The organism is Globicatella sanguinis (assembly GCF_002847845.2).
Taxonomy (GTDB): Bacteria; Bacillota; Bacilli; order Lactobacillales; family Aerococcaceae; genus Globicatella; species Globicatella sanguinis.
The window spans coordinates 1845486-2306858 of sequence record NZ_CP126962.1 but is presented as its reverse complement, the minus strand read 5'-3'; the positions used below and the strand labels follow the sequence as shown (position 1 = coordinate 2306858).

At 35.2% G+C, this 461373-nt stretch carries 377 protein-coding genes, 14 pseudogenes and 1 other annotated feature (2 of these 392 running past the window's edge); of the genes and pseudogenes, 84 read left to right on the top strand and 307 right to left on the bottom strand.

Annotated elements, in window-relative coordinates; translation table 11 throughout:
- Positions 1-411, bottom strand: the 5' portion of a protein-coding gene (locus tag CYJ72_RS10205) for an adaptor protein MecA (protein ID WP_066124482.1). The gene continues 318 nt to the left of window position 1, outside the view; only the first 411 of its 729 coding nucleotides appear in the window; its start codon is at positions 409-411; the stop codon falls past the left edge of the window.
- 401 nt (positions 412-812) lie between these two features.
- Positions 813-1211, bottom strand: a complete 399-nt coding sequence (gene spxA, locus CYJ72_RS10200) for a transcriptional regulator SpxA (RefSeq protein WP_066124485.1) — start codon at positions 1209-1211, stop codon at positions 813-815.
- Positions 1212-1721: 510 nt separating this feature from the next.
- Between spxA and trpS the strand changes: the two genes are divergently transcribed.
- Both trpS and CYJ72_RS10190 read left to right on the top strand, forming a co-directional pair.
- A complete protein-coding gene (trpS, locus tag CYJ72_RS10195; protein ID WP_284629757.1) occupies positions 1722-2708 on the top strand; it encodes a tryptophan--tRNA ligase in 987 nt (328 codons plus the stop codon).
- 800 nt (positions 2709-3508) lie between these two features.
- Positions 3509-4822 carry a general stress protein gene (locus CYJ72_RS10190; RefSeq protein ID WP_180764756.1) on the top strand — a complete coding sequence of 438 codons (1314 nt, stop codon included), beginning with the start codon at positions 3509-3511 and terminating at the stop codon, positions 4820-4822.
- A 457-nt stretch (positions 4823-5279) separates the two neighbouring features.
- On the opposite strand, the gene CYJ72_RS10185 is transcribed toward CYJ72_RS10190, so the two are convergent.
- The 8 genes from CYJ72_RS10185 to CYJ72_RS10150 all read right to left on the bottom strand — a co-directional run bounded on the left by CYJ72_RS10185 (position 5280) and on the right by CYJ72_RS10150 (position 14604).
- Complete coding sequence (locus CYJ72_RS10185) at positions 5280-7124, bottom strand: heavy metal translocating P-type ATPase (protein ID WP_071409119.1); 1845 nt, start codon at positions 7122-7124, stop codon at positions 5280-5282.
- A gap of 962 nt (positions 7125-8086) precedes the next feature.
- Positions 8087-8869 carry an ABC transporter permease gene (locus tag CYJ72_RS10180; RefSeq protein WP_066124492.1) on the bottom strand — a complete coding sequence of 261 codons (783 nt, stop codon included), beginning with the start codon at positions 8867-8869 and terminating at the stop codon, positions 8087-8089.
- Complete coding sequence (locus CYJ72_RS10175; RefSeq protein ID WP_284629756.1) at positions 8862-9527, bottom strand: ABC transporter ATP-binding protein; 666 nt, start codon at positions 9525-9527, stop codon at positions 8862-8864. The genes CYJ72_RS10180 and CYJ72_RS10175 overlap by 8 nt, the downstream gene beginning before the upstream one ends.
- 372 nt (positions 9528-9899) lie before the next feature.
- Positions 9900-10193: a hypothetical protein gene (locus tag CYJ72_RS10170; RefSeq protein ID WP_066124498.1), complete on the bottom strand. Its 294-nt coding sequence runs from the start codon at positions 10191-10193 to the stop codon at positions 9900-9902.
- Between the two features lie 12 nt (positions 10194-10205).
- On the bottom strand, positions 10206-10433 hold the full coding sequence (locus tag CYJ72_RS10165) for a heavy-metal-associated domain-containing protein (protein WP_066124500.1): 228 nt from the start codon (positions 10431-10433) through the stop codon (positions 10206-10208).
- Between the two features lie 20 nt (positions 10434-10453).
- Positions 10454-12307 (bottom strand): heavy metal translocating P-type ATPase, encoded by a 1854-nt coding sequence (locus CYJ72_RS10160; RefSeq protein WP_284629755.1) that lies wholly within the window; start codon positions 12305-12307, stop codon positions 10454-10456.
- Positions 12308-12705: 398 nt separating this feature from the next.
- Positions 12706-13983, bottom strand: a complete 1278-nt coding sequence (locus tag CYJ72_RS10155; protein WP_066124504.1) for an NAD(P)H-dependent oxidoreductase — start codon at positions 13981-13983, stop codon at positions 12706-12708.
- Positions 13984-14001: 18 nt separating this feature from the next.
- Positions 14002-14604 carry an NADPH-dependent FMN reductase gene (locus CYJ72_RS10150; protein WP_101813074.1) on the bottom strand — a complete coding sequence of 201 codons (603 nt, stop codon included), beginning with the start codon at positions 14602-14604 and terminating at the stop codon, positions 14002-14004.
- Positions 14605-14945: 341 nt separating this feature from the next.
- Here CYJ72_RS10150 and CYJ72_RS10145 point away from each other — a divergent pair, with 341 nt between their 5' ends.
- Together CYJ72_RS10145 and CYJ72_RS10140 are read left to right on the top strand one after the other, a co-directional pair.
- Positions 14946-15218 carry a hypothetical protein gene (locus CYJ72_RS10145; protein WP_101813075.1) on the top strand — a complete coding sequence of 91 codons (273 nt, stop codon included), beginning with the start codon at positions 14946-14948 and terminating at the stop codon, positions 15216-15218.
- A 30-nt stretch (positions 15219-15248) separates the two neighbouring features.
- Complete coding sequence (locus CYJ72_RS10140) at positions 15249-15836, top strand: transposase (protein WP_284629754.1); 588 nt, start codon at positions 15249-15251, stop codon at positions 15834-15836.
- Positions 15837-16152: 316 nt separating this feature from the next.
- Here CYJ72_RS10140 and CYJ72_RS10135 read toward each other — a convergent pair whose 3' ends face one another.
- Complete coding sequence (locus tag CYJ72_RS10135; RefSeq protein WP_101975427.1) at positions 16153-17115, bottom strand: IS30 family transposase; 963 nt, start codon at positions 17113-17115, stop codon at positions 16153-16155.
- A gap of 102 nt (positions 17116-17217) precedes the next feature.
- Between CYJ72_RS10135 and CYJ72_RS10130 the strand changes: the two are divergent.
- Positions 17218-17721, top strand: a pseudogene (locus CYJ72_RS10130) (transposase); the annotation flags it as partial.
- Positions 17722-17899: 178 nt separating this feature from the next.
- On the opposite strand, the gene CYJ72_RS10125 reads toward CYJ72_RS10130, so the two are convergent.
- The 8 genes from CYJ72_RS10125 to CYJ72_RS10090 form a co-directional block, all read right to left on the bottom strand.
- Positions 17900-18559, bottom strand: coding sequence for a Crp/Fnr family transcriptional regulator (locus CYJ72_RS10125; protein WP_284629753.1), 660 nt, complete (start codon positions 18557-18559; stop codon positions 17900-17902).
- Between the two features lie 162 nt (positions 18560-18721).
- The gene (locus CYJ72_RS10120; protein WP_284629752.1) at positions 18722-19657 is read right to left on the bottom strand and encodes an FAD:protein FMN transferase; all 936 of its coding nucleotides are present in this window, start codon (positions 19655-19657) and stop codon (positions 18722-18724) included.
- Positions 19658-20021: 364 nt separating this feature from the next.
- On the bottom strand, positions 20022-21089 hold the full coding sequence (locus CYJ72_RS10115; RefSeq protein WP_284629751.1) for a DUF2871 family protein: 1068 nt from the start codon (positions 21087-21089) through the stop codon (positions 20022-20024).
- Positions 21086-21661, bottom strand: a complete 576-nt coding sequence (locus CYJ72_RS10110; RefSeq protein WP_284629750.1) for a TetR/AcrR family transcriptional regulator — start codon at positions 21659-21661, stop codon at positions 21086-21088. Before CYJ72_RS10110 ends, CYJ72_RS10115 begins: the two co-directional genes overlap by 4 nt.
- A gap of 1337 nt (positions 21662-22998) precedes the next feature.
- Entirely contained in the window at positions 22999-25101 is a 2103-nt protein-coding gene (pnp, locus tag CYJ72_RS10105; protein WP_284629749.1) for a polyribonucleotide nucleotidyltransferase, read from the bottom strand.
- Positions 25102-25275: 174 nt separating this feature from the next.
- Complete coding sequence (rpsO, locus tag CYJ72_RS10100) at positions 25276-25545, bottom strand: 30S ribosomal protein S15 (protein WP_066126785.1); 270 nt, start codon at positions 25543-25545, stop codon at positions 25276-25278.
- A 398-nt stretch (positions 25546-25943) separates the two neighbouring features.
- Positions 25944-27968, bottom strand: coding sequence for an acyltransferase family protein (locus CYJ72_RS10095; RefSeq protein ID WP_284629748.1), 2025 nt, complete (start codon positions 27966-27968; stop codon positions 25944-25946).
- Between the two features lie 268 nt (positions 27969-28236).
- Positions 28237-28731 (bottom strand): methyl-accepting chemotaxis domain-containing protein, encoded by a 495-nt coding sequence (locus CYJ72_RS10090; protein ID WP_101813969.1) that lies wholly within the window; start codon positions 28729-28731, stop codon positions 28237-28239.
- A gap of 223 nt (positions 28732-28954) precedes the next feature.
- Here CYJ72_RS10090 and CYJ72_RS10085 point away from each other — a divergent pair, with 223 nt between their 5' ends.
- Positions 28955-29200 (top strand): GlsB/YeaQ/YmgE family stress response membrane protein, encoded by a 246-nt coding sequence (locus CYJ72_RS10085; protein WP_284629747.1) that lies wholly within the window; start codon positions 28955-28957, stop codon positions 29198-29200.
- Between the two features lie 477 nt (positions 29201-29677).
- Here the strand turns inward: CYJ72_RS10085 and tnpC (CYJ72_RS10080) are convergent, their stop codons facing one another.
- The 5 genes from tnpC (CYJ72_RS10080) to uvrB all read right to left on the bottom strand — a co-directional run bounded on the left by tnpC (CYJ72_RS10080) (position 29678) and on the right by uvrB (position 35756).
- Positions 29678-31036 (bottom strand): IS66 family transposase, encoded by a 1359-nt coding sequence (tnpC, locus tag CYJ72_RS10080; RefSeq protein ID WP_431606495.1) that lies wholly within the window; start codon positions 31034-31036, stop codon positions 29678-29680.
- Entirely contained in the window at positions 30987-31202 is a 216-nt protein-coding gene (locus CYJ72_RS10075) for a transposase (protein WP_284629745.1), read from the bottom strand. The genes tnpC (CYJ72_RS10080) and CYJ72_RS10075 overlap by 50 nt, the downstream gene beginning before the upstream one ends.
- Before the next feature lie 55 nt (positions 31203-31257).
- Entirely contained in the window at positions 31258-31602 is a 345-nt protein-coding gene (gene tnpB / locus CYJ72_RS10070; protein WP_234982891.1) for an IS66 family insertion sequence element accessory protein TnpB, read from the bottom strand.
- Between the two features lie 261 nt (positions 31603-31863).
- Positions 31864-33249, bottom strand: a complete 1386-nt coding sequence (locus tag CYJ72_RS10065; protein ID WP_284629744.1) for a LysM peptidoglycan-binding domain-containing protein — start codon at positions 33247-33249, stop codon at positions 31864-31866.
- Between the two features lie 506 nt (positions 33250-33755).
- Positions 33756-35756, bottom strand: coding sequence for an excinuclease ABC subunit UvrB (uvrB, locus tag CYJ72_RS10060; protein WP_284629743.1), 2001 nt, complete (start codon positions 35754-35756; stop codon positions 33756-33758).
- Between the two features lie 274 nt (positions 35757-36030).
- Between uvrB and rpsT the strand changes: the two genes are divergently transcribed.
- Positions 36031-36282: a 30S ribosomal protein S20 gene (gene rpsT / locus CYJ72_RS10055; RefSeq protein ID WP_066124617.1), complete on the top strand. Its 252-nt coding sequence runs from the start codon at positions 36031-36033 to the stop codon at positions 36280-36282.
- Between the two features lie 241 nt (positions 36283-36523).
- On the opposite strand, the gene tnpC (CYJ72_RS10050) is transcribed toward rpsT, so the two are convergent.
- The 12 genes from tnpC (CYJ72_RS10050) to CYJ72_RS09995 all read right to left on the bottom strand — a co-directional run bounded on the left by tnpC (CYJ72_RS10050) (position 36524) and on the right by CYJ72_RS09995 (position 53827).
- Complete coding sequence (gene tnpC / locus CYJ72_RS10050) at positions 36524-38065, bottom strand: IS66 family transposase (protein WP_284628775.1); 1542 nt, start codon at positions 38063-38065, stop codon at positions 36524-36526.
- Between the two features lie 67 nt (positions 38066-38132).
- Positions 38133-38483: an IS66 family insertion sequence element accessory protein TnpB gene (gene tnpB, locus CYJ72_RS10045; protein ID WP_084801928.1), complete on the bottom strand. Its 351-nt coding sequence runs from the start codon at positions 38481-38483 to the stop codon at positions 38133-38135.
- Positions 38484-38718: 235 nt separating this feature from the next.
- Positions 38719-39438 (bottom strand): IS21-like element helper ATPase IstB, encoded by a 720-nt coding sequence (gene istB, locus CYJ72_RS10040; RefSeq protein ID WP_101814115.1) that lies wholly within the window; start codon positions 39436-39438, stop codon positions 38719-38721.
- Positions 39431-40936 (bottom strand): IS21 family transposase, encoded by a 1506-nt coding sequence (gene istA / locus CYJ72_RS10035; RefSeq protein ID WP_284629742.1) that lies wholly within the window; start codon positions 40934-40936, stop codon positions 39431-39433. Before istA (CYJ72_RS10035) ends, istB (CYJ72_RS10040) begins: the two co-directional genes overlap by 8 nt.
- A 225-nt stretch (positions 40937-41161) precedes the next feature.
- The gene (locus CYJ72_RS10030) at positions 41162-44164 is read right to left on the bottom strand and encodes a glycoside hydrolase family 2 TIM barrel-domain containing protein (protein ID WP_284629741.1); all 3003 of its coding nucleotides are present in this window, start codon (positions 44162-44164) and stop codon (positions 41162-41164) included.
- Complete coding sequence (locus CYJ72_RS10025; protein ID WP_284629740.1) at positions 44151-46742, bottom strand: sensor histidine kinase; 2592 nt, start codon at positions 46740-46742, stop codon at positions 44151-44153. Before CYJ72_RS10025 ends, CYJ72_RS10030 begins: the two co-directional genes overlap by 14 nt.
- On the bottom strand, positions 46729-47520 hold the full coding sequence (locus CYJ72_RS10020; RefSeq protein WP_284629739.1) for a response regulator transcription factor: 792 nt from the start codon (positions 47518-47520) through the stop codon (positions 46729-46731). Before CYJ72_RS10020 ends, CYJ72_RS10025 begins: the two co-directional genes overlap by 14 nt.
- A 623-nt stretch (positions 47521-48143) precedes the next feature.
- Positions 48144-49598, bottom strand: coding sequence for a sialidase family protein (locus CYJ72_RS10015; RefSeq protein WP_284629738.1), 1455 nt, complete (start codon positions 49596-49598; stop codon positions 48144-48146).
- Positions 49595-50227 carry a YesL family protein gene (locus tag CYJ72_RS10010; RefSeq protein ID WP_284629737.1) on the bottom strand — a complete coding sequence of 211 codons (633 nt, stop codon included), beginning with the start codon at positions 50225-50227 and terminating at the stop codon, positions 49595-49597. The genes CYJ72_RS10015 and CYJ72_RS10010 overlap by 4 nt, the downstream gene beginning before the upstream one ends.
- 63 nt (positions 50228-50290) lie before the next feature.
- Positions 50291-51973 carry a type 2 periplasmic-binding domain-containing protein gene (locus tag CYJ72_RS10005; protein ID WP_284629736.1) on the bottom strand — a complete coding sequence of 561 codons (1683 nt, stop codon included), beginning with the start codon at positions 51971-51973 and terminating at the stop codon, positions 50291-50293.
- A gap of 18 nt (positions 51974-51991) precedes the next feature.
- Entirely contained in the window at positions 51992-52867 is an 876-nt protein-coding gene (locus CYJ72_RS10000) for a carbohydrate ABC transporter permease (RefSeq protein WP_066124601.1), read from the bottom strand.
- Positions 52868-52882: 15 nt separating this feature from the next.
- Positions 52883-53827 (bottom strand): ABC transporter permease, encoded by a 945-nt coding sequence (locus CYJ72_RS09995; RefSeq protein WP_284629735.1) that lies wholly within the window; start codon positions 53825-53827, stop codon positions 52883-52885.
- A gap of 298 nt (positions 53828-54125) precedes the next feature.
- On the opposite strand from CYJ72_RS09995, the gene CYJ72_RS09990 reads away from it, so the two are divergent.
- From CYJ72_RS09990 to CYJ72_RS09975, 4 genes are read left to right on the top strand one after another with little or no spacing between them, the layout of a single operon-like run.
- Complete coding sequence (locus tag CYJ72_RS09990) at positions 54126-54542, top strand: ROK family protein (protein ID WP_284629734.1); 417 nt, start codon at positions 54126-54128, stop codon at positions 54540-54542.
- 23 nt (positions 54543-54565) lie between these two features.
- Complete coding sequence (locus tag CYJ72_RS09985) at positions 54566-55018, top strand: ROK family protein (RefSeq protein ID WP_284629733.1); 453 nt, start codon at positions 54566-54568, stop codon at positions 55016-55018.
- 17 nt (positions 55019-55035) lie between these two features.
- Positions 55036-55719, top strand: a complete 684-nt coding sequence (locus CYJ72_RS09980; protein ID WP_066124595.1) for an N-acetylmannosamine-6-phosphate 2-epimerase — start codon at positions 55036-55038, stop codon at positions 55717-55719.
- 12 nt (positions 55720-55731) lie between these two features.
- On the top strand, positions 55732-56643 hold the full coding sequence (locus CYJ72_RS09975) for a dihydrodipicolinate synthase family protein (protein WP_101813131.1): 912 nt from the start codon (positions 55732-55734) through the stop codon (positions 56641-56643).
- Between the two features lie 401 nt (positions 56644-57044).
- Here the strand turns inward: CYJ72_RS09975 and CYJ72_RS09970 are convergent, their stop codons facing one another.
- From CYJ72_RS09970 to CYJ72_RS09940, 7 genes are all read right to left on the bottom strand, one after another.
- Positions 57045-57677 (bottom strand): CHAP domain-containing protein, encoded by a 633-nt coding sequence (locus tag CYJ72_RS09970; protein WP_284629732.1) that lies wholly within the window; start codon positions 57675-57677, stop codon positions 57045-57047.
- Positions 57652-57888 carry a phage holin gene (locus tag CYJ72_RS09965; protein ID WP_066124588.1) on the bottom strand — a complete coding sequence of 79 codons (237 nt, stop codon included), beginning with the start codon at positions 57886-57888 and terminating at the stop codon, positions 57652-57654. Before CYJ72_RS09965 ends, CYJ72_RS09970 begins: the two co-directional genes overlap by 26 nt.
- Positions 57878-58120, bottom strand: a complete 243-nt coding sequence (locus tag CYJ72_RS09960; RefSeq protein WP_066124586.1) for a hypothetical protein — start codon at positions 58118-58120, stop codon at positions 57878-57880. Before CYJ72_RS09960 ends, CYJ72_RS09965 begins: the two co-directional genes overlap by 11 nt.
- Positions 58121-58184: 64 nt before the next feature.
- A complete protein-coding gene (locus CYJ72_RS09955; protein ID WP_066124583.1) occupies positions 58185-58436 on the bottom strand; it encodes a DUF2922 domain-containing protein in 252 nt (83 codons plus the stop codon).
- Positions 58437-58449: 13 nt separating this feature from the next.
- Positions 58450-58650 carry a DUF1659 domain-containing protein gene (locus tag CYJ72_RS09950; protein WP_066124581.1) on the bottom strand — a complete coding sequence of 67 codons (201 nt, stop codon included), beginning with the start codon at positions 58648-58650 and terminating at the stop codon, positions 58450-58452.
- Positions 58651-59116: 466 nt separating this feature from the next.
- Positions 59117-59596: a sigma-70 family RNA polymerase sigma factor gene (locus CYJ72_RS09945; protein WP_284629731.1), complete on the bottom strand. Its 480-nt coding sequence runs from the start codon at positions 59594-59596 to the stop codon at positions 59117-59119.
- Positions 59597-59609: 13 nt separating this feature from the next.
- Positions 59610-59834 carry a helix-turn-helix domain-containing protein gene (locus CYJ72_RS09940; protein ID WP_066124577.1) on the bottom strand — a complete coding sequence of 75 codons (225 nt, stop codon included), beginning with the start codon at positions 59832-59834 and terminating at the stop codon, positions 59610-59612.
- A gap of 878 nt (positions 59835-60712) precedes the next feature.
- On the opposite strand from CYJ72_RS09940, the gene ald reads away from it, so the two are divergent.
- Complete coding sequence (ald, locus tag CYJ72_RS09935; RefSeq protein ID WP_284629730.1) at positions 60713-61819, top strand: alanine dehydrogenase; 1107 nt, start codon at positions 60713-60715, stop codon at positions 61817-61819.
- Between the two features lie 457 nt (positions 61820-62276).
- Here ald and CYJ72_RS09930 read toward each other — a convergent pair whose 3' ends face one another.
- The 10 genes from CYJ72_RS09930 to lacD all read right to left on the bottom strand — a co-directional run bounded on the left by CYJ72_RS09930 (position 62277) and on the right by lacD (position 69532).
- Positions 62277-62723, bottom strand: a complete 447-nt coding sequence (locus CYJ72_RS09930) for a type II toxin-antitoxin system HicB family antitoxin (RefSeq protein ID WP_284629729.1) — start codon at positions 62721-62723, stop codon at positions 62277-62279.
- A 15-nt stretch (positions 62724-62738) separates the two neighbouring features.
- Positions 62739-62939, bottom strand: a complete 201-nt coding sequence (locus tag CYJ72_RS09925; RefSeq protein WP_066124893.1) for a type II toxin-antitoxin system HicA family toxin — start codon at positions 62937-62939, stop codon at positions 62739-62741.
- 156 nt (positions 62940-63095) lie between these two features.
- Complete coding sequence (locus CYJ72_RS09920; RefSeq protein WP_284629728.1) at positions 63096-64118, bottom strand: PTS system mannose/fructose/sorbose family transporter subunit IID; 1023 nt, start codon at positions 64116-64118, stop codon at positions 63096-63098.
- The gene (locus tag CYJ72_RS09915; RefSeq protein WP_284629727.1) at positions 64108-64920 is read right to left on the bottom strand and encodes a PTS mannose/fructose/sorbose/N-acetylgalactosamine transporter subunit IIC; all 813 of its coding nucleotides are present in this window, start codon (positions 64918-64920) and stop codon (positions 64108-64110) included. Before CYJ72_RS09915 ends, CYJ72_RS09920 begins: the two co-directional genes overlap by 11 nt.
- 14 nt (positions 64921-64934) lie before the next feature.
- On the bottom strand, positions 64935-65411 hold the full coding sequence (agaV, locus tag CYJ72_RS09910) for a PTS N-acetylgalactosamine transporter subunit IIB (protein ID WP_284629726.1): 477 nt from the start codon (positions 65409-65411) through the stop codon (positions 64935-64937).
- A 35-nt stretch (positions 65412-65446) separates the two neighbouring features.
- Positions 65447-65731, bottom strand: coding sequence for a preprotein translocase subunit YajC (locus CYJ72_RS09905; RefSeq protein WP_284629725.1), 285 nt, complete (start codon positions 65729-65731; stop codon positions 65447-65449).
- Positions 65731-66165, bottom strand: a complete 435-nt coding sequence (locus tag CYJ72_RS09900; RefSeq protein ID WP_284629724.1) for a PTS sugar transporter subunit IIA — start codon at positions 66163-66165, stop codon at positions 65731-65733. Before CYJ72_RS09900 ends, CYJ72_RS09905 begins: the two co-directional genes overlap by 1 nt.
- On the bottom strand, positions 66162-67337 hold the full coding sequence (nagA, locus tag CYJ72_RS09895; protein ID WP_284629723.1) for an N-acetylglucosamine-6-phosphate deacetylase: 1176 nt from the start codon (positions 67335-67337) through the stop codon (positions 66162-66164). Before nagA ends, CYJ72_RS09900 begins: the two co-directional genes overlap by 4 nt.
- 17 nt (positions 67338-67354) lie before the next feature.
- Entirely contained in the window at positions 67355-68521 is a 1167-nt protein-coding gene (locus CYJ72_RS09890; RefSeq protein WP_066124898.1) for an AgaS family sugar isomerase, read from the bottom strand.
- Between the two features lie 15 nt (positions 68522-68536).
- Positions 68537-69532, bottom strand: a complete 996-nt coding sequence (gene lacD / locus CYJ72_RS09885) for a tagatose-bisphosphate aldolase (protein WP_284629722.1) — start codon at positions 69530-69532, stop codon at positions 68537-68539.
- 162 nt (positions 69533-69694) lie between these two features.
- Here lacD and CYJ72_RS09880 point away from each other — a divergent pair, with 162 nt between their 5' ends.
- On the top strand, positions 69695-70465 hold the full coding sequence (locus CYJ72_RS09880) for a DeoR/GlpR family DNA-binding transcription regulator (protein ID WP_284629721.1): 771 nt from the start codon (positions 69695-69697) through the stop codon (positions 70463-70465).
- Between the two features lie 22 nt (positions 70466-70487).
- Entirely contained in the window at positions 70488-71429 is a 942-nt protein-coding gene (locus CYJ72_RS09875) for a hexose kinase (RefSeq protein ID WP_284629719.1), read from the top strand.
- A gap of 499 nt (positions 71430-71928) precedes the next feature.
- Here CYJ72_RS09875 and CYJ72_RS09870 read toward each other — a convergent pair whose 3' ends face one another.
- The 15 genes from CYJ72_RS09870 to CYJ72_RS09800 all read right to left on the bottom strand — a co-directional run bounded on the left by CYJ72_RS09870 (position 71929) and on the right by CYJ72_RS09800 (position 94082).
- Positions 71929-74922 carry a glycoside hydrolase family 2 TIM barrel-domain containing protein gene (locus CYJ72_RS09870; RefSeq protein WP_284629718.1) on the bottom strand — a complete coding sequence of 998 codons (2994 nt, stop codon included), beginning with the start codon at positions 74920-74922 and terminating at the stop codon, positions 71929-71931.
- 47 nt (positions 74923-74969) lie between these two features.
- Positions 74970-75860, bottom strand: a complete 891-nt coding sequence (locus tag CYJ72_RS09865) for an ROK family protein (RefSeq protein ID WP_284629716.1) — start codon at positions 75858-75860, stop codon at positions 74970-74972.
- A gap of 421 nt (positions 75861-76281) precedes the next feature.
- Positions 76282-77106 (bottom strand): carbohydrate ABC transporter permease, encoded by an 825-nt coding sequence (locus CYJ72_RS09860; RefSeq protein ID WP_284629715.1) that lies wholly within the window; start codon positions 77104-77106, stop codon positions 76282-76284.
- Between the two features lie 14 nt (positions 77107-77120).
- Entirely contained in the window at positions 77121-78029 is a 909-nt protein-coding gene (locus CYJ72_RS09855; RefSeq protein ID WP_284629714.1) for a carbohydrate ABC transporter permease, read from the bottom strand.
- Between the two features lie 65 nt (positions 78030-78094).
- A complete protein-coding gene (locus tag CYJ72_RS09850; RefSeq protein WP_284629712.1) occupies positions 78095-79225 on the bottom strand; it encodes an ABC transporter substrate-binding protein in 1131 nt (376 codons plus the stop codon).
- 480 nt (positions 79226-79705) lie between these two features.
- Positions 79706-80668, bottom strand: a complete 963-nt coding sequence (locus CYJ72_RS09845) for an IS30 family transposase (protein ID WP_101975427.1) — start codon at positions 80666-80668, stop codon at positions 79706-79708.
- A 95-nt stretch (positions 80669-80763) separates the two neighbouring features.
- Complete coding sequence (locus CYJ72_RS09840) at positions 80764-82674, bottom strand: alpha-galactosidase (protein ID WP_284629710.1); 1911 nt, start codon at positions 82672-82674, stop codon at positions 80764-80766.
- A 33-nt stretch (positions 82675-82707) separates the two neighbouring features.
- Positions 82708-83355: an L-fuculose-phosphate aldolase gene (locus CYJ72_RS09835; protein ID WP_284629708.1), complete on the bottom strand. Its 648-nt coding sequence runs from the start codon at positions 83353-83355 to the stop codon at positions 82708-82710.
- 15 nt (positions 83356-83370) lie between these two features.
- Complete coding sequence (locus CYJ72_RS09830) at positions 83371-84834, bottom strand: rhamnulokinase (protein ID WP_284629707.1); 1464 nt, start codon at positions 84832-84834, stop codon at positions 83371-83373.
- A gap of 725 nt (positions 84835-85559) precedes the next feature.
- On the bottom strand, positions 85560-86522 hold the full coding sequence (locus CYJ72_RS09825) for an IS30 family transposase (protein ID WP_284629705.1): 963 nt from the start codon (positions 86520-86522) through the stop codon (positions 85560-85562).
- A 620-nt stretch (positions 86523-87142) separates the two neighbouring features.
- Positions 87143-87901 carry a DeoR/GlpR family DNA-binding transcription regulator gene (locus tag CYJ72_RS09820; RefSeq protein ID WP_284629703.1) on the bottom strand — a complete coding sequence of 253 codons (759 nt, stop codon included), beginning with the start codon at positions 87899-87901 and terminating at the stop codon, positions 87143-87145.
- Between the two features lie 21 nt (positions 87902-87922).
- Positions 87923-89356 (bottom strand): alpha-L-fucosidase, encoded by a 1434-nt coding sequence (locus tag CYJ72_RS09815; protein ID WP_284629701.1) that lies wholly within the window; start codon positions 89354-89356, stop codon positions 87923-87925.
- A 1-nt stretch (position 89357) separates the two neighbouring features.
- The gene (locus CYJ72_RS09810; RefSeq protein WP_284629699.1) at positions 89358-91742 is read right to left on the bottom strand and encodes a glycoside hydrolase family 95 protein; all 2385 of its coding nucleotides are present in this window, start codon (positions 91740-91742) and stop codon (positions 89358-89360) included.
- A 13-nt stretch (positions 91743-91755) separates the two neighbouring features.
- Positions 91756-92187, bottom strand: a complete 432-nt coding sequence (fucU, locus tag CYJ72_RS09805; RefSeq protein ID WP_284629697.1) for an L-fucose mutarotase — start codon at positions 92185-92187, stop codon at positions 91756-91758.
- Between the two features lie 89 nt (positions 92188-92276).
- Positions 92277-94082: an L-fucose isomerase gene (locus CYJ72_RS09800; protein WP_284629696.1), complete on the bottom strand. Its 1806-nt coding sequence runs from the start codon at positions 94080-94082 to the stop codon at positions 92277-92279.
- Positions 94083-94219: 137 nt separating this feature from the next.
- On the opposite strand from CYJ72_RS09800, the gene CYJ72_RS09795 reads away from it, so the two are divergent.
- On the top strand, positions 94220-95128 hold the full coding sequence (locus tag CYJ72_RS09795) for an AraC family transcriptional regulator (protein WP_284629694.1): 909 nt from the start codon (positions 94220-94222) through the stop codon (positions 95126-95128).
- Positions 95129-95739: 611 nt separating this feature from the next.
- Here CYJ72_RS09795 and CYJ72_RS09790 read toward each other — a convergent pair.
- The 9 genes from CYJ72_RS09790 to CYJ72_RS09750 form a co-directional block, all read right to left on the bottom strand.
- Positions 95740-96978 carry an IS256 family transposase gene (locus CYJ72_RS09790; protein ID WP_066127251.1) on the bottom strand — a complete coding sequence of 413 codons (1239 nt, stop codon included), beginning with the start codon at positions 96976-96978 and terminating at the stop codon, positions 95740-95742.
- Between the two features lie 247 nt (positions 96979-97225).
- Positions 97226-98116, bottom strand: a complete 891-nt coding sequence (locus tag CYJ72_RS09785) for an ROK family protein (RefSeq protein ID WP_101813142.1) — start codon at positions 98114-98116, stop codon at positions 97226-97228.
- Between the two features lie 17 nt (positions 98117-98133).
- Positions 98134-98316, bottom strand: coding sequence for a DUF6903 family protein (locus CYJ72_RS09780; RefSeq protein ID WP_071407748.1), 183 nt, complete (start codon positions 98314-98316; stop codon positions 98134-98136).
- On the bottom strand, positions 98313-100550 hold the full coding sequence (gene gnpA, locus CYJ72_RS09775) for a 1,3-beta-galactosyl-N-acetylhexosamine phosphorylase (RefSeq protein WP_284629690.1): 2238 nt from the start codon (positions 100548-100550) through the stop codon (positions 98313-98315). Before gnpA ends, CYJ72_RS09780 begins: the two co-directional genes overlap by 4 nt.
- Before the next feature lie 16 nt (positions 100551-100566).
- The gene (locus tag CYJ72_RS09770; RefSeq protein WP_284629688.1) at positions 100567-101427 is read right to left on the bottom strand and encodes a carbohydrate ABC transporter permease; all 861 of its coding nucleotides are present in this window, start codon (positions 101425-101427) and stop codon (positions 100567-100569) included.
- Between the two features lie 15 nt (positions 101428-101442).
- Positions 101443-102333, bottom strand: a complete 891-nt coding sequence (locus CYJ72_RS09765; RefSeq protein WP_066124913.1) for a carbohydrate ABC transporter permease — start codon at positions 102331-102333, stop codon at positions 101443-101445.
- Positions 102334-102407: 74 nt separating this feature from the next.
- Positions 102408-103721 (bottom strand): carbohydrate ABC transporter substrate-binding protein, encoded by a 1314-nt coding sequence (locus CYJ72_RS09760; protein WP_284629685.1) that lies wholly within the window; start codon positions 103719-103721, stop codon positions 102408-102410.
- Between the two features lie 238 nt (positions 103722-103959).
- Complete coding sequence (locus CYJ72_RS09755; protein ID WP_284629683.1) at positions 103960-109533, bottom strand: endo-alpha-N-acetylgalactosaminidase family protein; 5574 nt, start codon at positions 109531-109533, stop codon at positions 103960-103962.
- Complete coding sequence (locus tag CYJ72_RS09750; protein WP_066124919.1) at positions 109515-109784, bottom strand: YSIRK-type signal peptide-containing protein; 270 nt, start codon at positions 109782-109784, stop codon at positions 109515-109517. Before CYJ72_RS09750 ends, CYJ72_RS09755 begins: the two co-directional genes overlap by 19 nt.
- A gap of 374 nt (positions 109785-110158) precedes the next feature.
- Here CYJ72_RS09750 and CYJ72_RS09745 point away from each other — a divergent pair, with 374 nt between their 5' ends.
- A complete protein-coding gene (locus tag CYJ72_RS09745) occupies positions 110159-111010 on the top strand; it encodes an AraC family transcriptional regulator (protein ID WP_284629680.1) in 852 nt (283 codons plus the stop codon).
- Between the two features lie 273 nt (positions 111011-111283).
- On the opposite strand, the gene galU is transcribed toward CYJ72_RS09745, so the two are convergent.
- Positions 111284-112156 carry a UTP--glucose-1-phosphate uridylyltransferase GalU gene (gene galU / locus CYJ72_RS09740; RefSeq protein ID WP_284629678.1) on the bottom strand — a complete coding sequence of 291 codons (873 nt, stop codon included), beginning with the start codon at positions 112154-112156 and terminating at the stop codon, positions 111284-111286.
- A gap of 187 nt (positions 112157-112343) precedes the next feature.
- On the opposite strand from galU, the gene CYJ72_RS09735 reads away from it, so the two are divergent.
- Positions 112344-113813 (top strand): nucleotide sugar dehydrogenase, encoded by a 1470-nt coding sequence (locus CYJ72_RS09735; protein ID WP_284629676.1) that lies wholly within the window; start codon positions 112344-112346, stop codon positions 113811-113813.
- Positions 113814-114353: 540 nt separating this feature from the next.
- Here CYJ72_RS09735 and CYJ72_RS09730 read toward each other — a convergent pair.
- The 14 genes and pseudogenes from CYJ72_RS09730 to CYJ72_RS09660 all read right to left on the bottom strand — a co-directional run bounded on the left by CYJ72_RS09730 (position 114354) and on the right by CYJ72_RS09660 (position 133292).
- Positions 114354-115415 (bottom strand): MupG family TIM beta-alpha barrel fold protein, encoded by a 1062-nt coding sequence (locus CYJ72_RS09730; RefSeq protein WP_284629674.1) that lies wholly within the window; start codon positions 115413-115415, stop codon positions 114354-114356.
- The gene (locus tag CYJ72_RS09725) at positions 115408-116844 is read right to left on the bottom strand and encodes a PTS transporter subunit EIIC (RefSeq protein ID WP_284629672.1); all 1437 of its coding nucleotides are present in this window, start codon (positions 116842-116844) and stop codon (positions 115408-115410) included. Before CYJ72_RS09725 ends, CYJ72_RS09730 begins: the two co-directional genes overlap by 8 nt.
- Positions 116834-117745, bottom strand: a complete 912-nt coding sequence (gene murQ / locus CYJ72_RS09720; RefSeq protein ID WP_431606510.1) for an N-acetylmuramic acid 6-phosphate etherase — start codon at positions 117743-117745, stop codon at positions 116834-116836. Before murQ ends, CYJ72_RS09725 begins: the two co-directional genes overlap by 11 nt.
- 4 nt (positions 117746-117749) lie before the next feature.
- Complete coding sequence (locus CYJ72_RS09715) at positions 117750-118610, bottom strand: MurR/RpiR family transcriptional regulator (RefSeq protein WP_284629667.1); 861 nt, start codon at positions 118608-118610, stop codon at positions 117750-117752.
- Between the two features lie 630 nt (positions 118611-119240).
- On the bottom strand, positions 119241-120620 hold the full coding sequence (locus CYJ72_RS09710) for an alpha-L-fucosidase (RefSeq protein WP_101813153.1): 1380 nt from the start codon (positions 120618-120620) through the stop codon (positions 119241-119243).
- Positions 120621-120650: 30 nt separating this feature from the next.
- Positions 120651-122882: a glycoside hydrolase family 3 N-terminal domain-containing protein gene (locus CYJ72_RS09705; RefSeq protein WP_284629663.1), complete on the bottom strand. Its 2232-nt coding sequence runs from the start codon at positions 122880-122882 to the stop codon at positions 120651-120653.
- A 9-nt stretch (positions 122883-122891) separates the two neighbouring features.
- Positions 122892-125936, bottom strand: coding sequence for an alpha-mannosidase (locus CYJ72_RS09700; protein WP_284629661.1), 3045 nt, complete (start codon positions 125934-125936; stop codon positions 122892-122894).
- A gap of 75 nt (positions 125937-126011) precedes the next feature.
- Positions 126012-127493, bottom strand: coding sequence for an extracellular solute-binding protein (locus CYJ72_RS09695; protein ID WP_284629659.1), 1482 nt, complete (start codon positions 127491-127493; stop codon positions 126012-126014).
- Between the two features lie 58 nt (positions 127494-127551).
- Positions 127552-128529, bottom strand: a complete 978-nt coding sequence (locus CYJ72_RS09690) for an IS30 family transposase (protein WP_284629657.1) — start codon at positions 128527-128529, stop codon at positions 127552-127554.
- A 288-nt stretch (positions 128530-128817) separates the two neighbouring features.
- Positions 128818-128943, bottom strand: coding sequence for a hypothetical protein (locus CYJ72_RS09685; protein ID WP_284629655.1), 126 nt, complete (start codon positions 128941-128943; stop codon positions 128818-128820).
- 13 nt (positions 128944-128956) lie between these two features.
- The gene (locus CYJ72_RS09680; protein WP_284629653.1) at positions 128957-130303 is read right to left on the bottom strand and encodes an alpha-L-fucosidase; all 1347 of its coding nucleotides are present in this window, start codon (positions 130301-130303) and stop codon (positions 128957-128959) included.
- A 110-nt stretch (positions 130304-130413) separates the two neighbouring features.
- Positions 130414-131418, bottom strand: a complete 1005-nt coding sequence (locus tag CYJ72_RS09675) for a family 20 glycosylhydrolase (RefSeq protein WP_284629651.1) — start codon at positions 131416-131418, stop codon at positions 130414-130416.
- Between the two features lie 3 nt (positions 131419-131421).
- A pseudogene (locus tag CYJ72_RS11610) lies at positions 131422-132320 on the bottom strand (carbohydrate ABC transporter permease).
- 30 nt (positions 132321-132350) lie between these two features.
- Positions 132351-133292, bottom strand: a complete 942-nt coding sequence (locus tag CYJ72_RS09660) for an ABC transporter permease (protein ID WP_066124229.1) — start codon at positions 133290-133292, stop codon at positions 132351-132353.
- Between the two features lie 151 nt (positions 133293-133443).
- On the opposite strand from CYJ72_RS09660, the gene CYJ72_RS09655 reads away from it, so the two are divergent.
- From CYJ72_RS09655 to CYJ72_RS09645, 3 genes are read left to right on the top strand one after another with little or no spacing between them, the layout of a single operon-like run.
- Positions 133444-133929, top strand: coding sequence for a hypothetical protein (locus CYJ72_RS09655; protein ID WP_284629643.1), 486 nt, complete (start codon positions 133444-133446; stop codon positions 133927-133929).
- Positions 133930-133932: 3 nt separating this feature from the next.
- Entirely contained in the window at positions 133933-134550 is a 618-nt protein-coding gene (locus CYJ72_RS09650) for a DUF624 domain-containing protein (RefSeq protein ID WP_284629641.1), read from the top strand.
- Complete coding sequence (locus CYJ72_RS09645) at positions 134550-136748, top strand: AraC family transcriptional regulator (protein WP_284629639.1); 2199 nt, start codon at positions 134550-134552, stop codon at positions 136746-136748. Before CYJ72_RS09650 ends, CYJ72_RS09645 begins: the two co-directional genes overlap by 1 nt.
- Positions 136749-136797: 49 nt before the next feature.
- On the opposite strand, the gene CYJ72_RS09640 is transcribed toward CYJ72_RS09645, so the two are convergent.
- Positions 136798-137934: a M20/M25/M40 family metallo-hydrolase gene (locus CYJ72_RS09640; protein ID WP_284629636.1), complete on the bottom strand. Its 1137-nt coding sequence runs from the start codon at positions 137932-137934 to the stop codon at positions 136798-136800.
- Positions 137921-138901 (bottom strand): glycosylasparaginase, encoded by a 981-nt coding sequence (locus CYJ72_RS09635; protein WP_284629634.1) that lies wholly within the window; start codon positions 138899-138901, stop codon positions 137921-137923. Before CYJ72_RS09635 ends, CYJ72_RS09640 begins: the two co-directional genes overlap by 14 nt.
- A gap of 198 nt (positions 138902-139099) precedes the next feature.
- Between CYJ72_RS09635 and CYJ72_RS09630 the strand changes: the two genes are divergently transcribed.
- From CYJ72_RS09630 to CYJ72_RS09615, 4 genes are all read left to right on the top strand, one after another.
- Complete coding sequence (locus CYJ72_RS09630; protein ID WP_284629632.1) at positions 139100-139984, top strand: ROK family protein; 885 nt, start codon at positions 139100-139102, stop codon at positions 139982-139984.
- A 2-nt stretch (positions 139985-139986) separates the two neighbouring features.
- On the top strand, positions 139987-140724 hold the full coding sequence (locus CYJ72_RS09625; RefSeq protein WP_284629630.1) for a copper homeostasis protein CutC: 738 nt from the start codon (positions 139987-139989) through the stop codon (positions 140722-140724).
- Between the two features lie 961 nt (positions 140725-141685).
- The gene (locus CYJ72_RS09620; protein WP_284629629.1) at positions 141686-143044 is read left to right on the top strand and encodes an AAA-type ATPase lid domain-containing protein; all 1359 of its coding nucleotides are present in this window, start codon (positions 141686-141688) and stop codon (positions 143042-143044) included.
- Positions 142992-143762, top strand: a complete 771-nt coding sequence (locus CYJ72_RS09615) for a hypothetical protein (RefSeq protein ID WP_284629628.1) — start codon at positions 142992-142994, stop codon at positions 143760-143762. The genes CYJ72_RS09620 and CYJ72_RS09615 overlap by 53 nt, the downstream gene beginning before the upstream one ends.
- 450 nt (positions 143763-144212) lie before the next feature.
- On the opposite strand, the gene CYJ72_RS09610 is transcribed toward CYJ72_RS09615, so the two are convergent.
- From CYJ72_RS09610 to CYJ72_RS11695, 14 genes and pseudogenes are all read right to left on the bottom strand, one after another.
- Entirely contained in the window at positions 144213-144716 is a 504-nt protein-coding gene (locus CYJ72_RS09610) for a hypothetical protein (protein ID WP_284629626.1), read from the bottom strand.
- Positions 144717-144775: 59 nt separating this feature from the next.
- On the bottom strand, positions 144776-145498 hold the full coding sequence (gene qatD, locus CYJ72_RS09605) for a Qat anti-phage system TatD family nuclease QatD (RefSeq protein WP_284629624.1): 723 nt from the start codon (positions 145496-145498) through the stop codon (positions 144776-144778).
- Positions 145485-146774 (bottom strand): Qat anti-phage system QueC-like protein QatC, encoded by a 1290-nt coding sequence (gene qatC / locus CYJ72_RS09600; RefSeq protein WP_284629622.1) that lies wholly within the window; start codon positions 146772-146774, stop codon positions 145485-145487. The genes qatD and qatC overlap by 14 nt, the downstream gene beginning before the upstream one ends.
- 26 nt (positions 146775-146800) lie before the next feature.
- On the bottom strand, positions 146801-147610 hold the full coding sequence (qatB, locus tag CYJ72_RS09595) for a Qat anti-phage system associated protein QatB (protein WP_284629620.1): 810 nt from the start codon (positions 147608-147610) through the stop codon (positions 146801-146803).
- 2 nt (positions 147611-147612) lie between these two features.
- Entirely contained in the window at positions 147613-148320 is a 708-nt protein-coding gene (locus tag CYJ72_RS09590; protein ID WP_284629618.1) for a hypothetical protein, read from the bottom strand.
- Positions 148321-148473: 153 nt separating this feature from the next.
- Positions 148474-149430, bottom strand: coding sequence for a KAP family P-loop NTPase fold protein (locus tag CYJ72_RS09585; protein ID WP_284629616.1), 957 nt, complete (start codon positions 149428-149430; stop codon positions 148474-148476).
- Between the two features lie 679 nt (positions 149431-150109).
- Positions 150110-151225 carry a phospholipase D-like domain-containing protein gene (locus CYJ72_RS09580; RefSeq protein ID WP_284629614.1) on the bottom strand — a complete coding sequence of 372 codons (1116 nt, stop codon included), beginning with the start codon at positions 151223-151225 and terminating at the stop codon, positions 150110-150112.
- Positions 151226-151274: 49 nt separating this feature from the next.
- Positions 151275-152405, bottom strand: coding sequence for a DUF3800 domain-containing protein (locus tag CYJ72_RS09575; RefSeq protein WP_284629612.1), 1131 nt, complete (start codon positions 152403-152405; stop codon positions 151275-151277).
- A gap of 345 nt (positions 152406-152750) precedes the next feature.
- Entirely contained in the window at positions 152751-153479 is a 729-nt protein-coding gene (istB, locus tag CYJ72_RS09570) for an IS21-like element helper ATPase IstB (RefSeq protein ID WP_284629610.1), read from the bottom strand.
- On the bottom strand, positions 153476-154114 hold the full coding sequence (locus CYJ72_RS09565; RefSeq protein WP_284629608.1) for a hypothetical protein: 639 nt from the start codon (positions 154112-154114) through the stop codon (positions 153476-153478). Before CYJ72_RS09565 ends, istB (CYJ72_RS09570) begins: the two co-directional genes overlap by 4 nt.
- 30 nt (positions 154115-154144) lie before the next feature.
- Positions 154145-154864 carry an IS21-like element helper ATPase IstB gene (gene istB, locus CYJ72_RS09560; RefSeq protein ID WP_284629606.1) on the bottom strand — a complete coding sequence of 240 codons (720 nt, stop codon included), beginning with the start codon at positions 154862-154864 and terminating at the stop codon, positions 154145-154147.
- Positions 154857-156095: an IS21 family transposase gene (istA, locus tag CYJ72_RS09555; RefSeq protein ID WP_284629415.1), complete on the bottom strand. Its 1239-nt coding sequence runs from the start codon at positions 156093-156095 to the stop codon at positions 154857-154859. Before istA (CYJ72_RS09555) ends, istB (CYJ72_RS09560) begins: the two co-directional genes overlap by 8 nt.
- A gap of 3 nt (positions 156096-156098) precedes the next feature.
- Positions 156099-156353 carry a hypothetical protein gene (locus tag CYJ72_RS09550; protein WP_284629413.1) on the bottom strand — a complete coding sequence of 85 codons (255 nt, stop codon included), beginning with the start codon at positions 156351-156353 and terminating at the stop codon, positions 156099-156101.
- Between the two features lie 163 nt (positions 156354-156516).
- Positions 156517-156671, bottom strand: a pseudogene (locus tag CYJ72_RS11695) (IS21 family transposase); the annotation flags it as partial.
- A gap of 195 nt (positions 156672-156866) precedes the next feature.
- On the opposite strand from CYJ72_RS11695, the gene istA (CYJ72_RS09545) reads away from it, so the two are divergent.
- Together istA (CYJ72_RS09545) and CYJ72_RS09540 are read left to right on the top strand one after the other, a co-directional pair.
- On the top strand, positions 156867-158420 hold the full coding sequence (gene istA / locus CYJ72_RS09545) for an IS21 family transposase (protein WP_284629604.1): 1554 nt from the start codon (positions 156867-156869) through the stop codon (positions 158418-158420).
- On the top strand, positions 158413-159153 hold the full coding sequence (locus tag CYJ72_RS09540) for an ATP-binding protein (RefSeq protein ID WP_284628647.1): 741 nt from the start codon (positions 158413-158415) through the stop codon (positions 159151-159153). The genes istA (CYJ72_RS09545) and CYJ72_RS09540 overlap by 8 nt, the downstream gene beginning before the upstream one ends.
- A gap of 33 nt (positions 159154-159186) precedes the next feature.
- Here CYJ72_RS09540 and CYJ72_RS09535 read toward each other — a convergent pair whose 3' ends face one another.
- The 9 genes from CYJ72_RS09535 to CYJ72_RS09495 all read right to left on the bottom strand — a co-directional run bounded on the left by CYJ72_RS09535 (position 159187) and on the right by CYJ72_RS09495 (position 167415).
- Positions 159187-159624 (bottom strand): hypothetical protein, encoded by a 438-nt coding sequence (locus tag CYJ72_RS09535; protein WP_284629603.1) that lies wholly within the window; start codon positions 159622-159624, stop codon positions 159187-159189.
- Positions 159625-159674: 50 nt separating this feature from the next.
- Positions 159675-160397 (bottom strand): IS21-like element helper ATPase IstB, encoded by a 723-nt coding sequence (gene istB, locus CYJ72_RS09530; RefSeq protein ID WP_066125666.1) that lies wholly within the window; start codon positions 160395-160397, stop codon positions 159675-159677.
- Positions 160397-161167, bottom strand: coding sequence for a Mu transposase domain-containing protein (locus CYJ72_RS09525; RefSeq protein ID WP_284629601.1), 771 nt, complete (start codon positions 161165-161167; stop codon positions 160397-160399). The genes istB (CYJ72_RS09530) and CYJ72_RS09525 overlap by 1 nt, the downstream gene beginning before the upstream one ends.
- A gap of 208 nt (positions 161168-161375) precedes the next feature.
- A complete protein-coding gene (gene istB / locus CYJ72_RS09520; RefSeq protein ID WP_284629599.1) occupies positions 161376-162122 on the bottom strand; it encodes an IS21-like element helper ATPase IstB in 747 nt (248 codons plus the stop codon).
- Entirely contained in the window at positions 162122-163657 is a 1536-nt protein-coding gene (istA, locus tag CYJ72_RS09515) for an IS21 family transposase (RefSeq protein ID WP_284629597.1), read from the bottom strand. The genes istB (CYJ72_RS09520) and istA (CYJ72_RS09515) overlap by 1 nt, the downstream gene beginning before the upstream one ends.
- Before the next feature lie 184 nt (positions 163658-163841).
- Positions 163842-164531: an IS21 family transposase gene (istA, locus tag CYJ72_RS09510; protein WP_284629595.1), complete on the bottom strand. Its 690-nt coding sequence runs from the start codon at positions 164529-164531 to the stop codon at positions 163842-163844.
- Between the two features lie 319 nt (positions 164532-164850).
- Entirely contained in the window at positions 164851-165573 is a 723-nt protein-coding gene (gene istB, locus CYJ72_RS09505; RefSeq protein ID WP_066125666.1) for an IS21-like element helper ATPase IstB, read from the bottom strand.
- Complete coding sequence (gene istA, locus CYJ72_RS09500; protein WP_047186307.1) at positions 165573-167090, bottom strand: IS21 family transposase; 1518 nt, start codon at positions 167088-167090, stop codon at positions 165573-165575. Before istA (CYJ72_RS09500) ends, istB (CYJ72_RS09505) begins: the two co-directional genes overlap by 1 nt.
- Before the next feature lie 94 nt (positions 167091-167184).
- Positions 167185-167415 (bottom strand): hypothetical protein, encoded by a 231-nt coding sequence (locus tag CYJ72_RS09495; RefSeq protein WP_284629589.1) that lies wholly within the window; start codon positions 167413-167415, stop codon positions 167185-167187.
- 280 nt (positions 167416-167695) lie between these two features.
- Between CYJ72_RS09495 and CYJ72_RS09490 the strand changes: the two genes are divergently transcribed.
- Entirely contained in the window at positions 167696-169054 is a 1359-nt protein-coding gene (locus CYJ72_RS09490) for an ISL3 family transposase (RefSeq protein ID WP_284629587.1), read from the top strand.
- A gap of 106 nt (positions 169055-169160) precedes the next feature.
- Here CYJ72_RS09490 and CYJ72_RS09485 read toward each other — a convergent pair whose 3' ends face one another.
- From CYJ72_RS09485 to CYJ72_RS09320, 35 genes and pseudogenes are all read right to left on the bottom strand, one after another.
- On the bottom strand, positions 169161-170630 hold the full coding sequence (locus CYJ72_RS09485; RefSeq protein WP_284629585.1) for an oligosaccharide flippase family protein: 1470 nt from the start codon (positions 170628-170630) through the stop codon (positions 169161-169163).
- Positions 170627-171862, bottom strand: coding sequence for an O-antigen ligase family protein (locus CYJ72_RS09480; RefSeq protein ID WP_284629583.1), 1236 nt, complete (start codon positions 171860-171862; stop codon positions 170627-170629). The genes CYJ72_RS09485 and CYJ72_RS09480 overlap by 4 nt, the downstream gene beginning before the upstream one ends.
- The gene (locus tag CYJ72_RS09475; protein WP_284629581.1) at positions 171859-173109 is read right to left on the bottom strand and encodes a glycosyltransferase; all 1251 of its coding nucleotides are present in this window, start codon (positions 173107-173109) and stop codon (positions 171859-171861) included. Before CYJ72_RS09475 ends, CYJ72_RS09480 begins: the two co-directional genes overlap by 4 nt.
- The gene (gene wecB / locus CYJ72_RS09470; protein WP_284629580.1) at positions 173102-174232 is read right to left on the bottom strand and encodes a non-hydrolyzing UDP-N-acetylglucosamine 2-epimerase; all 1131 of its coding nucleotides are present in this window, start codon (positions 174230-174232) and stop codon (positions 173102-173104) included. The genes CYJ72_RS09475 and wecB overlap by 8 nt, the downstream gene beginning before the upstream one ends.
- Entirely contained in the window at positions 174229-175404 is a 1176-nt protein-coding gene (locus tag CYJ72_RS09465; RefSeq protein ID WP_284629578.1) for a glycosyltransferase family protein, read from the bottom strand. Before CYJ72_RS09465 ends, wecB begins: the two co-directional genes overlap by 4 nt.
- Before the next feature lie 117 nt (positions 175405-175521).
- Entirely contained in the window at positions 175522-176631 is a 1110-nt protein-coding gene (locus CYJ72_RS09460; RefSeq protein ID WP_284629576.1) for a capsular polysaccharide biosynthesis protein CapF, read from the bottom strand.
- 1 nt (position 176632) lies between these two features.
- Positions 176633-177673, bottom strand: coding sequence for a polysaccharide biosynthesis protein (locus tag CYJ72_RS09455; RefSeq protein WP_284629574.1), 1041 nt, complete (start codon positions 177671-177673; stop codon positions 176633-176635).
- 17 nt (positions 177674-177690) lie between these two features.
- Positions 177691-178893, bottom strand: coding sequence for a glycosyltransferase family 4 protein (locus CYJ72_RS09450; RefSeq protein WP_284629572.1), 1203 nt, complete (start codon positions 178891-178893; stop codon positions 177691-177693).
- Positions 178894-178898: 5 nt separating this feature from the next.
- Positions 178899-179867 (bottom strand): ATP-grasp domain-containing protein, encoded by a 969-nt coding sequence (locus CYJ72_RS09445; protein WP_348651924.1) that lies wholly within the window; start codon positions 179865-179867, stop codon positions 178899-178901.
- A 72-nt stretch (positions 179868-179939) separates the two neighbouring features.
- Positions 179940-180185: pseudogene (locus CYJ72_RS11605) on the bottom strand (GNAT family N-acetyltransferase); the annotation flags it as partial.
- Positions 180186-180335: 150 nt separating this feature from the next.
- Positions 180336-180941 (bottom strand): sugar transferase, encoded by a 606-nt coding sequence (locus CYJ72_RS09440; protein ID WP_284629570.1) that lies wholly within the window; start codon positions 180939-180941, stop codon positions 180336-180338.
- Positions 180941-182059: a DegT/DnrJ/EryC1/StrS family aminotransferase gene (locus CYJ72_RS09435; RefSeq protein ID WP_284630900.1), complete on the bottom strand. Its 1119-nt coding sequence runs from the start codon at positions 182057-182059 to the stop codon at positions 180941-180943. The genes CYJ72_RS09440 and CYJ72_RS09435 overlap by 1 nt, the downstream gene beginning before the upstream one ends.
- Positions 182059-183837: a polysaccharide biosynthesis protein gene (locus tag CYJ72_RS09430; RefSeq protein WP_284630899.1), complete on the bottom strand. Its 1779-nt coding sequence runs from the start codon at positions 183835-183837 to the stop codon at positions 182059-182061. The genes CYJ72_RS09435 and CYJ72_RS09430 overlap by 1 nt, the downstream gene beginning before the upstream one ends.
- A 107-nt stretch (positions 183838-183944) precedes the next feature.
- Positions 183945-184781, bottom strand: coding sequence for an LCP family protein (locus CYJ72_RS09425; RefSeq protein ID WP_284629568.1), 837 nt, complete (start codon positions 184779-184781; stop codon positions 183945-183947).
- A gap of 23 nt (positions 184782-184804) precedes the next feature.
- Complete coding sequence (locus CYJ72_RS09420) at positions 184805-185569, bottom strand: tyrosine-protein phosphatase (protein ID WP_284629566.1); 765 nt, start codon at positions 185567-185569, stop codon at positions 184805-184807.
- Positions 185570-185571: 2 nt separating this feature from the next.
- Positions 185572-186306, bottom strand: a complete 735-nt coding sequence (locus CYJ72_RS09415; RefSeq protein ID WP_284629564.1) for a CpsD/CapB family tyrosine-protein kinase — start codon at positions 186304-186306, stop codon at positions 185572-185574.
- Positions 186307-186313: 7 nt separating this feature from the next.
- Complete coding sequence (locus CYJ72_RS09410) at positions 186314-187042, bottom strand: YveK family protein (RefSeq protein WP_284629562.1); 729 nt, start codon at positions 187040-187042, stop codon at positions 186314-186316.
- 298 nt (positions 187043-187340) lie between these two features.
- Positions 187341-188507 carry an IS256 family transposase gene (locus CYJ72_RS09405; protein ID WP_284629560.1) on the bottom strand — a complete coding sequence of 389 codons (1167 nt, stop codon included), beginning with the start codon at positions 188505-188507 and terminating at the stop codon, positions 187341-187343.
- 203 nt (positions 188508-188710) lie between these two features.
- Positions 188711-189595 (bottom strand): ABC transporter ATP-binding protein, encoded by an 885-nt coding sequence (locus CYJ72_RS09400; RefSeq protein WP_284629558.1) that lies wholly within the window; start codon positions 189593-189595, stop codon positions 188711-188713.
- Positions 189592-190644, bottom strand: coding sequence for an ABC transporter ATP-binding protein (locus CYJ72_RS09395; RefSeq protein WP_284629557.1), 1053 nt, complete (start codon positions 190642-190644; stop codon positions 189592-189594). The genes CYJ72_RS09400 and CYJ72_RS09395 overlap by 4 nt, the downstream gene beginning before the upstream one ends.
- Before the next feature lie 9 nt (positions 190645-190653).
- Positions 190654-191721, bottom strand: a complete 1068-nt coding sequence (locus tag CYJ72_RS09390; RefSeq protein WP_284629555.1) for an ABC transporter permease — start codon at positions 191719-191721, stop codon at positions 190654-190656.
- Complete coding sequence (gene opp3b, locus CYJ72_RS09385; protein ID WP_066126299.1) at positions 191721-192659, bottom strand: oligopeptide ABC transporter permease; 939 nt, start codon at positions 192657-192659, stop codon at positions 191721-191723. The genes CYJ72_RS09390 and opp3b overlap by 1 nt, the downstream gene beginning before the upstream one ends.
- 551 nt (positions 192660-193210) lie before the next feature.
- On the bottom strand, positions 193211-194863 hold the full coding sequence (locus CYJ72_RS09380) for a peptide ABC transporter substrate-binding protein (RefSeq protein WP_066126302.1): 1653 nt from the start codon (positions 194861-194863) through the stop codon (positions 193211-193213).
- A 77-nt stretch (positions 194864-194940) separates the two neighbouring features.
- Positions 194941-195203 (bottom strand) — a binding site (T-box leader).
- Between the two features lie 82 nt (positions 195204-195285).
- Entirely contained in the window at positions 195286-196137 is an 852-nt protein-coding gene (locus tag CYJ72_RS09375; protein ID WP_284629551.1) for an LCP family glycopolymer transferase, read from the bottom strand.
- A 453-nt stretch (positions 196138-196590) separates the two neighbouring features.
- Positions 196591-197373, bottom strand: coding sequence for a DUF4422 domain-containing protein (locus CYJ72_RS09370; protein WP_284629550.1), 783 nt, complete (start codon positions 197371-197373; stop codon positions 196591-196593).
- Between the two features lie 207 nt (positions 197374-197580).
- Positions 197581-198636 carry an acyltransferase gene (locus tag CYJ72_RS09365; protein WP_284629548.1) on the bottom strand — a complete coding sequence of 352 codons (1056 nt, stop codon included), beginning with the start codon at positions 198634-198636 and terminating at the stop codon, positions 197581-197583.
- A 129-nt stretch (positions 198637-198765) separates the two neighbouring features.
- Positions 198766-201072, bottom strand: a complete 2307-nt coding sequence (locus CYJ72_RS09360; RefSeq protein ID WP_284629546.1) for a C39 family peptidase — start codon at positions 201070-201072, stop codon at positions 198766-198768.
- 79 nt (positions 201073-201151) lie between these two features.
- Complete coding sequence (locus CYJ72_RS09355) at positions 201152-202138, bottom strand: glycosyltransferase family 2 protein (RefSeq protein WP_284629544.1); 987 nt, start codon at positions 202136-202138, stop codon at positions 201152-201154.
- 1 nt (position 202139) lies between these two features.
- Positions 202140-203183 carry a glycosyltransferase family 4 protein gene (locus CYJ72_RS09350; RefSeq protein ID WP_284629542.1) on the bottom strand — a complete coding sequence of 348 codons (1044 nt, stop codon included), beginning with the start codon at positions 203181-203183 and terminating at the stop codon, positions 202140-202142.
- A 9-nt stretch (positions 203184-203192) separates the two neighbouring features.
- Entirely contained in the window at positions 203193-204191 is a 999-nt protein-coding gene (locus tag CYJ72_RS09345) for a glycosyltransferase family 2 protein (protein ID WP_284629540.1), read from the bottom strand.
- A gap of 21 nt (positions 204192-204212) precedes the next feature.
- A complete protein-coding gene (locus tag CYJ72_RS09340; RefSeq protein ID WP_284629538.1) occupies positions 204213-205643 on the bottom strand; it encodes an oligosaccharide flippase family protein in 1431 nt (476 codons plus the stop codon).
- A gap of 4 nt (positions 205644-205647) precedes the next feature.
- Positions 205648-206769 carry a UDP-galactopyranose mutase gene (gene glf, locus CYJ72_RS09335; protein ID WP_284630897.1) on the bottom strand — a complete coding sequence of 374 codons (1122 nt, stop codon included), beginning with the start codon at positions 206767-206769 and terminating at the stop codon, positions 205648-205650.
- Between the two features lie 23 nt (positions 206770-206792).
- Complete coding sequence (locus CYJ72_RS09330) at positions 206793-207434, bottom strand: sugar transferase (protein WP_284630896.1); 642 nt, start codon at positions 207432-207434, stop codon at positions 206793-206795.
- A 562-nt stretch (positions 207435-207996) separates the two neighbouring features.
- The gene (locus CYJ72_RS09325) at positions 207997-208812 is read right to left on the bottom strand and encodes an LCP family protein (protein ID WP_284629536.1); all 816 of its coding nucleotides are present in this window, start codon (positions 208810-208812) and stop codon (positions 207997-207999) included.
- An 80-nt stretch (positions 208813-208892) separates the two neighbouring features.
- Positions 208893-210203: a hypothetical protein gene (locus tag CYJ72_RS09320; protein ID WP_284629534.1), complete on the bottom strand. Its 1311-nt coding sequence runs from the start codon at positions 210201-210203 to the stop codon at positions 208893-208895.
- 174 nt (positions 210204-210377) lie between these two features.
- Between CYJ72_RS09320 and CYJ72_RS09315 the strand changes: the two genes are divergently transcribed.
- From CYJ72_RS09315 to tnpC (CYJ72_RS09290), 6 genes are all read left to right on the top strand, one after another.
- The gene (locus CYJ72_RS09315; RefSeq protein WP_284629532.1) at positions 210378-211616 is read left to right on the top strand and encodes an IS256 family transposase; all 1239 of its coding nucleotides are present in this window, start codon (positions 210378-210380) and stop codon (positions 211614-211616) included.
- Positions 211617-211978: 362 nt separating this feature from the next.
- Positions 211979-212524: a helix-turn-helix domain-containing protein gene (locus CYJ72_RS09310; RefSeq protein WP_284629530.1), complete on the top strand. Its 546-nt coding sequence runs from the start codon at positions 211979-211981 to the stop codon at positions 212522-212524.
- On the top strand, positions 212521-213414 hold the full coding sequence (locus tag CYJ72_RS09305; protein ID WP_284629529.1) for an IS3 family transposase: 894 nt from the start codon (positions 212521-212523) through the stop codon (positions 213412-213414). Before CYJ72_RS09310 ends, CYJ72_RS09305 begins: the two co-directional genes overlap by 4 nt.
- 165 nt (positions 213415-213579) lie before the next feature.
- The gene (locus CYJ72_RS09300) at positions 213580-214362 is read left to right on the top strand and encodes an acyltransferase (RefSeq protein WP_284629527.1); all 783 of its coding nucleotides are present in this window, start codon (positions 213580-213582) and stop codon (positions 214360-214362) included.
- 104 nt (positions 214363-214466) lie between these two features.
- Complete coding sequence (gene tnpB, locus CYJ72_RS09295) at positions 214467-214817, top strand: IS66 family insertion sequence element accessory protein TnpB (protein WP_084801928.1); 351 nt, start codon at positions 214467-214469, stop codon at positions 214815-214817.
- A 68-nt stretch (positions 214818-214885) separates the two neighbouring features.
- Entirely contained in the window at positions 214886-216427 is a 1542-nt protein-coding gene (gene tnpC, locus CYJ72_RS09290; protein WP_284629525.1) for an IS66 family transposase, read from the top strand.
- A 274-nt stretch (positions 216428-216701) separates the two neighbouring features.
- On the opposite strand, the gene pulA is transcribed toward tnpC (CYJ72_RS09290), so the two are convergent.
- Entirely contained in the window at positions 216702-218645 is a 1944-nt protein-coding gene (gene pulA / locus CYJ72_RS09285; RefSeq protein WP_284629523.1) for a type I pullulanase, read from the bottom strand.
- An 851-nt stretch (positions 218646-219496) separates the two neighbouring features.
- On the opposite strand from pulA, the gene CYJ72_RS09280 reads away from it, so the two are divergent.
- A complete protein-coding gene (locus tag CYJ72_RS09280; protein WP_101813557.1) occupies positions 219497-219799 on the top strand; it encodes a hypothetical protein in 303 nt (100 codons plus the stop codon).
- Positions 219800-219907: 108 nt separating this feature from the next.
- Here CYJ72_RS09280 and CYJ72_RS09275 read toward each other — a convergent pair whose 3' ends face one another.
- Positions 219908-221050 carry an RNA-guided endonuclease TnpB family protein gene (locus CYJ72_RS09275; protein ID WP_284629520.1) on the bottom strand — a complete coding sequence of 381 codons (1143 nt, stop codon included), beginning with the start codon at positions 221048-221050 and terminating at the stop codon, positions 219908-219910.
- An 81-nt stretch (positions 221051-221131) separates the two neighbouring features.
- Here CYJ72_RS09275 and tnpA (CYJ72_RS09270) point away from each other — a divergent pair, with 81 nt between their 5' ends.
- Positions 221132-221572, top strand: a complete 441-nt coding sequence (gene tnpA, locus CYJ72_RS09270) for an IS200/IS605 family transposase (RefSeq protein ID WP_431606509.1) — start codon at positions 221132-221134, stop codon at positions 221570-221572.
- 415 nt (positions 221573-221987) lie between these two features.
- On the opposite strand, the gene CYJ72_RS09265 is transcribed toward tnpA (CYJ72_RS09270), so the two are convergent.
- The 8 genes from CYJ72_RS09265 to polA all read right to left on the bottom strand — a co-directional run bounded on the left by CYJ72_RS09265 (position 221988) and on the right by polA (position 230538).
- Positions 221988-222185 carry a hypothetical protein gene (locus tag CYJ72_RS09265; RefSeq protein ID WP_066125998.1) on the bottom strand — a complete coding sequence of 66 codons (198 nt, stop codon included), beginning with the start codon at positions 222183-222185 and terminating at the stop codon, positions 221988-221990.
- A gap of 4 nt (positions 222186-222189) precedes the next feature.
- Positions 222190-223122: a primosomal protein DnaI gene (dnaI, locus tag CYJ72_RS09260; RefSeq protein ID WP_284629516.1), complete on the bottom strand. Its 933-nt coding sequence runs from the start codon at positions 223120-223122 to the stop codon at positions 222190-222192.
- Complete coding sequence (locus CYJ72_RS09255; protein WP_284629514.1) at positions 223122-224579, bottom strand: DnaD domain protein; 1458 nt, start codon at positions 224577-224579, stop codon at positions 223122-223124. The genes dnaI and CYJ72_RS09255 overlap by 1 nt, the downstream gene beginning before the upstream one ends.
- On the bottom strand, positions 224572-225051 hold the full coding sequence (gene nrdR / locus CYJ72_RS09250; RefSeq protein ID WP_284629511.1) for a transcriptional regulator NrdR: 480 nt from the start codon (positions 225049-225051) through the stop codon (positions 224572-224574). The genes CYJ72_RS09255 and nrdR overlap by 8 nt, the downstream gene beginning before the upstream one ends.
- 253 nt (positions 225052-225304) lie before the next feature.
- Positions 225305-225676 (bottom strand): TM2 domain-containing protein, encoded by a 372-nt coding sequence (locus tag CYJ72_RS09245; RefSeq protein WP_284629509.1) that lies wholly within the window; start codon positions 225674-225676, stop codon positions 225305-225307.
- Between the two features lie 392 nt (positions 225677-226068).
- A complete protein-coding gene (coaE, locus tag CYJ72_RS09240) occupies positions 226069-226647 on the bottom strand; it encodes a dephospho-CoA kinase (protein WP_101813564.1) in 579 nt (192 codons plus the stop codon).
- A gap of 41 nt (positions 226648-226688) precedes the next feature.
- Entirely contained in the window at positions 226689-227543 is an 855-nt protein-coding gene (mutM, locus tag CYJ72_RS09235; protein ID WP_101813565.1) for a DNA-formamidopyrimidine glycosylase, read from the bottom strand.
- Between the two features lie 337 nt (positions 227544-227880).
- The gene (gene polA, locus CYJ72_RS09230; RefSeq protein WP_101813566.1) at positions 227881-230538 is read right to left on the bottom strand and encodes a DNA polymerase I; all 2658 of its coding nucleotides are present in this window, start codon (positions 230536-230538) and stop codon (positions 227881-227883) included.
- 520 nt (positions 230539-231058) lie between these two features.
- Here polA and pflB point away from each other — a divergent pair.
- On the top strand, positions 231059-233329 hold the full coding sequence (gene pflB, locus CYJ72_RS09225) for a formate C-acetyltransferase (RefSeq protein WP_066125983.1): 2271 nt from the start codon (positions 231059-231061) through the stop codon (positions 233327-233329).
- 282 nt (positions 233330-233611) lie between these two features.
- On the opposite strand, the gene CYJ72_RS09220 is transcribed toward pflB, so the two are convergent.
- Positions 233612-234970, bottom strand: a complete 1359-nt coding sequence (locus CYJ72_RS09220) for an ISL3 family transposase (RefSeq protein WP_284628746.1) — start codon at positions 234968-234970, stop codon at positions 233612-233614.
- Positions 234971-235758: 788 nt separating this feature from the next.
- On the opposite strand from CYJ72_RS09220, the gene CYJ72_RS09215 reads away from it, so the two are divergent.
- The 5 genes from CYJ72_RS09215 to CYJ72_RS09195 all read left to right on the top strand — a co-directional run bounded on the left by CYJ72_RS09215 (position 235759) and on the right by CYJ72_RS09195 (position 239962).
- Positions 235759-236511, top strand: a complete 753-nt coding sequence (locus tag CYJ72_RS09215) for a hypothetical protein (RefSeq protein WP_284629504.1) — start codon at positions 235759-235761, stop codon at positions 236509-236511.
- 419 nt (positions 236512-236930) lie between these two features.
- The gene (locus CYJ72_RS09210) at positions 236931-237386 is read left to right on the top strand and encodes a MaoC/PaaZ C-terminal domain-containing protein (RefSeq protein WP_066126884.1); all 456 of its coding nucleotides are present in this window, start codon (positions 236931-236933) and stop codon (positions 237384-237386) included.
- Between the two features lie 476 nt (positions 237387-237862).
- Complete coding sequence (locus tag CYJ72_RS09205; protein WP_066126886.1) at positions 237863-238336, top strand: DUF2975 domain-containing protein; 474 nt, start codon at positions 237863-237865, stop codon at positions 238334-238336.
- 13 nt (positions 238337-238349) lie between these two features.
- Positions 238350-238565, top strand: coding sequence for a helix-turn-helix domain-containing protein (locus CYJ72_RS09200; RefSeq protein WP_066126888.1), 216 nt, complete (start codon positions 238350-238352; stop codon positions 238563-238565).
- The gene (locus CYJ72_RS09195; protein ID WP_066126890.1) at positions 238565-239962 is read left to right on the top strand and encodes a DUF4153 domain-containing protein; all 1398 of its coding nucleotides are present in this window, start codon (positions 238565-238567) and stop codon (positions 239960-239962) included. The genes CYJ72_RS09200 and CYJ72_RS09195 overlap by 1 nt, the downstream gene beginning before the upstream one ends.
- A 249-nt stretch (positions 239963-240211) precedes the next feature.
- Here the strand turns inward: CYJ72_RS09195 and CYJ72_RS09190 are convergent, their stop codons facing one another.
- On the bottom strand, positions 240212-241354 hold the full coding sequence (locus tag CYJ72_RS09190; RefSeq protein ID WP_284629498.1) for an RNA-guided endonuclease TnpB family protein: 1143 nt from the start codon (positions 241352-241354) through the stop codon (positions 240212-240214).
- Positions 241355-241437: 83 nt separating this feature from the next.
- On the opposite strand from CYJ72_RS09190, the gene tnpA (CYJ72_RS09185) reads away from it, so the two are divergent.
- Positions 241438-241887, top strand: a complete 450-nt coding sequence (gene tnpA / locus CYJ72_RS09185; RefSeq protein ID WP_431606508.1) for an IS200/IS605 family transposase — start codon at positions 241438-241440, stop codon at positions 241885-241887.
- Between the two features lie 155 nt (positions 241888-242042).
- Here tnpA (CYJ72_RS09185) and CYJ72_RS09180 read toward each other — a convergent pair whose 3' ends face one another.
- The gene (locus CYJ72_RS09180) at positions 242043-242777 is read right to left on the bottom strand and encodes a pseudouridine synthase (RefSeq protein WP_284629494.1); all 735 of its coding nucleotides are present in this window, start codon (positions 242775-242777) and stop codon (positions 242043-242045) included.
- 304 nt (positions 242778-243081) lie between these two features.
- On the bottom strand, positions 243082-243909 hold the full coding sequence (locus CYJ72_RS09175) for a metallophosphoesterase (protein ID WP_284629492.1): 828 nt from the start codon (positions 243907-243909) through the stop codon (positions 243082-243084).
- Between the two features lie 255 nt (positions 243910-244164).
- On the opposite strand from CYJ72_RS09175, the gene CYJ72_RS09170 reads away from it, so the two are divergent.
- Together CYJ72_RS09170 and CYJ72_RS09165 are read left to right on the top strand one after the other, a co-directional pair.
- Positions 244165-245718 (top strand): Ppx/GppA family phosphatase, encoded by a 1554-nt coding sequence (locus CYJ72_RS09170; RefSeq protein ID WP_066126767.1) that lies wholly within the window; start codon positions 244165-244167, stop codon positions 245716-245718.
- A gap of 309 nt (positions 245719-246027) precedes the next feature.
- The gene (locus CYJ72_RS09165; RefSeq protein WP_284629490.1) at positions 246028-248238 is read left to right on the top strand and encodes an RNA degradosome polyphosphate kinase; all 2211 of its coding nucleotides are present in this window, start codon (positions 246028-246030) and stop codon (positions 248236-248238) included.
- Between the two features lie 210 nt (positions 248239-248448).
- Here CYJ72_RS09165 and CYJ72_RS09160 read toward each other — a convergent pair whose 3' ends face one another.
- From CYJ72_RS09160 to CYJ72_RS09150, 3 genes are all read right to left on the bottom strand, one after another.
- Positions 248449-249699, bottom strand: a complete 1251-nt coding sequence (locus tag CYJ72_RS09160; RefSeq protein ID WP_284629488.1) for a hypothetical protein — start codon at positions 249697-249699, stop codon at positions 248449-248451.
- Between the two features lie 299 nt (positions 249700-249998).
- Positions 249999-250307, bottom strand: coding sequence for a DUF4298 domain-containing protein (locus tag CYJ72_RS09155; RefSeq protein ID WP_284629487.1), 309 nt, complete (start codon positions 250305-250307; stop codon positions 249999-250001).
- A gap of 141 nt (positions 250308-250448) precedes the next feature.
- Positions 250449-251105: a TraX family protein gene (locus CYJ72_RS09150; RefSeq protein ID WP_284629485.1), complete on the bottom strand. Its 657-nt coding sequence runs from the start codon at positions 251103-251105 to the stop codon at positions 250449-250451.
- Between the two features lie 305 nt (positions 251106-251410).
- Here CYJ72_RS09150 and codB point away from each other — a divergent pair, with 305 nt between their 5' ends.
- Entirely contained in the window at positions 251411-252688 is a 1278-nt protein-coding gene (gene codB, locus CYJ72_RS09145) for a cytosine permease (protein WP_284629483.1), read from the top strand.
- Between the two features lie 6 nt (positions 252689-252694).
- Positions 252695-253930, top strand: a complete 1236-nt coding sequence (gene codA / locus CYJ72_RS09140) for a cytosine deaminase (protein ID WP_284629481.1) — start codon at positions 252695-252697, stop codon at positions 253928-253930.
- 331 nt (positions 253931-254261) lie between these two features.
- Here the strand turns inward: codA and CYJ72_RS11600 are convergent.
- From CYJ72_RS11600 to CYJ72_RS09120, 5 genes and pseudogenes are all read right to left on the bottom strand, one after another.
- Positions 254262-254351 (bottom strand): annotated as a pseudogene (locus CYJ72_RS11600) (MurR/RpiR family transcriptional regulator); the annotation flags it as partial.
- A gap of 76 nt (positions 254352-254427) precedes the next feature.
- Complete coding sequence (glpO, locus tag CYJ72_RS09135; protein ID WP_284629479.1) at positions 254428-256248, bottom strand: type 1 glycerol-3-phosphate oxidase; 1821 nt, start codon at positions 256246-256248, stop codon at positions 254428-254430.
- 121 nt (positions 256249-256369) lie between these two features.
- Positions 256370-257890 (bottom strand): glycerol kinase GlpK, encoded by a 1521-nt coding sequence (glpK, locus tag CYJ72_RS09130; protein ID WP_284629478.1) that lies wholly within the window; start codon positions 257888-257890, stop codon positions 256370-256372.
- 363 nt (positions 257891-258253) lie between these two features.
- Positions 258254-259141 (bottom strand): SDR family oxidoreductase, encoded by an 888-nt coding sequence (locus CYJ72_RS09125; protein WP_284629476.1) that lies wholly within the window; start codon positions 259139-259141, stop codon positions 258254-258256.
- Positions 259142-259764: 623 nt separating this feature from the next.
- Positions 259765-260589 (bottom strand): AraC family transcriptional regulator, encoded by an 825-nt coding sequence (locus tag CYJ72_RS09120; RefSeq protein ID WP_284629474.1) that lies wholly within the window; start codon positions 260587-260589, stop codon positions 259765-259767.
- 147 nt (positions 260590-260736) lie between these two features.
- Between CYJ72_RS09120 and CYJ72_RS09115 the strand changes: the two genes are divergently transcribed.
- From CYJ72_RS09115 to CYJ72_RS09105, 3 genes are all read left to right on the top strand, one after another.
- Complete coding sequence (locus tag CYJ72_RS09115) at positions 260737-262491, top strand: ABC transporter ATP-binding protein (RefSeq protein ID WP_284629473.1); 1755 nt, start codon at positions 260737-260739, stop codon at positions 262489-262491.
- Between the two features lie 13 nt (positions 262492-262504).
- Positions 262505-264346, top strand: coding sequence for an ABC transporter ATP-binding protein (locus tag CYJ72_RS09110; RefSeq protein ID WP_284629470.1), 1842 nt, complete (start codon positions 262505-262507; stop codon positions 264344-264346).
- Positions 264347-264982: 636 nt separating this feature from the next.
- The gene (locus CYJ72_RS09105; RefSeq protein ID WP_284629468.1) at positions 264983-265810 is read left to right on the top strand and encodes a glycosyltransferase family 8 protein; all 828 of its coding nucleotides are present in this window, start codon (positions 264983-264985) and stop codon (positions 265808-265810) included.
- Positions 265811-266207: 397 nt separating this feature from the next.
- Here CYJ72_RS09105 and CYJ72_RS09100 read toward each other — a convergent pair whose 3' ends face one another.
- A complete protein-coding gene (locus tag CYJ72_RS09100) occupies positions 266208-266534 on the bottom strand; it encodes a thioredoxin family protein (RefSeq protein WP_101813234.1) in 327 nt (108 codons plus the stop codon).
- A 291-nt stretch (positions 266535-266825) separates the two neighbouring features.
- Between CYJ72_RS09100 and CYJ72_RS09095 the strand changes: the two are divergent.
- Positions 266826-268198: pseudogene (locus tag CYJ72_RS09095) on the top strand (NAD-dependent succinate-semialdehyde dehydrogenase).
- A gap of 224 nt (positions 268199-268422) precedes the next feature.
- Here the strand turns inward: CYJ72_RS09095 and CYJ72_RS11690 are convergent.
- From CYJ72_RS11690 to CYJ72_RS09050, 9 genes and pseudogenes are all read right to left on the bottom strand, one after another.
- A pseudogene (locus CYJ72_RS11690) lies at positions 268423-269583 on the bottom strand (LysM peptidoglycan-binding domain-containing protein); the annotation flags it as partial.
- A 1279-nt stretch (positions 269584-270862) separates the two neighbouring features.
- Positions 270863-272638: a pyruvate oxidase gene (gene spxB, locus CYJ72_RS09085; RefSeq protein ID WP_284629464.1), complete on the bottom strand. Its 1776-nt coding sequence runs from the start codon at positions 272636-272638 to the stop codon at positions 270863-270865.
- Positions 272639-273343: 705 nt separating this feature from the next.
- The gene (locus CYJ72_RS09080; RefSeq protein ID WP_284629462.1) at positions 273344-273523 is read right to left on the bottom strand and encodes an ATP-binding protein; all 180 of its coding nucleotides are present in this window, start codon (positions 273521-273523) and stop codon (positions 273344-273346) included.
- Between the two features lie 319 nt (positions 273524-273842).
- Positions 273843-274749: pseudogene (locus tag CYJ72_RS09075) on the bottom strand (ROK family protein).
- 13 nt (positions 274750-274762) lie between these two features.
- Positions 274763-276184, bottom strand: coding sequence for a hypothetical protein (locus CYJ72_RS09070; protein ID WP_284629460.1), 1422 nt, complete (start codon positions 276182-276184; stop codon positions 274763-274765).
- Between the two features lie 17 nt (positions 276185-276201).
- The gene (locus CYJ72_RS09065) at positions 276202-277167 is read right to left on the bottom strand and encodes an ABC transporter permease (RefSeq protein ID WP_431606494.1); all 966 of its coding nucleotides are present in this window, start codon (positions 277165-277167) and stop codon (positions 276202-276204) included.
- Positions 277160-278668, bottom strand: a complete 1509-nt coding sequence (locus CYJ72_RS09060) for a sugar ABC transporter ATP-binding protein (protein WP_284629458.1) — start codon at positions 278666-278668, stop codon at positions 277160-277162. Before CYJ72_RS09060 ends, CYJ72_RS09065 begins: the two co-directional genes overlap by 8 nt.
- Before the next feature lie 31 nt (positions 278669-278699).
- A complete protein-coding gene (locus CYJ72_RS09055; protein WP_284629456.1) occupies positions 278700-279650 on the bottom strand; it encodes a substrate-binding domain-containing protein in 951 nt (316 codons plus the stop codon).
- Between the two features lie 32 nt (positions 279651-279682).
- Positions 279683-280849, bottom strand: a complete 1167-nt coding sequence (locus tag CYJ72_RS09050) for an ROK family protein (protein ID WP_284629454.1) — start codon at positions 280847-280849, stop codon at positions 279683-279685.
- Positions 280850-282516: 1667 nt separating this feature from the next.
- Here CYJ72_RS09050 and CYJ72_RS09045 point away from each other — a divergent pair.
- The 6 genes and pseudogenes from CYJ72_RS09045 to CYJ72_RS09020 all read left to right on the top strand — a co-directional run bounded on the left by CYJ72_RS09045 (position 282517) and on the right by CYJ72_RS09020 (position 288495).
- Complete coding sequence (locus CYJ72_RS09045; RefSeq protein WP_348651923.1) at positions 282517-282924, top strand: ATP-binding protein; 408 nt, start codon at positions 282517-282519, stop codon at positions 282922-282924.
- A gap of 199 nt (positions 282925-283123) precedes the next feature.
- Positions 283124-284590 (top strand): IS21 family transposase, encoded by a 1467-nt coding sequence (gene istA / locus CYJ72_RS09040; protein ID WP_066127179.1) that lies wholly within the window; start codon positions 283124-283126, stop codon positions 284588-284590.
- Positions 284591-284776: 186 nt separating this feature from the next.
- A pseudogene (gene istA, locus CYJ72_RS09035) lies at positions 284777-286317 on the top strand (IS21 family transposase).
- Positions 286310-287080 carry an IS21-like element helper ATPase IstB gene (gene istB, locus CYJ72_RS09030; protein WP_284629450.1) on the top strand — a complete coding sequence of 257 codons (771 nt, stop codon included), beginning with the start codon at positions 286310-286312 and terminating at the stop codon, positions 287078-287080. Before istA (CYJ72_RS09035) ends, istB (CYJ72_RS09030) begins: the two are co-directional and overlap by 8 nt.
- A 50-nt stretch (positions 287081-287130) precedes the next feature.
- A pseudogene (gene istB, locus CYJ72_RS09025) lies at positions 287131-287802 on the top strand (IS21-like element helper ATPase IstB); the annotation flags it as partial.
- Between the two features lie 270 nt (positions 287803-288072).
- Positions 288073-288495, top strand: a complete 423-nt coding sequence (locus tag CYJ72_RS09020; RefSeq protein ID WP_066126928.1) for a cupin domain-containing protein — start codon at positions 288073-288075, stop codon at positions 288493-288495.
- Positions 288496-288882: 387 nt separating this feature from the next.
- Here CYJ72_RS09020 and CYJ72_RS09015 read toward each other — a convergent pair whose 3' ends face one another.
- The 3 genes from CYJ72_RS09015 to CYJ72_RS09005 all read right to left on the bottom strand — a co-directional run bounded on the left by CYJ72_RS09015 (position 288883) and on the right by CYJ72_RS09005 (position 290830).
- The gene (locus CYJ72_RS09015; protein ID WP_284629446.1) at positions 288883-289356 is read right to left on the bottom strand and encodes a hypothetical protein; all 474 of its coding nucleotides are present in this window, start codon (positions 289354-289356) and stop codon (positions 288883-288885) included.
- Between the two features lie 142 nt (positions 289357-289498).
- Positions 289499-290251 (bottom strand): CBS domain-containing protein, encoded by a 753-nt coding sequence (locus CYJ72_RS09010; RefSeq protein ID WP_284629444.1) that lies wholly within the window; start codon positions 290249-290251, stop codon positions 289499-289501.
- 228 nt (positions 290252-290479) lie between these two features.
- Positions 290480-290830, bottom strand: coding sequence for a general stress protein (locus tag CYJ72_RS09005; RefSeq protein ID WP_284629442.1), 351 nt, complete (start codon positions 290828-290830; stop codon positions 290480-290482).
- 950 nt (positions 290831-291780) lie between these two features.
- Here CYJ72_RS09005 and CYJ72_RS09000 point away from each other — a divergent pair.
- A complete protein-coding gene (locus CYJ72_RS09000) occupies positions 291781-293019 on the top strand; it encodes an IS256 family transposase (RefSeq protein WP_066127251.1) in 1239 nt (412 codons plus the stop codon).
- Between the two features lie 344 nt (positions 293020-293363).
- Positions 293364-294599 (top strand): hypothetical protein, encoded by a 1236-nt coding sequence (locus CYJ72_RS08995; RefSeq protein WP_284629440.1) that lies wholly within the window; start codon positions 293364-293366, stop codon positions 294597-294599.
- A 734-nt stretch (positions 294600-295333) separates the two neighbouring features.
- Here the strand turns inward: CYJ72_RS08995 and CYJ72_RS08990 are convergent.
- From CYJ72_RS08990 to licT, 6 genes and pseudogenes are all read right to left on the bottom strand, one after another.
- Positions 295334-296770 (bottom strand): 6-phospho-beta-glucosidase, encoded by a 1437-nt coding sequence (locus CYJ72_RS08990; protein WP_284629438.1) that lies wholly within the window; start codon positions 296768-296770, stop codon positions 295334-295336.
- Positions 296757-297383, bottom strand: a pseudogene (locus CYJ72_RS08985) (histidine phosphatase family protein). Before CYJ72_RS08985 ends, CYJ72_RS08990 begins: the two are co-directional and overlap by 14 nt.
- Positions 297384-297401: 18 nt before the next feature.
- A complete protein-coding gene (locus CYJ72_RS08980; protein WP_284629436.1) occupies positions 297402-298238 on the bottom strand; it encodes a Cof-type HAD-IIB family hydrolase in 837 nt (278 codons plus the stop codon).
- Between the two features lies 1 nt (position 298239).
- Positions 298240-299658, bottom strand: a complete 1419-nt coding sequence (locus CYJ72_RS08975; RefSeq protein ID WP_284629434.1) for a glycoside hydrolase family 1 protein — start codon at positions 299656-299658, stop codon at positions 298240-298242.
- A 122-nt stretch (positions 299659-299780) separates the two neighbouring features.
- Complete coding sequence (locus tag CYJ72_RS08970; RefSeq protein ID WP_284629432.1) at positions 299781-301688, bottom strand: beta-glucoside-specific PTS transporter subunit IIABC; 1908 nt, start codon at positions 301686-301688, stop codon at positions 299781-299783.
- 184 nt (positions 301689-301872) lie between these two features.
- A complete protein-coding gene (gene licT / locus CYJ72_RS08965) occupies positions 301873-302736 on the bottom strand; it encodes a BglG family transcription antiterminator LicT (protein ID WP_284629430.1) in 864 nt (287 codons plus the stop codon).
- 626 nt (positions 302737-303362) lie between these two features.
- On the opposite strand from licT, the gene CYJ72_RS08960 reads away from it, so the two are divergent.
- From CYJ72_RS08960 to CYJ72_RS08950, 3 genes are all read left to right on the top strand, one after another.
- A complete protein-coding gene (locus tag CYJ72_RS08960; protein WP_284629428.1) occupies positions 303363-303977 on the top strand; it encodes a GntR family transcriptional regulator in 615 nt (204 codons plus the stop codon).
- Positions 303978-304096: 119 nt separating this feature from the next.
- Positions 304097-305389 (top strand): quaternary amine ABC transporter ATP-binding protein, encoded by a 1293-nt coding sequence (locus CYJ72_RS08955; RefSeq protein WP_284629426.1) that lies wholly within the window; start codon positions 304097-304099, stop codon positions 305387-305389.
- Positions 305389-307137, top strand: a complete 1749-nt coding sequence (locus CYJ72_RS08950) for an ABC transporter permease/substrate binding protein (RefSeq protein ID WP_284629425.1) — start codon at positions 305389-305391, stop codon at positions 307135-307137. Before CYJ72_RS08955 ends, CYJ72_RS08950 begins: the two co-directional genes overlap by 1 nt.
- A gap of 224 nt (positions 307138-307361) precedes the next feature.
- Here the strand turns inward: CYJ72_RS08950 and ltrA (CYJ72_RS08945) are convergent, their stop codons facing one another.
- The 13 genes from ltrA (CYJ72_RS08945) to CYJ72_RS08885 all read right to left on the bottom strand — a co-directional run bounded on the left by ltrA (CYJ72_RS08945) (position 307362) and on the right by CYJ72_RS08885 (position 323224).
- Positions 307362-308645: a group II intron reverse transcriptase/maturase gene (ltrA, locus tag CYJ72_RS08945; protein ID WP_284629402.1), complete on the bottom strand. Its 1284-nt coding sequence runs from the start codon at positions 308643-308645 to the stop codon at positions 307362-307364.
- A 570-nt stretch (positions 308646-309215) separates the two neighbouring features.
- Positions 309216-309416: a cold-shock protein gene (locus CYJ72_RS08940; RefSeq protein ID WP_078756648.1), complete on the bottom strand. Its 201-nt coding sequence runs from the start codon at positions 309414-309416 to the stop codon at positions 309216-309218.
- 446 nt (positions 309417-309862) lie between these two features.
- Positions 309863-310474 (bottom strand): DUF5052 family protein, encoded by a 612-nt coding sequence (locus CYJ72_RS08935; RefSeq protein WP_284629422.1) that lies wholly within the window; start codon positions 310472-310474, stop codon positions 309863-309865.
- A gap of 153 nt (positions 310475-310627) precedes the next feature.
- Positions 310628-311533, bottom strand: coding sequence for an Rgg family transcriptional regulator (locus tag CYJ72_RS08930; protein WP_284629420.1), 906 nt, complete (start codon positions 311531-311533; stop codon positions 310628-310630).
- A 69-nt stretch (positions 311534-311602) separates the two neighbouring features.
- Positions 311603-312280, bottom strand: a complete 678-nt coding sequence (locus tag CYJ72_RS08925; protein WP_284629418.1) for a hypothetical protein — start codon at positions 312278-312280, stop codon at positions 311603-311605.
- 98 nt (positions 312281-312378) lie between these two features.
- Positions 312379-313098, bottom strand: coding sequence for an IS21-like element helper ATPase IstB (istB, locus tag CYJ72_RS08920; RefSeq protein ID WP_284629417.1), 720 nt, complete (start codon positions 313096-313098; stop codon positions 312379-312381).
- The gene (gene istA, locus CYJ72_RS08915) at positions 313091-314329 is read right to left on the bottom strand and encodes an IS21 family transposase (RefSeq protein WP_284629415.1); all 1239 of its coding nucleotides are present in this window, start codon (positions 314327-314329) and stop codon (positions 313091-313093) included. The genes istB (CYJ72_RS08920) and istA (CYJ72_RS08915) overlap by 8 nt, the downstream gene beginning before the upstream one ends.
- A gap of 3 nt (positions 314330-314332) precedes the next feature.
- Positions 314333-314587 (bottom strand): hypothetical protein, encoded by a 255-nt coding sequence (locus CYJ72_RS08910; RefSeq protein ID WP_284629413.1) that lies wholly within the window; start codon positions 314585-314587, stop codon positions 314333-314335.
- Between the two features lie 148 nt (positions 314588-314735).
- A complete protein-coding gene (locus tag CYJ72_RS08905) occupies positions 314736-314903 on the bottom strand; it encodes a hypothetical protein (RefSeq protein ID WP_284629411.1) in 168 nt (55 codons plus the stop codon).
- A gap of 271 nt (positions 314904-315174) precedes the next feature.
- On the bottom strand, positions 315175-316059 hold the full coding sequence (locus tag CYJ72_RS08900) for a class C sortase (protein WP_257876925.1): 885 nt from the start codon (positions 316057-316059) through the stop codon (positions 315175-315177).
- Between the two features lie 4 nt (positions 316060-316063).
- The gene (locus CYJ72_RS08895) at positions 316064-317254 is read right to left on the bottom strand and encodes an LPXTG cell wall anchor domain-containing protein (protein WP_101813195.1); all 1191 of its coding nucleotides are present in this window, start codon (positions 317252-317254) and stop codon (positions 316064-316066) included.
- Between the two features lie 120 nt (positions 317255-317374).
- On the bottom strand, positions 317375-318844 hold the full coding sequence (locus CYJ72_RS08890; protein ID WP_284629408.1) for a SpaH/EbpB family LPXTG-anchored major pilin: 1470 nt from the start codon (positions 318842-318844) through the stop codon (positions 317375-317377).
- Between the two features lie 60 nt (positions 318845-318904).
- Positions 318905-323224: a SpaA isopeptide-forming pilin-related protein gene (locus CYJ72_RS08885; protein ID WP_284629406.1), complete on the bottom strand. Its 4320-nt coding sequence runs from the start codon at positions 323222-323224 to the stop codon at positions 318905-318907.
- A 119-nt stretch (positions 323225-323343) separates the two neighbouring features.
- Between CYJ72_RS08885 and CYJ72_RS08880 the strand changes: the two genes are divergently transcribed.
- Positions 323344-324306 carry an IS30 family transposase gene (locus CYJ72_RS08880; protein WP_284629404.1) on the top strand — a complete coding sequence of 321 codons (963 nt, stop codon included), beginning with the start codon at positions 323344-323346 and terminating at the stop codon, positions 324304-324306.
- A gap of 855 nt (positions 324307-325161) precedes the next feature.
- Here CYJ72_RS08880 and ltrA (CYJ72_RS08875) read toward each other — a convergent pair.
- The 3 genes from ltrA (CYJ72_RS08875) to CYJ72_RS08865 form a co-directional block, all read right to left on the bottom strand.
- Positions 325162-326445: a group II intron reverse transcriptase/maturase gene (gene ltrA / locus CYJ72_RS08875; RefSeq protein WP_284629402.1), complete on the bottom strand. Its 1284-nt coding sequence runs from the start codon at positions 326443-326445 to the stop codon at positions 325162-325164.
- An 829-nt stretch (positions 326446-327274) separates the two neighbouring features.
- Positions 327275-328090 (bottom strand): Cof-type HAD-IIB family hydrolase, encoded by an 816-nt coding sequence (locus tag CYJ72_RS08870; RefSeq protein WP_101813590.1) that lies wholly within the window; start codon positions 328088-328090, stop codon positions 327275-327277.
- Between the two features lie 357 nt (positions 328091-328447).
- Complete coding sequence (locus CYJ72_RS08865) at positions 328448-329596, bottom strand: glycerate kinase family protein (RefSeq protein ID WP_101813591.1); 1149 nt, start codon at positions 329594-329596, stop codon at positions 328448-328450.
- A gap of 162 nt (positions 329597-329758) precedes the next feature.
- Here CYJ72_RS08865 and CYJ72_RS11685 point away from each other — a divergent pair, with 162 nt between their 5' ends.
- Positions 329759-330115, top strand: coding sequence for a DUF6978 family protein (locus CYJ72_RS11685; protein WP_101813592.1), 357 nt, complete (start codon positions 329759-329761; stop codon positions 330113-330115).
- A gap of 205 nt (positions 330116-330320) precedes the next feature.
- Complete coding sequence (locus CYJ72_RS08855; protein WP_101813593.1) at positions 330321-331028, top strand: DUF1828 domain-containing protein; 708 nt, start codon at positions 330321-330323, stop codon at positions 331026-331028.
- Between the two features lie 564 nt (positions 331029-331592).
- On the opposite strand, the gene CYJ72_RS08850 is transcribed toward CYJ72_RS08855, so the two are convergent.
- From CYJ72_RS08850 to CYJ72_RS08820, 7 genes are all read right to left on the bottom strand, one after another.
- Complete coding sequence (locus CYJ72_RS08850) at positions 331593-332054, bottom strand: GNAT family N-acetyltransferase (protein WP_101813594.1); 462 nt, start codon at positions 332052-332054, stop codon at positions 331593-331595.
- A 290-nt stretch (positions 332055-332344) separates the two neighbouring features.
- Positions 332345-333709, bottom strand: coding sequence for an amidohydrolase (locus tag CYJ72_RS08845; RefSeq protein WP_101813595.1), 1365 nt, complete (start codon positions 333707-333709; stop codon positions 332345-332347).
- A gap of 160 nt (positions 333710-333869) precedes the next feature.
- On the bottom strand, positions 333870-334916 hold the full coding sequence (locus CYJ72_RS08840) for an ABC transporter substrate-binding protein (RefSeq protein ID WP_101813596.1): 1047 nt from the start codon (positions 334914-334916) through the stop codon (positions 333870-333872).
- A 23-nt stretch (positions 334917-334939) separates the two neighbouring features.
- Positions 334940-335992 (bottom strand): ABC transporter ATP-binding protein, encoded by a 1053-nt coding sequence (locus CYJ72_RS08835; RefSeq protein WP_101813597.1) that lies wholly within the window; start codon positions 335990-335992, stop codon positions 334940-334942.
- A gap of 20 nt (positions 335993-336012) precedes the next feature.
- Positions 336013-336792, bottom strand: coding sequence for an ABC transporter permease (locus CYJ72_RS08830; protein WP_101813598.1), 780 nt, complete (start codon positions 336790-336792; stop codon positions 336013-336015).
- Positions 336789-337598, bottom strand: coding sequence for an ABC transporter permease (locus CYJ72_RS08825; RefSeq protein WP_431606507.1), 810 nt, complete (start codon positions 337596-337598; stop codon positions 336789-336791). Before CYJ72_RS08825 ends, CYJ72_RS08830 begins: the two co-directional genes overlap by 4 nt.
- 1009 nt (positions 337599-338607) lie before the next feature.
- Positions 338608-338916: a DUF4298 domain-containing protein gene (locus CYJ72_RS08820; RefSeq protein WP_180764813.1), complete on the bottom strand. Its 309-nt coding sequence runs from the start codon at positions 338914-338916 to the stop codon at positions 338608-338610.
- Between the two features lie 820 nt (positions 338917-339736).
- Here CYJ72_RS08820 and rhuM point away from each other — a divergent pair.
- Positions 339737-340353: pseudogene (rhuM, locus tag CYJ72_RS08815) on the top strand (RhuM family protein); the annotation flags it as partial.
- 159 nt (positions 340354-340512) lie between these two features.
- Here rhuM and rpsI read toward each other — a convergent pair.
- Positions 340513-340905, bottom strand: a complete 393-nt coding sequence (gene rpsI / locus CYJ72_RS08810) for a 30S ribosomal protein S9 (protein ID WP_066125433.1) — start codon at positions 340903-340905, stop codon at positions 340513-340515.
- A 13-nt stretch (positions 340906-340918) separates the two neighbouring features.
- A complete protein-coding gene (gene rplM, locus CYJ72_RS08805) occupies positions 340919-341362 on the bottom strand; it encodes a 50S ribosomal protein L13 (RefSeq protein ID WP_066125431.1) in 444 nt (147 codons plus the stop codon).
- A gap of 267 nt (positions 341363-341629) precedes the next feature.
- Between rplM and CYJ72_RS08800 the strand changes: the two genes are divergently transcribed.
- Positions 341630-342166 (top strand): hypothetical protein, encoded by a 537-nt coding sequence (locus tag CYJ72_RS08800; RefSeq protein ID WP_245631277.1) that lies wholly within the window; start codon positions 341630-341632, stop codon positions 342164-342166.
- An 11-nt stretch (positions 342167-342177) separates the two neighbouring features.
- Positions 342178-343440 (top strand): BaiN/RdsA family NAD(P)/FAD-dependent oxidoreductase, encoded by a 1263-nt coding sequence (locus tag CYJ72_RS08795; protein WP_066125430.1) that lies wholly within the window; start codon positions 342178-342180, stop codon positions 343438-343440.
- A gap of 524 nt (positions 343441-343964) precedes the next feature.
- Here the strand turns inward: CYJ72_RS08795 and CYJ72_RS08790 are convergent.
- Positions 343965-345380, bottom strand: a complete 1416-nt coding sequence (locus CYJ72_RS08790) for a LysM peptidoglycan-binding domain-containing protein (protein WP_066125429.1) — start codon at positions 345378-345380, stop codon at positions 343965-343967.
- Between the two features lie 479 nt (positions 345381-345859).
- Between CYJ72_RS08790 and CYJ72_RS08785 the strand changes: the two genes are divergently transcribed.
- Both CYJ72_RS08785 and CYJ72_RS08780 read left to right on the top strand, forming a co-directional pair.
- Complete coding sequence (locus CYJ72_RS08785; RefSeq protein WP_066125427.1) at positions 345860-346579, top strand: YebC/PmpR family DNA-binding transcriptional regulator; 720 nt, start codon at positions 345860-345862, stop codon at positions 346577-346579.
- Positions 346580-346802: 223 nt separating this feature from the next.
- Positions 346803-347273 (top strand): glutathione peroxidase, encoded by a 471-nt coding sequence (locus tag CYJ72_RS08780; RefSeq protein WP_066125426.1) that lies wholly within the window; start codon positions 346803-346805, stop codon positions 347271-347273.
- Between the two features lie 186 nt (positions 347274-347459).
- On the opposite strand, the gene CYJ72_RS08775 is transcribed toward CYJ72_RS08780, so the two are convergent.
- The 6 genes from CYJ72_RS08775 to CYJ72_RS08750 form a co-directional block, all read right to left on the bottom strand.
- The gene (locus tag CYJ72_RS08775; protein ID WP_066125424.1) at positions 347460-349244 is read right to left on the bottom strand and encodes an ABC transporter ATP-binding protein; all 1785 of its coding nucleotides are present in this window, start codon (positions 349242-349244) and stop codon (positions 347460-347462) included.
- Positions 349237-351003, bottom strand: coding sequence for an ABC transporter ATP-binding protein (locus CYJ72_RS08770; RefSeq protein ID WP_101813600.1), 1767 nt, complete (start codon positions 351001-351003; stop codon positions 349237-349239). The genes CYJ72_RS08775 and CYJ72_RS08770 overlap by 8 nt, the downstream gene beginning before the upstream one ends.
- On the bottom strand, positions 350997-351461 hold the full coding sequence (locus CYJ72_RS08765) for a MarR family winged helix-turn-helix transcriptional regulator (protein ID WP_101813601.1): 465 nt from the start codon (positions 351459-351461) through the stop codon (positions 350997-350999). The genes CYJ72_RS08770 and CYJ72_RS08765 overlap by 7 nt, the downstream gene beginning before the upstream one ends.
- 333 nt (positions 351462-351794) lie before the next feature.
- Positions 351795-353339 carry an ABC-F family ATP-binding cassette domain-containing protein gene (locus CYJ72_RS08760; RefSeq protein WP_101813602.1) on the bottom strand — a complete coding sequence of 515 codons (1545 nt, stop codon included), beginning with the start codon at positions 353337-353339 and terminating at the stop codon, positions 351795-351797.
- Positions 353340-353870: 531 nt separating this feature from the next.
- Positions 353871-354749: a homoserine kinase gene (gene thrB / locus CYJ72_RS08755; protein ID WP_101813603.1), complete on the bottom strand. Its 879-nt coding sequence runs from the start codon at positions 354747-354749 to the stop codon at positions 353871-353873.
- Positions 354750-355943 carry a homoserine dehydrogenase gene (locus tag CYJ72_RS08750; RefSeq protein WP_284629378.1) on the bottom strand — a complete coding sequence of 398 codons (1194 nt, stop codon included), beginning with the start codon at positions 355941-355943 and terminating at the stop codon, positions 354750-354752.
- 140 nt (positions 355944-356083) lie between these two features.
- Between CYJ72_RS08750 and CYJ72_RS08745 the strand changes: the two genes are divergently transcribed.
- Entirely contained in the window at positions 356084-357448 is a 1365-nt protein-coding gene (locus CYJ72_RS08745) for an aspartate kinase (protein ID WP_101813605.1), read from the top strand.
- 116 nt (positions 357449-357564) lie between these two features.
- Here the strand turns inward: CYJ72_RS08745 and CYJ72_RS08740 are convergent, their stop codons facing one another.
- From CYJ72_RS08740 to tnpC (CYJ72_RS08730), 3 genes are all read right to left on the bottom strand, one after another.
- A complete protein-coding gene (locus CYJ72_RS08740; RefSeq protein ID WP_257876954.1) occupies positions 357565-358740 on the bottom strand; it encodes an RNA-guided endonuclease TnpB family protein in 1176 nt (391 codons plus the stop codon).
- On the bottom strand, positions 358733-360274 hold the full coding sequence (istA, locus tag CYJ72_RS08735) for an IS21 family transposase (RefSeq protein WP_284629374.1): 1542 nt from the start codon (positions 360272-360274) through the stop codon (positions 358733-358735). Before istA (CYJ72_RS08735) ends, CYJ72_RS08740 begins: the two co-directional genes overlap by 8 nt.
- A gap of 99 nt (positions 360275-360373) precedes the next feature.
- On the bottom strand, positions 360374-361339 hold the full coding sequence (tnpC, locus tag CYJ72_RS08730) for an IS66 family transposase (protein WP_284630893.1): 966 nt from the start codon (positions 361337-361339) through the stop codon (positions 360374-360376).
- Between the two features lie 121 nt (positions 361340-361460).
- Here tnpC (CYJ72_RS08730) and istA (CYJ72_RS08725) point away from each other — a divergent pair, with 121 nt between their 5' ends.
- Both istA (CYJ72_RS08725) and istB (CYJ72_RS08720) read left to right on the top strand, forming a co-directional pair.
- Entirely contained in the window at positions 361461-362741 is a 1281-nt protein-coding gene (gene istA / locus CYJ72_RS08725) for an IS21 family transposase (protein WP_180764805.1), read from the top strand.
- Positions 362725-363483, top strand: coding sequence for an IS21-like element helper ATPase IstB (gene istB / locus CYJ72_RS08720; RefSeq protein ID WP_284629371.1), 759 nt, complete (start codon positions 362725-362727; stop codon positions 363481-363483). The genes istA (CYJ72_RS08725) and istB (CYJ72_RS08720) overlap by 17 nt, the downstream gene beginning before the upstream one ends.
- Here the strand turns inward: istB (CYJ72_RS08720) and CYJ72_RS08715 are convergent.
- From CYJ72_RS08715 to CYJ72_RS08600, 24 genes and pseudogenes are all read right to left on the bottom strand, one after another.
- The gene (locus CYJ72_RS08715; RefSeq protein WP_284629369.1) at positions 363397-363891 is read right to left on the bottom strand and encodes an IS66 family transposase zinc-finger binding domain-containing protein; all 495 of its coding nucleotides are present in this window, start codon (positions 363889-363891) and stop codon (positions 363397-363399) included. The two genes, istB (CYJ72_RS08720) and CYJ72_RS08715, sit on opposite strands and share 87 nt — an antisense overlap.
- Positions 363842-364057, bottom strand: a complete 216-nt coding sequence (locus CYJ72_RS08710; protein WP_101814047.1) for an IS66 family transposase — start codon at positions 364055-364057, stop codon at positions 363842-363844. The genes CYJ72_RS08715 and CYJ72_RS08710 overlap by 50 nt, the downstream gene beginning before the upstream one ends.
- Positions 364058-364112: 55 nt before the next feature.
- Positions 364113-364457 carry an IS66 family insertion sequence element accessory protein TnpB gene (tnpB, locus tag CYJ72_RS08705; protein WP_284630892.1) on the bottom strand — a complete coding sequence of 115 codons (345 nt, stop codon included), beginning with the start codon at positions 364455-364457 and terminating at the stop codon, positions 364113-364115.
- Positions 364458-364697: 240 nt separating this feature from the next.
- The gene (locus tag CYJ72_RS08700) at positions 364698-365735 is read right to left on the bottom strand and encodes a phosphate/phosphite/phosphonate ABC transporter substrate-binding protein (RefSeq protein WP_071408616.1); all 1038 of its coding nucleotides are present in this window, start codon (positions 365733-365735) and stop codon (positions 364698-364700) included.
- Between the two features lie 353 nt (positions 365736-366088).
- Complete coding sequence (locus CYJ72_RS08695; RefSeq protein ID WP_284629367.1) at positions 366089-369394, bottom strand: SpaA isopeptide-forming pilin-related protein; 3306 nt, start codon at positions 369392-369394, stop codon at positions 366089-366091.
- A gap of 253 nt (positions 369395-369647) precedes the next feature.
- Positions 369648-370061 (bottom strand): DUF3021 family protein, encoded by a 414-nt coding sequence (locus tag CYJ72_RS08690; protein WP_101814039.1) that lies wholly within the window; start codon positions 370059-370061, stop codon positions 369648-369650.
- A gap of 12 nt (positions 370062-370073) precedes the next feature.
- Positions 370074-370529 carry a LytTR family DNA-binding domain-containing protein gene (locus CYJ72_RS08685; protein WP_101814040.1) on the bottom strand — a complete coding sequence of 152 codons (456 nt, stop codon included), beginning with the start codon at positions 370527-370529 and terminating at the stop codon, positions 370074-370076.
- A gap of 127 nt (positions 370530-370656) precedes the next feature.
- Positions 370657-371502: an ABC transporter permease gene (locus tag CYJ72_RS08680; protein WP_101814041.1), complete on the bottom strand. Its 846-nt coding sequence runs from the start codon at positions 371500-371502 to the stop codon at positions 370657-370659.
- Position 371503: 1 nt separating this feature from the next.
- Positions 371504-372367, bottom strand: coding sequence for an ABC transporter ATP-binding protein (locus tag CYJ72_RS08675; RefSeq protein ID WP_101814042.1), 864 nt, complete (start codon positions 372365-372367; stop codon positions 371504-371506).
- Between the two features lie 541 nt (positions 372368-372908).
- Positions 372909-373154: pseudogene (locus CYJ72_RS08670) on the bottom strand (DUF896 domain-containing protein); the annotation flags it as partial.
- A gap of 190 nt (positions 373155-373344) precedes the next feature.
- Positions 373345-374769, bottom strand: a complete 1425-nt coding sequence (locus tag CYJ72_RS08665) for a glycoside hydrolase family 32 protein (protein ID WP_284629361.1) — start codon at positions 374767-374769, stop codon at positions 373345-373347.
- Positions 374770-375120: 351 nt separating this feature from the next.
- A pseudogene (locus CYJ72_RS08660) lies at positions 375121-376512 on the bottom strand (sucrose-specific PTS transporter subunit IIBC); the annotation flags it as partial.
- 256 nt (positions 376513-376768) lie between these two features.
- Positions 376769-377752 carry a LacI family DNA-binding transcriptional regulator gene (locus tag CYJ72_RS08655; protein ID WP_101813229.1) on the bottom strand — a complete coding sequence of 328 codons (984 nt, stop codon included), beginning with the start codon at positions 377750-377752 and terminating at the stop codon, positions 376769-376771.
- Between the two features lie 138 nt (positions 377753-377890).
- Positions 377891-378301 carry a peptide deformylase gene (locus CYJ72_RS08650; RefSeq protein WP_284629359.1) on the bottom strand — a complete coding sequence of 137 codons (411 nt, stop codon included), beginning with the start codon at positions 378299-378301 and terminating at the stop codon, positions 377891-377893.
- A 14-nt stretch (positions 378302-378315) separates the two neighbouring features.
- A complete protein-coding gene (locus CYJ72_RS08645; protein WP_284629357.1) occupies positions 378316-379320 on the bottom strand; it encodes an RDD family protein in 1005 nt (334 codons plus the stop codon).
- Positions 379320-380369, bottom strand: coding sequence for a signal peptide peptidase SppA (gene sppA / locus CYJ72_RS08640; RefSeq protein ID WP_066126861.1), 1050 nt, complete (start codon positions 380367-380369; stop codon positions 379320-379322). The genes CYJ72_RS08645 and sppA overlap by 1 nt, the downstream gene beginning before the upstream one ends.
- A 243-nt stretch (positions 380370-380612) precedes the next feature.
- Positions 380613-382229: a chaperonin GroEL gene (gene groL / locus CYJ72_RS08635; protein WP_066126126.1), complete on the bottom strand. Its 1617-nt coding sequence runs from the start codon at positions 382227-382229 to the stop codon at positions 380613-380615.
- 13 nt (positions 382230-382242) lie between these two features.
- Positions 382243-382509 (bottom strand): co-chaperone GroES, encoded by a 267-nt coding sequence (locus tag CYJ72_RS08630; RefSeq protein WP_066126124.1) that lies wholly within the window; start codon positions 382507-382509, stop codon positions 382243-382245.
- Between the two features lie 117 nt (positions 382510-382626).
- A complete protein-coding gene (locus tag CYJ72_RS08625) occupies positions 382627-382920 on the bottom strand; it encodes a DUF5960 family protein (protein WP_066126122.1) in 294 nt (97 codons plus the stop codon).
- 790 nt (positions 382921-383710) lie between these two features.
- Positions 383711-383872: a hypothetical protein gene (locus tag CYJ72_RS08620; protein ID WP_157064790.1), complete on the bottom strand. Its 162-nt coding sequence runs from the start codon at positions 383870-383872 to the stop codon at positions 383711-383713.
- 71 nt (positions 383873-383943) lie between these two features.
- A complete protein-coding gene (locus CYJ72_RS08615) occupies positions 383944-384318 on the bottom strand; it encodes an ArsR/SmtB family transcription factor (protein ID WP_078756633.1) in 375 nt (124 codons plus the stop codon).
- Between the two features lie 112 nt (positions 384319-384430).
- A complete protein-coding gene (locus CYJ72_RS08610) occupies positions 384431-385573 on the bottom strand; it encodes a hypothetical protein (RefSeq protein ID WP_066126120.1) in 1143 nt (380 codons plus the stop codon).
- Entirely contained in the window at positions 385566-385934 is a 369-nt protein-coding gene (locus CYJ72_RS08605) for an arsenate reductase family protein (protein ID WP_066126118.1), read from the bottom strand. Before CYJ72_RS08605 ends, CYJ72_RS08610 begins: the two co-directional genes overlap by 8 nt.
- A gap of 9 nt (positions 385935-385943) precedes the next feature.
- Complete coding sequence (locus CYJ72_RS08600) at positions 385944-386645, bottom strand: hypothetical protein (RefSeq protein ID WP_066126116.1); 702 nt, start codon at positions 386643-386645, stop codon at positions 385944-385946.
- Between the two features lie 268 nt (positions 386646-386913).
- On the opposite strand from CYJ72_RS08600, the gene CYJ72_RS08595 reads away from it, so the two are divergent.
- On the top strand, positions 386914-387615 hold the full coding sequence (locus tag CYJ72_RS08595) for a glucosamine-6-phosphate deaminase (RefSeq protein ID WP_284629346.1): 702 nt from the start codon (positions 386914-386916) through the stop codon (positions 387613-387615).
- A 279-nt stretch (positions 387616-387894) separates the two neighbouring features.
- On the opposite strand, the gene CYJ72_RS08590 is transcribed toward CYJ72_RS08595, so the two are convergent.
- Positions 387895-389073, bottom strand: coding sequence for an iron-containing alcohol dehydrogenase (locus CYJ72_RS08590; protein ID WP_066126113.1), 1179 nt, complete (start codon positions 389071-389073; stop codon positions 387895-387897).
- Positions 389074-389243: 170 nt separating this feature from the next.
- Here CYJ72_RS08590 and CYJ72_RS08585 point away from each other — a divergent pair, with 170 nt between their 5' ends.
- Entirely contained in the window at positions 389244-390050 is an 807-nt protein-coding gene (locus CYJ72_RS08585; protein WP_180764771.1) for a helix-turn-helix domain-containing protein, read from the top strand.
- A gap of 122 nt (positions 390051-390172) precedes the next feature.
- Here CYJ72_RS08585 and CYJ72_RS08580 read toward each other — a convergent pair whose 3' ends face one another.
- The 15 genes from CYJ72_RS08580 to comGA all read right to left on the bottom strand — a co-directional run bounded on the left by CYJ72_RS08580 (position 390173) and on the right by comGA (position 403183).
- Positions 390173-390349, bottom strand: coding sequence for a hypothetical protein (locus CYJ72_RS08580; RefSeq protein WP_157064789.1), 177 nt, complete (start codon positions 390347-390349; stop codon positions 390173-390175).
- Positions 390350-390353: 4 nt separating this feature from the next.
- Complete coding sequence (locus CYJ72_RS08575) at positions 390354-391562, bottom strand: hypothetical protein (RefSeq protein ID WP_066126109.1); 1209 nt, start codon at positions 391560-391562, stop codon at positions 390354-390356.
- A 759-nt stretch (positions 391563-392321) separates the two neighbouring features.
- On the bottom strand, positions 392322-393314 hold the full coding sequence (locus tag CYJ72_RS08570; RefSeq protein WP_101813223.1) for a hypothetical protein: 993 nt from the start codon (positions 393312-393314) through the stop codon (positions 392322-392324).
- A gap of 19 nt (positions 393315-393333) precedes the next feature.
- Entirely contained in the window at positions 393334-394800 is a 1467-nt protein-coding gene (locus CYJ72_RS08565; protein WP_101813222.1) for a DUF1538 domain-containing protein, read from the bottom strand.
- Between the two features lie 235 nt (positions 394801-395035).
- Positions 395036-396316, bottom strand: a complete 1281-nt coding sequence (locus CYJ72_RS08560) for a serine hydrolase (protein WP_066125933.1) — start codon at positions 396314-396316, stop codon at positions 395036-395038.
- A 361-nt stretch (positions 396317-396677) separates the two neighbouring features.
- Positions 396678-397127, bottom strand: a complete 450-nt coding sequence (gene nusB, locus CYJ72_RS08555) for a transcription antitermination factor NusB (protein ID WP_234982918.1) — start codon at positions 397125-397127, stop codon at positions 396678-396680.
- Positions 397117-397548, bottom strand: coding sequence for an Asp23/Gls24 family envelope stress response protein (locus CYJ72_RS08550; protein WP_180764770.1), 432 nt, complete (start codon positions 397546-397548; stop codon positions 397117-397119). The genes nusB and CYJ72_RS08550 overlap by 11 nt, the downstream gene beginning before the upstream one ends.
- A 60-nt stretch (positions 397549-397608) precedes the next feature.
- Positions 397609-398670, bottom strand: coding sequence for an aminopeptidase P family protein (locus CYJ72_RS08545; RefSeq protein ID WP_284629336.1), 1062 nt, complete (start codon positions 398668-398670; stop codon positions 397609-397611).
- 249 nt (positions 398671-398919) lie between these two features.
- Positions 398920-399678 carry a hypothetical protein gene (locus tag CYJ72_RS08540; RefSeq protein ID WP_066125925.1) on the bottom strand — a complete coding sequence of 253 codons (759 nt, stop codon included), beginning with the start codon at positions 399676-399678 and terminating at the stop codon, positions 398920-398922.
- Positions 399668-400051, bottom strand: coding sequence for a competence type IV pilus minor pilin ComGF (locus CYJ72_RS08535; RefSeq protein ID WP_169792682.1), 384 nt, complete (start codon positions 400049-400051; stop codon positions 399668-399670). Before CYJ72_RS08535 ends, CYJ72_RS08540 begins: the two co-directional genes overlap by 11 nt.
- Positions 400052-400064: 13 nt before the next feature.
- On the bottom strand, positions 400065-400397 hold the full coding sequence (locus CYJ72_RS08530) for a type II secretion system protein (protein ID WP_066125921.1): 333 nt from the start codon (positions 400395-400397) through the stop codon (positions 400065-400067).
- The gene (gene comGD, locus CYJ72_RS08525; RefSeq protein WP_169792681.1) at positions 400378-400791 is read right to left on the bottom strand and encodes a competence type IV pilus minor pilin ComGD; all 414 of its coding nucleotides are present in this window, start codon (positions 400789-400791) and stop codon (positions 400378-400380) included. The genes CYJ72_RS08530 and comGD overlap by 20 nt, the downstream gene beginning before the upstream one ends.
- The gene (gene comGC, locus CYJ72_RS08520) at positions 400781-401125 is read right to left on the bottom strand and encodes a competence type IV pilus major pilin ComGC (protein WP_101813217.1); all 345 of its coding nucleotides are present in this window, start codon (positions 401123-401125) and stop codon (positions 400781-400783) included. Before comGC ends, comGD begins: the two co-directional genes overlap by 11 nt.
- A 17-nt stretch (positions 401126-401142) precedes the next feature.
- The gene (gene comGB / locus CYJ72_RS08515) at positions 401143-402219 is read right to left on the bottom strand and encodes a competence type IV pilus assembly protein ComGB (protein WP_101813216.1); all 1077 of its coding nucleotides are present in this window, start codon (positions 402217-402219) and stop codon (positions 401143-401145) included.
- Positions 402173-403183: a competence type IV pilus ATPase ComGA gene (gene comGA, locus CYJ72_RS08510; RefSeq protein WP_101813215.1), complete on the bottom strand. Its 1011-nt coding sequence runs from the start codon at positions 403181-403183 to the stop codon at positions 402173-402175. The genes comGB and comGA overlap by 47 nt, the downstream gene beginning before the upstream one ends.
- A 256-nt stretch (positions 403184-403439) precedes the next feature.
- Between comGA and CYJ72_RS08505 the strand changes: the two genes are divergently transcribed.
- Both CYJ72_RS08505 and rnjA read left to right on the top strand, forming a co-directional pair.
- Positions 403440-403655 (top strand): DNA-directed RNA polymerase subunit epsilon, encoded by a 216-nt coding sequence (locus CYJ72_RS08505; RefSeq protein WP_066125911.1) that lies wholly within the window; start codon positions 403440-403442, stop codon positions 403653-403655.
- Position 403656: 1 nt separating this feature from the next.
- The gene (rnjA, locus tag CYJ72_RS08500) at positions 403657-405384 is read left to right on the top strand and encodes a ribonuclease J1 (protein ID WP_101813214.1); all 1728 of its coding nucleotides are present in this window, start codon (positions 403657-403659) and stop codon (positions 405382-405384) included.
- 438 nt (positions 405385-405822) lie between these two features.
- Here rnjA and CYJ72_RS08495 read toward each other — a convergent pair whose 3' ends face one another.
- The 4 genes from CYJ72_RS08495 to CYJ72_RS08480 form a co-directional block, all read right to left on the bottom strand.
- Entirely contained in the window at positions 405823-408816 is a 2994-nt protein-coding gene (locus CYJ72_RS08495; protein WP_284629326.1) for a glycoside hydrolase family 2 TIM barrel-domain containing protein, read from the bottom strand.
- A gap of 6 nt (positions 408817-408822) precedes the next feature.
- A complete protein-coding gene (locus tag CYJ72_RS08490) occupies positions 408823-409647 on the bottom strand; it encodes a carbohydrate ABC transporter permease (RefSeq protein WP_066124292.1) in 825 nt (274 codons plus the stop codon).
- Complete coding sequence (locus CYJ72_RS08485) at positions 409637-410512, bottom strand: carbohydrate ABC transporter permease (protein WP_284629322.1); 876 nt, start codon at positions 410510-410512, stop codon at positions 409637-409639. The genes CYJ72_RS08490 and CYJ72_RS08485 overlap by 11 nt, the downstream gene beginning before the upstream one ends.
- A 74-nt stretch (positions 410513-410586) precedes the next feature.
- Complete coding sequence (locus tag CYJ72_RS08480; RefSeq protein ID WP_257876926.1) at positions 410587-411867, bottom strand: ABC transporter substrate-binding protein; 1281 nt, start codon at positions 411865-411867, stop codon at positions 410587-410589.
- A gap of 138 nt (positions 411868-412005) precedes the next feature.
- On the opposite strand from CYJ72_RS08480, the gene CYJ72_RS08475 reads away from it, so the two are divergent.
- Entirely contained in the window at positions 412006-412869 is an 864-nt protein-coding gene (locus tag CYJ72_RS08475; RefSeq protein WP_284629317.1) for an AraC family transcriptional regulator, read from the top strand.
- Between the two features lie 289 nt (positions 412870-413158).
- Here the strand turns inward: CYJ72_RS08475 and rplT are convergent, their stop codons facing one another.
- The 15 genes from rplT to CYJ72_RS08400 form a co-directional block, all read right to left on the bottom strand.
- Positions 413159-413515 (bottom strand): 50S ribosomal protein L20, encoded by a 357-nt coding sequence (rplT, locus tag CYJ72_RS08470; RefSeq protein WP_066124251.1) that lies wholly within the window; start codon positions 413513-413515, stop codon positions 413159-413161.
- 30 nt (positions 413516-413545) lie between these two features.
- Positions 413546-413743: a 50S ribosomal protein L35 gene (gene rpmI / locus CYJ72_RS08465; RefSeq protein WP_066124248.1), complete on the bottom strand. Its 198-nt coding sequence runs from the start codon at positions 413741-413743 to the stop codon at positions 413546-413548.
- A 21-nt stretch (positions 413744-413764) separates the two neighbouring features.
- Positions 413765-414298 carry a translation initiation factor IF-3 gene (gene infC / locus CYJ72_RS08460; protein ID WP_066124247.1) on the bottom strand — a complete coding sequence of 178 codons (534 nt, stop codon included), beginning with the start codon at positions 414296-414298 and terminating at the stop codon, positions 413765-413767.
- Positions 414299-414564: 266 nt separating this feature from the next.
- On the bottom strand, positions 414565-415551 hold the full coding sequence (locus CYJ72_RS08455; protein WP_284629310.1) for an IS30 family transposase: 987 nt from the start codon (positions 415549-415551) through the stop codon (positions 414565-414567).
- A gap of 30 nt (positions 415552-415581) precedes the next feature.
- Entirely contained in the window at positions 415582-415770 is a 189-nt protein-coding gene (locus CYJ72_RS08450) for a hypothetical protein (RefSeq protein WP_101813266.1), read from the bottom strand.
- Between the two features lie 444 nt (positions 415771-416214).
- Positions 416215-417891, bottom strand: coding sequence for a formate--tetrahydrofolate ligase (locus tag CYJ72_RS08445; protein WP_284629307.1), 1677 nt, complete (start codon positions 417889-417891; stop codon positions 416215-416217).
- A gap of 20 nt (positions 417892-417911) precedes the next feature.
- Complete coding sequence (gene purD, locus CYJ72_RS08440) at positions 417912-419159, bottom strand: phosphoribosylamine--glycine ligase (RefSeq protein WP_284629305.1); 1248 nt, start codon at positions 419157-419159, stop codon at positions 417912-417914.
- 10 nt (positions 419160-419169) lie between these two features.
- The gene (gene purH / locus CYJ72_RS08435) at positions 419170-420684 is read right to left on the bottom strand and encodes a bifunctional phosphoribosylaminoimidazolecarboxamide formyltransferase/IMP cyclohydrolase (protein ID WP_284630891.1); all 1515 of its coding nucleotides are present in this window, start codon (positions 420682-420684) and stop codon (positions 419170-419172) included.
- Positions 420669-421247 (bottom strand): phosphoribosylglycinamide formyltransferase, encoded by a 579-nt coding sequence (purN, locus tag CYJ72_RS08430; RefSeq protein ID WP_284629303.1) that lies wholly within the window; start codon positions 421245-421247, stop codon positions 420669-420671. The genes purH and purN overlap by 16 nt, the downstream gene beginning before the upstream one ends.
- Positions 421244-422302, bottom strand: coding sequence for a phosphoribosylformylglycinamidine cyclo-ligase (gene purM / locus CYJ72_RS08425; RefSeq protein WP_284629302.1), 1059 nt, complete (start codon positions 422300-422302; stop codon positions 421244-421246). The genes purN and purM overlap by 4 nt, the downstream gene beginning before the upstream one ends.
- Positions 422271-423515, bottom strand: coding sequence for an amidophosphoribosyltransferase (locus tag CYJ72_RS08420; RefSeq protein ID WP_284629301.1), 1245 nt, complete (start codon positions 423513-423515; stop codon positions 422271-422273). The genes purM and CYJ72_RS08420 overlap by 32 nt, the downstream gene beginning before the upstream one ends.
- A gap of 11 nt (positions 423516-423526) precedes the next feature.
- On the bottom strand, positions 423527-423997 hold the full coding sequence (gene purE / locus CYJ72_RS08415; RefSeq protein WP_101813866.1) for a 5-(carboxyamino)imidazole ribonucleotide mutase: 471 nt from the start codon (positions 423995-423997) through the stop codon (positions 423527-423529).
- A gap of 28 nt (positions 423998-424025) precedes the next feature.
- Positions 424026-427658 (bottom strand): phosphoribosylformylglycinamidine synthase, encoded by a 3633-nt coding sequence (locus tag CYJ72_RS08410; protein WP_284629299.1) that lies wholly within the window; start codon positions 427656-427658, stop codon positions 424026-424028.
- Positions 427659-427672: 14 nt separating this feature from the next.
- Entirely contained in the window at positions 427673-428350 is a 678-nt protein-coding gene (locus CYJ72_RS08405; protein WP_101813864.1) for a phosphoribosylaminoimidazolesuccinocarboxamide synthase, read from the bottom strand.
- Positions 428351-428994: 644 nt separating this feature from the next.
- Positions 428995-430152 (bottom strand): O-antigen ligase family protein, encoded by a 1158-nt coding sequence (locus CYJ72_RS08400; protein WP_101813863.1) that lies wholly within the window; start codon positions 430150-430152, stop codon positions 428995-428997.
- A 182-nt stretch (positions 430153-430334) separates the two neighbouring features.
- Between CYJ72_RS08400 and CYJ72_RS08395 the strand changes: the two genes are divergently transcribed.
- On the top strand, positions 430335-431573 hold the full coding sequence (locus tag CYJ72_RS08395; protein ID WP_066127251.1) for an IS256 family transposase: 1239 nt from the start codon (positions 430335-430337) through the stop codon (positions 431571-431573).
- A gap of 291 nt (positions 431574-431864) precedes the next feature.
- Complete coding sequence (locus tag CYJ72_RS08390; RefSeq protein WP_257876977.1) at positions 431865-433082, top strand: D-alanyl-D-alanine carboxypeptidase family protein; 1218 nt, start codon at positions 431865-431867, stop codon at positions 433080-433082.
- 336 nt (positions 433083-433418) lie between these two features.
- Here the strand turns inward: CYJ72_RS08390 and CYJ72_RS08385 are convergent, their stop codons facing one another.
- The 11 genes from CYJ72_RS08385 to CYJ72_RS08335 all read right to left on the bottom strand — a co-directional run bounded on the left by CYJ72_RS08385 (position 433419) and on the right by CYJ72_RS08335 (position 449626).
- Positions 433419-433847, bottom strand: coding sequence for a pyridoxamine 5'-phosphate oxidase family protein (locus CYJ72_RS08385; protein ID WP_101813861.1), 429 nt, complete (start codon positions 433845-433847; stop codon positions 433419-433421).
- 78 nt (positions 433848-433925) lie between these two features.
- Positions 433926-435590 (bottom strand): DUF6020 family protein, encoded by a 1665-nt coding sequence (locus tag CYJ72_RS08380; RefSeq protein ID WP_284629292.1) that lies wholly within the window; start codon positions 435588-435590, stop codon positions 433926-433928.
- Positions 435591-435874: 284 nt separating this feature from the next.
- Complete coding sequence (locus CYJ72_RS08375) at positions 435875-438076, bottom strand: helix-turn-helix domain-containing protein (RefSeq protein WP_066126936.1); 2202 nt, start codon at positions 438074-438076, stop codon at positions 435875-435877.
- Positions 438077-438416: 340 nt separating this feature from the next.
- Positions 438417-439181 (bottom strand): IS21-like element helper ATPase IstB, encoded by a 765-nt coding sequence (gene istB, locus CYJ72_RS08370; protein ID WP_284628748.1) that lies wholly within the window; start codon positions 439179-439181, stop codon positions 438417-438419.
- Entirely contained in the window at positions 439165-440463 is a 1299-nt protein-coding gene (gene istA, locus CYJ72_RS08365; protein WP_284628750.1) for an IS21 family transposase, read from the bottom strand. The genes istB (CYJ72_RS08370) and istA (CYJ72_RS08365) overlap by 17 nt, the downstream gene beginning before the upstream one ends.
- A 409-nt stretch (positions 440464-440872) precedes the next feature.
- Positions 440873-442459, bottom strand: coding sequence for an acyl CoA:acetate/3-ketoacid CoA transferase (locus tag CYJ72_RS08360; protein WP_101813348.1), 1587 nt, complete (start codon positions 442457-442459; stop codon positions 440873-440875).
- 39 nt (positions 442460-442498) lie between these two features.
- Entirely contained in the window at positions 442499-444043 is a 1545-nt protein-coding gene (gene fadD / locus CYJ72_RS08355) for a long-chain-fatty-acid--CoA ligase FadD (RefSeq protein WP_284629287.1), read from the bottom strand.
- Positions 444044-444092: 49 nt separating this feature from the next.
- Positions 444093-446141 carry a 3-hydroxyacyl-CoA dehydrogenase/enoyl-CoA hydratase family protein gene (locus tag CYJ72_RS08350; RefSeq protein ID WP_101813349.1) on the bottom strand — a complete coding sequence of 683 codons (2049 nt, stop codon included), beginning with the start codon at positions 446139-446141 and terminating at the stop codon, positions 444093-444095.
- A gap of 16 nt (positions 446142-446157) precedes the next feature.
- Positions 446158-447405 (bottom strand): thiolase family protein, encoded by a 1248-nt coding sequence (locus CYJ72_RS08345; RefSeq protein ID WP_101813350.1) that lies wholly within the window; start codon positions 447403-447405, stop codon positions 446158-446160.
- Positions 447406-447500: 95 nt separating this feature from the next.
- Complete coding sequence (locus CYJ72_RS08340; protein ID WP_284629283.1) at positions 447501-448718, bottom strand: acyl-CoA dehydrogenase family protein; 1218 nt, start codon at positions 448716-448718, stop codon at positions 447501-447503.
- Between the two features lie 44 nt (positions 448719-448762).
- Positions 448763-449626, bottom strand: a complete 864-nt coding sequence (locus CYJ72_RS08335) for a 3-hydroxyacyl-CoA dehydrogenase family protein (protein WP_066125797.1) — start codon at positions 449624-449626, stop codon at positions 448763-448765.
- A gap of 457 nt (positions 449627-450083) precedes the next feature.
- Between CYJ72_RS08335 and CYJ72_RS08330 the strand changes: the two genes are divergently transcribed.
- The 4 genes from CYJ72_RS08330 to CYJ72_RS08315 are packed head-to-tail and all read left to right on the top strand — an operon-like array spanning position 450084 to position 452983.
- A complete protein-coding gene (locus CYJ72_RS08330; protein ID WP_066125795.1) occupies positions 450084-450818 on the top strand; it encodes an amino acid ABC transporter ATP-binding protein in 735 nt (244 codons plus the stop codon).
- 11 nt (positions 450819-450829) lie between these two features.
- Positions 450830-451666 carry a transporter substrate-binding domain-containing protein gene (locus CYJ72_RS08325; RefSeq protein ID WP_066125793.1) on the top strand — a complete coding sequence of 279 codons (837 nt, stop codon included), beginning with the start codon at positions 450830-450832 and terminating at the stop codon, positions 451664-451666.
- A 1-nt stretch (position 451667) separates the two neighbouring features.
- Positions 451668-452318 (top strand): amino acid ABC transporter permease, encoded by a 651-nt coding sequence (locus tag CYJ72_RS08320; RefSeq protein WP_066125791.1) that lies wholly within the window; start codon positions 451668-451670, stop codon positions 452316-452318.
- Between the two features lie 11 nt (positions 452319-452329).
- Entirely contained in the window at positions 452330-452983 is a 654-nt protein-coding gene (locus CYJ72_RS08315) for an amino acid ABC transporter permease (RefSeq protein WP_066125790.1), read from the top strand.
- 129 nt (positions 452984-453112) lie between these two features.
- Here CYJ72_RS08315 and CYJ72_RS08310 read toward each other — a convergent pair whose 3' ends face one another.
- The 9 genes from CYJ72_RS08310 to CYJ72_RS08270 form a co-directional block, all read right to left on the bottom strand.
- Positions 453113-455077, bottom strand: a complete 1965-nt coding sequence (locus CYJ72_RS08310; protein WP_101813354.1) for a S9 family peptidase — start codon at positions 455075-455077, stop codon at positions 453113-453115.
- 103 nt (positions 455078-455180) lie between these two features.
- Complete coding sequence (locus tag CYJ72_RS08305; protein ID WP_284629273.1) at positions 455181-455564, bottom strand: ATP-binding cassette domain-containing protein; 384 nt, start codon at positions 455562-455564, stop codon at positions 455181-455183.
- The gene (locus CYJ72_RS08300) at positions 455539-456753 is read right to left on the bottom strand and encodes an ABC transporter transmembrane domain-containing protein (protein ID WP_284629271.1); all 1215 of its coding nucleotides are present in this window, start codon (positions 456751-456753) and stop codon (positions 455539-455541) included. Before CYJ72_RS08300 ends, CYJ72_RS08305 begins: the two co-directional genes overlap by 26 nt.
- Before the next feature lie 10 nt (positions 456754-456763).
- Complete coding sequence (locus CYJ72_RS08295) at positions 456764-457207, bottom strand: helix-turn-helix domain-containing protein (protein ID WP_101813356.1); 444 nt, start codon at positions 457205-457207, stop codon at positions 456764-456766.
- 277 nt (positions 457208-457484) lie between these two features.
- A complete protein-coding gene (locus CYJ72_RS08290; RefSeq protein WP_257876936.1) occupies positions 457485-457721 on the bottom strand; it encodes a GNAT family N-acetyltransferase in 237 nt (78 codons plus the stop codon).
- A gap of 15 nt (positions 457722-457736) precedes the next feature.
- Positions 457737-457883, bottom strand: a complete 147-nt coding sequence (locus CYJ72_RS08285; protein ID WP_257876934.1) for a hypothetical protein — start codon at positions 457881-457883, stop codon at positions 457737-457739.
- Positions 457884-457893: 10 nt separating this feature from the next.
- Positions 457894-458433, bottom strand: a complete 540-nt coding sequence (locus CYJ72_RS08280) for a DUF1697 domain-containing protein (protein WP_101813357.1) — start codon at positions 458431-458433, stop codon at positions 457894-457896.
- 11 nt (positions 458434-458444) lie between these two features.
- Positions 458445-459284, bottom strand: a complete 840-nt coding sequence (locus tag CYJ72_RS08275; RefSeq protein WP_348651908.1) for a GNAT family N-acetyltransferase — start codon at positions 459282-459284, stop codon at positions 458445-458447.
- A 367-nt stretch (positions 459285-459651) separates the two neighbouring features.
- Positions 459652-460299: a hypothetical protein gene (locus CYJ72_RS08270; RefSeq protein ID WP_284629265.1), complete on the bottom strand. Its 648-nt coding sequence runs from the start codon at positions 460297-460299 to the stop codon at positions 459652-459654.
- A gap of 116 nt (positions 460300-460415) precedes the next feature.
- Here CYJ72_RS08270 and istA (CYJ72_RS08265) point away from each other — a divergent pair, with 116 nt between their 5' ends.
- Positions 460416-461373: the 5' portion of an IS21 family transposase gene (gene istA / locus CYJ72_RS08265; RefSeq protein ID WP_284629263.1), read on the top strand. 515 nt of this gene lie beyond the right edge of the window; 958 of the gene's 1473 nt are visible here — the first part of the coding sequence; it begins with the start codon at positions 460416-460418; its stop codon lies off the right edge, out of view.

Sequence of the window (461373 nt, the reverse complement as noted above, 5' to 3'; positions counted from 1 at the left end):
TGAAAGTAAATCACTTAGATTTTCTGGTGATTTTGTTGCTTCATCGTCTTCATCGTCAACGTCTTCGATAGCTGGTTCTTCTTTCCTTTTATTAGTAACCGCTTCGCTTTGTTGTCTTCTTCCATGGATTCGTTTTAAAACTTCTTCATCGAAGAGACTATCAATATCCTCAAAGTCTGAACGGCTGATATATAATTCAATTCCGTCATTACTTGGAATTACTTGGAATGTGATAGCTTCTGAATCATAAAATTGACGCTCAACGTCAACCTCTTCCAAGATAGAATAAAAGAATTTTTCAACACTCTTTTGATCACTAATCAAGTCTAAAAAGTTGATGCCTCTTTCTTCTAAGTCCTCAACGTCAATATAGACCTTAATTAGATTTTCATTAATTCTTTCCATTTCCATCTACTTCACCTCCAATTAGTTTCACTCTAAATTATACAATAGATAAACACAAGTCTCAATAGACATGCATGGGAATATAATAGCAATAAAGCCCACCAATTACAAGCTTTTTTCCTCAAACTAAAGTTTGAATTATTAAAATCCATTCAATAGTATTTTATATAAATTAACCAAGCAAATTTTTTCTATATCTAAAGGACTAAAAATTAAAAAAGAGAATTTTTATCGAAACTCTACCATCTAGATACTAAAAAGTGGTAACTTTTTTATAAATTCACGTTACGCCTCTTTTGTCTTACACATTTAGCTTGGTATGGTGAGCGTCTCATTTTAACAATAATAAAAGTGAAAAGAAAGCACAAAAAAGCCGGAACAACGTTCCGGTACTAATTTCAATATTCTTATTCATTAACAAGGGCTTGCGCACGCGCTAATTCTAAAGCACGAACTTCCCTTGGTAAGAAACGACGAATTTCATCCTCATTAAAACCAATTTGAAGACGTTTTTCATCAATCATAATTGGACGACGTAATAAACCTGGCTCTTTTTGAACTAAGTCGAAGAAGTCATTCAAGGGCATTTCACTTATATCAATATTTAATTCAGCATAAGCTTTCGAACGAGTTGAAACAATGTCCTCTGTTCCTTCTTCAGTCATTCGTAAAATAGCTTTGATTTCATTTAAAGTTAATGGCTCAGTAAAAATGTTACGTTCTTGATATGGGATGTTATTCTCTTCCAACCATGCTCTTGCCTTACGACATGAAGTACAACTTGGTGTAACGTATAATGTTACCATATATGATCATCCTTTCGATCAATTCCGATAGAAACGAGTTACACGTTGGTTCGCCAATTACAAGTAAACTTTTATTATCACACACCACAAAACCTAAAAAAGATCATGAAAATAATCTTTATCGTTTACGAGTAATATTACCAACTATTAATATTATAACACCGGAAAGAATTGATTACAACGCAATTTTTGAAAATGATTAACAAGATTAAATAATTATTAAGTTTTCAGACTGCGCTTTCACAGAAAAAGTTTGTGCATATTTTCTTTTATTAGACTAAACTTGACTATTGAATTAAAGATAGTTAATATTATTATAGAACTTTGTAAACACGATTATATCAGCCTATTAATTAAAGTGTTTTCAAATAATGAGAGCTTTATAATCTGATAAACAAATTTGTGATTAATACCACTTGTATATATTATTTATTTATAAGCACCTTTGAAACTTAACAAATATTTAATAAAAAATAATATAATAAACTAGCAGTAAGAGAGGATTTTTTGATGAAACCAACAATTTTTTCAGGTGTTCAACCGACAGGAATTCCAACATTAGGTAACTATATCGGCGCAATGAAAGGCTTCGTTGACTTACAACATGACTATGACGCAACTTATTGTATTGTTAACCAACATGCTCTTACGGTGCCTCAAGATCCAGTCAAATTAAGAGAACAAACCTTACAATTAGCAGCCCTTTACTTAGCCTTAGGAATTGATCCAAATATTGCGAATATCTTCGTCCAATCGGATGTGCCTGCTCATTCACAAGCGGCATGGATGGTCATGTGTATGACCGGTTTAGGTGAATTAGAACGCATGACTCAGTTCAAAGACAAAGCTACGAAACAAGAAAGTGTTGGTGCTGGTTTATTAGTCTACCCTCCATTAATGGTAGCCGACATTATATTATATGATGCTCAATATGTGCCAGTTGGTGATGATCAAAAACAACATATTGAATTAACCCGTAACTTCGTTGATCGATTCAATGCTCGTTTTGGCGATGACATCTTAGTAAAACCTGAAGCCATCTTCCCTAAAGCAGGCAGTCGTGTCAAAAGTTTACAAGATCCATTATCAAAAATGAGTAAATCAGACAAAAACGAAAAAAGTTTCATCTTATTATTAGATGAACCAAAAGCTATTACTAAAAAAATTAAAGGCGCGGTCACTGATTCTTTAGGAACCGTTAAATATGACGAAGAAAACCAACCCGGTGTCGCAAACCTCTTAAATATCTTCTCAAGTTTAAGCGGACGCACTATTGATGATTTAGTAGAAGATTACGGAGACACTGGATACGGTCGTTTCAAAGGCGATTTAGCCGAATTAGTCGTTGATACTTTAGCACCTATTCAAGAACGTTACCGAAAATTATTAGTCAGTGATGAACTGCGTGACATCTTACATACGGGTGCTCAACGTGCGAACGAAAAAGCGTCTGCTACCTTAGCGCGTATGGAAAAAGCAATGGGAATCGGCTACTAGTGTTGTGTGGTTGACTGCCACTACATTAAATAATTGACCTCACAGAACGGTTTCTGTGAGGTTTTTTAGTTTTTTGTTCATTGATATGAGGTTAGGCATTTTAGATCATTGCTAGGAAACACTTTAAGTAAGCCGTTTACTTTCTTCTATTTAATTGATTGCGCAGTTTTCTCAAACGGTGACTAAATAAGACTAGACATTAACTTAATTAATTCAGTCAAGTATTGATCGGTAATTAAAAGCGCAGCGTTTAGTGGACTCAAACTAAGTCTTAATGACTAATTTTCATGCTACTCGACTGTTCTCGGTTGGCAGATGAACCCAAAATTATTCAAATTTCTACTTCTTTTTTACTCTCTACTCCTTGTCCTATCCCTCTTGCCCTTTCCTATTTACTTCACACTGCTTATTTAAACAAACAATTGAATTTTAGCTAAATTAACATTTTTAAAATAAATTATTTCAATAAAGCACCTTACGGATGCTCACCTTATACTTAATTTAATATTTAGCTTTTCTTTTCATGAAAACGTGATAAAATCAATCGCTAACCCTCCAAATTGTTTTCAAGATGAACTGATTTTATAAATTACGCTAAGCGTTTCATTTTACTTTTAAAAATTTAGTTGTTACGATTTAATTATCAATTAGAATCTAGATAATTGATTATGGTTAGCTTTAGTCGGCAAAAAGTTAACCTTTACTAAATTGTTATATATATGCGTTAGTCAAGCATCACTTTAGTCTTAATGTCCAAGAAAAGTAGTAATATTGCCAATACAAATAAAGGAGCGATTAAAATGACAAAATTCATTTACGGAACGTATGAGACGTATGAACAAGCTGCACAAGCAATTGACGAGTTAAAAAATCGTGGTATTAATTCTAGTGACATGGCTATCGCAACTAATAGTCAGTATGATAATTTATTAGATTTAGGTGTTGATGTCTTAGAAGTCGACCCTAATGAAGCGTCTGATAGTTGGTGGCAAAAAATCATTAATATGATTAACCCCCTCAACGAAGACGATGACAATGAAGTTAATCAGGAAGAACAATTAAAAGAATATCAAGAACTAGTGGCTGACGGTAGTATTGTCGTCTTAGTTGAGGAAGCTTTATTAAACCAAGCGAGTCCGATTAACTTGGACCCAGTTGATAATGTTGCCGAAGATGATCATGCACCAGAAGAAATAACATCGAACTCTGAATGGCTTCCATCCGAAGAAGGTGAATTACCTAAGCGAGCCTATGGTAGAAAAGTCGACACGAGTCGTACTGCAGGCATGAAAGGCATTTATCGTAAAGAAGGCACCTTAGGCGATACAACAGAAGACACTTTAAGCGATAAAACCAATGACACTTTAAGTGATAAAACCAATGACACTTTAAGTGATAAAACCAATAATGACTTATCTGATTCAGCCCATGATTTAAATAACTTTAAAGCACACGATGGTACTGATAATGCATTCAATCATTCTCAAAAAGAGACTGATGCCTTTAAACAAACCTCAACCGGTACAACTGATTTTTCAAAAGAAACCCTCATGCACGAAAAAATTAAAGCGGAGCGTGCAGAAAGGCAATCCGCTGAGTTAGTCAATAATCAATCCAATGAATTTAATCATGACAATGATTCATTGAAATTGGAAGAGTATCCTGGTGGAGAACCAACACGTGAAATGATCGAAGATGAAAGCGTCATCGATCCCATGAATTTACAAGATGATAAACGTGAATTTAAAGCTTATTCTCATGATAAAGATGCCAATCAGTCGCCGATAAACAATCCGATTGATGATGCAACCCAGTCAAATGAAACAATGTTTAAGCAACAGCATGCTAATCCAATAGATGGTCCAACTGAGACTTCCTATCGCGAAGTCGTTGATCCACCCATTGAAGATCCGATGATTGATGCCGCTGAACGACCAGCGAATGATCCTTATTTAGGACGAATAAACCAAAACATGACCGAATATCAAGCTAATCAAGTGGAGAAAGGGATCCAACAATCTGATTCTGTCCATGAACGCTATAGCGATCAATTAGAAAAAGATACTTTCCCACCTGAACCTGATGAAACAGATTATCATCGTTTCGATGGTTGATCGAAAAGCGAACCCTCTAGATGATGAACCTGAAACTTGCTATTCAAGTGACAGTGGTTTAGCATCGACTATGCCCCTTCCACTTTAACTATCGATGAGGCGTAGTACTATCTAACTTTATGATTCACTAATATGGGTGTAGAAAGAATCACATCGTTTACGATGACCTGGTTATTGAGTTAAAATAAAGTTCGATAATTTATCATATTTTATAAAACCTATTCACGTTTGTATCAAATTTCCAATCCTATTTTAGATTTTACGATAGATGACATAAAAGTTACACTCATCATATAGATGAAATCAACTCAATAGCCGCACCCATATTATGAAAACAATAGACGAGTCATACGCAGCAGCAAGAATCACTTCCGCGTATAACTCGTCTTATTTGATATGAAGTATTGACAATGAAGTATTAATTTTAGTTTGGAATTATTTATTTTGATTCAATACTTCATTTGTTTTCATCTGGTTTGTCCATTAATAATCGTAAGCCATTTAAAATAACTAGAATCGTTGAGCCTTCATGGAAAACGACCGCTAAAGGTAAAGGTAAAATACCGATGATATTTAAGATAATTAAAGTAATAATCACTCCAACAGCAAAAATAACATTTTGTAAGATTAATTTGTTTAATTTTTGACTTAGTTTAAAGCTATAAAATAACTTTGATAAATCATTTTTAACAATGACGACATCAGAAGATTCCATCGCTACTGACGAACCAGAGCCCATCGCTATCCCAATATTAGCATTGGCCAATGCTGGTGCATCATTAATCCCATCACCAATCATACCAACAACATGTTCTTTCTCTTGTTCTTCAAAGACATATTGAATCTTATCTTCCGGTAATAAGCCCGCTTTATAATGTTCGATTCCAATCTCATCAGCAACTAAAGACGCAACCTGCTCATTGTCCCCTGTTAATAAGACCACATCAATGCCTTCTTCGTTAAAATTAGCTACTGCATTTTTCGACTCTTCACGAATTTTATCCGCTAAACTAATGTAACCCACGACTTCGTTACCTTGCGCTACCATAACCGCCGTTAAACCTGCTTGTAGTGCTTCTAAATAATGATTAGGGTCAGCATAATCCATAAAGTCACTTGGTTTACCTACACGAATTGAACCTTTTTCCAGCCCTGATCCAGAAATTTCTTTTACTGGTATCGCTTGATCGACCGATTCTAACGAAATATTACTAAAATGCTTCACAATCGCTTTGGCAATTGGATGCGAAGAAGACTGTTCCATATAAACAACTTCTGCAATGACTTCTTCGGGCAATTGTGCTTCAACAACCTCAAAATTACCATACGTTAACGTACCGGTTTTATCAGAAAATAACATATCCATTGTCGATAGAGCTTCCATCGCTGCTCCACCCTTGAATAAAATACCATTTCTAGCACCATTTGAAATTGCTGCCAACGTAGCCGGTGTTGCTGTAGCGACCAAAGCACATGGACTCGCAACCGTTAAAAACACCATTCCCCGATAAAACGATTCTTGGAAAGTTAAACCTCTTCCATACATTAAAATCAAAATAAAAATCGGCACTGCAATTAAGACCGCAATGACATACTTATTTTCAATACGATCAATAAATTTAGAAATATTAGACGGACGACGTTCTGCTTCTTCAACCATATGAATAATATTGGAAAACAGTGTTTCATGCGATAATTTGGTAACTTCCATCTGAACGGAGTCACCTAAGTTAATAGTACCCGCAAACACATCATCCCCTACTACTTTACTAACCGGTACCGATTCACCTGTTAAAGCAGCCTCATTGAAATTAGATTCACGATCGATTTTGCCGTCAATCGGCACTTGAGCCCCTTTTGCCACTACAATCGTATCTCCTAATTTTAACTCATCAACCGATACTTCTTTAGTTTCTCCATTAGGTAATAACAATTGCGCCGTTTTTGGAACTTGTGACATTAACTCTTCGATTGCACGAGTTGAACGCCCATCGGCATATTCTTCCATCAAACCTGAGATAGCGAAAATTAATAATAATAATGCCCCTTCAGATTCATAATTAATTAAACAGGCCCCTAAAGCTGCTAGCACCATTAATAAGTCAACATTTAATCTCTTATCATTAATAGTATCTGTTATCGCGTGTTTAGTAGCAAAAAAACCTAAGAAAAAGATTGAAATATAGAATAAGATTTTACTTAATACGGGGTTCATCCCCATCGTAATAAAACCTAATACTAAAGCAATCACACCAAATATTAGAAAACGTCCTTGCATCGAGCTAGTTAAAAATTTAAACATCGTTCCTCAACCTTTCATTTAAACAAAAACGACCTTATCTTTACGACAACTAAATAATAAAAAATAATTTCTTATTTATATTCATTATAAATACATCCGAACAATAATTCAAGGGTTGTAAACGTTTTTATTTAGAATAATTATAATTACTGTAAAGATAACGATTAAGAAACTGGTTTAAGAAGTTAGCAAAAGAAAGAGTGGCTAGCAGTAGCCAAAATAATCATTGGGCTACCACTGCCACCCCAAAACGGTTAAGTAAACAAATATGTCAGAGCAGAATTTAAAAAGTTTTTGCCCAACCTCTTCTTTGTTAAACTTATTTTAATACCTACACTAGCTAGCTAACTTCAAAACGATTAACAAGATTTTCGTTAATTAATCACTATCCAGCTACATCAACCTGATTAGAATACCTCGGTTTCGCTAATGCAAGCCAATCATATATTTTTCGACCCAATTAGTATCTCAGGGTTGAATGATTGCATTCGCTCATATCGCTCAACCCAAACGTTTCTATTAATAAATCTACCAAGGACTAAGGACTTGAATTCGCTAATGCTACCAACAACCCCAACGCCTCTATTAATAAATCTACCAAGGACTAAGGACTTGAATTCACTAATGCTATCAACAACCCCAACGCCTCTATTAATAAAACTACCAAGGACTAAGGACTTGAATTCGCTAATGCAAGCCAATAATATATTTTTCGACCCAATTAGTGTCTCAGGGTTGAATGATTGCATTCGCTCATATCGCTCAACCCAAACGTTTCTATTAATAAATCCGCCTAGGATTGAGGATTTGAATTCGCTAATGCTATCAACAACCCCAACGCCTCTATTAATAAATCTACCAAGGACTAAGGACTTGAATTCGCTAATGCAAGCCTACTCTAGTACTTATTACACACATGATTTAAATAAACACTTCAAGCTAGTCTTTTTGTCTCACTACCATTATTGCATTTCTCTTAAGCGAGTATTTAATTGATAACGATCATTAAAGAAAGAACGATAAGATAAATACGTCGCAATGATCATCGCAAAAGAAGTACCGCCAATAATCATAAACATCACCATAATTTGATAAACAATCGCTTTTAAAGGATCGACACCCGCTAACATTAACCCCGACATCATCCCAGGTAAACTCACAATACCTGTCGTTTTAATTCCATCGACAGTTGGCTGAATCCCATTTTTAATCGTCAATTGAATCACCTTATGAGAAGCTTGATAAGGATTAGCACCTAAAGAAATTTTCTCTAAAACCGCTTGTTCTTGATCTTTATAGAATTGGAATAAATTTGAGTAAACTAACCCAACTGATTTCATCGAGTTACCGACAATCATCCCGGTAATGGGAATCATTTGTGACGGGATAAATTTCAAGTTTCCAGACAAGACTAAGATCGATAATGTTAAAACAGTCGTCGAAGCAAGTGCAACAAAGGAAACCAACAAAGGTTTATTTAATCCTTTACCACGATTAGCGGCATTGACAGAGGCATTAATCACAATCACTAAAATCATACCTGACGTTAACCAAAAATTGTCCATTTCAAAGACATAACCTAAAACATAAGCTACGGCTACTAATTGAACAATCATTCGAATAACAGCCCAGACAATTTCTTTTTCTAATTTTAATTTCTCACGATATGAAATACCAATCGCCATTAACACAAAGACAAAGGCTAAGACTAATGACAATGGTGATGCTTGTAAATTATTACTCATTAACATCACTTCCTTCCGCTAATTTCACAATTTCAATTTTACGGTCTGTCATTTCATGCTCTTCATCTAAGTGACTGACCATTAAGATGGTAGCATCCTGCTCTTGACGATACTTTTCAAGCCATGACCAAATAATTTGTCGCGTATTAAAATCCAATGCACTTGAAATTTCATCTAATAACAAGACTTTCGAAGGATACATTAAATTACGAATCAAGGCAACCCGTTGACGTTCGCCTCCAGATAAAGATTTAATATTTTTATCTAAAAAACTATGCGATAAGTCAACATTGTTTAACATTTCAATCGCACGTTGTTCATCAAATTCTTCATGACGAATTTCGTAAGGAAAAGCTAAATTATCACGTACCGTATCACCGAATAAACTCGGTGTTTGATAAAAATAAGAAACAATTTGACGCAATTCAATCGGTGAGTAGTCATTGACATCTTTTCCTAATAAATGATAACTGCCACTCACTTTCAAAGTGGGGTCATTTAATTGAGCTAAAAACTTTAAGACAGTACTCTTACCACTCCCTGATTGACCCGTAATGGAAACAAATTCTCCCTGTTGTATTTCAAATGATAACTGATTGATAATCGCTTGCCTTTCATTGGCAATTGACAAATTATCGACTTTAATAATCGTTGTCATAAAAACCTTCCTTACACCTAATATTCTTAAGTTGTACGTTATAAACTATTTTAATTATAATAGTTCTAAATAACCTTATACACTCTATTAAATACTTTTACCGACTATAAGTCAAGCGAGTTGATTATAATAGTTTAATTTTCACTATTTCTTTTAATTAAGTGAAATAACCACAGTAAAGCCCCTGCAGTTCCAATATAATTGAAACGCCAATATTATTAAATAGTCTAATTGTACTAACTCTTAAACTCAATTTGAAGTTATATGAAGAACAATTTTATAAACAATCTATAATATATCAACTTGCGTGACACTCTTTATGCCAAACTCCAACTAAATAACATTATTCTTTCACATATTGATTTTTATAATTTAACCTACTAAATCATTATGAAAATAAAATGCTTCTTTTAAAAATTCAATCACAGCCTCATAAGTTTGACATACATCTTTTGGAGTTGAAAAGTGGTTGGTAATCTCATCTAATCGTCTAAATTCATAGGAAACATCCACCGTCCCATTTTTTATTTTCTGCAAAATACTTTGGTAAAATTTTTGGATTTCTAAAACTTCTGGATGAATTTTTACATGCACTTTCGAAATTGCTTGGGTGTATAAATTCATCTGTTCTTCATTTTCTAATAGGAAAACACTTAATTTTGACATGACTATTGCTCCTTATTTTAATTTGATATCTAATACTTGGTATCCCATCGCTTCAATTTTTTCTTTAATTATCTCCACTTCAACTATTGTCTCTTCAAAATTAAATTTTAATTTGCTTGAATTAAATAACACTTTTATACTTGATTGGTCAACACCTTTAAACGAATTGATCGCTGCTTGTATTTTACTTACGCATGTCGGACAGGTTAATGTTTCTAATTTAAATATTGCTTGTTTCATTGTGAATATTCCTTTCTATATTAATTTTTTAAACGATAATTTATCAACCGCATTGCATTTAAGATAACCAATAATATAGATGCTTCATGGATAAACATCCCAACCGCCATATTCATCCATGTACTTCTAAATAACATCAAAATCAAGATAAACACGACTAACAAGGCAATTGTTATATTTTGTTTAATATTCCAAGATGTTTTTTTCGTCAATCCTAATGCGTGATTTAAATGGTTAATATCGGATTTTACTAAAACGATATCTGACGTTTCAATGGCGACCTCCGTTCCAGACCCCATCGCTATCCCTATATCAGCTAATGCCAAACTAGGTGCATCATTGACCCCGTCACCTACAAAAACCACTGTTTTACCTTTTGCTTGTAATGACTTCACATAATTAGCCTTATCTTCTGGCAACAAATGTCCGATAGCTTTAGTTAATCCCAACTCCTGTGCAACGATGTCAACCGTTCCTTGATTATCTCCAGAAGCGACTATTAGCTCCTTAACACCCAGTGTTTTCATTTTCTCTAATTCAGTTTTAATTCCTGGACGAATTTGATCACGAATACCATAAATACTTACAATTTTTCCAGAAATAGCTTGTAACACAATAGAATAACCTTTTGCTTCGAATTGTTGAACTTTTGATAAGACTACTTCAGATATTTCATCGACTTCTGATTCCATCAATTCCAAATTTCCTACTGCTACTTTATGACCATGAATTATTGAAACTATCCCTCTCCCTTTAATAACTTGCGTTTTATCTAGTTTAGGCAGTGAGTTAACCTTTAAATAGCGAACGAGTGCTTTTGCTAGAGGATGACCAGATTCTGATTCAATTGCCGCTAAATAATTTCGATGATGAGGGTTATGGTCATCAAAAACCATCGATTCAACCACTTCAGGTTGGCCAATCGTCAATGTTCCTGTTTTGTCAAATATCATAACATCTGCATTAGCAAGTTTTTGAATAATCTGCGATCCTTTTATCAAAACACCATGACGAGCTCCATTACCAATTCCAGCAACATTTGAAATTGGTACTCCAATAACTAAAGCGCCCGGACATCCTAATACTATAATCGTGATACTTAACTCAATATCTCGAGTAAACAGCCAAGTGAGAATAGCCATTACAATCACAATTGGAGTATAGACTTTTGAAAAACTGTCTAGCCATTTTTCAACAGAGGACTTAGAATCCTGTGCTTCCTCCACTAATTCTATAATTTTACCAAAAGTTGTTTCTTCTCCAACGGCTGTGGCTTTAATTTGAACGGTACCATCCTCTAAAATTGAACCTGCAAACACATGTTCCTCCACGCCTTTACTTAACGGAATAGATTCACCTGTAATTGATGCTTCATTGAGATACCCCTCCCCCATTATAATCTTGCCATCTACTGGCACTAGATCACCAGTTCTCACAAGAATCACATCTTTTTCAACCACAGTATCAATCTCTTTATTTTCAAATTTCCCGTTCTCTTGCAAAACTAATGCCGTTTTGGGTTCCATTTCAATCAATTCTTTAATGGAAGAACGGGTAAAAGCTAACGTTTTTGATTCAAGCCATCCGCCGAACAAAAACAAAAAAGTAACCATCGCTGATTCCTCAAAATTCCGAATGAAGATCGCACCAATAGCTGCGATAGAAACTAAGACATCAATGGAAACGACTTTCACTTTCAACGATTCAATCGCTTGAATTAATAATGGAAGAACCCCCAAAACCCCTGCGACTAAAAAACTAAGATCAGTGACATCTCTTATTTTGAAGAACCAAAGATTACTAAAAGCAAGAATAATGAGTAATAATTGTATCAACATAAGAATATTTTTGTGATTTAAAATCCATTTTTTCATTTTTTACCTCCTTACAAACAAAGTATATATCAATATTTGATTTAAAAAATTGACCTACATCAAGTTTTGTTCATTATTATGTTCAATCAGTAAAAAACAAATGAAAAAAATCAAATTCATTTTATTAGTTCATCCTTATTATCTCCTATGAATTGTAGACGTGAATTTATAATTGATACAAAAATCTCTCCCTAAAGTAGCGTGTCTTTCCACCTGTCTACTTTAAGGAGAGATTATATAACTTTCTTTAAGGTTTGAAAATAGTTTAAAAGTCCAAGGAATCATTGATAAAGAATTCCTTGGACTTATTAAATCACCTTTAATCTATGAGAGAGTCATCGACAACCAATTAAGTTAACTTTTGATTGATTGACTAATATCTCTATACAATGTTTCATCTATTTTTCTGAAGCACCACTGGATGCATCGACTGATTTGATAGTTGTTTTGGCTGGTTTAGCTTCTTGAGCAGAAGCACCACTCGTTGCATCTGCTTCAGGACTGACATCTGTATGACCCTTAGATGAGGCTCCACTCGTTGCATCGACTGATGTCGCCAATTCACCTGTTCCACTGACTAATTTTTGTCCCGTTACATTTAAATACCAGTCTAACCACGGTTTAAAATTAAAGACAACTTCATTAATGCCAGCATACGATCCATCAGCATGATGCATGGCTTCATAATGATGCACATTGATAATATCTTTGCTTGTTCCCGGAACGATGGTTCTAAAGTAATCTTGATTACCGGCGCGTAAATTCGCAATTAAGTATTCCACATTTTTATATGTACGCGGAGGATGAACAGTTCCTAAACGACTTCCTGATTGAGACGGTATACGCGGCGCCATCATTGTATTAGCATTTTGGGCATGATTATAGTACAAGAATTGATTATTTTCATCCGCAAATGTAACTTCAAATGGTAAAGCTCGCAAGAATCGGTCTAATTGATTAACCGTTAGTACCCCATGGTCTAAACGAACATAATCATTTCCTTCTGCTGCCCCAACTACTTCAGCGGCTTTCTCCACCCACTCAGGATCATCAGGGTCTACTTCAGTGATAGTTGTTTCGATTGGATTAGTACAAAATAAATCTTCTGGTTTTGTCGGAAGTGGTTCTTGTAAAGGTTTAATAACCTCAATATATTTGACAAAATTTTCCAAACATGTTCTTAAAAAAGAAACTGTTCCAGCACTTTTAATATTTCCCATATCATCAAATGCTTCTTTTGCTTTACCTAACAAGAACTCATTACCCGGTAAAACATATGCCTGAACACCTGGTGCATCTAAAATTTTTCGTAAATGTACTTGGGCACGTGAAGTACCTTGCTCCAAATATGAAGCCCCCATTACCATAACCGGTTTATTTTTGAATGGATGTAATTTAAAAGATAACCACTCTAAGGTACTTTTTAAAGCAGCTGGGATTGTATGGTTATGTTCAGGTGTCGCAATAATCACACCATCGCAACGAATTAATTTATTATAAATATACTGAACAGCAAAACCATCTGACTGATCAAAATCTTGATTAAACATCGGAACATCTTTTATTTCCAATAATTCTAACTCGAATAAATCTTTAAATTCTTTCTGTATAAATTGTAATAACTTACGGTTATAAGATATTTCGGCATTTGAACCTACAATTCCAATTAATTTCACTTAACATCACTCCTTTACTTATTTTTCCCAAGAAAAGTTTTTAACTTGTTCCTCCATTGACTTTTTAGCTTCAACTAATTGTGCAGTAAATTCGATAAATAGTGTAAAATCTGCAAAAATTTGTTCAAGATCTTTTACTAACTTCTCGTCTTTCAAATTCCCTTCTTCATCAAAAGCTTGAAGAGAATTCCCTAATAAAAATTCTGAACTTGGTAGCACTCGTGCTTTTACTTCAGGGGCATCTAACATTTGTCTCAATTGACTTTGAGCTCTTGAAGATCCTAATGTCCCATATGACGCTCCAGTAATCATTATAGGCTTATTTAGTAATGGATAAATACCATAAGACAACCAAGCAATCGCATTCATCAAAACAGCAGGACAAGAATGATCATACTCCGGTGTCGAAATAATGACACCATCAGCTACTTCAATTTTATCAGCTGCTTTTTGTACTGCTTCCGGCACAGTTTTATCAACAGGTTTATTAAAAACTGGAAATTCATAAATCTCAATTAATTCAATTTCTGCTTTATCGCTAAATTTTTTCTGAATAAATTCCAATAATTGTCTATTAGTAGACTTAATTGAATTCGTTCCAACAATTCCAATCAGTTTCACTTTTTATACACCTCATTTTATTAATTTTTGATTCCTCTAGCTAAAATCTAACAATACCTAAGTTTGTAATTTTTAATAAAGACATTCCAAGAAGAAAGCACATCAACTATTAAAAATCTGATGATCCAAACTTTGGGGGCGATATTATAAACTCACTAACATTTTACTTAGTATTTTGAAATATTCTCCATCTCTGAACTAATTTTATTGGCTCTATACTTTTTGGTGTGGATTTATAGAAATGACTCTGTTCATTCACACCTTTTTAAATCAATACAAAAAGTCATGGAATTCCATTATAATCTAATTAGCGACAAAACTATTAGAAAAGAGGAACTCACATGACCTATTCAGATGATATCAGAAAAGTACTCGAAATAACAGACCCTAATATCACTTTTATTGAAGGATGTTTGGATCAAGATCCCATCACATTGAACGGTGTCCTTTACAAAACAGTATCTGCCACGCTTTCTTATGACCCAGTCGCTTGCCTCTGCTGTCACCAAAAAAATATTAATAACTCTATTTTGAAGCATGGCTTTAAGCAAGTAAAAGTAAAATATGCTTATTCTCTTGCCTGTCCTAAATTAATTCTACTAAAAAAACAATGATTTATATGTAAAGCTTGTAAGAAAACCTTTATGGCACAAACGAATTTAGTAGAGCCAAATTGTCAAATTTCTAATTTACAAAAACAACTCGTAAAAGAACAATTGAGACTCGTTCAATCTACTTCACTAATTGCTAATAATACCTATGTATCAATTAGTACGGTCGTTAGAGTACTCGATTCCTTGGAAAACCAGATGAAACCTCAAACGAATACCCTGCCAACCACTTTATCATTTGACGAACTACGTACAACGAAATCATGTAAAGCAGAAATGTCCTTTATTTATGCCAATGCTTCTACTCACCAAATATTAGATTTATTAGATAGTCGTCAACAAGCCGATATCAAAAACCATTTTTTCCGTTTCCCATTGGACGCTCGACGTCAAGTTGAATGGATTACGATGGATAGGAACCTTCCCTTTATTAGCATGATCAAGACACTGTTCCCATGTGCTAAAATTGTGATTGACCGGTTCCATATCATTCAATTACTCAATAGAGCCCTTAATAACCTAAGGATTCAAGTAATGAATCAATTTAAAAAGAAACCCTCGAAATGTGATTATAATAATTTTGATTGTCAAATTAAGCTAGAATTTTTACCTAACACATAATACGTTTGCTTTTTTTCTAATTGATAATTAAAATGGTTGTTCGAAAGTTCAAGTATAAATTAGCCACTGACTTTAAGGTTTCCACAACGTCAGATTTGTGGCAAGTGTAGTGAGTCAGATTGATGCATTAAATCGTTAGAGCTTGACTTGGATGCTCCGGTATGATACTCGCGAATAGCGAGTTGGGGAAAGGGTTTGGGTAGAAGACCCAAAAAGCATCCCCAAATCATCATGCCGGGCTAGGCACCAAGTCAAGCTCTAACAATCAGGTGCCTTACGCAATGGATTCACTGTCTTAACAAACACATTGTGTGCATTAGAAAGCATCTATCCATCCAAGTTCCTTACAACAATCGATAAAAACTTCAATTGGCGTTCGATAACCTAATGATTTTCGTGGAATTTCATTGCGGAAATGAGCTGTTTGGCTGAGTATTTCCTGCGATATATCGGTAAAATCCATCCCCTTAGATAACCCATCTCTTCGAAGTAGTCCATTAGAGTGTTCATTTAAGCCGCGTTGTGACGGACAACCGGGATCAGCAAAGTAAATATTGATGTCATTGACATTTGAAATGGCTTGCCAATCAGAAAATTCTTTTCCACAATCAAACGTAATGGATTTAAATAAATTTCTCGGTAAATAAGCAAACCAGTTATCACAAGCGATTCGCACATCACTTGCTTTGCGACTGTTAATTTTTATCGGGATGATGAGTTTACTGATTCTTTCGACCAGTGTTAGGACTGCACTCTTATGGTCTTTTCCGACAATAGTGTCACCTTCTAGATGTCCAAATTCTTTCTCATATTGTGGATTTTCTTTTTGACGATCTTCGATGGTGCGTCTAAAGTGTTGTTTACCTCTTTTTTCCTGATACCCATTAGGTTTTCTCTTACCTTTCATCGGTAAAGTTGAGGGATCAAAGAGTTCCGAGTCTTTAAAACGACGATAAAGTGTTCGAGCTGTACATCCTAATGGGAGTTCATTCCGACCAATGATGACGTCAGGAGACCACCCCTGGTCCACTTTTTTCTTAATATATGTGATTTGTTTAGTGTTAAAGACCTTCTTTTTGGCACCACAGCGTGATTTATTCTCTTTATATTGATCGTAGTATTCCTGAATATTACCACTATTTTTAAGAAAATTAACGACGTTATAAATGGTTTGGATGGCCCGATTTAATTTTTTAGCGATATCCGTTACTTTTTTACCGCTATCGTAATAATTTTCTATCCAAATCAATTCTTTCATGGTAAGATGTGTATAAGCCATTTGTATGTACTCCTTCCTTAGCATGTGATTTTATGTTTAGGATACCATACAAATGGCCTATTTATTTTTCTAGCTTAATTTTACTATCCAAGTAAGTTAAAAAAATTATGGAAATTACTTCTTAAAAACCGAGAAGATCTAGATTTTGAGAATTATCAAACCCATCGCCTGTTCGATGGATTAGTGACTGAAAAAATGATGGTAGAATATCTCCTTTCGCTTGATATAGGGCTAAGAAATGCCTATGAAAAAATAAATGATTTCAAATATGCCATTATGACACATGATGTCGAATTGTTTCATTATGAACTTCAAGAAATAAAAAAATATTCCTATCGTCAAGTGATTCGTACAGCGTTTAACACGATTACACGCTATCAAGAGTATATCACCAATGCTTTAACCGTCACGTTATCAAATGGTCACTTAGAAGCAACCAATAATATTATTAAAACAATCAAACGAACTGGCCACGGTTATACTAATTTTAGACGTTTAAGATTAAGAGCACGCTATATTTTGTTAAGTAAGAACTGCACAAACCAAGACTATCGCCCTTTATATTTTAGTCAAGAAAAAGAATCAAAGACAAAGAAAACCGCTTAATTAGAATAAAACGGCCTTCAACACAATTGTGTTGAACGACCAAAAATTCCGTGACCCACACCATTTGACAAAGAGCCATTTTATTTTACCAATAAAATAAAAACATCACAAAGGAAAACCTAACTTTTTTAGTGCAAAACATCAGATTTTCGTAATCACTTAGTAAAGTATCACGCTACTAATCTGCATATTGCAGTAAGTCGTCGAAATTAATAATTTTAATCTTTCTTGGTGATAAAGATTTAATGATATTTAAAGATTCCAATTCTTTAAATTTTCGACTAATAGTTTCAGGCGTCGTCCCCAAAAAAGCGGCTAATTCTTTTCTTGATAGTTCCAAGTTGATAAGATTAGCATCAGATGATTGACCGGGGAGCTGCCCTAATAAATAGTTGACCAGTCGCATACCAACAGACTCATTCGCTACACGTGAGGTCATCTTTTCTGAAGCTTGTAGACGACGTGACATTTCTTCCAAAATTTTTAACGATACAGCAGGATAACTTAGAAGGACCTCTTTAAAATCATTAGCATAAAGTTGACATACCTTGGTATCAACCAAAGCATATGCATAGTCTTCATATTGGCTATCTTGTGAAAACAAGCTCCATTCTCCAATAAAATCACCCGGTTTCAAAATTCGAATTAGTTGTTCCTTTCCAGATTCTAAAAGATGAAACAAACGAACAGCGCCACTTTGAATAATGTATAAAGTATTAGTAGGTTCCTCAGCACGGAACAAATACTCGCCCTTTTTAAACTCAACAGCATGAATCTTTTGGTGAATCAGCGCTAACGAGTCTGATTCTAAATGATTAAAGATTGGGAGTTGCAGCATACAATGATGTTCTGTTAAACACTTAGTTGTAATGATACTAAAACCTCCTTTCGATTTTCAAGACTTAGTTGTTGTTTTATCGAATTTGGTCACTATAAACAATTAAGTTGAATAGCGTTGCTACTATCTATCCATCTTGAAAGTCGATTATAAAATTTCTAATTATAGATAAACTAGGCGATTGTGTAACCCTTTTGAACAAAAGACTTCATTTTCCTTAGTAACCACAATCACCTCTATTTCAGGATGCCGTGCTACTTCGGTCATAATTGCTTGAATATCTTTCCCAAATAATCGCGTCGTCCAAATCTCACAATCCACCGATTTTTTAGAAACAATTGTAATACTGTCAATATTAGTTGCCATCGGATACCCTGTCTTGGGATCAAAAATATGATGGTACCGCTGACCATTCAATTCAAGCACCCGTTCATAAACTCCTGATGTTACAACGGACTCTTCTGCTATTTTTAAGATCGCAATATGTTCGCCACGAACTTTCTGAGGATTTTGAATTCCAATCACCCATAATTGATCCGCTTGATGCACTGCTGGGCCAAAGGTTAAGACATTGCCCCCTAAATTGATAAAACCTGACATAACTCCTCGATCTTTTAACATCGCACAAACTTTATCGGCGATATACCCTTTCGCAATGGCTCCTAAATCGATTTTCATACCGGGTTCCATTAAATAGACCGAATAATCCCAATTATTTAACTGAAGCTTTTTAGGATTGGTCAAAGCTAATTGCTTCATAATCTCTGTATCACTCGGCAATTGTGCATCATCAAAGCCAATACGCCATAATTGAACCACTGGTCCCATCAAGATATTCAAATGACTTCTAGGAGCCAAACTATGTGATAAACCTAATTCAATTAGCTCAAATAATTCGGGATGGACCATAACAGGTCGCACACCGGCATTTAAGTTAATTTGCATTAATTCGGAACGACTATCATTGGCACTAAAACGCATATTATATTGATGTAATAATGACTCCGCTTCATCCAAAACCGGTTCAGCATCATAATGTAAAATTTTTATTTCTATGATAGTTCCCATTAAACGGATTTTTCTACTGCTGAATTTCATAGTATGCTCCTAACTTTTACATAATCAACTAAGTCTATTGTAGACTTTTATAAGCGTTTTCTCAAGTGAAGTTTAATCAATACCGTCATAAAGTCTAAAAGTAGGACTCCTAACATTTAATTGTGTTGAAAACAAATGGATATTTGCTAATCATACATAGAGTTCTATTGAAATTACTGGTGCCTGATAGATGCAGATGATCGTAAAAACCCATCAACATGACTAATATCTAGATTTTTATCCACATTAAAAGACGCATTTCTTAAAAAATTTGTAACCCTATTTCAAATAAAAAAGCCCATTACCTATTGAAAGGCATGAGCTAATCCCCAGGGGGACATAACAAGTGCAAAACCTGTATATATTATTTAACTTGGGTATTTTCTAAACGATATATTTTTACCAGTAATTTCGTCATACCGGCTGCTAAAATAATGTGGCCTAAACCAGACATTCCTTCGATTGCTTTAATATTAATTAAATCTTGTCCTTGAGCGGTAATTTGATAGATGCCAATGAAAACCATCATGACTAAAGTAAAGGTTAACCCACCAACATAGATTAAATAAGATTTTTTAAGACTTAATACATGATCCAAGGAGTAATTTCTAATTAGTAGATAAATGACTAATAATACTACAAATCCAAGTACTAATGTGTGAGTATGTAACACACTTAAGCGTGTATCACCAACAAAGTTATTCAATTTAGTAAACTCGCGATAAAAGACACCGGCAACTAATCCCATTACTAAAAATGTAAAAGACATTCCTAAAACATCTTGCGCTTTAAAACTTCCTTTAAAGTAACGATAACCTGAAACCACAATTAGTAAATAACAAATCGTCTTCGGTAACATTAAGGCACCAATTGCTGGAATACTATCACTCAATAAAACTACTGGTAAATAAAAAGCAAAACTTAATAAGATCAGTAGCCACATTTGTTTAAGGCCCTCTTTATCCCGTTGTTGATAAGACCAATAAACAAGTAAGATACCTAAAATTAAGAACGGAATATTTCGTAAAATACCAAATAAATAATTGCCTTCATCCGTTCCCCATTGATTTTGCGGTAAAGCTACCAACACAATTCGTAAGGCTGCTAATCCGTAAACAAGCCACATTTTAGTTGTGGAATCATCACCACTTTGACGACGGTAGAAATAATAATAGAGCACGTAAAACAGCGTCATCGTAATACTCGTCACAAACTGTCCCCAAGATAAAGCAGCTGTATAAGCTTCAAATCCCCCTGGACTCAAATGTGAAGTAACTCGAGGGAGTAAATGAAAACTATCCCCAACCCCTAAAATAATAGCCATTAAACCAAATAATTTAGCACCCGCTTTAGTTTCTAATAATAACCTAACACCTAAGGCTACTACTATTACTAAATAAGCGATATCAAATAAACTCTCTCCAAAATTCATTCCTTAATCCCCTTTTCAATCCATTCCATTTGTTGTTGATATATTGATAAAAACTGTTCCTGAGATAAATTATCCCGAAAAATACGCTCAATCAATCCATGAACTACTACTTTTACATATTGCATCACTTCTAAATCCAAGTCTAGCTCATTTAATTTCGCATAGAAAGATTGGTAATATGAACGTTTCTTTTCATGCCAGTCCCTCGATAAAGCATCTGTCCAATGTAAATAGCGATAATAATACAAATCGTACTTATCCTGGTCGAACACAAACTGACTCATCGCCTGACCAAAATTCTGCAATGCCTCATGAAGATCGCCCGCTTGATCTGTAAGGCACTCTAAAAATTTTAAATGAATATCCTCAGTCTCGTGATCAAGCACATAAAAATAACTATCTTCTAAATCCTCAAAATATTGATAAAAACTGCCCCGTGCCATACCCAATTGCTCAATAATTGTCTTCACCGTCACCTCATTAAAAGGCTTAGATGAAAATTCAGTCTTCAGAACTGCCAAAATTTTAGCTTGTTTGTCAGCTGACAAATTATAAAATGTTGTTTTCGGCACCACCATCACCTCACTTTCTAAGAAAATGACACCGTGTCACTCTGCTTAAATTTATTATAAGTGACACCGTGTCACATTGTCAAGAATAATCAAGACTACCGACCGAAGTGCTAAATGAAAATGGCCTAAAGGAACGAATTATTCTTGGTAAAAGTCCCTGATGAACTCACTGTAAATGTCAACCGAAAAATGGAATGAGAGTCGGTATCAAACAAGACTTTTAGACGCAGTTTGATTTCATTCAACCACTGCGCTTTGAATTAAATAGATATGCCTGAACAGAATTTAAAAAGTTTTTGCCCAGCCTCACCTGATGACATTCGGCTAAAATTTAATATAACTGCAATCTATTTTCTACCTTTCCCGAAGGCGAAAGGCATCAACAGAAATTTTTCGTGCGGAAAATTTCAACCACTTAAAACTCTCTCTTTCACTTTTTTATGAATGATTAAACGTTAGTTTATTATCATTAGTAATGACTAGGATGTATTTTCGCATGAGCGCTGCTGAACTTTTGTTCTTACAGCGCCTCAGAAAATCAAGTCTGTAGGTTCTTCGAAGAAAACCGAAAGACGGTCCCATTACTCTTCAATGATAATAAACTAACAAAAAATGAAATTCAAACATACTCCTCATTGATAATTAGCTAACATCTTATACATCCGCAATCTATTTCCTACCTTTCCCGAAGGCGAAAGGCATCAGCAGAAATTTTACGTGCGGAAAATTTCAACCACATAAAAATTCTCTTTTTTTCTTTATCATGATGGATGATTAACCGTTAGTTTATGAGTCATTATTAGTAACGCTAAACAAAATAATAAGTTAGCGGATTGTTATTAGCAATATTAAGCATAAATTCTGCATGAGTTTTCTTTTCACTTCAGTGAATTAGAAAACCTCAAGAATTTAAGTCTGTATGTTCCACGAAGTGAACAAAAAGACGGTGCCATTGCTCTTTAATAACAATCCACTAACAAAATATAAAATTCAAACATTACTCTTTAATGATAATAAACTAACAAAAAATTATTTCATTTAAAAAATCTCTTTTTCTCTTTTTATGATGGATGATTAAGCGTTAGTTTATTATCATTAGTAATGACCAGGATGTATTTTCGCATGAGCGCTGTTGAACTTCAGTTCTTACAGCGCCTCAGAAAATCAAGTCTGTAGGTTCTTCGAAGAAAACCGGAAGACGGTCCCATTACTCTTTAATGATAATAAACTAACAAAAAAACAAAAAATTATTTCATTTAACCGACCATCATCCTTACCAACAAAAAAACTGGACCATCCACACGGATAATCCAGCATTCAAATCATTGACTATTCGATTAATCTTTAGGTAATAATGCCTTACGCGATAAATTGATACGACCTTTATCGTCAATTTCAATTACTTTCACTTGGACTGTATCGCCCACTTTTAAGACATCTTCCACATTGTTCACACGACGATGCTCTAGTTCTGAAATATGAACTAAACCATCTTTGCCAGGTAACACTTCAACGAAAGCACCGAATTTTTCAATTCGACGGACAATCCCTTCGTAAGTCTCGCCCACTTCAACTTCTTTTACTAACGCATCAATCATCTCAATTGCTTTTTGAATCATTTCTGCATCTGATGACGCCACACTAATTGCACCCGATTGATCAATATCAATCTTAACACCAGTCGCATCAATAATACCGTTGATGGTTTCACCACCACGACCAATGACTACCTTAATCTTGTCAGGATCAATGGTGATTAATTCAATCTTCGGTGCATACGGACTTAATTCCTTACGTGGCTCAGCTAAAGTACTAATTAATTCATCTAGAATTTCAGCACGCGCTTTTTTCGCTTGCTCTAAAGCTTCGGTTAAAATAGCTTCCGTAATCCCTTGGATTTTAATATCCATTTGTAAAGCCGTAATACCTTTGGCAGTACCCGCCACTTTAAAGTCCATATCTCCTAAATGATCTTCTAAACCTTGGATGTCGGTTAAGACCGTATAGTCTTCACCTTCCATCACTAATCCCATCGCAATACCAGCTACTGGCGCTTTGATTGGTACCCCAGCATCCATTAATGCTAAAGTTCCCGCACAGATTGACGCTTGAGAAGAAGAACCATTCGATTCTAACACTTCTGACACAACACGAATCATATAAGGAAAATCTTCAACAGAAGGAATCACTTCTTTTAATGCACGCTCACCTAAAGCACCATGTCCAATTTCACGACGCCCTGGACTACCCGTACGTCCTGTTTCACCAACTGAGAAATTAGGAAAATTATAGTGGTGAATGAAGCGTTTCATATCTTCTGCTCCTAAACCATCAATCACTTGATGTTCACCTAAAGGTGCTAAAGTCGCAACAGATAATGCTTGCGTTTGTCCACGAGTAAATAAACCAGAACCATGAGTACGCGGTAATAACCCAACAGATGAACTTAATGGACGAATCTCGTCAATTTTACGACCATCCGGACGTACACGTTCCTTCGTAATTAAACGACGTACTTCATCTTTTTCTAAATCATGTAACGCTGTATTGACGTCTTTTAATAATTCTTCTTTGTCAGCAGCATCCCCTAATTCATCATTAAAAAATTCTTGAGCTGCTTCCATAACAGCTTCAATCGCTGCTTCACGCGCTTTTTTCTCTTCGGTTTGGATAGCCGCTACCATAATATCTTGGTAACGTTCTTTAACAGTTGCGACGATTTCTTCATTCGGTGTCGCTACGGTTAATTCAAATTTCTCTTTACCACAAGCAGCCACCACTTCATTTTGGAAAGCGACTAATTTCTTAATCGCTTCATGTCCAAATAATAATGCCTCTAACATTTCCGCTTCCGAAACTTCTTTAGCGCTCGATTCTACCATGTTAATTGCAGTAGCGGTTCCGGCTACCGTTAATTCAATATCAGACTCTTCATCTTGAGCGACGGTTGGGTTGATGATTAACTCACCATTGACACGTCCTACATTAACGCCAGCAATTGGACCATCAAATGGAATATCAGATACTGCTAAAGCTAAAGACGAACCTAACATCGCCGCCATCTCTGGTGTACAATCTTGATCAACTGATAAAACTGTATTGGTAATTTGAATTTCGTTTCGTACCCCTTCTGGAAACATTGGACGAATTGGACGGTCAATTAAACGACTCGTTAACGTCGCTGTCTCGGAAGGACGACCTTCACGCTTAATAAAGCCCCCTGGTACTTTCCCTACCGCATACATCTTTTCCACATAATTAACGGTTAAAGGGAAAAAATCGCCGCTTGTGGCTTTTTTAGACGCAACTGCTGCTGTTAAGACCACGGTATCGCCGTAACGGACTAAAACCGCACCATTTGCTTGCTTGGCTAATTCGCCGATTTCGACGGTTAACGGACGACCGCCTAAAGTGGTACTAAAAACTTGTTTTTCTGCCATAATAAACTCCTTTTATAAAATCTTATCCAAGACGTCAACATAGCTAAACAAATATCAACCTACCTATTAAAACATAGGCTCATATTTGTAAAGGTACGTTTGGTTCTTGGATATTAAATAACAAATCAATAAAACAAAAGGATGGCGTGAGCCATCCTTCAAAGTCTCGATGAATTAACGACGTAGACCTAAACGTTGGATAAGTTCACGGTAACGTTGAACATCTTTGTCACGTAAGTAAGCTAATAAGTTACGACGGTGACCAATTTTTTTCATAAGTCCACGGTAAGATGTGAAATCTTTTTTGTGTGTACGAATATGATCATTTAAAACATTGATGTCTTCAGTTAATACAGCGATTTGTACTTCTGGTGAACCAGTGTCTCCTTCATGAATAGCATATTCTTTAATGATTTCGTTTTTACGTTCTTTAGAAATTGCCATAATAGTTTCCACCTTTCTTTTAAAGTATGCCACATCCAAAGTAATGCGTTGGTGATTCGCAAAACTAAGGATGGGTAATTAATAATTGCATAGTCAAACATCGGTATTACACAGCGACAGACGACCACCTATATAATTTACATGAAATTGACCGAAGTTGCAAGGGGTAAGAGCTCTTTTCTTAATATTTTTACCAAATATTAAGCTAATGAATCAAAAAGTTCATGCCATTAGGTAAAATCAGCTGTCACTACTTACTCTAGCAAAAATTCATGCCATTAGGTAAATTCAGCTGTCACTGCTTGCTCCGGCAAAAGATGACCCCACTAGTTAAACTCAACTGTCACGGCTTACTCTGGCAAAACTTAGCGCCGCTAGTTAAAAGCCCTTGTCATAGCTTACTCTGGCACTTGACCATTATAAAAACGATATAACTCTTTTGCGGTAAAGGCAGCAAATTCATCGGCCCCTTCTGGTGTATGATGAACTCCTTCACCTTCCCAGTAAAATTCAGGATGGTCTTTCGCATAACTATACCAATCTAATTCATGCACATTGTCATATTTATCCGCAAACTTTTTAATGATTTGATTAACAGAATCACGATGCTCTACCGCTGAATCTGAATTTACAAAGAATAATTGACGGTTACCAGCTGCTGCGATAAAATCTTCCATTCCTTGATCGTCTAAACCTGCATTCGTACCTAAGTTGATCACAAGTATATCATTCACTTCTCCACTACTAATCCAATCTGTCAATACACCGACCGCTTTCCAAATTTGTAAGCTTTCAACACCTAAATGATTAGAGTTCAGAAACACATTTAACGCATTTGGAGCCGATAATAAAATCAAAGAATCACCGAAGAAACTGACGCGAATCTTCGAAGCAAATAATTTCACTTCATCTGGTACTAAAGCTGCTAACTCAGGATCAAGCGCATTGATTTCATTAATAATATCGGCATTGCCATTCGTAATTTGGGTGACTTCTTCGCCCACACCTGACGTTTGAACTAAAGCCTTTTTAGCGATGTCAAAGAAGTTTTCCGTTTCAATGTTTGAAATCAATGCGATATCTAAATCTTTTTCCAACTGATCAACTTTCGTTTTTACTTTATGAATCACACGCTCATCTTTGTCAGCAATCTCAAATAAACTCGGTTGAACTTGCTTTAATTGATACTCTAATTGGAATTGTGTTAGTGGTTTATCATTGCGTGAAATTACCCAACCTGCTCCCATTATCACAAATAATACTAAGCCAACTGGCGCTAACCATAAACTACGATTATTCAATTGGAACTCACGCCAATCTGCTTTCCAATCAAAACTAGTTGTAAAAGGCAGAATCAAACGTTGGCGCTCAATCAATTGATAAGTCAATTCACTAACCAGAGCTAAAGAAATCGCAATCGATAGATAAAGCCAATACATTCGCCCATCAAATTGACGTTGTAATTTAAACCATAAAACGATGACTGGATAATACCATAAGTAATAAGAATATGAACGGCGCCCAATCCAAGGCAAAGGCTGAATTTCAAAGACTTTACGCACTAATGGCACCCCAACGGTAATCGAAAAGATCAGCAACATACTCAAAACGGAATACAGGGGCATAAAGAAATAATAGGTTTCGGGTTGTTGGTCTTTAACAAAAAATGTCATGCCCACAAAACCGATAAAACTGATGATACCAATAATGTAATACAATACTTTTTTGGCTTTTACTCTATAAAATAGATTTAATAAGACCGGAATCATATAGGCTGTCATAATCCCCAGTACAAATGATGAAAAGCGCGTATCAATTCCATAGTAAACACGCGAAGGGTCTTGACCAGGCACATAAAGCCATAATAGTGCAAAATGACTCATACCCGCAATTAATGCCCATAATATTGCCTTAGCGGCCCCTTTTAAATTTAAAAATTTAGTAATAAGGACCCCTACTATCGCCAAAATAAACGATTGAATATACAAACTGTTATACCATAAGTGAGTAAATAAAGATGCTTCCGTCATCCGAACGAAGTAAGATTTATCAGCAGAAATTTGATACAAATTATTATAAAGAAATAAACCCGAAAATAAATCATCGCGAATCGATAATAATTGCGTACGATCAAAGATTAATAATCCAATCACGACTGACCCCATCATCCATAGCAATGGGAAAAAAATTCTTGCTAAAGTATTTTTAAAATAATGCCAAATTGATAGCCAATCGCGTTGCGCACGGTTAAACTCAATTTGCTCTACTTTATAAGTAAAGAAATACCCTCCCAGTGCTAAAAAGGTATTAACGGTTAAAAAACCACCCGGTAAATAACTAGGAAAAAGATGATAAAATACAATCGCAATAATCGATATCCCTTTAATCCCATCATAACTCAGTATTCGTTTTTTCTTACTCAATTCTCTCACCCACTCAAACTTATCAAATATATTCTTATTATATAATAACAAAAAATACTTTTAAAATGTTACCATTTATAAAAAGATTTACTTAAAACATAAAAAAAGTAGGTTTGGTTCCCTAAGGTTCTCCCAAACCCACCTATATACTAAATATTAGACACTCTTGATAATCAGAGAATGAAAAAAGGCTAAGAAAACTAATCAAAGTATCCCCAGCCCTATCCATTCAGTCAATCCTATTGATAATGAACTGACTCCTATTCAATTACTCACTCACAACTTCTTCTGAAAGCTCAATTGCCGCATCCGTTGTTTCTTTTACCCCATCTTTTAAGGTGCTAAAACTACTTAAAATTTCATCAAATGAGTTCGTTAATTCATCTTTAACTTGGGTAACACCTTTAACTAAAGTATCGACTACTTTATCATTATCATCTAAGTCAGTCAGATTATTTTTAGTGTCTGAAACGACTTTACCCACTTTTCCTGATAACTCTTTTAATGATTTAACCACATCTTTTTGCGCATGTGCCAAGTTTTCTCTCGTTTCATCAGATGCAAGTCCTGCAAGACTGGCAAAATCTTGACCTTGTTCAATTGTTTTATCTTTCAATACATTGAATTCATCTTTAGCATCTTGGTATCGTTTGCCCATTTCATTTTTATAATATTCTGTTTGTTTTGGATAAAATTTCTCTGCTAATAGATAAGCACCTACAATTGCGACACCAAAACCTAATCCTTTTTTAAATTTTCCCATATCATTCACTCCTTATAATTTAAATTAACTTAACAACTACCATTATAACATAGAAACGTATTTATAACAAAAAATTGACCTTAGCCTTATTTAAAAAGTTTTGTTATAGCCTTTAATTAATTAACCAAGTCATAATATTTGCATTTACCTATCCTTTTCGCATAAGATATAGGTATAAACTAAATTGCATTTTGTTTATATAATATTTTAGGAGGTAATGATAATGGCATTTATTATTCAATTAGTTGTCGGCGGAATCTTAGGATGGTTAGCAGGCTTAATTTTAGGAAAAGATTTACCAGGTGGCGTCATTGGTAACGTTGTTGCGGGTATTTTAGGTTCTATGATTGGTGGTAATTTATTCTCTAACTTTGGACCACAAGTTGCCGGATTTGCAATTATTCCAACCTTATTAGGAGCAATTATATTAATTCTGGTTGTTTCATTTATTTTAAAATCTACTCGCTAATTTGATGTAGACATTAAGAAGGTGAGCCAGTGATTTTTCATACTCATTGTCTTAATAAATATTAAATCCCCAGTTCTCTTTCAAAAAGTACTGGGGATTTTTTTGTTGGATGAAAAGCAATGGGACTTCGATGATAATCACTTATGGTTCACACATGGCTTTGCGGAATCATCTAATATTGAAAGTAAAGTTAACTCCTTATTTACTCAGTATATAGACGACTTAAATTAACACACATTAAAATGCCAACTTACAAATCCACTCGCAGTGAGTAAAATCAATTAAAGTGCAATTTAAATAAAAAACTTCTTTCATAAATATCCATGATAATGCAATAAAATCTCAATTTCACTTTTGCATAGGCGAAAAATCCCAAATTAAAACTGGTTAATTTGTAAGCGTCCTATATCAGAGTATCTTGATACATAAAAAATCCACTTCCAAATTTTTTAATCAAAATGGAAGTGGATTTACTTTTTATTGGATACCTAACTGACAATGACGTTGGACTAATTCACTCCATGGTAAATAAGCCTCTAAGACCTCATTTTTTTCAAAAATCGGTTCATTCGGTAAGTGGGTCAGTAAATAATTGATATATTTTTCTGAATCAAGCCCATGTCGTTTCGCTGTTTCAATTATTGTTAGAATGACAGCGTTCGTTTGAGCCCCTTCAAAACTCTTGGAGAACAACCAGTTCTTTCGACCAATCACCAAGTTCTTTATCGCTCGCTCCGCTAAGTTATTCGATAAGACTAAATGACCATCTTCCAATACGGTTTTAAAAGTATTTTCATAATTTAATGCATATTGGATGGCTTTACCGAGTTTGAACCCTGGTAATACTTCTTGGGTGCGACACCAATCGAAGAAAGCTTCCATAACAGGGCGTAACTCTGACTGTCGTTTGACAAATCGTTCTTCTGGTGTGAGGTCTGCCCATGCTTCTTCTAAGCGGAATAGCTGATTACAATAGTCTAAACCAACTGCTCCCAAACTCTCTTTCGACTGCTTGGGTGTCGCTTCGTAGAATTTTCGTCGCACATGGGCCCAACAGCCGACTAATTTCGCATTCTCGAGTTGACGATAAGCCGCATGCATATCACAATGAACATACCCCGAGTAGTCACCTAAGAGTTCTTTTATCACCTGTCCACTCCGCTTAGCATCATGATGGTAGAGTGTGATGCCTCTTTCAGCGTCTTTACCAGAAGCAACGACCCAATAATAAGTTTGATTCGTTTTACTCTCTAAGACTCGATACGGTGTTTCATCCGCATGTAGATGCGTTTGTGATAACAGCTCTTGTGTTAACCGCCGATAAAGGGGTAGAAAATATTGTTCACTCACTTTCATCTGCCAGTGAGTCAATTCTTTTCGGGTGATGGGAAGGGATAACTTAATCCAATCTGTTTCTTGTCGATAATTAGGGACTTTTAAATTGTATTTTAGATGAATGGAATGCGCAATAATCGAAGCGGAGCCTAAGCTATGGTTCAAGGGAGCCTTCGGTACCGTGGATTTAATAATGACATCTTGATCGTTCAATTGACTACAATGCTCGCATTTATAGGCATGTTGAATATGATCCACCCGTTTTATTTGTGCAGGGATAAAGACTAATTCCTGACGATAACAGTGCGAACCGATTTCTTTTAAATGATGTTGACAATCTGGGCAGTGGCAAGCTTCCCCTTCAAGAGCATAGTGTTTTTCTTCAACAGGAAATTGATCGAGTGTGAGTTGGCGTTTTCCGGACGATTTCTTTCGTGTATACTGTATCGTTTCAATCTCGCCTGGGAGAGTCCGGCATTTGTTTTGCCGGTTCATTTTCATCTTCGAAGAGAGAAAGCTGACCATCAGGAATGATGATCTTCTCAGATTTTTTCCCATAGAGCTGTTTTAATAAATAAGCATTTTGTTCACGAAGTAAAGCAATTTCATTATTGAGTGTTTCGATTAAATTGAATTGTGATTCTAATTGTTTTTCTAAACTGTTCATATGCCTTACTCCGTTCATTAGTATAGGTATAGTATAAAACAGGAAAGAGAGACTATCAATAGAAAGTTCGCTGATTGGCCACTTTAATTTTGGGTTCGATCGAGAACCCTTGAAGTAACCAGTTCACTTGTGTTTCATTTAATTTTATTATGTCATCATTATGAGAAGGCCAAGTTAAACGACCATTTTCGAAACGCTTATAGAATAGCCAAAACCCTTGACCATCCCAATAGAGAATCTTAAACCGATCTTTTTTTGTCCCACAGAATAGAAAAAGTTTTTGTGAAAAAGGATCCAATTGATACTTTTCTCTCACGAGTGATGCAAGGGAATCAATTCCTTGGCGCATATCGGTTTTTCCTGAGATTAGATAAACTTGACCTAATTGATTGATATTCATTTTCAAGATAACACACCCCTAAAATAGTTTGATTATCACTATTTTAAGGGTGTTATCCAATTATTGATAGATACTCTGTTATGGGACGCTTACGTTAATTTTCGTACCAATAGCATACTTCATCATTATTATATAGCTATCAAATCTATCTGGTATAGACATAAATATAAAATAAAATGACTTCGCTTCATCTCCTATATCAAAATGCAAAAAACAACCAAAAGTATCGACCTTTTGGTTGTTGAAAGAGAGACTTAATGATTATTTATTCTCTTTTTTCTTATTAAAGGTTATTAAAGCGACACCTAATCCTGCTAAAACTAAAGCTCCCACGATTACAATTGTAGCGTTTCTTTCACCTGTTTGTGGTAAAGATTTGCCATCCTTCGTTGTAGTGGTGATGACAGAAGTTTCTTGTGAGACTGCTAAAGTAGTTGTTTCAGTTTGAGTTGGTGTATCTTCAGAAGTAGTAGTAGTGCCTTCATTTTCACCTTTTGCTGGAATCTTAAGTGTTTGACCAACAAAAATATTATCATCAGTCAATTCATTGGCTGCTTTTAATGCTTCTACTGTTACGCCATGTTTTTCAGCAATCTTATTTAAAGTATCGCCTTCGACAACATCATAAGTTTGTTCTTGAGATGCTGTTGTTTCGCTTTCTGCAGACGTTTCAGAACTTGTTTCTTCAGTTGTTTCTGCCGTTTCATCACCTTCAGCTGTTGTTTCTGTCGTTTCATCACCTTCAGCTGTTGTTTCTGACGTTTCATCACCTTCGGCTGACGTATCTTCAGTTGTTTCTGACGTTTCGTCGCCTTCAGCTGTTGTATCTTCAGATTCTTCTGACGTTTCGTCACCTTCGGCTGTTGCGTCTTCAGTCTCTTCAGCAGTTGTTTGTTCTGCTTCGGTAGTTGTCTCTTCGTCTGCTTTCGGAGTTAATTCGTAAACACCTTCAGCATTTTCGGTAAATAAAGGTTGCTCAGCTAATGCTGGTAACTCATTCTCTAAAGCCGGATTTAAACGTTCCGTAGCATTTTCTAAAATCGCTGATTTAAAAGCTTCTGCTTGAGTGAAGACATCTACTGATTCAGTGCCAGCATCTTCCACATAGGTAAAGCCTTCAGAGTGAACATATTGTGCAGCTACATGCCCATAAGTTTCAGCACCTGGATAAGTAATCGTACCGAAAATAGCAAAATCACTCGTGTTTTTCGTATCATGGTTCACGACACGGAAAACAGGTGTCCCCGCTTCGTATAGTACTTCATCACCACTATATAAGTCCGTATTTAAACGTCCCCATTCGATATTCATATCTTTTAAGCCATCTTCCGCTTCAGTTGCGGCTGCAGCATCCTTCACTTGTTCCCAAGGTTGAGGTGCTACTTCTTCATTATCAAAGACAAACTTGCGTGTTGAACTATTTACAATCACATACTGAGCCGTAGCTTCAGTCATTTCATCTGTTACATCTTCGGTTTCATCTAAACCATCTGATACAGTTTCCGCAACGTTTTCCTCAGCCGTCGTATCACTCACTTCTTCGGTTGGAACCTCTTCGTCGATGGTCGTATCTTCTTGTGCGAAGACAGGATTAACCAATCCTAAGGTCAACGCTGAGATTAATAAATATTTACTTAATTTTTTCATTTTTAGGACCTCCATAAACTTGATCACTTATCGATAGAAATCATCATTAAATTCCTATCTTTCTAACTATGTGCCTATAATATCACAGGAAAATAGCTTATTCAATAAATTTCATTGTAAAGTCTAACTACTTAATAAAAGGTCTTTTTAAATTCACATTTTCATCAAATTTAGCTAACATTCATAACGTAAATCTTATTCCCTTAATATACTGGCTATTTGGCAAGATACTATTCATTCAAAAAGATGCTGTTTTTAACTCTAACTTTTGTCTCTCCAACGATTATCGTAAATTCAGCCAATATACCGCTCTTAGCCTATCGTCGTCGATATATGTACTCTTAACTATAATCAGAATACAATTATGAGCGCCACCACTTATCAATTCAGATACTACACAACTATCTTATGCCATCCGCATCATATTGCTATGGCTACACGCACGATTTAAAATAAATGCACTTGGATGTACAACTAAATGTCATTTTTGTTCGTTCAACGTTTTTTTATTTATTTAACTTATGCCCATAAGCGGCTTTTAATTCCATAATAATATCACGCAACTCGGCAGCTGCTTCGAAATTCATATTTTTGGCATGTTCTTTCATTTCCATTGTTAGGCGCTCCAACTCTTCTTCTCGTTGCATTTTTGAAAGATTTTTAAACTGTACCAATAAGTTTTCTTCTCGTTCTTCGCCTTGGACATCATGCGTAATACGGATTAGATCACGTACTTCTTTCTTAATCGTTTTTGGCACAATACCGTGTTCTTCATTATATGCCATTTGAATCCCACGACGACGGTTGGTTTCATCGATCGCATTTTTCATCGATTGAGTGATCACATCCGCATACATTATTACTTGACCATTCTCATTACGAGCCGCTCGACCAATCGTTTGCACTAGCGAACGTTCACTACGCAGGAATCCTTCTTTATCTGCATCTAAAATCGCCACAAGAGATACTTCCGGAACGTCTAAACCTTCACGTAGTAAGTTAATCCCTACTAAAACATCAAAGACACCTAATCGTAAATCACGAATAATTTCTGTACGTTCCAAGGTAACAATATCACTATGTAAATACTTGACTTTGATATCGAGTTCTTTTAAATAATCGGTTAAGTCTTCGGACATTTTTTTCGTTAATGTCGTAATAAACACTCGTTCATTTCTCTCAACTCTTTTATTAATTTCGCCCACTAAATCATCGATTTGACCTTTAATCGGACGGACTTCCACTAATGGGTCCAGTAAGCCAGTTGGACGAATAATTTGCTCAGCATATTCGCCATTTGTATGTTCTAATTCATAAGGACCTGGCGTGGCTGAAACATAGATGATTTGATTGACCCGTTCTTCAAATTCTTCTAAACGTAATGGGCGGTTATCTATCGCACTCGGCAGACGGAAACCGTAATCGACTAATTGTTGTTTACGCGCACGGTCTCCATTATACATCCCTCTTAATTGCGACATCGTAATGTGAGACTCATCAACTACTACTAAATAATCATCTGGGAAAAAGTCTAATAAAGTAAACGGTGCTTGACCTGGCGCACGACCGTCCATATGACGTGAATAATTCTCAATCCCACTACAATAACCCATTTCTAATAACATTTCGATATCATAGTTCGTTCGTTGTTCTAAACGTTGCGCTTCTAATAATTTATGCTCACTGCGTAATTCTTCTAAACGCTCTTCTAATTCCTGACGAATGCTTTCGACTGCCCGGGTTATCTGATCTTCATTGGCCACAAAGTGTGTTGCCGGATAGATGGGATAATGTTCTAAATCTCGACGAATTTCACCGGTTAAAACATCCACTTCACGTATACGATCAATTTCATCGCCAAAAAATTCCACTCGGATAACTTCTGATTCACGTGAAGCCATAAAAATTTCCAGTACATCGCCACGCACACGAAAGGTTCCCCGTTGAAAATCAATATCATTACGGACGAACTGCATTTCGACTAGACGATTTAACACTGCATTTCGACTGATTTCTTGACCTTGACGAATCGACAATACATGTTCACGATAGTTTTTAGGATCGACTAATCCATAAATACAAGAAACAGATGCCACCACAATCACATCACGACCTTCTAATAATGCTGAAGAGGCAGAGTGACGTAAACGGTCAATTTCATCATTGACACTCGACTCTTTCTCGATATAAGTATCGGAAGCAGGGACATAGGCCTCTGGTTGATAATAGTCATAGTAAGAAACAAAATATTCCACTGAGTTTTCAGGAAAAAATTCTAACAATTCAGAATATAATTGACCAGCTAACGTTTTATTGTGAGCCAACACTAAAGTAGGACGGTTGACCTCTTTAATCACATTCGCAATCGTAAATGTTTTTCCGGTACCAGTAGCCCCTAAGAGCACTTGGTCACGTTTGCCTTCATTCAAACCTTCTACTAATTGTTTAATAGCCGTCGGTTGATCCCCACTCGGCTGGTATTGAGATACTAATTTAAATTGATCCATTTTGGGCACCTCTAATCCTTTCAATTCACTTCTATTGTACCTTTATTCATAAGGTGTGGCAAATTGAATGATTCTAAATAAATTAGCTTCAAATTGAAAGTGAGAAGAGACTTTTTCATGTAAATTAACTTCATTTCACAAAAAAAATACAGTTAAATTAAAGATTTTTTGATTATATAGTTGCAAGGTATAATAGTTATCATGTATAATAAGGAAGTTGACTAAGTCATTTTTGGCTTACACACCAATAAGAGAAGAAAGAGGTGACCGAGACATGGCAAATACTCCATCAGCAATCAAACGTATCCGTCAAACAAAATCTGTAACTGCTCGTAACACTGCTCACGTATCAGGTATGCGTACAGCAATCAAAAGATTCCGTGCAGCTGTAGAATCTGGCGAAGGTAATTTAGAAGAATTATTCAAATTAGCGGCTAAAGAAATTGATAGCGCAGCTACTAAAGGTTTAATCCACAAAAATAAAGCAGCTCGTGATAAGTCACGTTTAGCAAAATTAGTAAAATAATGAATTTTCAACCATCCTTTTAAAGGGTGGTTTTTTTTGTAATTCTAAACTTATTATACAAAAGCATTAAGTCCATTGTGTTTATTCCGCGCTCTCAAGCCCACCTATACGCAGCATCGAATTAAATAAATACACTAAACAATTATAATCTATAAAGTAAGCGCCCAATAGCCAAGTATATAGAAACCGGCCCCTCAACACTCTACAATAGGTGTTGAAGGGCCAGTTTCAGTCTTTTTAATTATTTAATGGCCTGACAGGCTTCCTTGACCTTCGAAGACCAAGGCAAATAAGCCTCGAGTGCTTCAAAATTTTGCACCGGAAGTTCAGGAAGCTCCTCAAGTAAATATTGAAAATAAGACGGAGGATGGATACCATTAAGCTTCGCACTCTCATAGAGACTGAGGATCCCCCCAGCCGCTTGGGCTCCCTGAATGCTTTGGCTAAACAACCAGTTCTTGCGCCCAATTACCAGTGGCTTGATTTGTCTCTCCGCTCGATTATTGCTCATCTCTAGTCGACCATCTTCAAGAAATTGACGGAAGAAAGGCTCATGTTTGAGAGCATAGGAGATGGCCATTCCCAGCTTGGTTTGAGGTAAGGCATTCAAAGTCTTGACCCAATCAAAGAACTCGTCAACTTGTCTTTGAAGGCAAGTTTGGCGCCAAGTCAAGCGTTCCTCAGGCGTCAGCTCCTTCCAATTCTGTTCGAATTGGAAAAAGGAATCGCACCATTTAACCGCCTGATAAGCAGGATGATGCTTAGACACTTTAGCTGGCAGGGCTTCAAAGAATTTCCGCCTTAAATGCGCCCAACAGCCACTGACTTTAACTTTCTCCTTGCATAGGTTGACATAGGCACCATACATATCTGCATGAAGGCTGCCTTCAAAATCTGGACCCAATAGGTCAAGAATGACTTGGCGTCCTCTGCCTTCATCAAATTGATAAATAATTCCCTGTTCTGGGGTGTCCTTGCCACTCATGAGAAGCCAAAAATAATTCTTCGCTTTTTGGCTCTCTAATACCCGATAGCTGGTTTCATCTGCGTGGAGAACTTCTTGTTGACGGAGCTTGTTTAAAAGTAAGTCACAGAGGTTCTGGAAATAATATTGATAGGTGCGAATGTGCCAACCGCAAATCGTATCCCGACTTAGGGGCAGATTCATTTGTTTCCATTCCTGTTCTTGACGATAAGCGGGTAACTTCAAGCCATATTTTTGATGAATCGTTTGAGCGATCAATGATGCAGACCCCAAGCTATTGTTGAGGGGAGCTTTAGGAACGGGAGCCTTCACGATTTTGTCATTGGCCCCCTCTTTTTGAGTGCAACCCTCGCATTTATAAGAAGCTTGTTTATGAATGATTCGTTTCATATGAGCAGGAATGAAGACAAGCTCTTCACGAACAGCACTAGCCCCTATCTGTTTCATCGATTCCCCACAGTCTGGACACTGGCAGTTTGAAAGTTCGTGTAGCTTTTCTTCGGCAGGGAACTGGTCGAGAATCGCCCGCTTGATCCCTTTATTCTTCTTTGCTTTACGCTTATGAGCCTTCACTTCTTGGACGATCTCTTCTTCTAGTTCTAGGTTGTCTAGAGCTTCCTGCCAATCCTCGAACAGACTGGTTTGTCCAGGTTGAGGCGCTGTTTCTTTCTTGCGACCAAACTGTTGGTTCATCATCAAACGAAGCTGTTCTTTCAACCATTCAATTTCACGTTCTTGTGTTTCAATAATATCGATTAGTTGTTCAGGTGTCTGCGTCTCGATGGATTTGATGTCCATTCCCGGACCTCCCTTCTGTTCAAATTTCTTTGATTATAAACCATGTAAACGATTTAATCAAGTTTTTTCACATTGTGTAAGATCCTTCCAATGATTGAACGGATGGTTCGATCAGAAAGCCATCCATAAGCTGAATGAGTTGGTGACGGTCAATTTCCTTCAGTGATTCCTCCTGTCTAGGCCAATGAATTCGGCCAGATTCATAGCGTTTATACAGTAACCAGAAACCTTGGCCATCCCAATAAAGAGCTTTAAAGCGGTCAAGCCTGGACCCGCAGAAGAGAAAGAGATTCTTTTCAAAGGGATTTAATTGATAATCATTTTGAACGAGAGCAGCCAGAGAATCAACTCCCTTGCGTAAGTCTGTCCGACCAGTCATAATGTAATAGCGTTTAGCAGCATCGAGATTAATAATCAATCAACCACCTCCATAAGTTTTAACTTAATCATACAGGAGGTGGTTGGGCTGTGATACGTACCTGGTTATTCGGCGCTTACTCTATAAAGGCTATACACTTCCTTTCACACAAATATAATATGCTAAAAAACACTTGAACCGAAGTCCAAGTGCTAAATTTCATCATTTTTTGTATTTGGCAATAGGGAATTGCGTTAAACGGCAATTAATTTTGTATGCCACTTGCCATCACTATCTACTCATGAATTAATGACTCTTTATAACGGAAACTATCGCCTCTAAACATTAATAAATGGGAATGGTGAATGAGTCGATCAATAACGGCTTCCGTTAATACTGGATCTCCAAAGACGTGATTCCATTGCCCAAACTGAAGATTCGTTGTGATGATTAAGCTCTTGTTCTCGTAACACATAGAAATGACCTGAAAGAGTAATTCTGCGCCCTCTTTGTTGAGAGGGATATAACCTAATTCATCTAAAATTATCGCGTGTTGCTTGTCTAGCTGTTTCATCAACTTTGGTAGCTGTCCTTGTTGATTTGCTTCTATAAGCTTGTTAACTAAGCCTGCCACGGTAAAGAACTTCACCTGGCTGCCATATCTATGTATGGCATTTAGGGCAATGAGCGTAGATAAATAAGTTTTGCCCGTCCCAACACCTCCATAAAGAATGAGATTCTCTTGTCTCTTAATGAAATCACCCTGAATAATCGTATCGCGGTCGATTCCGTGCGGAATCTGAATATGTTCCCACTGAAAAGGCTGATGGCCTGTTTTAGGTAGTTGCGCTTGCTTCAACAGTAAGTTGACTTTGCGCTCTTCTCGATGCTCTATTTCCTTTTCAAACAACTTAACCAAGTAAGTTTCATTTGACTCGGCTGTCACCTCGTGGTAATGTTCTCGAATCCAGCTGAGTTTTAAGCGTTTGGCGTATTCTATAATTTGATTATTCACGCGCTCCACCTTCTTTCGCATAGAGGGCGTCATAATGATCAAGTCCTCTTGTGATATCAGGCATATCCGGTAAAGACATTTGTGGCGTGTATGTTGAATAATCCTCTTGATTATTAACGAGTGAATAGAATCGATGTTTAATTTGATCAACACTTGGATGTCCTTGTGCTGATACATCATTTAGCGCCTGATTCAGTAGCGTGAAATCATCATTTTTAAGTAACGTACCTAATAATCTTAAAGCTTCTTTTTGCTCATCTTCTGTACAAGCTTTTAAATATCGCGTCCATTCTTCTGGGAAATGATCATAGATACTGGTGTACTTAATCGCTCGTGGTCGTCGAGATAATAAATCAAGATAGGGTTGCCAAACCATTGATTTTCGTCTAACACCATAGAGTCTCGAATGATGAACCACAGCTTCATGTTGCTCATTTAAAATACTCACTGAATGATATGTGATCGCAACGGTTAACTTATCCCCAGCGAATCGAGGCGAACTTGAGTATTGTTTTTTATCCACAGTAATAAAACCATATTTATCAGCTTTAACTACTTCATAACGTACGCAATCAAATGATTTCTCCGGAAGGAGAAGCCATTGTGCGCAATCCTCTTGATAGAGCGTATCTATTGGCACATCCTTTTTGTAATGAGAACGATCACGATCATCCTCAGCTTTTTGCCATAACGTTTCATTAAATTGATCTAAATCTTCAATATGACATTCCGGTAATAAGAAATTATTCCTTACATACTTCACCATCGCTTCGACATGGCCTTTTTCGTTCCCCTTACCTGGATTACAAAATTCATAATGAAAGCCATAATGCCCCACAAAGCGTTCAAACACATCCGTGAGCTTTCGCTCTCCTTTGCCTAATATCTTTTTCACTGCCGGTCTAAAATTATCAAATCGAATGGTTCTCGGAACCCCACCCATATGATGAAACATACGTTGTAAACCTTCGAGTAAACACTCTGCATTTTCCGAAGGAAAAACCTGAAAATAAAACGTATTACTGAAAGGAAACGACATCACCAAATAGGGTAACTCCATCGATTCTGATTGATAAACAAAAGGAGCCGTTCCGAAATCCACTTGGGCTGTCCCCGGGATAGATTCTAAAGGTAAAGCCGCTTGATCAACCATTGTTTTTAATTCTTTTTTTCGTTTAGAAACATACTGGCGAACACTTCTCTCAGACCCTTTAAAATCATGATCGTCCACAAGCTGTTGAAATAAACGTTTCGCCGTGCGGCGATATTTCCGTTTCTTTTTAGAATCCTCATTCAACCATTCATCAAGAATTGGTTTTACTGGATCCATGACAGGTGCCTTTCGGCACTGAGGTTTCTTAACTTCAAAGTCTTCTTGATTGGCATATTTTTTTACTGTACGAGCATCGAAACCTGTCTTTCGACTAACACTTGCATAACTTTCATCTTTTTGATTCACTTCATATCTGATATAATTTACTTCAGCCACTGCTAACATCTCCTAAATATCCTCCTGTCAAACGTTATTGGTCTAACGAGGAGTTTAAAGTTATTTTTGAGTGTTGGCAAGTGGTTTTTTGTATATTTTTGGTCGAATTTGACCAACATGAATTAGCTGCCGTAAACTACATTTCAATTATGCCATATACAATCATTTTTTAAAAATCAAACATATTATTTGTTTTTCACATATCCAACCAGATACTATTTATATATTTCGTATTTATGAAAATTTAAAGTTAAGTTCAAACGTAAAACGATCCTCGTTTAAACGATATTTTTCAATTAATTCGGGACCACATGAATTACTTCCTAATCCACTTTGGGCATAATCAAGGTGTAAATAATTTTTGTCCTCAACCTTTAATAAATCTCGATGCATTATTTCTGTAAGTTGCTGTACAGAATACTGTGAATAATTAAATGATATAAGATTTTTTGAAGATACTTTAATTCTTTCTCGATTTAGACCACTAAATACCTCAACACTTTTTACTCGATGTGCACCATTTTCTTGCGGTGTAACATAAGGTTCATATAAATCTGATATTTTCCCCTTGAAAGATGCATAATAACTTAAATTATTTTTATCTTGATAATTTTCATAAGGTCCATAACCAAGATATTCATATTGATCAATTGATTTTATTACTGGGATTACCATACCAAATCTCGGTAAATATGGGAATAAAGGATTTTTTTCAATATTTACATTTAATGATAAAACAAAATCAGAAGTTATTATCCATTCAACATCTAATTTTAAAAAGTTCTGTCTTGAAACGGAGTTCATTGTTCCTGAAAAAGTAATGCTAATACCCTTTTCTTTTTTCTCTAATTTATATTCAACCATTCTTACTTGGGTATCATGATAATTAGCTGCTTGCCAATCCAATTTAATCTTCCGATCATTATCAGTTGGTGCTCTCCACACCGACCAGTAACTTTCTGAAGCTAGTAATTCATTGTTGTTAACAATAACCTCACTAATCAATCCATTCTTCTTACTAATTTTTACCATTTTATCTTCTTGTGAAAGGATAAATGACGAAATAGTTTCTTCAATTTTGATGTTTTGGTTAGTGATGACTTTCACTGGTTCAATGTCACTTTCAATTTCTGAAAGAAATACTTGATCAAATCCGACTTTTTTTCTATCCTCAACTCTTAAATAAGAGAATACAATACTCTGTACATCATCATATAAATTAACAAACTCTTTATAATTAAAATTAACGAATTGTTTGGGTTTCATTGATGGTAAAGGTATTTCATTATCTACAATTTTATTCCCTTTTTTATCGTAAATTGAGATATTCATAAAATATAGCTCACTGGCATCAACAAAAAATAGTTGATTTTCAAAAGTCACCTGTGCTTTACTTAAACTATGGTCAATAATTCTTATTGGACGATAAATTTGCTGATATTCAATTACTGCTGTATGTGGACGTCGATCTGGATATACAAGACCATCCATACAAAAATTACCAAAATGTGGATATTCATTAAAATCTCCACCATACCTATATATCGCTTCTTCTTCTGGTGATTGACGATTAATATTAACCGCATGATCTGCCCATTCCCAAACAAAAGCTCCAATAAAGGCCTTTTTATCCTTGAAATACTCATAATAATCATTCAAATCGCCTGGGCCATTCCCCATTGCATGACAATATTCGCAAAGCATAAATGGACGGTCAATCGGATTATCTTTGTTAAAATATAATTGATCCATTTCTTCTAATGATGCGTACATCCGTGAGTAAACATCTACATAAGACAAATCATTTTTTCGATTCCGATCGCGATGCCAGTATCCTTCAAAATGAAGGGGTCTATCCGAATCTATTTCCCTTGCTCTTTTTGCTGCTTTTTCAAAATTTAATCCATAACTAGATTCATTTCCACCTGACCACATGAAGATCGAACAGAAATTGATAAAGGGAATCATACTAGCTTCCATGCGACGAACAAAAATATTCGTATAGGTAGGATCATTTACAAGCATTGGGTAATTATCATACCCACCTAGACCAACAAGCTCAACAACCCCATGACATTCCATGTCTGCTTCACTCATCACAAGAAAACCCATTTTATCACACAATTCGTAGAACTCAGGAGACTTTGGATAATGAGCTGTACGGATTGCATTAAAATTGTATAATTTCATCAGAGATAAGTCATTTTTTTGATTTTCAATTGAAACTACCGGCCCTGTTTCTGGATGGGTATCATGGTGATTTACTCCTTGAAGAACTATTGGAGTACCATTCAATAATAATTCTACTCCATCAATTCTAACTTCTCTAATCCCAACCATTTGAACGATAACTTCTTTATCTGTTTTTAATACTAATTTATATAAAAAAGGCGTTTCCGGTGTCCATAATTTTGGATTTGAAAGTTCAATATTAAAGTTTTCAGAAAAGTTATCTTCTGCAATAATTTTATTCTTCTCATCCAATAATTGATAAATACCAGAACTAAAAGTTTCAGTCGTTTGAATTTCAACATCAATATTGGCTTTTTGATATTGATTGCTTAGATGCGTTTTAACTATAAAACTATTGATTCTATTCTTATCACGAGTCAATAAATAAACGTCTCTAAAAATACCGTTAAATCTAAATTTATCTTGATCCTCAAAGTAAGTACTAGTACTCCATTTTAAAACAAGGACAGAAATATCATTTTTTCCGTCATTCAACAGATTAGTAATATCAAATTCTGTATTACTATGAGAGATAGTACTATATCCAACAAATTCATCATTAACCCAAACATAAAAAGCATTATCAACACCTTCAAAATTTAGATGATAATCTTTTGTATCATCAGTAGTAACAAAGAATTCTTTCTGATATATAGTTCCTGGTAAATCATACGGTACGTAAGGGGGGTTATAAGGAATTGGATATTCAACATTTGTGTATTGTATTTGGTCATACCCTTCTAATTGCCAAACACTCGGTACGTTAGTTGTGCTAGTAATACGGTCATGATATTTTTGAAGCCAAAGAGGAATTTCTAGTGTTCTTACGTTTTCAATATACTGAAAATTCCAGGTGCCACAAAGATCAGTATAAAAACTAGATTTCCGTCTATTAAGATTATCCATAAATGAATCATGTCTACTAAAAGGGATGAAATAATTACGATCATTCAATTGATTAATCTCAGTTATTTCATGATTTTCAAAATAATTAGGGATTAACATTATATACTCCTTTGTTATTAATTTTAATAGTAACAACTGTTCCTTGGCCTTTGTTACTTTTAATATCTAAATGGTAATTGTCTTGGTAATAAAGGCTCAAACGGTCATTAACATTATAAATACCCGAACGATTATACTCTGAATTTTTTAATCCTTCTTGTAATTTTTTTAACTTTTCTTTTTCAATTCCATCTGCGTTATCTTTAATTTCAATCAATAAATACTGTGCTGATTCAATTATTATTATTTCGATGTTTATAAAATGGTTTGAGTTCTTTACGCCATGATGAATACTATTTTCAATAATTGGCTGCAATAACATTTTTAGTATAGGCAATTGAGTGTTATTAACTTTTACATTCCATTTTACTTCAAAATTATCAAATCTGACTTTCATTATTTCTATATAATGTTTTGAAAAGTTTATTTCTTCTTCCAACGTAATAATGTAATTCGAACGATTGGTAATAAATTGGAAAAATCTAGATAGCGAGACAATCATATTGACTGCTTTTTCATTTTCACCCGATTCAACTAAATAGATTAAATTTTCAAGTGTATTATATAAAAAATGAGGATTGACTTGATTTTGAATTGCAAGTAATTGAATTTCTTTTTTTTCAAATTGCGTTTCAATTACTTTTTTCTCTACTTCCAATTTTGCGTCAGACAGTTCATTTATTTCCTGTATTCTTTCCATGAACTTGTTTTTTAGAATTTCAACTTCATCAATTTGAATATTACTAATCAGTTTTAAATTGTAGTTTGGAAACTTTGCTTGTTCTTTGATAATTTTTTCAAATGGTATCATTAGTCGATTAGAAATGAGATAAGACACAACTAGTAATAATAAAATCATTATGATATATAAATATGAATTTCTCCAAAATAGATTTGATAGGTTCTTTTTAAATATTTCATCTGAATAATCCACTTCATAATGAATATTACTCTCTGTTAATTTTGAGTAATATGTTTTACTTTCGCTTTCATTTTCGTTTGTAATGTACCATTTTTCTCTACCAAAAAGTAGAGATTCCTTAATAATATTATCAACCAAAGATACTTTATTAAAAAACTGTTGGTCAACCGACAATACCATATATTCTAAATGTTCATCTCGGTATTTTGATAGTTTAAGCGGTAGCATTAGTGAAAACAACCGCTTATTATCATAATTAATGGTTCCGATTAAATATCTTGAACGCTCCTTTTCCTGTAGAAAATTATCGATTGTTATTTCAATTTTGTTCTGATCGCGTGTGGACATTAATAATTTCCCACTATTATCGATGATACTAATCATCACTCCTTCAAGTTCATCAAACTTGTTAACATCATCTTGAATTTGTAAATAATTCTCATTCCTTCTATAATTATTAGAATACTGGTTTGCTACTAAAACAGATAAAGTCTTCTTTAAACGTATAATTTCATCATTAATTAGTTTACTTCTTTCTTCTATTCTTTCTATTTCACTTTGCTTTTCAACTTCTAAAATGTAGTAACTAGCTTGATAATAAAAAGTAAGTGAAATCAATAGTGAAGGAACCAAAGTTGCAATGATTAAAAAAGCAAAAATTCTTTCTCTTAAACTATATTTATTATTGATATATAATTTGTTTAAATCTTTTCCATTGGTGATATATGCCTTTATCCATTCAACTAATGCGTCTAGTGGTTCCAGAAAACGAAATGATATTTTAAGGACTATCATATAAGTAATACTAAAAACTAAGATAATAATTAAGAAAATAAATATTTTCTGTTTTAAACTAAATAAAGCTAATAGATCTTGATGTTTATAAGATAAAAATACATTATATGGAAATACCTGGTGAGTAACAATTAACTCAGGATTTGTATTGTCATAATTCGTTCCGGTAAAAACTTCTTTGTTATCAACTTTAATATTTACTCTTTCACTGTTCAAAAGTGTTTCTTCTAAGTTTTTTGGGTTTAACGTAATGATTAACAATCCGATAAATTGATTATTTTGATCAAACATATTTGTAGCGAGAAGTAGTTTATTCTGTAGTCCTGCATAATTATCTATTTTAAAGTTAAAATTTTGTACTCCTCTAAAATTCAATTCATTAATAAATTGTTCTGGAGTCATTAAATGGGATATTTCTCTTTGATTAGGTAAATTTGAATATCTAAATTTTTCGGAAAAAGAATTCCCTCTAGCTGAAAATTGTCCAACATCAGAAAATATGATAACGTCGTCAATTATTGTATTTTTAGATTGAACTAATAACAAATTTTCAAGAATCCTTTTGCTTGCCAAATAATCCTGAATTCCAGAGTTGTTCTTTTCTGATAAAGAATTTATCGATTCATGGATGCTTGAGCTTGATGATGTGGTTTTAAGTAATGTCATGGCTCTATCCAATTTTCTCTGTATATGCGATGAATTATTTTGTAAATATGCTAATCCTACATTATGTTGCTGTTGTTTGTAATATTCATTGAAATTTTGTAGGAATGAATAAATTGTTACTCCTGAAATCAACAAACACAAAAGAACTGATAATAATGTCAAATAACTTTTTAAATTTTTATTAAATATATTCATCACTATTCCCACTTTTTTTAAATTCTAATGGACTCATTCCCGTAATTGATTTAAAGACCTTATTAAAATAAGATGGACTTGAAAACCCTACTTTTAATGCTATTATTTTTAAACTATCATTTGAATACTTAAGAAGTTCTTTGGATTTTTCAATTCTAACTTCATTCACGTAATTAGCAAAGCCAACTCCTGTCTCTTGGCTAAAAAGACTGCTAAAATACGATTCACTAATATACAGTTCAGAACAAATATGCTTTAAAGAAATTGGTTTAGTGTAATGTTCATTAACATAATTTTTAGCGAAATAAATGTATTGATTTAAATCTTTGGATTGTGTATTCTCTGTATTTTTTGTGCCAATAGTTTTATCTTCTAGATCTTTATTTTCTATTAATGGATCCGTTTTTTGTAGGTGTGAATAAATTTTAGTCATAAGTTGTATAAATTCTTTTTTTAATATTGGTTTTAGCAAATAGCCTTTTACATTATATTCTATAGCTTTCTGGGCATAGTTAAATTCATTATATGCACTCACTAGTATAGTAGTGATATTTGGAAAACGAAGATGAATTTCCTTAGCTAATTCCAATCCATCCATATCAGGCATTTTTATATCTGTAAAAATTAAATGTGGATGATATTTTTCAATCAACTTGATGGCTTCAATGCCATTTTCTGCTTCACCAACAATTTCTACTTGAAATTCCTCCCATGGAAAATGAGAAACTAGTCTTTGTCTAATATTTTTTTCGTCCTCTACTATAATACACTTATACACAATGAACACCTCTAATATTATTTATTATAAGTTAATGTATTCTGAAGAATTCAACCTTAAAATAATTATATTTGTTAAGTTTTTTTGTAATAATTTTTAGTCAAGTACATAATATAATGTAAACTCAAATAGCTATGCTTAACTTGTGTCTATATTTTATATATATTAACAATTATTTATAGTATTCATACACATTTTTCAAATTAAATCGCAATTAATCTTAGCTAAAAATTCTAATCACACTTGGTTATTTAAATATAAAAACGGACATAAACTTTCAAAAAACAATGACTGTCACTGCTATTTATAGGTTGAAAAATTGTTCAATCATTCGAACTTATTGTTTAAGCAAAATATTTCAAAGTTTAAAAATATAATTTTTACAAATCTATTTTAATTACTTAGTAATCATTAATTGACTTTAATGATCAAAAAATGAAAAGGCTTAAATATATAATATTATCATAATCCATAACTCTATTCATTTCAATTTCTAGTATATCTGTCGTCTTAATCGTTACCTAAAGTTTCAATAAAACTTCATTAACAAAAAAGTTTATTATACTCTTCATATTTGAACTTAAATCAAACTATTTTTATAATAATAAATTCGTCTTGAATTATTAATTTTTAGTCTGTTCATCCAGTAATATTTCTAATTCACTCCAATTAAATTTATTAAATAACAAACAATATTCATTATATTCTTGGCTTGAGTGTTCATAAAGCACACCAAATGTTTTATCATTTAACATCTGTATTGAATTATATGCAAATTTACCTTCTTGTATTAAAATTTTATTTAACCATTTTAGATTTCCTTCTTCTGTTACTTCTAAAATATGAACGTGCCCATTATTTCTCTCCGGACCAGTGGCATTAGTAAGTAAAACATATTCTTTTCCATCCTGAATGGTATGAATAGCAGATAATTGTACATAAACATCTACAATTTCTTTAATAGAGCTTATCTCTTCATGCCATGTTTCACCACCATCAAAACTTGTAGCCACTTGAACATTTCCGGTCAAATTTCTCATAAACAATTTTACTTGTCCATTATTTAATTGCACAGCTACCGCTTCCGTATTCTGTAATAGTCTATTATCAAAGGTTTTAGAATCGATGGTAGTTGATAACTCTGGGACATATCGATTATCATTTACTGAAAGTCCACTATTCCAAGTTTTACCATGATCATCAGAATAGATAACTCGACTAGTTTGACTACCATCTAGCGTTGTTAAAGAATTGGTTGAATACATTGGAATGATTAATCTACCTTTTTTTTCACCTGCATGTAGTGCTATTCCATTTCCTGGTCCGACACCGTAGAAAACCATCCAAGGTAATTTTATTTGTGGCGTAATATCTTCAGGGCAAGACCAAGTTTTACCATCATCATCACTATAAGAAAGCCAAACGTACATATTTTTTGCAATTCTTAAAGGATTCATAGGATCTCTAAAATATACATTACCTATTAATTCCTCCGATTTATAGAGATTACCTAAGTTATTATAAGGTGCTTGTTTTGATTCTGTTATAACACGGTAAGCTGTTACGTTCCCCTCATTATCATAAATGATTCCATTCTCTCGAATGGTCCCAAAAACTTTTGACTCTTCATTATTTTCATAAACAATTAGATAATCTTTTCCGTTAATCTCTTGATAGGCCTTTTCAAAGTTATCTTCAAAAATACCAAAGCAACCACGTTGTTCTGTAAACATATCAAATATTGAAAAGATTCTTTGTGTTTTAGGATCTTGTACCAAACACATATCAATATTAAAAGCCGAACCATAATCTGGATGTATACTGTTAGGATTTGTGGGTAAATCACATATTTTAATAATTTCACTCCAGGTTTCCCCTTCATCCTCACTTCTTTTAATCACCATATCTATGTTTCCCCAATCAAAATGATGATCATACCTCTGATCTGCACCTGCTATTACCGTGCCAGACATTGTTGTTAACAAAGCTGGAATACGATAACAGTATACATCCTCAGTTTTATTTTTTTGACCATGTTTACCACTCTCAAAAATTATTTTTGGTTTATTTTTAATCATTTATTTATCCACCTCTTATTTTGTACTTGTGTAACGACATTTATTGCATGAAATATTATTTTAGAAATCAAAAATAAAAAAAGAGAAACTTGAATAAAAGGAAAATATAATGGAAACCTAACGACTGTCCAACTTGAAATTAAAATAATAAGTATCAATAATAAAGTATGAATTGGACAAGTAATCATGAACACTAAACTATGTTTTAAAATCATTTTAAAAGAAAAATCAAAATGAATATAAACGATTAATATATATAAATTTAAAATTATAAAACAGATAAATATTCCATAAGTCAACCAAATATACGGACCTTTTATGACATTGTCAAGATTATCAAGCGTTTGAATATATAAAAATCCTAAATAAATACAACCTAATAAAAATAAACCATAAAGATTATTTTTTATAAAGTTCTGTTTATAATATTTCCAATAATTAAAAAATGAAATTGATGAATCTTTTTTTAAATGACGATTTCTTAAAATATTTGTTACTGCAATTGTTGAAGGAATGAAACCAAATATTCCAAGTCCTAAAACAAAACCCAGTATCCAATAAAGATTTAAAACTATTAAGTCATAGATATTATTTATTCCTTCTATCAATTTACTATTGATTTCCCTCATTAGTTTCACTCCTTAAAAAACTGGGGAGCGCAATAAATTACACTCCCACTAAAACTCTTTATTCTATTCCGCTAGCAAATCACTCACTAATGGGGCTTTTTCTAGTTCATCTAGAATTTCTTGTCCACCGCTTGATAACCAAGTTTCAACATATGCATCCCATTCGCTTTCTAAGTCAATCGCACCGGAAATAACATTCATTCTGAATTCATTTTCAATAGTTTGCAGATTTGCATTATAAATGGCTTCAAGATCTGACAGGCCAGTTTCATCAAATAAATCCCATTTGTATGGTCTAATAAAATATTTTTCAATATTTTCAGGTTTACCAAAGAACATATCATTTAATTCTAATGTTTTCTCAGCAGTTAACCAATAATATCGTAGGCCTGGATATGAGCGATGGTTATATGCCCAGAATCCCATTTCTTTTTCTTCTAATGGATACTCATCTCTAACAACAAGTGTAGATTTACCTTCTTCCCCTACATAATCTGAATGCTCCCCTGGAATACCATAGGTTGTCCAAACTCCTTCAGGGTTAAATGTCATGAAGTCGTAAATTTGTAAGTATCGAGCCAATTGCTCATCAGTTACATTTTTACTAATTTGCATTGTATCTTGTAATGCTGTAACAGGAGTAAATGCCTGTTGACCAGATTGTCCCTCATCACCTGTTTCAGGTAAAAGTGCTAAAAGTTTTGCGTTTGGATCAGCATCAAGAATATTTTGTGGAGCTCTTCCTTTTGTCCAAGCTTCTTGCGCTAAATAAGTTTTCTGTGCAATCACATATCCAACTTTACCAGTTTGATATTTTTCCCATGTGGTTTTCTCCGGTAACGTTGTCCATTCAGGATCAATTAATCCTTTTTTATACCAATCTACCATACGACTTAAAAACTGTTTATATGGCTCTGAAATCATTGCATCTTGAACTTTGCCATCTACTTCTAAGTTATAGCTAGCAGCAACACCGTAAGAACCTAATAATGTCGTTGCCCAGTTCATGCTGTCATTTGCTGGTAAAATACCATAAGTATCGTCTTGCCCATTACCATCTGGATCTTGGGTAACGAAAGCAGTTAATATTTCTTCTAACTCATCTAATGTATATGAATGGTGTGAAAAATAGATTCTCTCGAAACCATCTTCATCTCCAATAGGCTGGATGTCTTCTGGTATATCTAATCCCAATTTTTCCATCCAATCTAACCTTAATGTTGGAGCCCATAACAATGATTGAGCATGTGATTGTAATCCAATTAATGCAATATGTTCATTTTCATTATCTGGAGATTGAGTCATTTTCCATCCAATACCATTATTTGTTTCATTTAACATTTTTGCATAATTTGGTGCATACTTTTCTATCATTTCACGTGGAATTGAACGGGTTAACCCCTGATAATACAATTCTTTTGGTGTCATCCCACCGGTTGTGAATGAAAATGTATCTGGCAATTCTCCAGAAGCTATCATGATAGAAACTTCATTTGCATCCCATGTGTTTATTTTAGTATTTTCAATTTGAACATTAAATTGTTCTTCGAGTCTTTTTTGAACCCAATTGTCATCTTGTACTTCTCCCTTAGTAAATGAACCAGAAAGTTTTAAATTAACAACATCTTTAAAATCACCAGGTTCAGGTAACTCTTGAGCACTAATACCTATACCAGGTAATAGTTGGGTACTTAAAATTGAACTAACAACTAAATTGACTGCCGTCTTTCTAAACTTTTTATTCATATTATTTTCCTCCTAAAATTATCCTTTTACAGCACCTAATTGTAAACCTTGAATAAAATATTTTTGTGCGAATGGATACAATAGAACAATCGGTCCTATTGATACTACAACGGTTGCTGCCCGTACATTCGCTAACAATAATTCAGATGCATTTGCACCAGTTGATGCAATTTGTGTGTCCATTCTTGAAGCATCAACGTTCATCAACATTTTTCTCACAACTGTTTGTAGAACATCAAGATTTTGATCTTGAATATAAATTTGAGCCATAAACCACTCATTCCAATGATAAACTGCAGCCCATAATGCTATAGTCACAATAATCGGTTTAGATAATGGTAAAATTATTTTTAATAGAATTTGAAAAGGTGAAGCACCATCCATAATTGCAGATTCCTCAATTGAAGGACTAATACTTAAAAAGAAGTTTCTGACAATTATAACATAGGTTACATTTAATGCATTAGGTAAAACCAATGCCCATACAGAGTTTAATAGGCCTAAGTTTTTAACTAATAAATATGATGGAATCATTCCACCTGATACAAACATTGCGATAACAAAAATTGTCATAAAAAATCCTCTAAAAGGTAAATCTTTCCTTGAAAGTGGATAGGCTGCCAATACAGTGACTGATACAATCATCAATGTTCCGACAATAGTTCTCAATATTGTATTGAAATAAGCTCTACCAATATTTCCAAATCCAAAAATAAATTTATAAGCTTCCAGAGACCATTTTTCAGGCCACATCGAAATTTGTAAAGTTCTCATTTCTGAAGCCGAACTAAATGATAAGACTATTTGATTCCAAACAGGATACAAAATTGTCAAACAGAAAAAGGAAATAAGAATAATTATTATCCAATCAAACAGATTTGTTTTCTTCTTCATTCTTTATACTCCTTTCTATATTACATTTTGGCCAGTCGTTTTTTTAACAATCAAGTTCGAGGTTAAAATTAAAACTAACCCAACTAAATTTTTAACTAACCCTACAGCGGTTGAATAATCGAAACTAAAGTTTTCTAAACCTATTCGATATACATATGTATCAATAATATCTGCAACGGCATAAACGGATGGATTATACAAGTTTAAAACCTGATCAAATCCAGCATTCAATACCTGACCTAATCTTAAAATCAACATAACAAGTATTATAGGCATAATACTTGGTATCGTGACATGCCACATTTTCTGAAGTCTCGATGCTCCATCCAACTCGGCAGCTTCGTAAATCGATAAATCAACTCCGGTAATAGCTGCTAAATAAATGATTGACTCATACCCGATACTTTTCCATATTTCAGATATTATTAATACTGGTATAAATGTATTTTTGTTGGCTAAGAAATGAACTGGATTCATTCCAAACATTTTTAGTACTGCATTAATTAATCCTCTATCAGGAGAAAGAATTTCTATTAACATTGCTGATGCAATTACCCAAGATAAAAAATAAGGTAAGTATGAAATAGTTTGTGCAAGTTTTTTAAATTTTTGAAATCTTATCTCATTCAGTGCCAAAGCAAGAATTATAGGTGCTGGAAATCCTATTAAAAGTTTTAAAAAACTAATATTCAATGTGTTTTTTAGAGCTCGAATAAATAAAGTATCTTTCATCATACGTTTAAAGTGACCAAATTGATTCCAAGGACTATCCCATATACCCAGACCTGGTGAATAACGTTTAAAAGCAATTGATACCCCATACATCGGACCATAACTAAATACCAGCAGAAATATCAACGGAATCATTAACATTACTAAAAATGGCCAATTTTTTTTCAGTTTCTTTTTAAAATTTCCCATTCCCCTTTTTTTATTATTATTTATATGTGTTATTTCCATCACTCATCCACCTCCATATATTGGTTGCGCTACCATTAACTTAAGTGTAAACGATTTATCTAGCTATGTGTTGTAATATTTTTAGGTTTAATAATAATATTTTATGGCTTTTGGTAAAAAATAGACTATTTCTGTATTTAATTACCTAACTCTGAAACTAATTTTCTATTAAAAAATATTGATTTATCAATGTTTTTCAATAGAATACAAGGTAATTTACTTCTTTTTTTTAAAAAAAATAGCATTATTGATAATATAATTTCTAATGATAAAATGAAAACGTAAACAATAAAGGAGGTTGATTATTATTAAGGTACTTTGCATTGATATTGGTGGAACATTTATAAAATATGGAATTTTTTCAATCAATGGAGACACTTATAAACCAATAAAAAAAGTAAAAACAGATGTCTCAAATAATGACAATCATATTTTAAAACAAGTTACCTCGATTTGTAAGAAAGTTATCCAAGAGCATCCGACAATTACTGGAATCGCAATAGCTTCAGCTGGTGTGGTAAATCCTGATTCAGGTGTAATAGAATACGCTGGTTATACAATACCAAAATATCAAGGAACGCAATTCAAGAAGATAATTGAGAACGAAATGAATATTCCTTGCACAATACTTAATGATGTGAATGCCGCTCTACTTGGAGAGTACTGGAAATACCATCAAGATGATAAAAAAAAAATTTGGTTTGTCTTACATTAGGAACAGGGATAGGTGCTGCTATAATGATCAATGGGAAATTATATCAAGGTCATTCTTATACAGCAGGGGAAATCGGATATTTACCAATTGACGGGCATTATTTTCAAGACATCGCATCAGCAAGTTTTTTAACAGAAAATGCCACTATTGCATTACGGCGTGATATTAATGGAGAAGAATTCTTCGAATTATTAATTTCAGGCAACCCAGCAATTAGAAAAATATATGATAAATTCATTAAAAATTTAGCTCAAGGATTATTAATAATTCAATACTTATTAAATCCTGATTTAATCATTCTTGGAGGTGGAATATTAGCCCAAGACAAACTGATAATACCAGATGTTGTTGCTGAAATTTCTAATATTTCAGTGCATAATCATTTTATTCAAAGTAACATTGTTCCGGCAAAATTAGGTAATAAAGCTGGATTACTGGGTGCATTATATTATTTTAAAACAGAAAACAATTTGTAAAATAGAAAGGATGTATTATGAGTATCATTGAATCATTAAAAGGTGGTTTAATTGTTTCTTGTCAAGCTTTACCAGGTGAACCATTATATCGTGAAGAAGGTGGGATCATGGTTCTTATGGCAAAAGCAGCATTAGAAGCAGGCGCAATCGCTATTAGGACAGAAGGAATAAAAGACATAAAACAAATTAAGGAAGAATTAAATGTACCTGTTATAGGCTTAATAAAAAAAGAATACCCAAATTATGAACCATACATAACAGTTACCATGGCAGAAATAGATGCATTGGTTGAAGCAAAATGTGATATCATTGCAATGGATGCTACTTTTTCAAAAAGAGCTGACGGTTCAATCAATAATTTTGTAAAAAATATTAAAGAAAAATACCCTAATCAACTTCTTATGGCAGACATTTCAACTTTAGAAGAAGGTTTGAATGCTGAAAAAATAGGTTTTGATTTAATAGGAACAACTATGAGTGGCTATACTGCTGGAACTTCTGACAAGAAAAATGGACCAGATTTTCAATTGATGAAAGAATTAGTTGAAAATACTCGTACACCAATTGTCGCAGAGGGACGAATTCATACTCCTAAAGATTTGGAGATGGCTTTTAACCAAGGAGTTTACACTGCGGTAGTAGGTGGAGCAATAACAAGACCACTTGAAATCACGAAAAAGTTTATTAATGTTATTAAATAAAAGGAGATTATAATGAAAAATTTAGAAAAATACAAAGGAATTATTCCAGCATTTTATGCTTGCTATGACGACAATGGCGATGTTAGTCCCGAAAGAACACAAAAATTAGCTCAGTATTATTTAGATAAAGGTGTTAAAGGTTTGTATGTAGGGGGTTCCTCAGGTGAATGCATTTATCAAAATATAGAGGAAAGAAAGGTCATTCTTGAAAATGTAATGGAAGTGGTTGGAAATAAGATGACAATTATAGCACATGTTGCCGCTCCGTCTACCAGAGATAGTATAGAATTAGCTAAACATGCTGCTAATTTAGGAGTTGATGCCTTAGCCGCAATTCCGCCAATATATTTCACTTTACCTGAATATTCTATTGAAGAGTATTGGACTGAAATGATTCAAGCTGCTAAAATTGATTTCATCATTTATAATATACCTCAAACAACAGGTTATGCCTTAACATCAAATTTATTGAATAAAATGTTAGAAAATGAGAATGTTATCGGAGTTAAAAATTCTTCAATGCCAGTTCAGGATATTCTTACTTGGAAACTAAATTCTAAGAAAGATATAATAGTCTTCAATGGGCCCGATGAACAATTCGTAGGTGGCAGAATTATGGGTGCAGATGGTGGAATAGGAGGTACTTATGGTGTTATGCCAGAACTGTTTTTAGCAGCAGATAAAGCGATACAGAACAGTAATATATCGTTAGCTACTGAAATTCAATTTGAGATTACAAATATTATCTTTGAAATGGTGAAGGCTAAAGCCAATATATATGCCATTATGAAAAAAGTCCTAGAAAAAGATGGACTTCAACTCGGTGGTGTACGTTCTCCATTAACCAATGTAACTGATGAAGACCTTGTAATTGTGAATAAGATAAGTAAAATGATTACTTCAGCAATTAATAAATATTGTTGATTTGCAAGTTCCTAAAATAGCTAAAATGATAGTTCTACTGACCTATCTAAATTTTAAGCAACGTATATTAACTTTTAATTGGGTTGTTTAAAAATGCAAATAATTTATCTATTTAGTAATTGTTAAAATTTAAATATTGGACAATATTTAAACAATCTTCATATATAGTGAATGTTCCAAACATGTTTTCGGGGCATTCACTATTATTCTTCTAGTTCTCTTATGCTTTTTCTAATTGTATTAATACGTCTTTTCTCTATTATTTATTTTTAATTTAATACTGATATTAGGGTTGACTATCCAATATAGCTTATATACTATCTCATTAAAATTATCACTGAATTATTAAAACCAAAAAAATCGCCATTACCAACTTGGTACAGCGATCCTTTCGTTACTATTCAATTCTTTAGGCCTAAAAGTTTTTGATTCACCAGCTTCTGGACTACCACCGCATCATACCCTGCTTGGGTAAGGCGTCTAACACGTTCAGCGCCATTGCCCCATAACCCTCGAATAACTTCCAATGCTAACTCTGAAACTGATTTTGCTGGTGCTTTGACCGTTGATTCTTGATAAACCGGTCTAGCATAACCAGCAATCCGCCAATCTTGTTTTTGATAATAAACCTTACGAACTTGGCGCAATGAATTCCCTTCTATTGTAATCACAAAATCATTCCCTACTTGAATGACAAATCCTATATGATCACAAAAACCATTGCCATCCCAATCAAAAAAGATAATATCTCCCACTTGTGGACTTACTTTTCCTAACCAAATGCCTTTCTGGCGCATTATTTCACGATGACGGTTAACGCCACACTCACGTCCAATTTGACTGGACAAACCAATTTTATCAGCAATAAATGTTACGAACAAATCACACCAGTCATCACTATATTTGACCCGATAGCCTACTGGTAAAGGTTCGACTCGGTTATAAGCGTCAACCATCGCTTGATGTTTAGAAGAATGTTGAACCATCCCAATATATTGTTGTAATTCATTAAGCAAAGTTTGTTTGGACGGCATAATGTCCCCCTCCTTGATTGTGATAATTATTAGATGATAACTGTAATAAACTACCTAAAAATACTGCTAATAAATTAACCAGTGTTACCCACTTTTCGGTCATTGACCAATTAAATATCGGACCTAATCCCCCGATTAATACTGAAAATGCTGGTAAAAAGACCAATGCTACCCACTTTAAAAAATCATAAGATTGATTACTAAGCTGCATCCTGATTACCTCTTTTCTGAATTTGTTCTACTCGATTCAAGCGTTGCTCATGATGATCGTACAGTTTAATTAATTGCTTTTGAATTAAATGATGATGATTAATCTCAGACTGCAAAAAGTCTAAGCGACCAATTAATTGTTGAATGGCTGCGATTAAATTGTAGAGTTTCGTAATTAAGGTAATGACGGCGACTAATGCACTAGCTAAAGCACCTAATTCAATCAGACTCATTTCAATTCCTCCTTTCTTTAATAAAAGGAGCAGGTGTTCAATTCACCCACTCCTTTACTTACCCTTAAACTGCCGGTTCGTTTTCCACATTGTAGATTTCATCTACAGTACGTTTAACATAACGAGCGCCGACATTGGTTACATAAGGATCTCCTGAGTCATCTACAAAGATATTGGCTTCGATTAAATCTTGAGCAGCTTTTTCAGTTGTCACACGGTCCAAACCTAAACTTGGTTCCGGAACACGTACTACTTTTGCTTTCCCTGCAGCATTTTTAATTTGTAATTCTAAATTTGTTGTTGTTACTTCTGCCATAATTTAATTCCTCCTAGTCAATTTCGTAATTTTCAGTTACGCTGGTTTTATTAAACGGTTCATCTACTAATGTTTCAATTGCACTACGAACTTTTATAATCTCTGCCTCTGGGGCATCATTCATCAAATTATTAAAATTCATTGTGCGTACTGCTTTTTTATCCTCACCTACTAGTTTCATTGATAATTTTCCACTTTTAAATGTTTTTGCCATAGGGGCAACCTCCTTAAAATTTTGTTGTAGTTCCGGACGCTACACCTAATAAGTACCCCGAAAGCGCATTTTTCGGACAAAAATACACATCAATGATGATTTATTGACTAGTGAATATTGAAATGACAAAGTTTTAACAGGTCCACAGAACCAAGTAAAAGTAACCCAACCTCCTCAATGTTAACTATAATACCCCTACGCTCTAACAGGTCGATGAGTCCCTGAACCCTTTTGTGCACACCTTTCTGTCATCGATTAATCAATCTTCTGCTCTAACGTTTATATTTCACTTTGTCGCTCATCAGACCTGAACTTTTCATATATCACACAGTCCTTCTATTTTTAATTTCAATTAGTAGCTCATCGAACCTAGACTTTTCATTTTCACCAAGCTAAACTTCTCGCTTCAACTTTTCATTTATCACACAATCACTCTTCTCGCTTCAACTTTTCATTTATCACATTGTCAATCTTCACGCTTCAACTTTTCAATCAACCGATCGCGCCAACGACGAATGGTGCGATATTCTCGGTGATAAATCTCGGCTAACTGAGTTAATTGATAGCCCTCATACAAATACTGTAAGAATTCCTGTTCTCGTGGTGTTAAGGTATTGGGTAGGGACAAGACAAATTTTTTAAAGACTAAATTAGCATCTTCTTGGGTTTGATTAATTAAAAAGGTTTCGTCTACAGGCACCCATTGATGACGCTTTTGTTGGCGTAACAATTTAAACAGTCGCCAACGCATCCCGTGCCGTAAGTATGCTTCCATATTTTCCACTTGGTGTTTTGATGTTAACAAGCGTTTTAATTCCTCAAATAAATGAAGGCGTAATTCCTGAGCAAAATCTTCATAGTCATGACGGTTTGGATAAATCTGGTACTCTTTCAAAACATGATGGATCAACAATTCATATTCTTCCAATAAACACTCTATCTTCATCGAATGACCTCCTTTAAAATTTCGGATGAAATATGCGAATAATCTCACGGTCTGTTAATTTCAGAAAGCGACTAATTAAATTGACTACTTCCAAACTGGGAATCGTATGCCCTTGAAGCGTGCGTGACATCGTATTGCGAGAAATACCGACTTGGTCTGCAACCTGACAAGCTTTTAAACGTCGTTGATTGATGGCTTTTTCTAAAGCATAACGATTAATCTCATAAGGTTGTTCCACTCCCCTTCACCTCCTCTTTTGATTATTAATAAATATTAAATTACTGGCTTGTAATCCTTAGTACAATAATGCGTCTATCACATTTTTTGCTTCATAACTTCCTCTAAAAAAACACCACGATTGTGAGTCCTCCTCTCTCAATATTGTTTAATAAATATATGGATAAAAATTCTAAATTTGGTACATTGACTGAATTATAGCTTAGGTTTAAATTATTTCGCAAGCGTTTTTATAATGTAAAATAACTTTGAAAATAATCAGCTTAACGATTTGAAAAACCACTAGCAAACAGTGTAATCGCGATGAAAACATTTTTTATGAAAATTACAAACAAAGTCGGTCACAATCGCTCTCATAAAACTAACTTTGTGAAATATCCACTAATCTTTGTGAATAAATGTTAGTAATAACTTGCTTCTATGAAAACAATCCATCCAAATGTCTTTTGCGTTTTTACTATGAAAAAGATGAAAACTAGATGAGTTTCCTACAGTTAACGAAATAAAGTCGCTAAGAATGCTGATTTAAAAACTCAACACCCTAATATAGGCTGTCCACTTTCCTCCCTAATATTGGCTGCCCCTTCTACACTTAATAATGGCTGCCCCTCATCTTCTTAAGAACTGACTACCTCTTCTCCTCCCAAATAATGACCGCCCTTGCTCCCCACAAATAGTGGCTATCCCTTCTACCTCAAATTATGACTGCCCTTTCTCCCCACAAATATGAGCTATCCCTTCTACCTCAAATTATGACTGCCATTTCTAGAACTTATGCAAGGCACTAATTTTCTATAGCATCTTCCTTTCATGTCATTTTGTGATATAATTATCAAAAAATACGTACAATATTTAATTCATTTTGAAGGAGTCATGACCATGATTATTGGTTTACCAAAAGAACAAGAAATCACTGAAAATCGTGTGGGATTAACCCCCGACAATGTTAAAGAATTAATCAACGACGGCCACCACGTTATCGTTGAACATGAAGCCGGTTTGGCATCTGGATTTAGTGATGAAGCTTATCAAGCAGCCGGAGCCACTTTAGTTGAAGAAGTTGCCAAAGTTTGGGCTGCAGAGATGGTTATCAAAGTAAAAAAGCCCTTGAAAGAAGAATATGCATACTTCCACAAAGACCTAATCCTATTTAGTTATTTACATTTAGCAGCCGATCCTGACTTAGCCCAAGCTTTATTAGACAATGAAGTCACGTGTATCGCTTATGAAACAATGGTTGACAAAGGCACCCTTCCATTACTGAAGCCCATGTCCGAAGTAGCCGGACGTATGGCGGTACAAATTGGCGCTCATCTATTAGAGAAAAATCATGGTGGACCTGGCATTTTATTCGGGGGTGTCCCTGGTGTAAAACGGGCGAATGTTACGATTATTGGGGGTGGCGTTGTCGGTCTTAATAGTGCCAAGTTAGCCTGTGGCTTAGGTGCCAATGTGACCATTATCGATATCACTCCACAACGTCTAGCCAAGATTGAACATACCCTAGGTTACCCGGTACAAACTCTAGTATCAAATGAAGCGAATATTCATGAATCGGTGGTAAATTCAGACTTAGTTATTGGTTCCGTCTTAGTGGCCGGGCGTCGTGCACCGATCTTAGTTAAGGAAGAGACTGTTCAACAAATGAAGTCTGGTTCTGTCCTAATTGATGTGGCAGTCGATCAAGGAGGGAATTTCGCAACAACCCATGAAACCACTCATTCAGAACCAACCTATGTTAAATATGGCGTAACGCACTACGCCGTTAGCAATATTCCAGGAGCGGTACCACAAACAGCTACCATTGCCTTAACCAATGCATCATTATTCTATACAAAAGAAATCGCCAATAAAGGCATCATCCAAGCTGCCAAAAATAATCACACCATCTTAACAGGCATTAATACTTATCAAGGCCATATAACCAATTTAGCTGTGGCAGAATCACAAGACCGCGAATTTGTTGCCTTAGAAGCATTAATTTAATTCAGGATGCTAAATGTGACTTTGTTACGCATCTTACTTAAATTTATAGCACTAGATACATTCATTTAATTCAATATGCTAAACGCGTCTTCACTACGCAACTTACTTGAATTTATAGCACTAGATACATTAATTAATTCAATACAAAGCAAATAGGGAGTGGACTTGAAGTAGAAAACCGATTGATTTTCACTTCGTCTGTCCACTCCCGCAAAGCAAAGTAGATGAGGTTATAAATGAGTCAGTAAGACGAAGTTTTAACCCCCCTCTGCCACTGCGATTTTAATTAACGCTCAATAACTCGACTGAATCTCGTCCCTGACTCTCTAGATGCCTCTCAAACACTGCGCTATAAAATATACACTAATCATTCGCTTTTAAAACGTTTCTGTTTCCCCTTTTCATACAAATAAGTAAAACAATAACGAAATACTTCAAATGATTTTAAGAAGCAAATCTACGATGATTCAAACTTCTTCGCTAATATCGCTTCTGTTAAAGTTTGAGAGAAGTTTAATTGCAATTCTTTCCCAGCGATATCAGCCCATTTAGGGATTGTGAGTGTTTTTTTTACTAACTCTTGCATACCTAGATATCGAGTGACATCTGTAGTAACCATTGAAATAAATGATTGCTGTTCATCGTAATCTTGACTAAACTCCGAATCTTCTCTAAATGGATTGTGTTCAATTAATGATAACTCATTTATATTAGTTGGGATAGGCAATGTGTGATTCTCTTCAATCAAATCGGCTACTTGTATCCCCAAATACTCGGCGGCCATCATCATCGCATCCGCAAGATTTTCGCCTTGAGTAGCAGAATATTCAAAGTCAGGAAATGTAATAAAATAATTGCTCTCCTTTGGATCAAAATAAAATAAAGCGGGATAAACTACTTGCATACTCAACTTCCTTTCTTAATGATGCCATAATGCCAATAAATTGGCCTGTTTTAATATATTGCGTTCTGTACCTCTTTTTAATTCTCCATGTGGAATGATAATTGGTCGGCATCCTTTCTTTTTCATTTTTATATGGGAGCCTTTCCCCTCTCTGGTATAGGGTGTCCATCCATGCAACATCAACAATTTCATCATCTCTAATTGCGTCAAAGGCATTTATATTCTTCCTCCTATTTATTGTAGCACGTATAACACGTGTTGTACATGTTATTTGCTTTATAAAATAAAATACGGAATATATTCAATAACACTCGAAAAAAACCAAGGCAAGATGCCTTGGTTAATAGATTGAGCTTAATTTGAAGGAGGCTCTCACCAAATAGATGTCCATAAACCAAATGGACCAGCACCTAGTAATCCGATTACTAAGATTAATAAAATACATTTAATTGGTGTCCATCCTTTAAATGCTAGTAAATAATATAAGAGTAAGGTGATTGTTAGTGGTATTAATTTTGGCATGATGCCATCAAGTATCTCTTGAATATTAATTTGAACAGGTGTTTCCACATACTCAAAATAAGTCACTTTATAATTACCACTTGGCAATTCCGTTATACTCGCGTCTTCTTGACCAATTGCTGGAGTTTGATCAGCCACATTTTCATAAATGATATTTTCATAATTACCTATTTCTGAGGCTGGTACTGTTTCTACAATTTCAACAGCTTCTTGAGTGGTACCATTAGGAATAACTAATCCGTTAACGGCAGTCGCTCCGTAAACACAAGTTAAGGCACCGACAACAAATACCCCTAAAATTGATGCTGCGCGTGTAAATGCCTTTGCATTTTGAGTTAAAATACCAATGGCATTTGTTCCCAAGCTATATGACCAATGCATGAGATAGTAACGAACGATAAATTGTACAATATTAAAGATTAGTAAGAATAGAATTGGTGCAAACCAATTTCCTTCTAAAGCCATTTGAGCGGTAATACCCGCTGAAATTGGAACTAAAGTCAGCCAGAAAATAGCATCCCCGATTCCCCCTAATGGTCCCATTGCAGCAACCCTAACAGCACGAATTGTTGGAATATCCGCTTTATTTTGCTCCAATGATAATACTATCCCCATTACAAACGTTACTAAAAACGGATGCGTATTGAAGAATTCTAAGTTATGCTTCATAGATGAGGACAAGTCTTCTTTGTCTTTATGGATTTTCTTTAATCCAGGTAAAATAGAATAAAGCCACCCTGCTGCTTGCATTCTTTCATAGTTAAAGGATGCTTGTAAGTTCAATGAACGCCAAATCATTTTATTTAATGTTTTCTTATCTAGCGTTTCAGCAGGTGTTAAGTCATTATAATTATTTGGAATATTAGATACCATCTTCTTCACCTCCAAAATCGTTGTTTGCAACATTATTGGCTAATTTTGTTTGAACTTGGTAATCCCAATATGCCAAACCAAATCCAATAATTGCTAGTAATAATAAAGCTGAACTTCCTAAAGATCCAACTGCATCCACAATAATCGCTAAGGCGAATCCCATAAAATAGAAGCCCCATAATTCTCGTGAAATCATTACTTTAAGTAAAATCGCAAATCCGACAAAACGCATCATATTCCCAGCAGCTCCTAAACCAGCCATAATCCAAGGATGTTGATTGAAGAATCCAGTAATGACATTTCCGAACTGTTGTCCTCCGATAAAGAATAAAGTCACAATTAGAGCAAAAATCACTCCCAGAATAGCCATCGCAGAATAATTTAACTTAACAATCCCATCAGTGTCTGCTTCTTCTGCCATTTGATCTGCTTTGGTCATCATTGGTGACATTGCTGTAAAGAGCATGGTAATACCATACTGTCCTAGTAAGGCAAATGGAATCGCTGCCCCAACAGCACCGGCTGGATCAAGTTTTAGAGAGATTGCTAAAACTGTGGCCATAATACCACCGATAACCGCGTTTGGTGGCTGTGCTCCCCCTACTGGCATGTTACCAATTGTCATTAATTGATAAGTCCCACCAACGACCAAACCTGTTCTTAAGTCACCTAAAATCAAACCGATTACGGGTCCTAATACGATAGGTTGATACAAAGATTCCAACAGGTTAAACTGATCGATCGCTGCAACAAATGTTACAATAAAAACTAATAATATCTGAATTATATTAAAGTCTTGCATCTTTTTTCACCTCATTATTTAAATAATTTTTCAATATTTTCCGCTGATTCTTGAGGTACTCTTCGAATCTCGAGTTCAACACCGAGACGTTTTAATTCTTTAAATGTTTCAATATCATTATCATCTACTGCTACTGAACCAACAATTTGTCGTTTTCCTTCAGCCATGTGCATATTACCAATATTTACTTTCTTAATCGGTACACCTCCCTTGACTAAAGTCAAAACATCTTGTGGTGTCTCACAAATAATAAAAATCTTCTGTCTATCAGCTGCTTTATGGATAATATCAATGGTCTTTTGCAATGAAAAGTAACGTGTTTGTGCTGCTGTTGGCGCTGCCATATCCATTAAGCCTTGTCTAGTCTTATTAGTGCTCACTTCATCATTAGCAACTAAAAGTAAATTAGCTCCTATTGAACCAGTCCATTGGGTTGCAACTTGACCATGTATTAGTCGATTATCAATTCTTGTTAATAAAATATTTGGCATTTATTTTTCCTCCTTCTCATATAAAACGATTACAATTATGGTGTGATAATTTCTGAAATGGCAAATCTAGAGACCGTCATTATCGCACCACTCTTAATTGAAATATCACACGTTTCGTCATCTACCTTGACGACTGTACCAAAGATACCATTTGAAAATTCAACATAATCTCCTGATTTAAGATTAAGATGTATTTGTTCAAATTTCTCTCTCTGATAAGTAAACTTCTTTCTTACAGATAGTGAATAGAGTAAAATTCCGATAATGGTGAAAGCTACAAAACATAATGCGGTTAGAGTCACGATTTGCCAAACAGCCATTAAATCCCCTCCTCAACTTTCTCTTCGTCAGTGTCAAAACTAATCTCTGGGGAACTAACTGCTATACGTCCAACTTCCACTATTTGATTAGCTAATTTATCAACATTATCTTCCACTTTGGATAATAATTGTCCTTCAATCATCATGGATAAATTAGTTCCTGTTAAGACTCTAACTTTTTCAAATTCTTGACTGATTACCATTGAGGTATTGAACGGTGTTCCCCCTAATAAGTCTGTAAGTACTAAAACGCCTTTATACTGATCGCTATATTTAGTAAAGACTTCATTCAATTGATGATGATACTCATTTAAATCCATTCCATCTTCAAAGCGAACAATTGAGACATTCTCTGCATGTCCCGCAATCATTTCAAAAGCTTTATAAATTCCATCTGCAAATTCTCCATGCCCTGTTACGACAATACCTATCATTGATTCCCCTCCAAATGTGCTTCATATACTTTTTGGCCATTTAAATAAGTGGCTTCTAATTCATTATTTTGATTTAAGACAATGAAATCAGCATCAAATCCTAGTTTAATTGCACCACATTTTTCTTCAATTCCAACAGATTTTGCGGCATTAATACTAGCCATTCTCACTGCTGAAGGTAAGTCTACAATACCCCAGTCAACGATATTTTTTACAGCTTCATTCATTTTTAGGATTGATCCTGCTAAAGAACCGCCCTCTACTAATCGAGCGCAACCATCTTTAACTTCAACTTCAAATTCGCCTAGTCTTGATCTTCCATCCCCTAATCCAGCCGCTCTCATAGAATCAGTAATTAAAATCACTTCTTCTACACCACGACTTTTTACTAATACTTCAATTGCCTTTGGATGGACATGTTGTCCATCTGCAATCACTTCTGCATAACAATGTTCCAAAGTCATTGTTGCGCCTACCATACCAGGTTCACGATGGTGTAATCCAGACATTCCATTATATGTATGAATAAAAATATTAGCACCAGCTTTAACCGCTTTCTCAGCTTGTTTAAAGCTTGCCTCGCTATGTGCGAGGCCAACTTTAATATTTTGACTTTGAGCATATTCTACAAAAGGAATAACGTGTTCTCGTTCTGGAGCTAAGGCAATTTTTTTAATCAGTTGATTAGAAAGTGCTTGCCAATTTTTGAGTTCCTCAATGACAGGATCACTCATGTAATCAGGATTTTGAGCACCTTTATGTTTGGTAGTAAAATAAGGTCCTTCTAAAAAGATTCCTTGAATTTTTGCGCCTTTAATATTTTGATAATTTTCACCTATTAATTGACAAACATCATTCAATGACTGACGACTAGAAGTTAATGTCGTAGGTAACCAAGATGTTACACCTGTGCTTAATAACCCTTGTGCGATGGTATTTAAGCCTTCTATCTCCCCATCCATAACATCTTTTCCTAAAAATCCATGGATATGTGTTTCGACAAAACCAGGTCCCACAATTTTATTTGAATAATCAATTAAAGTATATTCTCCATTCAATTGGGAATCATATTCATAAAGACCCATAAATTTTCCGTCTTTTACCTCTAGATAGACATTTTCTAATACTTTATCAGTTAAAATTAATTTTCCTATTTCATAAATCTCAGACATTCACTTCACGCTTTCAGCTATTTTTCAAACGGATGGATCGTAACGCCTTTTACTACTCGATTAACCGTACCGGTTTTCGAAGGTGTATCAGGGGTATTATCCACAGCTATCGAACTTAATAATGCATAAATTTGTCCAAAAACAACGTATGGTAATACTAAATATCCTTCTTCTACGTGTTCTGTTAATGCAATATCAAAATGGGTAAAGCCATCGATTTGAGGATTATCCCCACCGACAACAATCATCGATTTAGCAATCTTGTCAGCAGCAATTTCAGTCATCAAATCAAGCTCATATTGACGTGCATAAGCATCTTCAGACTGGTACAAAATAATAGCTGTTTGATCATTCACGATTGATTTCGGTCCATGTCTAAATCCTAAAACTGTCTCATATAAAGTTGTTTTAGCTCCAGCGGTTAATTCTAAAATCTTTAATTGCGTTTCATGGGCTAGTCCAAAGTATACGCCTGAACCCAAGTAAACAACACGCTCAACATTTAAATCCACTAAAGCTTGAATTTGCTCTTCTTTGTCAAAAATACCTTCCGTCGTTTCAATCATTTGTTCTACCCAAGCTTTCTTTTGCTCAAATGAACGATTATCAAAAATTAATAAACTGGTTAAATACATACATGAAAAGGCGCCAGTCATCGCAAATCCTAAATCATTCGACAGTTCCGGTTGTAATAATAGTAAGTTTTTATCATCACCATGAGAATTTTTTGCTAATTGACCTTCTTTAGAACAAGTTATCGTAATTTGATATAAGTCAGACACTAATTGTTGTGCTAACTTAACAGTCGCGACACTCTCTGGAGAATTACCTGAACGTGCATATGATACTAATAAAGTCGGTTGGGTTTCTTTAAAATATACCGTTGGGTTGGTGACTAAATCTGTTGTCGCTACATCTAAGTATTCCCAACTTAAATCTTCTTGCGTTTTCATAATTTGTGGCAATAAGGTCTCGCCAACATAAGCAGAAGTGCCTGCACCAGTAAAAATGACTTTTACAGAATCATGTTTTTCCTTAATGTTATTTAAAAAAGTTTCAATAGTTTCACGTTTTGATTCGATCGTTTCTAATACTTCACGCCACAACTTAGGCTGTTGACGAATCTCACGAGTAGTATTGACAGCACCTAATCGCTCTAATTCTTCAGTTGAATAATTAAACATGTTTCATCACCTTTCTTATTCATTAACACCAATTTTTTCAGTCCATGGAGTGGCAGTTTTAGTAAGTACATCATTCAATCCATTGATATTTTCTTTTCCTTGGGTTGATAACCATTCACGTGCCGCTTGGTCACCTTCTTGAACAAATATGCCAACTGAATCTTTCCATGTCGCACGACCACATAAAACACCATTAAAACGACTGCCCGATTCCTTAGCAAAAACTAAAGTGTCTTGGAATAACTCACTGGATACACCGGCTGATAAGAAAATATATGGTAAATGAGTCGCCTCGTCCTGTGCTTTAAAGTGGGCTTTTGCTTCATCTTGTGACATAATAAAGTCTTCTTTAGCAAAACCTTCAACATATTCCATATTGACCGGCACTTCTACTTTTAAAACATCGACATTATATTGAGGTTTAGAAAATTCTTTCATCGCTTCAATTACTTTATGGGGTTTAACAGCTGCGTATTCTTTAGATTTAACATCGTCCATTTGATGGTCATAGGTTAAAATTTCTAAGAAAAATGGTATATCTTCTGCTAAACATTCAGAACCAATTCGTTCCACAAAGGCGTATTTTTGTTCATTAATGGCATCACTTTCATCAATATCATAGTAAAGTAAGAATTTTACTGCATCTGCCCCGATTTCTTTAATACGTTTAGCTGACCATTCTCCTAATAAATCAGGCAATCGACCTGGTTCAGTCGCATCATAACCAGTCTCTTCATAAGCTAATAATAATCCTGCTTTTGCATCTCTAACTTTTGTAGCGGGTAATCCATATTCAGGATCTAATAAAATTGATGACGCATAAGGGGTTAAAACTTCTGAAATTGAGATTTTAAATGCTTCAACTGCTGCTTGAATATCTTCAACAGCTCCCTTTGATTCAATCATCTTTCGAATTGATCCTCGCTGATCAATGGCTAAAGCTGAGATGACATGGTCATTGGTAGACAGTTTTTCTAACTTTTCGAATTTGCTTTTTGAAATAATGTGCATTTTTGTCCTCCATCCTTCTAAAAAAACATTTAACATCATTACACTAACAATATAACGCATCATCGAACAAAAGTCAACATTAAGTTGACATTTTATATACAAAATAATATATTATATATAGTAATTCGAACATATCCAAACATATTTAGAAAGGAGTCTTTTATGCTAAAAGAAGAACGCCAGCGCTTGATTGAAGAATTACTAAAAAACAATAGTGTCATTTCAAATACAGATATTTTAAATTTATCAAATGTGACTGAAATGACGATTCGCAGAGATCTAAAGGAAATGGAAGAAAAAGGTCTATTGATTCGAATTCACGGAGGAGCCAAAAGCATTAATACAGATGCAGATGCGACTAACCCCAAAAGAGAATTTAGCCATATCCGTAAGCGCACAATCAATCGTCCCCAGAAAAAACATGTTGCACAACTAATCGCAAAAGAAATTAATGAAGGCGATACCGTTTTTCTTGGTTCAGGAACCACTGTTGAAATGGTGTATGATTATTTAACCGTGCCAAACATTCAGGTTGTGACCAATTCAATGTTAGTATTTGAAAAATTTAAATTAGATAAACGATATGAAACGATCTTGATTGGTGGCGTTTATCGCGATGTTTCAGCCTCATTTCATGGAACGATTTCCGATCAAGTAGCAGAAAACTTCCATGTACAAAAAGCATTCATATCAGCCAATGGCATTTTAAACAATAATATTTATGATGCTGTTGCCGAAGAAGGTCTAACTCAAAAAATCATTTTCGAAAATGCTAAAATAAAATATTTAGCGGTTGATTCAAGTAAATTTGATAAAAAAGATTTCTATCAATTTTATCAAACACAAGATTTGGATTTTATTTTGACTGATAATGAGATATCTTTTGATACATTGGAACAATATAGTAAATTCTGTAAAATTATATCTAGATAAAATAAACATGGAGGTATTTTAAATGATATTAACGGTTACTCTAAATCCTTCTATCGATGTTTCTTATGTTTTAAACGAATTAAAGTTAGATCAATCTAACAGAGTTCAAAATGTACAAAAAACAGCCGGTGGTAAAGGGCTAAATGTCAGTCGAGTGATTCACCAATTAAGTGGTAATGTATTGGCGACTGGGTTAATTGGAGGACATTTTGGGTCTTTTATCGAAACAAAATTAATCCAAGAAAACATTCCTCATAAATTTTCTTATATCAGAGGCGAAAGTCGTTCTTGTATTGCTATTTTGCATGATAATAAGCAAACAGAAGTCTTAGAAAAAGGACCTGAAATCAACGAACAAGAGAAACAGGAATTTCTCAATATTTTTGAAAGTATACTAAATGATTACCCAATAAGAGTAATCACTATTTCGGGGAGTCTCCCCTCTGGATTAAATACAACCTTTTACAGTTATCTGATAAAAATTGCTTCAGAAAAAGAAATTCCGGTTCTATTAGACTGTTCCGGAAAAACATTAGCAGATTCTATTCGTGCTGAAGTGAAACCTTATCTTATTAAACCGAATCTACAGGAAATAACTGAATTATTAGATATACCGCAGTCCTTAACTACAATTCAAATTAAAGATGCTCTGCTTGATCCATTATTTGAAGACATACCAATTGTAATGGTATCACTAGGAAGTAAAGGTGCATTAATCAAATCAGGGAATCAATTTTATCAAGTAACAATACCAAAAGTGAAAGCCGTTAATTCTGTCGGTTCTGGAGATTCAACCATTGCAGGTATTGCCTATGCTCTAGATAATGAACAAGAATTTACCGAACAAATTAAAACTGGCATCACCTGTGGTGTGCTAAATGCGATGAATCCTTTAACGGGTAATATCGAATTTAAACAATTTCCAAATATTTTTAACCAAGTTCAAATTAATATGATACAATAAAATAAATAATAAGAGAACTTTAAATAAATGATGCTATACTTTTTGGTTTAGGTAGACTATATTTCTCTATTCATTCACGCTTTTTTAATCAAAACAAAAAATTAGAAACGTAAAATAAGATAGCTTAATTTAAATAAACAAATAGCACTTGAACAAGCGTTCAAGTGCAACTATTACTATTTACCAACATTACTTGACATGGAGCCACATTACTTGACATAGATCCAGTAAAATATAAATCAATTACATACATTCAAAAAAATACAGGCTAAAAATCGTATTATGATATCGACTTTCAGCCTGTATTTTTATTATTTTTCTCTACTAAAAGTTGCAGACCACAAAAAAATATGCCCAAACTATTTGACAAAAAGCTTGTTTAAAATGATTGCTTAAAGTCATCGAGAACCATTTACCACACTACTAATCTTACAAATATTATTTTCCAAACTTATTTCAATAATAAAGATTATTTAATCTATGTTACATCCCCTATTATCTAAAAGGTAAAGCTAAATTCGAAAAAGAATGGAGTATTACCTAATCGGTATAAACTCGCTAATTCTGGCCCACAAGAATTGCTACCAGAACCACTATGTTGGTAGTCAAGATGTAAATATGTCAAACCTTCTTCTCTTAATTTGTCCCTATGTTTCACCTCAGTTAGTTGTTTAACAGAGTAATTGGATACGTTAAATGATAGCCCCACCTGGCTAACGACTTTGAATTTGGATTTTCCATCTGTCAAAATTAGCTCACGCACTTCATTGCGTGCACCATTTTCTTGTGGTGTCACATATGGCTCATAGAAGTCTGAAACGTTCCCACTAAATCGTGCAACATAATTAGCTTGCTTCTTATCTACATAACTTTCGTAAGGTCCTCTTCCGTAATAAGAAACTTTTTCCATTTCTTTTTTAAATGGTAAAACTAGACCAAAACGAGGTAAAAATGGCATTACTTTATCTTTCTCACCACTTAACTCTAATTTTATTTCACCATTTTTTGAAAGAATCCAATTAACACTAAAACTAACAATATTTTGACGAGCAACTGTGTTAATAACAATTTCAAATTTTATTTTTATCGAATCACTTAATTCATCGATTTCATAACTATGCACGCGACTTTGATGAACATGATAATTCGCGGCTTCCCACTCACGACGCACTTTACGGTCGTTATCCATAGGGGCACGCCAAATCGTCCATTTACCAACTTTATCTAATAAAAATCGACCATTATCTACTAATTGAGCAATAGCTCCCGTTGCTTTACTAAAATGAACTTCACGATCACCTAATAAAACGTTAATCATACCTGATGTTTCTTTAACAGATAATCCATCAAATTTACGAGTTTCTAACTTAGGTGAAAACTCTTTAATAGTGATTATATCAAAACCTAATTCTTTTTTTGTATTTTTCATATTGTATACTAAACGAATAGATGCAATGGTGTCACTTATTTCACTTAAGGCTTCAAAAGTAACTTCTTTTTCAGAGTACGGATCAATAGCTGGTGTTTTTAGTGGAATTTCTTCTATTTTATTTCCATCTATGTCATATAATTCTGCAACTAAATCAACCTTATCACTTAAAATACTAAAAGCATAACGATTTCTTAATTTAACTCTGCAATTTGCGATATCGTGTGATTCCATCACTACCGGTCGGAAAACTTGTCGGTGTTCGTAAGCACCAGTATGAGGTGTACGATTCGGAAATACAAGACCATCCATACAAAAGTTGCTTGCATGTGGATATTCACCATGATCTCCCCCATAGCGGTATACTGGATGTTTATTTTTACCACGATTAATATCCACTGCATGGTCCGCCCACTCCCATACGAAAGCACCAGCAAATTCTGGATGTCTAGCCATATAGTCATGATAATCTTGAATATCCCCTGGACCATTGCCCATTGCATGAATATATTCACATAGGATGAATGGTTTGTCTAAAGGTTTATTAAAATAAAGCTCATCCATCTCATCGAAATTGGCATACATTCTTGACCATACGTCATGTAATTCTGGATTATATTTTGTTTCATTATCGCGATTACGTTCCCAATAACCTTCATAGTGATGAAGACGAGTAGAATCTAATTTACGACCATGACTCATGGCGGCTTCAATACTGACTCCATATCCAGATTCATTCCCTGTTGACCACATAATGATGGACGAAAAGTTGATGAACGATCTAATATTTGAATCAGTACGGTCTACCATAGCTTCCATATATGTTGGATCATCTGCAATCATATTATAATTTTTATTACCCCCTAATCCATAGAGTTCAACTACTTCGTGTGCTTCTAAATCAGATTCACTCATGACATAGAAACCAAACTCATCCGCTAATTCATAGAATTCAGCTGTTTTTGGATAATGTGCAGTACGAATAGCATTGAAGTTTAATTCTTTCATTAACTTCATATCTCTAATATGATTTTTAAGTGTAACAGTTGGTCCTGTTTCAGGATGTGTATCGTGGTGATTGACACCTACTAAAAAAATAGGTTGGTGATTAATTAATATCTGACTATTTTCAACACTTATTGTACGTACGCCAACTTTTTGAACAATTACTTCTTTACCTGCTGTTATTTCTAATTGATACAAGTTTGGTGTTTCGGCATTCCATAAAAATGGAGTATTTAAATTTAACTTAAGTGTTTTATTAATATTATTTGTTCCTGAAAGGATTTCATTCCTGTTAGGATCGAATAAACGATATTCATATTCAGATAATCCTATTGCATCATCTACATCTAAAGTAATTATTCCCGTTTCTAAATTCGCTGAAACATCAGTTTTTATTGTAAATTTATTTAACCTTTCTTTTTCACGTTTTAATATATAGACATCACGGAATATTCCGCTATATCGAAATTTATCTTGATTTTCTAAGTATGTCATTGCTCCCCATTGAACTACAAGTACAGACAGTGTGTTTTTTCCATTTTTAATGACATCTGATAAATCAAACTCAGTATTTGAGTGAGAAATCTGGCTGTAACCAATAAATTCATCATTCACCCACACATAGAAAGCTGCATCAACACCCTCAAAATTTAAGTGGTAATCAAAAGATTTTCCGTCATTAACTTCAAATGTACGACGATATAATCCTGCGGGGTTTTCATAAGGTGCAAATGGTGGATCAAAAGGGATAGGCAATTCTACATTTGTATATTGAATTTGACCATATCCTGCCAATTGCCACACACTTGGAACTTTCATATCAACATACTCAATTTTATTGTTTTTTGTATTCAACCAATATGGCTCTTCAATTTCACGAATATTTTCAAAATAATGAAAATCCCATATACCATTTAAATCTAAGTAGTAACTTGAATCGCGACGCGTTAAACTATTTTTATATTCTAACGCACTCGCATAAGGAACGAAATAGTTACGTCGTGGCATCGTATTCACATGATGCGTTGTGTAATCTTCAAAATAATTTGGTATAATCATGTATAATCTTTCCTCCAATACATTCAATTTAAAATTAATTTCCTATTTCATTTTAAATTAAAGGCTAACATACCAGCTCCAACAATCCCATTATCACTACCTAATACCGATCGGACAATATCATTTAAAATATGGCTTTGTTCTTCTATAACAATTCCACGAAGTTCTTCTATTATTGCGTCTACAAATCTTGGATTATTATAAGCAACACTTCCTCCTAGAACAATCATATTAGGATCTAATGTACAAACAATTGAATAAATTCCTATTGCCATTGCATGCGCGCGAGATTTTATAATAGCGATTGCTTTTTCATCACCATCATATGCTAAATTAAACACTTCTTTTGTTGACTCAACCCCAGGATAAGCTGCTTGAATTCCTGGTCCTGCCGCAAACTTTTCTAAATCTATATATTGATTATTCACTTTTAAAGGAAGAAAACCTATTTCACCCGAAAAACCTGATCCACGTAAAATAGTGTTATTCACAATAGTCGTTGATGCTATGCCTGTTGAAATCGTTAAATATGTAAAGGTAGCTTCAGCAGGAAGATGTCTCGTTGCATACTCGGCATAAGCTGCCACTTTAACATCGTTATCAATCACAACTTTTATTTCATCATTAAATTCATTCTTAATACGCTCTACAAAAGGAAAGTTATCCCATGGAATATTATTTTGAAAAATTGCAATCCCATTATTATGGTCTACTTTTCCAGGAACACCGGCACCTATACCATAAAAATCAGTTATAGCTAAGCCACTCTCATCTAATACTTTTTGAATACAGCTTAAAACAGTTTGAAACAATGTCTCTGAAGATTTTATATCACTCGGTAGTTCATGGCGATATTCAATTTGTCCAAAACGATTGACTATAGCAACTGCAACCTTTGTTCCACCAATATCAATTCCTAATGCAACATCTTTATTCAAAATAAAGTCTCCTTTTTCATATAATTAAGACAAAATATTCTGTCCTATTCAATCAAATTTTTTACTTTTTTATCAAGTGTATTCCAAAACTATCTTATAATATGTGTGCAAGATATCTTTTTTATTCTATAAACTCCACAATTAAGCCAATACCACTTTTTCTCATATCAAACTGATTACTATTTTGTCCATTTAATAGCAAATTATAAACAAAAAGTTGTTTGGATAGTTTTTAAGTATTTTATCTTTCATTTTTAAACAATGTTCTGGAAGTTTTTTGAATTTCTCATTTTAAATTTAAAAATTTTAGTCACAATTAATTCATTGTTAATCACCATAAACAATTTATTTAACATTTAAGATTGTTTATTTATTATTAACATTTTTAAAAATTCTAATCTTGCAATATACTGAGCAAAACTTAAGATTTTGATCCACTCAAAGCAATGCCTTCAATAAATTGCTTTTGGAAAATAAAATACAGACCAATTAATGGAATAACTGCTATGAAAGAACCCGCCATCAATAACGGATAATCTGTTACGTATTGACCACTTAAAGAGGCTAATCCTGCAGACAAGGTCATTTTTTCTGGAGCAGTATTAACAATTAATGGCCATAGTAGAGAGTTCCATCCATATAATATCGCAAATAATGAAAGTGATATTATAGCAGACTTCGAAAGAGGAAGAATAATAGTAAAGAATATCCTAATTCTCGATGCACCATCTATAACCGCCGCCTCTTCAATTTCTTCTGGAATTTGCAGGAAAAATTGTCTAAGTAAAAACGTACCAAATGCTGAAAATAATCCTGGCATAAATAATGCGGGGAGTGTATTAAGTAAACCCATTTTTTGGATAATCAAATACTGTGGAATTATAAAAACTTGACCTGGAACCATCAAAACTGAAAGAATTAGAAAAAACAATATATTTTTAAAAGGAAAGTCAAGTTTAGCAAAAGCATATGCAGCGAATGAGCTGAAAAGAACCTGACCCACGGTTATAATTATTGTTGAGATAGCTGTATTAAAAAAGAGTCTTCCGAAATTCATGTTTGTAAATATAAACTTAAAATTTTCCCATTGAGGATTACTTGGAAATATTTGTGGTGGTACAGCTGTAGCTTCGACATTAGTTTTTAAAGCAGTTAAAACCATCCATATAAATGGAAATAACATCATCACAGATCCTAATATAAGGATTAAATGTACTATAATTTTTTTTGACTTCTCAATATTCATTTTTATTATCCTTCCTAATAATGTACCCATTTATCTTGGAATTTAAACTGAACAGCGGTTACTATTAATGTTAATATTAACAGAACGACTGAAATAGCTGCACCATACCCTTTATCGTTAAACACAAAAGATTGTTGATAAAATAAATAGGCCAATGACTGAACTTCTTCAAGTGCCGGATTAGTTTTCATATACATAAGCATTATTAAATCATAAACTTGCAATGAACTAATTAAAGATGTCAATAAATTGAAAAATATTGTTGGCGTAATTAATGGTAATGTAATATTAAAAAATTTTTCAAATGGATTTGCGCCATCGATTACAGCCGCTTCATAAAATGCTCTTGAAATACCTTGCAACGCAGCTAAATATAATACAATCGATTGACCTAGAGATGCCCATATTCCTACAATGATTAACGATATCATAGCAAAATTAGAGTCAGTCAGCCAATTCGGTCCTGAAATTCCAACCATTGCTAATATTTGGTTGATAATTCCATATTGAGAATTGTACATCCATCTCCAAATCATCCCTATTGCAGATGTCATCGTTACCGCTGGTAAGAAATAAATAACACGATATATTCCTTGACCTTTAATTTTACTGTTCAATAATGTTGCGATTAATATTGAGATAAAAGATCCTATTGGCACAGTAAAAAGCGCATAAGTGACAGTATTCTTCAACGCTCTCCACACTGATTGATCTTGAACTAGTCTTTTAAAATTTTCTATACCTATAAATTTTGAACCCCCAAAACGTCCCCATTCAGTAAATGAGTAGTACACACTTTGAAGCATAGGAATGAAATAAAATACTGTTAAACCAATGATTAACGGTGAAACTAGTAGAATCGCTGTTAATAATATTTCTTTGTCATATCTTTTACCAAATATACTAATTTTACTCGTTTGCATAATAAACGTCTCCTTGTATTCTAAAAAATTGATTGACCTTGAATAATCAAGGCCAATCTAACATATTATCTAGCTAATATACTATTGGCATATTCCACAAATTCATTCACTGCTTCTTCAATGGACATTTCTCCAGTCCAAGCTTTATTTAAATATTTTACTTCACTTTCATTAGCTGCTTGTCCATTTTTGTTATAGGGTAAAGGGACAGCGTATTCAACTGCGTCAACAAAAACCTGTAAATTATGATTTGGGTATGAGTCAACCCATGGCTCTTGTGTTCCTTCAGCAGCTGGAATTACTACTCCAGATTGAGCTACTTTTAGATTAGCTTCTTTTGAATTTAAGAACTGAATGAATTTAGCAGCAGCTTCTTTATTTTTAGAACTCTCAGCGATAACGTTCGCAATTGAATTTGATGTAGTAGCTCTACGTTCTTTCATAGGTAATGGTGCTACATCAAAATTTTTCAACCCATACTCATTATCCTTTAAATAAGTACCTGTCATCCAAGAACCACCAATTATAGTACCTATTTTACCAGAATTAAATAATTGGAAAGTCTCAGTTCCAGCCATTACTTCTAAAGATGGACTTAAGCCATCGTCAATGAATTTTTTATAAAATTCTAATGCCTCTATAGCTTCTGGAGAATTCATATTTGATTCAGTTCCGTCCTCTGAAAAAATAGTCCCACCATTTTGGTAAATCATATCGTGATACCCACCTTGATAATTAAGAGGTGCCGCAACTCCATATATTCCATTTTCTTCATCAGTAATTTCTTTAGCAGCGTTATACCAATCTTCCCATGTCCATGTTTCATCTGGATAATCTACTCCAGCCTTATCAAAAACTTCTTTATTATACCAAAGTGCTTGAGTATCGAAATCTTTAGGTACACCATACAATACACCATCCCTTTGGAACGCTTCAATGTATTGCTGAGGAATATTGTCCACATTGATATCAAACTCACTCAATGAACTCACAACACCTGCATCAATGTAATCTGTTGAATTAGGAATGTTTAGCCAAAATACATCTGCTACACTACCTCCTGTAATTGCAGCTTCTACTTTTGTCCAATACTGATCCCAAGGCGTTACTTCAATTTTAACTTTAATATTATCATTCTGAGCTTCAAATTCTTTAGCTAATTCTTCGTAAATATCTTTTTGAGCTGCGTCCCACATCGCATATGATATTTCCGTGACTCCTCCGTCTCTTTCATTAGCAGAAGATGACTCTCCATTATTGTTAGTGCATGCTGCTAGTATTAATCCTGTTGAAAATAAAATTCCTATTTTTTTAAAATTTTGATTGTCAAATTAAGCTAGAATTTTTACCTAACACATAATACGTTTGCTTTTTTTCTAATTGATAATTAAAATGGTTGTTCGAAAGTTCAAGTATAAATTAGCCACTGACTTTAAGGTTTCCACAACGTCAGATTTGTGGCAAGTGTAGTGAGTCAGATTGATGCATTAAATCGTTAGAGCTTGACTTGGATGCTCCGGTATGATACTCGCGAATAGCGAGTTGGGGAAAGGGTTTGGGTAGAAGACCCAAAAAGCATCCCCAAATCATCATGCCGGGCTAGGCACCAAGTCAAGCTCTAACAATCAGGTGCCTTACGCAATGGATTCACTGTCTTAACAAACACATTGTGTGCATTAGAAAGCATCTATCCATCCAAGTTCCTTACAACAATCGATAAAAACTTCAATTGGCGTTCGATAACCTAATGATTTTCGTGGAATTTCATTGCGGAAATGAGCTGTTTGGCTGAGTATTTCCTGCGATATATCGGTAAAATCCATCCCCTTAGATAACCCATCTCTTCGAAGTAGTCCATTAGAGTGTTCATTTAAGCCGCGTTGTGACGGACAACCGGGATCAGCAAAGTAAATATTGATGTCATTGACATTTGAAATGGCTTGCCAATCAGAAAATTCTTTTCCACAATCAAACGTAATGGATTTAAATAAATTTCTCGGTAAATAAGCAAACCAGTTATCACAAGCGATTCGCACATCACTTGCTTTGCGACTGTTAATTTTTATCGGGATGATGAGTTTACTGATTCTTTCGACCAGTGTTAGGACTGCACTCTTATGGTCTTTTCCGACAATAGTGTCACCTTCTAGATGTCCAAATTCTTTCTCATATTGTGGATTTTCTTTTTGACGATCTTCGATGGTGCGTCTAAAGTGTTGTTTACCTCTTTTTTCCTGATACCCATTAGGTTTTCTCTTACCTTTCATCGGTAAAGTTGAGGGATCAAAGAGTTCCGAGTCTTTAAAACGACGATAAAGTGTTCGAGCTGTACATCCTAATGGGAGTTCATTCCGACCAATGATGACGTCAGGAGACCACCCCTGGTCCACTTTTTTCTTAATATATGTGATTTGTTTAGTGTTAAAGACCTTCTTTTTGGCACCACAGCGTGATTTATTCTCTTTATATTGATCGTAGTATTCCTGAATATTACCACTATTTTTAAGAAAATTAACGACGTTATAAATGGTTTGGATGGCCCGATTTAATTTTTTAGCGATATCCGTTACTTTTTTACCGCTATCGTAATAATTTTCTATCCAAATCAATTCTTTCATGGTAAGATGTGTATAAGCCATTTGTATGTACTCCTTCCTTAGCATGTGATTTTATGTTTAGGATACCATACAAATGGCCTATTTATTTTTCTAGCTTAATTTTACTATCCAAGAAATTAAACATTGTCTTTCCCTCTTCCTTTTATTTTTATAATTACCTGTTCAAATGGTTTCAAATTAATTGAAATTGTTCCTTCTCCAACATCACTATTTAATTCTCCATAAACTACTTCTATTGATTCAATAATCAGATTTTGAATACCATAGTTATAATTTTGAACTTTATTAGATGGATTTCTGAAAGATACAATTCTTTCTAAGTTACTATCACTTATACACTCATAACCATAAATATTATACTTACTAGGAGATCCCCCTATCATAACGCTATTTTTTAAAATATTATAGTTCTCTTCAATCCATTTAATTGCTTTAGCATTTGCTCTCCACATATCTTCATCAAACATTGAATCTGAATAATGAAAATCCCATAGTCCATTTCCTCTCGTGCTTGTAAATAATAAATATTTATATAGTTCTTCTGCAGATACTTGTATTGGAGAATCTAAGTATCCTGTATGTGCTGTTAAGGCAACTACAGGATCATGATTATATAAACTCCATAATGGAAGTTGAATCTTTCTGTCCGTTATAAACTCCTCATATTTCTGATCTCTGTAGGTCATCATTTTATCTACAGAAGAATCCCCTAATTCAGAGAAACCAACATCCTGAGAATTTTGAATCCATAAACTATTAACCCATTTTAAGAACCATGGGCTCGGATTTACATACGAGGTTAAGTTAATCCAGATTTCAGGATTAACATCACGTATAGCAGTGAATAACTCTATATAATATTCATATACTTGAGTCATAGAATACATAGCATAATCACCACTATTATCCGGTTCATCTGGTTTTAATAACATTCCATCCATTTTCCAATAAGTTAAATTGAATTTCTTTGTATAATCAACCATTAATTTTAATAAATTCTTTTGATAATTTAGATCGGCTAAATTCACATCATTAGATAATTTATTTTTGCTTCCCAATTGTAAATCTTTATTTTTTTCTAACCAGTTACTAAATGTTTCTTCTGTACCACCGTACCCTCCTCGTGGCCCTATCCATAATCCTAGAGAAGAATCTAAAGTTTTTACTAATTCTTTTATATTATGTAATTCATCCGGAAATTTTTCGTTAAAACCCCAAAAAGACTCATAATTAACCCAACCATCATCAACTACATAGGCATCCAACTTAACGCCATGTTTTTTGAATCCTTTACTTATATTCGAAAAACTTTCAATTATCTTTTCTTCATCGATGTCTTTCATATAGTCATACCAAGTGTTATACTGTTTTCTAAAATAATTTGGTTGTGATATTGATCTGATATAATTATAAAAAGCTTTTTGAACTTTTTCTAATTTTGTGGACTCTGCACTACCAATAACCGTCGGCCAAACAGATTTGATATCGTTTACTTTATCACCAACGAAATATCTTGAAATTAATTTTGTTCCGATGATTTTATTTAAAGCCATTGGAAACTCCATACCCATAAAGAATCCATTTGCATATATAGGTTGTCCAGCTTCAACATAATAACCTTCAAAATCTGCCATTTCAGAAATATTCTTCTGATCCTTAGAATAAAAAACATCTTTATTACTACCAAAATCTATAACTTCAGTATCAATATTTCTTATTACTTCTTTAGAATATAAAATATTAACTTGCTTATTAATTACTAGTTCATCTGCATCATAGATTATCTCAACTGAAACTCCCTCGCCATCGAACTTAACCGATAAAGTTTCATCCTCTACTATTTCTGAAACTACTAACTCTGAGGAGCCCACTTCATTTCCATTCTCAAAAGTAATAATAAATTCATCACTATTCAAGACCTCATATTCTCTCTGTGTTAATAAATTCAGTATTTTTTCTGTTCTAAAAGTATTTTTATAATAACTAAAGAATCTTTGTATATTCTTATTCCCAATTGTATATTTCATTTACATTTCCTTTCAAAATAATTTCTATTTATTCTATATTTTTATACTCTGCCCATATGTTTTAAATTTTTCAGCCATTCTCTTCATTTCTTCATCATCGATAATGACTGGTTCACCAATACTTTTAGCTCTTATATGAATGTTGGAGCAATATTCAACTTCCTCTAAAACATTAAAAGCACCAGATATATCTTTTTCTCCTGTAAGAATACCATGATTAGCTAATAATACCGCTTTCCTACCAATCATAGCACTATATGCATTATCAGCCAGTTCAGGTGTTCCATATGATGCGTACGCTGCGCATTTAACATCTTTCCCTGCAACAGCCAACATATAATGACTAGCTGGTAAATCCCATCTTAAAGTTGAAAGTACTGTTGAGTATATAGTATGTGCATGAATAACCGCATTAATATCTGTTCGATTTTCATATAATTTCTTGTGCATTACCCATTCACTAGACTGTTTCCACTTTCCTTCAAGTATTGTGCCATCTAATTTCATCACTATTATATCATCAACTGTACAATCCTTAAATGAAATTCCTGAAGGTGTGATGGCCATTATATCTTTTTCTCTATCGTAGATACTTAAATTACCACCCGTACCCAAGGTATAATGTTCATCCAATAATTTTTTGCCATATTCTACTATTAGTTTTTTTTCATTTTCTAACACTTTTTTATTTCCTCCTCAGTTATTTTCAATAATTTCAATATATTTTTTATATTTTTTATTCCATTCATCGATATTTCTAGGTTTAAATAGCTTTAAATTAAATGAATTCGTTAGAATATTTTCTTTTTCTGTAGAAAGCATCTTCAACGTCTCTATTTGAGTTAAGCTATTTCCTAAAGCTGTTGCTTCATTATAGCCTGCATAAGTGTTTAAATTTAAAGCATTCGCAGTACATTGAGATAGAAAGTCGGCATTTGATCCACCACCAACAATATATATATTATTAAAAGTGTAACCAACTGATTGAACAATATCTTCATAAGCAACTCTATATTTTAAAGCTAAATTTTCATAAATTGTACGTACCAATTGACCATCTGTTTCTGGTACTTTTTGCCCGGTTTTTTTTGCAAACATCTGAATTCTTCTTGGTATATTACCAGGTACAGTTAGTTCTGTTAGTTCTGTATCAAAATAGCATTCTATTGATTCTGTTTTTAAAGCTAATTGTGCTAGTTCTGAATAAGTATAATTTTTTCCTTCTTTTTTAAATTGTTGTTTTGTTTCTTGTAATAGCCATAGACCAGTAATATTTTTTAGAAAAGTAATTTTATTATTCATTCCTGTTTCATTTGCCATATTATATTTATATGCCTTTTCAGTTAAAATAGGTTCATCAATAGTTGTTCCCATTAAAGACCAAGTTCCTGATGATAAAAATAAATTACCTTTTTTTTCACTTGGTGTGCATGATGCAGCACTAGCGGTATCATGAGAAGCAATTGATACAATAGGCATCGGTGATATATCTAGTTTTTCAGCCAATTCACTTCTTAGCTCACCTATCACTTTACCTGAATCAATTATTTTAGGAAATATACTGGCTTTTAATCCTAGTTTATCTATTAATTCGTAATCCCAATCTTTTAATTGTGGATTGTATAACTGCGTAGTAGAAGCAATGGTTCTCTCACTATAAATTTCTCCTGTTAAATAAAAATTAATCAAATCAGGCATCAATAATATCTTATTAACTTTATTATATACATCGGGTCTTTCATTCTTTAGAGCCATAAGTTGATATATAGTGTTTATTTCCATATTCTGAATACCTGTTCTTTTATATAATTCACTTGAATTTATAACTTTTTCTACCTTGTCAGAGTACCCTTTTGTTCTTAAGTCTCTATAATGATACGGATTTTCAATTAATTGATTATTCTCATTTAATAATCCAAAATCAACTCCCCATGTATTAACAGCGATGCTTTCAACTTTCCCTAAGCTATGAGCTTTAATTATACCTCTATCAATCTCTTTGAATATTTTTTTAATATCCCAACGTAAAGAATTATTTTGTCGAATAGTATAATCGCTAAAACGATTGACCTCTTTCATTTCTAATTTATCGTTTATTAAAGTAGTATAAACTCCTCTTCCAGAAGAAGCCCCTAAATCAAATGCTAGAACACCTCTCATTTCAATTGTCTCCTCTCTTATTACACTTCTATATTACCAACTTGATCATTTAACGTCTATAGATGATTGAAACATTGCTTTTTAATCGCTTTCATAGTCGAATACAAGTCAAAAGCAATCACTTGTGATCATGTTTCATTCTTGAATTTTTATTCTCAACATCCCAATGATCTTTTTCTTTTATAATAATCATGATACACTTGAATCTGCCATCTTTCTAAAACAATAGATCTCATTATATATAGTCAGACAGTACGTTTTAATTTTTAGCAATATTTTTTTTGCCTTTATAAAAACTAATTTTTTTATAGTAAAATGTATGTTTTTCTTTTGTAAGTATTCCCTACTTAGTATGTATACTTATATTTTTGATTGTCAAATTAAGCTAGAATTTTTACCTAACACATAATACGTTGGCTTTTGGTCTAATTGATAATTTAAATGTTTGTTCGAAAGTTCAAGTATAAATTAGCTACTGACTTTAAGTTTTTCACATAGTTAAATTTGTGGCAGGTGTAGTGAGTCAGATTGATGCATTAAATCGTTAGAGCTTTACTTGGATGCTCCGGTATGATACTCGCGGATAGCGAGTTGGGGAAAGGATTTGGGTAGGAGACCCAAAAAGCATCCCCAAATCATCATGCCGGGCTAGGCACCAAGTCAAGCTCTAACAATCAGGTGCCGTACGTAATGGATTCACTGCCTTAACAAACACATTGTGTGCATTAGAAAGCATCTAGCCATCCAAGTTCCTTACAACAATCGATAAAAACTTCAATTGGCGTTCGATAACCTAATGATTTTCGTGGAATTTCATTGCGGAAATGGGCTGTTTGGCTGAGTGTTTTCTGCGATATATCAGTAAAATCCATCCCCTTAGATAACCCATCTCTTCGAAGAAGTCCATTAGAGTGTTCATTTAAACCTCGCTGTGACGGACAACCGGGATCAGCAAAGTAAATATTGATGTCATTGACATTTGAAATGGCTTGCCAATCAGAAAATTCTTTTCCACAATCAAACGTAATGGATTTAAATATATTTCTCGGTAAATAAGCAAACCAGTTATCACAAGCGATTCGCACATCACTTGCTTTGCGACTGTTAATTTTTATCGGGATGATGAGTTTACTGATTCTTTCGACCAGTGTTAGGACTGCACTCTTATGGTCTTTTCCGACAATAGTGTCACCTTCTAGATGTCCAAATTCTTTCTCATATTGTGGATTTTCTTTTTGACGATCTTCGATGGTGCGTCTAAAGTGTTGTTTACCTCTTTTTTCCTGATACCCATTAGGTTTTCTCTTACCTTTCATCGGTAAAGTTGAGGGATCAAAGAGTTCCGAGTCTTTAAAACGACGATAAAGTGTTCGAGCTGTACATCCTAATGGGAGTTCATTCCGACCAATGATGACGTCAGGAGACCACCCCTGGTCCACTTTTTTCTTAATATATGTGATTTGTTTAGTGTTAAAGACCTTCTTTTTGGCACCACAGCGTGATTTATTCTCTTTATATTGATCGTAGTATTCCTGAATATTACCACTATTTTTAAGAAAATTAACGACGTTATAAATGGTTTGGATGGCCCGATTTAATTTTTTAGCGATATCCGTTACTTTTTTACCGCTATCGTAATAATTTTCTATCCAAATCAATTCTTTCATGGTAAGATGTGTATAAGCCATTTGTGTGTACTCCTTCCTTAGCATGTGATTTTATGTTTAGGATACCATACAAATGGCCTATTTATTTTTCTAGCTTAATTTTACTATCCAAGTATTTAAAATACAACATAGGTGGATAATTTATTTTTGTAGTTTAATTCTCTATTCAAGTTTAGAAAAAAATACTTCAGTTGCTTGTGTAAATAGGAGAGTTATACGAAACAAATTGGGTAATCTTATTGTAACTTTTATAAATGTAGAAATTTGTAACTTCTCTATTAGAATTGTCGGAATTCGAATATCTTATACTTATACAATGGCATCCAATAGTATGCTAAAGAAAGAAATTTGTCAAAACAGAATGATGTACGATATGAATAAATATAACTTGATATTAAGAGACCACCTAAGCCATAAAATCTAAATCCATTTCAAACATTAAAAAATAAATACAGACTGAAATTCGTATTATGATTACGAATCTCGGCCTGTATTTTCATCAGTTGCTCCCATAAAAAATGGTAGAGTCCATTTTTAATTTGTTCAACATATTTTTTTGGTTTTTTGTTAAGTTTCTAATAATTATAGAACTGTTTATTACTGACTCAACTATTTTCCAGTCATAAATATAATTATTTAATTTAACATTCTAAAAAAATAGTTCCATTTTGTTCTATTTTTTTAACTGCTTCAACATTTGGTTTTTTTTCTGTAATTAAATACTGAACATTTGCAAAATCAGTTAAATTATAGAAATATTTATGATTAAACTTCGTTGAATCACATAGTAGCAATCTTTTTTCTGAATTTTGGATCATTTTTTGCTTCACTCTAGCCTGCTCCTCATTTGCCTCATAAATACCAGAATGATTATATCCCCTACAAGAAAATAGTGCTAAGTCTACGTTATAATTCTGTATCATTTCATTCGCAGTAGTTCCAACAATTGAGGTCGAATTTGAAGAAATAACACCACCTACTACAACTACTTTACAATTATCAAAATAAGATAAATCTAAAGCCGTTTTTACACCATTTGTTATAATTGTTAAATTCACAAATTCTTTTAAAAAAGGCACTATAGCATTTGTAGTAGTACTTGAATCTAAGAATATTGAGAAACCATCTTCAATAAAAGTAGCAGCCATCTCCGCAATCATACTTTTTTGTTCTTTATTCTCGTCTTCACGTATCGAATGAACGTTTTCAACATTTGATCGGGGTACTAAACGAGCGCCACCACGAGAACGAATTATTAGACCTTGTTTCTCTAATTCGACCAAGTCTCTTCGAATTGTTGCTGGACTAACAAATAGTTCTTTATATAATTCACTGGTTAATACGAATTTTTTCTTGTTCAAGTATTCAATAATTCTTTCTCTTCTGTCAATCGGTACCACTTTCATACCCCTTTTGTAAAATTAATGTTTATAAAAATTATCATATGTTAATAATATAAAATTAAGATTTGGTTGTTCTCTAAAACTCGTAATTTTTATTCTCAATGATTCTATTACTTGTTCTGGAAAACTTAATATTCTTCGATATCCGATAGATTCCACCTCAATTAGTCTTGTCCATTCTCCACCTACTTTTAATTCAATTTGTATACCATCTATCAATTGTCCTCTAGGAATATATTCACCCAATATTAACGTATTTGCCAAAACAGGTTTTTCCCAACTCAATTCCATTAGGGGTTGGTTATCATTTTTACAAAACTGAAAATATTTCCCATCTAATTCAGGTTTTAAAATATCTTCTAAAGATGTGGTAAATTCATTAGAAGATTCTGATAACTGGGCAAACTTTACTGCATTGTTTTCGTATAAATTTTTAATTTTTTCTCCCAATTCTTTTAAAACTATCTTGTCGTTATCATGAATCTCCCCTGAAGGCATAGGGGGAACATTTAATAAAAGTGTTGTATTGTTTCCAACCGAATCTTTATAAATATTAAATAGGTTGTCTGATGTTCTAACATTCTTATCTTCCTCCGCATGATAGAACCACCCTGGTCGAATAGATAAATCAACTTCCGCAGGATACCAAATTAATTTACCGTTATAGTTATTGAGACGCTTACGGCTACCTAAATCTTCATCGCCAGTCGTAAAAGTCTCTCTGAAATCTGGACTGTCTTCTTGTTGAGATAACCCCGCTGTTATTGCGGGATCTTTCATAAATGCTGGCACAACACTCCACTCATTCTCTCGTGTTTTACCCGCTTCATTACCTACCCAGCGAACATCTGGTCCAGAAACACTAATTACTGCCTCTGGCTGTAACTCCCTTACAATTCTATAATATCTATCCCAGTCATACTCTTGAACTTTTCCATTCGGACCTTCTCCGTTAGCTCCATCAAACCATACATTGAATACTTTACCATAATTTGTTAGTAACTCTGTCAACTGGTTAACAAAAAAATCATCATATTCTTTTCCGGTACCATAAGTAGGCTCATACATGTCCCACGGAGATAGATAGACACCAAACTCCATGTCATATTTTTCACAAGATAACGAAAACTCTTTAACTAAATCACCTTGACCATTTTTCCAGGGAGAGGAAGCAACTGAATGTTCGGTATATTTAGATGGCCACAAACAAAAGCCATCATGATGTTTACAAGTTAAAATAGCTCCTCTCATCCCGGCCGATTTCAATGTTTTTATCCAATCATCCGTATTTATATTATCTGGATAAAACCTTTTTGGTTCCTCTTTACCAGATCCCCATTCAACACCGTTCATGGTATTTATACCAAAATGGATAAATCCATAGAATTCAAGCTCTTGAATTTTTATTTGTCTTTTAGTTGGTTTAATACTTGCAGCGTATTTAACATCCAATTTACTGACCTCCATTAATTATATTGTTTGGAATTATTTCTAAAAGTAAAATGTCATTATTTTTCATATTAAATTCAATAATACCATTTATAGGTTTTAATATCTTATTTTTATTTGTGTTTAAAATTTTAAATTCACTCTCTGTTTTTAACTTAAAGTTATTTGTCACAATACTCTTCACACAAATACTCTTTACTTCCCCATTATCCCAAGAAAAATCTAATTCGAATCCTCCTCTGGCTTTCAATCCTTTTATCATGCCTTTTCTCCACTCTAGAGGTAAGGCTGGTAGTAATTCAATATATCCATTATGAGATTGCAAAAGCATTTCTGCTACTCCAGCAGTAAAACTGAAATTTCCATCAATTTGAAACGGTGGATGTGAACCTAGTAAATTGGGATAAAGACCTCCTTTTTCAAAAATAGTTCCATCCTCTTCGGTGATATTGAATAATTGATTCATTAATGAGATGATACGATCACCATCTTTTAATCGGGCCCATAAGGACATTTTCCATCCTAAGCTCCAACCCGTACCAGCATCACCACGGATATTTAAAGTCCGTTTCACAGCATCTAAAAGTTCTGGAGAATCATCTCTTGCTCCTGGATATATCCCATATAAATGCGAGACATGACGATGGTTTCTTTCATTGTCTTCAAAATCTTTTAACCATTCTTGCAATTGCCCATGACGACCAATTTGTACAGGAGGGATTTTTTCTAAAGCTTTTTTAACCTCAGTAAGAAGATTATCGTTATATTCTAAAATTTCAGAAGCTTTTAAGAAATAATCAAATAAATCTCGTAAAATTTCTAAATCCATCGTTGCACCGTTGGAAACAGATGAAACTTTTCCATTATGAATAAATTTATGTTCTGGAGAAGTGGACGGTGAAGTGATAAGATAACCATTATCATCCTCAATTAACCAATCTAAACAGAACTCAACAGATCCTATAATAATGGGGAAAGCCACTTCTGAAAGAAATCTCTTATCTAAACTATAAAGATAATGTTCCCATAAATGACGTGTTAGCCATGGACCACCCATTGGCCAGAAAGCCCAAATCGGATCTCCACCAACTGGTTCCGTATGACGCCACAAGTCAGTATTATGATGTACAGTCCAACCATTCATTTCATAACGTTTTTTTACCATTTCTCTACCATTAATTGATAACTCTTTAATAAACTGTATTAAAGGAAGATGACACTCAGATAAATTTGTTACCTCAGCTGGCCAATAATTCATTTCCGTATTAATATTTAACGTGTAATTGGAAGACCATGGCGCTCTTGTTTCTTTATTCCAGATGCCTTGTAGTGTAGCTGGTTGAGTACCAGGTCTAGATGATGAAATTAATAAATATCTTCCGTATTGAAACAATAATTCGATTAGTTTTGTATTTTTCGGACCTTCTTCTTTAATCTTCATATCTGTATCAATTGTTTCATCAAATATATCAAAAGACTGTAAAGATAAGTTTACACGATTAAACAACTCTTGATAATCCTTGACGTGTGATTCATATAACCGTTCAAAAGGAAGTTTCATAGCATTCGATAACACACTCTTATTATTGTCTCCTAGCACTTCAAAATCCGTTCCAGGTTTTTGACTAAAACCATTGAAAGAACTACTTACCGAAAAATAAATTTCTACTTTAGATGCATTTAGTATATTAATACTGTTTGCCGTAGGAACTATTTTGCCATCCTCAGCCTTTACTCCTAGCCTACCCTCAAAATGAATAGTTTCGGTTGATTCAAAGTCACCATATATTAGAGGCGTTACAGAATCGAAGTAATAATCTGGATCATTTTTTTCTGGTAAAACTCCTTGAAGAATAAGTTCTTTATCGTTGACAATAGTTTCAGATAATAAAGGACTATCTAATGTAAGACGAATATTTATCATCTCTTTTTCCGAACTAGATAATTGAATAGCTAAAACTTGATGTGGTTCCGAAATAAATGCTTTTCTTTTAAAGTTAACATTATTGATTTTATATTCAACAGTCGATAGTGCATGCTCAATATCTAAAGTTCTCTTATAATTTTTTGCTTTATCTCCATGAAAATGATGAATCAAAAGATTACCCAAAGGCATATAACTTTCTGTAAAAGGTCCTAAAAGGCTTTCTGCTTCTTTTGATGCTACATCGTATTCTTCTTGACTTAACAATTTTCTAACTTTTTCAAGTTCTTTTACTTTATTATTTTCTTCTAACTGAATAGGATATCCAGACCATAAAGTATCTTCATTTAACTGAAATCTCTCTGTCTCAACTCCACCAAAATGCATCGCTCCAATTCTTCCATTACCTAATGGTAAAGCTTCTATCCATTTACTTGCGGGCTGACTATACTTTAATAATTTCATTTTCCACCTCGTATTAATTAATAACACCTTTTTTTAATATTAAGTTTCCATATAAAGCCATTTCACTAGTTTTTACTATAGCATATGCTTTTTCACTACGTTCATAGAATTCTTGTCGTTCTAGGTAAGAAATATTTATATCATTCTTCTCATATTCATTCACTAACTTTTGGTAAGTATCCCAAATTTGAGGCTTATTTCCCTCATCTCCGGCTACAATTTTCATTAACATAACCGGAGATTCTACATATGTATCTAATGGAAATAATTCAAGAATAGCCGCCAATAAATCAGAAGCATTTAATCCATCGCAATCAATCAAAATTTTTGCTTTAGAAGCAGCTGGAAAATTGCCGTCTGCTATGACTATTTCATCCCCATGACCCATTTCCATCAATACTTTCAATAATGATGGAGAAATTAATTTAGATATATTTTTTAACATAATATTACTCTCCTTATTTACTCATAAATATTAAGAACAACTGTGGGGAGTATATTTTTTAACCCACAGTTGATAGCTACTTAATTTTATTAAGATCTTATAGAGGTATACAATGGGCCATATGCTTTACAAGCTCTAAAATCTGCCCCTTCTTTATCCATTCCAAAAGCATTCCAAGAAGCGGGTCTAAAAATTTTATCTTCTTCAATATTATGCATTGAAATAGGAATTCTCAAAATGGAACATAGCGTAATTAAATCTGCTCCAATATGCCCATGACTTATCGCACCATGATTTGAACCCCAATTATTCATCACATCATAAGCTGTTTTAAATGCACCCTTACCAGTAGTCCTAGGAGCAAACCAAGTCGTTGGCCATGTTGGATTTGTTCTATTCATTAATTTTTCGTTTACTTCTTCAGGAAGTTCAACTGACCATCCTTCAACAATTTGAACAACTGGCCCTAGACCTTTTACAAGATTTAAACGCATCATCGTTAAAGGTATTTCCGCCCTTGTTGTAAAGTTTGTGGAGAACCCTCCTCCTCTAAAATTATCCAAAGTTGCTGGTGACCAAGTCGTTGCATTCATATTTGCTTTAACATCTTCCTCTGTCATTTCATAAAATGGTTTTACTGTTTTTTTGCCTTCACTATCTCTAGATTCAGCTGCATAATCTAACGCAGCAGCTCCAGAATTTAACAATAAAATTAATCCATTTGAATCTTTTCCTTTACCTTCAATAGTATAATCTGTTACTCTCTTAATTGATTCCGTACTCCAATAAGTTCTTACATCTGCGAAAAGTTGTGCTTTATTAGTTAAAAGTTTATTGAACACCAAGCCAATTCCATTTAAAATATCGTTTTCAGTTGCAACAGGCAACGGCTCTCGAATGCCATTCCAATCAAAAGATGAATTAAGTATTGCTTCAGTAAAATCAGCATTTGCCCACTTATCTGTCCATTGACGTTGGCCTTGGAATCCGGCAGCGATAGCATTATGTCCTAAGGCTTCCTCGCTAAATTCTTCAGATAAATTCTCATTCCCAATCATAAGATCTCTAACAATCATTGCTGTTTTAACCGTAAATTCCCAATCTTCTTCTTTTTGTTCTTCTGAACGTTGAAACTTTTCAGGGTTTGGATCGAATCCTTCTTTAGCATTTTTTTTCGTCCAAGTTAAAGCACGCTCATATTCTTCGTGGTCATAAATACCATCTTTTATTCGTCTGAGTACTTCAACCATGTCAATTGCTTCAACTCGCATTCCCAAGTATTCTTCCATGAAATCAAAGTCCATCGCTGAACCTGATATTCCCATAGACATACCTCCAATTTGTAGATATGATTTACCTCTTAATGTTGCTACTGCAAGAGCTGCTCTACTAAAACGAAGAATTTTTTCTTTTACATCTTTTGGAATAGAAATGTCATCCGCATCTTGAACTTCTTGTCCATAGATACCAAATGCAGGTAATCCTTTCTGTGCATGAGCTGCCAAAACTGCAGATAAGTATACCGCTCCTGGTCTTTCTGTTCCGTTGAATCCCCAAACCGCTTTAATAGTGTTTTTATCCATATCCATCGTTTCAGAACCATAGCACCAGCAAGGTGTGACTGTTAAAGTAATATCTACACCTTCTTTACGGAATAATTCCTCCACTGCCGCTGATTCAGGAACCCTTGCAATAGTATGATCAGGAACCACCACTTCAACCGGAGTACCATTACTATATCGAATATTATCTCTAATTAGCTTAGCTGCCGCTTTAGCCATATTCATTGTTTGATCTTCTAATCCACCACGAACACTAAACTGACCTTCACGACCATCAATTGCTGGGCGAATTCCAAATTTTGGATAGCTCTGTGTAAAATTCTTTCTAATCATTTGTTTTCCTCCATAATTTTTTAATATTTACTTTAATATATACTTTACAATTAAACCGTTTACATAGCTAGCAATAATTTTTCTTCAATTAGACATTTCTTTTGATTTTGATTAAAATAAATATAGAGGTGAATAAAATGAGAGCTTTTTATGAAACAAGATATTATCCAACTAGATTAAAAGTTTGGACAAAAAGATATGCTAATGTTCACTTTGTTCCTCATTGGCACTCTGAAATAGAGTTTATTTTTGTAAGAAAAGGGAAAATTCAAATTATCATTAATGGTTCTTCGTTTACAGCAAATACTGGGGACTTAATTATTTGTGATGGCGGACTAGTACATTATAGTACAGCGAGACATGTAAATAATGAACTTGATTTCTTAATATTTGATTATCGTCTAATAGATAATACTTTTAATGGTTTCCAATTAGTTAATCCTATAGTTTCTAAAAAAACTTTAATTGAAAATCATTTGTATAATACAATATTCAATTTACATGATGACTTAGAAAAAGAATTTAATAAAAAAGACATTTTATACGAAAAGATCATTTGTTCTTTAATACAATATATTTGTATCAATTTAATGAGAGTAACTCAACAAAGGGAAAAAAGAAGTAGTTTAACTGAATACGAGGAAGAAAATTTATTACTAAAAAAAGTGATTGAGTACATTGAGAATAATTATACAGACAATCTTCGCTTGAAAGATGTTTCCTCAATTATGAATATGACTGAGAGTTATTTCTCAACTTTTTTTAAAATGCGTACAAATTATAATTTTACAGATTATGTTAATATGATACGATTAGAAAATTCAATTTCAGATATCTATTGGTCTACAAAGAATTTTACTGAAATCGCCTTTAGTAATGGTTTTAACAATCTTAGAACCTTTAATCGTGTATTTAAAAAATACACTGGAAAAACACCATCTCAATTTTCAAAAGAATCTTTTAAAAATAATCATTATGTTGTTAGAAAGTCTTATATAGAATACCATACCGATTTTTCTGTAAATAAGACCTTGATTAATAGTTAAATAATAACTCTAAAAATATAATTCAATCATATATTGAACGGCTCCTTACCTATTTAAAGTTAATAATCTTCAATCATTCCAAATTTTTAAAAATTATTCGTTAAAGGTGGATTGCAGAACCCAATAAAATATTGACAATTCAAATAATAATTAGTTGACAATTTTACTATTGTGAATCCTACCGCTTAAAAATAAAGTAGAATAAACCATCTTGTAATCTCACTTTAAGTGATGAAAGCAACCTCATTAGCATACTGGATAATGTCTATTGATCAAAAAGATTAACAACAAGCCAACAAACACACTTGTTAATCGCTATTGATGCATATAAGTAATGCAACTGTCTCACACATGCCCTATTAATCGCTATTGACGCATAAATTAGGAATGCCTCATTAAAGCCACACTATCAATCTCTACTGACACAGAGGTAGTGTCAAATATTTTGTGTAACCTGCATATTAAGATTGTAATATAATTAATAACTATTTATTGAATTTCACCTTGCCTTTTAGATGAATTATCATAACGACCAGTGAACTTGTACTTCCTCTCAACAAGATAATCCATCTAAAAGGCAAGGCCAGCAACCGAAGGGCGCTAGTTAAGCCTCACATGATACTTGAGGATTTTTCTGTTTCTCTTCTTAAGTTGAATTCATTAACCGGCCTTTTGAGATCTATCAGCAGTTGAAGTTCAAATGCAACCTTCCCAAAGCCTTTATGAATACGATTTGCGAACTTGGCATTATATTCTATGACATAACAATAGACTGTCTTTTCTAGGGACGCCTCATGTGGAAATTGTTCTTTAATTTTCGTTCGCTTCTTCAATTGCTTATTAAAGGCCTCGGATAGATTGTTTGTATAAAGTGATGGCCATATCTCTTTGGGAAAATGCATGAACGAGAAAAGGTTCTTTTTTCGTCTTAATTGTTCTACCAATTTTGGATAAGTCCCTTTCCAAGTCTGAATAAATTCATTAAGTAAGCGCGTGGCTTCTACGATACTACCAGCTTTAGGGACTTTTTTTAGCCCTTCTAATACTTCTTGACGATCTTTCACCCGTACTTTCATGGCGAAATGTCTCAGCAGATGAGTCCAACAGGTTTGATGAAGGGCCATTGGAAACTCATTGGTTAACGCTTCCGCTAAGCCTGTTAATTCGTCTGACACAAAGAGAAACACATTTTCGAGCCCTCTTTGTTTTAGGTCTTGTAGCATTTCACGATAGTGCAAGGAGGACTCTGTCGGATAGACTTGAAAATCGAGTATTTCTTTATAGCCTTGAGCATCAATTCCAATAATGGTATGGACAGCTTCTTTAGACACACTCCCACGTCTTACAGGGATAAAGGTGGCATCGCAATATAGACAAACATAGTCTTGCTTAATAGGGCGTTGTCGGTAAGCAGCTAACTCTTCTTCAAATGTTTTAGAAAGATGAGAGATAGTCGTTGGCGAATAGTGGTGACCATACATTTTTTCAATGAGGTCTGAGATATCGCGTGTTGTCACACCTTTTTGATACATTAAAATGATCATCTCTTCTAAGTGATTAGGGGCTTGTTGAAGACATTGAATCGTTTTAATATCAAACAGACCTAATCGATCTCTTGGTATTTTGAGCTGTAGCTTACCGTATTCTGTCGTTAATGTTCTGGAATAATAACCATTTCTTGAATTGCCGGTATTGTAGCCTTTCACTTCCCATTTCTCATAATTAAGAAAAACCGTTCTTTCGCTTTCAAGGAGTAGGTTAATAGCTTCTTCTAAAGCTTGACGAAATATTTCATGAACCGATTCACCTTGTGCTAGTGCTGTGATTAATTTTGTGTTAAAATCTTTCATGAGGGACCTCCTGTTTGTGATTGTTTTGTTGTTATTACAATCTTACAAAAAAGAGGTCTCTTTTTCCAGGGAGACTCCGAGGTTACACAAGATATTTTACGCTATGGACACAGATGGTTAACGCCACAACATTACACACACCTATTAACCCCTTCTTTTCACACAATTAATAAAAGACCTTGGGTAGACCAATTGATTACAATGGTCTATCTAAGGTCTTTTCTTGACGTTCAATGACTATAAAATATTAAGGAATGACTAATAGCCCTGCTCCTATTAAACCATTATGTCCATCCAGTTTTGATAGTGTAATATTTTGTAAAATATGTTCTTGTTCTGGATGAAGATACGGTGCTAATTTTTGCTTAACAGCATGAATGTAATGAGGATTTTTAAGTGCTACACTGCCACCAAGTAAAATATATTTTGGATCGAGTAGACAAATAATCGCATATAAAGTCTTTACAATCGCATCCATGCTTTCATTAATAATCGTAGTCGCTTGATCATCACCTTGTTCCCATAAGTGAAACACATCCGCTGTAGTGATGTCTTTATTCGAGTATAACAATTGACCATACTCAGCAATTGCCGGGCCAGACGCGATAGATTCTAGCGGTCTAGTACCTCTTGGTGTCTTTATTTGTAAAAAGCCTACTTCTCCTGAAAAGCCACTACCTCTTAGTATCATCTCATTAATGATGTTGGTGCAGGCGATACCCGTCGAAATCGTTAAATAGGTAAACATATCGTTTGCTTCGAGTTGTAATAAACGATACTCGGCGTATGCCGCTGCTTTAACATCATTGTCAATTTTTATTTTCGTTTGCGGATAAACGGTACTTAAGCGCTCCACAATTGGAAAATTGTGCCATAAAACGTTATTTTGATAAATTGCAATGCCATTGATCTCATCCACTTTTCCAGGCACTCCTAAGCCAATTCCGCAATAATCAGTCATGGCCGTCTTCGTCTCGACTAGCAAGCGATCGATTCCATTGACGATTAATTCAAATAATTTTTCACTATCATTTGTTTCTGTTGGATAATCATAGCGTTTTGCGATTGTTCCATCTTGATTAATAATGGCAATAGCTGTTTTGGTGCCACCAATATCAATTCCAATAGCTTTTTTCATCACTTATCCCTCTTCTTCTACTCTCTTTTCGGATGGTTAAATTCGTAATTATAATCAAAAATAACAATTAGGATACCCGCTAAGCCCATTAACATATAGATAAGTTGCTTAATGCCTGTTGTTCTTTGAAAATAAATGATAATAAATAAGCAGATAAAAAAGACAATAAAGCGAATAATCGTTCTTATATTAGCCTTCATTTTATATCCCCCCAACGTATTTCACTCGGATCCAAATGCATCTCAATGGATTCATTATTATCAAGATAAACGATAGTTGTTTGCGGATAATTGGTATTATTTATCACTGCATATTTCTTTTTCTCTGGATAAGCATGCACTTCAATATTCAAGTTAGTACTGTTCCATTTATTAAATTCAGCTTCTTTATTCGCTGCAAAATATAAAGCACGCATCAATATTCTGGCATTTTCAACACTATAAGGTAAGCCAGCAATATAAACGCCACGACCTTGTCCATAATTGTGGGCCGCTAGATGGACTTCTCCAAATTCTTTACCTTCTGCATTCGCTGGTAAAACGACACCATTCGCCTCATTATCTGACTGACCAGAACTGAATTCAATCACTTCGGTATCATGATAGAGGGCATAGACATTTTTCACACTTTCACCAAAATTCACTTTGTTAACATCCTTGATGTCTTCGGTAATAAAATGGGTGTCAACTTGTTGAGTAAAATATTTATCGACTGATAAACTATAGCCTATTTCACGTTCAACCCCTAAAATGTCGCCTAATTGAAAATAGCGTCCACCATGTTGGTAAGCTGTTGGTTCCCCTACACCAATTAAACCCCCACCTTGATACACAAATCGACGGATAGCCGTTACTAATTTTTCATTTGCCCAAAAACTGCCACCACTAAAGGAGGTTCCAGCATCGCCAGCATTAATTAAAACATCAATATCTTCTGGGACACCCTGTTCCATCACATCATCAAAGCTAATAAATTCAACCTCTACAGCGGCTCCACTTAAAACTTCCATAATTCCCATGTATGAATATGTTTGCTTATAAGGTAATTCGTGAGCCACCATATGACTTTGCCAAGTCCGTAATTTGCCCCAAGCATTTAAAATCCCTACTTTAAGGGCGCTATAAGGTTTGGTATCTTTTACGATATCGTAAATCTCACGAAATTCATCGGTTATTTGTTCAATATAATCAACAAATTTAGGGAATTGATAAGCTAAGCTTAAATAGCCACCATATCCGATACGGTCGACTGGTTTTCTCATAATAGCTCTTCTCGCTGTCAACCAATTTTGATTAGCTTCGATTGTGGGATCATTGCCTTCTTTAAAAACATCAGGGAAAAAGTAAGGTAAAAAGCGTCCTTCTGTATAGTTAACATGAGGAATATCAGAAATCAGACGCAAACTTGCGCCACCCCCAACGGAACCTACTACTGCATCTAATCCAATCTCTTTAAAATATTTGCCATAAGGCTCGGTACCAATCCAATTATCTCCTAGGAACATCATTGCTTCTTTCCCATGAGAATGAACAATATCGACTAATTTCTTCGCTTGTTGCGCCACATATCGACTTGTAAAATCAATATAATCTAAATATTCTTTACTTGGATTGCGATGCGTTGTATTATAATATCCTTGATCAACAATATGTTCAGGACGTAGACGATAGCCTTTCTCTTTAGCAAATAATTCCAAAGCTTCAGTAGAAATCGAAGCACCATAGCCAAACCAATCCACAAATTTTTCTTTTGCTAAATCATTAAAAATTAAAGTGAAATGATAAAAGAATGTTGTAAAGCGAACCACATCGGTTTGCGGATTTTCCTGACACCATTTTTCTAAATAATCTGACATATATTGATTAGAATGTAGCCCTGTAACATTAAATGGAATATCATGGGGAACCTCGTCGCCCCAATTATTAGTCATATGATTATACATATGAGTAGGATCCCAAATCTTATATGCTAGAAAAGAAACGGTATATTCATGAAATGGAATGGTATTGTTAATCTCTAAAGTCTCATCTTGTTGATTCACGCACCAATCCTCAATCGGTACCACTTGATTGGTCGTACGGTCGATCACTTCCCACCATTCTTTGGGATCATTATCAAAATTAGGCGTTAATTGTTCACGATAATAACCATCCATCAAACTAATGGTTAATGAGGTCTCGGTAGCTAAATTAAATTGTGACATCAAATATAATTGTTGACATTCCTCCATATGATCCTTAATAAAATCATTATGATTTCTAGCTACAAAATAGGTCGTATAGATTTTAGCATCCAATGATTTAATATCATCGGACAATTTAGTCCCGTCCGAATCGCGAATCGCATCCGCACCCCAACGTGCCATTAACTCTTTTGTCTCTTCTAAAAAATTATTCTCACTTGGTAAAGTAACTCTTCCTTTTGATTTCGCCATTTTCATACTCCTTCAATTATTCTTTAGAACCGCCAGCGGTCATTCCTTCTGTCAGTTGTTTCTGTACAAATATATACAATATTAATGTTGGTAACATCACCAATACCATCCCGGCATACAACTGACCGTATTGTTGAGCGGCATTTTGAGCAGCCATTAAATTCATTAAACCAACTGGCAATGTTTTTAACTCTTGTTTCGTCATTAATGTAAATGAAATAATGTATTCATTCCAAAAACTTAAAAAATTGAATAAAATAACCGTAATAATACTTGGTCTCGCCATTGGAATCATAATTTTAAGCATGGTCGTAAAATGACTCGCTCCATCAATCGAAGCTGCTTCTTCAAAGGTACTAGGCAACGAAATAAAATAACTCGACAATAAATGAATGGTAAAAGGTAAAGCCGTTGAAGCATAAACTAAAGCCAAAATAAAACGATTATTTAATAATAAAGGCATAATCTCTATTTTTTGCAAATCCACTAACATTAAGAAAATCGGCACCACAATATAGTTAACGTTAATAAAGAGGCCACCCTTAAACAATTGTTGTAAAATTCTTTTACCTGGAAAATTAAATCGTGCTAGCACATAGGCAGAAGGTAAAGCCGTTACCAGTAATATGATTAACGCCATCGCCGTTACGATCACTGAATTCCATAAATTTTCTCCCATACTGGCACGATTCCAAGCATCGATAAAGTTTTGGAAATAAAAGCCTTTCGGCCAATTCCAAGGTGAATGATAAAACTCACTATTTTGTTTTAAAGAGGCTAAAAATACCCAACCAACTGGAACGATAATTGAGATCGCTAACATTATCAGAACAAAATAAATAAAAATCTTGTATAATTTATTACTTGATTGATTCACGTATATGCCTCCTTTCTAATATTCTAAAATATCTCGCTTCGTAATCACACTAATAATGGCAGATAATAAGAATGAAAAAATAAAAATGATGACCCCGATAGCCATTCCATATCCTCTTACACCATTGGTATATGCTTGATTAAACATATAAGAAAGGACTACTTCACTCGCTCCATTAGGTCCGCCAGACGTCATCGTTTGAACCAATAAGAAACTTAAATTAATCGTACTAATGATGAAAAAGGCTAAAGTTGTACGAATATTATTCCACACTAAAGGTAATGTAATCGCAAAAAACTGTTTAAACTTGCCTGCCCCATCTAAATCTGCTGCTTCATAAAAACTATCTGGTATATTAGCCATTCCCGCCATATACATGACCATGTAATAACCAATCGCTTGCCAAATGAGGGCTCCGATAATCGCATAATTCACTAAATGTTTATCGCCTAGCCATAAAATTGGTGTTTCATTTCCTCGGAATAAATTTAAAATAGAATTTAATAAACCTTGGGTTGGATTATAGATTGCTGAGAAAATCCCCGCAATGACGACAATTGATAAAATATTAGGGATATAAAAAATGATTCTGAAGAAATTCTGTCCCACAATTTTTTCTCTTGATAAGACGGCCGCAAAAAATATTGAAATCGTTAAAGTCACAATCGTTACTATCACAATTGCTAAAATGGTATTTTGAAAAGCATGAATAAACTTCATATCAGACATCAATATTTTAAAGTTATTTAAACCGACAAATGTTTTATTCGCAGTGTACCCACTCCATTTGTATAAAGACATTCTAAAAACTTCAATTGTAGGATAAAGCATAAAGACAAAGAACAAAATAGTCGCAGGAAGTACACACATCCAAGCAAATCGTGTTCTTGATTTTTTCGTATCCATTTCATCACTCTCTTTTCACACTAATAAAAAATAAGAAATGTCCACCCACAAAGTAGACATTTCTAAAAACTAAACTACTCAGCAGGTAATACTGCTTCGAATTTTTCCATCATTTCAACGACACTCTTTTGCCAATCTGCTACTGATAAATCGCCTGATACAACTGAATCGAAGCTACCATATAAGGTACCACCTAAGTCAACCCCTTCAATTGATTCAACTGACACAAATCCACCCATACCAGGTAAGGTGCCGTCTTCATAAATATTATAGAAAACTTGTTGATCTTCAGGTAATTTTTCATTGATACCTTGAATTGGTTGAACAGCACCATGTTTCGCAAAAATTTCTGCTGCTTTATCAGAATATAAGAAAGCAATAAATTCTTTGGCTGCGTCTTTATTTTCGGCTGCTTCAGGAACCCAAATATGTTCTAAGAAGGTGTAAGCATAACGCTCACTGTCTTCACTTGTAGTTGGAATTGGCGCCATTCCCCATTCAAAACCTTCCGCTCTCGGTGCTTCTGACATTTCACCCACAACCCATGTACCATTTGGCATAAATAAGGCTTTATTATCTAAAACAAGTTGTTGATTACGCGTAAAGCCATCGGCATTCGCATTTGCGACAGTAGTCGGTTCAGTGTTTTCAGCTAATTTACCTAATACTTCAAAGATATTAGTTAATTCTTCACCTTCCCAGACCGCTTTATCATATTTCATAGCGGAGTCAAATAATTCTTGTCCTCCAGCTCCAAGAATAACGGATGAGAAGAAAGTATCTAAATATGAAGCCGTAGGATAAGTGAATAAGGCGATATTTTCAGCTTTAGCTTTCTCACCTAAATCCCACATTTCATCCCAAGTTTGAGGCACTTCCCAACCTTTTTCTTCAAATAATGCTTTATTATAGAATAAGCCTGTTGGACTATAGAACATTGGCATCAAATAAGTTTTATCATCCCCATAAGGATTAGTAGACGAAGAGGCAGTAAAGCCATCTAATAACTTATCAGCAACCGTTGCTTCTTCACCAGGGACCGTCATTTCTTTAATATCGGTAAGCTCAGCTAAAGCATGATCCTTAATTAAAGCTTCTGGTAAAGCTTTTTGGCGACTTAAAGCTAACATGACAACATCTGGAAAATCACCTGATTGTAATCTTGGTGACAGAGCATCTTCAATTTCTTTTTCTTGCATAAATTCGAACTCTACATTTGGATTGACTTCTTTGTAAGCCTCCATTATTTCATTCCAAACTTCGGTTCCATATGCCGTCTCAACAGCTGCAAAATCAATGACTGTTTTTTCCTCTGCTGAAATATTTGAAACTGATAAACTTGACAAGGCGATAACTGAAACAGCTAATGACATTAGGGCTTTTTTCATGTGAAATCTTCCTTTCCTTTTTTTATTACACCTTTAGTATAACGCTTTCATAACAATAATAAATGTAATATCTTGCGATAACGTTGCATTATGTTGTTAAAATGTTTAGAAAAATTAAAAAGTGGGATAAGCCATAAGATGAAAATTTTTGATTTTTCATTTCTTATGGCTTCCCCCAAACATCCGATAAATTATGATTTATATGCTAATGACGACTATAATAATAGACCTTGACGTTTTAAACTTCTTCTTTTCTATCAGATGAAATCAATCCTAAACTTATTAAAATGGCAGTTGCTGCAGCACCAAAGATAGCATATGGTTTAGCTTCACCTGTTTCAGGTAAAGTGCTTTCCTTATTTATTGCTTTTACATCACTAACCTCTGGACTAGTTTTATCTTGATTACCGTCCTTATTTTTTGTGAGGTCGTTATCCTTCGTCAAGTCATCCTCTTTCTCAGGTGCTTCTTCCTCTTCAGCAGGAGTGTCTCCATCGTCAGAAGGTGTTTCTTCTTCACTTGGAATCTCCTCCTCTTCAGAAGGTGTTTCCTCTTCACTTGGAGTCTCTTCATCTTCAGAAGGTGTTTCCTCTTCACTTGGAGTCTCTTCATCTTCAGATGGTGATTCTTCTTCATTTGGAGTCTCCTCCTCTTCAGAAGGTGTTTCCTCTTCAACTGGTGTTTCTTCATTATCTGAAGGTACTTCTCCTTCTAAAGCATTGAGCGCCTCTACTAGTTCCTCTTGAGCGGTTGGAGTCATGATATTTAATTCTTGATAACGGTCAAAGCGATCCGAAATTTCTTTAATCTCTTCTGCAGAGGCTTGACGATTTTTGGCTGATTCTAATGCTTTTTCATAAGGATCGAGGTCTAATTCATCCTCTAAATCAAGAATCGTTCTAAATCTTAATTCTGCCGCTGAAACATACTTATCAACCTCTCCTTCACTATTACCATACGTAGAAGTTGCAGTAAATATAATTTTAACAGCATTTAAAGTCTTGCCAAAATCAATCGTTTTAGTTTCACTATTATTTTCCCAATCTGAAAAATCAAAAATAAAACTTTGGTTATTATCATCGATGATTTCTAATTTTCCTGCTTTTACACGTCCGTTAACACCACTAGAACGGGGGATATAATCAAAATGAGTAATGCCAATTGCTTCTTTCAGGTTGAGGGTTGCTGGTTGACCAACACCGCCTCCACTCCATTCACTGTGCCATAAAGAATTTTCATTTTTATCGAGTGCTTTACTAATTGCTTGGTCTTCATCCTGTTCATTAGCCGTTGAAGAAGCCACATCGTCCCACATAATTTGATCTTTTTTCTCTTTCAAGGCAAATTTCTTTTCAAGAGCACGATCGACTAAATTATTAGCCTGATCAACCGTCAATTCTGACGCATCGGCATCGACTATTTTTCTTATAGCATCCTTATAAGCTCTCAATGTTGCTTCATCATAAATGCCATCTTCTACTGGAATAAGATAGGATAATCCTTGTTCGATAATCAATTCTGGCGTTACTTCTACCTCTTCAATTAACAAGTTATCCATTATAAAGTCTCCATATCCTTCAAAGTTGGATTGGTTACCTGAAGTTCCATGACTATCTCTCGCTTGAGTCGTTGAGAATATTCCTACCCAAGTTTGCCCTGTTTCATCACCTGTTACTAAATAATTGACTCTTTTCGCCTTATCTGAATCCTTCCAAGTATTATTTAGGAGATAAGAAGTCAAATGTTCTGGGGCACTATATCTTCCTGATCCAACAACAAAGGCATAACTATTATCAGAACCTGACTCATAATCGAAACTTACACGATAAGTTTTTCCAGCTTCAAATCTAAAGTTTTGTGGTATAGTTTGATACAATAAATTATTTCTACCATCTAAACCATTCGTTTTTAAACTCCAATTACCATCAATAACATCATCGATGCGCTTATTGTTCCAACCTCGTTGTGTATATGGTTCATTTTTTTCTGATAAATGCGTACGATTGTCTTGAACACCCTCAACGCCTCCAATAACAAATGGGAAGATACCTTGACCAACATTTTCAAAATCTTGGAAAAATACCCCTTCACCATTATCATGATTTCCTCCAAACATGGTCGATTTATTCTCAAAGATACGGAGATCATCAAAGTAGGTTGTGCCTTCTCCAGCTTCTTTAATTAATGTCAATGTTACATTAGAAACATCATCTCCAGTCGTAAAGAACACATACATATTTTGGAAATTGGATGTATCATCCACGGTAGCATTTTGTTTTAAGGTGTTATGACTATTGGCTTGAACATAATTATAAGCAATCGATTGCTCTGTATAATTGCTCACGCTCTTGTTACCATTATGAACCTTAATAATTGCTTTACTATTGGAGCGATTATCCACTCCTACATAGGCTGCGTATTGGGTATTGGGTTTTAAGTCAGTGAGTTTTTGCGTTAATACCACTTGATCATTGTTATCTGCGATAGACAACATTGGATTATCCCCTTGTGAGCGTACAATCGTAGCAGTTTCACTTGGTCCTGACTTATCCCAATGGTCTAAACTTCCCGAATTAAAGCCAGTATCGTTAAGATGCATTCCTTCAGACCAAGTCATTTCCTTATTTGCTTGGGGTGCTTGATATATCACATAAGGCGTACTTGCTTCGGTTTCGATTGTAATAGTCCCATCTACAACTTTGATCGCTTTTTCTTCTACACGACCTAAGTCTGTTAGACGGTAAAGATAAACGGTATCGGTGTTCCAATCTGTTGGTAACTCCCATGTGGATTGACCAGCAGTCATCGTATAATGATACAACTTACTTTGAGCTTGTTCGAGGTCATCACCCATTGCGGTCCAATTCCAAGGAATTAAGTACTTATCATTTTCATAAACTGTTTTACCATCTAATTTAATGGTTCGATAATTATAATCTGGTGAAGTTGGATCATTCGATTTACGCGTAATTTCAAGCTGACGTCCTTCACTATCTTTTAATTTGATTCTCATTTCTGGAACGAAACGATAGTTACTTCCTTCGTCTGACATCGTCACTTCTTCTCCGTCTTCCCAATTCGACACTTCAAAATGCTGAATAAATTTAGTTGGTACATTCACTTTAAATAAATTATCAATGTAGCCAGCGTAATCAGAACGTCCTTGCCATCCTTCGAAGTCTTTCATATCATAACCGAATAAAAGTGGTGAGACTGCTGAACCACCATATTTAGGAAACTGCCCAATCCAAGAATCTTTCTGATGATTTCGAATAAAACGAGCGATGTTAGAGTTTATACCTTTAAGTGTTGAGCCCCCATAAGTTAAATCCGCAGCCCAATGTTGGAAAGTAGAATCATACTCACCAGCATAACCCCACTCAAAGGTTGCACGCCAACCGAGTTCATTCAGTTCATTAGCTAATATATGCGTCATCCAAGCTCCATTATCACCCGATTGACCATTTCCCCATACATCAACATAAACGAAATCCAAGTTTTCACTGATTTCATTTTTTAAATCCATAAAACGATTAAAGCGACCATTAGCTAAGTCGAAACGTGCATCAATATTAATCCCTTGATCTAACCAATTCCAACCATAAGCAAATGAGCCATCTTTTTGACGTAGACGATCTTCTGTAAAGTATTTAGACTCTGGATAAGTTTCAGATGCATTAACATGAATTCCCAAACGAGCTCCATATTCTTTAGATAATGCTAATAAAGTTTTGAAGTCCTTCGTGCCACCAATACGTTGCCCAATATCAGCGTAATTTAAGTGACCAGAGTCATGACCTTCAGATCCATAACCTTTTAGTAAAATCGATTGACCCAAACCATCCGTATGTAAATTAATCTTTTTAATACCATCAAGCGTCATTAAAAATGGATTCTGTGCTTGAGAACCAAAATTCATTGCGATACGATAGGCCACTAATTCTGGAACATATTCCCAGCCCATTGGATTATTCATTATCTCACGATAAGCAATCGCGCCATCTTGCCAATCCACTTTTTCATCCTCATTAATATCTTGAGTAAAAACTATTTTGGCAGATGGCAAAATAAGTGTACGTGCATCAAATACTTTATTTTGATGTTCGCCTTCATAAATAAAAGGTGAACTTTTAATTCCTACATAGTTTTCTCCATTGGCAGAAAATTTATTCGCCCGTAAACGGTCATAAGACGTTAAATTAGTTGAATATTGTGAATTAGACCAAACACCAACGGCCACCTTCTCTGTTGAGACAAAACCATACATCAACCCTTTATCAAGATCTGACATGGTACGGGTAACGTCTGTATGGATATCACCATTGATTTTGGTATTGGTAGATAATGTTGACCCAGAGAATTTTGCTCCAGTTTGATCAGAACTAACCGCCACAAAATGTGCCCCCGGTATTTCAAATGTTTTAATTAATTTATCGGGATTATCAATTAATTGTCCATGGGTAATATTATTGTTATTTTGGATTTTTAGTACATCGAAATGCACTTGATTATTTACTGTTTTGATTTGTAAATCAATATCCGCATCAATGAAACTTTTAGCATTTTTAATTTTTAAATGATACAGAACGGTTGTTTCATTAATTTTTTCATAAGTGACATCAGGTTTTACTTCAATACCATTGACTTTTACCGTATCACTACTTACCACTTGCCCATGAATGTATTCTCCAGCATACTCATACGATTTGATACGTGGGAAAAGTTTATCGAATTTAGCAACAACTTGGTCAGATTGAATCACATCAAAACGATCTTCAGGCTCTGCTTCCACAATGGTATCATCCACTGTATCGGTTGGGGCTTCTGTTTCCACATTTTCCTGATTATCCATTTTGACATCAATAACCGTTTTTTGACCAGCATACTGTCCCAGTCTTAAAGCAATTCGATTTGAAACACGAACCTCCTTCAATACTTCTGAAGGAATATTCACCGTGTCAAAAGCTTGTTGATCATTGACTGTAGCATTCAGTTGTCCATCAGATTTCAAAGAAATCATTAATTTAGATAACACATCTTTAGCTGGAGCCTCGATACTACGAGGTCCTGTTGTATAAGCAGAACCCGCATCTGATTTGTATTCCCAGAACCATCCACCGCGATCATAACCTACAAAAAGATATTTGTTTGGATCATTATAGTTGAGCATCACACCAAAACGACCCTCTAAGGATTCTGAACGATCAACAAAATCTAATGTAAGAGTAGAATTACCAGAGTCATCTACTTTTAGAGCATCTTTTTCAAAAACAGCAATATTATTCCCATTGTCATGTTCTTCAGTTACTGATAAACGATTATAGCGCACGCCTTCTATCTCTTCGATTGAACTAGGTCCATCAATTGTTGAAGTTGATTGCCACTCTGTGTGAACTTGATCATTCTCAGTTGCAGCTTCATTTTTATTTACAGATTGAACATTCATTTTTTGTACGGTTGTTTCTGAATTCATTTCAGCTTGGTTGGTTTTCTCAGTTTGAGTTTCATCAACTATTGTTGCTTCTAGATTCGATTCAATGGCATCTGCAGATTCCAAACTTAACTCATCGTCAACAGTCTCATCGCGGTTCGTTTCGCTAGATACTGTGCTTTCAGGAATCGATTCGTCCACAATAGGTGTATTAACTTCGGTATTATTTTCTATGACTTCTTTAGCAGTTTCATTCATGTTAATCGATTCATCCACACCTGATTCAGGGACATCTGCTGTTTCTAAATCGGTTTCCGCAACAATATCTTCATCATTCATCATCTCGCGATTAGTTTCTTCACCTAATTTAATTTCAACCACCTCTTTTTCATCAAACTTACTTCATTAAGGATTAAAGTATCTTCAGATATACTATTATTGGTAGATTCTTCTAATACCGCAGTATTTTCAATTGGATTTTCTAGTGTGTCATTGGAATCCAATTCAGTCTGTGCACTAACCGGTTGCCCTGCAAATAAAAATGCGCCAATCATTACAGAACAAGTACCCACACTAAGTTTACGTATAGAGAACCGTTGTCGCTTTTCAAACATAAATTTATTATTACGCATGCTGTTCCTCCCAAATTTTTATAAATGTATTTCATTAAGAAAAATATATAGGACTTAGAAACTAAATTAACACTAAGAATACGGATTAATGATGTTTTACTTTAACTAACTTGTTTTATTTTCTCATCCTTTCATTAAGATTTAACGGAGCTTTTTTATTAGATAGCAAAATATTTAAAAAATAAAAGCTATCCGCTCTTTTCAAATCACACTACTTTTTCACTCCTTGCCCCAAGTATAACGTTTTCAAAAAAAGAAAAAATATGATATCTTGTGTTAACGTTGCATTTTCTTGTTAAATAGTATACGCTTACATTGTATAATAATGTTTTTTGGTAAATAATAATGATGATTAAATGACTAGGAGGTCCAAAATGTATTATAATTTCAATATTAAAAGACAAATAGATCCAAGTAATCTGCCTTATTTTGAAATTAGGTCCGTTAATCAAGCGAGTTATGATGCAAACTGGCATAGTGTGATGCATTACCATGATTTTACTGAAATAATTTTCATTCTTGAGGGTGAGGGACATATGCAAACCAATTTTGGGACGCAACCAGTCCAAAAAAATAGTCTTGTCATTATAAACCCCTTTATCGAACATACGGAACACTCTTCTATTGAAAAACCATTGAAATATGTAGTCATTGGCTTTAAAGGACCAGAGATAATTTTTCCTAATCAAATGCGCGAAAATGATTTAATCATGTTCAACGATGATTCTTTTGCTTTTAGAGCCCTATTCACACAAATAATTAAAGAAAGTGCTAAGCATCAACAATATACAAATCAAATTATTGAGCATTTAGTCAACGCTGTAATTTTTTCAATTATTAATGAGGCAAATACTGATTTGGATAATCACCAGAAAAATCTATTAAGTCCAAGTGTCACATTAGCTAAAAACTATATTGACAATAATTATTCAAAAAAAATCACACTTGAGACACTTGAAAGTCGATCCCATATTTCAAAATATCACTTATCTCACCTGTTTAAAGAAGAATTAGGCATTTCACCAATCAATTACTTACAAGATTTACGGTTTAAACATGCGCTAAACCTTTTAGAAACAACTAATCATTCGATTATACAGATTGCGGAAATGGTCGGCTTTTATTCAAGTAATTACTTTTCTAATAAATTTAAAGAGCGCTACCATGTCTCACCATTGCAATATCGAAAACAACATCAAAATCAAAGTGTAGCATTATCAATATGATAGTTGACAATCAAATATATTGCCTCCAAAAGTTAGATAAAAACTCTAACCTATGAGGGCAACTAAAAAACCGGCATTGCTGATGTGATCCCCGAAAGTTAGAGGTCACATCAGCAATGCCGGTTTTCTTAATTAATTTGCTGTTAGTCGAAGGATAATATTGTAACATTTCTTTATGCCTTTTTAATCCTTGTTCTGCCTAAAAAATTCACCTACACCCTTCCAATAAAAAATCGGCGAACTTGCGCCCGCCGAATAATTTTATTTAATTGACTATAATGTCTCTGCAATCTTCTTAACGAAGTCTTTTAGTTCTTCGCCAATCTCCTCATGTTCTAAGCCCACTAAGATACTTGACTTCATAAATTCTAATTTATTACCTACGTCAAAACGTTGTCCATTAAATTCTTTAGCAAAGACGCGTTGGGTTTTATTTAAGGTATCGATCGCATCAGTTAATTGAACTTCGCCACCTGCACCGACTTCTTGTTTTTCTAATAAATCAAAGATTTCTGGTGTTAATAAGTAACGACCAATAATCGCTAAATCACTTGGTGCGTCTTCCATTTTTGGTTTTTCAACGAATCTTTTAACATTATATAGGCCTTCTTCTAATTGGCTCTCGATGTCGATAACACCATATTTACTAATGTCTTCCATCGGCATTTTCATGACTGCAATGTTTGAGGCATGATTTTGTTCATAAGCATCGATTAATTGTTTAGTTAGAGGCACTTCGTCACGCATGATGTCATCACCTAACATTACCACAAAGGGTTCGTCACCGATAAAGCTTTTAGCTTGTAATACCGCATCACCTAATCCTTTTGGATAGGGTTGGCGCACAAAGAACATTCTAATACCAGTTGTTTCACGGACAATATCTAATAACTCTTGTTTACCTTTCATTTCAAGGTTAGATTCTAACTCAATGTTAGAGTCAAAGTGGTCTTCAATCGCACGTTTACTTTTTCCAGTTACGATTAAAATCTCTTCAATTCCTGAAGCTAATGCTTCTTCTACAATAAATTGAATCGATGGTTTATCAACAATTGGAATCATTTCCTTAGCAATTGCTTTGGTTGCTGGTAAAAAGCGTGTTCCAAGTCCTGCTGCTGGAATCACAGCTTTTCTAACTTTAGACATATATATACCTCTTTCTATTCAATATTTAATGATTGATTTCATTGTACACTATTTTAACTCATCACGCCACCATTTTGTTATTTAAAATATCAATGTTCAATAAAAATTTGCTTTTTAATATGATTAACGGTATAATTTTGCTTGTTACTAAATAAAAATGTTACTTTAAATAACAAAGGAGTCCATTATGAAAAAATTATCAGTTCAATTATTAGCTGAAACTGTTACGAACAAACGCAAAGCGAAAGATTTAACGCAAGCCCAATTATCAGAATTGACCGGCATCAACCGTTCTTTAATCGGACGTATTGAAAACTTAGACTACTTACCGATGATCAATCAATTAGAAAGCTTGGCAGAAGCATTAAATTTTGACGTGACTGAATTATTCGTAGAAGAAAAAGTTGAAACGAAAAAAGCAGCACCAAAATCATATAAAATTGCGGTTGCTGGAACAGGTTATGTTGGATTATCTTTAGCGGTCTTATTAGCGCAACATAATCAAGTGACAGCGGTTGATATCGTTCAAGAAAAAGTAGACATGATTAATAATAAAAAGTCACCTATTCAAGATGACTATATCGAAGAATATTTAGCAGAAAAGGATTTGAATTTAACTGCTACTTTAGATGGCGAAAAAGCCTATGCTGATGCGGATTATGTCATTATCGCGGCTCCAACTAATTATGATAGTAAATTGAATTTCTTTGATACTTCAGCGGTTGAGACTGTGATTGAGATAGTATTAAAAGCTAATCCTAATGCGACGATGATTATTAAGTCAACCATTCCCGTTGGATATACTGAATCTGTTCGTAAAAAATACAATACAAAAAACATCTTATTCAGTCCAGAGTTCTTACGTGAATCAAAAGCATTATACGATAACTTATATCCTTCACGTATTATCGTTTCTTGTGATGAAGAATCGCGTGAACAAGCAGAAATCTTTGCACAATTATTACAAGCTGGCGCATTAATCGACGATGTCCCTACCTTATTTATGGGATTCACAGAAGCAGAAGCGGTTAAATTATTCGCCAATACCTATTTAGCCTTACGTGTTTCCTATTTCAATGAATTAGATACTTATGCCGATACCAAAGGCTTAAATACGAAAGACATTATCGATGGTGTTGGATTAGATCCGCGTATTGGCACCCACTATAATAACCCTTCATTTGGTTATGGTGGTTATTGCTTACCGAAAGATACGAAACAATTATTAGCTAACTTTGATGATGTTCCACAAAATATGATTACAGCGATTGTTGAATCAAACCGTACTCGTAAAGATTATATTGCAGATCGTGTATTAGAATTAAGTGGTGCGCATTCTTATGATGGCACTTGGGATGAGACGAGAGAAAAAGAGACGGTTATTGGGATTTACCGCTTAACGATGAAGAGTAATTCTGATAACTTCCGTCAATCAGCGATTCAAGGCGTCATGAAACGAATCAAAGCGAAAGGTGCTAAAGTGGTCATTTATGAACCTACTTTAGAAGCAGGTACCACTTTCTTTGGCAGTGAAGTAATCGGTGACTTAGATGAATTCAAACAATTATCTCAAGCGATTATCGTGAACCGTTATGATAGCCAATTAGATGATGTAAAAGATAAAGTATTTACACGTGATATCTTTATGAGAGATTAATAGATAAAAGAGTCTGAGAAAAATATCAGGCTCTTTTTTCAATTTTTTTCTTTAATTTGACTTCTACTTTTGTTGCAAATAAATGATTTTAAAATTAACTATTTTAAACAATTTCGTAGTTTTCTTTTTTATTAATTTACACTTTATTCCTAAAAATAATTACATATTTTTGTAACTATATATTTTTTGAGCTAGAAGCTTTCCACCGTCTTAAATAAATACTCCTTTACAGTAACTGAGAATGCATAAAAGCCACCATGTACTCCGATGCCTTCTCAGTCATCAAAATTTACATGATAGCTTAACTAAATATACACAGTCGCAAACAATTGAATATATATCAACCAAGCCATTAAGAAGCAGTATGATACCATTCAACCACTGCGCTGATACATAATGAACAGTAACTTGATTGATTTTATCAAGTCTTTGCTCAGCGTCTTTAATCCACCAATCAATACCGCTCACCCACCGCGCTGATAATTAACGAACAATAACTTCACTGAATTTATCAAGTTTTGGACCAGCCTCATTCAACTGTCAAATGTCTTTTACTCTTCTAAACCTTACTTTCTGTCCACTATTATCTATGTCAAAAATAGAATGATAATCACTAGCAAGACTCCCAATGACATTGACTTTGTCGTCGGCTGGTAAATCTCTGCCTAGTATTTGTAATTCTCCTTCATAGCGTCCATATTTATCATTATCGATAGTGATGCTTCCTTTGTCCCGTTTTTGAGAATTTTTATCTGGCTGATAGGTATTGGCAACCAAGTTTTCTCTTAAATCGGATACTCTCAACAGCATTTTCGGTGAATCCAAGCGAATGGTTAGTACTCGGTTATATAACCATGTATAAGATTCTTCGAGGTTCACTGGTAAATCCATCACATCTTGATTGACATAATTATCAATTGCTTCAAGTTGTTGCGTTGATAATGCAAGATCTCCTAGAAATACCGCGTCCGCACCCCATTCAAGGAGTTGTCGATAGGCCAAAACTGGTGGTAAATGACGTGTGACTTCTACTGTTGGTAGTCCTAAAGCAAGCGGTCCACGTTTTGCTTTATCGCCAGCGATAAAGGCTAACACTTCAAAACCATCATTTTTGAAAGTTTGATTGATGGCTACAAACTGTTCGATATCGAGTCCTGTTTCGGGACGAGGATAAAAATTATGCATGACCATTATTTTATGACCTAATTGATCTTTCAAACGTAAAATTTCTTCCCTTTGTTTTTGCTGGGTTGAGGCATTGATGGTTAAATCGATATGCCGTGGTAATGTTGCAAGTTCCTCATAACTAATTCCAAAATCAATTCTTAAGTTATCAATCGGGTATGCTTCAACGAGTTCAGTTAAATTTTTCACGTTTAAAAACTTTAGTATATGGTGACTGACATCGGCAATGACATAAAATTGTTCGCTTTTCAACCACGCTAGCATTGTTTTAATTTTTGAAGCATAGTTACTGGATACCTCTTCGGGGATATGCAAGGAGGTAAATACTCTTCGTTCCTTGATCGCTAATTGGGTTAACCATTGCTTTTGCTCTTCAAAATGGCTAGCGTAGATGGAAAAGCCAAGTGGCTTATGCATTCGTTAAGTCCTCTGGTTTAATCATAATGCTTGTTACCACAAAGCCACCAATATAAGCGATAACTAAACCGATGAAATAATGAATCATGGTACTTGGAGTCATTAATGGTAAGGCTACTAAACCGGATGGTCCCCATGCAGTCGCTCTAACGCCCATCAACATTGCATACGCACCACCAAATCCTGCACCTAATCCTGCTGTGATGAATGGTTTACCCAAAGGTAAAGTAACCCCATAAATTAAGGGTTCACCAATTCCTAAAAATCCTGCTGGTAAGGCACCGGCAATGACTTTTTGTAGTCTTTCATCCTTCGTTTGTCTTGCTTTTAGGTAAATAGCAATGGCTGCTCCTACTTGTCCAGCACCGGCCATCGCTAATACTGGGAATAGCGATACACCACCCATTTGTTCTAATTGAATCGCATAGATCGGAATCAATCCATGGTGTAATCCTAATAATACCATTGGTAAGAATACAGCTGATAAAATATAACCTGATAGTACGCTAATGATTGGGTTATTCGATGCAATAAAGATATTTAAGAATTTAACTAACCAATCAGATAAGAAACCTGACACTGGCATTACTAATAATGCCATAATAATAGCAGTCAATAATAAGCTTACAACAGGTGTGACGATTAAGTCTAATACATCTGGAACCACTTTACGCATTGCTTTTTCAATACGTGATAGGATATAAACACCTAAGATTACCCCAATAATTCCCCCTTTACCGGTCGTTAAGATTGAGTTTAATGGTGTTTCCGCATCATATAAACCAAGCAATGTTGAGAATTCTACGATTGGAGCCGCAATCGACATTGCTCCAACCATTCCACCTAGCGCTTCAGTTGCTCCAAATTGTTTCGCTGAATTAATACCAGTATAGATAGCAAAGTATCCTAGGAAGCTGGTCCCGATTAGTGAGAAGATAATTCTAGTACCTTCCCAGAAATCGCCACTTAAAGTTCCTTGCGTAATCAATTGACCAAGTAAACTACCAAAGCCTTGGAAAATACCGGCTGCAATAATAGCTGGAATTAATGGAATAAAGATATTAGCAATAAGTTCTAATGCTTGTTTTAATTTACTTTTATGTTGTTTTGATTTAACGGATTGTTTGTTTAATTTCCAATCTTCATTTGATTCATCAATATTTAATTCAGGACTTGATTTAAATTTGTAGGTTTCGATCATTTCATCGGCTACCTTACGTGCTTTTCCTGGTCCTACTACCACTTGTACAGTATCCGCATCGACAACCCCCATCACGTCTTCAATATTTTTTAAACCTTCAAAATCGATTATTTCTCGATTTTTAGGTGTGATTCTTAAACGCGTCATACAGTTAGTAACAGAGGCAATATTCGATTCGCCACCTATTTTTTCTACTATTTGTTTAATTAACTCAGCATTACTTGCCATTTTCATTTCCTCCATTCGTATTGTTTAAACGAATTGCTTCTCTAATATGTCCTTCTGATTTTTCTAATAATTTCCTTGCTTTATCAAAGTCAATATCTAATATGATCATTAGAATAGCTGTCTTAACATCGCCTTTGCTTTCGGTTAAAGTTTGTTGGGCTACTTCAAGACTGACTCCTGTTGCTTCACAAACAATTTTTTGTGAACGGCGAACCAGTTTTTCATTTGTTGCTTGAACATCTACCATCAAATTTTGATAAACTTTACCTTGTTTTACCATTGAAACGGTGGATAACATATTTAAAATTAATTTTTGAACCGTTCCGGCTTTTAATCGAGTTGAACCGGTCAAGACTTCTGGTCCTGGCACCGCTTCGATCACGATTTTAGCCACTTTTCCGATCTCACTTTCTTTGTTACAGGCAATCGAAACCGTATGTGCTCCTACCTGATTAGCATAATTCAATCCGCCAATTACATAAGGGGTTCGGCCACTAGCGGCAATCCCTACTACTACATCGTCTGCACTTAATTCGATAGCCGTCAAATCGGCTTTCGCCATTTCTTGACTGTCTTCTGCTCCTTCTACCGCAAACATCATCGCCTCTTGACCACCAGCAATTAAGCCTTGAACCATTTCTGGGGAGGTCCCAAATGTGGGCACGCATTCTGCAGCATCTAACACACCAAGTCGTCCACTGGTTCCAGCACCTATATAAATTAATCGTCCTCCTTTCTTAAATGCTTGATCGATTACGGTAACGGCTTGTTCAATTTGTGGTAGTACTGCTTTAATGGCTAGAGGCACTTTTTGATCTTCTTCGTTCATTATGGTTAATATTTCATGAATCGACATTTCATCCAAATGCATCGTATTAGGATTTCTAGTTTCGGTGCTCATTCCATCAAGATTGATCAAGTGTTTCATCTCCTTTCAAAATTCTCGTCCGTTCAATCATCAAAATGCCCTCATCATAAATATTATGTAAATAACTAGAAAAGATAACATCAATTAAAGTCATTTGAGCAATTCTTGATGACATGGCTGCACTTCTCATTCCTATTTCACTATTAGGAACAAATAAAGGATAAGTAGATAATTGACTTAATCGTGAGTTGCCTTCTTTCGTCATGGTGATAATCGTTGCCCCTAAATTTTTAGCTTCTTGCACACATTTAATGACTTCATCTGTTTCACCTGAATAAGAAATGGCAAAAGCTAAATCATTGGCATTCATATTCCGTGCCATTAACAGTTGCGTATGCCAATCTTCCGATACATGAACCATCTTATTAATTCTAGCAAACTTCATCTGCGCGTCTTTTGCGACGATTAGCGAAGCGCCGATGCCGAAGAAAACTATTTTATTCGCTTTTTCAATTTCACTCACACATTGGTCAATCAATGAATCCGAAATTAAAAATGTTAGTTCTCTTAATATTGATAAGTTATTCAAAATCACACTTTGAATCAATTCACTAGAATTATCATTTTGATTAAAGACATGATTATCTAATTCAAAGACATTCTCTCGCACCGCTTGTTCATAAAGCAATTCCTTATTAAAAGATTTATACCCGTCATATCCAATCTTTTTGCATAGTCGGATAATCGAAGTTGGAGAGGAAAATGTCGCTTCAGCTAATTGATGAATACTCATGTCTCCTACTTTCAATGGATTCTTTAAAACATAGTCGATAATCGATCGCTCTGTTTGACTGGCTGTTGGCCGATAAACTCTCAATTTTGTCAATGTATTACTCATTCTTACCTCCATTATAATCTGCATGGAATTTTATTACTATAAAACGCTTCAATCATGGTACATTGTACCACAAACTGTATTATTTGGGTAAGAGAAAAGGATGAGCAAGAGGGAGTGGACCAGAAGTTGAAAAGCGAATGATTTTCACTTCGTCTGTTCACCCCCGCACAGTTGAGTAGGTATCAAACAAGTCATTAAGACGCAGTTTGATACCACTCAACCACTGCGCTTTGAATTTATAAGAACTAATTTGACTGAATTTTTCAAATTTATGATTAATCTCATTAAGACGCAGTTTGAGGCCACTCAACCACTGCGCTTTTAAGTATCGAGCAATGACTTGACTGATTTTTTCAAATTTATGTTCAATCTCATTAAAGCGCAGTTTGAGGCCACTCAACCACTGCGCTTTGAATTAAATAGATATGCCTGAAAAGAATTAAAAAAGTTTTTGCCTAGCCTCTTAATGCCCATCACATATTGCTAAGTGAGAATTAAGCAATTGACAGAACCTTGCTAAAATCACCTAAGCACTGACTAAATAATTTTACTAAAGAATAAAATTATGAAACCAACTCCTATTTTCTATTATAGTTTAATTCTATTCATATAGGAAATTGACATTATTACTTAACTAACACTAACTCTTTTTAAATAGATTTTTTTCCCACGATAATTTTCAAATATTATCCTGATACTAGAAACTCTTATCCCCTTTTGCAAATCAATGATTTTTTTGTAGCCAATAGTTCCAAAAGATAATTTTATTACTTCTCCATCTCTTTTAACAATTTCAACTAAGAATTTTTCGACTCTTTGTCCTTTCGTAATATCCTCTTGGATGATTAAATAACGAATATCTTGGGTTTCTTCAACTTCAATAATTAATTCATTGGATTCAACAAATTTAAATTGGCAATCATCTTTATACAAAATATTCTTCCCGCAATGAATAGGAAATGTTTTGTCATTTATTTTTAGTTGCCTTATTTTTTCACCTAATCCTGCCAATTCTTGCGCATCTACTTCAGAAATTAATCCTTCTTTGTTAGGGGGGACATTTAATAATAAGACGCTATTACCGCCAACTGACTTTTTATATAAGTTAAATAGTTCTTCACTACTTTTTACTTGTGAGTCTTGATCAGGATGATAGAACCATCCTGGTCTTATCGAGGTATCTGTTTCAGCTGGATACCAGATTAATTTACCTGGATAATTCATGATGACAGAACGACTACCTAAATCAGCATCTTCATGTCGATAAGTTTGAGCAAATTCCTTATCATCTTCTTGTTGGGAGTGACTAGCGGTATAGGATGGATCTGAGTACGCTTCCGGTACCACACTCCACTCATTATTTCTTACGACGCCTGCTTCATTTCCTATCCATCGAACATCTGGTCCCATAATCGCAATGACGGCATTCGGTTGTAATTGGCGAATAGTTTGATAATAACCTAACCAATCATATTCTTGCGTTTTTCCATTAGGTCCTTCACCATTCGCGCCATCAAACCAAACTTCAAAAATGTCACCGTATTGTGTCAATAACTCGGTAAGTTGATTAACAAAAAATTCATTATACTCTTTTCCTGTACCATAGCTTGATTCAGTCATATCCCAAGGAGAAAGATAAACTCCAAATTTCATATCATATTTTTTACAAGCATCTGCCACTTCTTTTACGATATCACCGTTACCATCTTTATAGGGTGTATTGGCGATAGTATGTGAAGTATACTGGCTGGGCCATAAACAAAATCCATCATGATGTTTACAAGTTAATATGATACCTTTCATTTCAGAAGCTTTTAAAGCGCGAACCCATTGTTCAGCATCTAATCTCTTGGGGTTAAAACAACTAATATCTTCATTGCCCTGTCCCCATTCAGCATTATAAAACGTATTGATTCCAAAATGGATAAAACCAATAAATTCTAATTGTTGCCACTTTAATTGTCGCTCTGTAGGTACAATTTTTATTACATCCTCAATTTTTCTTCCCATAGGGTTATTCGTCACCTCCTAGTTTTGACATTAATTAAACTTTATATTCTTTTCAATTATAGTCTCTTGACACTCAACTATGACTTTTACTTTTGAGTAACGACGTTCCTCAAGATTTTCATCCAATCCGCTTAACTCCAGTTCATTTAATGTAATGGAAAACGAAACCTGTTTTCCTTTGGGAACAAATAGTTTCTTAAACCCTTTCAGTTCTTTGACTCGTGGTATGACTTTTAAATGATGAGCTCGAATATAAACCTGAACGACTTCGTGAGCATCGAATTCACCGATATTGGCAAGTTGTCCTGTTATTTCTACTTGATACTTTTCCTCAATGATTTTATCGCTAACTTTAACGTCACGAAGTTCAAATTTTGAGTAAGTTAAGCCATAACCAAACGGATAAGCATAACGTTCTTCTTGATCAATATAAGCATACTTATGATGATTATCTTTATAGTTATAATAAACTGGTAAAGAACCATTTGATAATGGGATACTCATTGCTAATTTACCACTTGGAGACACTTCACCAAACAAGAGTTCAGCAAAGGCTATCCCTCCCATTTCACCAGGGTATCCTAGATTAAAGAGACCTTTGATTTTTGACTCAACTTCCTTAATAATATGAGGTCGTCCTTGAATTAAGGCAACAATGATATTTTTATTAATTTTATAAATCTCATTCACTAATTCTTTTTGGCATGATGGTAATTCAACATCAGCCAAATCAATATTCTCGCCACTCGTCATTTCACTAGAGCCACTTAAGGCTGCTCCATTTTCATCAAATTGAGTTGAAAAATCACGCGCACTGGCTCCTCCCAAAGCAAGAATAATAAAATCAGCCTGTGCAGCAATTTCTTTTGCTTGTTCTATCAGTTCCGTAGAACCGAATGATATCATACTGCCTTTAGCATATAATACTTCAACGGGAGAGCCTTTAAGATGATCCTTAATGCCTTGTAAAATGGTAGACACAGTTTCGTCTTCTTTATAGGGTGTATAGTCCCCTAACTGATTATAAGATGCATCTGCATTAGGACCAATAACTGCTATTTTTTTTATTTTATTAACATCAATCGGTAAAATATTGTTTTCATTTTTTAATAAAACCATTGATTCTTGTGCTAGTTGTTTATTGATTTCACGTGATTCTCGGATATCATATCCTGTAATTTTCGGAGTTGGGGAGGCAAACAAGCCTAATTTTTCTTTTAATTTTAAAACTCTTAGAACCGCTTGATCTAAACTCTCCATCTCAAGGTATTTCTTTTCAATTGCACCTTCTAAATAGGTAAAAACATTATCCCAGAGACTAATATCTACCTCGCTTTTTAAAGCCCAAGCAGCTGCTAATTCACGATTGCCATCCACGAGTGAAACTAGACGTTCTAATGCAACACCATCAGACATTACAGCTCCTTCATAACCTAATCTATCTCGAAGCATTGAATTTAATAACTTCTCGTTACCATGACACGGGATGCCATCAATATCATTATAGGCAGCCATCGTTAGTTGAACATTTTCTTCAATAGCATATTTCATGGGCAATAAATGAATTTCATATAATTCTCGTTCCCCAATACCAGTTGGCCCTGCATTATGACCACCGTAAGTCGCACCTTGTCCCGCAAAATGTTTCAAAGTAGCCAATATCTTATCAGGTCCCAATCGTTCAGAATTATCCCCTTGAAGTCCTCTCAAAGCGGCTTTTGTAAAACTGCCTGTTAAATAAGCATCTTCAGAAAAGCATTTTTCAGTTCTGCCCCAACGAGGATCTCTAGATACATCTAGAGTAGAAATTAAACCAATATGTGCACCGGTCATACGTATTTCTTTAGCCACGATTTCTTGTGCTTTTTGATAAAGTGTGGGGTTCCAACTGGCTCCAACACTATAATTAACTGGAAAGCTAGTCGAGTAAAGTCCCTGATGTCCATTAGGACACTCTTCACTCAACAGTACTGGAATGCCTAAACGTGTATTCTCTTTCAAATATTTTTGAATATCATGGCTTAAATACCATGATTCTTCTTTCGTCAGTCCGTGCTTAAAATCCATCATTGACCATGGGTCTGCGCGAAAGACACCATAAATAAAACCTAAGCCGCCCCAGCGTTCTACTTCTTTTTTAAACGTTTCGGTTAGAATCACTTTCCCATTATTTTTTTCAAAGACATGCCAACCATACAATTTTTGATTCAGTTGTCCTACTTTTTCGCGAAGTGTCATTTCTTTTAATAATCGATTTATCATAAGACCACCTTATATTAATTTAATTGTTTTGATTTCATAGGGCTTTACTTCACACATAAAATGATTGTTTGAATCAATCCTTAATTCGGTTTCAATTTCTTCAAGTAAATTACATTCATAAACTTTAGTAAATGAAGAGATAACCTTAGCATTCAATTTGCTCCGACGGCCTTTAAAGTCAAAAAGTCGTACAATAATCCCTTTTCCATCTTCTGACTGTTTTAATGTGTCAATTATTATCGCATCATTATCAAATTCAATTGGTGGAGACTGTATCTGCTGATTCTTAGCAACCGGTAAAACAACCAATGGATTATTTAACTGATAGCTTTCTGCTACAACATCGGAATTCTTCCAATCACCTAGATGCGGATACAAACTATAAGAAAATTGATGATAACCAATATCTGCTTTTGGGTAGGGATCAATAGGTGACTTAATTAAAGATATTCCTAATTTTTGATACTCAGTATTGTAACCATATTTACAATCTGACATTAGTGCACAACCATAATCTTCTTCTGATAAATCAATCCACTTATGAGCACACGTTTCAAACTTGGCAATATCCCAACTAGTATTTCGATGTACTGGACGCTTAATATTTCCAAATTGAATGTCATGGGTACTTTCATATGTATGTATATCCACATTAAATTCTGCCCTTAATAACTGTTGGTTTTCTTGCCAATCCACTTCTGTTTTAAAATCAATTCTTCTTGAATATGCATGAAAAATCATTTCCTGTTGGATAGTAGAATGTTGATAGTGTCGTGCAATAAGGAGACTAAATATTAAGGATCCGTTTTCTTTTACTTTTACACTGTTTAAATGACGAATAGTCCAACGTTTATAGGGATAATAGATATCGATGTCCCATGCATCATAATCCATCGGGATATCCTCATACACCACTAACTCATTTAATAAACCTCGATCGACATTCACCATACGCTGCACTTCTTTATCATATAAACTAATAATTTGGTAATCTTTATCAAATTCAACACAATAATAAGGAGTCTCTAATTGACGGGTTTTGTCATTATATTTAAATCTTGAATCCGCTTCTTCCGATTTCGTTTCTTCCAGCCCTACTTTTACAGTGGATAATGGTTTCAAGTTAGGTAAATAATATAAGCGTTCGTGAGTTGTCAACTGTTGACTTTCTAACTCTTTTTGGCCATTTAGAAGTAGACTTCCTGTTGATTCCTTTAATTGAATATAGCCATTTTGTGAAATTCCATTAGGATTAAAGATTATTAAATCATTCTTTTCCTCAGGAGAGGGAAATAGATTGTTGTATAATTGTTCAAATGATGCAAATAATTTTTCGAAAGTAGAATCCGCTTCATCATAAACTTCTTGAATGGAACTCCCCGGTAGGACATCGTGAAATTGATGCTTTAAAACGATTTTCCATAAATTTTCTAATGCTGATTTTGGATAGTTTTCCAATTTATAAAGAGTATACAGTTTTTCAATGTTTTGTAAGTAAAATTCCGCAAAACGATTTTGACGCTTTATTTTACCGATAGAAGTATAAGTACCACGGTGATATTCAAAGTAAAGCTCACCCACCCATGTATTAAAGTTTTGTTTCTCACTCGATTTTTCCAAATTTTCAAAAAAATCAAGTGCGTTACTATTCTTCACTTTTGGTATTCCTGGTAATCCATTTTCTAATCTTTTTGCTGTTTCCAGCATTTCGATAGTCGGCCCTCCCCCACCATCACCATATCCATAGGCATTCATAATAAAGTTATTTTTATCTTTATTGATATAACGATCCCAACTTTTCTTTAAAGTTAACGGATCTAACATACCATTATAGGTGGTATAAAATGGTGTAGGACTATAACCGACACTAACTGTCGGTATAAAATGAACTAACACTTCACTTCCATCTAATCCTTTCCAAGTGAAAGAATCATTTGGTATTTGATTCATTTGATTCCATGATAATTTGGTGGTCATAAAATACGGAGTATTGGTTTTAGCCATGATTTGTGGCAGTGTTGGTGAATAACCAAATACATCCGGTAACCAACAGATTTTACTTTCAATTCCTAATTCATTTTTAAAATACTGTTTTCCATATAAAAATTGTCGAACCATGGACTCACCTGAAATTAAATTAGTATCACTTTCAACCCACATCGCTCCTTCAGGTATCCATCTTCCCTCTTTAATTTGGGTTTGAATCAATTGATATAGTTCTGGATACTGTTCTTTAATATCTTGATACAGTTGCGGCTGGCTTTGAATAAAAGTAAAATTAGGATAATCTTCCATAAATTTTAAAATCGTTGAAAAACTACGTTCCCCCTTTTCAATCGCTTGCTGAAATGTCCATAGCCATGCCAAATCAATATGTGTATGACCTATTGCATAGACATCCACTGATGACAATTCCTTGAATTTTTGATATAAATTCAATTGTAAAATCGACTGAATGGTTTCTAAACGCTGGTAGTAATCATCAGAATAAACTTGGCGAAAATCCAATAGCTTAGTACATTTCAATAATGTTTCTTGATAAATCAATTTATAAGAATCTTCTTCAATCGCTTGCCAAGCTTCAACCGCCACTCTAAAATCCCAATAAGTATTATAAGTAGCTTGATCAATTTTATACGCTTTTATATACATTGGGAATTGCTTTTCTTCTCGTCCACTAAAGATTTCTAATCGCAATGAAACCTTTTGTCCCCAAAACTTTTCTGGAACGACAGTATGACGATGATTTACATCTAATCCTTGAACTAGCTCTTCATTTAAATATAATTTCAACTGTGGATTGGTACTATTATCCCATTCTTTTAGAGAGGAATAGGCTTCAATCCAGAATGTTTCGCCAACATCTAATTGCGGAATCTTAATTTCAGATAACAAAGTATAATAACTATTTTTTTGTCCAAAATAAGTTCCTAAAACATAATCTTCATTTAAATCGCCCTTAACTAATCGAACATTATGAATTGGATATTCTTCTTTTTTGATAAAATTAGCTAATTTATAATATTGTTTTCTTATATATTCAAATTCAAACATAAAATCCTCCATATGCTTAGAACAATAGCCTCTGGAATATGAAACCAGAGGCTATTAATTATTTATTATCGACTCTTATGAATTTGCCCAACGGTCATAAGCACCTTGGTAAACTTTCACATAGTCTTCAATTCCCATTTTTTCTAAAGTTTTTAAGTAATCTGCCCAAGTATCATCATTCAATTCAACTGTTCCAGTAATGAATTTGGCTTCCATTTCAGTGACATAAGTCGAGATATCCGTTGCATTCATACTAATTTGATCTTGTTCATCTTTTGTTAAATAAGTGATTGGGAATGGAACTTCAGCATATGGTGTTACTTTCTCTTCCGTTTCTGCACGTAAGAATTCTGTGAATTCAGTGACATCTGGATCCTCAGGATTCACCTTAATCGCTGTTAAGTCTGTTTCATAAACTGGTACTAAAATACCATAAGCTGGTGTGATGGTACCACGATAATCTTCAGCTTTTTCAACATCGACATTCTCTTCATTAAAGAGTTTTATCTCATCACCTGCGGCATTTTGTCCTTTATTCCATAGGAAACCTTCTGGTCCTTGATTAATGAATTCATATCCATCTTCTGAATAGAAATAATCAACCCATCTAACGGCAGCTGCAGGATCTTTAGCTTGATTCGTCACTGCGAATGTACCTGTTGAGAATCGCGGACTGGCAACAGCTAGCGTTTCAGGTGAAAATTCGCTTGTCAATGTTTGGAACATTGGATCATTCATCGCTTCTTTTTCGTTTTCTCCTAATGTAAAGTATGAGAAATAGTCTTGGAATACTCCGATTTGATTATTTTGTCCTTTAGCTTTCTTTTGTTCATTAGATTGAATAAAGGTTTCTTGGTCTAATAATTTTTCAGAATATAATTTTTTCATAAATTCTAAGTAACCACGATAATTTTCAGTTGAAGGAGCAAATCTTACTTTACCATCAACTTCTTCGATAGAAGGTGATTTCATTCCAAACGAAGCCATCATATATAGACGAATAGTATCTAGTTTAACATCAGTTAAAGGAATTTCATCTTGTTGTCCATTACCATTCGGATCTTCATCACGCATGCGAACTAGTAAATCATAGAATTCATCAACTGTTTTCGGAACCTCTTCCACGCCTAGTGCTTCTAACCAAGTACCGTTATACCACATTGGACCTAATGGCCAAATACTAATTGAACTATGATTAATATAAGGTAAGCTATAAATATGACCGTCCGGAGCTGTGATTGATTTTTTAATATCTGGATTTTCTTCTAATACTTTGGATAAGTTTGGAGCATTTTCTGCTAACAAATCCTCTAATGGTAATAAAATTCCTTGAGAACCGTAATCTACTTCCATCCCACGTGTTAAGTTTTGCGACCCTGCTGCAAAAATAACATTAGGAAGATCACCACTGGCAAATGCTAAATTAAGGCGTGTACTAAAATCTGCCATTGGAGGTGTAATATATTCCCATTTAATATTAGTCATTTTTTCATATTCTTGTAAAGTTGGCATATCTTTCCATTCAGCTAATCCTGTACCTGGAGCAATTAAACTCATTTCTAAAGGCTCTTCAGAAACAGGAAATTTCGTTAGGGTGGCAAATTTCAAGTTTAAATTAGCCAGCGTACATCATCTCAAATGGTGATTTGTAGTTGAACATTCTTTTCGGATAATGATTAATCCAGTTTTCAATTTTCTTTACTTCTAATTCCGTTACATCTGTTGTTCCTTTAGGTAAAAACCGCCTTATTAGTCGATTGTGGTTTTCGTTTGTTCCCCGTTCATATGAACAATAGGGATGGGCATAATAAATATGCTCATAAGGAAAGACTTCATGCAGTCTAAAAAATTCAACACCATTATCCGCAGTAATTGATTTAATCGCATATTCATTGAGTATATCTAATAAAGCATTATTGACGGATGCCGCCTGTTTATTCGGAATCAGTCGAATAATTTGATGGCGTGTCCGACGATCGGTTAATACGAGTAAACATTTATTGGTCTTGCGCGTTAGAATCACGGTGTCAATTTCATAATGACCGTACTCACCACGCTGATTAATGACTTCCGGACGCATTTCTATGGATTGACCTTTCACTCTAAATTGCGAGCTAGTATTCTTACGTTTTTTCTTTGATTTACGTGGATAAAGTAAGTCATTCGATGTTAAACCTAAATGTCCGTTATGAATCCAATAGTAAATCGTTGAAACAGGAACGTTGACAAGATTAGAATGAACGATCATTTCTGGTGAATATTTCATTTCGGTCAGAAAATGAACGAGTGTTTCTTTGGTTTCCTTATCAAGTGACACTTTGCGGCCACACTTGTCACGCTGTTTTAAATACTGAGAATGAGCATACTCAGCAGAATAAATCTTTTTGAAGCGACCTTTTCTCACTTGTTGAAGCACAAGCCCTCTTTTGATTTCATTATGAATCGTTTGAGGGGCTTTATCTAGAAGACGCGCAATTTCACGATTAGACTTACCACTACGGTGCCAACGCTCAATATTATGACGATCGTCCAAGGTTAAATGTTTATTTCGGGTCTTGCTTTCTGCTGAAAATGAATTATAATGATGATACATCTTAAAACGTCCTTTATTTTGGTTTGGTTACTACAATAATAACGTTTTGAGATGTTTTTTTCTATACTTTTTTCTATACCGTAGCACTTGACTGAATCGTCGAATCGGGTGCGGGGTCACTCCCCGACCTTCCGCACTACGCTTAAATTTTCGGTCGAGTCATTTAGCTTACCCGATTCTCCCATTAAGTAAAGTGCTACTGTTGTATTGAAAGCCATAAAATAGTTCCCCTCCCAACCGCAACTAGCAGCTTTATTTTCAATCATAAAAATGGGGAGGATACACAATTTAAGTGGCTAATTTAATTTTAGAACTTTCAAATTTCGTTAGGGTGTCTGCATTAACGGGTAGTACATTCATCAGTGTTGACAATAATAAACCTGCTGCTGTTGCTTTAACTAAACTTTTTTTCATAATAAATCTCTCCTTATTTTTTATTTAATATAATTTTACAGCCATAAATTGGAAATTGCGCTTCATCATCCGGTATTGTAATATGATGGGCATCCCATTCAATTGTTTTTCCATCTGAAAAGCTTTGAACATCTTGTACTGAAGAGACTAATTCACTAGGTAACAAAACGTCGAGTGCCATTTTTTGATTACATCTAGCTTTATCGATAAACAGATTGATAGCATGATCTTTTTGAGTTAAAAAATACAGACCATTCGGTTGATAATGCTTGAGTGCACGCGTTCCATAGATTCCTTCACTATAAATTTTCATCCAATCACCTAATCGTTTCAGTGATTGTACTTCTTCAGCTAGTAAAGTTCCTTTCGGAGTCGGTCCAACTCCAAACAACACATTTCCTCCCTTACTTATAATTTCAACCATTGTCCTAATCAATTCATCACCAGATTTAATCGTATCATCTGGTACATAACCCCAATCGTTGCCAATTGGGACATTACTTTCCCACGGTTTCGTTGGTATCTGATGATAGTCAGGAATTTTTCTTTCAGGAGTAACATAATTTTCATGACGACCACCCATTGCTCGATTTACCATAATGAGCTCAGGTTGATGTTTACGGGCAATTTCAGCTATCAGATCCATTTGTAAATCTTCTTTACCTTCACCACACCACCCCGCATCTAACCAGAGTAAATCAATTTTCCCATAATGGGTCGTTAATTCTTCGATTTGGCGATGAACGAAATCAACATAACGTTGCCAAATTTCAGGATATTGAGTTGTATCATAACTCACATGACGTCCTTTTATCTCATCATCATCTAGCCAATAATAAGGACTATACCAGTCTGCTTTTGAATAATATACTCCGGCAGCCATATGATGACGACGAATAGCTGTCATGATTTCTCGATATAAATCAATTTTACAAGGACTTTGTTTGCCACAAATCTTAAATTCACTATATAAGGTATTAAACAAATTGAAACCATCATGATGCTTAGACGTTACAATGCCATATTTAAAACCACAGTCACTTAAAAGAGACATCCATTCGTCAGCATTAAATTCGGTAGGATTAAATTCTCCAATTAAATTCCAATAGTCTAGCTTTAATTGTCCAATCGACTCACGCCAAGCTTTAGGTTCTCTTGCCCATTCATCTTTTTCCGATAATTGCCATGATTCAACAATACCAGCTTGCGAATATAATCCCCAATGAATCAAGAAACCTAGTTTTTGATCTTGAAACCATTCCAATTTTTGTGGCAACCATTTTGATTCTGGATACTGACTCATATCCAATTCGTTTGTTCCCTTACCTTGGACAATATCGCCACGAACTAAGTCTGACATAATCACCCTCCTTGTAATATATATTTAAAGATCTAATATTATATCTTATCATAAAACGCTTACACCAACAGTTCAATATGTATCTCCAAAGGCCATATGTAAGATATATTCTATTTATTATAGTTGGCAATGACAGTATTCATTGCATTTAAATTTTGATCCAATCTAAATAAAATTTCCTCCACAGTTAAAGCATTTGGTTTATCACACCAAATACAATACTCAACACCTTCTAGTAAACAGTGGTGGTCGAAGGGCATCATTTGGTCATCTGAAAACAGTAATGGTTGCCATCCTTGTATGATTTTATCAGGTACAGGATATTGATAACCCGCATTTTCACCTAAAACAAAATACATATACTTATCATTACTGTTAACCAACTGATGTCCCTTTTCGATAAAAGTACAAAGAGGTGCCATGTTCTTGTTCCTTCGTGTCCAATAATGAACAACAGCGCGATGGTCTACTTCTACCAAACCAGAATCATTTAAACGATAAAGTCCATCACTCCACACATGGGGACGCAAACCTTTTGAGCATACAAATTCAATTAATTGATTAACATATTCAATATAAAGTTCAAGTCCACTCGCTTGGGTGCCATACTTTTCGATTGTTCCTTGATATAAATCTGGATAACTTGAAATTTGATCAAAATCAATAAATTCATCGACCCCAATATGAAATCCTGAGCTTTCTTTAAATAAATGGATATATTCATCTAGTAATGAAAGTACCAATTCAACTGCCTTTGGATTAGTAATATCCAGTGCATTATTAGGAATACTAAGAGTACTTTTTTCTACTTTAAGACGTAATTCAGGTCGTACTTCTAGTAATGGTTTTAAATGACCTGGACTATCAAGTTCTGGTAAAATTTCAATCTGTTTTAAACTTGCTTCTTTCATAATCAGCTTAACTTCTTCTTTAGATAAATGATTTTCAGCTACCATTTCAGGACAAGTGTCACATTCAATGCGGAATCCTTCATTATCACTAAAATGCCAATGTAGAGTATCAAAGCGATGTTTATCCATAATATCAAGGATTGCCATCATCTCTTTGAAATTAAAATATTTGCGTCCCGTATCAACCATTAAGATTTTTTTCATTACTTATCCTTTCAGTGAACCAACCATAACCCCTTTTACAAAGTATTTTTGTAAAAATGGATACACAATAATAATAGGTAATGTTGAAACAATCATAACACCGTATTTAATGACTTCACTTAGCTGTTGTTTTGAATAAGCTAACTCTGCCATTGATGAGTTCATCATACTTGAAGTGGCACTACCAGTTGACGAAAGATCTTGTAACACTAATATTTCTCTTAAAATCATTTGTAATGGATATTTTGCTTTGTCTGATAAGTAAATTAATGCACCAAAGAAACTATTCCAGTGTCCAACACCATAAAACAATCCCATAACTGCTATAATCGGCATGGATAATGGTAAGATAATTTTGATAAACATTGTTAAATCATTACACCCATCGATAATCGCTGCTTCCTCTAATTCACGTGGTACATTTGTTTCAAAAAAGTTCGAGTCACAACAATATTGTACATTGAAGCTGCTCCAGGTAAGACCATCGCCCAAATAGTGTCTAGCAAGCCTAAATTACGCATTAATAAATAAGTTGGAATCATCCCGCCGCTGATAAACATTGGAACTATCATAAAATTCATTAGAAAATTACGTCCAAAAAAATCTTTTCTTGCCAATGCATAAGCACAAGGAATTGTAACCATTAAGTTAATCGCAGTTCCTAATAAAGTATAAATAATAGTATTTTTATACCCTGTCCAAATCTGTTTGTTATCAAAAATTGCTTCATAACCCATCCAAGTAAATTCTTTCGGAAATAACCACATCTCTCCAGAATTCACATGATAAGGATTGCTGACAGAAGCACTCAATATATAAATTAATGGATATAGGACCAGTATTAAAGCAATTAATAGGTAAAGGTAAACAAAAAATAAATATACACGGTCTTTAAATAACATTTTTTTACCAAACAATTAAACCACTCCTTTCTAGAATAATGAAGTTTGACTAACTTTTTTAGCAATTTGATTTACAATGACCAGTAAAATCATATTAATAAGAGCATTAAATAAGCCAACCGCAGCGGCAAAGCTGTATTGTGCATCAAGTAAACCTTGCTTGTAAACAAAAGTCGCAATAACATTGGATGATTCCATATTTAAAGGGTTTTGTAATAAAATAATTTTCTCAAAGCCCATTGCCATTAAAGAACCGAAATTCATAATTAACAAAATAACCATCGTTGGAATAATGGTTGGAATATTAATGTACCAATTACGTTGCCATCTAGTTGCCCCATCAATCGTTGCAGCTTCATGTAATTGTTCATCGACACCAGATAATACAGCAAAGTAAATGACTGAGCCCCAACCTGTTGATTGCCAAACACCAGATAAAACGTAAATAGTTTTAAACCATCGTGGATCTTGTAAAAATGCAGTGCGTTCAAATCCTAAAAAACTTAAGAAATGGTTAATAATCCCGGTTGAAGGTGATAAGAATGAAATAATCATCCCTGAAATAACCACAACAGAAATAAAATTGGGTGCATAGGTTGCTGTTTGGACAAACTTTTTAGCAAAGCCATCTTTAACTTCATTTAGTGCTAGCGCCAAAATAATCGGCAATGGAAACCCAACAATCAATGAATAAACATTAATGCCGACAGTATTTTTAATTAAATCCCAAAAATAATATGAATTGAAAAATCTTTGAAAATGTTTAAAGCCTACCCACGGACTCCCTAAAATACCTAATGAAGGCATATAATCTTTAAAAGCGATAATAACCCCATACATAGGGAAATACGCAAAGATTAAAAAATATAGAAACGCAGGAAATGCAAAGAGGTATAAATAACGACTGTGATAAATTTTTTGCCATATCGTTTTTTCTTTATTCACACGACGAATTGGTTGTGATAGTTCCATAAATTTCACCCTTTCTTCTCATAACAACATCATAAAACGCTTTCAAAATATTATCAATATGTGCTTTTTAAGATCATGTGTATTCTATCGATTTTATTGTAACCATTTTCATAATGTTTTATAATATAGCTATCGCAGAAAGGAGAGGCTCATGAAAAAATATTTACTTATCTTCTTACTACTTTTATTATTGTTGTTCGCACCACGTTTGTTAATAAGTTTAAAAAGTGATAGGATAATAATAGATGATTTTCCCGTAAGCGGACACATTGTTGACGAAACACCACTCAAAAGCGTCGTTGTTACTCTAAGAAGTAATATTAAAGCTTCAAACGAAGAAAACATCGATCACTATATTAATACACTTATTCCCTCTGCTCGAGAGGAAACCGAAAAAGAAATACGCTCTTTCTTTGAAAAATATGATTTACATATCGAACTGATTTCAATTGATGTAGTTGAACAAACCCCTGAAAGAGTCAAATTAAGAGTCGTACAACAAAGTGAAAATCACAATGAGGCCGATTATCGCAATCATGAAGCCACAGTCGGTATGACTTTTATCAAAGTTAATGATCAGTGGTTAATAGCGGAAAGTATGATGGAAAATACAAAATTTAATTATGCGAAGGAATAGACGATGAATAAATTAACAACATTAACAGTAAATTTAGGTAATTTTATTTTGACGGTTTTGAAATTACATATTTTAGCCTTAATACATATTTTAAAAGGTGGAGTTGTACTAGGTATATTTCCTGCCATGGCAACCATTTGGGATTTATATTTCGATTCTTTTAACAATGATACGGATCCCCAAATAACTCAATTTTCCAAAAAATGGCAACAGTATTTTAAATACGCCAATTTAACTGGATTTATAATATTAGTCTTTATCTTATTAATTAGCTATGAAATTCTATTAACCTTAAAGGTATTACATTGGCCATGGTTAAGTCTTTTTTTACTGTTTATTTTATTCCTATTAATCGGCATTTTTATTTACAGTTTTGCTAGTCTTATTCGCTATGATTTATCCATAAAAAATCATCTTAAACAAGGATTTTTTCTTTTACTGTGTTCAATTCCTGAATTCATCGCGGGAATTATTGGCGCTGCCTTAGCCTTAGCTGTCTTAGCACTATTCCCTTTTCTAGCTTTTTTTGCATCGATTCCGCTAATTATCTTTCCATTTGCTTGGTTTAGTTACCAAGCTGTGACAAAACTCGAGCGAAATCAAATGAATGGAGGTTCTTAATGTTAAAACGCAATTTTAAATCAAAATTTTATTTTTTATTGCCATACATTCTTGTCTTCTTTATTCCTTTCTTTTGTTTATCGCTCCTTTTACATCATTACTTTATTGTGAATACACAAGAACAATTAGAACAATATGAAAAAAACAGCATACTCAAAACTGAGAATAATATTTATGATACGATTATTAGCTTAAATCAAATGACAAATAATATTAGCAATCATCCAAAGCTCACTCGTTATTATGTAACCAATCGAGCAATACTGAATGAAACTTCTGAATTATTAAAGCAATATGCTAATATTAACTCTAATATCGATGAAATGATACTCTATTATCCTTTAGGAGATGAATATTACTATTCTTCCCAAGGGTTCTATAATTCAGATGCGATTATGAATCAAAAATTAAGAATTGATCAAGATTCATTTGCAGAATTTAATCACTTACTTAACTCAGACGCTTATGGTTTATTTCTAATCAAAAAAGTCAACACACCGCAATTAGTTTTTATATCAAATTTAAAAACGAGCAATTATAAAAGTGGGAAAGTAATCTATTTTATTAATTCACCACGTTTTGTAAAACATTTTTCGTCAGAATATGAACACGATATCGTCCTACTTAATCATAAAAATGACTTTCTATATAGTTCTAAAGATATAACCGAAGAAACCTTACAACTTGCGAAACAACATCAAGCTAACGAAAATTATAAGACACTCACCGCAGAAAAAGATTACATTATTAGCTACGACACTATAGGGGTTCCTTTTAAAATCGTAACTTTAATTAATAAAAACACATTTAAAGCCCCTCTCAATCGTTTAAAATTCCTATTTTATTTTGGAATCGTTGCTTTGAGTTCTGTTGGCTTATGGATTTCTTGGTTCTTTACTAATCGACAATATCGCCCAGTAAAAAATATTGCCGATAGTCTACGAACAATCTTACCCAATGAAGTAAATGTTCATGCAGATGATACGAATATCTATCGCCACTTACAGAGTAATATTGATTTAATGATTGAAAATCAAAATGAATTATCACTACAATTAGAAAGACAAAAAAATCAGTATATTAATTCTTTATATAAAAGTGTTTTAGAAGGGAATACCTTGAATGAAACGGATCAACAATTTATGATGACGAATCTTAAAACGTTTGATCAATCAAAATATTTTACTATCATCATCAATTCAAATGAATTAATGGAACAATTGGATGATATATTTCCTTTTGAAACAGAAAACTTTGAAGCTTTTCTCGTTAATGAACGCTTTATCAAACAATATCAACTCATCTTTTGTCATTATGATGCCAAGTATATTAATCCGACCACGATTTGTGAAACGATATATCACTATATGTTACAAGAAGAATTAGAAAACTTTTCATTACTTGTTGGTAGAGCCGGTTATCAAATACAAGACTTCTACTCTTCCTATTTAGATACTTTGTATTTACTTGAAAAGGATTCAACAAAATTTGACGAATCTGAATCCATTTTATTTTTTAATATCAATGAACAGACAGAGGAAACTGATGCTAATTACATTTTCTCAACTAATTTAATTAAACTAAGAAATTCAATCGAAAATGGAAATAGTAGTACTTGTCAGAGCTCCGTAGAAGAAATCATAGAAATCGCCAAATACCCTACTACTAATCAAATAATGTCAAAAACACTCTTATACGAAATTGTTAATTGCTTGATGAAATATGCTACAGAACACCAGATTAAAATTCCCCAATCGATTTATGATCAATTAGGCGCTAATTTTAATCCCTATAACGCAAAACAACCATTATTAGATTTTGCCAATTATATTTGTGAGCAAATGCAAGCTATCCTTGAGAAGAAAGAACAAGATCAAAATAACGAAATTATTACTCATATATTAGCTCATTATCGTAATATTGACTTTAGCATCGAACAACTAGCTGACGATTTAGATGTTTCAGTTAATGCTATTAACCAAGTATTAAAGGAAAAAGTTGGAATTACTTTTAGTAAGTATGTCCAACAATTGCGTTTCAATTATGTGAAAGAACAACTGGTGTCAACTGAATTAACTATTAAAGATATTATTCGTAACTCCGGTTACTTAGATGCTTCAAACTTTACAAGACAATTTAGAACTTTTTTTGGTTGCACACCTGGACAATATAGAACTCAATATAAAAATAAAGCATAAAAACTTTCGGCAGAATGATATTTACTCCATCCTGTCGAAAGTTTTATTTTTATCCTAATTGTGCGAGACGATACATCGTTAGCGCATATATTTCAAGATTAAGAAATATATCTTCCAAATCCCAATATTCATTCGGTTGATGAGCAATCCCTTTTTGTCCAGGAAAACTAGGTCCAAAGGGCACGATATTCGGGATTAATTTAGCATAGGTGCCTCCAGTGGTTGTAACCGGTGTTCCATCCATACTAGTGACATCTTGGTAGCTTTGTGACATTATTTTTATCTGAGAATGAGTTTTATCAAAGACGACGGGTTGCCAATTCGAAATGACTTCGATTAATATCGGGTAATTGGATAATTTATGTTGAATGTTCTTTATCAGTTGATCGTACGTAATGGTCGGTAGATAACTAATTGAAAAGGTAAAACTTACTAGGTCATCCTCAGAAGCTAGTTGAAATCCCCTTATCTCTAGTTTGCCATATTCTATATGTTCCGTTGCGATACCTAAACGATCTCCTGAATCATTAGCTGCTAAGAAATAATCTGTCAATACTTTCGAGAAAACATCCATATCACTCATTGATGAACTTAATTTGACTCTCAATCGACCGCGCTCACTGTAAACAGGTGGGTACTTACAATCCGGTGTATAGCCATATTTAGGCGGCTGTTCATTTGCTAGATAGTGTGGGACATCATGAAACCCGCTTTCTTCATCACAGCCAAAAATAATACGAATCGATAGAGGGAGGTCAATATTTTCCTCTTCACATATTTCTTTGACTACTTTCAAAGCGAATAAGTTGGTGTATATGGGGCCTTTATTATCTAAAACACCACGACTGATAATCTTATCCTCAACAATTTCCCCACTAAAAGGTGGCACTAGCCAACCGTCTTCAACGTCCACAACATCCAAGTGACCCATGATGCCAATATACTCTGTATTATGTCCCCAATGAGCAAACCCTACTTGGTTTCCTATGTTTTGAGTTTCAAATCCAAATGATTCTGCTAAGGAGAGTGTATGTTCTAGCGCTTGTTTAATCGCTTTACCATACGGAGCATCAGCTAGAGGTGCGGACTTAATACTCGGTATTTGCACGATTTGTTGAATTGCAGTGATTAACTCTTGTCTGATTTCTTTACATCTCGCAATGATTTTTTCTTCAATTAAATTCATTTAAATTCCCTTTTCTTTCCAGAGGAGCGGTACGAGATTTCATATATTCATCTAACCACTCTGCACTTGCCGGCTCTATTTGACAATGTCCACCTTTTATTTTATTCACTAAATAAACTGTCGGTGATAAAGTTTGGGTGGCAACTACAATTGAAAAATTATCGATATTAGTCGCTGCTCCCCAATTACCTGATTTATCCATTGCTACTACTGATAGATCGCCCACTTTTTGACGTTTTTGGGTCAACTTTTGCATCGTATTGTTCACCGCTGTTTCGCAGGCTGCTTGTGGGGAGAGTCCAGATTCCATAAGCCTTACAATCTCATATGAAATAACGCCTTTCATTAAATCTTCTCCTAGTCCTGTTGCGGTTGCAGCACCAATTTCACTATCTGCATAAAGCCCCGAACCAATAATTGGTGAATCGCCCAAACGACCTTTTTTCTTCATAAATAAACCACTTGAGCTCGTTCCTGCTACTAATTTTCCAGCTTGATCAAGACCGACAATGCCAACCGTATCATGACCGATATAAGGCTTTAATTCTTGTTGCTTATCCTCAAATAAACGATTATGATAATGAATTTTAGCTCTTTCAGTCAACATTGTTTTTCTTTCGAATCCCATCTGACTAGCGTATCGTTCAGCACCATCACCAATCAAAAAATTATTTACAGGGTATTGACTTAACGAACGTGCAATCGCGATTGGATTAGCAAAATCCATAATGCCACCCACTGCCCCAATATCAAAATTATCACCATCCATAAAAGCGGCATCCAATTCAACTTCCATTAATTCATTCGGTAAACCTCCATAACCTACTGATTTAAAGAAAGGAAAATCCTCAACTTTTTTTATTGCGATTTCCACAGCATCTGCACTTGAGATTCCTTGATTTAGTTGTAAGCTAGCTTTGGTAATCCCTTCCAGTGACATCCGCCATGTACCAATCATTCCCCACATTTAATATAACCTCCTTGGAAATAATTTCAATGCTCTCAATTTTATCTTAACAGACTACCCACTTAGTGTGTATATGTGATTTATAAAAAATATGGAAAACACGCTCATAATAATTCCCTTATCATATCCGAAATAAAACATTTTATCTGTTATCATGATTTGATACAATGAAGATAATGACTTATAAGGAGGGGGAATATGCAATTACTAGCAATTGATATTGGGGGAACCAATGTAAAATTAGGATTAGTCGATGAACAAGGTCAAGTGTCACACCAAACTCACTTTCCAACATTAATGCATGAACTAGAAACCTTTGAATCAAGATTACTTAATCATCTTGAAATATATGCTACAAATCCTTTCAAAGGAATTGCAATTAGTTGTACTGGATTGGCAAGTCAAGAAAACTTAACCATTGGCGATGGAAATCCGATTTTAGAAGCTTTCGGCAAAACCATGCCCCAATTATTAATGAATCAATATAAATTACCGGTTAGTGTAGAAAATGATGGCAATTGTTCAATATTAGCTGAACATTGGTTAGGCGCCGCCAAAGGATATCAAAATGTCATATCGATTGTTATTGGGACTTCGATTGGTGGCGCCATTATGATCAATAATCAATTATATAAAGGAAATCACTTATTAGCAGGAGAATGTGGTTATTCTTTATTTAAACAGTCCAATCAACAATGGGAAATATGGAGTATTGTCGGCTCAACCCAAGGGATGGTCAATCAATTCGATCTACCAACTAGCGGAATCGAAATTTTCCATCGATACCATCAAAGAAATCCTCAAGCTATACAAGTAGTCAATGAGTTTGTTGAAAAATTAGCCGTTCAATGTTACAACTTGCAATATATATTAGATCCTGATGTTATTTTAATTGGTGGGGGCGTTAGTGAAGAACCGGCACTCATCCCATTAGTAGAAAATAAAATAAAAGAAATCATTGAAAAAATCCCTTCAAATGTCATAATCCCCAAAATAGCGCGTTGTTACTTTGGAAACAATGCTAATTTGATTGGTGCCAGTAAACATTGGTTAAATATCTATAGAAAGAATAAAGGAGAATAATCATGCTCGAAATCTGTTGTGGAAGTTATGAAGATGCCTTAGCAGCCTATGGTGGCGGTGCTAGACAAATTGAGTTAAACTCTGCCCTTGCACTTGGTGGTTTAACCCCTAGTTTAGCAAGCCTCACTTTAACTAAACGTCATACCGACTTAAAAGTCATCTGTATGGTACGCCCACGTGGTGGAGGATTTTGTTATAGTGAAAAAGAGTTTGAATTGATGATGGCGGACTGTAAACTGTTACTTGAACAAGGTGCCGATGGCATCGCCTTTGGTTTTCTAAACGAGGACCTTACCCTTCATACAACACGGACTCAAAAGATGATTCGCCTAATTCATCAATATGGCAAAGAGGCGGTCTTTCATCGGGCAATCGATGTTGTTGAAAATTATGAATCCACGATTGAATTATTAGTTAAACTCAATATCGATCGTATCTTAACCAGTGGTCAACAAGACAAAGCACCACAAGCAGCTGAACAATTAGCATCGGTACAAGAACGATTTGGCGGACAAGTAGCATTTATTATGGGTAGCGGCGTCAATGCAGGAAACGCTAATGAATTAATGCAAACGACTGGTATCACCAATATTCACTCATCTTGTAAAGATTGGCGGATAGACCCTACAACTGAAAATCACGGTGTCAGCTATGCTTATACCGATAACCCTTCCCCTCTCGCCTATGATGTGGTTTCGATGGAGAAAGTAAGAGAGTTGGTGCGTGTTGTTACAAAATAAGGATTTATTCTCTAGTATACTTTTGCGGTAGTATTCAAAAGTTGCTAGAGGTTTTTTCATTAAAAAATAATTTTTATACTATTTTATTTTTTGTTTGTCTTTTGTAATCTTCAACTCTATTTCTTTCACATCATCTATTTTTGTTTTTTTACGTTTTGCTTTTTTAAGTCGCATTTGCTGTTTATCCTTTCCTAACATATTTTACTACACACTTTTTCACCTTTATTGGTTATTTTTCTTTTAAACTCTTGTTTAATTATTTCATTCCTTCCATTTTCTTTTTTCACAATCATCCTTATTTCCATCTTTGCAACTTGTCTATTTTCAATAATACACATTAATGTCATGAAAAGCTTTCATTTGACTTTTTTGTCAAAAAATTAGGCAAAATCTTCGGATTTTGCTTTCATAAATTTTCACCGTGTCTCATTTTGAGACACGAAAACCCATGTTTTTTGAATTTATTTTCATTTTCATAAAATTTAAAATTTTTAAGCGACAAACTTATGAATTTCTTAATAAACTATGATAAAATGTCTTAAAATGAGACACGGAGGTTTGTTATGAAAGTCAATCTTATTATTATCACTTCTGACTACTATTTAGTTGAAAAATTCAAGCACTGCGCCAAGTATTTTCACAATCTTAAAGTAACTATTCTAACTGACAAGCCGACTAACGCTTTCCAATATCTCGAACAACATCAACAAAATTTTGATGCAGTCTTAAGTTATGGATATCCATTGACGGACATTCGGCAATATACCACTCTTCCCGTCTTTACAGTGGAAAATAATCCTTTCAAACTATTAAGAATTCTCACTACCATGAGCAATACCATAATAAGACACTGATAGTCGGTGAGCCGTCGTTCATTGAGATAACCGAGGATTTATGCCAACATCTAAATGTCGAATACCCCACCATCGTAACCAAATCCTTAACCAATTTTCAAGAAGATATGTCACGTTCAATTCTGAACCAATATCAATATTACATCTGTAGTCCTGTCCTTTATTCAGTTTTAAAATTATACCAAGTCAAACGAATCCCCGATACATTAGATGATACTACCATCCGTTCGAAATATAGCGAAATCATAAACATAGTGATGCCCATCAAGCAGTCGCTATTACAAGCTCATATTCAAAATCAACTGACAAAAAAATTATCTTTGAAATATGCTGTCACTGATCAACAAAATCGTATTCTTATTTCTCAGTTTCCTAATTTAAAAGCAGAACTGTTACAAGAACAACTACAAAATTTTACCGATGAACACCCTGTTATTACTGATGAAGTTAACAAGTGCTATCAAGTCAACTGCGATGCTATTACTTGGAAGGATTCGTTTTTTAATTTATATCAATTTGAAAAAATTCCACTATACCGATCGATTAAGCATCCGGCTATTAAAACTTTAACAATAGATGAAATAATTACTCAAATTCAAAATGATTGCTTTTACTCGTCCGTACAAGAGAAGAGTCGTAAACTGAACATTAGTCAATTATTTAGTCATTATTCAGTCCTCGTTATTTATGGTGAAAAATATACTTTAAAATCAAGACTGGCTAATCTTTTAGCAAGTCAACTTTCTAATCAATTTATCTATCAAATTGATTGTCGCTATATCGATAAACTTTTTTGGAAGTTATGGCCAGAAAGATTAAAGCAAGAAAATATCATAATCATCTTGAGTCACGTTGAACAACTTAACCATGCACAAACGCAAATAATAATAAACCATAATAAACACCAGTTATCAATGATTGTGATATATGAACTCAATGACAATCATCCCGAACTTAGTAGCGCCTGGAATTCAGGTTATCGAATCTATATGGAGCCACTATCAGGGCAACAAGAAAATTTTGAAGAAATAATTGATATTGTAACACTTCATCTAAATGCAATACACGAAGGGATAGTGAGTACCTATACAACAGAAGCGATGCATATTCTAAAAGATTATCAATGGCCAGAAAATTATGATGAGTTAACCAATATCATTAAATATCTGATCATCAATACCAAAAGCAGCGTCATCAATGAAACTGAAGTGAAATTCACCTTTAACCACTTATTAAAATACCCTATGCGAGAAGATTTAATAAACAAAGTGATATCTTATAATCCCCCTAGCTTAGAAGAATATATTGAAGAGATCATTCGCTATAAATTAGAAGAGAATCATGGAAGGATTACAGAAACGGCAGCTGATTTGCAAGTTAGTCGGAGTAAAATTTATCGTTATTTGGATAAAGTTGAGCGTAACCATCAGCTTTGTAAGGAGTCAATTCCAACCTTTCTTAAATGAGCGTATTGAGTCTATCATCATTGAAAAGTTCAGTACAAAAACTGAGCGAATAGACGATGACATCAATATTTCTGCGGATCAGGTAGACAATCTAACATCAGCAACTGCTAAAGGACTTACATACCCTGCACTTAATGAACATGGAAATATTGATTATAACGATTTAATGAGTTTCCTGGAAAAGCTTTGTAAGATCTTCAAATGGGAAATATACGAAAAGCAGACACTCGGACATGTAAGCAAACAAGGAAATCATGGATTGTTAAGGTGGTATGCTGTTATTTTATCTCAATGGATAAAAGGGACAGGTCTAAGTTTTATTATAAAAGAGGCACTCGAATTTAAACGCCAAAACCCGGAGACTTGTGTGTGGGATAACTGGAAACCAGTAAGATATGATGATTCCTTAAGACATCGGAATCTCGTTATTTCTGATACGCTACAGGTTATTGAAAATGTCATTCTCTTCAGTATTTCCAATTACTTCTTTCGATTTTCATCAGAATATATGAGGTTTCATAATGTAGAATCATTCCCAAATGACTGGTATGAATATGTAGAGTATGGAACAACAAATCCGCTATCCATAACACTTCAACGAAATGGATTTTCTAGAGAAACATCACGTATATTAAAAGGCATAGAGATCAATACGTTATTACAACAGAAGTTGGTGAAATTAAGCTTCGCCGATCTCTTGCTGATTGTGGCAACATAAGCGTTAGTAAAGAAGTAACAGATGTTATGTATAACATTCCTGAATTAATTGTAGACGATGACGAACCAGACTTTCAATTTTATTTTAAAGGCACAAAAAAAGACCATGGCTAGCAGCTGCAAAACTGCCAATCATGGTCTTCTTATTCGTTAATAATTATCATTCTCATTAGTGTCTTATCTTCACTTTATGCTCCAAATAGGGATATCCATTTCACAAATCTGCGTAAATTTTTATTTCGAGTACAACACATCAGGAAGTTCATCCCAAAATTGAGTAATAGCATCACAATAAGTCTCATACTCACTGTCATCGATATTTAGCACTCGTTCTCCAAGCGTTGTCTTGTACAAGTCAAGTAAATCAGTTGAAATGCCTCCTGAATCAAAGAAGTCCGGCCTCAGTTGTTTTAACTTTGTAGCAGACCATCCGTCTCCATGTTTAATTGCATTAGCCAGCCAGTAGTCTTAGTTCTTCAATCTTAGACCAGGAATTGAGCTTCTCTAAATCTTGTCCAAACTCATTGAACACTTCTTTTATATCGTCGATTCCACGGGTGCAGAAGCCTGCAAAAGCGACCTCATTACCCTTTTTATCGATAAATTTATGAGTCCTCGTCACTTCTTCATAGACAAATTTTCTAACTTGCTGTTCCCAGAATTGATATAGGGTTGAAATCCACATTAATCTCATATTGTACTGCATGAATGACATACTCTCATAATGTTCGAGTCCTGCTTCCCATGCCATTTCTGCATAGTCTGCAGGATCATCGCTTTCAGGATTAAAATACTTTCCAAAATCCTCATATTTCTCATCAGCAATAGCCTGTGACTCTTCCTCTAATGAGGAAAATATCGGTATAACTCTTTCATGATAAGTCTTTGCAAAGGTCTCAAATGGTTCTTTGAGCATTTTTCGTATTCGTTTATCTAAATACAACTGCGCTCTCATAGCTTCACCACCAATTAAAATGACTCATCTTTCCCTAAGTATTCCTTATCTCAGTTATTCTATTTAAGTAGAGTCCTGAAATTTTCACTAAACAGGAACTCAACATCATCTACAGTTTTACCCAGTATTTTAGATGCATTCATATAAAAATCATCAAAATAGTCTATAGTAAAGTTGTTTCTAGTTTGTTTTGTAAATGGAGAATCGCTCTCAATTAATAATTTATTTAAGGGGATATCTGAAATAAGTGCCGCTCCTTTTTTTGTAACCAACATATCACTATTGATTGAAAAATAATATCCTTTATCTATAGCTCGTTCTAGCTCTTTCTTACTTCCAGTAAACCAATGAAGAATTATCTTATTCTTGCTTTCTCCAACAATATCAATAACACTATCTGTGGCCTTTCTACTATGGATACTAATAATTTTATCTTCAAAAGTGTTGCAAGATTCCATAATTCTTTCAAAAATTTGTTTCTGATCTACAATTATACCTTTTGAATAGTCTAGGCCTATTTCGCCTATGTACTTGCTTTCAGGTAAATAGTCCAAAAACAATTTAAGTTGATTGCCGTATTGAATGACTAGTTCTGGATGTAAACCTAGCGAGAATCTAGTAAATTTTAAATTCGGGTATTTGTCTTTATACTTCTTATAAAGTTTTGGAACATTTGTCATCACTATGGTATAAACCTCATTTTTCTCGATATATTTGAGTTTTGTTTCAAAGTCATCATATAGATCAAGATGCGTATGTGTGTCATATTTAAGTATTCTCATGATAATCTTTCAGCACTTCCTTTAGTTCAGCAATACCTCGCTTAAAAATTGATTCATATTGTTCAAGATTTGAATTTAATGGTCCAGACATTTGAATGTCGAGGTATGCTCTCTCAGAATCAAACTTCTCAAGGCCAAGCAAATATGAGTTCAAGTTTTTTCTAGCTGTTTTCCCTGATGAAAAATCCTTATCATAATAAGATGTCCTATCATCGATTCTAGTAGAATTAATTGCTGCTCTTCTTATAATACATGGCAAACACGTTCCACAATGTTGGGTCTCACTTTCTCCTCGCATTCTCCCTACATCGGGATGGGAACATGACATTGTGTTTATAATATTTCCAGATAAAAAATCTTTATTTTTGCACTCCGTAACCATTTCACCTTTTGTTTTAAATTGATATGGATTATATAAGGTAATCTCTAAACCTAAATTATTTAATAAATTTTGAAACAATTCCATATAATGTGGATGAGTTGTTCTTGTACTGCTGGTTCCAGTTCGAGAATAAGTTAGTGGTATGTTCAATGAAATATATCCGTTTTCCGGTATAATTAATTCTAGCCTTTTCTTAAAACAAGCAGCTAACGCAATTGCATGACTGAAAAACATAAAAGACCGAGATCTCATAGTTTCTTCTTTTCCACCATTGGGAGCAGCATAGAAAGAATAAAAATTGTCCTTAGATAAGGAATACTCTTTAATCAACTCTTCTCTTAAAGCTTCTTGATATTCTAATGTACCTTTTCCTCCGCCATAATGACTGACGAAAATAATCTCCTTGCTTTCATCTTCCAATAAATCAATAGCACCTATAAACGAATCAAGACCTCCTGAAAACATACACAGTTTATTGATGTCAAGTTTATCAATTCTCGTTTGCTTCATCTGGTCTCTTATCTTTATTTCTTCTAGTGTCAATTCTCTATCTCTGAATGTAAATTCCCAATTATCCCCTGTAAGGAAATTAATCGTACGTTTCAACAACTCCACATTTTCTTCTAATAAATCTGAATTAAGCACTGGTATGTGCAAATGAATACTTCTCTTCCAGGCATTAAATGAATCTTTTCTTTTGATTATTCTATCTGCCCCATATACAGCTAATGATATTACCAATAGATCTATAGCCTCATTTGAAGGGAATTCTGGCAGCAATTCTAATTTGCTCTTCCAAAAAGTATACCTATAATCCTCGAAACTACATGTAATACTGTTACCTTCGACACTATACTCTTCAGAATTTGAAAATTTATAAACAATATTAATCAATCTAGCGCACCCCCTTATACTTAGTTTTATACGTAGCCTTCGAAAGCTTTAAAACATGTCTGGAACAATTTATTCATTTCTTTGTGAATACTACTTGAGCGATAATCTTTACTTTCTGGCTTCATTTCCCGCATTCTCAACTCTACTTTTACTTTTATATAATTTTTAAGCTCCTGTTCTTTCTTGACTGCCTCTTTTGGATTACTTTCATACTTTTCAAAACGGCTTTGTAAATCACTCATTACTCGACTAAAGATGTATTCACTCATAAAGACTTCAATAACTTTACTGAATGTGGGTTCGTCTATCTTCCTTAATGATTCTATATCCTCATTGTTTTCGAGAACTATATTATATAGCTCAGAAATAGCTTCACCCGAAGCCCACCTTGCTGCAATGTCTTCCTTTGTGTCTGCATTACCGGAGATAACATTCACAAGTTCTGATAAAACTTCTTTTGCGCTCCTTCCAACAAAATCAATTTGTAACGATTGTAGCGTATTTTCAACACCATTCTCTCTAAAAGCTTGAATAACCCTACCTAAATTGATTGCTGCACTTTTTCCTGAAGTTGAAGATCTGGAAAGTTGCCTTGAACCACCAGATGCTCCAACATATCTACTCATGACTTTACCTCTGTTAGATGAGGTGCCTTTTACATACCTGGTCATCGCATCTTTTGCATCTTTCCATCTATAAGGAGTTCCTTGTGATTTTTCCTCATCATTATCTTCAGGCGAGTCAGCGTCCTCTGGGGAATAGTTATCATCGTTATCGTCATAATCACTAGGCAGCAATGATTTTACTGGTCCATCAAAAATACTTGAAGTACCCATAATTAATTTCCCCTTTCTTCTTCAATAATAGTCTTTAGAGCTTGATTGTTCTTAATCCAACTATCAAAAATTTCATCAACTTTTTGTGTTTGATTGATTTCTTTTCCAAAGTTCATTACTCTTGGTATATGTGATGGTTTTATCCTAGTCCCACTAACGGCATCTAATCCATTAATAATTTCTGTATGCACTTCCTTTTTAAGCACTCCCCATTCTAACAATGATCTTAATTGGATATCCGATATATCACTTGAGCTGGTAATTCGTGATATTAGATGTTCAATAATCAAAGCAGCTTCATACTCATTTACTTCCTTTGCTTTATCACAAGCACTGCGTATTCCTGAATCCGTCCCAGCTGTCAAATTTCTTAATACATCATTAGCAATCTTACTTAACTTCATCTTAGACATCTCATATCGATTATCTAGTGTAGTCCTTGCGAAATAGAAATACGGTCGTAAATCCTCTTCACCAATTGCAGGTTGCATCTCTAACCAAGACTTTACCCATTCATCATCTTTCCATGAAGCTAATTTTTCCAAAGATTCACTTTCTTTGTTTTCAAGTGTTGATAATTCTATTATTTTACCGGTCAAATCTACTGGTGCACTTACTAATTCTGCAAACATTCTTGGTTTGAAATACTCGAGCATCATAATTTTTGCTAAGATTTTTCGATCCAATTCAATTGTTTTGTATTGAGCCATGTTAAGTCGCATTTCCATAGAATTCAAAAATCGCTTGCAGTGTCTGGGATTTCCATTTAAACCATTAGCTAATACTGAAGATAGTTGTTTTGATATCTCTAGACTCAATTTTACTTTATCTGCGATATCTTCATCAAAGCCTTTTATCAGTCCTTAATCAAGTTGAAAATCAAAAAAATTATTAGTCTTCTTATCATCAATAAATTCAATAGTCTTTTTAAATTCTTCTTTTGACAAATCTTTCTCCATAAAAAGTAGTGATATGTAAAGTTCTACTTCCCGGGTACTTAACCTTGGTATTCTTACCGGATACTGTACAATTTTTTCTAAATATTCTTTACCGATGTCAATACCGGTTCCTTCGATTTCTTTAAACTTGGTTTGAACAGCATAAGAAATATGTCTTTCATCTGCACCAATAATAAATACAGTTCTTCCTACATATAGGAACAGTCGGATTGCCTCTAATGTGTCTAATATTGTATCCGGACTGCATCGATCAAGTTCATCAATAAAAACAACTAACCTATCTATTTGGGTCTCTTTTAGTAACTTATCAAAATTATCTCTGAATGAGTTGATATCTTCACGAAGCTCTTTATCCGTCAACTCAGATTTAATGGCTTCCATCAAATCTTCTTTGATTATGCCGTCCTTTGAAGGTAACATGTTATCTAAGGCATTAGAAATGGCAAATTCAGTTACAACGCTTGATCCCCCTGTTAGAAATGCTCCTCCAAGTCTAATTGCATTTTTCACTAGCTTCATTTTATCTATGCTTTTATACAAACCAGCAATACATTTTTTAGCATTGTCACCTAAAGTCCTGTTACGCTCTATAGTGTCTAGAATATTTCCCAACAAGGCAGTTTTTGCGTCTTCATAATCTTCAAATAGCCATCCATTGAAATATATACACTCAGTATCCTTATTGTCTTTCAATGAAGCAATGCTCATGTTAATCAAGCTGGATTTTCCGCTTCCCCAATCACCATAAACTCCTATAGTAGAAGGTAATAAATCATCATTTTTGATAATATTGCTCACAGTTTCAATTAGATAATCAAAGTCTAGATAATCAAGTTCTGTTTCACTATCTCTCCACATCATTACACCCCCAGTGTATTTGAAAAGTCTTACTCATCTTCTCCTCGATACTCCACCGCCATCTGATCAACCCAATCATCTTCTACATACACCATCCCGTTCCGGCCTTCTACCTTCCGCTTAGGTCCAGCCTTATACAGCTTGCAACTTAATGGACCATAGCAGAAAGTTTCAAATCTATATTTTATCCGGCCTCTCGTATTCCAATTATCAATAATAATCTCAACCGGCATCCTAGCTCCCCACATGTAGCTACTACACTTCGTGTCATATGTCCTGGCTGCCAGTATGCGGTGTCCTCTTTCTCTGTAAACTTCCAGCTCCTGCGGCACCAGTTCCCAGGGAGATGATGTGTTAGAGATGGGGTGCTTCGGGTGATAAGTTTAAGCTTAGAGACTTTGTAATACTCAGTAGGTTCAGTGTCAGGATCCGGTACTGGTACGCACTCTCCGCTGATGATATCATTCACTTTGAATTGATGTTTAGCATGGGCTACTTTGCCAATACCGACAGAGAAGGTGGTGTTTTGAGTATCGATTTCTCCATCTAAGGTGATTGCATAACCAAGATATGTATGAGAGGACTCGTCGAAGGACCTGGTTAGACGGATCCGTGGTTGGATTGAAATTATAGTACCTTTGAATGTTGAATTTGTGTCCATGACTTGAGGCCTCCTTTAACATTATGTGTTATCTATATTTTCGTTTACCCTTCTAAACTCTAATTCTTCAAATTTCTCTAGTGCTATTTTTGATGAATCCAAATATTCATTTAGTATTTTAATCATTTCATCTAATGCCCCTTTTGCTTCCTGACATAAATCCTGAAATGCTTCATGCACACTATCCATTGCCTTCTGAACATAACCCTCTAAATATTCATCATAAGCTTCTGCACTATATTTATCTTGAATTATCTGATTTGCCCGTTCTGAAGAATCAAAACAAGCTAATTCATATACTTCTTCGTTTGAGGATAAGTCTTCAAATTGATTTTCTAAAGTTCTTAAGGTCTCATAATAATCATTCAGTTCCTCTAAGAGCTCCTCATCCTCTGTCAATTGATCTGCAGCATCATAAATTTTACCCATAAGTTCTGAACAATCATCCAGCTCTCCCATGATGTTATCTATTGTTCTCTGATTTAGTCTTTCTTCTGTATCATTATAGAAATACCCTTTTCCATCTAAATCGTCATAATAAGAGTATACCTGATCAAATAGCTCATCTTTAAGGGCAAACAAGTTTGATAAATGCATTTTTATTTCCAGTAGCAATGGAAGATAATCATATTCAAAATATGGAGTTGATGACTTTTCAAGTTCTCTTGTAATTTCTCCTTTCAAAAATATAATAAAATCAATATCGCGGCTTATTATTCCAAATTCAATGTTATTTTTGCTTTCCTCAGAATAATTTGCTGAACCAACATACGCCAGATTATTTGTCATTATAATTTTCCCGTGGTTTTCGAAATTAAAGAAAACACTAATTTTCTGCCCAATACTATCAGGTTTTAATTTAGTCAGATATATATTTATCTTTCTCCTCGCTGCATTCTTGTAACTGTCTCCATAATATGTATCCCACCTCGAAGGTATATTTGTAAATATACTTATTTCTGTATCTGAAGAAGTTTCCGCTAGCTTTTGTATGAGCAAGGACTGTTTCTCAGAAATATTGAAAGTGACGATGATAATTTCTTCAGCATTTTTAAAATCATCCAAAACTTCCTGATATCCTAACTCATCCTTAGAATATATGAACTTCGCATCAGACAAATAATACTCTTTCTTCAATGAATACTCCTCCCGTACAGTAACCGTTTTTAAATTTATCCGCAAGCCATCAGATCAACTTATCCATCATCGCCAATAACGCTCCTCTGTACTGCACCATCTCAATACTATTCACACTTTGAATCAATCCCCTGTGAAGTCTTTCAGATCGGTCTATTAAAGAGTTGATTACCCGAATGCATTCTTTCTGTTCCTGAGTCAGCGATTCCATTTTGCTTATAATCATTTCTGGCGTAGACTGATCTAACTCTGCAAATAACTTTCCGAGTAAGCCCACCCAAACATCAGATATCTGTATCAGTCGCTCATTCTTGGAATTAATGAATTTGAAATTGGACAGTTTCTCACCTTTTAGAGTGTAAATCGTATTTTTTAAGGCTATTTCTGCCTCAGCTTCTTCATCAAAATAATGCATGGAATCTTTATAAAATGCACACCTACCATCTCTTAGTCCGAAATATTCCTCAACTAATAAACCAGGCGTGTTATCTTCAATAAAAACTAGCTCTCCCTTACGTCCATTTGCTTTCAGTAATTGCCGGAAATTCTCTAGATAGAAATCTTCGTTACCATAGGATTGTATGAGATCGCTCAGCTCATAACAAAAATTCTTAATATCTTCTTTATCTAAGCTTGGATAATTGTAGCCATGGAGTATTGGAAGTATCTCATCCATATGTGATATAACAAATCTATGTAAACTGGCCTTCAAAGATTGTGCCCACTCTAATCCGAAATTGAACTGTGGCTGGGCAGCAAATAGGGAATCAACAATATCTACGACAGAAAAGTACATATTATTTAATGTAGCATAATGGACATAGAGTCCGCTACTGTCAAGCCATGAAAGAAATTGCTGAATTGGTTTCTTGCCTATAGTTGTCCAGAAATCAGCTCCTCTTCCGGCTAAAGTCCTAAACTTAATTTCTGATGCTTTGATTTTAAGTCCATCATACAACTTGTCTACATCGCATGGGGGAGTATCCCCCTTGAATAACACACCGCCGAGAATGAAATCATTAGCAATGCCTTCTTCTGCATTCACACCATTCTCTGTCAATCTAAACTTACGAACATTCCCGGTTTCATCATAATAAAAGCTACACTTTTCATCAAATAGTGGTAAGTCTGAAAACTCGCTAATCATATTTCTATATTCATCTACGTCTATGTTACTCACCCTCTCATCACAACCATTAATACAATATTCTGTAAACTCATCTTCTTAAAAAGGTTCTATAATTTTTAGTGTTGGTGTAGAAATCACCAGCACTATTTTTATATACAAAAAGCCCGCGATTTCCTCTATAATTAAGTTGCCCAAAAAAATTTATAAAGTAGGAAATCACATGACTACATACAATAATACTAAAATTTTACTAGGAATGGAAGACCTTAATATCAATATAGAACAGAATGATTTTGAAGAAGAATGCCGAACAGTTTTCTGTCTCAGAAACAACTGTATTTTGCAATAGAAAAATGCAGAATAATGCAATTAAAAATGCAGAGGTTTGCCACCCAATTAGTTCCTTTTTGACAGTGCGTGGGACAGTCTATAACTCTCACCATGGAATGAAATTATATGTGCGTGATGAATTAATCTGTCCACTAACGCTGCTGTTAATCTAGAGTCTGTAAAGATTTTGTTCCATTGACTAAATTCCAAGTTTGATGTAATTATCACACTTTTTTGTTCGTAAAACTCTGAAATGATTTGAAATAATAATTCTGCTCCTTCTTTACTAAATGGTAAATAACCCATTTCATCTAAAATGACTAAATCTACCTTTTCCATGCGCTTCCTAAATGCCGATAAACGGTTATTATGCAATGCTTGTTCTAATTCCTCAACCAAGTGTGCAATTCGAAAGAAACGGACCTCATAATCTTGTTCACAAGCTTTTCTTCCTAATCCAGCTGCTAAATGAGTTTTACCAGTCCCTGGTGAACCTACTAAAACTACATTTTGTCGATTTTCAATGAAATTTAAACTACACAATTCCTCCTTAGTTAAATGTGGAGGGAACCGAATCTGTTCGGTCCACTCGTAAGTATCTAGACTCTTTTTATCTAAGAATCTAGCCTTTTTTATCAAGCGAGCAATTTTGGCATTTTCTCTTAATTTTAATTCTTCTTCAAGCACCCCATACAGGAATTGCTCTGGGTTTTCAAAACTAATTTTCTCAAATACATCCGCAACATAAGCTAACCTTAATGTTTTGCAGAGTTCTCTAATATCTTGTTGTTTCATTGTCTGGCCTCCTCTATAGGAGCTAACGAATCATATTTAATCCAATCTATCTCATAAGGATCGTTTTCGCCAGGTAACTTTTCTTCCGCAATTAAATCATAAAAGTTTTCATTAATAACCTTCATATCATGAGTAACTAATAAATTGGCTAAACCATCTAATCTTTGTCGTCGAATAATCAAATTCTCTACTAACAAAAACTCTTTAATTCTTCCTGGTAGATACTTGGTATATCGGGAATATTCCACCACCCTCGGTTTTTGAATCCATGTCTTAATGATGGATATCCATGGTAAAGCTTTACGTTTTTTCATATATGGACGAAAGTCATCTAATAATATTTCACCGTTAGGTGAAACGACTTTTAATTGATCCCATGTAAGTATCATTTTTAGCTGACTATAATTGGTAGCCTTAGGTACATGAATTAATCTTTTATCCACTTTTACTTCATTGTATTTATTGACTTTGACTAGCTCCTCTTTAAATACAGGGTACGGCTTTTCTGGCAATGCAAGTAGATATTTCTTTTCTTCCTGCCATAAATCTTCTATCCTAACGTTTTTAGAGTAATGTATTCTATTACGATCAGCTTCTAATTGTATTTGGCAATAGGGAATTGCGTTAAACGGCAATTAATTTTGTATGCCACTTGCCATCACTATCTACTCATGAATTAATGACTCTTTATAACGGAAACTATCGCCTCTAAACATTAATAAATGGGAATGGTGAATGAGTCGATCAATAACGGCTTCCGTTAATACTGGATCTCCAAAGACGTGATTCCATTGACCAAACTGAAGATTCGTTGTGATGATTAAGCTCTTGTTCTCGTAACACATAGAAATGACCTGAAAGAGTAATTCTGCGCCCTCTTTGTTGAGAGGGATATAACCTAATTCATCTAAAATTATCGCGTGTTGCTTGTCTAGCTGTTTCATCAACTTTGGTAGCTGTCCTTGTTGATTTGCTTCTATAAGCTTGTTAACTAAGCCTGCCACGGTAAAGAACTTCACCTGGCTGCCATATCTATGTATGGCATTTAGGGCAATGAGCGTAGATAAATAAGTTTTGCCCGTCCCAACACCTCCATAAAGAATAAGATTCTCTTGTCTCTTAATGAAATCACCCTGAATAATCGTATCGCGGTCGATTCCGTGCGGAATCTGAATATGTTCCCACTGAAAAGGCTGATGGCCTGTTTTAGGTAGTTGCGCTTGCTTCAACAGTAAGTTGACTTTGCGCTCTTCTCGATGCTCTATTTCCTTTTCAAACAACTTAACCAAGTAAGCTTCATTTGACTCGGCTGTCACCTCGTGGTAATGTTCTCGAATCCAGCTGAGTTTTAAGCGTTTGGCGTATTCTATAATTTGATTATTCACGCGCTCCACCTTCTTTCGCATAGAGGGCGTCATAATGATCAAGTCCTCTTGTGATATCAGGCATATCCGGTAAAGACATTTGTGGCGTGTATGTTGAATAATCCTCTTGATTATTAACGAGTGAATAGAATCGATGTTTAATTTGATCAACACTTGGATGTCCTTGTGCTGATACATCATTTAGCGCCTGATTCAGTAGCGTGAAATCATCATTTTTAAGTAACGTACCTAATAATCTTAAAGCTTCTTTTTGCTCATCTTCTGTACAAGCTTTTAAATATCGCGTCCATTCTTCTGGGAAATGATCATAGATACTGGTGTACTTAATCGCGCGTGGTCGTCGAGATAATAAATCAAGATAGGGTTGCCAAACCATTGATTTTCGTCTAACACCATAGAGTCTCGAATGATGAACCACAGCTTCATGTTGCTCATTTAAAACACTCACTGAATGATATGTGATCGCAACGGTTAACTTATCCCCAGCGAATCGAGGCGAACTTGAGTATTGTTTTTTATCCACCGTAATAAAACCATATTTATCAGCTTTAACTACTTCATAACGTACGCAATCAAATGATTTCTCCGGAAGGAGAAGCCATTGTGCGCAATCCTCTTGATAGAGCGTATCTATTGGCACATCTTTTTTGTAATGAGAACGATCACGATCATCCTCAGCTTTTTGCCATAACGTTTCATTAAATTGATCTAAATCTTCAATATGACATTCCGGTAATAAGAAATTATTCCTTACATACTTCACCATCGCTTCGACATGGCCTTTTTCGTTCCCCTTACCTGGATTACAAAATTCATAATGAAAGCCATAATGCCCCACAAAGCGTTCAAACACATCCGTGAGCTTTCGCTCTCCTTTGCCTAATATCTTTTTCACTGCCGGTCTAAAATTATCAAATCGAATGGTTCTCGGAACCCCACCCATATGATGAAACATACGTTGTAAACCTTCGAGTAAACACTCTACATTTTCCGAAGGAAAAACCTGAAAATAAAACGTATTACTGAAAGGAAACGACATCACCAAATAGGGTAACTCCATCGATTCTGATTGATAAACAAAAGGAGCCGTTCCGAAATCCACTTGGGCTGTCCGCGGGATAGATTCTAAAGGTAAAGCCGCTTGATCAACCATTGTTTTTAATTCTTTTTTTCGTTTAGAAACATACTGGCGAACACTTCTCTCAGACCCTTTAAAATCATGCTTTTCCACAAGCTATTGAAATAAACGTTTCGCCGTGCGGCGATATTTCCGTTTCTTTTTAGAATCCTCATTCAACCATTCATCAAGAATTGGTTTTACTGGATCCATGACAGGTGCCTTTCGGCACTGAGGTTTCTTAACTTCAAAGTCTTCTTGATTGGCATATTTTTTTACTGTACGAGCATCGAAACCTGTCTTTCGACTAACACTTGCATAACTTTCATCTTTTTGATTCACTTCATATCTGATATAATTTACTTCAGCCACTGTTAACATCTCCTAAATATCCTCCTGTCAAACGTTATTGGTCTAACGAGGAGTTTAAAGTTATTTTTGAATGTTGGCAAGTGGTTTTTTTGTATATTTTTGGTCGAATTTGACCAACATGAATTAACTGCCGTAAACTACATTTCAATTATGCCATATACAAGAAGTTATAACGTACATACCCAACCTTATTTTCTACATTTCCCTTTTCATGGCGCTACGTGGATTACATACCTGAACGTCGAAGCCGAAATAATTCTGAAATTGTATAAATTCATCGGTTAGTTGGGCTTCTTCATTTTTTATTCTTGTTTTTTTACTGCTGTGATTATTCCACGCTTTCAAGGCAGGCTGTAGCCAATTCAAGGCATCCCCTAGGCACCCCCTGTTTTAACCCCGAATCCGCACATCAAGGCAATCAATCCACGTTTGGAGTCCAACTTGGCCTTTCTTTTAGGTATAGTTATTTTGAAGACATCGTCTTCAAAATATTCTAAAAGGAGGCTGTTTTTAATGGCTAGAAAAATACCAGTCAAGTTGATTATGGAACTCAGAGAGCAAGGGCTCTCGAGAAACATGATTGCTAAGACAAAAAGAGTCGGGCGTGATTCTGTCAGCGAAGTCTTTCGACGTGCGGATGAGTTAGATTTAACTTACGCAGATATCCAAAACATATCTGAACAAGAAGTTTATCAAAAATTCTTTCCCTCCAAGCACCAATCAGAGGCGCTCTATACCTTGCCTGATTACGATTATGTGCAAGAGGAACTTAAGCGTGTAGGTGTCACACTGAAGTTGTTGTGGACTGAGTATGTCGATGCATGTAAGAAGCAGAAAAGCATTGCAGTTGGATACAGTAAGTTTTGTGAAGACTACAATAAGCATATTGACCAATATAAGCTCACTAATCACTTAAAACATAAACCTGGAGTTTCTACTCAAGTGGATTGGGCTGGAGCGACAATGCAACTCTTAGACCCTGAAAGCGGGGCCTTTATTGAAGTGCATCTCTTTGTGGCTGTTCTACCTTATAGTCAATATACTTACGTTGAAGGAACCCTCGATATGACCAGTGATACTTGGATTCGTTGCCATGTTAACCTCTTTAATTTTCTGGGCGGTACAACCATTCGCCTGATTAGTGATAATCTAAAGACGGGGGTTATCTCATATCCTAAAGAAGGCGATATTATTTTGAATGCCCAGTATGAAGGTTTAGCTGATCATTATGTCATGGCGATTATGCCGACGGGCGTAAAGAAACCTAAACAAAAGGCTGCCGTTGAAGGAGGCGTCAATCAAACTGCGATGGCAGTTATTGCTCCTTTGAGAAATGAAATCTTTACTCGTCTTGACGAACTCAATGACGCTATCATGACACGTATCACACTCTTTAATACAACACCGTTCCAAAAACGAGAAGGAAGTCGCAAACAAATTTTTGAAACCGTTGAACACCCAACCTTGCGCCCCTTGCCGTTGGTACCGTATGAAGTGGCAGAATGGGTCTATGGTCGCAAAGTAAAACTAGACTGTCACATTACTTTCCAAAAGAATAACTATTCCTGCCCTTACCAATATGTTCGCAAACAGGTGGATTTACGCGTGACAGATCGTCTCCTTGAGGTTTATTACAATCAAGAACGTATCGCGACTCATAAGCGCTTCCCAAGCTATTTAGAATATCAATTCTCGACAAGCCCTGAGCATTTGCCCGAACAATTCAATCGTCCTCAAGTGAATGATACCTTGCTGTTGAATCAAGCCAGAGCAATCGGACCCTTCACACACAAGGTGATTCAAAGAGTCTTTGAAACAGTACCATTAAAAGAACGAGGCTACCAACCCAGTCAATCCATTCTCAAATTAAGTCAATCTTTTTCGAATGAAGACCTTGAAACGGCTTGTCACATCGCCTTAGAGCGAATTCATTCCCCTAGATATCGTCATCTCTACGCCATCTTAACCAATCCAGTTCAAGCTCAATCCGAAGAGAACCACGAACCCGAGCCGCCAATGGGCTTTGTTAGAGGAGCAGCCTATTACGGAGGTGAAGATCATGATTAACAGTGAAAGTATCCGTAAGTTGAGACAGCTTGATTTAGAACCGCTAGTGAGTGCGCTAGAAATGCAGGAACTGGAGAATGATTCACTCACCCTGACCTTTGATGAACGACTCCAATTAGCGATTGATTATCTCTATCAAGAGAAATATAACAAGAAAGTCCATGGATTGATCAAACGGGCTAATTTCCGCTTGCCTGAAGCTGATGTCACCTCCATCTACTACGAGAAGCGAGAACTTAAACAACAAGTGATTCAAGAACTGGCTAGAGGAAATTATCTTCATCGGTATAGAAATGTCGTTTTTCAAGGATTCACAGGCTCTGGGAAAACATATTTAGCCTGCGCTCTAGGTAAAGAGGCTTGTAAGTTAGAAGTTCGAACCCGTTATATCCGACTTCCTGACCTTCTGGTCGAACGCGATGAAGCCACGCTTAAACCCAGTGGTATGAAAAAACTGATTACTAAATATTCGAACTATGGCCTGCTTATCTTGGATGAATGGTTGTTAGAAGACTTATCAGACGAGGATTTAAAGTTTATCTTTGAAATCACTGAGAAACGTTATCAATCAGGTTCAACTATCTTCTGCACTCAATTTAGGAAGAGCGACTGGCATCAACGACTAGGTGGTGGGGTTCATGCTGATGCGATTATGGACCGAATTGTTCATAACTCGGTGTGGTTAGATGCTGGCCAATTGAATATGCGTGAACATTTTGCCAACCAAGAATAAAACTTCATTCATAGCCATGCTCCATGAGTATGGCTACTCTCTTGCCTTGAAGCGTGGACTCATTGCCTTGAATTGGCTACAGCCGGACTTGATGCTGCGTATAGGTGGGCTTGAGAGCGCGGAATAAACAGCTGGTGTTAAATTATCTATTCGTATCCTTTTTGGCACGCCTCCAGCTTGTTTAAATAGAATACTAAGGCCGTGTAGAAAACATTCTTGATTTTCAGAAGGTAGGGGCACTGAAAAACCTGAATTGCTATTTGGAAAAGACATTACTAAAGCATGGATATCAACAATTTCACCATCTTGAACCGCCTCCATTACTCCGAAATCCACTTGTGCTTCACAAGGAGGGTGTTCCAATCTTTCATAACCGTTGTCCTTTTCTTCTTGATGAGTATTTTCCCATTCGGAAATAAAGTAGCAAACCGTTCGATATGATCCTGGAAAACCTAAATCTGTATTTGGCAAGTGTAAAATGTATGAAACGGCAGCCCTTTTTGTAAACCACTTGCCAACCTCTAATTTTTCATCATCATAGACTCTTTCATTCGTTTACTTTCACCCCCAAACAGAATGAGGTGGGAGTGGTGGATTAGGCGATCCACTACGGCTTCCGTTAGAATCGGATCGCCAAAGACATGGTTCCACTGTCCGAATTGAAGATTGGTAGTAATGATAATGCTCCGTTTTTCATAACACATAGATATCACTTGAAACAGTAGTTCTGCACCTTGCTTATGCAATGGAATATAGCCTAGCTCATCTAATATTAATAGATCAAGCTTATCTATTCTGTTAAACAGCCTGGTCAACGTACCTTTTTCATTCGCTTCCAACAGCTCATTTGCCAATGAAGCAACGGTATAGAACTTCACTCGCTTGCCATACTTCTGTATGACATTGATTCCTATGAGCGTAGAGAGGTAGGTTTTACCTGCACCTACTCCACCATAAAAAATCATATTTTCCTTTGCCTCGATAAATTCTCCTTCTAATACCGATTCTTGACTTAACCCCTGACCCAATTGAATATCTGTCCAATCAAAAGGGTTACCAGACACGTTCGGCAGCGTTGCCGTTTTGAATAATAGGTTTATCTTACGCTCCTCACGCTGTTCCACTTCCTTTTCAAAAAGTGTTAATAAGTATTGTTGAGGATCTTCTATGTTCACCGTATGGAAATTCTCACGAATCCAGCTGAGTTTTAATCGCTTTGCGTACTCCTGAATCATTTCATGCATTATGCCTGCCTCCTTTCAGAGGAAAAGAAGACATCATATTTCTTAATCCCTCGCTCAGCGACTGGCATGACTGGGATGCTAGGCTTCATCTCCAACGTATCACGATAACCTCGCCCGTGAATAAGTTGATGGAAAACCTGTTTGATTGATTCGGAAGATGGATGGCTCCTTTTAGAAGCTATCTCCAACGCTTCTGTTGCCTTTTCTAAACTATGTTCTTTCAGTAATGTTGATAATAGTTTGAGAGCTTCTTTCTTCTCCTCAACGGTGCATTCATTCAAATAGCTTCGCCAGCGTTCCGGTAATTGGCCATAGAACGTCGTATATTTCAAAGCTGTTGGCCTTGTGGCCATAAGAGATAGGTAGGGTTGCCATACCATTGATTTTGATGCATTTCCGTAGATTCGGTTATGTCTTACAATTTTTTCGTATCTATCCGAAAGGATAGTAACTTGATCATATGTGATTGCCACCAAGACTTTTTGTTTTGCGTAACGTGGGGAAGTGGAGTATTTTTTTGTATCCACTTGGACAAACCCATATTTATCAGCTTTCAAAGTTTCATAGCGTACACAACTATACTCCTTGGCCGGTAAGTGTAAAAATGCATGCTTATCTTCTTCGAATAATTTACTGATTTCTTCCTTTTTCTCATAATGTTGGCGATGACGATCTTTTTCAGCTTCTCCCCACAACTTGGTATTGAATTCGTCTAATTGAAATACTCTTCGTTCTGGTAAGAAGAAATTATTACGAACATACTTAACCATTGCTTCCACATGACCTTTTTCATTCCCTGAACCTGGATTACAAAATTCATATTCGAAACCGTAGTGTGGGTATTGCCATCAAATAGCTCCACCCGTGCCAATGTGAGCTCCGCCCTTTGCCAATTTTTGCTCCACTTGTGCCAAATATAGCTCCACCTCATTTAATAGCACTTAAAGCCCCATAAAAGGGCTTTAAGCTTGGAACACCTTATCGTATTCCCATACGCTCGCGCATGGAAATTTGCCCATCTATGAGGATATGGTAGGCATTGTGAACGATGCGGTCTAGTATGGCATCTGCTAACTGGACACTTTCAATTTTTTGGTGCCAGCCCTCTGGAGCGAATTGTGAACAGAAGATAGTAGAAGTTTTATTTAATCGTCCTTCTATCACTTCTAGTAAATACAGGGAGTCCTCTTGACTAATCGGAGTCAGTAGCCATTCGTCAAGAATTAAGAGTTCATACTTACTGTAACTCTTTATGATTTTACGATAGGGTCCACTTCCATCACGTTTGGCGATCTTTAGCTCATCAATCAACTCTGGTAGCCTAATATATTTGACCCGTTTGAATTGCCTACAAGCCTGGATACCGAACGCATTAGCTATCCAAGTCTTCCCATTGCCAGATGCTCCCATAAGGATGATATTTTGTTTATTTTCTAGATAGGTTCCTGTCGCTAATCGTTGAATTAAATCCCTATCTAAATGACGGTCGGCATGATAATGAATATTTTCAATATAAGCTTCTGGATTGGAAAAAGTAGCTTGATTGATTAGCCGATTCAACTTATTGTTCTGCCTCTTGGCATATTCGTGGTCAATCAATAAAGTTAACCTTTCTTCAAAGCTCATGGCTTGGTAGTCTTGGTTATTCATTTGCTGCTCATAGGCTTCAGCCATCCCGCTAAGTCGCATGACTTTCATTTTATTTAGTGTTTCTTGTTTAACCATTATTTTTTCCTCCCAAAGTAATCTGCCCCTCGGACAAAACCGTGTTGTTCATCTTGTTTTTGTTGAACTGCCTCTTGATGGGTGGGGCGATTCGTTTCTTCCTTTATGATTTGTTTAAATGTCGATAAAGTCGGTTGCTTAGCGATGTCCAGTAGGATTTCACTCGTCTGTTCTATTATAGCTAGCGAATGTTGCTCCTTTAATCGTTGAATGCCTGCGATCATTCTTAGCGCTCGCTTCTCCACCTGTTGAGCTAATATCTTATCAATCAGTGCTTGGGTTGCTGGACCGATTGTTTGTGCCCAATTCCGGCTAGAATCGGGAGTGTGATCCAGATAGAGCCGATGATGGTCAGGCATATGATCCTTGTTCGTGCTATAAATTCCTATGTCACCATGAATTCGTTTATGAGATGCAATTCGCCCCTGATTGAAGTAAACTTCTAGTAAGTCCTGAGTGAGGCGTACCTCGACCTGACTTTGGATGTATTCATAAGGGACGGAGTAGTAGTTCTTGTCTACTTGGATATGATAATTAGTTTGGACTTTAGCTACTCTCCAGTCCGTTAGTTGAAATCGGGGTTGTCTAACCGGGGTGAGATATTCCCATTCTTCTTCTTCGAAGACGCTCTGTCTTGAGCCAAGCTTCTTTTGGAAAGGGGCAGTGGTAATTTCTTCTAACTTCTGAAAAATCAGCTCATTTAATTCATGAAGATAGAAACACTGGACATTCCTCAAGGCGGCAATGATTTGACGACTCGCTAGCCCGACACTTGATTCAACAGATGGTTTGTCTTTCGGTTTTTCTACACGTGCTGGGACAACAACGGTTCCGTAATAATCAGCTAAATCTTGATAAGCAGCATTCAGCTTAGGCTCCGCATAGTTGGGCGTTTGAATCCCCGTTTTCAAATTATCTGGAGACAAGAGTTCTGGGACACCATTGAAGTACTCAAAAGCATGAATGTGAGCAGTCAACCAACTAGGAGAAGTCATATCTAGAAAGCCTTCCACATAGAAATGCTGACTGAATGGCAGACAAGCCACAAAGAGATAAACATCAATATCAGGGCCACCAGCTAAATCTTTTAAAGATAAAGTTGCGCCCGCCCAATCTACTTCTAATATTTCGCCAGGCTTCCGTTTCAATGGCATCGTGACTTTATACTTGCGAGCATAGTCTCCGTAGAAGCGACAATAAGATCGATAGGAATAGCCCATCAAGCCATCCTCTTTAGCGCGATCCTTATACTCCTTATGTAATAAAGTCAGTGACATGTGCTTCTTCCCCAATTCCTTATGAACATATTCCCAGTCTTCTTGATAATAGCCTTTGGCTACCGGCGTCTTTTCTGGAAAAAGAAAGGTCTCCAACCATTGATTGGTCATCTCATCTTCAAGAGAACTTAAGTCTCGAGCTTCAGCTCTTTCAACCACCTCCCTAATTGTGTGTCTGGAACTACCGACGAGACTTTCAATTGTTCGCTGACTCGTTCCTGAAAACGTCAATTCCAGTATTCTGCGATAATTAATCACAAAAAATACCCCCTTATAATATATTCATGCTGGAATTCAGCATGTAAGCCTATTATAAGGGGTTTATTCATTTAAGTGGGGCTCATATTGGCAATGGGTGGAGTCATTTTTGGCACAAGTGGAGCAAAAATTGGCAAAGGGCGGAGCTCACATTGGCACGAGTGGAGCTTTGGGATGGCAATATTCAGTAGTGTAAGACAAACCTTTCAAATCCCTCCGTCAGTTCACGTCTTCCATGAGGAAGAATCTTTTTCACCGCAGGTGATAAGTTATCAAAACGAACTCTTCTAGGTACACCCCCAAGGTGATGAAAGAATCGTTTCATGCCTTCCAAGAAACAGTCTTGATTCTGGGACTCAAACACCTGAACCAGAAATGCATTACTGTACGGGAAAGACATAACCAGATACGGAAGTTCTATGACTTCTCCCTCTACCTTAAACGGTGCCTCTCCAAAGTCTACCTGGGCATCCCCTGGACTTGCTTCTAACGGAAGAGCTGCCTCATCGTTTGCTTCCATCTCTTCAAGTAATTCTATTTTCCGCTTAGAGACATATGCTCTCACCGTTCGGTCTGAACCTTTAAATCCACACTCTTCCTTTAATAACTCCCAAATACGCTTCGCAGTTCTCCGATATTTCTTTTTCTTCTTCAAATCTTCCCTCAACCACTGATCCACAATCTCTTTCACCGGATCCATAACCGGAGAGGGTTGATGTTTCCTTCCTTTCAATTCAGGTTGGAATTCATCTAGATCCGCATATTTCTGTACGGTTCTTGGGTCTCTATTTGTTCTTCTCGCAACCTCTGCATATGTATGCCCTTTTCCGTTCACTTGTTGTCTGATATAATTAATTTCAGTCACTTCTAACACTCCTAATCTACCTCCTGCCAGAATAATGGGTCCAACAGGAAGTGTAGTTAATTATTGAGTTGTTAGCAAGTGGCTTTTTCTTTTATGCATGGCCCTATAGGACATGCATAAAAGAAGTGCCATAACCTACATTTTTAGTTTGCCATAAACACTAAATCCTGTAATTCTTCAAAAATACTCTTCTTTGTCCTTCTGGACTTTCTCTTTAATTTCGAATCCTCAAATAGCCACTCTGATACGATTTCACCCCATTTCTCTGTATTTGGCAAGTGTAAAATGTATGAAACGGCAGCCCTTTTTGTAAACCACTTGCCAACCTCTAATTTTTCATCATCATAGACTCTTTCATTCGTTTACTTTCACCCCCAAACAGAATGAGGTGGGAGTGGTGGATTAGGCGATCCACTACGGCTTCCGTTAGAATCGGATCGCCAAAGACATGGTTCCACTGTCCGAATTGAAGATTGGTAGTAATGATAATGCTCCGTTTTTCATAACACATAGATATCACTTGAAACAGTAGTTCTGCACCTTGCTTATGCAATGGAATATAGCCTAGCTCATCTAATATTAATAGATCAAGCTTATCTATTCTGTTAAACAGCCTGGTCAACGTACCTTTTTCATTCGCTTCCAACAGCTCATTTGCCAATGAAGCAACGGTATAGAACTTCACTCGCTTGCCATACTTCTGTATGACATTGATTCCTATGAGCGTAGAGAGGTAGGTTTTACCTGCACCTACTCCACCATAAAAAATCATATTTTCCTTTGCCTCGATAAATTCTCCTTCTAATACCGATTCTTGACTTAACCCCTGACCCAATTGAATATCTGTCCAATCAAAAGGATTACCAGACACGTTCGGCAGCGTTGCCGTTTTGAATAATAGGTTTATCTTACGCTCCTCACGCTGTTCCACTTCCTTTTCAAAAAGTGTTAATAAGTATTGTTGAGGATCTTCTATGTTCACCGTATGGAAATTCTCACGAATCCAGCTGAGTTTTAATCGCTTTGCGTACTCCTGAATCATTTCATGCATTATGCCTGCCTCCTTTCAGAGGAAAAGAAGACATCATATTTCTTAATCCCTCGCTCAGCGACTGGCATGACTGGGATGCTAGGCTTCATCTCCAACGTATCACGATAACCTCGCCCGTGAATAAGTTGATGGAAAACCTGTTTGATTGATTCGGAAGATGGATGGCTCCTTTTAGAAGCTATCTCCAACGCTTCTGTTGCCTTTTCTAAACTATGTTCTTTCAGTAATGTTGATAATAGTTTGAGAGCTTCTTTCTTCTCCTCAACGGTGCATTCATTCAAATAGCTTCGCCAGCGTTCCGGTAATTGGCCATAGAACGTCGTATATTTCAAAGCTGTTGGCCTTGTGGCCATAAGAGATAGGTAGGGTTGCCATACCATTGATTTTGATGCATTTCCGTAGATTCGGTTATGTCTTACAATTTTTTCGTATCTATCCGAAAGGATAGTAACTTGATCATATGTGATTGCCACCAAGACTTTTTGTTTTGCGTAACGTGGGGAAGTGGAGTATTTTTTTGTATCCACTTGGACAAACCCATATTTATCAGCTTTCAAAGTTTCATAGCGTACACAACTATACTCCTTGGCCGGTAAGTGTAAAAATGCATGCTTATCTTCTTCGAATAATTTACTGATTTCTTCCTTTTTCTCATAATGTTGGCGATGACGATCTTTTTCAGCTTCTCCCCACAACTTGGTATTGAATTCGTCTAATTGAAATACTCTTCGTTCTGGTAAGAAGAAATTATTACGAACATACTTAACCATTGCTTCCACATGACCTTTTTCATTCCCTGAACCTGGATTACAAAATTCATATTCGAAACCGTAGTGTAAGACAAACCTTTCAAATCCCTCCGTCAGTTCACGTCTTCCATGAGGAAGAATCTTTTTCACCGCAGGTGATAAGTTATCAAAACGAACTCTTCTAGGTACACCCCCAAGGTGATGAAAGAATCGTTTCATGCCTTCCAAGAAACAGTCTTGATTCTGGGACTCAAACACCTGAACCAGAAATGCATTACTGTACGGGAAAGACATAACCAGATACGGAAGTTCTATGACTTCTCCCTCTACCTTAAACGGTGCCTCTCCAAAGTCTACCTGGGCATCCCCTGGACTTGCTTCTAACGGAAGAGCTGCCTCATCGTTTGCTTCCATCTCTTCAAGTAATTCTATTTTCCGCTTAGAGACATATGCTCTCACCGTTCGGTCTGAACCTTTAAATCCACACTCTTCCTTTAATAACTCCCAAATACGCTTCGCAGTTCTCCGATATTTCTTTTTCTTCTTCAAATCTTCCCTCAACCACTGATCCACAATCTCTTTCACCGGATCCATAACCGGAGAGGGTTGATGTTTCCTTCCTTTCAATTCAGGTTGGAATTCATCTAGATCCGCATATTTCTGTACGGTTCTTGGGTCTCTATTTGTTCTTCTCGCAACCTCTGCATATGTATGCCCTTTTCCGTTCACTTGTTGTCTGATATAATTAATTTCAGTCACTTCTAACACTCCTAATCTACCTCCTGCCAGAATAATGGGTCCAACAGGAAGTGTAGTTAATTATTGAGTTGTTAGCAAGTGGCTTTTTCTTTTATGCATGGCCCTATAGGACATGCATAAAAGAAGTGCCATAACCTACATTTTTAGTTTGCCATAAACACCATTTCTCCTCATACATCATTCCTTTCTTTTCAAATACTTTTTCCTGCGGTATTTGATCTTCATCCGCATACTTCTTAGCAGTTCTCCAATTTATTTTCATAACCCTTTGAATCTCAGAGATCGAAAGACCTTTTTCATTTCTTAACTTTTTGATACAATTAATATCAGACATTGCTAGCATCCTCTCTTAACCTCCACTACAAAATTGCTTCGACACAATTAATGTAGCGGGACTTGGGGTGACTGGCAAGTCTATTTTTTTGCACAAAATTAGTGCAGGACTCTGCATTTTTTACTTGCAAAGCTCTGCACTTTTATTTGGCTCTATACTTTTTGGTGTGGATTTATAGAAATGACTCTGTTCATTCACACCTTTATAAATCAATACAAAAAGTCATGGAATTCCGATATAATCTAATTAGCGACTAAACTATTAGAAAAGAGGAACTCACATGACCTATTCAGATGATATCAGAAAATTACTTGAAATAACAGACCCTAATATCACTTTTATTGAAGGATGTTTGGATCAAGATTCCATTACATTGAACGGTGTCGTTTACCAGACTGTATCTGCTAAGCTTTCTTATGACCCAGTGGCTTGCCCCTGCTGTCATCAAAAAAATATTAATAACTCTATTTTGAAGCATGGCTTTAAGCAAGTAAAAGTAAAATATGCTTGTTCTCTTGCCTGTCCTAAATTAATTCTACTAAAAAAACAACGTTTTATATGTAAAGCGTGTAAGAAAACCTTTATGGCACAAACCAATTTAGTAGAGCCAAATTGTCAGATTTCTAACTTACAAAAACAACTCGTAAAAGAACAATTGAGACTCGTACAATCTGCTTCACTGATTGCTAAAAATACCTATGTATCCATTAGTACGGTCTTTAGAGTACTCGATTCCTTGGAAACGCAGATGAAACCACAAACGAATACCCTGCCAACCACTTTATCATTTGACGAACTACGTACAACCAAATCATGTAAAGCAGAAATGTCCTTTATTTATGCCAATGCTTCTACTCACCAAATATTAGATTTATTAGACAGTCGTCAACAAGCGGATATCAAAAAACATTTTTTCCGTTTCCCATTGGACGTACGCCGTCAAGTTGAATGGATTACGATGGACATGAATCTTCCCTTTATTAGCATGATAAAGACACTGTTCCCATGTGCTAAGATTGTGATTGACCGGTTCCATATCATTCAATTACTCAATAGAGCCCTTAACAACCTAAGGATTCAAGTAATGAATCAATATAAAAAGAAACCCTCGAAATGTGATTATAATAAGTTGAAAAAATTATGGAAATTACTTCTTAAAAACCGAGAAGATCTAGATTTTGAGAATTATCAAACCCATCGCCTGTTCGATGGATTAGTGACTGAAAAAATGATGGTAGAATATCTACTTTCGCTTGATATAGGGCTTAGAAATGCCTATGAAAAAATAAATGATTTCAAATATGCCATTATGACACACGATGTCGAATTGTTTCATTATGAACTTCAAGAAATAAAAAAATATTCCTATCGTCAAGTGATTCGTACAGCGTTTAACACGATTACACGCTATCAAGAGTATATTACCAATGCTTTAACCGTCACATTGTCAAATGGACACCTGGAAGCAACCAATAATATCATTAAAACAATCAAACGAACAGGACATGGTTATACTAATTTTAGACGTTTAAGATTAAGAGCACGCTATATTTTGTTAAGTAAGAACTGCACAAACCAAGACTATCGCCCTTTATATTTTAGTCAAGAAAAAGAATCAAAGACAAAGAAAACCGCTTAATTAGAAAAAACGGCCGTTCAACACAATTGTGTTGAACGACCAAAAATTCCGTGACCCACACCATTTGACAAAGAGCCTTTTATTTTGCCATACACACACTATATAATTACTTTTTTAACGGAAGAAACTTATATATAATGCTTTTTATAAATTTAAATATCTCCATAGTTGTTTTGTCTTTAAAAAATAACAATATACCAACGTAACAAATTATACCCACAATAACACAGATTAAAAACTCTATTAAAACAGAAAACATAAGTATTCTTTTTAATAATATTATAACTATGAACATTAAAATTCCAACAGATAAAAATCTTAAAACTATTATATCAAAAAGATAAATTTTAAGTTTATACTTAATATTAATAATTAAATATCTTATAAAAAAAGCCAAAAATTCAGAAATTGACAATGTGATTGCAGCTCCATACACACCATATACTTTAATCATTAATATATTCAAAATTAAACTTACAAAACTTGAGAAAATTGATGCCCTAAGTCCCTCTTTTTCTAAACCTAAAGGTACGAGTATTTGTCTCTGTAGATAAGCAGAAAGTGGGGAAAATATAACAACAGGTGATGACAAAATTACTAATGAGCTGAAATACGAATACTCAACGCTTCCTAGTAAATACATTAGTTCTTTTGATAAAGAAGCAATACCAAACATTAAAGAGATACTTATCCATAGAATCATTTTTTGAACTTTTGATTGAAGTAAATAAAATTGTTCTTTATTCAAATCTGAATAATATGCAGCTCGAGACATTGTTGCACCTGAAATTGAATCAGCAACTGTTGCAGCTGATCTTACTATTGTTTTACTTCTTGTAATAAATGCAACATTATTGATTGTTGATAAAAAACCTAAAATTGTAGAATCTACACTCGCATAGATATTGATTATAAAATTAGTAACAAAAAATGTGAATAAAGGTTTAATATGTTTTTTTAATGTCATATTATTAAAAGAGATTTTTACGAATTTTCTTGAATGTAAATAGTTTAAAATTCCGTTACCGCTAATTGACAACATATTTAACAAAGCATATCTTGTGTAATCATCCCTATTTTTTACAAATAAAAAAATTAATAAAATTGTAAAGGTTTTAATTATTAAACTTCGGATAGTTATATAATGATATTCTTCTAAACCTTGAAAGAACCAATCAACATTCAATACACTTAAAAATACATTCATCATAACAATTTTATGTAATACATTCTCTTCATGGAAAAATTCAATATAGAAGATAGATATAAAAATTAAGATGCATGAAAGAAAAGCCATAATTAATTTTATTGATATTAATTCTGAAAATGTTTTACTTAATTTATTTCTATCATCTCTTGAACGTGATATTTCTCTTACACCATATATATTTGTTCCAAATATACTTAAAATAATAAACCATTCAGCTAAATTACTTGAAAAATTAACTTTTCCAAGGTTAGTAGCCCCCAACACTCTAGAAACATATGGAGCGACAATTAAAGGATATACAATATTAATTCCACTATACAAAAAATTATATACAGAATTTAATTTAAGTGAATTTTGTTTTTTCATTTTTTCTCATCAACCTCAATAATACATCGTAAATTACCAACAAAAAAACAGTAAATATTAAATATGATAATCCATCCTTGAAGAATAGGCTCCAACATAAATACCGAATAAAGTCCAATAAATACTCCAATAAATAATTGAGTCAGAACATCTTTAGGCAAAGTAATTATTCTATTTAATAAATCTTTTAAAGAATATATACAAAAGATTATTAATGGAGTTAAAGCTATAATTCCGACATCATAATGAACATCTAACCACAGATTATGAACATATTTTAGTGGTATTTCAAACTCTCTACCACCAAAAGGATGTATGAAAAAATTATCTAACGAAATTTTCCATGCATTAATTCTGGCATCGTTGTTGATTCCTTCATTTATTAAACGATTATAAAATGATGAATTTAACCAAATATTATTTACAATTTCTTCATTATTAAAATATACTATTACTAAAAAAAGGAGTACAATGCTTATACTGATAAGAAAACTGAGTAAACTTTTTATTGAATTTAGTTTTGTTAAGAAAAAGATAAACAAAACACTAAAAAATAAAAGAACACCTGTTCTACTTCCAATTTCTAATACTAAAAAAATAGATAGTAATGATAATATTGTAACTAAAATTTTTATTAATCTTTCTTCAAAAAAGGAAAAAGACCTATCAAATTTCATCAAACAAACTGGAAATAAAGCTAAAGATAAAGAAAGATAAACATTTATTCCTGTAGCAGCTATTGGTTGGTTAGACCATATAGATTGTAACATTCGTCTAGAACCAAAAGATCTATATGCTGCACTTATAGTTCCGAAATTTCTTAAAGTTTTTAAATATGAAAGAAAACAAAATAATGTTAGTCCTGAAGCAATTATGACAATTCCATAAAAAATGAATTTTTTTTCATTAATTGAGTTTTTGGGAAATATATAACCACAATAAGTAAATATTGGTGGTGTAATTAATACCTGCAATACAATATTACTACCAATATCTGGTAAATAAAGTCTAGTAAAAAATGCAAAAACTACTGAAAAAAATAAGATGTTCAAAAAAATAACTATAAATTTTTTACTAAATCGACGATTTTTTATATCCAATAATAGGATTGGCAAAAAAACTATAGGTATTAATATTATTATAAAAGCATTATTTAACGCATATAAAAATAAAAATGTTAATAATAAAAAAACAATGAATGGAGTGTTATATATTTTTTTTCCTAAATTCATTTTGTAACCTCCATGTTTATATCATCAATAAATTTCAATATTTTACTAGTTACTATGTTTTGAGTCTTATTTTTTAGAATAAAATCTTTGGCTTTCTTACCAAACTTATCTCTTTCTTCATCTGACCAACTTATTACTTCTATTAAAGCCTCTTTAAAGGATCCATTATTCATCTTATCAATATAATAAATATATTCATCATATTCTGAAGGAATTCCATCCAGTTTATTGGCGATGAGTATTTTTCCAGCAGCTAAATATTCAATTGTTTTTGATGGAAAAGAATATTTAGTATATTCTCCTATATTCGGTCTTGGATTCACAAGAATATCGGCATGATTTTGTAACTGCACGGCAATGGTGTTATCAACTTGTCCCAGATACACAATTCTATTATCTTGTTGAGATAAATTTTCAATATAACCAGCATCTTTTCCTGATCCACAAATGATTAAACGAATATTTTCATTTTTTATTTGATGAAAACCATTTACTAAATCAATTACTCCATATTCTTTTGAAATTCCTCCAGTATATACGATATTAGTATAATTATTATCAAGTATTTCAATTGAATTATGCTTGTTATTTGTAGGCATAGCTATTCCTTCAATAATTATACTAGGTTTATTACCTAAATTTAATTTTTGTTTCATCTGCTCAGTTAAAAGGATATAACCATCAAATTTAGTTACTATACTATAAATTAATTTACTATCAATTTTCTTAAAAGCCTTTTTAATAAATCGTTGATTTAAATCCATATATTCAGGCAAATCTGGTACAACAACTACAAGTTTAATTTTGGGATTAATTTTTTTTGCAAATAAAGCAGCTTTCAATAATGGAGTATGCAATGAGTAAACCAATAATGTATCTGATTCGTTTATTATTTCTTTATTTTCAGTCATAAATTTTCTTAGAGAAAAATATCTAGATAAATTTTTATATAAAACTAAATTATTAAATTTTAAAGAGTATATTGATAATTTAGAATTTATAATTTCGAAATAACTTCTAATTTTTTTTAGATTGTTTAGTTTCGGAAATGGTAGAATAAAAGGAACAGAAGCTACAGTGATTTTTTCAACATTCTCATTATCTGATAAACCATTTAAAAGGCGCCACTGAAATAAATCTGCAGCAATATCTATCCCTCTTTTACTATTTTTTACAAAAATATTTTTATTATCCTCAATATACATTCCTCCAAGAAAAAGTATTCTTTTTCTTACTTTATTACCCATATCGTTTCCACACCACTCTATTAACATAATCTGTATAACTCAAGATGATTCTTAAAACCTTATCCGATACGTTTGGCATACTATAGTCTGCTACCTGGCGTAGAGTTCCTACTTCTTGAGTTTCTAAGATTGCTAAACCTTGAAGAATTCTTTCTTTTTCTAATCCAACCATCATAACTGAAGCTTCTTCCATCGCTTCTGGTCTTTCATGGGCTTCACGTATATTTAACGCTTTGAATCCCATAATAGATGATTCTTCACTAATGGTACCACTATCGCTTAAAACTGCTTTGGAATGCAATTGTAATTGATTATACTCTGTGAATCCCATTGGTTTCATTAATTGTACTAATTCATGAAATTTTATTCCTTTGTTTTCAATCATTTTACGCGTACGTGGGTGTGTACTAACAATAACAGGCTTTTGATATTTTTCGGCAATAGTATTTAGAGTATCAACTAAATTTAAGAAATTACGTTCTGAGTTAATATTTTCATCTCGATGTGCTGAAACAACAAAATATTCATTTTCTTTAAGACCTAACTTTTCTAATGCATCTTTTTTCTTAATATCATCTAGTTTAGAATTTAGTACTTCAAACATTGGGCTTCCTGTTTTAATAACACGATCAGCAGGCAATCCTTCACGTAATAAATATTCTCTAGCAATATCACTATAAGTTAAGTTAATGTCAGCGGTATGATCGACAATTTTTCTATTTGTTTCTTCTGGCACACGTTGATCAAAACAACGATTCCCTGCTTCCATATGGAAAATTGGGATTCGATGACGTTTAGCAGCAATGGCACATAAACAAGAATTAGTATCCCCTAATACAAGAAAAGCATCAGGTTTTTCTTCCGTTAAAATTGGATCAATTGCTGAAAGAATATTACCGATTGTTTCAATTGGACTTCCAACTGCAGCATTTAAAAAGAAATCAGGTTTTCTTAATCCAAAATCTGCAAAAAACACTTCATTCAGTTCATAGTCATAGTTTTGTCCAGTATGAACAATAATATGTTCTACTGCTTCAGATTCTTCTAATTTTTGAATAACTGCCGCTAAACGAATAATTTCCGGCCTAGTTCCTACAACTGTCATTACTTTTAATTTTTTCATTTTTTACCTCTTCTATTTTTTAAATAGCTTTTTACTTTTTTGAAATTTAACATAATATACTTAATTGTATTAATTATATCTTCTAATGATTTTAACTTATTATCATAGCTCCAAATTTGATATCGATTATTCATCTTCAAATTTGAATCTTTACATTTATCATAAAGAAAAATATCAGAACCTTGAATACCATAGATTATATTCATTTCATGCGGTCTTAATTGAAGTTTATAAGATTTAATAATTTTAAATTTCAGTATTTTTGTAGTTAAAATATATCTTGTTTTACTATCTTCTTTTGTGCCAAACAAATCAATAGTTAAATCTTTATTATCTATTTCTGGAAAGTAACTAACTAAATTTTCATATTCAAAAAAAGCATCGTATTTACTTATTTCAGAATCTACCATTCCAAACTGATAATCTTTATATCTTTCATTACTTAATTTAACTTGATATTTTGTATCAAGCTTTTTATTATGTTGACCTGGTTCCGTAAAATTAGTTGTAAATGAAAAATATGGATAAACAAAGTATTTATTCATCTCAATAATATACTTTATATGAAACTTCAACCATGAAGTATCAGGCCAATTTCTTACATTTTTTGGTATTAATTCATTTTTAAAATTTCCATCATTATTTTTATACCATTCTATAAATTCATTCCATTGATTTTTTAACCAAATTTGGCCCCAAGATTGAGCATATTGCATTAAATACACATCGTATTTTGTTTTTACTGGTTCGAATGGCCTATTAGCTAACATTTGCCATTCATGATTATACAACGATATTCCAGCAATATTGTCATTATCTTTATAAAATTCAACACTTTGTTTAACATAAGAAAACAAATTTTTTGATACCAATAAATCATCTTCGAGAACTACAAGAGCATCAAAATCGTCTAATATTTCCCCACATTTAAGAACATGCTTTTTTAATCCCAAATTCTCACTATATAATTTAATAGTTTTCGAACCATATTTCCACTCAAATTCATTCGCCACCTTTAGTACTTTATGATTATCTATTCCTTCTCTTCTATCTATACTGATAAATAAAGGTAAATCAACATCTACTCTTTCTAATTGATTAAGGGAATTTAATAATCTCAATAAAGATTTTGGTCTATTAAAAGCAATTACTACGATTGCAAGTTTACTCATATTATATTACCTCAAAAGAAAAATTAAATACAAAATTATAATCTTTCAAAATGAAATTTCTATTTATTTTTACTACTTTATCTATAATATTTTTAAAAAAAATTGCAAAGTACATTTTTAAACCTCCTCATAGAAAGTATCTGGATTATTAGGGTCAAAAATCTCATTGGCCCACATAACAGTTACCATATCAGTCTTTCCTGTGTTTTCGATATTATGTGTATAACCAGTTGGAATATCTACTACTTCTAATTTTTCACCGGAAACTGGATATTCAATTACTTTATCTTCTCCTACTTTTCTAAAACGAATGACTCCTTCACCGGAAACAACTAAAAACTTTTCATTTTTAGTATGATGCCAATGTTGTCCTTTTACAATTCCAGGTTTAGCTACATTAATTGATACTTGTCCTCGTTCATCACTCTTTAAAAATTCAGTAAATGAACCACGTTGATCAACATTCATCTTTAAGTTATATGAAAAATCATCCTCCGGTAAAAAACTTAAGTAAGTTGCATATAATTTCTTACTGAAAGGATCTTGCATATCGGGAACAAGTAAGTTATTTCTACTTTCTTTAAAGGATTTAATTAAATCGGCTAATTCTCCAATAGAGACTTTATGTAAAGTTGGAACATAGTAATAATTGTTTTCATGATGACCTTCACCTTTAAGAGCTAACTTCAATTCATTAATAACATCATCAATATAGCATAGTTCAATTTCTGCTTTTGGATCATTAATTTGAATTTCGATATCACGTGCGATATTATGACAAAATGTTGCCACTACTGTGTTGTAATTAGGTTTTGACCATTTACCAAATAGATTTGAAAAACGATAGACATAAACGGGCACATTGTTCTCTTTAGAGTATTTAAATAATAAATCTTCTCCAGCTTTTTTACTTTCTCCATAGGGATTATCTCTTAAAGCTTGAATAGAAGATGAAAGCATTATAGGAGCTTTGTTTTCATGTTTAATCAATAAATCCAATAATTCTGAAGTAAAACCAAAATTACCTTCCATGAAATCTTCTGTTTTCTCTGGGCGGTTCACACCAGCTAAATGAAAAACAAAATCAGCTTCTTTTGTCCATTGTACTAATTTCTCTTTCGGAGTATCAAGGTCGAACTCAAATATTTCAATATCTTCTTGTCTAGATAAATCTGCGACCAAATTTCTACCAACGAAGCCTTTTGCTCCCGTCACTAATACTTTCATTTTATTTTTCCTCCCATTTTGCTAATTCTTCACTCACTAATGGTACTGTCAGTAATTTTTCCTTAATTTCCTCTACAGTCATTAATTCAGTATTATTTGAATTAAACTCTTCTAAGAGATTTCTTTCTTCATCTCCAGTTGTAAAATATTTATCATAATTCAAGTCTCTTTTATCTGCTGGAACACGATAGAAATTCCCCATATCGATCGCATTAGCGCATTCTTCATTCGTTAATAAAGTTTCGTACATCTTTTCACCGTGACGAATACCAATAACTTTCATTTCACTATCTGCATTGAATAATTGACGAGTTGCTTCCATCAAATCTCCAATCGTCGATGCAGGTGCTTTTTGTACCATTATATCTCCTGATTGACCATTTTCAAAAGCATAGATAACTAAATCAACAGCCTCTTCTAATGTCATGATAAAACGAGTCATCGACGGGTCTGTAACAGTTAAATCTTTGCCTTCCTTAATCTGATTAATAAATAAAGGAACAACCGAACCACGCGAAGCTAATACATTTCCATAACGAGTACAACAAATCATTGTTTTTTCTGGATCAACTGTTCTAGACTTGGCAACGACTACTTTTTCCATCATAGCTTTAGAAGTACCCATTGCGTTAACTGGATAAGCTGCTTTATCTGTTGAGAGACAAATAACTTTTTTAACCCCTGCTTCAATTGCAGCTGTTAATACATTATCGGTACCAATAACATTCGTTTTAACTGCTTCCATTGGGAAAAACTCACAAGACGGAACTTGTTTTAACGCAGCAGCATGAAAAACAAAATCAACTCCATGCATTGCATTACGAATACTATTAATATCACGAACATCCCCAATATAAAATTTTAATTTATCGCTATACTCAGGATATTCTTGTTGATATTTGTGACGCATATTATCTTGTTTTAATTCATCACGTGAAAATACACGAATTTCTTTTAAATCAGAGGTTAAAAAACGATCCAATACTGCATTTCCAAATGAACCAGTACCCCCAGTTACCAATAAAGTTTTATCTTTGAACATATTAAACTCCTTTTCTTCTAAAAATGTCTCATTATTGCATTATATGTTACTTCAACATCATAATTTTCTTTTAAATAACGATAACCATTATCACCTAATTTTTCTCGAACTTCAGGTATATCGAATTTATTCATTGTTTGAATAAATTTTTCTGAATCATTACTAGAAACCCAGTAACCAAAATTTCCTTTTTTGATAGTGTCTCTAATATCAGTAACTTGATCCGTTGCTGCTAATACAGGTAGTTTATTTTGTAGATATGTCAACAATCGTGATGGAAAATTTGGAATTGTAAATCGATAATCTAAAAAAATCAAACCAACGTCTGCTAACTTAACAATTTTATCAAAATCTTTTTTCGGAATAAAATCAATTAACTTTGTATTATTTATTTTATTTACTTTTAAATAATTATCTAACTTCGTATACTCGGTTCCAGTTCCAACTATTAGTATAAAATGCTTACTATTGTTTTCATTTTTCTTTATTACATCAATTAAAAAATCAATTCCTTGTGGTTTTCCTAAATTACCTCCGTATAGATATATCAATTTATCCATTGGAATATTTAGTTGTCTTTTTAAGCTTTCAATTTCAATATTATCCATTTGATTATATTCTTCAATTCGAATACTATTTGGATTTATTTCTACTTTATCTTCAATATTTTTATTATTTTTTATAATATAGTTTTTATTTTCCTCTGACATACAGCCAATTACGTCTGAGTTTAAATACAATTGCTTTTCTTTAAATCTAAAATATTTGTAAATCATTAAGTTTTTTGAAAACATTTTTAAATCTATAGCATTTTGTGGAAATATATCTTTAAGCAATAAATACGATATTGCATTATCTCTTAATTTAATATATTTTATAACATTGTTAAAGGTAATCGGTGGTGTTGAATAGAGGACTAGGTCGAATTGAACATCTGATAAATATTTTTTAATAGAACTAATAAATTGTTTCTCTAATCTTAATGTTGATATTCCTTTTTCAATAAAAGATGTTTTAGTAATATTTCCTGTTTTTACTCTTAAAAAATATACATTGTCCTTTTCTTCAAAAACAGTTTGCTTTTGTAATCTTTTTTCTAAAGGATGTACGACGAATACATTATGGTTTTCATCCCTAAATTTTCTGACTAAATCGGTATAAATTGAACCACTTGTATCAAAGGAATCAATTTTACCAATTGTTAAAAAAAGTATATTCATTCCTTTTAGCATTCCCTTTCAATTACATAAACCTCATTAAATTTCATCATATAATTATTTTCATTGTAATTACCTATATTTTTTTTATTCACTTTCCCGAGTAGATTATTTTTGATTAAGGATATATGATTAACTCCACTTTCATATGCATGTGGGTATCCACCACCAAATCTTGGATTAACTTCTGAAATATAATATTTTCCATCTACATTAAATACATCAATATCAATTTGACCTTTAAATCCTGATTTATTTACGAAATTAATTATTAACTCATTTAATTCATCGTTTTTAATTGAAACAGCCTTATCTGTTTCTCCGGATCTCATTTTTAATTTCTTTTTAGTAAAAATAGAAACAACTTCTTCTGAAATTAAGTCAATATATACATCTGCTCCAATTTCATCACCAACTAAAAATTCTTGAATTATCATATCTTCATGTCTTCTACAGATAAATTTTAAATAATCTATATCATCAATTTTCGCAACTTCTAAACTAGCACTTCCTTTAACAGGCTTTATTATTACTGGAAAATCCACTAATTTTTTCTCATAATCTTCCATAAATTCTTCTAATGTTAAATAAGACTTAGCGGTATTAAAATCATTTTCTATTAACCACTTATACATCTTATATTTATCCAATGCTAATTCACATACTTCATATGATGATCCAATTACTTTCACACCTATATCAGCAAATTTTTGACCATTTTTAGATAATATTGAAAGTTCCGGGTCTATTAAAGATAGAACTGCAGAGATATTTTCAGTCTCACAAATTTCTAATATCACATTCATATAGTTTTTATCATTTATACTTGGTACTACATAAAATTTATCAGCCTCATATATAGCAGGAGCATTTAAACTCATGTCAGTTGCTATCACTTTTCCTAATCCATTAAACTCTTTTTTAAAATACTGTACAATTTTATTTCTGGTACCTACACTTAATAATAATATATTCATATTTTTACCTTTCGTAGTTGATATTTTCTTCATATACTTAAGAGTATTACTATCAATAACCGTCGCCTTAAAATCTAGTTTTTCATATAAATTTTTGGCAGATTCATTTGAAGAATGTGTATGTAAATAGACATACTCCATTTCGTTATCTAAAGCTTCTGCAAAGAACAATTCAAGTAAACACGTCGCAATTGATTGCCCTCTAAAATCTTTATCTATACCTAACACAGATATATAGGCTTCTTTGGTCTCGTAATCATTTGTATAACCCGCGACCAATCCTATTATTTCTTTATCATCATTTTCGCAACAAATAACCTTTCCTTTTGAAAGTAATTTTTCCCATAATCTAGTAAATTTACCTTTTCTGAAAGTGGTATTGGAAAATCATTATTAATCTTTTCTAAAAAATTAACCACTCTAGTTAAACTTATTTTCTCTTTATTAATAATATAATTCATATTTCACCTAATTATATATATTTTCAGAATTGAATATTTTTTTAATGGTTAACATAATTATTCTCAGATCATTATATAAACTGAGTTCTTGAACATATTGAACATCAAACTTAATTCTTTCATCCCAACTTACCGAATTTCTCACAGTAACTTGTGCTAACCCTGTGATTCCAGGCCTTACATCAAACCTAGTTTTTGCTATTTCAGGATACGACTTAATCCCGTTATATGGATGATAAGGTACTGGAGGTCTTGGGCCCACTAGGCTCATCTGGCCCATGAATACGTTTATCAACTGAGGTAATTCATCTAAACTAGTTTTTCTTAAAAAATTACCAACTTTAGTAATTCTAGAATCATTTTCACTTTTGATAGAAAGACCATCACCAATTTTTTCTGCTCCCATTACCATTGTACGGAATTTAATTATATTAAAAGGTTTTCCATCTTGACCCAATCTTTCTTGTAAAAAGAAAATTGTTCCTTTAGAGTCTAATTTTATTAATATTGAAATTAATATAAATAAAGGAAGTAAAATCAACAATGAAATTGTTGAAATAAAGATATCAAAAATTCTTTTTCCATGTTTCTCATATATACTTTTAACTCTCATTACATTCTCCATAAAGATCGTATTACTTTAATAGTCGCTTGAACTTGTTCTTCAGTCATTTTCGAATCACTTGGTAAACAAATTCCTTTATTGAATAGTTCTTCGGCCACGCCTTTACCTATGAAATCATATTTTTCAAAAAACGGTTGTAAGTGCATTGGTTTCCATACTGGTCTGGATTCAATATTTTCATTTTCTAAAGCATCGATAAGCATATTCGGAGTAACTTTTTCAGAATTAATAATAATTCCACTTAGCCAATAATTTGCGTGTTCTCCATCTTTTTCTTGAATAAATGTAATCTCATCAATATCTTTTAATCCTTCCTGATATGCATGGAAAATAGAACGTTTTTTTTCTACGCGTTCAGCTAACACTTTCAACTGTCCGCGACCAATCCCCGCTAAAACATTGCTTAAACGGTAATTATATCCAATTTCCTTATGTTCATAATGTCTGAAAGGTTCACGTGATTGTGTTGACCAAAAACGCGCTTTATCAATTTTAGCTTTATCTTGAGAAACTAACATTCCTCCACCGGAGGTTGTAATGATCTTATTACCATTGAATGAAAAAATACCTAAATCTCCAAAAGTTCCAGTCCATTTTCCATCCACAGTTGACCCTAAACTTTCGGCTGCATCTTCTATTAATGGTGTATTATATTTATCACAAATCGCTCTTATTTTCTTAATTTCAGCTGGAAGTCCATATAAATGAACGACTATAACGGCTTTTGGCTTATATTTGGTAAAAGCTTCTTCTAGGGCTTCTGGATCCATATTCCAGGTTCCAGGAGCTGAATCAATAAAGACTGGTGTAGCATTTTGATAGATAATTGGGTTGGCTGATGCCGAGAAGGTTAATGATTGACAGAATACAATATCATCTTGGCCAACGTTTAAAGTTTTTAAAGCTAAATGAATCGCAGCAGTACCAGAAGATAGAGCCAAAGCATGACCACCATTGGTCATTTCAATTAATTCTTCTTCAAAACCATTTACATTTGGTCCTAATGGAGCAATCCAATTAGTATCAAAAGCTTCTTTAATATATTCTTGTTCATAGCCCTCGTCACTCATATGGGGTGATGATAAAAAGATTCTTTCATTCATTATTAATTCTCTCCTTCATGTGAATTTGCAAAGTTGACAATTGTTTCTTTTAATTTTTGTGGATTATCTTTTTGTAATTCCTTAATAAATGCTTCTATCTCAGATAAAGGTCTTCTGGCCACATTGCCGACAAAGATTTTACCTTCGATTTGTCGATCACCTTTTTCACCATCAAGTAGAATCTCTTCAAATAATTTTTCTCCAGGTCTAATACCTGATTCAACAATTTCAATTTCATTCTCAGAGTAACCACTTAATAAAATTAATTTCTTAGCTAAATCGACAATTTTAACCGGCTCACCCATGTCTAAGACAAAGACCTCGCCACTTTGTGCAAACGCCCCAGCATGAATCACTAATTTACTCGCTTCTGGAATCGTCATAAAATAACGCGTCATCCTAAAGTCGGTGACGGTAACCGGTCCACCTTCTGCAATTTGTTTAGTGAACACGGGTATCACACTCCCACGACTGCCTAAGACATTACCAAAACGCACTGCACAGAAGATTGACTCACTTTGTTGGGCAATCCCAGTAATAATTAATTCAGCTACACGTTTTGAAGCACCCATTACATTCGGTGGGTTGACTGCTTTATCGGTTGAAATCATCACCATTTTCTTCACACCGGTCTCATGAACCGCAGTCGCTACATTGTAAGTCCCTAAAATATTATTTTTATAAGATTCAATTGGATTCATTTCCATTAATGGAACATGCTTATGTGCTGCCGCATGGTAGACGATATCCGGTTGTTCATCTCGCATAATTTGTAATAAACGTTCTTTATCTTGAATATCCGCAATCACCGGTACATATTGAATCATCTTTTGTTGTTTTAACATCTCATGGTAAATTAAGTAAATGGAGTTCTCGCCATGACCTAATAATAAAATTCTACGGGGATTAAATCTTGAAACTTGACGGACAATCTCTGACCCAATCGAACCACCAGCACCAGTCACCAAAATCGTTTTATTTTCTAATTCCTTACGTAATAAAGTCTCATCTAATTTCACTTCATCACGACCTAATAAGTCGGTAATCTCGACTTTAGGTAAATTTTGATTCGGACGAATCACCCCTTGAATAACATCCTCTACTTTCGGCATCTTATACACTTTTAAGCCTAGACGATTACATTCAGTTAAAATCTCTTCATAGGCTTTAGAACTCAAAGAAGGAATCGCAATGATCACTTCTTCTGCCCCTTGTGCTTTTAATTCAGGCAGTTTATCCAAATCTCCTAAGATCGTTACGCCTCCAATGACTTGTCCATGCTTCGATTTATTGCTATCTAACACCGCCATGACTTCCATATTAACGGGGTTCCGTCTGTAGGAATCCATAAAATAGGAACCACCATCACCTGCCCCCATGACAATGACTTTTCTTGTTTTAGGTTTTGAGATTGTTTCAGCCTTATTCTGACCTAAATATAATTGCTGCCATAATACTCTGATAGCTAAAGTAAGCACCCCAGCAATAATCATCGATAATAAAGTGAAACGTAATGAAAACCATTGATAACTAACAGCGATCACAATACTCGTTAATAATTGAGCCACACAAGTTAGGAAAAAGATGCTTAATAAATCATTAATATTTAAATAACGGTTAATTTGTCCCAATATTTTTGTTTGATTCCCAATAATGGCAAATAACAAAAAGCTCAAGATAGTATAAGCGATTAATAATAAATTACTAGGTTTAATAATGTCCCATAAAATAATCATTGAAACGATTGTCCCTAAAATAAAGGCCAATAAGTCTCCCAACATCCAAATGGCTAATCGTTGATTTCTTGATAGTCTCCCCACTAAAGTTATCAATAGATTATCATGGTTTCGCTTTTCTTCCACTTTCTCATCTCCCAATTAATATAGAATTATTGCTTATTCAGCTCATTTTGTATGGCGTATTTTATATCTTCTAATACTTCCGCATCTGGTACTTCATAATAAATATTCTCAATCATTTGTGGATAACCACTGATTTGATAGGTCGTAACATTACCGGCAGAATCATTAAACTCTTTATATAACCCCATCAATGTCATGAAATCAAAGTCCGTTTTAATGTTTTCGTTTAATGAATAGAAAATATTTTTTAAATTAAAAATATTTTTACTGTTGCTGATTTGCCGAATGACAGCGGTCACCAATTGTCTTTGTCTTGCTTGGCGGCCATAATCACCACCGGAGGTATAGCGTTCTCGAACATAAGCTAGGGCCATCTCCCCATCTAAGGTAATCGCTTGTCCTTCTACAAAGTGATAGCCACTAATACTAAAAGTGGTTGGTGGAATGACTTCAACGCCACCTACTTGATCAATTAATTCAGATAGGCCAGCCATATTGACTGCCATATAATGTTCAATTGGTATGTCTAAGAATTCTTCAACTGTTGCGCGTGACATCTCAATCCCACCAAAGGCATATGCATGATTAATTTTATCCATGTTGCCTTGACCCACTATTTCAACATAGGTATCACGGGGGATACTGGTTAAGGTGATGTGATTAGTATTTGGGTTTAGAGTCATCACCATTATCACATCACTACGTCCTACTTCAGTACGGCCTAAAGAGCCGGTGTCGATGCCTAATAATAGCACGGACATCGGCTCTGGCGTTACTGGTGTTTCAGTGGCATATACAGTTTGATTATTAAAAAAAATCATACTAATAAATACAACAAATAAATAAGCCAATCGTTTGTTCATCTAATCACTTCATTTCTGATCTTTTAAAATAAGCCAAAGCGCTTTTTCTTTTTCGGGCGCATCGTTACAATATCATCACCATTAAACACCGCTTCAGCATTCCTTTTGAAATATTCAGCTAATCGTGAATCATAATCAAGTTCGACTTGCTCATAAGCTTTCTGCATATTAAAGGGACGATATTCTAAATGATGAGCATCTGAAGAGATGATATGGATTAAATTATGTTCTATCATCTCTTGACTGATTTTGCGTAACTTTTCTCCATAAAAGCCAATATATGAATGACTGGTTACTTGTGATAAGCAGCCTGCTTCAATAAATTGATATAATAAGCGGATATCTTTAGCAAAAGCATGATTGCGTTCTGGATGCGCAATAACGGGCACCATATCTTGCTGGATCATCTCTTTAAGTAAATCTAATGCATAATCTGGAACCGTTTTGGTTGGCATTTCAATTAAGTAATATTTGCCTCGCGCATCCAATGATAAGTAATCGTCTTTATACAAAATATTATCTAATAAATCATGATGAATGCGAATTTCTTGGGAAGGATAAACTTTAAGATTAATCCCCGCTCGATCATAGATTTTTTGTAAGTCTTCAGTTGCTTTTATGACATCATATTTATGATTGACATATTGGTTATTATAATGATGAGGTGTCAAGATTAAATGCTCGACACCTTCACTCACTGCAACTTGTGCTAATTCTATTGAATTTTCAATATCTTTGGCGCCATCATCTACCCCTGGTAAAAGATGGCTATGAATATCTACTAACATCTTTAGGCCTCTTCTTCATAACCATAATAAGCATAATAACCGGAAGAATCTGATAATTCTTTACCATTTAAGACATATCCAAAGATACGTGCATTGACATTATCTAAGGCCGCTTTTGAATTACGTAATTCTTCCTTAGTGACATAACCTTCACGCACCACTAAGACGACCCCATCCACTTTCGTCGCCATAATTTGAGCATCGGTTACAGCACTAATTGGGGGGGTATCATAAATAATTAAATCAAAATAACCTTTTAATTCTTCCATAATACTGTTCATCCGTGCTGAAGTTAATAATTCAGCTGGATTCGGTGGAATCGGTCCAGCCGGCATAAAATAAAGATTTAAATCAGGACTGTATTGCACTACTTCATTAAACTTCATCTCCGGTTGTGAGATTAAGGTTGATAAACCTTTTTCATTGTTTAAAGCAAAAGTACGATGGATGGTTGGTTTGCGCATATCGGCATCAACGACTAATACTTTTTTCTCGGTTGCCCCCATCACATAGGCTAAGTTAGATGATATAGTCGACTTACCTTCGGCTGGAATGCTAGAAGTCACAATCATCGACTGCACGGGTTTATCAATATTGACAAATTCAATATTAGTACGAATCGTTCTAAATTGTTCCGCATGGATAGATTTAGGATTGTTATAAGCGATTAAAGGGGCACCTAAAGTTTGTTGTTTTTGTAAGTTTTTTTCTTTTTTTCTACGTTTATTTCCAAACATTATTCAATTACTCCTTTACTCTTCTCGTTCCACGTTGACTTAAACGGGCATTTTTAGCATCACGATCTGAAATAATATTAATCTCACCTAAATTAGTTAAACCTAATTGTTGTAAGAATTCGACATCTTTAACGGTGTTGTCAGTCATCTCGGCAATTAAGATATAAAGAATACTTAATGCTAGACCAATTAACGTTCCAATCGCTAGATAACGAATGGCACTTGGTGACACCGGTTTAGCATTAAATGAAGCTGGTTGTAAGACATAAATATTGGATATATCGGCTTCATAGATTGATCTTAACGTTTGGTCAAATAAAGTCGTAATATTGGCTAATACATTTTGTGCAGCAGTTGGGTCATCTAGCACTACTTTAACGGTAAACATTTGTGAATTGGTTTGTTGATTAACCGATACCGCATCTGACAATTCGCCAGTTGTATATGCTTCCCCAATATTTTCACTAACTTGCGTTAATAATTGTTGACTACGAATGACATCACGATACGTATTAATTAACTGAATATTTGATTGAATCTCATTATAGTTAATCGTTTGTTGTTCGGTACTTTTTTGATTGACCAATAATTGTGCTTCTGACTCATACTTTGGATCTACAAAAAAGTTCATAAATACTAAGGACAAAATTGCCCCAATTAATGTGAATGCTAAGATTTTAAATAAGTGTTTTTTCACAATATTAAATAAATCTTTTAGACTAATTTCTTCTTGCATAATGGCCTCCCAAAATCTCTTGCTTGAGATAGTTTTTATCCATTTTATTTTATCGTGTTTCACTAGGTTATGCAATAGAATCTAGCCTTTTCTTTTAGTTAAAGCGTTTTTCGTTATTTTTTCGTTAAATTTTCAGTCAAGTCCATAATATTGTGTAAAAATAACTAGCACATTTTTTTATTCCATTTTTTGCCTTAACGATCAACTAATTGCTGGCAGGGTTCTGTCAAGGGGGAAAGCAAGGCGACCCTTGACAGGTTCTTAGAAGCAATTAAAATGTTGAAGGGCAAAAAATGAATTACATTTGAATATATATTCTATCTGCTGTTAGCCACTCTTCGTCTTGATCGATTAACATTGCTCCGATTAAGCGATAAGCGGATTCAACATTAGGGAAAATCCGAATGACTCTTTCCCGTCTTCTAATCTCTTCATTTAACCGTTCCAGACAATTGGTACTTTTAAGTCTAGGATGAACAACCGATTCGTTAAGATAAGTAAAGGCGTCTTCAAATCCCTCATCAAGAATCGCTAAGCTGGCTTGATATTTCTTTTCTCCTTCATATTTTTTAAAAAGTTCGTTTTTAACGATGCGGGCAATCTTAATATCCTGAATACGAAACAGTGCCTTGATGTCTTCTTTAAATTCTCTGGTCTCTTTTTTCGGTATTTTAGCTAAGATATTTCTTAAGAAGTGAACCTGACATCTTTGCCAAGAAACATTCAGGAAGTTTTCCTTAATTGCTTTTACTAGACCCGTGTGTGCATCAGATATAACCATTTTAAGGCCATTTAGGCCTCTTTCTTTTAAGTAGTTAAAGAAGCGAGACCAAGAGTAATCACTTTCGCCATCACTGATGTCAAAACCGAGGAGTCTTCGTTTTCCTTCTTCACTAATTCCGATTGCGATATGACAAGCTTTGGATACAACCTTATGATTTTCTCTTACTTTTATATAAATAACATCCACCACTAGGTAAGCGTATTGGACAGAACTTAAATCGTGATGACGCCATTGTCGAACCTCTTCATCCAGTTGTTTCGTAAGGGAAGAGACAAATGATTTAGAATAGGTTTTCCCACATAAATTTTCAATGACTTTCGAAACTTTTCTTGTAGAGACACCTTGGATATACATTTCAAGCATGGTTAACAGAAGTGCCTTTTCATTTCTTTGGTAGCGTTCAAAGATTTCTGTTGAAAACTTGCCATCTCTTGTTCTTGGCACTATGAGGTTTAACGTTCCGAGTTTTGTTGTGTAGTCACGATTGTAATAGCCATTACGATAAGTCATTCTATTGGGATCGCGTTGATAGGCTTCGTTATCTAAGTATTCATCCCGTTCTTTCTCCATCAGTTGATTAAAAACCTTGGTTAGAATACTCTTAGCTATGTTGTCTTTGACTTCTACGTCAATTAAGTTTTGAATTTCTTCTAAATTCAGTGTAAAATGTACTTGGGTCATTTTAATTCCTCCTGGTTTGTTTATTTTTCCTAAAAACATTGTACCAGTTATGGAGGGATAAGTGACCCTTTCTTTTTACACAATTATATGGACTCTATCAAATTTTCTAGCGAAACTGTTAACTTTCTTCATAAATTAGATAACAAAAACAGCACATCAAGTTAAATGAGAATTAACTTGGCGTGCTGATTATTTTTTATTATTTATGGTTTTACCCAATGATTGGGTTTAATTTCAATCATTTCACTTTGTAAGTCAATCTTAGTTTCATCAAAGATAATGCGTTGACGCTCTCGTTCATAATCAGGGTCTGGTAATGGTATCGCTGATAATAAACTTTGCGTATAAGCGTGTTGTGGGTTGGCATAGAGTTCTTCCGCATCGGCTAATTCAACCAATTTACCGCGATACATCATGCCAATACGGTCACTGAAGTATTTAACCATTGATAAGTCATGGGCGATAAATAGATAGGTCAAGCCTCTTTCAGCTTGTAATTGCTCTAAGAGGTTAATAATTTGTGCTTGAATGGACACATCTAAGGCTGATATTGGCTCATCACAGACGATAAATTGTGGTTCGACGGCTAAAGCTCTCGCAATCCCTATCCGTTGACGTTGGCCCCCTGAGAATTCATGAGGATATCGTGTCGCATGATCAATATTAAGTCCAACGGTTTCTAATAATTGATTCACCCGATCATGACGCTCTTTCTCATTATGAGCTAAGCCATGGACATCAATCCCTTCAGCAATGATATCGCGTACTTTCATGCGCGGATTTAATGATGCATAAGGATCTTGGAAAATCATTTGAACTTCTTTATTGAATAAGCGTCTTTGCTTTAATGAGCGACGCTCTTGATTACTTTGGCCATTAAAAAATATCTCACCATCGGTCGGTTGATATAAATTGACGATCGCACGACCAATGGTTGATTTCCCTGAACCGGATTCGCCGACTAACCCAAAGGTTTCGCCTTTATAGATATCAAAGCTAACATCATCGACTGCTTTGACTTCATTAGGAGTGCCCGCATCATAATATTGTTTTAAATATTTCACTTGGACAAGTGGTTCTTTTTTCATGACTGTCTGCCTCCTTGTTGACATTCGCAACGATAATGTTCATAACGATCTAAAATATTTTGTGGCGGTGTGACCTCAGGTGCCTGAGGATGTAATAACCAAGTGGCCGCGTAATGGGTATCACACACTTGAAACATTGGTGGCTCCTTTTCAAAGTCAATCGCTAATGCATACTCATTTCTTAAAGCAAAAGCATCACCTTTTGGTGGATTTAATAAATCCGGTGGCGTGCCAGGAATCGCATAGAGCTCACCTTTTTGGTCTGGTGTCGGCATGGCACTTAATAAGCCCCACGTGTAGGGATGTTGTGGGTGATAATAAATATCGTCCACGCCTCCGATTTCAACGATTTTACCAGCATACATCACGGCTACACGGTCTGCCACATTCGCAACTACCCCTAAGTCATGGGTAATAAAAATAATGGACATGTCTTTTTGACGTTGAATTTCTTCTAATAACTCAATAATTTGAGCTTGAATCGTCACGTCTAGTGCTGTCGTTGGTTCATCCGCAATTAAAATCTCGGGGTCCCCCGCTAAAGCAATCGCAATCACAATCCGTTGACGTTGCCCTCCTGAAAATTGATGAGGGTATTGTTTTAATCTGGCTTCAGGGTCACGAATACCACATAAAGTTAATAATTCAATCGTTTCTTCGATGGCTTCACTTTTAGACATGCCTCTTTGTTTGGTTAAGATTTCCATAATCTGTTGGCCAATAGTTAAGGTCGGATTTAATGAGGTCATCGGGTCTTGGAAGATCATCGCAATTTGCGTTCCGCGAATGTCTCGCATTTGACGTTCTTTATATTGTAATAGATTTTCACCATTAAATATGACTTCTCCTGATTTGATGATGGCATTTTTACTTAATAGCCCCATAATGGAACGGGTGGTGACCGTCTTACCAGAACCTGATTCACCCACAATCGCTAATGTTTCCCCTTTATGCAAATCAAAGCTCACACCACGAATAGCCTGTACTTCACCAGCAAAGGTTTTAAAACTAATTTGTAAATTCTTAACACTCAATATCGGTTCATTCATGTTCGTCACCTACTCTTTCATTTTAGGGTCAAAGGCATCTCGTAGCCCATCCGCTAATAAATTAAAGGATAACATCAAGACCGAAATGATTGCAGCTGGATACCACATTAAATGCGGTAAGAAACGGAAGGTCTTATAGCCATCACTAATTAAGGTTCCTAAGGAGGCATCGGGTGCGGGAATACCGATTCCGATAAAGCTTAAAAAGGCTTCAAAGAAAATCGCACTTGGTAAAGCAAACATCACTTGCACGATAATAATCCCGATCATATTTGGTAGAATATGTTTCAACATAATTTTAATCGGATGTTGGCCTAATACTTGTGCCGCTAAAACATACTCCGTTTGTTTCAAACGTAAGGTTTGGGCACGGACAACCCGTGACATAGTAATCCACGACGTTAAGGCAATCGTAATAATAATTGAAATTAAGCCTGGTTTTAAGACTAATAACATTAAGACGACAATGACTAAATTCGGTACCCCTGATAACACTTCTAATAAACGTTGCATAAAGGTATCGACTTTGCCACCTAACCAGCCAGAAGCTAAGCCGTAAATAATCCCGAATACTAAGTTAATTAAAGCCGCAACAAAAGCCACTAATAGTGAGATCCGTGTCCCATATAAAATACGTGACAATAAGTCACGGCCTAAAGAATCTGTTCCTAAATAATAATAGGTGCCGGCAGGGATATTGGCTTTCTCATAAGTATCGATGAGTTTCTTACCACGACTCATCGCTTTACCATCAAACCACGTCGTCCACTCTAATCCCGGAATTTTAGGTGCTAAGTTGGCATGGGCTGGATTTTGAGCATACGGTGAAGCCGGTGCAATCAATGGCGCCAGGATGGCGATGAGCACAATGAATAATACAACAAATAAGGCAACCATCGCCCCTTTATTTTTCTTCAAGCGTCGCCACGAATCTTGTAAGAAGTTCAACGATGGCGCATGGATTTTTTCACTCTCTTGTCGTGTTTGGCGGTGGTCAGGTGTTAATAATTGTTCATCTATCGATAGCTTCGCTAATAATTCTTCATTGTATTTTGAATCTAATAAAGCCTTCGCCATTATTTACCCCCTCCCATTCTTAATCTTGGATCAATGATTCCATATAAAATATCAACGATTAAAATCATGACAATTAAAATAGTCGAATACATAATCGTAATCCCCATAATCGTTGGATAATCATTGACTAAAATAGATTTCGTAAACTGTTCACCGATACCAGGGATTGAAAAGATTTGTTCAATAACTAATGAACCGGTCATTAAACCAGCCGTCACTGGTCCTAAAATCGTTAATAACGGAATTAACGCATTACGCAAAGCGTGTTTTAAGATAATATAAAATTTAGAAAAACCTTTCGCTTTAGCTAGTTCAATATAATCACTATTTAACACTTCAATCATTTCTGTACGGATAAACCTTGCTGCTTCCGCCATTGGCGAAATCGATAAGGCTAACGTTGGTAAAATGGTTGATTTAAACCCTTCACGCCAAAACGCTATCGGTAACACTTCTAACACAACCGCGAAAACAAACTGTAAAATAACAGCGAAAACAAAGTTTGGCACACTCCGTCCGGCAATAGCGAAAATAGACGTAAAGGTATCAATCCAAGTATTTTGTTTAACCGCTGCGATAACACCTAGAAACGTTCCTACAACCGTCCCCAAAACCATCGCTTGTAAGCCTAATTGAATCGAAGGACCAGCCCGATCCGCGATAATCTGGGTCACAGGTAAATTATTAAATTGGAAAGAATAACCAAAGTCTCCCTTTAATATATTACCCAAATATGCCAAATACTGATCAAAAATTGGTTTATTCAACCCATATTTTTCATTCAATAATTCTAATTGTTTTGCAGTCAATAAATCTTGATTAGCAAATGGCGTCCCTGGTAAGAATTGTAATAAGAGAAAAGTTGTTGTGATAATAATAAATAAGGTCAATAACATATAAAAAATACGTCTTAACAAATATTTCCCATACGAATTCATTTAGCCACCTCTTTCTTTTAATAAAATTAAACTATTGTTAGTATACATGAAATTCTATACCTTGTTAAATGATTAGTTTCTCAGTTTCAAAACACATAAGCTAAGGAGTGAGCTAGAAGACGACCATCACATGATGAGAGCTTCCTAGGCCCACCCCTTAAGAGTTGCGTTAGTATAATGGGAGTGAATCAAAAGTAGAAAATGAATGATTCTCGCTTCGTCTGTTCAATCTCCGTGAGACGTGGTTTGATGTCACTCAACTACTGCGATTTTAATTAATGACCAATAACCCGATGGAATTTATCGAGCTTATGCCTAAACTGTTTAAGACGTGGTTTGATGCCACTCAACCTCTCGGATATACTTGTCGATGTTTGGGTAACTTTTAATGGTGAAACCCCATATTCCTTAGTATCAATTAGAGATGAAACTTAATGACTTTACACTACTTTGAAGATACTATAATTGATCCGATAATTATATCTTACGGCCACTCCAATACAAGACTATTAAATAAGGAAAGGAATTAAACTAAATTGATTCAATTGATTTTATTGATACGTTAACGTTGTAAAATCAACGCCAGAACCATCAGGATTAACTTCAATATTATCAATTTTATCAGAAATCAATAAAGAGGTATTATTTTGAATTAATGGCACTAGAATTTGGCGATCTAATAAATAGTTTTCGGCTTTATGTAATAATTCATAGCGTTTCTCAGGATTCGCAATACTTTCTGGCGAATTCGCTTGGGCTACTAAGGCATCAAACTCTGAATCAAAGAATTGGGCATGATTATGTTCAGCATTGGTTAAGAAGTTAACTAAATATTCATCCGCATCACCTAAGGAAGCACTCCATCCACCAATCGCAATATCAAAATCAAATGACATCATTTCTTCAAAACGGTTTTTCGCTGGTAATGGTCTTAAGACTAATCTGAAGCCGTCTAAATTAGATTCCACTTGTCCTTGAATAAACTCACCAATTTGCTTCGTTACTTCACTATCCGTTACTAATAATTCAAGTTCAACGGTATCCGTTCCTAATTCTTCTTTCGCTTTTTGCCAATATTCTTTCGCTAAGTCAATATCGTAAGTACTGTAGTCTTTTTGTTCTTTAACATAGTCTTCTCCAGTCACTGTATTAAAGACAACATTTTGTGGGACTAAGCCTTTAACTGGCTCGGCTCCGCCACTTAATATATTTTGAGTTAAGGTTTGTCGGTCGATGACTAATGAGAATGCCTTACGTAAATTTTCATTTTGTAATGCTTCATTCGAACTGATACCCCATTCAATGTAAGAATGTGAAACTCCTGGAAAACTCACTAAACTTTCGTGACCTTGGAACTCAGCTAATAAATTACCAGAGATGGCCGCCACATCAATTTCTCCAGCTTCCCATAATTCAACTGCTGTATTTGGATCTTTTACCACATCGATGTGCACTTGGCTTGTTTGGATATCTGAAGCACCATAGTATTCAGGGTTTTTAGTATAAGTCCATTCTAATGTGGTGGCGCTCCACCCTTCAATCGTAAATGGCCCATTTCCTAAAAAGTGCTCACTATCAGTTCCATAAGCTTCACCAGCTGCTTCAACAGTAGCTTGATGTTGTGGATAATAATTGACATGGGTAATATAATTTAAAAAGTTAGCTTTAGGTTCTTCTAAAGTGACTTTTAATTCATAATCATTCACCACTTCAACGCCTAAAGTATCAGGTTCAGCTTCACCACTGGCGATGGCTTCGGCTCCTTTAATGACAAAGAATAAATAGGCATTCGCTGAACCGGTATCAGGACTAATTGCTCGTTGCCAAGCATATAAATAATCATTTGCTGTGACAGGTTCTCCGTTCGACCATTTAGCATCTTCTCTTAATTTAAACGTATACGTTAATCCATCTTCACTTACAGTTGGTAATTCAGCGCCTGCCGGTTGAATACTACCATCAGTAGCAATTTGTAATAAGCCCTCTCCTACTTGACGTAACGCTGTAAAAGCAACGGTATCATAAGATTTAGCCGAATCTAAAGTCGTAATCTCCGAAGATTGGGTCCAATTCAATTGTTGTTCTTCAGCTGCTTGCACCGTTAAAAGCTCGCTATGATTGAAATTAACTTGACTGACTAATCCAACTTGACTTTGTAATAATACTAACCCTGCGACACTAATTTTTAACCATTTATTTGACATATTATCTCTCCAATTCATTTAATTTGTTATTGATTTGGAGATCATTGCAATAAAAAAAGCTTCATCCCCGCATCAACGCAAAGGATGAAGTTAATAGACTCCATGGTACCACCTTTTTTTACAATTTTATTACTAAAATTGCCTCTATGAGTACGGCTTTATCTAGAATTTAAGCTTATACTCGCTCTCTATAACGGGAGACCCCGGGTTACCCTTACCAATTGGCTCGAATAACAACATGACTCCAAGACCATTTTCAAAACCTCACTTTACTTGTTCACACCAACCACAAGCTCTCTTTAAAAGACTTAGCCTTTACTTATCTCTTCACCGTCAACCTTATTTAACTGTGTTTCTATCTTAAACGATGATTATCCCTTCTGTCAAGACCAAGTGATAAAAAATTTTATTTAAGGAAAGTTTTATTCGTCATTATTGTGTGATAGTTGGTCTTTAATGGCCGTTAAATCGGTACTATCTAGCACTTGATAGGTTTCATTATCAATTGTATCTAATTCAAGTGGCAGTGGGATAAAGTCAACATTACCAAATAGATTCGGGGCCATTTCAGCTAGTTTAGTCCATTCATTTAAAGCGAAATTATGGTCTATCATAAATTTATTGGCCTTTGATAATAAAGAAAGCTGAAACATTAAATCACTCGCCGCAACTTTAGCAATCAAACCGTCGATGACTTCTTTTAAACGGTTAAATTGGGCAGTAGTATCCGAGTCTTCCAAGTTTTCTTGTAAATAAGCTTTCACTTCTGGTCCCGACAGTGTTTGTTCATTAATTGTTAAACCATCGATGTCATCAACAAACTGAGCAAACTTATCTAAATCAATGCCAATATAGCGATCTATCGGGAGCTGAATCACTTGCTGCACAGCTTGATTAGTCTCACTCACTTTAGCTTCTGAATCGCCATTAGCTAGACGCAATTTATGAGCTTGTTCTTTACTTTGTCGCTCTAAATATAATTGTGTGGGTAGCGCAACGACTACCGATTTTTTGCTGATGGGATTATACGAAAAAACTAGCACTAAGTCGTTTAATAATTTTACAGATTCGCCATCAGGGGCCTTAGATTGGCCATAGAGCGCGAAGATCATGCTATCTTTACCAAAAACCTTTTCGCTATCTGGCTCTAGTGTGGTCGCTAAAGAATGTGGCTCACTTTCTAAAGGATGATTGGTAAGTTGTCTGATTCCGAAAGTTACTGCGAATAAGGCAATAATAACCATTAATATTTTGAATATCGTTTGCTTATTCATGGTACACACCTCCAAGTTTGATTTATCTTACTAGCATTATAACGAGCTGATGTGCAAATTGGAAATGATAACCTTTGGATAAAAATAGGGAGTGGGCAAGAAGATGAAAATCAATTGATTCTCACTTCGTCTGCCCACCCCTACTTAGTTAGGTAGTTCTCAAACCCATCATCAAGACCCTGTTCTAAACCTCTTAACCACGACGCTGTAAAATAAACAAATAAAACTTTTACTTAGTCTAGAATCACACTAATTAAGACGTTACGAGTTCAGAACATCAATCGTTGTCAAATTCGACTTGAATTGAACTAAAAAATCTAACTTTTCTAAGCTTCAATTATTTTACTATTGATTGTAAATTAGCAAAAAACTCACGTTACAAACAATTCATATTTCCATCTGTCTCTGATTTATAACTCATTTATACTACTTCTTTAGATAATTCATTTGACATTAAAAACTCTTTGTATATTTTCTTCCAAAAAATTTCGCTTTTAAAAAGCTAGACCCTTTTTTGAACCAATTAATTTTATCTTCATAATGATAAGGAATTTCTCTTACTTGAATATTATTTTGCTTTAACCAAACGTTAAATAATAATTCACTTACTCTACCCGGATAACGTTGTTCAAAAGCTGTCATCTCATTAAATCCAATACGTTCAAATAATTCAAATAAAATAGGAAATAACCATTGACAATACTGATTTGATAAAGATTTAGACATAATAAACATATTATACATATATCCTCCTCTTTGACGCATGACAGAATCAAAGGCCGATAAATATTCTGGGGTTAAATCATTTATAATAGTTCTTGCTACTTCCAAATGAGTCCCGTCTAAAGTATGTTCATAGTGACTTTTTAATGTTTCAATATAATAATTTCTTTTTTTAGGAACTAATGCGATTGTTTCTTCTAACATTGGTTTTAAAGATTGAGCATCCAATACTCTTTCATCAATTGTTGCTTTTTTTGAATAATAAGGTTTAGTAAAATATCGACGATAATGAACTAAGCCTAAATAATCTGTATCTAAGTTTTTCCATGCCCAGTATAATGCTGTTAACTCACTAAAATAAGGATTTAATTCAGATATATTCTCACCTTCATCGTCCCGTTGATAACCAAGACTCTCTTTACCTTTACTTCCTACTTGCACAGGTAAGTAGATTGATTCTGAAGGCATTTCCCAATCCCTATGCGTTGCTATTAAAATTTTAAGATTCTTCACATTTTACCACCTTTGCATTAATTAAATATTTCAAATTCACTTCTTCAATATGACATCAACAAGTATTATTTCCAATTCAGAATAATTATTAAACATATCGTCTGATTGCTATTCATTATAATTGCATTTTTTTCATTAATAACAATAAATTATGACCTAAAGCTACTCACCGTAATCTTTTTATAACTTCTAATCAACGTCATCTATTTAATCATCAATTGATAGTTTTAAATTAAATATAGATATTTTAGATTTAAATTTAAAATATACAGACACAATCATCGTGCTAATGATTAAATTAACTGTACTTAAAAATAAAACATTTAAAACAAAAGGAACACTATCTAAAAGATAATTACGGATGATTACTTGTAAAATTGAATGAATCCAAAAAACACCAAAACTTGCTTTTGAAAAAACCTCAAATACATCACGTCCAAAATCTGTTTTTATACGCTCTAAACTAGCGAATAGAGGAACTGTGATTAACAATAGAAGTCCGTCATTATACCAGATTCGATAATTATTTCCTATCTCATAACTTTTAATTTGTATCCAAATTAATATCATGAAACTAATTAAAAATACAGAATTCAAAATTAAACGAGGGACTTCTTTTACAAAATTTCTCTTAATTAAAGCACCTAATAAAATATATATCCCATAATAACCTATAAAATCAAAATTTGCTTGAGAATTGAATGTAGGTAATCCATTGTACATCATTATTTGATTTACATCTAAAATTAAACAATAATAAACGAAAATTGGTAGAATTAATAGAAATAGAATTTTATTTGAATAATTTTTTATCCCTATGGCAATGATTGGGATAAACAAATAGACTCCCAAAATAACTGGAATATACCAAGTTTGAATACCTGGCAGTTGGTGTAAAAAGAATAACTGTTTGATATTGACCAACAAATCGACGGGGGCACCTCGATAGTAATCAAACATTATTAGCAATAAGATTCCTAATTGTGATTTGATTAATAATGGAAATAAGTATTTCTGATAAAAATTATTTTTCCCATTTACTCGATAAAAATTATTCTCCCTATTTAACATTAGATATCCTGTCAATAATAAGAATAACGGGACCCCCATTCTACCGACTGTATAAAATAAAAGAAAAATTTTGTGGTTATTTATTTCTTGCGAGTAACCAATACTGTCATATAAAGCCTCAGTACTATGCATAATTAATACCATATAAATTGCTATAGTCCGTATTATATTTAATGAATTAACTTTCCGCATTATATTTCTCCTATGTTTAGAAAATAAAAGGAAGATAAATGTTTGGACATTCACCTTCCCTTTCATTCGAATTCTAATGACAACCTATTTTACTTTAATTATCAATAGTACAAGTATTTTTAACAATAATTACGGTAAAATGCTTTGTTTACGATAAACAATTGCTTTCTTACCATAAGTATTAAACTGCCATTGTAATTTAGAATAGCTAAAATGATTATTACGAGGATTTCCCCAATGTTCCTGATGGTAGAATCCTGTACTATCATATCCCGTTAATAAAATTGAATGATAATCGCGACTTGCTAAGAAACTTGTTCCGTTAGATCCTTGTAATCGAATATTTGGCGATGCCCAAGCATAATAGATTTGAACAGTATTACCATTTGCTAATTCCCGTTTAATATCATTAAAAGAGGCTCCTGTCATATCTGCCGCATTTGGAACAAACTTCTTGACTACTGGAACTAAAGCCTCAGGCCACATAGCTGAATATGCACCACCTAAATTCCAATTGTTAACAACAGACGGGTGACTTAGCATACCGGTACGTGGATCATCTGTTCGCTTAATATGCTTGATTAGAGTAAACGGTGACTGATTTCCTCCAGCTGAATTAATTCCACTTGCAGCTGTTCTTAACCAACAACCAGATTCCCAGCCATCTTGATAGAGCATGTACATTGTCCACTGACCACGATCTAATACTACTCGAGATGGCAACTTTGCACCATATTTATCTTTACGGGTAACAACGCCACTTGAATCTGAAAGATACCATAATTTCGTTTTTGGACTATATGACCACTTTCCTGTAGCCATCGTCCCATTCCATTGTTTCGGTTCAAAATAATATGATTTATTGTTTATTTTGGCAATTATATCAAATTGCTGAACATTATCTACGTAGTGCCCCCATGGCGTTACTTCATATGTTAAAACACCATTAGGTGCTGACTTAAACCAAGCGTTCATTGATTCACTGCGAGATGTTTTATTACGAGACATTTTTCCATCTAATTCAAAATAATAACTAGCAATTCCATCAATTGAAATATGCTTATCCTTTTGAATAACACCATCAACTGTGTAAGCATTTGGAGTAACTTTCTTGTTGATAATGGCCATAATATTAGCATGATACCAAGATTTTTTGCTTGGACTATAGGCCCATTTATTAACAGCCATAGCGCCATTCCATCCTTGAGGTTCAAAGTAATATTCTAAGTCATTTACTTTAGCTAATACATCAAATTGTTGTACACCATTCACATAATGACCCCATGGCGTTATCTCATAAGTCAACACTCCATTAGGAGCTGATTTAAACCATGAATTCATAGATTCGCTACGCGATGTTTTATTACGGGACATTTTTCCATTTGATTCAAAATAATAACTTGCTATCCCGCCAATTGAAATATGCTTATCTTTTTGAACTACTCCATTTTTGGTATAGCCTTGTGGTGTCACAGATTGTTCCACTTCACCCTTGATATTAGAATGGTACCATGATTCTTTGCTTGGACTATAGGACCATTTATTAACAGCCATAGTGCCGCTCCATTTTTGGGGTTCAAAATAGTATTCTAAGTTATTTACTTTAGCTAATACATCAAATTGTTGTACACCATTCACATAATGACCCCATGGTGTTACTTCGTAATTCAATACACCATTGGTTCCAGATTTAAACCAAGCCATCATAGATTCACTATATGCTAAACTATCTCTTAACAATTGCCCTTTTAAATCATAATAGTAACTAGTCCCATAAATTGAAAGATGTTTATCTTTTTGAGGCACACCATTAATTTGATAGCCATTTTGAGTAGCTGATTGTTCAACAATTCCTTTAGCATTAGAAAAATACCAATCTCCTGTCTTGGTATCCTGTGTCCATGCATTTGTAACCACAACACCATCTTTATAATATTTCTTTTCTGAGGAAACATAACCGTTTTTAACTGTTTTTTCAGGATTCATTATAAGAGGGGTTGGGATTTTTACCTCTTCTTTCACTGAAGATTCAGATTGTTCAGTTTCTTCAGAAGTCATTTCGACTGTTGTTTCAATAAGTTTTTCCGTTGGTGATTCAATTAGAGTCTCGGTTGTTTCATCCATTTCCTTGGAATCTGGTGAAAAATCTACAGTCGTTTCTTCTTCAGCAAAAGTTTCTTCTGAGACTGATACTTCTTCCTCAGGTGATTCAACTGCTTCTTCGACCGTTTCAACCGGATTCGGTAAGGCTTGTTGAGTCGTTTCAACGTGTTCCAATAGACTTACATCTGAATTAACACTTTCAGATAAAACGGGATTCTCCTCTGCAGAAACTGCTGAAATACTTGATAATAGCATGACAGATGAGAATGCAACGCTCACTAATGTGATCAAACAACGGTTGACCATTCCATTCTTGACATTTTCTATTTTCATTTTATCTCTCCAATAAATTTAAAATTATTACCCATATTATATAAATCATTCGGATAATAATCAAATACTCCTTGATTATTTAATGTTTTTTTAATCTTTGTTGCAAATGATAAAGTGATTTTAGTGGTCCATAGCCCAGAAAGGATAGGATTGCTGCTATTTTTACTTTTTTAGCATTTGGATGATTGTCTTTTAAAACATTTTTTCTCAATGAAACAATTTTAGACCACATTGCTTTCTTTTCATTTGGAAATTCCTTAGAATTAATTTGACAAAGAAATTCAATTAAGATATCACAATAACGATACGTTGCGGCTTTTATTAAACTAGGTTCTCTTTGAGTGATAGTGTCTTGATAAATACGATCAATATTTCTGATTAACACCATTTTTTTCTCACTAAACTGTGAACGTTGAATACTATTTTCCGACATGTAATTAAAATAATCTGTATACGGATGGACAGCTACTTTTTTTGCTCTTTTAACGATTTCTGGCATAATTGCGATGTCTTCATAGATTTCACCATATGGAAATTCTAATTGATTAAATAAACTACGATGATAAATTTTATCCCATGCGGAAACCTCAGCTTCATCATGATATAACATCTTATATAACATTTCCTGTGATGAGATAATCTTAATTGCTTTGTTATCTTCTAATTTTTGTTTTTGTTCAAGATTATTTCGGTTCGTTTTTTTAAATTGACAACTTGCTAATAGCGTATCACTCATTTTGAGAGCAAATACTAAATTTGCAACATAATGTTCTCCCACGTAATCATCACTATCAATAAAAACTAAATAATCACTAATACTTTCTCGTATTCCACGGTTTCTAGCTGCTGAAAGACCTTGGTTTTCTTGATGAATAACTTTTATACGTGAATCTTTTCTTGAATATTCTTCACATATATTAGGACTATCATCCGATGAACCATCGTTAATTAAAATTATTTCCAGATTCGAATATGTCTGATTCAAAATGGACTCTAAACAAATTTCTAAGCGTTCTTGCATATTATACACGGGTACAACAACCGCAATTGACTGATTCGCTTCCATATTACTCCTCATTTCGACATTCTACAACTGTATTCAATATTGTTTCTAATATTGTCTCTTGATTATATTTCTGCTTTAAGGTTTTTATTTGGTATTTTTCATACGACAAATTCTTGGGGATTTGTTGAATTGCATTTATAATAGATTCTGACGTCTTATCTGGTAAAAGGTAGCTGGTATCCGGTATAATCACTTCTGATATCACACCAACATCTGTTGTAATAATATAAAGTCCACAAGCCATCGCTTCAATCATTGAAATAGGTAATGTTTCATCTTTAAAATTACTGGGAAGAATAAAAATATCCATTTTTTCTAATAGTTGACGCTTTTCTATGCCATAAACACCATTGATATAGGTAACATTATTAAATTTTTCAATTTCCATTCTAAACTCATTTTCTTTTTCTTCGTCATAAAACTTACCAGAAAAATAAAAATGATAGGGTGTGTTCATCATTTTCTTTGCAACTTCTAGGACTTCCAAGTACCCTTTCTCAACTTTCATATTACTAAAATAGATAATATTCTTTCCTTCTTTTTCATTAAATATGCTTTCATCAATAAAAAGATATGAATCAATCCCATTTCGAATAATTTTGAATTTATTGTCAGGAATTTGCAATTTATTAAACATTTTTTTTTGTTTATTGCCTAGAATGATTATACGATCGACATTTTTAAAGATAAATTGATTAATCCATAATAGTAATCGATTCGAACTAATCACTTTGCCAAAATGGCTATTATGAAAATGTAAAATAATTATTTTATTTCTAAAAATCATCATTAATAAATAAACGATATCCCTTAAGTGACCTCCAAGTGAACCCGCTGGTGTAAAATAAAACGCATCCGTTTTACACGTTATAATATTTAAAATATGAACAATAAATCTTTTATTGTTGATGATATCAATTGTTGAAACATTCTTATTGCCTAGCTTTTCAATCGCATAACGATTAAAATCATTTATAGCTTTCCCTAGTCCCGTCTTAGGATCCCCTAATTGTCCTACAATTGCTATTTTCTTTATCGATTTCATGCTAACTCCTTAACTTTTTGTTTGAATTTGATAAAGTTTTGCCATCAAAAAATACATGAATGGAAAATGTTTTAAAATTTTTGCTTTTTTACCATCTGGGTTGTTATATGAAAAAGGATGTTTGTTTTTAATTTTTTCCATATAATCTTCATATTGTTTTTGACTTTTTCTTATATTTGAATCATATAAAAAGATATTGATTTGTATACTTATTAAAGCAGAAATTAATTTATTTAATAATTGAAGTTGAATGTTTGATAGTTTATCACTATTCGTAGCTTGATAATTTATTAAACTATCAATAACATGTTGATGCATCTTCGTATTTTTGAAATAATTTTGTAGACTTACGCTTTGATTTTCGTCTCCTAATTGATATTGGTAAATTGGTGTATCAAAATAAGCTACTTTATTAATTAGGTGCATTGGGAAAACATTGTATTGCATATCGACATAAAAACAATGTTCTGATAATTGTATATTATTTTCTCTTAATAATTCAGTACGATTAACAACTGCATGCATATCAGGAATCCGACCCACTAATGATAAAAATTCATCATAAGTATATTCTTTACCTGATTCTACGTTTTCAAAATCAATAATTTCTTTTTTCTCTTCATTAAAATAATCTTTTACAAAAGGAGTAATGACTTGATCAACATCGCTATTTTGTAAAAATAGAATTAATCTTTCAAATTCTGCTGAATCTACATAATCATCGCCATCAACGATTTTAAAATACTTCCCAAGTGCACTCTTAATTCCAGCGTTTATTGTTGAACCATGTCCACCATTTTCTTTATCAATTACCCGCACAATATCTGGATATTGAGTAGCCAGTTCGTTAGCTACTTCTAATGTATTATCTGTTGAACCATCATTAACAATGATAACCTCAACCATATGTCGTACAGATTCTGTAATGTTTACAAAGGTCGGTACTGTTTCAGGTAAAAAACTTGCACTATTGTAACTTGGGATAACAATTGAAATTAACTTTTCCAACTTTTCACTTCCTCACTATTATTATCTCTTCTTTTTAATGACCATTATCGCTTTACCTTGAATGATCTGAATAATCATTGGTCGTAATAGAACAATTAATAGACTATACACTAGTCCACCTATTAATGTCATTATAATTAAAGCCTTCACGCCAGTAAAATAGTTCCCTAATAATTTGACTACGAAAAACATGACTGCACTACTTAAAATATATTTCCACAAATCTGTAAATAACAATTTAACTGGAATTAATTTATGAACATATACTAATTGATAAAAAGTAACTGAAAATTCTGCCACTGTCGCTCCAATAGCAGCACCCATAACAGAATATTTTGGTATTAAAATTAAATTTAATAATATATTAATTATCGCTCCAAAAAAAACAGAACCAGTGTATCCAGTCATTTTATTAAGTGGCAATAAAAATTGTTGTCCTATTACATTACTCCATGATATCGCAATGATTACTAATGAGAGAACCATCAAGATTGACTCTATACCTAAGAATTCTGCTCCAAAAAATAATAATGAAAATTCCTTAGCTACCCCTATCAAGCCAAAAGTCAATGGGAAAGCTATTAAATTGGCAAAATTAATTGAATAATTTAAATATTGAGTGACAGTTTCCATTTTGCCTTTAACATATTCGTTAGCCATTCTAGGCAACATGACCACACCAGTAGCTGTTACTACTGCTAATAAAATCTTCACAATTTTATCCGCGTTATCAAAAAAACCAGTTTCACTTACCCCTGCAATATTCCCTAACATTGTTTTATTGACCACTACATAAACCTGTATCGCAATTTGCGGTATAAATAATTGGATAGCCGGTAATAAATGTTTTATTAAATTCAGCTCTTTAAATTGAACCTTTATTAGGTATCTTTTTAGGTATGGCCATAATAATATGTTTCCTAGTAATTGAGAAACTGTTAAAATCAAAATATATACAATAGTATCGTTTTTTGATTTAACAAGCCAAAATATTAGTCCTAAACTGACTAATTTAACTAAAACATTACGAATGACCGTTTTATCAAACTCTTCCATCCCCATGAAAAACCACGAGATATCAAATATACTCGCAATTAAAAGTGGCAACTGTGCTAGAAAAGCTCCCTTCAAATCTCCTGTTTTAGAAATAAATATTAAATAAGCCAATACAGAGATACTTACTGTTATCAGTCTTAACAGTGTAATCTCCCAAAAATTAAGAGTCGTAGCTTTTTTATCATCTCTAGAATAAGCAATTGTACGATTACCGTATGTTAAAACACCCAAATTACCAAAAAGTATAAAGTAAGAAACAACGGAGTTAGTATATGCATTAATACCAACCCCGTATGCTCCTAAAACTCTTGATATATATGGTACTGTAACAAGAGGGACTATCAGTACAAATACTTGATAAATTAAGTTGTACAAATAATTCTTTATTAATTTCACGATTTTAATCCTTAAATTCTTTTCTTACTGCATTCAATGCTTCATTAATGACCATATGCATATCGTAATACTGATACATTCCTAATCGACCGCCAAAGATGACTTTTGTCTGTGCTTGCGCAAGTCGACGGTATTGTTTAAAGAGTTGCGTATTCTTTTCATCATTGACAGGATAATACGGTTCATCACCCAATTGCCATTCCTTAGGATATTCTCTGGTAATGACCGTCTTTTCTTGCTTACCAAATTCAAAATGCTTATGTTCGATAATGCGTGTATAAGGGGTTTCACGATCTGTATAGTTAACGACCGCATTGCCTTGATAATTCTCTGTATCTAATACTTCATGTTCAAACTGTAAAGAGCGATATTCTAAGACACCATACTGATAATCAAAGTATTGATCAATCATACCGGTGTAGACTACTTTTGAAGCCTCCGCTTCTAACGTTTCTTTATCATTGAAAAAGTTCGTATTTAAATGCACTTCAATATTCGGATGGTCTAACATTTTCTCTACAATTTGAGTATAACCACCTATCGGAATCCCTTGATAAATATCATTAAAATAATTATTGTCATAAGTATAACGAACCGGTAGACGCTTGATGATGAAAGACGGCAAGTCTTTCGCATCGCGGCCCCATTGTTTTTCCGTATAACCTTTAATAAGTTTTTGATAGATATCCTTGCCTATTAAAGAAATCGCTTGTGTTTCTAGGTTAGCCGGCTGTTTGCCATGTTCCTGTTGAAATTCTTGAATTTGACGATCAATTTCTGTTTTTGCTTCGCTAGGAGTGATTACACCCCACAATTTATTGAAAGTATTCATATTAAAAGGTAAATTATAAATCTCACCTTTATAATTGGCTATCGGCGAGTTCACATAATGGTTAAACTCAGCAAATTGATTGACATAATCCCAAACTTCTTTGTTGTTAGTGTGAAAAATATGCGCCCCATACTTATGCACTTGAATCCCTGCTATTGCTTCCGTATAGATATTGCCTGCAATATGATTTCTTTTTTCAATTACCTTTACTTTCTTGCCACGTTTAGCAGCTTCATAAGCAAAGACCGAGCCGAACAGACCCGATCCAACAACTAAATAATCAAACAAATTTATGTCTCTCCTATCCTTTCTGTGATTTACCAAGTATCATTTTTTGGAAATACCATAACAGAAATTGTTTTTAAAATTAATACTATATCTTGTTTTAAACTAATTGAATTAATATACTTAATATCCATTTCAACCATCTCATCAAAGGTTACCTCATTACGCCCTGTCACTTGCCAACGTCCAGAACATCCTGGTTGAACTAATAATCTCTGTTTATGATAGTCATTGTACTCCTGATACTCATAAACCAATGGTGGTCTTGGTCCAATTAAACTCATGTCTCCGATTAATACATTATACAATTGTGGTAATTCATCTAAACTAAATTTACGAATGATTTTTCCGACTGGTGTTACTCGTGGGTCTTCTTTCATTTTGAACATTAATCCATCCATATCATTTTGTTCCCAAAGATCGCTCAAATAATCTTCGGCATTTACCATCATCGAACGGAATTTATACATTTTAAATAATTTCCCATTAAGTCCCACTCTGGTTTGTGTAAATATAATTGGTCCTTTTGGATTCTCTATTTTAATCGCCAAAGCCACTAATAAATAAATCGGAATTAGCACTATTATCCCTAAGCCACTTCCTATGATATCAATTATTCTTTTTACCTTAAAATAATTACGTTTGGCTTTTAATTTTATTATATCAACATCCATATGTTTTTGTATCGGATTATTGACTTGCGTTTGAAAAACCCCTTCAGCCAATAACAGCATCTCCCTTATCTTATAATTATGTTTCAAATTCTCTTATTTCATTATTCTAAATAGTAACATATTCGGTAATTAAGTCAATTTACACTCTATAACTTTAATGGTTTTCTTAATGTTTTATTAGCTAATTCGAATTTTGTTATCCATAAAATAATTTAATTATAAATTAATTAATAAAACAAACACAACCGATAACACCTAATTATTACAATCTATCATAAAGTAACGGTTTTGTCTTTGATATTTGTGAATAAAATTCTTTGGAATCATTCGATTCATTGGGAGAATATGCATTATATTGATACCATTATATAGTCAAACTATAATTATTTTACTTGCTTAGGTTCATGTTAAAACGATATTGCTTTAAGAAAAAATTGAAAAACTTATCACTATCTTACCAAAAGTCAGCTTAGAGTTAGCTAATTTAAAAACGAATGGGATGGGCTATCGAAGTGAAAAACATGTGATTTTCTCCTTCTGACCCACCCCAAAATTGTCTATATTACTGTACTATTTTATGCAATTCTGCTAAGGATTCAGGAACAATTTCCTCTACTGCGCCTAACTCATCATCCAATCGAGATGTACCATTTAATTGAAATTCGTGTATCTCAAGTTCCTTGTTGCCAAATCTTTGATATAAGTCAACAATTTGATCAAATTCAAAATCAGTTAATATATATTTATAACGATTCTCAAACATTTCACGATAAGATTCGATTTCACCTTTATCAATCAAGTCGTTAATTAATCTAGTCATCATCTCACGCATTCTGCCTTGACGTGCATAATCACTACCAGTTGTATATCTTTCGCGCGCATAAGCTAATGCATGATCCCCATCTAAGTGTTGCTCAACTTTTTCTTCAAAGAAATATTTCTCCCACCAATTAAACGACATAGGTGGAATTACTGTAACGCCACCTAGTTTATTGATAATATCAACAAATCCTGGCATGTTAGAAAATACATAATTATCAAATTGAATACCCAGTAATGACTCAACAGTTTGAATCGTTAAATCTTTTCCGCCAAATGAATACGAAGAATTAATTTTATTTGGACCATAACCTACAATATCAATTACTGAATCTCGTGGAATGGTTGAAATTGTTAGTGTGTTTGAATCGGAGTCAAGAGTCAATACCATTAGGGCATCTGCTAATCGACCATCCATTTCTTCAACACGATCTTCTTCATATCCTGCATCCACTCCCACAAAAAGGAAATTCAACTTCTTGCCTTCTTCTGCGTTAATATGAGGGACAAATAACAACGTAGACATCATTAGCATTACAATTTTAAACAACTTCTTCATTTATATGCCTCCTTATAATTCTTAAATTTAGTATAGCACAAATATTTTAATTTTTTTCAATAAAATATTGCAATCCATTGTTACTGATTTAACATTCTACCAATCAGAGGATATTTACTCTCACAATAAAAATTTAAAACAGCAGTAAACATAAAAATACCAAATAAAGAGTATTCAAAGCTGAAAATTCTAGGATTAATTAGACCAAATGATAATATTATAAAACTGACAAACAAATCAATATGTTTATTTTTTCGATATAAAAATATTACGGTCAAATAAATAAATATCATAATTATTATAAAAATAATTATCCCTTTTGTAAAAAGAATATTCATATAATCATTATCAATAAAATTGCTATAGGGAATCTCACCATATTTATCAAATTCCGCAGCGCTATACCCAATTAACGGCTTAGATGAACCGTAAAAACTTACGCCATCTTCGAAAAAATTCAGCCAGGTTTGAGAAAGTCTATTTGATAAACCCTCATTGAGTCGTACCATCATTTTACCTAATGCACTCATATTATTTTTTGAATAGGCTCCATATAAATAAGTTAAAATTATACTCATAATCGGATAAATTGGAAAACAAAAAACAAATACCTTTTCAATAAATAAAGCAATTTGCTTTATAACATTATATTTAAGCAGTGGGAAAACTAAAGCACAAATGATAATAAATTCTGACATTAAAAACTCCGTTCGGGAATCTGTTAGGAAATATACAAAGACTATTCCCATTTGAAATATACACAACTGAATCTTACTAACTTTAGCTGGATCTAAAGCTATTTTGTATAATATCGCGAACATTAAGATTTGAGGCAAATTTGTTACATAATCAAACCCTAAAGCATGCCTAACAATTTCATCGCGCCAACTAAAAAAATCCCGTGCAATACCAAATGCTGCAAAAGTTGTAACAATAGCAATAGCAATGATTTGATTTTGATAGAACCACTGATACAAATCTTCTTTTTTTATTCCGCTAAAACCTATCATCATTATCATTGAGAGAAACATCGTTTTATTGTCTGTTATTATTGCGTTAATTAATAATAGAATAAAAAAGGCAATCAAAAGCACGTAGATGATTAGCTGATTTATTTTTTCATATTTCAAAGTAAAAAAGTTTTGAATAATCTGAGTAAGTAAATAAAAAATGATATAAAAATAGCATGCGTAGCGAATTAACTTTAAACAAAGACTAAAGTAAGGAATATCAAGTACTAGTGTCGTTGAATCAAAAACCACACTGAAATAATAAAAATGAAAAATAAATAACAGCCATTTTTCTGAACTAAAAGTTTTTATTAATAACTCAATAAGATATCGAATGTTTTTATTTTGCTGAAATCGATGCAAACCTTCTTTTATTTTCATAATGTCTCCTTTATCAATGTAATTAATCGATTAACTATATTATAGAGTATCTTTATCTAAAATACATCCATAGCGTAAAATATCTTGTGTAACCTCGGAGTCTCCCTGGAAAAAGAGACCTCCTTTTTGTAAGATTGTAATAACAACAAAACAATCACAAACAGGAGGTCCCTCATGAAAGATTTTAACACAAAATTAATCACAGCACTAGCACAATGTGAATCGGTTCATGAAATATTTCGTCAAGCTTTAGAAGAAGCTATTAACCTACTCCTTGAAAGCGAAAGAACAGTTTTTCTTAATTATGAGAAATGGGAAGTGAAAGGTTACAATACCGGCAATTCAAGAAATGGTTATTATTCCAGAACATTAACGACAGAATACGGTAAGCTACAGCTCAAAATACCAAGAGATCGATTAGGTCTGTTTGATATTAAAACGATTCAATGTCTTCAACAAGCCCCTAATCACTTAGAAGAGATGATCATTTTAATGTATCAAAAAGGTGTGACAACACGCGATATCTCAGACCTCATTGAAAAAATGTATGGTCACCACTATTCGCCAACGACTATCTCTCATCTTTCTAAAACATTTGAAGAAGAATTAGCTGCTTACCGACAACGCCCTATTAAGCAAGACTATGTTTGTCTATATTGCGATGCCACCTTTATCCCGGTAAGACGTGGGAGTGTGTCTAAAGAAGCTGTCCATACCATTATTGGAATTGATGCTCAAGGCTATAAAGAAATACTCGATTTTCAAGTCTATCCGACAGAGTCCTCCTTGCACTATCGTGAAATGCTACAAGACCTAAAACAAAGAGGGCTCGAAAATGTGTTTCTCTTTGTGTCAGACGAATTAACAGGCTTAGCGGAAGCGTTAACCAATGAGTTTCCAATGGCCCTTCATCAAACCTGTTGGACTCATCTGCTGAGACATTTCGCCATGAAAGTACGGGTGAAAGATCGTCAAGAAGTATTAGAAGGGCTAAAAAAAGTCCCTAAAGCTGGTAGTATCGTAGAAGCCACGCGCTTACTTAATGAATTTATTCAGACTTGGAAAGGGACTTATCCAAAATTGGTAGAACAATTAAGACGAAAAAAGAACCTTTTCTCGTTCATGCATTTTCCCAAAGAGATATGGCCATCACTTTATACAAACAATCTATCCGAGGCCTTTAATAAGCAATTGAAGAAGCGAACGAAAATTAAAGAACAATTTCCACATGAGGCGTCCCTAGAAAAGACAGTCTATTGTTATGTCATAGAATATAATGCCAAGTTCGCAAATCGTATTCATAAAGGCTTTGGGAAGGTTGCATTTGAACTTCAACTGCTGATAGATCTCAAAAGGCCGGTTAATGAATTCAACTTAAGAAGAGAAACAGAAAAATCCTCAAGTATCATGTGAGGCTTAACTAGCGCCCTTTGGTTGCTGGCCTTGCCTTTTAGATGAATTATCTTGTTGAGAGGAAGTACAAGTTCACTGGTCGTTATGATAATTCATCTAAAAGGCAAGGTGAAATTCAATAAATAGTTATTAATTATATTACAATCTTAATATGCAGGTTACACAAAATATTTGACACTACCTTTCAAGAAAGTGTATTTTATTTTGCGGTACCCATTTTTTTATGATTTCAGGCGCTACGTTAATTGATTACCCTGAACGTTATTCTACAAAAGTATTTTTTAAAAGAAGATTTCAAAAAGTGGGTTTTGAGCTGCCCCCAAAAAGTTAGACCAAAAATCTAACTTTTTGGGGGTTAATTTATGAGCAAATATAATCTAGAGATTAAGCTTCAAGTTGTTGCAGACTATGAAGCAGGGGCTGGAAGCTACAAACAACTTGCAGAGAAATATCAAATAGGCAAATCTGATATTAAACGATGGATCCACAACTACCAGGATTTTGGCATAGATGGACTTCACGTAAAAACGAGTAAGCGTCATTATACTGTCGAAATGAAGTTAAATGCGATAGAATTATACGTGAATACAACGTTAAGCTATCGCGAAGTCGGGAAACAATTTGGTATAAATAATCCAAGTTTGATTGCCAATTGGTTACGGACATTCAAGAGAGAGGGTATCGATGGCTTATCTAAATCACTAGGGAGGCCACCAACCATGTCAAAACAAAAGAAATATCAACCTAAACAAAATTCAGTATCTCTGGAGAACGAAAACGACGCGTTAAAGAAAATCATTGAAGAACAAGAGGCACGCATTACACAGCTAGATATTGAGAACAAATTTTTAAAAGAATTGAGGAGATTGCGGGAAGCAGACAAGCGGCAACCAGACAACAAACAGTGATTGTCATCCGTAATCTCCATGAACAAACAACGTATACATTGGCTATTATTTTAAAGGTGCTTGATTTTCCTAAGGCTACTTATCATTATCATCTCAACCGAATGAATCAACCGAACAAAGATAAAGATTTAAAAAATGAAATACTTGATATTCGCAAGATACATAAAGACTATGGTTATCGTCGTGTTTGTGCTGAATTACGGCGACGTGGTCATCAAATCGGCAAAAATAAAGTACAGCGACTGATGAAGAGCTTGAAGTTACAAGTAACATCCTTTACTCGTAAATCACGCAAATACAACTCTTATAAAGGAGATATTGGAAAAACCGCACCTAATCGCTTAAAACGCAGATTTACCAGCACAATTCCTCATCAGAAAATTGTCACCGATACGAGTGAATTTAGATATTATGAAGCGGATGATTCAGGACAATTTCAACTGAGAAAGTTATATTTGGATCCATTTATTGATTTATTCAATATGGAAGTTGTGAGCTATAAAATTTCAGCTCAACCAAACAAAACATCTATGATGGCAGCATTTAAAGAAGCAGTCGAGGCAACAAGTGACTGTGAATATCGACGTACTTTTCACTCAGATCAAGTTTGGGCCTATCAAATGAATGAATATCAGGAATTATTGAAAGATAATAAAAACTTTCAGAGTATGTCACGCAAGGGGAACTGCCTAGATAATGCACCGGCAGAAAACTTCTTTGGCATCATGAAGCAAGAAATGTATTACGGGAATGTGTATCATAGTTATGAAGCGTTAGAACAAGCAATCCACAACTATATAAGATACTACAATGAAGATCGAATTAAGGAAAAACTTGGGTACCTGAGTCCTGTGGAATATAAGAAGCATTATGCTTCCTTAAGCGCCTAAGTGTCTCACAGCCATCGAAGCGAATCAAGAGCCGCTTCGCTCTTCCTCTTGACACGCTTCAATGTCTGATGAGGATGGTGGCTTAAGGTCGGAAGCAACAAATTAAGCACAATGAAAAAGAGCTACCCAACAAGAGTAACTCTTCATAAAATTTAGTCTAACTTTTTGGGGTCACTATATTTAGTATATATAGTATGGTCTTTTTTGGCTTATCTTTTTACCAAAAAGACAGTTAACATAGCTCATTTAGATTTCGCAGAATTTTTCGAAGGTGTGGTAAATAGCCAAATTAATCCATATTATTGGTTTTTTCCTGCTATTATGATGATTTATTTGTCTATTCCTTTATTTGCTTCTATCGAGAGAAGCAAAAAGCGCACTGTTTTCGGGCACCTCATAATTACTGGTTTCATATTTAATAGCTTATTCCCACTCTTATTTAATGTATTGGGCTTAAAGTATCATTCAGATTGGACCTTGGGTGTTATATCTAACTATCTCATCTTTATTATCATCGGCTATTGGATCAGCCATTACAAAATAAGTAAAAAATATCGCCTATTAATCTATTATGCGGGAATCATAGGATTGGCTTTACATTTGATTTTAACGTATCGCCTGTCCTTTCAAGAACAAACAATTGTACATCAATTCAAAGGTTATACCAACGTTCCGTCAATTTTATATGCTACAAGTATCTTTACTTTTTTTGCGTATTCATCAGAAAAAATTCAATTATTTATACTAAAATTTACAAAACCGATTAGAAACCTTACATTAGGAATTTACTTAATTCATTGGTTTATAATTCAAGAAATTATACAGCGTTCACTATTCGATACTACAGATTTATATTTTCAACTATTCGGAGCTGTTCCTATTTTTATATTATCATTCCTCATTATTGCTGTTTTGAAAAAAGTTCCGTATGTTAAACATCTCTGTTAAACTTATACAATTAATATAATTTCGGTAAACGCCGAATAACCAGGTACGTATCACAGCCCAACCACCTCCTGTATGATTAAGTTAAAACTTATGGAGGTGGTTGATTGATTATTAATCTCGATGCTGCTAAACGCTATTACATTATGACTGGTCGGACAGACTTACGCAAGGGAGTTGATTCTCTGGCTGCTCTCGTTCAAAATGATTATCAATTAAATCCCTTTGAAAAGAATCTCTTTCTATTCTGCGGGTCCAGGCTTGACCGCTTTAAAGCTCTTTATTGGGACGGCCAAGGTTTCTGGTTACTGTATAAACGCTATGAATCTGGCCGAATTCATTGGCCTAGACAGGAGGAGTCACTGAAGGAAATTGACCGTCACCAACTGATTCAGCTTATGGATGGCTTTTTGATCGAACCATCCGTTCAATCATTGGAAGGATCTTACACAATGTGAAAAAAACTTGATTAAATCGCTTACAATGTATATAATCAAAGATATTTGAACAGAAGGGAGGTCCGGGAATGGACATCAAATCCATCGAGACGCAGACACCTGAACAACTAATCGATATTATTGAAACACAAGAACGTGAAATTGAATGGTTGAAAGAACAGCTTCGTTTGATGATGAACCAACAGTTTGGTCGCAAGAAAGAAACGGCGCCTCAACCTGGACAAACCAGTCTGTTCGAGGATTGGCAGGAAGCTCTAGACAGCCTAGAACTAGAAGAAGATATCGTCCAAGAAGTGAAGGCTCATAAGCGTAAAGCAAAGAAGAATAAAGGGATCAAGCGGGCGATTCTCGACCAGTTCCCTGCCGAAGAAAAGCTACACGAACTTTCAAACTGCCAGTGTCCAGACTGTGGGGAATCTATGAAACAGATAGGTGCTAGTGCTGTTCGTGAAGAGCTTGTCTTCATTCCTGCTCATATGAAACGAATCATTCATAAACAAGCTTCTTATAAATGCGAGGGTTGCACTCAAAAAGAGGGGGCTAATGACAAAATCGTGAAGGCTCCCGTTCCTAAAGCTCCCCTAAACAATAGCTTGGGGTCTGCATCATTGATCGCTCAAACGATTCATCAAAAATATGGCTTGAAGTTACCCGCTTATCGTCAAGAACAGGAATGGAAACAAATGAATCTGCCCCTAAGTCGGGATACGATTTGCGGTTGGCACATTCGCACCTATCAATACTATTTCCAGAACCTCTGTGACTTACTTTTAAACAAGCTCCGTCAACAAGAAGTTCTCCACGCAGATGAAACCAGCTATCGGGTATTAGAGAGCCAAAAAGCGAAGAATTATTTTTGGCTTCTCATGAGTGGCAAGGATACACCAGAACAGGGGATTATTTATCAATTTGATGAAGGCAGAGGACGCCAAGTCATTCTTGACCTATTGGGTCCAGATTTTGAAGGCAGCCTTCATGCAGATATGTATGGTGCCTATGTCAACCTATGCAAGGAGAAAGTTAAAGTCAGTGGCTGTTGGGCGCATTTAAGGCGGAAATTCTTTGAAGCCCTGCCAGCTAAAGTGTCTAAGCATCATCCTGCTTATCAGGCGGTTAAATGGTGCGATTCCTTTTTCCAATTCGAACAGAATTGGAAGGAGCTGACAACTGAGGAATGCTTGACTTGGCGCCAAACTTGCCTTCAAAGACAAGTTGACGAGTTCTTTGATTGGGTCAAGACTTTGAATGCCTTACCTCAAACCAAGCTGGGAATGGCCATCTCCTATGCTCTCAAACATGAGCCTTTCTTCTGTCAATTTCTTGAAAATGGTCGACTAGAGATGAGCAATAATCGAGCGGAGAGACAAATCAAGCCACTGGTAATTGGGCGCAAGAACTGGTTGTTTAGCCAAAGCATTCAAGGAGCCCAAGCGGCCGGGGGGATCCTCAGTCTCTATGAGAGTGCGAAGCTTAATGGTATCCATCCTCCGTCTTATTTTCAATATTTACTTGAGGAGCTTCCTGAACTTCCGGTGCAAAATTTTGAAGCACTCGAGGCTTATTTGCCTTGGTCTTCGAAGGTCAAGGAAGCCTGTCAGGCCATGAAATAATTAAAAAGACTGAAACCGGCCCTTCAACACCTATTGTAGAGTGTTGAGGGGCCGGTTTCTATATACTTGGCTATTGGGCGCTTACTAATTTCGTGCTTTGTAGTCACTTAAATTTTATAATCTTTTTCCTAAATAAACCCCCAAAATGATAGCACGTAATCTATCATTTTGGGGGTTTTAAGCTCAATGTGAGTAACGTTAATAAACACAGTTATAATGAGTATTAAAATGCCCTGTTTAACTTAATTTAAGCTGCATTTTAATTTGTCGTATCCTAATCCAAATACTGTTTCAACACTAAGGTTGTATATGGCTCTATTAAGAAGCTATCGATTTCACCTGTCATATTGTCATCATCTAAGAAGACTTCTCCGTCGACTAACTTCATAATATAATCGCCTTGTTCTAAATCATATTTTAATGGATTTGATTGGGCATTCAAGACAATAATTATGCGTTCATTATCTTGGCGATATTCAAAGGCAACACGTTGATAAGAGGCATGTAAGATACGTATCGTACGGCCGATTTCTTCATAAGTTTTCAGTCTTAATAATGGCTCTGCTTTACGTAATTTAATTAAGTCACGCACCATTACAACGGTATGTTCATATTTTTCTTGACGTAACCAGTCCATCTTATTGATTTGATCAGCACTGTTATAACTATCACGCACACCAAATTTAGTTCTTAAAAATTCTTGTCCAGCATGGATAAAAGGAACACCTTGGCTTAATAAGACTGCTGTTGTCGCTAATTCATGACGACGAATAATCGTATCTTTATCTAAATTTGGGTCAGCCGTCACTAAGCGGTCATACAAGGTATAGTTATCATGAGCTTCCACATATTGAATAACTTGTCCTGGCTCAGAATATTGACCAGTACTAATAGCCGCCATAAAATTATCGGCTAATTTATTCTCAGTATACCATGCACCATTAATAAAGCCTCTAGTATGCGGGTCAAAGTCATTACCTTTTAGAGCTTCACGAATCCCATCGTTGAATTGGCCAACTCGTGGCATTTCAATGGCATTATGGTGACTCGCTTTTTTGTACCAAGGTAATTCGGTCATTAAGTCCCAACCTTCACCAAAGACCATAATCGATGGGTCAATTTCGTCTAAGGCTTTACGGACTGCGTTCATCGTTTCGATATCATGAATGCCCATTAAGTCAAAACGGAACCCATCTAAATGGAATTCTTTAGCCCAATAAGTCACACTATCCAAGATATATTTACGCATCATCTTACGTTCAGAGGCAGTATCATTTCCAACTCCAGTGCCGTTTGATAAATAACCTTCATGCGTCGTACGGAAATAATAACCTGGTACGGTACGATTTAAACTATGATTATCTACTTCGTAAACATGATTATAAACCACGTCCATAATGACACGAATACCCGCATCATGTAGGCCTTGGATCATTTGCTTCATCTCAGTAATACGTAATAGTGGATCATAAGCATTCGTTGAGTAAGTTCCTTCTGGCGCATTATAATTTAAAGGATCATAGCCCCAGTTATATTCTGTAGGCACTTCACCTGTCTCATCAACCGTCGCAAAGTCAAACATCGGTAAAAACTCCACATGGGTAATCCCTAATTCTTTTAAATAATCGAGACCTGTTTTTGAACCTAATGGGTTTCTAGTCCCTTCTTCAATAACACCGAGATATTTACCTTTATTTTTAATGCCACTGTTGACATCCATTGAAAAATCACGAATATTGGCTTCATAAATAATCGCATCCGTTGGTGCAGAAAATGGCTCCATGCGTTCGCCCCAATTTTCAGGGTTAGTACGTGGTAAATCAACGACGACCGAACGTTTTCCATTGACAGTAACGGCGCGCGAATAAGGATCCACTGAACGACGACTTGTCCCATCGGTATAGAATAATTCATAACGATAAGTTAAACCATGACAATCGCCTTCAACTTCTGTTTGCCAAATATGTAACTCATCATTCAACATCATTGGAATAATTTTCTTAGCTGGTGCATAGTTATCTTCATAAACAATTAAATTTACTGCCATTACAGTAGGCGCCCATAAATGAAAGGCGGTTTTTTCTTTAGTATATAAAGCACCTAATGGCCCATCATACGCTAACTTTTCTAACTCTTGAATCTCGGGACTTTCAATATATAATTTTGTTTGTGGTTGGGGAATGAATTCATCCAACACTAGCGGTTTGTAACGTTCCACTCTCGACACATCCTTTTTTATTTCGCCCACCTATTATAACAGATTTTTAACAGGATTTCGACCTTGTTAAAAGCACATAATTGCCTCTATTAAGGTATTTAATGGGCATCTCATAATATTTTCATAGCAGTTAAACTGAAATTAATCTTACAGTTTAATTATAGTATGTAATTTTCAATTCTTTGTGAACCCACTCACGCACAAAGCTTATATTAATTATTAATTAAACCTTTTCAAACAGCTATTTGCTTGTGGATTTATTGGGAATACAAAGTCTAATCATACGGAAATTTTTCAGATAGTCAAGTAGTTAGATAACGAAAATGAGTCTTTAGTCGGCTTTCTTTGATTAATTAATTGTCAAAACATAAAACATTGTGCATTAGGCGGTGGAACAAAAGTAGAAAGTCAAATGTTTTCCACTTACTCTAGCCACTCCCACATAGTCGAGACCACTCAACCACTGCGCTTTTAATTACCGAGCAATCACTTGATTGAATTTGTCAACTTTATCCTCAACCTCTTTAAAACGCAGTTCGAGGCCGCTCAACCACTACGCTATTGGATAAATAGATAGATTCAACTGGAATTATTATAGTTTTTGCCTAGATTTCATTCCTGGCTTCATTATTAAAACAAACTAAAATAAGTAAACTACATCTAGTTAGCGTATTTATTAGTGAGAAAGTTATGTGCAACAAATGGGCGAAACTTATTATGCTTTTTATGACGATACCCTTATCAGTACTTATATTTTCTCAGTATCTTTATTACTTTTATCTCCCTATCTATTGAGCATGAAATATGATAAACTTAAGTCAAATTTATTCGTCATGGTAAGGGGTGAACTTATGGAAAAAAGACAAAAAAAGATTTTATCTTTTCTAAATAAATTAGATGATCAAAAATTAGAATTACTTTATGAATTAGATAATCTTGGAAAAAATGAAATTAATACTGTTATCAAATTAATATATGTATTAAGTTCGAAAAAACTGACTGACTTTAGTTTATTTGATGGGATTGCAGAAGCTGATCCTGAACCATGGGAAATTGAAACACTCCAAAAATGGGAAAGACTAACCGAAACAGAAAAAATCGAAGGTAGTTTAACCCATCAGGAATTATTAAAAGAAATGGATTTTAATGACTAAAATTATCTACTCAAAACAGGCTATGAACTACAACGCCATTAAAATGGCGTGTTTCTAGGAACACTCATGACTTGTTCCGCTTATTTCAAAGCAAAACAGCGGTCTAAGCTATTTAACTAAGGCCTGTTCCAGGCCAATATTTAATATATTTTTAGCTGCGTTGATATCCCTATCGTGATGCATATTACACTTCGTACAAGTCCAATGACGTATATTTAACGCTTTTTTACCGCTATCATATCCGCAATTGGAACATTTTTGTGACGTCTTGTACGGATTAATCGCTACAAATGTCTTATCATACATTTCGCACTTTGCCTCTAGGATTGTTCTAAACATCCGCCAGGATTGGCCAGCGATCGAACGAGCTAATTGATGATTTTTCATCATATTAGTCGTCTTTAAGTCCTCTAGTACGATAACGTCATAACTTTTAACCATATCGGTTGTGATTTTATGAATGTAATCCTTACGGATGTTCTTGATACGTTGATGAATACGGGCCACCTGGCGCTTGGCTTGCTGGTAGTTTTTCGCATCCACTAAAGCTATACCGTTCTTTTTGGCTTGTAAACGTCTACGGGCCATTCGCTTTTCCCAATAATGTAATTGTTTTTTATAAGACAAATGTAGTCGTTGACTTTGATATTTTTGACCATCAGACGTAATAGCTAAATCACTTACACCTAAATCGACACCGACTACATTCCCTGTTTTGGGCATTGCTTGATTATCGCTTGTGACCAAAAGAGAGAGATAGTAGTCGCCACTAGGTGTATATTTAACGGTGACAGATTTTATGCGTTCATTCTCAATGTGAAGCACACTTGACTTACATTTTACCCAACCTAACTTGGGTAATTTAATATACCGTTGATTATCATTGAAACGAATGTTGTTGCCACGTATGGTACTTAAATACGACTGTTTGGTGTTCTTCTTTGATTTGAATTTTGGGTATTTTGAATAACCTTTAAAAAACCGAACAAAAGTTTCGGATAAGCGTTTAACACTACATTGAACAGCTACGCTATCAACTTCACGCAACCAGGGATATTCCTTCTTCATTTGCGGAATAAGAGCGGATAATGCATTATAAGACAGCATCTGAAGGTCAGGATTGTTTTCATACCGCGCATTCAACATGGCCAACATTTCGTTCCAGATGAACCGGGTATGACCAAAGGTCATATGAATTAACTGACGCTGTTTTTCGTTAGGATAGATCTTACACTCAATTCCTTGATACATGTTTTCACCCCTTGTTTTTATAGATATATTATACCATACATATGACACTTGTTTATAGCGATATCAATTGTTATAATGTAAATAAAGAGGTGTTTACGTATGATGGTAAAAACAAGGACAAATGTCTATGATTTTAATTTCCATTTGGTTTGGGTAACAAAGTATCGTAAAGAAATATTTACAACCATTGAAAAACAAAACGCCATGCAAGATATGTTGACCCACATTTGTGATGAACACGATATTGTCATCCAATCGCTGCAAGTTATGCCTGACCATATCCATATGTTGATTTCGTTCAACCCAAAACATGCTGCAAGTAGTATCGTCAAGACACTTAAAGGGAAATCTGCCCGTCTATGGTTCAAAGCTTATCCAGAAACAAAGGCAATGTTATGGGGTGGCCATTTATGGACACCTAGTTATTTCATGTCAACAGTAGGTAGTATGTCTAAAGAAACTGTTAAAAAATATATTGAAAATCAATTAACAGAATACAATGACAGTCGCCCTAGAACTTGATTCATCCATGTAGTGAATTACACGGTTTTCTCAAGGGGCGACTTTAAATAAAATTCATTAAAAGACTTCCCAAGAATCATGCTAATAGAATTTTAACTGCCATCAGTTTATTACCTTTAGGCGATGTAAAAAAACTAAAAGGCTATAATGGTTTTAGACTACGTATTGGCGATTACCGGGTCATTTTCACCCACACTCATACTAACGGTAATATTCACATTATCGATATCAATAATCGAGGCGATATTTACAAAAACATATAATAATTATCGTCGCTAAATAGCGTTAAACTAACAATTTGTATTTTTGCCCTCGCAAATCTTGTCCATTTATCATCATTCATAAAATAGCGTGGACTAGAAAGTTACCAATCATTTGGTTTCCTTCTAGCCCACGCTATTCGTTTTATATTCATTTAGTCCCTTAAGCCAAAGCTATAAACCAATGCCACGATGGTGACAAAAATACCTAATAACATAGGAAAGGCTAAGGTTAATTGTTTTTCACCAAAGACATAGACGCCTAAAATGACTATTTGGACGAATATACTGGTGAACAAAAGACTTTTAATAATTCTTAAAAAATCTTGTTGGTCTTGTGGATCAAATTTCATCGACTTAATGCCCTCTTTCTTTTTGGCGTAAATTCTCGCCATCTAATCTGACTTCGTGTGATAAGAATTTCACCCGCTCCATAATTCGTGCTGCCTTAATATTCTCCGTTGCATCACGGGTTTCTTGTAAATGGTAGACTAATTCATCCATTGAGAAATTGGACGTAAAGAAAGTCGGTAATTTCTCTTTCATACGGTATTCTAAGATGACACTTAACACATCATCGCGTAACCAAGCTGAATTACTTTCTGCACCAATATCATCTAACATTAAGATTTGGGGTTTCTTGACATCATCAATAATCGATTGCACCTGATTGGAGGTAATTGCTTCTTTAATCTCAGTCGCAAAGGTTGGATAATGTAACATCATCACTTTAATGCCTAGACGGGCTAATTCATTCCCTAATGCCCCTAAAATAAATGTCTTCCCTATCCCGAAAGGTCCGGCAATATATAAACCTTGGGCTTGATAAGGATTTTCTTTATATTGTCTCACAAACGAAACCACTTCAGACATTAACTGTTTTCTCGAAGCAGAATCCAAGTTTACATCATCAATCTTAGCATCACGCACATCCCGACTCATCATACGGTTATCAATGTATGAGCGCATTTTGCGTTCTTCTTGCATCCGTAAAAATTCAGGTGTTGGTTGATAAGCGATGTCAATATAATTTTGATTGATAAATAAGATGGGGGTATAACCTGGGTTTTTCCCCGGCTTACCTGCTTGATAAGCATCATATTCTAAGACAAACTCATTCAGTTTGGAAAGCGAATTTTGAATCATTTCTTGAGACACGGACTCATTATGTAAATGAACAAACTCTTGTACCGCTGGATGATTTAAAATATGACTCACTGTTTTTTTATATGTTTCATTAAAATGCGGTTCGTTTAAGAAGTTTTTTAATATTTCTTGAATGGTTTTCATTATTCATCCCGTCCTCTCTCAAATATTTGACCTAATTGACTACGTAAATCAACTTCCGATGGTTGTTCAACCGCTGGCGTATCGGTCGGCTGAGTATCCGATTGATTTTTTTGACTTTCTTGATTCTGTTGTGCCCAATAAGGCTGGCGCTCCGTTTTCTTTTGACGTTGATAGCTTTGATATGATTTATTATGATTTTGACGGTTTTCATATTGTTTTTGCTTCATCATACGATCTTTGGCTTTTTGATGAACAAAGGTCATTGCTTTCGCCACTGTGGTTAGCTGTTCTTGTTGCCATAAGTTAGCAATCCGTTCACTTTCACCTTTTTGAAAATCAGCACGATTCTCAATCATTAATAAATAATAGACTAAGAATGTTTGCACACTCTTTGGTAACTGCGAGCGCATCGCAATATTATGAACATACTGGATCTCATTACTAGAGACAAAACCATTTTTTGATTGCTTAATTTGTGTTAACAATACTTCGGGTGATACTTCTTCACACAGAGCCATGATTTCTAAATCAGCTTCTGAAAAATGAGGATACTGCTCTTTTAATGTTTGGATGGTCGTTTTTTTAACAATCTCTTTTGTTGGCTGTGACGAAGCGGGTGGAACATTGGTTGTTTGATGTTTATTCTTTTCGCTCATCCGTTGAGCAGCTAATTTTAACTCTTGATATTGAATAGCCGGTAACTCACTATCATAGCTTTCTAATAATAACTGACTAATCTGTTCTTCATCAAAGCCATATACTTTATGAATCGCCAATGTTTCTTGCTTTACCCTTGGCCCTAAAACTTGATGATCAATCCCCGCCCTAATTAATTTGCGCATTACTTGCATATAGTCAAAATCATCCACCACCGAGATAGAGGGTGGCTTTTGATCATGGTGTTGCAGATTATAACCATTTTTAGCTTCATAAGCTTGCGCTTGATAATCATTATGGATTGGCGTCATGATCGTTTCAAAGGAGACGGTCACTTCTTCGTATTCAGCCATTTCGATAGGAGCAACTTCCCATTGGCGCACTACTTCAAAAAATTCCACATCGCCTAATTGATTGATCAAGGCGTTACTTAATAAAGGATTGTCTAAAAAGTCTTTAATTAATAATGGGTATTGCATATCATAGAGCAACGTAGGATATAAAATCCCTTCACCCGTTTGTTTAAAGGTCTCAATTAAGCCGACTGCTTCTAAATGGAGGCGCGCATCATCGATTTTCCCTAACGAACCCGCGATATAAGGAAATAAACTCGAATGAACTTTTTGCGTTGAAATCTTTTGTTCATTGACCGGCTGTTGGAATAATAATAAATAAAAATTGACGGCATCCATCCCGATAATCGGTTGATACAATTGCACTAGGCTTTGCATTTGGATGGCCGACAGGGCTCCTTTATGTCTCACGATAAAGGGTTGGATTGGACTTTTTAATTCACTCATCGCTCTCTTGCACTTCACTTCGTGATTTCATCATGCTTTCCAATTCTTTCATAAACATTTCGCGTGATTGAAATTGACGGTAAACACTCGCAAAACGGATGTAACTGACTTCATCTAATTCTAACAGACGAGGCATCACATATTCACCGATTTGTTCGCTTGGAATCTCCGTGTCAGTATAATTACGGATATCATTTTCGACATCGGAGGCTAAACGTTCCATTTGTTCTCTCGTTATCGGACGTTTTTCTGCGGAACGAATAATCCCTCTTAATAATTTTTCGCGGCTAAATTCTTCACGAGTCCCATCCCGTTTGACTACAAGTAAAGGGGTGCGTTCCACTCGTTCATAAGTATTAAAACGGTACCCACAATTTAAACACTCACGACGACGGCGAATCGAAGTATCATCATCGACAGAACGTGAATCAATGACTTTTGTTTGTGAACTTTGACATTTTGGACATAGCATAAAAAGCGCTCCTCCTTTCTAAACACTGTTAGTTATTCCTATTGTAGCATATCTATACCGGCATTGACACTCTGAAAACCTCAGTTAGTTTCATGATAGTATGATGCGGTAGTGAAAGTTTTATGAGTTAAAAAATTGATTCTTAGACGCTTAGATTCAATAGATAGAGGTCATCTAACACTACCAATATTAAAAATAAATATTCAGTCAAAATATCATATTGCCTTCTGTTCGTCATCTAACGCAACAAATATTAAATATAAATATTGCCAAACTGGTCTGGTTGTCTAAATAACACTCCAATCAAATGGAAAAAAGCAAATAAGCTAGGCACAAAAGTCCATGAAAAGGCTAAATATAATAATCCTTGAACCCATTTGCCAGCGATAAATTTATGAACACCCAAGCCACCTAAAAAGAAAACTACTAAGAAATAAGTCCATTTACCAATCGCTTTACCATAAGGTGGGTACGGTGCTTGTTGATAGGGGTTCACCGGTTGTCCATATTGATTATATGTTTGATAGTGATTCATCTGTTGATAATAGCGTTTATTTCTGCGCTCATCTCTTCTTGACAAGATGAATAACACCACGAAAACAAATATTAAAAATAAAAAGTCCATCTTTTTTCTCCTTTTTGTCATGACAAGCACTGCACTTTGTTTGAATTTTGTGCTGTTAATCCTGTAATTTTCGTATAACTAAACTCATAAAATTGAGTTCGTATTTTAGCTTATTGATACCTATAACCTGTAGTTTCGATGTTGTGCTAGTTGTATTTAATCTATGTTGCGACGGTATGATAGTAATCCTCTTAAACCTTAAGTGCAACATTGTGGTAATAGTAATAACAAACCTCAATTGCGATATTAAGCCAGTAGTCTTAATAAACCTTAGTGGCGGAGCTATTACAATAGTCTTAACTATCCTCAGTTGAGACGGTGTGATAATTGCAGTATAAAGGTCGCTGTTTCGCCATAACGTTACTATTATGATTGGACCACCCATTACCTGATTATAATTCTTCTAATAACTGATCTATTTGACGGTATAAAGTGTCTAAGTCACCTTCATTATTAATGACGACGTCGGCTTTTTCCTTTTTAGCTTCTAAGGACCATTGGCTATTAATCCGTTGGTTGGCTTCTTGCTCTGTTAAGTGATTGCGATCCATTAGGCGTTGCAATTGGGTCATACGATTGACATAAACTAACCAAACTCGATCGACTTTTTGGTCATAACCTACTTCATACAACAATGGCACATCCACAAAGACAATCTCTGTTTCAGCTTTGGCGATTTGTTGGTCCATCCAATCCATAATCAAAGGATGTAACAAATGATTGAGTTGGTCGCGTTTTGCTTCATCCTTAAAAATAACACTGCCTAATAATTCCCGGTCTAATTGACCGTCACTTTTGACCATTTGGTGGCCGAAAGCATCAATCACTTTATCAATCCCAAGACTCATCGGTGCGACTACTGCTCGTGCCGCTTCGTCAGCATCAACGACCGTGTAGCCTTTTTGTCGCAGGTAATGCGAAACAGTTGATTTTCCGGTCGCAATACCACCGGTAATCCCAATTTTTTTCACCTCTATAACCCCTCCATTCTAGTTAAGGCTCTGATTAAATTCTAAGCCTCTTTAATGCATGCTACTGGCTGACAATGGCTACAAAAATGTGTCCCGCGGCCGGCAAATTGGATTTTACTGATTAATTGACCACAGCGTGGACACGGTTCTTCAGGTCGTCCATAAACTTGCAATTGTTCTTGATAGGTACCGGCTTCTCCTAATGAGTTTAAATACGTTCTCACGCTTGAACCACCGGCTTTGATGGCTGCCGCCATAATGTTTAAAATCGCATCATATAATTGTGCCACTTCTTGATCTGTTAAGCTGTTGGCTGGTCTAGTAGGATGGATTTTTGCTTCAAAGAGCACTTCGTCAGCATAAATATTACCCAACCCCGCCACGACTCTTTGATCTAAAAGTAATGGTTTGATTGGCTTTTTCAATTGACTTAATTGTGTTTTAAAAGTCGACAAATGGAATTGTTCCGCATTCGGTTCTGGCCCTAATTTACGTGCTAAGAAATAATCTTGTACGGCTTCAGGTGCGACTAATTCCATGCGACCAAATTTTCTTACATCGTGATAATGTAGTTGGCTACCATCATTAAAAAGAAAACGAACATGAGTATGCTTATCTTTAGTAGTCGGCACTTCATCAGCTGGGTAAAAATGGTATTTCCCTTCCATACGTAAATGTGAAATCATCGCCCAATCATCAAAGCGGAAAATTAAAAATTTTGCTCGTCTTTCAACCGTATTGATTTGTTGACCTTTTAAATGCTCAATCCAGTCTGATAAAGGTTGTTCGGTCACGATAATTCGATCCCAATCAATCACAATGTCCTGGATGACTTTCCCTTGCACCAAGTGAATTAGCCCTTGACGGACACTCTCGACTTCTGGTAATTCTGGCATCTTAAAACTCCTTTAGTAAAACCGCTCATTAAAGTCTTTATTTATGCTAAGCGGTACCCTCATATAATAATTTGATTCTATCAAAGGTTATTACTGTTATCAATGTTTCACCTGCATTTCCTTGATGTTACGGTCTATTTGATTTCAATATTTAGTAGCAATCACTATTTACCTTGTAGAAATTATGCTTCGTAGACAGATAGCCTTTTACATTGATTCAGCTAATTATCACGATGAGGCCGATTCATCGTGTAAATTGTAATGATACTTTAAGCCTTATTTTCTTCTATAAACCATAAAAGACAAGACCCATAATCAGTCTTGTCCATCATCTCTTTTATTTTAATTCATACCAGTTTTCACCTTGATTGGCTTCCACTTTTAATGGCACTGCTAATTCAACAGCCCCTTCCATTACTTCTGGCACTAACTCCGCTAGTCGTGCCATTTCTTCTGCTGGCGCTTCTAAAATTAACTCATCGTGCACTTGTAATAATAATTTGGCTTGTAAGTTTTCTTTCGTGATGGCCTCATCTAGGCGAATCATTGCGATTTTTATAATATCAGCAGCCGAACCTTGAATCGGTGAGTTCATCGCGGTTCTTTCAGCAAATGAGCGGATATTAAAGTTGGAAGAATGTATATCCGGTAAATAACGACGACGGTTAAACAAGGTCGTAACATAGCCATCTTCCTTGGCTTGTTTGACAATCTCTTTCATATACTCGGCTACCCCTGGATATTTATCAAAGTAGGTGTCGATAAATGTTTTCGCTTCTTTACGCGTGATGTTTAAGTTTTGTGATAAACCATAATCACTAATACCATAGACAATTCCAAAGTTAACAGCTTTCGCTTGGCGACGGTGATTGCTGGTAATCGGTTCATCTTCTGGTAAACCAAAGACACGGCGAGCGGTCGCTGAGTGGATGTCTTCATCATCGATAAAGGCTTGACGCATGTGCTCATCTTCTGAAATATGGGCTAACACGCGTAACTCAATTTGTGAATAATCCGCTCCCAATAATTGCCATCCTTCATGACTTGGTACGAAGGCTTTGCGGATTTTACGCCCTTCTTCTAAGCGAATAGGAATGTTTTGTAAGTTAGGATCGGTACTACTTAAACGACCGGTTTGGGTCAGTGTTTGGACAAAACGCGTATGGATTTTGCCGTCTTCTTTAATAAAGCGTGGTAAGCCCGCTAAATAAGTCCCTTGCAATTTCGCAATTTGGCGATAATCCAAAATCTTCTCGACAATTGGATGCTGGTATTTTAATTTTTCTAACACATCTGCTGCCGTACTGTAACCGGTCTTAGTCTTTTTAATCACGGGTAAGCCTAGTTCATCAAATAAAATTTCACCTAATTGTTTGGGTGAATTGACATTAAATTCACGGCCCGCTAACTCATGGATTTCTTTTTCCATATCGGCCATGCGTTCTAATAATAAAGTATTCATCTCGTCTAAGACTGCCGCATCGACTTTAACCCCTTCAATTTCCATCTTCGCTAAGACAACAGCCAATGGCATTTCCATGGTCAAGAAAAGTTCGGTAGCCGCTACAGCTTCTAATTTTGCTAAAAGCGGGTCTTTGACTTGTTCATACGCTTCGACTTTATTGGCTACATGTTGGTTGACAATTTCAGCGTCTTCTGGGACGGCTAATTTAGCACCTTTGCCATAAATACTTTCATCAAGTTGCACCGTTACCGGTAAGCCTAAAAAGCTTTGAATGGCTTCAATATGTTGGTCTTGGCTTTGTTCCGCTAAATAAGTCGCAATCGAGACATCAAAGGTCACATGTTGTAAAGAGGCTCCAAAACGGGCTGCAATCACCATATCTTTTTTGGTATCATAGGAAACTTTTTCAGTTAACTCCTTGGCTAACCATTCTTTAAACAAGGCTGAATCAAAAGCTGTTTTTGCTTCCGTGACAAAGACTTGATGGGATACTAAATCTGACCAAGTGACTTTGACCACATCTGCAAAATGATAGTTTTCTTCAATCGTTTCAAAGTGAATCGCTGTTTGATCAGGTAAATGCTCTTCTTTAATCACTTCTAAGTAAATCACTTCATAATCGGATTCCATCACTTCTGACGCATCGCTAATTACTTCTTCACTGCCTAAAGCTGATAGGAAGCTATTAAATTCCATTTGACGATAAAACTCTGTTAAAGCGTCGATATTTTTCTCATTCATCGTAATATCGTCCACTGAAATGTCAATCGGTGCTTCTAATAAAATACGCGCCAAGTCTTTACTCATGCGGGCATTTGCTTCATCGTTAATAATGTTTTCTTTCATTTTAGAAGGTTTTAACTCATCTAAACGTTCATACATCGCTTCAACCGTTCCAAATTGATGTAATAATTTTAGTGCCGTCTTTTCACCAATACGGGTGATACCAGGATAATTATCGGATGAATCGCCCATCAAGCCCTTCATATCGATAATTTGTTCAGGGGTAATATCATACTTTTCACGAATTACGGCAGGGGTATACGGTTCTAGATCACTCACCCCACGGCGTGTAACATAAACTGTCGTATTCTCATTAGCTAATTGGATTAAGTCTTTATCTCCTGAAATCACCACGACTTGATCGTCCTTATCTGCTTGATTGGATAAAGTTCCAATAATATCATCTGCTTCATAACCTAAGACATCATAGTGTTTAATGCCATAAGCATCCAGTAAAACTCTAAAATAAGGCATTTGCTCTTTAAATTCACTCGGTGTCTTTTGACGTCCACCTTTGTATTCTGCATATTTTTCAGTACGGAATGTCCGCTCACTTTTATCAAACGCTACTAATACATGGGTGGGTTCAAATTGTTGTAACACATTATCTAACATGCGATTAAAACTATATAAAGCATTAGTATGCAATCCTGAACGATTTTTAAAGCGTTCCAAATCTAAAATCGAATAGAATGCACGAAATGCTAAACTACTTCCGTCTATTAAGACAATTTTTCGTTGGGCCATAATAATCTCCTTCTTGATTTTCTCTTCTCCATTATAACAAATTGTCCTTTATTACACATCTTTAATGTTAAAGACGAGCATTTTCTTTTTTTAATCGGTGTCAACCCTTTCTGCCATTGCAATTATTTTCTTTTTTTATTCGAAAAAAAATAAAAGCAAGCTGTATTAATCGTGAAAACCAGACGATAGACCGACGTCGCTATGAAATTATCAAAGATTACTCAAATTTAGTATAAATTATTTTCATAAAAGAATGATATTAATAAAGGAAAACTGTTTATATATTGTGAAAAAGAAAACCAACTTCACAAACTTATAAATGAAAATTATTTGTAAAACCCTATCAAAGTGGTACAGATAAAAACTTTTTATAGTAACTGTTCCATCGTTTTGAAACAGAATTATTGTATTATCAGTGTTTAAAGACGGTTTTGGCCTTGACGGACTGTGTTATTTTCCGATACAATGTAAGTGTAAAAACATTGTGAATCAATTTTCAAAAAAACAGGAGGAAAAAGAAATGACAGAAACAATGACAAAAGCATGGGAAGGTTTTAAAGGGACTGCTTGGCGTGAGAATACTGACGTTGGTCAATTTATTTTAGATAACTACACAGAATATACTGGCGACGAATCTTTCTTAGCTGAAGCAACAGAAGCAACTCAAAAATTAAACAAGACTTTCGAAGATTTATTAGCTTATGAAGTTGAACATGGCGTAGTCGATATGGAAGAAAAAATTGTTTCAACTGTATTAGCATACCCTGCTTCATACATCGACAAAGACTTAGAAAAAATCGTTGGTTTACAAACTGATAAACCATTAAAACAAGGCTTAAACCCATTCGGTGGCGTTCGTATGGCGAAACAAGCATTAGAAGCTTATGGCTACTCATTAGATCCAGAAGTTGAAATGCAATTTACAGAATGGATCCAAACACATAACCAAGGTGTATTCGACGTTTATGATGCTGACATCCGTGCTGCTCGTTCAAACAAAATCATCACTGGTCTTCCAGATGCTTATGGACGTGGACGTATCATCGGTGACTACCGTCGTGTGGCATTATACGGTACTGACTTCTTGAAAAAAGAAAAATACAGTGACTGGGTTGCTATGGAACGCGAAATGTATACTGAAGAAGAAATGCAATTACGTGAAGAAATTTCTAAACAATATCGTGCTTTAGAAGAAATTGCTCAATTAGGTGACATGTATGGATTTGACTTACGTCAACCTGCAAAAACAGCTCAAGAAGCTATTCAATGGACTTACTTAGCCTTCTTAGCTGGTGCAAAACAAACTAACGGTGCTGCTACTTCTTTAGGTCGTATGGACGCATTCTTCGATATTTATATCGAACGTGACTTACAAGCTGGCTTGATTACTGAACAAGAAGCTCAAGAATTAGTTGACCACTTCGTAATGAAATTACGTATGATTCGTTTCGCACGTACACCAGACTTCAACGAAGTATTCTCAGGTATGCCAACTTGGGTTACCTTATCAATCGCTGGTATGAACAATGATGGCCGTTCATTAGTTAACAAAACATCATTCCGTGCATTACACACATTATATACAATGGGTGAATCACCAGAACCAAACTTAACGATTTTCTATAACGAAAAATTACCACGTGCTTACCGTGAATATTGTGCAAAAGTGTCAATTGATACTTCAGCTATCCAATATGAAAACGACGAAGTAATGGCTAATGTAATGCATTCAACAGATGCTGCTATTGCATGTTGTGTGTCCCCTTCAGTTATGGGTAAAGAACATCAATACTTCGGAGCTCGTTTCTCTGGACCTAAAGCCTTATTATATGCTGTATCAGGTGGGGTTGATGAAAAAACTCGTAAAACTGTTATTAAAGGTTTAGAACCAATTAAAGGTGACTACTTAGAATATGACGAGTTAATGGAAAAATTAGATAAAGTTATGGACTGGACCACTAAAGTTTATGTTCGTGCATTAAACATTATCCACCGTCAACATGACCGTTATGCTTATGAATCAACTCAAATGGCGTTATTAGATTCACATCCACACCGCTACTTTGCAACAGGTATTGCTGGTTTAGCATTAGTTGGGGATATGTTATCAGCTGTTAAATACTCTAAAGTACGTATTGTTCGTGACGAAGATGGATTCCCAGTTGATTATGTTGTTGAAGGTGAACAATTCCCTACATTCGGTAACAATGACGACCGTGTTGACTCATTAGTAACTGGATTCTTACATGACTTTATGGAACGTTTACGTAAATTACCTACTTACCGTAATGCTGAAATTACCACTTCAATCTTAACCATCACTTCTAACATCGTGTATGGTAAAGCATTAGGTAATGTATTTACAGGTTCTAACCCTGAAGTAGTTGGTTACCGTGAACCATGGACACCAATTGCGCCAGGTGCTAACCCACAATATAACTCTGTTAAATCAGGAGCTTTAGCTGCTTTATCATCAGTTGCTAAAATTCCATTCGAAGATGCTCGTGACGGAAGCTCATATACATTTGCTATCCATCCAAAAGCATTAGGACGTGACGATGCTGACCGTAAATCTAACTTAGCAACTATGTTAGACGGTTACTTCAAAAAAGGTGGACACCACTTAAACGTTAACGTATTAAACCGTGAGAAATTAATTGATATCTTACAACACCCTGAAGAAAACCCACACGCTGTATTACGTGTATCAGGTTATGCTTTATACTTAAACAAAGCAACTCAAGATCAAATCAATGATATCTTACAACGTGTAATCCACAACCAATTCTAATTTGTTTAATAAATCCTAAGCAGCGAAGACCAAGCCAAGTGCTTGGTCTTCTTTTTTGTAACTTAAATTATGAAACGTAATGCTGATACATTTTCTAGAGCGTCTAATAAATTAAGTAATGCCTTTATAAAATATGAATATGAAAATGATTCAAAGATGACAATGGCTCAATTTTAAATTGCGAATTGGCTCAGTTTTAAATTGCGGCTCTTTGTCAAATGGTGTGGGTCACGGAATTTTTGGTCGTTCAACACAATTGTGTTGAAGGCCGTTTTATTCTAATTAAGCGGTTTTCTTTGTCTTTGATTCTTTTTCTTGACTAAAATATAAAGGGCGATAGTCTTGGTTTGTGCAGTTCTTACTTAACAAAATATAGCGTGCTCTTAATCTTAAACGTCTAAAATTAGTATAACCGTGGCCAGTTCGTTTGATTGTTTTAATAATATTATTGGTTGCTTCTAAGTGACCATTTGATAACGTGACGGTTAAAGCATTGGTGATATACTCTTGATAGCGTGTAATCGTGTTAAACGCTGTACGAATCACTTGACGATAGGAATATTTTTTTATTTCTTGAAGTTCATAATGAAACAATTCGACATCATGTGTCATAATGGCATATTTGAAATCATTTATTTTTTCATAGGCATTTCTTAGCCCTATATCAAGCGAAAGGAGATATTCTACCATCATTTTTTCAGTCACTAATCCATCGAACAGGCGATGGGTTTGATAATTCTCAAAATCTAAATCTTCTCGGTTTTTAAGAAGTAATTTCCATAATTTTTTCAGCTTATTATAATCACATTTCGAGGGTTTCTTTTTACATTGATTCATTACTTGAATCCTTAGGTTATTAAGGGCCCTATTGAGTAATTGAATGATATGGAACCGGTCAATCACAATTTTAGCACATGGGAACAGTGTCTTGATCATGCTAATGAAGGGAAGGTTCATGTCCATCGTAATCCATTCAACTTGACGTCGAGCGTCCAATGGGAAACGGAAAAAATGGTTTTTAATATCGGCTTGTTGACGACTATCTAATAAATCTAATATTTGGTGAGTAGAAGCATTGGCATAAATAAAGGACATTTCTGCTTTACATGATTTCGTTGTACGTAGTTCGTCAAATGATAAAGTAGTTGGCAGGGTATTCGTTTGTGGTTTCATCTGCTTTTCCAAGGAATCGAGTACTCTAAAGACCGTACTAATTGATACATAGGTATTTTTAGCAATCAGTGAAGCAGATTGTACGAGTCTCAATTGTTCTTTTACGAGTTGTTTTTGTAAGTTAGAAATCTGACAATTTGGCTCTACTAAGTTCGTTTGTGCCATAAAGGTTTTCTTACACGCTTTACAAATAAAACGTTGTTTTTTTAGTAGAATTAATTTAGGACAGGCAAGAGAACAAGCATATTTTACTTTTACTTGCTTAAAGCCATGCTTCAAAATAGAGTTATTAATATTTTTTTGATGACAGCAGGGGCAAGCCACTGGGTCATAAGAAAGCTTGGCAGATACAGTCTGGTAAAGGACACCGTTCAATGTGATGGGATCTTGATCCAAACATCCTTCAATAAAAGTGATATTAGGGTCTGTTATTTCGAGTACTTTTCTGATATCATCTGAATAGGTCATGTGAGTTCCTCTTTTCTAATAGTTTTGTCGCTAATTAGATTATAATGGAATTCCATGACTTTTTGTATTGATTTAAAAAGGTGTGAATGAACAGAGTCATTTCTATAAATCCACACCAAAAAGTATAGAGCCTAAATTGCAAAGTGGCTCAATCTTAAATTGCGAAATGGCTCAATTATAAATTGCGAAATACACATAGCGAATAATTCATACGATTTGAAAGATAAAATCGTATGAGTGGCTTTGAGCATTAAGCAGATGGATACACAGTTCGTTATGATGTGTCAGTTAAAACGTCTGATTGTCGTTTGAGATTTAGATGCTGGGAATAAAGCAGATAAATTCCATCGATTTATTGGTAATTAATTAAAAGCGCAGTGGTTGAGTGGTCTCAAACGGCGTCTTAATGAGTAAGGTATAAGCATAAAAAATTCAATCTAGTTATTGCTCGATATTTAAAAGCGCAGTGGTTGAGTGGCCTCAAACTGCGTCTTAACGACTTGTCTGAGGCCTACTCAACTGTGCGGGGGTAGGCCAACGAAGCGAAAATTATTCGATTTTCTACTTCTGGTCTACTCCCAACTGTGCGGGGGTGGACAGACGAAGCGAAAATTATTCAATTTTCTACTTCTTGCCCACTCCCTTTTACGCTTATTCAGTAATATTTACTTTCAAATTGAATTAGTCTAAACACATCTCTATTATTTTATAAGAATTTCCTTAAATTGAGTGTTATGATTTGAATTAATTGTCATTTTTCATATGCTAAAAGTAAGGAGATGATAAAAATGCGAAAATTTAGAAAGTATTTAGCATTTAGTATTGTTTTATTTTCGCCCGTTTTGCCGCTGTCGAATGGAATTTTTAGTCAATCAGTTGTAACTGCGCAAGAAACATCGCCCCAAGAACACGCTATGAAAGTCGTCGAAGAATTACAAAGTTATTTTGAAAATGAGGCCTTACCAACAAAAGTATTAACCGCAGAATCCCCTGTCTATCTTTCTGCCGCTACTACAAAAGTTTCCGATACCGAAAACTTTAATATCCTTTATTATGCAGAAAACGAACCGTATGAGGTCAACAATCAAGAACTAAATAATAAAACGCCGATTGCTGCTTTTCAACGTGTCGTTTACGAAGATGAAGCAGCCGCTCAAGAAGCTGTTAATCAAGTGATTGACAATCAAGGCGAAGAAATAGACTTAGGTTATGGTATAACCGGTTATTTAACAGCAGGTATGGGATCTACTTATTTAAATTGGCAAGAAGGCAACTGGAGTTTAGCAATTCAAGCACCCAATCAAGAAGGTGTTTCTTCTCCTGATTTAGCGAAACAAATCGTAGAATATTTAGAAGAAATTGCTTTGCCAGCTCCTGAAGTAGTCGGTCAAATTAAATTAAGAATGAATGACTCATTAACTTATGAAGATAATGTCGCTACATGGCAAGTAGGAAATGTCGTTTACACCGTCTCTCATGCTGATCCTTTCACCCTTATTGAAATGACCGGTTCGATTACTAACCCTACTGAACAAGAATGAGTCCTATAGCTTAAAGGCACACAGAAATAAAAATTTCTGGCGTGCCTTTTTATATTATGCTAAGGTAGCATTTTTGATGTGCCTTTAATTTTGATGCAGTCGGTATTTAGAGGGCCTTTGGCAATACGATGCCGTGATATACTTTATATTTGATTGCAATTTATGAAGTCTATCATAAAATGATAATGAGGTCGCCTCATAATTACTCATAGAACTTTTACCTATCAGTCAATTACCTTTTATATAAAATACTCTTTTTACTGATGCTATTAGTAAAAGAGATAGTAACTATAAATATATTTCAATTGAAAACGGAACCATTTCTTTACAAAATTTTATCCTTTCGTGCTATGATGAAATTAACAGACAAAATAAATTGGTTAACCGCCAACCATTAATACATGAAAGGACGATTCAACATGACTCAATTAGTTACCTATTTAGATGATATTAAGGAAGGAGTTCAGTTTCGAAGCGATTCGTATTTGATGAGTGAAGAACGCATCATTGAATTTGCTAAACAATTCGATCCACAGCCTTTCCATACTGATCCGGTTGCCGCTAAAGATACAATCTTCAAACGATTAGTTGCCTCCGGTTGGCATACTCTTGCAGTCAATATGAAAATGTTAGTCGAAACATTGCCATTAACACCTGGTGCCATGATGGGAGCCGGAGCAGACGTAAAATGGGTGCGCCCTGTCTATCCTGGAGAAAGTATTTATAGTATCTTTACCATGAAAGAAATTAAACGTTCTAAAACAAAACCACAACAAGGAATTTGCTTAATGGAAGCCAAAATTTATAACCAAGATGATGAATTAGTTACCGAGATTATGCATCGAGCTTTTGGCTATTTTAAATCTGAATCTTAATTTGTAAAACCCAACTTAAATAAAAGAGGCTAGAATGCACCTTTCCCTAGTGAAAGGGAATTAACAGAAATTTTTAAAAAAATTTCATAGGCATACCTAACCTCTTTTTTATTTTGGACTGTAAAAAAGTGCCAATAGTCGGCATTAGTAACGGTAAGTAGCAATTCTGTCGTTATTAGCCTTTTCCACGAAACTGTTATGAGTTCTATATATTTTGTCGCATTTAATTTTACAATCTAACCCCATTAGAAAACCAAAACATTTCACGCTATATGTTCATCGAAGAGAACAGCAAACCAATGGACTTACTGCTCAATGTCTAGCCTTAGCTATGTTCTGTTGTTAATCTGATATTTTTATAATTAGTTAGTTTTATTTTAAATCAACATATTTTTATCTTAATTCAATTATTTTTTATTGATATTCGATAAATTATCTGTTATATTTATCTTAGAATTTATCGGGAGGATAGCCTTATGAAAAATAAAACTCGTACACATGAAGACATTAGTATTATCTTAACTAAAATTGCTTTGCTTTTAGCCTTAATTGTTGGCTTTTGGCTGACTTTGGAAGGACCATTCATCGTCCGACAAATTATGTTATTACCAGGTGGCTATTTCGTGGGCAGATTACGCTTTTATTTTCTTTTAATCAGTGGTTATATGGTTGCTGTTATTGGTGTTCTATGTATTTACTATCTTTACAAACTCGTTAATAACATTGGTCATGAAATTGTCTTTGTTGCTGAAAATGTCCGTTATTTACAAATAATTGGTTGGTTAACGCTGTCATTTACTATTATTGCTTTAGCTTGTGGATTCACTTGTTATGATCCGATTCAATATTTAGGATATATGGCTGGTTTTATGTTTTTAATTATTCGAGTCGTGCGCAATATTTTTGGTAAAGCCGTTGAAATGCAAAATGAACTCGATTATACCGTTTAGGAGTGATGACAAGATGATTCAAATAAATTTAGATGTGGTAATGGCTAAACGAAAAATTTCGGCCGGAAATTTAGCAGAACAGATCGATTTAACGCCAGCTAATCTTTCTATATTAAAAAACAATAAAGCTAAGGCGATTCGTTTTTCAACGCTTAATGCCTTATGTCGCGAGTTAAACTGTCAGCCTGGAGATATTCTAGAGTATATTGAAGATACGGAGGAAGCATGATGACCGAGCCTAATCAAACTAAACATTCCTCCTTTTCATCAGACGCTTTTTCTATTAAAGAAGCAACTAAAATGAATCATCATTATTTGGGCAGATTGAAAGAAGCAGTCACTACCTTTCCAGTCATCGGCACAATGAGTTGGTTATTCTATTTTATTGCTTATTATTATGTTATAGCGGTCTTTGAGTCCACTATACACTTCTTTCCTTTTACAGTAATCATTATGGCCTTTACCGAGATGCTCTGCTATCGTCTTCATCGTACTTGGAATCAATTTACAACTAGCTATCGACACGATTTAGTTACTATAATGATGATGATTTTATTACAAGGCCTTGCCCTTTCGCTTTGGGGCTTTCATCCTCAGTTTGAGGCCATGCAAGCATTCGTGATTCATCTATCTTTTGTCTTATATATTGCAATGCGTAGTCAAAACTTAGTAGATCAGCAATTAAACTTATGGGTATTATTTGACTTGATGCGTCATTTTTGGTGGATTCCCTTCCAAAATATTTTAATTCGCCCCATTATTTTATGGTATCATCGCACACATTTACGCTCTGCTAAATTTAATCCATTCAAATGGTTGGCAACAATTATCAGTATTTTGAGTTTGTTTTTTATTTTCTTGTTTGTGATGAATCAGCTAGGTCAATTGTCTCCTACTTTCGCACAGCATAGTGATCAGTTATTAAGTGGTCTATTAAACTTTATTCGTCAACTCAATCAACTGGATAATTTGCTTGTTTATTTGTTTTATTTTATCTTATCTATCCCAATCGGATTATGGCTATCGGGCTTAATATTTGGTTCGCTTTTACACAAACCTAATTCAAAGTTAAAATCCGATTTACTCACGATTAAGACACGCTTGCAAATTTTTCCAAAAGCTAGCGCCCTATTATTGATGAGTATTTTAATTGGCCTATACTGTCTGTTTTTTACGACCGCTTTTTATGATTTAGTCCAATTACTATCTGTTGCAAATATCCAAGCACCGGATGCTGCCAATGTCGCTATTAGTGGGTTTTGGCAATTTATTTATATAACGTTATTGAATTTATTCGTCACTTGGTTCATCCAATGGTTATATGATACTCAATGGGTTAAAACAAAAGCTGTCCAGTACTTGATGCTTGGCTTATATGGAAGTAGTTTGATCTTTGCCAGTCTAGCTGTATGGAAAACACTTGGGGTATATGTACTTCATTTTGGTTGGACACCATTGCGTTTATTATCTGGTTGGTTTGCGGTATTAATGTTTGTCGCTTTGATATTGATTATTATTCAACATTTTATACCTAAATTTAATGCCTATCGTTGGATTATTTTATTAGGCGAACTATCCTTCACTGCTATATGTTATGCTTATCCATTGCTATTGAATGCTAGATGATGATTAATCAAATACCTCTTTCATCTTGGGCCAAATTTCGCTATTAGTAATTAATAAATAATAATGTAGCCTAGACTAAATTTGGTACTCGCTAATTAAAAATAAAGTTCAAAAGCTATCTTAGGAACCTAGTCCTAACTTCGTTCCGATGATACTTTCTGTAATGAACTACAACGCCATTAAAATGGCGTGTTTCTAGAAACACTCATGACTTGTTCTGCTTATTTCAAAGCAAAACAGCGGTCTAAGCTATTTAACTAAGGCCTGTTCCAGGCCAATATTTAATATATTTTTAGCTGCGTTGATATCTCTATCGTGATGCATATTACACTTCGTACAAGTCCAATAACGTATATTTAACGCTTTTTTACCGCTATCATATCCGCAATTGGAACATTTTTGTGACGTCTTGTACGGATTAATCGCTACAAATGTCTTATCGTACATTGCGCACTTTGCCTCTAGGATTGTTCTAAACATCCGCCAGGATTGGTTAGCAATCGAACGAGCTAATTGATGATTTTTCATCATATTAGTCGTCTTTAAGTCCTCTAGGACGATAACGTCATAACTTTTAACCATATCGGTGGTGATTTTATGAATGTAATCCTTACGGATGTTTTTGATACGTTGATGAATACGGGCAACTTGGCGTTTGGCTTGCTGGTAGTTTTTCGCATCCACTAAAGCGACACCGTTCTTTTTGGCTTGTAAACGTCTACGGGCCATTCGCTTTTCCCAATAATGTAATTGTTTCTTATAAGACAAATGCAGTCGCTGACTTTGATATTTTTGACCATCAGACGTAATAGCTAGATCATTTACACCTAAATCGACACCGACTACATTCCCTGTTTTGGGCATTGCTTGATTATCGCTTGTGACCAAAAGAGAGAGATAGTAGTCGCCACTAGGTGTATATTTTACGGTGACAGATTTTATGCGTTCATTCTCAATGTGAAGCACACTTGACTTACATTTTATCCAACCTAACTTGGGTAATTTAATATACCGCTGATTATCATTGAAACGAATGTTGTTGCCACGTATGGTACTTAAATACGACTGTTTGGTGTGCTTCTTTGATTTGAATTTTGGGTATTTTGAATAACCTTTAAAAAACCTAACAAAAGTTTCGGATAAGCGTTTAACACTACATTGAACAGCTACGCTATCAACTTCACGCAACCAGGGATATTCCTTCTTTATTTGCGGAATAAGAGCGGATAACGCATTATAAGACAGCATCTGAAGGTCAGGATTGTTTTCATACCGCGCATTCAACATGGCCAACATTTCGTTCCAAATGAACCGGGTATGACCAAAGGTCATATGAATTAACTGACGCTGTTTCTCGTTAGGATAGATCTTACACTCAATTCCTTGATACATGTTTTCACCCCCCTTGTTTTTATAGTTCTATTATACCATACATATGACACTTGTTTATAGCGATATCAATTCTTATAATGTAAATAAAGAGGTGTTTACGTATGATGGTAAAAACAAGGACAAATGTCTATGATTTTAATTTCCATTTGGTTTGGGTAACAAAGTATCGTAAAGAAATATTTACAACCATTGAAAAACAAAACGCCATGCAAGATATGTTGACCCACATTTGTGATGAACACGATATTGTCATCCAATCGCTGCAAGTTATGCCTGACCATATCCATATGTTGATTTCGTTCCACCCTAAACATGCCGCAAGTAATATCGTCAAGACACTTAAAGGGAAATCTGCCCGTCTATGGTTCAAAGCTTATCCAGAAACAAAGGCAATGTTATGGGGTGGCCATTTATGGACACCTAGTTATTTCATGTTGTATATGTCAACAGTAGGTAGTATGTCTAAAGAAACTGTTAAAAAATATATTGAAAATCAATTAACAGAATACAATGACGGTCGCCCTAGAACTTGATTCATCCATGTAATGAATGACACGGTTTTCTCAAGGGGCGACTTTAAATAAATAAACACCTATTTTACTATAGTTTTGTACTGTCCTCTAAATCTGAACCCGGTTCAAGAGATAGGACATTTCACCACTACGTAATAATAGGTGTTTTTTGATAATTATATATAAATATCTTCCGATAAATATTGTTTAATTAATTGACGTTCAGCTTGATTGAGTTCACGATATTCACCCGGTTTTAACATTTGATCAAGTGAGAATTCGCCAAAGGTTAACCGTACTAGTTCAATTACTTTGACTCCTGCACTTAAAAACATCTTCTTCACTTGATGGTATTTGCCCTCCGAGAGGGTAACTAGCGCTTCACTTTCCGTTGGTGAATGACGTAAAATAATCAATTTTGCAGGTTTGCATAAGGTATCTTGATCGATTATCACCCCTCTAGCAAACAGCGCGACCGTTTCTTCATTAATATCACCATTTACTTTAACTCGATACTGCTTCTCCACATGATGATCCGGATGTAATAGGCGATAACCCAGTGGTCCATTATTCGTCAACAATAATAATCCACTAGTATAACGGTCCAAACGTCCAATAGGATATAGGCCCTCTATTTGATCTTCAGCTCTTAGAAGGTCGATTACCGTCTGCTTCTGGTCATCTTTAACAGCACTAATAACCCCTTTTGGCTTATACATCATATAATATTTTTCTGTTGGACTGACGATTTGTTGACCTTTGACCGTAATTTTTTGTAATTCACTATCAATATTTTGTCTTAGTGAAAGAGCCTGGTAGCCATCAATTAAGATTTGGTGGTCAGCTAACAATCGTTTTCGTTGCTGTTTCGTTAATTGTAATGTTTTGATTAAAAATTTATCTAGTCTCATCTATTTCCTACTTTAATTATTGACACAAAAAGGCAGTGCCAACTCAACCTATTGGTCGTTAAACTGCTCGTTGTAAGGCACTTAAGTCCTTGATTTTTATAATTTTTTATTTAAATTATTGGCTTTGACAGACCGATCATCGTTATTAGCCTCTGGTTTTAATGATTTGGTTTAGCCGAGTTTTTACCGCTATTAGCCTCTGGTTTTAATGATTTGGTTTAGCCGAGTTTTTACCGCTATTAGCCTCTGGTTTTAATGATTTGCTTTAGCCTAAAGGGGTGCGCCATTAACCGCATCAAGCCTATTACTCCTCAATCGGTAAGAAATCCACGATTACTACTTCTGGACGATTATAGAAGCGTGGTATATGATCTAACTTTTGATTTTCTAAGCCACGACTGACAATTAATTTAGTTTGATTGAAATTATATTCGCCGCCAGCATATTTGGGGAATAACCCTTGATGAGGCGCGTACAGTCCATTCATTAGACCCGGTATACGCCATTGTCCACCATGTGCATGACCACTGAAAATAATATCGAAGGGATAAGCTAAATATTCTTCAATTAAATCTGGTCGATGGGCTAATAAAACGTTGACATATGGTCCGGATTGGTGATTGTGCATTGCTTCGAATAAGGCAATATCTGGTGAAAGAAATGTTGGATCATCAATGCCGGTAATTTGTAAGGTGGTCTCATTATAAGTAAATAAACTCGATTCTTGCGCTAGCACTTCAATCCCTTTGGCTTCAATCATTTGTTTTACTTGTTCGCCACGTTTCGTATATGCTTCATGATTGCCTGTTACATAATAGGTTGGGTATTTAGCGACGATTTGATCTAAAAATAATTCCGCATGACTCTGAGGTAAATTTTCATCGACTATGTCGCCGACTAAAAAGACTACATCTGGAAATTCATTGTCAATTAAGGACATCAAGGTTGCTTGATCCTCACCAATTAAATTACTATGCAAGTCGGTAATGACGGCTGCTCTCACACCGTTGTTTACATTCGGATGTTGATATTTATAATGTTTAATGACTAATTTTTGATTGAGACCATTCGCTGTGAATAACGCTAAGCCGATTGTTGAAACAGCTAATCCCATTTTTGTTATAAATTTCATACAGTTCCACCTTCAATAATGGTATAATAAATACTATAAAATATATATTCTAGATAAGAATATCATGTATTTTTCATGTTTACAAATTTTTTACAAATCCTAAATGGAGTGTCTGTCTGGCCTTCGTTATAATGAAGAAGGTTTATAAAAATAAGACGATTTATTTTTAAGTCTTTATGAGGTTAGCAGCTATTACTCACTTTTTTATTATCCAAACTATGGATTTGTAAATGTTATTCAGAAAGGAAGTCCTATATGTATAATGAAAAAATTGGGTTAATTGATATCGGATCAAACACTATCCGTCTGGTCGTTTATGCGATTGACCATCGATTTAACATCACTGAATTGCAAAATATCAAGACCCCCGCAAGACTTTCACAATACTTAGAAAAAAGCAAAAAATCAGTCGTGATGAACCAAATGGGAATTGATTTATTAATCGAAGTATTACAGTCTTTTAAAATTGTGGCTGATAAAGCCGGTGTTGATAAATTATTCCCGGTCGCAACCGCAGCGATTCGGCAATCTGATAACCGTGAGGATATTTTAGCTCAAGTCAAAAAACAAGTGGGTATCGAGGTCACCATTTTATCAGAAGAACAAGAAGCCACTTTCGGTCAATATGCGATTTTGCATTCCGTTGATGTACCAGATGGTATTACCATTGATATCGGGGGTGGCAGTTGTGAAGTGACGCTCTTTAAAAATAAAGAGATGGTGCAATTCCATAGTTTTCCTTTTGGGAACGTCACTTTAAAAGAACAATTCTTCAAAAATAAAAAGCATAATGATCCTAGTGCTATTGAAGCACTACGCAAATATATACGCGATCAATTTAAAAGCATACCTTGGTTGAAAAAAGCCAAACTGCCAATTATCGCGATGAGTGGTTCTGCGCGTAATATTGCCTATGTTCATCAGCGTTTAAATGACTATCCGATTGCGGGAATTCAAGGCTATCATATGACAGAAGCCAATTTGAACCAAACCTTGGATTTATTTATGGCCACCGATTTAGACGATATGGGGAATATTGATGGCCTCAGCAATGACCGGGTCGACATCATCATCCCAGCCAACATTGTCTTTTTAGAATTATTAAATATGGTCAAAGCACCGATTTTCATTTTATCGAATCAGGGACTACGAGAAGGTTTTGTTCTAACTTATATTAATGAGCATTATCACTCTCCTATCGATGCACGCAATAATAAATTAAGAACGGTCCAACAAGTTGCTGATAAGATGAATATTTTACCTGAGGGTAGTATTTTGCGGGTTAATTACGCCATTAAACTTTATCAAGCATTGAGTGAAGCTGGTGTTATTCGCTACGATGACCAACTAAAAAACGAATTAGAATTTGCCAGCTATTTATATCGCTTTGGTTCAATGATCAGTTCAGAAGCTGATTCACAACATACCTTCTATATTATTTCCAATATGGATTTATTAGGCTTCTCGCATCATGATCGCTTACGATTAGCTTTACTAAGTAGTTTCAAGAGCAAATCCATGATGATGCGATACTTACGCGATTTTCCTGATTGGTTAACCGAAGACGAAATCAAAGAACTCTTAATTTTAGGAGGAATCATAAAAGTAAGTGATGCCTTAAATGATTCGCAAACACAACCGATTAAAGATTTAAACTTTATCAAAAAATCCAAAAACAAGTATCAATTAGTCATCTATCATACCGCCCCAGTAGTGGCCGAAGCTTATCGTACCAATCGCCATTTAAAACATTTAAGCCGCGTCTTAGATGGAAATTTAGAACTAAAATTTGTCGAACTTGAATCATAAGTGTTTAGAATTTTATTGAAGTCAACAATACAATTTCCTAGTCGCAACTGGTTAATGACTTAATCATCTGCTCGGTTACTAGTAATTGATTATTGATTGAATCATCCGCTCGGTTACTAACAACTGGTTAATGGTTGTATCATCAACTCGGTTACTAACAACTGGTTAAAGACTGAATCATCCGCTCGGTTACTAGCAACTGGTTATTGATTGAATCATCTCGCTTACTAGCATCTACCAAGATATGATTTTAAAGAATTGCTATCGAAGCTCTAGCACTTTTATTTGTTCGATAAGAAAGGAATTATTATGCCTAAACGTCAAAAAAAATCTGAAAAAATACAAAAACATTCTTTTAAAAAGAACGACTTTATTGTAAAAGATCCTTATGACTCACCTGATTATTATTTTAACCGTGAATTAAGCTGGTTAGACTTTAATAAACGCGTGATTGAAGAAGCCTATGATCAAAATAATCCATTTTTAGAACAATTAAACTTCTTAGCCATTGCCAGTTCAAATGCCGATGAATTTTTCATGATACGAGTGGCTGGTGTCTATGATCAATATAGTGCCAATGTCGAAATTGCAGAAAACAAAACGCAAATGACCCCTTTTGAATTATTGCAGGCAATTCGTAAAAAGAATGCTAAAAATATTGAATTACAATATAATCGTTATCATGAACTGGTTAAAATTTTACCTACTTATGATTATCAAATTAAACGCAGTGCTGAGTTAACACCAGAAGAATTAGTGATAGCGGAGCATCGTTTTAGACAATTAATTTTACCGACATTGTCCCCTATTGGAATTGATGCTTATCGACCATTTCCGCATTTAAGTAACAAAGCGATTAATATTTTAGTTAGCTTACAAAATGAAAAAGGCAATCAAATGACTGCCATTGTACCGATTCCTAATCTTGTCGACCGTTATATCACGATTGAAAATACCAGTACCAAAACATTGGTTTTCACTGAAGATTTAATTGTCCATTTTATCGATGAATTATTTAAAGGCTATCATGTGAATTTCTCATTACCTTTTAGAATTACACGTGATGCTGACTTTGATATTCGTGAAGAAGGAGCTTTAGACTTAATAATTGAGATTGAAGATTCCTTGAAAAAGCGTAAAAATGGAGAAGCCGTGCGAATTGAAGTCGATACCTCTATTTCAAAAGTCTATGAATCCCATCATTTAGATGTCTTAATGGATATTTTACAATTAGAAGATTTTGACTTATATCAAATTGCGGGTCCATTGGATTTAACCTTCTTATTTAAATTACATGATCAAGTGGGTGCCGACCATCCAGAAGCCTTATATCCACCATTTGAGCCATTTTTAAATCCTGAACATACAGGTGAAAAATTATTTGATGCGATTCGTGAAAAAGACTTGTTCTTTAACCACCCATATGACTCATTCAAGCCCATTGTTTCCTTAATCGAAACAGCTGCCAATGACGAAAAAACAATCGCCATTAAACAAACCTTATACCGTGTTTCTAAACACTCACCGATTATCGCGGCCTTAAAACAAGCTGCCGAACGTGGTAAAGAAGTTACCGTCTTAGTAGAATTAAAGGCGCGCTTTGACGAAGAAAACAATGTCTTTTGGGCGCGCGAACTAGAAGAAGCGGGTTGCCATGTCTTATATGGTGTGTCAGAATTAAAAACTCATAGTAAAATCACCTTAGTCATCCGCCGTGAAGAAGATAAAATTCAACGCTATGTCCATTTAGGGACTGGTAACTACAATGATAAAACCGCTCGTATTTATACGGATATGGGAATTTTAACCTGTCATGAAGAAATAACCGAAGATGCGTCTAAATTCTTTAACCACTTAAGTGGCTTTACTGAAAGACCGCATTATAAACACTTACATGTGTCCCCCTTTGAAATTCGTGACTCGTTAATTGATTATATCGATGAAGAAATTGCCTACCAAAATCAATTTGGTAATGGACGCATTGTTGCTAAAATGAACTCCTTAACCGATAAAGCAATCATTAAGAAGTTTTATCAAGCAAGTCAAGCGGGAGTAAAAATTGAATTAATTATCCGAGGTATCTGCTGCTTAAAACCTGGTGTAGAAGGCATTTCAGAAAATATTCATGTCAGAAGTATCGTCGGACGCTTTTTAGAACACTCTAGAATTTACTTCTTTAATCGAAATGGTGCGCATCATTTATTCCTATCATCAGCCGATATGATGACGCGTAACATGGTTCGTCGTGTCGAAATTGAGTTTCCTATTTTATCAACAGAGATTGAAAAACAAATTATCGACATCTTAGACTATCAATTAGCTGACACTATGAAAGCCCGTGAACTTCAAGTTGATGGCACCTATACCCGACCCGATCGGACAATGGTTCAAAACAATTCTCAAACCCAATTAATGCGACTAGCTGAAAGCAAGCGTGAAGCACTAGTGCCAACAGTCTCAGTGGTTGAAAGCAAACCAAGTTTAAGTTGGTGGCAACGTTTAGTTGCATGGTTCAAATAAAATTAATTATCTTATTGTTCTTATTGATCAGTAATAGCACTGGAAGTGGAAAAAAAGTAGAAAATCGGCTCTTTGTCAAATGGTGTGGGTGAACAGAGTCATTTCTGTTCACCTACACCAAAAAGTAGAGAGCCATAATTTTACATTCATTACAAAAACACCTTACTCGTTCATCGTTGAGTAAGGTGTTATTGCTATTGTTTTATAACTTTATCCTTCAATATTTAATTTTGCGAATAAGTCTTCAAAATAAGCTTCGGTCTCAGGACGGTCCGCAATGTCGGTATTTTCATATCCATAGTCACTGGTCTGTGTGCCTTCGATTTTCTTAATCCAGTAAGCCGCAAAACCTTGAGCAAACGATTCTGATGGTTCATGATAATAAGAACCTTCTTCTTCCCACTCTGCTTGATGGACACTCATCCATTCATCAGAATCTGAGAAACTCTTATATTCTTCTAAAGCCGGATCTTTATAAACACGAGAAGAATAATCAATAATATGCCCCATTTCATGATAAATGATGACCGGTTCAATTTCATATTCTTCCGAGAAGTGAATTTCTCTTGCTGGATACGCCATCGCACTTAAGTCAAAGTCACCCACATCGATAATATTATTAATATCCGTATGCGTCATATAACCAAAACGTGCTAAACGTTGTTGGAAATCTAACGGTAATTTATGGAAAGCTTCTACTATAATACTTTCTCTTTCATCCAGTTCAGCTGACTCTTCCACCCCTTCAAAGTATTCAAAGTATGGGGCTTTCTCTTCGCTGACTGACATATCATAACGTTCCACTAATAAATTATAAGTGTCGTACATCTCATCTAGTATCTCTTGAATCCGTGGATTAGATGGATCTTCTTCTTGTAAAATTTCCGCACGACGAACATCTGCATAGGCATCCGCAATTATCTGTGGGGAAAAGTTTTTCGTATAATGATACATCTCATAAATATCATCCGTATAATGATTCAGGTAAGAGCCATGCAATTTAAAATTAATATCTTGATACTGCGCTTCGACTAATTCTTCTAAACTAAAAGTATCTAATAAATCGGTGGAAGCCACAGCTGGCGAAACAATTTGCATATCACCATTATCATAAATTAAGTACAACCAAGCAAAGGTTGACAAGTCACGATAACTTTTGGCTCCTGTAATTTCATTCACATATTCAAAATTACTTCCTGGATTAGATAGATACAAAGCATCATCTACCGAAGCAAATAAAGTGTCTTCATTCAAAATAATCCGATCATGAATACTCTCACCCTCGCCGATTTCAAATTCTACTTGGGGATATATTGATTCATAGAGATCAAATTGTTGTCCATTAACTTCAAAAGACGTTTCATCAACTGTTGCGGTTTCAGCATTTACGACGTTTAAGGCAGGGGCATGTAAACTGACTGCTGTCATTGCCGCTAACCATAGTTTGGCCCATTTTCTCATTGGTCTCATCCTCCCAAATTTTGTTTGCTTAATCTATTTACTACACCTTAATCTTAAAGTAAAACTGCTTTCAAATGCAAAGAAAAGTGCTTAGGATAAGTTTTATTTATTAAAATTTTAAATAATTCCGCGACAAAGAAAACCCCTATTAAATCAATATTTTAACAGGGTTACCACATCATATTTTAGTTAATTTGAATCGAACGAGAGTTTCTTTTTAATGCGTTGAACATTTTAAAAGATTCGCAATAAACTTAAGTATTGATTGATTATTTTATCAATAAATTGTGCCCACTCCATTAGTAGTCTTTTAATTTCTTAGTAGCCAATTCAATCATCCGAATGGCAGTTTGATAATGTCCAGTAATAACATTATAGATGCCATCTTCTGATAGAACCAAGCGGTCTAAATCATCAGGAAATTTTCCTTGTTGATGCATTTCCACATCATGATGAAATTCTTCGCTACCATAATAAGTTCGTAATTTTACAAGATTTGAATGAGTCTCTTCAATCTGGTCCAATAACTGATTCAGTTCATGGACTAAGACAGTTTGATTTTCCAATATGCCTTCCATCGCCATTATTCGGTTAATCTCTTGCCGCATCCCGATTCCTTCTTTCCTATTTTACAAAACGACCTATCCCACTTTAGTATAGGATAACTCTTTCAAAGTTGCGAATAATAAACATTAGAAATTTTGGTACATATTATAGGCCCGCTTTTAATTAATAGAACAATGCAGATTTTATCCAAACAAATAGAGTTGTAGGAAATAAAGTAACAACAAGTGTAAGGGATAAAAGCTATACCCTATCCATTTATTTAAATGACCCCTTTGCCCATTATAAAAAGCACATAATAGAAAACCCAAGCTAGCGAATAATGAATCACCGTTTATAAATATCCCCACTAGTAGACCATATATTGGACGATCATGAAAATAATAGAGTGCTACAATCGTTAAAATTGCGGTGTAACCATAATCTACTAACCCCAAATATGCGACTAAACAACCTGCTAAGACAATCACCGCAGCTAATAGTGTGTAAGGCCATTGTCGCTTACTCAAACAGTATTCAAACCCCATTAGGACAATTACTGCCACGCTAAAGGTCCACAAAATATTTTGATAATATGGAAACTGCCAAGATCCTGATATTAGCAAGTTAAAGGGAATTTCCGTAATAAGAGCAAATCCTAACAAATTCATCAAATATCGCTTGCGATTACGGGTGTGAACAAAGCCTTCGACTAATAAAAAACAAAAAATCGGATAGGCAATTCTCCCCAAAATCAACATCAATTCTATTCCTAAACTAATTCGGGAAATTTGTGTATATTGAAATAGGACCATCTTGACGAAATGGTCCACTAACATCGTAATCATCGCAATGATTTTCAATTGGGCCCCATTTAATATTTTTGAATTGATAATATTCCCTCCTTTAATAGCTCGTTTTCGTTATGCTTATTATACCTATTCCACAACAACAATTCGAGTTTGATTGACGGATAATGACGAAATTTTCTCAAATTAGTGTAGATTTTCACTTTACAATCCGTTCATGTTTGTTATAATAGTTAACGATAAATCTTTAAACCTATCCGAGAGGTAGGAAAGATAGAGAATACGTTTTTTTAGCTTGCTAGAAAATTATGCGATCTCTATCCAGAGATTTAATTAATTTTATAGGAGGCTTTTTTGTTATGCAAAATATTGCGAAGCATCAAGACGTTGCGGCGACACCCACACAGATAAATGGGGATGCACAGGCAGTTAACACTCAAGATGAGGAATATGCCCTCTCAAAGGTAAACGGAAATTATAAAAATTTCTGGCAAATGTTAGTGGTGATGGTTGGTTTTACTTATTTCTCCCCTTCCATGTTGGCGGGCGGACAATTAGGTTTAGGGCTTAATTTTACTAACTTTGTGATCGCTATTTTATTAGGGAATCTCTTCTTAGCAGCCTATACCGGGGTTCTCGCTCATATCGGACAAACCACTCGTATGAATTTTGACTTATTGTCTAAAAAAGCATTTGGTCATACTGGTTCAAAATTACCCTCTTTATTAGTGGGATTAACCCAAATGGGTTGGTTCGGTGTAGGTATAGCCATGTTCGCAATTCCAGTGGCAAAATTATATGGCATCAACACTTATCTATTAGTATTAATCTTAGGTGCGATGATGACCTTAACTTCAGTAAAAGGGATTAAAGCTTTATCCGTTTTCGGTTCAATTGCGGTGCCATTAATTACGGTTTTAGGTTTCTACTCAATGTATCGTTCAATCAGTGATGTGGGCGGCGTTGGCCATTTATTTTCCGAAACACCGGGTCAGCCGATTACGTTAACCGCGGCCTTAAGTATCGTCATTGGTAACTTTATTAGTGGTGGGACCTCTACACCAAATTTTACCCGCTTTGCTAATAATCGAATGAACGCCATTATTTCCACTGTGATTGCTTTCTTTATCGGCAATATCTTAATGTTTAGTTTTGGTGCTACTGGTGCCGCTGCTTTTAATATGCCCGATATCTTTGATGTGTTAATTTTTCAAGGTTTAACGATTCCAGCTATTTTATCTTTAGGATTTAATATTTGGTCAACCAATAACAACGCCTTGTACACTTCAGGCCTATCCATTTCGAATGTCACCAAATTACCAATGAAATGGATGACTTTATCAGCTGGAACCATCGCAACGTTACTAGCCATCTTCTTATACGACAACTTTGTGTCTTACTTAAGCTTATTAGGCTCGATGATTCCACCTGTTGGTGCGGTCATTATTATTGACTACTTTATGAGTAAAGATCAATATCAAGAAGTTGAGACTGCTAGAGAATGGAATTGGAATGCGATTATTGCAGTGATTGTCGGTATCGCCTTAGGATTAATCATCCAAGTGGGGATTACACCGATTAATAGTTTAATTGTCGCAAGTGTTGTTTATATCGTCTTATCAAAAGTAAAGGGGTAATCTATTATGTTAATCAAAAACGTTCATATCGAAAACCAAGAAACTGCTACTGACATCCGTATCGTTGATGGTATCATTACTGTAATAAGTGATCATTTGCATGCTGGTGACAATGAAGAAGTGATTGATGCAACAGGAAAACTTGCTTTACCTCCCTTTATCGAACCACATATTCATTTAGATTCTGTTTTAACCGCCGGTGAACCAAAATGGAATGAGTCCGGTACCCTATTTGAAGGGATTGAGACTTGGGCTTTACGCAAAGAAAGTCTCACTTATGACGATGTAAAAGAACGTGCTGGACGTGCGATTCGTAAACAAGCTGCAAATGGTATTCAATTTGTCAGAACTCATGTTGATACGACGGACCCTAATTTAACTGCCTTAAAAGCATTAATCGATCTGCGTGAAGAAGTGAAAGACTTTATTGAAATTCAAATTGTAGCCTTCCCACAAGAAGGTATACTAAGTTTCAAAAATGGCTTTGAATTATTAGAAGAAGCTTTAAAATTAGGTGCTGACGTAGTGGGTGCCATTCCTCATTATGAATTTACTCGTGAGTACAGCGTTGCTTCACTTAAAATGATGATGCAATTAGCACAAAAATACAATGTCTTAGTTGACGTACATTGTGATGAAATCGACGACGAAGCTTCACGCGGCTTAGAAGTATTAGCTACTCTCGCTTTAGAAACAGGCATGAAAGGACGAGTAACAGCTTCGCATACCACCGCGATGCATTCTTATAATAATGCCTATGTTGCGAAATTAATGCGTTTATTACGTCTTTCTGAAATCAACTTTATCGCCAATCCACTCGTAAATACGCATCTACAAGGGCGAATTGATACTTATCCAAAACGTCGTGGCATGACGCGAGTCAAAGAATTACTAGCCAACGGTAATAATGTTGCTTTTGGTCATGACGACTTATTCGATCCTTGGTACCCATTAGGTGATGGTAATATGTTAGAAGTCATTCATATGGGATTACATATTGGTCATATGATGGGCTATCAAGAGATTATGGACTCCTATCGCTTTGTAACTCATAATGCTGCTCGCTGTTTAAATATTACCGACCGTTACGGAATTGAGGAAGGTAAACCGGCTAACTTAATTATTATGAATCACAATAATTTCTATAATGTTTTAAATGAACGTAGCGAAGTCTTATATAATATCCACGAAGGTAAAATTATTGCGCAAACTCAGCCAAAAGTAAAAGAGGTTCTATTCTAACTCTTATTTGTCATATTAAACTAAAATAAATACACACACCTCAAATAGAGTGAGTGCTACCTACCATCATTGGATAGGTAATCGCAACTCACTCTATATTATTTATATTTATTTCTATTCGTTTTGTATTTCGAACTACGTTGGGGGTAGGGGTATTACCTGTTCGATTGAAATAGTCGGTTCACTTTTTAACATTAAAAATCATTTATGCTAAAACACTGTGATTTTAGATTATTTGGATGAGAACTGTTTATTATAAAAATGCGTTTTACGAAAGTTACTTATCAAAATCATTAAACATCATTAACAAGATTATCCAAATTTATGAGAGAATTTTCTCAATATTACTCGACATATAATGATACAAAACTTTTTCTGTATCCGATAATCGATTAAAATCTATCTTTCCAAAAAAAGACATTGCAATTTCCTCTCCTATCCTATATCTCACACGCTAGAATGATTTCTAATATTGTGAGATTTATTTCATTTTCTTCTTATTTGAGGTGTTTCAAATCATTTTCATTTAATGTTGCGATTAATTCCTCATGATATTTTTGCGTAGTGGCCTCATCCCAATCATAATAGTCACGCATGGTTTGTAATACCGGTTCGACCATTTGATTAACTTGCTCACGCATAAATAAAATATAATTAGTACGACGTAATAAATAGTCCACTGGCGTTAACGCTAATTCTTCTTCCATTGAATATTGTAAAGAAATCCAATCTTTTAGTGATAATTTGTGGCCAAATGGATATTTGTTCGTTAAGTTAAAGACTTTAGGTACGTTTGATCCGTATAAGTTAGCTAAATAACGGGCATCTTCTCTTGATAAACCACGTCTAACTCCTAATTCTGCTAAAGTTTCTAACTCTTCATCGACATTCGCTGGGTTAAATTCTCCCCCTGATACCGGATAGGTCTTCGAGTTAATCATTCTAAAATGTAAATGGTGTTGCTCTGATAAGATATCTAATATCTTTAATAAGGCTCCTTCTGCCATTTTACGGTAGTCGGTAATTTTACCTCCCGCTAAGGTTAATAAACCATTTGGATCTATTTCTAAACTTGACCCTCTAGAGACTGCTGAAGGGTCTAATGTTTTCTCTGAGACAGAGCCTTCTAAGGAACCCACTGCAGACTCAACAGCTGCACGATTTGCTTCGCCATCTAAATAGGCTTTAACCGTGTCGATTAAATGATTAAATGATTCGTCAGAAACTTTACCAGAGTTCCCTCCTTTATAATCAGAGGCTGCATTGCCTGAAATTAATGGTCGTAAGCCAGCCCATGAAGATTCTATATCACTCAAGGTGACATTGGCTTTAGGGTAACGACGGTTTACGATACGTAAGAGGTAATCCACATCTTCTTGGGTGACTCGTGGATGAGCTAAATCACCATTATAATCCGTATCGGTAGTACCAAAGTAGGTTTTATTTTCTCGTGGTAACACAAAAACCATACGTCCATCACCTTCGCCACTATCAAAATAAGTAGGTTGTGACACTTTAATGACACTTTCATCTACCACTAAATGAACCCCTTTAGTAGGACGCATAATCGCTGTTTGATGTTGCTCATCTAATTGACGGATAGTATCAGACCATGGTCCCGTCGTATTAATCACCACTCGTGCTTTAATCTCAAACGTCGTGTCATTCAATAAATCTTCAGCTTCTACACCGATGACTTGCCCTTCGTCATCAAATAATAAGCCGACTGCTTTTACACGACTGGCGATAAAAGCCCCATCTTGTGACGCTCGCTTAATATTTTCAATCACTAAACGCGCATCATTATTACGATAGTCTAGATACACCCCACCGGCTACTAAGCCTTCTGGACTTAAATCGGGTTCACGTTCTAAGACTTCGGCTTTAGTTAACATTTTATTGGCTAAAGGTGTGTTATTCACCCCTGCTAATAAATCATATAAATCCATCGCTACTTTTAAGCGGAATTGACTAAAAGTAGCTCCCGGTTCATCATAAACCGGCAGTAACATGGAATCAGCTTTAGGAATATGAGGAGCGATTTGTTGTACTACCGCACGTTCGGATACAGTGTCCGATACGACTTCGACGTCAAATTGTTTTAAATAACGTAAGCCACCATGAACTAATTTGGTTGATCGCGAAGAAGTCCCTTCAGCAAAGTCTTGCATTTCAATTAGACCAGTTTGTAATCCTGAAGCGGCTGCTTGTAATGCCACACCCGCCCCGGTGATGCCTCCTCCAATAATCAATAAATCCAAGGTTTGTTCTTGCATTTTCGCAATGGATTGTCTTCTTGATTCAAAAGATAATTTCATAACTTGCTTCCTTTCTACTATTTATTTGTGAAATCAATTAAAGGTGAAAATTAAGTTGGACATGCTTCAAAAAATATGAACCTTCCCGTTACACCTATTTTTTTGATGTTGATTTGCACATTTAATCAATATTGGTTTCATTGCGTTCAGCAAATAATTGCGTCGCCGCTACCGCTTTTTGCCATCCACGATATAGTTGCTCCTTACGGGCATTGTTCATTTCAGGTTTAAATAATTGACTGGTAGCATTTAAAGATCTAATCTCGTCCATATCACGCCAGAAACCAACCGCTAATCCAGCTAATAACGCTGCACCTAAAGCCGTGGTCTCTAAATTAGTGGCACGTGCAATTTCAATTCCTAAAATATCTGCTTGGAACTGTAATAAAAAGTCATTCATCGCTGCGCCACCGTCAACTTTTAAGACCGGTATCTCTATACCTGAGTCACTTTGCATCGTTTCAATAATGTCACGGACTTGGTAGGCAATCGATTGTAAAGTTGCTTTAACGAAATCTTCACGTGTCGTCCCCCGGGTTAATCCAAAGACTGAGCCTCGTGCATCTGAATTCCAATATGGAGCTCCTAGACCGGTAAATGCCGGCACAATATAGACTTCATCGTTATTCGTCGATTTTTCCGCTAAACGCTCGGACTCTGGTGATGATTCAATCATTTTTAAGCCATCACGAAGCCATTGAATCGCCGAACCGGCTACAAAAATAGACCCTTCTAGTGCATAGTTCACCTTGCCATTAATACTATAACCTATCGTGGTTAAGAGATTGTTTTTCGAAATTAAGGCCTCTTCACCGGTATTCATAATGATAAATGAGCCTGTTCCATAGGTATTTTTAACCATTCCTTTTTCAAAAGCTAATTGGCCAAATAAAGCAGCTTGTTGGTCTCCAGCCATTCCTGAGATGGGCACTTCTCCACCGTAGAAATGAAAGGAAGCAGTGGTACCATAAATCTCTGAGTTAGATTTCACTTCCGGTAACATTGTGGTTGGAATATTCAAGATTTCTAAAATCTCCTCATCCCATTGTAAATCATTAATATTAAATAACATAGTACGGGCGGCATTAGTATAATCAGTGACATGCGTCGCACCATTGGTCAATTTCCAGACTAACCAAGTGTCAATCGTACCAAATAACAATTCGCCTCTTTCTGCTCGTTCTTGCGCTCCTTCAACATGGTCTAAAATCCAACGAATTTTAGTCGCTGAGAAATAAGCATCAATCACTAATCCAGTTTTTTGGTGGAATAACTCTTTATATCCTGCATCTATTAATTCATCTGCTAAATAAGCTGTTTGCCGTGATTGCCAAACAATCGCATTATAAATAGGCAAACCAGTATTTTTGTCCCAGACCACCGTCGTTTCTCGTTGGTTAGTAATCCCAATCGCTTCAATTTGGCTAGGTTTCACGCCACTTTCAATAAAAGCTCCCGCAATAACAGATTGGACTGAGTTCCAAATGAGATTTGCATCATGTTCTACCCAACCAGCTTTAGGGAAAATTTGAGGAAATTCTTTTTGGTAGGAAGCCACCATTTCCCCCTTTTTATTAAAAATAATGGCGCGTGATGAGGTCGTACCTTGATCAATCGCCATAATAAATTTTTCTTCGTTCATGAGAAACCTCCTCGAATTTTACTACTACACTTCTAGTATAATCCTGAGTTTATGAAAATGCTAACAAAATTGATTATATTATTTTTTATATCAAGATTTTATTATAGATATTCTATTTGGTACCTAAACAGACTTAATCATGAAATAAATTACAACGTCGTGCTTAATCAGCTAAATTTTTTAATAGATAACAAAGCTAACTTAATGCCTAAAAGCACATTACCAAACATAGCTGAATTATCTAAAATGGTCACATACACCTTCACGAGGTTTAATGACTTAAAACCGTTAAATACAAAAAAAGCCAGTAAAACATCAAGCTGTCTTACTGAACTTTTCATAAAACTATCTGTGATTAAAAAATTAATTGATCGCCTCTCCGCCCGTGACACCATAAATTTGTGATGTGACGTATGAGGATTCTTCTGAAGCCAAGAAGACATAAACTGACGCTAATTCGACTGGTTGTCCTGCGCGACCTAATAAACTTGCTTGTCCAAACTCAGGTATTTTCCCATCTAATTGCCCGTCGTCTAATTGAAGTGGTGTCCAGATTGGACCAGGTGCTACGCCATTTACTCGGATACCTTTTTCAGCGAAATACTGAGCTAAGTTTTTTGTAAAATTAGTTATCGACGCTTTGGTAGCCGCATAATCCATTAATTGTGGACTCGGACTCGTTGCTTGTACCGAGGTTGTCGTTACAATTGTTGCCCCCGTTGGTAAATGTTTCTCCGCTGCTTTCACTGTTTCAAACATTGAGACAATATTGACTTTGAAAGTGTCTTCTACTTGTTCAATCGTTAAATCCGATAGGTTTTCTACCGCAATTTGTTGAGCCGCATTTAAAACTAAGATATCTAGCTTACCTAATTCTTTAACAGTCTGTTCAACAATCTCTGTCGCCACATTTTGATCGCGTAAATCAACTGGCATCAATAAGGAGCGACGGCCTTCTTTTTCAATTATCTCTTTTACTTCTAAAGCATCTTGTTCTTCACCTGGGAAATATTGAATCGCAACATCGGCACCTTCACGTGCAAAAGCGATCGCAACAGCGCGTCCGATTCCGGAGTCTCCCCCAGTAATTAAAGCTGTTCTGCCTACTAAACGGTCGTTTCCTTTATAAGAAGTTTCACCGCAATCGGGTTCTGGTAACATTTCATCTTGTAGTGCTGGAGTGTCTTGTTCTTGATCTAGAAACTTGCCTGGATGATACAGCGTTCTTGGGTCTTTTAAGTTCTTGTTCATTGATTGTTCCTCCTTCTACTTGGTAGACCAAGTGTAAAGGAAATATTAATTAGATTCAAATGATACGACTCGCTCAACTATCTTTTTATTAAAACAAGCCATCACTTGTTTAATTTATCCAAATGATGCCCAACCATATTAAGACACAGGTTGCGGTCATTCAACCACTGTGCTGATAATTAACAAACTATATATTGTCTGAACTTACAACGTTCATGCTCTCTCTTGAAGATGCAGATTGAGCCCCTCAACCACTGCTCAGATAATTAACAAGCTATATATTGTCTGAACTTACAACGTTCATGCTCTCTCTTGAAGATGCAGATTCAATCCCCTCAACCACTGCGCCTATAATAAATAAAAATATTTTGAGTTTTTCGCAGTTTCTGGTGAGCTTTATGCCAGAATGCTAAAATAGTCTGTCAATTTAAGTTGTTAGCCAGATGCGCATAAGGCGATTTAACTGCTCGGTATCATGATTGATGAATCTACCATTCGAATGACATTAACTCAAAATTTTGGGGCTTCCTTAATCCTTTCCAATCTTTTGCTTATACAGGATGAAGCAAAAACTTAACGCTTTTTTATGGCTATTTCACTTCTCAGACCTTATTAAAGAAATTTTAACTTGTCTTATAATGACTAGGTGTTTTACCAAAATATTTTTTAAATTGCTTACTAAAGTAGAGTGGATCTTGATACCCGACTAATTGCGCTACTTCTTTTACCGCTAAATTAGATTCTTTCAATAAAGTTGAAGCGTGCTTCATCCGTATATCAATTAAATAATTAATGACCGAAATGTCTTGTACCTCTTTAAAAATACGCGATAAATAAGTCGGACTAATTAATAATTCTTGTGCAATCTGATCAATGGTTAATTCTTCATTATAATGTCGGTCGATATAATGCAAAGCATCCGTCACTAAATTTTGTTTTCTGGACACCGTTGGATTAATCCCGATTAAATTTAAGCCTTGAGAAGCTTCTAAACTTCTAATAATTTGGACGATTAATTGTACCGTTAAAGCTTTAGTCATTGCTCGAAACTCTAAAGATTCTTGTTCTAATTCATGGACGATATTCCAAGCAATCTCCATAATTTTATGATGGTTTCCTTGAGGCGATAAAATCGTCTCTTTATTAGGCATAGTATCTTTTGGATAACCCGTTAATAAAAAATTTCGAATCCCTATATGCAATTCATGTGCGCTTGTATTCAATGGTTGCTTTTCCCAATGCACCACTCCGGGATTAAAAACCATCACAGTATTGGCTTTAACTAAATGTTTTTCATCTTCAATGGTATAGAGTGCTTCGCCTTCCAACATAATCGATAATTCTGTATATTCATGTGAATGAGGGGCATTAAAATGTCCTTCACTATTCCAGCAATCAAAAGCGTAAACAATTTCTGGATTAAAAGTATGTGAATTGATAATCGGCATGGATTTTCCTCCCTTTTTCTCTCCACTTCATTTTACCACAAAAATAAATGGGATATTCCATATTTTTTTGTACATATTCCATTTAATAATGATTCGTAAATAGTAAGATAGAACATGAAATTATTTAATAAGGAGGAGTTATCTACAATGAACCCATTTACTTGGATATGGCAATATGTCAAACCCTATACCCCGCGCCTCATCATCGCTTCTATCTTCTTAATTTTGAATGCGATCTTGGTGGTTATTAATCCTTTTTTAAGTGGGATTTTAATCGACGAAATCATCGGTCAAAATCAACCGGAACGTCTCGGGAAAATCTTGCTTTTAATGATTGGGATTACCCTTTTTCGCACTATTATTCGTTATACTTATCAAATGTTATACGAAAAAAGTGGTCAAGATGCGGTCTTCACATTACGTAATGAACTGTATGATAAATTAAATAAGATGGACTTCAACTTTTTCAACCATACAAAAGTTGGGGATATTATGGCTCGGATGACTGGGGATACGGACGCAATCCGTCACTTTGTCTCTTGGGTCAGTTACAATATTGTTGAATGTATTGTCTGGTTTTTGGCAGCCGTTATTGTCATGGCCTATATTTCATGGCCGTTAATGCTAGCACTCGTTGCGGTTACGCCCTTCATCTACTTATTGGCTCGCAGTATGACGCAAAAAAGTATGCCGCGTTTCTTGGATATTCGTGAAAGTTTTGCCCGTCTAAATTCAATGGTAGAAGAAAATATTTCTGGAAATCGTGTGGTCAAAGCGTTTGTCCGTGAAGATTATGAAATTGAAAAATTCAATCGTCATAATGATGATTTTAAACAAAAAAATATGGCGTCTGCTGAAGTGACTCGTGATCACTTACCTACACTCGATTTTCTAGCGAATTCACTGAGTGTGATTACTTTAATTTTTGGTGGGTATTTAGTTATTAAAGACCAAATGTCGATTGGTGACCTCGTTGCCTTTAATGGTTTTTTATGGATGTTAAACAACCCGATGCGCATGAGTGGTTGGTTAATTAATGATGTCCAACGATTTCAAGCTTCTTCGATTAAAATTATGGACATGTTAAATTATGAACCCGCAATTCCAGTAGAAGATGTCAGTGATATGCCGAAATTAAAAGGTGATATTCGCTTTGAACATGTTAACTTTGAATTTGCTGATGATCCGAACACCCCTGTCTTAAAGGATATTTCATTTGAAATTAAATCCGGACAAACTTTAGGGATTTTGGGTGAAACAGGTTCGGGTAAATCAACCTTAGTGAACTTAATTAGTCGCTTTTACGATCCAACAAAAGGAACGGTCTATATCGATGGGAAAGATGCACGTGACTACTCAGTACGACATTTGAGAAATAATATTTCAATGGTCATGCAAGACATCTTTTTATTCTCTGATACCATTTCTGAAAATATCGCTTTCGGTAATCCCTCTATTAATCAGTTATTTATTCGTGAAATGGCTCGAATTGCCGATGCGGATACTTTTATTAATAAAATGCCTGATGGCTATAATACCATTGTCGGTGAGCGAGGTGTCGGCTTATCGGGTGGTCAAAAACAACGGATTAGTCTAGCACGTGCGTTGGTAAAAGACCCAAGTATTTTAATTTTAGATGATACGACGTCTGCTGTAGATATGGAAACCGAAGCCAAAATTCAAGAAGAATTGACTAAGATTACCAATGAAAAAACGACCATCATTATTGCCCATCGTATTTCTTCGGTACGTGATGCTGATTTAATCTTAATGATGTCCAAAGGTCGGGTCGTAGAACAAGGAACCCATGCTGAACTCGTTGCTAAACGTGGTTTATATTACGATGTATATCAAAAACAATTAGGGATTGAGGGCGTAGCGCCTACTCAAGCTGAATTATAGGAGGTGACCATCAATGGCATTATTTAAAAAGCAACCAAAAAACGTAAAAGATAAAGTGCAGTCTGATGTCAATCAAAAACGCCAAACATCTTTAGAGGATGAATATTTAGAACAAGAATTTCATTTTGAAGATTTTAAACGTTTAGCACATTATTTGAAACCTTATTTAAGACCCAGTTTGATTGTCTTTATCAGTATCATTATTACCAACTTATTTGGATTGGTCATTCCTTATTTGACCAAACTGGCGATTGACGAGACGATTCCCAATAAAGATTTAGGGCAATTAATGTTATTCGGCTGCATTGCATCATTTTCACTTTTCGTTATTGCCTATGGTTTACGTTATCGTATTTACAAAATTACCGAGATCGGTCAAGATTTATTAAAAGATATGCGCTATGATATTTTCACGCATTTACAAACGTTGCCCTTCTCATATTTCGACAGTAGACCGCATGGTAAAATCTTAATTCGAGTCGTTAATTACATCAATAATTTAAGTGATTTATTAAGTAATGGATTAATCAACTTAATTGCTGATTTATTAAATGTCGTCTTAACGCTCATTGTCATGTTGAGCATTGACTGGCGTCTAACCTTATATAGTTTGATTCTGTTACCAATATTATTCGCCTTTTCAATGTTAATTCGTAAATATCAACGCACTGCTTATCAAGAATTAAGTAATAAGCAATCTACAATGAATTCATACATTCATGAAAGTATTGCGGGTGCTAAAGTGACACAATCTTTTGCCCGTGAACCAAAGAATCAAGAAATCTTTTATGATGTCAACGACCAAACGCGCCGTTCTTGGATGAAAGCTGTCATGATTCAATTCTTATTATGGCCGGGCGTGTTAAATATTTCAGTCCTAACCACTTCGATTATTTACTATGTTGGGATTATGAAAATTGGCGTCGACGTCTCAGCCGGAACCTTAATCGCATTTATCGCTTATGTCAATAACTTTTGGAACCCTATTTTAAATATTGGAAATTTCTACAATAGTTTAATTACCGCCTCAGCATATTTAGAGCGTATTTTTGAAACTTTAGACACAAAGTCCGATATCGTCGATGCACCTGATGCTTATGACTTACCCGAAATTAAAGGACAAGTTACATTTGATGATGTCGTGTTCCGTTATGAACCTGGCCGTGATATCTTAAAAGGGATTAATTTTGAATTAGAACCTGGCACCTCTGTTGCCTTAGTCGGACCGACGGGGGCAGGTAAAACCACTATTATCAACCTATTAAGTCGCTTTTACGATGTGAGTGAAGGAGCTATTACCATTGATGGACATCCAGTCGATAAAGTCACCCTGGCATCTTTACGCCGCCAAATGGGGGTTATGTTACAAGATACATTTATTTTCTCTGGAACCATTATTGATAACATTCGTTATGGTAAATTAGATGCGACCGATGAAGAAATTATGGAAGCAGCCAAAGTAGTCCACGCACATGATTTCATAATGGGTCTAAAGGATGGCTATCATACTGTCGTAGAGGAACGTGGTAGTACTTTATCAGCCGGACAAAGACAATTAATAGCTTTCGCCAGAACTCTATTAGCCGATCCACATATCTTAATCTTGGATGAAGCCACTTCAAGTATCGATACCAATACTGAAGAACTATTACAAGAAGGTTTACAAGAGCTACTTAAAGGTCGTACTTCCTTTATTATCGCCCACCGATTATCAACCATCCGTAACAGTGACCAAATCTTTTACATTGATGGTGGCGTGATTGATGAACGAGGTACCCATGAGGAATTAATGGCGAAAAGAGGCAAATACTATCACTTATATCAATCACAATATAATTTATTATTTGTAGAATAATCGGCACTTACTGTATGAATGCTTTTAACTAGTCAAGGTTTAAGAAGCTATTTTGAACATTTATCGTCTGTTAAAATTACACAAGCTAAAGGATAGCTTTTAAGTTAAATAGTGTTTGATTGATTGCAATCCGTCAATAAAAACAAGCGGACCGTCTAGATTAATTTGTAGCGTGATTAGCGCCCCGGTTTGCGCCGGCCAAAAAAGCTTTCATAATCAGTTTAATGCGAGTGGTGAGATTGGGAGTGGGCAAGAAGTAAAAAATCAGTCGATTTTCGCTTCGTCTGCCCACCTCCGCACAGTTGGGAGTAGACCAGAAGTAGAAAATCAAATGTTTTTCGCTTCGTTGGCCTACCCCCGCACAGTTGAGTAGGTATCAAACAAGTCCTTAAGACGCAGGTTGATGCCACTCAACCACTGCGCTTTTAAACATCGAGCAATGACTTGACTGGATTTCTCAAGGTTGTTCTCAGCTACATTAAGACGCAGATTGAGACTACTCAACCACTGCGCTTCGAAATAAATAGATATGTCTGAACAGAATTTAAAAAGTTTTTGCTCAGCCTCTCTCACGCTCGCTTTTGTTTTTTATCAAAAATTAAGTATAATATTGATATTAAGCCTTTGGAGGTAATTATGAATATTCTAGTTACGATTGATCAAAATTATATTAAGCAGCTTGAAGTGATGATGTTTAGTTTAAGACGGCATCACCCTAAAGAAGAGTTAGACGTTTATTTATTGCACGAAAAAATTCCGGAAAAAGCACTTAAAAAACTGAGCGAAACTTTGCAAATCGTGACGATTAACTTGCATCCTATCCAAATCGACAATCAGTTTTTTGAGAACTTTCCGATTACTGAACGCTATCCCTACACCATGTATTACCGCCTATTGGCTGCGCATTTCTTACCGGATTCAGTAGACCGAGTTTTATATTTAGACCCTGATTTAGTCATTATTAATCCGATTGATGAACTTTATAATATCCAGTTCAACGGTCAATTTTTTGCTGCTGCAACCCATGTTGAAAAAACACTTGAGAAAATTAATCAAGTTCGCTTGAATTATTCAAATGGCATTTATGTCAATTCAGGCGTTTTACTAATGAATACTAATTTACTACGTGCAGAGCAAGATGTTGACGCAATTGCTCACTATGTGGAACGATTTAAAGATTTATTATTTTTACCTGACCAAGATGTTTTATCCGCACTCTATCCCGATAAAATCATTAAAATTGAAGCTTCACAATATAATATGACCGAACGTATGTGGATTAAAGAAAAAGTGAATCAATTAGGCGGCAAATTAGAATGGATTGACGAAAACTGCCACATCATTCATTATATCGGTAAAAACAAGCCATGGTTACCGAACTACTTTGGTGACTTAGATCGCTATTATATTGAAGCTGAAGGCTATTTAAAAGGACGATTGGATGCTGCTAAATCGAGTCAATAGAGACGGGGTAGCATAAAATTTTCGTAAAATGGAGTCGGTAAATTTGTAAGCGAGATAAAACAATACCATTTATTTTCAACAACTCAGAATGACTGCTTATCAAAACTCAATAGCTCTCATGAATGATTAGTATTTTCAAAACTGAGCAGTTTCCCGTGAATAACCGATATTAACTATATCCCTCTGGCTCATATTATGTATTGAATTGTCTCAATTAATTCAACTCTCACGACCAAAATATATTGTCTAAACCAATTTGACTCTTATAAACAACCCATAATATCAAAATGAACGCCCTTCACCATGAAAAAAGTCACTGATTAGGTGCAAGACCTTTCGATGATGGAGGGCGTTTTTATTATCCTTATGGACTGTCAATTAGCTTAGCAATGTTTTATTATTTAACTTCGTAATGCTCTTTAATCTCAGCGAGTCGATAAGCTAGTTCTTCAAAGTCAATGATTCGTACTTGTCGATGATACTCTTTACCTTTTAAATATATCAGTACCGTTGGAGAAGAAAATAAATTCAGTTGTCCTGTCAATATTGGGATTTGACTAATATCGACATGATAGACTGGAAATTGGTGCTCTTTCGCTAACTGATTAACTCTTGGATAATCCGCATGACAAACACTACATCCCGGCGCAGTAGTATATAGGATAAAATAATCCTCATTATTCAATAACTCATCATACTGATTATAAGATTTTATATCAATCATTTTCATCCCTCCTATTGCCTCGATTATAGCATGCTTACTCTTATTTGTCTGAAAAGTTACTCCATAGCTAAGTTTGATGATTTCTGTCCAAAATTTAAGATAGTTATGTTCTTGTGTTAGAAACTTGATTATGCCACTTATAGCAGTGTCAATCTCATGTTCCAACACGCAATATAAAACAACTAGAAACTTTTAATTATGCGACATCATTTTTATATTCAAACCAAAATATTAGAAACCGCTTTCTTTAAATGATATAATTAACTTACATTAATTTTAGGAGGAATTTTAATGGCATACGAAACAAAGTATCCTTTTACAAATGAGGTTTTAAAGTCTTACGATAATATTTCTGACGAAACAATCGAAAATATATTAGCTACGAGTCATGCTCTCTATAAAAAATGGCGCAAGCAAGATACCTTAGCAAATCGTAAAGAACAATTACATAAAATCGCTGAAATTTTACGTCGCGATGTTGATAAATATGCTGAAATTATGACCAAAGACATGGGCAAACTGTTCGTAGAAGCTAAAGGTGAAATCGAACTATGTGCTGATATTGCGGACTATTATGTAAACAATGCTGACAACTTTTTAACGCCGAGACACTTAGAAACTGATACAGGGGACGCTTATTATTTACGGCAATCAACGGGTGTTATTTTAGCGGTTGAACCTTGGAATTTCCCATTCTATCAAATCATGCGAGTATTCGCACCTAATTTTATTGTTGGTAATCCAATGTTTTAAAACACGCTTCAATCTGCCCCGGTTCAGCCCAAGCCTTTGAAGATTTAGTAAAAGAATCAGGCGCGGAAGATGGTTCCTTCACTAACCTATTTGTTAGCTATGAGCAAGTTGCTAAAATTATTGCTGATTCTCGTATTACCGGTGTCTGTTTAACGGGCTCTGAACGTGGTGGTGCATCGATTGCCGAAGAAGCCGGCAAAAACTTGAAGAAGACGACTTTAGAATTAGGGGGGAATGATGCTTTCATTATTTTAGATGATGCGAACTTGAATGAGTTAAAATCATTATTACCCGATGTGCGTTTATACAATGCCGGGCAAGTCTGTACCTCTTCTAAACGTTTTATCGTTACTGAGAAAAATTACGATGCTTTCCTTGAAATTTTATTAGAAAGCTTCAAAGGTGCTAAATGGGGAGACCCGATGGACCCAGAAACAACTCTTGCCCCACTTTCTTCAGCTGGAGCCAAAGAAGATGTCTTAGCCCAAATCAAATTAGCTGTTGATAATGGCGCAAAAGTATTGTATGGTAATGAACCCATTGACCACCCTGGAAACTTTGTCATGCAAACCATTTTAACGGATATTACCAAAGATAATCCTATTTTCAATCAAGAAATTTTTGGTCCAGTGGCATCTGTTTATAAAGTTGCAACTGAAGAAGAAGCCATTGAACTTGCGAATGATTCAAGTTACGGATTAGGCGGAACTGTCTTTGGTACTGATATTGACCGCGTCCATGAAGTAGCAGCCCAAATTGAAACTGGAATGTCTTTCATTAATTCTGGTTGGGCCTCTCTACCAGAATTACCATTTGGTGGTATTAAAAACTCTGGTTATGGTCGTGAATTAAGTGAACTTGGCTTTACAGCCTTTGTCAATGAACACTTAGTTTACACACCGAAAAAATAACAATAGTCATTCCTTAATACAACAGGACGCCGATAATGGCGTCCTGTTATGTTTTTTATGCAAAAAGACACAGGATGTCCCGTCATTCTGTGTCTTACCCTTTGGGTGAACTTATTCAACTCAAATCTATTTACCAACTCAGTTCACCGATAAGATTTTCTCCCAACTTTATCAATAAATTTATGAAATGAACCGTCTTAATTTGGATAGTTTGATAATTCGATTTATTTTACAAAAGCATTGTAAACCTCTTTAACAAATCCTCCAATTTTCGAATCGGACCAATAATTTGTTAGAACCGTTAAAGCGAATGGTTTATCACCACTAGCAATTCCAGTTGTGTGATTATAATATGGCCACCAAGCTCCAATCTTTTGGTACGTATTGACTGGTAAAACATCTAATTTAGTGCCATCATAAATTGTTTTGTCTAATGTGGTCATAGCTTGACGTTCTTTTTGAGTATTCATATATTTAACCACTTCTGTCATTTGTTTTGGTGTGACAGTTAGTGAGAATTTTGGCGCACCATATACTTTTTGCGTAAAACGATTAAAATCAGCTTTATCACGATAACCAACATAATGTAAAAGCATATTTGATCCTAAATTATCTGAATCGCGTCCCACTCGATGTAAAACTTCTCTTACCGTATAAGGTTTACTTCTAAAATTCTCATATTGGATTGTCCCTGAACCACCCCATCGATAAGATTCAGGATGGTTATAAATAGCATCCGTATACCACCATTTCGTATCCCAAGATAAAAGTCCACGTTCAATTAAATCTTGTGTATAAGCCATTAAGACTACTTTCGGTACAGACGCGCCATACATTAATGAATTTTGATACATTCCGGCTGTTTGTCCATCAGTTAAACTTTCAAAGTAAGCATATGCTGATTGTCCCATGTAGCGATTCATCACATTCTGAACCGCTTGGCTTACACCACCAACAACTGTTGTGTCCCCTTTGTTGTTTCCAGTTGTTTGCTTAACTATGATAGTCTGATTTGGATAAATCAAATGACCTGAAATATTATTCCATTGTTGTAACTGACTAACCGTTACTCCATACTGAGCAGCAATTTTATTTAAAGTATCTCCACGAGCAATAGTATATTGTTTAATTTCCGTTGTCGTTTTTTGGTCAGTAGGCTTCGTTTCCTTAGTAGGTTCCTTTTTCTCTGTTGGTTTAGTTTCTTCTACCGGTTTTGTCGGAGTAGTCGTTTCTACTGGTTTGGTTACTGCCACTTTATTAACGATTATCTTTTGATTTGGATAAATCAAATGACCTGAAATATTATTCCATTGACGTAATTGTGCAACTGACACCCCATGCGCTCTCGCAATTTTATTTAAGGTATCTCCACGTACGATAGTGTATTGTTTAATTTCTTTTGTCGTTTTTTGTTCAACCGGCTTCGTTTCCTTGGTAGGTTCCTTTTTCTCTGTTGGTTTTGTTTCTTCTACTGGTTTTGTTGGTTTAGTCGGTTTTGTTTCTTCTACTGGTTTGGTCGGAGTAGTCGTTTCTACTGGTTTGGTCTTTACCACTTTATTAACGATTATCTTTTGGTTTGGATAAATCAAATGACCTGAGATATTATTCCACTGACGTAATTGTGCAACTGATACCCCATGCGCTCTCGCAATTTTATTTAAGGTATCACCTCGAACGATAGTGTATTGTTTAATTTCCGTTGTCGTTTTTTGGTCAACCGGCTTCGTTTCTTTAGCAGGTTCCTTTTTCTCTGTTGGTTTGGTTTCCTCTACTGGTTTAGTTGGTTTGGTTTCCTCTACTGGCGATTTAGGTGCAACTTTTCCTACGATAATTTGTTGGTTAGGAAGAATTAAATTGCCGGTAATCTTATTCCATTGACGCAAATTATCCAGTGTAACATTATAGCGTTTAGCGATGGACCATAGGGTCTCACCGTAGGTAATTCGATGTTTCTTTACTTCAGAAATAGGATTAACCACCGGCTTCGGTACTGATTTTGTGGCATTTAATGTTTTGGTAGGCACTGCTATAACATTGGATTTTTTATTGGAATCTTCTTCTGTCACGTCCGTATCTTTGATATTTACAGCATCTACAGTCTGTTCTTGTGTCGTTTCTAGTTCAACAATTTTTTCTATATTCGATTCATTAGTCGTTAAACTGATATCATCTGATTTCTCAGTTGATTCCGTCTCTTCTTGTAATGGTGCTACTTCAGTAATCCCTTCTTTTGATTCATCTATTAAAGTTATTACTTCGGATGTCGCATCAGTTGTTGTATCCTCTAAAATGTCATTCTCGAACTCTGTTGAATGATCGACCACCCCTTCTTGTGTTGCATCTAGTTTTGGGATTTCTTCTACAATCGTTGTCTCAACATCTATCCCCTCTGAAGCCATCTCTTCTGCTTGGACGTTTTGAACTAATGCTAAAGATGTGAGGGTCATAATACCCACTACAATCCATTGTCCTTTTCGTTTTTTCATAATTTTATTCCCCATTGAATTCTCCCTCTCCAATACATAAAAATATTTCATTTGTATTACAATTATATATTTTTTTTTACCGTTTTTCAACACGCTTTCAATACCCATCATAATAGTTAAAATTGGCTAAAAAAACTGCCCAAACTTTTGTTTGGGCAGTTTCGATCATTTAAAATGATTATTTAATTGCGCGAGATTGTAAACCTTCTTCTTCTAAGAAGAATCTGAATGGTACTAAATCTTGAGCTTCGTAACGTTCTTTGAAAGCTGCGATTTCTTCTTCAGTCGCTACTTTTGGATCTAATTGTAATACTTCAACTGGAATTGGACGATCTTGAGTGATTTTCGCATCGATCACTACTGTACGACCGTTTTTGTTGTCTTCAACAGCTTTACGCATTACTTCATCCATTTCTTCAATTCTTGTTACAGTATAACCTACAGCACCTTGTGCTTCTGCGATTTTAGCGTAGTCAACGTCTGTAAAGTCAACACCGAATAAGTGTTTGTTAGTATCTTCATATTTGTTCTTAATGAACGCATATTCAGTATTAGAGAAGACAACGTTAATAACTGGTAAGTTGTATTGTACGTTTGTAATCACGTCTGGGTAAGACATGTTGAACGCACCATCACCCATGATATTCCATACTTGACGATTTGGGTTATCTTTCTTAGCAGCAATACCACCAGGTAAAGCAATACCCATTGTCGCGAATAATGGAGAAGTTCTCCACATATTTTTAGGTGTCATGTGTAAGTGGCGGATTGATGTTTGAGTAGAGTTACCTACGTCAATTGAATAGATAGCATCCTCGTCAGCATATTTGTTGATTGCTGCATATACTTGGTATAATTGTAACTCACCTTCAGTTTTACCTTCAAGTTTGTTCATGTAGTCACGCCAGTTTTGGTTATTCTTAACGTTAGCTCTCCACCAAGCTGTATCTTCAACAACATCCATTTTATCCATGATCGCTTTTGCTGCTTCACCAGCATCACCTAAGATTGCTGCATCTAAAGCATGACGTTTACCTAATTTATGAGGGTCGATGTCCACTTGGATAAATTTATCAACGTTTTTGAATGCTTCATATACTTCAGCAAACGGGAAGTTACATCCCATGAATAATACTGTATCTGCTTCGAATACCACTTCGTTAGCTGGTTTCCAACCAACACGGTAAGCTGAACCAGTTAAGCCTTCATAATCCCATTGGAAAGCTTCAAAGTTTTTACCAGTTGTAATGATTGGTGCTTTGATTTTTTTAGATAATTCAGTAATGATTGCACCGTTTTTAACGCCACCGAAACCAGCATAGATAACTGGACGTTCAGCATTTTTTAAGATTTCAACTGCTGCATCGATATCTGCTTCATTTAAACGTGGTGCTAAGTACTCACGTTGGTAAGAACCTGAACCATAGTAAGAATCTGCATCGATTTCAGCGAAACCAAAGTTTACTGGGATTTCAACAACAGCTGGGCCTTTACGAGCAATTGCTGTACGACAAGCTTCGTCAATTACTTTTGGTAATTGTTCTGCATAAGCTACACGTTTGTTATAAACAGCAACACTTTGGTACATAGGGTTTTGGTTTAATTCTTGGAAAGCATCCATGTTTAATTCATTAACTGGACGTGAACCTAAGATTGCGACAAATGGAATGTTATCCATCGCTGCATCGTAAACCCCGTTGATTAAGTGAGTAGCACCAGGTCCACCAGAACCAACTGCAACCCCTAAAGGTCCACCAAATTTATATTGCATTACAGCTGCTAATGCACCTGTTTCTTCATGGCGAACTTGTAAGAAACGAATATCATCTTGCTCTGCCATTGCATCCATTAAAGAACTTAAAGTTCCTGAAGGGATACCATAAATAGTATCAACACCCCAAGTTTTTAAGACATTTAACATAGCTGCAGAAGCAGTAATTTTACCTTGACTCATTGAATAGTCTCCTCCTAAAAAATGTTAGTGATATTTCCACACAAGCAATAGATTAGCACATTGTTTTAAAAATGGCTATTAAAATTTCGATGAAAATTCATGTTTTCGCCCTATTTAACGCTTTCATAACAAAATTGTATAAAGAATTGCTGAAAAAGCATAAAATTGACCTCTATATAATGTTATATTTTGAAAAACAGACCATAAATACTGTATCAATATTCATTCTAAATTAGATAAAATTATTCGAAAATAAGGTTAAAATCAGTGAATAATCGGGGTTCTTCTGTTCAACATCTGTATTAATACTGTGTTACAATTTTTTCGACATTTATCAACCTGTTATAAAACAAAAATATAAAAATAGTGACTTCGTTCTACTCTTTTATTAGTCATTTGGACATCATGAAATATTGTATTTGGGATGGTATTGTTCAAAGAAATTTTCTCTCTAATCAACCTAACAATTACAACGTTAGTCAGAAGTATATTATTGTATGTCGTGTATACTCCATATAGTAACAACAGCCACTCGTTTCAAGTTTCATTGAATGATTTGTTAGACAAGTTAACTCGCAAACAGAACCCTAAGATTAATCTCAGTTGTTAATTGAAGAAAATGAACTGATATTGACTCTCTACTACTGTTTCTCTAAAAATCAAGTTATAATATTATAAAAGTCAACTTAAAAATCCCGATTTGTCTCACTTAAGATTCCCCACTAGTACCACGTTCTTTGCTTCCTTATAAAAAGATGACTCAATAATCGTTCTTATTTGATCCTCCTCAATACTTGGCTGAAAAGTGAAGTCATAATCGTCGATGGTCTTTAAGTAAGGGAAAGCAGCGACTTTAACATTATACAAACGGTTATTTTCTATCAAAAGCGGCTCACTTTTCAATTAATATAGTGGCTTGCTTTAAGTTAACATATACATTCATAGTAAAATTTTAATATTTTTGTAGACAACTTAATTACAGACAAAATCACGAGCTTTGTTGTATATAAAAATAGTGCTGGTGATTTCTCCTCCAACACTAAAAATTATTGAACCATAATATGATAACGAAATTCAGTCTATATTTTTTTCATTTTCCCTACAAATTATTGTAGAGCCAAAATCAAAGCAAATACTCTACACCTTAAATATATAAGTAAAATCAAGAGACACTCTATTGTTTTTTTATTTTAAATCTTACTCATTAAGTATTACTTTTAGAGTTAGAATCTAACAATTCAAAAAGCAATTGATATTCATGTTGTGCTAACAATAGACAACCTAGGGTAGCAGAATTATTTCCTAACTCTGGTTGAACCAAATATCGTTCCAATTCTGGTGTTGGCAAATATTCATTCAACAACTTCTCAAAATGAGACCGCACCTTGTAAATTAAGCCTTCCTTCTCCATTACTCCGCCCCCATATATAATAACCTCTGGTGATAAATAAAGGAATGTATTATAGGCAGATTGTGCAATATAGTATGCTTCTAAATCCCAGAATCGGATCGTCCGCAGGAATATCCTGTCCACGCCTTCCAGTTCTTTCTTCAATTGCAGGTCCACAAGCCATGCCTTCAAGACAATCTCCATGGTTAGGACAATGGCCGATATAATGATCATCAGGATGACGTCTAGCTAATGCATGCCCCATCTCAGGATGTGAGTAACCTTGAACAAAATCTCCATTCATAAGAAGACCTCCTCCAAAGCCGGTTCCAATAGTATAATAAGCAACGCTTTCATAATCCTTACCTGCCCCAAGTTTAGCTTCACCATAAGCCGCAGCATTTACATCAGTTGTCCAAGCAACTGGAATATTTAAATGTTCCTTAACTGTACCAACAAAATCAAAGAATCGCCATGCATATTTGGGAGTATTTGTTATATAGCCATATGTTTTAGAATTATGGCGAATATCAATCGGCCCAAATGATCCGATACCAATTGCCTTTAATTCCTTCTGATAACGGTCGAAGAAAGTAAATACTTCAGCCATTGTTTCTTCAGGATTTCGAGTTGGAAAACTAACACGATCAATAATCTCAAGGTCTTCTCGTGCCACAGCACAGACAAACTTAGTTCCTCCAGCTTCAATTGAACCAAACATTTAATCACAACCTTTATAAAGATTCAAATTTGCCTTGTTTAGAGTAAATATTCTTCTCCATAGCATCAGCAATATCTTCCCATCGATCAAACTGACCATAAGCTGTATAGATAGTTGAGCCAACTGGTAATTCTGGATATTCATTTTCTCCATTTGTTCCCCAATTAACCCACCCTGAATCATTTCTTTGTACAATTTGATAATTAGAAACTACATTGCTAGTATACCATACCATCTTATACCCAGAAGCGTCATTAATATGTGCTGTCTTGTTAGCATTCATAGCAAATATAGTCTGCTCAGGAACTGAATTAACATCCACACCATTTCCAGAAATTTGAACATTATCATATCGATCTGTGTGATAAACAACGTCATGGGCTTCTGGGATAATATCCTCAACATGCTCTTTAATTTCTCCTTCTGAAAGAATCTTGGCTTCAGTTGCGAATAATCTCCAGAAGTAATCCCACGATACATCATTTAAGTCATCTGCCCCAATACTATCCCGATAAGTTTTAATTTTGGGGTTAGTTTCTGCTGTCGCTTCATTCAATAATTTATAGACACCATCGTAAAGAATGCTCGCATACGGGTCTCCTGCTCGAAAAATAGTTTCCCCATATGTTGCAAACCGGTCAAATACTCTGTTGCCTTGCCCACTTTCGAATTCATCTCCAACGGTAATTTTATTCACAACTGGAGATTGATCGACGGTAGTTGAAAACTCGTCAACATCATACTTACGTCTAAACCAAGGCGTGCCATAAAAAAACTCCCATGTAATTCTAAATGATTTATCTCTTAAATTAGGATCAAGTCCATTGGGAATTTTCCCTTCAAAAATATATCGATGATAAAGTGGGCCTTCCTCCTCAACTGTTATCTTAGCTATTGTATGCTCTGGTGGATTTACTAGTCCATTCTTTGGTGTAAAAAATGGCCCATAGAAACCACCAATTGCATTAGAATAATCCTTAATTAAGTTGAAATCTTCCTCTTTTGATTTAAAGTAACGAATCCCCCATTTACCATAAGAAGTTCCATCTGCTGTACCTTCGCACAGCTCTAAAATGTAGTAACCTGTATCTAGCCTCCTGAAACCGTCACTTTGTTCAACTTTCAATTTTTTAATACCTTCAAAATTTTCAGAACATGATTCTTGATCATTTAACAATAATGTGTATCGCTTAGCTAACTCTCCTGAATTCATTGATACTAGATATACCATGGTAGCTTCAAGAAGGCGATTATCACTACCGTAAACTTTGTCTACTAACTGATAGGCTACTTCTTGACCATTATCATCACGAAGTTGAATAAGTTTCTCCTCAACTTCAATTTCATGGAACATTAACTTAGTCATAACTGGTTCGTTAATTCTATTTAAATTTTGTGGATTATTTAAATAAATATAACTCTTTAATTTATTCATTTTTTACCTCCAAAATGTTATTTTGATTTGCTAAATCTATCTTTCTGCGCATCAACAATTACAGCTGCTAGAATGATAATTCCCATTACTACTAACTGCCAGAATGAACTCACGCTTAAAAGATTAAGTCCATTACTTACAATTCCAATTACTAGCGCTCCAATTACAGTTCCACTGATTCTTCCTTTACCACCAGACATGGAAATTCCACCAAGTACACTAGCTGCAATAGCATCCATCTCATAACCTTGCCCAATTGAAGGCTGACCGGAATACATTCTTGCTGCTAATACCACACCGGCAAAAGCAGCCATAAATCCAGAGATTAAATAAACGTTTATCTCAATTTTATCCGTATTAATTCCAGATAATCTTGCTGCTTCTCTATTACCACCTATAGCGTATACACCTGTTCCAAACTTTGTCTTTGATAACAATGTAGAAAAAATAATTATAAAAATTATCATATATACAATAGGAATAGGGATGATATCAAACAATCTATAAGTACCCATTTTGTTAAAAGCATCTTGAGTAATTCTTAATGATGACCCCCCGCTATAAAGATAAGCAGCTCCTCTAGCAATATTCATTGTCGCTAAGGTAACTATGAAAGGAGGTAATTTGAATCGCGTAATTACTAATCCATTTAGTAACCCAATTATTGCTCCTATAGATAATCCCATTAGAATGGCTAGAACCATAGGTACTTCTTGATTAATAATGAGGCCAGCAACCAAAGTTCCTACTAATGCGACAATTGCACCGACCGATAAGTCTATTCCACCAGTAATAATAACAAGAGACATTGCCAGGGCAATAAACATATTATTAGTAATCTGTTGAAGTAGGGTTATTAAATTACTAGATGATAAGAAAACAGGAGAAAAGATTGATAATAGTACAAATTGTAAAATTAATACCGTCAGTATTCCTCGATTGTGACGTATTACGTTAAAAATCGGCTTCTTATTCTTATTCATAGTCCAAAACGTCTCCTCCTGTAGCTAAATACATAATTCTTTCTTGAGTCATTTTTTCTTTACTCACGTGACCAACAAGTTTTCCTTCTCTCATAATGTAAGTCCGATCTGCCATATTTAATATTTCATTCAAATCAGACGATACCATTATAATAGTGATTCCTTGATGGGTTAATCCATTAATAACATTATAAATCTCAGATCTTGCACCAACATCTACACCACGAGTAGGCTCATCTAATATTAAGATGCTAGGCTCAGTGGATAACCATTTACTAATTACAACTTTCTGTTGATTACCTCCTGATAAGGTACCTACAATCGTATCTATTGAATCGGCTTTAATCTGAAGCCCTTTATGGTACTTTTTACTTGATTCAATTTTCTTATCTTCACTAATAAGTAACGGATTCTGTGTCAAATTATCAAGATTTGCTAATGTGATATTAAACTTAATATCATCTTCTAAGTGCAACCCCTGATTCTTGCGGTCTTCTGGAACTAATCCAATACCATACTGAATGGCTTTTTCTGGAGAATCAATCGAAACTTGTTGCCCCTTCACATAAATAGAACCTGAAGTAACAGGTAGTGCTCCAAAAAGTGCTAGCATTAACTCACTTCGACCAGCTCCTACAAGGCCTGAAAAACCTATAATCTCTCCTCTTCTAGCATTGAATGATACATCTTCGAAATATCCTGGTGAATTTAAATGCTCCACTCTTAGAACTTCATCACCGATAGAAGGTGTCTCGCGTGTATAGATACTCTCAATGCTTCGACCAACCATCATTCTGATTAATTCATCTTCATTTGTCTCTTCTGTTCTGACAGTGTCAACATATTCCCCGTCACGAATAACCGTAATTCGATCTGTCATCTCAAACAGCTCTTCAAAACGATGAGATATATAAATAATACTAATGCCTTTAGACTTTAGATTCTTCATCACTCTAAAAAGGTTTTCGACATCAGATCCTGTTAATGATGAAGTCGGTTCATCCATGATTAAGATTTTAGGCTCAAATGATATCGCTTTAATAATTTCTACAAGTTGTTGCTGAGCTATCGTTAACTCTGAAACTTTTGTCGATATATCAAAGTTTAAATCCATACTCTTAACCATTTCTGTAGCTAAATCATACATTTTGCTTTCATTTTTTATCCCTAAATAATTAACCGGTTCTCTGCCTAGAAAAATATTCTCATATATAGTTAATTCTGGTACTAACACTATTTCTTGATGAATGATCCCAATCCCATGTTGGGTAGCAGTATGAACATCTGTTATATTAACTGAATTTTGGTTGATATATATATTACCGTCATCAGGTTGATGAACTCCACCTAATACTTTAATCAAAGTTGACTTACCTGCACCATTTTCACCCAGAAGACCGTGAATTTCTCCTTGTTCTAGTTGGAAGTCAATTCCTCTTAGGGCCTGAACACCACCGAAACTCTTGGTAATACCCTTCATTTCCATAACTAACTTGGACATTGTTTCACTCCCTTATTACAGAACGTTTAGATTATTGCCATTCATCTATAGTATCTTCTGCCATTTCTTTTGTAACATTATGAGACGGTAAAAATACAATCTTCTCTAAATCTTTATTACCATCTAAGTAATCAACAGCCATCTTAAAAGATTCCTCAGCAATTTGTATTGGAACTTGAGCGGAAACAGCTGTAAATTCACCATCTAATAAAGCTTGCTTACCATCTGGGGAGGCATCAATTGAATAGACTTGTATTTCTCCAGTCTTACCTAATGCAGCAAGTGCTGCAGCGACACCAAGAGCTGATGGGTCATTTATTGCAAAGAAAGCATCCAAATCTGGATTAGCTTGTACAATATCTTGAGAAATTGATAAAGAAACATCTAAAGCGGCTTTCCCGTCTTGCTGCTCAACAATTTCATATTTATCTCCAGCCTCATCAATGACACTCATAAAGCCTTCTACTCGCTGAACACAACTTTCGTTCTCTGGAAAATCTAGTATTGCAATTTGTGCTCCATCTGGATTATTTTTCACTAGTTCTTCACCCATCAATCTCCCTGCCATATATGCATCAGTTCCGATAACAGATACTACTAATTCTTGATCCTCTTCAATAACTGCCGTATCAACGTTAAATACTGGAATTTCTGCATCGGAATAAGCTTGTAATCCTTGACGAATCCCTGCTGAATCTACTGGAATTATAAACACAGCGTCATAACCTTGGTTAGCAGTATCTGTCATTTGATTGATTTGAGTATTCAAATCATAATCTGGATTAAGCATAGTGTATTCAATTCCAGCTTCTTCTGCGAGTCGTTTATAAGTATCATGCATTGCAATTTGGAATGTGTTGTTTTGCGTATTTGGCAAGAAAGCAAATTTTAATTTCTTATCTTGAGCAGAAACACCTAATGTCATTGAACTTAACATTGCCCCCAAAACTAATAATCCAATAATAATTTTTTTGATTTTCATTCTAAATACCTCCATTTTTTATTAAAATATTTCTATTTATATTTGAGCAACAGACTTAAATTGTTTAAGACATAATCTACACCTATGTATGCTGTACCGTATAAAACAAAATCATAACTATTGTCTGAAAATATTAAGTTTGTCTCACTGTAGATGTTCTTAACAACATTTTTTTCTAACATTTGAAGTATTGGTTCTTTAAGATATTCAACTCCTTTCATCATCTCACCACCAAATACAATAATCGATGGATTATATGCATTAATAATATTTAATGCGCCTATTGATATGTACTTAGCCAGGCGATTAATTGTCTCCTTGAAGTATGATTTATTCTGTGTCTGACTAAAGAAACATTCGATATCTTTAAAATTTGTTCCATAGCGCTCATTAATTTCATGGATTGCCGACAGAGTCGAACAATATAATTCTAGACACCCCTTATTACCACAAGAACAATCTTTTCCATTATAGTCAATCGAGATATGACCGACTTCTCCAGCTGTTCCCAAGTTACCTTTGATCAACTCATAGGATGACGTAATCCCAGCTCCAACACCCTTATCTAGATAGTAAAATGCTAAAGTATCTTCTTCCAATTGGTAGTAACCAGCTACAGCCGAACACGCCACGTTTGCATCTTGATTAGCAATAATCGGTACATCAATGTAATCAGATAATTCATAAATATTTACTTGGTCTAAATATGTATATTCTGTCATCAACTCGATTCTACCAGTTTTATGATTGAATGGACCTGGCACCGCAAAGCTTATTAAAATAATATCACTTCGTTTTTTTATGAATTTTTTGATATTCTCTGCTAGAATCGGAATAAATAACTCAGCATCATCTAGTACATAATCATACTTAAAGGATTCTTGAAGTTCACATTTTAAATTAAAAAGTGAAATCTGATAATAACCTCTTGAAATTTTTACTCCTAATATATATGAATGATTATAATTAAAAGCTAAGCCAATTGCCCTTCGACCAGACTTACCTTTAACGTATTTACTCTCATAAATCAGCTTATAATCAATAAGTTTTTTAGTTATCTTAGATATTGAAGCTAGTGTCAATTGAGTTATATCACTAATCTCAGAACGAGTGATATTTTCTTGATTAAGAATTAGATTTATCACCCGTGAATTATTCGTCTCTTTAATATCAGCTAAGTTAATTCCCTGATTCAACACTATATATACATCTCCCCTTTATAATTATGCGATTATAGGCTATTATAGGCTATTCTATGTAACTAGATTTCATAGATATTGTAATTATGAGTACGCCAGAATATAAATAGTATAATCAATATGACGTAACAGCGTTAACCCTTAATTCTGTTAACTGATTCCAATTATAACGCTTCCACTTTTGAAAGTCAAGCGCTTTCTTTTTTTATATTTACTTGTCTAGATTCGTCAAACACCGCACACCTGAAAATTCTGAATATCCCTGGGCGTAGTAAGCCTTCAATCTCTAAAAAAGAATACAGAGAAATCCGTCAATGACAATATCTCTAGAAGCAACAACGACCACGTCAAATTACTGCACGAGTATCTGAATAAAATCTGTTTTACGATAGTGGTCCTTTCGAAACAGCGTTTGTAATTTCTTTAAACACTAAATTATGTGGCAAGTGTCCGCGAAAGATAAACTAGAAACCAACTATAGTCAATATTTTCCTAAATTTCTTGAATTGTTTGGTGCCTCCAAAGAATACTAAAGAGAAATTGAATAAAAGGTTTTAAACAAGGGTAAACAAGTCGATACTAGGGCTCCTATTATCTAGATAATATACTTTTATGAACAGATATAGATGAAAGAAGATTTAATTTGACGTTCAGCCCCTTTAGAAACTAAATCCTCATAGTTTGCTTCCCTTTCAGGTGATATAGTATTTAGCGTATCTAGCTTTATGTCTTTTTCAGTCGACAGGCACCACGTACTACTAGTCTCATTCCGAAATTTTGTTATTTCAATAGAAAAGCCCCTTTCAGGGCTTCTCTCAATATCTAAAACCTATATAAATCACATTCCTTCCAACTTTCTTTTTGCAACAAAACCACACACTCTGTATGTGTCGGGTATAAGATATGGGTTGATTTTAGTATGGTGATTAGGTAGTTTAGATGTGAAATCAAAATATAACCTAAAATCAATACTTTCCAACAAACAAATATACTTTAGTATCGCTATTATCGATGCTTTAACCCCATGCAACTGTGCCTTTCTCTGGAATTATAAAATTTACAATAAGATTTCCCAATTTGTTGCACGTAACTTTCCCCAGTTACAAAAACTATTGAGGTAATCTTTTTTCCGTTTTGAATGGTGCAAGGATATAAGACTATTTTACTAAACAGAATAACACTCTTTGCTTCATTCATATTTTGATGCATGTCGGTTCGTTGGCTTGTGAAATGAATTGAATATCATACTTCCATTACCTTATTTAATATGAAAATTTATTATTCACAGGCCGGTGTCTTATTTTGAGACATATTTTGCTTAATTATTAAGAATTTATCAAGTTTTGCGAATTATTTTTCGAAATTTTAAGAAAATGAAAATTCTACTCAAAAAGGGCTGTTTTTGTGTCTCAAAATGAGACACACTGAAAGTTTATGAAAACAAAAATTGGGTATTTTTGGGATTTTTTACTGTTTTTGAGCATTTGGAATGCTCACATTGTGAAATTACCTTTCCTATGAAAATGTTTAATTGCTTTTAGAAAAATGAAATTTTGTGAAAAACTATTTAGTGTCGAAAAATTGCGAAATGACCTGCGTAGAAATTCTTTTGATAAGCAAAAGACGGTATTTTTAAGTGATTCATTAGCAAATAACAAAAATAGCAAATAGAATATTTAAAATTTAAATCAGCACAGCACTACGTAGAACAATTATATCAAGATCAACAACTGACCGAGGCGGAATTATCTGGATTATATAAAATACTGGCCAAAGAAGTGGAAGCAAAGGAAGAAAATAACCGTTTGTATAATGTTAAAATTGCCGCTTTCCCTTACTTAAAGTCTATCGACGATTATGACTTCACTTTTCAGCCAAGTATTGATGAGTATCAAATAAGAACGATTATTGAGTCATCCTTTTATAACGAAGCAAAGAACGTTGTATTAGTGGGGAATCAAGGTACAGGCAAAACGCATTTAGCGATTGCGATTAGCTATAGTGTCGCAAATATAACAGGGCCTTCTTATCGAATTAAAGACGAACTTTCCCCACGAAAAAGTGGGGAAGTTTAAGTGAGACAAATCGAGATTTTTAAGTTGACTTTTATAAATATCTTATTTTTCATCTGAAAAGATGATATTGTTTATTGTATTCTAAAAAGGGGCCAAAAATCGAAAGAATTGCAGCCGAAAAAGGGACCACCTGCAGTCAATTATCCTCTATAATATTTAGATAAAATTTTTATAGTGGAGGTTGCTTGGAGTGTTAAGTATGACTCTTGAATTTGAAATTATCAGTTGTTATCGTCGAGGAGAAACTAAAAGAGGAATTAGTCGTAAACTGGAGGTAGATAGAAAAACAGTCAGAAAAATTTGTGATGCTTATGACGAGACGCTAGTTAAACTGGGCGAAGCTGAAGACGACCAAGCCCTTGAACGTGCCACAGAGGAATTAGTGTTAAAGAGAAAGTATGATAGCTCTAACCGAAAGAAAACAGCCTTTACTCCAGAAGTAGAGGCAAGAATGAAGGAGTTGCTTGAAGAAGAAAAAGAGAAAACAAAAAGATTAGGTTCACATAAACAAGCTCTAACTGCCGTAGCTGTCGCTGAAATACTCAATGAGGAAGGCTATGATATTAAGTATCGAACGGTCGCTCACTATTGGGGACAATTGAATAAAAAGGCTAAGGAGGCTTTTATACGCCAAGAGTATGAATTAGGATCCCGAGTTGAATTTGACTTTGGAGAAGTCAAGCTGGAAATCAATGGAAAGGTGACAACACTTTACCTAGCAGTCTTTGCCAGCCCAGCTTCCGATTATTATTGGGCTTATTTATATACCCATCAGAAACAAGATGTTTTTCAAGACGCACATGTTCGCTTCTTTGAACAGGTAGGAGGTGTTTATTTAGAAGTTGTCTATGATAATATGCGTAACGTTGTTTCAAGATTTATTGGCAAAAGTGAAAAGGAGTTGAATGCTCGTCTGATTCAATTAGCTACTTATTATGGGTTTGATATCAACGTCACCAATTGTTTCAGCGGTAATGAGAAAGGAACAGTAGAAGGCAGGGTTAAAAAGGTGCGTCAAGCTTGTTTCACCAAAGTCTATCAGTTCGATAGTTTAGAAACAGCTTGTGACCATCTCCAATCCCAACTGGTAAAACTAAATGAAAGTAGCCAAATAGAAGCCGAAAAGGAACAGCTCTTATCTTATCGCCCACCTTTTGAATTAGCAGATTTCCATGAACTAAAGGTAAATCGTTATTCCGCTATTCATTATGAACGCAATCAGTATTCAGTACCCGATTACCTAGTTGGAAAAACTGTCCAAGTGAAAGCCTATCATGACCGCTTAGTTATCTATTCTAATGATCAAGAGGTCGCTAGGCATCAAAAAATAGAGGGTTCTCAAGGCTTCTGTCTCGATATCTTCCACTATATCAAAACTTTGAAAAAGAAGCCGGGGGCATTAAAGCATTCACATGCATTGAAGTATAACCCTGATTTGAAAATCCTCTATGAGAAATATTATAGCGATAAACCAAGAGATTTCCTAGAACTACTTGAAAAATATCAAGTTTTAAATCCTGAGGTTCGCATTCAAACCATTGAAGCCAGCCTTCTTTCTTCACTAGAAGAGCCCTCAATGGAGTCGAGTCAAGATGCCATCATCCAGCAGACTCAGCAGACTCTTCATCAATTCAATGACCTTTTCGGTTTGGAGGAAGTTATATGATGAAGATTGTTGAAGCAGCTAATGAGCTAAAATTGGCCTTTCTTAAAGAGAATCACCAGCAATTAATAAAAGAGTTGTATATGTTAACTTAAAAGTGAGCCACTATATTAATTGAAAACTGAGCCACTTTTGATAGAAAATAACCCTATTGAATAATAAATAGGGGGAATATCAGGAGTGATTGCATTGAAAGAAAAACAAACGATTATAAAACTCTACCTTGAGGGGCTAAGCAAAAGAAAGATTGCTTTACTCACGAAGAAATCTAGGAATACCGTTGATAAATATATCAAGGAATATGAAAGAAGCAAGTATGAAGATGTTCGTGATCTTCCTATCGCTGAGGATATCGTGAAACCACCAACTTATAAAAAAAGAGTCGGTAGACGCAGAGTATTATCAGAATCAATTGAAGTGATGTTACGTGATTTTATTAAAGAAAATGAGTGGAAAAAGGATCACGGCATGGCGAAACAACAAATGAAGATTGTAGACATGCATGAGAAGCTGCTCGATCGTGGCTATTCTATTAGTTATACAACCGTTAGAAACTTCATTAACGAGGAGGTGACAAAAACAAAAGAAGTATTTATCCGACACCATGCGGAACCAGGATATGAGGTTGAATTTGATTGGGGAGAGATAAAATTATTTATCGATGACAAGCTAAAAACATTTTCTTTGGCTGTATTTACTTTGGCGCACAGTAATTATCGTTTCGCTAGAATTTATCAATCAGAATCCCAAATTTGTGTGTTAGACGTCCACACAAAATTTATCAGTCACATCGGCTTTATCCCTTCGGTTTTTACTTACGATAATATGAGAACGGTTGTTAAAAGCTTTATTGGAACAGAGAAAACCATTACCGACAGCATGATTCATTTATCTAATTACTATCAATTTAAAATTCGTTTATGTGAACCACGAAAAGGAAATGAAAAGGGACATGTGGAACGTAGTGTTGAGTTTATACGTCGTAAGGCATTTGCCTCAACTTATCGTTTCTCCAATTTAGAAGAGGCTCAAACTCATCTTAACAATGAATTAGAGAAACTCAATCAACGTTTGCATCATGAACACAAGGTTTCTCACCTGAAATTGATGCAGACAGAAAAAGAAAGGATTGGCCCTACCATAATCGCTCCCTTCGATGTTTCTGAAATATTAGAATGTCGAGTGGATAAATATAGTACGGTTGTCATTAAGCAAAATCATTACTCTGTACCAGAAGGTCATATTGGAAAATATATCATCGCAAAACTAAGTGCCGATCAGGTTAAGTTGTTTATTGAGGGTGAAATCATCGCAACACATAAACGTAATTGGGGTGTCCATCAGTGGGAAATGAATCTTTACCATTACTTAGAAACATTCAAAAGAAAAAAAGTGCCTTGGCTCAAAGTGAATGTTTGAGACAAGCACCACAACAAATAAAAAATCTTTACCACCATCATTATATAGGAAAAGAGAAAGAATTCATAATATTACTCCACTACATGAAGGACAATAACAACTTTGAACGTGTTATGGCAGCGGTCGAAGAACTGAATGGCATTCGTTGGGGATACGTTAGCACAGAAAGAATTTTATTTCTATGCGAGCAATCAGAGCCGACAGAGGTATCTCTGGCAAGAGATGAGACAACCCATCAATCGGAAAGCAATTTGAAAGCTTATGCGAATCTGTTTCATCAAGCAGATAAGGAGGTCATTCACTATGGATAAGAAAGAACGATTAATTGAGTTATGTAGAGAATTACGATTACCCAGTATTCGGAAAATGGTGCAAGATGAAGAAACATTTCATAATCCAACCCTAGCCTTTACGATTCTTCTCCAGGTCTTAGAACAGGAAAAGAATGATCGCTTTATCCGGTCAAAACAAAATCGAATACGTATCGCTAATTTTCCACAAAAGAAATTGTTAGAAGAGTTAGACATAGATGCCTTGCCGGAACAAGCACAGCAAAAGTTACCACATCTAAAAACGTTAGATTTTATTAAAGAGGGACAAAATGTGATTTTAACTGGTTCGCCAGGTACTGGAAAATCACATATAGCGATAGGATTAGGGATGGAAGCTTGTTTAGCGGGCTATCGCGTCTTTTTTGCGACAGTCCCTTCCCTCATCAATCAGTTGAAAGAGCATCGCTCAGAAAGAACCTTACGGTCATTCGAATTAAAATTTGAAAATTACGATCTCGTCATTATTGATGAACTTGGGTATATCTCTTTCGACAAAGAAGGGGCGGAATTATTATTTTCACATCTATCTTTGCGAGCAGGAAGAAAAGCTACCATTATCACGAGTAATTTGTCGTTTTTAAAATGGCAGGAAATATTTCATGATCCCGTCCTAACAGCTGCCTTAACCGACCGTTTGACTCATAAATCACATGTTGTAAATATGGTCGGTCCTTCTTACAGAATGAGAGAAACAGAACAATGGATAAAAGATAATTCAAAGATGACAGTGGCTCAATTTTAAATTGCGAAATGGCTCACTTTTAACTTGCGAAATACAAAGAGTATCAAGCCAGAGGATTGAACATTGAAGAGGCCATCGAAGAATGGCTGAATGAAGAAGTGATGCATCGACGGGACCGTAGTCATCAAAGGCGAATCAAAGCGGCTAAATTTAATCAGAAGAAGTATTTGGTGGACTTTGATGACACAGTCTTTCAGGAGCCTGTTAGAAAGGAACTACGGAACTTAAAGACGTTACAATTTATTGAAGAAAAGGAGAATGCCATTTTTATAGGAAATCCAGGAACGGGTAAGACCCATTACAGTATTGGATTAGGGATGGAAGCTTGTTTAAAGGGTTATAATGTCTTATTTGTCAACGCCCCTAATCTAGTCATCCAGATGAAAGAGGCCGTCACTCAGAGTCAATTTTATCGTTTTAAGCAGCGCTTAAAGAAGGTAGATTTATTGATTATCGACGAACTTGGCTATTTATCCTTCGATGAATCGGGGGCTGAACTTATCTTTAATTTATTATCGAATCAGATAGGAAAGGGATCGGTGATTATTACCACTAATTTAACATTTGATCGTTGGCAGGAATGCTTTAAAGATCCTACTTTAACAGGAGCGCTTGTCGACCGCCTCGCTTACAAAGCCCATGTGGTAGATATGCGAGGAGAAAGTTACAGAATGAAGCAAACAAGCCTATGGAAAAAGGGACTAGAGAAAGGAGAAGATTAGCTCCTAGTACCACTGCAAGGTGGTCCCTTTTTCGTCAGCAAAGTGGTCCCTTTTTCATTTGACATATACAGATATTTAAAGCCTAGATCGATAACTTATGATAACCAGAAATAACCAACATTCCTATCATTATATTTATCATTCAATGTTTCCTTTTATAACTTTTTATGCTAATGAAAGAAAATAAATCTCTTAAGCGTTTCATTTTACTTTATGCCGAAAGAGTGTTATCATTTAATTATAATCATTATAAAAAAGGAGCGATTAGGAATGACTTTTGATATGACAGATCGTGGCAAACAGCCAGTTGTTGAGAATATCGAGGAATGGACAAGCGCAAATGAGAATTATCGTACAACGGTATGGACTGGTAGCAAAATGCAAATGACTTTAATGACAATCCAGCCAGGTGATGATATTGGATTAGAAGTTCATGAAGGCATTGATCAATTCTTACGCATCGAAGAAGGAACAGGACTATGCCAAATGGGTCCTTCAGAAGACAATTTAGACTTTGAAAAAGAAGTTGGACCTGATTTCGCTATTTTAGTACCGGCAGATATGTGGCATAATGTCACTAACACTGGTGATAAACCACTAAAATTATATACTTTATACGCTGGACCTGATCACGTTCCAGGTACTGTGCATCCAACACATGAAGATGCAGAAAACGATCCAAATGAGCATTAATTAAATAGGAATTGGTAGCTTCAGGGCTACCAATTTTTAATTAACGGGAGTGGGCAAGAAGTAGAAAATCAACTGATTTTCGCTTCGTTGGCCTACCCCCGCACAGTTGAGTAGGTATCAAGCAAGTCATTAAGACGCAGTTTGATACCACTCAACCACTGCGCTTTTAAATATCAAGCAATGACTTGATTGAATTTATCAAATTTATCCCGAACCTCATTAAGAAGCAGTTTGAGGCCACTCAACCACTGCGCTTTTAATTATTGAGCAATAACTTGATTGAATTTATCAATTTTATGCCCAGCTTTTTTGTTTTAAATAAAAATTCCCCCACTGGATGAACGACATTCCTCCAGTGGGGGTTATTAAAAGTGAAGGCTAATTAATTTAATTTGAATCAATGAATCTTTGGTTATGATTTAAACCTAATGGTTTGAAGAAATCATCACCAAATATTTTATTAAATCGTTCATTAAAACTTTGATGCATTTCATTAAATTGATTCATCATTTCATTGTATTGCGCTTCATTTTCTTCTGTAACATCGACCCATCCTGTGTCTTGACCATTAATATTCATTCTCATTTTACGAATGGATTGTGTCTTAGTCACAGGCTCAGAACTAACTGTTGTTAGTTCTTGGTCATGGCGATTGACTTGATAATCCGTTATATCGGATTCTTTTAGGTCTGCTAAATCGACTTGTAATTGTGCGCCATGTTCTTTTAAAAAGGCTAATTTGTCTTGGTCAGAAAGATTTGCATATTTTACAAAATCTTCATGATCGAGGTATGCTATTAATTCACCTTTACCAAACTTAGCACTATCGACTTGAGCAGATACTATGTAGCGGTTTTGCATGATAACATTTCCCCTTTCATCTTGATCCTTACTTCCTCTACATTAATATTATAACACATTGGTCAAATATAGTCAAAGTTAGTCAAAGTGATAATTGACTATTAATAATTTATAGAAATAACAAGATTGATCGAGGCGTTTACTAAACTTCGTCTGACAAATGGATATCATTATCAAATAGTTGGTAAATCAGACTGATATCTGAATTAGTTAAAATCCCAACGATATCGTCAGGTGTATCCATTTCAAGATTTTGCTTTTCACACACTAAAATGACCGTCGATTGCGATTTCTCAAATAACTCAATCAACTGAAATAGATTATTTTCTTTATAAATTTTAGTAACCTGATGATTCTTTTCTTCTAATTTTAACACTTCATCAATCGTAACTGCCACTAAATCCTCACTTAACATTTGTTCAGCAGATACCCTATCTGCTATCCAATTGGTAATACCATTTTCTGAAATTAAACCAACATATTGGTGATCATCAAACACCGGAAATTGAGAATAATGTTTTTCTTTAATGACTGAAAGCACTGCTTGTAAAGATTCTCCCACCTTAAAAGTGACGATTGTTTCAGCTTTTTGGGATTTTAGGTATTCCATAATCGAAACTGGTGATTTATACCGTGTAATAATCCGCTTCAATGTCTCAATTAAATATGTTGAAGGTTCAGCTATTTTTGGAATTTCGGTTGTGGTTTGATGCGTCAGTAAATTACGTAGTTGTCTGGCTGCATACAATAAATCCCAATGAACACTGACTGGATTGATTCTAGACTGTGCTTTCGCTTGTTCAAGTAAAATAAACATCGTTTCTTTGGAATTTAATACTTTTTGTAAAGTAATCTCCAATTCATTAAATAATGCTAAAAATTCATTTTTTGACATTGGGCGCCTCCTATTAAAAATTTCTCTTACCTCTATTATAATGGTCAATGCTATAAAATTCATATTTTAACTTGAAAACAGCTTTTAACGCTAATAAAAAAGAGCAAAGAATAATGAATCTCGCGACTCTCAATCCTTTGCTGACTAAAAATGAAATACTAAACGATTTCGTTATCTGTTATTCACTCCGGTGGAAGCCACTCGAACTTCATTTCCAACAGTGTTTCCTTAATTTTCTTCATCACTTGCATCGTTTGGAAGATAAAAATCTTCTACCAATACGAGTATGGCACCTTTTAATACTAATTCTTTATAATTTTCAAAATTTTCAGAATGCTCTTCATCCACTTGAAGCTCTGGTCTAAAGAAACTCACCACGACATCCCACCAAGAACTATCTTCATCCAAACTATCTGCTTTATGAATCACGGCTCCTGATCGTGAGACATCTTCTTTAACATATTGACTATTGATAAGGATGGTGATATCTCCTTGATATACTCCACTTCTGATTAATTCTTCTACTGCTCTTTCCGCTTCTTCAAATGTATCAAATGAATCGTAAATAAACTTTGCCATATTCACCCTACTCCTTTTATTTAATGCTAATGTTTAAATATCGATATTTTTAATAAAAAAAAATGCTCAAAGTCAATCTCACTCGTTTGATTTAGTTGGCTATCTCGCACAACTTTATAATTGATAATTTCATCATACCACTTAAATGATGATTAAAGAAATTTTATATACCGAGAATTGCTTAATTATGCCCTTGAATGCGATGACGGTTGTAGTTTTCGCTTAACCCAGTTCATATGAACAATTGGGATGACCATAATAAATCTTTATTCACAGTTGCCGCCTATTTAATCGAAATAATTTGAATTAGTTGATGACGTGTCCGGCAAATGATTAGTACGAATAAACATTTATAAGTCTTGCGTTAGAATCATGGTGTAAATTGCATATTGACCGTACTCACTACGTTGAATAATGACTTCCGGACGAATGTCGATGGATTGACCTTTGACTCTAAATTGCAAGCTGTTATTCAGACTTTCTTCTCTGATTTATGCGGAAAGAGTAAATTATTCGGTGTTAAGCGTAAATGTCCATTATGAATCCAATAGTAATTCGTTGAAAAAGGGACGTTGACAAGTTTCGAATATTCGATCATTTCTGGTGAATATTTCATAACGCTCAGATACCCTATTAATTAATGAATATTATCTTGATTGAATTTATGCCTAACCTCTTTAAAACGCGTTTTAGGCCACTCGACCACTCCACATTTAATTAACGAACAATAACTTGCCTAAGTTTATTCCTAGCCTCAATGTAAACTCAATGCGTTTTATTAGAATTATTATAAATTTAATTATATAATATATATATACACAAATATAACTTTGCTAACTATTAGCATAGCGTAAAATATCTTGTGTAACCTCGGAGTCTCCCTGGAAAAAGAGACCTCTTTTTTGTAAGATTGTAATAACAACAAAACAATCACAAACAGGAGGTCCCTCATGAAAGATTTTAACACAAAATTAATCACAGCACTAGCACAAGGTGAATCGGTTCATGAAATATTTCGTCAAGCTTTAGAAGAAGCTATTAACCTACTCCTTGAAAGCGAAAGAACGGTTTTTCTTAATTATGAGAAATGGGAAGTGAAAGGCTACAATACCGGCAATTCAAGAAATGGTTATTATTCCAGAACATTAACGACAGAATACGGTAAGCTACAGCTCAAAATACCAAGAGATCGATTAGGTCTGTTTGATATTAAAACGATTCAATGTCTTCAACAAGCCCCTAATCACTTAGAAGAGATGATCATTTTAATGTATCAAAAAGGTGTGACAACACGCGATATCTCAGACCTCATTGAAAAAATGTATGGTCACCACTATTCGCCAACGACTATCTCTCATCTTTCTAAAACATTTGAAGAAGAATTAGCTGCTTACCGACAACGCCCTATTAAGCAAGACTATGTTTGTCTATATTGCGATGCCACCTTTATCCCGGTAAGACGTGGGAGTGTGTCTAAAGAAGCTGTCCATACCATTATTGGAATTGATGCTCAAGGCTATAAAGAAATACTCGATTTTCAAGTCTATCCGACAGAGTCCTCCTTGCACTATCGTGAAATGCTACAAGACCTAAAACAAAGAGGGCTCGAAAATGTGTTTCTCTTTGTGTCAGACGAATTAACAGGCTTAGCGGAAGCGTTAACCAATGAGTTTCCAATGGCCCTTCATCAAACCTGTTGGACTCATCTGCTGAGACATTTCGCCATGAAAGTACGGGTGAAAGATCGTCAAGAAGTATTAGAAGGGCTAAAAAAAGTCCCTAAAGCTGGTAGTATCGTAGAAGCCACGCGCTTACTTAATGAATTTATTCAGACTTGGAAAGGGACTTATCCAAAATTGGTAGAACAATTAAGACGAAAAAAGAACCTTTTCTCGTTCATGCATTTTCCCAAAGAGATATGGCCATCACTTTATACAAACAATCTATCCGAGGCCTTTAATAAGCAATTGAAGAAGCGAACGAAAATTAAAGAACAATTTCCACATGAGGCGTCCCTAGAAAAGACAGTCTATTGTTATGTCATAGAATATAATGCCAAGTTCGCAAATCGTATTCATAAAGGCTTTGGGAAGGTTGCATTTGAACTTCAACTGCTGATAGATCTCAAAAGGCCGGTTAATGAATTCAACTTAAGAAGAGAAACAGAAAAATCCTCAAGTATCATGTGAGGCTTAACTAGCGCCCTTCGGTTGCTGGCCTTGCCTTTTAGATGAATTATCTTATTGAGAGGAAGTACAAGTTCACTGGTCGTTATGATAATTCATCTAAAAGGCAAGGTGAAATTCAATAAATAGTTATTAATTATATTACAATCTTAATATGCAGGTTACACAAAATATTTGACACTACCACTATTAGAGTCTTTTGTAAATTAAGTTACTTGCTTTTATATTATTATAATTAGGTTTAAAATATTAAAATGCACTCTAATGCGGGATGTAAAGTAAATTTGTCTATAATGTTTCAACCAGTTATTGCATTGTCGTATAGTTCTATTGAAAGGAGAATTAATATGAAAGAGAATAGAGTAAGAAATGAAGAGGATAAAATGTCTAACACTAAGGTCAATCCAGAAGTTAACAACAAAAAAGATGTTGTTATAGATGAATCAATTAACAAGTCAAATGATGTTCCGGATGATGATTTTAAATACAAAGGTTCTAACTATAATTTTAAAGAGAATCATATCGAGTACGACAGAGGACGTTATTTAAATGATATAGCTTTAGAAAAAGCGGGAGTTAATTTGTCTTGGAGATCTATCTTTGCTGGTTTAATAACCTTTTTAGCGTTAAGCATTTTATTTTCATTTATATCTGCCACAATAGGTTTAGGGGTCACTGATTTAACTTCTCCAAACCCATTAGATAATGTCGGTATCGGCTTAATTATTTGGACTATCATCTCATTTATTGTCTCACTTGGTGCAGGAGGTTATGTTGCAGGCTTAACTGCAAATCGCGCAGGTGCCATTCACGGTTTCTTAACTTGGGCTTTAGGTCTTCTTGCAATTTTATATTTAGCAACCTCTACCATTGGGTCCGCATTTAATACTCTTGGTTCATTAATGGGTGTCGCTGGTGACACGATAGCAGATGTTGCGAATGTTTCAGGAGATGTTGTTTATAATTTTTCACAAGAAGCTTTTGATTCAATTTCAGACAATTTGAAAATAGACACTTCTGAATTAGATAAACAAGTTCAAGACGCTTTAGTAGATTCTAACATTCCAGAATTACAGCCTAATTATTTACAATCTCAATTAGATGAAACGATAACTGATATTCAAAATGCAGCGAAAGCTGTTATTGTAGATGGTAAAGATGCGAATGAAGAGTTGAATGGAGTATATCAAAACATTGAAAATCGCTTAACAACAATAGGCGAAGGTTTAGATGAAGAAAAATTATCATCTGCTATATCTGAAAATACCGATTTAACTGATGCGGAAGCGGACAAAGCGGTTGAAAACATTAAAACATCTTATGAAGAGGCGCAAGAACAAGCTAAACAACTATTAGCTGATGCAGAAACTCAACTTAATCAATTAATGGAGGATGCAGAGAAAACATCCGAAGAAGTAGTTGAAACAACTGATAATATTATGAATGAAACTTCTAAGTACTCATTCGTAACTTTTATCGGACTTACCTTAGCTGCTTTACTATCAATTTTCGCTGGTAAAAAAGGTGCAGAGAGCGGTAGCAACGTTCTAGATGGAGCAACAAAAGTCAAAGAAAAAATATAGTTTAAACGATTAGCAAGAAATTTTATATTTTTCAAACTCAAATGTTTTAAAAATACACTTGTCGATTAGGGGTTGCCCGTTTCACTACCCTTTATCTTACTTTAACATTAATATGTGCTCTTTTAGGCGTATGCACATACTATATCTTCAATTTTTATCTTTACTAAAATAAACGCCCTGTACTTTATGGTGTGGCTGAGATTCGGCATAAATTTGATAGATTTAGTTAATATAATTATTCGGTAATTAATAGTGCAATGGTTGAGTGATCTCACCCTGCGTCTAAAAGACTTGTTTGAGACCTACTCAACTGTGCGGGAGTAGGCCGACGAAGCGAAAATTATTTAAATTTCTACTTCTTGCCCACTCCCATTCACACCATTTGACATAGAGCCAAATAAACAGCCTATTAAGTAAACTTCGGTTTCTACTTGATAGGCTGTTATTTAGGAGTTGATTAAATTAGAATCTTTCGTTGAACGCCTTTCATCACACTTTAGTAATCCGGTTCTGAAAGGCAGAAAGAACCTCCACTTCGAAAAGTTCCTTTGTGCGCAAGTCGCACAGCAGGCCCTTTTCTCCAGTGATTTCTTTCTGAACGCCTTTCATCACACTTTAGTAATCCGGTTCCAAATAGCTGAAAAGACCTCCACTTCGTAATTCTCCCTCGAGTGTTACACACTCTTCTGGTGAATTCCTCCAGTGATTCTTTTCAAAGCGCTATTTGTCGCACTTTATATACTTGCGCCGTTGGTTGCGATGACTTCTTTATACCAGTCAAACGATTTTTTCTTGGTACGTTTTAAGGTTCCGTTACCTTGGTTATCACGGTCTACATAGATAAAGCCGTAACGTTTTTTCATTTCGCCTGTTCCAGCTGAAACTAAATCGATACATCCCCATGTGGTGTAACCTAATAATGGGACGCCGTCTTCATTAATCGCATCACGCATTGCTTGGATATGTGCTTTTAAGTATTCAATACGGTAGTCATCTTCTACATAGCCATTTTCATCTGGTGTGTCAACCGCACCTAATCCATTTTCGACAATAAACAATGGTTTTTGATAACGATCCCAGATAGCATTCATCGTAATACGTAAACCTAATGGGTCAATTTGCCAGCCCCATTCAGACGCGTCTAAGTAAGGATTCTTAATTGAAGCAAAGATATTGCCAGCGGTTTTCTCTTTAACTGCTGGGTCACCTGAAGCGACGCGACTTGAGTAATATGAGAATGAAATGAAGTCAACGGTATGTTCTTTTAATAACGCTAAGTCTTCTTCCGTCATTTCAACCTTGATGTTTTCACGTTCAAATTTTTTCAATGCATAGTTTGGATATTCGCCACGTGCTTGGACATCGATGAAAAAGTAGTTTTCACGGTCTTCTTTCAATGCTTCCCAATAATCTCTTGGATGAGCTGTATTAGGATAATATTGTCCAGCTGCTAACATACAGCCCACTTTGTTTTCTGGATCAATTTCATGAGCAATTTGAGTAGCACGTGCGCTAGCAACTAGCTCATGGTGAGCCGCTTGATATTTCACTTGCTCTTTATCTTCACTTGGTTCAAAGTATAACCCTGCGCCCATGAATGGTGCGTGTAAGATCATATTAATTTCATTAAAGGTTAACCAATATTTTACTAATCCTTTATAACGAGTAAATAAGGTACGACATAAGCGTTCGTAGAAAGTTAACATTTTGCGGTTACGCCATCCACCATATTTTTCAATTAAATGCATTGGGCAGTCAAAGTGAGTAATTGTCACTAATGGTTCGATGACGTGTTTATGACATTCTTTGAATAAATCTTCATAGAATTGTAATCCTTTTTCATTTGGTTCTTCTTCATCACCATTCGGGAAAATACGAGTCCATGCGATAGATAAACGATAGGTTTTAAAGCCCATTTCACCAAATAAAGCTATATCTTCTTTGAAGCGGTGATACATATCGATTGATTCTTTTGCTGGATAGAAATACCCCTCTTCAAAATCAAACATTTTCTTTTCACCGGTAATAATTGGAAAACGATCTTCACCAATTGGTACGACGTCAACGTTTGCTAGTCCACGTCCGTCGACATTATAAGCACCTTCACATTGGTTAGCGGCTGTTGCGCCACCCCATAAAAATCCTTCAGGAAATGTTTTAATTTCTGACATTTTTCTCCTCCTCTGATATTCGATAATTCTTTTCTGCAATTGGGTCAATAATCTGAACGATATCAATTTGCCCATTGTCATAAGTGTATTCATAAATGCCACAATTTGGCATAATCGGTAATGGCTCTTTTAGTAAATCTAGTAAGAGATACAATACCCACATGGCACCACCATGAGAAACCATTAAAATATTATCACCTTCAACATTTTCTAATGCATTCGTGATGCTTTCCTTCATACGTCTTGCTACTTCATCTGCCGATTCACCGCTATACGCGACAAAATAATCACCATAGCTTTTAGCACCAGGTTGACGTTTGGGATTTAAGAATTGCGGTTGAGCTTCGAATTCACCAAAATTCCACTCTTTAAGGCCTTTTAAGCGTGTGTAAGTTTGCCCACTAGGTAAAATCAGCTCCAAAGTATCACTGGCTCTTTCTTGTGTTGACGAGAAAGCAGCATCAAATTGAATCTGACGCTCGTCAAAATATTGTTTAGCAGCTAAAACTTATTGAATGCCTAATTCAGTTAAGGGCGAGTCACAAGCTCCTTGTATTCGTTTTTGTAAATTAAATAAAGTTTGACCATGGCGCATTAAAAAAAATCTTTTCATTAGCCACCATCCTTTGTATTAAATTAAACCAAAATGTTTAAATGCGTTATAAATACCATCATCATCCACTGCATCGGTAATGTAATCAGCCATTGCTTTAATTTCATCGCCACCAGAGTCCACAGCCACTCCTACAGCACAATAGTCTAGCATCGGAATATCGATTTTAGCGTCACCAAAAGCAAAGGTATCTTCACGTTTCATATTTAAATGTTTCAATAGTAAATCAATGGCTTTCGCTTTATCAATTTGTGCCACTCCAATATCGCCGAACAACGCTTTTTCTCCTGCTCCACCCCAAGTACCTACTTTAAGATGACTAAATTTTTCTTTAGCATCTAAATAGTTTTGGTAAGAATCTAAGATAAACGACACTTTATTTAAATCATCACGATATAAATCGGCTCCGTAAATCATTTCTGGAAATGCAGCATCAACAGTTGTTTTCTCAGCATTCTCTTGTCCTTTATAACGTGTGTACTCAATCATCACCGGAGTACCACGTTCTAAAAAGTTCTCTGAGGCATATAAACCTGAATTTGATTCCAGATAAAATTCTAATCCTTGTTCATGTAACCAATCAACAATGGCTTTGGCATCATCAAAATCGACCACTTGTTCAAAGAGAACTAGGTCTCCCACTTCAATATAGGATCCATTGCCGCCAATATAGCCATCAAACCCAATATCTAAAATCTCATCATACATTTCTGCCTTAGAACGACCAGTCACCGTAAAAACTAGGTGACCATTCGCTCTTGCATGACGAATTGCTTCAATCGTTGAAGCGGGAATTTGATTTGAATAATTGGTAATGGTCCCGTCCACATCCAGGAAGATTACTTTTTTATTCATCTTATTGCTCCTCAAATAATTTTTCACCATTGGTAGCAATTACTTCTTTATACCAATCAAATGATTTTTTCTTATAACGTGCTAATGTACCTGTTCCATCATCATGACGGTCTACATAAATAAAGCCATAACGTTTACTCATTTCCGCAGTTGACGCTGAAACTAAGTCGATACATCCCCAAGTCGTATAACCCATTACTTTGACACCATCTTTTACAGCTTCACCTACTTGTACTAAGTGTTTTTGTAAATAATCGATACGATAATCATCTTCAACCGTTGGGCCATTTGGTCCTTCTACTAACTCATCTTTCGCGCCTAATCCATTTTCAACAATAAATAATGGTAATTGATAACGATCGTAGAAATCATTTAACACTAAGCGTAAACCAACGGGATCAATTTGCCATCCCCATTCAGATGCTTCTAAATAAGGATTGGTGATACCACCCATAATATTCCCTTTACCAGAAGTATATGCTTCAGGATTATGTGCTTGAGCCACACTCATATAATAAGAGAATGAAATAAAATCAACCGTATGGTTTAATAATAATTCTTCGTCTCCATCAGCAAATTGAATTTCAATATTATTATCTTTGAAATAACGTTTGATATAATTTGGATATTTTCCACGTACGTGAATATCAGAGAATAGATAATTTTGATTTTCAAATTGACGAACAGCCAATTGATCTAATGGATGAGAGGTCATTGGGTAAGCTGGCATTGCTAATACCATACAACCCACTTTCATCTCTGGATTGATTTCATGCGCAATTTTAGTTGCTAAAGCAGATGCTACTAACTCATGATGAACGGCTTGATATAAATGTTGTTGAGATAATTCTTCAGGTGGTGTCACAATTCCCCCACTCATAAATGGTGCATGTAAGACTGAGTTTACTTCATTAAAGGTTAACCAGTATTTTACACGATGTTGGTAACGTTCAAACACTGTGCGAACATAGCGTTCATAAAATGAAATTAAGTCACGGTTAGCCCAGCCATTATATTCACGTGCTAAATGTAAAGGCGTTTCATAATGTGATAAGGTAACTAATGGTTCAATACCATATTTTTCTAATTCATCGAATACACGATCATAAAAAGCCAATCCTGCTTCATTTGGTTCTAATTCATCCCCTTTAGGGAAGATACGGCTCCAAGCAATGGATAAGCGGAAAACTTTAAAGCCCATTTCAGCAAATAAGGCAATATCCTCTTTGTAACGGTGGTAGAAGTCAATTCCCTTTAACTTTAAGTTATCTTCTGTTGGTTCTTCCGTAATCGGACCAAACCCACCTTGTGGTGTGACATCTTGGACACTTAAGCCTTTTCCATCCTCACTATAAGCACCTTCAAATTGGTTAGCTGCGGTTGCACCACCCCATAAAAATCCTTTAGGAAAAACTGTCATTACTTATACCCCTTTTCATTTTTTGTTTTCTAACAATATTGTAGCGAACTCCGTTTTGACTTTTCAATTAAAGTCTCCCTTCATTCGCTACATTTACTACCATATTCAATTACTTAAGAGAATTAAATGATGGCATCGATTAAGTAGTCGCCTGCTGTTACTTCAGCTTCTTGAGTTGAAATTACATCCGTATAGTTATTCGTGTTGGTAATAATAACCGGTGTAACGATTGGTAAACCAGCTGCTTCAATAGTTGGAATATCAAAGTCAATTAATTTTTGTCCTGCTTGAACACGGTCATTATTTTGTACATGCGCACGGAAACCTTTACCGTCTAATTGAACAGTATCCATTCCGACATGGATTAAGATTTCTGCTCCTGAATCTGAAGTAATCCCTACGGCATGTCCTGTTGGGAAAATAGTGGTCACAACCCCATTGACTGGTGAAACAACTTCACCTTTATTAGGTAAAATCGCAATCCCTTTCCCCATTGCTTCACTGGCAAATACTTGATCTGGTACATCCTTTAATGCAACTACTTGTCCTGATAATGGTGCGGCGATAATTTCTTGTTTTAATTGTAAAGCCGTTGGCGTCGCTGTTTCTTCAGTTGTTTTCGCTTCGGTAGTTGCTGCGTCTGCTTTACTGCCACCAAAGATTTCTGTTACACCAAAGAAGTAAGTTAAAATAAATGATACGACAATCGCAATCGCGGTACCAATTAACATATGAATAACACCAGAGAAATCACCATTTTGTGGGTTTACATATGAAGGGTACGCAAAGATTCCTAAACCACCCATTTGATACATCGTCGCTTCAGCCCAACCAATATAGGCCCCTTGAATAGCACCTGCGATACAAGAGATAATAAATGGTTTACGCATCGGTAAAGTTAAACCATAAATTGCGGGTTCTGTCACCCCAAATAGTGAAGAAACAAATGCTGGACCGGCTAATTGTTTTACTTTGTCTTCTTTGGTTTTCATCATAATCGCACCAACAGCACCTGTTTGTGTGAAGCTAGGTAAAACTGCTGGTGAGAAGAAGGCTGTGAATCCTTGTGTTGCGAGTTGATTAATTGCCATTGATACAAGTGCCCAGTGCATACCAAACATTACCATTACTTGCCATGCACCACCCAATACAGCACCAAATAAAACTGGACTGAATCCATATAATGAATTAAACGCTACTGACAATAAATCCGATAATATATTTGAAACGGGGCCTACGACAATAAAAGTTAATGGAACAGAAACTAATAGAGTTAACAATGGGATTCCGAATAATTTCATCACAGTTGGCATCCATGATTTTGCCCATTTTTCAACTTTAGACGCTACCCATATCGCTAAAATAATTGGAATAACTGTTTGATAATAGCTACCCGCTTGTGGTAATGCGAATGGAATACCTAAGAATTTGATTCCTTCAACAATTTGTTCACCAATTCCTGGATATAATAATGCTCCTGTTACACCTAAAGCGGTAAATTGATTCATTTTAAATTTACCAGCTGCCGTAATTGCTAAAGCAAATGGTAAGTATTGGAAAAAGGCATCTCCGGCTGCATTTAATAAGACATATAAACCAGATGCTGTGATATTTTCACCACCAACAGCAGCTAAAATCGCCACAACCCCTTTTAAAATACCGGCTGCCGCTAACGCGCCTAAAAACGGTTGGAATAAACCTGACATTAAGTCAACGAAACGATCAAATAAATTACCATTTGCAACATCGTCACCTTCATCAATATCCACTGATCCTACACCGGCAACGCCTTGTTTTAGCACCGCTTCATAAACATCTGGCACGTGATTACCAATAACGACTTGGTATTGTCCACCGGCTTGAACAACTGTTACGACACCATCACGTTTTTTCAAGTATTCTGTATCAGCCTTACCTTCATCTTTCAATTGGAAACGCAATCTTGTGATACAGTGTCTAACACTTTTAACGTTTTCCTTTCCCCCGACATGCTCCACGATGTCTTTGGCTAAATCTGTATAATCTGCCATTTTCCTTACCTCTTTCTATTTTTTTTATTTTTATTATTTACTACCTAAGAATGAAAAAAACCTAGATAGATAATCTAAACCATTCTATCATCTGAAAAAGTCGATAATTCGGCTATCAACATTCTCCAAACAAGAATAACTTAGATTATCCACCTAGGTTTCGCCTGCATTACCAGTCACGATCCTATTCATGTGAATTCTTCTGTTGCTTTATTTGACTTTGAGTAATAGAACGTTGGATATGAATCGCTAAATATACTTGCTCATCTTGATTGATAGTAAATTGATGAACTTTTTCAGTATATTCTTTAATTTTCTCCGTACATTCAAACGCTTTAGGATAAGACGCTTTTACTTGTTCAAACAAGAAAGAATCTGCTTCTCCGTGATTGATATTTTTAACAATCCGTTGCGCGAAAAATTGTAAATGAGTGACAAATCTTGAATAAGTAATCGATTCTTCATCAAAATTAATCCCAAAATAATTGCGTACAATATTTAAAATATCCCGTACAATCTTCGTCATTTTAATGGTTTGTTCTAAGTGATCACCTTGCTTACTTGCATTCACTAAATGTAGTGCAATAGAAGTGGCTTCACTTTCATCAAATTGAACCCCAGCAATCTTCGCTATGACATCAAGCGCTTCTATACCGATAGCGTACTCTTCAGGATAGAAGTTTTTAACTTCCCATGAAAGCGGGTTTTCTAAACTAATCCCATCTTGTTGTCTTTCAATCGCAAAGTTAATATGATCCGCTAAAGCAATATAAACATTTGACTTTAAGGTAAGATCCAATTTCTTTTCTGCTATATCCACGATTTTTAATAAGGCATCAATCACTTCTGGTTTGGTACTTTCATATAAATCCGAAAAAATCGAAGCAGATTCTTCTTTTAATACGAAGGTCTTCTCTACAATATCTTCTGCGATGTCATCTCCGAACTTTTTACCAAAAGCCAATCCCTTCCCCATCACAATGACTTCTTTATTAGATTCGTCCACCGTCAAGGCCACGTTGTTATTGAAGACTTTAAGAATCTTCACCTTATCACCTCACCCTCTCAATGAAAAAAACCTATATAAATACAAATTGTCATTCAATCGATACTTAGCCCATAGCTATAAAAAACAACTTGTATGTATATAGGTTTTGCCTGCACGACCAGTAACAATCCTGATAAGCTTATATTATCAAAGGTCTATTCGTTTTGCAACCCCTTTTATAAAATTTCTTTGAAAGCACAAAAAATCGAAAAACAATTGAATTTCGCCTGGTCTTAGTCAATCACACAGTTGGGGTTGGATCAGAAGTAGAAAATTGAATGATTTTTGTATCGTCTCTTCCCCCCCACAAATGGGTGAGTCTAAAATTGTCACTCTCTTCGTCATCTAAATGTCATGTTCACCCCCACAAGTGAGTGAGTCACAAACCACCATATTCCAATGTGACTCCAACATGCTAAAGGTAGGCATATATAGTAGCATTCGATTCATTTAGTTTCACATATCATTTTACATCGTCTTGTTAGATAGATATCGACGTCCGACCATCATTTAAGCTATCATTATCTAGGCGGAAGCTCATTTTTTTCATTTCTAAGTGACTACCTTTCTATTGCATTCTGGTCACTTATGGTGCAAAATAGAAATCATACATAGGAGGTGACAAGATGAGTTATGCTAAAACACCCGCATATAAGAAAATCAGTCGAACACTGATTGACCGCATCGCTTCAGGCTATTATCAAGAAGGACAAAAATTATCGATACGTACGGATATAACCAGCGAATTTAAGGTATCTCCTGAGACTGCGCGTAAAGCCGTTAATTATCTCGTTAAATTAGGCATTATGCATTCTTACCATGGTTCCGGAACAGTGGTGGCGTCAAAAGATCGTGCGGTGCAATACATCAAAAATAATAAAGACGAAATCATCATTGATCAATTACACAATGAAATCTCTCAAAGTTTATCAGACCAACAACAAACCTGGAAAGTTTTCCAAGACAAAGTAACGCAACTGATTGACTATTCTTATAAAATGAAATTAAATAACCCCTTCAATCCTTTTGAAATTTATTTAGACCATAATGCTAAATATCTAGGAAAATCCATCGAGAGTCTTAATCTATGGTCCAACACCCATGCTACCCTTGTGGCACTTGAACGAGAAAATGAATTGATTCTTTCTCCCAATCCAAAAAGTCAGTTAAAAGAAAAAGATATTTTATATTTTATTGGGGAACCGCAAACAATCGCATCAGTAAAAACTTTCTTCTATTAATAACATTGAAAACTAAACTTCATTTTCATGAAAATGAGTTTGAATCATTTGCAATAAGTGACTATTCCATGTATTATAGGATTGTCACTTATTTAGTTTTTAAGAAAAGGGGAAATGTTTTGACTAAAGTACAAATAAGAAACCTTACCAAAATTTTTGGTAAGAAAACCAAACAAGCACTTGATTTAGTAAAACAACAAGTGCCAAAACAAGAGATATTAAAAGAAACTGGCGCCACAGTTGGTGTCTATGATATTTCAATGGACATTAATGAAAATGAAATTTTTGTGATAATGGGACTATCTGGTTCTGGTAAATCCACTTTAATTCGTTTATTAAATCGTTTAATTGAACCAACTTCCGGAGAAATTTATATTGACGGAAAAGATATTAACAAATTAGACAAAGAGGAATTGCGTCAAGTTAGAAGGGAAAAGATCAATATGGTCTTTCAAAACTTCGCTCTTTTCCCACATCGTACCATTTTAGAAAATACAGAATATGGTATGGAAGTTCGTGGACTTGATCCAGAAGAACGGACAAAGCGCGCAGAACAAGCTTTAGAAAACTCGGGTTTACTTGCCTTTAAAGATCAATTCCCTGATCAACTTTCAGGAGGGATGCAACAGCGTGTCGGTTTAGCCCGTGCGTTGGCGAATGATCCTGAGATTTTATTAATGGACGAAGCTTTTTCTGCCTTAGATCCTTTAATTCGTCGCGAAATGCAAAATGAATTAGTAGAACTACAAGATAAAGTGCAAAAAACGATCATCTTTATTACCCATGATTTAAATGAAGCTTTAAGAATTGGTAATCGTATCGCAATTTTAAAAGATGGTCAGTTAATGCAAGTAGGTACCGGCGAAGAAATCTTAACCAATCCAGCGAATGATTATATTCGTGATTTCGTTGAAGAAGTCGACCGTTCAAAAGTATTTACTGCAGAAAATATCATGGAGCCTGCTATCTCTTCAAATATTGATTTAGATGGTCCACATGTCGCATTAACTCGTATGCGTCAAGAAGGAAGTTCTTTAGTAATGGCGATTAACTCAAAACGACACTTATTGGGTTATCTTGATGCCGATGATTTATTAAGAGCGAGAAAAGAACATTTACCATTAAACGATGTGATCAATGAAAATGTAACTCGCGTCGAAAAAGATACTTTGGTTAGCGATTTATTTGAATTAACCAATCTATCACCCGCTCCCATCGCTGTTATCGATGAAAATGATCGTCTAATAGGCGTTATCCGTCGTGGTCAAATTATTGATTCTTTAGCAAAATACACTGATGAATCAGATAATGATACCAATACAACGAATTCAGCTGAAACGGATGCTGTTAAAGAAGCAACCACGATTGATTCTGCCAATACTCACACAGCAAGCAAGGAGGTGGCTAAATAATGAATTCAGTTCAAAATTTTCTAACTCAACCTATACCATTGTCTGATTGGGTCAATAGTGCAACTAATTGGATTACCAATACATTTAGTCGACTATTTAATATATTACAATCCATCGGCGAAATTACGATGAATGGTCTTACCGATTTATTGGCGTCAATTCCCGCTCTCTTATTTATTATTTTAGCGACTGTCGGAATGTATTTCTTATCTAAAAAAAGTAAAGGTATTTCTTTATTTACCTTTCTAGGCTTACTTTTCGTCTTTAATCAAGGTTTATGGCCAATGTTAATGAGCACCTTAACCTTAGTACTCATTTCAAGTTTAGTGTCAATTATCATTGGGATTCCCTTAGGGATTTTGATGGCAAAAAATCAAGTAGCAGCAAAAATTATTGCACCGATTTTAGACTTTATGCAGACGATGCCTTCGTTTGTTTACTTAATTCCAGCGGTTGCCTTCTTCGGAATCGGAATGGTTCCTGGAGTGTTCGCCTCGGTTATTTTTGCCTTACCTCCTACGGTTCGCTTTACTAATTTAGGGATTCGTCAAGTACCGAAGGATTTAGTCGAAGCTTCTCAAGCGTTCGGTTCAACGGGGTTTCAACGATTATTTAAATTAGATTTACCAATGGCTAAAGATACCATCTTTGCTGGTATTAACCAAACCACAATGCTCGCCTTATCAATGGTCGTAACGGCATCAATGATTGGAGCACCAGGTCTTGGTGAAGGTGTCTTAACGGCATTACAAAAAGCTAATATTGGTTCTGGTTTTGTCTATGGTGTTTCACTGGTTATCTTAGCGATTATCGTGGACCGCTTTACTCAACTATTAAATCGTCCTCGTGTCGCTAAAACCAAAGAAGAAAAGAAAAAAGCACGAATAAAAACATCGGCTATCAGTTTTGCTGCATTAGCTTTACTAGCTGGTAGTACGGCTTATTCTTACTTAGCTAATGCCAATAAACAAACGGTTACCTTGGCTTCTAGTCAATGGGATGCCGATTTAGCCACTTCAACCATTGTCAAACAAATTCTTGAAGAAATGGGCTATGAAGTCGAAATAAAACCATTAGATCCGGCTATCTTGTTCTCCTCAGTCGCTTCAGGTGAAACAGATGGTACATTAGTACCATGGTTACCTTATACTCATGCCGCCATTTATGAAGAGTATAAAGATAAAATCGTCGATTTAGGTCCCAATACCACAGGTGCTAAATTAGGACTGGCTGTGCCAACCTATATGGAAGATATTAATTCGATCGATGATTTAACGGATGAAGCCGGAAAAGTCATCACTGGAATTGAACCTGGAGCTGGTATTACGAAAGCTACGGATGAAACCATTAAGACCTATTCAAATTTAGATGGATGGACTCAAAAGACCTCTTCTACGGGAGCAATGACCACTCAATTAGATCAAGCCATTAAAAATAAACAAGAGATTATTATTACTGGCTGGACACCACACTGGATGTTCGAACGTTTTGATATTAAATATTTAGACGATCCTGAAGGCACAATGGGTGGTGAAGAACAAATTGTCAGCTTTGGTCGTATCGGTTTAGAAGAAGATATGCCGGAAGTATTTCATATTTTAGACCAATTCGAATGGGATATTGCTGATTTGGAAGCCATCATGAACGAAATGGAAAACGGTCAACCTGCTGAAACAGCCGCTTCAGAATGGATTGAAACGCATCGTGACAAAGTAGATAATTGGATTGAAACAGCTAAACAATCATAAATATTAAAGTAAGAGAGACTAACCACCAAGCACTTGTTTGGTAGATAGTCTCTTTTTGGAATGAGTCAAAACAAAAGTGAGTTTGGTCTTAGAAGCCCCCTTCTCTATTCGCTACAACCAAAATGCAATATAAATAGATTTCAACATCTTACAAAGAACGATCGAGTAGGGACGGTTTCCCGTCCCTCTCACACCACCGTGCGTGCCGTTCGGCACACGGCGGTTCAATTAACTTTTAACGCATGTCGCTTTATATAATAATCATAGATACTTATTAATCCTCTTATTCTTAGGATATCTTTTGTGATGTAGTATTGTATCCCTGATTTAAGTGCTACAAATTGATAATGGTCTCCCCAACCAGAGACTTTGTCTGCCATTCCTTTAGGCATTCCTAGCTTGGCAAGTCCCCAAAGTCGTTTGCGTTTGGTCTTCCATTGTTTCCATATCACGACCCTTATACGCGTTCTTAAATGCTCGTCAATCCTTTTTAGTCGTGTTTTCATCGAACTTACGCTGTAGTAGTTAACCCAACCTCTTATAACTTGATTTAGTTTCTCAATTCTTTGGGTGAGTGAAACGCTCCAGCTTCGTTTGCTCAACTGCTTTAATTTGCGTTCAAATCGTGCTATCGACTCCTGATGTGGACGCGGTGCCCATTGTCGACTCTTTGTGTTTTTATAAAAACCGAATCCTAGGTATTTAAGTTTGTTTGGGCGCGTTATTTTTGTCTTTGTCATATTGACTTTTAATCCCAGTTTCTGTTCAATGTAGCGAGAAACACTGTACATGACCCGTTTGGCTGCTGCTTCACTTGAGACTGCTATAATGCAGTCATCTGCATATCGCGTAAACTGTAGCCCTCGTTTTGTTAATTCTTTGTCCAATTCGTTTAACATGATATTGGATAGGAGTGGAGATAAATTCCCTCCTTGTGGGGTTCCTTGAGTACTTTCATGATAAACCCCCATGATTTGCACTCCAGCTTGTAAATATTTTCGTATAAGTGATTCAACATCGCCGTCGTGAATAAGTTCATGAACCCGTGACATCAGTCGGTCTTGTGGGACGTTGTCGAAAAACTTTTCAAGGTCAATGTCCACTATCCATTCATAACCATCGTTAAGGTAGCTTAATAACTGCATGATGGCGTCTTCACAGGAACGTCCCGGGCGAAATCCATAGCTATATTCACTGAAGTGAGGTTCGCATAAGGGGGTCAATACCTGTACAATAGCTTGTTGAATAATTCGGTCCATGACAGTCGGGATACCTAAATTTCGCTTACTGCCGTCTGGCTTCGGTATTTCAGCTCTGAGCACTGGGGTCGGTTTGTATTTGCGGTGGATTATCTGACCTTTAATATCTTGCCAGTTTGCTCGGATGTATTGTTCGATTTCATCCACCGTTATACCATCAAGTCCCGCTCTTCCTTTGTTCCGTTTCACTTGCTTGAGTGCAAGTGTCATATTGGAAGTCGATAAAATTTGTAATAATAGTTGCGACATGGTGTGTCTCCTTTCTTGTTTCGCTGTTCCTATTTGTCTTATTTTTTCTGTTATTTCTCCATCAATACGTGATATTGTCCTAACTAGTCAGACATATAAAGGAGTACAATTCGAGTAGTTTACACTTTGTTAATTGTTCAGCCCTTCGCTCCACTTACATTACGCAAGCTTCGACACTACTATGGCTTCGGCTGACTTCTCATGATTCGTTATTACTACGTCTGAGACGCTCATGAGACCTCACGGGATAAGTCATACATCTTTCCTCGTTTACTCCCACAATTTACACGCATAGGTTACGACTATCTATTTGGACTTTAATGCTTTTGGCCATCTCATCCGCTATACGCGCCTTCGTATTGTGTTCCTGTTCGTGGAGCCACGATTTCGTTATCTCTTCTTCTCCTCGCCACCTCACGATGGTCAAGCTTGAGAATCACTATTGGGTTCACCGATAGCAGGTGCCCTCAGGGACTTGCACCCTAGATGTATGACATGCCCGTCATACCAAAAAACACCTCATCAATTTTCCGTAGAAAACGATGAGGTGTTTGATTATTTATTCAGTGATTATAATTTAACGATATTAGTCGCTTGTAAACCACGTTGACCATTTTCAATGTCATATGACACTTGTTGGCCTTCTTCTAATGATTTGAATCCAGAACCTTGAATTTGAGAGAAATGTGCAAAAACGTCATTTCCGTCTTGTCCTGTAATGAACCCAAAACCTTTATCTGCATTAAACCATTTAACTGTACCATTTTCCATGTGTAAATCCTCCTGTGTGCCTCTTAAGCACTTGATATTGCAATAACAAAAATAAATTTAAAGATATGATTTACAAATGAATGGAAAAAATATAATTAATTAATTTCTTTACTACATACTTAGTTTAACACTTATTTGACGCTTTGTATATAGCATTTAGAAAATAATTTTAAAAAAACGCTTTATGTTGAAAGTTTCACTATATTTTCACCTAAAAAGCATAATCTTAATGTAAATGCCATAAATAACACTGGGGAAAATTCCGAGATTTGAGGTGCACGCTTGTTCAACCCTCCTTCTCCACTCCAAAAAATGAAGATAAGCAGTTTACAAAAGATCGTAAACACATAACCAACCATCCTTTCCCACTCTCTCAAGTCCTTCTTCAAAAAAACGCTCAACGATTTGATGATAGTCGTTAAGCAGCTTTCCATAAAGAAACTGAATTATTTTAATAAAGCATTGTCATAGATGGTATAATCACAACGGTAAATGAATAAGTATTTTCCGTCTACAATTAAGCCGGTTGATTTAGGCACATCGGTTTTAAAGTAAGAAACATTATTACCTGAATACACGGCTAATGGGGTCCCATTTTGACTACGGATTAATACCGTCTTTTTCTTACCAAAGAAAGATTGCCCTAATTGGTTTTGCATGCGAGAAATAAATGGTAAATTCGAACGCGAATCATATAATTCTACTTTGTTTGGAATTTCCATCGTTAAGTCCTCTAACCCTGTTTCGGCTGCTATTAAAGACGAGCCAACATGAGTCATCGTATGGCCACCAATTTGAATATTTAACACATGTGAATCGCTATTGGAATCACCTTCATGATTAGTCGAATCAAATTCTGTTTCGCGTTCAATCGATACCGATTTACCCGTGATAGAATCGATTACTTGGGCTGTATCATCATACGTTTGCACCGTCATTGTTAAGCCAATAAAATCTTGTTTGAAACCCGAGATAAATTCACTAATCGCCTGACAGCCTGATAATAATATCACCGAGACTAATAACACAGTAAATTTTTTTAAATAGGATTTTTTCATGATTCACGCTCCTGATTATTGTTCTTAAAACTATCATATCATGTTTTCAATGAAGAAAAAGATACTTGAGACTAATTATTTCGATATTTATAATCAAGCTAACTTTCATTTATCGGATAAAAAATCGAACTCGTTCAAATAAATGACTTACGGTCACTTCTCTTTAAATAAATTGGGATAGTTTTCTGCTTTTAACTCCTGTTTGATATTATAATCTTTGGTATAACCAACATAAAGGTTCCAAGAACTTATTCCTGGACGTACTGCGCCTAGTTCATTAAGAAATGAAAAATAACGATCGAGTTCCTGATTCATTTCGGTGTTGTTTTTAAATATCAGTTGATACAAATAATAGAAAAATTGGTTAAATTGTAGCTCATAAAAATATTTCTCATTAAATTGAATTGCTAATAAGCGTTGCAATATTGTTTCTATTTTTTGTTCCTCTTGGTAATCAAAACACAACATAATAATCACATGTGCACAATGGATGGCGAGAGATTGTGTTATTATAGATTGTGAATCGATAACTTTTAAAATATTATGATAAATCATATCGATATAGTCTGGCTTGGTAATTAATAAACCGATGCGAGCAAAAAGTTGCAGTTCAAAGATAAACCAAGTTTCACTTTCATAGAAAAATTGTTGTAGAGGTAAGCTGTCTTCTGGTAAAACTTTATTTTTTTCCAACATGCTAATGAAACTATTCGCTACGTGGATTAAAGTGGAAACTATTGGTATCTCTTCTTCCAATGATTCCAGTTTCATTTTATATGCCTTAAGACCATTGAGATCCGCACTATGATAAAGATTAACCACTTGATCACAAAATTCGTAAAAGATACGGTTTTGTTTAAATTCTTCTGCTATTAAAATCGATTCTCGTTCATCTAAATGAAGTCGTTCGAAAAGTAAAAGGACTGTCTCCACTCGTATATCTGTTTCGCCTTTTTTAAATAAATCATATGTAGAGCGTGACATGAGATTACCAATAGTGTCGTCAATCGTCATATTACGATCAATGCGTATTTGTTCAATTATTTCTCCTACATGCATAATAATTCTCCTCTTAACTTTCTATAAGTGGTTAAATTCTGTAATGGATTATAAATAAACTTACGATAATTACTCTAAATGCATCGTAAAATACTGTTGATATTTTTGAGTTAATTCTTGCACGACAGTGTTAGCACCAAACCTTTGACAATTTTCAAATAACTGTTTTACTGCTTTCTCTTGCTCTTTATTATTATCAGTTTCGACTAATAATCGATAAAAATGCAACATGACACGTTGTTTAAACAAAATGTGCGAACGCGGATGAGTTTCGATTAGCTTTTCAAATCTTTCTAGCTCCATCGGAGTCCCTTTATACAACAGGTAAAAATAAATATTACTACACAAAGTATATACTACTTGTGTGTAATCTAAAAATATTTCTTTGGCCACATATTTTTCTGCTTGGTCAAAAGCTTTATAAAGTAAAAAATCTTCAAAATGATGCATTGTATGAAATAGTAATGCAAATTCAAAATGATACCACCTTGGCATATTGCGTAAATAAGACTCAATCTCCATTAATTCTGACTTTGGAATAGGTATTTGATAGCGGACTTCTAAAACTAAATCTATATACCAATTAATATGCTGATAATATTCATCTTCTTGTGCTAAGCTAGTAATAAAATTTTTTGCTGATAATAATTGAGTGCGGTCATAGTGTTGCAAGCTAGACAAATCCACCCAATCAAAATTATAAAATTCTTCCCGCTTAAATAAGTCCACCTGATCAATTAATTTCAAAATATCTTCAGCATCAACTTTTAGACGCAAAGATGTATTTGGCAATAGGGAATTGCGTTAAACGGCAATTAATTTTGTATGCCACTTGCCATCACTATCTACTCATGAATTAATGACTCTTTATAACGGAAACTATCGCCTCTAAACATTAATAAATGGGAATGGTGAATGAGTCGATCAATAACGGCTTCCGTTAATACTGGATCTCCAAAGACGTGATTCCATTGCCCAAACTGAAGATTCGTTGTGATGATTAAGCTCTTGTTCTCGTAACACATAGAAATGACCTGAAAGAGTAATTCTGCGCCCTCTTTGTTGAGAGGGATATAACCTAATTCATCTAAAATTATCGCGTGTTGCTTGTCTAGCTGTTTCATCAACTTTGGTAGCTGTCCTTGTTGATTTGCTTCTATAAGCTTGTTAACTAAGCCTGCCACGGTAAAGAACTTCACCTGGCTGCCATATCTATGTGTGGCATTTAGGGCAATGAGCGTAGATAAATAAGTTTTGCCCGTCCCAACACCTCCATAAAGAATGAGATTTTCTTGTCTCTTAATGAAATCACCCTGAATAATCGTATCGCGGTCGATTCCGTGCGGAATCTGAATATGTTCCCACTGAAAAGGCTGATGGCCTGTTTTAGGTAGTTGCGCTTGCTTCAACAGTAAGTTGACTTTGCGCTCTTCTCGATGCTCTATTTCCTTTTCAAACAACTTAACCAAGTAAGTTTCATTTGACTCGGCTGTCACCTCGTGGTAATGTTCTCGAATCCAGCTGAGTTTTAAGCGTTTGGCGTATTCTATAATTTGATTATTCACGCGCTCCACCTTCTTTCGCATAGAGGGCGTCATAATGATCAAGTCCTCTTGTGATATCAGGCATATCCGGTAAAGACATTTGTGGCGTGTATGTTGAATAATCCTCTTGATTATTAACGAGTGAATAGAATCGATGTTTAATTTGATCAACACTTGGATGTCCTTGTGCTGATACATCATTTAGCGCCTGATTCAGTAGCGTGAAATCATCATTTTTAAGTAACGTACCTAATAATCTTAAAGCTTCTTTTTGCTCATCTTCTGTACAAGCTTTTAAATATCGCGTCCATTCTTCTGGGAAATGATCATAGATACTGGTGTACTTAATCGCTCGTGGTCGTCGAGATAATAAATCAAGATAGGGTTGCCAAACCATTGATTTTCGTCTAACACCATAGAGTCTCGAATGATGAACCACAGCTTCATGTTGCTCATTTAAAACACTCACTGAATGATATGTGATCGCAACGGTTAACTTATCCCCAGCGAATCGAGGCGAACTTGAGTATTGTTTTTTATCCACAGTAATAAAACCATATTTATCAGCTTTAACTACTTCATAACGTACGCAATCAAATGATTTCTCCGGAAGGAGAAGCCATTGTGCGCAATCCTCTTGATAGAGCGTATCTATTGGCACATCCTTTTTGTAATGAGAACGATCACGATCATCCTCAGCTTTTTGCCATAACGTTTCATTAAATTGATCTAAATCTTCAATATGACATTCCGGTAATAAGAAATTATTCCTTACATACTTCACCATCGCTTCGACATGGCCTTTTTCGTTCCCCTTACCTGGATTACAAAATTCATAATGAAAGCCATAATGCCCCACAAAGCGTTCAAACACATCCGTGAGCTTTCGCTCTCCTTTGCCTAATATCTTTTTCACTGCCGGTCTAAAATTATCAAATCGAATGGTTCTCGGAACCCCACCCATATGATGAAACATACGTTGTAAACCTTCGAGTAAACACTCTACATTTTCCGAAGGAAAAACCTGAAAATAAAACGTATTACTGAAAGGAAACGACATCACCAAATAGGGTAACTCCATCGATTCTGATTGATAAACAAAAGGAGCCGTTCCGAAATCCACTTGGGCTGTCCGCGGGATAGATTCTAAAGGTAAAGCCGCTTGATCAACCATTGTTTTTAATTCTTTTTTTCGTTTAGAAACATACTGGCGAACACTTCTCTCAGACCCTTTAAAATCATGCTTTTCCACAAGCTATTGAAATAAACGTTTCGCCGTGCGGCGATATTTCCGTTTCTTTTTAGAATCCTCATTCAACCATTCATCAAGAATTGGTTTTACTGGATCCATGACAGGTGCCTTTCGGCACTGAGGTTTCTTAACTTCAAAGTCTTCTTGATTGGCATATTTTTTTACTGTACGAGCATCGAAACCTGTCTTTCGACTAACACTTGCATAACTTTCATCTTTTTGATTCACTTCATATCTGATATAATTTACTTCAGCCACTGTTAACATCTCCTAAATATCCTCCTGTCAAACGTTATTGGTCTAACGAGGAGTTTAAAGTTATTTTTGAATGTTGGCAAGTGGTTTTTTTGTATATTTTTGGTCGAATTTGACCAACATGAATTAACTGCCGTAAACTACATTTCAATTATGCCATATACAGCAAAGATAATTCTACAAATTTTGACAATGACAATCTCGTTTCATTGTTAACAAAACGATTGTAAGTCGATCGAGATAAAACGCCTTCGATAAGTGTGTTAATTGGTATATCTCTTTTCTGTCTAATATATTCAATAGCATAACCTAACTTCATCGAGTGACCTCCTTAATAAGATACCAATAAAATATTATCTTCAACAGCTTATTTAAGAAAGGGGTTTCGAAAATAACGATGAATAATAATAGATTAACATCTTCTCCCGTAGTTTGCGTACGGCTTAAAAATTATAAAATAAAGAACTTATTAAGACTATTATAACACAATTCTAACATTTCCTCTCCTTATTATTAGTTGACTATTTCACCCATACAAAGCTGAAAAGAGCTATTACCAATTTAATAATTGAATTATAGCTCTTTAAATTTTAGTTATTTTTATTTCTTTTTCTTCGTCGTAAAAATCCTAGTAAATTGAGGAATAACACAAAAATTAAAATACCCAATGTAATATAAAACAGTATTCGATATCGATTATTCATTCGATGTTCTTGAACTTGTTTTTCAGCAATTGCTTGGTCATATGGTACTCGATGGCCACGCACTATTAATCGATGTGAGTTTATCATATAAGGCGTACAGGTTAAGAGCGTCATATAATCATGACCGGGTTCTATTTTCAATTGATCGACTTCAGTGGGTTCAATGACTAAAATCTTATCGACTTGGTAGGCAATAGTTTCTTTAACATTTTTATAATAGAAATAATCCCCTTCTGCCAGTTTATCTAAATCTGTAAAGAGACGTGCATTTGGCAAGCCTCGATGTGCAGTCAATACCGCATGAGTATTATTACCTCCGACCGGTAAAGATGAGCCTTCTAAATGTCCTACTCCTTTTTGAAGGACTGTTTCAGAAGTGCCAGCAAATACAGGCAATTCTGCCGATATTTTTGGAATGGTCAAGTTCCCCATTTGTTCATGAATTTCCAACATACTAGCATATTCTTTTCGACCAGCTTCTATTTCTTCTTGACTATAAGGATCTTCCACTTGGGTTGGCCCTTCACTTCTTCCATAATATAATCCGGCATTAAAGGCATTAGCCAGATAAATGCGCTGGTCTATTTCTTCATCCGTTAATTTTTCAGCTTCTTTTTCAAAATAATTAACTTCTACTTGAGATGCTTGATAGTATAGGTACTGACTAACGAAAGGGAAAGCTAAAACACTCGCTCCAATAAGAAATAACAAAGCAAATAAGAATAAGACGAAAGGATTTTTCTTTTTCTTTGATTTAATAGAATTGCTCAATTCATTATTTTCCTTTCTTACGTAAGAATAAAAGGCCAAAGCCTAATATAAAAATGGCTATTACCGATAAAATTCTATTCGTGGCTTCACCCGTCTCTGGTAAGTATTTATTCGGTTTGTTTGGTTTTTCCGCAATTGTTGTTTCATTGGGTTCACGGTGATTTAAGATGACCATTACAGTTTTGTTATAAAAACTTTCAGCCGTTATTTCAAAGGGAATAGGTTGAGTTGACAATTGATAACGATCGCCATTTAAAATTGGTGCTTGGATTTCAACTAACTGATACTTACCGTAAGGTAAATTTTGTACTTCGAAGTACCCATTCTCTGCTGATTGTACTGTATAGGGCTTTAAATCGATACGATACGTTTGATATTGATGATCAACCCATTGTTGAACTTCAAAGACAGCACCTGCTAGTCCAAGTGTTGGGTCTTTTGCGTCCACTTTTCTAAAATGATAACCGCCTAACTCAACTGCTTCATTATAGACAACTAATTCTGTTGTTTCTAAACTATTTACCGTCACTTTTATGGTAGCTTCCAACGGACGATACCCCGTGAGGGGTTTTATTTCTTTCAGTTCATACTGACCTGCTGGGAGTTGTTCAAGGTAAATTTCGCCTTTTTCATCTGTTTGCAAAAATGAAGAACCTTTTCCATCAGTAGTAAATTTTCCCTTATTGAATAAAAGAGGAGTCAGTCCATTTTGATAATAGAGTTCAAATCCTACATCAGCTAGCAGTTTTCCTGCTTGATCTTGCTTTATAATTTTTAGCGCTCCATCCATTTGAGTACTTTTAGGATTGATACGTTGATTATTACTTGGTAATTCAGCAAAAAAAGGTTGGATATTGTCGTTAAATTGATTTTTTGATAATGCACGGACATAATAAATACCTGCTGGGAGTGTAATCTCCGTATAGCCTTGACTATCAGTCTTATCAGTATCGTAATGCGTTGGAAATAATGCATCTAATTCAGCTATGCTAAAATTATTCATTTTTTCTTCTTGTTCTAGATAGGATAAATCTTCGACATGCCATAAGGTATAATGAATATCTGCTACTGGGTTATCGCTATCATGAATGATTAATTGATAACTTTCAGCAGCATCTACCTGTTGCAGACTTAACCATGAAATAATCATCAATAGCATAGTTAGCCATAAGGTTCCTCTAAATAAATGTTTCATCCAACCCCTCCTTTTTCTTCCTTCATAACCTTTCCTTTCTTAAATCGACAAATGGTTTGTCAATTTAAGGAAGGAAGCGAAAATAAATTCGCTTCTGTTTCTTTTACTACGCTACTTTAATTAAGCAAATTTTTTGTATCCTAAAGCTGCTAATACCATCACAATTAAACCAATCACTACGAAGATAACAGAACCAATACCACCGGTATTTGGAATGTTCGGTTGGCTATTGTTATTGATAACTGAACCTGTAGGCTCTGCATGTAGTTCAACTTCATTTTCGTTATATGAATTTTGGTTAACAGTGAATTTTAGACCCTCTCTTAATTCTGCTGGAATCACATAGCCCTCTGGCGCTTTCGTCTCAATGATATAATACGTCATTGATGCTGCATCTAATGTTTGTGATGTCGCGCCGAAGTCGAGACCTTTTACTTCGAATGTACCATCTTTTGACGACGTTAATTTAGTTGCTGAATCTTGGTCATCTACCCATGTAATTTTTCCATTTTCATCTTGTAACATGAATTTACCTTCAGTATTTTTGATGACAAATTCAGCACCTTCTAAAGATTTTTTAGCAACTGGGTCTTGTTTTTTGAATTTTTTACCCCCTGTATAAACAACAGGGTCATTTTCTACTTCTTTTGTTATTTCACTTGAACCCTCACGTTTATATGTTAGTTTTGCATCGTTTGGTAAATTAGTCGCAATCACAGCATCTTTCGTAATCACAGCATCATAACGTAAGTATACGGTTTTACCAGCATTCGCCTTTAAAGTTTTGATTTGGCTCGTTAAGTCAAAGGTTGCTGTTCGTCCATTAACTGAAGAAGTAGGCGTAACAGGTGTTCCACCTTCAACTGTCGCCGTTTCTGTTATACCTGTTTCAGCAATAAAAGCTTGAACATTGATTGGATCTGCAAAAGCTAACCCTGCTGATAAAGTATCGGTAAAAGTAAAGCTTGTTAATTCCCCTGCTGGAATTTTTGCTTGAATCCAGTAAGTAATCGTATCCCCAACCGCATATCCGTCACTTTTAGCTTCTAAATTTGTAACAGTTTTGTCAATACTTGAAGAAGTCGTATTCTTTGGATATAAGTACACTTCTTCTCGACGAGTTCCGTCTTCGTTCATTAAAGGCAAACCTAAAGCAAAATCAGTCGCCACATAGCCTTCTACCCCTAAAGTAGCTGCTACCTCGCGGTTTTCAGTAATCCAGTAATAACCATCCTCTAATGATAAGGTTGCTAAACCTGCGCCAGATGTAGTTACAGTTTCCACTAATGTTGTAGGTGTCGGTGGCGTTTTACTATCTACCCAAGCTTTATATTCATCTTGTGAGATCGAATAAATATTAAATTGAGCACCGTTAATATAAGAAGCGCCTTCGCCAAATTTTTCTTGAATATTTAATTGTGATCCATCATGTTCAGATTCTGATAATTTTTCCTCTGACACAACTTTTGTAATATTAACAACGGTTGTGCTTGTCGCCGTTTGTGCATTGGCGACGATTGGTGTAAAAGTATTCATCACTAATGTTAAAACTAAGAATAACATTGTGAATAAGTTTTGTTTTTTCTTCATATTTAAACCTCTTTCTTTTTAAACCTCATTGAAACATTGCAACTTGAACTCAACCTGAAATTAATCTCCCCTTTCAGTTTTATTTAGATAGAGGTACCCCGATGCAATCGAGGTTACCATGAGTAATAAACCAACAGTCGTATAAAGGAGTATTCCTGAACCACCTGTATTAGGAATCTTTGTTGGGAGATAATTTTTAACGTAATACTGATTTAGCTGTTCTGAATCTTTTTCAACAAAATTAGTATTGCCCGAGAGTAATTTGCTCTCTACTCGCTTAGTCACTTCATTATAAACGACTTCAATTTCAAATGGTTTGCTTAATAATTGATAATCATTCGGTGCTTTAATTTCTGTTATGCGATATCTACCTAAAGGTAAATTTGGGATGGTAATTTGTCCATTGGTAGTAATGTCAACGGTCTGATTAAAATCCGTTGTTTCCATCCCTAAATTGTTAATCGAAACAACTTGGAATTGAGCACCATTTAAACGATTTTGATCGGTGATGGTTTTAGAGCCGTCAACTTTAACTAAAGTGATTTCACCAACTAACTTTTCATTCAAGACATTGCCCTCGGCATTTACCATTGGATTTTGAATATTTGTCATTTCAAGTGACTTACCATCCGCACTGACTATTAACTCAAAGGTCATCGGCGATTTAATACGTTTGTAACCCGAAGGAGATTTCGTCTCAGTTAACTGGTAAGTACCAACTAGTAAACCTGAGAATTTCACTAGACCTGTACTATCAGTGGTCACCACTTGCTTGAAGCTTGCATCATTTGTTTTTGTTAGTGTAAATTCTGCATTGGCCAATAAGTTTAAGCTGCCCTTATCTCTCTTCATGAAGCTCAAATCGTAAGTGAGTGGTTTATTATAGATAATCGCTTGCGAATTCTCCGTTACTATTAAAGTGTTGGCAACATTTTTCATTTCTAACCCTGTACCATCTGATTTTACTGCGATGTCGAAGGTCATTGATTGAGCGGGCATTTCATAGCCACTCGGGGCTTTTGTTTCTGTTAAAGTATAGGACCCCACCGTTAACCCATTGAAATTAATACTACCATCGTCTCCTGAGATAACGACTTGTTTAAAGTTGGTTTCCCCTGATTTCGTTAGGGTAAATTCTGCATTGGGTAAAACCGTTTGGGTATTTTGAGCTTTTTTAATTAGGCTAAAATCATAAGTATACGGTTGATTATTCACCACATTCTCGGTACCTTCAACTGTTATAAAGTTATTGGTTAAGTAATTTATAGTTAATCCAGAATTATCTGGTTTCGCTACCACTTCAAAGGTCATCGGTGTAGAATTAAGTTTATAACCCGTTGGAGCTTTCGATTCTTGTAGAGTATATTTACCAATAGTTAAATTGGTAAATTGAATTTTACCATCTTTATCAGATTGAATGGTCTGATTAAAGGTTGTGTCATTTTCCTTCGTTAATCTAAATTCTGCTCCAGCCAATACATTCTTATTCAGTGAATCTTTTTTAACAAGGGTTAAACTCGTTTTATAAGCTGTGTTTTTAACATCAAAAATAAAATCGAGTGTATGCCACTCATAACCACTACCATACGGATTGGGTAATTGCGTATAGGTAAAACCACCAGTAGTGTTAGGAACTCTTTGATAACGGTCGATTAAAAATGAAACTTGTCCGGTTGCCGGATTTTTCTTCACTTGAATTTTGTAACCATAACCACTCAATTGATAACCTATCGGTGACTTCGTCTCAAATAACCAGTAAGTGCCATTTTCTTTAATGGTATCCCTAATGACCGCAATACCACCCAAGGTGGAAATGGAGGTGATAGCAGTGCTTGGTGTATTATTAGTGCTATCATGACCATATAAAGTAAACGTCGCTGGCGAAGAGCTAATCGCATTACCCGCTTCATCTAACTTTTTAATATTTAAAGGATAATAATATGTCCCGGTTCCAGTGGAGCTATTTCCTGATGGAACATACGCATTAATTACACTGTTGGAGTGGAAACGGTTACCGGGATTATCATAATCAGCGATTGCATTTAATTGCGCACCAATACTAATTTCTGTAGAACCAGGAACTTCTTGATGATTAAAGACTACAACATAGCGTTCACGTTGGTTAAGATACGAATTTGTCGTCCATCCACGTGTATTAGGTCTCCACATTTGAATATCATATCCACCATCATCTCGTTTTATTTTGGTTACATCCTTATTAGAAATCTCAGTCCAACCGGTTGTATTAGGTCTAAAGTTAGATGGTAAATCACCATAAGTATCCGGAACTTTATATATCTTAATAGAATTCGGGTCTACTATCATATTTTTTGAAAAAATACTTAGCGTAGCCTGTCCCAAACGATTTTTAGTTTGATTAACATAAATTGTAGTTGTATAGGTTGGTGGACTGGTTGTGCCGTTTATTGATATGGTGCTAACTTGAATGCTTTTATCTGTTTGCAAACCATAATCAAATGCCATCAATTCTGTATGAGTTTCACCCGCAAAATTTATTGATACTGGTGTAAAAACTTTATCGCCTTTATGATTAGCGTATAATTCTGTAAATCTCCATTGGAAAGACCCCGTAATATCTTTTAGCATAGACACAATGTCTGTAAATGTATATTTAGCTGTATTAGTGGTCGCATCATAAACACCATTCGCAATGATACTACCATTTGCAGCATATAACGGCGGAACTGTTCTTGGTACATTTAGTGCACCGGGTTGGATCATTTCACCAAAATTTAAAGTAAAATAATCTCCCGGATTAACATCATTAGCTATAGAATAAGTCCCAGAAACAACCACATCGTCTCCCGACGTAAGCCAAACCATATTTTCACTTCCATCACGAGGAGTAGATGATTTCAAATCTAAATTCTCAAAGGTAATGGAACTATCTACCGCTCTAGGTGCCGATTGACTGGCAAATCGCGACATTTTGGAAAATAAACTCTCATTAGTAGGATCAATTACTGTTAATTCAATTTCGTAAATGGATTCTGTACCATCTTCATATAGAGCTTTAAACTCCCCTATACTAGTCCCGATCGTGGTAGTATCTGGATCAGTTATCCATTCAAAGTGAATAGTGTTAGGTAAATCATCATAATTTAAAATAAACGTTTCAAATCCGATAATACTGTCTTTTTCAACTTCCATTCCTTGGTTTAGTTGTAATAATTCCGCTTGAGTAGTTGTCTCTTCTACATTCATTGTCAATTCTTCATTGATCTTTTCAGTTGAGTCCTCAATCAGATTATCTTCTGGCTCTTCGTTCGTCATTTCAGTAATTAATTCAGTTGTCATATTATTTTCGCTGCTAGCGTCGACGTCTGAAAATGTGGTAGTATCTGATATTGTGGTGACTTCATAAGTGGTATCTTCTGATGAACTCATCGCACTTTCTTCTACTATCGTCGACTCCGTTTGCGTTGTGGTCACTAATTCGGTCGTTGTATTTTCTGCCTTTTCGATCGTCACTCGTTTTTCAACAGTGTAAGCTTGACTCACTCCACCAGAATAAACAGTATTAGTGGCTTTAACTAAATAACTCTCTTGAATATGATTTAACACACTGGTCGTGATTGATATTTGCGTGTTATTTAAACTGGTTGGAACAAAAACTTGCGCCACTGTTTGTTCACTATTAACATAAGCAAGCTGCCACATTTTTTCTTTATTGACATCATAAGGATCTTTAGGTTGAGTCAAACTTTCTGGATTGACAATACTTTCATCCCATACCGGTGCTACTGGCTCTACCGGTGATAATGATACTCCTGGTGACCCTCCTCCAGAAACGGTTGATTCTGGGATAACCTGTTCTGATTCTTCAGTCCCTGGTGTTTCAGTTACTGGTTCTATATATTGCGTCGTCTGTGCCGCCTCATATTCCGCTAAATCTTGTAAATACTGTTCGTATTCCTGTTGATACTGTTGAACGGCTTGATCATATTGAGCAACAGCCGAATTATAAGTTTCTACAACTTGGTTATAATCTTTTAAATCTAAATAATACTGTTCCTTCTCTTTTAAGTATTGATGATATTGATTTATTTTCTGAGTATATTGTTCAAAATTATTGGTTGTGGGTAATTTAATTAAATCCCTACTGGTATCGATTAATTTAATGACACTAATTTTTTCAGTATTGTTTGGTAAGGTCAGTTCAACAAACTGATCTTCTACCGCTAAACCACTGGCATTAACTGATAAGACCCAATTAGATTCTCGGTCTGGGTAGTGCTCTAGTGAGAGCATGGTAGACGATTCTTGCGCACTCACAATCGAAATACTATTAAGAATGGAGAACAGATGAGTCGTTATTAAGATGAGTGTCATAATCTTTCTGAATATATTGTTGTTCACTGGACATCTCCTTTTTTACATTAATATCTTGGATAGTAAAATTAAGCTAGAAAAATACATAGGCCATTTGTATGGTATCCTAAACATAAAATCACATGCTAAGGAAGGAGTACACACAAATGGTTTATACACATCTTACCATGAAAGAATTGATTTGGATAGAAAATTATTACGATAGCGGTAAAAAAGTAACGGATATCGCTAAAAAATTAAATCGGGCCATCCAAACCATTTATAACGTCGTTAATTTTCTTAAAAATAGTGGTAATATTCAGGAATACTACGATCAATATAAAGAGAATAAATCACGCTGTGGTGCCAAAAAGAAGGTCTTTAACACTAAACAAATCACATATATTAAGAAAAAAGTGGACCAGAGGTGGTCTCCTGACGTCATCATTGGTCGGAATGAACTCCCATTAGGATGTACAGCTCGAACACTTTATCGTCGTTTTAAAGACTCGGAACTCTTTGACCCCTCAACTTTACCGATGAAAGGTAAGAGAAAGCCCAATGGACATCAGGAAAAAAGAGGTAAACAACACTTTAGACGCACCATCGAAGATCGTCAAAAAGAAAATCCACAATATGAGAAAGAATTTGGACATCTAGAAGGTGACACGATTGTCGGAAAAGACCATAAGAGTGCAGTCCTAACACTGGTCGAAAGAATCAGTAAACTCATCATCCCGATAAAAATTAACAGTCGCAAAGCAAGTGATGTGCGAATCGCTTGTGATAACTGGTTTGCTTATTTACCGAGAAATTTATTTAAATCCATTACGTTTGATTGTGGAAAAGAATTTTCTGATTGGCAAGCCATTTCAAATGTCAATGACATCAATATTTACTTTGCTGATCCCGGTTGTCCGTCACAACGCGGCTTAAATGAACACTCTAATGGACTACTTCGAAGAGATGGGTTATCTAAGGGGATGGATTTTACCGATATATCGCAGGAAATACTCAGCCAAACAGCTCATTTCCGCAATGAAATTCCACGAAAATCATTAGGTTATCGAACGCCAATTGAAGTTTTTATCGATTGTTGTAAGGAACTTGGATGGATAGATGCTTTCTAATGCACACAATGTGTTTGTTAAGACAGTGAATCCATTGCGTAAGGCACCTGATTGTTAGAGCTTGACTTGGTGCCTAGCCCGGCATGATGATTTGGGGATGCTTTTTGGGTCTCCTACCCAAACCCTTTCCCCAACTCGCTATTCGCGAGTATCATACCGGAGCATCCAAGTAAAGCTCTAACGATTTAATGCATCAATCTGACTCACTACACTTGCCACAAATCTGACGGTGTGGAAACCTTAAAGTCAGTGGCTAATTTATACTTGAACTTTCGAACAACCATTTTAATTATCAATTAGAAAAAAAGCAAACGTATTATGTGTTAGGAAAAAATTCTAGCTTAATTTGACAATCAAAAAAATTAAAATAATTCTATCTAACTTTTACATCAACTCCACAAACGGTTCTTAGCTCTATAACCATTCTAATTCTAATTAAATATACCAGAAATATTTCTCTTCGAATAAAACGTCCCAAATTTTAGACAAAATTGTTTTATAAACATTAAATCCATTAAGAATATATTAAGTTACATGCTTAATTATGATACAGCTTGTTTTTCATGTGACTAAAAACAAACAACTCCTTGAAATATATCATTATATTACTAACTACGATTTTATTAAGTTGACAAAAAAAGATTACTCCATTTGTTTTTATAACCGGGGAAGTTACGTGCAACAAATTGGATAATGTCATTCTGACTATTATAGCATACTAATAAATAAACGTTAAAAGATTCATTGATGAATATTCAATTTGCGATAGTATGCAGTTTAAACTTTGATAAATCGAGTAGGGACGGTTTCCCGTCCCTCTCACACCACCGTGCGTGCCGTTCGGCACACGGCGGTTCAATTAACTTTTAACGCATGTCGCTTTATATAATAATCATAGATACTTATTAATCCTCTTATTCTTAGGATATCTTTTGTGATGTAGTATTGTATCCCTGATTTAAGTGCTACAAATTGATAATGGTCTCCCCAACCAGAGACTTTGTCTGCCATTCCTTTAGGCATTCCTAGCTTGGCAAGTCCCCAAAGTCGTTTGCGTTTGGTCTTCCATTGTTTCCATATCACGACCCTTATACGCGTTCTTAAATGCTCGTCAATCCTTTTTAGTCGTGTTTTCATCGAACTTACGCTGTAGTAGTTAACCCAACCTCTTATAACTTGATTTAGTTTCTCAATTCTTTGGGTGAGTGAAACGCTCCAGCTTCGTTTGCTCAACTGCTTTAATTTGCGTTCAAATCGTGCTATCGACTCCTGATGTGGACGCGGTGCCCATTGTCGACTCTTTGTGTTTTTATAAAAACCGAATCCTAGGTATTTAAGTTTGTTTGGGCGCGTTATTTTTGTCTTTGTCATATTGACTTTTAATCCCAGTTTCTGTTCAATGTAGCGAGAAACACTGTACATGACCCGTTTGGCTGCTGCTTCACTTGAGACTGCTATAATGCAGTCATCTGCATATCGCGTAAACTGTAGCCCTCGTTTTGTTAATTCTTTGTCCAATTCGTTTAACATGATATTGGATAGGAGTGGAGATAAATTCCCTCCTTGTGGGGTTCCTTGAGTACTTTCATGATAAACCCCCATGATTTGCACTCCAGCTTGTAAATATTTTCGTATAAGTGATTCAACATCGCCGTCGTGAATAAGTTCATGAACCCGTGACATCAGTCGGTCTTGTGGGACGTTGTCGAAAAACTTTTCAAGGTCAATGTCCACTATCCATTCATAACCATCGTTAAGGTAGCTTAATAACTGCATGATGGCGTCTTCACAGGAACGTCCCGGGCGAAATCCATAGCTATATTCACTGAAGTGAGGTTCGCATAAGGGGGTCAATACCTGTACAATAGCTTGTTGAATAATTCGGTCCATGACAGTCGGGATACCTAAATTTCGCTTACTGCCGTCTGGCTTCGGTATTTCAGCTCTGAGCACTGGGGTCGGTTTGTATTTGCGGTGGATTATCTGACCTTTAATATCTTGCCAGTTTGCTCGGATGTATTGTTCGATTTCATCCACCGTTATACCATCAAGTCCCGCTCTTCCTTTGTTCCGTTTCACTTGCTTGAGTGCAAGTGTCATATTGGAAGTCGATAAAATTTGTAATAATAGTTGCGACATGGTGTGTCTCCTTTCTTGTTTCGCTGTTCCTATTTGTCTTATTTTTTCTGTTATTTCTCCATCAATACGTGATATTGTCCTAACTAGTCAGACATATAAAGGAGTACAATTCGAGTAGTTTACACTTTGTTAATTGTTCAGCCCTTCGCTCCACTTACATTACGCAAGCTTCGACACTACTATGGCTTCGGCTGACTTCTCATGATTCGTTATTACTACGTCTGAGACGCTCATGAGACCTCACGGGATAAGTCATACATCTTTCCTCGTTTACTCCCACAATTTACACGCATAGGTTACGACTATCTATTTGGACTTTAATGCTTTTGGCCATCTCATCCGCTATACGCGCCTTCGTATTGTGTTCCTGTTCGTGGAGCCACGATTTCGTTATCTCTTCTTCTCCTCGCCACCTCACGATGGTCAAGCTTGAGAATCACTATTGGGTTCACCGATAGCAGGTGCCCTCAGGGACTTGCACCCTAGATGTATGACATGCCCGTCATACCAAAAAAAGTGCTGAAGATAATTCTTCAACACAGATTTTATTATATTAGAAATTCTAATCTCTTGGGAATTGAGAGTGAGTGCTCAATTAAAAAATGAATTTTTCAAGTTTTTTTGCCTACGAGCTTTTGGTGTTCTAAACATCTTTTTTTGAAGCATAACAACTTACGTCACTCATCCTATTCTAAGCATTCGTTTCACGATCAGAACCACTTTATTCTCCTAATTCTGTGTTTAATATCTATTTTGCGATACCGAATAGCTCTAAGTAAGTTCATATTAGCCAGATCATTTAATAACCTTATTTCACATACCCCGTATTCTAAGATTCAGAAAATAATTTTTCCAAGGTTGTTAATACGCCTTGTTCCTCATTCGATGGACAGATAGCTTTAGCAACTGCTTTGACTTCGTCCGGTGCATTTTCCATGGCATAACTTCGACCACAATATTGCAGCATTTCAATATCATTGCCCCCATCACCAAAGGCGACACATTGTGCTGCTGTTAATCCCCAACGCTCTACTAAGCGTTGAATACCTGAAGCTTTATGACATCCTGGTAGAATCAAATCAATATAGCCATAACCACTCCCCGTCGGTACTAATTTACCCGCTAACTTTTCACTAAATAATTGCAAATATTTTTCTGAATCCTCAACCTTTACCCGAAAACCGAATTTTAAGATTTGATCATTAACTGCTTTTAAATCATCTACCCATTGAAGACGTGGGTAATAGATTGCCATCTCATCAAAGAAAACTGGACTAATTTTAGCTCTTTCCACATAGGCAGAGTTTACCCCACACAAAACATATTGTATTTCTGAATATTGATCACAAAAGTCAATAATATCATGGACAATGGTTCGTTCAATATTGGCGTTAAATACTAGCTCCGTTTGATCTTTTACAAAGGCTCCATTCTCAGCAACAAAACTGAGTTCTTCATGGTAACCTGGAAATAAGCTGCATAGCTGGTAATATTGATTACCGCTGGCGACAACAAAATGACAATCAATCACCTTCATATGCTCTAGTAATACTTTAAAACGGTCGGCATCATAGGTGTAATCAGAACGCACGAATGTTCCATCCACATCTACTGCCACTAATTTAATCTCTTTATCAGCCTTCATTTTTCTGCCTCCTCTAGTGAGTTTAATTACATTTTTCCGGATTGTCATGATAAGGTCAGTTGATAAGGCCAATTGACAATTGATGAATCTGCACACGCTATAAAAAACGATCAATGTTTCTAAATTTTCCTTAATCCAATGAATTAACGATTGTGACGGCTAAAACAAAGCTAAATCCGTAGATTAAGTATTTAGATGACTCAAATAACATTCAAACTAGTGTCATTTTTCAAAAAACGGTGATTGCTTCTTAAAACAAAGATTAACACAAATTAAACTGTGCAAACTTTGTAAAACAACGGTTATCGCTAATATTACTGATAAACGAATTTTTAAACCTTTTTTACCTATTTTCTATTAATACTTTTCAACTAAAGCTCCATAAATTGAGATAACATTTTTAGCGGTGGCTTTGACTAATTTGGGTGTTTGTTGTATCGCTTGTTCTAATGTCATGGGTTGATTGATAATATCAAAGACACCTGCAATTCCTTCTTGATAAACAGCTTCAATATCTAACGATTGTGACCCTACAAGCGCAATTGTTGGTACATTATAGCGCTTTGCTATTTTAGTAATCCCAATGGGTGCTTTACCACTAAGTGATTGCCCATCTATTCTACCTTCACCCGTTATGACAAGATCGGCCGTTTGAATTGCTGGTTCAATTTCTATCAGTTGTAAAATCTCATCAATGCCACTTTTGGAGGTTGCATTTAGAAAAGCCATCAATCCCGCTCCTAATCCACCCGCAGCGCCTGCGCCAGGGATAGAAGCAAAATCACGATTGTAGACTTCTTTTAGTTTTTCAGCATAATGTTGTAATCCCTCATCCAGAATTTTGATTTGATTTGCTTTAGCTCCTTTTTGAGGGCCAAAAACATTAGCTGCCCCATTTTCTCCACATAAAGGATTGTTGACATCAGATAAAATAATAATCTCAATCGTTTTAGGATTGACTTTCATTTTGGTTAGATCAATTTGCGCAATTGCTTTTAAGTTTTGGGCATTACCAGTTAACGCTTGCCCCTTACTATCTAGGAACCTAACACCTAAAGCTTGCGCCATTCCCATCCCCCCATCATTAGTAGCAGAACCACCGATACCAATATATATTTTTCTAACACCTCGATTGATGGCATCTAAAATCAATTGACCTGTACCAAAAGTCGTAGCTTTCATAATATTTTGCTTGTCCTCGGGGACTAATGTTAATCCGGAAGCTTGTGCCATTTCAATAATAGCTGTTTGTCCTTGTTCAATTAAACCATACATGGCTTGAACGGTCTCATTTAGCGGTCCACGAACTGGCAAAGTCACTTTTTCTCCCGGTAGAGCTGTCATCACTGCTTCAACCGTTCCTTCACCCCCATCAGCAATGGAGAAAATATGTGTCTGGTAATTTGGATATAGACTATGAATCCCTTCCGCTATATAACTTCCAATTTCTTTAGACGTGGAACTCCCTTTAAAAGAATCTGAAGCAATGATGATCTTCTTACTCATTTTTACCCTCCTAACTGATTACTCATGCAAATTATCTTGATTAGATTATACTACAGATTGAAAGCTTCACGACAATATAGGTAAAAGTTTATTTGATAAATTTTAGTCCAATAAACTCTTGTATAAAGTGTTTTTCGAAATGCTAGCGTATTTATTATAGAGGTGAGACTAATCTACACTAATAATCTTAATGATGAGCTAGTTAAAGTATTAATTAATCGACTTAAAAACATTGCTAATCCCCTTAGTTTTGAGGAAGCTACCAAGCAAATCTATGCGTTATTTGGTGCAGTAAACTTGAAAGAATATACTATCGATACCGAGGAAATTGAATACATTTTACAAGTCAAATGTGGACAAAGAGAAATCAACCGGTTTAGTATGCATCTTCGTTTTAAAGAAACACATCACCACTTAGTGAGAATTGATATTGATCCCAATATCGCTCACAATAATCCTGATGGAAGAAAAATAAAAGGAAGTCATATCCATATTTATAATAATAGCTCTCCCACTTAAAAAGATTTATTTGCCTATCCCTTAAATGAGCAAGATTTTCCTGAAATAAGTAATATTGATGATGTTTTTACCACTTTTTTAGCCTATAATAATATTAATTAATTCAAAGGAGGTCTTCAGGATGAAACAGTCAACCAAACTTAAAAATCAGTATTTCGAATAGTTATTCAAAGAGCAAAATTTCCAAGATTTAGGTCAAAATTTAATCCGCATTGATACACCTTTCTTAGATAATCAATTTGACAATATTGTTTTATATGTCGAAGTACTTTCGAATGATTGCATCATTATTACTGATGATAGCTGGACTTTGAGTAATCTTGAAGACAAAGGCATTTATTTTAATAGTCTGAACAAAACCAATTTGGCTGCACTTGAAAATATCATCAGTCATCTTGGCATTGATCGCCGTCATCATGAGTTATATATCGAGACAGGTTTTTCTAAATTTCCAATCGTTAAACAACGAATGTTACAAGCTATTATGCAAGTCAATAATTTAATCGTATTACACAAAAATGTTCGGCGAAACATTTTCTTTGAAGAAGTCGCAGATTTATTAACTAAAAAAGAAGTTTTATTTGTCAATAAACCTTCCTATGCGGGTAAAGAAGGCATTACCATTCAATTTGATTTCTCAATTTCTACCCAAAAAAATGAAAAATTGATACGAACTATCCGCAATGGCAATGACTTAAATCGCGCAAAGTTACTCACGATGGATACTCAATTACTTCGCTATACCAAAGCTTCAGCAGAATATATTGCGATTTTTGATGATATCCACTATCCAATTAAGAACTTGAAAACTGTCCAATCTGTATTTAATGAAAATAGCGCAACGAAAATTATTGCTTTGCCTTTTTCCAGTGCAATAGAAGATCATACTATATTAAGTAATAAGGTAAGTTAAAACAATGATAAAGTTGGTCATGAACTTAATAAAGTTAGCCAAGTTATTGTTCGGTAAATAAAAGCGCAGGGGGTGAGTGGGCTCAATCTGAGTATTAAAGAGACTGGAGATATACTTGAAATTTTCATTCAAGTGATTGCTCGTTAATCAATGGGCAAGCGTTGAGTGGTCTCAATCTGCGTCTTAAAGACTTGTTTGAGACCTACTCATCTGTGCGGGCATGAACAGACGAAGTGAAAATCATTCAATTTTCTACTTCTGGTCCACTTCCTATTATCAATCAAATATTTTTCTAATGAATAAAATCAATATTTTGATGAAAAGATAGTTACTGTTTTCTTTATATTTTTAGTGGCTTTGTCGTCCTCATATTTAGTAATGTCTTAGCCCTTCGTAATACTATCTGGTGAAAAATTCATTTTCAACAAGCAATTCTACGATTTCCTTCTTACTTAGTCTAATATGATGAAACTAATTGTTATTTCAATTAGTTTCATCAATTTATACATTAACATCAAGTTAAATCAAAAAGTTTTATTTTATGCTGATTTTTTATGACTTTGATTACGATAATGCTTTAACCCACACTAAACAGGGATTGTGTTCATCCCATAATGTCGGAAAGACTTCTAACTTTTTAAAGCCACAACAACGATAAAATTGATTCGTTGCATCATACTGCTGATAATGACCTTCATCTACTGTTTTAACTTGAATTAAGTGATAGCGACCGGTCATTAATTTTTCAGTTGCTTTCATAAGTTGTTTACCTATTCCTTTTCGATGATAGGATGGTAATACTCCCATACAGACAATTTCAACGCAATCTTCACTAGTATTCGATAGTGTTACAAACCCAACACGTTCATTCTCATCCAAAGCGACAAGACACTCACTTGCTTTAGCATCATCTATGTACCATTGAGTCGCTTCTTCAATTCCAAACCATTCAGGCAACTCTTGCAAAATATTTTTAACAATTTGCGATTTTTCTGACGGTTCATTTATTTCCTTAATTATTACCATATTATGCTCCTCATAGAGGCTTTAATTGTTTTTGAAACCTCCAGTAATTTTTTTCATATAAATGTCCTCCTTTCCTCAATTTTCGATTTTAGTATAGCATAAATCAAAAAAGCTGGACAGAAACTTAATCATTTCTATCCAGACTTATTAAAATGGGTAACATTTAGTAATAAGAATTTACTCTTTGTTCTAACTTTTCACTAAGAACTAGCGGACGAAACAAATAACAAATGATTGTCGTCTTCTGCTCTTAAGCTATTTACTCTTTTTCTTATCTCCCGAAAATCTGTTTAATTTTTTGCTTGAGCTTCAATTTTTTCAACTGCTGCTTTAAAATCAGTCATATTGGCTTCCAATTGTTTACGAATGGTCGCTAAATCGTATCTTTTCAATTGTTTATCTTCGACTAAATGCTCGCCTGCGACCCAAACATCTGAAACATTCGACGCGTTAGCTGAATAAACCAAAACACTATAAGGGTCAAAGACTGGAAACATATTGACCGACTGTGACTCTACAATAATGATATCAGCTTGATACCCCGGTACTAATCTGCCGACTTTTTCTGCTAATCCTAAAACCTCCGCTCCCCCATTGATTGCTAATTGAACAATTTCTCGAGCAGGAAAGGCACTGCGATCTTGATTGACAGTCTTATGAGAATAAGCGATATAACGCATTTGATGGAATAAATCGAGAGTATTTCCTGAACTAGGTCCATCAGTTCCTAATCCAACCGGTACACCTGCCTCTAATAATTGTTTTAAAGGCATAAAACCTTTCGCTGACTTTGTATTCGCTCCAATACAGTGAACCACTTTTACTTCATTTTCACGAATCAAATGAATATCTTGTTCAGTCAAATGAATACAGTGGACTGCTAATAAATGATTATTTAGTAATCCTACTTTATTTAAATATTCAATTGGAGTCATATTAAATTCATCAGCATAATATTGCATCTCATAATCCATTTCAGCAACATGCATCATCACTGGCGCTTCATAATATTCTGACAAACGTTTAATTTCGGTTAAAGTTAGTTCACTATTAGTATTCGGTGCATGTGGTGCTAATATCGGAGTAATTAATGCATTTCCCTGCCACTTTTCGATAAATTTCGGTGCGACTTTTAATCCATAAAAGGGTTCCTCATCACCATCACAAGTCGGATGATTAATAATGGTCTCTCCCAATAAAGCACGCATGCCCATTTCAGCAGTCACTTGCGCAATCGTATCCTCAAAATAATACATATCCGCAAATGTAGTAATGCCCGCTAATAACATTTCAGCCAAAGCATATTGCGCACTAGCGCGTACTAACTCTTTGGACATTTGAGCTTCTAAAGGAAATAAAAAACGACGTAAGCGGTCTTTCACATCATCGGCTAAAGAACGAAATGGAATCATGCCGACATGGGTATGTGCATTAATCAAGCCGGGTAACACAATACCATCTTGAGCGTCAATAAGGCGAATGCCTTTATTTTTAACCCCAGTTGCTGTCACCCATTGATGCCATTCTGGTAATAACTCTTCTTGTAACCCTACATCTAAAATATAATCATCTTCTATTAATACATAACCTGGATAATACTCCGTAAATTCCTTATCCATCGTTAAAACACGAGCATTATAAATTAAAGTCTGCATCTTTTCCTCCATTCTAACTATTGATACCCGATAACAAATTAGGTTGAGTCAAAACAAAAATCGTTCTTCCTCAACCTTTTAATTTAACACAATTTAATCAAAATGCGCTTGATTTATAATTGATTTCAATTCTTTTTCCAATGCACTTACAATCAAATTGTTAGTTTAAAGTTTCATTCCAAAGATTTAACCACTCAGCCATATTTTCATTGATGAATTGGGTGTTCATTGTTTTTGCACGTTCCGCAACCGCACCATAAGTTTTATGAGCTGCTACTTCTTCAGATAATTCAACATTTTTATTAACCGGTGCTTCATTAAATGCTTCAGCAGTCTGAACTAATAACTCTTCACTAATTCTCCAATCAATGTATTTATAAGCCAGTTCTTTATTTTGAGCATTTGCTGGTACATTAATAACATTGTAATTAGCGTAAGTACCTGATTCTGGTACAACGTATTCAACATTAGAATTTGCTTCTTTCACCATACCATAAGCAAAATCTGCTAAAATCGCAACTTTAATTTCACCTGCTTGGAACATATTCGCTAATTCAGATGATTTCGAATATGTTTTAACTATATTTGGAGCTAATTCTGCTAAACCAACAAAGGCTGCTTCACCTTTATCTGATTCTAATTCGACCTTTTTGTAGTCGCTTGCTAAATAAAGCATTGCCGGACCAAAAGTTGTTGAAATTTCTGGAATTGCAATCGTACCTACTAATTCTGGTTTCCATAAATCTGCCCATTCCTTTATTTCAAAACCTAATGCTTCTTTGTCGTAAACAATCCCAATACTATTTACTGCATAAGGAACACCCGTTCCACGTTCAAATACTTCTTTTGCTCCGTCGGTTAAGTTCGCAATATTCGGCACTTCTTTTTCAGTAATCGGTGCAAATAAACTCTCTTTAACTCCTTGATCTGCATTTGACTGCGATAATTCAATCACATCAATCGTAGAATTAGGGTCATTTTTCAATTTCGTTAAACGTTCTGATGCATTTCCTACCTCTAGAACCACTTCAGCCGCATTCGCTTTCGCAAAAGAATCCATAACCACTGCTTCAACTTGATCTTGACTTAAACCAAAAGTTGAAATCACTAATTTATTTTCTTCTGCTTGTGCTGTAGTTAATCCGCCTAAATACGAAGCTCCTAACATCCCAAATGTTAACGCTGAAATCACTAATTTTTTTAACATCTTGTTTCCTCCAATTTTTTTAATTATTGCATTAAAGCCAGTAATTTAGTTTGAGGCAAGAGCAGTTGAATCTCTGCTCCAGTCTCAAATTTTCTATCGGAAAAGTCATTGACTAACAGTTTTCCTGCTGATGTCGCTACCTCATATTGATAGCCTTTCCCCATAAAAGTCCGCACCGTAATCGTACCAGTTAAATGATTATCGTTTGTTACTTGATTTTCTACTATTTTTATTTCCTCTGGTCGAATGGCCAAGACGCATTCGCTTGATACTTCCGTTTTGGGCATCGAAGTAACATAATAAGTATTACCCGCTTGATCGACAAATTTGTCATCTTGAGTTTTGGTTACTTTGATGAAGTTTTCAAAACCGATAAATTCTGCAACAAAACGTGATTTAGGATAATTGTAAACTTGTTCTGGTGTGTCAAATTGTTCGATGATACCTTGATTCATCACGGCTACTTTATCTGAAATTGAAAAGCATTCTTCTTGGTCATGCGTTACAAAAATAGTGGTCATATTTAATTTTTCATGTAAGCGACGAATTTCTAAGCGCATTGCCACTCTTAATTTAGCATCTAAATTTGATAAAGGTTCATCCAATAATAATAATTTTGGTTCAATAACTAAAGCGCGTGCCAAAGCTACCCGTTGACGTTGCCCTCCAGATAATTGTTGCGGAAAACGATGATCTAGTCCTTCTAAACCACATACTTTTAACATGTCCATCACTTTTTCTTTAATGATTGATGGGTTCACTTTTTGAAGTTTTAACCCGAAAGCGACATTATCATAAATACTTAAATGTGGGAATAAAGCATACGATTGAAAGACCATGCCAAACTGACGCTTATGAACCGGTACTTGATTTAAATTCTCACCATCAACTGAGAAGGTACCATCTTGATGTTCAATTAGTCCGGCCATTACACGTAAGGTTGTTGTCTTCCCACACCCACTTGGGCCTAATAAGGAGACTAACTCTCCTTTCTGAATCGCTAAATTTAAGTCTTCTAAAATATATTTTTTATTATCATAGGACACATCAATATCCTTTAGTTCTACATAAGTCATGTTATTGGGTTCCTCACTTTCTAAACAATCGATGATAGACCCAATGTCTTATCAATCAAGTACATTAAAACAACAGTTAACAGCATCAATAAAGTCGAAATCGCTGATACAGCTGGATTATAATTAAATTCCATATAATTTAAAATTGTAATCGGTAAAGTCGTCACACCAGGACCCGTTAAGAACATGCTGACTGGAATATTATTAAAAGAGTTAATAAAAGCCAACATAAAGGCTGCAAAAATTCCCGAAGAAATATTCGGTAAAACAATTTTGGTAATGGCTTGAAATTTGGTGTAACCTAAAGTCCACGCCGCTTCTTCAATTGAATAATCTAAGTTTTGTAAACTTGAACCAACTAAACGGATTACATAAGGTAAACTAATAATTAAATGGCCTATCACGAGACTCGTTAAGACAGACCACTGAAATTTCACTACGACTAATTGAAAAATCGCATACCCCATTACCATACCAGGAATTAAGGTTGGTGATAAGAAAAAGTCATTTAAAAAAGCATTGGTTTTGGATGAATAACGTGCTAACAAGTATGCAGCGGGCACACCGATGATAATCGCGAGTAATGTTGCTGCTAAACCAACACCTAAACTAACATAAAAGCTACTTATAAAGGCTTCAGACTCAAACACTACTTTGTACCAATCAAAGGTAAAACTAGAAATAGGAAATTGAATAGCAGAGGCTTCTCCAAAAGAAGTTACCACAATAATTAATAAGGGAATCATTAAAAATAAGAAAACAAGAATCGCAATCAGTCGAATCATCCAATTATTTTTCATGAAGCTTCACCTACCAATCGTTTGTCGACCCGTTTGGCTAAAAGGCCGAGCAATTTATTGACCACTAACGTAATCAAAATCATAATGAAAGCTACAACGCTAGCTAGCTCCCAATTGCCTAAAGTCAACGCATTTTGACGTAAAAATGTCGAAAGTAACATGTTTTTATTACCCCCTAATAATTGTGGAGTCGTATAGGCCGTCAAGGTTCCCGTAAAAACTAAGATACTGCCGATAATCGTACCGGGAATACTTAAAGGAATGATAATTTTGCGAAACACCGTTAAAGGATTAGCACCTAAAGTTGCAGCCGCCTCTAAAGTTTCTGGCTCAATGGAGTCAATCACACCAACTAATGAAATAATCATCGTTGGTAAAAACAAATAAACTGAACCAATAATAATGGCGAATTCAGTATTTAATAGCACCAGTGGTTGATCTAAAACTCCTGAAGATACCAAAAGTTTGTTGATGATACCATTTTGCCCTAGGATATTAATCCAAGCAAAAGCACGCACTACCGAATTTGTTAATAATGGAAACAGTGTGACCGCCATTAATAAACTCTTCCATTTTTTAGAAAGCCCTGAAATATAATAGGCTGTTGGAATCCCTAATAAGGCACAAATGAGAGTCACGATAGTCGCCACTCTAATTGTTCGTATTAAGACTTTCACTTGATAGTTACTCTCAAAAAATGTCAAATAATTAGACAATGGATTGCCATTCATTGACAAAGTTGGAACTAATAAATTAAATAGAGGAATGCCCATAAAAACGATTAAAACAATAATCGCTGGAAGCATCCACAAATAACGAACACTTTTCAAATAAACCCTCCTATCATTAAGATACGTATCTATCATACAGATAAAAAAATACAATTCAATTAATTTAATGAACTCTTAATCTTTCTTTAAGTACAATGTTCGTGTTTTAGAGATGTGGTTTGAGAATTGAAAGGTTTATGGGAAAGTGATGGTAAGATGAATTATGTGGGAATGCGCTGAGGCGGTATTGTTAAGATAGATTAATAAAGAAAAAATAAGATATTATAATTTTGTAAATTGTTGAAGTAGATTATGAGTAGGACAATTTAGAAAAAATCTGAGAATACAAAAAGCCACATATAAATTTTGTTGCTTGGGTATACATTATATTAATCCTATTTTAAAAAGTTATCGTAAAAAATTTAGAGTTCGCTTTTGCCCTTTTTAAGTCTGGGATAATTATTATACAGTAGCTAAAATGAATAATAAAACTAGCGCTATGATAATTTTAGTCGTGATAAAAAAATTATATAGTTAGATTAGCTATCTCAATTGTGAACCTAACTCATTTTATAATTAAATATAGATCTGCTTTTTACTATTGGTAGAGGATCTATTCTATAGCTTTCAATTCATCAGTAGTATTTTACTTAATTGAAGAATTAGGTAATCTAAATCACCCAACCGAAAACATAAATATGGTGCGGAAGGTCGTAATGAACCTGCACCCAATACGACGATTCAGTCATGTAGGACCATAAGACAACTATAGAAAAAACATCTCAAAACGATATCATAGCGACCAAACTATCATAATATTTTGAGATGTATAATCCATATAATTCAATTTTAATTAAATGCAAATAACAAAATAAATAGGACGAAACCAACTGACTTAAGCTTGTAGATTTAACAAGAAAAATTAAGTGGCAGAAAAGCAACTACCTTTGTAGGATAAACTCATCATTCTAAAAAGAGAACTATTTACTTAGACTTAAATAACCTCATCAAAATTTGATATTTATAAATGCCCATACTCAATTCATCACTTCAATAATTCTGTAGCTATTTCTAACATTTCAATCGCTTGATTTCTAATGGCAAATAAGGTGTCATACGGGTAGTCTTCTCCTAAAATGGCAGTTGTTTCGAGCTCATCAAAATAGCCCTCATCAAGCATCTCTCTATGCTTAAACCATTCTTCACTACTATAATACTTATCGAATTTCTTAATCTTTGGCATTTGTTTTTTTACTTTATGTAAGACTTTATCCAATTCTTCTAAAGTCGCATTTATTTCACTAAATTCTTTTTCTAATTCTTTTAATCTCTCAACTTCTTTTGCTTTATTCACAAAAATCATCTCCTTTAATAATATAGCAATACTCTTCGGTTCTTTATACGATATTACTTGTATTTTTATCCACAATGTCATATCAGAATTTATGATGATAAGTTAGTCATGAGTCAATACTTTTTAGTTTTAAGTTTGATCACGTAAAAATGCATCATAAAAATGATGGAAATAGACAAAAACATAATGTAAAGTCAGCACGAGTGTAGCGGCTGGGTAAAACTTAAAAAATTTGTTTGGTCTAATTTATTTAGTTTATCGTGCAGCGATTGAATGGTCTCAACTGTGCGTAGCTGGGCAGACGAAGTGAAAATCATTTGATTTTCTACTTCTTGCCCCATTCCAATCTACTATTATTTTATGCTAAAAACGTTTCTTAATCAATTCTAAGCGTCTTTAATCTATTGTTGGACTTTGTTCAGTTAGCACTGAATGCATTCGATCTGTTAGAATAACTAGTCTCGGAAAATGTAGACAAAAAATGTTACATATGAGAATTGCCAGAATATCGTTTTATCAATTGAGGAACTCCATCTGTAAGCGACCAAATTCGCAACAGCTGCAACCTAACATTTTGGGCTTCGTTCGGTTCTCCACTACGCGTACCTTATCGGTAACTCACTAAGTTCGAACGGCCAATGCAATTTATGTCGTCATATCACCTAATATTATATATTTATTCCCTATGCCTTTTATATAATTTGACAGTTCAAAACATTTAAAAAATATATTTGAATAGGAAGAGTTAATTGAGGATATGGATGTTTCCAAAATGGAAATAACCACTCAACACGGCGCTATAGAAGGTTTAAAACAAACAAGACTTCTAAATTATTATAACTTAGATGCTATTATTGCTCTTGGTTACCGTGTTAATTCAAAAAGAACAACACATTTTAGACAATGGGCTACAAGTGTTTTGAAGTATATATATGATAAAAGGCTTTGCCTTGGATGACAAAAGACTAAAACAAGGTTCAAATCTAATAGGTAAAGATTTTTTCCAAGAGCTATTAGAACGTGTCAGATCTATTCGTTCTAGCGAACGTAGAATTTGGCAAAAAAAACCGATATTTTCGCTAAGGTCAGCACTGATTATTCTGGTAATAGCGAAATCACAAAAATTTTTATTCGAACATTCAAAATAAATTTCATTATGCCATTACTGGCCAAACGGCCGCTGAAATAATTTACAATTCATCAGATAGTACAAAAGAAAACATGGGATTAACGACATGGAAATCTGCTCCTAATGAAAGAATCCTAAAAAGTGATACTCAAGTAGCGAAAAATTATTTATCTGAAAAAGATATAAAGAGTTTAGAGCGAAGTGTATCTTCATATTTTAACTATATTGAAGGTTTAATAGAACGAAGAAATACTTTTACAATGAAAGAATTCGCTGATAGTGTAGAGCGGTTTTTTAATTTTAATGAAAGTATATAGTCATATCAATCAGAAAAAGAAAAAAAGATTGGAAATATTCTCGCAGAACATGTCTCTCAAAACTGCTAACGTATTCAAAACGTATTCAATATAAAAAAGCACCTTCTCGAACAGAGCGAGAAAGTGCTTGAAACGTTGATAAAACAATGATTAACGTTTTGAGAATTGTGAAGCTTTACGAGCTTTCTTAAGACCTGGTTTTTTACGTTCTACCATACGAGGGTCACGTGTTAATAAACCAGCAGCTTTTAAAGCTGGACGGAAATCAGGATCTACAGTTAATAATGCACGAGCGATACCGTGACGGATTGCTCCAGCTTGTCCTGAGTAACCTCCACCATTAGCATTAACAGTCACATCATATGCTCCTAATGTTTCTGTAACGTCAAATGGTTGTTTCATAACTTCATGTAAGTGAGGGAAAGGAATGTATTCTTCTAATGATTTACCATTAATAGTGATTACACCAGTTCCTGGCACTAAGCGTACACGAGCTACTGAATTTTTACGACGACCTGTACCAATATATTGTGCTTTAGCCAATTAAATTCCCTCCTTAAATTAATGTATTAATGTCTAATGCTTCAGGTTTTTGAGCTGCATGTTTATGCTCTGCTCCACCGTAAACAAATAATTTAGTGAATTGTTTACGTCCTAAGCGAGTGTCTGGTAACATACCTTTAACAGATAATTCAACTAATTTACGAGAATTTTTTTCACGTAAATCACCAGCTGAGATAGATTTGATTCCACCTGGGTGACCGCTGTGACGGTAGTACATTTTATCTGCTGCTTTGTTTCCAGTTAAAGCTACTTTATCTGCATTGATTACGACAACAAAATCACCTGTGTCTACGTGAGGTGTAAATGTTGGTTTGTTTTTTCCGCGTAAAATTGAAGCAACTACTGCTGAAAGACGTCCTAAAGGCACATCTGTCGCATCTACTAATACCCAGTTACGTTCAACTTCGTTTTTCTTAGCCATATATGTTTGACGCACGATTGTTTCCTCCATTATTAAATCTAGTTGTTTGACAAGTACTATTGAGTTTCCGGGGCTCATAGTGGGGCAAACAATACCGTCTATCATAATACCCTGAAAGTGCCATAATGTCAAGCATTACCAACAATATTTTTTCAATTATTTTAAACTTTTTGCATGGTTTCTAGGGACGAATTTTCCCGTTAAAAATTTAATCTAAATTTCATTTTCAATACCTTTATCATTTTGATTATGCTATAATTCTAACATTAGGAGGGGTTTAAATTGAATATTATAACAAAAAATCGTACCCAACAAATGTTAATTAGTAGTTTGTTAATTGCTATTGGTATTATGATTCCATTAGTGATGCCCATTAAAGTGATTATTGGTCCAGCATCCTATACACTTGCTAGTCATGTACCGATATTTTTAGGTCTGTTTATCTCACCTTTTGTCGCTTTAAGTGTGACGGCCGGAACGACCATTGGTTTCTTATTGGCAGGGTTTCCTTTAATCATTGTTTTAAGAGCTTTATCACATTTTTTATTCGTTCTTTTTGCTTTATTTTTAATTAAAAGTTTTAAAATCAATCAGCTATCATTTGCTAAACAAGCACCATTCTATTTCTTAATTAATGTGGTTCATGGTTTAGGTGAAGTACTAGCAGTTTATTTATTCTCTGTCACTGCCCAAACTACCAACACAGAAGGCTTTTACTATACTTTATGGGTATTAGTTGGTTTTGGTTCCATTATTCACGGCTTTATAGATTATGCACTCGCTCATATGATTTTCGATCGCATTAAGGTGCGTCATTAAGAAGGAGTCAGATGAAAAACACCTATCAAGTTATTATAGTCGGTGGAGGGACCAGTGGTCTCATGTCTGCGGTACACGCTGCTTTACAAGGTGTCAGTGTCCTTGTTCTAGAAAAAAATCCAAAATTAGGTCGCAAATTACTCTTATCAGGTGGTGGTCGTTGTAATGTGACCAACCGTACCTCACGTGATGAATTAATTCGTCATATTCCTGGTAATGGCAAGTTTTTATACAGTGCCCTTAATCAGTTTAATCAAGAAGATATTGTGCATTTTTTTGAAAGTCGTGGAGTACAACTGAAAGAAGAAGATCATGGGCGCATGTTTCCCGTTACAGATAGCGCTCGTACCATTTTAGAAACTTTATTGGATTACTGTCGTGAACTAGGTGTCGAGATTCAAACCAATGAACCTGTCGATAAGCTATTATTTGACCGTGAAAACCAGTGCGTCAAAGGGGTACTAACGAAATCAGGTTTAGAAATCCAAGCCAATGGTGTTATTCTAGCAACGGGTGGTCGTGCTTACCCCCGAACAGGTGCGACTGGTGATGCTTATGCTTGGGCCAAATCAGCTGGTCACACCATCGAACGGTTATACCCTACCGAGTCCCCTCTACTATCTGATGATGAGTGGATTACTAGTAAAGCTTTACGTGGTGTTTCTTTAAGAGATGTGGGCGTGACCTTATGGGATGCTGATCAAAAAGCTATCACTTATCACCAAATGGATATGATTTTTACTCATTTCGGCTATTCTGGACCCGCTATTCTAAGATGTTCTGGTCATGTTAACCAGTGGCTTCATCAAACGGGTGAAAAGGTGGCTCATCTATCTATCGATTTAACACCGCATCATACGATGGAACAACTAAAAGTTTTTGCCGAGGAAAACCGTGACAAACAATTATTAACTATCTTAAAAAATTGGATGCCAGAGCGTATGGCTGAGGTAATTTTATCTCAATTAAAAATGGATCAGACGACGGCTTATAAACAATTAGTTCATGCTGAAGTTGAAGCCTTACTTAATAAAATAAAACATTTTGATTTTACAAGTACAGGTTCGCAACCGATTGAAAAAGGTTTTGTAACCGGTGGTGGTGTTTCAACTAAAGAAATCAATCCCGCTACGATGGAGTCTAAGCTAATGAATGGTCTATACTTCTGTGGTGAATTATTAGACATCAACGGTTATACCGGTGGTTATAATATTACGGCTGCTTTTGTCACGGGTGCTGTTGCAGGACAAAATTGTGCTTGGAATAGTTTTTAATTAAAATAGCAAGATATCTATATTTTCAGCTGACGTCCATTCGTCAGCTTTTTCTATGCAATATTATTTTTCATTTATTAATATTTTTTGTGATCAAAAAAGAGCAGACAAAAATGACCAATCGAAGGATGGCTACTTCGTATTCTCCCTATATTTATTGAGTTGGTTTCACTAACCACTTTGACACCGTTCAAAATTTCGTAAACCAACATCCTACATAATTGAATAAGTTTTTTAATCTTCTTGACACGGTTTGCTACTATGCAATGGTAATCCTAACAATTAAATAGGTTAAATAACCGATCTGTTATAGGTTACTACATCGTATAGACATTCGCACTAAGTAATTGTATTATCAAAGCTTGCATAGTCAGTATTCCCATTCTCACATTTCTGTTTAGATTTTGAATCTTGCTCTCTCGTTAGCGCATTCTCATTCTACCCAATTACTACTCAAAATTTATCCCAAAAAAACTGGACAGAAACTCTATAATTTCTGCCCAGTCTTTATTATTTTATTTTTATTATTCAGTAACGGCTGTTGGATTTGATACTAAGATCGTTCCATTAACAATCATTGATTTTTCTGGTAAGCCATTCCATGCACGTAAATCTTCTGGTGTTACACCATATTGATCGGCAATAGTTTGTAAGTTTTCACCTGTTTGAACTTCATGTAATGTTGGTTCTGGGTTACTTACATAAATTTCTTTACCTACTTCTAATTCATTGTCAGCCAATTCATTCCATACTTTGATTGCTTCTGCTGTGGTGTTATAAGTTTCAGCAACTGCATCAATTGTGTCACCTTCTGTTACTTTATGTTTTTGAGGTTCGTAAGCAGAATCTTTAATAATCAACTCATCACCAACGCGAGCTGGATTTTCTGCTGTAATGTTGTTCCAAGATTTTAAATTATATAGTGTGACTCCATACTTATTCGCAATCTTAAATAAAGTTTCACCTTTTTGAATAATGTGTTTTGCTTTAATACCAGCCGCTTTTTCTTCATCGGTTAAATCGGTTGAAGTTTCCGTTGCTTCTTCTTTATTTTCTTCTTTATTCTTATCTTCGGTCGTTGTTTCTTCCTTTGTTTCTTCAGTTGGCGCTTCAGAAGTCGCACTCTTGTCTGCACCAGGAACCACTAACTGATCACCAATTTGTAAGAAAGTACTTGATAATCCGTTAATTGCCATTAAGTTATCAACGGTTGTACCGTAAGCTTGGGCGATTTCATATAAGCTATCACCTGCTGATACCGTGTAATTTGTTGTTGCAGTATTGGACGTTGGCACATAATTAGTATAAGTTGAGGTAGCGCCAGAACTATAACCTGTGACAGCAATTTGATCACCGACATTCAACCAGTCGCTGGATAAGCCATTCCATGCCCACAATTCTTCTTCTGTTACACCATAAACGGCTGCAATGCCTGATAGTGTATCGCCAGGTGCTACTGTATGGTAGCCGGTTGAAGAGGTAGAGACTGGTGCTGTGTAATCATAGTAGTAATTTCCACCTGTTGCAGTAGCATTACCATAGACAACTAAAGTGTCGCCAACATTTAACCAATCGCTAGTTAAACCATTCCATGCCATTAAATCATCGACGGTTACCCCGTAACGAATGGCTAGGTTATATAGGACGTCACCATTTTGTACAACGTGAGTACCTGCAGCACTAGAATTAGATACTACCGTACCACTGCTTGATCCGTCTACGACTAATACATCGCCGACATAAATCATGTCACTTGATAAGCCGTTCCATGCGCGTAATTCTTCTGCAGTTACGCCATATGCGGCTGCAATGCCTTGTAAATATTCTCCACTTTGTACAGTGTGTGTTGCGGTTTGTGCTTGTGTGGTTGGTAAAACAGCTAATGAGGTTGAGGCTAATAAAGCCATTGAAGCTGAGATTAATTTTTTATGTAATTTCATTTTTTTCTCCTTCCAATCGATATCAATCTACCTCTATATTATAACATTTAGATAACGATTCGACCATGAATTCGATGTTTTGTCATCACATCGTAAAAGTAACCGGTCATTTTTAAAGTGTCATGTAACCTAATTGTTACACAAACACCCAAATAATCTCCTGGTTTTAAATACTTTAGTAATCTTGACAAATCCGTGATATAACAGCAACTCTTTAAAAAGGCGTTTTTTGGTGATCATTGCGTGACCTATATCATCAGCAATGGCCTTAATATTTCCCTTTCTATTCATATTAAATGATGCTTATTTGGATTATACATAAAATGCAAGACACTTCTGTCAAAAGCCAACTCCATTTTTAAGCAAACTCTCATAATTTAGTGAATTAAAATAGAACTTAAAACTCTATCACAAAGGACGTTTTTATGGTAAAATGAGTGTTGGAACATTCTAATTTTATTGAAAGAGAAGTGAAATAAATGGGTCGTAAATGGATGAATATTAAGGAAAAGAAAGCAAATAAAGACCAAAATACTTCGAAGATTTATGCTAAATTCGGTATTGAAATCTATGCTGCTGCAAGACAAGGTGAACCCGATCCAGAATTAAACCAAAAATTACGTTTTGTTGTTGATCGTGCGAAGACATATAATGTCCCTCGTCACGTTATTGAAAAAGCCATTGATAAAGCTAAAGGTGGCGATGATGAAAACTACCAAGAATTACGTTATGAAGGATTCGGGCCCAATGGTTCAATGATTATGGTCGATGCTTTAACTAATAATGTCAACCGTACTGCAAGTAATGTTCGGGCTGCATATGGTAAAAATGGTGGTAACATGGGTGTCAGTGGTTCAGTTAATTACCTGTTTGATGCAACAGCTGTTTTTGTAATGGCCGATCAAGATGCTGACGACGTAATGATGGCTTTATTAGAAGCGGATGTCGATGTTCGTGAAGTATTTGCTGAAGGAGATACCGTAGTTGTTTATGGTGAACCAAAAGACTTTGAAGCCATTAAAACTGCTTTAGAAGGTATGGGAATTACTGAATTTGAAGTAGCTGAAACAGACATGATTGCACAAAATGAAGTGAAATTAGAAGGCGAAGATTTGAAAAAATTTGAACATTTAATTGAAGTTTTGGAAGATGACGAAGATGTTCAACGCGTTTACCACAATGTTGATTTAGACGACTAATTCATGGAAAATTCCCCTTTGGTTTTTTGATTGAAATTTTAATTGTTGTAAAGGCTTGTTTATTTAGAAATTTTGTTGGGCCGTATTATAACTTTGATGTATTGGCCCTTCTACTTTGACTATGATTGATACAGATACTACACTGATTTTGCCTTTACTATTCCAGTAAATATCGTAAAGGTAGTCCTGTTTTAGGTATGGGATGTTTGAAAGGAGCAAAAGCATGAGTTTACCAGATTTTTCATTAGTTCGTAGCAGCGGCCAACCTTACCGCTTGAATGAGTATAATGGACAAGTCTTGTTAATCGTTAATACCGCAACCGGTTGTGGCTTAGCCCCTCAATTGACTCAATTAGAGGAACTCTATCAACGCTATCACGACCAAGAATTTACTGTCATTGGATTTCCTTCCAATCAATTTAAACAAGAAAAAGTGGTCGATAGTGATATGGAAAGCACCTGTCAATTGAATTTTGGAGTCAGTTTCCCCTTAAATGAAACAGTAGAAGTGAACGGCCCTAAGACTGAACCCATTTTCCAATGGTTAAAACAAGAAACCCAAGGGCTATTCTCCAATAATATCAAATGGAACTTTACGAAGTTTTTAATTGATCGCGAAGGACGAGTGGTTAAACGTTACTCACCAACCACCTCGCCTAAAGCAATCGAAAAAGATATTCTTAAATTATTATAATAAAAACCAGTTAGCTTAATTTCCCTTTTAGGAATCTAGTTAACTGGTTTTTCTCTTTAGGTACCTTCGCTTAGCTAAACACTTTCGCTAGATATGCTTTTTTAATTTATTGTGGGGCCACACAAAAAGTTGTAAAGTCGTTTAAATTCAATCATTATGTTCGTTATATGCTTTATTCCTTTTAGATTATAGTTCTTCTTCCTCAAAGGTGCCATTACCATTCTCAAACTGACTATTATATAAGTCCGCATAAAAGCCGTCTTGAACCATTAATTGATCGTGATTACCTTGTTCGATAATATTTCCGTCTTTCATTACTAATATTAAGTCAGCATTACGAATGGTTGAAAGTCGATGAGCAATGACAAATGAGGTCCGACCAACCATTAAGGCATCCATTGCTTTTTGAATTAATTCTTCCGTACGAGTATCCACTGAGCTCGTCGCTTCATCTAAAATTAATAATGGAGCATCTTTTATTAACGCACGGGCAATGGTCATTAATTGTTTTTGTCCTACTGATAATTGAACGGAATCATCCAATACCGTGTCATAACCTTGAGGTAATGTGGTAATAAAATGATGAATCCCCACCGCTTTGGCTGCCTTTATCACTTCTTCTTGTGTAACCTCTGGTTGATTGAATACTAAATTATCGCGAATGCTACCTTCAAATAACCAAGTATCCTGTAATACCATACTGAAATATTCATGCAATTCAGCACGAGTCATGTCTTTAATATTGACACCATCGATTAAAATTTGACCGCCATTGACTTCATAGAAGCGCATCAATAAGTTAACAATCGTTGTTTTACCAGCACCGGTTGGACCAACAATCGCGATTTTTTGACCCGCTTTAGCTTCGGCAGAGAAATCATGAATAATCGTTTTACCTTCATCATAGCCAAAATTAACATGTTCGAAGGCAACCTGTCCTTTAATTTGTGATAATTGGGTTGTTTTATACGATTCGTCACTCATTTCGTCTGCCTCTAAATAGTCCATCACTCGACCTAAGGCTGCCCCAGCTGATTGTAAGCTTTGTGCCGCTTGAGCAATTTGGGATAATGGTTGTGAGAATAAACGAACGTACACCATAAAGGCAATTATGACCCCGATGGTAATGTGCCCATTTAAAACTAGGTAAGCACCCATTAAACTAACCATCACATAACCGAAGTTCCCGATGAAAGCCATCAGTGGCATCATCATCCCACCTAAAAATTGTGATTTCCAAGCACTTCCGTATAATTGTTCATTTAATTTTGCAAATTGGCCCTTCATTTCATCGGCTGCATTATAACTGCTGACAATCGAGAGTCCGGTATAGGCTTCTTCGATATAGCCATTGACAGTAGCTAAGTTCTTTTGCTGCGCCTTAAAATGAGCACGAGATTTACTCATAATAAAGACCATTCCAATAAAACCAATAAAAACTGAACTGATTGCTGTAAGAGCCATTACCCAATTCGTTTTAAACATCATAAATAATGTACCGATTAATAAAACTGTTGCTGAAACTAATGTTCCTAAACTTTGATTTAAGCTTTGACCAACAGTATCCAAGTCATTGGTAATAATGGATAAAACATCACCGGTTGGACGGCTATCAAAGTATCGTAAAGGAAGGCGATTCATCTTTTCAGCGATTGCACGACGAAGGCGTTGGGTATAGCGTTGTGAAATAGTTGCCACAATAAAGCTTTGTGCATACCCCATGACCGCTGCCGTTAAATACAAGATGACTAATGTTTTTCCTATTTTATCAATTTTATTTAAGTCAATACCAACCATCACTCCCTGAGTAATGACATCCATCATTTCACTCATTTTATCAGGTCCGATAACGGTGATAACACTACTAATAATTGAGAAAATTAAGGCAATAACGATGGGAATTAAATAGCCATCGGCATACCGTAAAGCACGTTTTAGGGCTTTTTCTGATTGTGGTTGTTCTTTAGCCATTGGTTAATTCCTCCTTTGATAATTGTGAGTAGGCAATTTCTTGATACACTTCATTATTAGCTAATAATTCTTGATGTGTACCTTGACCGACTACTTCCCCTTGATCCAATACTAAGATTAAATCTGCATCCATAATGGTTGAAATACGTTGCGCGACAATTAACTTCGTCATATCAGCCGTTTGAACTGCTAAATCATGTCTCAACGCTTTATCCGTTTTATAGTCTAAAGCTGAGAAGGAATCATCGAATATTAAAATTTCTGGTTTGCGCGCTAACGCACGGGCAATTGCTAGTCGTTGTTTTTGACCCCCTGAGAAATTTGCACCTTCTTGGGCCACTGTTGATTGCAAGCCGTTTTCTTTACTTAATACAAATTCTTTAGCTTGTGCTAACTCTAAAGCCGCATTCATTTTTTCTTCCGTTAATGGCGATTCATTACTTTCACCAAAATTCAAATTAGAAGCAATGGTTCCACTAAAGATGACGGCTTTTTGTGGTATATACCCCACCCTATTATTTAAATCATCATGGGCAATCTCTTTGATGTTTTGTCCATTTAACTTAATAGCACCACTGGTCACATCGTAAAAACGTGGTAATAAATTAATTAAGGTACTCTTACCACTACCTGTGGAACCGATAAAGGCAATTGTTTGTCCCTTTTTAGCCTTGAAGCTAACATTCGAAATAACAGGTTCAGCACTATCACTATATTTAAAGGTTACATTTTCATATTCTAAAACATATTCATTTGCTTGATTGTTCGTTTTGGTTGTTGCAGGATAGTCAATCACAGAATGCGTCTCTAATACTTCATTAATACGTTTAGCAGACACAATCGCTCTTGGTAGCATGACAAAAATCATCGTCATCATCATGAACCCCATGACCACTTGCATCGCATAAGAAGTAAAGACTGCCATATCGCCAAAGAGTGTTATTTTCATATTTAAAGCTGCATTTTGAATGAGATAAGCCCCAATCCAATAAACCGATAACGATAACCCACTAGATACTATCGTCATTAATGGCATCATTAATGAGAATATTCGCATTGAGAACAAATTGGTATCGGTCAATTCACTGTTGGCAACATCAAATTTCTCATTGCGAAATTTTTCAGCATTGTAAGCTCGAATGACACGTATCCCTGTTAAGTTTTCACGTGAGATAGCATTCAACTTATCGGTTAATTTTTGGATCATTTTTTGCTTTGGAAAAGCCAATACCATAATAATGGTAATAACAATTAATAGTAAAAGTACGGCTAATGCGGTTGCTAACATCCATTGACCATTTTTGTTAGATATTTTAACCATCGCCCAGCCGGCCATAATGGGTCCTTTGACCATTACTTGCAAACCAATGGCAATTAACATTTGTAATTGAATAATATCATTGGTTGTACGCGTAATTAAACTTGGGACTGAAAAGCTTTGTGTTTCCTTAGCTGAGAAACTTAACACATGTTCAAAAACATCACGTCTTAACGAACGTGTAAAACTAGCTCCCAATCGAGCTGCTAAAAAGCCAACTAATAGACTGGTCGCAAAACTTAATAATGATAAGAGTAACATCATCCCTCCAGGTTGATAGAGCTCTTTAAGTTCTGTACCTGGCGTCACTAATTTTTTGGTCACTTCTGACATATAATCTGGTACTTTTAAATCTAACCAGACTTGGGCCATAATGAATAGAACACTGACGACAGCCATCATCACTTCTTTTCTATTCATTCGTTTGAATATTTTTAACATTCATATTCTCCTTCTTGTTTTTCTTCTGATTCTACTTGCGCATTTTGAGTTACTTTTTTGATGACATTATGGAAAATTTTAAATTCCTCTTGACTAATACCGTTACTAAGGTCGGCTTCAACTTGTTTCAAGAAATTTTCAATCGCCAGATGTTTGGCCTTTCCTTCATCTGTCACTTTGATGGCTTTAAATCGTTTATCACTTTCCAAAGGTTGGACATGTATAAACCCATTTTTTTCCATTCGCTTAATTAACCCAGATGCCGAAGCTTTCTGTATATTTAGGAGTTGTTCAATGTCTTTTTGAAAAACATCTTGATCCTCATGACTAATTAAGTAAAATAAGACAGCACCTTGAGGTCCTTCTAAATGTTCCAAATTACACTGGATGGCCATGTGTTGCAGATACTTTTCAATGATTAAACCTAACTCTCTGATTTTAAATCCGATATGAAACATGACGACTCCTTTCTTTTTAGTATGGATACGAACTACAATTGTTTGTATGCTAACTATTATAGTTTGTGATTTTAAAATCGTCAAATACTTTGTTTTTATGAAAACGAATTTAAGTTAATTTTCTGAAAAATAGAGAAAACAAGAAGGTATTAAAAAAATAGTTTGAAGAATTTGTATAACGGCCTCTGTGATCCCGACTTGGACTACAAGAGAAAAATACATTGTTTCTTCAAACTAGATGATTTAATTTATTAATAATAATTCTATGGAGCTTTTGCGATAACAAATGATGGCTAGACGTCTGATTACTTCATATTCTACATTAAAAATTTACTAAGCCAATTCACTAAAATCCCATACACCGTCGACCCAACCTTCATAAAAATCAGGTTCGTGGCAGACCATTAAAATACTGCCTTTATACTCTTGTAATGCTCGCTTTAATTCGTCTTTGGCATCGACGTCCAAATGATTGGTTGGTTCATCTAACACTAAGACATTATTTTCACGATTCATTAGTAAGCAAAAGCGGACTTTGGCTTGTTCGCCCCCACTTAGTACTTGGATTTGACTATCGATATGTTTCGCGGTTAATCCAACATGTGCTAAAGCTGCACGAACTTCTGCTTGATTAAGACTTGGAAATGCTTCCCATACGGCTTCTAATGGTGTTTGACGATTACCACCAGGTACTTCTTGAGCAAAGTAGCCAATTTCTAAGTAATCCCCTTGTTCAACTTGACCACTGATTGGTTCAATAATGCCTAAAAGACTCTTTAGTAAAGTGGTTTTCCCAATCCCATTGGCACCGACAATAGCAATCTTTTGATTCCGTTCAAACACTAAATTCAAAGGCTTAGTTAATGGACGATCATAACCAATTACTAATTCTTCAGCTTCAAAGATAAAGCGGCCTGAAGTGCGCGCTGATTTAAAATTAAAATTAGGCTTAGGTTTTTCAGCTTTTAATTCAATAATATCCATTTTATCTAATTTTTTCTGGCGTGACATAGCCATATTCCGAGTAGCGACTCTGGCTTTGTTACGATTGACAAAATCTTTCAAGTCAGCAATCTCTTTTTGTTGACGTTCATAGGCTGCTTCTAACTGCGCTTGTTTCATCGCATAGACTTCTTTAAATTGATAATAGTCACCGGTATAACGAGTAATTTGTAAATTATCGACATGGTAAATAATATTAATCACTTCATTTAAAAATGGAATATCATGTGAAATCAAAATAAAGGCATTTTCATAATTTTGTAAATAACGTTTTAACCATTCAATATGCTCAGCATCTAAATAGTTAGTCGGCTCATCTAATAGTAAAATATCAGGTTTTTCTAATAATAATTTAGCTAGTAAAATTTTCGTACGTTGGCCACCACTTAACTCGGTGACATCACTATCCATTCCATAGTCTACTATACCTAAAGCCCGTGCTACTTCATCAATTTTGGCGTCTAAGATATAAAAATCATGCACCTCTAAGCGTTCTTGAAGTTCTCCTACCTCTTCCATTAAGGCATCCAGTTCTTCACCTTCAGCTTCTGACATCGCCATATATATCTCATTGATTCTGGCTTCATCTTTAAATAAATCGTCAAAAGCTGTTCTTAAAGCATCGCGAACGGTTTGGCCTTTTTCCAATACAGAATGTTGATCCAAATAGCCTACTTTGACATTACGAGCCCATTCAATTTTCCCTTCATCAGGTAATCTTTGACCCGTGACAATATTCATGAAAGTAGATTTACCTTCACCATTAGCACCGACCAATCCGATATGTTCTCCTTTTAATAAACGGAATGATACATCTTCAAAAATAGCACGATCACCAAAGCCATGCGTTAAATTCGTTACTGATAATAAACTCATCGCGTTCTCCTTTTATCCATTTCATACCGTATTATTATACGCAATAAATCTTTAAAAGTTAACCTGTTTTCTTATGATTAATGGTAAATTTATTAAGCCGCTGCTTTTTTTGAAAAATGATCCTTCTATATAAATACACATGCTTGTGATTTTAACGCTATATTGTTAATAAAAACGAAAAACGTTGAAATGGTTTATGCTATTAAGTGGCTAAATAGTCAGTAGACTGCTGCACATAAAAAGAAAGTTTATGGATCAGCGATTTTTATCTCTTCTGTTGCTCAATAGAAAAATTCTAATGTCATTAGCAATAGCAAGTGTGAAAAAAGCCATTGCTACCAAAAAAGCTTAATGTTATTCCGTTAAGGAGAGATTAAATAATATATCGTAACACAATTCAACGAGTGTCATCATTTAAGTAATATTTGATGAGTTTTAATTACTGAAAAACTACCTGATAGGTTGTATCTAATACACGATTTGGTAATAAAAAAGACTGGACAGTAATTAAACCACCCAGTCTCTAAAATATTAAGTTAATAAAGGGTATACCGTTGTGATTTCATGTCGACATTCGGGTACCATTGAATTAAGTGACTGAAGAATGGCTTCTGTCCGTTCAACCGGACAAAACGTTAAAATTGTCGGTCCGGCACCACTAATAACAGTGGCAAAAGCACCGGTAGCAAGGGTAATATTTTTTACTACATCAAATTCTTTTATTAAAGGTTGACGATAAGGCTCATGAATAAGGTCTTTCATCATCATCGCCCCCATCTTTTCAAAGTCGCCTTTTAACAGCGCAGCCGTCATAATATTGCTGTAGGCATTTTGAAGGATTATTGCTTCTTTAGAATATTCTGCCGGTAGCACTTTGCGAACTTCTGCTGTACTCAACTCATAATCGGGAATACTTAAAATAATCCCTACATGATTGAAATCAGCCGTTTCATAAAATAATACACCATTTTCATAAGCTCCGATAAACAAGCCGCCGGTCACACAAGGGCCAACATTATCTGGATGCCCTTCTATTTCAGTCGCTATCACAATTTTTTGTTCTTGAGTTAAATTTAATTGAACAAAATGATTGGCTAATTCAATGCCTGCTACAATAGCACTAGAAGAACTGCCTAAACCATGCGTTAAAGGAATTTCACTACTCATTTCCACTCTTAATGGCGGCATCGTCTGCTTAAATTTTGAAGCAACTTTATTCGCAACCTTGGCGACTAAATTTTGCTCATTGTTCGGCAAAACCTTTAAAAAAGCATCTTTAAAGTTAAATTGCCAGTTGTCAGCCGGGGACGCTTTAACTTTTAGAAACTTATTAAGGGCTAACCCAATTGAATCAAACCCAACTCCTAAATTCGCAGTGGTTGCTGGTACTTTTATTTCAAACTGTGACATCTATTCACCTTCTATCTGATAATAAGCTGCCAGTGTTAACTCTTGGGTCAACGCTTTAAATGTTGGCTCTGAAATGGTTGCGGTTAAAACGGCTGTTATTTCGTCATTTTGCCATAGTTGATACTTGATATTCATCGCAGTTAATCGCTCTTTTAAAAGGGACATATCTTCCTCCAAACGGATATAATAACGATGATCCGTTATACTTTTTGTGAAATGGCCACTTTCTTGAGTGGTTAAATTCCCAGTGAAGCCAAATTTTTCGATGAATAAAATATCCGATACTACTGCGGATGCTGTTTCCGAACTGCCGGCTCCTGGTCCATAAAACATTGTTTGTCCGACCGCATCTCCCTCAATAAATATCGCATTTTTTTCTAATTTGACATTAGCTAAACTATGACTATTAGATAATAGTACCGGTTCTACACTAATACTAATAGCCCCTGCGACTTGGTGACTCTTCCCTAATAATTTAAGAGTGAAGCCATTTTCTTGAGCCAATTGGATGTCTTGTTGATCAACTTGACTAATACCTCTTACCTCGACACGTTCAAATGGAATATTTACTTTAAAAGCTAAGCGTGATAATATCGCAATCTTACGTGCCGCATCATAACCTTCAACATCATTAGTAGGGTCTTTTTCGGCATATCCTAATGCTTGCGCTTGTGCCAAAGCTTCTTGGTATTCACATTGTTCATCAGCCATCTTCGTTAAAATATAATTGGTCGTGCCGTTTAAAATCCCCATCACTTTATTAATTTTATTAGCATTTAAACTATATTGTAAAGGTTGGATAATTGGTATACCCCCGCCACAACTCGCTTCATAACCAATTTGGGCTTGATGCCGGTTTGCCATTTGTGCTAATTCGTTAAGATGTAATGCTAGCATATCTTTATTCGCCGTTACCACATGAATACCACGTTCTAATGCTTTTCTTTGAACTTCATAAGGAAAATCGACGCCACCTAAAACCTCCACAATAAGTTGGATATCACTGTTTAATATTTCATCAACGTCATCCGTTACTATAATTCCGGTTAAATCAAGGGTCTCATCTTTAATGTCTCGAGCTAGCACATGAGTAATGTCAATTTTTGAATCAGTACGAGCCTCATTAACCTTTTGTAATAGTTTTAAGACGCCTCCACCTACTGTTCCTAATCCTAAAATTGCTATTTTCATCATAAAGTGCTCTCCTCCAGTGTGTTTTAATGAATTTCTCATTTATTACTCTTCATTTTACAATAAACACTACCTTTTTGCCATCTTTTCATGTATGATGATTAATAAAGTTAAAAATTATTATTGTTCAAGGATGTGATAGCATGAAAGTCGCAAAATTTGGAGGTAGCTCGTTAAGTAACGCAACCCAAATACAAAAAGTAGCCAATATCATTCAAAATGACCCGGAAATTCAATTCGTAATTGTTTCGGCACCAGGGAAAAGAGATGATAAGGATACCAAGGTGACGGATTTATTAATCCATTTATTTGATGAGAAAGTCCATAACGGATCAATTGAAAGGGCAAAACAGATGGTCTTAGATCGCTATTCTTCAATTGCTGATGAGTTATCACTTTCAAAAGAGATTATTACCCATTTTGATACAATTTTAACTGAGTATTTATCTTCAATTACTGACCCTCTGCGACTATTAGATGCTCTTAAAGCGTGTGGTGAAGATTTCAACGCTCAATTAATAAGTCAGTATTTTCAACGTATTGGTCTTAATGCCCGTTATATTTCTCCAGCTGAATTGGGTATTATCGTGAGTGATGAACCGAGTAATGCTCATTTATTATTGGAGTCCTATGAAAAAATCGCACAATATAAGCATGATGAACAAATTTTAATCATTCCTGGCTTCTTCGGTTATTCACCAAACGGCAATATCGTGACTTTCCCTCGTGGTGGTAGTGATATTACAGGCGCGATTGTTGCTCGTGGTGTTGAAGCTGATATTTATGAAAACTTTACCGATCAAAGCTATATTTATGCAGCCCACCCTGGCATCGTCCGTAAACCTTATGCTATTAAAGAAATTACTTATCGTGAAATGCGTGAGTTGGCTTATTCTGGTTTTGGAATTTTTCACGATGAAGCGTTAGAGCCTTTATATCAAGTGGATATTCCCGTGATGGTAAGAAATACTAACCACCCTGAAATTGCTGGTACTAAAATTGTGGCTCAGCGAGAAATCAATCCTAATTTACCTGCTATTGGGATTAGTTGCGATGAAGGGTTTACTGCTATTTCTATTAATAAATATTTATTAAACCGTCAATTAGGTTTTACTCGGAAATTGTTACAAATTTTTGAAGATCACCATATTTCAATCGAACATATTCCTACCGGGATTGATGATATTTCAGTGGTTGTTCGTTCTCACCAACTAGCAGCTCCCGGCACTTTAGATGCGCTTTTAAAGGATATCGAAGAGCAACTGGATCCTGATTTCATTAATGTCGAAACGGATTTGGCCATTGTAGTAATTGTGGGTGAAGAAATGGCTGAAGTCGTGGGCACCGCCAATAAAGCAACCCGCGCTTTGGCTTCACAAGAAATTAATATTTTAATGATCAACCAAGGTGCCTCTGAAATTAGTATGTTTTATACCATTAGTATGGATGATAAAGATGATGCGATTCGTGCTCTTTACCATGAATTTTTCGGTCACTTACATTTTTAAAATAGGCGTAATTTGATTTCTGACGACATTATGAACTACAACGCCATTAAAATGGCGTGTTTCTAGGAACACTCATGACTTGTTCCGCTTATTTCAAAGCAAAACAGCGGTCTAAGCTATTTAACTAAGGCCTGTTCCAGGCCAATATTTAATATATTTTTAGCTGCGTTGATATCCCTATCATGATGCATATTACACTTCGTACAAGTCCAATGACGTATATTTAACGCTTTTTTTCCATTATCATATCCGCAATTGGAACATTTTTGTGATGTCTTGTACGGATTAATCGCTACAAATGTCTTATCGTACATTGCGCACTTTGCCTCTAGGATTGTTCTAAACATCCGCCAGGATTGGTTAGCAATCGAACGAGCTAATTGATGATTTTTCATCATATTAGTCGTCTTTAAGTCCTCTAGGACGATAACGTCATAACTTTTAACCATATCGGTTGTGATTTTATGAATGTAATCTTTACGGATGTTTTTGATACGTTGATGAATACGGGCAACTTGGCGTTTGGCTTGCTGGTAGTTTTTCGCATCCACTAAAGCGACACCGTTCTTTTTGGCTTGTATACGTCTACGGGCCATTCGCTTTTCCCAATAATGTAATTGTTTCTTATAAGTCAAATGCAGTCGCTGACTTTGATATTTTTGACCATCAGACGTAATAGCTAGATTATTTACACCTAAATCGACACCGACTACATTCCCTGTTTTGGGCATTGCTTGATTATCGCTTGTGACCAAAAGAGAGAGATAGTAGTCGCCACTAGGTGTATATTTTACGGTGACAGATTTTATGCGTTCATTCTCAATGTGAAGCACACTTGACTTACATTTTACCCAACCTAGTTTCGGTAATTTAATATACCGTTGATTATCATTAAAACGAATGTTGTTGCCACGTATGGTACTTAAATACGACTGTTTGGTGTGCTTCTTTGATTTGAATTTTGGGTATTTTGAATAACCTTTAAAAAACCGAACAAAAGTTTCGGATAAGCGTTTAACACTACATTGAACAGCTACGCTATCAACTTCACGCAACCAGGGATATTCCTTATCTAACTCTTCTAACAATTTCTTTTGTGGAAAATTAGCGATACGTATTCGATTTTGTTTTGACCGGATAAAGCGATCATTCTTTTCCTGTTCTAAGACCTGGAGAAGAATCGTAAAGGCTAGGGTTGGATTATGAAATGTTTCTTCATCTTGCACCATTTTCCGAATACTGGGTAATCGTAATTCTCTACATAACTCAATTAATCGTTCTTTCTTATCCATAGTGAATGACCTCCTTATCTGCTTGATGAAACAGATTCGCATAAGCTTTCAAATTGCTTTCCGATTGATGGGTTGTCTCATCTCTTGCCAGAGATACCTCTGTCGGCTCTGATTGCTCGCATAGAAATAAAATTCTTTCTGTGCTAACGTATCCCCAACGAATGCCATTCAGTTCTTCGACCGCTGCCGTAACACGTTCAAAGTTGTTATTGTCCTTCATGTAGTGGAGTAATATTATGAATTCTTTCTCTTTTCCTATATAATGATGGTGGTAAAGATTTTTTATTTGTTGTGGTGCTTGTCTCAAACATTCACTTTGAGCCAAGGCACCTTTTTTTCTTTTGAATGTTTCTAAGTAATGGTAAAGATTCATTTCCCACTGATGGACACCCCAATTACGTTTATGTGTTGCGATGATTTCACCCTCAATAAACAACTTAACCTGATCGGCACTTAGTTTTGCGATGATATATTTTCCAATATGACCTTCTGGTACAGAGTAATGATTTTGCTTAATGACAACCGTACTATATTTATCCACTCGACATTCTAATATTTCAGAAACATCGAAGGGAGCGATTATGGTAGGGCCAATCCTTTCTTTTTCTGTCTGCATCAATTTCAGGTGAGAAACCTTGTGTTCATGATGCAAACGTTGATTGAGTTTCTCTAATTCATTGTTAAGATGAGTTTGAGCCTCTTCTAAATTGGAGAAACGATAAGTTGAGGCAAATGCCTTACGACGTATAAACTCAACACTACGTTCCACATGTCCCTTTTCATTTCCTTTTCGTGGTTCACATAAACGAATTTTAAATTGATAGTAATTAGATAAATGAATCATGCTGTCGGTAATGGTTTTCTCTGTTCCAATAAAGCTTTTAACAACCGTTCTCATATTATCGTAAGTAAAAACCGAAGGGATAAAGCCGATGTGACTGATAAATTTTGTGTGGACGTCTAACACACAAATTTGGGATTCTGATTGATAAATTCTAGCGAAACGATAATTACTGTGCGCCAAAGTAAATACAGCCAAAGAAAATGTTTTTAGCTTGTCATCGATAAATAATTTTATCTCTCCCCAATCAAATTCAACCTCATATCCTGGTTCCGCATGGTGTCGGATAAATACTTCTTTTGTTTTTGTCACCTCCTCGTTAATGAAGTTTCTAACGGTTGTATAACTAATAGAATAGCCACGATCGAGCAGCTTCTCATGCATGTCTACAATCTTCATTTGTTGTTTCGCCATGCCGTGATCCTTTTTCCACTCATTTTCTTTAATAAAATCACGTAACATCACTTCAATTGATTCTGATAATACTCTGCGTCTACCGACTCTTTTTTTATAAGTTGGTGGTTTCACGATATCCTCAGCGATAGGAAGATCACGAACATCTTCATACTTGCTTCTTTCATATTCCTTGATATATTTATCAACGGTATTCCTAGATTTCTTCGTGAGTAAAGCAATCTTTCTTTTGCTTAGCCCCTCAAGGTAGAGTTTTATAATCGTTTGTTTTTCTTTCAATGCAATCACTCCTGATATTCCCCCTATTTATTATTCAATAGGGTTATTTTCTATCAAAAGTGGCTCAGTTTTCAATTAATATAGTGGCTCACTTTTAAGTTAACATATACATTGGACTAATTCACTCCATGGCAAATAAGCCTCTAAGACCTCATTTTTTTCAAAAATCGGTTCATTCGGTAAGTGGGTCAGTAAATAATTGATATATTTTTCTGAATCAAGCCCATGTCGTTTCGCTGTTTCAATTATTGTTAGAATGACAGCGTTCGTTTGAGCCCCTTCAAAACTCTTGGAGAACAACCAGTTCTTTCGACCAATCACCAAGTTCTTTATCGCTCGCTCCGCTAAATTATTCGATAAGACTAAATGACCATCTTCCAATACGGTTTTAAAAGTATTTTCATAATTTAATGCATATTGGATGGCTTTACCGAGCTTGAACCCTGGTAATACTTCTTGGGTGCGACACCAATCGAAGAAGGCTTCCATAACAGGGCGTAACTCTGACTGTCGTTTGACAAGTCGTTCTTCTGGTGTGAGTTCTGCCCATGCTTCTTCTAAGCGGAATAGCTGATTACAATAGTCTAAACCAACTGCTCCCAAACTCTCTTTCGACTGCTTGGGTGTCGCTTCGTAGAATTTTCGTCGCACATGGGCCCAACAGCCGACTAATTTCGCATTCTCGAGTTGACGATAAGCCGCATGCATATCACAATGAACATACCCCGAGTAGTCACCTAAGAGTTCTTTTATCACCTGTCCACTCCGCTTAGCATCATGATGGTAGAGTGTGATGCCTCTTTTTGCGTCTTTACCAGAAGCAACGACCCAATAATAAGTTTGATTCGTTTTACTCTCTAAGACTCGATACGGTGTTTCATCCGCATGTAGATGCGTTTGCGATAACAGCTCTTGTGTCAACCGTCGATAAAGGGGTAGAAAATATTGTTCACTCACTTTCATCTGCCAGTGAGTCAATTCTTTTCGGGTGATGGGAAGGGATAACTTCATCCAATCTGTTTCTTGTCGATAATTAGGGACTTTTAAATTGTATTTTAGATGAATGGAATGCGCAATATAAAAGTTACAATAAGATTACCCAATTTGTTGCACGTAACTTTCCCCAGTTACAAAAACAATTGAGGTAATCTTTTTTGATATAATTATTCCATTAGGAGGAATGATTATGTCAGAAATTGCAAAGATCACAATCACATCATTAGATGATTTATCCAGGTTAAGTGAATGGTATCAGAAAGGAGAATTGAAATTGAATCTATCAAAGATTGCACGTGAATTAAACTGTGACCGAAAAACGGTTAAGAAGAGACTAGAAGGCGTGATACCAAAGACAACACGTAAGAGAAAAAAGTATTTAGATGAGTTTAAACCGCTGATGCTTTCCTATCTTCATGATTCAACGCGTCACTTCAGTTATATCGATCACCTTTTCTATTTTATGAAAAGAGAACATCATATCACCTGTGCCCGTTCTACTTTTTATCGCTATATTGTGAATGATGAAGAGCTGAGTCAGTCATTCCAACAAAATACTAGAACAGCGTTCACACAACGTTTCGAAACTCAACCCGGTCAACAAGCTCAATTCGATTTAAAAGAAAAAGTAAAATTAGTAACGAATGACGGGCAGACCATTACAGTATATATTCCAACGTTAACTCTTTCATGGTCACGTTACAATGTTCGTCGACTGATATTAAATCCGACAACAGAAAACTTACTATCATTTTTAGCAGAAGCATTCGAGGAAATTGGCGGAGCACCACGAGAATTAGTCATTGATAATTTGAAAGCATTTGTCGAAAAACCACGAACGAGTATGGGAGATAAAGCTGTCTTAACTTCACGTTTTTCAGAATTTTGTAAAGATTATGGTATTGAACCACTGCCGTGTATGGTCTATCGTCCTCAAACAAAAGGAAAAACGGAGACGCAGAATAAATGGGTGGAACAATTATATAATTACAATGGTACCTATGAAGGGATATGGACTATGCATCATCGGTTAAAACAACTGAATGAAGAAGATAACAGAGGCATTTCTCAAGCGACAAGGTTGCCACGAAATTTCTTATTAGAAAAAGAAAAAGGTGATTTGGTCCCACTGCCATCCTTATCAGTCAGAAAACCTTATCACCTTCATCTTAAAAAAGTTCATGTTACCAACGACTCTCTCTTCCAATACCATTATAATAAATATTCCGTTCCAAAAGAATTTATCGGTAAACAAGTAGAAATTATCGTTCAAAACAATAAACTTTATATTTATTATAACGGAAACATCATCGATAGTCATCCTATAACCAATCAACTGTTCAACATAAAGCCAGAGCACCAATTGTATTATGCAAAACAGCAGGATGAAACAAATAACTTAGAAACAGCGACAGAACCGAGTCTTATTTCAAGGGAATTAGGAGGCATCCGTTATGACAATCTATCTTAAAGTACAAGAGCAATTAGAGTATTTAAAATTTAAATCAGCACAGCACTACTTAGAACAATTATATCAAAACCATCAAATGACCGAGGCAGAATTATCTGGATTATATAAAATACTGGCCAAAGAAGTGGAAGCGAAGGATGAAAATAACCGTTTGTATAATGTTAAAGTCGCTGCTTTCCCTTACTTAAAGACTATCGAAGATTATGACTTCACGTTTCAGCCAAGTATTGAGGAGGATCAAATAAGAACGATTATTGAGTCATCCTTTTATAACGAAGCAAAGAACGTGGTATTAGTGGGGAATCCAGGTACAGGCAAAACGCATTTAGCGATTGCGATTAGCTATAGTGTCGCAATTAAACGTAATAGTGTTTACTTTATTAAATTTAGTAAACTAATCCATTCCTTGAGAACGGCTTATCAGGAAGGAACGCTCGAACGAAAAATAAAATTATTCTTCAAATATAAGTTACTTGTGATGGATGAAGTAGGATTTAATGAAATAAGTCCACTTGAAGCAAAATTATTCTTTCAATTGATCGATATGCGATATACAAAGCGATCCACAATCTTCACGAGTAACTTAACTTTCGATAAATGGCATACCATTATGGGACAAGATGAGATGTTAACAAAGGCGATTATTGATCGTATTTTACATCATTCTTATCTCATTAATATAACAGGGCCTTCTTATCGAATTAAAGACAAGCTTTCCCCACGAAAAAGTGGGGAATCTTAAGTGAGACAAATCGGGATTTTTAAGTTGACTTTTATACGCAATAATCGAAGCGGAGCCTAAACTATGGTTCAAAGGAGCCTTCGGTACCGTGGATTTAATAATGACATCTTGATCCTTCAATTGACTACAATGCTCGCATTTATAAGCATGTTGAATATGATCCACCCGTTTTATTTGTGCAGGGATAAAGACTAATTCCTGACGGTAACAGTGCGAACCGATTTCTTTTAAATGATGTTGACAATCTGGGCAGTGGCAAGCTTCCCCTTCAAGAGCATAGTGTTTTTCTTCAGCAGGAAATTGATCGAGTGTGAGTTGGCGTTTTCCAGACGATTTCTTTCGTGTATACTGTATCGTTTCAATCTCGCCTGGGAGAGTCCGGCATTTGTTTTGCCGGTTTATTTTCATTTTCGAAAAGAGAAAGTTGACCATCAGGAACGATGATCTTCTCCGATTTTTTCCCATAGAGCAGTTTTAATAAATAAGTATTTTGTTCACGAAGTAAAGCAATTTCATTATTGAGTGTTTCGATTAAATTGAATTGTGATTCTAATTGTTTTTCTAAACTGTTCATATGCCTTACTCCGTTCATTAGTATAGGTATAGTATAAAACAGGAAAGAGCGACTATCAATAGAAAGTTCGCTGATTGGCCACCTTAATTTTGGGTTCGACTGAGAACCCTTGAAGTAACCAGTTCACTTGAGTTTCATTTAATTTTATTAGGTCATCATTATGAGAAGGCCAAGTTAAACGACCATTTTCGAACAGCTTATAGAATAGCCAAAACCCTTGACCATCCCAATAGAGAATCTTAAACCGATCTTTTTTTGTCCCACAGAATAGAAAAAGTTTTTGTGAAAAAGGATCCAATTGATGCTTTTCTCTCACGAGTGATGCAAGGGAATCAATTCCTTGGCGCATATCGGTTTTTCCTGAGATTAGATAAACTTGACCTAATTGATTGATATTCATTTTCAAGATAACACACCTCTAAAATAGTTTTATTATCACTATTTTAGGGGTGTTATCCGATTATTGATAGATACTCTGTTATAGGACGCTTACTTCTTTTCTACCATTATCACGCATTGACTCACAGTGCTAGCACCAAACTTTTAAACAAAGTGAACTGTTAGGCTACCACCGTATGAATTCCATCAAAAAAACGTCTCGATAATCGCTCGAGACGTTTCATTATTGATTTGTACTTAATTAGTTATTAGCTTGTTCACGTAAGATTTTTTGAGCTTCACGTTCTGTATCATAATCTTCAGATTTAGCTTCTTGGTAACCTTCGTGGCTATAAATAGAGATAACTTCTTTACCTTCTTCAGTACCAGCGATGTTAATCATTGCTTTAGCAATTGCTGCTTTTAATTCATCTGTCATGTTAGGTGATGTTTTAGAAACTGAAACAGTGTCGTTGTAAACATTTGGAGTAACACCAATTACGTTAGTTTCTTCAAAGATTGACGCTTCACGGTTCATATCGCCTTCCCAATCTTCAGCATTATCAACACGTAAGTCAGCATATCCAACGATGATATCTACTTGTTCAGCAGCTAAACGAGCTACTGAGCTTCCGTAAGATTCAGATTGAACAACGTTTGCTAAGTCAGAGATTTTTTTACCTTCAAATTGATTACCTAACCAGATTGATGGGTAGATATAACCTGATGAAGATGAAGATGACATTACAGCCCATTTAGCTGAATCAACATCTTCCCATGTTAATTCTTCACCATTATTAATTTTTTCAGCTAATTCTTTACCTTTTTCAGAAGGTCCAGCAATGATTAAACCTTTGTAATAAGTTACTTGATCTTCAACTTTTTCAGTTGGTTTGCCGTCGTTCCAGTCAGCAGGATTTTCAGAGTCTTTGCTTAATCCTTGACGAGTTGAAGTTAAGATAACATCAACATCTTCATCATATAAAACATAAGTTCCACCAGGGATAAAACCAATATCAGCAGTTCCAGCAGATAATGCTTCACCAGCTGCTTCATAGTTAGTACCAACTTCAATTTCCACTTCACCGATTTCGAAGCCTTCTTTAGCTAATTCATCTTTTAACATTTGTTTTAATGGTTCAGTAGCAGTAATGATATCTTCTGGGTCACGAGAAGGTACGAACATTACTTTTAATGAATCAATTTTTTCTTGAGCATGTGCTGTAACACCTGCAAAAGTTCCTGATAACATTGTTCCAACTAATCCGAATAACGCAATATTGCGCAATGATTTTTTCATGTGAAAAATCCCTCCAAATATATTATGGCAGACTCGAAAATCGGCCTATGACACTATTATAGCAAATAAATAAACAAGAAAGTATATCTACTGATATAAATTTACATAATCTTTTAAACGCTTTTACAAACCTACTTAGAAAGGTTATCACATCAAAGTTTTTGACTATAAATTTATCCGAACGATTAAAATGAGAATTGTAAAATTATTGTAAAGCTTCTTGTTTTACCTCATCTGTCCTTTAATGAAGTCATCAATCGTTGCTTCAATTGTGTTCAGGTTGATAATTTGTATCTGGTCATAAAAAAAGTTTGAAGTAGCGAACTTAATCGCTGTCTTCAAACTTATTTTGGTTATTCATCTCGATTCGAATTATTTTTCTTGCCAAAAATAACTAAACCACCTAGTGCTAGCAATCCAATAGCCAACATCACCCCTAATACACTTCGTTTTTCACCGGTATTCGGTATTGTTTTTTGTACTGTTTTGGTTTTATCCACCGTTAATGTTTGTTGCTGAGTGGTGGTGGTTGCTTGTGTAGTGGTTGCTTCCGTCGTAGCGGTTACTTTATCTCCATAAACTAATGCATATAATCCCAATTGTTGCGTCGTAAAATTAACGCGTTGATTATGAACCGTATGATTAATCGAGGTTAGGTGCTGATCATTGACACGTAATAATTGAATTTGTGAATTGATTGGTCGTGTTGGTAATTTTACTTGTACAGTTTTTGTAAAACTTACCGGTTGACCATTTTGATCTACGGCTTTAATATTATAAAAATCGGCCTCTTTATTAGATAATGATTGTGGTATATTTTGACTGACACGTTCGACTACAATTTTCGCTACTTTATTCGCATCATCTGGATGAACCCAAACTTCAACATTGGTCGTGGAATCAACAAATTGTTTTAATGCCTGTTCTGACGCAATTGTCGTTTGTTCAACTGTCGTAGTTGTCGGTGCTTCCGTTGTCGTTGGTGCCTCCGTAGTTGTTGGCATTTCTGTAGTTGTCGGTGCCTCCGTTGTCGTCGGTACTTCTGTAGTTGTCGGTGCTTCCGTTGTTGTTGGTGCTTCTGTAGTTGTTGGTGCCTCTGTAGTCGTTGGTGCTTCCGTGGTTGTCGGTGCCTCCGTTGTCGTCGGTGCTTCCGTGGTTGTTGGCGCTTCTGTAGTTGTTTCAACAATTGTTGCCGTAATTTCAACTACTTTTGTTTGACCCGCTTCGACCACAATGGTTCCTTCTGCTTGCTTAAATGTATAATCTGGCGATTCTGATAAAGTATAACCTACTTCTCCCGGAGCCAATTCAGAGACTTGAACTTGTCCTTCTTCATCTGTCGTAAATTCTTGGTTATTGATTTTTACCGTAATCCCTTTGATCGGATTATTGTTTTCGTCACGAATGATAAATTGAACGCTACCTTCTTTTGTTTCTTCGACTACAATTGTATCAGAAAATTCAATTCCTTCAGTTATTTCTGCTAATTTTTCTTCTTCTGATAAGGTGACATTGGCTGGTCCTTCGACAGCTGCATAATGATAATTACCTAAATCTAAATTATCAAAATGTACTTGCCCGTTATCATCGGATATCGCATTTAATCCACCGAATTTAACATTAACATTAGCCACCGGTTCATTATCTTGATTAACGACCGTTATTGTTGCTGTTCCTGTTGTCACTTCACGTTCTAACACGACTGTTTCATCGACAGCAGCATCTGCTGACACCGTTAAACTACCTTCATAACTTTCATTAAATTTCTCTGGTAAATTAGTCACTTGATAAACTTGATCCGCGATAGCAACTTTATCAAAAGTAACGACACCATTCTCATCTGTTGTTGCAGTTTGTTCATTTATAGTCACAGTAATGTTGGGAACGGCTTGTCCTAATTGATCGACGAAGGTCATTTTAACAACTTGGGTTTTAGGCGCTGTTTGTACCGCTAAATTGACCGTCACCCCTTCTGTTGTTACTTCATATGACCCTTCTAAAGCCTCACTTTGATACCCTTCCGGTAAGGCAGTAACTTGATATTGATAAGTACCTAATGCTTGGTCTTCTAATGAAATTTGACCCACATCATCTGTAATGACTTCAGTCTCTCCATTAATTAAAATCGAAACTCCTGGTACCGGTGCTTGATTTTCATCAACTACTTGAATGACGACCTTTCCTACTTGGGGAACGGCTTGAACTTGTATTGGCACCTCAACTGTCTCATCAGCATTCGCTAATGTAAAACTACCCGACGGATTTTCTAAAGTATACTCATTTGGCAATTCCGCAATAGTGTAGTTATACTCGCTTAAGTCTAAACCTGATACTGTCACACTTCCATCTTCTGTAGTATAAATAAGCTGATCTTGGAATTGAATTCCAACATTTGGTAAAGCTTTCCCATCTTGATCGGTAATGACAAACTTCACATTTCCTGTCTGAGCCACTGTTGTTAACGTCATCGTCATCGTGGCATCTCCAACTGAAGGGTCAATTACTAAAGAACCAGCTGTTTCTCCAGTATAATTATTGGGAATGCTACTTAAATCAAATTGATACTCCCCAGCTGGTAAATCAGCAAAGACCGCTTGGCCTTGTTCATCAGTAACGACTTCTACACCTTCCATCAATACTCCAACATTGGGAATTGGTGTTCCATTTTCGTCAACGATACTGATAATGGCTGAAGCAGTGGTTGAAACCGTATTAACAGTTAAGGTAAGTTGAGATTCGGTATTTTCCTCAACCATTATTTCTTGATTTAATTCACCTTGGTAACCTTCAGGTAATCCAACAATCGCTAGTGTATAAGCACCTGGCGTTAAGTCACTGATTCGAGCTTGCCCATTTTCATCGGTTGTTAGGGCATGACCAGATAAATCAAAATTGACATTTGGCACAGCATTACCATTTTCATCCACTACAGTTAGTGAGACCGCACCATTTAAGACGGACGCTTCCGTTTCTTCTACTGGTACTTCGGTTTCTTCAACTGGTGCCTCGCTTTCTTCGACCGGCGCTTCTGTTTCTTCAACTGACGCTTCCGTTTCTTCAACTGAAACTTCGCTTGAGGTCTCAGTCATGTCTTGACCTGGTGTATCATTATTTTGCGCTGTTTGAGGATCTGCAATATAAAAATTTAATGCTGCATGATACTGTTGACTACTCTCATCTAAAAGTTCTGCAGTAGCTTTCACCTCAAAAGGAACATCATAAACGACACTGCCATCCCCTAAAGTATTTTCATAACCTGGCGTATGCGTCTTTCTCACTGACTTCCCATTTGCTTGTTCTTCCGCGGTAGGTTCCGCTATCGATTGCTCTAACTCATCGGCTACAATCGCTCCTGATTGACTGATATTATCCCAATAATAGAGACGCAGTATATATTGCCCTTCAGGCAAATTAAGTTCACCACCCGTTACTTCGCCATTACGATATGAGTAAACAACTTCATTGGTTTGAACATTAATAATGTCATAACTAACATCGGTTTTGTCTTGAGCCGTATTATCCGGCAAATTTAATTTGACTCCTACTTGATATTGTACGGAGTTACTTGAATCTTGAGCACTAATCATTGGTACTGAAATTTGACTTAAAACTAAAAGTGATGATAATAATAAATGTTTAAATTGACGCCCCATTTTCATAATAATTCCTCCTTGTTCTCTCACTTAAAATTATATCATAATCTTATTATGAAAGGCTTAAAATCACTTATTTGTCAAACATTTTACAAAATTAGAAAGACATCTTCACTAAATATTCATGAATGAAAAAAGAATGGGTCGAAGTAGAATTTTAGGTGATTTTCTACTGTAAACCCACTGGTATTTTTTGTTCAAAATCATTATTTTTCACAGGGCCAAACTACTTTTGCGTGAATTTGATCCACAGACCCACTTACTCTTTATTCAGCTTTTGACGTCGTTCACGTAAGGCTTGATTAATTTGTTTAGCATTTAAATAGTTATTAAATAAAACACCTAACCAAATAAAAATATAAATGAGGATAAAATTAAGAATTCCCATCCCGGATAATAACATTTCCGTCAGATTATTAATATAAGCAAAGAGACTATAAATAACAACTGTGTAAACAAAATGGATGGCTAAACTTTTAATGAAAGCAAAATCTTCAAATGGCTCACCCTCAAAAAAGTAATTGCCGCAACCATATAACCCACTCGTAATTAAAATGCTAAAAAAATACGTTTGATCTAATTGAATTTTAAAATCATTTAGCCAAAAAATAATAAGAAAAACTAAGGAACCCGTACGCATCCCAGCTAAAAAAAATTTCGCCCATTGTTTCATACAGTTGCCTCCTTATAAACCTAAACATTCCATTAACACTTTAACATATTTTCGACTCACACTGGTTTTATATCCATTCGTCAACTTCGCCATCATATTACCTGAAAATGAATTCGATAACGAATGCAAATGATCGAGATTTAGAATAGCATGTTTTGAAACTTGTATAAAATGTGCTCGGTTAAGTCGCTGTTCAAATCGTTTTAATGTTTCGGTAGTTTGATAAACACCATCAACGCTATAAATCATCAAAGTATTTTGTTGAATATCTGCCATTATTATTTGATCGATTTTTATCATTAATATTTGGCCATCACTTTTTATCGGAATCGTCGAAACTTGTAACTGGCCAAAACGGTCTAAATAATCACTAATGGCTTTGGCTTCATCGGTTAAACTTTCGGCTTGAATGGTCACCAAGGGATGACTCGCTAATATTTGATTATTGACTTTAAATTCTTTTCTCATCCCTTATCCTCCATTCGATGGTAGTCTTCTTTGACAATCGTTTCTCTATTCTTTGGCTCTAAAATGTCCGACTATCATCTCACAATAAGCTAATACTCATCTGCTTCCTATCATTAGCACCTTTTAATTAGCGCTTTTTCTTTTGTGCCCACAACACACACCCTAGTATAATTGCGGCAACGACTATCATTACCACCACTATAGAATAGGTCGTTTGAAGAGTCAATAGTTCACCCCATTTGATTTTTACCCCCATTATTTCAATGACTCGATTGCGAGCAAAGAAAATAATTTGCTCCAGCTCCTCATTCATTAAGACTTGTCTAAATAAGGATGCAATATAAAGTTGGGGTGTGGCTTTCATCAAAGTTTGAGTAAAATTGGGCATGATACCAATCGGCATGTACGCCCCGATTAAAAACCCCGAAGCGGTTCCAATAATGGTCTCGATACTCCCTAATGAACTGGAGGTTTTAACGAAACTAATGATAATCATATTCAAAATTGAAGACAAACTGGCACTCAATAAAATAATAAGCAACAACTGAGGTAGAATGTTCCATCGCATCACCATACCATCGACAATGATAAAATAAGCTAACATAAAGATTAAGACTAATACTTGCATCAAGATGCCCACCAAAATGGCACTTAATAAATAACTTAGTTGAAGCTTCCAATAACCCAATGGCGCCATTAATAAATCATTACGGACGCCTTGTTCGAAATCGCGAGTCATTTGAGATAAATTGGATAAGGTCGTAGTCATCCCTGCAATGGTTAAGGAACTGGCAATGACCCAAAAATTTAATACCATGCGGCTGTCCGGAATTTGTGAAAAAGAGGCCTCTAAATTACTTCTCAAAAAAATAAGATAGAGGCCAAATGAAATAATAGCACCTAATAACGAAAGCAAGACATGTGATAGATTTCTAAAATATAAGAGTAAATTTCGACGTATTAAGTGTCTCATCCTAACGCATCTCCTTTCCAGTTAAAGCCATAAAGGCATCATTCATGGTTCCTAATGAAAATTCAAAATCAGTAATGAGAGCTGCTACTTGTTTTAAAATTTCCATCGCTTGTTGAGAACTATCAATTCTTATGATTAATACATTGTCTTCTTTTACCACTTCCAATGAGTCACTTACGAATTGGCATACTGACTCTGCATCTGCCGTATATAATTTTAACACATGTTTTGAATGTTGCTTGATGATGTCTTTAGCCGAGTTGGCTGCTAGTATTTTTCCTTGGTCGATGATAAATACTTGATCGGCATCGTGGGTTTCATCCAAATAATGAGTGGTTAAAACCATCGTCATCCCGGTTTCTTGACGTATTTGATCCATAAGTTCCCAAATAGCCGTTCGTGTTTGAATATCAAGTCCAGTCGTCGGTTCATCTAAAAATAAAATTTCCGGTCGATTTAGCAAAGCTCTCGCGATATCAACTCGTCGCTTTTGTCCACCTGATAGGGTCCCATATCGTTGGTTTTCAAATGATTGCATCCCTAATGAATGGATTAATTGATCAATATTGGCGACTTCATTTGCTGGATATTGCCCCGCTCTAATGAAAAGATTTTCACGAACGGTTAAGACATCATCTAATACACTTTGTTGAAAGACCACACCCACCCGAACATTTTGTGGATAATGAACCTTGCCTGCTGTCGGTTCTAATAACCCTAATAACATTTGAATCGTCGTGGATTTACCTGCACCATTGGGACCTAAAAATGCCACAAACGAACCTCGTTCAATCGAAAAATCCACATTGTTAACCGCAATTTTATCGCCAAATGTTTTGGTTAAATTGATAGCTTCTAAAATCATCTGCATTCACTCCTTTGCCCATACTATACTTAAAATGTATAAAAATAAGGGTGAATTTTTGATAAGTGGTTAAATTTCATGGTTAAGTGGTAAAAGAGACGGTAAAAATAAGCTCTATCCTTCATATAAGCATCTGCTGAGAACGAAAAACAAATGTTACAAGAATAAGTTAAAGACCATAAAAAACAAACTAAATAAAAAGAGGTAGCCGCAAGAAGTAAAAAAACTTGGTACTACCTGCCGCTATCTGCTAATGATTATGTTCTTTAATTTTAGATAAATTTGACTTTATGATAAAACGGTTCCCCTATTCGCCATCAAATTGTTCGTCGTCCTCCGTGTCATCATATTCATCATCGTAATCGCGATCGTCCCCATCATATTCATCAAATTCGCTATTGTATTCTTCATAATAATCATAACGATACTCATTGTCGAATTCGTCATCATAATCTTCATCGTAGAGGTCATGGGTCTCACCAAAAATGACAGTGCCTTCTTCTACATCTGGCAACATTGATAAAAACTCCGCCATTCTTGTTGGTAAATCTTGATCGCGCCCATGAAGGCCTTTTTCTTTTTGAATTGCTTTTAATTTTTCTGGGGTAACATCTGCACCGGTTTCGTCGACCAATTTAACTCCTTCGATTTGCTTACGAAACGCTTGCCGTATTAAGGCCAAATAAGCACCACGCAGTTCTTCCCGTAAAATTTCTTCTGCTTCTGTTAAGTCGCGTGTTTTTGCGATACTTGCTAAATAATTAATTCCTTCTAAAATCATTGCCATTGTCATTTTATTTCACCTCTTATTCAAATGTTCATAAGAGTATAATACATCATCTCGATTTGAATGTCAAATATAGTCAATGTTAAATTGAACAAATAAAAAATCGAGGTTTTAGCGGTCAAAGCAAAAATCTACTGATTTTCCCCTTAGTGCCATCCCCTCGAATCATATCTGATTATTATATTATTTTTTAAGAAAACTCATAAGCTAATAATTTGGTTACTTTAATATCGCAAGGTTGACTGATTGCATCTGCTTGGAAAGTTACTTCAGAATTAGGATTATCGGCAAAGTAACGCATCGACATAGTAGTTGCTCCCTCATTGATGAATAATTCTAAAGAACTAGTATCTAACCAAATATCTAAATGTGAAATACCCTCTTTTAATAATACCGAGCGCGTTTCAGCTTTTTTGGTATGCCAATTAATACGTTCAATAGTTAATTTTTGATTAAGCTGTTTGTATTGAATATGAACGGCTTGATCAATCATAATATGGAAGTCAAACGACAAAGTATTTATTCCATCAATTTGAATTCTTGCCGGATTTGATAAGGGCAATTCGATTAAATCACTACGATCCCATTTAATTGGTTGTGCTTCATTTGATAATAATGCATTGGTTTCAACTATTGGTCGTTGCATTAATCGATTCTCTACTAGATGTAAACTTCTTGGCATTGATAGGTGATGAACCCACTTATCACGATGCGTCGGCACTGCCTCTTCGACTTCTGGCCACATGGTACCCATCCATGCATATTGAATGATTCTACCATCAGGTGCTGTAAATGTTTGTGGCGCATAAAACTCAAACCCACCATCGACTTCAGCTAAATTGCGCGCTGACTCCGCTTCAGGAATGAAGTGCGCCTGTTCATTATCCCATTTACCAACTACATAGGTTGTGTTAAAAATATTATGATAACGATGCCCTTTAGGTTCTAAACCTTGTGGTGAAAATATAAATACTGCTTTCTCTTCACCTGTAACTTCGTCCGTTAAAAAAATTAAATCAGGACATTCCCACATATAACCGAGCGGCTCAGAAAATTGTAGAATGGAGCCACGGTATTCCCAGTTCATTAAATCTTTTGAGAAATAGGCAATCGTATCACCCGTAAGGTCTTCTCGTTGGGCCCCTAATATCATCCACCATCCCGATAATTGATCATCCCACCAAATTTTTGGATCACGTACATGTCCAGTAAATCCTGGTGCTTGCTCTAAGATGGGGCCATGTTTTTTAAAGTTAATTCCATCTGAAGAAGTAGCTAAACATTGATAACTTCTTCTAACATCATGCTCATCTTTCGTATTCCCTGTATAAAATAAATACAGTTGTTCATTATGAACGATTGCACTTCCGGAATATACGCCATTTTTATCAAACCAATCGTCTGATTTTAACGCAATAGGTAATTGTTCCCAATGCATCATGTCTTTGGAACGTATATGTCCCCAATATTTTGTTTCATGATTGGTGTTATATGGATTTAACTGATAAAACACATGATAACATCCTTGAAAATAACACAAACCATTTGGATCATTAAGCAATCCTTCAGTCGGTGTAATATGGAAATGTTGTGCAAATTTCCCCTGATTTCTCAATTAATTCATCCCTTTCTTAAAACCTTAAAAATTAAATAAGTCATACTCATTTTTATTACTCGTGTCTTCCTCCACAGTTTACCAAACTTAAAATAGTAATTACCATTTCAACTTTGCTTTTATAATTAACAATTAAAAACACGAATGAGGTTGGGGCTGGGCATAAACTTGATAAATTTAGTCAAAATCATTGTGCGTTAATTAAAAGCGCAGGGGTTGAGTGGTCTCAAACTGCGTCTTTCGACTTGTTTGAGGCCTACTCAACTGTGCGGGGGTAGGCCGACGAAGCGAAAATCATTCGATTTTCTACTTCTGGTCTACTCCCCAGCCTCAGTTAAATTATTATTTCGCGGTCATTTCATCATTAAAACCAAACATATAAGTTAAGCCATATGCAACTCCAAAAGCCACTGCCATCATTAAGAAATACGGTAATAATTGATTTAAGTATAATAAAGTACCAGGTAAGACAGTAACTGACATACCAGTTGCTTTAAGGTTTAAAATACTACCTAAGAAACCACCCACAGCACCACCAATTAACCCCATTACAAATGGTTTACCATAACGTAAGTTAACACCAAAGATTGCTGGTTCAGTAATTCCTAGTAAACAAGAGATACCCGCTGAGAAGGATAAGGCTTTTAATTTAGCATTAGTGGTTTTTGATCCTACAGCAAAGATTGCGCCAGCTTGTGCAGCTGTTGCTGCGGTTAAGAAGGCATTAAATTGGTTGACACCATCTTTTGCTAATAATTGTACTTCCAAGAAGTTGAAAATGTGGTGAATACCGGTCACTACGATTAATTGTTGTAGCCCACCAATAATTAATCCCGCTAAACCAAATGGTAAAGCTAATACCCATTCCGTTGCTGATAAAACGACTGTTTCTAATGAATGGAATACAGGTCCAATAGCAAATAAACCTAAAATATTCATGATTAATAAAGTTAAGAATGGCGTGACTAATAAATCAAAGGTTTCAGAAACATGTTGATGTAGCCATTTTTCTAATTTCGCACCGACCATCCCAACGATAAAGGCAGGAATTACCGTACCTTGATATCCTACAACGGGAATGAAGCCAAAGAATTGCATTGGTTCGGCACTACCACCTGCTACATCATAAGCATTTGGCAATGAAGGGTGAACCATCATTAATCCTAAGACAATCCCTAATACTGGGTTACCACCAAATACCTTGAATGAAGACCAAGCGACTAATGCTGGTAAGAAAGCAAAAGCTGTATCCGTTAAAATTTGCGTCCATTGAATGAAATTTGGATTTAAACTTTCTGGTGTCATACCGAATAATGCCAATATGTCAGGTTGTGTTAATAATCCACGAACCCCCATAAATAACCCAGTTGCTACTAAAACCGGAATAATTGGAACAAACACATCACCAAATGTACGAATGGCACGTTTAAAGAAACTACCTTGTGGTTGTTGTTCAGATGCTGATGCTTTTTGATCAGATTTTGTCACCGTATTAACACCTGGTAATTGAGCGACTGCATCGTATACTTTATTAACGGTACCCGTTCCAAAAATAATTTGATATTGTCCTGAGTTAAAGAAAGCACCCATTACTTTATCGACATTTTCCATTTTTTCTTTATTAATTTTTTGCTCGTCTTTAACCATTACACGTAAACGAGTTGCACAGTGAGCCACGCTATTAATGTTTTCTGTTCCACCTAAATTTTCCACAACGGATTTTGCTATATCTTTGTAATCCATTTTGATACCTCCATATATTTGTTTTTCTTTTTTGGAACCAGTTCCTAATTACTGAGTTCATTATACGAAATAAAAAAATAAATTGCAACATGGAAACGTCAACAAATTGATTAAATTAAGGTTTTTAAGCTATATTAAGTAAAAAAAAAGATGACCTCTTCACCAAAACACTGGTAATAGGCCATCAACCTGAAAGAGATTGAAAATAATTTTTATAAAAAATTTATTATTTTCATGTTTTCATCGGTCTTTTTCTTCATCTTTTATCCAAAACGGACTCTCTTAAAATTAATTTTGTTGGTAATTCGATGCTTTCTTCTTGTTGCTGATGATTAATTCGGTGTAACAAATGGCCTGCTGCAATCTCACCCGCATTAAAATAAGGATATTCGACTGTTGTTAAACCTGGATAAAAAGAAGCTCCGGTCGCATGATTCCCAAAGCCCGCAATACTAACATCTTTCGGGACTCTTAACCCTTCTTCTAAACAGGCTTTCATCGCACCAATCGCCATCATATCGGTTGCTCCCACAATTAACTCTGGTTGCGATAAAATTAACTCTCGCTTAGTCACTTCATACGCTTCGCCCATTCTAAAGCCCGCCTCTAACTCTTCAAACTCCGTATCCCCGAACGATAGAAATGTATTTCGTATAGCGTTACGACGGTATATCCCAATCGCAGGGTCATTTTTAGTAGCTGCTAAATAATGAATTTTACGATGCCCTAATCGATAAAGGTAGTACGCTAATTGCTCTCCAGCTGTTTGTTCGCTAAAGAAAATTGAATCTCCTATTGGATTTTCTTGCCCCACTACCACAATTGGTATTTTAGATGCTTTCATTGTTTTTTCTAAATCTTTTGAAAAATGGGTCATCAAAAAGATAATGCCATCCATCCGGTTCGCTTGAAAACTTCTTATTGCCTCTAATTCTGATTCGGGTTCAAGGTTTGAATTGACAATTAATAATTTATAACCTTTTTTTCTTAAATAATTTTCTACTCCAGATAACATTGTATTTGACGCAAAACTATCTAAACGTGGTGTGATAGCTCCCACCATTTTCGTTTGCTTTGCTTTTAAACTTTGGGCAAAGGTGTTCGGTAAATATCCTGTTTTTTGGATCACGAAATTTATTTTCTCAGCTGTTTTCTGACTTACTGAGCCACCATTAAGATATCTCGAAACGGTACTCTTGGCAACGCCCGCTTCTCTTGCAATATCATTAATCGTAACCATTCATCCACCTCCGTTTTCACTCGCTTTTCATTTTATCATGATTTTCTAAAATTTGCATTAAATGATGAAAACGAATTCCTTTATCGATTGTTTATTCATTTCAACAATACTTTTTAACATACTCAATTCAGCTAACTATTAAATAATAATACCATGGAGATGATCGATTTCGTGTTGAATCACTTGCGCTAAAAAATCTTGATACTTTCCAGTATGCTTTTTAAAATGAGCATCTTGGTAACTCACCGTTATTTTGCGATAGCGAGTCGTTTTACGCACTCCTTCTAATGACAAACAACTTTCTTCAACCTCATATGGTTCTGATTTTGCGATGATTTGTGGATTCACCATTACCATGTCAACTGGTCCTAAAGAGAAAATAATAATATTTTTCAAATGGCCAATCATATTAGCGGCCATGCCAACACATTGTTCACGATTAGCATTTAAAGTATCTTGTAAATCTCGGATGATAGGCAAATCGGCTTTAGTCGCTTCTACTGATTTTTGTGATAAGAAAAAGGGATCTTTTACTATTGGTTTGATCATTCGCTACTCCTCAATTATTCAAAATCTACGATGACACAAGTGTTCGCCACCCAGTCACCAATTTGTTTTTTCTCACTAGTAAAGAAACTGATTAAATATAAAAAGGGATATGGTCTTTGAATAATTCTAGATACAATTTCTCTAAAGAAAATATCTGATAGTTTAAGATTATAACCATCTAATCGAACCGTTCTTAAGCCCATTATCATCTTGCCTAAAGTTTGCCCTTTAAAGATTAAAGTCAATCCAGCAAAATAAAGACAATAAATAGCAGTTGAAATACCAAAGTTAATCAACGACGTAAAGCTCCACATGCTGAAGAATAAATTAATAAGTCCCGTTATGACTAAGCTATCAATTAAAAAAGCTACAACACGTCGATGGGCACTAGCAATATAATGGAACTCATAAGGTGAGCCTTTATCAATTTTATATTTACGATCAGCTTCCCATGCTGCTTTCTCAATTGCTTGATAATTGCTAGTTGAATCCTTACCGGTTGACCAATCATACTCCTCTTCGGTTGAAGTGCCAGCTGTCTGTTGCTTCGTTTCATTGGCAGTCAGTAGTTCGGCCTCTGATGTTGACTCATTAACTGATCTTTTCTCCTGATTTAGTAATAAGTCTTGATTGGCCGAAATAGTGTGCTTTGACACATCGTCTTTAGAGGTTGGCATCTCTTCGTTAGTTGATGGCTCCGGGTTTAATGCATCGTCTTTAGGCGTTGACATCGTCTCGTTTGCAGGTAATTCCTGTTCAGATACATCTTCATTAACTGAAGATAATTCAGGTGTAGCATTATCATGGGGCAGTTGTACATCTTCGTAATCTTCCCGTGCAAGAACGGTACCATCTTCTGCATCATGAGTTAACGATTTATTGACAGTCTCAGCTAACTCTTCTTCGCTTGTTCCTTGATTCTCGTTATTAGTAACGGTATCGCTAGCTGTATTTTCTGAAAGTTGTTCAACTTGATCAACCCATTCGTCCTCTAAATTTGATTTATCTAATTTTGTCATTAGTGACCACCTCGATAAATATATTGAGCAGTGGGTGATTGTTGTGCTTCAATGAATGACCACACTTGCCCCGCCTGTGAAGTTAAATCTTGATTCCCTTTAAAGTTTAAACCAAATGGTAAGTAGTTTGAAAAGAGACTTGCATCTTTTGCTACGTATTCAAATACCACTGGATTCTCAGCTGCTATTTTTTCTGCCAGTCCCTTAATTGCATCAGCTTCATAACCGATTTCATCAACCAGACCATTTTCAACAGCTTGACGTCCATCAAACACACGTCCATCTGCTACTTTTAAAACTTCCTCTTTGCTCATACCTCGACCATTCATAACAATTTCTAAAAAACGTTCAAAGGCATTGTTTAAGTAAGTTTGGATTACTTCTTTTTCTTCTTTAGTCATCGATCGAGTAGAACTCATAATATCTTTCATTTCACCAGATTTAATAACATTTTGCTTCACACCAATATTTTCCATTAATTGTGAGAAATCATAATTGCCCATAATAACTCCGATTGAACCGGTAGTTGTCTCTTCTGCAGCATAAATCCGATCTGTTTCTGCTGAAATATAATAACCACCACTAGCTGAGACTGAACCAAATGAAGTATAAATAGGTTTGTTAGTTTCTTCGCGAACTTTTTGAATTTGCGCACGCAACTCAGCACTTTCATAAACGCCGCCACCTGGGCTATCAACTGCTAATAATATCCCTTTTACGGTTGAGTCTTTGGCAGCTGCTTTAAATTGTTCAATCACTTGTTGATGCTGATAACCTTCACTACCACTTATCAAAGAACTTGATCCATTATCTTGAATCACACCATTGACTCGGATAACTGCGATACGATTAGTGACATCATTACCTTGTAAGACTTTTTCATTAAAATCTTGGCGATTCAGTACCATGTCAGTTAATGTTTCTGAACTAGATGTTTGCTCATTTTGCGGTTTTTGAGTCGTTGTAAAAGCACCAAGTCCTAAAATAATTAATGAAGCTCCTATCGCAACCAATCTTTTAGTTGTGGCTTTTTGTTGAACTTGCGGCATCTTAATCATCTCCTTTTTATTACTTTTAGTATATCAAGTTTATAGCTCTTATCCAAATAAAAAAAGCAAAGGACCGAACGATTTTGTTCTATCCTCTGCTTGAATTTGTCTTCAATTTTTTGCTAGCTAAACAATCGTTATTCAATTACATGATAAACATTTTTCACAAACGCTTTTAAATACTTAGGCTTATCTAGCCTAGGACGTAACTGAGTTAATAGCTGCTTTAGCATCAATCATTTCTTACATCATTCCTGGCATACCGCCGCCCATTGGCATTTCTGGCTCATCTTTTGGTATCTCTGCGACAACCGCTTCAGTGGTTAATAATAAAGCTGCTACTGATGTTGCATTTTGTAAAGCAGAACGAGTCACTTTTGTTGGGTCAACAATTCCTGCTTCAATCATATTTTCAAATTTATCGGTAGCTGCGTTATAACCAATGCCTTTATCTGCACGATTAATTTCATTCACAACCACTGAACCTTCTTTTCCTGCATTGGCAGCAATTTGACGAACGGGTTCTTCTAAAGCACGCGCCACAATGTTGACACCTGTTGCTTCATCGCCAGTTGCTTCAATGGCTAATACTTGTTCTTGAACATTTAATAAGGCTGTACCACCACCAGAAACAATACCTTCTTCAACCGCAGCACGTGTCGCATTTAAGGCATCTTCAATACGTAATTTACGTTCTTTTTGCTCTGTTTCAGTCGCTGCTCCTACTTTAATCACCGCTACGCCACCAGATAATTTTGCTAATCGTTCTTGTAGTTTTTCACGGTCGAAACTTGAAGTTGTTTCTTCTGCTTGAGCACGGATAATTTGGATACGATTTTCAATAGCCGCTTTATCTCCTGCACCTTCAACAATTGTTGTTGAATCTTTCGTTACCGTCACTTTACCTGCATGTCCTAAGTGCGCTGTTGTCGCATCTTTTAATTCGTAACCTAATTCTTCTGAAATAACAGTTGCTCCAGTTAATACAGCAATATCTTCTAACATTGCTTTACGGCGATCACCAAATCCTGGGGCTTTAACTGCTACCACATTTAAGGTACCACGTAATTTATTTAATACTAAAGTAGGCAATGCTTCACCATCAACATCTTCGGCGATGATTAACAAAGGTCTACCAGATTGCATAATTTCCTCTAATAATGGTAAAACATCTTGAATATTGGTAATTTTACGGTCTGTAATAAATACTGCCGGGTTTTCTAAGTTCGCAATCATCTTCTCGTTGTCAGATACCATGTATTGTGATAAGTAACCACGATCAAATTGCATCCCTTCTACTACTGATAATTCAGTGTCAATGGATTTAGATTCTTCAATCGTAATAACACCGTCATTGCCGACTCTTTCCATTGCATCAGCAATTAATGCACCAATCTCTTCATCTCCTGAAGAAACAGCTGCAACTTGAGCAATCGCATCTTTAGATGATACAGGTTGTGATAAACCTTTTAACGCTTCTACGGCTACTTTCGTTGCCATATCAATTCCACGACGAATTCCTACTGGATTGGCACCAGCAGTAACGTTTTTCATTCCTTCACGTGCAATTGCTTGGGTTAAAACTGTTGCGGTAGTCGTTCCGTCACCAGCTACGTCATTGGTTTTTGAAGCAACTTCTAATACTAATTGTGCTCCCATGTTTTCGAAACGATCTTCTAATTCAATTTCACGAGCAATCGTCACACCATCATTGGTAATTAATGGAGAACCATATGTTTTATCTAACACCACATTACGGCCCTTTGGTCCTAAAGTGGTTTTAACGGTATTTGCTAAAATATCGACTCCGCGTAATAATGAAGCGCGAGCATCTTCTGAAAATTTTAATTCTTTTGCCATTATCTACTATCTCCTATCCTAAAATTGCTAATACTTCTTCTAAATCAATGACTAAGTAGTCAGTACCTTCATGAGTAATGGTTGTTCCTGAAAACTCATTGAATAAAACAACATCGCCTGTTTTCACGATATCTTCTTCGGTTACTAATTGACCTAAAGCAATTACTTCACCTTGAGTTGGTTTTTCTTTTGCAGCACTTGCTAATACTAACCCACCTGTTGAAACTTTTTCATTTGATTCTAGTCTGATTAATACACGTTTTCCTAAGGGTTTTAACATGATTGTATTCCTCCACTATTTGATATTTTTAGCACTCTATCACCTTAAGTGCTAATACAGTTATAATAATAGGTCATTTTTGGTCAAAAAGCAAGTAGTTTGACTAGATTATTCAAATTAATTTGACTTGGGTAACTGTTGTTGGACGTTCACGAATTGAAACCAGGCATTCCCTGCATTATCGTAAATTTGCTTAAAATGAAAATTATAAGTCTGGTTATCAATCGTCTCGGGCGGTGCGATCTGGATTACCTTTTGAGAACTTTTTTTAAGTTGTTGAATCATTTTCGCCTCTATACTCCACGCAGGATAGACCGCCTTAGCAATTTGATAATATGCTTTTTCAAAGCGTAAAAAAGAATCATCTTCTGGATAAAAATTATGATTAGGATTAAGCAACTGATTATCCATCACTCGATCACCTCTGTTAGCTTATAAACTATCATATCCTCATAGAGTTTTCAAGTAACTCTAGTTGCTAATACTCCATCAGATGAACTATTAATATATTTTAACTTAAATTCTGGATGATTTAATATTTTTTCTAAAACTGAAATGGGATAATTTTAATCAGCTTTTTTCTTCAACCAGTCATTTCATAATGTTTACTCATTTAAGCTTCTTATTTCAAACAAAAAAGCCGTTCTACTGTACGGCCAAGACAGAGATAGTTGGATAACCTCCTTTCAGTTTTCAGACGGTTTCAAGGCGCTATCCTCCTTCCATGTTATTAAGTAGTTTATAGTCTTACTTAGGACTTAGTTATTGAATGGACATCACCGCGATAATGGATGGTTTGCCAAATAATGATAAATCCTTTATTGATTGAATTGAGGCTATAAAAAAACGACTACGATTAGTATTCACTTGGGGAACATCCTTCACATTCTATAAAGCCATAACAGCTTTTAAGGTAAATATGAATACTTTACTGCACCTCTCATTCATAGGTATTCTTAGTCGTTTTAATTATTAATATTTCAATTGATATCTTTACATTCATTATACTGCTCTTAATTCAAGATTCAATCAATTTACTTGTTCTATATATAACTTTTACAATCTTTTTTCTCAACTAGAGACTACATCACTCAGATGAACTAATGATTTCACTGCTTTAACAGCCGTCTTGATAATTAAACATAAAAACCAAAGCAAAGAGTATTGCGTTAAGCGCTGCTACTCTGCTTCGGCAAAAAAATTATTCGAATAATCCTTTTAAAAGCTCTTGAAATTCTTCTTCTGTCGCTACAATATGTTGGTTACTATCTTCACCATTTAAAACGCCATCAATATTTAAATCGTCTAGGTTTTCAGATAGATTATCCCAATTTACTACTTTTTCTTTATCCGGCTCTTTCATTTTACACCCTCCATCATAAATATTTTTTATGATTTTATTATACCGTAAAATCGCCTACAATTAAATATAAATTATTTAGCAGCTTTCATTTTAGGACATTGCACACGTAATAAATCGACTGTTTCAAATAGACTGGTTACATAATCCGTATCTAACATATAGATAACATGTTTGCCTTCTTTTACCGATTTAATAATGCCGTTATTTTTTAAGGTAATTAAATGATGTGATGTGGTCGCTACAGAAGCATCGATAAATTGAGCTATTTCATTTACACATAATTGAGGGTAGTGAGATAAAATTTCGACAATCTTAACTCGGTTTAAATCCCCTAATATTTTAAAAATAGTTGCTTTATGTTCTAGGGTTGCTTCGTCAACAAAGTTCGATAATTTCTTTTTCTCACGTTCAATTTCTACATCAGCCATACAGATGTACTCTTTCATATTATGCCTCCTCTTTTCCAAAATTATATCATCAAATAGATAAAATTGCTATTTGATACATTATAAAGGCTTTAATAGAGTTATCAATTCCTCTTTATTTTAATCGTTTTAACTATTCCTCACCGGTGGTGGTTTCTTCTGCAGTGTCTGTTTCTGCGGTTGCCTCAGATTGCGTATTTTCTTCATCGTTGGAACTTGTTGTTTCCGCGGTTGCAACTGAAACTAGCCCATCAGCAAAAATGTCAATACCTGTTTTCTTGATAAATTCCTGACTTGAAATTATCTTTTCAGCATCAGGTTGTTTAATCGTTGCTTTTTCTAAACCAATACGATATTCAATAACATGATGTGCATCATCGGTTGCCAAACTCATGGCTATTTCACCTAGTTTCATTGAGAAACTGATTGTGCCAAGATAACCTTTTTGCAATTCTTCTGTTAAACGATTCGTTTCGTCTGTACCATCTGCTAGTGTTTGCGCCAATTCAACCAGTTGCTGTGACTCTTTTTGATCGATATTAAAGACATACACTGTTCCTTCTTGCTCTGTTTGATGAACTTCTGCACGATTCGTGTTCTTTTCAACATATTGAGTGATTAATTCTAACATCCAATGATCAACTGAATTCAAGTGTTGTAAAAGTGCATGATTACTTTCATTAGCCGCTGGATGCTCAATATAAGTACCTAAAATATCATCGATATGTTCTTGTGCGTAGACATAATAAGCTTCGACTGAACTATCTTTATAATGTTCATAGTCATTATTTAAGCGTTCCGCGGCTAATTTTGCTAAATCTTCTGCTAAATAAAAAGATGTTTTAACATTATTTTGTTCGTCAGTTTGAATCAGAACATTAGTGCCGCCATCATTACCTTTTTGGTTTAAAATATAGTAAAGTTGATTATCCTTCAAAGCCGATAAACTATCAAGCGTAAAGTCCACACCGTTTTCACTTTCCATTAAATTAAGCATGGAAGACTTATTCTCCGGAGATTTTTTCAGCGCCTCAAGTAGCGCTTTTGGTTCTTTAAAGTCATATTGACTCTCACCATTTTTTTCCACAATAGAAGTGTTATTTCCGGTAGCATCTGACTCTTCAGTTGCTGGTGTAGTTGATGTTTCAGCGGGTGATACGGTTGTTTCTGGTTGGAGTGTTGTTTCTGGTTGGCTACTTTCTTCTGCTTGCATTATTGGCAAAGAAAAATTTGTCAGCAATAAAAACAAACTAAATATTGTTAATTTTTTATGCATGATTTGCCCCTTCCTCCAAATATTTTTTGACTTCATTTCCTACAAACAGACGATTATTATCTGTAATTAAAATCGGGCGTTTAATTAACATTCCATCAGATGCTAGTGTTTGGATTTTTTCTTCGACTGTAAAATTTTTCCAATCATTCTTTAATTGGCGTTCTCGATAAACTTGCCCGTGGGTATTGACTAATTTATCGATATTTTCCTTATTAATAGAAGACAACCAACCACGAATTTGATCCGCAGTTGGTCGATCCGTTCTGACATCTTGATATTGATACGTAATATCCGCTTGTCTTAACAATTTTTCGATTTGACGGCAAGTACTGCACGTTTTAAGTCCTATTAAATAATACATTTTTTCTCCTTAATAATTACTCAAAATTTCAGCAATCGTAACAACCAAAGGCATTACATCCAGATTTAACCATTCTGTTTTGCCTGTTGTCACGGTTAACAAAGCGTAGCTCCAAAATGTAACCTCAGGATATGTTTCAATAGTTGATTGAAGATGTTTTTTTAAGAATAATTTAGTAAGCGAATGCGCTTGGCTTTCTTTAAATAATGGTCGCTGACTATTTGATAGTTTTCCTTGATTACGAGCATTATTGGCAGTTGTTTGATTTCTAGTAATAATACGTGTAATAAAAGAAGTCGTCTCAGTTTGATTAGGCGCAGTTCCTTGATTAACACTCGTCGTAGTAGAGGACTCCGCCGGTGCCGTTGATTGATTAGTACTATCCGTTGCTTCGACGGAAGGTTCCGTTATTTCAGTTGATGGTTCGGTCTCTAACGGCTCTGTGGTTTCTGGAGTGGTTGTGTCATCGTCAAATGAACCTGGTGCCCCTGGTGTCACTTCACCACTCTCTTCAATAATTTCTTCATATACTTTGGTCGTTGTGGTTTCTACGATACTGGTTTCCGTATAACTTTGAGTATTTTGATTAGTAGAGTAACTGTTCTCTTGTGCAGCGACCATTGTATTTGAAGTTAAATGAACGCTTGCAAATAATGTTATTAATCCTATCGAAAATGTTGTCTTCACGTAATGTTGCTTGGTCTTTAACAATATTGTCGCCACCTTTCATCAGTTAATCCTCTTCATTATTATATTATCATAATATAAATTGAAAAATCTAATTGTTACCATTTTGTAGTAAAATATTAATCAAATTTTCGTTTTGGAATCGTATTGTTATGAACCCCAATCTCAAATTCAGTTCCCTAAGTATCTCCTATTGCTTGTTATCGCTTAAAAAGTCATTTTTATGTTTGAATCCCCCTGTTGTCAATGCTATAATAATATTGTTGAAAAACATTTCACAAGGAGGAGAATTATGGAATTTTTGACTTTTAAGACAATGGCAGAAGGTTCACAAAAAGCTTTTGAAATTATCAAAGAAGCTAAGGAAAATGGTGCTAACACTTTTGGTTTAGCAACAGGCAGTACACCTGAAAAGTTGTATGAATTAATCGTAGCATCAGATTTAGATTTCACCGATTCAATTTCTATTAATTTAGATGAATATTATGGTTTAAGCGGAGAGCACCCTCAAAGCTATCGTTATTTTATGCAACAACACTTATTTAATCACAAGCCATTTAAAGAGACTTATGTACCAGATGGCTTAAATACTGACGCAGAGGCAGAAGTTGCTCGTTATGAAGCGATTATTGATGAAAATCCAATCGATGTACAAATTTTGGGTATTGGTGAAAATGGTCATATTGGTTTCAATGAACCTGGTACTTCCTTTGATGCAAAAACTGCATTAGTTGATTTAACCGACTCAACCATCCAAGCAAACAAACGTTATTTCGAATCTGAAGCAGATGTTCCTCGTCAAGCTTACAGTATGGGAATTGCTTCAATTATGAAATCCAAAAAAATTATCTTAATGGCTTTCGGTAAAAACAAAGCCAATGCCATTAAACAATTAATGGCCGGTGAAGTAACAACCGATTGCCCTGCAACAGTTTTAATTAACCATCCCGATGTAACAGTCATCGTAGATGAAGACGCTGCATCACTAATCTAATCTTTATTATAAATCAACGCCTCATACTTCGGTATAGGGCTTTAGTTTGATTTCGACAACCTTTATTCGAAATCACTCACCCATTTTAAAATCAACCGCAAAATCAACAAGGTTCAATGATAGGCTGAACAGTTTGATGTTCGATGTTCGATACCGATAAATCCAGACTCGTCCTGTTGAAACTGCTTTTTGCCTATTTTTTCTAAATATCAATTTATAAAAAGACTGAAAAAATCTGTCCATAATGAACAGATTTTTGTCAGTCTTTTCTCATTCAATTTAATGTTGGTAGGTAACACCCGAAGTCATACAATCTTTTAAGATGGTTACGACCTCTTCTTTAGTTAATGGGACATAGCTATTCGTTAAACGTGGTTCAACCCGTTCAGCCATTTCTTCAAAGTACTCTTCATCGATTTCAACTTCTGGTAAAGTCATCGGTAGGCCAGCGTCGACAAAAAATTGATATGTTTTTTCAATCGCTTCTTTAGCCATCGCAAATTGATCAGCTTGATAGGGAATTTCCCAAACATTATGAGCATACATTGCAAAACGCTCTACTGTTTCTTCATTTAAAATATACGACATCCAGCGTGGTGTTAAAATGGCTAATCCGACAGCATGAGTGATATCATAATAGGCTGATAACATATGTTCTATCGGATGACATGTCCATGGTCCTGGTCGGCCGATTGAAGTAATACCATTAAGGGCCATCGTAGAAGACCACATTAAATTAGCACGCGCTTCATAATTATCCGGTTGCTCTAATGCAATGGGTAGATAATGGATACACGCTTTTAATATCCCTTCAGCTAAGCGATCTTGAACAAACACACCTTCTTCTCGATTGAAGTAAATTTCAAATGTATGACTCATAATATCTGCTGTCCCGGCAGCTGTCTGATTTTTAGGCACAGTGAAAGTATACATCGGATCACATATTGAGGCATATGGATATAAAACATAAGCGCCTGTACCTTTTTTCTCTTTTGTTTCAAAGTTGGTAATAACCCCACCTGTATTCATCTCTGTTCCAGTAGCAGATAAAGTCAAAATATCGATTAAAGGTAAAGCATCTTTAATTTTACTTGAATCTGCAACTAAATCCCACGCATCGCCATCATATTTTGAGGCAGCAGCAATGACTTTGGAACAATCAATCGTTGAACCTCCACCTACTGCTAAAATCACATCAATATGATGCTCTTTACATAATTTTGCCCCTTCGCGCACTGATTCTATTCGCGGATTGGGATCAATCCCGCCTAATTCATAAATCTCACAATCGGCTAGTAATTCTTTTACACGATCATATAGACCATTGCGTTTAATACTGCCCCCACCGTATGTTAATAACACACGCTTGCCAAAACGATGAATTAACTCCGGTAAACGTTCAATTTGATTTTTTCCAAAATAAACCTTAGTTGGTATATCATAGACGAAATTCTGCATAATGACACCCCTTATATTTGATGCTTTTATTATAACAAAGTTCATCTTGATACAAAAAGAAATCTATTTTATTTTTGTATTTTTCTATATATTACGAGGTCAACTTATGTTTATTTTTCTATTTTATTTTGTATAATAGAAATATAAGAATAGAAATGGGGGCTGAATGTATGTATATTTCCAATATAAATTCTTCTTCAATTAAAATCAGTCGAATTGAACATTATTTGTTACAAACTAAGGATAGTAAAGTATTACAGACAGAAGATAATTTGATGTTGATTTATGTCAAAAAAGGCCAAACTCATTTTGGAATTGATGACAAAGATTATCGTTGTCAAGAAAATGATATCTTAATTTTAAATCCGCAACAAAAAATATCGTTTGAAGCAGATAAAAATTCAGAAATCATCACAATTTTATTAACCGGTTTTGTCTTTACCTCTTCTGTCAATCTTGATTCTGTAGATGGTCACTTTTTAGTGCATAACCGCGGACGTACTTTACGTCATTATTTCGATTTATTATTACTGGAAAATGAATCAAAAAGTCGAGGCACTGACCAAATTATCAAACGTCTAGTAGAATGTATCATGATTTATGTGTTGCGCCATTCGGATATTTCAATTAAAGATAATGGTAAATTAGCAAAATCAAAAGACGTACAAGAAGTCCAAAATTATATCCGTGATCATTATTCGGAAAAAGTGACGCTAGAACAATTGGCAGAAGTGTCAGATATTAACAAATTCTACTTAATCCGTATCTTTAAACAAAATACCGGACTTTCGCCAATTGATTATTTGATTCATGTGCGTATCGAAGAAGCCGAAAAACTTTTAATTCATACCGACGAGCAAATAGCGGATATTTCAGCTAAAGTTGGCTTTAATTCACCGTCACATTTTACTAAAGCATTTAGAATGATTAATCATATTACGCCATCACAATTTAGAAAAAAACATCGTCATCCATAATTAAAAAACTCTTTGAATGATATCTCATTAAACTTAATAACTGTTTTCGCTTCATAAGCTCAGTTGTTTAATCGATTCATTCAAAGAGTCTTTAATTTGATTATACTATTATTTTCTAACAATTAATACTGATAGGCCTGCCTTGAAAATAACACCGCCAATGATGCTTCGCGTCGGCTATTTAAAATAACTAATAATTTGATTCTTGCTTTAACGCCGCTTAATCCTTGTGCAAAGACAATTCCCATATGTTTTAATTGCTTGCCATCACCTTGATAATCGCATACATCTGATGGCATTGTATTATATTCTTTCTTTTTTATTAATGACTACTAATAACAATCCCAGTACCAGTAGCGGTACCACTATCATCATAATAGGTCGTGATTTTTCACCCGTCAAAGGTAATTTACGACGATTATTATCTGGATTAGGAACAATAGCTTGTAAGTCCTCAACAGTTGTTTGTCTAGTTATAACTGTATTTTCAGTACTGATTTGCGATTGAGTCACCTCAGTAGTTTCATTGGATGTTTCCATCTCAGGAATCTTCGTTTGTTCATCAACGCTAGGTGTTGGTGCCTCTTGACTCATCTCAGTGACAGTATCGCTTTGCATATTCTCAACCTCTACAGTAGTAGTTGTTGCCATTGGTGCATTATCGGTTATGGTATTTTCTTCAACAGTCTTTTCTCTATCCAAAGCAGTTTTAAGCTTATTTGTTAACCGTCGATTGTTTTCTTTCTCTTTTGGTGCTTCTGTTTTGGGAACGATATTTAAATGTAAATTATAAGGTGAGTCCGTTAATGTAAAAGCACCTAAATAAATTGTATTACTCTCATCTAAAACAGCTCCGCTAACCCCTACTTTATAAGGCATGGTTGCCCAATATTCTTGATTGTTCAACGAAATTGTTAGGATTTCAGCCGTCATATCACTGGGTTGATTAACAACCCACCCTCTAATATCGGGTTGTTCAATTGTAACGGTCTCTATTACTGGGTCACTTGCATCACTAATAATCATTCCCGAATTGGTAACAACCCCTTCGTGAAAGACAGCTGAATAACCTATGACATCATCATAAATAAAAGTCAAGGTTTGATTCACTAATCTAAGTGACGCAACGGGTAAAGCATATTGACCATCACCAAGATCTATGTAGAGATGACTTGAAGATTTCAATATTGCTTGTAATTTTTCTAAATCACTTTGAAGAAAAATCGCATCATCTTTTTGGTAAACTACTTCGTCGGCAGTATTTTTAATAATGATTTGATAAAACTGATCCGCTACTAGGTAATCAGCGACTTGTGCTCCACCTAGCTCTTCCGGTGCCTCAACCGTCGTACTGACGGTGGTCGACTCTTCAGTTGTAACCGTCGTTTCTCTATTAGTTGTTTCGGTACTAGTTTCATAGTTTATCGTGGTTATTTCATTTGCTTTTACTGATATGTTCGGAAGACACATTACTTGGAAAAGGCAAATTAATCCAATGACTAATTTTTTCATAATTTTATCCTCCTAAAGTTACTACATTTATTATAACATATTTGACATATTTTAAACAATAAAGAAATAATCGCAATAATTCGTCATACTTTTTTCCTAGTACTATCTTCTTCAACTAATGCAACTGACCAATAAACAGAGACTGATAACAGCCGATAAGAATGGTTCCGTATCAAATATAAACGTTAAAAAGTCCATCTACTTAAGAGAGGACAATCATAATTTTGAGTCTAGTCTTGATACCTTATGTTCCGTCTTTGCGGAGTAGATTCAATGTCAGCTTAGATTGTAGATGTGTACAGAAGCTATTATTAGGTGCAAAAACCAGCATTTTGTGAGTCTTTTAGTAACGATTGAACTCTATTTCAAGCCTACCACATTAATTATATCACTGCTTCTCAAACGCTACCCAACGCATTAACCTGTCTTTCCAATAAAATATACCAATGGGAGTGGACCAGAAGTAGAAAATCGAATGATTTTCACTTCGTTGGCCTACCCCCGCAAAGTTGAGTTGGCCTCAAACAAGTCATTAAGATGCAGTTTGAGGCCACTCAACCACTGCGCTATTAATTAATGAACAATAATCTTAACTAAATTCATCAAGTTTATGCCCAGCCTCTTACTGCTTGAAACACAAAAACTACAGCCAAATTTTCAGCTGTAGCTTTGTCATTTTATGTATTATTTAGGAGTGATTCTCACTATTATTTCTTCAAGTTGAGGGGACTCAACAGAGAAAACTTCCGTGTTAATCGCTTAATCCTCCTGATACAAACCATAAACCCCATGTACCGGAATAGTTAAATAAACACCTTTATGCGCTTCATTCATTTTCGGTGACGATAAAATATCATGATAAGCTGCTTCAATCTTTTTCGTGGTATCGATAGTAAAGAGAATTTTCTTTTGTGGATTCACTGTAATATTAAAAATCTTCTCCATCATTTCTGGTGAAACCGATCCATGGCCTTTCAAGCTAGTTCCACCATTCATACGATGTTTTTTCATAATCTTAATATACTCTTCTTCTAATTCTTCACTGACAATCGATATTAGAATTTCTTTCTCAGAATCCGTCTTCATCGGTGTTAATAATCGATTTCGTGAAAAGTTATGGATATCAATACTCAACACGGACATTCCTTTTGTTTGAGTACAATGATAGGAATTTTCCATCACCATGAAAACATCTGGCACCTGATCACTTTCAACCACACTTAAAATAACATCTTTTTGTGGCGCAAATACTAATCCCATCATTTGTTGACGTTCAAGGACACTCTCACCTTTTCCAGTAAAAATTGTTGCTCCTGCAGTTGAAACTTGATTAATTTTTTGCACTATCTCTGTGGCACGACCGTGTTTAAAACTTAATACCATTAATTGATAATCCGCTTCTGTTTCATTCCAATCATTATTTTCCAACAAGAAATCACGACTTAATTGGAAACCAGTTTTTAAAACAAAAACAATTCCATGATTTGGTAAATCCATTTTAAAAGTGTTTACCAAGGACTTTAAGGCTGGAATTAACACACTTTCTCTTTCAAAAATCATTACAAAATCACGACGGTCATGACGAATAGATAATAAATTTAATAATGGTGAGCCAATTAGTCCCGTTGCAGGACTAATAACACCTCCATTTAATCCTAGTTTTATCGCTTCATTGACAAAGCGGACACCTTCATTGTGATTCAGAACCGCTATTGCTAATAAAACAGGATCTTCTTTAATCGTTTTAGTCATATATACATTACTCCTCAAATTATTCCTGTTGGTTTTGTTCAATCTTAAGATAAACCCAACCTAATATTTCTATAAATAAAATAGGCACCATGGCCACTACCGCAATCATACCGAAACCATCAATAATGGGATCAGAGACCGGACTAGCAATGGCGATTCCTTGAACATATGCAAAGATAAAGGTACCGGTCATTGGACCACTGGCTACTCCACCGGAATCAAACCCCATCCCCACAAATAATTTTGGCACTTTATGTGACAGCAATATAATAAGTATAAACCCTGGTAATAAAATATGCCATAATCTCATAGAAGGATTTAAAATTCTCAAAACAGTTAAAGCAATCGCAACGCCTACTCCTGACGAAATAAGCACTAGTACTAAATTCTTTGAAATAGAGCCCCCGGTTTCATCTTCGATTTGGTTAATTAAAACATAAATGGCTGGTTCTGCTAATATCGCCATCACACCCAATATAAAGCCAATTAACACTAGAACCCACTGTGCTTGCGATTGATACAAAGCTCCGCCTAAATATTGACTTATAGGCATAAATCCTGCCGAAACACCCGTTAAAAATAGTACGAGACCAAACATTAAATAACCTAATCCAACCATAATATCTTTAAATGTTTGAGGTGTTTGCTTTTCAATAAAATAGTGGTAAATAAGAAAAATAACTAATAAAGGAATAACTCCGACTACAATTTGACCAACACTTGATTTTAAGGATTCCCATACAATTAGGGCAATCGATTGGTCTAATGGTTCTTGTTCAATAAACTGGCCTGCTAAAGATTGTCTCGAAAACAAACCTAAAATCAACATTGCTAAAATCGGTCCAATGGAAGCAATCCCAACTAAACCAAAACTCATATCATCTTGTTCAATTTCTTCATTTGATAATGAAGAAATACCAGCACTTAATGCCAGTACGAAAGGAACCGTTAGCGCACCTGTCGTCGCTCCTGATGAGTCAAAGGCAAAAGTCACCATTGCTTCATCCACAAAAATAGCAAGAACAAAAATAAGTACATAAAAAATCGTCACTATTTTTGAAATATTCCAAGCAAAAACAATTCTAAGCATCCCTAAAGCCAGAAAAAACGCCACACCTAAAGATACGACAACGACGACTAACATCTGACTTAAACTTTGATTGGACATTGTCGCTATTTGATCCCCTAATATTGTCAGAGAAGGTTCAGCAATCGAGACAATAAATCCAATCAAAATTCCACCTGCAACTAATAATTTGATATTTCCTGTTTTAGTTAAACCATGTCCTAAAATATGTCCCATTCTGGAAATACTAATATCAACACCAAGTAAAAATATGGCTAATCCGAACAGCACTAATACGACACCAATAGCAAATAGTGTAAATTGTTTTTGCGTTAATGGGGTTAAAAACAAATGAATAATAACAACTAAAATTGCGATGGGGATTACTGCCATCATAACCTCTTTTAACTTCTGAAGCATTCACATTCCTCCTTTATTAATAAAATTTACTAATAATATTATACCACCAATTTTATTCTATTCAAACAAACGGAAATATGCTTAAATACACCCTGTTACAGATAATAGACTTTAGTTGAGACTAAAAGCTTACATATTTATAACAGCATTTATTGAATCAAATGTACTGCACCTTCATCGGTGTCTATCGTGATGATGCTATACAAATCCCATTCGCGATATATTCTACTCGGTGCTATTCAATTTCAATGAATTGTTCGCTTACGACTTTTCCTAGTTTATTCATCACTTTCAATTGTTGTTCTTTTTGGCCGTCTTGTGATAAGAAAACTAAGATGAAGGCACCATTTGGCGTCTCAATAATGGCCGCATCATTTTGCACACCATAGTCTTCAAAATTTCCTGTTTTTCCATAATAAGTAACGTCACTCGGCAGATTTTGTGCAAGCATTTGTCGATCTGTTTGCTGCTTTAAAATAGCTAACATTTCTTTTGAAGCTGACTTTGATACTAATTTTTCTTGATAAATATCTGCTAATATTCGACCAACATCTTCTACGGTCACATAATTATCTTCCCCGGCTTTTAATGACTCAAGGTCGACCATCAATCGCTTTAATTGGACATCAGAATATCCCAGTTCCACAATTATGCTTTGAACTTTCTCTATACCACCGATTAAATTAATCAGAATATTAGTTGCGGTATTATCACTAACCGTCATCATTTTCTCAGCTAAGGTTAGTAAGGTTAATTCCGTACCATCTTGCATATTTTGAATATCTCCCGTTCCCGAGACCTTATCTTCTGCTTTTAAGGCATATTGTTCTGTTAAATCCATTTCCCCTTTTTCTACTTGCTCAAATAGCGCCGCAAGGACAAAAAGTTTAATGATACTAGCTGATCGCATTGGTTGATTATTTAAGATTAAAGGTTGTGAACTAGTCTTGTGATCAAGCGCTTGGTAATAGAGACTATATTCTCCGTCTAATGAATAAATTAATGGATTAAAAATACCTTCTACTTTAATATTCGGTAACCATTGTTGTTTATTTTTGTTTTCGACAATTTTAGATTTTTCTTCATGCGAGTCCCTAATAGTTGTTTGCGCTGATGTCGTTGTTACAATTGATTCTTCCGATTGAGTAGCTTCTTCCATAGAATGCGTAACCTTCTCTTCTGATCCTGTTAATGCTTCAGACTGGTGACTTTCAACTTGAGACTGAGAATTTTCTGTTTTTTCTGGTTCACTTTCACTCAAGGATGACAAGTTGTCAGACTTTAAGGAGACATAATTAGTTTCTTCTGTATTGCTCGATTTATTAACCACTGATTCACTGATAGAAGTTTGATTCTCTGAAAATAATTGCTTTATAGGATTTTTCCCACTTGAATTCACTACTTGCATCGCCACTAATAGTACCGCAAGGATCAATCCTGTCCCTAATAGAGGACTAAACGACATTCGTAAATGTAACTTTTTTCGATTATGTTCTGATTTTTTATTCTGTTTCATTTTTCAATCCTCCTTGTAATACTATTATAAGTGAATTAAGAAATGGTATTCAATTAGAAACCATTATCTTCACACTATTTTCTTTCACTCATTTTTTATCAGTTGATCGAACAGATTAAATAAGCACGATAGACTGTTAAAAATATAATGCCAAACGTGTTGCCCTAACTCTTTGATAACCAAGGTAATTCGCAATCTTATTTTAACGGCCAGTGCTTCACTGTATCTAATAAACTAAAAAAGAAAGATAGAACAACCATTAAAGTTGCTATCTTTCCTTTGATCTTCAATGCATATTATTGTTTACTTCTTCAATAGAATGCGTCAACGCAAATATTGTCGACTTCAACTAAGCCAAACTCTATTCTGTCTCTATTTGTTTCAAATATTCAGATAACACACCACTGACAAAGCGACGCGATTTTTCATCACTGAATAATTTACTTAAGTCAATTGCCTCATTGACTGCTACTTTAGCTGGTACCGTTTCACGACTCACATACATTAATTCATATAGTGCGACTCTTAAGACTACTAAGTCAATCCGATTTAAACGATCAATTGTCCAATCAGATAAGTATTTTTCAATCGTTTGATCAATCTCATCACGATTTTCTTGGACCCCTTTGATTAACTCAAATAAGTATTGGTCTTCGACTTCGTCAAAGCCTGCTTCTGGATCATTACCAGCTTCCAATGCAAATTCAGTTGCAACTTCTTCAGTTAAATAATCAGGCGCATCTACTAATTGAAATAAAATTTGGACCGCTTTTTCACGGACTTGGCGTCTTTTATTTAACTTATTCGTCAACTGTGTCACCATTTTCTTCATCTAAATGAAATAACTCAGATCCTGTTGGTCCAGCTTCTACTGAAATTACATGGACATTCACTTCGTCAATTACTAAATCCGTCATAAATAAAATTTGTTCTTTAACACTTTCTTGAACATTCATCGCTACATCAGGTACCGAATAACCATATTTTACACGGATATCAATATCGACAGCAATATGATTGTCTTGACGCTTAATCTTCGCCCCTGTTTTTTCACGTTCTAAACTAAAGAAACTCCCTGAAACATTTTGGAAAGATTGTTTACTAACATAAACACCCGCTACTTTTTTAGTTGCTTGAGCGGCAATAGTTTCCAATACCGATGTTGTAATGTTAATTTCACCCAATTGAGGGGTTCCGTGAGTATTCATTGAAGCATTTTCATGAGTTGTCATATGCTTTCCTCCTCTTTTACTTTCTGCTATCCCCATTTTAACGGATATACCATCGAAATGCTATAAAATTATCAAGTTCTTAGGACTACGATTCAAACCATAGGCTCCATCTTCAGTGATAACCAAGTCATCTTCAATCCGAACACCGCCCAAACCTTCTACGTAAATGCCTGGTTCATTAGTAATCACTTGATTCACTAATAATGGTTGTTCATTACGGAAGTTAATACCTGGTTGTTCATGTACATCAAGACCTAGTCCATGTCCTGTACTATGCCCAAATGCAGGTCCATATCCTTTTTCAGTAATATAATCGCGTGCTACTGCATCTAATTCTTTACCTGTCATCCCCGCTTTAGCTGCTCTATTTACACGTTCATGAGCTTCTAAGACAATATGATAAATTTCTTCCATTTTAGGATCGATATGTCCAACTGCAATCGTTCTCGTCATATCGGAACTATAGCCGTGATAGTAACAACCAAAGTCTAATGTTACCACATCACCCTCTTCAATTACTTTATCACTCGCGACTCCATGTGGCATGGCTGAACGTAATCCACTGGCAACAATCGTATCAAATGACATCGCAGAAGCCCCTTTAGATTTCAAGAATCTCTCCAATTCATTAGCTACTTCAATTTCTGTCACACCTGGTTTGATAAAGGTTAAAATATGATCGAATGCTTGGTCCGTTATTTCACAAGCTTCTTTAATAATGTTAATCTCATCTTCTGATTTTACTGAACGAATTGTTTCTAATAATAATTCTGTTTCAATCATCTCAGCGTCAAATAAATCTTTTAATTTCAAGTAAGTAGCGACATTCATTTCATCTGCTTCAATAGCAACTGTTTGAATATTTTCTTGTTCGATAATTTCAGCCACGGTATTAAACGCACCGTTTTTATGGATAATAATTTCGAAACCTTTTGCTTGTTCGTTTGCTTGAGTAGTATAACGAAAGTCCGTAATAAAGTATTGGTTGGTAGGAGTAACGAATACTACTCCTGCTGAGCCGGTGAAATTAGCTAAATAACGAACGTTTTTTAAATTCGTTACCAGCATACTTTCGGCATTGTATTTCGTTAATTCTTGTCTTAATTGTTCAACTCTAGACATCTGAACACCCCTCTAAATAATTTAATTATATTGTATCAAAGAATTAACTTTTTGTCGCTAATTAGATTATATCAGAATTCCATGACTTTGCTTATTAATAAAAAAAAGTGTGAATGAACAAAGAAATTTCTGTTCATCCACACCAAAAAGTATCGAACTATAAAAAGCTTTATCATTGTCCTATTTTACTAAAAATTTTTAACAGTCTTATCACTTTTTTCGATGATTATACATTATTTAATAATGATATTATGGAGCTATCACTTCTTCCAATATTATCACTTCCGATAGTATTAAAAAGCCTACTTTGTCATTTAATTGTTGTTGTTGATAAAGCTGATGGCCAGCTTTATCATAAACCGTAACTTGTCGACCATCCGCATTGTTTTTGACCTTAACTTGTCCGATATTAAAGTTAAACTGGGTATAAGGCGTTGGTTGAATGTTCAGTTGTCCTTGAAAATTACGTCTCTTGTTAGATTGTTGCTCCCACCCTAGTTCACTCAAAGAATGTAATAGTTCTTGCACTTGGTTTTGAATCGGTGCTTCATCAAATGCTTGGGGTAATTTATTAGATAGCACCACCCCTTCTACTAATAATTCATCTAATCCCCCATCATTTTCTATCTTTTGCATAGCTTGTTCTTCAATATAGATTTGATGAGAAATAATATGGATTTTGGGTAAATCTTGTTCTTCAACTTGAATCATTGTCAATTGTGAATGAAAGTCGGCTTCATCCATAACGATCCCGTGTCTAGGTAATAAATAAGTGGTTTGATGTTCGATGACTTCTTTTAATCGCTGAATTAATTGTTGAATGCCATCCTTTTCTTCCAGTAAAGTATTACTAATCGTCAACATACTTTGTCCTTGATAGTAACGCGCAATATCTCGGTAACGCAATGATTGAATTTGGTTATAGTTCAATAAACTTATATAGGTTAGGTGAGATAAAAACATAAAGACTATCACAATGGGCAACGCCAATGCTTTATTATTCTTCATATTTTACTATTCCGAAAAATTTTTGTTGATTTTGATAGGTGACCATCACTTCAATCCAACTTCCTTTTTGATTTAGTTCCCATGATTGTACTTGATAAGCGTAGGGATGATGTCCTGGCTTTTTATAAATTTTATTGTTTTCTAACACAACCTGATAATAACCAGCCTCATTTTTCATCTTAATCGTATTATGCTTCACCTCTTCCACTTGGTATTGTCGCAACTCTGCTTCCAATAATGATAAAAACTGGTGGCCATCGGCCGATAATTCTTGTGATTGAGCGAAACGAACCCTTTGATAACTGTTCATAATTTGATAGATACCGTGCATCATTAGACTAATCACCATCAAACTAATTAATGCTTCAATCAAAACCATTCCTCGATTATTGCAAATTGAGCAATTGGACTTCATATTGATTGCCTCCGTCAAATACAATTTGATAAAACCCATTATTAGCTTGCCATGTGACTCCTTCTTCATATAAAAGAGTGTAAGCCTCTATGCGCGTATCTAAATCCAACGATGGTTGTTGTTGCGACATTTGGATTAAATCGTCCAATAGTTGCCATTGGTTAGCAACTAACTTTAACTCTTCTAGTCGTTGTAATTCTCTATGATAAGCCGGTAAATACAGCATCAACATTAAACTAAAGATAATAAAAGCAACCATACTTTCAACTAAGGCGAACCCTTGATTATTCTGGTTGTACCACAAATTTACCACTTCCTAATTGAAAGACAATTTTAACATGGGGACCTTCGTCATTATACAATGTAACCGTTCGAAATTGATTTACCCGACCATTTGCTAAATAATCAAAAATAAAAGTTTGATTAAAATACAAAGTTTCAGGTAGTTGCAGGTTGCGATCATTAAAGCGTACCTCTTGTCGAGATTGATCAAAGGTTACCGTATAACGTTTATTATGAAATAAGGCTTTTTGTTGAGTATAATTCAGTTGTGCTACTAATTGATCTACAAACAAACGATTTTCAATTTGATTCGCTATTTGATGATAAGGGATTTTTATAATAATTAAAATTAGAAAACTAATTATTATTAAATGAACCAACATTTCAACTAAAGTAAATCCTCTATTATTGTCCACTATTACTAATAATTGGCACACTGATAGTTGCGTCTGGACTTAGACCCAATAAACGTTCTGCTTCATCGGCTTGTTTTTGCGTCAGATAACCTTCACTAACCAAGAGTGTCAAAGTTGCATCCTCACTCTTTTCAACTAACTGATAAGTATTCACTTGTGTCTCTACAATTTCAGCAATATTCTCAGTTGCTTGAGTCTCAATCCTCTCTTTTTGTCCGGAAACATTTGGAATAATAATCGCCATCAATAATCCAACGATAATTAAGACAATTAACATTTCCAAAAGCGTAAACCCCTTGCGATTGCTTAAATGTTTTGTAATTTTTCTTTTCATTTTTCCACCTCTTTCTTTTATAAACCTTCCATCGTTAAGATTGGTAACATCATCATCAAATACATTCCCATTACTAATAACGCAATCAAAATAAATAAAATAGGTTGTAAATAATTAATTTTTTTAGCGACATCTTCCATTAATTCGGTTACTAATTTATTTGAAAATAATAGACACTTAGTAGACAGTTGACTGGTCAATTCACCTTGATACACAATCATCCCTAATTCCGGTTGAAATAGTCTTAAAGCGTCTAGGCTTTCACTTAGCGCTTCTCCCTTTTTTAAACTTTCTGTTAAATAGGCCGCCACTTCTGTTAAAAAAGGATCAATCGGATATTGTACAATAAAATCAAAAGTCTGCTGTAAAGAAAACCCGCCTTCTAAAAAATAACCTAAATTTTGGGCTACTTTATATGTACAATAATATCGAATCCATTTATTTAACAGAGGAATTTTTAGTAATAGCTTATAACGATGCATCGCACTTTTTCGGAGTAAATAAACATCAATAAAAAAATATCCCAAAATACTAATAGCAAATAGACTGATTAATATTTGAGGTAAATAAGAAAAGAATAAAACTAATAAACGAATAAGTGGCGTGGTTTGATAAACTTCAACTGAAATAAAACTAAGAATATGGGGAAGTAGAAATATTCTCATGCCTAACAATAACGCAATTAAAAAGACAAACATAACGATCGGATAAGTCAAGGTCTTCACTATTTTTTGACGATAATCAGCTTGAAGCTTTAAAGACTCCGAACATTTTTGTAAAGCCGGATAAAACCGCCCCTGTTTTTGTCCATAAAAAATTTGCGCAACAATATCCAAAGAAAATCCAATTTGTCTAAGGCCTCTTTCTAGTCCTGCACCTTGTTCTAGTGATTGCACTATAATTTTAATCAGCTCTCGATATTGAGGCATCAGTAATTCCATAAAGACTAGCGCTTGATTTAACGAAAATCCTTCTGTTAATAATTCAAATAAATTTTGCAAAAAGAGTGCCTGGTCCTTGGATTTCACTTTTTTAGGTAAAGGACGTTTAAACCACTTCAAACTGATGGTAGCTTTTACTGGTGATGTATCCATATGACCATGCCTTTCTTAAATAATCATTAATCTCTGGAAAACTCGCCTCCCCTTGTGATAAAACCTCTTGCAAAGTTGAACCAGCTAAAACTTCAAAAATAGCGGCTCGCCCTCCTAATTTGGGCTTAAGGACAGATGTGCAAGGTACCAATCGTTGGGAAATAACCCCGATTAAAGTTTGACGAATTTGTTCATTACTGACTGATAATTCTTGTAATCGACCAATTACACCTAAAGTATTTTTTGCGTGAATCGTCGCAATCATCAAGTGGCCCGTTAATGCTCCTCTAATTACCATTCTGGCGGTTATCTCATCACGAATTTCACCAATTAACAAAACATCAGGATGATGACGTAAAGAAGCTTTAATTAAGACATCATAATCTATATCCGCTCTTAAATTGACTTCTGTTTGTAAGAAGGTCTCTTCGATAATCTCAACAGGGTCCTCCATGGTAATCACTTGCAGTGGCTCTTCTTTCATTCGCTCACGTAGTAATTGATAAATAGTCGTTGTTTTTCCAGAACCCACAGGGCCAGAAAATAATAATAATCCACTTTTTCTTCTCACTAATTGTCTTAGGTGTGCTAGTTCATTCGGAAAATAAGTCATCAGTGCTTGATGATGATGTGTTACTTGTCGAATTAAACGAATCACCAGTGATTCCCATAAGTTCACATTGGTGATGGTCGATAAACGCAACTCTACTGCACCACCTGCTACTTGATAATGAATAGAACCAGACTGTGGCTTACGCTTCTCACCTACATCCAAATTAGCTAAAAATTTAAAATAACTAATTAATTTACGGCCCCAAGCTTCACTTTCATCTCTTTGAAATACCATTTCACCATTTACTCTAAAATAAATGGCATACACTTGATGTCTTGGCAATATATGAATGTCGGATGTATTTTCAGTTAATGCTTCTTCAATCATTATTTTCGCTTGTTGTTCAATCATTTCTTACCACCTCTTTGACCGGTCATCATTAAATACGCAAAATATTATCAAACACTTTTTAAGTAAGCCTTTTATTAAATTAAAGTTTCTATACTTAATTCACTTAGTATGATAAAATATTGATAGCATAGCCCGTTTAAACAGTTTTTATCCATTAATTACGTGTTCTTATACGATCAATTCGCAATAAATTTTCATTGCAATGCACGTTTTGAAAACTTTTAAACCCAGTAATAAAAAATAAAAGGAGATTCATATGATTTTTAAAGCAACATACCAAGAAACTAAAAACCAAGTTCCATTAAGAGAGAACACTAAATCACTTTATATCGAAGCAGATAATATTGTGGAAGCTCGCGCTAAATTTGATGAGAATACACCATACAATATTGAATATTTACAGGAGTTATCAGAAGCTCATTTAGAATATGAGCGCGAACATAATCCTGATTTCAAAATAATGGAGTTTTAGAATGTCTGCGACACTAAAAAATAACGAAACAGGCATCTTTGCTCTAGGTGGATTAGGCGAAGTTGGAAAAAATATGTATGGTGTCCAATTTCAAGATGAGATTATCCTACTAGACTGCGGTGTGATGTTTCCGGAAGATGAATTATTAGGAATTGATTATGTCATTCCTGATTTTCAATATATTTTACAAAATAAACATAAAGTATCGGCATTAATTATTTCCCATGGTCACGAAGACCATATCGGAGGCGTTCCTTATTTATTACAACAAATAAATGTTCCTATTTATGCAGGAAAATTAGCCAGTGCTTTAATCCGCAACAAATTACAAGAACGTGGTTTGTTGAAAGATGCGAATATCACTGAAATTGACGAAAATACCGTTTTACGCTTTAGAAAAACGACCGTTAGTTTTTATCTGACAACCCATAGTATTCCCGAAGCATATGGCGTAGTAGTTAAGACACCTCCTGGCAACATTGTCTTTACAGGGGATTATAAATTTGACTTTACTCCTGTTGGTAAACCAGCCGATTTGCATCGCATGGCTCGCATCGGTGAAGAAGGAGTTTTAGTGTTATTAGGTGATTCCACTAACGCAGAAATCCCAACTTTCACAAAATCAGAAAAAATTGTTGGTCAATCGATTAAAAATATTATCCAAGGAGTTCAAGGACGGGTCATCTTCGCAACCTTTGCTTCAAATGTTTCACGTCTTCAACAAGTTGTCGAAGTTGCCAAAGAAACTAATCGTAAAATCGCAGTCTTTGGACGTAGTATGGAATCGGCGATTAAAACGGGGCGCGAATTAGGCTATATCGAAACGGATGGCCAAGATCTTTTCGTTGATGCTCGTAACATTGATTCTGTAGACGGTAATAAACTGATTATTTTATGTACCGGATCTCAAGGTGAGCCGATGGCCGCTTTAAGTCGTATCGCTAATGGTACACACCGCCAAATTTCGATTCAACCGGAAGATACGGTAATTTTCTCTAGTTCACCTATTCCAGGTAATACTATCAGTGTCAATCGTGTCATTAACCGTTTAACTGAATTAGGTGCCAATGTGATTCATGGTAAAATTAATAATATTCATACCTCAGGACATGGTGGGCAACAAGAACAACTATTAATGTTACGTCTAATGAAACCTAAATATTTCATGCCTGTCCATGGTGAATATCGCATGCAAAGTATTCAAGCAGAATTAGCACAAGAAACAGGTATTCCAAAAGAAAACTGTTTTATTTTAGCCAATGGTGATATGCTAGCAGTTACTCAAAATAGTGCTCGTGTGGCGGGGAATTTCCAAGCACAAGATGTTTACGTTGATGGTAGTGGTATTGGTGATATCGGAAGTATCGTCTTGCGTGATCGTCGTACTTTATCTGAAGATGGTTTAATCATCGTCACCGCAACAATCGACTATCAAAACCATGCGTTAATTAGTGGTCCTGATATTATGTCTCGTGGCTTTATTTATATGCGTGAATCCATTGATTTAATCAATGAAATGCAAAATCAATTACGTTCAGCCATCAACCGTGGATTAAATGAAAATGGTGCTGTGGTAACTGAAAAAATGATTCGCGATGTGATTTTTGATACAATTTATCCTCTCATTCATGAGAAAACTGAACGTAAACCAATGGTCTTACCAATCTTATTAGATATTAATAAAGGTGTCCGTAAACGTGTAACCCCTAATAATCAATCACAAAATTAATCATTTTAGCTAACCGTTTTGAAAGATACTTATTAATTAAAATAGACGCCCTTAAAAGTAGATACCAAAAATTGATACTACTTTTAAGGGGTTTTTATATACACAAGATTACTATCAGTGTTTCTTAAGTTTGATGTTATTACTGTTTTAAAACTATATTGGTCATTAGATAAATTAAAAAAGTGATACATATTTATACTGCTTAACTTATTGATCAATTGTTCGAAATATAAAGAAGCGGACAAAAACTCGTCCGCTTCTTATTGCGATGTGCGCCCATGCTGGGCGCACATTAAGGGATTCGATTGACGATACTCGTCAATCGCACCCCCAAGATGTTTCACCGTCACATAACCATGATGTACGCCAAGTATTAATGAAAACTGACCAGCAGTAATATTAAATAATTGATCTTGTACTTTAATTAATGGTTTAACATCATTTCACAAATAAATTAAACTTAAATTCAAAATCATCATCTAAGCGATAATGCTCGAATAATTCTGGTCCACAGGCATTCGTCCCAATACCAGATTGTTGTGGATCTAGTTGGAGATAAGTCATATCCTCCAACACTAATTTATCACGATGCATCACTTCTGTTAATTGTTTAATTGAATAATGAGAAGCATTAAAATGCATGCCTTTCACAGAATGAACCGTCAATGATTGTTGACCATTCGTTAGCACGAGTTGGTTAATACTTCGATTACCATTTTCTTGTGGTGTAACATAAGGTTCATACATCTCTGTTACCGTCGCCGTAAAGTTCCCTTTATAGGATGCATGGTATTTGTCACGATAGTTTTCTTCCGGTCCATAACCATGATAATTGACGTTTTCGAAGCTTGCTAGTAACGGCAAGGTCATACCAAAGCGAGGTAAAAATGGAATCACTGGATTTTTAGCCACTTTTCCTGCCACTTCAATCAAACCATTGCCAAAGACAGTATACTCAAGGGTCATCTCCAAGAAGTTTTGTCTTGCGACAGCATGCATGACCGCATCAAAGGACACTTTTACATGATCATCTGCTTTTGTAATATGCGTCTCATGTACTCTTGTTTGATGACGATCAAAATTGGCTTGTAGCCATTCGCGCTTAATGTTACGATCATTATCCGTCGGTGCACGCCAGATAGTCCACTCTCCCGGTTGGTTTAAAAGTATTTGTTCATTCACTTTTAATTGCTCAATCGCTGCATTTGCTTTACTTAATACGACCTCACCAAAAGCAGTTGTAATGGCCACAGTTGCATTCGTTTCCGCATAAGTAATATTGGTAGATGATTCTGATAATTCTAAAGTTAATTCAAATTCATTGACTTCAACCCAATCAAAACCAACAAAATTATCCGATAAATCGTGATAAACAAAACGGATAATGCTAATTGTGGTTAAATCAGTTAATGTGTCCTTTAAATCAACTGTCAAACTGGCTTGTGGTGCAATATCTAACCTTGGTAATTCGTGAGTTGCCACTACTGCTCCTGTTAAATCCGCTACTTCTAAAGTCACTTTAAAACGGTCTTTTGCATTAACAAAATCGAGACGATTTTTAAACGTAAACTGCTTAGCATTTAAATCAAGGTCTTCTAACAAGAAAGGTTTAAATAAGTTTTGGTGTTCTTTTACCAGGACATGTGGTGTTCGATCCGGATACATTAAACCGTCCATACAGAAATTACCTGCATGCGGATATTCACCAAAATCGCCACCATAACGATAGACCGGTGTTTTATCAGGTTCAAAACGATTCAGATTGACCGCATGGTCAGCCCATTCCCAAACATAAAGACCGACAAATTCTGGGTATTGGTAGAACAATTCATAATATTCCGTCAAATCCCCCGAACTATTCCCCATAGCATGGGCGTATTCACATAACATAAACGCTTTTTCAATATTTTCAATGTCTAAATAATATTCTTTAATTTCCGTAGGTGAAGCATACATACGACTCCAACTATCAAAATATTGAGTATCATATTCTTTACTGCGGTCATAGTACCAATACGCTTCGTAATGCAATGGACGAGAAGCATCTAACTGACGTGCATGTTTTAACATCGCTTCAATATTAGGCCCATAACCGGTTTCATTACCCGCTGACCACATTACAATGGAACTATTATTAAAGAATGGGATAATCGAAGCATCCATCCGGTCGACAAAAGCTTTTTCAAAGGCTGGGTCTTCTGGTAAAACATTGTAATTATCATTACCACCCATTCCATATAGGTCTACCACCCCATGACCTTCTAAGTCCGCTTCACTCATAACATATAACCCAATTACGTCTGTCAATTCATAAAATTGACCATTTTTTGGATAATGGGCTGTTCTTAAAGCGTTAAATCCATATTGTTTAATTAACGTTAAATCTTTCCATTGATCATCTAGTGTCACGGTCGCTCCAGTATTTGCATTCGTATCATGATGATTAACCCCTATTAATTTTACCGAACGATTATTCACATAGAATTGATTATTTTTCATTTCTACTAAGCGAATCCCTACTAATTGTTGAATATGTTCACTGCCTACAGTTAACAATAAGCGGTATAATTGAGGTTCTTCGGCATTCCATAAAACTGGATTCATCACTTCAATCGTAAAATCACTGTCTGATCTCGTTCCCTCATGGACCACCTCATTATTCGGTGCTAATAATTGGTACTTAACGTCTAAATTTTCGCATGTTTTGTTAAGCTCAACGGATAAAGTAGCTAATGATAAATCATCATTGAAACTTTGACGAACAAAGAAACTTTCTACTCGGTCAACCTCACGCTCTAAGACATACACATCACGGAAAATGCCACTATAACGGAATTTATCTTGATCCTCAAGATACGTCGCATCCGACCATTTTAACACCAACACATGCAATGTATTCTCGCCATCTTGAAGAAATTGCGTAATGTCAAATTCTGAACTGGCATGAGAAATTTGGCTATAACCTACAAATTGATGATTGACCCAAACATAATAAGCAGAATCGACCCCTTCAAAGGTTAAATGATATTCTTTTTGTTCTTTTTTATTGATTTTAAAATGACGACGATATAAACCAGCCGGATTTTCAAATGGGACATAAGGCGGATCAAACGGAATCGGATATTCAGTATTGGTATACATTATTTGGTCATAGCCATATAATTGCCAACAACTTGGCACAGGAATTTGGTCATAACTTAACTCAGTATCGTCTTCCCAATATGCTTTCTCAATTCGATTGACACTCGTAAAGTATTTAAAATCCCAATCGCCATTTAAATTATGGAAGTACTCACTTTTCGTACGCTCGGTTAAGGTTTCAAACAAGTCATCCGTATGAAATGGGACATAATAATTTTTCCTAGGCAAAGTATTTACATGAAACACCTCTAAATTTTCAAAATAATTAGGCAATAACACTTTTTTCTTCATCCTTTCTTATTTAACAGCACCTAACATACCCGCTACAAAATATTTCTGTAATACAAAGAAGATAATTAATGTCGGGATGGTGGCGATTAAAATCGCAATCATCATTAAGCCATAGTCCGGTGCATAACTTGATCCTAAATTAGATAATAGTAACGGTACTGTACGCATTTCATTAGTTTGTAAAGTAACCAATGGCCATAAGTAATTATTCCAAGCATTCATAAAAGTAATAATCGCTGCTGCTGCGTAGGTATTTTTCATCGTCGGCATGTAAATTCTAAAGAATAAACCAATTTCAGATAAACCGTCAATCCGCCCAGCTTCTAACAATTCTTGTTGGAACATTTTAGTATTTTGACGGAAATAAAAGATTAAGAACGCCGTTGCAATATAAGGTAAATAAGCTGATGCATAAGTATTGAATCCAATCATAGGATTAATGGTTGATAAACGGCCAAAGAATTTAAATAATGGAATCATTAAGGCGGCAAATGGAATCATCATTGACATCAAAATAATATTAAAGACAATATCCGTCCATTTGGAACGATAGACTTCAAAAGCATACCCGGCAATAGAACTGATTATTAATGCTAAAACAGTTTGTGAGACAGCAATAATGGCAGAGTTTTTTAAAGCCGTAACCATATCTGTTTGCTCAAACAAGTTTTTCAAATTGTTTAATAATTCTTTTCCTGGCAATAAAGAGCCGCTCGTTACATCGACACTGGCATTCGTCGCTGAAATAATCATGAAGTAAAACGGAAAGACAAATACAATCGACATCATCAATAAAAAGATGTATATAAAAATTTTATTTTTATTTTTCATCGCGATTACCTACTTTCAATTGAATAATAGAGAACATAATGACTAAAATAACTATCGCATAAGAAACCGCAGCGGCATAGCCAAAGTCTGGTGTATACTTAAACGAAAGATTATAGATATATTGTGAGATGGTCATCGTTGCATTACCCGGTCCACCTTGAGTAATATTCATTGGTTCGTCGAATAATTGCAAGGTCCCAATCGTTGAGGTTATTGATGTAAATAAAATAACTGGTTTTAATAATGGCAACGTAATTTTAAAGAACTTATCGATAGGTGACGCACCATCTACATCCGCCGCTTCATAAATTTGGTCATCAATATTTTGTAAAGCAGAAAGGAAGAAAATCATATTATAACCTGTCCAACGCCAAGTAATAGCGATAATAATGACCACTTTTGCCCAAAATGGATGTGATAACCACATGATTGGCTTATCTAAAACATTGATTGCCATTAGTATTTGGTTTAAAACACCATTATTTGCGAAAATATATTTAAAAATTAAAGAATAAGCAACCAATGAAGTGACAGACGGTAAGAACACAATCGTTCTAAAAATTCCTTTGAACTTCAACGTTTTATTATTTAATAAAACCGAGAAGAAAATAGCTAAAACAACCATAATCGGCACTTGGAAAATTAAGAATATTAAGGTGTTTTTTAAAGATTGAATAAAGACTGGGTCTGATAATAAGCGCTTATAGTTAGTTAATCCTACAAAAGATAAATTCGCACCTTTTCCAGACTGCAATGACATGATAAAGGCTGATAGCATTGGATAAAAATAGAATAAAACGATTAAGGCCACTGGTACAGCAATAAAAGCCCAACCTAATAATTTTCGTCTTTGAAAGACATTCATAATTCTCACTCCTATTTATAAAGGCTGTAGAAGTTTGTCATTCTACAGCCCTTAATTTATTTTTTACACTGATATTAGTTATTTAATTGGTTTTCTGCTTGGGCTTGAGCATTTTGGAAGATTTGATCAATGTCGCCACCAGCTAAATACTGTTGTAAAGCTGCCACCATAATATCTTCAATTGCATAAGTATGAACACCATAGTTTAATGAAGGAATTTCAGCAGACCATTCGGCAAAATCTTTATAAATTTTTTGTCCGCCAAAGAACTCAACTTCAGTATCATAGGCATCTGATTCTAGTGCTGGTAAATACGTACCTAAAGCACCCATTTCCGTAATCAAATCACCATAAAATTCAACATTAGAACCAAATGTTTTAGCTAAGAAATCAGCTGCAGCTTCTGAACCTTCCTTATTAATCACATAAAATGAAGAACCACCTAAGTTAGAAGAATGAGTTGCTCCTTCCACTTCTTGTTTAGGCCAAGGCACAACCGCCCACTTACCAGCTTGATCTGCTGCTTGAACAACTGATGGTGTAATCCAGTTTCCTTGCGGAACAGTCCAAACGACACCTGTGTTGAACGCTTCTAACATTTGAGCCCAGTCACTATGAACGTTCACTAAATCTTTTTCATACATTGATTTAAAAGTAGCAAATGCTTCTTTTAAAGCAGCATTGTCAGCAATATTTGGTGTGATACCATCTTCTGTGGTATACCAAGAACCAGAACCATTAATCATCGCACGTAATAATCCAAGATCATTTAAATCCATTGATAAAGTTTTTAAACCAGTAGTTTCTTGCACTTTTAAGCCAATTTCTTCTAATTCAGTCCAAGTAATGTCTTGTAAATCTTCTACTTTGTAGCCTGCTTCTTCTAAAATATCCGTACGTACATATAATCCTGTAACCCCAGTATCAAAAGGTACTGAATAGAAATTCTCTTCAACTGTACTTGCTTCAATTTTATAGGGTGCAAAATCTTCTGAATTAATGTAATCATTTAAAGGAATAAAGGTATCTGGATATGCTGTTAAGAAACTTTGTGCACGATAGTCCTCAATCAAAACAATATTTGGTAAACTATCTGTTACTCCGGCACTCATCGCTGTGTTTAATTTTTGAATAATGTCATCTTGCGCATTTTCTTCAATGGTCACATTTAAATCGGGATTTTCCTTTGCATAATATTCTTTGGCAATATTCAGGGCCTTAATATTAAAGTTCGGATCCCACGCCCATACATTGATTTCTTCTTGAGCTGAAACACTTGGAATATTTGCTACTAAAGCTGATCCTAAAGTTCCAACTGCTAATAAACCACTAAACTTTTTCATCCATTTTTTCATTCTTTTTCCTCCTAATTTCTTTGACACAAACCTGTAAACGTTTTCTACACTTTAAATTATATGGTATTACTGTAGAATAATCTATGTTATAATGAATAAAAATACATGGACTAATGTTTCCAACATTCGGAGGGTGTAATGAGAAATCTATGGGTTTACTTCAATAATTCGGAATCTGACTTAAATATTGACGAGTGCGGTATCCAAACTTATGACAAATTTGAAATTTATCAATACAAAGTATATCAAAATTTTGTGCTACATCTAGTCATGGATGGTGAAGGTTTTTTTGAGATTAACGGGCAAAAGTACCCTCTTAACAAGGGGGAAGGCTATATTATTCGCAATTCCGACAATGTTCTCTATTATCCTAAAGCCAATAATCCATGGACTACCTATTGGATTGGCCTAAAAGGTGACAAATTGGAAGAATACCTTAACGGCACTTTGTTAAAAAATGAACATGTAATAAAATTCCATCCTAATGGCAAAACTCAAGAGGTAATTAAAAATATCTGTGAAACAACCCAAATGAATGAATCAAATTTACCTGATGAATTTTGGTATAAGAGTCAACTATATTTATTGTTTAACTATATCAAGAAAGAATTCTCAGTGAAAAACAATACAAATTCACTAACCTCAAAAGAACTAGCTGAAGTTGCATATCATTATATCTATACTAATTATATGAATGAAATTAGTATCGAAGAAGTTGCTGAATACCTAGCGGTCAGTCGTAGTTATCTGTATAAATTATTTAAGAAAAAATACGATTTTTCGCCACAACAATTTTTGCTCGACCGACGATTAACAGTCGCAGCTTCAATGCTATTAACTACTGATAATACTATTAGCACTATTAGCCAAAAAGTGGGATTTCGTGATCCACTCTATTTTTCTAAAAGCTTTTCTAATTATTATGATTTAAGTCCGAGCAAATTTCGCGAGCAACACGACTATGATTCTTATTTAGAGTCTTGGGAGAAATTTGGAGATTAACTCATTTTTATCAGTAAAATTAACTTGATGTAAAAAAGCTACTTGCTATGTATTCACGTTATATTTGGAGTTCTTTCCATACTATGATGCTTTCACATCACCTTTTCAAAATGTGTTATTGGTTATAGAAAACATGGGTTCTATGTTTTTTGGTGTCGATGAACACAGAAGTTTTCATGCTCCATACCTTTTGACAAAGAACCCTAAATTATCATTCTCTTTCACAAAAAACAGAAAAAACGCCGACTGGTTGAATCCAGTCGACGCTTGATAGTTATTAATAATTAAATTATGCTAATGCTTTTTTAGCTTCTTCAACTAAAGCTGTAAATGCTTCAGCATCGTTGATTGCTAATTCTGATAACATTTTACGGTTTACTTCAATACCTGCTTTTTTCAAGCCATTCATTAATACTGAGTAGCTAATGCCGTTCATACGAGCAGCTGCATTGATACGAGTAATCCATAAGCGACGGAAGTCACGTTTCTTTTGACGACGGTCACGGTATGCATAAGAGTATGATTTCATTACTTGCTGTTTAGCAGTTTTGAATAATACACTTTTTGCTCCATAGTAACCTTTTGCTAATTTTAATGTACGTTTACGACGTTGACGGGTAACTGATCCACCTTTAACACGTGCCATGTTTCATTCCTCCTTAGTTCTTCTAGAATATTATAATGCTGAGATTTGATGTTTGATACGTTTCATGTCAGATGGATGTACCAAAGTTGCTTTTGCTAATTGACGACGTTGTTTTTTAGTTTTTCCGTGGAAACGGTGACTAGTAAAAGCACGCGAACGTTTTAATTTCCCTGAACCTGTACGTTTTACACGTTTAGCTAATCCACGGTGAGTTTTTTGTTTTGGCATGATTATTCCTCCTGAAATCTATTATTCTGCTGATTTTACTGGTGAAAGCATAATAAACATGCTTCGACCATCCATTTTAGGTTGAGATTCAACAACAGCAAATTCTTTTGTATCTTCAATAAAATCTTCTAAAACTTCACGACCTAAATCTTTATGCGTAATGGCACGTCCTCTAAAACGAATACTCGCTTTTACTTTATCACCATTACCTAAGAATTTAATCGCTTGACGTAATTTAGTATTATAGTCGTGGTCTTCGATAGAAGGACTCAAACGAACTTCTTTAACTGTAATTGTCTTTTGATTTTTACGTTGTTCTTTTTCGTTCTTTTGCATTTCGTATCGATACTTACCGTAATCCATAATTCTGGCAACAGGTGGCTGTGCAGATGGTGATACTAATACTAAGTCAAGACCGAATGTTTCAGCAATTGTCAATGCATCATCTAATGATTTTACTCCGATTTGTTCGCCATTGTCTCCAATTACGCGTAACTCATTAGCTCGGATTTCTTCGTTAATTGGTAATTCTTTAACGATAATTTCCACCTCCATAATAGTTTGAGCGGCAAGTAGGATCCGTCATACAATAAAAAAGCAAGTTTACATAATAAACTTGCCGCAATAATAGACGTACAATGAATAACCATTGAAGTCTTCTTATTTGCCACACACCTACTAGTGTTGGCGAGAAACGGCAGTTTCTACTTGTTTTTCTCAACTTTTATATAGTACCATAAATATTTTACTTGCGCAACCCCTAAACGTTGATTATTTTTACTTCGATCTTTCCTAATCAACCGGCAAATTTCAAGTTTAAATTAGCCAGCGTACATCATCTCAAATGGTGATTTGTAGTTGAACATTCTTTTCGGATAATGATTAATCCAGTTTTCGATTTTCTTTACTTCTAATTCCGTTACATCTGTGGTTCCTTTAGGTAAAAATCGCCTTATTAGTCGATTGTGGTTTTCGTTTGTTCCCCGTTCATATGAACAATAGGGATGGGCATAATAAATATGCTCATAAGGAAAGACTTCATGCAGTCTAAAAAATTCAACACCATTATCCGCAGTAATTGATTTAATCGCATATTCATTAAGTATATCTAATAAAGCATTATTGACGGATGCAGCTTGTTTATTCGGAATCAATCGAATAATTTGATGGCGAGTCCGACGATCGGTTAATACGAGTAAACATTTATTGGTCTTGCGCGTTAGAATCACGGTGTCAATTTCATAATGACCGTACTCACCCCGTTGATTAATGATTTCCGGACGAATTTCGATGGATTGTCCTTTCACTCTAAATTGCGAGTTGGTATTCTTACGTTTTTTCTTTGATTTACGCGGATAAAGTAAGTCATTCGATGTTAATCCTAAATGTCCGTTATGAATCCAATAGTAAATCGTTGAAACGAGAACATTTACAAGATTAGAATGAACGATCATTTCTGGTGAATATTTCATTTCGGTCAGAAAATGAACGAGTGTTTCTTTGGTTTCCTTATCAAGTGACACTTTTCGGCCACACTTGTCGCGCTGTTTTAAATACTGAGAATGAGCATACTCAGCAGAATAAATCTTTTTGAAGCGACCTTTTCTCACTTGTTGAAGCACAAGCCCTCTTTTGATTTCATTATGAATCGTTTGAGGGGCTTTATCTAGAAGTAGAAGACGCGCAATTTCACGATTAGACTTACCACTACGGTGCCAACGCTCAATATTATGACGATCGTCCAAGGTTAAATGTTTATTTCGGGTCTTGCTTTCTGTTGAAAATGAATTATAATAATGATTACACATCTTAAAACATCCTTTATTCTGGTTTTGTCACTACAATAATAACGTTTTGAGATGTTTTTTTCTATACTTTTTTCTATACCGTAGCACTTGACTGAATCGTCGAATCGGGTGCGGGGTCACTCCCCGACCTTTTTGCACTTCGCTTAAATTTTCGGTCGAGTCATTTAGCTTACCCGATTCTCCCATTAAGTAAAGTGCTACTGTTATATTGATAGCCATCAAATAGTCCCCCTCCCAACCGCAACTAGCAGCTTTATTTTCAATCAAAAAAATGGGAGAATTCATAATTTAAGTGGCTAATTTAATTTTAGAACTTTCGTTTCCTAATCAACCTTCGATAGCTTTATTTTGATTAAATACTTCTGTACAACATCAGTCAAACGCACTTTTCTTATTATAACCAATATAGAAAATGGTTGTCCACTCCTAGTTATAAAATTAAAATTGCACAGTATCTGACAAAGAGCCACCCTTTACAATCCGACTTCGTTCTCTTTATATTGATACTGTGCAACGAAAACTTAATCCATATATCCTATTCAATAGCGTCATAACGGTATAATAAAAAAATTGATACCATATAAAGATGGACTAAAGCATACAAATGATAGTTTTCAAGGAAGCTACCTTAACATCATGCATGATTGATTTATCTTTCCATAATTAAGACAATCCGATAATTGTGCCTTCCTCGGTAATATCCATATGGTTGGCAGCAGGTACTTTAGGTAAACCAGGCATGGTCATAATATCGCCCGTTAATGCTACAATAAAGCCGGCACCTGCATACACTTTTAAGTGACGAACGGTTACTTCAAAATCAGTTGGCGCTCCTAATAATTTTGGATTATCAGTAAATGAATATTGTGTTTTCGCCATACAAATAGGCAATTTGTCGAAACCTAAGGTCGTTAATCGACGAGCTTGACGACGTGCTTGTGGGGTTAACTTCACTTGGCGTCCACCATAAATCTTTTGCACGATTGCTTGCAATTTTTCTTCAATCGTATCCTCTAATTGATAAACATATTGCAATTTGGATTCTTTTTCGGCAGCAACAACCACTTTTTCTGCTAGCTCCATGTTTCCTTTACCGCCATTAGCCCAACCATCTGATAAAGCTACTTCGACTTCCAATTCGTGACACACTTGCTGCACTACCGCAAATTCAGCCTCCGTGTCGGTAGCAAATTTATTAATCGCCACCACAACTGGTTTGCCAAATTGTTCATTTACATTTTGTACGTGACGACGTAAGTTGGCCACACCCTTTTCAAGTGCTGTCACGTTTTCTTTAGATAAATCTTCGCGTTTAACACCTCCATGCATTTTCAACGCACGGATAGTCGCCACCACGACGACGGCATCAGGTTCAATTTCGCCAAGGCGACATTTAATGTCCATAAATTTTTCTGCGCCTAAATCTGCACCAAATCCTGCTTCAGTAACGGTGTAATCAGCTAATTTCATTGCTGCCTTCGTAGCAATGATTGAATTACAACCATGCGCAATATTGGCAAAAGGTCCTCCGTGAATAAAGGCGGGTGTGCCTTCTAAGGTTTGTACTAAATTAGGATTAATGGCATCTTTCATTAAAATAGCTAGCGCACCTGTTATTTGAAGGTCTGCTACGGTAACAGGTTCACCACTATTATTATAAGCCACAATAATTCGGCCTAATTTGGACTTTAAGTCGGTCATATTTTCCGCTAAACATAAAATGGACATAATTTCTGAAGCCACGGTAATATCAAAGCCATCTTCATGAGGAAATCCATCTGATTTTTTGCCTAATCCTGAAACAATATAACGGAGTTGGCGATCATTCATATCAACGACGCGTTTCCAAGTAATGGAACGAACATCAATATCTAATTCATTACCATGATTAATATGATTATCTAAAGCAGCCGCCACTAAATTATTGGTCGCAGAGATGGCATGAAAGTCTCCTGTAAAATGAAGATTGATATCTTCCATGGGAATAACTTGCGAGTACCCTCCGCCAGCAGCGCCACCTTTCATCCCAAAGACTGGGCCTAAAGAAGGTTCACGTAAAGCAACCATTGCATTCTTACCAATCTGTCTAAGTCCATCGGCTAATCCAACTGAAACGGTTGTTTTTCCCTCACCGGCCGGCGTTGGCGAAATAGCTGTCACTAAAATCAGTTTACCGTTTTGACGTTCGTCTAAATCAGCTATTTTGTTAACTAAAACCTTCGCTTTATCATGACCATAGGGGGATAACTCGGTTGGTTGAATACCTAATTTATCCGCAATGGCTTGGATTGGTAATGGTTGGATGCTATGCGCAATTTCAATATCAGTTAAATGTGACAAAAATTCTTACTCTCCTTCTCTTATTGGCCGATATCTTGACGATAACTTAAATTTGAACTTTTAATTTGTTTAACCAACTCATAGGCTCTTTCTCTAGCTATTGTTCGACTACTTCCCAAGCCCACCGCAGTTAACACTCGTCCGCCGACATTTACAATGGTATCTTCTATTTTTCCGGTTCCATTATGAAATAATAGTTGATCCGAAGCTATTGATGGCGGTAATTCAATCGGATGGTTTTTCTCAAACGTTTGTGGATAGCCTTTTGAATGAAGCACCACCCCAACTGAATGTTGGCTAGACCACTGAAGGTCATGCTCATTTAAATTATTTGCAAGGGCCTTTTGAATTAATTCAACTAAATCCGATTCAAGTCTTGGTAAAAGAACTTGCGTTTCAGGATCGCCAAAACGAACATTAAATTCCAAGACTTTGGGTTGATGATGTTCAACCATTAATCCAACAAATAAAACCCCTGTGAAATCAAAGCCTTCTGACTCTAATCCATATTCAATTTGTGCTAAAATAGTTTGAATCCGTTGATGCAAATCAGTGGAAAGACTATTAGCTGGAGAATAGCCACCTAAACCGCCGGTATTAAGTCCTTGGTCACCTTCTTCGGCTTTTTTATAATCATGGGCCATTTCTAATGGAAATAATTTATTATGGGAAACCAAACATAAGAGTGATATTTCCTCACCCGTTAAATATTCTTCAATCACCACTTGATGACCTGCTGCACCAAATTGGTGATGATTCATCATCGAGTCAAGCGTCTCTTTTACTTCTTCTCTTGTCTGAGCAATCACTACCCCTTTTCCTAGTGCTAAACCGTCTGCTTTTAAAACGATTGGCAAAGATAACGATTCAGTCACACGGATTCCTTCTTCATAAGAGGTTACCGTTTCATAGGTAGCAGTTGGAATTTGATGGCGGACTAAAAACTGTTTGGTGAAATCTTTTGAGCCTTCAAACTGAGCACAACGACGATTCGGTCCAAAGATAACGAGCCCTGCAGCTTCAAAAGCATCAACCACCCCTAGACATAGTGGTTCCTCGGGACCGACTATGGTCAGGTCTATCGCTCTCTCTTGAGCAAAAGCCACTAAAGCCGGAATATCTGTAGGTTCTATTTCAACTTGAGTCGCAATTGAGGCGATACCGGCATTTCCTTTAGCTACGAAAACTTCTGTAACTTGTGGAGACTGAGCTACTTTCCAAGCTAATGCATGTTCACGCCCTCCATTACCAATAATCAATATTTTCACAGGTCGCCTCCTAATGTTTGAAATGACGCATGCCAGTAAAGATAACCGAGATGTCTTGTTGATTAGCGGCTTCAATCACTTCCGAGTCTTTAACTGAACCACCCGGTTGAATAATCACTTTAATGCCATAATCGACTAATGTATCAATAGTATCTTTGAAGAAGAAGGCATCTGAGGCTACAACAGCCCCTTCTAATGGAAATTCTGAGCGTTCAAGCGATTTTTCTAAAGCCCAAACGCGCTTCACTTCACCATGTCCTAAGCCATAGGTTTGGCCATTTTTAGCTACTACCATCGCATTAGAAGCAATATGTTTGCACACTTTCCATGCAAATATTAAATCTTGCTTTTCTGCTTCGTTAATTGCACGTTCAGTCATTAACTCCCATTTTTCAAAGAGCTCACGGTCAGTCTCTTGTAATAATAAACCATCGACTGTTTCTTTAAATTGTAAATGATTGGGTTGAATAGCTACTAAAGTCGGGATTTCTAACAAACGAATATTTTTCTTCGCTTGCAATACAGCTAAGGCTTCTTCAGTAAATTGAGGGGCTGCGACAATTTCTAAAAAGGTTTTACTCAATAATTTTGCCGTTTCTAAATCAACCGGACGGTTAAGGCCGATAATACCGCCAAAAATAGAGTTCGGATCACAGTCATATGCCTTTTGGTATGCTTCTGCTAATGTTTCGCCAATCGCAACACCACAGGGATTCGCGTGTTTAACTGCTACAGCAGTTGGTTCTTCAAATTCTAATAATAAATCCAAACAAGCTTTTAAATCATTTAAATTATTATAGGATAATTCTTTGCCATGTAATTGTTTAAAATGATATTTCTTTTGACTGCTTGAATAATAAGCCGCTTGTTGATGTGGATTTTCACCATAACGTAATGATTGTGGCGCCTTATAAGCTAAGGTTAAATAGTCAGGGAAAGCTACTTTATTAGTACGATTAAAGTAAGCAGCTATTTGCGCATCATAGTATGCTGTCAAATTAAACGCTTTTCCAGCTAACGACTGACGCTCCGCTAAACTTAAGCTTCCTTTTTCTTGTAAACTATTTAATACCCAATCATAATCGGCTTGTTCCACGATGATGGTGACATCTTGAAAGTTTTTAGCAGCCGCACGAATCATCGACGGCCCCCCCACATCAATTTTTTCGATAATATCGCTATGAGTCACATCTGCTTGAGCGACTGTCTCTTCAAATGGGTATAAACTATTCACGACCATATCAATACTTTGAATATCATGTTCTGCTAAGGTTTGGCGGTGTTCTTCATTATCTCGTTTAAATAAGATCCCTCCATGAATAGCTGGGTGGAGTGTTTTTACTCTTCCGCCTAACATATCTGGATAAGAGGTAACATCTTCAACGGGAGTGACGGCAATCCCAGCCTCTTCTAAACATTTTTGAGTACCTCCGGTCGATAATATTTCCCAACCAAGGTCAACTAAACCTTGAGTGAACTCGACAATACCTGTTTTATCATATACTGAAATTAATGCACGCACGATGAATTTCCTCCTATTAAGTCTTTAATACTTTCAATTAAAATATGATGTTCGATTTCTAATACACGTTGTTGTAAGCTTTCAGGGGTATCTTCTGGCAATACATGAACCACTTCTTGACGAATGATAGGTCCCTCATCTAACTCTGCGTTAACTAAATGGGTAGTCGCACCCGTTATTTTCACCCCACGTTTAATCACCGCTTCATGAACTTTTAAACCATAAAATCCTTTACCGCTAAATGCCGGAATTAAAGAAGGATGAATATTTAAAATTTGAGTTGGATAGGCCGCTAATAGTTCTGGCCCTATTTTTCTTAAATAACCTGCTAATATTACGTAATCTACTTGGGCTGATTGTAAGGCAGAGGTTATATCACCCTCTAAGCGGCTGGTCAGGGTCTTAATCCCAGCCAAGCGCGCTCTTTCCAAACCATAAGCTGTAGCATCTGATGAAATGACGATGGCTATTTCCACGTCTAACACTTGCTGATGACAAGCATCAATGATTGCTTGAAGATTACTGCCTCCCCCTGAAATTAATACACCTAACTTTATCTTTCTCATGATAAACGTACACCTGTAAAGTCATCGCTAATTGTCCCTAAAACAAAGGCCTGACTATCAACAGTCGCTAGACAATTAAGTGCTGTCTCTACGGCTGCTGGAGCGACGACCACTACTAGTCCAACGCCCATGTTAAAGGTGCCATACATTTCATCACGATCGATTTGTCCCCATTCTTGTAATAATTTAAAAATGGCTTGTTCAGGAATCGCTTGGGTATCGATTGTAATCCCTAGATTATCGGGAAGGATGCGAGGTAGATTTTCTTCTAAACCGCCACCAGTTATATGGGCAATCCCTTTAACCTCAACACAATCGAATAAGGCGGCCACTTCTTTTGCGTAAATACGTGTGGGCACTAATAATATTTCGCCAACCGTTTGATCTAAACCAGGAATATTATCTTCATAGCTGATATTAGCTTTTTCTAAGATTGCTCGTACCAATGAAAATCCATTAGAATGGACCCCTGATGAAGCTAATCCAATCGCCACATCCCCTGGTTTTATATTGGCACCTGTGATTATTTTTTCTTCATCTACCAGACCGACGACAAATCCTGCTAAGTCATATTCATCTTCTGAATACATTCCGGGCATTTCTGCCGTTTCGCCACCAATTAATGCTGCTCCGGCTTGTTGACAACCATTAACCACACCTTCGACAATGGCTGCCATCTTTTCGGGAACCAATTTCCCGGTTGCAATATAATCTAAGAAGAATAATGGTTTTGCACCTTGACATAAAATGTCATTGACACACATTGCCACACAATCAATACCAATTGTATGGTGAATATTTAAGGTTTGCGCAATCATCAACTTGGTGCCTACCCCATCAGTACCTGAGACTAACACCGGTTTTTTTATCCCCATTAAATCAGGTTTGAAAACACCAGAAAAACCTCCTAAATTGGTTAGTACTTCCGGACCATGTGTTTTTTTAACCATATCTTTCATTAATGCAACTTGCTCATAACCGGCTGCTTTATTGACGCCAGCTGTTTTATAATCTAACCCCACATTATGCCTCCGTTCTTTCAAAGTAGTCGCCATACATTTGTTGACGTCCTATCGCTTTGTATAAACCATTTAGCGATAAGAAAGCTAATGAATCACAGCCAATGATGGCTTTCATTTCTTCAATATTATGTTCATAAGCAATTAATTCGTCATTATCAGGAATATCTACCGTTAAATTATTCGAGCTAACAATTTGCGGTGCCGCGATTCTGACATGTACTTTATTAGCTCCTTTTTCTTTTAAATTCTTTACAATTCGTTTAATAGTAGTGCCTCGAACAATTGAATCGTCAATTAATATAATGTCACGATTCATAATGTTGCCACGAATCGGCGTTAACTTAATCTGAATGCCACGTTCGCGTTCGACTTGCGTTTCTTCGATAAATGTACGGCCGACATAGCGATTACGGACAAACCCCTCTTGGAAAGGAATGCCGGATTCTTTGGCATAACCTAAAGCAGCAATCACGCCAGAATCCGGAGCACCAATCACAATATCAGCTTCAACTGGTGCCTCTAAGCTCAACATTTTTCCTAAACGGTAACGCGCATCATAAACTGAAATATTATCAATTACCGAATCTGGACGAGCGGTATAAATAAATTCAAATGCACAAATATTAGACGTTTCATTTGAAAGGTAATAAGATGTTTGCCCATTTGCGGTATGAATAAAAATCTCACCCGGTTGCAAGTCGCGAACAAAACGTGCACCAATCGACTCAATGGCACATGATTCAGTCGCAACAATCGTCGCTTGTGAATCATAACCGATACATAAAGGTTTAATGCCCATAATATCACGGTAAGCAATCATCTTATCGTCATTGAGATAAATGAAACTAAACGCACCATCAAGACCTAATAAATAGTTTTTTAAGTCAGCCTCATCGCTTTCCAGATAATCCCATAAATCATCAAAACTAAACTCTTTATTGTTTACCACACCATCAAAAACCATGACTGCTCCATTTCTTTGGATAGGCATAGCTGGTGTGTTGTCATAACGGAATTTATATTTTACAAAGCCAACCCCTTTTGAGCCTTTCAAATCGTCATTTTTTCCACGGGCAAAGCTCCGTTTAATCAAGCCAGGGCCAACACAAAGATCTACTTGCCCGTCATGAACAGTCGCAATACCAGATGACTGTTGACCACGGTGTTGTAAGGCATAAATACCAAAATAAATGGAAGTAAAAACATCTTTGGGTTCTGTTGAAAAGTATCCAAATAATCCACTCATGATAGATCCTCTTACAGGTCGGTAATATCATCAGCCATCTTGATAACGTTTTGTGTCATTTGTTGTTTATGGGCTAATAATTTTTCGGCAATAGCTTTATCATGGACGGCTAAAATTTGGGCCGCTAAAATCGCAGCATTTGCGCCACCATCAATCGCAACCGTTGCCACTGGAACACCCGAAGGCATTTGAACAGTTGATAATAATGCATCAAGTCCGTCAAGTGTGGACGATTTAACCGGAATACCAATTACTGGTTTAATAGTAGCGCCTGCTAAGACACCAGCTAAATGGGCTGCTTTTCCCGCCATCGCAATATAAACATCCGCTTCATCACGTGCCACTTCTTCAAGTAATAAATCTAAGGCACGATGAGCCGAAATCACTAATACTTTGTAAGGTAAACCAAATTCCTTCAATTGTTCAACGACTTTTTGAGCAATTCCTTTATCGGAGGAAGATCCCATAATAATTGTTATCATTTTTATATCCTTTCTATATTTAAAGTTTTTAATTAAAATATTGACGCGCTGACTGAATAAAGGGTGGTAATGACGCTATTTCAATATTGACATATAAATCTTGGCCCATTCTTTCAGGATTTGAGACTGAAGCAAATACCAACCCATCTGGACTAGTCATCGCGTCCACTGCCGGTGCATTATGATATTCATTGAACACCGATAATACTTGCCCATTAGTCAATAATTCGTCTGCTTTATTCCCTAAATCAATGCGTCCCCATGCGGTGGCTACTGCAGTTGAGAATAGCGGTGACGTCACTTTGTTCACCCATGCTGACTGATTAGATACTAAAGTACTCGGAATAATGTCCGCTATAAATTTCCCATATGGATTTTGTTTGACTTGAATTTGTGTTCCTTTTTGGAAACGACCGAATTCAATTAAACCAGAACGGATTAAACTAGCCCCTGCAGAACCAGCTCCGTAAATTAAACCTTTAGCTTCAAGATGTTGGGTTATCGCTTGTTGTACAACTTCATCTTGAAGGAATAAATCCCAGGCAAGCCCCACTTCACTCGGTTCATTGGCAAAGACATAACCAGAAGCAAATGCAAGCACTTGAAAATCTTTTAATTTGGCTGCCAATGCCGCAACAGATTGTTGATAAACCTCATGATTTGACGTTTGAATAATATGAAACCCTGTCTCAAAACCTGCCGCTTCAAAGGCATCACGTAAATCATACTCTGTATTCGCACCTAAAGTTACCGCAATTAAAACACGCGGTTGGCTATTTTCAACTTGTTCACTATACGTTCGATTTACTGACGCGGGTATTATTTGCATTGGTTTTTCAATCAAATCATACACTGAAGCTAACACTTGTTTATTCGCTTGGTGAATATCAGCAATCTTAAGATGAACATCCGCTAAACTCATCATCTCAACTTGTGTCTGACCAATTACTTGATAGGTTAAGCCTTCTAAATCTGTTAAATCTTCTACTTCAACTACGAAAGACCCCATCATCGCTTCGGTTAAACGATGGGCAATGGTTTCATTTAATTGGATTCCAATTTGATTGCCATATGCCATATTCAATAATTCTGACAATAATCCTTTCACGCCGACGGTTGAGACAGCGACTAATTTTCCTTCAGCCGCTAACTGATGTAATTTTTCAAGTGTTGTTTTAAAGTTATTTAAATCTAAAGTACCATCTTCCTGAATAACTGATTCAACTAAAACAACAGGATGATGCGGTTTTTTAAAGGCACGCGATAAGACTTGTTTAATGGATCCAGTCGTGACAGCAAAACTCACTAGAGTTGGTGGTACCGTTAATTCTTTGAACGTTCCTGACATTGAATCTTTTCCACCGATAGCTGCTAGTCCTAAAGCTGACATCACTTCATTCGCTCCTAACAATGCTAATACTGGTTTGCCCCAAGCTTTTGGATCGTTACCTAAAGATTCAAAATATTCTTGAAATGATAAACGGGCTTTTCGGTAGTCAAATCCCATCGCAACTAAGCGGGCAATTGATTCAACTACCGCATAATAACCGCCATGGAAAGGTGAACGTTCTGCTAAATAAGGATGGTAGCCGTATGCCATTGCTGATGTCGTTTGAGTTGCCCCTTTATTAACGGGTAGACGGGATATCATCCCTAATTCTTTCGTTGCACGGAACTTACCACCATATGGATAAAGCACCGTTCCACGACCGATTGAGGCATCAAATTGTTCATCCATTGCTTGTTGATTAGCTTCAGCTAAAGTTTGTACAAAGGTCATCACATTTTCTTTTGTAAATTCAAAATTAGCTTTATCAAAAGGCTTTTGAGTTGGATTAACTAAAAGAGCAGCTGCCACCTTTTCGGCACCATTCGTATTTAGAAATTCGCGACTTAAATCGACAATTTTTTGACCTTGCCAGTGCATGACCATGCGTTTTGAAGAGGTTACTTCCGCAATAATCGTTGCTTCAACATCTTCATCTGTACAATAATGCATAAATGTGTCGACATCCTCTTTTGATACGACGACAGCCATGCGTTCTTGCGATTCTGATAGTGCAATCTCACCGCCATGCATCCCCGGATATTTTGTGGGAAATTTGTCTAAATCAATCATAAGACCATCGGCTAATTCTCCCACCGCAACGGATACCCCTCCAGCACCAAAATCGTTACAACGTTTTATTAATCTTACCGCATCCCCATTTCTAAAGAGACGGCCAATTTTACGTTCGATTGATGCATTTCCTTTTTGGACTTCCGCACCTGCTGTTTCAAGTGACGTTTCTGTTTGAATTTTTGATGAGCCAACGGCAGCTCCTAATCCATCACGTCCGGTACGCCCACCTAATAACACAACATAATCACTCGCTTGTGGTTCTTCTCTAACGACATTCTCTCTTGGCGCTGCTGAAATGAGTGCACCCAATTCCATACGTTTCGCTTCAAAACCAGGATGATAGATTTCCTCATTAAAAGACGCGGTTACTCCATATTGATTAGCGTAATCTGCATAGCCCTCAAGCGCCATTTTAGAAATAAAACGTTGAGGTAATTTGTCTTGACGAACGTCTTCCCACGGTTGATTAGGATCCATTCCACCACCCAAACGCATCGCTTGGTAAACCCAAGAACGACCTGATAATGGGTCTCTGACTCCACCGCCAATACAAGTTGAGGCTCCCCCAAATGGTTCAATTTCCGTTGGATGGTTATGCGTCTCATTTTTAAAGTATAGTAGCCAATCTTCTTCTGTTCCTTCAACATCTACTTTTATTTCTAAAGCACATGCATTGATTTCAGCTGAAATTTCGACATCCTCTAATTGATGGTTCGCCTTTAAATATTTTGCTTGAATAGTGGCTAAGTCCATTAAAGTAATCGGACGATCACTACGTTGTATTTGTTGACGTTTTTGCAGATAATCAGCTAATGCTACTTCGAATAGTGGCGCATATTCTCCTTCTTCGATTTCAATATCATTTAAATGGGTATTAAAAGTCGTATGGCGACAATGATCTGACCAATAAGTATCAATAACTTTTAATTCAGTTAAATTTGGTTCACGTTCTTCTTTCTGGAAATAGGATTGACATAATTTCAAGTCATCAAAATCCATGGCAAATTGTGTACCAAATCTTTTTAAAGCTTCGTCATCCATTGTTAAAAATCCATTAATCGGTGCCAAATCCGTCATTGCTGATGTTTGAATGACCGGATTAGCTGCATCGAAAGCGACTTCTACTTTTTCAACAGGATTCAAATAATATTGCTTGAAAGCTTCAAATTGATGGTCCGAAATATTTTCAATCATAATCAATTCAGAATGATGAACGCATCCATGCTCAAAACCTAAGACTTGACGCATCATCCGTTCGATCATCTCTTCCTTTTCATTGTATTGTCCTGTTACTTGACGACATCTAAATGCATGTTCAGTCAATAAACCATCGACATTTTGATGGATAACACGATGTGAGGTTGATAATACTCGTTCTTTAACCGCTTCTAATTCAGCTTGACTTAAATTTTCGAAATCAAAGATGTCAAAATGACGAATAACAAATTCATGTTTCCATCCTAAAAACTCATGAGCTTCTTTAACTAAGCGTTCAACTTTTCCTAACTGACCTTGGATGGCTTCTGTCATTACGCGCATATTATTATCTCCTCTTATAAATAATGAACGATATCTAATGGGTCAACGTATTCAGTTCCTTTATAAACACGCATATTTCCACCCGATACTTCATCAATCAATACAATTTCATCACTACCAGCTAAACGTCCAAACTCTAATTTAATGTCATAAAGCGATAGTCCTTTAGTCGCTAAATCCTCTTTAATAACCGTTGAAATGTTACGAGTCAATTGCTTAATCGTTTCGTATTCATCTTCATTTAAAATTCCCAAAATTACTAATGCATCTTTATTAATAAGCGGATCTTCACGATCATCATCTTTAAGAGTAAATTCAACATACCCTTCAAGAGGCATGCCCGCTTCAGCATATAATCCATAGCGTCGAATAAATGAACCCACCGCTACAAATCGACAAATAACTTCCAATCCTTTACCGAAAACTGTTGCTTGTTTTATTTCCATTGTATTCTCATCAATATTAGCCTCAACGAAATGTGTTGGAATTCCTTTTGCTTCAAGGAGTTCAAAGAAATATTTAGAAACTGTTACATTGGCTTTTCCTGAACCTTCAACCGTTAAACCAACCTGATTGGCACCTGGATCAAATTGGCCATCTTTACCAGTCATATCATCTTTAAAGTGAAAATAGGTTTTACCTCGTTCGTCTTGCAATAAATCTTTCGTTTTACCTTGATAAATATTTTCCATTCCATTTGCTCCTTTACTTTTTATCTGCTCCGACTAACTATAAGAATAAAAAAATGATGAGAAATAAAACTGACACAGACTCCTTGTTAGATTAACTTTCGTGTTTTTTGAATGTTATCTAATAGAGTCACGATTCTCATCTCATCTATGCTTTTATTATAAACAAATATTATAAAAAATGGACGTAAAAACTTATTGTTTTTTCATTTCAACTGATTAACGTTCGTGTTTCGGATGGAAGATAGTCTTTTGAGGCGGTATCATCTTATGTTCAAACTTTTTACTAATCCACAAATAAAAAAAGCGAGCAAGAAGTAGAAAACCACCGATTTTCGCTTCACCTGCTCGTCCAGTCATAATTTTGGGAGTGAACCAGAAGTAGAAAATTGAATGATTTTCGCTTCGTCTGTTCACCCCCGCACAGTTGAGTAGGTCTCAAACAAGTCATTAAGACGCAGTTCGAGACCACTCAACCACTGCGCTTTGAATTAAATAGAAATGCTTGAGCAGAATTTAAAAAGTTTTTGCCCAGCCTCCCTCGATCGCCGTTTGATGACACTCAATTATGACGCCATTAAATAAAAAAATGAGACTAGGAAGAAACCATTTAAGTATCTTCCCAATCTCATCGACTATTTTTAATTTTATTTCGTTTGATAATCAAATGCTTCAATCGGTGAGGATGCAATTAAAAGAAAGACATATCCCGTTTGAAGCCATACAATCGATACGTCCATTAAACCATGAACCAAAACCAATACTCCCATCGCCATTAATAAGGCTAAATCTTTCTTCTTAGATGGTTCTCTTAATTGTTCTATTAAAGTACGAACAAAAGGCGTTAAGGCATTTACAAAAATTAATAAGCCGAAAATTCCGTAATTAGCTAAAAAGTCTATCAATATTTGATGCGAATGCATGTCTGCTTCATTCGTTACTAAATAATAGAAATTTATATATGCTAAAGGACCTCTTCCAGTTAGTGGTCGCGTCTTAAATATTGCCCATCCATTAGACCAAATCATAAAGCGATCTTCGAAACCGTAAGCTAGTGACTCAAAACGTGGGAAAATACTCGGGTTTATAATAATCACCACTAAACCCACCATACCTAGCGTTAAAAAAGCTATTGCTATACGGCGATAATTAAACCACAATATCACAAAAGCACCAATTAAAACCGTTGGAATCAACATTCTAGATGCAGTTAAAATAACTGAAATACTATTTAAGGATAAAATTAATAAAACGAGAGCATATTCCCATTTGTTTTTGGCAATAGTAAACCAATAAATAGTAATCACCATCGCCATTACGATATAGAGCCCGAAATAGTTAGCATTAAAGAAGAAAGACTCGGCTCTAAATTGAGGACTTGCATCAGTTATTATATAAGTCCAAGGTAATGAACGCTCTTGAATAAATTTAACATAAGTACTTATTGCATGTATACTTATCAGGCCACTCTCAATACTCAAAATCTTCATTAATAAGACAAACAAATCACGCTTTATGATTTGACGATAAACCCAAAAGAATAATGCAAATAATAAAAAACCTAGTGGAAGTAGAGCACCTAAAAAATTATAATTCAATAATGCAACCACTTCTGCATATACAAAAAAAACCAACCAGGGTGATAATGTCTTTAAAATTTCTATTAAACTATCGCGTTTTTGATACATTAAAATCATCAAAATTATGAATATTATCGGACCGCTAATGAAAAATGGCAGTACAATACTCATAGTTGCATAAATTAAGAGACGTTCTGGTAAAGTATATCGGGTCAGTAATTTCATAGTAACACCTCCAGAAGCACAATGTTTAAAATTATATATACATTATATAATACTAGCATAATCATGACTATTAATTCATAGCGTAAAATATCTTGTGTAACCTCGGAGTCTCCCTGGAAAAAGAGACCTCTTTTTTGTAAGATTGTAATAACAACAAAACAATCACAAACAGGAGGTCCCTCATGAAAGATTTTAACACAAAATTAATCACAGCACTAGCACAAGGTGAATCGGTTCATGAAATATTTCGTCAAGCTTTAGAAGAAGCTATTAACCTACTCCTTGAAAGCGAAAGAACGGTTTTTCTTAATTATGAGAAATGGGAAGTGAAAGGCTACAATACCGGCAATTCAAGAAATGGTTATTATTCCAGAACATTAACGACAGAATACGGTAAGCTACAGCTCAAAATACCAAGAGATCGATTAGGTCTGTTTGATATTAAAACGATTCAATGTCTTCAACAAGCCCCTAATCACTTAGAAGAGATGATCATTTTAATGTATCAAAAAGGTGTGACAACACGCGATATCTCAGACCTCATTGAAAAAATGTATGGTCACCACTATTCGCCAACGACTATCTCTCATCTTTCTAAAACATTTGAAGAAGAATTAGCTGCTTACCGACAACGCCCTATTAAGCAAGACTATGTTTGTCTATATTGCGATGCCACCTTTATCCCGGTAAGACGTGGGAGTGTGTCTAAAGAAGCTGTCCATACCATTATTGGAATTGATGCTCAAGGCTATAAAGAAATACTCGATTTTCAAGTCTATCCGACAGAGTCCTCCTTGCACTATCGTGAAATGCTACAAGACCTAAAACAAAGAGGGCTCGAAAATGTGTTTCTCTTTGTGTCAGACGAATTAACAGGCTTAGCGGAAGCGTTAACCAATGAGTTTCCAATGGCCCTTCATCAAACCTGTTGGACTCATCTGCTGAGACATTTCGCCATGAAAGTACGGGTGAAAGATCGTCAAGAAGTATTAGAAGGGCTAAAAAAAGTCCCTAAAGCTGGTAGTATCGTAGAAGCCACGCGCTTACTTAATGAATTTATTCAGACTTGGAAAGGGACTTATCCAAAATTGGTAGAACAATTAAGACGAAAAAAGAACCTTTTCTCGTTCATGCATTTTCCCAAAGAGATATGGCCATCACTTTATACAAACAATCTATCCGAGGCCTTTAATAAGCAATTGAAGAAGCGAACGAAAATTAAAGAACAATTTCCACATGAGGCGTCCCTAGAAAAGACAGTCTATTGTTATGTCATAGAATATAATGCCAAGTTCGCAAATCGTATTCATAAAGGCTTTGGGAAGGTTGCATTTGAACTTCAACTGCTGATAGATCTCAAAAGGCCGGTTAATGAATTCAACTTAAGAAGAGAAACAGAAAAATCCTCAAGTATCATGTGAGGCTTAACTAGCGCCCTTCGGTTGCTGGCCTTGCCTTTTAGATGAATTATCTTATTGAGAGGAAGTACAAGTTCACTGGTCGTTATGATAATTCATCTAAAAGGCAAGGTGAAATTCAATAAATAGTTATTAATTATATTACAATCTTAATATGCAGGTTACACAAAATATTTGACACTACCTATTAATTGTGAAGTTTTTTTGAAAAATTAGAATTTTTTCTAACTTTATGCCACATTTTGTCTTTTATTTGCTATAATTATTAGGGACTATTACTAAGGAGGATTTATTTTGAATTTAACATCCAAATTTTCTAAATATCTACTAACATTTTTAACATTATCCATGATTAGCGGACCGATTGGCGTTTCTGCACAAGTATCAAAAACCCCAATCTTAAGCGGCGATGTACCCGTTATTGAAGAGACTGACCCCTATGTATTACCCGAGGATTATCCTCAAGACATCTTAGACTGGTACGCCTCTAATATTGACGCTCGTTCTTACGTGGTAATGGATGGTGAAACAAATCGTGTATTAGCTGAACAAAAAGCCAATACGCGTTATCCAATCGCTTCTATGTCAAAAGTTGCGTCAATATATTTAGTCTACCAAGCTATTAAAGACGGAAAATTGAAAATGGATGACAAAATTGAAATCCCTCAAGCAATTGAAGATAATATGTCATTTAATCCTGAAATGTCAGCCATGGGATTATATGGTGGGGTTGAGTATACCGTGAAAGACTTAATTTACGGTGTTATGTTATTATCAGGTAACGACGCAACATCTGCTTTAATGTGGCACTTATATGGTTCAGAACAAGAGGGTGTTAAAGCGATTCGCGAATTATTAACGTCTTGGGGCATGACCAACTTTGAATTTTATACTGTTTCTGGTATTCCAAATCAATATATCCCAGAAGATTGGTGGATTGAAGGTTCAGTTGCCGAAAATGAAAATCAAATGACTGCTTCTGATGTGGCATTGATGGCACAACATATTGTACAAGACTTCCCTGAAATTTTGGAAGTGACTAGCGCGGATAGTTATGTCGCACAAGAAGGAACAGAATATGAAGTTGTCATGTCAAATCCTAATCAATTATTACCAGGTGGCGCATATGAACGAGCAGAAATCACTGGCTTAAAATCTGGTATGACTGATGCAGCAGGTAAAAACTTTGTCGCTACTGGTAAAGAAAACGGTCGTGAAATCTATGTCGTTGTGATGGGATTATTTGATACCGCAGAAATGGTGATGAGTACTTATTGGGAAGTTGAAATTTTACTAGATAAATTAGCAGAATATCCCGAGCTATATAAAAATGAAGGTTTGCCTGTTAATCAACACGAAAAACCTGTAGAAGAAGAAACTACCGTTGATGGTGAAACCGCTCAAAGCGATGAAATCGAATCGTTGATTAAAGAACACGGTATTCCAAATGAAAACCGTCGTGATAATCCGATTACAAACTTTATGAAAGATATTTTTAATTTCTTTAAATAAAACCATATAGTTAAAGCTCCTCAAGCAACTTGAGGAGCTTTTATTTATATCAAAAGAGTGAGCTCAGAGGCTGGGCAAAAACTTTAAAAATTTGTTTGGTCTCAGCTATTTAGTTTATCGCGCAAGGGGTGAGTAGTCTCAACTGTGTGGAGGGTGAACAAGCGAAGCGAAAATCATTCGATTTTCCACTTCTGCTCCACTCCCTTTAGACCCACTCTCATTCTAATATTAAGCAAGAACAAAATATTCCTGTCATAACATCACTTTATGTTACTTAGACATTATCTAGTCATCGTTTAGTCTTATTCAAGAGTTTTTAGTTAATCGCTAAATCCGTTATTTACCAATGGTAAAGGTGTATTTATGCCCTTGTGTTAAACTTTGATAAAATCCATCTGCCTCATACATTTGAAAGACTTGCACGGCTGCAACATCATTCTCATTAGGATAAACATGTTTAACGAAAGGATTATCTTTTAAAACTTCTTCTAAGCCTTCTCGACCAATTTCTTTTACTTTCCCTTCGATACGAATCACTTGAATTAAATAATCATCTTGTTTCAACGCCGTAATCGCAACATTTTGATTTCCTTGTAATTGCTTATAAAAATTAGTCTTCGGACTCGTCATAAAGAAAATTCCTTGTTCATTGGCTACCCCCACATTAATATAACGGGCATGTGGTTTGCCTTCAGCATCTACTGATGAGAATACTGCCGCTTTAATATCATTTTGTAAAATCGCTAAAATATCTTCTACTTGCATCAGATGCACCCCTATCTATATATTACATTAATTTAATTATACCACATTTCATATAAAAGCGATATCATTATGAAGAAATCAATATTTTGTTGATACCACTTTAAAAATAATGGCTAGCATCATCGAAGTGATAACGGGCGCTAAAATATAACGAATATTATACGCGGGCATCGCCAAACATAATGTCCCCAAATGAAGTAAAGAAGGCAATAAAATCAATAAATATGTCCACCTTTTAGCAAATATTACTGAAAAGGAGCATGCAAATAAAACTAGAATACTAACTGATGCCACACTCGTAATAAAAGGCTTATGAACACCATCATGCGGAGCTTGCTGATAAGATAACTCAACAATCAAATTTCGTAGTGGATCTACTGCAAAATCATAATGCTGTAAATAAGGATCATAATACACTTTCGGTGAATTGATTATATAATGAAACATTTGAGTCCCTGGCAAACCATGCTCCCACCCATTCACATCCCATAATGGTCGTATTTGCTGTAATTCTGCTCTTAAGTAGAGTAGCGGATATTGTTGACCAATGGTTAACCAGTTCTTTAACAACTCCTTTTGATGGGTGTTAATAAATTCTTTATTAAAGTCCTGGTGAAATTTGACTGGATCAATCATAACAGGGGTATATTTTTCTTGCCAAGTTGCTCGTGGTAAAATTTGATCTAAAAACTCATTTTGTTTTTCCGTTAATGGTTTTCCTGCATCAACCACTGCACCGATATGCTGTAATACCATACTATATTTCTCACTCGGTGAACCTGGTACAATAGCATATCGTTGATTTAATAATGTGTGATACCCCATAAAAATTAAAGCTATTAAGACCATTATTATGGCTACATCTTTCCATTTATCAAAAGAAAACAATAACCATATCACTAAAAATGCGATGCCTACATAAAACCCATTATGCCGACCTAATAGCACCACATTAAAGTTAAAGGCAAATATAATCTTCGAGCTCCAATGTTGCAACCAAGTTGGTTCAATAAAATAAATCCTTACTAAAAATAAGGTGACTAAAACTAAAGAAAGATTATACAAATTATCCTTATATAGAGTAACCATATTTGATAGTAACAAAGTCGTGAATAGAATGGTAAACACTACTAATAAAATATAAGACCTTTTAAGTTGAAGATCCAATAATTGCTTGCTAAAATAAGTCAGGACCATGATGGAGCCCACCACTTGCATCAAGGTATACACGACTGGCGTTCCGATTAATTTATAAGAGAGTTTCATCAATAAGGTGGTCAAGACCGGATGCCAATCCGATAAGGGAATACCTCCCATTGCTTGTCCCCATTGAGAATAGGAATCAATATACATATTTCCTGGGCTAAAAGCAAGCAGTAGCGGAAAATAGAAAATGAGTAATACCAGGACCATCATGATTAAAAACTGAGTCTTTTGCCACTTACTAAGCATTCTTTCTGTGTGATACAGCATATTTTTAGCAGTCAAAGCTGTAATGATTTTAAATAATGAAAAATAGAAGTCCGCTCTCAAAACTGCCAGTACCATTTCATAACCCAATTGCTTCGGTGGATTCATATAAAAAGAAAAAACATTCAGTAGAATAAAACACACCATCCATCCTAAATCTTTCCGATTAAACCTTATTTCAACGTCCTTTGTGACTGCAATAAAGCCGATGATTAAGACTAAATGCCAGATACTTAGATGGTTGAGCCCAAACATTAGTATTGTACTGACCAATATCACTCCTCTTATCAACAATCCTTTCACATACATACTCCCTTTCATTTTATATCTCACTCATTATACACTAGAAAAATAATGAAAATACAGACTCTCTCTTAATAATTTATGGCTGGTTTCAAAATAAAATTATGCTTTCACCTCTTAACCTTATGCTCAACTAACGATTTAATATTTATAACAAACTCAATGAGGTAGTAAAACGTTTATCTTTGATAATGATAAAAAAATAAACAGCCTTCCTGTTCGACTAAAAACAAAAAGGCTATTCAATATAAATATTATTCAAATAATTTTTCTCCAAAAAGATCAAATAAATGATAGGCTAATAATAAATTAAACTGATGTTTATTATCATCCAACTCTATTTCTAAAATCTCTTTAATTTTTTCTAAGCGATAATTCATGGTTGAACGGTGTAAAAACAGTTCGTCTGCACTCGCTTTGATACTACAATGGTTATTTAAATAGACTCTTAAGGTTTCAAATAAATCCATACTACTATCAACCGAAGCATCCCAAAGCTTACCTAATTGGGATTTAACAAATAGTTTTGTTTCATCAATTTGATTTAATTCGTTAAGAATCACATAAGACCCTAACTCATCGTAGCTTGCAAAATTTGGTTCATGTCCTGTTCTTTGGATAACATTTAAAACATGTTTCGCTTTGTCATAACGATCACGGTAATCTTTCAATTCTAATACCTGCCCGCCAATGCCAATCCATAACCCTATTTTTGGATTCACAGCTTTTCGAATCGTCTTAAAGAGTTTTTGCCAATAAATACCTGGTTCTTCACCCTGTCTAGCTTTCAACAGCACAATTCTTCCTTTATAAATAGCAGTTACTAATTTAGAATCGAATTTTGATAAATGATAAATCAACTCATTCATCACCGTATTACGCGCAATTCGTCTCACCACTAAATCATCCGAATGTGGTACAACATCTTCAATTGCTAATAAGGCTACATCATAGGAACCATCAATATCAAAGTTGAAATACGAAGCATAAGTAATGATTTGATTCAATTCTTCATGAGGTTTTCCAGAAAACAATGTCCCAACGAAACTATTTTTCAACTGATTTAAAGCATCGCGTTCAATTTTATATTTCATGAAGAAGGTTGCATAAATATTTAATGCCATTGAAATAGCCAAATTAAACGTTTCTTTATTCAAATTAACCTTATTTTCAGAATAAGCAATAAATCCCAATGCCTCACGGTCACCTTCAATTCGTCTAAAAACCATTTCTGTATCTTGAACTGAGATTCTAAATTCACTAGCTAAATGAACATGTTTTAACTTATAATTCTTAATTTCCTTCATTAAAATATCGCGTTCTAAACTAGAGTCTTTTTGTAAATATTTAGAATAAGGATTTAAAAATTGATCAAAAACAATAATATCCCGTTCGACAAATTCACCTAATAGTTGATTCATCTTATCAATATCCGTTTGCTCTAACGAACTTTTAATTAAATTATTTTGTAAATTAAACAATTCCTCTAATTCTTGACGACGTATTTTTTCTTGGCGTCTCAATGACAAGTTTTCATACATTGCACTAAAATAATTCGCATAAGTTTGCAGCAACTCAAAATCTTTTCCAGAAAAAATTTGTTCGGCTGGTTTTTCGCATACCATCGCGCCAACCATTTGTTCATTGATAACTAATGGTATCGTGATTTGCGAATAACCAATTTGTTCCACTCTCGGTAAATAATCTTTTAATAAATTACCTTTACTAAGTGGGATATAATCATCTAACGTGACATAACCAAAAGTGGGTTTTTGTAGTAATAAAGCTTCATGTGCTTGATCGAGTAAGTAAACACCTGTGTAATGAGATCGCGATTCACGACCGGATAATGTCACCACTTTCTCTAGCAGATCTTCAATTGAATTTTGCATCATCAGTTGATGAGAGGCTTGTGCAAAATACAATATTTGACGTTGGCTCGACTCATTACGTTGAATCATTTTCATCGCAATTGCTGCATAAGCACCTAATTCTTTAAATAATTCACGCATTTCGTTAAAAAAGGGACGCGTATCATAATAGCCTACAATAATTATCCCTAAGTCTGAATGATCCTCCGCTATCGGAACTGTAAACCATGAATCAATACCACTCTTTTTAAAATATTGAATTAAAACAGAATCAGGGTCCAAATAATTATCATCGGATTTAATACTTCTTTCATACAATATCGGATTGACTTTATCTGTGGGATAAGGAAAAATCTTTTCAATGTCGATATCTCCTGCTAAATAATGGAGTCTTAAGTAGCCATTTAAATTTAAACCTATCCCAACAAAGTCACATTTAAGTAATTCTTTAAAACTCTCTCCTAGAACGGTCATAATTTCATCTCTAGAATTTATTTTTAATAATTTACGGGAAGCTTGCTTCATATGTTCTTCTATATGACGAATAAACTCTTCTCGTGATTGTTTAGTTTCTAAATTAGTCATTTTATTTTGACCTCACTTATATATTCTCTCTTTAGTATAACACGAAACACTCTATATAAAAGCACTTTCAAACACATTTAACTGCTTATATTAGAATAACAACTTCTCAAGGGATTGAGGCTAGTGGGAGTGGGCAAGGAGAGAAAATTAAATAATTTTCGCTTCGTCAGCCTACCCCCGCACAGTTGGGAGTAGACCAGAAGTAGAAAATCGAATTATTTTCGCTTCGTCTGCCTACCCCCGCACAGGTGAGTAGGCCTCAAACAATGTAAATGTCAACACAAAATTGTACAAAAGTGTGAATATAAATATGTACAATTACATATCGAATTGACTATGTTTATTCCTCTTCTTCCTTGTTTAAATGATCTTTTAACCGATAAGAATCACCATTAATTTGAATCACTTTTGAGTGATGAAGGACGCGATCAACAATCGCATGAGCAATTAAGGCATCTTGAAACAGCTCATCCCAATTACCAAAGGAAATATTCGTGGTGAGTATGGTGCTCTTAGTCTCATAACGCCGGTCAATGACTTGGAACAAGAGACGCTCATCTCCTGGATTTAAGGGTAAGTAGCCTAGTTCGTCAATAATGAGTAAGCTGGCCCGATTATAATAACGCAGACTGCTCTCTAATCGATTCTCTGACTGAGCCTTTCTGAGCTTCTCTAAGAGATCGCTACACTTAATGAAATAGGTGTTATAGCGATTCTTAGCTGCTTCTAAACCAATTGCCGCGGCTAAATGGGTCTTGCCTACTCCACTTGAACCCAAGAAGACGACATTCTCCTTTTTTTCTATAAAAGATAAGGTCATCAAATCACGGATTTCTCGCTCTTGAATGCTTGGTTGAAAGTCAAAGTCAAAGTTTTCAAAGGTCATATTGATTGGTAATTTAGCGATTTTAATCATCATATCCTTACTATTTTGACGCTTAATATCTACCTCATGATTCGTTAACCTTAAAAGGGTATCCACAATGGAGAGGTGGTCGTAATCGCCACTTAAAACCCTGTCTAAATGCAGGCTCATCTGAGTGAGCTTAAGATAGTCTAAGTTCTCCTTGAGCTGAAGATACGTTGTTTTATCCTTTCTTGCCATAAATAGCGTTCAACCTTTCTAAATTTTCTTTTGAATAAGCTTCGACCTCTTCTTGTGACTTATAGGGCATGGTGCTAGCGACGAGCTGTTCATAGTGTCCTGGCAAGTAATTCATGGCCAGATTAGATACTGGATGACTAGTGATCAACTTCGTGTTATCATAAAGATACAAGGTATTGTCTTCAACCTCTAGGCCAAGCCTTTTTCCGATGTATTCAGCTGGAACTGAATACTGATTCGATTGATAGCTAATCATCGAAGAGCTGTTCACCTTGACGGTTTGTTGATAATAGTAACGACTTCTTATCTCTTTGCTAGGCAGCGGGGATAGGAAGTCTTTTTCGTATTCCAAGAGACTCATGGGTGATTTTTTGGTGGTTGGATGGATCTCAAGATTTTTACGAAGATTCATCTTTTCAACATGGCCCACCAACTCTTCAAAGGAAAACTTTCCCTGATAAGCATCGAGTTCATCAATCAACTTCATTTGGCTTTCCACTTTCCCTTTGGTACTTGCACGCCGAGCGACACAAGCTCTGACATCAAAATTATAATCACGACTAAACTGTTCAAACTTCTGATTAACAGAGCCAGGACGATAGGACGTTCGTGGCTCTTCCATGATCGTCGTCATATTATCATTGAGTATTTCTTTGGGAATTCCTCCTAGCTTTTCAAAGATGTCGTTTAAGACGGCAAATAGGGTATATTGCCTCCGATTCAGGGTAACGTGATACAAACTATAGCGCGAGTAACCTAAGATACCCACAAAAACGTTCAGATAAATAAGCTCCCCTTCCTTCGTTACGTATTTAAAGTTCTCCTTCCAGTCTATTTGTAGTTGTTGACCCGGGTCTGTCTCAAAACGCAAGATTGGCTCATTGTTCATAAATTTCCTCTTCTCAAAGTATTGCTTAAACTCTGGCTTCTTGTTGATATAGTATCTGAAAGAAGATTCCTTTAGTTGCAGGTCATGGTTATCTACAAGATAGCGCCATAAGTGGCGAATATAGTGAAAAGTTTGGATACAGTCTTCGCTAAGCAACTCCTTGATCAACTTGTAGTAGTCATCCGCTTGAGAAGGCTTGACCCTCGTCGTTGCCTTTTCAAAACCTTCATAATACTTCTGAACCGTCCTTCGATCTTTCCCCAACTCTCGAGCGAGTTGAGAAAAATTAGGTTTCATATTGCACACCTCCATAACAGCCTTATAATTAGCTAAATCCTTAAGACATTTCACTTTTAAATCTTCCGCAAAATCTATCTTGATTGGATTATACATTCACATTACCTCATGAATGATTATCCGTTATCTCCTCCTGTCTGTGAAGCATCTATTTGTACATCTTTATTTTGTCACAACTGTACATTTTTATGTTAGCACTTATAAACAAGTCATTAAGACGCAGTTTGAGGCCACTCAACCACTGCGCTATTATATATCGAGCAATCACTTGATTGAATTTATCAAATTGATACCTCACCTCATTAAGACGCCATTTGAGACCACTCAACCACTGCGCTATTAATTAATGAACAATAATCTTGACTAAAATTTATCAAGTTTATGCCCGCTCCCACTCAATATTATAGTGCTCTTATATTAATTCAGTTTTATTTTAAAAATCAAAAAAGCCGGGAGTATCCAGCTTCCCGACTTTTTCTAAAGAGAGTGTATTGTATGTTTTTGATTATTGTTCGTTTAATTTAGCATTCTCATCGATAATCGCAGCTAAACCGCCCCATTTTTCGCTAAAAATACCTGAATCCATTTCTTTCAAGTCTTCTGAAATTAATGGTGTGAATTCCATTTGGTCTAAAATATCTTTTTGTAAATCAACGCCAGGTGCAATTTCAATCAAGCGTAGTTGACCTTCGTATAAATCGAACACGCCTCGTTCGGTTACATATAAGACTTCCTGCCCTGATTCCATTGCGTATTCACCTGAGAATGAAACTTGCTCTACATTCTTAATGAATTTCGGCCCTTTACCTTGATCATCAATGACTAACTTGCCATCTTCACAGTGCGATTTACCTCCAACTGTAAATGAACCAATAAAGACAATCCGTTTAGTATTTTGTGAAATATTAATAAAACCACCTGGTCCCGGTACTTTAGGTCCAAATTTAGTCACATTATTATTCCCATATTGGTCAATTTCGCCAATACCTAAAACCGTTAGATCTAATCCGTTACCATCATAGAAGTCAAATTGATTAGCCATCGGAATGGATGCCTCGTGATTCAGTGCTGATCCAAAGTCTAAACCAACCGCTGGAATACCCCCCCATAAGCCCATCTCTAATGTAGCATGGTAACGATCTGCTACACCTTCTTCACTAGCAACTTGTGCAACCATATCTGGAGAGCCAAATCCTAGGTTAATCGTATCCCCAGGACGTAATTGCATTGCAGCACGTCGAGCCGTAATTTTACGTACGTCTAATTTAGCCGGTTTAACGCTATCGGTTTTAACTGGCACTTTAATATCACCACTTAGACGAGGGTTATAGTAAGTTCCCATAGTTTGTTGATGATATTTTTCTTCTTCGGCTACTACTACATAATCAACTAATCCAAATGGAATTTGAACATCTTTCGGATGAATCGTACCGTTTTGAACGACATCTTTTACTTGTGCGACCACAATCCCACCAGAGTTTTTAGTAGCCATCGCAAGTTCTAATTGTTCCAATTTACAGGTTTCATCTTTTACCGAAACGTTCCCATTTTCATCAGCATAAGACCCACGAATGAAGGCAACATCAATTTTTAAATTCGGGTATTGAAGCCACTCTTCACCATCTAATTCAACTACCTTAATAATATCTTCTTTAGTAATGGTTGTTGAACGAGATCCTTCTAAGCGAGGGTCAACGAAAGTTTTTAACCCTACTTTAGTTAACATTGGTTTACGTCCAGCAATCGCACGGTATAATTGAGTGATAACGCCTTGAGGCCATAAATAAGTTTCGTACTCATTATTAACGATTTTCTCAACCATACCCGGAGAAGAACCGACGTGACCCGCAATCAATCGCTTAACGAGCCCTGGTGCTGTCATGTGGTCTGCTCCACGCCCATATTGGTTATTACCAATTCCACAAGACCACATAAAGGTAATATCTTTTGGATGTTGTTCTTCCTGATATCGTTCTTCAACACCTACTAATAATTGTTCTGGTAGTCCTCCTAAACCAAAGGTTAAGGTTGCTAATAAATCGCCGTCATTAACTAAATTCGCGGCTTCACGATACGAAATTACTTTGCTCATTCTTATTCCTCCTAAATAGGTTATTTTAATCTATTTGTATTACATAATGATTTGTCTAGGTCTACTTAAATCATGACGACCTTCTTCAAACGCTTGTGCCATTGATAATAATGCTTTTTTATCGATTTTGCCAATTGGTGTTTTAGGAAATTCATCCAATAAATAGTAACGTTTTGGTGTCTTATAGCCAGCTAAATTTGACTTGGCATATTCGGTCAATTCCTCAATAATCGATTCATCTAATCCTTTGGTAATAATGGCTGCTACGACGGATTCACCCCATTGTTCAACTGGAATACCAAAGACAACTGAATCAACTATTCCTGGAAATTGATTTAATACTTTTTCTACTTCACTTGGATAAACATTCTCGCCACCGGTAATGATCATATCTTTACTTCGTCCGACGATGAAATAATCCCCTTCTTCATCCATACGTGCTAAGTCACCCGTAAAAACAAAATCATATTTCAACACTTTCGCTGTTTCTTCTGTATTATTCCAATAGCCACTAAATTTAGCATTATTACTAATAATCAAATTACCAACTTCCCCTTGCGGGACGCCATTTCCTTCATCATCTACGATTCTTACATCATTAAACATAATAGGTTTACCAACAGATAATTTTTTCATTCGTTGACGTTCTGGTGTGTTGGAGAAGTTATTGGGTCCAATTTCAGTTAAGCCATACGAATTGACTAAAGGTAAATCATGTTCCGCATATAATTGGTAAACATTTTCAGATAATGGTGCACCACCAGATATAATATAATTTAAAGAACTCAAGTTCTCTTTATTGAATAATGCCGAATGTGCTAACATATAGCACATCGTTGGTACAAAGAAGGCCTTTGTTGGTTTAAAATCACGAATGATTTCGATAGTTTCATCTGCATCAAAGAAACGCTGAACAACCATTTGCCCTCCTGCCATTAAAATCGGTATCGTGAAACAGAAGAGCCCTGCTGTATGAAACATCGGGGTGGTCGTCATACCACGATCACCAGCGTGAATATTCCAACTCGGAATGCTGTTTAAGCCATTACTAATAATAGCACGATGACTAATCATTGCTCCTTTTGGCAAACCTGTCGTACCACTTGTATAAATCAAGACTGCAATATCTTCTTCAGTCATTGAATGATTGGGTTGGAATGTCTTCTTTTTATTAGGATCAACAATCGCATCATAGTCCTCACTGTCAATATCTATGTCGAGTAACTCTTCCGGCACTAAACCTAAACGTGTTTTATGTACTCTTGAATAAGCCAATAATTTTGGTTCTGAATTTTGTATAACATGCATGACTTCAGTATCTTTTAATCGCCAATTCATCGGCACAAAGATAGCACCTAATTTTGTACAAGCTAACAGAAAATCAAAATGGGCGACGTCATTTGAGGAAAACAATGCCACACGATCTCCAGATTGAATTCCTTTTTCTTGTAAATAAGCCGCTAAATTAATGGCACGTTGGTTCATTTGGTCAAAAGTCCACTTACGGCCCTTCTCGGCTTCTATGATTGCTACTTTCGAACCACTGATTCGTGCTCGATCAGCAAACCAATCTATTCTCATCATTAACGCTCCTTTTACAATATCCACTCTGGGACCTGTTTTATTTGTTCAATTAGTTAAGGCTACTATAATCTGGTCGCTTACCTGCTAACGATGCTTCTAATCCAATCAAAGCTTCTGGTTTGGCAAAAGTTTCATTTAATAAAGATAATTCATACTCAATTCCTTCATCAATCGTCATTTCAGCTTGTCGATCAATCATTTCCGGAATGATTTTACAAATACCGGGTGCTTTATAACCAATTGTTTTAGCTGTTTTTTGAGCGAACTCTTCACGAACACCTTCCCCAGCAATGCCTTTGATTGTTTTTTCAAAGTTATCATCGTTAAAGGCATGCTTAATTTCAGCGTATTGCATTGGTACTTCACGTTGACGATATTTATCCGGAGCACCATTTTCAACCAAGTCCTTAATGGCTGCTTGCACATCAGCTGCAGCGACTAATTTAGTCACAATTCCTAAGTCTTTAGCTGCTTGAGCTGAAATGCCTTTACCTGTTAAAACAAAGTATTTTGCTAATTCTTTACCAATTTGGTGGTTGGTACGTAACATACCACCTAAGCCTGGATAGATACCTAGTCCACTTTCAGGGAAACCAAACGATCCTTTTTCAGTCGCGACAATGGCTTGACATGCCAGTGCTAATTCAGATCCGCCACCTAAAGACAATCCATCTAATAGTGCAATCGTCAATTTGTCACTTTTTTCAATACGACGTAATAAATTATGGCCACCTGAAGTAAAATTGTAATTCTTATCTAAATTATTTGTTTTAATAGCATCTACGAAGAACTTTAAGTCCGCTCCAGCAACAAAGGCTTTACCTGCTCCTGAGAAGACAATTCCTTTAACATTCGCGTCAGCTTCTGCTTCATTAAAGGCTTTTTCTATTTGACCGACAACGGTTGGATTTAAAGCATTCATAGCTTCTGGACGATTGATGCGAATATTCGCAATTCCGTCTTTTACTTCATAATCAACAAAACTAAATTCGAATGGCTCACCTAATTCAGCTTGTTTTCTTAATGTTTCACTTAATTCGAAACCAGGACTTTTCTCAGCTAACCGTTTAGTCATTTCATACGTTTCTTTAACGCCAATTGTGTTCGCTAATTGGAATGGTCCTTGTTTCCAACGTAATCCAACCACTGCTCCACGGTTAACGTCCTCAATGGTTGCGACTCCTTCATCCACTAATTTGCCTGCTACACCAATCGCTGTTGCTAATAAATGTTCTTTCACAGCGGCAAATTTACTTTCATCTACTGCACCATCTTCAACATCCCATAATTCTTTGGATTCGGTTTGAGTTTTTAACAATTCAGCTGGTCGATAGAATTCTGATATTTCACGAGCTAAAGTATTAGCCGAGTGGTACGCAACAGGAATTCCGGTTGCATTCATTAAAGCGAATGGCCCCATTCCAATCTTGAAAGCATCGCGAGCCGCGGCATCAATGGTTGCCTTATTAGCCAAACCTTCTTCGTAAATGCGGACCGATTCTGTTAACCAAGGAACAAAGAAACGATTAACTGCAAAACCAGGAGCATCTTTTACAGTGATAGAGGTTTTACCATGTAAATCGGCAAATTTATTAGCAATCGCAACCGTTTCTTCACTAGTACCTTCATGAGAAATTATTTCCAATAAACGGTTTTTAGCTGGGTGGAAGAAATAGTGCATGCCGATAAAACGATCCGGACGGTTAGTTGCCTTAGCTAAGTTTTTAATATAAAAACTTGAAGTATTAGAACTTAAAATTGTTTTCTCATCACAAATCTTATCCAGTTTACCTAAGACATCTGCTTTTACTTGTTCATCTTCAAATACTGCTTCAATAACAAAATCTACTTCCTTTAAGTCTTCGTAGTTGGTAGTAGGTATTAAACGTCCTAAAGTATCTTTAACAAATTGTTCAGTAAAAACTTTACGTTCTACCCCTTGGTTTAACATATTTTCAATGATGCCCATTCCACGTTCAACTGCTGCTTGATTGACATCTACTAAATAACATTTAATACCTTCTTGGGCAATTTTTTGAGCGATACCAGAACCCATAGTTCCGGCACCGATTACTGCTACGGTAAATTCTTGTGTCATGAATGATTCCCTCCTATTAACCTTGGTAATAGCCGTTTTCTAACAATAGTGCAATCCCTTGGCCACCACCGATACATGCTGATGCAATCGCATAACGTTTATCTGGATTGTTTTTGAATTCATATAATAATGACGTAATAATACGCGCTCCAGACATTCCTAATGGGTGTCCTAAAGCAACTGCCCCACCATGTGGGTTAAAGTTGTTTTGATAGTATTCTGTATCCATATCGATACCTAATTCAATTAAGCATCCAATTGTTTGACCAGCGAAGGCTTCATTAATTTCTAAAATATCAATGTCTTTTACTAAATCCATACCTTGACGTTCTAACATTTCACGAATCGCGAATACAGGACCTAATCCCATTGTTTCAGGTGCACATCCAGAAATCTGATAGTCTACCACACGAGCCATTACTTCTAATCCTTTTTCTTCAGCCAATGATTGAGTGGTAAAGATTTCAAACGCTGCACCATCATTTAATCCTGAAGCATTTCCTGCGGTTACAGTTCCATCTTTTTCAAATGCTGGATGCAATTTTGCTAAACTTTCTAATGTCGTCCCAGGTCTTGGATGGCCATCTTTTTCAACAACTGTTACTTGACCTTTACGACCCACTATTTCAACTGGAACAATCTCTTGTGCGAAACGACCATTTTCCATCGCCTTAGCTGCTTTTGCTTGCGAATCAACGGCAAATTGATCTTGTTTTTCACGTGGTATATTGTATTTACGAACCACGTTTTCAGCGGTATTACCCATATGTTGAATACCAGAATCACGACCGGATGCTGAAGAATGTCCTTCCAAGTTAGCATCGATCAACACTTGGTTGCCTGCTTTAAATCCTTCATAACGAACGCTTTCTGGTAAGAAGAATGGTGCTCTCGATAACGATTCTGCTCCACCTGCAGCGATAATTTTTTTGTTTGAGTGCAATAATTCTAATGTTGCTGAAACTGCTGATTGAATACCTGAACCACAAATACGGTTAATTGTCATACCAGTCGAACGATTATCTAATCCACTATTAATTGCAATGATATTCCCTAAGTTATTTGTTGTTTGTGTCCCTGTTACGTGACCAACAATTACTTCATCGATATCAGACACTTCTAAATTCGAACGTTTAACCGCTTCTTTTAATGCAATTTCTCCTAAATCTTCAACGGGTACAGTTTTTAAATCTCCCAAGTAAGCACCTACTGGTGTACGGGCCGCACCAACAATTACAATTTCTTCTTGTTTAGCATTTAACATTATTTAATATCTCCTTTATTGTCTTATCTTTTCTATATATGAGTGTTTGCCAAACTATTGTTCTTCAACAGTCTGGCCACACTCTTTTTTGTTGATTAAATGAACGCTGATAATCCAGTATAATGACGACCGATAATTAACGAATTCACTTCATGAGTTCCTTCGTAAGTATACATCCCTTCAATATCTGCGAAGAATCTAGGAATATCGTATTTCAATAGAATGCCATTTCCGCCTGCCACTTCACGGGCTAATGCTGCTGTTTCACGAGCACGGAATCCATTATGTAATTTAGCCATTGATGATGCTTCTTCACGGTAAATACCTTGCTCTTGTTGTTCAGCTAAACGAACAGCAATTGCTAAGGTTGCTTGAGCATTCATTGCCATACGTGCTAATTTTTCTTGAATTAATTGGAAGTTTGCAATTGGTTTACCGAATTGCTCACGTTCACGTGTATATTTTAAAGCTGACTCAAACGCACCTGCTGTAGCACCTGCTAATAACCATGCAACATCGGAACGCGTGTTACGTAAAATGTTGGCACAGTCTTTCCAAGAGTTAACATTTTGAGCACGTTGTGATTCTGGTACTTTTACATCTTTATAGATAATTTCTGCGTTAGGCATCATACGGAAGAATGCTTTTTGAGGTGTAACAAATGTTTCTACCCCTTCTGATTCGCGTTCAACATAGAATAATTTCACTTGATTATCATCGACATCACGAGCAAAGAATGCATGCCATTTCGCTAATGTTCCTGCACCAATCCATTTTTTGTGGCCGTTTAAAATCCAGTGATCACCTTCACGTTTAGCTGTCGCTCCCATACCACCTGCAATATCAGAACCGTGATCTGGTTCAGTCATCGCTAAAACGCCTAAACCTTCCCAAGAATAAACACCTGGCATTAATTGAGCAACTTGTTCTTCACTACCACCTACACGAACACATTCATGGAATAACCCACCATTTGCTGTATAGAAAGTGCCTAATACTGGGTCTGTTTTTGCTAAAGTATACGCTCTGAATCCCCGGAATAATTCTGAAATACGACCATCTTCACGTCCTTCTAATAAACGTGGATCATCCATCAAGCGCATATCAATTACTTTTTGAAATGCTTCTAATGGGAATGTCGCATTATGCCAATTTTCAGCTAATAAAGGTTTTAAGTCTTTTTCTAATACTTCTTCTAGTTCTTTTAAAACTTCTTTTTCACCATCAGTTAATGCATCGGCGTAGTTGTATAAGTCTGAATAAAACATTTCGCCACTATTAAATAACTTATCTGCTCTTGATTCTTTTACCATGAAGATACCTCCAAATTTTTTATTTTATATTGCCTTTTAAAATATTATTTTTTATCGTAATCGTAGAAGCCTTTTCCTGATTTTTTACCATTTCGTCCTGCACGAATCATATTTTTCAATAAAGTAGGTGGTGTCCAACGATTGTCACCAAATTCTTTCGCAAAGTAGTTCATTACATGATAGCCAATATCAACCCCAGCGTAGTCTTGTAATTCAAAAGCGCCCATTGGGTGATTTAAACCATAACGCATCGCTTTATCAATATCTTCTTTAGAAGCAATTCCTTCTTCTAACACTTTGATTGCTTCAATAAATTGAGGAATCATAATACGGTTAACGATGAAGCCCGGAACGTCTTTCTTAACAATTACCACTTCTTTACGGATACTTTCTGCTAGCTCTTTAACAATATTGATGGTTTCATCACTTGTTTCTAATCCATAAATAATTTCACACAACTTCATTACTTGAGCTGGGTTAAAGAAGTGCATTCCCGCAAATCGAGCTGGATTATCTAAGACACTTGCAATTTCAGTAATTGATAAAGACGAAGTATTGGTTGACAAAACAACATCTTCACGAACAATTCTTTCTAACTCTTTAAATACCGATTGTTTAATATCCATTTTTTCGATGATTGCTTCTACAACAAAGTCAACTTCTTTAAATTCATTTAAATCTGTTGTCGTGCGGATACGTCCTAATGTTTCATCCATTTGTCCTTGAGTTAATTTACCTCGTTTTACTGACCCCTCCATAAACTTAGTAATACGATCCATTCCTGCTTGAATAAAACGTTCTTCTACATCACGCAAAATAACTTGGTACCCATTTTGCGCAAATAAATTGGCGATACCAGACCCCATTGCTCCTGCTCCCACTACTCCAACTACCTTAATATTTGACATCTTGAACACTCCTTTAATGCCTTGTTTTATCTTACAACTTCATGATAACGTTTTCTAAAAGCGTTATCATCAACAGATATGAGGATTGTTTTTTGTTTTTTAGTACAAAATGTAGGATTATTGCGTTTGGAAATATTATAATAGAGAGCAACCATCTTAGTACCGTTTTTCTTCACGGCATTTACTTTTTTCATCTATTCATCACGAACTATACTGATTAAGACTTTTATTCGTATTACAAACCATCATCATCGCTTCTATTATGATGACCACACAATTACTAGCTCTCTTTATCAAGTGGATGACTAGCGAGTTCTCAAACAGTCAATTAAAGAATTAATTTGCAGTTAGTTTTGTATTTCAATGTAATATTATCTAACATCTTTTGGAACATGAAACTTTATTTAATCTCATTTTAATGTTATTGTAACAATAAAAATTTTAGGAGGTATCAACTATGACAATCGAATTTAAACAAGTTGATAAATACTACGGAAACTATCATGCACTGAAAAATATTAATTTAAAGATTGATACGGGAGAGGTTGTCGTATTGATTGGCCCTTCAGGTTCGGGAAAAAGTACCCTATTAAGAACAATTAATGGATTAGAAACCATTGATAGCGGCGAACTATGGGTAGATGACACGCAATTAAATACGCCAAAAATCGATTTAAAAAATATCCGTAAACATATTGGGATGGTGTTCCAACATTTCGAACTTTATCCTCACATGACCGTTTTAGAAAATATTACCTTAGCACCAACAAAAGTATTAAAGAAATCTAAAGCCGAAGCTGAAAAACTAGCGAAAGAGTTATTAGATCAAGTCGGGATGCTAGATAAAATTGACAGCTATCCTACGATGATATCTGGGGGTCAAAAACAACGTGTTGCGATTGCGAGAGCGATGGCAATGAAACCAAACATTATGCTATTTGATGAACCAACCTCAGCACTAGACCCTGAAATGGTTGGCGAAGTTTTAGAAGTAATGAATTCAGTCGCAAAAGCTGCAGGGATTACGTTAGTTGTGGTTACTCACGAGATGGGATTTGCGAAAGAAGTTTCCGACCGTGTTATCTTTATGGACCAAGGTGAAATAGTGGAAGACAGCCCTTCTGATGATTTCTTTGCACAACCGAAAGAAGAAAGAGCGGTCCAATTCCTAAGTAAGATTATTCGTCATTAAGAGGTGATTGTATGAAGTCTTATAAAAAACACAGTAAAACAATCGCCTATCTATTGTTTATTGCGATTATCGCGATTTTCCTCTTAGTCTTTAATCAAGCTGCCTCAAAATCATTAACTAAAGATGTGGCTGAGCGCTTATCCGGAAAAGATCAAACTATCCTATGGGGCGTTAAAAACGATACGAAATTATTTGGTTATTATAATGTTGAAACTCAAGAAATTGAAGGATTTGATATTGATATTGCGAAAGAATTAACTCGTCGTATTACCGGTGATGCTGAAAATGCTCGCTTTATTGAAGTTACCAGTAAAACCCGTATTCCTTTACTAAAAAACGGAAATATCGACGCAATTATCGCTACCATGACTATCACCGATGCTCGTAAAAAAGTCGTTGACTTTAGTGATGTCTATTTTGCAGCTGGGCAATCTTTATTAGTTGCTAATGATGCTAATATTAATTCTGTTAAGGATTTAACGGCTGAGCATACGGTTATTACGGTTAAAGGATCAACTAGTGCTAAAAATATTCGTGAAGCTGCACCCGCAGCCAATATCATCGAATTAGAAACCTATGCCGATGGCTTTACCGCACTAAAAGCAGGTCAAGGTGATGCCGTTACGACTGATAATGCCATTCTTTTAGGTTTATTAGTTGGAAACGACGGCTATCGTGTTGTCAGTGAAAACTTTACCGATGAACCTTATGGGATTGCTGTTAATAAACAACAAGAAGGATTTATATCTCAGATTAATCAACACCTTGCTGACATGCAAGCGGATGGAACCTATGACCAAATCTACAATAAATGGTTTGGGGAAGTATTAGCGAAAGGAGCTGAGTAATATGCTTGAACTATTTAATACCTATTCTGGTCAATTTTTATCCGGATTCGGACATACTTTATTGGCCTCACTGATTGTATTAATCGCTAGCTTTATTATTGGAATTGGAATGGCAATTGCTCAAACCTCCGATAATAAACTACTTAGTGGTATCGCTACTGTCTACATCGAAGTGTTTCGTAACATTCCGTTGTTAATTATTGTCATGTTTTTCTATGTGGTTGTCCCATTATCGGGAATTGATATTAGTGGCTTTATGTCAGGTGTCATTGGTTTAAGTATTTATACTTCTTCTTTCGTTGCGGACGTTGTCAAAAGTGGGATTACAACTATTCCAAATGGCCAAAGAGAGGCTGGTTTAGCTAGTGGTTTATCTAAAAATCAAGTAATGTTTTTAATTATCTTGCCTCAAGCATTAAAATTGGTGTTACCACCATTAGGCAATCAAATGATTAACCTCGTCAAAAACTCCTCTATCTTCGCAATGGTGGCTGGCCTAGATTTAATGTATCAAGGCGACTTAATTGTCAGTGAAACCTATAATGTCTTCGGCACCTATATTATTGTTGGAATCTTCTACTTGATCATTACTGTACCAATTAGTCTAATGGTTAAACGCCTAGAAGAACGTCAAAGTCAAACCAGCCGATAGGAGGAATTTAGATGACAACATTATTATTTATTACCAGCAATCAATTTTCTTTCTTATTAAACGGATTATGGGTGACCATTGGTGTCGCTGCCGTGACCATCATTTTAAGTTTAATTTTTGGGATTATTTTAGGTACTTTACGTTATGAAAATATACCGATCGTGTCAGATTTGCTCGCTTTATTAATCGACACCGTTCGTAATTTACCCTTATTATTAATTATCTTCTTTACTTATTTTGCATTACCACAAATTGGCATTCGTTTATCTATCTTCTGGTCGACAGTAACCGCCATGACTATTTTCGAATCAGCCATGATTTCAGAAATTATCCGCGCTGGATTAAAAGGTTTACCTAGTGGACAAAAAGAAGCCGGATACGCATCTGGATTAAATACTTGGCAAGTCTTAAGCTTAATCTTATTACCCCAAGCAATCCGTAATATGATTTCAGCGATTGTAAGTCAATTAATTGCCTTAATTAAAGATACGTCTTTAGCGACGATTATTGCCTTACCGGAAATTATGCATAATGCGAAAATTATCTATAACCAAGATGTCGATGTTATTTTACAAGTATTCTTTATTTCCGCGGTTCTATATTTCATTGTATGTTATTCTTTATCATTAGTCGCACGTCGATATGAAGTGAAGAAGTCGGTTTAATAAACAATATATTTTTCAAACAATAACACTATTTCGAAATTTTTTATTTTATTAAAAAAACAGCTCACTTAGAAACTAAAAATTAGCGTCTAAGTGAGCTTTTAATATCGTTTTTTACTAATATTTTGTTTATTTGTAACGATCAAACCATTCTTTCACATGATTTAATCGTTCCATTCTCAAGTTAGGAAGACCTTCACGTGACAATCCATGACTTGATTGTGGGTATAATATTAAGTCCGTTTCCACTCCATGTTTTTTCATTGCAATATACATTTGTTCCGCTTGTTCTTGAGGACATCTTAAATCACTTTGTCCATGCAAGAAGCGGATTGGTGTCTTCACATTTTGAGCGTATGCAAGTGGAGATAACTTCCATAGACCTTCCACATCTGATAAATCGCGTTGTAATTGGTACTCGACAAAGAACATCCCAATGTCACTAACGCCATAGAAACTAATCCAGTTTGAGATAGAACGTTGACTCACAGCCGCTTTAAAGCGATCAGTATGGCCGACAATCCAATTGGTCATAAAGCCACCATAGCTACCACCTGCAACAAATAATCTATCTTGATCGATTTCAGGGTGTTGTGCTAAAACATAATCAACCCCTAACATCAAATCATCATAGTCGTGATGACCATATTCACCTAAAATAGCTGCAACAAATTCTTGACTATAGCTACTTCCTCCCCGAGGATTTAACATGATGATACCGTACCCTGCTTGTGCTAAAGCTTGCATTTCATGGAAGAAACTTTCGCCATAAGCGACTTGAGGTCCACCATGAACGTATAAGATTGCCGGATGTTGTTTTTCTTCAGTGATTGGTGCTAAATACCAACCTTGAATATCCCAATTATCATAACCTTTAAACCAGAATCGTTCAGGATTCACAATCTCATGCTCTGCTTCAAATTGCTCATTCGGATTATATAAATCTTCTAATTGTTTGTCAGCCTCAACTACCGCTAAACGACTTGGAACAGTTGGGGTAGAATAAGTAATACAATAACGTCCAGACTCTTCGATACCCGAAGTAAGATGCATTGACTGGGACAATTTGCCTTCTACTTCGCCCTTAAGGTTACCCTCAAATAAATGAATTTCACCTTTTACAGTAGCTGAAAAGATAAAGCGCTTATCATCGAGCCATTTAAATTCGAATCCATGAACCGCTTGTTGGAAATCCGCCACCAAGCTATCATCTAAATCGTACTCAAATTTTGGCAGTACATTGGTTAATTTCTTCGTAGCCACTTCATATACATATAATTTTGAATGGGTTACAAAACCATTAGTAAAGTCATTCGTAATTAATAAGTAATGCGTTTCACTTGGATTTAAGGCAACAAATCCTGCTGAAGCAAATTCCTTAGTTGCTTCAAACGACTCGAAACTTTTCGCTTTTAAATCTATCCATTTAATGGCGCCTTTAGCAAATGCCAGTTCGTCTTCATTGGCTTGATTAATATTAATAAAGAGTTGTGATTCATCTTTCGTAATATCAGCGAAGCTTACAGAGTAAGGCAACACAATTACCTCTTCTACCGCTTTCGTTGCCACTGAAACTTTATTAATCGCGTAGGTTAAATCAGTTTTAACATATCCTGCACCATCATTTTTATAGGTAATTTTTTCAATATGAATTGGTTGTGGAAATTCTTTTGATGAGTTATCTTTTTTCTCGTCAGCATCTATCTCTTCTTTTTTGGTTGCCTGATAGTAGACCGTTTGACTATCCTTGGACCAGAGATAACTGATAATGTCTGATTCTTCATTGGTTAACTGAATTGGACTTCCACCATCCAAAGGCATTAAAAATAATTGTGACTTTTCATTGCCTTCAATTTTTGCCGTATAACTTAAAAACGCTTGATCAGGTGAAATATCAAAACTTTGTACGGAAACATTGTTTGGACTCCACACTTTAAGCTGTTTCGTATCTAAATCATAACTTTTAATCTCACCAAAATAATCATTTTCCTTTTTACGCATTTGAGTTTCAATAAAGAACACTTTGTTTTGTGCTACTTTAGGATTCGCCAAGCTTTTTAATTCAAAGAGACTGTCATTGGTAATTCTTTTCATTCTTTTCCTCCACACATAAAAGTATTTAGCATTGTTAATAGTTTAACCCTTTTTATGTTATTTTTCCATCAATAAATCGACAATAACAATAAATAAATGGTATCTACCCTAATTTTATGACACGATTGCAATACACTTGCTTAGTCTGATCATGAGTAATTACAAAGACAATGGTGTCGCTAAAGGTTGATTTTAACAATTGATATATGGCTTCAGATGTTTGATGATCAATGGCACTTGTACTCTCATCTATAATGATGATGTCCGGATTAGATAAAAGCAAACGCGCAATCGCAATCCGTTGTTTTTCACCACCTGAAAGATTATTTCCCGCATTTAAAATGGATGTTTGCCAGTCTTTTGTTCTTAAAATTGAACTTAAAATTTGACTGTCCTCAATCTTTTCTTTTTCTTTCGGTGACAAACATCGTCCTAATCCAATATTTTCTTCTAAGGTTTTATTAAAAATTGGAATTTCCTGTGTCACATAAGCAATCCTTTTTCTTAAACTGGCTTTTTTCAAACCAATTAAGTGGCACTTGATTAATTTTGATTCCTGTACTTTCCCTTAAAGCTAACAATAATTTGACTAATGAACTCTTACCTACTCCTGAAGGTCCAGCAATATGAATCCAATCTCCTTTATAAAAAACTTGATGCACTGGTATCTGGAACCGTTGCTCTTCTATTTGGTATCGTACTTCTGTCATCTCGACCTGAGTGACCTCCGTTAAGTTTTGACCCGTTGAGTCCACTTCAACAAATGGGGTTATTTCTTTCTCAAGGTACTCGCTAGACACTCGTAATGATGAAAAATCAAGATTGGCGCTATTCAATTCCCTTAATGCTTGAAAAAAGGTGGGCAACACAACACTAGTGGTTAACAAATGGGTAATCGAACTTTGATTTCTTGCTACTGATACTGTTATGGCAATATAGATAGAATATTGGACACATTGATTTAACATTCCGATAAGATTAGATGAGATACCTGCAAATTTATTGGTCTCAGCAAGCGTTTGATAGGAATTATATAAATCGGAGCTTATCAAATTTTGAATAAGCTGTTTATTTGACCTTGTTTTAAAAAATTCCACATTGGTTAACGCTTGAATAATATTTTGTTGTGTCTTACTAAAGGTCTTTTGGAATAAAGCCATACGTCTTGACAATTCTTGATTAATTTTCTTAAATCCAAAATAGTTGATAGGAATTAGCATAATTAATGCTATAAACACGTTCATGTCAATCCACCAAGCAATACTTAAAGAAATAATAATTAAAATGAGTGCTAATGAGAACGTGGCTAAACCACCCGAGAGAAAGAAATAAATGGCATCAACCATTTCAAAAAATCGAGTCACAATGGATGTCGTTCCTAATTTTAAGATGGCATCATATTGCATTTGTTGGAGTTTAGCGACCTGATCTAAATATAGTTCTACTTTATATTGCGTCATCAAATTTTCAAATAAAATACTCAGTACTGATTGGAGCAGAAATGAACCCAGCATAACAAATCCAAAAACAAATAGAATAGTACTAGTATCCTTTGACAATAAACTTTGATTGTTAGGAACCAATAAGGGAATAACAATACGTGATAAGACAATGATTATCACATTTATTAGTATTATCAAATAAATTTTCGGACCAATTTTCTTTAATAATTGCATGATTATTCACCTAATCCTTTAATACTTGTGCTATGCTTTCACTTAATAAAGAAAATCCACTCAATCGACTATTAAAATTAAACACAGCTTGCGTCTCACCGATCCGCTTATAAAAAAAGCGATATTGATATTCTGGTTTATCTAATATTAACTGATTCATCAAAGTCAAAATATTTTCAATTCCTTTTTCTAGTAAATGCGCATTGGTAAATATTTGTATTATTTCTAGATTAAAATGTTCAACTCCTTCAAATCTTTCATTTGAATTTGATTTGTACTGTTGCTCTTCTTGTTGAATATAATCATCAATATCTGCTTGAGTAAAATTCCAGCGGCCACCAAATTTAGTACCTTTTAGTTTACCTTCTTTTAAATAATTACGAATCGTCCGCGTTGTCACTCCCAGCATTTCTGCAACTTCTTTTCCAGTATAATATGTTTGTTCGGAATTCATATTGGCTTCCCCTTTCTTATTTCCTACATTTCCTACTTGTCTTTCCTATATTTTCCTACAAAAAATAAGAAATGTCAATAATATATGGTCGGTTTTTTATCGATGAATGGTTATATTCCAATATTTTATTGCGATGATGGCTCTCTACCTTGATTTTATAATTTATTAGTTTCAAAAAAATCTTCCCCTAAAGTAGTTTGCTTTTTAAGTGTCTACTTTAGGGAGAGTATATCAATATGTATTCTTCAGTCGTTTTAATTATGAAAGAGAAACTATTTTACAAAGTAAAAGCAGCACCTTGTAGATCTTTGACGTCTTTAAATCCAACGGACTCATGAAATTTTCTCGTTTTTTCCATGTCATCGGTTAATAAATGCATTTGATAAACATTAGAGAAAGTATTAATGACTTTTTTTAGCAAAGTGGATCCGATACCTTGTCTTTGGAACTCCGGTAAGACTAATATATCTTGAATAAATAATATAGAATAACCGTCTCCTACAACTCTTATTATGCCAAATAATTGCTCTCATTCGTAAGCAACTAATGTATATAAGGAATGTTCATACGCATTCTTTAACATCTCAAGTTCATTGATATAATTGGTCCATCCCACTGCTTCATATACAGTGAGTAATTGATTAAAGTCAAGTTGTGGTTTTTCTATATATTTCATCTTAATCCCCCTAGAATTCAATAATCTCCTTTATTTTTTGATAAGTCTTACCATTGCGTATGGTAATTTGTTTATGAAAAGATTCTTTTGCTAACTGCTTATGGTAGGCTGTCTTTAAAAATTCTGCTTCATCTAATTTTCCCCAGTAAATGGCTATTTCACCAAAATGTACTTTTTCATTATGTAAAGGATATTGCCTGATTTTATCAATGACCGCTTCACGATTCATTTCATCAGTAAAAAACAAAACGTCTTTGCGCGCCATATCTTCTTGCCACCAGACAGGCAACAGATAAAATTCCGCCAAGTATTTTTCAACATCAATCAATGAATACTTAATATCAAATGAATAATGTGTGTGAAAGAAATCATTGAGGCCTTTCGTTATTTCTAATCGTTCTCTTTCTGTTTCAAAAAACAAATTACCACTATTAATATAGGAACTCACATTATGAAAGCCAGCATCAATCAATTGCTTTTTTAATTCTTTCATGACCACGCGATTTTTGCCGCCTACATTGATTCCACGCAATAATAACACATAACGCATCTTAATACCCCCTATTGAAGATTTTTAATGTATCGTTTTTGTTGTTTATTCGAACGGTAGCCAATTGCTTCGTAAAAAGCATGCGCTTCATAACGGTAATCCGCAGAATTTAAACGAATAAATGATAATTGTTTTTCTTTAGCAAAGGATTCAACTGCTGCCATTAACTTTCGTCCAATCCCGCGACCTTGATACGTTGGTAATACAGCTAAACCTAAAATATTTAAGCCATCTTCGAAGTAAACTGCCTGATAGCGTTCTGCTTGTACGAAGCCTACCACTTTTTCCGAATCCTGGTCTACATATACAAGAATGATTTGGTTCGATTGGTTGCATAATTTTGTTAGCTTAGACTTAACTTCTTCATTGGTACATTCATAACCCAATGAAACCCGACTTAATTCCGCAATGGCATCCGCATCTGTTACTTTTGCCCGACGAATGTTAGAAATCTTCTCTCGTTCTATTAAACTATTTCTCAATAAATCTTGGCTTCTATCCCACTCATCTCTTAAGACACCATATTTGACTGAATCATAATAGACACCTTCAAAATATCTTACTTTTCGAATGCACGCTTCTTGTGTCATGCCAATTTTCTCAGCCGCACGCATCATTCTTGGATTACCCGACCAAGTCGTTAAACCAACCCGTTGTATTTCAGGAAAATCATTAAATGTTTGAGTCACCCACTGGGTTAATGCCATGGATCCATTCCCTTTTGCCCATCCATTCGATTGATAAACAATAATTCCAATCTCCATCCAACGCGTCATTTTATTCTCCCAATAACGTGACACCATACCAATCGGCTTATTATCAATATAGATACCTCGACAAGTTTCAGACATCAAATAATCAAAAACTTGGCTTTGTTTGAATTCTTCAAAACTTTGATAAGAGGGAGTGGGCAAGAAGTAGAAAATTAAATAATTTTCGCTTCGTCTGCCCACCCCCGCACAGTTGAGTAGGTCTCAAACAAGTCGAAAGACGCAGATTGAGACCACTCAACCACTGCGCTATTAATTAATGAACAATAATCTTAACTAATTTTATCAGGTTTATGCCTAGCCTCAATAAGGAGCATTCCATTTTGACCATTCTGGAAACTCATCCTTATAACCAATTTCCCAAATAATTTTTAAATCATGCTCATTGAAGGGTTTTAAAACTATCATTGATTGAACCTCTTTCTTTTATTAAGGATATTAACTAATATTACAACTGTGCCAATAAATCGGCCTCTGACATAATCATGATCGAGTGACCTTCTTCTAGTAATTGGCGTGCCTTACGTTGTTTTTCAACCAAACCATTTTCATCTTGGTATTTAGGGTCTTGCCAACCTTCGATTAGGACATCTGTCGTTTTACTGACTGTTGATTTTAAAATGGCACCATGATAACGCACTTTCATCATTAATTCATCTTTTCCGGTTTCAAACTCACCCGTTAAGACTACATTTTTACTTTGTAACCAATGGTCTGAATATTCTTCCTTTGGCGGAACTTGATTAACATCCGTAATTTTCAAGGATTTTTTAAATTTCTGAAACTTCGGCTTAAAATGATTTGCGGTCGTCGTATTATACCGACTGATCGGTTTGACAAATACTTGATGCCTTTTTAAAAACTCGTCAAAATCATCCATACGATATTCTTTCATCGTCTCAATTAAAATTTTTGCGGTTACTTCAGCGTCAGCCATCGCATTATGAGCCTCAAATGTAAAGCCAAATTGACGCGCTAAAGTACTTAATTTCATCACTTGATTACGATAACTCGGGTTAAAGAACATGGTATCAAATGTCTTAAATTCTGGAACCTTGATACCATAATGACGTGCTGATTCAAGCAGAATACCCATATTGTAAATGCTAATCTAAAAGTGGTCCAATAATCGATTAATAATAATCGAAAAACGGTCCACTTGTTTTAATTTAAATCCCCATATGTGATAATTCTCATATGGAGGTGATGGGAGTGATAAATTTAATGGATAAGCATACAATCATAAGACTCAAACTTGAAGGCGATTCAAATAGAAAAGTAGCTCAGAAGCTTGGAATTAACCGTAAAACTGTAGCAAAATATTGGAATGATTACAAAAAACTACAAAAAAATCTTGATGAAGGAAAAGTAGATGCTCGCATCGTACAAGAAAAAATAGCACAAGAACCTAAATATGATAGTTCAAATAGAAAAAAAGTAAAATACACTAAAGAATTGGATGAATATTTAGATAAAATCTTAGAAGGCGAAAAAGAAAAAGACTTAAAATTAAAAAATCATAAGCAATCTTTAAGTGTCGTTCAAATTCATAAACTAATACTTGATAAAGGATTTGAGATAAGTTATCCATCAATAGTTTCGTATGTAAGAGAAAAGAGAAAGAAAATTAAAGAAACTGCTGTGAGACAACAGTACGACTTTGGTGACAGGTTAGAATATGACTTTGGAGAGGTAAAACTTTACATAGCAGGAAAATTAAAAACCTTAAGTCTAGCAGTTCTATCATCACCTGCTTCAAACTTTAGATGGGCATATCTTTACACAAATCAACAGGCTGAAGTGTTTTTCGATTCCCAAGTTAGATTTTTTGAAATGATTGGTGGTATGTACAAAGAAGTAGTTTATGACAATATGAAAAATGTTGTTACAAGATTTATTGGTAGAAATGAAAAGAAGCTAAACAAAAATCTTTTAGCTTTCGCTAATTACTATGGATTTAATATCAATGTAACAAACTGCTTCAAGGGTAATGAAAAAGGTCATGTAGAAGGAAGCGTTAGGATAGTAAGAAAGAATGCTTTTGCAATTAAATATGAATTTGATAGCTTTGAACAAGCTTGTGAACATTTAGAAAAGGAACTTTTTATAATGAATAAAACTTCGTTAATAGAAGATGAAAAGAAAAAACTTTTAAGATTAAGACCAAAAT

Excerpts from the sequence above, each read along its gene's own strand:
- lacD (WP_284629722.1), bottom strand. The coding sequence starts at position 69,532 with ATGCACATTATTTCAAAAAGCAAATTCGAAAAGTTAGAAAAACTGTCT.
- CYJ72_RS09000 (WP_066127251.1), top strand. The coding sequence starts at position 291,781 with ATGAAAGATTTTAACACAAAATTAATCACAGCACTAGCACAAGGTGAA.
- CYJ72_RS09955 (WP_066124583.1), bottom strand. The coding sequence starts at position 58,436 with ATGGCAGAAGTAACAACAACAAATTTAGAATTACAAATTAAAAATGCT.
- CYJ72_RS08650 (WP_284629359.1), bottom strand. The coding sequence starts at position 378,301 with ATGATCAAACCAATAGTAAAAGATCCCTTTTTCTTATCACAAAAATCA.
- CYJ72_RS09915 (WP_284629727.1), bottom strand. The coding sequence starts at position 64,920 with ATGCAAGACTTTAATATAATTCAGATATTATTAGTTTTTATTGTAACA.
- CYJ72_RS08490 (WP_066124292.1), bottom strand. The coding sequence starts at position 409,647 with ATGAAAAATAAAAATAAAATTTTTATATACATCTTTTTATTGATGATG.
- CYJ72_RS08385 (WP_101813861.1), bottom strand. The coding sequence starts at position 433,847 with ATGCAAGTAGAAGATATTTTAGCGATTTTACAAAATGATATTAAAGCG.
- codB (WP_284629483.1), top strand. The coding sequence starts at position 251,411 with ATGCAAAATATTGCGAAGCATCAAGACGTTGCGGCGACACCCACACAG.
- CYJ72_RS09655 (WP_284629643.1), top strand. The coding sequence starts at position 133,444 with ATGAAAAAATATTTACTTATCTTCTTACTACTTTTATTATTGTTGTTC.
- CYJ72_RS09415 (WP_284629564.1), bottom strand. The coding sequence starts at position 186,306 with ATGTTTGGAAATAAACGTAGAAAAAAAGAAAAAAACTTACAAAAACAA.
- CYJ72_RS09650 (WP_284629641.1), top strand. The coding sequence starts at position 133,933 with ATGAATAAATTAACAACATTAACAGTAAATTTAGGTAATTTTATTTTG.
- CYJ72_RS08585 (WP_180764771.1), top strand. The coding sequence starts at position 389,244 with ATGTATATTTCCAATATAAATTCTTCTTCAATTAAAATCAGTCGAATT.
- CYJ72_RS10030 (WP_284629741.1), bottom strand. The coding sequence starts at position 44,164 with ATGTTAATCCCTAATTATTTTGAAAATCATGAAATAACTGAGATTAAT.
- rpsO (WP_066126785.1), bottom strand. The coding sequence starts at position 25,545 with ATGGCAATTTCTAAAGAACGTAAAAACGAAATCATTAAAGAATATGCT.
- CYJ72_RS08975 (WP_284629434.1), bottom strand. The coding sequence starts at position 299,658 with ATGACAGTTTTTCCTAAAGGATTTTTATGGGGTGGTGCAACCGCAGCT.
- istB (WP_284629371.1), top strand. The coding sequence starts at position 362,725 with ATGACAATCTATCTTAAAGTACAAGAGCAATTAGAGTATTTAAAATTT.
- CYJ72_RS08405 (WP_101813864.1), bottom strand. The coding sequence starts at position 428,350 with ATGGAAAATATTTATCAAGGTAAAACGAAAGATTTATTGCAAGACGAA.
- purN (WP_284629303.1), bottom strand. The coding sequence starts at position 421,247 with ATGAGAAAGATAAAGTTAGGTGTATTAATTTCAGGGGGAGGCAGTAAT.
- purE (WP_101813866.1), bottom strand. The coding sequence starts at position 423,997 with ATGATAACAATTATTATGGGATCTTCCTCCGATAAAGGAATTGCTCAA.
- dnaI (WP_284629516.1), bottom strand. The coding sequence starts at position 223,122 with ATGAAAACCATTCAAGAAATATTAAAAAACTTCTTAAACGAACCGCAT.
- CYJ72_RS08495 (WP_284629326.1), bottom strand. The coding sequence starts at position 408,816 with ATGAAGAAAAAAGTGTTATTGCCTAATTATTTTGAAAATTTAGAGGTG.
- CYJ72_RS10120 (WP_284629752.1), bottom strand. The coding sequence starts at position 19,657 with ATGAAATTCAGCAGTAGAAAAATCCGTTTAATGGGAACTATCATAGAA.
- CYJ72_RS08350 (WP_101813349.1), bottom strand. The coding sequence starts at position 446,141 with ATGACACAAGAATTTACCGTAGCAGTAATCGGTGCCGGAACTATGGGT.
- CYJ72_RS09220 (WP_284628746.1), bottom strand. The coding sequence starts at position 234,970 with ATGACCTATTCAGATGATATCAGAAAAGTACTCGAAATAACAGACCCT.
- CYJ72_RS08420 (WP_284629301.1), bottom strand. The coding sequence starts at position 423,515 with ATGAGTGGATTATTTGGATACTTTTCAACAGAACCCAAAGATGTTTTT.
- comGC (WP_101813217.1), bottom strand. The coding sequence starts at position 401,125 with ATGAAAAGAAAAATTACAAAACATTTAAGCAATCGCAAGGGGTTTACG.
- CYJ72_RS09165 (WP_284629490.1), top strand. The coding sequence starts at position 246,028 with ATGCCTAAACGTCAAAAAAAATCTGAAAAAATACAAAAACATTCTTTT.
- CYJ72_RS08780 (WP_066125426.1), top strand. The coding sequence starts at position 346,803 with ATGAGTTTACCAGATTTTTCATTAGTTCGTAGCAGCGGCCAACCTTAC.
- CYJ72_RS09110 (WP_284629470.1), top strand. The coding sequence starts at position 262,505 with ATGGCATTATTTAAAAAGCAACCAAAAAACGTAAAAGATAAAGTGCAG.
- CYJ72_RS08850 (WP_101813594.1), bottom strand. The coding sequence starts at position 332,054 with ATGGTAATAATTAAGGAAATAAATGAACCGTCAGAAAAATCGCAAATT.
- sppA (WP_066126861.1), bottom strand. The coding sequence starts at position 380,369 with ATGCCGCAAGTTCAACAAAAAGCCACAACTAAAAGATTGGTTGCGATA.
- opp3b (WP_066126299.1), bottom strand. The coding sequence starts at position 192,659 with ATGAATTCGTATGGGAAATATTTGTTAAGACGTATTTTTTATATGTTA.
- CYJ72_RS09365 (WP_284629548.1), bottom strand. The coding sequence starts at position 198,636 with ATGCGGAAAGTTAATTCATTAAATATAATACGGACTATAGCAATTTAT.
- CYJ72_RS09005 (WP_284629442.1), bottom strand. The coding sequence starts at position 290,830 with ATGGCAAAGTTTATTTACGATTCATTTGATACATTTGAAGAAGCGGAA.
- CYJ72_RS09685 (WP_284629655.1), bottom strand. The coding sequence starts at position 128,943 with ATGAAAAAAAGTTTAGTTAAAGCAACAGCAGCAGGTTTATTATTGTCA.
- CYJ72_RS09630 (WP_284629632.1), top strand. The coding sequence starts at position 139,100 with ATGCAATTACTAGCAATTGATATTGGGGGAACCAATGTAAAATTAGGA.
- CYJ72_RS08605 (WP_066126118.1), bottom strand. The coding sequence starts at position 385,934 with ATGTATTATTTAATAGGACTTAAAACGTGCAGTACTTGCCGTCAAATC.
- CYJ72_RS08285 (WP_257876934.1), bottom strand. The coding sequence starts at position 457,883 with ATGAAATATATAGAAAAACCACAACTTGACTTTAATCAATTACTCACT.
- fadD (WP_284629287.1), bottom strand. The coding sequence starts at position 444,043 with ATGATGAGAATAGATTGGTTTGCTGATCGAGCACGAATCAGTGGTTCG.
- CYJ72_RS09020 (WP_066126928.1), top strand. The coding sequence starts at position 288,073 with ATGACTTTTGATATGACAGATCGTGGCAAACAGCCAGTTGTTGAGAAT.
- CYJ72_RS08935 (WP_284629422.1), bottom strand. The coding sequence starts at position 310,474 with ATGAAAAAATCCTATTTAAAAAAATTTACTGTGTTATTAGTCTCGGTG.
- CYJ72_RS08480 (WP_257876926.1), bottom strand. The coding sequence starts at position 411,867 with ATGAAAAAATGGATGAAAAAGTTTAGTGGTTTATTAGCAGTTGGAACT.
- CYJ72_RS10165 (WP_066124500.1), bottom strand. The coding sequence starts at position 10,433 with ATGAAACAAGCAATATTTAAATTAGAAACATTAACCTGTCCGACATGC.
- CYJ72_RS09410 (WP_284629562.1), bottom strand. The coding sequence starts at position 187,042 with ATGCAAGAAGAAATTAGTCTAAAAGATTTATTTAATATTGTGAAAAAA.
- istA (WP_066127179.1), top strand. The coding sequence starts at position 283,124 with ATGACTCTTGAATTTGAAATTATCAGTTGTTATCGTCGAGGAGAAACT.
- CYJ72_RS08990 (WP_284629438.1), bottom strand. The coding sequence starts at position 296,770 with ATGTCAGAAATTAAAACATTTCCTGAAGGATTTTTATGGGGTGGCGCA.
- CYJ72_RS08895 (WP_101813195.1), bottom strand. The coding sequence starts at position 317,254 with ATGAAACATTTATTTAGAGGAACCTTATGGCTAACTATGCTATTGATG.
- polA (WP_101813566.1), bottom strand. The coding sequence starts at position 230,538 with ATGGCCCAACGAAAAATTGTCTTAATAGACGGAAGTAGTTTAGCATTT.
- CYJ72_RS10075 (WP_284629745.1), bottom strand. The coding sequence starts at position 31,202 with ATGAACAGTTTAGAAAAACAATTAGAATCACAATTCAATTTAATCGAA.
- CYJ72_RS08270 (WP_284629265.1), bottom strand. The coding sequence starts at position 460,299 with ATGGGTATTCTGCTTGAATCAGCACGTCATTATGGTATCAAGGTTCCA.
- rpsT (WP_066124617.1), top strand. The coding sequence starts at position 36,031 with ATGGCAAATACTCCATCAGCAATCAAACGTATCCGTCAAACAAAATCT.
- CYJ72_RS10065 (WP_284629744.1), bottom strand. The coding sequence starts at position 33,249 with ATGAAAAAATTAAGTAAATATTTATTAATCTCAGCGTTGACCTTAGGA.
- CYJ72_RS09495 (WP_284629589.1), bottom strand. The coding sequence starts at position 167,415 with ATGTCTGATATTAATTGTATCAAAAAGTTAAGAAATGAAAAAGGTCTT.
- tnpC (WP_284629525.1), top strand. The coding sequence starts at position 214,886 with ATGGACATCAAATCCATCGAGACGCAGACACCTGAACAACTAATCGAT.
- groL (WP_066126126.1), bottom strand. The coding sequence starts at position 382,229 with ATGGCAAAAGAATTAAAATTTTCAGAAGATGCTCGCGCTTCATTATTA.
- CYJ72_RS10145 (WP_101813075.1), top strand. The coding sequence starts at position 14,946 with ATGACCTATTCAGATGATATCAGAAAAGTACTCGAAATAACAGACCCT.
- CYJ72_RS09065 (WP_431606494.1), bottom strand. The coding sequence starts at position 277,167 with ATGAATAAGAATAAGAAGCCGATTTTTAACGTAATACGTCACAATCGA.
- CYJ72_RS09405 (WP_284629560.1), bottom strand. The coding sequence starts at position 188,507 with ATGACCCAAGTACATTTTACACTGAATTTAGAAGAAATTCAAAACTTA.
- CYJ72_RS10135 (WP_101975427.1), bottom strand. The coding sequence starts at position 17,115 with ATGGCTTATACACATCTTACCATGAAAGAATTGATTTGGATAGAAAAT.
- CYJ72_RS09490 (WP_284629587.1), top strand. The coding sequence starts at position 167,696 with ATGACCTATTCAGATGATATCAGAAAATTACTTGAAATAACAGACCCT.
- CYJ72_RS10085 (WP_284629747.1), top strand. The coding sequence starts at position 28,955 with ATGGCATTTATTATTCAATTAGTTGTCGGCGGAATCTTAGGATGGTTA.
- CYJ72_RS10170 (WP_066124498.1), bottom strand. The coding sequence starts at position 10,193 with ATGTCAAAATTAAGTGTTTTCCTATTAGAAAATGAAGAACAGATGAAT.
- CYJ72_RS09610 (WP_284629626.1), bottom strand. The coding sequence starts at position 144,716 with ATGAGAGCGCAGTTGTATTTAGATAAACGAATACGAAAAATGCTCAAA.
- CYJ72_RS08625 (WP_066126122.1), bottom strand. The coding sequence starts at position 382,920 with ATGGATAATCAGTTGCTTAATCCTAATCATAATTTTTATCCAGAAGAT.
- CYJ72_RS08580 (WP_157064789.1), bottom strand. The coding sequence starts at position 390,349 with ATGCCATCAGATGTATGCGATTATCAAGGTGATGGCAAGCAATTAAAA.
- CYJ72_RS08375 (WP_066126936.1), bottom strand. The coding sequence starts at position 438,076 with ATGACTAATTTAGAAACTAAACAATCACGAGAAGAGTTTATTCGTCAT.
- CYJ72_RS09800 (WP_284629696.1), bottom strand. The coding sequence starts at position 94,082 with ATGATTAGAAAGAATTTTACACAGAGCTATCCAAAATTTGGAATTCGC.
- CYJ72_RS09175 (WP_284629492.1), bottom strand. The coding sequence starts at position 243,909 with ATGAAATTTATAACAAAAATGGGATTAGCTGTTTCAACAATCGGCTTA.
- istA (WP_284629604.1), top strand. The coding sequence starts at position 156,867 with ATGGCTAGAAAAATACCAGTCAAGTTGATTATGGAACTCAGAGAGCAA.
- CYJ72_RS10115 (WP_284629751.1), bottom strand. The coding sequence starts at position 21,089 with ATGAATTTTGGAGAGAGTTTATTTGATATCGCTTATTTAGTAATAGTA.
- CYJ72_RS08395 (WP_066127251.1), top strand. The coding sequence starts at position 430,335 with ATGAAAGATTTTAACACAAAATTAATCACAGCACTAGCACAAGGTGAA.
- spxB (WP_284629464.1), bottom strand. The coding sequence starts at position 272,638 with ATGAGTCAAGGTAAAATTACTGCTTCTGCAGCTATGTTAAATGTCTTA.
- CYJ72_RS09690 (WP_284629657.1), bottom strand. The coding sequence starts at position 128,529 with ATGTATCATCATTATAATTCATTTTCAGCAGAAAGCAAGACCCGAAAT.
- agaV (WP_284629726.1), bottom strand. The coding sequence starts at position 65,411 with ATGCCAAATATTTTATTAACAAGAATTGATAATCGACTAATACATGGT.
- CYJ72_RS09710 (WP_101813153.1), bottom strand. The coding sequence starts at position 120,620 with ATGGGAAGAAAAATTGAGGATGTAATAAAAATTGTACCTACAGAGCGA.
- CYJ72_RS09180 (WP_284629494.1), bottom strand. The coding sequence starts at position 242,777 with ATGAGACTAGATAAATTTTTAATCAAAACATTACAATTAACGAAACAG.
- CYJ72_RS08950 (WP_284629425.1), top strand. The coding sequence starts at position 305,389 with ATGAATTCAGTTCAAAATTTTCTAACTCAACCTATACCATTGTCTGAT.
- CYJ72_RS10175 (WP_284629756.1), bottom strand. The coding sequence starts at position 9,527 with ATGACAACGATTATTAAAGTCGATAATTTGTCAATTGCCAATGAAAGG.
- CYJ72_RS09880 (WP_284629721.1), top strand. The coding sequence starts at position 69,695 with ATGCTAAAAGAAGAACGCCAGCGCTTGATTGAAGAATTACTAAAAAAC.
- CYJ72_RS08940 (WP_078756648.1), bottom strand. The coding sequence starts at position 309,416 with ATGGAAAATGGTACAGTTAAATGGTTTAATGCAGATAAAGGTTTTGGG.
- CYJ72_RS09680 (WP_284629653.1), bottom strand. The coding sequence starts at position 130,303 with ATGTCAGACTTAGTTCGTGGCGATATTGTCCAAGGTAAGGGAACAAAC.
- CYJ72_RS09855 (WP_284629714.1), bottom strand. The coding sequence starts at position 78,029 with ATGCAAACGAGTAAAATTAGTATATTTGGTAAAAGATATGACAAAGAA.
- CYJ72_RS08280 (WP_101813357.1), bottom strand. The coding sequence starts at position 458,433 with ATGCGTTATGTGTTATTATTGCGTGGAATCAATGTAGGCGGCAAAAAT.
- fucU (WP_284629697.1), bottom strand. The coding sequence starts at position 92,187 with ATGTTAAAAAATATATCTAAATTAATTTCTCCATCATTATTGAAAGTA.
- CYJ72_RS09265 (WP_066125998.1), bottom strand. The coding sequence starts at position 222,185 with ATGAAATTTGATCCACAAGACCAACAAGATTTTTTAAGAATTATTAAA.
- CYJ72_RS09995 (WP_284629735.1), bottom strand. The coding sequence starts at position 53,827 with ATGGAAATAACACATATAAATAATAATAAAAAAAGGGGAATGGGAAAT.
- CYJ72_RS09425 (WP_284629568.1), bottom strand. The coding sequence starts at position 184,781 with ATGAACAAACGATTGGCTTATTTATTTGTTGTATTTATTAGTATGATT.
- wecB (WP_284629580.1), bottom strand. The coding sequence starts at position 174,232 with ATGAAAAAATTAAAAGTAATGACAGTTGTAGGAACTAGGCCGGAAATT.
- CYJ72_RS09330 (WP_284630896.1), bottom strand. The coding sequence starts at position 207,434 with ATGGATGTTGATATAATAAAATTAAAAGCCAAACGTAATTATTTTAAG.
- nagA (WP_284629723.1), bottom strand. The coding sequence starts at position 67,337 with ATGTCTGAGATTTATGAAATAGGAAAATTAATTTTAACTGATAAAGTA.
- CYJ72_RS09350 (WP_284629542.1), bottom strand. The coding sequence starts at position 203,183 with ATGAAATCGATAAAGAAAATAGCAATTGTAGGACAATTAGGGGATCCT.
- CYJ72_RS09200 (WP_066126888.1), top strand. The coding sequence starts at position 238,350 with ATGATTCAAATAAATTTAGATGTGGTAATGGCTAAACGAAAAATTTCG.
- CYJ72_RS10000 (WP_066124601.1), bottom strand. The coding sequence starts at position 52,867 with ATGAAGAAGAAAACAAATCTGTTTGATTGGATAATAATTATTCTTATT.
- CYJ72_RS10190 (WP_180764756.1), top strand. The coding sequence starts at position 3,509 with ATGACAAAATTCATTTACGGAACGTATGAGACGTATGAACAAGCTGCA.
- CYJ72_RS09475 (WP_284629581.1), bottom strand. The coding sequence starts at position 173,109 with ATGGGTAATAAAGTAAGAAAAAGAATACTTTTTCTTGGAGGAATGTAT.
- codA (WP_284629481.1), top strand. The coding sequence starts at position 252,695 with ATGTTAATCAAAAACGTTCATATCGAAAACCAAGAAACTGCTACTGAC.
- CYJ72_RS09765 (WP_066124913.1), bottom strand. The coding sequence starts at position 102,333 with ATGGATACGAAAAAATCAAGAACACGATTTGCTTGGATGTGTGTACTT.
- tnpB (WP_284630892.1), bottom strand. The coding sequence starts at position 364,457 with ATGAATATCAATCAATTAGGTCAAGTTTATCTAATCTCAGGAAAAACC.
- CYJ72_RS09525 (WP_284629601.1), bottom strand. The coding sequence starts at position 161,167 with ATGGTTAAGTATGTTCGTAATAATTTCTTCTTACCAGAACGAAGAGTA.
- CYJ72_RS09320 (WP_284629534.1), bottom strand. The coding sequence starts at position 210,203 with ATGAAAATAAAAGAAGGTTTGCATCGATTTCAGCAAAATAAAAACATT.
- CYJ72_RS09375 (WP_284629551.1), bottom strand. The coding sequence starts at position 196,137 with ATGAATAAGCAAACGATATTCAAAATATTAATGGTTATTATTGCCTTA.
- CYJ72_RS09625 (WP_284629630.1), top strand. The coding sequence starts at position 139,987 with ATGCTCGAAATCTGTTGTGGAAGTTATGAAGATGCCTTAGCAGCCTAT.
- CYJ72_RS10025 (WP_284629740.1), bottom strand. The coding sequence starts at position 46,742 with ATGAATATATTTAATAAAAATTTAAAAAGTTATTTGACATTATTATCA.
- CYJ72_RS09845 (WP_101975427.1), bottom strand. The coding sequence starts at position 80,668 with ATGGCTTATACACATCTTACCATGAAAGAATTGATTTGGATAGAAAAT.
- CYJ72_RS09715 (WP_284629667.1), bottom strand. The coding sequence starts at position 118,610 with ATGAGTAATACATTGACAAAATTGAGAGTTTATCGGCCAACAGCCAGT.
- CYJ72_RS08340 (WP_284629283.1), bottom strand. The coding sequence starts at position 448,718 with ATGGTAAAAGAATCAAGAGCAGATAAGTTATTTAATAGTGGCGAAATG.
- CYJ72_RS09255 (WP_284629514.1), bottom strand. The coding sequence starts at position 224,579 with ATGAGTGAATTAAAAAGTCCAATCCAACCCTTTATCGTGAGACATAAA.
- CYJ72_RS09070 (WP_284629460.1), bottom strand. The coding sequence starts at position 276,184 with ATGAATAAATTAAAGAGTTATATTTATTTAAATAATCCACAAAATTTA.
- CYJ72_RS09960 (WP_066124586.1), bottom strand. The coding sequence starts at position 58,120 with ATGAGTCTGATTGAATTAGGTGCTTTAGCTAGTGCATTAGTCGCCGTC.
- CYJ72_RS08845 (WP_101813595.1), bottom strand. The coding sequence starts at position 333,709 with ATGCAGACTTTAATTTATAATGCTCGTGTTTTAACGATGGATAAGGAA.
- CYJ72_RS09325 (WP_284629536.1), bottom strand. The coding sequence starts at position 208,812 with ATGAAGAAGTTGTTTAAAATTGTAATGCTAATGATGTCTACGTTGTTA.
- CYJ72_RS09010 (WP_284629444.1), bottom strand. The coding sequence starts at position 290,251 with ATGTCAAAAAATGAATTTTTAGCATTATTTAATGAATTGGAGATTACT.
- CYJ72_RS09310 (WP_284629530.1), top strand. The coding sequence starts at position 211,979 with ATGAGCAAATATAATCTAGAGATTAAGCTTCAAGTTGTTGCAGACTAT.
- CYJ72_RS08835 (WP_101813597.1), bottom strand. The coding sequence starts at position 335,992 with ATGACTTATGTAGAACTAAAGGATATTGATGTGTCCTATGATAATAAA.
- CYJ72_RS09380 (WP_066126302.1), bottom strand. The coding sequence starts at position 194,863 with ATGTCAAATAAATGGTTAAAAATTAGTGTCGCAGGGTTAGTATTATTA.
- CYJ72_RS08615 (WP_078756633.1), bottom strand. The coding sequence starts at position 384,318 with ATGAAAGAGTACATCTGTATGGCTGATGTAGAAATTGAACGTGAGAAA.
- comGA (WP_101813215.1), bottom strand. The coding sequence starts at position 403,183 with ATGATTGAACAACAAGCGAAAATAATGATTGAAGAAGCATTAACTGAA.
- CYJ72_RS08565 (WP_101813222.1), bottom strand. The coding sequence starts at position 394,800 with ATGCTTCAGAAGTTAAAAGAGGTTATGATGGCAGTAATCCCCATCGCA.
- CYJ72_RS10140 (WP_284629754.1), top strand. The coding sequence starts at position 15,249 with ATGGCACAAACGAATTTAGTAGAGCCAAATTGTCAAATTTCTAATTTA.
- CYJ72_RS09810 (WP_284629699.1), bottom strand. The coding sequence starts at position 91,742 with ATGAAATTATTAAAGTATAGTCAGCCCGCAAGTAAATGGATAGAAGCT.
- CYJ72_RS09115 (WP_284629473.1), top strand. The coding sequence starts at position 260,737 with ATGAACCCATTTACTTGGATATGGCAATATGTCAAACCCTATACCCCG.
- CYJ72_RS09875 (WP_284629719.1), top strand. The coding sequence starts at position 70,488 with ATGATATTAACGGTTACTCTAAATCCTTCTATCGATGTTTCTTATGTT.
- spxA (WP_066124485.1), bottom strand. The coding sequence starts at position 1,211 with ATGGTAACATTATACGTTACACCAAGTTGTACTTCATGTCGTAAGGCA.
- CYJ72_RS08970 (WP_284629432.1), bottom strand. The coding sequence starts at position 301,688 with ATGGCAGATTATACAGATTTAGCCAAAGACATCGTGGAGCATGTCGGG.
- thrB (WP_101813603.1), bottom strand. The coding sequence starts at position 354,749 with ATGTCACAGTTTGAAATAAAAGTACCAGCAACCACTGCGAATTTAGGA.
- CYJ72_RS08960 (WP_284629428.1), top strand. The coding sequence starts at position 303,363 with ATGAGTTATGCTAAAACACCCGCATATAAGAAAATCAGTCGAACACTG.
- CYJ72_RS09735 (WP_284629676.1), top strand. The coding sequence starts at position 112,344 with ATGAAAAAATTATCAGTTCAATTATTAGCTGAAACTGTTACGAACAAA.
- CYJ72_RS08595 (WP_284629346.1), top strand. The coding sequence starts at position 386,914 with ATGGAATTTTTGACTTTTAAGACAATGGCAGAAGGTTCACAAAAAGCT.
- CYJ72_RS09190 (WP_284629498.1), bottom strand. The coding sequence starts at position 241,354 with ATGTATCAAGGAATTGAGTGTAAGATCTATCCTAACGAGAAACAGCGT.
- CYJ72_RS08360 (WP_101813348.1), bottom strand. The coding sequence starts at position 442,459 with ATGAGCAAAGTAATTTCGTATCGTGAAGCCGCGAATTTAGTTAATGAC.
- CYJ72_RS09105 (WP_284629468.1), top strand. The coding sequence starts at position 264,983 with ATGAATATTCTAGTTACGATTGATCAAAATTATATTAAGCAGCTTGAA.
- CYJ72_RS08630 (WP_066126124.1), bottom strand. The coding sequence starts at position 382,509 with ATGTTAAAACCCTTAGGAAAACGTGTATTAATCAGACTAGAATCAAAT.
- rpmI (WP_066124248.1), bottom strand. The coding sequence starts at position 413,743 with ATGCCAAAACAAAAAACTCACCGTGGATTAGCTAAACGTGTAAAACGT.
- CYJ72_RS08795 (WP_066125430.1), top strand. The coding sequence starts at position 342,178 with ATGAAAAACACCTATCAAGTTATTATAGTCGGTGGAGGGACCAGTGGT.
- glpO (WP_284629479.1), bottom strand. The coding sequence starts at position 256,248 with ATGAAATTATCTTTTGAATCAAGAAGACAATCCATTGCGAAAATGCAA.
- CYJ72_RS09925 (WP_066124893.1), bottom strand. The coding sequence starts at position 62,939 with ATGCCTTTGACGCAATTAGAGATGATGAAATTGTTGATGTTGCATGGA.
- CYJ72_RS09760 (WP_284629685.1), bottom strand. The coding sequence starts at position 103,721 with ATGAAAAAAGCCCTAATGTCATTAGCTGTTTCAGTTATCGCCTTGTCA.
- CYJ72_RS08685 (WP_101814040.1), bottom strand. The coding sequence starts at position 370,529 with ATGAGAAAAGAATTTAAAGTCAATAATCAAATATTAGCGAGTCATCCC.
- CYJ72_RS09705 (WP_284629663.1), bottom strand. The coding sequence starts at position 122,882 with ATGATAAATCGATTATTAAAAGAAATGACACTTCGCGAAAAAGTAGGA.
- CYJ72_RS09675 (WP_284629651.1), bottom strand. The coding sequence starts at position 131,418 with ATGAAAAAAATCTTAATGGTTGATACGGGACGCAAATATTTTAATTTC.
- CYJ72_RS09730 (WP_284629674.1), bottom strand. The coding sequence starts at position 115,415 with ATGCATAAGCCACTTGGCTTTTCCATCTACGCTAGCCATTTTGAAGAG.
- mutM (WP_101813565.1), bottom strand. The coding sequence starts at position 227,543 with ATGCCAGAATTACCAGAAGTCGAGAGTGTCCGTCAAGGGCTAATTCAC.
- CYJ72_RS09585 (WP_284629616.1), bottom strand. The coding sequence starts at position 149,430 with ATGATGTGGAGAGATAGTGAAACAGAACTTGATTATCTAGACTTTGAT.
- CYJ72_RS09790 (WP_066127251.1), bottom strand. The coding sequence starts at position 96,978 with ATGAAAGATTTTAACACAAAATTAATCACAGCACTAGCACAAGGTGAA.
- istA (WP_284628750.1), bottom strand. The coding sequence starts at position 440,463 with ATGTATAATCCAATCAAGATAGATTTTGCGGAAGATTTAAAAGTGAAA.
- tnpB (WP_234982891.1), bottom strand. The coding sequence starts at position 31,602 with ATGAATATCAATCAATTAGGTCAAGTTTATCTAATCTCAGGAAAAACC.
- CYJ72_RS10125 (WP_284629753.1), bottom strand. The coding sequence starts at position 18,559 with ATGCTGCAACTCCCAATCTTTAATCATTTAGAATCAGACTCGTTAGCG.
- CYJ72_RS08450 (WP_101813266.1), bottom strand. The coding sequence starts at position 415,770 with ATGGCTATCAATATAACAGTAGCACTTTACTTAATGGGAGAATCGGGT.
- CYJ72_RS08740 (WP_257876954.1), bottom strand. The coding sequence starts at position 358,740 with ATGGATAAGAAAGAACGATTAATTGAGTTATGTAGAGAATTACGATTA.
- CYJ72_RS09480 (WP_284629583.1), bottom strand. The coding sequence starts at position 171,862 with ATGAATTTAGGAAAAAAAATATATAACACTCCATTCATTGTTTTTTTA.
- CYJ72_RS09700 (WP_284629661.1), bottom strand. The coding sequence starts at position 125,936 with ATGTTTGAATTTGAATATATAAGAAAACAATATTATAAATTAGCTAAT.
- CYJ72_RS08825 (WP_431606507.1), bottom strand. The coding sequence starts at position 337,598 with ATGCTTCCAGCGATTATTGTTTTAATCGTTTTTATGGGCATTCCTCTA.
- CYJ72_RS08750 (WP_284629378.1), bottom strand. The coding sequence starts at position 355,943 with ATGATGAAAATAGCAATTTTAGGATTAGGAACAGTAGGTGGAGGCGTC.
- tnpC (WP_284628775.1), bottom strand. The coding sequence starts at position 38,065 with ATGGACATCAAATCCATCGAGACGCAGACACCTGAACAACTAATCGAT.
- CYJ72_RS08540 (WP_066125925.1), bottom strand. The coding sequence starts at position 399,678 with ATGAAGAATAATAAAGCATTGGCGTTGCCCATTGTGATAGTCTTTATG.
- CYJ72_RS08325 (WP_066125793.1), top strand. The coding sequence starts at position 450,830 with ATGAAGTCTTATAAAAAACACAGTAAAACAATCGCCTATCTATTGTTT.
- CYJ72_RS09120 (WP_284629474.1), bottom strand. The coding sequence starts at position 260,589 with ATGCCGATTATCAATTCACATACTTTTAATCCAGAAATTGTTTACGCT.
- CYJ72_RS09485 (WP_284629585.1), bottom strand. The coding sequence starts at position 170,630 with ATGAAAAAACAAAATTCACTTAAATTAAATTCTGTATATAATTTTTTG.
- rnjA (WP_101813214.1), top strand. The coding sequence starts at position 403,657 with ATGTCTGCGACACTAAAAAATAACGAAACAGGCATCTTTGCTCTAGGT.
- CYJ72_RS08310 (WP_101813354.1), bottom strand. The coding sequence starts at position 455,077 with ATGAAAAGAATTACCAATGACAGTCTCTTTGAATTAAAAAGCTTGGCG.
- CYJ72_RS08645 (WP_284629357.1), bottom strand. The coding sequence starts at position 379,320 with ATGACAAAATTAGATAAATCAAATTTAGAGGACGAATGGGTTGATCAA.
- CYJ72_RS09830 (WP_284629707.1), bottom strand. The coding sequence starts at position 84,834 with ATGAGAGGTGTTCTAGCATTTGATTTAGGGGCTTCTTCTGGAAGAGGA.
- CYJ72_RS09725 (WP_284629672.1), bottom strand. The coding sequence starts at position 116,844 with ATGGCAAGTAATGCTGAGTTAATTAAACAAATAGTAGAAAAAATAGGT.
- istB (WP_284629610.1), bottom strand. The coding sequence starts at position 153,479 with ATGAAACAACAAGATATTAGAGAACTCTGCAAAACATTAAGGTTAGCT.
- CYJ72_RS08785 (WP_066125427.1), top strand. The coding sequence starts at position 345,860 with ATGGGTCGTAAATGGATGAATATTAAGGAAAAGAAAGCAAATAAAGAC.
- CYJ72_RS08905 (WP_284629411.1), bottom strand. The coding sequence starts at position 314,903 with ATGAAGTTAGGTTATGCTATTGAATATATTAGACAGAAAAGAGATATA.
- CYJ72_RS09440 (WP_284629570.1), bottom strand. The coding sequence starts at position 180,941 with ATGAGAGTTAAAAGTATATATGAGAAACATGGAAAAAGAATTTTTGAT.
- CYJ72_RS08330 (WP_066125795.1), top strand. The coding sequence starts at position 450,084 with ATGACAATCGAATTTAAACAAGTTGATAAATACTACGGAAACTATCAT.
- CYJ72_RS09785 (WP_101813142.1), bottom strand. The coding sequence starts at position 98,116 with ATGAAAAAAGCTATTGGAATTGATATTGGTGGCACCAAAACAGCTATT.
- CYJ72_RS08770 (WP_101813600.1), bottom strand. The coding sequence starts at position 351,003 with ATGTTAAAAATATTCAAACGAATGAATAGAAAAGAAGTGATGATGGCT.
- CYJ72_RS08560 (WP_066125933.1), bottom strand. The coding sequence starts at position 396,316 with ATGAAACAGAATAAAAAATCAGAACATAATCGAAAAAAGTTACATTTA.
- CYJ72_RS09170 (WP_066126767.1), top strand. The coding sequence starts at position 244,165 with ATGTATAATGAAAAAATTGGGTTAATTGATATCGGATCAAACACTATC.
- CYJ72_RS08880 (WP_284629404.1), top strand. The coding sequence starts at position 323,344 with ATGGTTTATACACATCTTACCATGAAAGAATTGATTTGGATAGAAAAT.
- CYJ72_RS09640 (WP_284629636.1), bottom strand. The coding sequence starts at position 137,934 with ATGAATTTAATTGAAGAAAAAATCATTGCGAGATGTAAAGAAATCAGA.
- CYJ72_RS08570 (WP_101813223.1), bottom strand. The coding sequence starts at position 393,314 with ATGACTAAAACGATTAAAGAAGATCCTGTTTTATTAGCAATAGCGGTT.
- CYJ72_RS10010 (WP_284629737.1), bottom strand. The coding sequence starts at position 50,227 with ATGAGGGAAATCAATAGTAAATTGATAGAAGGAATAAATAATATCTAT.
- CYJ72_RS09825 (WP_284629705.1), bottom strand. The coding sequence starts at position 86,522 with ATGGCTTATACACATCTTACCATGAAAGAATTGATTTGGATAGAAAAT.
- CYJ72_RS09395 (WP_284629557.1), bottom strand. The coding sequence starts at position 190,644 with ATGAATGAACCGATATTGAGTGTTAAGAATTTACAAATTAGTTTTAAA.
- CYJ72_RS08410 (WP_284629299.1), bottom strand. The coding sequence starts at position 427,658 with ATGCGCGTAATGACAGAAGCCATCCAAGGTCAGTTAGGAAAAGTTGAA.
- trpS (WP_284629757.1), top strand. The coding sequence starts at position 1,722 with ATGAAACCAACAATTTTTTCAGGTGTTCAACCGACAGGAATTCCAACA.
- CYJ72_RS08865 (WP_101813591.1), bottom strand. The coding sequence starts at position 329,596 with ATGAGTAAGAAGATCATCATTGCTTCAGATTCTTTTAAAGGGAGTTCC.
- istB (WP_066125666.1), bottom strand. The coding sequence starts at position 165,573 with ATGCATGAAATGATTCAGGAGTACGCAAAGCGATTAAAACTCAGCTGG.
- CYJ72_RS08400 (WP_101813863.1), bottom strand. The coding sequence starts at position 430,152 with ATGAAATTACTGACCCGATATACTTTACCAGAACGTCTCTTAATTTAT.
- CYJ72_RS08830 (WP_101813598.1), bottom strand. The coding sequence starts at position 336,792 with ATGAAAAATAATTGGATGATTCGACTGATTGCGATTCTTGTTTTCTTA.
- CYJ72_RS08590 (WP_066126113.1), bottom strand. The coding sequence starts at position 389,073 with ATGCAGAATTTCGTCTATGATATACCAACTAAGGTTTATTTTGGAAAA.
- istB (WP_284629599.1), bottom strand. The coding sequence starts at position 162,122 with ATGGTTAAACAAGAAACACTAAATAAAATGAAAGTCATGCGACTTAGC.
- uvrB (WP_284629743.1), bottom strand. The coding sequence starts at position 35,756 with ATGGATCAATTTAAATTAGTATCTCAATACCAGCCGAGTGGGGATCAA.
- CYJ72_RS08930 (WP_284629420.1), bottom strand. The coding sequence starts at position 311,533 with ATGCATGTAGGAGAAATAATTGAACAAATACGCATTGATCGTAATATG.
- CYJ72_RS09450 (WP_284629572.1), bottom strand. The coding sequence starts at position 178,893 with ATGAATATACTTTTTTTAACAATTGGTAAAATTGATTCCTTTGATACA.
- CYJ72_RS09015 (WP_284629446.1), bottom strand. The coding sequence starts at position 289,356 with ATGCAAAACCGCTACATAGTATCTGCTCAAGTCGATAGTGCTAAGTTT.
- nrdR (WP_284629511.1), bottom strand. The coding sequence starts at position 225,051 with ATGCTATGTCCAAAATGTCAAAGTTCACAAACAAAAGTCATTGATTCA.
- CYJ72_RS09100 (WP_101813234.1), bottom strand. The coding sequence starts at position 266,534 with ATGATTGATATAAAATCTTATAATCAGTATGATGAGTTATTGAATAAT.
- CYJ72_RS08475 (WP_284629317.1), top strand. The coding sequence starts at position 412,006 with ATGAGAAATCTATGGGTTTACTTCAATAATTCGGAATCTGACTTAAAT.
- CYJ72_RS09965 (WP_066124588.1), bottom strand. The coding sequence starts at position 57,888 with ATGCAGCTTAGTAATCAATCTTATGATTTTTTAAAGTGGGTAGCATTG.
- CYJ72_RS08620 (WP_157064790.1), bottom strand. The coding sequence starts at position 383,872 with ATGAAAGAGCCGGATAAAGAAAAAGTAGTAAATTGGGATAATCTATCT.
- CYJ72_RS08870 (WP_101813590.1), bottom strand. The coding sequence starts at position 328,090 with ATGAAGGCTGATAAAGAGATTAAATTAGTGGCAGTAGATGTGGATGGA.
- CYJ72_RS09905 (WP_284629725.1), bottom strand. The coding sequence starts at position 65,731 with ATGGCTGTTTGGCAAATCGTGACTCTAACCGCATTATGTTTTGTAGCT.
- ltrA (WP_284629402.1), bottom strand. The coding sequence starts at position 308,645 with ATGTCGCAACTATTATTACAAATTTTATCGACTTCCAATATGACACTT.
- CYJ72_RS09620 (WP_284629629.1), top strand. The coding sequence starts at position 141,686 with ATGTCACGTTCAATTCTGAACCAATATCAATATTACATCTGTAGTCCT.
- CYJ72_RS09245 (WP_284629509.1), bottom strand. The coding sequence starts at position 225,676 with ATGGACTTTTTATTTTTAATATTTGTTTTCGTGGTGTTATTCATCTTG.
- CYJ72_RS08690 (WP_101814039.1), bottom strand. The coding sequence starts at position 370,061 with ATGAAACAATGGGCGAAATTTTTTTTAGCTGGGATGCGTACGGGTTCC.
- qatD (WP_284629624.1), bottom strand. The coding sequence starts at position 145,498 with ATGAGAATACTTAAATATGACACACATACGCATCTTGATCTATATGAT.
- CYJ72_RS09950 (WP_066124581.1), bottom strand. The coding sequence starts at position 58,650 with ATGGCAAAAACATTTAAAAGTGGAAAATTATCAATGAAACTAGTAGGT.
- rplT (WP_066124251.1), bottom strand. The coding sequence starts at position 413,515 with ATGGCACGTGTTAAAGGTGGATCAGTTACCCGTCAACGTCGTAAACGT.
- CYJ72_RS08700 (WP_071408616.1), bottom strand. The coding sequence starts at position 365,735 with ATGAAAAAATCATTGCGCAATATTGCGTTATTCGGATTAGTTGGAACA.
- CYJ72_RS08775 (WP_066125424.1), bottom strand. The coding sequence starts at position 349,244 with ATGGCTAAAGAACAACCACAATCAGAAAAAGCCCTAAAACGTGCTTTA.
- comGB (WP_101813216.1), bottom strand. The coding sequence starts at position 402,219 with ATGGATACATCACCAGTAAAAGCTACCATCAGTTTGAAGTGGTTTAAA.
- murQ (WP_431606510.1), bottom strand. The coding sequence starts at position 117,745 with ATGAGCACCGAAACTAGAAATCCTAATACGATGCATTTGGATGAAATG.
- CYJ72_RS09660 (WP_066124229.1), bottom strand. The coding sequence starts at position 133,292 with ATGGAACTATCACAACCAATTCGTCGTGTGAATAAAGAAAAAACGATA.
- gnpA (WP_284629690.1), bottom strand. The coding sequence starts at position 100,550 with ATGGCGAAATCAAAAGGAAGAGTTACTTTACCAAGTGAGAATAATTTT.
- CYJ72_RS09430 (WP_284630899.1), bottom strand. The coding sequence starts at position 183,837 with ATGTTGGGAGACTTATTGGCCTTTATTTTAGGGACAATCGTTTCAATG.
- CYJ72_RS09795 (WP_284629694.1), top strand. The coding sequence starts at position 94,220 with ATGAGAGCTTTTTATGAAACAAGATATTATCCAACTAGATTAAAAGTT.
- CYJ72_RS08680 (WP_101814041.1), bottom strand. The coding sequence starts at position 371,502 with ATGAGACACTTAATACGTCGAAATTTACTCTTATATTTTAGAAATCTA.
- CYJ72_RS10015 (WP_284629738.1), bottom strand. The coding sequence starts at position 49,598 with ATGATTAAAAATAAACCAAAAATAATTTTTGAGAGTGGTAAACATGGT.
- pflB (WP_066125983.1), top strand. The coding sequence starts at position 231,059 with ATGACAGAAACAATGACAAAAGCATGGGAAGGTTTTAAAGGGACTGCT.
- CYJ72_RS09160 (WP_284629488.1), bottom strand. The coding sequence starts at position 249,699 with ATGAGAAAATGGGCCAAACTATGGTTAGCGGCAATGACAGCAGTCAGT.
- glpK (WP_284629478.1), bottom strand. The coding sequence starts at position 257,890 with ATGAACGAAGAAAAATTTATTATGGCGATTGATCAAGGTACGACCTCA.
- CYJ72_RS08345 (WP_101813350.1), bottom strand. The coding sequence starts at position 447,405 with ATGTTAAATGCTAAACAAGAAGAAATTGTAATTGTTGGTGCGGCCCGT.
- CYJ72_RS09980 (WP_066124595.1), top strand. The coding sequence starts at position 55,036 with ATGAGTATCATTGAATCATTAAAAGGTGGTTTAATTGTTTCTTGTCAA.
- CYJ72_RS08315 (WP_066125790.1), top strand. The coding sequence starts at position 452,330 with ATGACAACATTATTATTTATTACCAGCAATCAATTTTCTTTCTTATTA.
- CYJ72_RS08710 (WP_101814047.1), bottom strand. The coding sequence starts at position 364,057 with ATGAACAGTTTAGAAAAACAATTAGAATCACAATTCAATTTAATCGAA.
- istA (WP_284629742.1), bottom strand. The coding sequence starts at position 40,936 with ATGTTAGCAGTGGCTGAAGTAAATTATATCAGATATGAAGTGAATCAA.
- CYJ72_RS09930 (WP_284629729.1), bottom strand. The coding sequence starts at position 62,723 with ATGCAAGTAGTTTATCCCGCTTTATTTTATTTTGATCCAAAGGAGAGC.
- CYJ72_RS10180 (WP_066124492.1), bottom strand. The coding sequence starts at position 8,869 with ATGAGTAATAATTTACAAGCATCACCATTGTCATTAGTCTTAGCCTTT.
- CYJ72_RS09420 (WP_284629566.1), bottom strand. The coding sequence starts at position 185,569 with ATGTTAGTAGATATTCATAGCCATCTTTTACCAGGGGTAGATGATGGC.
- CYJ72_RS09860 (WP_284629715.1), bottom strand. The coding sequence starts at position 77,106 with ATGAATATTGAGAAGTCAAAAAAAATTATAGTACATTTAATCCTTATA.
- CYJ72_RS08610 (WP_066126120.1), bottom strand. The coding sequence starts at position 385,573 with ATGCATAAAAAATTAACAATATTTAGTTTGTTTTTATTGCTGACAAAT.
- galU (WP_284629678.1), bottom strand. The coding sequence starts at position 112,156 with ATGTCTAAAGTTAGAAAAGCTGTGATTCCAGCAGCAGGACTTGGAACA.
- CYJ72_RS09540 (WP_284628647.1), top strand. The coding sequence starts at position 158,413 with ATGATTAACAGTGAAAGTATCCGTAAGTTGAGACAGCTTGATTTAGAA.
- CYJ72_RS09360 (WP_284629546.1), bottom strand. The coding sequence starts at position 201,072 with ATGAAAATAGAAAATGTCAAGAATGGAATGGTCAACCGTTGTTTGATC.
- CYJ72_RS09315 (WP_284629532.1), top strand. The coding sequence starts at position 210,378 with ATGAAAGATTTTAACACAAAATTAATCACAGCACTAGCACAATGTGAA.
- ald (WP_284629730.1), top strand. The coding sequence starts at position 60,713 with ATGATTATTGGTTTACCAAAAGAACAAGAAATCACTGAAAATCGTGTG.
- CYJ72_RS09400 (WP_284629558.1), bottom strand. The coding sequence starts at position 189,595 with ATGAAAAAAGAACCACTTGTCCAAGTGAAATATTTAAAACAATATTAT.
- CYJ72_RS09780 (WP_071407748.1), bottom strand. The coding sequence starts at position 98,316 with ATGAAGGCTAATATAAGAACGATTATTCGCTTTATTGTCTTTTTTATC.
- CYJ72_RS09920 (WP_284629728.1), bottom strand. The coding sequence starts at position 64,118 with ATGGTATCTAATATTCCAAATAATTATAATGACTTAACACCTGCTGAA.
- CYJ72_RS09205 (WP_066126886.1), top strand. The coding sequence starts at position 237,863 with ATGAAAAATAAAACTCGTACACATGAAGACATTAGTATTATCTTAACT.
- CYJ72_RS10160 (WP_284629755.1), bottom strand. The coding sequence starts at position 12,307 with ATGAAAAAATGGATTTTAAATCACAAAAATATTCTTATGTTGATACAA.
- CYJ72_RS08295 (WP_101813356.1), bottom strand. The coding sequence starts at position 457,207 with ATGAATTCCGAACAAACATATTATACTGGAAAAGAAGTTGCAGAAATG.
- CYJ72_RS08695 (WP_284629367.1), bottom strand. The coding sequence starts at position 369,394 with ATGAAAATGGGGCGTCAATTTAAACATTTATTATTATCATCACTTTTA.
- CYJ72_RS09390 (WP_284629555.1), bottom strand. The coding sequence starts at position 191,721 with ATGGCGAAGGCTTTATTAGATTCAAAATACAATGAAGAATTATTAGCG.
- CYJ72_RS09215 (WP_284629504.1), top strand. The coding sequence starts at position 235,759 with ATGCGAAAATTTAGAAAGTATTTAGCATTTAGTATTGTTTTATTTTCG.
- CYJ72_RS08485 (WP_284629322.1), bottom strand. The coding sequence starts at position 410,512 with ATGAATGTCTTTCAAAGACGAAAATTATTAGGTTGGGCTTTTATTGCT.
- CYJ72_RS09840 (WP_284629710.1), bottom strand. The coding sequence starts at position 82,674 with ATGAAATATACAATTGGGAATAAGAATATACAAAGATTCTTTAGTTAT.
- CYJ72_RS08765 (WP_101813601.1), bottom strand. The coding sequence starts at position 351,461 with ATGTTTCATATCGGATTTAAAATCAGAGAGTTAGGTTTAATCATTGAA.
- CYJ72_RS08275 (WP_348651908.1), bottom strand. The coding sequence starts at position 459,284 with ATGTCTGAAACTTGTCGAGGTATCTATATTGATAATAAGCCGATTGGT.
- CYJ72_RS09645 (WP_284629639.1), top strand. The coding sequence starts at position 134,550 with ATGTTAAAACGCAATTTTAAATCAAAATTTTATTTTTTATTGCCATAC.
- CYJ72_RS08980 (WP_284629436.1), bottom strand. The coding sequence starts at position 298,238 with ATGAATAAAAAAGTAATCTTCCTGGATGTGGACGGGACCATTACCAAT.
- CYJ72_RS08655 (WP_101813229.1), bottom strand. The coding sequence starts at position 377,752 with ATGGTTACGATTAATGATATTGCAAGAGAAGCGGGCGTTGCCAAGAGT.
- CYJ72_RS08675 (WP_101814042.1), bottom strand. The coding sequence starts at position 372,367 with ATGATTTTAGAAGCTATCAATTTAACCAAAACATTTGGCGATAAAATT.
- istB (WP_066125666.1), bottom strand. The coding sequence starts at position 160,397 with ATGCATGAAATGATTCAGGAGTACGCAAAGCGATTAAAACTCAGCTGG.
- CYJ72_RS09870 (WP_284629718.1), bottom strand. The coding sequence starts at position 74,922 with ATGATTATACCAAATTATTTTGAAGATTACACAACGCATCATGTGAAT.
- CYJ72_RS09355 (WP_284629544.1), bottom strand. The coding sequence starts at position 202,138 with ATGGAAGCGAATCAGTCAATTGCGGTTGTTGTACCCGTGTATAATATG.
- CYJ72_RS09055 (WP_284629456.1), bottom strand. The coding sequence starts at position 279,650 with ATGAAAATCAAAAAAATTATTATTGGATTATTAGTTTTGGGGGCAATG.
- istB (WP_284628748.1), bottom strand. The coding sequence starts at position 439,181 with ATGGCAAGAAAGGATAAAACAACGTATCTTCAGCTCAAGGAGAACTTA.
- infC (WP_066124247.1), bottom strand. The coding sequence starts at position 414,298 with ATGGAGGTGGAAATTATCGTTAAAGAATTACCAATTAACGAAGAAATC.
- CYJ72_RS09985 (WP_284629733.1), top strand. The coding sequence starts at position 54,566 with ATGATCAATGGGAAATTATATCAAGGTCATTCTTATACAGCAGGGGAA.
- CYJ72_RS09970 (WP_284629732.1), bottom strand. The coding sequence starts at position 57,677 with ATGCCGTCCAAACAAACTTTGCTTAATGAATTACAACAATATATTGGG.
- CYJ72_RS08505 (WP_066125911.1), top strand. The coding sequence starts at position 403,440 with ATGATTTTTAAAGCAACATACCAAGAAACTAAAAACCAAGTTCCATTA.
- CYJ72_RS09945 (WP_284629731.1), bottom strand. The coding sequence starts at position 59,596 with ATGAAGATAGAGTGTTTATTGGAAGAATATGAATTGTTGATCCATCAT.
- CYJ72_RS08995 (WP_284629440.1), top strand. The coding sequence starts at position 293,364 with ATGAAAGAGAATAGAGTAAGAAATGAAGAGGATAAAATGTCTAACACT.
- CYJ72_RS09445 (WP_348651924.1), bottom strand. The coding sequence starts at position 179,867 with ATGAATATATTATTATTAAGTGTAGGTACCAGAAATAAAATTGTACAG.
- CYJ72_RS09280 (WP_101813557.1), top strand. The coding sequence starts at position 219,497 with ATGGAAAAAAGACAAAAAAAGATTTTATCTTTTCTAAATAAATTAGAT.
- CYJ72_RS08890 (WP_284629408.1), bottom strand. The coding sequence starts at position 318,844 with ATGAAGAAAAAACAAAACTTATTCACAATGTTATTCTTAGTTTTAACA.
- CYJ72_RS08300 (WP_284629271.1), bottom strand. The coding sequence starts at position 456,753 with ATGCAATTATTAAAGAAAATTGGTCCGAAAATTTATTTGATAATACTA.
- CYJ72_RS09155 (WP_284629487.1), bottom strand. The coding sequence starts at position 250,307 with ATGCGGCAAGAGATTAACCGAATAATGGCGATGGAAGGCATATTGGAA.
- CYJ72_RS09745 (WP_284629680.1), top strand. The coding sequence starts at position 110,159 with ATGTATTATAATTTCAATATTAAAAGACAAATAGATCCAAGTAATCTG.
- qatB (WP_284629620.1), bottom strand. The coding sequence starts at position 147,610 with ATGGGTACTTCAAGTATTTTTGATGGACCAGTAAAATCATTGCTGCCT.
- CYJ72_RS08790 (WP_066125429.1), bottom strand. The coding sequence starts at position 345,380 with ATGAAATTACATAAAAAATTAATCTCAGCTTCAATGGCTTTATTAGCC.
- CYJ72_RS10005 (WP_284629736.1), bottom strand. The coding sequence starts at position 51,973 with ATGAATAAAAAGTTTAGAAAGACGGCAGTCAATTTAGTTGTTAGTTCA.
- CYJ72_RS09635 (WP_284629634.1), bottom strand. The coding sequence starts at position 138,901 with ATGTGGGGAATGATTGGTACATGGCGGATGTCACTGGAAGGGATTACC.
- CYJ72_RS08840 (WP_101813596.1), bottom strand. The coding sequence starts at position 334,916 with ATGTTAAAAAAATTAGTGATTTCAGCGTTAACATTTGGGATGTTAGGA.
- CYJ72_RS08455 (WP_284629310.1), bottom strand. The coding sequence starts at position 415,551 with ATGTGTAATCATTATTATAATTCATTTTCAACAGAAAGCAAGACCCGA.
- CYJ72_RS09850 (WP_284629712.1), bottom strand. The coding sequence starts at position 79,225 with ATGTGGGACGCAGCTCAAAAAGATATTTACGAAGAATTAGCTAAAGAA.
- CYJ72_RS09210 (WP_066126884.1), top strand. The coding sequence starts at position 236,931 with ATGACTCAATTAGTTACCTATTTAGATGATATTAAGGAAGGAGTTCAG.
- CYJ72_RS09460 (WP_284629576.1), bottom strand. The coding sequence starts at position 176,631 with ATGAAAGTATTAGTGACGGGAGCAAAAGGCTTCGTTGGTAGAAATTTG.
- CYJ72_RS09890 (WP_066124898.1), bottom strand. The coding sequence starts at position 68,521 with ATGTTTAATTATTCAACTGAAGAATTAGAGCGATTAGGTGCTGTCAAT.
- istA (WP_180764805.1), top strand. The coding sequence starts at position 361,461 with ATGTCAGAAATTGCAAAGATCACAATCACATCATTAGATGATTTATCC.
- CYJ72_RS08745 (WP_101813605.1), top strand. The coding sequence starts at position 356,084 with ATGAAAGTCGCAAAATTTGGAGGTAGCTCGTTAAGTAACGCAACCCAA.
- istB (WP_284629450.1), top strand. The coding sequence starts at position 286,310 with ATGGATAAGAAAGAACGATTAATTGAGTTATGTAGAGAATTACGATTA.
- CYJ72_RS09590 (WP_284629618.1), bottom strand. The coding sequence starts at position 148,320 with ATGGCTCAATACAAAACAATTGAATTGGATCGAAAAATCTTAGCAAAA.
- ltrA (WP_284629402.1), bottom strand. The coding sequence starts at position 326,445 with ATGTCGCAACTATTATTACAAATTTTATCGACTTCCAATATGACACTT.
- CYJ72_RS08575 (WP_066126109.1), bottom strand. The coding sequence starts at position 391,562 with ATGAAAAAATTAGTCATTGGATTAATTTGCCTTTTCCAAGTAATGTGT.
- CYJ72_RS10090 (WP_101813969.1), bottom strand. The coding sequence starts at position 28,731 with ATGGGAAAATTTAAAAAAGGATTAGGTTTTGGTGTCGCAATTGTAGGT.
- CYJ72_RS08760 (WP_101813602.1), bottom strand. The coding sequence starts at position 353,339 with ATGAGTTTATTATCAGTAACGAATTTAACGCATGGCTTTGGTGATCGT.
- purM (WP_284629302.1), bottom strand. The coding sequence starts at position 422,302 with ATGGCGACTACTTTGAAAGAACGGAGGCATAATGTGGGGTTAGATTAT.
- CYJ72_RS09455 (WP_284629574.1), bottom strand. The coding sequence starts at position 177,673 with ATGTTCAAAGATAAAACTTTATTGGTAACTGGGGGTACTGGTTCATTT.
- CYJ72_RS08545 (WP_284629336.1), bottom strand. The coding sequence starts at position 398,670 with ATGTCTAGAGTTGAACAATTAAGACAAGAATTAACGAAATACAATGCC.
- CYJ72_RS08320 (WP_066125791.1), top strand. The coding sequence starts at position 451,668 with ATGCTTGAACTATTTAATACCTATTCTGGTCAATTTTTATCCGGATTC.
- CYJ72_RS09750 (WP_066124919.1), bottom strand. The coding sequence starts at position 109,784 with ATGCGTAATAATAAATTTATGTTTGAAAAGCGACAACGGTTCTCTATA.
- tnpC (WP_431606495.1), bottom strand. The coding sequence starts at position 31,036 with ATGAAAATGAACCGGCAAAACAAATGCCGGACTCTCCCAGGCGAGATT.
- CYJ72_RS08335 (WP_066125797.1), bottom strand. The coding sequence starts at position 449,626 with ATGTCAAATATTAAGGTAGTTGGAGTAGTGGGAGCAGGAGCAATGGGG.
- CYJ72_RS08715 (WP_284629369.1), bottom strand. The coding sequence starts at position 363,891 with ATGAAAATAAACCGGCAAAACAAATGCCGGACTCTCCCAGGCGAGATT.
- CYJ72_RS10185 (WP_071409119.1), bottom strand. The coding sequence starts at position 7,124 with ATGTTTAAATTTTTAACTAGCTCGATGCAAGGACGTTTTCTAATATTT.
- CYJ72_RS08550 (WP_180764770.1), bottom strand. The coding sequence starts at position 397,548 with ATGACAACTCATGAAAATGCTTCAATGAATACTCACGGAACCCCTCAA.
- CYJ72_RS09975 (WP_101813131.1), top strand. The coding sequence starts at position 55,732 with ATGAAAAATTTAGAAAAATACAAAGGAATTATTCCAGCATTTTATGCT.
- CYJ72_RS09195 (WP_066126890.1), top strand. The coding sequence starts at position 238,565 with ATGACCGAGCCTAATCAAACTAAACATTCCTCCTTTTCATCAGACGCT.
- CYJ72_RS09465 (WP_284629578.1), bottom strand. The coding sequence starts at position 175,404 with ATGAGTAAACTTGCAATCGTAGTAATTGCTTTTAATAGACCAAAATCT.
- CYJ72_RS09125 (WP_284629476.1), bottom strand. The coding sequence starts at position 259,141 with ATGAACAAGAACTTAAAAGACCCAAGAACGCTGTATCATCCAGGCAAG.
- CYJ72_RS09275 (WP_284629520.1), bottom strand. The coding sequence starts at position 221,050 with ATGTATCAAGGAATTGAGTGTAAGATCTATCCTAACGAAAAACAGCGT.
- CYJ72_RS09900 (WP_284629724.1), bottom strand. The coding sequence starts at position 66,165 with ATGATAGGTATTGTCGTAACAGGGCATGGAGAATTTGCAGATGGAATT.
- pnp (WP_284629749.1), bottom strand. The coding sequence starts at position 25,101 with ATGGCAGAAAAACAAGTTTTTAGTACCACTTTAGGCGGTCGTCCGTTA.
- CYJ72_RS09695 (WP_284629659.1), bottom strand. The coding sequence starts at position 127,493 with ATGAGTTTAATTGCTCCAGGTACAGGATTAGCTGAATGGAAAGATATG.
- CYJ72_RS09060 (WP_284629458.1), bottom strand. The coding sequence starts at position 278,668 with ATGTCCAAGTTAGTTATGGAAATGAAGGGTATTACCAAGAGTTTCGGT.